436 protein-coding genes, 1 tRNA gene, 4 pseudogenes and 1 riboswitch (2 of these 442 cut by a window edge) are annotated in these 455,811 nt (G+C 70.5%); of the genes and pseudogenes, 245 read left to right on the top strand and 196 right to left on the bottom strand.

Annotated features, from left to right (window positions below; genetic code table 11):
* Nucleotides 1–242, bottom strand: the 5' portion of a protein-coding gene (locus K6T13_RS11555; protein ID WP_222894720.1) for a TadE family protein. 274 nt of this gene lie to the left of the window's left edge; the window shows 242 of its 516 coding nt (coding positions 1–242); its start codon is at nt 240–242; the stop codon falls past the left edge of the window.
* 250 nt (nt 243–492) lie between these two features.
* Here K6T13_RS11555 and K6T13_RS11550 point away from each other — a divergent pair, with 250 nt between their 5' ends.
* From K6T13_RS11550 to K6T13_RS11535, 4 genes are read left to right on the top strand one after another with little or no spacing between them, the layout of a single operon-like run.
* The gene (locus K6T13_RS11550; RefSeq protein WP_222894719.1) at nt 493–873 is read left to right on the top strand and encodes a YraN family protein; all 381 of its coding nucleotides are present in this window, start codon (nt 493–495) and stop codon (nt 871–873) included.
* Nucleotides 873–2,462 (top strand): YifB family Mg chelatase-like AAA ATPase, encoded by a 1,590-nt coding sequence (locus K6T13_RS11545; RefSeq protein ID WP_222894718.1) that lies wholly within the window; start codon nt 873–875, stop codon nt 2,460–2,462. The genes K6T13_RS11550 and K6T13_RS11545 overlap by 1 nt, the downstream gene beginning before the upstream one ends.
* Complete coding sequence (dprA, locus tag K6T13_RS11540) at nt 2,459–3,607, top strand: DNA-processing protein DprA (RefSeq protein ID WP_222894717.1); 1,149 nt, start codon at nt 2,459–2,461, stop codon at nt 3,605–3,607. Before K6T13_RS11545 ends, dprA begins: the two co-directional genes overlap by 4 nt.
* Before the next feature lie 18 nt (nt 3,608–3,625).
* Nucleotides 3,626–4,564: a tyrosine recombinase XerC gene (locus K6T13_RS11535; RefSeq protein WP_222894716.1), complete on the top strand. Its 939-nt coding sequence runs from the start codon at nt 3,626–3,628 to the stop codon at nt 4,562–4,564.
* Nucleotides 4,565–4,573: 9 nt separating this feature from the next.
* On the opposite strand, the gene K6T13_RS11530 is transcribed toward K6T13_RS11535, so the two are convergent.
* Nucleotides 4,574–5,158 (bottom strand): peptidoglycan DD-metalloendopeptidase family protein, encoded by a 585-nt coding sequence (locus K6T13_RS11530; protein WP_249423754.1) that lies wholly within the window; start codon nt 5,156–5,158, stop codon nt 4,574–4,576.
* A 417-nt stretch (nt 5,159–5,575) separates the two neighbouring features.
* On the opposite strand from K6T13_RS11530, the gene rpsB reads away from it, so the two are divergent.
* The 7 genes from rpsB to rlmN all read left to right on the top strand — a co-directional run bounded on the left by rpsB (nt 5,576) and on the right by rlmN (nt 11,639).
* The gene (rpsB, locus tag K6T13_RS11525; RefSeq protein WP_346729088.1) at nt 5,576–6,796 is read left to right on the top strand and encodes a 30S ribosomal protein S2, sunset domain variant; all 1,221 of its coding nucleotides are present in this window, start codon (nt 5,576–5,578) and stop codon (nt 6,794–6,796) included.
* A 54-nt stretch (nt 6,797–6,850) separates the two neighbouring features.
* Nucleotides 6,851–7,660 (top strand): translation elongation factor Ts, encoded by an 810-nt coding sequence (gene tsf, locus K6T13_RS11515; RefSeq protein ID WP_222894714.1) that lies wholly within the window; start codon nt 6,851–6,853, stop codon nt 7,658–7,660.
* 182 nt (nt 7,661–7,842) lie between these two features.
* Nucleotides 7,843–8,553, top strand: a complete 711-nt coding sequence (gene pyrH, locus K6T13_RS11510) for a UMP kinase (protein ID WP_249423753.1) — start codon at nt 7,843–7,845, stop codon at nt 8,551–8,553.
* Nucleotides 8,554–8,598: 45 nt separating this feature from the next.
* Complete coding sequence (frr, locus tag K6T13_RS11505; protein WP_222898269.1) at nt 8,599–9,153, top strand: ribosome recycling factor; 555 nt, start codon at nt 8,599–8,601, stop codon at nt 9,151–9,153.
* A 7-nt stretch (nt 9,154–9,160) separates the two neighbouring features.
* Complete coding sequence (locus K6T13_RS11500; RefSeq protein WP_222894712.1) at nt 9,161–10,024, top strand: phosphatidate cytidylyltransferase; 864 nt, start codon at nt 9,161–9,163, stop codon at nt 10,022–10,024.
* A 73-nt stretch (nt 10,025–10,097) separates the two neighbouring features.
* Nucleotides 10,098–10,457 (top strand): hypothetical protein, encoded by a 360-nt coding sequence (locus K6T13_RS11495; protein WP_222894711.1) that lies wholly within the window; start codon nt 10,098–10,100, stop codon nt 10,455–10,457.
* Between the two features lie 45 nt (nt 10,458–10,502).
* Nucleotides 10,503–11,639: a dual-specificity RNA methyltransferase RlmN gene (rlmN, locus tag K6T13_RS11490; protein ID WP_222894710.1), complete on the top strand. Its 1,137-nt coding sequence runs from the start codon at nt 10,503–10,505 to the stop codon at nt 11,637–11,639.
* A gap of 1 nt (nt 11,640) precedes the next feature.
* On the opposite strand, the gene K6T13_RS11485 is transcribed toward rlmN, so the two are convergent.
* Nucleotides 11,641–12,726, bottom strand: a complete 1,086-nt coding sequence (locus K6T13_RS11485) for an LOG family protein (protein ID WP_222894709.1) — start codon at nt 12,724–12,726, stop codon at nt 11,641–11,643.
* A 34-nt stretch (nt 12,727–12,760) separates the two neighbouring features.
* Nucleotides 12,761–13,627, bottom strand: a complete 867-nt coding sequence (locus K6T13_RS11480; protein ID WP_222894708.1) for a serine protein kinase RIO — start codon at nt 13,625–13,627, stop codon at nt 12,761–12,763.
* 174 nt (nt 13,628–13,801) lie between these two features.
* Between K6T13_RS11480 and K6T13_RS11475 the strand changes: the two genes are divergently transcribed.
* Nucleotides 13,802–15,223, top strand: a complete 1,422-nt coding sequence (locus tag K6T13_RS11475) for a M1 family metallopeptidase (RefSeq protein WP_222894707.1) — start codon at nt 13,802–13,804, stop codon at nt 15,221–15,223.
* A gap of 13 nt (nt 15,224–15,236) precedes the next feature.
* On the opposite strand, the gene ddaH is transcribed toward K6T13_RS11475, so the two are convergent.
* The 3 genes from ddaH to K6T13_RS11460 are packed head-to-tail and all read right to left on the bottom strand — an operon-like array spanning nt 15,237 to nt 17,856.
* A complete protein-coding gene (ddaH, locus tag K6T13_RS11470; protein ID WP_249423752.1) occupies nt 15,237–15,995 on the bottom strand; it encodes a dimethylargininase in 759 nt (252 codons plus the stop codon).
* 29 nt (nt 15,996–16,024) lie between these two features.
* The gene (locus K6T13_RS11465; protein WP_222894705.1) at nt 16,025–17,404 is read right to left on the bottom strand and encodes an NAD(P)/FAD-dependent oxidoreductase; all 1,380 of its coding nucleotides are present in this window, start codon (nt 17,402–17,404) and stop codon (nt 16,025–16,027) included.
* A complete protein-coding gene (locus K6T13_RS11460; RefSeq protein ID WP_222894704.1) occupies nt 17,389–17,856 on the bottom strand; it encodes an Lrp/AsnC family transcriptional regulator in 468 nt (155 codons plus the stop codon). Before K6T13_RS11460 ends, K6T13_RS11465 begins: the two co-directional genes overlap by 16 nt.
* Before the next feature lie 249 nt (nt 17,857–18,105).
* Here K6T13_RS11460 and K6T13_RS11455 point away from each other — a divergent pair, with 249 nt between their 5' ends.
* Genes K6T13_RS11455 through K6T13_RS11435 form a run of 5 tightly spaced genes read left to right on the top strand, consistent with a single transcriptional unit; the run spans nt 18,106 to nt 23,504 of the window.
* The gene (locus tag K6T13_RS11455; RefSeq protein ID WP_249423751.1) at nt 18,106–19,179 is read left to right on the top strand and encodes a polyamine ABC transporter substrate-binding protein; all 1,074 of its coding nucleotides are present in this window, start codon (nt 18,106–18,108) and stop codon (nt 19,177–19,179) included.
* Nucleotides 19,163–20,329 carry an ABC transporter ATP-binding protein gene (locus K6T13_RS11450; protein WP_222894702.1) on the top strand — a complete coding sequence of 389 codons (1,167 nt, stop codon included), beginning with the start codon at nt 19,163–19,165 and terminating at the stop codon, nt 20,327–20,329. The genes K6T13_RS11455 and K6T13_RS11450 overlap by 17 nt, the downstream gene beginning before the upstream one ends.
* Nucleotides 20,322–21,182: an ABC transporter permease gene (locus tag K6T13_RS11445; RefSeq protein WP_222894701.1), complete on the top strand. Its 861-nt coding sequence runs from the start codon at nt 20,322–20,324 to the stop codon at nt 21,180–21,182. The genes K6T13_RS11450 and K6T13_RS11445 overlap by 8 nt, the downstream gene beginning before the upstream one ends.
* A complete protein-coding gene (locus tag K6T13_RS11440; protein WP_249423750.1) occupies nt 21,179–21,979 on the top strand; it encodes an ABC transporter permease in 801 nt (266 codons plus the stop codon). Before K6T13_RS11445 ends, K6T13_RS11440 begins: the two co-directional genes overlap by 4 nt.
* Nucleotides 21,980–22,004: 25 nt before the next feature.
* Complete coding sequence (locus K6T13_RS11435) at nt 22,005–23,504, top strand: CoA-acylating methylmalonate-semialdehyde dehydrogenase (RefSeq protein WP_222894700.1); 1,500 nt, start codon at nt 22,005–22,007, stop codon at nt 23,502–23,504.
* Nucleotides 23,505–23,638: 134 nt separating this feature from the next.
* Here K6T13_RS11435 and K6T13_RS11430 read toward each other — a convergent pair whose 3' ends face one another.
* Complete coding sequence (locus K6T13_RS11430) at nt 23,639–25,006, bottom strand: aspartate aminotransferase family protein (RefSeq protein WP_222894699.1); 1,368 nt, start codon at nt 25,004–25,006, stop codon at nt 23,639–23,641.
* Between the two features lie 114 nt (nt 25,007–25,120).
* Between K6T13_RS11430 and K6T13_RS11425 the strand changes: the two genes are divergently transcribed.
* From K6T13_RS11425 to ispG, 7 genes are read left to right on the top strand one after another with little or no spacing between them, the layout of a single operon-like run.
* Nucleotides 25,121–26,761, top strand: a complete 1,641-nt coding sequence (locus K6T13_RS11425) for an amidohydrolase (protein WP_222894698.1) — start codon at nt 25,121–25,123, stop codon at nt 26,759–26,761.
* Between the two features lie 49 nt (nt 26,762–26,810).
* Nucleotides 26,811–28,253, top strand: coding sequence for a gamma-aminobutyraldehyde dehydrogenase (locus K6T13_RS11420; protein WP_222894697.1), 1,443 nt, complete (start codon nt 26,811–26,813; stop codon nt 28,251–28,253).
* Complete coding sequence (locus K6T13_RS11415; protein ID WP_249423749.1) at nt 28,246–29,490, top strand: saccharopine dehydrogenase family protein; 1,245 nt, start codon at nt 28,246–28,248, stop codon at nt 29,488–29,490. The genes K6T13_RS11420 and K6T13_RS11415 overlap by 8 nt, the downstream gene beginning before the upstream one ends.
* Nucleotides 29,487–30,818, top strand: a complete 1,332-nt coding sequence (gene gabT, locus K6T13_RS11410; protein ID WP_222894696.1) for a 4-aminobutyrate--2-oxoglutarate transaminase — start codon at nt 29,487–29,489, stop codon at nt 30,816–30,818. Before K6T13_RS11415 ends, gabT begins: the two co-directional genes overlap by 4 nt.
* Nucleotides 30,819–30,873: 55 nt before the next feature.
* Nucleotides 30,874–31,989, top strand: coding sequence for a 1-deoxy-D-xylulose-5-phosphate reductoisomerase (gene dxr, locus K6T13_RS11405; protein WP_222894695.1), 1,116 nt, complete (start codon nt 30,874–30,876; stop codon nt 31,987–31,989).
* A complete protein-coding gene (locus K6T13_RS11400) occupies nt 31,986–33,353 on the top strand; it encodes a M50 family metallopeptidase (protein ID WP_222894694.1) in 1,368 nt (455 codons plus the stop codon). Before dxr ends, K6T13_RS11400 begins: the two co-directional genes overlap by 4 nt.
* A gap of 41 nt (nt 33,354–33,394) precedes the next feature.
* Nucleotides 33,395–34,546, top strand: coding sequence for a flavodoxin-dependent (E)-4-hydroxy-3-methylbut-2-enyl-diphosphate synthase (gene ispG, locus K6T13_RS11395; protein WP_222894693.1), 1,152 nt, complete (start codon nt 33,395–33,397; stop codon nt 34,544–34,546).
* Nucleotides 34,547–34,584: 38 nt separating this feature from the next.
* On the opposite strand, the gene K6T13_RS11390 is transcribed toward ispG, so the two are convergent.
* Both K6T13_RS11390 and K6T13_RS11385 read right to left on the bottom strand, forming a co-directional pair.
* Nucleotides 34,585–35,919 (bottom strand): HNH endonuclease signature motif containing protein, encoded by a 1,335-nt coding sequence (locus K6T13_RS11390; protein WP_222894692.1) that lies wholly within the window; start codon nt 35,917–35,919, stop codon nt 34,585–34,587.
* Nucleotides 35,920–36,372: 453 nt separating this feature from the next.
* Complete coding sequence (locus tag K6T13_RS11385; RefSeq protein WP_222894691.1) at nt 36,373–37,317, bottom strand: SDR family oxidoreductase; 945 nt, start codon at nt 37,315–37,317, stop codon at nt 36,373–36,375.
* Nucleotides 37,318–37,394: 77 nt separating this feature from the next.
* Between K6T13_RS11385 and K6T13_RS11380 the strand changes: the two genes are divergently transcribed.
* The 3 genes from K6T13_RS11380 to K6T13_RS11370 are packed head-to-tail and all read left to right on the top strand — an operon-like array spanning nt 37,395 to nt 40,784.
* A complete protein-coding gene (locus K6T13_RS11380; RefSeq protein WP_222894690.1) occupies nt 37,395–38,240 on the top strand; it encodes a GNAT family N-acetyltransferase in 846 nt (281 codons plus the stop codon).
* A gap of 50 nt (nt 38,241–38,290) precedes the next feature.
* Nucleotides 38,291–40,072, top strand: a complete 1,782-nt coding sequence (locus K6T13_RS11375) for a proline--tRNA ligase (RefSeq protein ID WP_249423748.1) — start codon at nt 38,291–38,293, stop codon at nt 40,070–40,072.
* Nucleotides 40,065–40,784, top strand: coding sequence for an HAD family hydrolase (locus K6T13_RS11370; protein WP_222894689.1), 720 nt, complete (start codon nt 40,065–40,067; stop codon nt 40,782–40,784). The genes K6T13_RS11375 and K6T13_RS11370 overlap by 8 nt, the downstream gene beginning before the upstream one ends.
* Nucleotides 40,785–40,924: 140 nt before the next feature.
* On the opposite strand, the gene K6T13_RS11365 is transcribed toward K6T13_RS11370, so the two are convergent.
* Both K6T13_RS11365 and K6T13_RS17460 read right to left on the bottom strand, forming a co-directional pair.
* Nucleotides 40,925–41,365, bottom strand: a complete 441-nt coding sequence (locus K6T13_RS11365; RefSeq protein ID WP_222894688.1) for a ferritin-like domain-containing protein — start codon at nt 41,363–41,365, stop codon at nt 40,925–40,927.
* Nucleotides 41,362–41,886, bottom strand: coding sequence for a hypothetical protein (locus K6T13_RS17460; RefSeq protein ID WP_249423747.1), 525 nt, complete (start codon nt 41,884–41,886; stop codon nt 41,362–41,364). The genes K6T13_RS11365 and K6T13_RS17460 overlap by 4 nt, the downstream gene beginning before the upstream one ends.
* An 86-nt stretch (nt 41,887–41,972) precedes the next feature.
* Here K6T13_RS17460 and rimP point away from each other — a divergent pair, with 86 nt between their 5' ends.
* From rimP to K6T13_RS11325, 8 genes are all read left to right on the top strand, one after another.
* Nucleotides 41,973–42,458, top strand: a complete 486-nt coding sequence (rimP, locus tag K6T13_RS17455; RefSeq protein ID WP_283247921.1) for a ribosome maturation factor RimP — start codon at nt 41,973–41,975, stop codon at nt 42,456–42,458.
* 1 nt (nt 42,459) lies between these two features.
* Entirely contained in the window at nt 42,460–43,437 is a 978-nt protein-coding gene (gene nusA / locus K6T13_RS11355; protein ID WP_222894687.1) for a transcription termination factor NusA, read from the top strand.
* Nucleotides 43,438–43,574: 137 nt separating this feature from the next.
* The gene (locus K6T13_RS11350) at nt 43,575–43,925 is read left to right on the top strand and encodes a YlxR family protein (protein ID WP_346729087.1); all 351 of its coding nucleotides are present in this window, start codon (nt 43,575–43,577) and stop codon (nt 43,923–43,925) included.
* 118 nt (nt 43,926–44,043) lie between these two features.
* Nucleotides 44,044–46,794 (top strand): translation initiation factor IF-2, encoded by a 2,751-nt coding sequence (infB, locus tag K6T13_RS11345; RefSeq protein ID WP_222894685.1) that lies wholly within the window; start codon nt 44,044–44,046, stop codon nt 46,792–46,794.
* Between the two features lie 116 nt (nt 46,795–46,910).
* A complete protein-coding gene (rbfA, locus tag K6T13_RS11340; protein WP_222894684.1) occupies nt 46,911–47,393 on the top strand; it encodes a 30S ribosome-binding factor RbfA in 483 nt (160 codons plus the stop codon).
* Complete coding sequence (gene truB, locus K6T13_RS11335; protein ID WP_222894683.1) at nt 47,390–48,253, top strand: tRNA pseudouridine(55) synthase TruB; 864 nt, start codon at nt 47,390–47,392, stop codon at nt 48,251–48,253. The genes rbfA and truB overlap by 4 nt, the downstream gene beginning before the upstream one ends.
* A gap of 34 nt (nt 48,254–48,287) precedes the next feature.
* Nucleotides 48,288–49,223, top strand: coding sequence for a bifunctional riboflavin kinase/FAD synthetase (locus K6T13_RS11330; RefSeq protein WP_222894682.1), 936 nt, complete (start codon nt 48,288–48,290; stop codon nt 49,221–49,223).
* Nucleotides 49,223–50,248, top strand: coding sequence for a hypothetical protein (locus K6T13_RS11325; protein ID WP_222894681.1), 1,026 nt, complete (start codon nt 49,223–49,225; stop codon nt 50,246–50,248). The genes K6T13_RS11330 and K6T13_RS11325 overlap by 1 nt, the downstream gene beginning before the upstream one ends.
* Here K6T13_RS11325 and K6T13_RS11320 read toward each other — a convergent pair whose 3' ends face one another.
* Genes K6T13_RS11320 through K6T13_RS11305 form a run of 4 tightly spaced genes read right to left on the bottom strand, consistent with a single transcriptional unit; the run spans nt 50,249 to nt 54,316 of the window.
* Nucleotides 50,249–50,494, bottom strand: coding sequence for an HPr family phosphocarrier protein (locus K6T13_RS11320; protein ID WP_222894680.1), 246 nt, complete (start codon nt 50,492–50,494; stop codon nt 50,249–50,251). It lies immediately after the preceding gene.
* Between the two features lie 26 nt (nt 50,495–50,520).
* Nucleotides 50,521–52,590, bottom strand: coding sequence for a PTS fructose transporter subunit IIABC (locus K6T13_RS11315; RefSeq protein ID WP_222894679.1), 2,070 nt, complete (start codon nt 52,588–52,590; stop codon nt 50,521–50,523).
* Nucleotides 52,587–53,552 carry a 1-phosphofructokinase family hexose kinase gene (locus K6T13_RS11310; RefSeq protein WP_222894678.1) on the bottom strand — a complete coding sequence of 322 codons (966 nt, stop codon included), beginning with the start codon at nt 53,550–53,552 and terminating at the stop codon, nt 52,587–52,589. The genes K6T13_RS11315 and K6T13_RS11310 overlap by 4 nt, the downstream gene beginning before the upstream one ends.
* Entirely contained in the window at nt 53,549–54,316 is a 768-nt protein-coding gene (locus K6T13_RS11305; protein WP_222894677.1) for a DeoR/GlpR family DNA-binding transcription regulator, read from the bottom strand. The genes K6T13_RS11310 and K6T13_RS11305 overlap by 4 nt, the downstream gene beginning before the upstream one ends.
* Nucleotides 54,317–54,409: 93 nt before the next feature.
* Between K6T13_RS11305 and ptsP the strand changes: the two genes are divergently transcribed.
* The gene (gene ptsP / locus K6T13_RS11300; RefSeq protein ID WP_222894676.1) at nt 54,410–56,107 is read left to right on the top strand and encodes a phosphoenolpyruvate--protein phosphotransferase; all 1,698 of its coding nucleotides are present in this window, start codon (nt 54,410–54,412) and stop codon (nt 56,105–56,107) included.
* Nucleotides 56,108–56,111: 4 nt separating this feature from the next.
* Here the strand turns inward: ptsP and K6T13_RS11295 are convergent, their stop codons facing one another.
* Nucleotides 56,112–56,885, bottom strand: coding sequence for a hypothetical protein (locus K6T13_RS11295; protein WP_222894675.1), 774 nt, complete (start codon nt 56,883–56,885; stop codon nt 56,112–56,114).
* 103 nt (nt 56,886–56,988) lie between these two features.
* Between K6T13_RS11295 and K6T13_RS11290 the strand changes: the two genes are divergently transcribed.
* Complete coding sequence (locus K6T13_RS11290) at nt 56,989–58,734, top strand: carbon starvation CstA family protein (RefSeq protein ID WP_222894674.1); 1,746 nt, start codon at nt 56,989–56,991, stop codon at nt 58,732–58,734.
* Between the two features lie 5 nt (nt 58,735–58,739).
* Complete coding sequence (locus tag K6T13_RS11285) at nt 58,740–59,147, top strand: hypothetical protein (protein WP_222894673.1); 408 nt, start codon at nt 58,740–58,742, stop codon at nt 59,145–59,147.
* On the opposite strand, the gene K6T13_RS11280 is transcribed toward K6T13_RS11285, so the two are convergent.
* Together K6T13_RS11280 and K6T13_RS11275 are read right to left on the bottom strand one after the other, a co-directional pair.
* Nucleotides 59,133–59,660, bottom strand: coding sequence for an AAA family ATPase (locus K6T13_RS11280; RefSeq protein ID WP_249423745.1), 528 nt, complete (start codon nt 59,658–59,660; stop codon nt 59,133–59,135). The two genes, K6T13_RS11285 and K6T13_RS11280, sit on opposite strands and share 15 nt — an antisense overlap.
* 111 nt (nt 59,661–59,771) lie before the next feature.
* On the bottom strand, nt 59,772–61,508 hold the full coding sequence (locus tag K6T13_RS11275; RefSeq protein ID WP_222894672.1) for a zinc-binding dehydrogenase: 1,737 nt from the start codon (nt 61,506–61,508) through the stop codon (nt 59,772–59,774).
* A gap of 362 nt (nt 61,509–61,870) precedes the next feature.
* Between K6T13_RS11275 and K6T13_RS11270 the strand changes: the two genes are divergently transcribed.
* A complete protein-coding gene (locus K6T13_RS11270; RefSeq protein WP_222894671.1) occupies nt 61,871–63,379 on the top strand; it encodes a PTS mannitol transporter subunit IIBC in 1,509 nt (502 codons plus the stop codon).
* A gap of 11 nt (nt 63,380–63,390) precedes the next feature.
* Nucleotides 63,391–63,825: a PTS mannitol transporter subunit IIA gene (locus K6T13_RS11265; RefSeq protein ID WP_222894670.1), complete on the top strand. Its 435-nt coding sequence runs from the start codon at nt 63,391–63,393 to the stop codon at nt 63,823–63,825.
* Between the two features lie 36 nt (nt 63,826–63,861).
* Here K6T13_RS11265 and K6T13_RS11260 read toward each other — a convergent pair whose 3' ends face one another.
* Together K6T13_RS11260 and K6T13_RS11255 are read right to left on the bottom strand one after the other, a co-directional pair.
* On the bottom strand, nt 63,862–65,097 hold the full coding sequence (locus K6T13_RS11260; protein WP_222894669.1) for a DUF6596 domain-containing protein: 1,236 nt from the start codon (nt 65,095–65,097) through the stop codon (nt 63,862–63,864).
* Nucleotides 65,094–65,474: a YciI family protein gene (locus K6T13_RS11255; RefSeq protein ID WP_222894668.1), complete on the bottom strand. Its 381-nt coding sequence runs from the start codon at nt 65,472–65,474 to the stop codon at nt 65,094–65,096. Before K6T13_RS11255 ends, K6T13_RS11260 begins: the two co-directional genes overlap by 4 nt.
* A 189-nt stretch (nt 65,475–65,663) precedes the next feature.
* Between K6T13_RS11255 and K6T13_RS11250 the strand changes: the two genes are divergently transcribed.
* From K6T13_RS11250 to K6T13_RS11235, 4 genes are all read left to right on the top strand, one after another.
* Nucleotides 65,664–65,924: a DUF6458 family protein gene (locus K6T13_RS11250; protein WP_222894667.1), complete on the top strand. Its 261-nt coding sequence runs from the start codon at nt 65,664–65,666 to the stop codon at nt 65,922–65,924.
* A 156-nt stretch (nt 65,925–66,080) separates the two neighbouring features.
* A complete protein-coding gene (rpsO, locus tag K6T13_RS11245) occupies nt 66,081–66,356 on the top strand; it encodes a 30S ribosomal protein S15 (RefSeq protein WP_222894666.1) in 276 nt (91 codons plus the stop codon).
* 282 nt (nt 66,357–66,638) lie between these two features.
* Nucleotides 66,639–68,855 carry a polyribonucleotide nucleotidyltransferase gene (locus tag K6T13_RS11240; RefSeq protein WP_222894665.1) on the top strand — a complete coding sequence of 739 codons (2,217 nt, stop codon included), beginning with the start codon at nt 66,639–66,641 and terminating at the stop codon, nt 68,853–68,855.
* 5 nt (nt 68,856–68,860) lie between these two features.
* Nucleotides 68,861–70,222: a M16 family metallopeptidase gene (locus tag K6T13_RS11235; RefSeq protein WP_222894664.1), complete on the top strand. Its 1,362-nt coding sequence runs from the start codon at nt 68,861–68,863 to the stop codon at nt 70,220–70,222.
* A 192-nt stretch (nt 70,223–70,414) separates the two neighbouring features.
* Here K6T13_RS11235 and K6T13_RS11230 read toward each other — a convergent pair whose 3' ends face one another.
* On the bottom strand, nt 70,415–70,930 hold the full coding sequence (locus K6T13_RS11230; RefSeq protein ID WP_222894663.1) for a class I SAM-dependent methyltransferase: 516 nt from the start codon (nt 70,928–70,930) through the stop codon (nt 70,415–70,417).
* Between the two features lie 100 nt (nt 70,931–71,030).
* On the opposite strand from K6T13_RS11230, the gene dapB reads away from it, so the two are divergent.
* Entirely contained in the window at nt 71,031–71,774 is a 744-nt protein-coding gene (dapB, locus tag K6T13_RS11225; RefSeq protein ID WP_222894662.1) for a 4-hydroxy-tetrahydrodipicolinate reductase, read from the top strand.
* 4 nt (nt 71,775–71,778) lie between these two features.
* Here the strand turns inward: dapB and K6T13_RS11220 are convergent, their stop codons facing one another.
* From K6T13_RS11220 to K6T13_RS11205, 4 genes are all read right to left on the bottom strand, one after another.
* Entirely contained in the window at nt 71,779–72,081 is a 303-nt protein-coding gene (locus K6T13_RS11220) for an AzlD domain-containing protein (RefSeq protein WP_222894661.1), read from the bottom strand.
* Nucleotides 72,078–72,788 (bottom strand): AzlC family ABC transporter permease, encoded by a 711-nt coding sequence (locus K6T13_RS11215; protein WP_222894660.1) that lies wholly within the window; start codon nt 72,786–72,788, stop codon nt 72,078–72,080. The genes K6T13_RS11220 and K6T13_RS11215 overlap by 4 nt, the downstream gene beginning before the upstream one ends.
* 23 nt (nt 72,789–72,811) lie before the next feature.
* Nucleotides 72,812–73,003, bottom strand: a complete 192-nt coding sequence (locus tag K6T13_RS11210) for a hypothetical protein (RefSeq protein ID WP_222894659.1) — start codon at nt 73,001–73,003, stop codon at nt 72,812–72,814.
* A gap of 72 nt (nt 73,004–73,075) precedes the next feature.
* Nucleotides 73,076–73,630 (bottom strand): GNAT family N-acetyltransferase, encoded by a 555-nt coding sequence (locus tag K6T13_RS11205; RefSeq protein ID WP_222894658.1) that lies wholly within the window; start codon nt 73,628–73,630, stop codon nt 73,076–73,078.
* Between the two features lie 85 nt (nt 73,631–73,715).
* On the opposite strand from K6T13_RS11205, the gene paaA reads away from it, so the two are divergent.
* From paaA to paaE, 5 genes are all read left to right on the top strand, one after another.
* A complete protein-coding gene (gene paaA / locus K6T13_RS11200) occupies nt 73,716–74,717 on the top strand; it encodes a 1,2-phenylacetyl-CoA epoxidase subunit PaaA (RefSeq protein ID WP_222894657.1) in 1,002 nt (333 codons plus the stop codon).
* On the top strand, nt 74,714–75,004 hold the full coding sequence (gene paaB, locus K6T13_RS11195; protein WP_222894656.1) for a 1,2-phenylacetyl-CoA epoxidase subunit PaaB: 291 nt from the start codon (nt 74,714–74,716) through the stop codon (nt 75,002–75,004). Before paaA ends, paaB begins: the two co-directional genes overlap by 4 nt.
* Nucleotides 75,001–75,774, top strand: coding sequence for a 1,2-phenylacetyl-CoA epoxidase subunit PaaC (gene paaC / locus K6T13_RS11190; protein WP_222894655.1), 774 nt, complete (start codon nt 75,001–75,003; stop codon nt 75,772–75,774). Before paaB ends, paaC begins: the two co-directional genes overlap by 4 nt.
* A complete protein-coding gene (gene paaD, locus K6T13_RS11185; RefSeq protein ID WP_222894654.1) occupies nt 75,771–76,259 on the top strand; it encodes a 1,2-phenylacetyl-CoA epoxidase subunit PaaD in 489 nt (162 codons plus the stop codon). The genes paaC and paaD overlap by 4 nt, the downstream gene beginning before the upstream one ends.
* Nucleotides 76,260–76,686: 427 nt before the next feature.
* Nucleotides 76,687–77,745: a 1,2-phenylacetyl-CoA epoxidase subunit PaaE gene (gene paaE / locus K6T13_RS11180; protein ID WP_249423744.1), complete on the top strand. Its 1,059-nt coding sequence runs from the start codon at nt 76,687–76,689 to the stop codon at nt 77,743–77,745.
* A 28-nt stretch (nt 77,746–77,773) separates the two neighbouring features.
* Here paaE and K6T13_RS11175 read toward each other — a convergent pair whose 3' ends face one another.
* Nucleotides 77,774–78,358 carry a DUF3043 domain-containing protein gene (locus K6T13_RS11175; protein WP_222894653.1) on the bottom strand — a complete coding sequence of 195 codons (585 nt, stop codon included), beginning with the start codon at nt 78,356–78,358 and terminating at the stop codon, nt 77,774–77,776.
* 97 nt (nt 78,359–78,455) lie between these two features.
* Between K6T13_RS11175 and K6T13_RS11170 the strand changes: the two genes are divergently transcribed.
* Genes K6T13_RS11170 through K6T13_RS11150 form a run of 5 tightly spaced genes read left to right on the top strand, consistent with a single transcriptional unit; the run spans nt 78,456 to nt 81,690 of the window.
* Nucleotides 78,456–79,229, top strand: coding sequence for a PspA/IM30 family protein (locus K6T13_RS11170; RefSeq protein ID WP_222894652.1), 774 nt, complete (start codon nt 78,456–78,458; stop codon nt 79,227–79,229).
* Complete coding sequence (pspAA, locus tag K6T13_RS11165) at nt 79,226–79,504, top strand: PspA-associated protein PspAA (RefSeq protein ID WP_222894651.1); 279 nt, start codon at nt 79,226–79,228, stop codon at nt 79,502–79,504. Before K6T13_RS11170 ends, pspAA begins: the two co-directional genes overlap by 4 nt.
* Before the next feature lie 4 nt (nt 79,505–79,508).
* Nucleotides 79,509–80,426 carry a zinc metalloprotease HtpX gene (gene htpX, locus K6T13_RS11160; protein WP_222894650.1) on the top strand — a complete coding sequence of 306 codons (918 nt, stop codon included), beginning with the start codon at nt 79,509–79,511 and terminating at the stop codon, nt 80,424–80,426.
* Nucleotides 80,426–80,998, top strand: coding sequence for a PspA-associated protein PspAB (pspAB, locus tag K6T13_RS11155; protein WP_222894649.1), 573 nt, complete (start codon nt 80,426–80,428; stop codon nt 80,996–80,998). Before htpX ends, pspAB begins: the two co-directional genes overlap by 1 nt.
* Complete coding sequence (locus tag K6T13_RS11150) at nt 80,995–81,690, top strand: sensor histidine kinase (RefSeq protein ID WP_222894648.1); 696 nt, start codon at nt 80,995–80,997, stop codon at nt 81,688–81,690. Before pspAB ends, K6T13_RS11150 begins: the two co-directional genes overlap by 4 nt.
* A 1-nt stretch (nt 81,691) precedes the next feature.
* On the opposite strand, the gene nadA is transcribed toward K6T13_RS11150, so the two are convergent.
* From nadA to K6T13_RS11135, 3 genes are read right to left on the bottom strand one after another with little or no spacing between them, the layout of a single operon-like run.
* On the bottom strand, nt 81,692–82,864 hold the full coding sequence (nadA, locus tag K6T13_RS11145; RefSeq protein ID WP_222894647.1) for a quinolinate synthase NadA: 1,173 nt from the start codon (nt 82,862–82,864) through the stop codon (nt 81,692–81,694).
* Nucleotides 82,865–82,912: 48 nt separating this feature from the next.
* Nucleotides 82,913–83,776, bottom strand: a complete 864-nt coding sequence (locus K6T13_RS11140; protein ID WP_249423743.1) for a GNAT family N-acetyltransferase — start codon at nt 83,774–83,776, stop codon at nt 82,913–82,915.
* A gap of 26 nt (nt 83,777–83,802) precedes the next feature.
* On the bottom strand, nt 83,803–84,228 hold the full coding sequence (locus K6T13_RS11135; RefSeq protein ID WP_222894645.1) for an SRPBCC domain-containing protein: 426 nt from the start codon (nt 84,226–84,228) through the stop codon (nt 83,803–83,805).
* Between the two features lie 35 nt (nt 84,229–84,263).
* On the opposite strand from K6T13_RS11135, the gene K6T13_RS11130 reads away from it, so the two are divergent.
* Both K6T13_RS11130 and erpA read left to right on the top strand, forming a co-directional pair.
* Complete coding sequence (locus K6T13_RS11130; protein WP_222894644.1) at nt 84,264–85,346, top strand: glycerate kinase family protein; 1,083 nt, start codon at nt 84,264–84,266, stop codon at nt 85,344–85,346.
* A gap of 91 nt (nt 85,347–85,437) precedes the next feature.
* The gene (gene erpA, locus K6T13_RS11125; protein ID WP_222894643.1) at nt 85,438–85,794 is read left to right on the top strand and encodes an iron-sulfur cluster insertion protein ErpA; all 357 of its coding nucleotides are present in this window, start codon (nt 85,438–85,440) and stop codon (nt 85,792–85,794) included.
* Between the two features lie 272 nt (nt 85,795–86,066).
* Here the strand turns inward: erpA and K6T13_RS11120 are convergent, their stop codons facing one another.
* A complete protein-coding gene (locus K6T13_RS11120) occupies nt 86,067–86,309 on the bottom strand; it encodes a hypothetical protein (protein WP_222894642.1) in 243 nt (80 codons plus the stop codon).
* 64 nt (nt 86,310–86,373) lie between these two features.
* On the opposite strand from K6T13_RS11120, the gene K6T13_RS11115 reads away from it, so the two are divergent.
* The gene (locus K6T13_RS11115) at nt 86,374–87,360 is read left to right on the top strand and encodes a carbohydrate kinase family protein (RefSeq protein ID WP_222894641.1); all 987 of its coding nucleotides are present in this window, start codon (nt 86,374–86,376) and stop codon (nt 87,358–87,360) included.
* Nucleotides 87,361–87,364: 4 nt separating this feature from the next.
* Here the strand turns inward: K6T13_RS11115 and K6T13_RS11110 are convergent, their stop codons facing one another.
* Together K6T13_RS11110 and K6T13_RS11105 are read right to left on the bottom strand one after the other, a co-directional pair.
* Nucleotides 87,365–87,598, bottom strand: coding sequence for a sulfurtransferase TusA family protein (locus K6T13_RS11110; protein ID WP_249423742.1), 234 nt, complete (start codon nt 87,596–87,598; stop codon nt 87,365–87,367).
* On the bottom strand, nt 87,595–88,734 hold the full coding sequence (locus K6T13_RS11105; protein WP_249423741.1) for a cysteine desulfurase family protein: 1,140 nt from the start codon (nt 88,732–88,734) through the stop codon (nt 87,595–87,597). Before K6T13_RS11105 ends, K6T13_RS11110 begins: the two co-directional genes overlap by 4 nt.
* A 93-nt stretch (nt 88,735–88,827) precedes the next feature.
* Between K6T13_RS11105 and ctaC the strand changes: the two genes are divergently transcribed.
* The 5 genes from ctaC (at nt 88,828) to K6T13_RS11080 (ending at nt 94,263) form a co-directional block, all read left to right on the top strand.
* A complete protein-coding gene (gene ctaC / locus K6T13_RS11100) occupies nt 88,828–89,691 on the top strand; it encodes an aa3-type cytochrome oxidase subunit II (RefSeq protein ID WP_222894639.1) in 864 nt (287 codons plus the stop codon).
* A complete protein-coding gene (gene ctaD / locus K6T13_RS11095; RefSeq protein WP_430227165.1) occupies nt 89,688–91,427 on the top strand; it encodes an aa3-type cytochrome oxidase subunit I in 1,740 nt (579 codons plus the stop codon). The genes ctaC and ctaD overlap by 4 nt, the downstream gene beginning before the upstream one ends.
* Nucleotides 91,424–91,822 (top strand): cytochrome c oxidase subunit 4, encoded by a 399-nt coding sequence (locus tag K6T13_RS11090; protein ID WP_222894638.1) that lies wholly within the window; start codon nt 91,424–91,426, stop codon nt 91,820–91,822. The genes ctaD and K6T13_RS11090 overlap by 4 nt, the downstream gene beginning before the upstream one ends.
* Before the next feature lie 99 nt (nt 91,823–91,921).
* Entirely contained in the window at nt 91,922–93,103 is a 1,182-nt protein-coding gene (locus K6T13_RS11085; RefSeq protein ID WP_222894637.1) for a L,D-transpeptidase, read from the top strand.
* Nucleotides 93,104–93,255: 152 nt separating this feature from the next.
* A complete protein-coding gene (locus tag K6T13_RS11080; protein WP_222894636.1) occupies nt 93,256–94,263 on the top strand; it encodes a TerC/Alx family metal homeostasis membrane protein in 1,008 nt (335 codons plus the stop codon).
* A gap of 66 nt (nt 94,264–94,329) precedes the next feature.
* On the opposite strand, the gene qcrB is transcribed toward K6T13_RS11080, so the two are convergent.
* The 4 genes from qcrB to ctaE are packed head-to-tail and all read right to left on the bottom strand — an operon-like array spanning nt 94,330 to nt 98,693.
* On the bottom strand, nt 94,330–96,078 hold the full coding sequence (gene qcrB, locus K6T13_RS11075) for a cytochrome bc1 complex cytochrome b subunit (RefSeq protein WP_222894635.1): 1,749 nt from the start codon (nt 96,076–96,078) through the stop codon (nt 94,330–94,332).
* A complete protein-coding gene (gene qcrA / locus K6T13_RS11070; protein ID WP_222894634.1) occupies nt 96,075–97,130 on the bottom strand; it encodes a cytochrome bc1 complex Rieske iron-sulfur subunit in 1,056 nt (351 codons plus the stop codon). The genes qcrB and qcrA overlap by 4 nt, the downstream gene beginning before the upstream one ends.
* Entirely contained in the window at nt 97,127–98,020 is an 894-nt protein-coding gene (qcrC, locus tag K6T13_RS11065; protein WP_249423740.1) for a cytochrome bc1 complex diheme cytochrome c subunit, read from the bottom strand. The genes qcrA and qcrC overlap by 4 nt, the downstream gene beginning before the upstream one ends.
* A 34-nt stretch (nt 98,021–98,054) precedes the next feature.
* On the bottom strand, nt 98,055–98,693 hold the full coding sequence (ctaE, locus tag K6T13_RS11060; protein WP_222894633.1) for an aa3-type cytochrome oxidase subunit III: 639 nt from the start codon (nt 98,691–98,693) through the stop codon (nt 98,055–98,057).
* Between the two features lie 71 nt (nt 98,694–98,764).
* On the opposite strand from ctaE, the gene K6T13_RS11055 reads away from it, so the two are divergent.
* The 3 genes from K6T13_RS11055 to trpD are packed head-to-tail and all read left to right on the top strand — an operon-like array spanning nt 98,765 to nt 101,142.
* Entirely contained in the window at nt 98,765–99,688 is a 924-nt protein-coding gene (locus K6T13_RS11055) for a cytochrome c oxidase assembly protein (RefSeq protein ID WP_222894632.1), read from the top strand.
* A 1-nt stretch (nt 99,689) separates the two neighbouring features.
* Nucleotides 99,690–100,112, top strand: coding sequence for an Rv3143 family two-component system response regulator (locus K6T13_RS11050; RefSeq protein ID WP_222894631.1), 423 nt, complete (start codon nt 99,690–99,692; stop codon nt 100,110–100,112).
* Between the two features lies 1 nt (nt 100,113).
* Nucleotides 100,114–101,142 carry an anthranilate phosphoribosyltransferase gene (gene trpD, locus K6T13_RS11045; protein WP_222894630.1) on the top strand — a complete coding sequence of 343 codons (1,029 nt, stop codon included), beginning with the start codon at nt 100,114–100,116 and terminating at the stop codon, nt 101,140–101,142.
* Here the strand turns inward: trpD and K6T13_RS11040 are convergent, their stop codons facing one another.
* From K6T13_RS11040 to K6T13_RS11025, 4 genes are all read right to left on the bottom strand, one after another.
* Entirely contained in the window at nt 101,143–101,769 is a 627-nt protein-coding gene (locus K6T13_RS11040) for a YgjV family protein (protein WP_222894629.1), read from the bottom strand.
* Nucleotides 101,720–103,249 (bottom strand): DUF2142 domain-containing protein, encoded by a 1,530-nt coding sequence (locus tag K6T13_RS11035; RefSeq protein ID WP_283247920.1) that lies wholly within the window; start codon nt 103,247–103,249, stop codon nt 101,720–101,722. The genes K6T13_RS11040 and K6T13_RS11035 overlap by 50 nt, the downstream gene beginning before the upstream one ends.
* 163 nt (nt 103,250–103,412) lie before the next feature.
* Nucleotides 103,413–103,769 (bottom strand): DUF2304 domain-containing protein, encoded by a 357-nt coding sequence (locus K6T13_RS11030; RefSeq protein WP_222894627.1) that lies wholly within the window; start codon nt 103,767–103,769, stop codon nt 103,413–103,415.
* Nucleotides 103,766–104,446, bottom strand: a complete 681-nt coding sequence (locus K6T13_RS11025; RefSeq protein WP_222894626.1) for a glycosyltransferase family 2 protein — start codon at nt 104,444–104,446, stop codon at nt 103,766–103,768. Before K6T13_RS11025 ends, K6T13_RS11030 begins: the two co-directional genes overlap by 4 nt.
* A gap of 232 nt (nt 104,447–104,678) precedes the next feature.
* On the opposite strand from K6T13_RS11025, the gene K6T13_RS11020 reads away from it, so the two are divergent.
* Nucleotides 104,679–105,545: an FkbM family methyltransferase gene (locus K6T13_RS11020; RefSeq protein ID WP_222894625.1), complete on the top strand. Its 867-nt coding sequence runs from the start codon at nt 104,679–104,681 to the stop codon at nt 105,543–105,545.
* A 22-nt stretch (nt 105,546–105,567) separates the two neighbouring features.
* Here the strand turns inward: K6T13_RS11020 and K6T13_RS11015 are convergent, their stop codons facing one another.
* The 3 genes from K6T13_RS11015 to K6T13_RS11005 are packed head-to-tail and all read right to left on the bottom strand — an operon-like array spanning nt 105,568 to nt 108,556.
* Nucleotides 105,568–106,467 (bottom strand): glycosyltransferase family 2 protein, encoded by a 900-nt coding sequence (locus tag K6T13_RS11015; protein WP_222894624.1) that lies wholly within the window; start codon nt 106,465–106,467, stop codon nt 105,568–105,570.
* Nucleotides 106,468–106,471: 4 nt separating this feature from the next.
* Nucleotides 106,472–106,750, bottom strand: a complete 279-nt coding sequence (locus K6T13_RS11010) for an Lrp/AsnC family transcriptional regulator (protein ID WP_222894623.1) — start codon at nt 106,748–106,750, stop codon at nt 106,472–106,474.
* 9 nt (nt 106,751–106,759) lie between these two features.
* Complete coding sequence (locus K6T13_RS11005) at nt 106,760–108,556, bottom strand: DEDD exonuclease domain-containing protein (protein WP_249423738.1); 1,797 nt, start codon at nt 108,554–108,556, stop codon at nt 106,760–106,762.
* Nucleotides 108,557–108,620: 64 nt separating this feature from the next.
* On the opposite strand from K6T13_RS11005, the gene K6T13_RS11000 reads away from it, so the two are divergent.
* The 5 genes from K6T13_RS11000 to K6T13_RS10980 all read left to right on the top strand — a co-directional run bounded on the left by K6T13_RS11000 (nt 108,621) and on the right by K6T13_RS10980 (nt 113,016).
* A complete protein-coding gene (locus tag K6T13_RS11000; protein ID WP_222894621.1) occupies nt 108,621–108,875 on the top strand; it encodes a hypothetical protein in 255 nt (84 codons plus the stop codon).
* A gap of 62 nt (nt 108,876–108,937) precedes the next feature.
* Complete coding sequence (locus tag K6T13_RS10995) at nt 108,938–109,144, top strand: hypothetical protein (protein ID WP_222894620.1); 207 nt, start codon at nt 108,938–108,940, stop codon at nt 109,142–109,144.
* Between the two features lie 236 nt (nt 109,145–109,380).
* A riboswitch (cyclic di-AMP (ydaO/yuaA leader) is annotated at nt 109,381–109,533 on the top strand.
* A gap of 27 nt (nt 109,534–109,560) precedes the next feature.
* Entirely contained in the window at nt 109,561–110,541 is a 981-nt protein-coding gene (locus tag K6T13_RS10990; protein WP_222894619.1) for a C40 family peptidase, read from the top strand.
* The gene (locus K6T13_RS10985) at nt 110,522–111,778 is read left to right on the top strand and encodes a gluzincin family metallopeptidase (RefSeq protein ID WP_222894618.1); all 1,257 of its coding nucleotides are present in this window, start codon (nt 110,522–110,524) and stop codon (nt 111,776–111,778) included. The genes K6T13_RS10990 and K6T13_RS10985 overlap by 20 nt, the downstream gene beginning before the upstream one ends.
* Entirely contained in the window at nt 111,775–113,016 is a 1,242-nt protein-coding gene (locus tag K6T13_RS10980) for a M48 family metalloprotease (protein ID WP_222894617.1), read from the top strand. Before K6T13_RS10985 ends, K6T13_RS10980 begins: the two co-directional genes overlap by 4 nt.
* Here K6T13_RS10980 and K6T13_RS10975 read toward each other — a convergent pair.
* The 10 genes from K6T13_RS10975 to K6T13_RS10930 all read right to left on the bottom strand — a co-directional run bounded on the left by K6T13_RS10975 (nt 112,989) and on the right by K6T13_RS10930 (nt 124,163).
* Nucleotides 112,989–113,177: a Flp family type IVb pilin gene (locus K6T13_RS10975; protein ID WP_222894616.1), complete on the bottom strand. Its 189-nt coding sequence runs from the start codon at nt 113,175–113,177 to the stop codon at nt 112,989–112,991. The two genes, K6T13_RS10980 and K6T13_RS10975, sit on opposite strands and share 28 nt — an antisense overlap.
* A 65-nt stretch (nt 113,178–113,242) precedes the next feature.
* On the bottom strand, nt 113,243–113,461 hold the full coding sequence (locus K6T13_RS10970) for a Flp family type IVb pilin (RefSeq protein WP_222894615.1): 219 nt from the start codon (nt 113,459–113,461) through the stop codon (nt 113,243–113,245).
* A gap of 149 nt (nt 113,462–113,610) precedes the next feature.
* The gene (locus tag K6T13_RS10965) at nt 113,611–114,264 is read right to left on the bottom strand and encodes a response regulator transcription factor (RefSeq protein WP_249423737.1); all 654 of its coding nucleotides are present in this window, start codon (nt 114,262–114,264) and stop codon (nt 113,611–113,613) included.
* Entirely contained in the window at nt 114,261–115,862 is a 1,602-nt protein-coding gene (locus tag K6T13_RS10960) for a sensor histidine kinase (protein ID WP_222894614.1), read from the bottom strand. Before K6T13_RS10960 ends, K6T13_RS10965 begins: the two co-directional genes overlap by 4 nt.
* A complete protein-coding gene (locus K6T13_RS10955; protein ID WP_222894613.1) occupies nt 115,859–116,779 on the bottom strand; it encodes a type II secretion system F family protein in 921 nt (306 codons plus the stop codon). Before K6T13_RS10955 ends, K6T13_RS10960 begins: the two co-directional genes overlap by 4 nt.
* Before the next feature lies 1 nt (nt 116,780).
* Nucleotides 116,781–118,682, bottom strand: coding sequence for a type II secretion system F family protein (locus K6T13_RS10950; RefSeq protein ID WP_222894612.1), 1,902 nt, complete (start codon nt 118,680–118,682; stop codon nt 116,781–116,783).
* The gene (locus K6T13_RS10945) at nt 118,682–120,253 is read right to left on the bottom strand and encodes a TadA family conjugal transfer-associated ATPase (RefSeq protein ID WP_222894611.1); all 1,572 of its coding nucleotides are present in this window, start codon (nt 120,251–120,253) and stop codon (nt 118,682–118,684) included. Before K6T13_RS10945 ends, K6T13_RS10950 begins: the two co-directional genes overlap by 1 nt.
* 3 nt (nt 120,254–120,256) lie before the next feature.
* Nucleotides 120,257–121,456: a CpaE/TadZ family protein gene (locus K6T13_RS10940; RefSeq protein ID WP_222894610.1), complete on the bottom strand. Its 1,200-nt coding sequence runs from the start codon at nt 121,454–121,456 to the stop codon at nt 120,257–120,259.
* Between the two features lie 6 nt (nt 121,457–121,462).
* On the bottom strand, nt 121,463–122,194 hold the full coding sequence (cpaB, locus tag K6T13_RS10935) for a Flp pilus assembly protein CpaB (RefSeq protein ID WP_222894609.1): 732 nt from the start codon (nt 122,192–122,194) through the stop codon (nt 121,463–121,465).
* Between the two features lie 181 nt (nt 122,195–122,375).
* Nucleotides 122,376–124,163 (bottom strand): AMP-dependent synthetase/ligase, encoded by a 1,788-nt coding sequence (locus tag K6T13_RS10930; RefSeq protein ID WP_222894608.1) that lies wholly within the window; start codon nt 124,161–124,163, stop codon nt 122,376–122,378.
* Nucleotides 124,164–124,308: 145 nt separating this feature from the next.
* Here K6T13_RS10930 and K6T13_RS10925 point away from each other — a divergent pair, with 145 nt between their 5' ends.
* The 5 genes from K6T13_RS10925 to K6T13_RS10905 are packed head-to-tail and all read left to right on the top strand — an operon-like array spanning nt 124,309 to nt 128,210.
* Nucleotides 124,309–124,749, top strand: a complete 441-nt coding sequence (locus K6T13_RS10925) for an SRPBCC family protein (protein ID WP_222894607.1) — start codon at nt 124,309–124,311, stop codon at nt 124,747–124,749.
* Nucleotides 124,746–125,915: an ArsA family ATPase gene (locus tag K6T13_RS10920; protein ID WP_222894606.1), complete on the top strand. Its 1,170-nt coding sequence runs from the start codon at nt 124,746–124,748 to the stop codon at nt 125,913–125,915. The genes K6T13_RS10925 and K6T13_RS10920 overlap by 4 nt, the downstream gene beginning before the upstream one ends.
* Nucleotides 125,912–126,325: a hypothetical protein gene (locus K6T13_RS10915; protein WP_222894605.1), complete on the top strand. Its 414-nt coding sequence runs from the start codon at nt 125,912–125,914 to the stop codon at nt 126,323–126,325. Before K6T13_RS10920 ends, K6T13_RS10915 begins: the two co-directional genes overlap by 4 nt.
* Nucleotides 126,322–127,260, top strand: a complete 939-nt coding sequence (locus tag K6T13_RS10910; RefSeq protein WP_222894604.1) for an ROK family glucokinase — start codon at nt 126,322–126,324, stop codon at nt 127,258–127,260. The genes K6T13_RS10915 and K6T13_RS10910 overlap by 4 nt, the downstream gene beginning before the upstream one ends.
* Nucleotides 127,261–127,265: 5 nt before the next feature.
* A complete protein-coding gene (locus K6T13_RS10905; RefSeq protein ID WP_222894603.1) occupies nt 127,266–128,210 on the top strand; it encodes an ROK family protein in 945 nt (314 codons plus the stop codon).
* On the opposite strand, the gene K6T13_RS10900 is transcribed toward K6T13_RS10905, so the two are convergent.
* The 3 genes from K6T13_RS10900 to K6T13_RS10890 are packed head-to-tail and all read right to left on the bottom strand — an operon-like array spanning nt 128,195 to nt 130,671.
* The gene (locus K6T13_RS10900; RefSeq protein ID WP_222894602.1) at nt 128,195–129,439 is read right to left on the bottom strand and encodes an ornithine cyclodeaminase, nickel-pincer nucleotide-dependent; all 1,245 of its coding nucleotides are present in this window, start codon (nt 129,437–129,439) and stop codon (nt 128,195–128,197) included. The two genes, K6T13_RS10905 and K6T13_RS10900, sit on opposite strands and share 16 nt — an antisense overlap.
* Nucleotides 129,440–129,490: 51 nt before the next feature.
* Nucleotides 129,491–129,880: a hypothetical protein gene (locus K6T13_RS10895; protein ID WP_222894601.1), complete on the bottom strand. Its 390-nt coding sequence runs from the start codon at nt 129,878–129,880 to the stop codon at nt 129,491–129,493.
* Nucleotides 129,881–129,903: 23 nt separating this feature from the next.
* Entirely contained in the window at nt 129,904–130,671 is a 768-nt protein-coding gene (locus K6T13_RS10890) for an alpha/beta hydrolase (RefSeq protein ID WP_222894600.1), read from the bottom strand.
* A gap of 104 nt (nt 130,672–130,775) precedes the next feature.
* Here K6T13_RS10890 and K6T13_RS10885 point away from each other — a divergent pair, with 104 nt between their 5' ends.
* Together K6T13_RS10885 and macS are read left to right on the top strand one after the other, a co-directional pair.
* Nucleotides 130,776–131,516, top strand: coding sequence for a lysophospholipid acyltransferase family protein (locus tag K6T13_RS10885; protein WP_222894599.1), 741 nt, complete (start codon nt 130,776–130,778; stop codon nt 131,514–131,516).
* A gap of 35 nt (nt 131,517–131,551) precedes the next feature.
* Nucleotides 131,552–132,643: a MacS family sensor histidine kinase gene (gene macS / locus K6T13_RS10880; protein WP_249423736.1), complete on the top strand. Its 1,092-nt coding sequence runs from the start codon at nt 131,552–131,554 to the stop codon at nt 132,641–132,643.
* Between the two features lie 8 nt (nt 132,644–132,651).
* Here macS and K6T13_RS10875 read toward each other — a convergent pair whose 3' ends face one another.
* Entirely contained in the window at nt 132,652–134,850 is a 2,199-nt protein-coding gene (locus K6T13_RS10875) for a fused MFS/spermidine synthase (protein WP_222894598.1), read from the bottom strand.
* A gap of 83 nt (nt 134,851–134,933) precedes the next feature.
* Here K6T13_RS10875 and K6T13_RS10870 point away from each other — a divergent pair, with 83 nt between their 5' ends.
* From K6T13_RS10870 to K6T13_RS10850, 5 genes are read left to right on the top strand one after another with little or no spacing between them, the layout of a single operon-like run.
* Entirely contained in the window at nt 134,934–135,437 is a 504-nt protein-coding gene (locus K6T13_RS10870) for a flavin reductase family protein (protein WP_222894597.1), read from the top strand.
* Between the two features lie 27 nt (nt 135,438–135,464).
* Nucleotides 135,465–136,142 (top strand): response regulator, encoded by a 678-nt coding sequence (locus K6T13_RS10865; RefSeq protein WP_222894596.1) that lies wholly within the window; start codon nt 135,465–135,467, stop codon nt 136,140–136,142.
* Nucleotides 136,126–136,605: a GNAT family N-acetyltransferase gene (locus tag K6T13_RS10860; RefSeq protein ID WP_222894595.1), complete on the top strand. Its 480-nt coding sequence runs from the start codon at nt 136,126–136,128 to the stop codon at nt 136,603–136,605. Before K6T13_RS10865 ends, K6T13_RS10860 begins: the two co-directional genes overlap by 17 nt.
* Nucleotides 136,606–136,615: 10 nt before the next feature.
* Nucleotides 136,616–137,494 (top strand): hypothetical protein, encoded by an 879-nt coding sequence (locus tag K6T13_RS10855; protein ID WP_222894594.1) that lies wholly within the window; start codon nt 136,616–136,618, stop codon nt 137,492–137,494.
* 34 nt (nt 137,495–137,528) lie between these two features.
* Nucleotides 137,529–138,725: an NAD(P)/FAD-dependent oxidoreductase gene (locus K6T13_RS10850; RefSeq protein ID WP_222894593.1), complete on the top strand. Its 1,197-nt coding sequence runs from the start codon at nt 137,529–137,531 to the stop codon at nt 138,723–138,725.
* A 3-nt stretch (nt 138,726–138,728) separates the two neighbouring features.
* Here the strand turns inward: K6T13_RS10850 and glpK are convergent, their stop codons facing one another.
* Nucleotides 138,729–140,198: a glycerol kinase GlpK gene (glpK, locus tag K6T13_RS10845; protein WP_222894592.1), complete on the bottom strand. Its 1,470-nt coding sequence runs from the start codon at nt 140,196–140,198 to the stop codon at nt 138,729–138,731.
* 71 nt (nt 140,199–140,269) lie between these two features.
* Complete coding sequence (locus tag K6T13_RS10840; protein ID WP_222894591.1) at nt 140,270–141,106, bottom strand: DUF1028 domain-containing protein; 837 nt, start codon at nt 141,104–141,106, stop codon at nt 140,270–140,272.
* A gap of 107 nt (nt 141,107–141,213) precedes the next feature.
* Between K6T13_RS10840 and K6T13_RS10835 the strand changes: the two genes are divergently transcribed.
* The 4 genes from K6T13_RS10835 to K6T13_RS10820 all read left to right on the top strand — a co-directional run bounded on the left by K6T13_RS10835 (nt 141,214) and on the right by K6T13_RS10820 (nt 146,215).
* A complete protein-coding gene (locus K6T13_RS10835; protein WP_222894590.1) occupies nt 141,214–142,242 on the top strand; it encodes a 6-phosphofructokinase in 1,029 nt (342 codons plus the stop codon).
* A gap of 77 nt (nt 142,243–142,319) precedes the next feature.
* Entirely contained in the window at nt 142,320–143,765 is a 1,446-nt protein-coding gene (locus tag K6T13_RS10830; RefSeq protein ID WP_222894589.1) for an APC family permease, read from the top strand.
* Between the two features lie 73 nt (nt 143,766–143,838).
* The gene (locus K6T13_RS10825; RefSeq protein ID WP_222894588.1) at nt 143,839–145,194 is read left to right on the top strand and encodes a class II 3-deoxy-7-phosphoheptulonate synthase; all 1,356 of its coding nucleotides are present in this window, start codon (nt 143,839–143,841) and stop codon (nt 145,192–145,194) included.
* A gap of 25 nt (nt 145,195–145,219) precedes the next feature.
* Nucleotides 145,220–146,215 carry a threonine aldolase family protein gene (locus K6T13_RS10820; protein WP_222894587.1) on the top strand — a complete coding sequence of 332 codons (996 nt, stop codon included), beginning with the start codon at nt 145,220–145,222 and terminating at the stop codon, nt 146,213–146,215.
* A gap of 15 nt (nt 146,216–146,230) precedes the next feature.
* Here K6T13_RS10820 and K6T13_RS10815 read toward each other — a convergent pair whose 3' ends face one another.
* From K6T13_RS10815 to pknB, 5 genes and pseudogenes are all read right to left on the bottom strand, one after another.
* Complete coding sequence (locus tag K6T13_RS10815) at nt 146,231–147,271, bottom strand: NADase-type glycan-binding domain-containing protein (protein ID WP_222894586.1); 1,041 nt, start codon at nt 147,269–147,271, stop codon at nt 146,231–146,233.
* 46 nt (nt 147,272–147,317) lie between these two features.
* On the bottom strand, nt 147,318–148,367 hold the full coding sequence (aroF, locus tag K6T13_RS10810) for a 3-deoxy-7-phosphoheptulonate synthase (RefSeq protein WP_222894585.1): 1,050 nt from the start codon (nt 148,365–148,367) through the stop codon (nt 147,318–147,320).
* Between the two features lie 34 nt (nt 148,368–148,401).
* Entirely contained in the window at nt 148,402–149,325 is a 924-nt protein-coding gene (locus K6T13_RS10805; protein WP_222894584.1) for a deoxyribonuclease IV, read from the bottom strand.
* A 27-nt stretch (nt 149,326–149,352) separates the two neighbouring features.
* Nucleotides 149,353–149,535, bottom strand: coding sequence for a PASTA domain-containing protein (locus K6T13_RS17625; protein WP_346729110.1), 183 nt, complete (start codon nt 149,533–149,535; stop codon nt 149,353–149,355).
* Between the two features lie 33 nt (nt 149,536–149,568).
* Nucleotides 149,569–151,320 (bottom strand): annotated as a pseudogene (gene pknB, locus K6T13_RS10800) (Stk1 family PASTA domain-containing Ser/Thr kinase); the annotation flags it as partial.
* Nucleotides 151,321–151,483: 163 nt separating this feature from the next.
* Here pknB and K6T13_RS10795 point away from each other — a divergent pair.
* Genes K6T13_RS10795 through K6T13_RS10785 form a run of 3 tightly spaced genes read left to right on the top strand, consistent with a single transcriptional unit; the run spans nt 151,484 to nt 152,736 of the window.
* Nucleotides 151,484–151,861 (top strand): Rv2175c family DNA-binding protein, encoded by a 378-nt coding sequence (locus tag K6T13_RS10795; RefSeq protein ID WP_222894582.1) that lies wholly within the window; start codon nt 151,484–151,486, stop codon nt 151,859–151,861.
* 1 nt (nt 151,862) lies between these two features.
* Entirely contained in the window at nt 151,863–152,282 is a 420-nt protein-coding gene (locus tag K6T13_RS10790; protein WP_249423734.1) for a guanyl-specific ribonuclease, read from the top strand.
* Nucleotides 152,283–152,307: 25 nt separating this feature from the next.
* Nucleotides 152,308–152,736: a barstar family protein gene (locus K6T13_RS10785; protein WP_222894581.1), complete on the top strand. Its 429-nt coding sequence runs from the start codon at nt 152,308–152,310 to the stop codon at nt 152,734–152,736.
* 51 nt (nt 152,737–152,787) lie between these two features.
* On the opposite strand, the gene K6T13_RS10780 is transcribed toward K6T13_RS10785, so the two are convergent.
* Complete coding sequence (locus tag K6T13_RS10780; protein WP_249423733.1) at nt 152,788–153,855, bottom strand: polyprenyl synthetase family protein; 1,068 nt, start codon at nt 153,853–153,855, stop codon at nt 152,788–152,790.
* A gap of 64 nt (nt 153,856–153,919) precedes the next feature.
* On the opposite strand from K6T13_RS10780, the gene metF reads away from it, so the two are divergent.
* Nucleotides 153,920–154,807, top strand: coding sequence for a methylenetetrahydrofolate reductase [NAD(P)H] (gene metF, locus K6T13_RS10775; protein WP_222894580.1), 888 nt, complete (start codon nt 153,920–153,922; stop codon nt 154,805–154,807).
* A 10-nt stretch (nt 154,808–154,817) separates the two neighbouring features.
* Here metF and K6T13_RS10770 read toward each other — a convergent pair whose 3' ends face one another.
* From K6T13_RS10770 to K6T13_RS10760, 3 genes are read right to left on the bottom strand one after another with little or no spacing between them, the layout of a single operon-like run.
* Nucleotides 154,818–156,113, bottom strand: a complete 1,296-nt coding sequence (locus tag K6T13_RS10770; protein WP_222894579.1) for a phytoene desaturase family protein — start codon at nt 156,111–156,113, stop codon at nt 154,818–154,820.
* 10 nt (nt 156,114–156,123) lie between these two features.
* On the bottom strand, nt 156,124–156,735 hold the full coding sequence (locus tag K6T13_RS10765; RefSeq protein ID WP_222894578.1) for a DUF4126 domain-containing protein: 612 nt from the start codon (nt 156,733–156,735) through the stop codon (nt 156,124–156,126).
* 39 nt (nt 156,736–156,774) lie between these two features.
* Nucleotides 156,775–157,263, bottom strand: coding sequence for a YbaK/EbsC family protein (locus tag K6T13_RS10760; protein WP_222894577.1), 489 nt, complete (start codon nt 157,261–157,263; stop codon nt 156,775–156,777).
* 124 nt (nt 157,264–157,387) lie between these two features.
* Between K6T13_RS10760 and K6T13_RS10755 the strand changes: the two genes are divergently transcribed.
* The 7 genes from K6T13_RS10755 to K6T13_RS10725 all read left to right on the top strand — a co-directional run bounded on the left by K6T13_RS10755 (nt 157,388) and on the right by K6T13_RS10725 (nt 165,430).
* Nucleotides 157,388–157,897, top strand: a complete 510-nt coding sequence (locus K6T13_RS10755; RefSeq protein ID WP_222894576.1) for a hypothetical protein — start codon at nt 157,388–157,390, stop codon at nt 157,895–157,897.
* Between the two features lie 210 nt (nt 157,898–158,107).
* Nucleotides 158,108–158,518: a DUF6504 family protein gene (locus K6T13_RS10750; protein WP_222894575.1), complete on the top strand. Its 411-nt coding sequence runs from the start codon at nt 158,108–158,110 to the stop codon at nt 158,516–158,518.
* Nucleotides 158,519–158,530: 12 nt separating this feature from the next.
* Nucleotides 158,531–159,022, top strand: coding sequence for an SAV_6107 family HEPN domain-containing protein (locus K6T13_RS10745; protein ID WP_222894574.1), 492 nt, complete (start codon nt 158,531–158,533; stop codon nt 159,020–159,022).
* Nucleotides 159,012–162,848, top strand: a complete 3,837-nt coding sequence (locus K6T13_RS10740) for a DNA polymerase III subunit alpha (protein WP_222894573.1) — start codon at nt 159,012–159,014, stop codon at nt 162,846–162,848. Before K6T13_RS10745 ends, K6T13_RS10740 begins: the two co-directional genes overlap by 11 nt.
* A 76-nt stretch (nt 162,849–162,924) precedes the next feature.
* A complete protein-coding gene (locus K6T13_RS10735; protein ID WP_222894572.1) occupies nt 162,925–163,647 on the top strand; it encodes a methyltransferase domain-containing protein in 723 nt (240 codons plus the stop codon).
* A gap of 24 nt (nt 163,648–163,671) precedes the next feature.
* Complete coding sequence (dinB, locus tag K6T13_RS10730; protein ID WP_222894571.1) at nt 163,672–164,868, top strand: DNA polymerase IV; 1,197 nt, start codon at nt 163,672–163,674, stop codon at nt 164,866–164,868.
* A 121-nt stretch (nt 164,869–164,989) separates the two neighbouring features.
* The gene (locus tag K6T13_RS10725; protein WP_222894570.1) at nt 164,990–165,430 is read left to right on the top strand and encodes a DUF3040 domain-containing protein; all 441 of its coding nucleotides are present in this window, start codon (nt 164,990–164,992) and stop codon (nt 165,428–165,430) included.
* 102 nt (nt 165,431–165,532) lie between these two features.
* Here K6T13_RS10725 and K6T13_RS10720 read toward each other — a convergent pair whose 3' ends face one another.
* Genes K6T13_RS10720 through K6T13_RS10710 form a run of 3 tightly spaced genes read right to left on the bottom strand, consistent with a single transcriptional unit; the run spans nt 165,533 to nt 170,212 of the window.
* Nucleotides 165,533–167,908: a transglutaminase TgpA family protein gene (locus K6T13_RS10720; RefSeq protein WP_222894569.1), complete on the bottom strand. Its 2,376-nt coding sequence runs from the start codon at nt 167,906–167,908 to the stop codon at nt 165,533–165,535.
* The gene (locus K6T13_RS10715; protein ID WP_222894568.1) at nt 167,905–169,182 is read right to left on the bottom strand and encodes a DUF58 domain-containing protein; all 1,278 of its coding nucleotides are present in this window, start codon (nt 169,180–169,182) and stop codon (nt 167,905–167,907) included. The genes K6T13_RS10720 and K6T13_RS10715 overlap by 4 nt, the downstream gene beginning before the upstream one ends.
* 25 nt (nt 169,183–169,207) lie before the next feature.
* On the bottom strand, nt 169,208–170,212 hold the full coding sequence (locus K6T13_RS10710) for an AAA family ATPase (RefSeq protein WP_222894567.1): 1,005 nt from the start codon (nt 170,210–170,212) through the stop codon (nt 169,208–169,210).
* Nucleotides 170,213–170,711: 499 nt separating this feature from the next.
* Here K6T13_RS10710 and mraZ point away from each other — a divergent pair, with 499 nt between their 5' ends.
* The 23 genes and pseudogenes from mraZ (at nt 170,712) to K6T13_RS10595 (ending at nt 192,753) form a co-directional block, all read left to right on the top strand.
* Entirely contained in the window at nt 170,712–171,140 is a 429-nt protein-coding gene (mraZ, locus tag K6T13_RS10705; RefSeq protein ID WP_222894566.1) for a division/cell wall cluster transcriptional repressor MraZ, read from the top strand.
* A 184-nt stretch (nt 171,141–171,324) separates the two neighbouring features.
* Nucleotides 171,325–171,495 carry a hypothetical protein gene (locus K6T13_RS10700; RefSeq protein WP_222894565.1) on the top strand — a complete coding sequence of 57 codons (171 nt, stop codon included), beginning with the start codon at nt 171,325–171,327 and terminating at the stop codon, nt 171,493–171,495.
* Between the two features lie 2 nt (nt 171,496–171,497).
* A complete protein-coding gene (rsmH, locus tag K6T13_RS10695) occupies nt 171,498–172,454 on the top strand; it encodes a 16S rRNA (cytosine(1402)-N(4))-methyltransferase RsmH (protein ID WP_222894564.1) in 957 nt (318 codons plus the stop codon).
* A complete protein-coding gene (gene ftsL, locus K6T13_RS10690; protein WP_222894563.1) occupies nt 172,451–173,005 on the top strand; it encodes a cell division protein FtsL in 555 nt (184 codons plus the stop codon). Before rsmH ends, ftsL begins: the two co-directional genes overlap by 4 nt.
* A gap of 11 nt (nt 173,006–173,016) precedes the next feature.
* A complete protein-coding gene (locus K6T13_RS10685; RefSeq protein ID WP_249423732.1) occupies nt 173,017–174,786 on the top strand; it encodes a peptidoglycan D,D-transpeptidase FtsI family protein in 1,770 nt (589 codons plus the stop codon).
* Nucleotides 174,787–174,847: 61 nt separating this feature from the next.
* Nucleotides 174,848–176,368: a UDP-N-acetylmuramoyl-L-alanyl-D-glutamate--2,6-diaminopimelate ligase gene (locus K6T13_RS10680; RefSeq protein WP_249423731.1), complete on the top strand. Its 1,521-nt coding sequence runs from the start codon at nt 174,848–174,850 to the stop codon at nt 176,366–176,368.
* Entirely contained in the window at nt 176,365–177,735 is a 1,371-nt protein-coding gene (locus K6T13_RS10675; RefSeq protein WP_222894562.1) for a UDP-N-acetylmuramoyl-tripeptide--D-alanyl-D-alanine ligase, read from the top strand. Before K6T13_RS10680 ends, K6T13_RS10675 begins: the two co-directional genes overlap by 4 nt.
* Complete coding sequence (mraY, locus tag K6T13_RS10670) at nt 177,732–178,817, top strand: phospho-N-acetylmuramoyl-pentapeptide-transferase (protein ID WP_222894561.1); 1,086 nt, start codon at nt 177,732–177,734, stop codon at nt 178,815–178,817. The genes K6T13_RS10675 and mraY overlap by 4 nt, the downstream gene beginning before the upstream one ends.
* Nucleotides 178,818–178,829: 12 nt before the next feature.
* Nucleotides 178,830–180,284 (top strand): UDP-N-acetylmuramoyl-L-alanine--D-glutamate ligase, encoded by a 1,455-nt coding sequence (gene murD / locus K6T13_RS10665; protein WP_222894560.1) that lies wholly within the window; start codon nt 178,830–178,832, stop codon nt 180,282–180,284.
* A gap of 25 nt (nt 180,285–180,309) precedes the next feature.
* On the top strand, nt 180,310–181,545 hold the full coding sequence (gene ftsW, locus K6T13_RS10660) for a putative lipid II flippase FtsW (protein ID WP_222894559.1): 1,236 nt from the start codon (nt 180,310–180,312) through the stop codon (nt 181,543–181,545).
* Between the two features lie 12 nt (nt 181,546–181,557).
* Nucleotides 181,558–182,628, top strand: a complete 1,071-nt coding sequence (gene murG, locus K6T13_RS10655; RefSeq protein ID WP_222894558.1) for an undecaprenyldiphospho-muramoylpentapeptide beta-N-acetylglucosaminyltransferase — start codon at nt 181,558–181,560, stop codon at nt 182,626–182,628.
* Nucleotides 182,625–184,046, top strand: a complete 1,422-nt coding sequence (gene murC, locus K6T13_RS10650) for a UDP-N-acetylmuramate--L-alanine ligase (RefSeq protein ID WP_222894557.1) — start codon at nt 182,625–182,627, stop codon at nt 184,044–184,046. The genes murG and murC overlap by 4 nt, the downstream gene beginning before the upstream one ends.
* On the top strand, nt 184,043–184,795 hold the full coding sequence (locus tag K6T13_RS10645; protein ID WP_222894556.1) for a cell division protein FtsQ/DivIB: 753 nt from the start codon (nt 184,043–184,045) through the stop codon (nt 184,793–184,795). Before murC ends, K6T13_RS10645 begins: the two co-directional genes overlap by 4 nt.
* Nucleotides 184,796–184,978: 183 nt before the next feature.
* Nucleotides 184,979–185,924 (top strand): annotated as a pseudogene (gene ftsZ, locus K6T13_RS10640) (cell division protein FtsZ); the annotation flags it as partial.
* 277 nt (nt 185,925–186,201) lie between these two features.
* Nucleotides 186,202–186,891 carry a peptidoglycan editing factor PgeF gene (gene pgeF, locus K6T13_RS10635; protein ID WP_222894554.1) on the top strand — a complete coding sequence of 230 codons (690 nt, stop codon included), beginning with the start codon at nt 186,202–186,204 and terminating at the stop codon, nt 186,889–186,891.
* Nucleotides 186,888–187,586, top strand: coding sequence for a YggS family pyridoxal phosphate-dependent enzyme (locus tag K6T13_RS10630; protein ID WP_222894553.1), 699 nt, complete (start codon nt 186,888–186,890; stop codon nt 187,584–187,586). The genes pgeF and K6T13_RS10630 overlap by 4 nt, the downstream gene beginning before the upstream one ends.
* Before the next feature lie 58 nt (nt 187,587–187,644).
* Nucleotides 187,645–188,130 carry a cell division protein SepF gene (locus K6T13_RS10625; RefSeq protein ID WP_222894552.1) on the top strand — a complete coding sequence of 162 codons (486 nt, stop codon included), beginning with the start codon at nt 187,645–187,647 and terminating at the stop codon, nt 188,128–188,130.
* A 7-nt stretch (nt 188,131–188,137) separates the two neighbouring features.
* Nucleotides 188,138–188,431, top strand: a complete 294-nt coding sequence (locus tag K6T13_RS10620; protein WP_222894551.1) for a YggT family protein — start codon at nt 188,138–188,140, stop codon at nt 188,429–188,431.
* A gap of 96 nt (nt 188,432–188,527) precedes the next feature.
* Nucleotides 188,528–189,283: a DivIVA domain-containing protein gene (locus K6T13_RS10615; protein ID WP_222894550.1), complete on the top strand. Its 756-nt coding sequence runs from the start codon at nt 188,528–188,530 to the stop codon at nt 189,281–189,283.
* A 204-nt stretch (nt 189,284–189,487) separates the two neighbouring features.
* Complete coding sequence (locus K6T13_RS10610) at nt 189,488–190,552, top strand: TraR/DksA family transcriptional regulator (protein WP_222894549.1); 1,065 nt, start codon at nt 189,488–189,490, stop codon at nt 190,550–190,552.
* On the top strand, nt 190,525–191,088 hold the full coding sequence (lspA, locus tag K6T13_RS10605) for a signal peptidase II (protein ID WP_222894548.1): 564 nt from the start codon (nt 190,525–190,527) through the stop codon (nt 191,086–191,088). Before K6T13_RS10610 ends, lspA begins: the two co-directional genes overlap by 28 nt.
* A complete protein-coding gene (locus tag K6T13_RS10600) occupies nt 191,085–192,020 on the top strand; it encodes an RluA family pseudouridine synthase (RefSeq protein ID WP_222894547.1) in 936 nt (311 codons plus the stop codon). The genes lspA and K6T13_RS10600 overlap by 4 nt, the downstream gene beginning before the upstream one ends.
* Nucleotides 192,010–192,753, top strand: coding sequence for a GNAT family N-acetyltransferase (locus tag K6T13_RS10595; protein ID WP_222894546.1), 744 nt, complete (start codon nt 192,010–192,012; stop codon nt 192,751–192,753). Before K6T13_RS10600 ends, K6T13_RS10595 begins: the two co-directional genes overlap by 11 nt.
* Nucleotides 192,754–192,783: 30 nt before the next feature.
* On the opposite strand, the gene K6T13_RS17450 is transcribed toward K6T13_RS10595, so the two are convergent.
* The gene (locus tag K6T13_RS17450) at nt 192,784–193,176 is read right to left on the bottom strand and encodes a VOC family protein (RefSeq protein WP_249423730.1); all 393 of its coding nucleotides are present in this window, start codon (nt 193,174–193,176) and stop codon (nt 192,784–192,786) included.
* A gap of 205 nt (nt 193,177–193,381) precedes the next feature.
* On the opposite strand from K6T13_RS17450, the gene dnaE reads away from it, so the two are divergent.
* The 3 genes from dnaE to K6T13_RS10575 all read left to right on the top strand — a co-directional run bounded on the left by dnaE (nt 193,382) and on the right by K6T13_RS10575 (nt 199,201).
* Entirely contained in the window at nt 193,382–196,942 is a 3,561-nt protein-coding gene (gene dnaE / locus K6T13_RS10585; protein ID WP_222894544.1) for a DNA polymerase III subunit alpha, read from the top strand.
* Nucleotides 196,927–197,466 carry a hypothetical protein gene (locus K6T13_RS10580; RefSeq protein WP_222894543.1) on the top strand — a complete coding sequence of 180 codons (540 nt, stop codon included), beginning with the start codon at nt 196,927–196,929 and terminating at the stop codon, nt 197,464–197,466. Before dnaE ends, K6T13_RS10580 begins: the two co-directional genes overlap by 16 nt.
* An 88-nt stretch (nt 197,467–197,554) precedes the next feature.
* Nucleotides 197,555–199,201, top strand: coding sequence for a DUF3352 domain-containing protein (locus K6T13_RS10575; protein ID WP_222894542.1), 1,647 nt, complete (start codon nt 197,555–197,557; stop codon nt 199,199–199,201).
* Between the two features lie 4 nt (nt 199,202–199,205).
* On the opposite strand, the gene ybaK is transcribed toward K6T13_RS10575, so the two are convergent.
* Both ybaK and K6T13_RS10565 read right to left on the bottom strand, forming a co-directional pair.
* Nucleotides 199,206–199,718 (bottom strand): Cys-tRNA(Pro) deacylase, encoded by a 513-nt coding sequence (gene ybaK / locus K6T13_RS10570; RefSeq protein ID WP_222894541.1) that lies wholly within the window; start codon nt 199,716–199,718, stop codon nt 199,206–199,208.
* A 243-nt stretch (nt 199,719–199,961) separates the two neighbouring features.
* Nucleotides 199,962–200,627 carry an LON peptidase substrate-binding domain-containing protein gene (locus K6T13_RS10565; protein WP_222894540.1) on the bottom strand — a complete coding sequence of 222 codons (666 nt, stop codon included), beginning with the start codon at nt 200,625–200,627 and terminating at the stop codon, nt 199,962–199,964.
* A gap of 77 nt (nt 200,628–200,704) precedes the next feature.
* Between K6T13_RS10565 and hisD the strand changes: the two genes are divergently transcribed.
* The 7 genes from hisD to K6T13_RS10530 all read left to right on the top strand — a co-directional run bounded on the left by hisD (nt 200,705) and on the right by K6T13_RS10530 (nt 206,650).
* The gene (hisD, locus tag K6T13_RS10560) at nt 200,705–202,012 is read left to right on the top strand and encodes a histidinol dehydrogenase (protein ID WP_222894539.1); all 1,308 of its coding nucleotides are present in this window, start codon (nt 200,705–200,707) and stop codon (nt 202,010–202,012) included.
* Nucleotides 202,009–203,118 (top strand): histidinol-phosphate transaminase, encoded by a 1,110-nt coding sequence (locus tag K6T13_RS10555; protein ID WP_222894538.1) that lies wholly within the window; start codon nt 202,009–202,011, stop codon nt 203,116–203,118. Before hisD ends, K6T13_RS10555 begins: the two co-directional genes overlap by 4 nt.
* Nucleotides 203,115–203,729, top strand: coding sequence for an imidazoleglycerol-phosphate dehydratase HisB (hisB, locus tag K6T13_RS10550; RefSeq protein ID WP_222894537.1), 615 nt, complete (start codon nt 203,115–203,117; stop codon nt 203,727–203,729). Before K6T13_RS10555 ends, hisB begins: the two co-directional genes overlap by 4 nt.
* Nucleotides 203,726–204,361 (top strand): imidazole glycerol phosphate synthase subunit HisH, encoded by a 636-nt coding sequence (hisH, locus tag K6T13_RS10545; protein ID WP_222894536.1) that lies wholly within the window; start codon nt 203,726–203,728, stop codon nt 204,359–204,361. The genes hisB and hisH overlap by 4 nt, the downstream gene beginning before the upstream one ends.
* Complete coding sequence (gene priA, locus K6T13_RS10540; protein ID WP_222894535.1) at nt 204,358–205,089, top strand: bifunctional 1-(5-phosphoribosyl)-5-((5-phosphoribosylamino)methylideneamino)imidazole-4-carboxamide isomerase/phosphoribosylanthranilate isomerase PriA; 732 nt, start codon at nt 204,358–204,360, stop codon at nt 205,087–205,089. The genes hisH and priA overlap by 4 nt, the downstream gene beginning before the upstream one ends.
* Nucleotides 205,086–205,847, top strand: a complete 762-nt coding sequence (hisF, locus tag K6T13_RS10535) for an imidazole glycerol phosphate synthase subunit HisF (protein ID WP_222894534.1) — start codon at nt 205,086–205,088, stop codon at nt 205,845–205,847. The genes priA and hisF overlap by 4 nt, the downstream gene beginning before the upstream one ends.
* A gap of 227 nt (nt 205,848–206,074) precedes the next feature.
* A complete protein-coding gene (locus K6T13_RS10530; RefSeq protein WP_222894533.1) occupies nt 206,075–206,650 on the top strand; it encodes a dihydrofolate reductase family protein in 576 nt (191 codons plus the stop codon).
* Between the two features lie 28 nt (nt 206,651–206,678).
* Here K6T13_RS10530 and K6T13_RS10525 read toward each other — a convergent pair whose 3' ends face one another.
* Nucleotides 206,679–207,338, bottom strand: a complete 660-nt coding sequence (locus K6T13_RS10525; protein WP_222894532.1) for a response regulator — start codon at nt 207,336–207,338, stop codon at nt 206,679–206,681.
* The gene (locus K6T13_RS10520) at nt 207,335–208,474 is read right to left on the bottom strand and encodes a sensor histidine kinase (protein ID WP_222894531.1); all 1,140 of its coding nucleotides are present in this window, start codon (nt 208,472–208,474) and stop codon (nt 207,335–207,337) included. The genes K6T13_RS10525 and K6T13_RS10520 overlap by 4 nt, the downstream gene beginning before the upstream one ends.
* 205 nt (nt 208,475–208,679) lie before the next feature.
* Between K6T13_RS10520 and K6T13_RS10515 the strand changes: the two genes are divergently transcribed.
* The 19 genes from K6T13_RS10515 (at nt 208,680) to pyk (ending at nt 230,307) form a co-directional block, all read left to right on the top strand.
* Nucleotides 208,680–209,126, top strand: a complete 447-nt coding sequence (locus K6T13_RS10515; RefSeq protein WP_249423729.1) for a DUF6326 family protein — start codon at nt 208,680–208,682, stop codon at nt 209,124–209,126.
* 102 nt (nt 209,127–209,228) lie between these two features.
* Complete coding sequence (locus K6T13_RS10510) at nt 209,229–210,095, top strand: ABC transporter substrate-binding protein (protein ID WP_222894529.1); 867 nt, start codon at nt 209,229–209,231, stop codon at nt 210,093–210,095.
* Nucleotides 210,096–210,103: 8 nt separating this feature from the next.
* Nucleotides 210,104–210,958, top strand: a complete 855-nt coding sequence (locus tag K6T13_RS10505) for an amino acid ABC transporter permease (RefSeq protein WP_222894528.1) — start codon at nt 210,104–210,106, stop codon at nt 210,956–210,958.
* Nucleotides 210,958–211,689 (top strand): amino acid ABC transporter ATP-binding protein, encoded by a 732-nt coding sequence (locus K6T13_RS10500; protein ID WP_222894527.1) that lies wholly within the window; start codon nt 210,958–210,960, stop codon nt 211,687–211,689. Before K6T13_RS10505 ends, K6T13_RS10500 begins: the two co-directional genes overlap by 1 nt.
* 32 nt (nt 211,690–211,721) lie before the next feature.
* On the top strand, nt 211,722–212,171 hold the full coding sequence (locus K6T13_RS10495; RefSeq protein ID WP_222894526.1) for a hypothetical protein: 450 nt from the start codon (nt 211,722–211,724) through the stop codon (nt 212,169–212,171).
* Entirely contained in the window at nt 212,171–213,487 is a 1,317-nt protein-coding gene (locus tag K6T13_RS10490; protein WP_249423728.1) for a hypothetical protein, read from the top strand. Before K6T13_RS10495 ends, K6T13_RS10490 begins: the two co-directional genes overlap by 1 nt.
* A gap of 94 nt (nt 213,488–213,581) precedes the next feature.
* A complete protein-coding gene (locus K6T13_RS10485; protein ID WP_222894525.1) occupies nt 213,582–215,390 on the top strand; it encodes an ABC transporter ATP-binding protein in 1,809 nt (602 codons plus the stop codon).
* A complete protein-coding gene (locus K6T13_RS10480; protein WP_222894524.1) occupies nt 215,387–217,186 on the top strand; it encodes an ABC transporter ATP-binding protein in 1,800 nt (599 codons plus the stop codon). Before K6T13_RS10485 ends, K6T13_RS10480 begins: the two co-directional genes overlap by 4 nt.
* A gap of 24 nt (nt 217,187–217,210) precedes the next feature.
* On the top strand, nt 217,211–217,561 hold the full coding sequence (gene hisI / locus K6T13_RS10475) for a phosphoribosyl-AMP cyclohydrolase (RefSeq protein WP_222894523.1): 351 nt from the start codon (nt 217,211–217,213) through the stop codon (nt 217,559–217,561).
* A complete protein-coding gene (locus K6T13_RS10470) occupies nt 217,558–218,139 on the top strand; it encodes a Trp biosynthesis-associated membrane protein (protein WP_222894522.1) in 582 nt (193 codons plus the stop codon). Before hisI ends, K6T13_RS10470 begins: the two co-directional genes overlap by 4 nt.
* A 52-nt stretch (nt 218,140–218,191) precedes the next feature.
* Nucleotides 218,192–218,392 (top strand): HGxxPAAW family protein, encoded by a 201-nt coding sequence (locus K6T13_RS10465; protein WP_222894521.1) that lies wholly within the window; start codon nt 218,192–218,194, stop codon nt 218,390–218,392.
* A 15-nt stretch (nt 218,393–218,407) separates the two neighbouring features.
* Complete coding sequence (trpC, locus tag K6T13_RS10460; protein ID WP_222894520.1) at nt 218,408–219,190, top strand: indole-3-glycerol phosphate synthase TrpC; 783 nt, start codon at nt 218,408–218,410, stop codon at nt 219,188–219,190.
* On the top strand, nt 219,187–220,416 hold the full coding sequence (gene trpB, locus K6T13_RS10455; RefSeq protein ID WP_222894519.1) for a tryptophan synthase subunit beta: 1,230 nt from the start codon (nt 219,187–219,189) through the stop codon (nt 220,414–220,416). Before trpC ends, trpB begins: the two co-directional genes overlap by 4 nt.
* On the top strand, nt 220,413–221,210 hold the full coding sequence (gene trpA / locus K6T13_RS10450; RefSeq protein WP_222894518.1) for a tryptophan synthase subunit alpha: 798 nt from the start codon (nt 220,413–220,415) through the stop codon (nt 221,208–221,210). Before trpB ends, trpA begins: the two co-directional genes overlap by 4 nt.
* A 4-nt stretch (nt 221,211–221,214) precedes the next feature.
* Entirely contained in the window at nt 221,215–221,802 is a 588-nt protein-coding gene (locus tag K6T13_RS10445) for an SCO family protein (RefSeq protein WP_222894517.1), read from the top strand.
* Nucleotides 221,802–222,662 (top strand): prolipoprotein diacylglyceryl transferase, encoded by an 861-nt coding sequence (gene lgt / locus K6T13_RS10440; RefSeq protein WP_222894516.1) that lies wholly within the window; start codon nt 221,802–221,804, stop codon nt 222,660–222,662. The genes K6T13_RS10445 and lgt overlap by 1 nt, the downstream gene beginning before the upstream one ends.
* Nucleotides 222,663–222,771: 109 nt before the next feature.
* Entirely contained in the window at nt 222,772–227,328 is a 4,557-nt protein-coding gene (gene gltB / locus K6T13_RS10435; RefSeq protein WP_249423727.1) for a glutamate synthase large subunit, read from the top strand.
* A complete protein-coding gene (locus tag K6T13_RS10430; protein ID WP_222894515.1) occupies nt 227,321–228,781 on the top strand; it encodes a glutamate synthase subunit beta in 1,461 nt (486 codons plus the stop codon). The genes gltB and K6T13_RS10430 overlap by 8 nt, the downstream gene beginning before the upstream one ends.
* 80 nt (nt 228,782–228,861) lie before the next feature.
* A complete protein-coding gene (pyk, locus tag K6T13_RS10425) occupies nt 228,862–230,307 on the top strand; it encodes a pyruvate kinase (RefSeq protein ID WP_222894514.1) in 1,446 nt (481 codons plus the stop codon).
* Between the two features lie 154 nt (nt 230,308–230,461).
* Here the strand turns inward: pyk and K6T13_RS10420 are convergent.
* A tRNA-Leu gene (locus K6T13_RS10420) sits at nt 230,462–230,534 on the bottom strand.
* A gap of 44 nt (nt 230,535–230,578) precedes the next feature.
* On the opposite strand from K6T13_RS10420, the gene K6T13_RS10415 reads away from it, so the two are divergent.
* Both K6T13_RS10415 and K6T13_RS10410 read left to right on the top strand, forming a co-directional pair.
* Nucleotides 230,579–231,196 carry an ANTAR domain-containing response regulator gene (locus K6T13_RS10415; protein ID WP_283247919.1) on the top strand — a complete coding sequence of 206 codons (618 nt, stop codon included), beginning with the start codon at nt 230,579–230,581 and terminating at the stop codon, nt 231,194–231,196.
* Between the two features lie 131 nt (nt 231,197–231,327).
* On the top strand, nt 231,328–232,602 hold the full coding sequence (locus K6T13_RS10410; RefSeq protein ID WP_222894513.1) for an ABC transporter substrate-binding protein: 1,275 nt from the start codon (nt 231,328–231,330) through the stop codon (nt 232,600–232,602).
* Between the two features lie 164 nt (nt 232,603–232,766).
* Here K6T13_RS10410 and K6T13_RS10405 read toward each other — a convergent pair whose 3' ends face one another.
* The 5 genes from K6T13_RS10405 to K6T13_RS10385 all read right to left on the bottom strand — a co-directional run bounded on the left by K6T13_RS10405 (nt 232,767) and on the right by K6T13_RS10385 (nt 237,794).
* A complete protein-coding gene (locus K6T13_RS10405; protein ID WP_222894512.1) occupies nt 232,767–233,546 on the bottom strand; it encodes an ABC transporter ATP-binding protein in 780 nt (259 codons plus the stop codon).
* Nucleotides 233,543–234,532 (bottom strand): ABC transporter ATP-binding protein, encoded by a 990-nt coding sequence (locus K6T13_RS10400; protein WP_222894511.1) that lies wholly within the window; start codon nt 234,530–234,532, stop codon nt 233,543–233,545. The genes K6T13_RS10405 and K6T13_RS10400 overlap by 4 nt, the downstream gene beginning before the upstream one ends.
* A complete protein-coding gene (locus K6T13_RS10395) occupies nt 234,522–235,514 on the bottom strand; it encodes a branched-chain amino acid ABC transporter permease (RefSeq protein ID WP_222894510.1) in 993 nt (330 codons plus the stop codon). Before K6T13_RS10395 ends, K6T13_RS10400 begins: the two co-directional genes overlap by 11 nt.
* A gap of 14 nt (nt 235,515–235,528) precedes the next feature.
* On the bottom strand, nt 235,529–236,950 hold the full coding sequence (locus K6T13_RS10390; protein ID WP_222894509.1) for an ABC transporter permease subunit: 1,422 nt from the start codon (nt 236,948–236,950) through the stop codon (nt 235,529–235,531).
* A gap of 97 nt (nt 236,951–237,047) precedes the next feature.
* Nucleotides 237,048–237,794 (bottom strand): DUF554 domain-containing protein, encoded by a 747-nt coding sequence (locus K6T13_RS10385; protein WP_222894508.1) that lies wholly within the window; start codon nt 237,792–237,794, stop codon nt 237,048–237,050.
* 97 nt (nt 237,795–237,891) lie between these two features.
* Between K6T13_RS10385 and K6T13_RS10380 the strand changes: the two genes are divergently transcribed.
* A complete protein-coding gene (locus K6T13_RS10380; protein WP_249423726.1) occupies nt 237,892–238,455 on the top strand; it encodes a GNAT family N-acetyltransferase in 564 nt (187 codons plus the stop codon).
* A gap of 41 nt (nt 238,456–238,496) precedes the next feature.
* Nucleotides 238,497–241,175, top strand: a complete 2,679-nt coding sequence (gene polA / locus K6T13_RS10375) for a DNA polymerase I (protein ID WP_222894507.1) — start codon at nt 238,497–238,499, stop codon at nt 241,173–241,175.
* A 17-nt stretch (nt 241,176–241,192) separates the two neighbouring features.
* On the opposite strand, the gene K6T13_RS10370 is transcribed toward polA, so the two are convergent.
* On the bottom strand, nt 241,193–242,446 hold the full coding sequence (locus K6T13_RS10370) for a lipopolysaccharide biosynthesis protein (protein WP_222894506.1): 1,254 nt from the start codon (nt 242,444–242,446) through the stop codon (nt 241,193–241,195).
* Nucleotides 242,447–242,550: 104 nt separating this feature from the next.
* Here K6T13_RS10370 and K6T13_RS10365 point away from each other — a divergent pair, with 104 nt between their 5' ends.
* Together K6T13_RS10365 and K6T13_RS10360 are read left to right on the top strand one after the other, a co-directional pair.
* Nucleotides 242,551–244,218 (top strand): MmpA family trehalose lipid delivery protein, encoded by a 1,668-nt coding sequence (locus K6T13_RS10365; RefSeq protein ID WP_222894505.1) that lies wholly within the window; start codon nt 242,551–242,553, stop codon nt 244,216–244,218.
* A 31-nt stretch (nt 244,219–244,249) separates the two neighbouring features.
* Nucleotides 244,250–244,408, top strand: coding sequence for a DUF2613 family protein (locus K6T13_RS10360; protein ID WP_222894504.1), 159 nt, complete (start codon nt 244,250–244,252; stop codon nt 244,406–244,408).
* Here the strand turns inward: K6T13_RS10360 and K6T13_RS10355 are convergent.
* Complete coding sequence (locus tag K6T13_RS10355) at nt 244,390–245,586, bottom strand: glycosyltransferase family 4 protein (RefSeq protein ID WP_222894503.1); 1,197 nt, start codon at nt 245,584–245,586, stop codon at nt 244,390–244,392. The genes K6T13_RS10360 and K6T13_RS10355 overlap by 19 nt on opposite strands.
* A gap of 59 nt (nt 245,587–245,645) precedes the next feature.
* Between K6T13_RS10355 and K6T13_RS10350 the strand changes: the two genes are divergently transcribed.
* On the top strand, nt 245,646–246,398 hold the full coding sequence (locus K6T13_RS10350) for a class I SAM-dependent methyltransferase (RefSeq protein WP_222894502.1): 753 nt from the start codon (nt 245,646–245,648) through the stop codon (nt 246,396–246,398).
* A 47-nt stretch (nt 246,399–246,445) separates the two neighbouring features.
* A complete protein-coding gene (locus tag K6T13_RS10345) occupies nt 246,446–250,624 on the top strand; it encodes an alpha-(1->3)-arabinofuranosyltransferase domain-containing protein (protein WP_222894501.1) in 4,179 nt (1,392 codons plus the stop codon).
* Here K6T13_RS10345 and K6T13_RS10340 read toward each other — a convergent pair.
* Together K6T13_RS10340 and K6T13_RS10335 are read right to left on the bottom strand one after the other, a co-directional pair.
* A complete protein-coding gene (locus K6T13_RS10340; protein ID WP_222894500.1) occupies nt 250,525–251,724 on the bottom strand; it encodes an acyltransferase family protein in 1,200 nt (399 codons plus the stop codon). The two genes, K6T13_RS10345 and K6T13_RS10340, sit on opposite strands and share 100 nt — an antisense overlap.
* Nucleotides 251,721–253,481: a hypothetical protein gene (locus K6T13_RS10335; RefSeq protein ID WP_222894499.1), complete on the bottom strand. Its 1,761-nt coding sequence runs from the start codon at nt 253,479–253,481 to the stop codon at nt 251,721–251,723. Before K6T13_RS10335 ends, K6T13_RS10340 begins: the two co-directional genes overlap by 4 nt.
* A 185-nt stretch (nt 253,482–253,666) precedes the next feature.
* Here K6T13_RS10335 and pgfA point away from each other — a divergent pair, with 185 nt between their 5' ends.
* Nucleotides 253,667–254,620: a cell envelope lipid trafficking protein PgfA gene (gene pgfA / locus K6T13_RS10330; RefSeq protein WP_222894498.1), complete on the top strand. Its 954-nt coding sequence runs from the start codon at nt 253,667–253,669 to the stop codon at nt 254,618–254,620.
* A gap of 30 nt (nt 254,621–254,650) precedes the next feature.
* On the opposite strand, the gene K6T13_RS10325 is transcribed toward pgfA, so the two are convergent.
* Nucleotides 254,651–255,346 carry a DUF6281 family protein gene (locus K6T13_RS10325; protein ID WP_283247918.1) on the bottom strand — a complete coding sequence of 232 codons (696 nt, stop codon included), beginning with the start codon at nt 255,344–255,346 and terminating at the stop codon, nt 254,651–254,653.
* Nucleotides 255,347–255,450: 104 nt separating this feature from the next.
* On the bottom strand, nt 255,451–256,269 hold the full coding sequence (locus tag K6T13_RS10320; RefSeq protein WP_249423725.1) for a class I SAM-dependent methyltransferase: 819 nt from the start codon (nt 256,267–256,269) through the stop codon (nt 255,451–255,453).
* A gap of 144 nt (nt 256,270–256,413) precedes the next feature.
* On the opposite strand from K6T13_RS10320, the gene K6T13_RS10315 reads away from it, so the two are divergent.
* From K6T13_RS10315 to rpsA, 4 genes are all read left to right on the top strand, one after another.
* A complete protein-coding gene (locus K6T13_RS10315; protein WP_222894495.1) occupies nt 256,414–258,357 on the top strand; it encodes a zinc metalloprotease in 1,944 nt (647 codons plus the stop codon).
* Between the two features lie 58 nt (nt 258,358–258,415).
* Nucleotides 258,416–259,300, top strand: a complete 885-nt coding sequence (locus tag K6T13_RS10310) for a phosphotransferase family protein (RefSeq protein WP_222894494.1) — start codon at nt 258,416–258,418, stop codon at nt 259,298–259,300.
* 9 nt (nt 259,301–259,309) lie between these two features.
* Entirely contained in the window at nt 259,310–260,062 is a 753-nt protein-coding gene (locus K6T13_RS10305) for a potassium channel family protein (RefSeq protein WP_222894493.1), read from the top strand.
* A gap of 210 nt (nt 260,063–260,272) precedes the next feature.
* On the top strand, nt 260,273–261,754 hold the full coding sequence (gene rpsA, locus K6T13_RS10300) for a 30S ribosomal protein S1 (RefSeq protein WP_222894492.1): 1,482 nt from the start codon (nt 260,273–260,275) through the stop codon (nt 261,752–261,754).
* Nucleotides 261,755–261,830: 76 nt separating this feature from the next.
* On the opposite strand, the gene K6T13_RS10295 is transcribed toward rpsA, so the two are convergent.
* Nucleotides 261,831–261,986 carry a hypothetical protein gene (locus K6T13_RS10295; RefSeq protein WP_222894491.1) on the bottom strand — a complete coding sequence of 52 codons (156 nt, stop codon included), beginning with the start codon at nt 261,984–261,986 and terminating at the stop codon, nt 261,831–261,833.
* A 93-nt stretch (nt 261,987–262,079) separates the two neighbouring features.
* Here K6T13_RS10295 and K6T13_RS10290 point away from each other — a divergent pair, with 93 nt between their 5' ends.
* The gene (locus K6T13_RS10290; RefSeq protein ID WP_249423724.1) at nt 262,080–263,033 is read left to right on the top strand and encodes a GlxA family transcriptional regulator; all 954 of its coding nucleotides are present in this window, start codon (nt 262,080–262,082) and stop codon (nt 263,031–263,033) included.
* Nucleotides 263,034–263,042: 9 nt separating this feature from the next.
* On the opposite strand, the gene K6T13_RS10285 is transcribed toward K6T13_RS10290, so the two are convergent.
* Both K6T13_RS10285 and K6T13_RS10280 read right to left on the bottom strand, forming a co-directional pair.
* Nucleotides 263,043–264,278, bottom strand: a complete 1,236-nt coding sequence (locus tag K6T13_RS10285; protein ID WP_222894489.1) for an MFS transporter — start codon at nt 264,276–264,278, stop codon at nt 263,043–263,045.
* Between the two features lie 10 nt (nt 264,279–264,288).
* A complete protein-coding gene (locus K6T13_RS10280; protein ID WP_222894488.1) occupies nt 264,289–265,887 on the bottom strand; it encodes an SLC13 family permease in 1,599 nt (532 codons plus the stop codon).
* Nucleotides 265,888–265,975: 88 nt separating this feature from the next.
* On the opposite strand from K6T13_RS10280, the gene coaE reads away from it, so the two are divergent.
* Nucleotides 265,976–266,560, top strand: coding sequence for a dephospho-CoA kinase (gene coaE, locus K6T13_RS10275; protein ID WP_222894487.1), 585 nt, complete (start codon nt 265,976–265,978; stop codon nt 266,558–266,560).
* A gap of 66 nt (nt 266,561–266,626) precedes the next feature.
* Nucleotides 266,627–267,925 carry a glycoside hydrolase family 3 N-terminal domain-containing protein gene (locus K6T13_RS10270; protein ID WP_222894486.1) on the top strand — a complete coding sequence of 433 codons (1,299 nt, stop codon included), beginning with the start codon at nt 266,627–266,629 and terminating at the stop codon, nt 267,923–267,925.
* A 7-nt stretch (nt 267,926–267,932) separates the two neighbouring features.
* On the opposite strand, the gene K6T13_RS10265 is transcribed toward K6T13_RS10270, so the two are convergent.
* The 3 genes from K6T13_RS10265 to K6T13_RS10255 all read right to left on the bottom strand — a co-directional run bounded on the left by K6T13_RS10265 (nt 267,933) and on the right by K6T13_RS10255 (nt 272,565).
* Entirely contained in the window at nt 267,933–268,889 is a 957-nt protein-coding gene (locus tag K6T13_RS10265) for a sigma-70 family RNA polymerase sigma factor (protein WP_222894485.1), read from the bottom strand.
* A gap of 148 nt (nt 268,890–269,037) precedes the next feature.
* A complete protein-coding gene (locus K6T13_RS10260; protein WP_222894484.1) occupies nt 269,038–271,200 on the bottom strand; it encodes a S9 family peptidase in 2,163 nt (720 codons plus the stop codon).
* A gap of 57 nt (nt 271,201–271,257) precedes the next feature.
* The gene (locus K6T13_RS10255; RefSeq protein ID WP_222894483.1) at nt 271,258–272,565 is read right to left on the bottom strand and encodes a DNA polymerase IV; all 1,308 of its coding nucleotides are present in this window, start codon (nt 272,563–272,565) and stop codon (nt 271,258–271,260) included.
* A gap of 144 nt (nt 272,566–272,709) precedes the next feature.
* Between K6T13_RS10255 and K6T13_RS10250 the strand changes: the two are divergent.
* Together K6T13_RS10250 and K6T13_RS10240 are read left to right on the top strand one after the other, a co-directional pair.
* A pseudogene (locus K6T13_RS10250) lies at nt 272,710–273,666 on the top strand (DUF4192 domain-containing protein).
* Between the two features lie 39 nt (nt 273,667–273,705).
* Complete coding sequence (locus tag K6T13_RS10240) at nt 273,706–275,169, top strand: glutamate-cysteine ligase family protein (RefSeq protein ID WP_222894481.1); 1,464 nt, start codon at nt 273,706–273,708, stop codon at nt 275,167–275,169.
* A 16-nt stretch (nt 275,170–275,185) separates the two neighbouring features.
* Here K6T13_RS10240 and K6T13_RS10235 read toward each other — a convergent pair whose 3' ends face one another.
* On the bottom strand, nt 275,186–275,596 hold the full coding sequence (locus tag K6T13_RS10235) for a hypothetical protein (protein ID WP_222894480.1): 411 nt from the start codon (nt 275,594–275,596) through the stop codon (nt 275,186–275,188).
* A 117-nt stretch (nt 275,597–275,713) separates the two neighbouring features.
* Between K6T13_RS10235 and K6T13_RS10230 the strand changes: the two genes are divergently transcribed.
* The 4 genes from K6T13_RS10230 (at nt 275,714) to K6T13_RS10215 (ending at nt 278,696) form a co-directional block, all read left to right on the top strand.
* Nucleotides 275,714–276,118, top strand: a complete 405-nt coding sequence (locus K6T13_RS10230) for a universal stress protein (protein WP_222894479.1) — start codon at nt 275,714–275,716, stop codon at nt 276,116–276,118.
* 17 nt (nt 276,119–276,135) lie between these two features.
* Entirely contained in the window at nt 276,136–276,702 is a 567-nt protein-coding gene (locus tag K6T13_RS10225; RefSeq protein ID WP_222894478.1) for an HhH-GPD-type base excision DNA repair protein, read from the top strand.
* Nucleotides 276,703–276,806: 104 nt separating this feature from the next.
* Nucleotides 276,807–278,282, top strand: coding sequence for an RNA polymerase sigma factor (locus K6T13_RS10220; RefSeq protein ID WP_249423723.1), 1,476 nt, complete (start codon nt 276,807–276,809; stop codon nt 278,280–278,282).
* A gap of 18 nt (nt 278,283–278,300) precedes the next feature.
* Nucleotides 278,301–278,696, top strand: coding sequence for a hypothetical protein (locus K6T13_RS10215; RefSeq protein WP_222894477.1), 396 nt, complete (start codon nt 278,301–278,303; stop codon nt 278,694–278,696).
* 64 nt (nt 278,697–278,760) lie between these two features.
* Here K6T13_RS10215 and K6T13_RS10210 read toward each other — a convergent pair whose 3' ends face one another.
* Together K6T13_RS10210 and K6T13_RS10205 are read right to left on the bottom strand one after the other, a co-directional pair.
* Nucleotides 278,761–280,164 (bottom strand): HNH endonuclease signature motif containing protein, encoded by a 1,404-nt coding sequence (locus tag K6T13_RS10210; RefSeq protein ID WP_222894476.1) that lies wholly within the window; start codon nt 280,162–280,164, stop codon nt 278,761–278,763.
* Between the two features lie 187 nt (nt 280,165–280,351).
* Entirely contained in the window at nt 280,352–281,740 is a 1,389-nt protein-coding gene (locus K6T13_RS10205) for an NAD(P)-binding protein (RefSeq protein ID WP_222894475.1), read from the bottom strand.
* Nucleotides 281,741–281,914: 174 nt separating this feature from the next.
* On the opposite strand from K6T13_RS10205, the gene K6T13_RS10200 reads away from it, so the two are divergent.
* The 3 genes from K6T13_RS10200 to K6T13_RS10190 are packed head-to-tail and all read left to right on the top strand — an operon-like array spanning nt 281,915 to nt 285,317.
* Nucleotides 281,915–282,619, top strand: a complete 705-nt coding sequence (locus tag K6T13_RS10200; RefSeq protein WP_222894474.1) for a hypothetical protein — start codon at nt 281,915–281,917, stop codon at nt 282,617–282,619.
* Nucleotides 282,604–284,682: a sensor histidine kinase gene (locus K6T13_RS10195; protein ID WP_222894473.1), complete on the top strand. Its 2,079-nt coding sequence runs from the start codon at nt 282,604–282,606 to the stop codon at nt 284,680–284,682. The genes K6T13_RS10200 and K6T13_RS10195 overlap by 16 nt, the downstream gene beginning before the upstream one ends.
* Nucleotides 284,679–285,317: a response regulator gene (locus K6T13_RS10190; protein ID WP_222894472.1), complete on the top strand. Its 639-nt coding sequence runs from the start codon at nt 284,679–284,681 to the stop codon at nt 285,315–285,317. The genes K6T13_RS10195 and K6T13_RS10190 overlap by 4 nt, the downstream gene beginning before the upstream one ends.
* Before the next feature lie 9 nt (nt 285,318–285,326).
* Here the strand turns inward: K6T13_RS10190 and K6T13_RS10185 are convergent, their stop codons facing one another.
* Nucleotides 285,327–285,692: a lipopolysaccharide assembly protein LapA domain-containing protein gene (locus K6T13_RS10185; protein ID WP_222894471.1), complete on the bottom strand. Its 366-nt coding sequence runs from the start codon at nt 285,690–285,692 to the stop codon at nt 285,327–285,329.
* Nucleotides 285,693–285,782: 90 nt separating this feature from the next.
* Here K6T13_RS10185 and K6T13_RS10180 point away from each other — a divergent pair, with 90 nt between their 5' ends.
* Nucleotides 285,783–286,325 (top strand): hypothetical protein, encoded by a 543-nt coding sequence (locus K6T13_RS10180; protein WP_222894470.1) that lies wholly within the window; start codon nt 285,783–285,785, stop codon nt 286,323–286,325.
* Here the strand turns inward: K6T13_RS10180 and K6T13_RS10175 are convergent, their stop codons facing one another.
* The 3 genes from K6T13_RS10175 to K6T13_RS10165 all read right to left on the bottom strand — a co-directional run bounded on the left by K6T13_RS10175 (nt 286,326) and on the right by K6T13_RS10165 (nt 287,947).
* Entirely contained in the window at nt 286,326–287,168 is an 843-nt protein-coding gene (locus K6T13_RS10175) for an EamA family transporter (RefSeq protein WP_249423722.1), read from the bottom strand.
* Nucleotides 287,165–287,632 carry a DUF456 domain-containing protein gene (locus K6T13_RS10170; protein WP_222898247.1) on the bottom strand — a complete coding sequence of 156 codons (468 nt, stop codon included), beginning with the start codon at nt 287,630–287,632 and terminating at the stop codon, nt 287,165–287,167. The genes K6T13_RS10175 and K6T13_RS10170 overlap by 4 nt, the downstream gene beginning before the upstream one ends.
* Nucleotides 287,633–287,713: 81 nt before the next feature.
* Nucleotides 287,714–287,947, bottom strand: coding sequence for a DUF7455 domain-containing protein (locus K6T13_RS10165; protein WP_222894469.1), 234 nt, complete (start codon nt 287,945–287,947; stop codon nt 287,714–287,716).
* A 337-nt stretch (nt 287,948–288,284) separates the two neighbouring features.
* Here K6T13_RS10165 and K6T13_RS10160 point away from each other — a divergent pair, with 337 nt between their 5' ends.
* Together K6T13_RS10160 and K6T13_RS10155 are read left to right on the top strand one after the other, a co-directional pair.
* The gene (locus K6T13_RS10160) at nt 288,285–290,390 is read left to right on the top strand and encodes a DNA gyrase/topoisomerase IV subunit B (protein WP_430228228.1); all 2,106 of its coding nucleotides are present in this window, start codon (nt 288,285–288,287) and stop codon (nt 290,388–290,390) included.
* On the top strand, nt 290,383–290,601 hold the full coding sequence (locus tag K6T13_RS10155) for a hypothetical protein (RefSeq protein WP_222894468.1): 219 nt from the start codon (nt 290,383–290,385) through the stop codon (nt 290,599–290,601). Before K6T13_RS10160 ends, K6T13_RS10155 begins: the two co-directional genes overlap by 8 nt.
* A gap of 16 nt (nt 290,602–290,617) precedes the next feature.
* On the opposite strand, the gene K6T13_RS10150 is transcribed toward K6T13_RS10155, so the two are convergent.
* On the bottom strand, nt 290,618–290,869 hold the full coding sequence (locus tag K6T13_RS10150; protein WP_222894467.1) for a DUF4242 domain-containing protein: 252 nt from the start codon (nt 290,867–290,869) through the stop codon (nt 290,618–290,620).
* A gap of 140 nt (nt 290,870–291,009) precedes the next feature.
* On the opposite strand from K6T13_RS10150, the gene K6T13_RS10145 reads away from it, so the two are divergent.
* On the top strand, nt 291,010–291,384 hold the full coding sequence (locus tag K6T13_RS10145) for a hypothetical protein (RefSeq protein WP_222894466.1): 375 nt from the start codon (nt 291,010–291,012) through the stop codon (nt 291,382–291,384).
* 107 nt (nt 291,385–291,491) lie between these two features.
* Here K6T13_RS10145 and K6T13_RS10140 read toward each other — a convergent pair whose 3' ends face one another.
* The 5 genes from K6T13_RS10140 to K6T13_RS10120 form a co-directional block, all read right to left on the bottom strand.
* Entirely contained in the window at nt 291,492–291,983 is a 492-nt protein-coding gene (locus tag K6T13_RS10140; protein WP_249423721.1) for a beta-class carbonic anhydrase, read from the bottom strand.
* Complete coding sequence (locus K6T13_RS10135; RefSeq protein WP_222894465.1) at nt 291,976–293,754, bottom strand: MFS transporter; 1,779 nt, start codon at nt 293,752–293,754, stop codon at nt 291,976–291,978. The genes K6T13_RS10140 and K6T13_RS10135 overlap by 8 nt, the downstream gene beginning before the upstream one ends.
* A complete protein-coding gene (locus K6T13_RS10130) occupies nt 293,751–294,446 on the bottom strand; it encodes an LppX_LprAFG lipoprotein (protein WP_222894464.1) in 696 nt (231 codons plus the stop codon). The genes K6T13_RS10135 and K6T13_RS10130 overlap by 4 nt, the downstream gene beginning before the upstream one ends.
* Before the next feature lie 4 nt (nt 294,447–294,450).
* Nucleotides 294,451–296,925, bottom strand: a complete 2,475-nt coding sequence (locus tag K6T13_RS10125) for a DNA gyrase/topoisomerase IV subunit A (RefSeq protein WP_222894463.1) — start codon at nt 296,923–296,925, stop codon at nt 294,451–294,453.
* Nucleotides 296,926–297,201: 276 nt separating this feature from the next.
* Nucleotides 297,202–297,495, bottom strand: a complete 294-nt coding sequence (locus tag K6T13_RS10120) for a GIY-YIG nuclease family protein (protein WP_222894462.1) — start codon at nt 297,493–297,495, stop codon at nt 297,202–297,204.
* A gap of 357 nt (nt 297,496–297,852) precedes the next feature.
* Between K6T13_RS10120 and K6T13_RS10115 the strand changes: the two genes are divergently transcribed.
* Genes K6T13_RS10115 through K6T13_RS10105 form a run of 3 tightly spaced genes read left to right on the top strand, consistent with a single transcriptional unit; the run spans nt 297,853 to nt 302,278 of the window.
* Nucleotides 297,853–300,555 (top strand): bifunctional acetate--CoA ligase family protein/GNAT family N-acetyltransferase, encoded by a 2,703-nt coding sequence (locus K6T13_RS10115; RefSeq protein WP_222894461.1) that lies wholly within the window; start codon nt 297,853–297,855, stop codon nt 300,553–300,555.
* 23 nt (nt 300,556–300,578) lie between these two features.
* Nucleotides 300,579–301,166: a DUF5998 family protein gene (locus K6T13_RS10110; RefSeq protein ID WP_222894460.1), complete on the top strand. Its 588-nt coding sequence runs from the start codon at nt 300,579–300,581 to the stop codon at nt 301,164–301,166.
* On the top strand, nt 301,163–302,278 hold the full coding sequence (locus tag K6T13_RS10105; protein WP_222894459.1) for an alkaline phosphatase family protein: 1,116 nt from the start codon (nt 301,163–301,165) through the stop codon (nt 302,276–302,278). Before K6T13_RS10110 ends, K6T13_RS10105 begins: the two co-directional genes overlap by 4 nt.
* Before the next feature lie 3 nt (nt 302,279–302,281).
* Here the strand turns inward: K6T13_RS10105 and K6T13_RS10100 are convergent, their stop codons facing one another.
* From K6T13_RS10100 to K6T13_RS10090, 3 genes are all read right to left on the bottom strand, one after another.
* Nucleotides 302,282–303,730, bottom strand: a complete 1,449-nt coding sequence (locus tag K6T13_RS10100; RefSeq protein WP_249423720.1) for a multicopper oxidase family protein — start codon at nt 303,728–303,730, stop codon at nt 302,282–302,284.
* A 2-nt stretch (nt 303,731–303,732) separates the two neighbouring features.
* Nucleotides 303,733–304,206: a hypothetical protein gene (locus K6T13_RS10095; protein WP_222894458.1), complete on the bottom strand. Its 474-nt coding sequence runs from the start codon at nt 304,204–304,206 to the stop codon at nt 303,733–303,735.
* A 122-nt stretch (nt 304,207–304,328) separates the two neighbouring features.
* A complete protein-coding gene (locus K6T13_RS10090) occupies nt 304,329–304,991 on the bottom strand; it encodes a thymidine kinase (RefSeq protein WP_222894457.1) in 663 nt (220 codons plus the stop codon).
* A 43-nt stretch (nt 304,992–305,034) separates the two neighbouring features.
* On the opposite strand from K6T13_RS10090, the gene K6T13_RS10085 reads away from it, so the two are divergent.
* The gene (locus K6T13_RS10085; protein ID WP_222894456.1) at nt 305,035–305,862 is read left to right on the top strand and encodes a sulfurtransferase; all 828 of its coding nucleotides are present in this window, start codon (nt 305,035–305,037) and stop codon (nt 305,860–305,862) included.
* A gap of 26 nt (nt 305,863–305,888) precedes the next feature.
* On the opposite strand, the gene K6T13_RS10080 is transcribed toward K6T13_RS10085, so the two are convergent.
* Nucleotides 305,889–306,053: a hypothetical protein gene (locus K6T13_RS10080; protein ID WP_222894455.1), complete on the bottom strand. Its 165-nt coding sequence runs from the start codon at nt 306,051–306,053 to the stop codon at nt 305,889–305,891.
* Between the two features lie 144 nt (nt 306,054–306,197).
* On the opposite strand from K6T13_RS10080, the gene K6T13_RS10075 reads away from it, so the two are divergent.
* The gene (locus K6T13_RS10075; RefSeq protein WP_222894454.1) at nt 306,198–306,350 is read left to right on the top strand and encodes a hypothetical protein; all 153 of its coding nucleotides are present in this window, start codon (nt 306,198–306,200) and stop codon (nt 306,348–306,350) included.
* A gap of 174 nt (nt 306,351–306,524) precedes the next feature.
* Here the strand turns inward: K6T13_RS10075 and K6T13_RS10070 are convergent, their stop codons facing one another.
* The 4 genes from K6T13_RS10070 to sepH form a co-directional block, all read right to left on the bottom strand.
* Nucleotides 306,525–308,216 carry an AfsR/SARP family transcriptional regulator gene (locus K6T13_RS10070; protein ID WP_222894453.1) on the bottom strand — a complete coding sequence of 564 codons (1,692 nt, stop codon included), beginning with the start codon at nt 308,214–308,216 and terminating at the stop codon, nt 306,525–306,527.
* A 31-nt stretch (nt 308,217–308,247) separates the two neighbouring features.
* Complete coding sequence (locus tag K6T13_RS10065) at nt 308,248–308,616, bottom strand: hypothetical protein (RefSeq protein WP_222894452.1); 369 nt, start codon at nt 308,614–308,616, stop codon at nt 308,248–308,250.
* 234 nt (nt 308,617–308,850) lie between these two features.
* Nucleotides 308,851–310,860: an SDR family oxidoreductase gene (locus K6T13_RS10060; RefSeq protein WP_222894451.1), complete on the bottom strand. Its 2,010-nt coding sequence runs from the start codon at nt 310,858–310,860 to the stop codon at nt 308,851–308,853.
* A 91-nt stretch (nt 310,861–310,951) separates the two neighbouring features.
* Nucleotides 310,952–311,899: a septation protein SepH gene (gene sepH / locus K6T13_RS10055; RefSeq protein ID WP_222894450.1), complete on the bottom strand. Its 948-nt coding sequence runs from the start codon at nt 311,897–311,899 to the stop codon at nt 310,952–310,954.
* 113 nt (nt 311,900–312,012) lie between these two features.
* Here sepH and K6T13_RS10050 point away from each other — a divergent pair, with 113 nt between their 5' ends.
* On the top strand, nt 312,013–312,633 hold the full coding sequence (locus tag K6T13_RS10050; protein ID WP_222894449.1) for a trimeric intracellular cation channel family protein: 621 nt from the start codon (nt 312,013–312,015) through the stop codon (nt 312,631–312,633).
* A 3-nt stretch (nt 312,634–312,636) separates the two neighbouring features.
* On the opposite strand, the gene K6T13_RS10045 is transcribed toward K6T13_RS10050, so the two are convergent.
* Both K6T13_RS10045 and K6T13_RS10040 read right to left on the bottom strand, forming a co-directional pair.
* Nucleotides 312,637–313,929 (bottom strand): D-arabinono-1,4-lactone oxidase, encoded by a 1,293-nt coding sequence (locus tag K6T13_RS10045; RefSeq protein WP_222894448.1) that lies wholly within the window; start codon nt 313,927–313,929, stop codon nt 312,637–312,639.
* Between the two features lie 9 nt (nt 313,930–313,938).
* The gene (locus K6T13_RS10040) at nt 313,939–315,126 is read right to left on the bottom strand and encodes an MFS transporter (protein WP_222894447.1); all 1,188 of its coding nucleotides are present in this window, start codon (nt 315,124–315,126) and stop codon (nt 313,939–313,941) included.
* Between the two features lie 58 nt (nt 315,127–315,184).
* Here K6T13_RS10040 and K6T13_RS10035 point away from each other — a divergent pair, with 58 nt between their 5' ends.
* From K6T13_RS10035 to K6T13_RS10025, 3 genes are all read left to right on the top strand, one after another.
* Nucleotides 315,185–316,273 carry a ferrochelatase gene (locus K6T13_RS10035; protein WP_222894446.1) on the top strand — a complete coding sequence of 363 codons (1,089 nt, stop codon included), beginning with the start codon at nt 315,185–315,187 and terminating at the stop codon, nt 316,271–316,273.
* A complete protein-coding gene (locus K6T13_RS10030; RefSeq protein WP_222894445.1) occupies nt 316,270–317,094 on the top strand; it encodes an inositol monophosphatase family protein in 825 nt (274 codons plus the stop codon). The genes K6T13_RS10035 and K6T13_RS10030 overlap by 4 nt, the downstream gene beginning before the upstream one ends.
* A 132-nt stretch (nt 317,095–317,226) precedes the next feature.
* Nucleotides 317,227–317,517 (top strand): DUF4193 domain-containing protein, encoded by a 291-nt coding sequence (locus tag K6T13_RS10025; protein WP_222894444.1) that lies wholly within the window; start codon nt 317,227–317,229, stop codon nt 317,515–317,517.
* Nucleotides 317,518–317,547: 30 nt separating this feature from the next.
* On the opposite strand, the gene K6T13_RS10020 is transcribed toward K6T13_RS10025, so the two are convergent.
* Nucleotides 317,548–317,865 (bottom strand): DUF4235 domain-containing protein, encoded by a 318-nt coding sequence (locus K6T13_RS10020; RefSeq protein WP_222894443.1) that lies wholly within the window; start codon nt 317,863–317,865, stop codon nt 317,548–317,550.
* Nucleotides 317,866–317,955: 90 nt separating this feature from the next.
* Nucleotides 317,956–318,408 carry a DUF3093 domain-containing protein gene (locus tag K6T13_RS10015; RefSeq protein ID WP_222894442.1) on the bottom strand — a complete coding sequence of 151 codons (453 nt, stop codon included), beginning with the start codon at nt 318,406–318,408 and terminating at the stop codon, nt 317,956–317,958.
* A 54-nt stretch (nt 318,409–318,462) separates the two neighbouring features.
* Here K6T13_RS10015 and dut point away from each other — a divergent pair, with 54 nt between their 5' ends.
* The 4 genes from dut to K6T13_RS09995 are packed head-to-tail and all read left to right on the top strand — an operon-like array spanning nt 318,463 to nt 320,726.
* The gene (gene dut, locus K6T13_RS10010; RefSeq protein WP_222894441.1) at nt 318,463–318,957 is read left to right on the top strand and encodes a dUTP diphosphatase; all 495 of its coding nucleotides are present in this window, start codon (nt 318,463–318,465) and stop codon (nt 318,955–318,957) included.
* Complete coding sequence (locus K6T13_RS10005) at nt 318,954–319,646, top strand: DUF3710 domain-containing protein (RefSeq protein WP_222894440.1); 693 nt, start codon at nt 318,954–318,956, stop codon at nt 319,644–319,646. Before dut ends, K6T13_RS10005 begins: the two co-directional genes overlap by 4 nt.
* Nucleotide 319,647: 1 nt before the next feature.
* A complete protein-coding gene (locus tag K6T13_RS10000; protein WP_222894439.1) occupies nt 319,648–320,010 on the top strand; it encodes an OB-fold nucleic acid binding domain-containing protein in 363 nt (120 codons plus the stop codon).
* Nucleotides 320,007–320,726, top strand: coding sequence for a DUF3159 domain-containing protein (locus K6T13_RS09995; protein WP_222894438.1), 720 nt, complete (start codon nt 320,007–320,009; stop codon nt 320,724–320,726). The genes K6T13_RS10000 and K6T13_RS09995 overlap by 4 nt, the downstream gene beginning before the upstream one ends.
* Before the next feature lie 12 nt (nt 320,727–320,738).
* Here the strand turns inward: K6T13_RS09995 and K6T13_RS09990 are convergent, their stop codons facing one another.
* On the bottom strand, nt 320,739–321,410 hold the full coding sequence (locus K6T13_RS09990; RefSeq protein ID WP_222894437.1) for a potassium channel family protein: 672 nt from the start codon (nt 321,408–321,410) through the stop codon (nt 320,739–320,741).
* A complete protein-coding gene (locus K6T13_RS09985; protein WP_430228225.1) occupies nt 321,407–322,060 on the bottom strand; it encodes a potassium channel family protein in 654 nt (217 codons plus the stop codon). The genes K6T13_RS09990 and K6T13_RS09985 overlap by 4 nt, the downstream gene beginning before the upstream one ends.
* 75 nt (nt 322,061–322,135) lie before the next feature.
* Between K6T13_RS09985 and K6T13_RS09980 the strand changes: the two genes are divergently transcribed.
* Complete coding sequence (locus tag K6T13_RS09980) at nt 322,136–324,184, top strand: APC family permease (RefSeq protein WP_222894435.1); 2,049 nt, start codon at nt 322,136–322,138, stop codon at nt 324,182–324,184.
* Nucleotides 324,181–325,302, top strand: a complete 1,122-nt coding sequence (locus K6T13_RS09975; protein ID WP_222894434.1) for a class I SAM-dependent RNA methyltransferase — start codon at nt 324,181–324,183, stop codon at nt 325,300–325,302. Before K6T13_RS09980 ends, K6T13_RS09975 begins: the two co-directional genes overlap by 4 nt.
* Before the next feature lie 184 nt (nt 325,303–325,486).
* On the opposite strand, the gene K6T13_RS09970 is transcribed toward K6T13_RS09975, so the two are convergent.
* The 6 genes from K6T13_RS09970 to K6T13_RS09945 all read right to left on the bottom strand — a co-directional run bounded on the left by K6T13_RS09970 (nt 325,487) and on the right by K6T13_RS09945 (nt 329,893).
* On the bottom strand, nt 325,487–326,731 hold the full coding sequence (locus tag K6T13_RS09970; RefSeq protein ID WP_222894433.1) for a tyrosine-type recombinase/integrase: 1,245 nt from the start codon (nt 326,729–326,731) through the stop codon (nt 325,487–325,489).
* 29 nt (nt 326,732–326,760) lie between these two features.
* A complete protein-coding gene (locus K6T13_RS09965; RefSeq protein WP_249423719.1) occupies nt 326,761–327,081 on the bottom strand; it encodes a helix-turn-helix transcriptional regulator in 321 nt (106 codons plus the stop codon).
* A gap of 40 nt (nt 327,082–327,121) precedes the next feature.
* A complete protein-coding gene (locus K6T13_RS09960) occupies nt 327,122–328,441 on the bottom strand; it encodes a hypothetical protein (RefSeq protein ID WP_222894432.1) in 1,320 nt (439 codons plus the stop codon).
* The gene (locus tag K6T13_RS09955; RefSeq protein WP_222894431.1) at nt 328,441–328,737 is read right to left on the bottom strand and encodes a hypothetical protein; all 297 of its coding nucleotides are present in this window, start codon (nt 328,735–328,737) and stop codon (nt 328,441–328,443) included. Before K6T13_RS09955 ends, K6T13_RS09960 begins: the two co-directional genes overlap by 1 nt.
* Before the next feature lie 134 nt (nt 328,738–328,871).
* The gene (locus K6T13_RS09950) at nt 328,872–329,450 is read right to left on the bottom strand and encodes a hypothetical protein (RefSeq protein ID WP_222894430.1); all 579 of its coding nucleotides are present in this window, start codon (nt 329,448–329,450) and stop codon (nt 328,872–328,874) included.
* An 11-nt stretch (nt 329,451–329,461) separates the two neighbouring features.
* Nucleotides 329,462–329,893: a single-stranded DNA-binding protein gene (locus K6T13_RS09945; protein ID WP_030485748.1), complete on the bottom strand. Its 432-nt coding sequence runs from the start codon at nt 329,891–329,893 to the stop codon at nt 329,462–329,464.
* Between the two features lie 100 nt (nt 329,894–329,993).
* On the opposite strand from K6T13_RS09945, the gene K6T13_RS09940 reads away from it, so the two are divergent.
* The gene (locus K6T13_RS09940; RefSeq protein WP_222894429.1) at nt 329,994–330,428 is read left to right on the top strand and encodes a hypothetical protein; all 435 of its coding nucleotides are present in this window, start codon (nt 329,994–329,996) and stop codon (nt 330,426–330,428) included.
* On the opposite strand, the gene K6T13_RS09935 is transcribed toward K6T13_RS09940, so the two are convergent.
* Genes K6T13_RS09935 through K6T13_RS09915 form a run of 5 tightly spaced genes read right to left on the bottom strand, consistent with a single transcriptional unit; the run spans nt 330,425 to nt 335,691 of the window.
* On the bottom strand, nt 330,425–332,188 hold the full coding sequence (locus tag K6T13_RS09935; RefSeq protein WP_222894428.1) for a type IV secretory system conjugative DNA transfer family protein: 1,764 nt from the start codon (nt 332,186–332,188) through the stop codon (nt 330,425–330,427). The two genes, K6T13_RS09940 and K6T13_RS09935, sit on opposite strands and share 4 nt — an antisense overlap.
* Complete coding sequence (locus K6T13_RS09930) at nt 332,185–332,715, bottom strand: hypothetical protein (protein ID WP_222894427.1); 531 nt, start codon at nt 332,713–332,715, stop codon at nt 332,185–332,187. The genes K6T13_RS09935 and K6T13_RS09930 overlap by 4 nt, the downstream gene beginning before the upstream one ends.
* The gene (locus tag K6T13_RS09925) at nt 332,712–333,767 is read right to left on the bottom strand and encodes an ArdC-like ssDNA-binding domain-containing protein (protein ID WP_222894426.1); all 1,056 of its coding nucleotides are present in this window, start codon (nt 333,765–333,767) and stop codon (nt 332,712–332,714) included. The genes K6T13_RS09930 and K6T13_RS09925 overlap by 4 nt, the downstream gene beginning before the upstream one ends.
* Nucleotides 333,764–335,293 carry a VirB4 family type IV secretion system protein gene (locus K6T13_RS09920; RefSeq protein ID WP_222894425.1) on the bottom strand — a complete coding sequence of 510 codons (1,530 nt, stop codon included), beginning with the start codon at nt 335,291–335,293 and terminating at the stop codon, nt 333,764–333,766. Before K6T13_RS09920 ends, K6T13_RS09925 begins: the two co-directional genes overlap by 4 nt.
* The gene (locus K6T13_RS09915) at nt 335,290–335,691 is read right to left on the bottom strand and encodes a hypothetical protein (protein WP_222894424.1); all 402 of its coding nucleotides are present in this window, start codon (nt 335,689–335,691) and stop codon (nt 335,290–335,292) included. The genes K6T13_RS09920 and K6T13_RS09915 overlap by 4 nt, the downstream gene beginning before the upstream one ends.
* A 239-nt stretch (nt 335,692–335,930) precedes the next feature.
* Between K6T13_RS09915 and K6T13_RS09910 the strand changes: the two genes are divergently transcribed.
* Both K6T13_RS09910 and K6T13_RS17660 read left to right on the top strand, forming a co-directional pair.
* Complete coding sequence (locus tag K6T13_RS09910; protein WP_222894423.1) at nt 335,931–336,365, top strand: SMI1/KNR4 family protein; 435 nt, start codon at nt 335,931–335,933, stop codon at nt 336,363–336,365.
* Entirely contained in the window at nt 336,355–337,191 is an 837-nt protein-coding gene (locus K6T13_RS17660) for a hypothetical protein (RefSeq protein WP_430228223.1), read from the top strand. Before K6T13_RS09910 ends, K6T13_RS17660 begins: the two co-directional genes overlap by 11 nt.
* A 36-nt stretch (nt 337,192–337,227) precedes the next feature.
* Here K6T13_RS17660 and K6T13_RS09900 read toward each other — a convergent pair whose 3' ends face one another.
* From K6T13_RS09900 to K6T13_RS09890, 3 genes are read right to left on the bottom strand one after another with little or no spacing between them, the layout of a single operon-like run.
* Nucleotides 337,228–338,649 (bottom strand): SCO6880 family protein, encoded by a 1,422-nt coding sequence (locus K6T13_RS09900; RefSeq protein ID WP_430227088.1) that lies wholly within the window; start codon nt 338,647–338,649, stop codon nt 337,228–337,230.
* 45 nt (nt 338,650–338,694) lie between these two features.
* On the bottom strand, nt 338,695–339,990 hold the full coding sequence (locus tag K6T13_RS09895; RefSeq protein ID WP_222894420.1) for a TrbL/VirB6 family protein: 1,296 nt from the start codon (nt 339,988–339,990) through the stop codon (nt 338,695–338,697).
* A gap of 27 nt (nt 339,991–340,017) precedes the next feature.
* Nucleotides 340,018–340,335, bottom strand: coding sequence for a DUF6112 family protein (locus tag K6T13_RS09890; protein WP_249423717.1), 318 nt, complete (start codon nt 340,333–340,335; stop codon nt 340,018–340,020).
* 81 nt (nt 340,336–340,416) lie between these two features.
* Between K6T13_RS09890 and K6T13_RS09885 the strand changes: the two genes are divergently transcribed.
* Complete coding sequence (locus tag K6T13_RS09885) at nt 340,417–341,565, top strand: hypothetical protein (protein WP_222894419.1); 1,149 nt, start codon at nt 340,417–340,419, stop codon at nt 341,563–341,565.
* Nucleotides 341,566–341,572: 7 nt separating this feature from the next.
* Here K6T13_RS09885 and K6T13_RS09880 read toward each other — a convergent pair whose 3' ends face one another.
* From K6T13_RS09880 to K6T13_RS09850, 7 genes are all read right to left on the bottom strand, one after another.
* Complete coding sequence (locus K6T13_RS09880) at nt 341,573–342,313, bottom strand: DUF6349 family protein (protein WP_222894418.1); 741 nt, start codon at nt 342,311–342,313, stop codon at nt 341,573–341,575.
* Complete coding sequence (locus K6T13_RS09875) at nt 342,310–342,603, bottom strand: DUF6112 family protein (RefSeq protein ID WP_249423716.1); 294 nt, start codon at nt 342,601–342,603, stop codon at nt 342,310–342,312. Before K6T13_RS09875 ends, K6T13_RS09880 begins: the two co-directional genes overlap by 4 nt.
* Before the next feature lie 6 nt (nt 342,604–342,609).
* Nucleotides 342,610–343,467, bottom strand: coding sequence for a M23 family metallopeptidase (locus tag K6T13_RS09870; protein ID WP_249423715.1), 858 nt, complete (start codon nt 343,465–343,467; stop codon nt 342,610–342,612).
* 228 nt (nt 343,468–343,695) lie between these two features.
* Nucleotides 343,696–344,373: a hypothetical protein gene (locus K6T13_RS09865; protein WP_222894416.1), complete on the bottom strand. Its 678-nt coding sequence runs from the start codon at nt 344,371–344,373 to the stop codon at nt 343,696–343,698.
* 27 nt (nt 344,374–344,400) lie between these two features.
* Nucleotides 344,401–345,387, bottom strand: a complete 987-nt coding sequence (locus tag K6T13_RS09860; RefSeq protein ID WP_222894415.1) for a ParB N-terminal domain-containing protein — start codon at nt 345,385–345,387, stop codon at nt 344,401–344,403.
* Nucleotides 345,380–346,228, bottom strand: coding sequence for a hypothetical protein (locus tag K6T13_RS09855; protein WP_222894414.1), 849 nt, complete (start codon nt 346,226–346,228; stop codon nt 345,380–345,382). The genes K6T13_RS09860 and K6T13_RS09855 overlap by 8 nt, the downstream gene beginning before the upstream one ends.
* A gap of 367 nt (nt 346,229–346,595) precedes the next feature.
* Nucleotides 346,596–347,510, bottom strand: a complete 915-nt coding sequence (locus tag K6T13_RS09850; protein WP_222894413.1) for a bifunctional DNA primase/polymerase — start codon at nt 347,508–347,510, stop codon at nt 346,596–346,598.
* A gap of 283 nt (nt 347,511–347,793) precedes the next feature.
* Here K6T13_RS09850 and K6T13_RS09845 point away from each other — a divergent pair, with 283 nt between their 5' ends.
* The 3 genes from K6T13_RS09845 to K6T13_RS09835 all read left to right on the top strand — a co-directional run bounded on the left by K6T13_RS09845 (nt 347,794) and on the right by K6T13_RS09835 (nt 352,289).
* The gene (locus K6T13_RS09845) at nt 347,794–348,165 is read left to right on the top strand and encodes a hypothetical protein (protein WP_222894412.1); all 372 of its coding nucleotides are present in this window, start codon (nt 347,794–347,796) and stop codon (nt 348,163–348,165) included.
* A 63-nt stretch (nt 348,166–348,228) separates the two neighbouring features.
* On the top strand, nt 348,229–349,668 hold the full coding sequence (locus K6T13_RS09840; protein WP_222894411.1) for a hypothetical protein: 1,440 nt from the start codon (nt 348,229–348,231) through the stop codon (nt 349,666–349,668).
* A 437-nt stretch (nt 349,669–350,105) separates the two neighbouring features.
* Entirely contained in the window at nt 350,106–352,289 is a 2,184-nt protein-coding gene (locus tag K6T13_RS09835; RefSeq protein ID WP_222894410.1) for an ATP-binding protein, read from the top strand.
* A gap of 366 nt (nt 352,290–352,655) precedes the next feature.
* On the opposite strand, the gene K6T13_RS09830 is transcribed toward K6T13_RS09835, so the two are convergent.
* Genes K6T13_RS09830 through K6T13_RS09780 form a run of 12 tightly spaced genes read right to left on the bottom strand, consistent with a single transcriptional unit; the run spans nt 352,656 to nt 363,508 of the window.
* The gene (locus K6T13_RS09830) at nt 352,656–355,766 is read right to left on the bottom strand and encodes a LysM peptidoglycan-binding domain-containing protein (protein ID WP_222894409.1); all 3,111 of its coding nucleotides are present in this window, start codon (nt 355,764–355,766) and stop codon (nt 352,656–352,658) included.
* Nucleotides 355,763–356,188: a TadE/TadG family type IV pilus assembly protein gene (locus K6T13_RS09825; RefSeq protein ID WP_222894408.1), complete on the bottom strand. Its 426-nt coding sequence runs from the start codon at nt 356,186–356,188 to the stop codon at nt 355,763–355,765. Before K6T13_RS09825 ends, K6T13_RS09830 begins: the two co-directional genes overlap by 4 nt.
* On the bottom strand, nt 356,185–356,619 hold the full coding sequence (locus K6T13_RS09820) for a TadE/TadG family type IV pilus assembly protein (protein WP_222898240.1): 435 nt from the start codon (nt 356,617–356,619) through the stop codon (nt 356,185–356,187). The genes K6T13_RS09825 and K6T13_RS09820 overlap by 4 nt, the downstream gene beginning before the upstream one ends.
* On the bottom strand, nt 356,619–357,023 hold the full coding sequence (locus tag K6T13_RS09815; protein WP_249423713.1) for a TadE family protein: 405 nt from the start codon (nt 357,021–357,023) through the stop codon (nt 356,619–356,621). Before K6T13_RS09815 ends, K6T13_RS09820 begins: the two co-directional genes overlap by 1 nt.
* Nucleotides 356,995–357,183: a hypothetical protein gene (locus K6T13_RS17445; RefSeq protein ID WP_249423712.1), complete on the bottom strand. Its 189-nt coding sequence runs from the start codon at nt 357,181–357,183 to the stop codon at nt 356,995–356,997. Before K6T13_RS17445 ends, K6T13_RS09815 begins: the two co-directional genes overlap by 29 nt.
* 49 nt (nt 357,184–357,232) lie before the next feature.
* Nucleotides 357,233–358,138 (bottom strand): type II secretion system F family protein, encoded by a 906-nt coding sequence (locus tag K6T13_RS09810; protein ID WP_222894406.1) that lies wholly within the window; start codon nt 358,136–358,138, stop codon nt 357,233–357,235.
* On the bottom strand, nt 358,135–358,992 hold the full coding sequence (locus K6T13_RS09805) for a type II secretion system F family protein (RefSeq protein WP_249423711.1): 858 nt from the start codon (nt 358,990–358,992) through the stop codon (nt 358,135–358,137). The genes K6T13_RS09810 and K6T13_RS09805 overlap by 4 nt, the downstream gene beginning before the upstream one ends.
* Nucleotides 358,989–360,479, bottom strand: coding sequence for a TadA family conjugal transfer-associated ATPase (locus tag K6T13_RS09800; RefSeq protein ID WP_222894405.1), 1,491 nt, complete (start codon nt 360,477–360,479; stop codon nt 358,989–358,991). Before K6T13_RS09800 ends, K6T13_RS09805 begins: the two co-directional genes overlap by 4 nt.
* Complete coding sequence (locus K6T13_RS09795) at nt 360,476–361,243, bottom strand: P-loop NTPase family protein (protein ID WP_222894404.1); 768 nt, start codon at nt 361,241–361,243, stop codon at nt 360,476–360,478. Before K6T13_RS09795 ends, K6T13_RS09800 begins: the two co-directional genes overlap by 4 nt.
* Nucleotides 361,243–361,914 (bottom strand): SAF domain-containing protein, encoded by a 672-nt coding sequence (locus K6T13_RS09790; protein ID WP_222894403.1) that lies wholly within the window; start codon nt 361,912–361,914, stop codon nt 361,243–361,245. Before K6T13_RS09790 ends, K6T13_RS09795 begins: the two co-directional genes overlap by 1 nt.
* Before the next feature lie 23 nt (nt 361,915–361,937).
* A complete protein-coding gene (locus tag K6T13_RS09785) occupies nt 361,938–362,897 on the bottom strand; it encodes a hypothetical protein (RefSeq protein ID WP_222894402.1) in 960 nt (319 codons plus the stop codon).
* Nucleotides 362,882–363,508 (bottom strand): hypothetical protein, encoded by a 627-nt coding sequence (locus tag K6T13_RS09780; RefSeq protein WP_222894401.1) that lies wholly within the window; start codon nt 363,506–363,508, stop codon nt 362,882–362,884. Before K6T13_RS09780 ends, K6T13_RS09785 begins: the two co-directional genes overlap by 16 nt.
* Nucleotides 363,509–363,862: 354 nt before the next feature.
* Between K6T13_RS09780 and mobF the strand changes: the two genes are divergently transcribed.
* Both mobF and K6T13_RS09770 read left to right on the top strand, forming a co-directional pair.
* Nucleotides 363,863–367,393 carry a MobF family relaxase gene (mobF, locus tag K6T13_RS09775; RefSeq protein WP_222894400.1) on the top strand — a complete coding sequence of 1,177 codons (3,531 nt, stop codon included), beginning with the start codon at nt 363,863–363,865 and terminating at the stop codon, nt 367,391–367,393.
* A gap of 112 nt (nt 367,394–367,505) precedes the next feature.
* Nucleotides 367,506–367,865, top strand: coding sequence for a hypothetical protein (locus tag K6T13_RS09770; protein WP_222894399.1), 360 nt, complete (start codon nt 367,506–367,508; stop codon nt 367,863–367,865).
* Here the strand turns inward: K6T13_RS09770 and K6T13_RS09765 are convergent.
* Nucleotides 367,833–370,595, bottom strand: coding sequence for a restriction endonuclease (locus K6T13_RS09765; protein ID WP_222894398.1), 2,763 nt, complete (start codon nt 370,593–370,595; stop codon nt 367,833–367,835). The two genes, K6T13_RS09770 and K6T13_RS09765, sit on opposite strands and share 33 nt — an antisense overlap.
* The gene (locus K6T13_RS09760; RefSeq protein ID WP_222894397.1) at nt 370,595–372,460 is read right to left on the bottom strand and encodes a site-specific DNA-methyltransferase; all 1,866 of its coding nucleotides are present in this window, start codon (nt 372,458–372,460) and stop codon (nt 370,595–370,597) included. The genes K6T13_RS09765 and K6T13_RS09760 overlap by 1 nt, the downstream gene beginning before the upstream one ends.
* A 98-nt stretch (nt 372,461–372,558) precedes the next feature.
* Between K6T13_RS09760 and K6T13_RS09755 the strand changes: the two genes are divergently transcribed.
* Both K6T13_RS09755 and K6T13_RS09750 read left to right on the top strand, forming a co-directional pair.
* Entirely contained in the window at nt 372,559–375,309 is a 2,751-nt protein-coding gene (locus K6T13_RS09755) for an ATP-dependent helicase (RefSeq protein WP_222894396.1), read from the top strand.
* An 89-nt stretch (nt 375,310–375,398) separates the two neighbouring features.
* Nucleotides 375,399–376,283 (top strand): DNA adenine methylase, encoded by an 885-nt coding sequence (locus K6T13_RS09750; RefSeq protein ID WP_222894395.1) that lies wholly within the window; start codon nt 375,399–375,401, stop codon nt 376,281–376,283.
* Between the two features lie 368 nt (nt 376,284–376,651).
* Here K6T13_RS09750 and K6T13_RS09745 read toward each other — a convergent pair.
* From K6T13_RS09745 to K6T13_RS09690, 12 genes are all read right to left on the bottom strand, one after another.
* Nucleotides 376,652–377,832, bottom strand: a protein-coding gene (locus tag K6T13_RS09745) for an IS3 family transposase (protein WP_222894389.1) whose coding sequence is annotated in 2 segments (ribosomal slippage) — nt 376,652–377,545 and nt 377,548–377,832 — 1,179 coding nt in all. Because the reading frame shifts where the segments join, the coding sequence is not laid out codon by codon here.
* A gap of 39 nt (nt 377,833–377,871) precedes the next feature.
* On the bottom strand, nt 377,872–378,993 hold the full coding sequence (locus K6T13_RS09740; RefSeq protein ID WP_222894394.1) for a hypothetical protein: 1,122 nt from the start codon (nt 378,991–378,993) through the stop codon (nt 377,872–377,874).
* A gap of 1 nt (nt 378,994) precedes the next feature.
* A complete protein-coding gene (locus K6T13_RS09735; RefSeq protein ID WP_222894393.1) occupies nt 378,995–380,977 on the bottom strand; it encodes a helicase HerA domain-containing protein in 1,983 nt (660 codons plus the stop codon).
* A 76-nt stretch (nt 380,978–381,053) separates the two neighbouring features.
* Nucleotides 381,054–381,254 (bottom strand): KTSC domain-containing protein, encoded by a 201-nt coding sequence (locus K6T13_RS09730; protein WP_283247960.1) that lies wholly within the window; start codon nt 381,252–381,254, stop codon nt 381,054–381,056.
* An 84-nt stretch (nt 381,255–381,338) separates the two neighbouring features.
* A complete protein-coding gene (locus K6T13_RS09725) occupies nt 381,339–381,494 on the bottom strand; it encodes a hypothetical protein (protein WP_222894391.1) in 156 nt (51 codons plus the stop codon).
* 81 nt (nt 381,495–381,575) lie between these two features.
* Nucleotides 381,576–381,920: a hypothetical protein gene (locus K6T13_RS09720; RefSeq protein WP_222894390.1), complete on the bottom strand. Its 345-nt coding sequence runs from the start codon at nt 381,918–381,920 to the stop codon at nt 381,576–381,578.
* A 173-nt stretch (nt 381,921–382,093) separates the two neighbouring features.
* Nucleotides 382,094–383,274, bottom strand: a protein-coding gene (locus tag K6T13_RS09715) for an IS3 family transposase (protein ID WP_222894389.1) whose coding sequence is annotated in 2 segments (ribosomal slippage) — nt 382,094–382,987 and nt 382,990–383,274 — 1,179 coding nt in all. Because the reading frame shifts where the segments join, the coding sequence is not laid out codon by codon here.
* Nucleotides 383,275–383,313: 39 nt separating this feature from the next.
* On the bottom strand, nt 383,314–383,883 hold the full coding sequence (locus K6T13_RS09710; protein ID WP_222894388.1) for an ImmA/IrrE family metallo-endopeptidase: 570 nt from the start codon (nt 383,881–383,883) through the stop codon (nt 383,314–383,316).
* Nucleotides 383,867–384,535 (bottom strand): hypothetical protein, encoded by a 669-nt coding sequence (locus K6T13_RS09705; protein WP_222894387.1) that lies wholly within the window; start codon nt 384,533–384,535, stop codon nt 383,867–383,869. The genes K6T13_RS09710 and K6T13_RS09705 overlap by 17 nt, the downstream gene beginning before the upstream one ends.
* Complete coding sequence (locus tag K6T13_RS09700) at nt 384,532–385,065, bottom strand: RNA polymerase sigma factor (protein ID WP_222894386.1); 534 nt, start codon at nt 385,063–385,065, stop codon at nt 384,532–384,534. Before K6T13_RS09700 ends, K6T13_RS09705 begins: the two co-directional genes overlap by 4 nt.
* Before the next feature lie 239 nt (nt 385,066–385,304).
* Nucleotides 385,305–386,303, bottom strand: a complete 999-nt coding sequence (locus K6T13_RS09695) for a DUF4192 domain-containing protein (protein WP_222894385.1) — start codon at nt 386,301–386,303, stop codon at nt 385,305–385,307.
* Nucleotides 386,304–386,862: 559 nt separating this feature from the next.
* Nucleotides 386,863–387,951 (bottom strand): helix-turn-helix domain-containing protein, encoded by a 1,089-nt coding sequence (locus tag K6T13_RS09690; RefSeq protein ID WP_222894384.1) that lies wholly within the window; start codon nt 387,949–387,951, stop codon nt 386,863–386,865.
* A 114-nt stretch (nt 387,952–388,065) separates the two neighbouring features.
* On the opposite strand from K6T13_RS09690, the gene K6T13_RS09685 reads away from it, so the two are divergent.
* The 6 genes and pseudogenes from K6T13_RS09685 (at nt 388,066) to K6T13_RS09660 (ending at nt 395,125) form a co-directional block, all read left to right on the top strand.
* Nucleotides 388,066–388,386, top strand: a complete 321-nt coding sequence (locus K6T13_RS09685) for a 2Fe-2S iron-sulfur cluster-binding protein (RefSeq protein ID WP_222894383.1) — start codon at nt 388,066–388,068, stop codon at nt 388,384–388,386.
* 26 nt (nt 388,387–388,412) lie between these two features.
* Nucleotides 388,413–389,786, top strand: a pseudogene (locus tag K6T13_RS09680) (cytochrome P450); the annotation flags it as partial.
* Nucleotides 389,787–389,797: 11 nt separating this feature from the next.
* Complete coding sequence (locus K6T13_RS09675; RefSeq protein WP_222894382.1) at nt 389,798–391,000, top strand: NAD(P)/FAD-dependent oxidoreductase; 1,203 nt, start codon at nt 389,798–389,800, stop codon at nt 390,998–391,000.
* A gap of 82 nt (nt 391,001–391,082) precedes the next feature.
* Nucleotides 391,083–392,711 carry a long-chain fatty acid--CoA ligase gene (locus K6T13_RS09670; protein ID WP_222894381.1) on the top strand — a complete coding sequence of 543 codons (1,629 nt, stop codon included), beginning with the start codon at nt 391,083–391,085 and terminating at the stop codon, nt 392,709–392,711.
* Nucleotides 392,712–392,774: 63 nt separating this feature from the next.
* Nucleotides 392,775–394,283: an aldehyde dehydrogenase family protein gene (locus K6T13_RS09665; protein WP_222894380.1), complete on the top strand. Its 1,509-nt coding sequence runs from the start codon at nt 392,775–392,777 to the stop codon at nt 394,281–394,283.
* A 14-nt stretch (nt 394,284–394,297) separates the two neighbouring features.
* Complete coding sequence (locus K6T13_RS09660; protein WP_222894379.1) at nt 394,298–395,125, top strand: SDR family oxidoreductase; 828 nt, start codon at nt 394,298–394,300, stop codon at nt 395,123–395,125.
* An 832-nt stretch (nt 395,126–395,957) separates the two neighbouring features.
* Here K6T13_RS09660 and K6T13_RS09655 read toward each other — a convergent pair.
* Nucleotides 395,958–397,079, bottom strand: coding sequence for an acyl-CoA dehydrogenase family protein (locus K6T13_RS09655; RefSeq protein ID WP_249423708.1), 1,122 nt, complete (start codon nt 397,077–397,079; stop codon nt 395,958–395,960).
* A gap of 261 nt (nt 397,080–397,340) precedes the next feature.
* On the opposite strand from K6T13_RS09655, the gene K6T13_RS09650 reads away from it, so the two are divergent.
* Nucleotides 397,341–397,931: a TetR/AcrR family transcriptional regulator gene (locus tag K6T13_RS09650; RefSeq protein WP_249423707.1), complete on the top strand. Its 591-nt coding sequence runs from the start codon at nt 397,341–397,343 to the stop codon at nt 397,929–397,931.
* Nucleotides 397,932–397,936: 5 nt separating this feature from the next.
* On the opposite strand, the gene K6T13_RS09645 is transcribed toward K6T13_RS09650, so the two are convergent.
* The gene (locus K6T13_RS09645) at nt 397,937–398,461 is read right to left on the bottom strand and encodes a PaaI family thioesterase (protein ID WP_222894376.1); all 525 of its coding nucleotides are present in this window, start codon (nt 398,459–398,461) and stop codon (nt 397,937–397,939) included.
* Nucleotides 398,462–398,613: 152 nt separating this feature from the next.
* Between K6T13_RS09645 and K6T13_RS09640 the strand changes: the two genes are divergently transcribed.
* Entirely contained in the window at nt 398,614–399,318 is a 705-nt protein-coding gene (locus K6T13_RS09640) for a lysophospholipid acyltransferase family protein (protein ID WP_249423706.1), read from the top strand.
* A 52-nt stretch (nt 399,319–399,370) separates the two neighbouring features.
* Here K6T13_RS09640 and K6T13_RS09635 read toward each other — a convergent pair whose 3' ends face one another.
* Both K6T13_RS09635 and K6T13_RS09630 read right to left on the bottom strand, forming a co-directional pair.
* Nucleotides 399,371–400,045, bottom strand: a complete 675-nt coding sequence (locus K6T13_RS09635) for a transglutaminase-like domain-containing protein (protein ID WP_222894375.1) — start codon at nt 400,043–400,045, stop codon at nt 399,371–399,373.
* On the bottom strand, nt 400,042–401,124 hold the full coding sequence (locus tag K6T13_RS09630) for a BtrH N-terminal domain-containing protein (RefSeq protein ID WP_222894374.1): 1,083 nt from the start codon (nt 401,122–401,124) through the stop codon (nt 400,042–400,044). The genes K6T13_RS09635 and K6T13_RS09630 overlap by 4 nt, the downstream gene beginning before the upstream one ends.
* On the opposite strand from K6T13_RS09630, the gene K6T13_RS09625 reads away from it, so the two are divergent.
* Nucleotides 401,123–401,905: a TetR/AcrR family transcriptional regulator gene (locus K6T13_RS09625; RefSeq protein WP_249423705.1), complete on the top strand. Its 783-nt coding sequence runs from the start codon at nt 401,123–401,125 to the stop codon at nt 401,903–401,905. The genes K6T13_RS09630 and K6T13_RS09625 overlap by 2 nt on opposite strands.
* Nucleotides 401,906–402,077: 172 nt before the next feature.
* Here K6T13_RS09625 and K6T13_RS09620 read toward each other — a convergent pair whose 3' ends face one another.
* From K6T13_RS09620 to K6T13_RS09610, 3 genes are read right to left on the bottom strand one after another with little or no spacing between them, the layout of a single operon-like run.
* Nucleotides 402,078–402,551: a MarR family winged helix-turn-helix transcriptional regulator gene (locus tag K6T13_RS09620; protein ID WP_222894373.1), complete on the bottom strand. Its 474-nt coding sequence runs from the start codon at nt 402,549–402,551 to the stop codon at nt 402,078–402,080.
* Between the two features lie 5 nt (nt 402,552–402,556).
* Complete coding sequence (locus tag K6T13_RS09615) at nt 402,557–403,144, bottom strand: maleylpyruvate isomerase family mycothiol-dependent enzyme (RefSeq protein ID WP_222894372.1); 588 nt, start codon at nt 403,142–403,144, stop codon at nt 402,557–402,559.
* Nucleotides 403,141–403,788: a TetR/AcrR family transcriptional regulator gene (locus tag K6T13_RS09610; RefSeq protein WP_222894371.1), complete on the bottom strand. Its 648-nt coding sequence runs from the start codon at nt 403,786–403,788 to the stop codon at nt 403,141–403,143. Before K6T13_RS09610 ends, K6T13_RS09615 begins: the two co-directional genes overlap by 4 nt.
* Nucleotides 403,789–403,813: 25 nt before the next feature.
* On the opposite strand from K6T13_RS09610, the gene K6T13_RS09605 reads away from it, so the two are divergent.
* Complete coding sequence (locus tag K6T13_RS09605; protein ID WP_222894370.1) at nt 403,814–404,170, top strand: hypothetical protein; 357 nt, start codon at nt 403,814–403,816, stop codon at nt 404,168–404,170.
* A gap of 74 nt (nt 404,171–404,244) precedes the next feature.
* Here K6T13_RS09605 and K6T13_RS09600 read toward each other — a convergent pair whose 3' ends face one another.
* A complete protein-coding gene (locus tag K6T13_RS09600; RefSeq protein ID WP_222894369.1) occupies nt 404,245–405,108 on the bottom strand; it encodes a DICT sensory domain-containing protein in 864 nt (287 codons plus the stop codon).
* Nucleotides 405,109–405,227: 119 nt separating this feature from the next.
* On the opposite strand from K6T13_RS09600, the gene K6T13_RS09595 reads away from it, so the two are divergent.
* Entirely contained in the window at nt 405,228–406,808 is a 1,581-nt protein-coding gene (locus K6T13_RS09595; protein ID WP_222894368.1) for an MFS transporter, read from the top strand.
* Between the two features lie 46 nt (nt 406,809–406,854).
* Here K6T13_RS09595 and K6T13_RS09590 read toward each other — a convergent pair whose 3' ends face one another.
* From K6T13_RS09590 to K6T13_RS09570, 5 genes are all read right to left on the bottom strand, one after another.
* Nucleotides 406,855–407,451 (bottom strand): TetR/AcrR family transcriptional regulator, encoded by a 597-nt coding sequence (locus tag K6T13_RS09590; protein WP_222894367.1) that lies wholly within the window; start codon nt 407,449–407,451, stop codon nt 406,855–406,857.
* A gap of 211 nt (nt 407,452–407,662) precedes the next feature.
* Complete coding sequence (locus K6T13_RS09585; protein ID WP_222894366.1) at nt 407,663–408,256, bottom strand: TetR/AcrR family transcriptional regulator; 594 nt, start codon at nt 408,254–408,256, stop codon at nt 407,663–407,665.
* A gap of 60 nt (nt 408,257–408,316) precedes the next feature.
* The gene (locus K6T13_RS09580) at nt 408,317–408,850 is read right to left on the bottom strand and encodes a GbsR/MarR family transcriptional regulator (protein WP_222894365.1); all 534 of its coding nucleotides are present in this window, start codon (nt 408,848–408,850) and stop codon (nt 408,317–408,319) included.
* Between the two features lie 115 nt (nt 408,851–408,965).
* Nucleotides 408,966–409,499: a PaaI family thioesterase gene (locus tag K6T13_RS09575; RefSeq protein ID WP_249423704.1), complete on the bottom strand. Its 534-nt coding sequence runs from the start codon at nt 409,497–409,499 to the stop codon at nt 408,966–408,968.
* Complete coding sequence (locus K6T13_RS09570; RefSeq protein WP_249423703.1) at nt 409,499–411,793, bottom strand: MMPL family transporter; 2,295 nt, start codon at nt 411,791–411,793, stop codon at nt 409,499–409,501. The genes K6T13_RS09575 and K6T13_RS09570 overlap by 1 nt, the downstream gene beginning before the upstream one ends.
* A gap of 1,006 nt (nt 411,794–412,799) precedes the next feature.
* On the opposite strand from K6T13_RS09570, the gene K6T13_RS09565 reads away from it, so the two are divergent.
* A complete protein-coding gene (locus K6T13_RS09565; RefSeq protein ID WP_222894363.1) occupies nt 412,800–413,198 on the top strand; it encodes a nuclear transport factor 2 family protein in 399 nt (132 codons plus the stop codon).
* A gap of 163 nt (nt 413,199–413,361) precedes the next feature.
* Here K6T13_RS09565 and K6T13_RS09560 read toward each other — a convergent pair whose 3' ends face one another.
* Both K6T13_RS09560 and K6T13_RS09555 read right to left on the bottom strand, forming a co-directional pair.
* Nucleotides 413,362–413,721, bottom strand: a complete 360-nt coding sequence (locus tag K6T13_RS09560) for a luciferase domain-containing protein (RefSeq protein WP_249423702.1) — start codon at nt 413,719–413,721, stop codon at nt 413,362–413,364.
* A gap of 119 nt (nt 413,722–413,840) precedes the next feature.
* Nucleotides 413,841–414,260 (bottom strand): DoxX family protein, encoded by a 420-nt coding sequence (locus K6T13_RS09555; RefSeq protein ID WP_222894361.1) that lies wholly within the window; start codon nt 414,258–414,260, stop codon nt 413,841–413,843.
* 103 nt (nt 414,261–414,363) lie between these two features.
* Between K6T13_RS09555 and K6T13_RS17655 the strand changes: the two genes are divergently transcribed.
* Complete coding sequence (locus K6T13_RS17655) at nt 414,364–414,756, top strand: winged helix-turn-helix transcriptional regulator (protein WP_222894360.1); 393 nt, start codon at nt 414,364–414,366, stop codon at nt 414,754–414,756.
* A 940-nt stretch (nt 414,757–415,696) separates the two neighbouring features.
* Here K6T13_RS17655 and K6T13_RS09545 read toward each other — a convergent pair.
* A complete protein-coding gene (locus K6T13_RS09545; RefSeq protein WP_222894359.1) occupies nt 415,697–416,593 on the bottom strand; it encodes a VldE C-terminal domain-containing protein in 897 nt (298 codons plus the stop codon).
* Nucleotides 416,594–416,966: 373 nt separating this feature from the next.
* Here K6T13_RS09545 and K6T13_RS17440 point away from each other — a divergent pair, with 373 nt between their 5' ends.
* The 3 genes from K6T13_RS17440 to K6T13_RS09530 all read left to right on the top strand — a co-directional run bounded on the left by K6T13_RS17440 (nt 416,967) and on the right by K6T13_RS09530 (nt 419,799).
* On the top strand, nt 416,967–417,230 hold the full coding sequence (locus tag K6T13_RS17440) for a flagellar basal body-associated FliL family protein (protein WP_249423701.1): 264 nt from the start codon (nt 416,967–416,969) through the stop codon (nt 417,228–417,230).
* 122 nt (nt 417,231–417,352) lie between these two features.
* Nucleotides 417,353–417,709, top strand: coding sequence for an ArsR/SmtB family transcription factor (locus K6T13_RS09535; protein ID WP_222894358.1), 357 nt, complete (start codon nt 417,353–417,355; stop codon nt 417,707–417,709).
* Between the two features lie 161 nt (nt 417,710–417,870).
* On the top strand, nt 417,871–419,799 hold the full coding sequence (locus K6T13_RS09530) for a heavy metal translocating P-type ATPase (protein ID WP_222898233.1): 1,929 nt from the start codon (nt 417,871–417,873) through the stop codon (nt 419,797–419,799).
* Nucleotides 419,800–420,254: 455 nt separating this feature from the next.
* Here the strand turns inward: K6T13_RS09530 and lnt are convergent, their stop codons facing one another.
* A complete protein-coding gene (gene lnt, locus K6T13_RS09525; RefSeq protein ID WP_283247916.1) occupies nt 420,255–421,769 on the bottom strand; it encodes an apolipoprotein N-acyltransferase in 1,515 nt (504 codons plus the stop codon).
* Nucleotides 421,770–421,835: 66 nt separating this feature from the next.
* Between lnt and resB the strand changes: the two genes are divergently transcribed.
* The 6 genes from resB (at nt 421,836) to K6T13_RS09495 (ending at nt 428,481) form a co-directional block, all read left to right on the top strand.
* On the top strand, nt 421,836–423,452 hold the full coding sequence (gene resB / locus K6T13_RS09520; RefSeq protein WP_249423698.1) for a cytochrome c biogenesis protein ResB: 1,617 nt from the start codon (nt 421,836–421,838) through the stop codon (nt 423,450–423,452).
* Nucleotides 423,449–424,366 carry a cytochrome c biogenesis protein gene (locus K6T13_RS09515; RefSeq protein WP_222894356.1) on the top strand — a complete coding sequence of 306 codons (918 nt, stop codon included), beginning with the start codon at nt 423,449–423,451 and terminating at the stop codon, nt 424,364–424,366. Before resB ends, K6T13_RS09515 begins: the two co-directional genes overlap by 4 nt.
* A gap of 95 nt (nt 424,367–424,461) precedes the next feature.
* Nucleotides 424,462–425,076, top strand: a complete 615-nt coding sequence (locus K6T13_RS09510; RefSeq protein ID WP_222894355.1) for a copper resistance CopC family protein — start codon at nt 424,462–424,464, stop codon at nt 425,074–425,076.
* A complete protein-coding gene (locus K6T13_RS09505; protein ID WP_222894354.1) occupies nt 425,073–427,163 on the top strand; it encodes a bifunctional copper resistance protein CopD/cytochrome c oxidase assembly protein in 2,091 nt (696 codons plus the stop codon). Before K6T13_RS09510 ends, K6T13_RS09505 begins: the two co-directional genes overlap by 4 nt.
* Nucleotides 427,160–427,525 carry a BlaI/MecI/CopY family transcriptional regulator gene (locus tag K6T13_RS09500; RefSeq protein WP_222894353.1) on the top strand — a complete coding sequence of 122 codons (366 nt, stop codon included), beginning with the start codon at nt 427,160–427,162 and terminating at the stop codon, nt 427,523–427,525. The genes K6T13_RS09505 and K6T13_RS09500 overlap by 4 nt, the downstream gene beginning before the upstream one ends.
* Complete coding sequence (locus K6T13_RS09495; RefSeq protein ID WP_222894352.1) at nt 427,522–428,481, top strand: M56 family metallopeptidase; 960 nt, start codon at nt 427,522–427,524, stop codon at nt 428,479–428,481. Before K6T13_RS09500 ends, K6T13_RS09495 begins: the two co-directional genes overlap by 4 nt.
* 64 nt (nt 428,482–428,545) lie before the next feature.
* Here the strand turns inward: K6T13_RS09495 and K6T13_RS09490 are convergent, their stop codons facing one another.
* The 4 genes from K6T13_RS09490 to K6T13_RS09475 are packed head-to-tail and all read right to left on the bottom strand — an operon-like array spanning nt 428,546 to nt 431,208.
* Complete coding sequence (locus tag K6T13_RS09490; protein WP_222894351.1) at nt 428,546–429,166, bottom strand: TlpA family protein disulfide reductase; 621 nt, start codon at nt 429,164–429,166, stop codon at nt 428,546–428,548.
* Nucleotides 429,163–429,945, bottom strand: coding sequence for a cytochrome c biogenesis CcdA family protein (locus tag K6T13_RS09485; protein WP_222894350.1), 783 nt, complete (start codon nt 429,943–429,945; stop codon nt 429,163–429,165). Before K6T13_RS09485 ends, K6T13_RS09490 begins: the two co-directional genes overlap by 4 nt.
* A 16-nt stretch (nt 429,946–429,961) precedes the next feature.
* Nucleotides 429,962–430,549: a vitamin K epoxide reductase family protein gene (locus K6T13_RS09480; RefSeq protein ID WP_222894349.1), complete on the bottom strand. Its 588-nt coding sequence runs from the start codon at nt 430,547–430,549 to the stop codon at nt 429,962–429,964.
* Nucleotides 430,546–431,208 (bottom strand): DsbA family protein, encoded by a 663-nt coding sequence (locus tag K6T13_RS09475; RefSeq protein WP_222894348.1) that lies wholly within the window; start codon nt 431,206–431,208, stop codon nt 430,546–430,548. The genes K6T13_RS09480 and K6T13_RS09475 overlap by 4 nt, the downstream gene beginning before the upstream one ends.
* A gap of 184 nt (nt 431,209–431,392) precedes the next feature.
* Between K6T13_RS09475 and K6T13_RS09470 the strand changes: the two genes are divergently transcribed.
* The 4 genes from K6T13_RS09470 (at nt 431,393) to K6T13_RS09455 (ending at nt 435,072) form a co-directional block, all read left to right on the top strand.
* A complete protein-coding gene (locus K6T13_RS09470; protein ID WP_249423697.1) occupies nt 431,393–431,674 on the top strand; it encodes an ArsR/SmtB family transcription factor in 282 nt (93 codons plus the stop codon).
* Complete coding sequence (locus K6T13_RS09465) at nt 431,674–432,573, top strand: cation diffusion facilitator family transporter (RefSeq protein WP_222894347.1); 900 nt, start codon at nt 431,674–431,676, stop codon at nt 432,571–432,573. The genes K6T13_RS09470 and K6T13_RS09465 overlap by 1 nt, the downstream gene beginning before the upstream one ends.
* Before the next feature lie 94 nt (nt 432,574–432,667).
* Nucleotides 432,668–434,074 carry a cytochrome ubiquinol oxidase subunit I gene (locus K6T13_RS09460; RefSeq protein WP_249423696.1) on the top strand — a complete coding sequence of 469 codons (1,407 nt, stop codon included), beginning with the start codon at nt 432,668–432,670 and terminating at the stop codon, nt 434,072–434,074.
* Nucleotides 434,071–435,072, top strand: a complete 1,002-nt coding sequence (locus K6T13_RS09455; protein ID WP_222894346.1) for a cytochrome d ubiquinol oxidase subunit II — start codon at nt 434,071–434,073, stop codon at nt 435,070–435,072. The genes K6T13_RS09460 and K6T13_RS09455 overlap by 4 nt, the downstream gene beginning before the upstream one ends.
* Nucleotides 435,073–435,187: 115 nt before the next feature.
* Here the strand turns inward: K6T13_RS09455 and K6T13_RS09450 are convergent, their stop codons facing one another.
* The gene (locus K6T13_RS09450; protein WP_222894345.1) at nt 435,188–435,790 is read right to left on the bottom strand and encodes a DUF305 domain-containing protein; all 603 of its coding nucleotides are present in this window, start codon (nt 435,788–435,790) and stop codon (nt 435,188–435,190) included.
* Nucleotides 435,791–436,512: 722 nt separating this feature from the next.
* Here K6T13_RS09450 and K6T13_RS09445 point away from each other — a divergent pair.
* Together K6T13_RS09445 and K6T13_RS09440 are read left to right on the top strand one after the other, a co-directional pair.
* A complete protein-coding gene (locus tag K6T13_RS09445; protein ID WP_222894344.1) occupies nt 436,513–436,809 on the top strand; it encodes a metal-sensitive transcriptional regulator in 297 nt (98 codons plus the stop codon).
* A 49-nt stretch (nt 436,810–436,858) separates the two neighbouring features.
* Nucleotides 436,859–437,065 (top strand): heavy-metal-associated domain-containing protein, encoded by a 207-nt coding sequence (locus tag K6T13_RS09440; RefSeq protein WP_222894343.1) that lies wholly within the window; start codon nt 436,859–436,861, stop codon nt 437,063–437,065.
* A gap of 121 nt (nt 437,066–437,186) precedes the next feature.
* On the opposite strand, the gene K6T13_RS09435 is transcribed toward K6T13_RS09440, so the two are convergent.
* The gene (locus K6T13_RS09435) at nt 437,187–437,477 is read right to left on the bottom strand and encodes a hypothetical protein (RefSeq protein WP_222894342.1); all 291 of its coding nucleotides are present in this window, start codon (nt 437,475–437,477) and stop codon (nt 437,187–437,189) included.
* A 721-nt stretch (nt 437,478–438,198) separates the two neighbouring features.
* Here K6T13_RS09435 and K6T13_RS09430 point away from each other — a divergent pair.
* From K6T13_RS09430 to K6T13_RS09405, 6 genes are all read left to right on the top strand, one after another.
* Nucleotides 438,199–440,214: a heavy metal translocating P-type ATPase gene (locus K6T13_RS09430; RefSeq protein WP_249423695.1), complete on the top strand. Its 2,016-nt coding sequence runs from the start codon at nt 438,199–438,201 to the stop codon at nt 440,212–440,214.
* Nucleotides 440,211–440,552: a metal-sensitive transcriptional regulator gene (locus K6T13_RS09425; protein ID WP_222894340.1), complete on the top strand. Its 342-nt coding sequence runs from the start codon at nt 440,211–440,213 to the stop codon at nt 440,550–440,552. The genes K6T13_RS09430 and K6T13_RS09425 overlap by 4 nt, the downstream gene beginning before the upstream one ends.
* A 70-nt stretch (nt 440,553–440,622) precedes the next feature.
* A complete protein-coding gene (locus tag K6T13_RS09420) occupies nt 440,623–440,907 on the top strand; it encodes a heavy-metal-associated domain-containing protein (RefSeq protein ID WP_222894339.1) in 285 nt (94 codons plus the stop codon).
* Nucleotides 440,904–441,950, top strand: coding sequence for a hypothetical protein (locus tag K6T13_RS09415; RefSeq protein ID WP_222894338.1), 1,047 nt, complete (start codon nt 440,904–440,906; stop codon nt 441,948–441,950). Before K6T13_RS09420 ends, K6T13_RS09415 begins: the two co-directional genes overlap by 4 nt.
* Nucleotides 441,951–442,126: 176 nt before the next feature.
* A complete protein-coding gene (locus K6T13_RS09410) occupies nt 442,127–444,406 on the top strand; it encodes a heavy metal translocating P-type ATPase (RefSeq protein ID WP_249424035.1) in 2,280 nt (759 codons plus the stop codon).
* 214 nt (nt 444,407–444,620) lie between these two features.
* The gene (locus K6T13_RS09405) at nt 444,621–445,169 is read left to right on the top strand and encodes a hypothetical protein (RefSeq protein WP_249423694.1); all 549 of its coding nucleotides are present in this window, start codon (nt 444,621–444,623) and stop codon (nt 445,167–445,169) included.
* Nucleotides 445,170–445,289: 120 nt separating this feature from the next.
* Here the strand turns inward: K6T13_RS09405 and K6T13_RS09400 are convergent, their stop codons facing one another.
* From K6T13_RS09400 to K6T13_RS09390, 3 genes are all read right to left on the bottom strand, one after another.
* Nucleotides 445,290–445,781 (bottom strand): hypothetical protein, encoded by a 492-nt coding sequence (locus K6T13_RS09400; protein WP_222894336.1) that lies wholly within the window; start codon nt 445,779–445,781, stop codon nt 445,290–445,292.
* A 304-nt stretch (nt 445,782–446,085) separates the two neighbouring features.
* Nucleotides 446,086–447,438 (bottom strand): dihydrolipoyl dehydrogenase family protein, encoded by a 1,353-nt coding sequence (locus K6T13_RS09395; protein WP_222894335.1) that lies wholly within the window; start codon nt 447,436–447,438, stop codon nt 446,086–446,088.
* A gap of 298 nt (nt 447,439–447,736) precedes the next feature.
* On the bottom strand, nt 447,737–448,036 hold the full coding sequence (locus K6T13_RS09390; RefSeq protein ID WP_222894334.1) for a thioredoxin family protein: 300 nt from the start codon (nt 448,034–448,036) through the stop codon (nt 447,737–447,739).
* Between the two features lie 54 nt (nt 448,037–448,090).
* On the opposite strand from K6T13_RS09390, the gene K6T13_RS09385 reads away from it, so the two are divergent.
* From K6T13_RS09385 to K6T13_RS09375, 3 genes are all read left to right on the top strand, one after another.
* Nucleotides 448,091–448,492: a heavy metal-responsive transcriptional regulator gene (locus K6T13_RS09385; RefSeq protein ID WP_222894333.1), complete on the top strand. Its 402-nt coding sequence runs from the start codon at nt 448,091–448,093 to the stop codon at nt 448,490–448,492.
* 645 nt (nt 448,493–449,137) lie between these two features.
* Nucleotides 449,138–451,711: a choice-of-anchor U domain-containing protein gene (locus K6T13_RS09380; RefSeq protein ID WP_222894332.1), complete on the top strand. Its 2,574-nt coding sequence runs from the start codon at nt 449,138–449,140 to the stop codon at nt 451,709–451,711.
* Nucleotides 451,712–451,796: 85 nt separating this feature from the next.
* Nucleotides 451,797–451,973, top strand: a complete 177-nt coding sequence (locus K6T13_RS09375) for a DUF1059 domain-containing protein (protein WP_222894331.1) — start codon at nt 451,797–451,799, stop codon at nt 451,971–451,973.
* Nucleotides 451,974–451,976: 3 nt separating this feature from the next.
* On the opposite strand, the gene K6T13_RS09370 is transcribed toward K6T13_RS09375, so the two are convergent.
* Nucleotides 451,977–452,780 (bottom strand): YqjF family protein, encoded by an 804-nt coding sequence (locus K6T13_RS09370; RefSeq protein ID WP_249423693.1) that lies wholly within the window; start codon nt 452,778–452,780, stop codon nt 451,977–451,979.
* A gap of 151 nt (nt 452,781–452,931) precedes the next feature.
* Here K6T13_RS09370 and K6T13_RS09365 point away from each other — a divergent pair, with 151 nt between their 5' ends.
* Both K6T13_RS09365 and K6T13_RS09360 read left to right on the top strand, forming a co-directional pair.
* Nucleotides 452,932–455,688, top strand: coding sequence for a helix-turn-helix transcriptional regulator (locus tag K6T13_RS09365; RefSeq protein ID WP_222894330.1), 2,757 nt, complete (start codon nt 452,932–452,934; stop codon nt 455,686–455,688).
* Between the two features lie 116 nt (nt 455,689–455,804).
* A protein-coding gene (locus K6T13_RS09360; RefSeq protein WP_222894329.1) for a rhodanese-like domain-containing protein crosses the window boundary here: on the top strand, nt 455,805–455,811 show its start. The gene runs 371 nt beyond the window's last position; 7 of the gene's 378 nt are visible here — the first part of the coding sequence; its start codon is at nt 455,805–455,807; its stop codon lies beyond the right edge, outside the window.

The following is a 455,811-nucleotide window of genomic DNA, read 5'->3' as shown; positions in this document are numbered from 1 at the left end:
CGGATGGCGCCGCAGTTGCGGAACTGGGGGACGCCTGTCGGTGAGCCGGTCACGCTGAGGCCGGTCCCGACACCGAACCGGGCGCCTTCGCGGCTGGCCGCCGAGACGCCCTGCTGGATCCACACGGCACGTCCGAACTCGAAGATGCCGAAGACCAGCATGAAGAAGATGACCGCGACGAGGGCGAACTCGACCGCCGAGGCGCCGCGGGCGCCACGGTGTGGACGGGGGGCCAGTCTCACGTCGTCACTCCTCGGCCTGCGTGTGGGGGGCCGCAAGCCATTCGTCATTCTTGCCGACCGCTCCCGGCGTGCGCAGCAAAGTGGCGGAACTGGTCCTGAAGGAGCCTCCGGGGGTCGCCAACGGTCCGCTGGACGACTGGACCACCAGTCGTCCACAGCGGCTGTGTCCCCGTCGTGCTCCCCAGCCAGGTGCATCGAGCTCCGTCGGTGTCGCCGCGGCGGACGACGCTGACGGCATGGAGGTCGGCACATGACAGGCACGACGACACGGCAGCAGGGTCACAACAAGGCCCTCGGCGACTACGGAGAGCGGGTGGCGGCGCGCCACCTGGCCGAGCGCGGGATGGTGGAGCTCGATCGCAACTGGCGCTGCGACGAGGGTGAGATCGACCTGGTCCTCCGGGACGCGGACGAGCTGGTGGTGTGCGAGGTCAAGACCCGCACCACCCTCGACCACGGCACACCCCACGAGGCGGTCTCCGCCGAGAAGCTGCAGCGGCTGCGGCGGCTGGCGGTCCGCTGGGCGGAGCGCCAGGGGCTGGTGGGCGTGCCCGTGCGGGTGGACCTCGTGGCCGTGCTCCAACCGGGCAAGGGCCGCGCCCTGGTCGAGCACGTCAGGGGGATCGGCTGATGCCCGTCGCCTCCACCCCCACGATCGCCCTCGACGGGGCGGTCGGCCACCTGGTCGACGTCCAGGCTGACGTGTCGCCGGGCCAGGCCGGCCTCACCATGGTCGGGCGCTGCGACGTGTCGCTGAACCAGGCGCACCACCGCTGCCAGATGGCGGTCCACAACACCGGCCTGCCCTGGCCGACGTCCAAGCGGGTCACGATCCTGCTCTCGCCGGCCGACCTGCCCAAGCGGGGCACCCACTTCGACCTCGCCATCGCGCTGGCCGTCCTCAAGGCCGACCGGCTGATCCCCGAGGTGGACGTGAACGGATCCGTGTTCGTCGGGGAGCTCACGCTCAACGGTGGGCTCCGTGCGGTGCCGGGCGTGCTCCCGATGACGCTGGCCGCCAGCCGGCGGGGCATCCGTCGCGTGTTCGTCCCGGAGCCACAGGCGCACGAGGCGGCGATGGTCCCCGACGTCGAGGTGCTGGGCGTCCGTTCCCTGGGGCAGGTGCTCGCCCAGCTGACCGGCAGCGAGGTGCCGGAGGCGCCCCCGGTGGCGCCGATGTCCGCGGAACGGCTGCTCTCCTGGCGCGGTCAGGGGCGTCTCGACGAGGTCGACATGGCCGACGTCCTCGGGATGCCTGACGCACGCTACGCCGTGGAGGTGGCGGCGGCGGGAGGCCACCACCTGCTGCTGAGCGGTCCCAAGGGGTGCGGCAAGACGACGCTCGCCGAGCGGCTACCCACGATCCTCCCGGACCTGACGCTGGAGGAGTCGATCGAGGTGACGGCCCTGCACTCGCTCGCGGGCGCGCTGGAGGAGGGCGACGGGCTGATCACCCGGCCGCCCTTCGCGGGCCCCCACCACGACGCCAGCAAGGCGAGCATCGTCGGCGGCGGCTCTGGTCGCGTCCGCCCCGGCGAGATCAGTCGGGCCCACTGCGGAGTGCTGCTGCTCGACGAGTTCCCGCTGCTACGGACGGATGTCATCGACGCCCTGCGCCAGCCGCTCGAGAGCGGCGAGGTCACCATTGCCCGGGGTGACGACACGGTGACCTACCCCGCCCGCGGCCTCGTGGTCTTCGCCGCGAACCCCTGCCCCTGCGGCGACTACCGCCCCACGGCGGGCGGCAACCGCTGCACCTGCCGCGAGGTGCAGCGGCAGGACTACCGCCGGCGGGTCCGCGGCCCGATCACGGACCGGATCGACATCACCCGTCACCTCGAGCCGCTGCAGCCGCACGACGCCCGCGACCGGTTCGCCGCACCGGAGTCCTCCAGCACGGTCCGGGCGCGCGTGACGACGGCACGCACCCGGCAGGCCGAGCGCTTCGCGGGCCGCGGTTGGCGTCTCAACGGCCAGACCCCGGGGCCTGCCCTGACCAAGGAGTGGCCGTTGACCGCGGAGGCGCAGGCGGTGATCGACGACCAGATGTACCGCGGGCTGCTGAGCCGCCGGGGGGCGACGCGGGTGCACCGCATGGCGTGGACGGTGGCGGACCTCCGCGGCGCACCGACGCCCTCGGTGGCCGACGCCCGCACCGCGTTGCTGCTGCGAACCGGCGAGCCCCTGGGGTCGGAGACGTTGCGACGGGTGGCGTCGTGACCGACGAGCGCCTCGCGCGGGCGGCCCTGTGCCGGCTGACGGAGCCCGCTGACCCCCGGGTGACTCGCGCCCTGGCGCAGGTGGGCGCGGTGCGCCTCTACGAGGACGTGCTGGCCAACCGGTCCACCGACGACCTCGTGGCCGACGCGGCCGGCCGGCTGACGCGGCTGGACCCCGCCCGCGAGCTCGAGCAGGCCGCGACCCGCGGCATCAGGTTCCTGGTCCCGGGTGACACCGAGTGGCCGACGCAGCTCGACGACCTCGACCACGCCCCCAGCGTGTCCGACCTCGGCGGCCGCCCCATCGGGCTCTGGGTGCGGGGTCCGCAGCGGCTCGACGAGGTGGGCGGATCGGTCGCCGTGGTCGGCTCACGGTCGGCGACGGCGTACGGCGAGAGCGTGGCCCGCGAGCTCGGCGCCGGCGTCGCCCGTGCCGGCCGCTGCCTGGTCTCCGGGGCGGCCTTCGGGATCGACCAGGCCGCCCACCGCGGCGCGCTCGCGCTCGATGGGGCGTCGGTGGCGGTTCTCGCCTGCGGGGCGGACCGCCCCTACCCGGTCGAGCACCGAGCCCTCATCGACCACCTCGCCGCCACCGGAGCGGTGGTGTCCGAGCTCCCGCCCGGGTGCGCCCCCCTGCCCGTCCGGTTCCTCGCCCGCAACCGGATCATCGCGGCCCTCACCTGCGGCACCGTCGTGGTCGAGGCGGCGATCCGCAGCGGCGCACTCAACACGGCCGCCTGGGCGACCAGTCTCAGCCGCCCCCTCATGGGGGTGCCCGGCCCGGTCACGAGCGCCCCCTCTCAGGGCGTTCACCAGTGGATCCGCAGCGGGGCCGCCAGCCTGGTGACCGGTCCGGCCGACCTGCTGGAGATGGTCGGCGGTGCGGGGGAGCACCTCGTCGACGTCCCCCGGGCGCCCGAGCGGCCGCGCGACCGGCTCACCCGTCGGCACCGCCAGGTGCTCGAGGCGGTGCCGGTGCGCCACCCGGCGGGCCTGGAGTCGATCGCCGCGACCGCCGGCATCGCCCTGCTCCACACACAGACAGCGTTGACCTATCTCGCCGAGCGCGACTTCGTCGTCCGCGACGCCGCGGGGTGGCGGCTGGGTCGGCGTGGTCGCTCCGACCTCCCGGGATCGGCGCGATGACCCGCCTAGGCTCGCCCCATGAGCGAGGAGTCTGGCGAGGCAGACCTCCCTGAGGCCTTCACCCGGGTGCTCGGCGACTACGAGCGCCACCTCGTGTCCGAGCGGGACCTGTCGTCACACACGGTGCGCGGATACCTCGGCGACCTCGTCTCCATGCTCGACCACGCCCACCGGCTGGGCCTGTCGTCGCTCGACGAGCTCGACCTGCGGACCCTGCGCAGCTGGCTGGCCAACCAGCAGACCCGGGGACGGTCGCGGACCACCCTGGCACGGCGTGCGACCGCCGTGCGGGTGTTCACCGCCTGGCTGGCCCGGACCGGCCGGACCACGACCGACGCCGGTGCCAGCCTGGGATCGCCGAGGGCGCTCAAGACGCTGCCCGCGGTGCTGCGGCCCGACGAGGCGAGGGCGTTGGTGGAAGCGGCGGCCGCCCTGGCCGACGACGGCAGCCCGCTCGGCCTGCGCGACGTGGCGATGCTCGAGCTGCTCTATGCGACAGGCGTGCGGGTGGGGGAGCTGGTCGGGCTCGACATCGACGACCTCGACCGTGACCGGCAGGTGGTCCGGGTGTTCGGCAAGGGCCGCAAGGAGCGCACGGTGCCCTACGGTCACCCGGCCGACCGCGCCCTTGCACGGTGGCTCGAGGCCGGGAGGCCCGCACTCAGGGTGGAGGGCTCGGGCGCGGCGCTCTTCCTCGGGGCCCGAGGGCGCCGCATCGACCAGCGCGCCGTCCGAACCCTCGTCCACCGGCGGCTGGCCGACGTCCCGGGAGCACCGGACCTCGGTCCGCACGGACTCCGGCACACGGCCGCCACCCACCTGCTGGAGGGAGGTGCGGACCTCCGCTCCGTCCAGGAGCTGCTCGGCCACGCCTCCCTGGCCACGACGCAGCTCTACACGCACGTCACCACCGACCGGCTGCGCCGGGCCTTCCAGCAGGCGCACCCGCGCGCATGAGCGCCGAGCTCAACGCAGCACGCCGGGCCGCAGCAGGTGCGCGAGCGGTCTCCAGGTGACGTAGAGCGACTCGACGGTCGGCCCGGGATCTCGCTCCGCGCCGGCCGGGAGGCCGTCGAGGGGGAGCAGCCGGACCGGGCCCCCGCCGACCAGTTTCAGCGGGTCGAGGTAGGTCGTCCCGCGGATCCAGCCCCAGTGGAGACAGGCCCGGGGGAAGCAGTGTGATCCGGGGAGCTCGAGGATGCCGACGACCCCACCTGCGGGCACCGCGGTTCCGCGCTCGAGCGTCGCAGCGACGGGCTCGTAGGTGGTCCGGGTCGCCCCGTGGTCGACCGTGACGACCCCGCGTCCCGCGATCATGCCGACGAACGACACGGTGCCCGGCAGGGCGGCCCGGACCCGCTGGCCAGGCGTCCCGAGCAGGTCGACCCCGCGGTGACCGGCGCCCCACGTCGACTCGGGCGGGTCGAAGCCGGCCACCACCTCGGGTGTGGGGGAGAGGGGCCACTCGCCGACCGGGTCGGGGACGGCGTACGCCGCAGGGGTGGCTGTCACGGCCACCAGGACCGCGACCGCCAGGGCTGTCGATCTCATGGGGCCGACCATCCACGTCGGCGCCGGTACCGGGCCAGACCCGGGTCCGCGGCTGTGCACACCAGCGACCCGGAGGGTGGCTGTGGGCAGAAGCCGGTCCCCGAGCCGAGGATGCCCGGATTGGCGGCCCGAGCGTGACCTCGACTACGCTGGCCGACAGCAATCCACTCGTGGATTGACTTCGCACGTTCACCGACCGCGACGGGGCTCTTCCTGGCTCCGACCGCCCGTGGGCGTCGATCCTCGGTCCCGGTCAGCCGACCGGGTCGGATCGCGCGTGGACGTCAGGGCCGAGGGCACCCGCCCGAGGCAGGAACTGAACACCAATGCAGAGCGCGTGAACCGGCTCGGCCTCCTGTGCTGACAGTGCAAGGCCGGGCGCCAACGGCGAGCCGCTCGCGACCACAGGAGATCCCCATGGCAGTCGTCACCATGCGCCAGCTGCTCGAGAGCGGCGTCCACTTCGGTCACCAGACCCGTCGCTGGAACCCGAAGATGAAGCGCTTCATCATGACCGAGCGCAACGGCATCTACATCATCGACCTGCAGCAGTCGCTGGCCTACATCGACAGCTCCTACGCCTTCATCAAGGAGACCGTCGCCAAGGGCGGCACCGTGATGTTCGTCGGCACCAAGAAGCAGGCCCAGGAGGCGATCGCCGAGCAGGCGACCCGCGTCGGGATGCCCTACGTCAACCAGCGCTGGCTCGGTGGCATGCTGACCAACTTCCAGACCGTGCACCAGCGGATCAACCGCCTCAAGGAGCTCGACGAGATCGACTTCGACGACGTGGCGGGCAGCAGCCGCACCAAGAAGGAGCTGCTGCAGCTGCGCCGTGAGCGCGACAAGCTCGAGAAGTCGCTCGGTGGTATCCGCGAGATGTCCCGCACCCCCGCCGCCGTCTGGATCGTCGACACCAACAAGGAGCACCTGGCGGTCGAGGAGGCGCGCAAGCTGCGCATCCCGATCGTGGGGATCCTCGACTCCAACTGCGACCCGGACCTCGTCGACTTCCCCATCCCGGGCAACGACGACGCGATCCGCGCGGTCGGCCTGCTCACCCGCGTCGTCGCCGACGCGGTGGCCGAGGGCCTGATCGCCCGCTCCGGCGCCAAGTCCGGCGAGGGCGAGGGCTCGGCGACGCCGGGTGCCGAGGAGCCGCTGGCCGAGTGGGAGCGCGAGCTGCTCGAGGGCGACGCCGACAAGGCGGCCGTGGCGGCCACCGGCGGTGACGCCGCCACCGAGGACACCCCGGCCGCCGAGGCGACCGGTGCCAGCACGGAGGGCAAGGCTGCCGCCGAGGCCGCGACCGAGGCCCCCGCCGCCGAGGCCGCGACCGAGGCCCCCGCCGCCCAGGCCGCGACCGAGGCCACCGACGAGACCCCCGCGTCCGACGAGACCTCCGCGTCCGACGACGCGGCCGAGGGTGAGTTCGGGCCCGACTCCGCGGCTCCCCTCGAGAGCGGTGAGGCGCCGGAGGGCTTCGAGATCAAGGGCAACAAGACCTCGAAGAAGTTCCACGCCCCGTCGAGCCCCTGGTACGACCGGACCAACGCCGAGGTGTGGTTCCGCACCGCCGAGGCCGCCGAGAAGGCCGGGTTCGTGAACGCCGAGGCCAAGGCCGAGGAGAAGGCCTGACCCAGGCCGAGGCACCCGCCACCACCACCCACACGACTGCGAGGAAGAGGACACATGGCGATCTCCGCCGCTGACGTCAAGAAGCTCCGTGAGCTCACCGGCGCGGGCATGATGGACTGCAAGAAGGCCCTGGAGGAGGCCGGCGGCGACTTCGACAAGGCCGCCGAGCTGATCCGGGTCAAGCTGGGCAAGAAGATGGCGGCCCGCGGCGCCGAGCGCGAGGCCTCGGCCGGTCTCGTCGCCACCGCCGGTGGTGCCCTGGTCGAGCTCAACTGCGAGACCGACTTCGTCGCCAAGGGCGACGAGTTCGTCGCGGCCGCCCGCCAGATCGCCGAGGCCGCCGACGCGGCCAAGGCCGGCGACGCCGAGGCGCTCAAGGCCGTCCAGATCGGTGACAAGACCGTGGCCGAGGTCGTCGAGGGCCTGGGCATGACCATCGGCGAGAAGATCGAGCTGGGCCGAGTGGCCTACTTCGAGGGCGAGGTCGTGTCCTACATGCACAAGCGCGCGGCCGACCTGCCGCCCGCCGTCGGCGTCCTCGTCGAGTACGCCGGTGACGAGGAGGGTGCCCGCGGCGTCGCGATGCAGATCGCGGCCATGCGGCCCAAGTACCTCACCCGCGACGAGGTCCCCGCGGACGTCGTCGAGAAGGAGCGCTCCATCGCCGAGGCCACCTCGCGCGAGGAGGGCAAGCCGGAGCAGGCGATCGCCAAGATCACCGAGGGTCGCCTCAACGGCTTCTTCAAGGAGGTCGTCCTGCTCGAGCAGCCGTCGGTCACGGAGTCCAAGAAGACCGTCCAGGCGGTCCTCGACGAGGCAGGCACCAGCGTCAGCCGCTTCGTGCGGTTCGAGGTGGGCGCCTGACCGGGTCGCGGCACGATCGGTGACCCGGACCTGCCGGTAGGGTTCACCCACCGCCACATCAGGCAACCGAAGGAGGCCGGTCCGATGGAGCACGACGCGTTCATCGGACCGGCCTCCTTCGCGTCCACGGCATGCAGCACAGGCATCACCACAGGCACCGACGGTGCGGGAAAGGCACGGCAGTGACGGCGTACAAGCGGGTCCTCCTCAAGCTCTCCGGCGAGGTGTTCGGCGGTGGCCGCGTGGGGGTCGACCCCGACGTGGTCTCCCAGGTCGCCCACGAGATCGCGGCAGTCGCCCGCCAGGGCGTCGGGGTGAGCATCGTGGTCGGCGGCGGCAACTTCTTCCGCGGCGCCGAGATGCAGCAACGAGGCATGGACCGGGCGCGCGCCGACTACATGGGCATGCTCGGCACCGTCATGAACTGCCTCGCGCTCCAGGACTTCCTGGAGAAGGAGGGCGTCGAGACCCGCGTGCAGACAGCCATCACGATGGGCCAGGTCGCCGAGCCCTACATCCCGCGGCGGGCGATGCGCCACCTCGAGAAGGGGCGCGTCGTCATCTTCGGCGCCGGCGCGGGGATGCCGTTCTTCTCCACCGACACCGTCGCGGCGCAGCGGGCGCTGGAGACCCGCTGCGAGGTGGTGCTGATGGCCAAGCAGGGCGTGGACGGCGTCTACACCGCCGACCCCCGGGTCGACCCCACGGCGACCAAGCTCGACCACGTCACCTTCCAGGACGCCCTCCAGCAGGGGTTGCGCATCGCCGACGCCACGGCGTTCGCCCTCTGCATGGAGAACAAGATGCCGATGATCGTCTTCGGGGCCGAGGAGGAGGGCGCCATCGCCCGGATCGTGCAGGGTGAGAAGATCGGCACACTGGTCAGTGACTGACCGCTGGCCCCGCCGCACCGACGAGCGACACAGGAGTACGCCGTGATCAACCAGATCCTCAACGAGGCCGACCAGAAGATGGACAAGTCGGTCGAGGCGACCCGTGAGGAGTTCGGGACGATCCGGGCCGGACGGGCTCACCCGAGCATGTTCAGCAAGATCATGGTTGACTACTACGGGACGCCGACGCCGCTGCAGCAGCTGGCCTCGTTCACGGCTCCCGAGGCGCGCGTGATCATCATCGCGCCCTACGACATGGGCGCCATGGCCAACATCGAGAAGGCCATCCGCGACTCCGACCTCGGCGTCAACCCGGCCAACGACGGCAAGGTGCTCCGGTGCGTGTTCCCGGAACTGACCGAGGAGCGGCGCAAGGAGTTCATCAAGGTCGCCAAGCAGAAGGCCGAGGACGGCCGGGTCGCGGTGCGCAACCTGCGGCGCCACGCCAAGCAGGGCCTGGAGAAGCTCGGCTCCGACGGCGAGGTCGGCCAGGACGACGTCACCGGCGCGGAGAAGAAGCTGGACGCCATCACCAAGCGCCACACCGACACCATCGACGAGCTCCTCAAGCACAAGGAGTCCGAGCTCCTCGAGGTCTGACACCCCGATGACCGACACCCCCGCCCCCGCGAAGGACCACGGGCGCGCCGGACGCAACCTGCCCGCTGCCTTCGCCTCCGCGTTCGTGCTGCTGGCCGCGATCGCGACATCCCTGGTCTTCTGGAAGACGGCGTTCCTCCTCGTCGTCGCGGCTGCCGTCGTCGTCGCGGTCTGGGAGCTCCACCAGGGCATGCTCGCCAAGGGCATCGACGTGCCCGAGCAGCCGCTCATGGTGGGCGGCGTGGTCATGGTGGTCGTCGCCTACTTCTTCGGCGCAGCGGCGCTGGTCACCGCCACCGCCGTGACCGCGCTGGCGATCATGCTGTGGCTGCTCCGCCGTGGGGTCCAGGGCTACGTCGGCAACGCCACCGCGGCGGTCTTCACGCTGGTCTACGTCCCCTTCCTCGGGTCGTTCGTGGCGCTCCTGCTCGCCGAGGGTGGGACGACCGACGTCGAGCGCTGGGACGACGGAGTGCGCGGCATCATCGTCTTCATCCTCGTGACGATCGCCTCCGACATCGGCGGGTACGTCGCCGGGGTGCTGTTCGGCCGCCACCCGATGGCACCGGTGATCTCCCCCAAGAAGTCGTGGGAGGGCTTCGCCGGCTCGGCGCTGTTCTGCGTCGTCGCCGGCTGGCTGCTGGTGGTCTACCTGCTCGACGGTCGGGCCTGGGTCGGCGTCGTGCTCGGCCTGATCGCCGTGGTCATGGCGACCCTCGGCGACCTGTGCGAGTCGGTGATCAAGCGCGACCTCGGCGTCAAGGACATGAGCTCGGTCATCCCGGGCCACGGCGGCCTCATGGACCGGCTCGACTCGCTGCTGGCGACCATCGCGCCGATCTGGCTGCTCCTGCACTACACCGTCTTCTGACGGCGCGGGAGGGCCGACACCCGGTGGTCGCGCCGGGTGCGGCGGGGGAGTGCCGGCGCCGTACGCTGGGTCCATGAGCGACACCGAGGCGCAGCCCACCGCACGGGCGCGGCCCGAGGACCACCACTGGTGGGACTGGTGGCACGAGTCGCACCCGACGTTCGCCGCGCTCGCCGGCTTCTTCAGCGGCATGGTGTTCGTCACCGCGGTCCCCGGAGGGTTCGCAGCAGTGCTCCGGCTGCTGTTCCACTACGAGACGGCCACCGAGCTGTTCCCGTTCGTGCTGCTGTTCTTCCTGCTGCCCTTCGGCATGCTCTTCCGCCGGCGTACCCGCCGCTTCGCGCAGTTCATGTGGCTCGGAATCGCGGTGACGGCGGTCGTGGTGCTCGGCGTGACGTCCCTGGTGCTCTACGTGATGGTCCAGCAGCAGTAGCCGACGAATCGGCCCCGCCGGGCGCCCGTGGGAGAATCGCGAGCGATGTCCGACCCCACCGAGCCCCCACGGCAGCTGCCGCTGGTCCTCGCCGAGCCGCGCGGCCGCAAGAAGCCACCGCGCCACCTCGCCGACCTCACCGAGGCCGAGCGGGTCGAGGCCGTCACCGAGGCCGGTCTCCCCGGCTTCCGCGCGCGGCAGCTGTCGACCCACTACTTCGGCCGTCTCGTCGACGACCCGGCCGAGATGACCGACCTGCCCGCCGACCAGCGCGAGGAGCTGGTCGCCACGCTGCTGCCGGAGCTGATGACGCCGTTGCGGACCATGACGGCCGACCGCGGCACCACCCGCAAGACGTTGTGGCGGCTCTTCGACGGCGCGCTCGTCGAGTCGGTGCTGATGCGCTACCCGGGTCGGGTCACGATGTGCGTCTCCAGCCAGGCCGGCTGCGGCATGGCGTGCCCGTTCTGCGCGACCGGGCAGGGGGGCCTGCAACGCAACATGTCCACCGCGGAGATCGTGGAGCAGGTGGTCGCAGGGGCACGCGCGCTGGCTCGCGGCGAGGTCCCCGGCGGCCCCGGTCGCGTCTCGAACGTCGTGTTCATGGGCATGGGGGAGCCCCTCGCCAACTACAAGGCCGTCATGGGGGCCGTACGTCGCCTCACCGACCCGGCCCCGGGCGGGCTGGGCATGTCGGCGCGCGGCGTGACCGTCTCGACGGTCGGCCTCGTGCCGCGCATCAACCAGCTCGCCGACGAGGGCATCCCCGTGACGCTGGCGCTGAGCCTGCACGCCCCGGACGACGAGCTGCGCAACGAGCTGGTGCCGATCAACACCCGCTTCTCGGTCGAGGAGACCGTGGCGGCGGCCTGGAACTACGCGCGCACGACCCGCCGCCGGGTCTCGATCGAGTACGCCATGATGCGGGGCATCAACGACCAGGCCTGGCGCGCCGACCTGCTGGCCGACGTGCTGCTGTCCCACGGCGACTGGGGCTGGGTCCACGTCAACCTCATCCCGCTCAACCCGACGCCGGGGTCGAAGTGGACCGCCTCCGACCCCGCCGACGAACGGGAGTTCGTGCGACGGCTGGAGGCCAAGGGGGTGCCGACGACGGTGCGGGACACCCGCGGCCGGGAGATCGACGGCGCCTGCGGTCAGCTGGCCGCGACCGAGTCCTGAGTCACCCGACCAGCTCCACTGCCTCGTCGACGCCGTCGACGAGGTGCACCCGGTCCTCCATCTCACGGTCCCGGGCGAGCGCCCGGAGGAGTGGCCACACGGGGAGGTGCTCGGTCCAGTGGTCGCGCCCGACCAGGACCATCGTCGCGACGGAGGTCGGGTCGGCGTAGTAGTTCTCGCAGGCGTCCTGGAAGACCTCCTGGACCGTGCCGGCCGCGCCGGGGAGGAAGACGATGCCGGCGTCGCACACCTCCAGGAGCACGGCCTCGCGCACGGCGTTGCGCACGTACTTCGCGATCGCCGAGGCGAACACGTTGGGCGGTTCGTGGCCGTAGTGCCACGTGGGGATGCCGAGCGTCTCGCCGCCCGCGCCGGCCCCCGCGTCGTCGAGGGCCCGGAAACCGGCCGCGGCCCAGGCCCCGACGTCGGGGTCGTAGTGCGGGACCGCTGCGACCGTGGTGAGGGCCTCGCGCAGTCCGTGTTCGGAGGTGGCGACGAGCCGGGCGCCGAGGTTGGCCGCCTCCATCGCGCCGGGCCCGCCCCCGGTGGCGACCGTGAAGCGGCGGCCGAGCAGCCACCCGAGCCGCGCCGCGTCGGCGTACGCCGCGGATCCGCGGCGCACGGCGTGGCCGCCCATCACGCCGACCAGCGACCGCCCACCGACCCAGCCGGCCAGGGCGCCGTCGATCGCGTGGTCGTGGAGGGTCGCTGCCAGCAGGCCGTCGTGCCCGAGGTCCGACTCGGCCCAGGCGTAGGCCCGGGCGTCGGGACTCTCCGCGTAGCCTGCCGCCCCGAAGAGCTCGCGGGCCGTGTAGAGCGACGTGCGGTAGGTGTCGACGGGCACATCGGGGAGGGTGGGGAAGACCAGCGCACCCCGTGACTCCAGGTCGGCAGCGACGCCGGCATCGAGCACGCAGCCCAGGAACATCGCGCCGGCCACGTGGCAGCTGCTCAGCACGTCGGCGCGACCGGAGAGGTCCAGGCCCCGACAGCGCCACCCTGCCAGGTCGCGCGCACCCGCAGCCACCCGCCGGTCGAAGTCGTCGACGTCGTCGACCTCGACGACCCTGCCCCGTGTGTGCCTCACCCTGCAGACCCTAGGACGCGACATTCCCGCCGGGTCAGAAGGCGTGCGCGAGCAGCTCGCCGAGGAGGACCTGCTCGTCGACCTCGAGCCCGCGAGCGCGGAACCAACGGCAGACGTTGGTGCAGTCGCGCAGCAGGAAGTCCCCGCCCGACGGGTTGGCGACCAGGTCGATCACCTGGGGCAGGTCGATGACGACGAGACGCTCGCCCGCGGCGAGGATGTTGTAGGCCGAGAGGTCGCCGTGCACCATCCCCTGTCGCGCGAGCTCGGCCATGAAGTCCCGCACCTGGTCGAAGTACGACGCCAGCAGCTCCCGCTCCGGCCTGGTCTGCGCCAGCCGCGGCGCTGTCTCGCCGTCGACGGTGACCCACTCCATCAGCAGCTCGGTCCCGTCGAGCTGCACGGGGTAGGGGACCGACAGCCCGAGCGACCAGAGCCGTTTCAACGACTCCCACTCCGCCATCGCCCACTGGCCGGCCGCGACGGCGCGGCCGTGGGCGCTCTTGCGTGCCAGCGCCCGCTGGTCACGGGTGTTGCGGATCTTGCGGCCGTCGGTGTAGCCGGCGGACCGGTGGAAGTCCCGGTGGTCCTCGCCGCGGTAGCGCTTGGCGGCCATCACCACACCACCGTCGGGAGCGTGCGGGTCGGCGCGCTCGAGGAGGAAGACGTCGGCCTCCTTGCCGGTCTTGAGGACGCCGAGCTCGGTGTCGAGGGCGCCCCGCGACGTCACGACCCAGTCGGGGCGTGGTTCGGGGCCGCGGCACAGCGGGTCGACGTCGTACCAGGTCGACCAGCGCTGCGACTCGTCTGCGGGGTCGTCGTAGGTCTGGAAGTCGAAGACGAAGCGAGGGTCGATGCCCTCGGTGGGGTGCGTGTCAGTGAGTGACTCGTGAGAGGTCAACGGTGCTCCGGGTGAGAGAAGGGGTGTGGTCTGCGGACAGGCCAACGACAGCGGTCGTCATGTCACGCCTCCTCTCGTCCGGGCACGGGCCTCCCGTGCGCGTGTGACGAGCGTCCCGCGCGGCGCTCGTCGGTGCAACCGATTTCTGCGTGGTGTCGGCATAGGCTGCGCTCCGTGCCGCGACGGTCTCCCCGCCACCTCCCCTCCCTGGTCCTCGTCCTGAGCCTCAGCGTGGCCCTGTCGGGGGCGCCTGCTCGGGGGCTCGCCCCCGACCGCGGCTCGGCGGGCATCGGCGACAGCTACTTCCCGGTCGACGGCAATGGTGGCATCGACGTACGCCGCTACCGGGTCGTCAACCGCTACGAGTTCGGCCGGGGCCGGTTGAGCGGCCACACGGTCGTGACGCTGCGGGCGACCCAGGACCTCTCGGCGTTCAACCTCGACTTCCTGCTGCCGGTCCGACAGGTGCGGATCGACGGGCAGCGGGTTCCCCACCGCCGTTCCAGCCGTCATGAGCTCACGGTGGAGCCGATGACGGCCCTGGTCGCCGGCGAGTTCGTCGACGTCCGCGTCGACTACGCCGGGCGGCCGGGGCGCATCAGCTGGCGTGGGGAGTCCAACTGGCTCGCCGACCGCCACGAGGTCGTGGCCATGAACCAGCCCCACATGGCGCCGTGGTGGTTCCCCGCGAACGACCACCCCCGCGACAAGGCCCGCATGGACATCTCCATCACGGTGCCTGCCGGGAGGCAGGTGCTGGCCAACGGTCGCCCGGTCTCCCGGACGCGACAGGGGCGGCTGGTCACCCACCGGTGGCGGGCGACGGAGCCGATGGCCACCTACCTCGCGACCTTCGCGGCCGGGCGGTTCGAGGTGCGCACGGGGGTCCGGGACGGGCTGCCGTGGCGGATCGCCGTCTCGAAGCGGCTCTCGGCGGGCTCGCGCCGAGCCAACCTGCGGCTGATGCGACGCACGCCCCGCGTCGTCGCCGCGCTCGAACGGGTGCTCGGCGACTACCCCTTCGACACCGTGGGTGGCCTGGTCACCAGCCTGCCCGTCGGCTTCGCGCTGGAGAACCAGACCCTGCCGACCTACCCCGAGACCGGCGCCGGCTACACCTGGCTCGTCGTCCACGAGGTGGCGCACCAGTGGTTCGGGGACTCCGTGAGCCTCCGGCACTGGCGGGACATCTGGCTCAACGAGGGGCCCGCGACCTACCTGGAGCTCTGGTACGACGCCCAGCGCGGCGGTGGCTCGCCGGGGTCCTGGCTGCGCCGTGAGTACGAGTCGCGGCCAGCCGGTGCCGCCTTCTGGAGGACCCGGATCGGCGACCCGGGCGCGGACGGGATCTTCAGCGGTCCGGTCTACCTGCGCGGGGCGATGACGTTCCAGGCGCTGCGCAACCGGATCGGCACCGATGCCTTCTGGACGCTGCTGCGGCGGTGGGTGCGGGAGAAGCGCGGGGGACACGGCACGCGCGAGCAGTTCGAGGCCCTCGCCGAGGAGGTCTCCGGGCAGAACCTCGAGGCCTTCTTCGTGGCCTGGCTCGACGCGGCCGAACGCCCCGCGGACACCGCCGTCAACGGCCTGGGCTGAATCGTCCCGGAGGTCAGCGCAGTCGCACCGACAGGCAGGTCACACAGCCCTCGAGCTTGATGAACTCGGAGATGTCGACCGCCACCACGCGGAGCCCGCGCTCCGCGAGCAGCGCGCGCGTCCGTGGCGCGTCCGCGGCCATCAGCACGGCGTCCTCGGCGAGTCGGACCACGTGAGCGCCTGACTCCTCCGGCACGGCCAGGAAGGTCGACCACACGGCCGGGTCGTCCACCAGGGGCGGATGGCCGAGGACAGTCCCGTCGGGCAGCGCGGTCACGGCCGACTTGAGGTGGAGCACGGCCCGGACCGGGACCGGCTGCACCTCGAGGCCGGCCGGGGTGAGCAGCGCCGCGAGCTGGTCGGCCCCCGCCCGGTTCGTCCGCCCGCTCAGCCCGACCCACACCGTCTTCCCGACCCGGAGCACGTCGCCGCCGTCGAGCGTCCCGGGCGCCTGGATGTGTGCGATGCGGTAACCCAGGCTGCGCAGGGACGCCTCGGTGGCCGCGGTCTCGGGACGACGCTCGTCGGCGCCCGGCCTGGTGATCACCGCGAGGTCGTCGTGGACCACGACGGTGTCCTCGACGAAGACCGCGTCGGGGCACTCGTCGGCCGGCGGCACCTCGTGGACCTCCCAACCCTCCGCCGCCAGCGCCGCGACGTAGTCCCGCCACTGGCGCCCCGCCAGCTCGACGTTCACCGGGACCCGGTCGAGGTGCGTGAGCAGTCCGTCGGCGAGCCGGGGACCGGGACGTCGGACGAGTGCGCGGACCATGCCCGGGAGCATGACACCTCGGTCGAGGTTCAGCTCACCAGGGGTGAGAGGGCTCGCGCGACGAGGCTGGGACGCCCGGTGAACCGCTCCTCGGTGTCCGCCCAGCCCATCGCCACCCGGGCGGCGTTGATGCCGAGCCACCGCAGCGGCTCCGGCTCCCAGGCGGGGGAGCGGTGGCCCACCCAGGGCAGGTCCGTCAGCGGCGTACGCCGGTCCAGCACGAGGTCACGCAGGGTCCGCCCGGCGAGGTTGGCGGTGCTCACGCCGTCACCGACGTAGCCACCCGCCCAGGCCACCCGGGTCACCGGGTCCAGCCCGACCGAGGCACACCAGTCCCGGGGCACGCCGAGCGGCCCGCCCCAGGCGTGGGTGATCCGCGCCCCGGCGACCACCGGCAGCATCTCCACCAGGCTGGCGTGGAGCATCGCGAACACCCGGTCGTCGCGGTCGTAGGAGGCCGAGACCCGCGAGCCGAGGTGGTAGGGCGCGCCGCGGCCCCCGAAGACCAGGCGGTCGTCCCGGGTGCGCTGGCCGTAGACGATCAGGTGCCGGTGGTCGGCGAACGTCTCGCGCCGCCGCAGCCCGATGCGCTCCCAGGTCGTCGGCGGCAGCGGCTCCGTGGCGATCACCAGGGAGTAGACCGGCACCAGCGCGCGCCGCAGCCCGGGGAGCTGGCTCGTGTAGCCCTCGGTGGCGCGCACCACCGTCTCGGCGGTCACCGTGCCGCTCGGTGTCGTGAGGCGGTGCGGAGCCAGGGTCGTGACGCGGGTGTGCTCGTGGACGCGGACGCCGCGTCCGGCCACCGAGGCGGCCAGGCCGCGCACGAGCCGGAGGGGGTGGACGGCGGCGCAGTCGGGGGAGTACGTCGCCCCCAGGACCCCGGTCGCATCCACCACGCTGCGGGCCTCCTCGGCGCCGAGCAGCCGGAGGTCGTCCTCGTCGCGCCCCCAGCGCCGCGCCTCCTCGACCTCGGCCCGGGCCCGCGCGAGCTGCGCGGGCGACCGTGCCAGCGAGATGGTGCCGCCGCGCGCGTAGTGGGCGTCGATGGCGAGGGCCTCGGCCGCCCGCCCCACCTCGGTGACGGACTCCCGCATCGCGGCGTGCTGCGCAGCGGCGGCCGCCGTCCCCTCACCCATCCGGGCCAGGGTGCCCGGGCCGGCCGGGAAGAGCGCCGAGCACCATCCCCCGTTGCGTCCGGACGCGCCGTACCCCACGGTCTCGGCCTCGAGGACCGCGATCCGCAGGGAGGGGTCCGCCTCGGCGAGGTAGTGGGCGGTCCACAGGCCGGTGAAGCCCCCGCCGACGATCGCGACGTCGACCGCGAGGTCACCGGTGAGGGGAGGGCAGTGCGGCCCCGGGTCGGCGGTGTCGGCCCACAGGGCACGGCTGGGGCTCAGCGAACGCCCCATGAGTAGGTCTGCTTGCGCAGCTTGAGGTACATGAAGGTCTCGGTCCGGGCGACACCGGGGATGCCGCGGATCTGCTCGGAGATGAGCTCGAGGAGCCGCTCGTCGCTCTCACAGACCACCTCGGCCAGGATGTCGTAGCTGCCGGCGGTGATGACGACGTAGTCGACCTCGTCCATGGCGGTGAGGGCGTCGGCGACCGGCTCCAGCTCCCCGGAGACCTCGATGCCGACCATGGCCTGTCGGGGGAAACCGAGCTGCAGCGGGTCGGTGACGGCGACGACCTGCATCACCCCGGCGTCGATCAGGCGCTGGACCCGCTGCCGGACGGCGGCCTCGGAGAGCCCGACCTCCTTGCCGATGGCGGTGTAGGAGCGGCGCCCGTCCTGCTGGAGCTGCTCGATGATCGCCTTGGCCACGTCGTCGAGGACGACGGCACCGCGCTCCCCCTTCATGGACGCCGATGGTTCCACAAACCGCGGTCTGCGGCCAGTGAGAACGAAGGATTCCGTAGTTCGGTGTCACGATTCCGACGAATTCCTTGTCACGGCTTCGCCGACGTGTCACGATCCCCTCCACCCGGCAGAGTCGTCGAAAGGGGCTGGATGGTCACCTCGCGCGGAGTCAGCCGTCGCACGCTGCTCCGGGGGGCCGGTGCCGTCGCAGGACTCGGGGGAAGCGCAGCCGTCCTTCCGCTCTTCGGCGTGCCCGGGGCCAAGCAGGACCCGGCCGACTGCCGGGCCGCCGACCTCTCCGAGGAGCAGCGCCGGCTGATCGTGTCGAACTGGCCCCAGTACATCGACCCGCGGCGCCAGCAGGACTCCACGCTGCAGGTCTTCCAGCGCGAGACCGGGATCACCGTCGACTACACCGACGACATCAACGACAACGCGGAGTTCTTCGCCCGGGTCCGCAACCAGCTCGGGGCCTGCGAGCCCGTCCAGCGCGACATGATGGTGCTCACCGACTGGATGGCGGCCCGGATGATCGGGCTGGGGTGGGTGCAGCCCCTGGACCCCGCGCGCGTGCCCAACCTGCACGCCAACCTGATCGCGCCGCTGCGCGACCGGCAGTGGGACCCCGACCTGGAGTTTCACGCGCCGTGGCAGACCGGCCTCACCGGGATCGCCTACAACGCCGCCGCGACGGCCGAGGTGCGGAGCTTCGAGGAGCTGATCAGTCGATCGGACCTGCGGGGCCGGATCACGCTGCTCTCGGAGATGCGCGACACGATGGGCTTCATGCTCAAGATCGTCGGGGCCGAGCCCGACGACTTCACCGACGACGAGTGGGCCAACGCGATCGACCGGCTGCGGGCGGTGGTGTCAGACGGACAGGTCCGCGCCTTCACCGGCAACGAGTACATCCAGGACCTCACGGCCGGCAACATCCTGGCCTGCGAGGCGTGGTCGGGCGACGTGATCCAGGCGCAGTTCGACAACCCGGACATCAAGTTCGTCGCGCCGGAGGAGGGCCTGTCGCTGTGGAGCGACAACATGCTCGTGCCCAACGGAGCGACGCACCAGGCCAACGCCGAGGCGTGGATCGACTACTACTACGAGCCAGAGGTGGCCGCGAAGCTCGCGGCCTGGGTCAACTACATCTGTCCCGTCCAGGGCGCCCGAGAGGAGATGGAGCGGATCGACCCCTCGCTGGTCGACAACCCGCTCATCTTCCCCGCCGAGGAGGACCTCGCGGCGACCTTCGACTTCATGCCGCTCGACGACCAGCAGACGACCCGCTACGAAGGAGAGTGGTCCGATGTCACAGGTGGCTGACCGGGCGACGTCGCACGAGGACCCGGAGGGGGCTTTCGACGGGTTGCGGCTGCGGCAGCTGACCAAGGAGTTCGCCTCCTTCACGGCCGTGCGCGAGCTGGACCTCGACGTCCCCACCGGCTCCTTCTTCGCCCTGCTCGGCCCTTCGGGCTGTGGCAAGACCACGACGCTGCGGATGGTGGCCGGCCTCGAGCGGCCGACGTCGGGGACGATCCGGTTGTCCGGCGACGACATCACCTTCGCCCGCCCCTACCGGCGGCCGGTCAACACGGTCTTCCAGAACTACGCGCTCTTCCCCCACCTCGACATCTTCGAGAACGTCGCCTTCGGGCTGCGCCGCCGTCGTGAGCGCGGCGTCGACCAGCGGGTCGCCGACATGCTCGAGCTCGTCGAGCTGTCCTCCCAGGCACGCAAGAAGCCGGCCCAGCTCTCCGGAGGCCAGCAGCAGCGGGTGGCGCTCGCCCGCGCGCTGATCAACCAGCCGGAGGTGCTGCTGCTCGACGAGCCGCTCGGGGCCCTGGACCTCAAGCTGCGCCGGTCGATGCAGCTGGAGATCAAGCGCATCCAGACGGAGGTCGGGCTCACCTTCATCCACGTCACCCACGACCAGGAGGAAGCCATGACCATGGCCGACACGGTCGCGGTGATGAACCACGGCGTGATCGAGCAGCTCGGCGCGCCCGCCGAGCTCTACGAGCACCCCCGCACCACGTTCGTCGCCAACTTCCTCGGCCAGTCGAACCTCATCGAGGGCACGGTGCGGTCGCGGGCCGCCGACGTGGTCACGGTGGACATGCACGGCATCGACGTCTCGGTGCCCGCCGACCGGGCGCACGCCGAGGGCTACGGCGGCTGGGTCGGCATCCGGCCGGAGAAGGTGCTGATCGGGGAGGAGGGAGAAGCCCTCGACGCGCCCGGCAACACCATCCCGGGCGGTGTCGTGGAGGACGTCAGCTTCGTGGGCGTCAGCACCCAGTACCTCGTCCGGATGCCGTGGGACCAGCTGGTGCAGGTGTTCGCGCAGAACACCGGACGACGCCGCATCTTCGAGCGCGGCGACCGCGTCGAGCTCTCCTGGCGACCCGAGTACGCATTCCTCCTCGACCGCAGCCAGGACGCCTCGGCCGGCGTCGAGGCCGACGATGTCTGAGAGCACGCGGCGCGCCGGCAAGACCGGCTACCTGCTCCTGCTCCCCGCCGTGCTGTGGCTGGCGATCTTCTTCGTGGTGCCCTTCTACTCCCTCGTGGCGACCAGCCTCTACGACCCCACGGGTTCGGTGTTCCGCGGCTACGAGATGACCTGGTCCTTCGGCAACTACGCCGACGCCCTCTCCGAGGCGTGGGAACCGCTGCTCCGCTCGCTCTGGTACGGCGCGATCGCGACCCTGCTCTGCCTGGTGCTGGGCTACGTGCTGGCCTACGCGATCGCGTTCAAGTCGGGTCGTTGGAAGAACCTGATGCTGGTGCTGGTGATCGCCCCGTTCTTCACCAGCTTCCTCGTGCGCACCCTGTCGTGGAAGCTGATCCTCGAGGACGACGGGTTCATCGTGAACAGCCTGCAGTTCCTGCAGCTCCTCGGCGACGACGGCCGCCTGCTCGCCACGCCGATCGCGGTGGTCGCCGGCCTGACCTACAACTTCCTCCCCTTCATGGTGCTGCCGCTGTTCGCGAGCATCGACAAGATCGACCACCGGCTGATCGAGGCGGCGGGCGATCTCTACGCCAACCCCATCGTCGGGTTCTTCCGGGTCACCTGGCCGCTGTCGCTGCCCGGCGTCGTCTCGGGCACCCTGCTCACGTTCATCCCGGCCTCCGGCGACTACATCAACGCGCAGCTGCTCGGGAGCCCCAACCAGCGGATGGTCGGCAACGTCATCCAGAACCTCTTCACCGACGCCAACGACTACCCGGCCGCGGGCGCCCTGTCGATGATCCTCGTGATCCTGATCGTCGCCCTCGTGCTGCTCTACGTGCGCCGGGCCGGCACGGAGGAGCTGCTGTGACGACCGCCCTGGGCTGGATCCGCGAGCGCATCGTGCTGCTCCTCGGCATCGCCGTGCTCGTCTACACCTTCGTCCCCATCGCGGTCGTGGTGCTGATGAGCTTCAACGACCCGGCCAGCCGGGTGGTCTACCGCTTCGACGAGTTCACGCTCGACAACTGGCTGAACCCCTGCCTGGACCCCAGCCTCTGCGACGCGGTGGTCCGCAGCCTCCAGATCGGCGTCCTGGCGACCGTGGCCTCGACCGTGCTCGGCACGCTCGCGGCGTTCGCGCTGGTGCGTCACCAGTTCGTGGGCCGTTCGGCCACGAACCTGCTGGTCTTCCTGCCGATGGCGATCCCCGAGATCGTGCTCGGCTCCTCGCTGCTGGCGCTGTTCGTGGCGGCCGGCTTCGCGGGGCAGCTCGGGTTCTGGACGATCCTGATCGCCCACATCATGTTCTGCCTGTCCTTCGTCGTCGTCACCGTCCGGGCACGCCTGGCCGGCATGGACGACACCCTCGAGCAGGCTGCGATGGACCTCTACGCGACGCCGGCCCAGACGTTCTGGCGGGTCACGTTCCCGCTGGTCTTCCCCGGCATCCTCGGGGCGGCGCTGCTCGCCTTCTCCCTGTCCTTCGACGACTTCATCATCACCAACCTCAACGCGGGGACGACCACCACGTTCCCCATGTACGTCTACGGCGCGGCCCAGCGCGGGGTCCCCATGCAGGTCAACGTGATCGGCACCCTGATGTTCGTGATCTCCATCGCGATCGTGCTCGTCGGTGAGCTGCGCCGCCGCAAGCAGCTCGTCTGAGCGCACCCCACCCAGGAGGAGAAGCATGCACGTCGATCTGGTCACGCACTGGCGCGCCGGCGAGGCCTGGTCCGGGACCGGCAGCCGGCGGGGGGACGTCTTCGACCCTGCCACGGGCCGGGTTGTCCGCCAGGTCGCGTACGCCGAGCAGGCAGACGTGGAGGCGGTGGTGGCCGACGCGGTCACGGCCGGTGAGCGCTGGGCGGCGGAGTCGCTCACCCGGCGTACTGGCGTCATGTTCGCGTTCCGTGAGGCCCTGGCCCGCCGCGCCGACGAGGTCGCGGCCGTCATCACCGCCGAGCACGGCAAGGTGCTCGACGACGCCCGCGGCGAGGTGCAGCGGGGCCTGGAGGTCGCGGAGTTCGCGTGCGGTGCCCCCCACCTGCTCAAGGGATCCTTCAGCGACGGGGTGTCGGGCGGTGTGGACGTCTACTCGCTGCGCCAGCCGCTCGGCGTCGTGGCGGTGATCTCGCCGTTCAACTTCCCGGCCATGGTGCCGCTCTGGTTCGTGCCGATCGCGATCGCCAGCGGCAACGCCGTGGTGCTCAAGCCCTCGGAGAAGGACCCGTCGGCCTCCCTGCTGCTCGCCGAGTGCTGGGCCGAGGCGGGGCTCCCGCCCGGGGTGTTCAACGTCGTGCACGGTGACAAGGTGGCCGTCGACGCGCTGCTGACCCACGACGACGTGGCGGCCGTGTCCTTCGTCGGCTCGACCCCGGTGGCGCGCCACGTCTACGAGACCGGGACGGCCCACGGCAAGCGGGTGCAGGCGCTCGGGGGCGCCAAGAACCACATGGTGGTGCTGCCCGACGCCGACCTCGACAGCGCCGCGGACGCGGCCGTCTCGGCCGGCTTCGGGTCGGCGGGGGAGCGCTGTATGGCCATCTCGGTCGTGGTGGCGGTGGACCCCGTCGGAGACGACCTCGTGGAGGCGATCGCACAGCGGATGGCCGGCCTGACCACCGGGGACGGCCGCCAGGGCTGCGACATGGGCCCCCTCGTCACCGGCGAGCACCGGGACCGGGTCACGGGCTACCTCGATGCGGGTGTCGCCGAGGGCGCCCAGCTGGTGGTCGACGGACGGCAGGTCGTGCCCAAGGGTGCACCCGAGGGGTTCTGGCTCGGGCCCACGCTCTTCGACGGCGTACGACCCGGGATGTCGGTCTACGACGACGAGATCTTCGGCCCGGTGCTGTCGGTGGTCCGCGCCGCCTCCTACGACGAGGCGCTCCGCATCGTGAACGCCTCGCCCTACGGCAACGGCACCGCGATCTTCACCGCCGACGGTGGGGCGGCCCGGCGCTACCAGCGCGAGGTCCAGGTCGGGATGATCGGGGTCAACGTCCCGATCCCGGTCCCCATGGCCTACTACTCCTTCGGGGGCTGGAAGGCGTCGCTGTTCGGGGACACCCACGCGCACGGCACCGACGGCGTCCACTTCTTCACCCGCGCGAAGGTGGTCACCTCGCGCTGGCCCGACCCGGCCAGCCGGACCGGTGTCGACCTGGGGTTCCCCCGTCACGACTGAAGGCCGGGTAGGCACAGGATGCGGACCGCGGCAGCGGCCCGCATCCTGTGCCTACCCGGGGCCACACCCCCTCCGGGCGTGGTCCCGGCCTCCCTCCCCCGGAAGTCGTCCCCCGAAAGCTGTCCAGGAAGTCGTCAGAGCATCGAGTGGGCCTTGTCGAGGACCACCCGGAGGATCTGCTCCATCTCGTCGAAGTGCGTCTGGTCGCAGATGAGCGGCGGGGCCAGCTGGACGACCGGGTCGCCGCGGTCGTCCGCGCGGCAGTAGAGGCCCTCCTCGTAGAGCGCCTTGGACACGTAGCCGTAGAGGATCCGCTCGCACTCCTCGTCGCTGAAGGTCTCCCGGGTGGCCTGGTCCTTGACCAGCTCGATCCCGTAGAAGTAGCCCTCGCCGCGGACGTCGCCGACGATCGGCAGGTCGCGCAGCCGCTCGAGCGTGGACCGGAAGGCGCCCTCGTTGCCGCGGACGTGCTCGAGCACCTGCTCGTCCTCGAAGATCTGCAGGTTGCGCAGGGCCACGGCGGTGGAGACCGGGTGGCCGCCGAAGGTGTAGCCGTGCGCGAACATCGCGCCCGGCTCCAGGAACGGCGCCATCAGCTTGTCGCTCGCGATCATCGCCCCCAGCGGCGCGTAGCCCGAGGTGATGCCCTTGGCGCACGTGATCATGTCGGGCTGGTAGCCGAAGCGTTCCGCGCCGAACATGTGGCCGAGCCGGCCGAACGCGCAGATCACCTCGTCGGAGACCAGCAGCACGTCGTACTCGTCGCAGATCTCCCGGACGCGCTGGAAGTAGCCCGGCGGAGGCGGGAAGCAACCCCCGGCGTTCTGGACGGGCTCGAGGAACACGGCCGCGACGGTGTCGGGACCCTCGTTCTCGATGGCGATCGCGATCTGGTCCGCCGCCCACCGACCGAAGGCCTCGAGGTCGTCGCCGTACTCGGGCGCCCGGTAGAAGTTGGTGTTGGGCACCCGGAACGTCGAGGGCACCAGCGGCTCGAACTGCTGCTTGAGCAGCGGCAGCCCCGTGATGGAGAGGGCGCCCTGGGTGGTGCCGTGGTAGGCGATCGCGCGGCTGATCACCTTGTGCTTCATCGGCTTGCCCACGAGCTTGAAGTAGTTCTTGACCAGCTTCCAGGCCGATTCGACGGCCTCGCCGCCGCCCGTCGTGAAGAAGACCCGGTTGAGGTCGCCGGGGGCGTAGGACGCCACCCGCTCGGCGAGCTCGATCGCCGTGGGGTGCGCGTAGGACCACAGCGGCATGAACGCCAGCTCGCGGGCCTGCGCCGCCGCCGCATCGGCGAGCTCGGTGCGGCCGTGGCCCAGCTGGCTCACGAACAGCCCGGCGAGCCCGTCGAGGTAGCGCTTGCCCTTGGCGTCCCAGATGTAGGCACCCTCGCCCCGGACGATGATGGGCACGTCGGCCTGGTCGTAGCTCGAGTGCCGCGCGAAGTGCATCCACAGGTGGTCGTGGGCGGCCTGCTGGAGGTGGTGGTGGTCCTGCATGCCCCCATCATGGGTGCCACCCCGCCCGTGCTGCAAGCGAATCCGTTGCGAATTCGACGCGAGTGCACGGAATCCGTGGTGACGGCGGTCGCTGACTGCTGGTAGGAAGCCTCCATGCGCACGGTGGAGCTGCGGGGTGGCAGCTGGTTCGACGGACACCGCTACCGCGGGCAGGGTTCGGTGCTCCTCTGTGGCAACCGGGTCGTGGGGGCGGGGCCCGACGTCGTGGGCGAGGGGGACTCCGTGGTCGACGTCTCCGGAGCCCTGGTCGCACCGGGTTTCGTCGACGCGCACGTGCACGCGGTGCAGGGTGGACTCGAGCGGACCCGGTGCGACCTCAGCGCGGGGAACAGCCGCGAGGACTACCTCGCCACCGTCGCGGCGTACGCCGCCGACGAGGACCGGCCCTGGATCCTCGGTGGCGGCTGGGCGATGCCGGCGTTCCCGGGAGGGACTCCCACGGCGGGGGACCTCGACCAGGTCGTCCCCGACCGGCCGGTGTTCCTGCCCAACCGCGACCACCACGGGGCGTGGGTGAACAGTCGGGCGCTCGAGCTCGCCGGCATCGACCGGCACACGCCCGACCCCGTCGACGGACGGATCGAGCGCGACGCCGACGGGGACCCCGCCGGGACGCTGCACGAGGGCGCGATGCGGCTGGTCGCCCGCCACGTCCCCCCGACGACGGAGGAGGAGTACTACGTCGGACTCCTCGCCGGTCAGGCGCACCTGCTGTCGCTCGGGGTCACCGGGTGGCAGGACGCCATCGTGGGCGACTACGCGGGCATGGACGACGCCGGGCCGACCTACCGGCGTGCTGCCGAGCGCGGCGACCTGGTGGCCAGTGTCGTGGGTGCCCTCTGGTGGGAACGCGAGCGGGGGCTGGAGCAGCTGCCGGACCTGGTGGACCGCCGCCAGCAGTACGGCCACGGCCGGTTCCAGGCGACGTCGGTGAAGATCATGCAGGACGGGGTGCCCGAGAACTTCACCGCCGCGATGAGCAGCCCCTACCTCGACAGGTGTGGGCACGCCACGTCGACGAGCGGGCTGTCGTTCGTCGACCCCGAGCTGCTGCGTGCGGCGGTGCCGGCGCTCTCCGAGGCCGGCTTCCAGGTCCACGTCCACGCCATCGGGGACCGGGGAGTGCGCGAGACGCTCGACGCCTTCGCCATGGTCCCCGAGACGCTGCGCCGGGAGCTGAGGCACCACGTGGCGCACGTGCAGGTGGTGCACCCGGACGACGTGGGACGCTTCGCCCGGCTCGGCGTGGCGGCCAACTGCCAGGCCCTGTGGGCGTGCCTGGACGACCAGATGGTCGAGCTGAACCTGCCCTTCCTCGGTGAGGAGCGCGGCACGTGGCAGTACCCCTTCGGCGACCTCCACCGCAGCGGTGCCCGGTTGGTGATGGGGTCGGACTGGCCGGTCACCAGCCCCGACCCGCTGGCCGCGATCCACACCGCGGTGACCCGCACCTCCTTCGGTGACCCCGGTCGCGCCGGTCTCGAGCCGTTCCTCCCGGAGCAGGCGGTCCCGCTGGAGGCCGCGTTCGCGGCCTACACCTCCGGGAGCGCGTGGGTGAACCACCGCGACGACGCCGGGGTGCTCCGGCCGGGGGCGGTGGCCGACCTCGTGGTGCTCGACCGCGACCCCTTCACCGGACCGCTCGACGAGGTCGGGGGCGCGCGGGTCCGATCGACCTGGTTGGACGGGGTTCCGGTCCACGGAGCCGACACCCTCAACGAAATCCGCCCCTGATACCGGCCAAGACCTACCGATTTCGTAGGACTGTCACTACTGTCGGCCCATGGCTGACACGACACCGACCAGGTTCCGCAACATCATCGACGGCGAGCCCGTCGACGCGGCCTCGGGAGAGACCTACGACGTCGTCGACCCGACCACCGGCGAGCCCTATGCGACGGCACCGATGTCGGGGACCGAGGACCTCGACCGGGCCTACGCCGCCGCCGAGCGTGCCTTCGACGGCTGGGGCTACGCGACCCCGCAGGACCGCTCCAACGCGCTGCTCAAGCTCGCGGACGCGATCGAGTCACGCATCGACGAGATCAACGAGGTCGAGTGCCGCGACACCGGCAAGCCGCGCGGGCTGACCATGGATGAGGAGATGCCCTACGCCTCCGACCACTTCCGGTTCTTCGCCGGCGCCGCGCGGGTGCTCGAGGGACGCGCGGCGGGCGAGTACATGGCCGACCACACCTCGTGGGTACGCCGGGAGCCCATCGGCGTCGTGGGTCAGGTGACGCCGTGGAACTACCCCCTGCTCATGATGATCTGGAAGATCGCGCCGGCCCTGGCCGCGGGCAACACCGTCGTCCTCAAGCCCAGCGACACGACCCCCGCGAGCTCCACGCTGCTGGCCGAGATCGCGCAGGAGTTCCTGCCCAAGGGCGTCCTCAACGTGGTGTGCGGCGACCGGGACACCGGCCGCGCGCTGGTGGAGCACCCCACCCCGCAGATGGTCGCCATCACCGGCTCCGTGCGGGCGGGCATGGAGGTCGCCGGTTCCGCGGCCAAGGACCTCAAGCGTGTTCACCTGGAGCTGGGCGGCAAGGCGCCGGTCATCGTGTTCGACGACGCGGACATCGCGGCGGCAGCCGAGGGCATCGCCGGGGCGGGGCTCTTCAACGCCGGCCAGGACTGCACCGCGGCCACCCGGGTGCTCGCCGCCCCCGGCGTCCACGACGAGTTCGTCGCCGCGCTGGCCGAGGCCGCCAAGGGCATGCCGACCGGTGACCCGACCGCTGAGGGCACCTACTACGGCCCCCTCAACAACGCCAACCAGCTCAGCCACGTCAGCGGCATGGTCGACCGGCTGCCCGACCACGCGAGCGTCGAGACCGGGGGCACCCGTCAGGGCGACCGCGGCTACTACTACGAGCCCACCGTGCTCTCGGGCCTGCGGCAGGACGACGAGCAGATCCAGACCGAGATCTTCGGTCCCGTCATGACCGTCCAGAAGTTCAGCGACGAGGCCGAGGCGTTGCGCTGGGCGAACGGCGTGCAGTACGGCCTGGCCTCCAGCGTGTGGACCAAGGACCACGCCCGGGCGATGCGGGTGTCCCGCCGGCTCGACTTCGGCGCGGTGTGGATCAACACCCACATCCCCTTCGTCTCCGAGATGCCCCACGGCGGCTTCAAGCACTCCGGTTACGGCAAGGACCTGTCGATGTACGGCCTGGAGGACTACACCCGGATCAAGCACGTCATGTCGTTCATCGGTGAGTGACCAGATGAGGATCCTGCTGGTCGGCGCCGGGGGTGTGGGCGGAGCCTTCACCGCCATCGCCGCGCGACGCGACTTCTTCGAGACGATCGTCGTCGCCGACTACGACCTGGGCCGCGCGGAGAAGGCGGCCGCGACCGACGGGCGCTTCACCGCGGCACAGGTCGACGCCTCCTCCCAGGAGTCGGTCGAGGCGCTGTGCCGTGACCACGGCATCACGCACGTCATGAACGCCGTCGACCCGGTCTTCAACATGCCGGTGTTCAACGGCGCGTACGCAGCCGGGGCCGACTACGTCGACATGGCGATGTCGCTCAGCAAGCCCCACCCGGACACCCCCTACGCCAAGTGCGGGGTCAAGCTCGGCGACGAGCAGTTCGCCGTCGCGGGGGAGTGGGAGAGCGCCGGTCGGCTCGCGCTCGTGGGGATGGGCGTGGAGCCCGGGCTCTCCGACGTCTTCGCCCGGTACGCCGCCGACCACCTGTTCAGCGACATCGACGAGCTCGGCACGCGCGACGGCGCCAACCTGGTCGTGACCGACGACGACGGCAACGAGATCTTCGCCCCGTCGTTCTCGATGTGGACCACGATCGAGGAGTGCCTCAACCCGCCGGTGATCTGGGAGAAGGCCAGTGCCCACGTCGACGGCGGCTGGTTCACGACCCCACCGTTCAGCGAGCCCGAGGTCTTCGACTTCCCCGAGGGCATCGGGCCGGTCGAGTGCGTCAACGTGGAGCACGAGGAGGTGCTCCTGATGCCGCGCTGGGTGGACTGCAAGCGGGTCACCTTCAAGTACGGCCTCGGCGACGAGTTCATCAACATCCTCAAGGTGCTCAACACCCTGGGCCTCGACCGCACCGACAAGGTCAGGGTCAAGGGCGTCGAGGTCAGCCCGCGTGACGTCGTCGCCGCGGTGCTGCCCGACCCCGCGACCGTCGGGCCCCGCATGACCGGCAAGACCTGCGCGGGGCTGTGGGTGACCGGCACCGGCACGGACGGGCAGCCGCGCTCGACGTACCTCTACCACGTGGTCGACAACGAGTGGGCCATGGCGGAGTACGGGCACCAGTGCGTCGTCTGGCAGACCGCCATCAACCCGGTCGTGGCGCTCGAGCTGATCGCCCGCGGTACCTGGGCGGGTGCGGGTGTTCTGGGTCCGGAGGCCTTCGACGCCGTCCCGTTCCTCGACCTGCTCAAGGACTACGGCTCTCCGTGGGGCGTCATGGAGCTGCAGCCGTGAGCGGCGGTCCTGGCCTGCCACAGGAGCGGCGGCTGGTGACGGCCGTGCCGGGGCCGGAGTCGCAGGCACGGCTGGCTCGCAAGCAGTCCCTGGTCGCCGACGGCGTCGGCAACGCCCTCCCGGTCTTCGTCGCCGAGGCCGGCGGTGGGGTGCTCGTCGACGTCGACGGCAACTCGCTGATCGACCTCGCCTCGGGCATCGCCGTCACGACGGTCGGCAACGCCGCTCCCGCGGTGGTGCGCCGGGTGCACGAGCAGGTGGACGCCTTCACCCACACCTGCTTCATGGTCACGCCGTACGACGGCTACGTGGACGTGTGTGCCGAGCTCGCCGACCTCACGCCCGGCGGTCACGCCAAGAAGTCCGCGTTGTTCAACTCGGGTGCCGAGGCGGTCGAGAACGCCGTCAAGATCGCGCGGGTGGCCACCGGCCGTGACGCCGTGGGCGTCTTCGACCACGCCTACCACGGCCGCACCAACCTGACGATGGCGATGACGGCCAAGAACATGCCCTACAAGCACGGCTTCGGGCCGTTCGCGGGTGAGGTCTACCGCGCGCCCCTGTCCTACCCCTTCCGTGACGGCCTGTCCGGCGACGAGGCCGCGGCCCGCGCGGTCGACGTCCTCGACAAGCAGGTCGGCGCCGACAACCTGGCCTGCGTCGTGATCGAGCCGATCCTCGGCGAGGGCGGCTTCGTCGTCCCGGCACCCGGCTTCCTGCCTGCCCTGGCGTCGTGGTGCCGCGAGCGCGGTGTGGTGTTCATCGCCGACGAGATCCAGTCCGGGTTCTGCCGGACCGGCGACTGGTTCGCCTGTGACCACGAGGACGTCGTGCCCGACCTGGTCACCACCGCCAAGGGGATGGCCGGCGGCCTCCCCCTGGCGGCCGTGACGGGACGTGCCGAGCTGATGGACAGCGTCCATGCCGGTGGCCTCGGGGGCACCTACGGCGGGAACCCGGTCGCCTGCGCGGCCGCCCTGGGCGCCATCGAGGAGATGCGCACGCACGACCTCCCCGCCCGCGCCCGGGCCGTCGGGGAGCGGATCCGCGGGCACCTGGAGAAGCTGCGCGCGGAGCATCCCGTCGTCGCCGACATCCGGGGTCGCGGCGCGATGATGGCGATCGAGCTCTGCGTGCCCGGGACCACGGAGCCCGACGCCGCGCGCGCCGCCGCCGTCAACGCGGCCTGCCACCGGGCCGGGGTCGTGACCCTCACGTGCGGCACCTGGGGCAACGTCTTCCGGTTCCTGCCGCCCCTGGCCACCACCGACGACCTTCTCGACGAGGCGTTCGCCGTCGTCGCGGAGGCCTTCACCGCCACCGCCTGACCCGCGGACGGCCACCTCCTCGGTGGTCCCGGTGGGGGCTTGGGAGGATGGGCACGTGCAGCGACGTGACGTGGTGGTGCTCGGGTCGACCGGCTCGATCGGGACCCAGGCCCTCGACCTCGTGCGAGCCAACCCGGACCGGTTCCGGGTCGTCGGGTTGACCGCCGGCGGGTCGAACCCGTCGCTCCTCGAGCAGCAGGTGGCCGAGTTCGCGCCGGCGTACTCCGGTGTCGGCGAGGACGCCAGCGTGGAGGCGGCCGGGATGGCCGCCGACGTCGTCCTCAACGGCATCACGGGTGCCGTCGGGCTGCGGCCGACGCTGGCCGCGCTCGAGGCGGGGACGACGCTGGCGCTCGCCAACAAGGAGAGCCTGATCATCGGGGGCCCGCTGGTGAAGGAGCGCGCCGCGCCGGGGCAGATCGTCCCCGTCGACAGCGAGCACAGCGCGATCGCCCAGAGCCTGCGCGCCGGCAGCCGGCACGAGGTACGCCGGCTGGTGCTCACGGCGAGCGGGGGACCGTTCCGCGGCCGTTCCCGGGAGCAGCTGGCAGACGTGACCCCGGAGCAGGCCCTGGCGCACCCGAACTTCGCGATGGGACGGGTGATCACCACCAACTCGGCCACGCTGGTCAACAAGGGGCTCGAGGTGATCGAGGCCCACCTGCTCTTCGACGTCCCCCTCACGGCGATCGACGTCGTGGTCCACCCGCAGCAGCTGATCCACTCGATGGTCGAGTTCGTCGACGGCGCCGTGGTCGCCCAGCTGGGCGTCCCGACGATGCTGGTCCCGATCGCGCTCGGGCTCGGCTGGCCCCACCGGGTGCCCGACGCGGAGACGCCGATCGACTGGACCCGCGCCGCCGACTGGCGGTTCGAGCCACTGGACCACGACGCCTTCCCGGCGGTGGCGCTCGCCCACCGGGCCGGCGAGCGCGGCAGCACGGCCCCGGCGGTCTACAACGCCGCCAACGAGGTCTGCGTCGACGCCTTCCACGAGGGGCGTCTCGCCTTCGTCGACATCGTGCCGACGATCGCAGCCGTTCTGGCCGACCACGACGTACCCTCGGAGGTGGAGCTCACCGTCCGCGACGTGCTCGATGCTGACGCCTGGGCCCGCACCGCCGCCACAGCCCGCATCCACGGAACCGAAGGACCAGAGGCCACCGCATGACCGCGCTCTACTACACCCTCGGCGTGGTGATCTTCGTGGTCGCCATCCTGGTGTCGATCGGGCTGCACGAGTTCGGGCACCTCATCCCCGCGAAGAAGTTCGGCGGCAAGGTCACCCAGTGGTTCGTGGGCTTCGGACCGACGGTGTGGAGCAAGCAGGTCGGTGAGACCGAGTACGGCATCAAGGCGATCCCCCTGGGCGGGTTCGTCAAGATCGTCGGCATGCTCCCCCCGGGGGCGGAGGAGCTCGACGAGGACCGCCGCAACCCCGTCTACGACGCCGACGGCAACCGCGTGGTCCGGCTGCGCAAGTCCAACACCGGCCTGTTCACCCAGCTGATCTCGGACGCGCGGGCCGCGGAGTGGGAGCACATCAAGCCCGGGGACGAGGACCGGCTCTTCTACAAGATGCCGTGGTGGAAGAAGGTCATCGTGATGGCCGGCGGGCCGTCGGTGAACATCGCGATCGCGTTCCTCATCTTCGTGCCGGTCTTCGCCCTCTACGGCAACCCGGGCGACCTCCAGGTCAAGCCCGTGGTCCAGGAGGTCGCCCCGTGTCTCGTGCCCGCGGCCGAGGACGGGCGCGCCTGCACACCGGAGGAGCTGCGCGAGAACCCCACGCCGGCGCGGACGGCGGGCCTGCGGGAGGGTGACCGGTTCGTCTCCTTCAACGGGACGCCGATCACGAGCTGGGAGACCCTGCAGGAGGTCATCCGCGCCAACGACGACGGCGAGGCCGTGATGGTCGTCGACCGGGCCGGCGAGCTGGTGACGCTGCGGACCAACACGACCGTCGAGATGCGACCGACCAGCCTGACCGACGACACGCTCGTCCAGGTCGGCTTCCTGGGTGTGGTGCCGGAGTCGGAGCTCGGCACCGGCGGGCCGATCTACACCCTCGACCAGATGGGCGAGATGACCGTCGCGACGGTGCAGGCGCTCGGGACGCTGCCGGTCAAGGTCTGGGGAGTCGCCCGCGCCATCGTCGGGCTCGAGGAGCGCGACCCCAACGGGCCGGTGAGCATCGTCGGCGGGGGCAGGCTGGCCGGCGAGACGGTCTCGCACGAGGGCTTCCCCGCCCTGGAGAAGACGATCTTCCTGCTGATGCTGATCGCGGGCTTCAACTTCTTCATCGGCATGTTCAACTTCGTGCCGCTGCTGCCTCTCGACGGTGGCCACATCGCCGGTGCGCTGTTCGAGGCCGTACGCCGGGGAGTGGCGCGGCTGACCGGCCGACCCGACCCGGGCTACGTCGACGTCGCCAAGCTGCTCCCGGTCGCCTACGTGATGGCGTCGGTGTTGCTGGTGCTGGGTGTCGTGCTGATCATCGGCGACCTCGTCGTACCTCTCAGCCTGCAGTCCTGACGATTCCGGGCGTGCCGGGGCCGGTCAGTAACCTTGCGCCCATGACCGAGATCAACCTGGGCATGCCCGAGGCACCCCCGCCGGTGCTGGCGCCGCGTCGTCAGACGCGCCAGATCAAGGTCGGGGCGGTGGGTGTGGGCAGCGACCACCCCATCTCGGTGCAGTCGATGACCACGACGCTGACGGCCGACATCAACTCCACCCTCCAGCAGATCGCGGAGCTGACCGCCTCCGGGTGCGACATCGTCCGGGTCGCGTGCCCGAGTGCCGACGACGCGGAGGCGCTGCCGGCGATCGCGCAGAAGAGCCAGATCCCGGTCATCGCCGACATCCACTTCCAGCCGCGCTACGTCTTCCAGGCGATCGAGGCCGGCTGCGCGGCCGTGCGCGTCAACCCCGGCAACATCAAGAAGTTCGACGACCAGGTCAAGGAGATCGCGCAGGCGGCCTCCGACCACGGCACGTCGATCCGGATCGGGGTCAACGCCGGCTCGCTCGACAAGCGGCTGCTGGAGAAGTACGGCAAGGCCACCCCGGAGGCGCTGGTGGAGTCGGCGGTGTGGGAGGCGAGCCTGTTCGAGGAGCACGGCTTCCGCGACTTCAAGATCTCGGTGAAGCACAACGACCCCGTCGTGATGGTGCGCGCCTACGAGCTGCTGGCCGAGGCCGGCGACTGGCCGCTCCACCTCGGCGTGACGGAGGCCGGGCCGGCGTTCCAGGGGACGATCAAGTCGAGCGTCGCCTTCGGTGCCCTGCTCAGCAAGGGGATCGGCGACACCATCCGGGTGTCGCTGTCGGCGCCGCCGGTCGAGGAGGTCAAGGTCGGGCTGCAGATCCTGGAGTCGCTCAACCTGCGGCCCCGCCGCCTCGAGATCGTCTCCTGCCCGAGCTGCGGCCGGGCCCAGGTCGACGTCTACAAGCTGGCCGACGAGGTGACCGCCGGGCTCGACGGGCTCGAGGTGCCGCTGCGCGTCGCCGTGATGGGGTGCGTCGTCAATGGGCCCGGCGAGGCCCGCGAAGCCGATCTCGGCGTGGCCTCCGGCAACGGCAAGGGTCAGATCTTCGTCAAGGGCGAGGTCATCAAGACCGTGCCCGAGAGCAAGATCGTGGAGACCCTCATCGAAGAGGCGATGCGGATCGCCGAGGACATGGACGTCGTCGAGGGCAGCCAGGCCAACGTGTCGGTGTCGTAGAGCCCGGCGCACACCGCTGCCCCTGACCGGGCGTCCGGTCAGGGTGCGGAGCGGCTGGTTCGTCGCTTGCGGACAGGTCGCGGACGAGCTTGCGTCGCCGGCACCGTCAGGACGAGCCCGCTGGGCAGGGTCCACCGGTAGGAGCCGTCGGGACGGCGTACGTAATGGTGGCCGCCGTGTGTCTTGGCGCGGTGGTGGGCCCGGCAGAGTGGAGCAAGGTTCCCTGGTCGGGTCTGGCCGGGCGAGCCGCCGTCGTCCAGAGGGACGTAGGGCTCGATGTGGTCGAGGTCGCAGGCCGCGGCGTCGCGTCGACAGCCGGGGTGGACGCACCAGGGGTCGCGCGCGACCACGAGGTCGCGCATCCACGTGGGTGGGTCGTGGCGGTCGACGGCGTCGCTTCGGCTCAGGTCGAGGACCGGCTTGATGGTCACCGTCGAGTCGGCCAGCCACTTCGTGATCCGGTCGACCAGGACTGGACCGAGCCGGTCGACCCGCGCGACGCCGGTCTCGGCGGGATCGAGGTCGTCGGGGGCGACGTGGAGCACGACCGTCGCGCTGCTCGCCAGCCCGGGGGCGGGTGGAAGCTGCTCGGTGCCGCCGGTGAGGAGGTCGAGGGTGGCCTGCGGATTCGCGAGCAGCCCGGCAGCACGCGCGCGGCGGATCTCCAGGTCGTCGGGATCACCGAGCGCCGCGAGGGCCTCCGCTCCGCGGCCGATGGTGTGGTCGAGGGCGAGCGCGTCGGAGGTGTCGAGCCGCAGCCAGAGGTCCGTGACGAGCGGGTGCCCGGTCGGCCGGAGTCGTGCATGACGGTCGGCGAGCGCGGCGCCCTCCTGCTCCTGCGCCAGGTCGGGGTCGTGGTAGAGCCGGGCCTCGTCGACCAGCCGGTCGACGCGCGTGGGGTTGAGCCGGCGCCACTGCCAGGCCAGCAACCGGTCGGCGTACGCCGCGGCTTCCATCGACAGGTCGCGGGCCTGCTGGGCCGCGCGCCGCGCGAGCCAGACCGGGACCTCGTGGTCGACGACGAGCCGCCACAGTCGCGGCATCCGGTGGGACAGGTCGAGGGCGTCGGCCATCAGCAGCATGGCCGACTCGTAGGTCCAGCCGAGTGCGGCGGCGAGCTCCATCGGGGCGAACTCGGCGACCTCTGGCGTCCCGGCAGCCGTGCAGGACATCACGCCCTCGCCGTGCAGGTCCCGTTCACCGTGACCCGCTGCCGGGACGTCCTCGGTCGCCGGGTGGGCCAGACCCCAGTCGGCGGCGGCGATCAGCAGCGCGACGTCGGCCGCCGCCCGGGACCGGAGCGCGGCGCTCGCGGCAGCCAGCACCGACCGGTCGGCGACGACCGGGGTCTCGGTGACGGCGAGGCTGGACATACCCCTACCCAAGCAGCGACCACTGACAACGCAGACTGCTCAAGGCCCCTCATCCACAGCAGATCCCGGGCATCGTGACCCCGACGTGACGTCAGCCCCAGATGCCTGCGCGAACACCGATTTTCGCCGCGTTCGCGCTGCGGTCATGCGCGGTGGGCTTCAGCCGCAGCCTGGACCCTCGCGAGGTACGCCGCCCAGCGAACTGTGTCCCCGTAGTCCTCCGCATCCGGCGGACCCAGGCCGGCGACGAGCTCGCGGCAGATGTCCGCGTGCCCGCGTGCCGAGCCGTCTCCGAGGCCATGCGGCGAGCACACAACCAGCGGCGTGGCCCGCCGCTCCTTCGGCCAGTGCGGCACCGAGCCTAGGGAGGCCAGATCGAGCGCTGCGATGGTCTGGTCTCCGTGTCCGCACGCCTGGTCGTGGAGATCGTGACCGGAGCGGCGTCGCGCCGAGCTAGCGGTAGCCCGACACGTCCACCTGCCCGTGCTCGTCGCCGAAGCCGTGGTCGGCGATCAGTCGCCAGCAGTCGGGCTGCGACCCGTCGATGTCGGTGACGTCGTACTCGACGGCCAGGTCGTGGGAGGTGAGGCTCCGCCCGGCGAAGCGCGCGTGACCGGGATCGCCGGCCAGCGCCGCGACGCCGCGCCCGACGTACGTCGGAGACTCGCTGATCGCGAAGCCGGGCACCCGCTCGAGGGCGTCCTCCCAGTTCGCCTCGGTCACGCCGAAGTTCTCGAGCATCGCCTCCGACCGGATCCAGCCGGGCGTGACGGCCAGGGGTGTGACGGGGTGGTCGGCCAGCTCGTGGGTCAGGCCGACGACGATCCGCTGCACGTTCGCCTTGACCAGGTCGTAGTAGAACCCGACGCCCTGCCGGAACTCGGCGTTCGCCTCGAAGGTGCCGTCGGTCATCTCGATCACCAGCCCGGGAAGCTCGGCAGTGGCTGTGCGCAGCATCAACGGCAGCGCGTGGTGGGCGGTGACCAGGTGGGTGCGCACCCCCATGCCCAGCATCCGCCAACCGCCCTCGAGGTCGTGCTCCCACAACGGCTTGTCCCACTGTGCGTAGCGGTCGCCCCCGAAGATGTCGTTGACCAGCACGTCGAGCCGCCCGTGCTCGGCCTCGACGCGGGCGACGAGGGCGGCCACGGCTGACGAGTCCTCGTGGTCCACGACCAGCGCGGTCCCCGTCCCGACCTGCGCGACCAGCTCTCCGGTCTCCTCGATCGTCTCCGGTCGACCGATCTCCGAGCGGCCGGAGGTACGGCTGGAGCGGCCGGTCGCATAGACGTGGAAGCCGGCCCGCGCGAGCTCGACCGCGATCGCCCGGCCGCAACCGCGGGTCGCGCCCGCGACCAGGGCGACCCTCGTCGGACCCCGAGTGTCCGATGTCGTCATGACCCCAGCAGATCACGCGCGGCCCGCCGTGTACACGACCGTTCTTGCCGGGCCCGCGGGAGGACTACTGTCGGTCCGTGCTCACGACCCGCCACGGCGTCCGCGTCCTGGGGCCGTCCGACCTGGACGACTTCCAGCGGCTCGCTGCGGCCGACCCGGTGGTCAACGTCTTCGCGGCCCACCGCGCCCGCACCACCAACCTCGAGCCGCGCTGGCTGGGCGGCGAGATGTGGGGGAGGTACGACGACGGCGAGCTGCGTGCGGCCTGCCACGTGGGCGCCAACCTGGTGCCGGTGCAGGCGGGCCCCGACGACGCGCGCGTCTTCGCCGAGCGGGCTCTGACCCGGGGGAGGACGGTGTCCACGATCGTCGGGCCGCAGGAGGCGGTGCGGGCGTTCTGGGAGGAGGTCTCCGACTCCTGGGGCACGCCCCGGGAGCTGCGGTGGGACCAGCCCCACCTGGAGACGCGCGCCGCGCCGCTGGTCGAGCCCGACCCCGGCGTACGCCGGACGACGATGGACGACGCCGCGGTGCTCTACCCCGCGTGCGTGGCCATGTACACCGAGGAGGTCGGCATCTCGCCCGAGGCGGGAGGCGGCGGCGACCTCTACCGCACCCGGGTGCACCAGCTGATCGCGCGGGGGTGGTCCTTCGCCCGCATCGACGACGGCGAGGTCGTCTTCAAGGCCGAGGTGGCCTGCGCGTCACCGGCCGCGGCCCAGGTGCAGGGTGTCTGGGTGACGCCGGAGCGGCGGGGGACCGGCCTGGGCGCCGCCGGGATGGCGGCGGTCGTGCGCCAGGTCCGCGAGGACATCGCTCCCGTGGTGTCGCTCTACGTCAACGACTTCAACCACGCGGCCCGCCGCGTCTACGAGCGCGTGGGGTTCGTGCGGACCGCCACCTTCGCGACGGTGATGTTCTGACCGGTCAACTGGTTGGTGGCTGGCGCCGGCCGCCAAGTAGCCTTCCCGCCATGGCTCGAGCCCAGATCCTCCGCATGTCCAGCCTCTTCGTGCGCACCCTGCGCGACGACCCGGCCGACGCCGAGGTGCCGAGCCACCGGCTGCTGGTGCGGGCGGGTTACATCCGCCGCGCGGCACCCGGCATCTACTCGTGGCTGCCGCTCGGACTCCGCGTGCTGCGCAACATCGAGGGGATCATCCGCGAGGAGATGGACGCGATGGGCGCGCAGGAGCTGCTCTTCCCCGCGCTGCTGCCCAAGGAGCCTTACGACGCCACCGGTCGCTGGACCGACTACGGCGACAACATCTTCCGGCTGCAGGACCGCAAGGAGGCCGACTACCTGCTCGGCCCCACCCACGAGGAGATGTTCACGCTCGTCGTGAAGGACCTCTACTCGTCCTACAAGGACCTGCCGCTCTCGATCTACCAGATCCAGACCAAGTACCGCGACGAGCAGCGGCCCCGGGCGGGGCTGCTCCGCGGCCGCGAGTTCGTGATGAAGGACTCCTACTCCTTCGACGTCGACGACGCCGGTCTCGAGGCCAGCTACCAGCGGCACCGCGACGCCTACATCAGGATCTTCGACCGGCTCGGCTTCGAGTACGTCATCGTGAAGGCGACCTCGGGGGCGATGGGCGGCTCGGCGTCCGAGGAGTTCCTGGCCAAGGCCGACGTCGGCGAGGACACCTACGTCCGCTGCAGTCGCTGCGACTACGCCGCCAACGTGGAGGCAGTCGAGGTGCGCGCGCCCGAACCGGTGCCGTACGCCGACGTCCCGGCCGCGCACGCCGAGGACACCCCGGACACGCCGACCATCGAGACGCTGGTCGACCACCTCAACGACCGGTTCCCCCGCGACGACCGGCCGTGGGCGGCCGCCGACACCCTCAAGAACGTCATGGTCGTGCTGGTCCACCCCGACGGCACCCGCGAGCCGCTCGCCATCGGCGTCCCGGGCGACCGTGACGTCGACCTGAAGCGGCTCGGGGGACAGCTCGAGCCGATCGAGGTCGAGGCCATGGACGAGACCGACCTCAAGCAGCACCCGAGCCTGGTCAAGGGCTACATCGGGCCCGCCGCGCTCGGCGCCGAGAGCGAGTCGGGCATCCGCTACCTCGTCGACCCGCGCGTGGTCGAGGGCACCCGCTGGGTCACCGGTGCCAACGTCGAGGGCTCCCACGTGGTCGACCTCGTGGCCGGCCGCGACTTCACGCCCGACGGCACCATCGAGGCCGCCGAGGTGAGGGAGGGCGACCCCTGCCCGCGCTGCGACGGCGGCACGCTCGAGGCGGCGCGCGGCATCGAGATGGGCCACATCTTCCAGCTGGGCCGCAAGTACGCCGAGGCCCTGGGTCTGCAGGTGCTCGACGAGAACGGCAAGCTGGTGACCGTCACCATGGGCTCCTACGGCATCGGGCCGTCGCGGGCGGTCGCCGCCATCGCCGAGAACACCCTCGACGAGATCGGCCTGTGCTGGCCGCGGGAGGTCGCCCCCGCCGACGTCCACGTGGTGGCCGCCGGCAAGGACGGCGAGGTGTTCGACACCGCGGCCCGGATCGCCGAGGAGCTGGCCGAGCGCGGGGTGACGGTGCTCTACGACGACCGCACCGGCAAGGTCAGCCCCGGCGTGAAGTTCAAGGACGCCGAGCTGATCGGCGTCCCGACGATCCTCACCGTGGGGCGCGGCCTGGCCGACGGCTCCGTCGAGCTGCGCGACCGGGCCTCGGGTGAGCGGCAGGAGGTCCCGGTGGCCGAGGCCGTCGACCGGGTCGTGGACGTCGTCCGTGGCTGAGGACGGGCTCGACGCCGTCATCTTCGACTGGGGCGGCACGCTGACCCGCTGGCACGACGTCGACTTCCACGCCGAGTCGCTGGCGCTCGCCCAGGCCGTGGCCCGGACACCGTCGCCGGACGACGACCACCACGCGTGGGCCTCACGTCTGCACGCGGCGGGTGCCGCGATCTGGGGTCGCAGCCGCGACCACCAGCAGAGCTCGACCATCGCCGACCTCTTCGAGGAAGCCGGTCTCGAGCACGACCCGGAGCTGCTCGCGGCGTACTACGAGTTCTGGGAGCCGCACACCGACACCGATCCCGACGTCCGCCCCGTCTGGGAGGAGCTGCGCGACCTCGGGCTCCGGGTCGGCGTCCTCTCCAACACGATCTGGCCCCGGGAGTGGCACCGGGGCTTCTTCGAGCGCGACGGCGTCCTCGACCTCGTCGACGGCGACGTCTACACGAGCGAGATCCCGTGGACGAAGCCGTCTGCCCGGGCGTTCCGGGCGGCCATGGAGGCCGTGGGCGCGACGGACCCTGCGCGGTGCGTCTACGTCGGCGACCGTCTCTTCGACGACGTCTGGGGTGCCGCCAACGCCGGGATGCGCACGGTCCACGTGCCGCACAGCCGGATCCCGGCCGAGCAGGTCGGCCACACGGAGGGGGAGCCGGACGCGGTCGTGGCCTCGCTGCGGGACCTCGTCGACGTGGTGCGCGGCTGGCTCTGAGCAGGGCGCGGGTTGCAGGTTTCTGCAATGCGAAAAGGTGAGGATGGCGCCCGCTCGTGTCGCGGACCGGTTGTGTTGCAGGATTTCGCAAGACGCCTCGCTCTGGTCCCCCAACTCCCGCGAGGCGGCTCGGCGCCGGACTACCGGCGAGCGGTCCGTGCACCGGCCATACCGGGGAAGATCTCGGGACTTCCCCGGTAGGCCAGGGCACGGACCGCTGTCTGTGTCAGCGCGGTGATCGCGAAGCGCCGCTCCTCGCCGCTGGTCTGCCCCACCAGCCAGGCGTACGTCGCCTGGGCCCGGCGTTCCACCTCGAGCGCGGCCCCCGTGACCGAGGCCGGTGACCCCAGGCCGTCGGGGAGGTCGTACGCCGCCTCGGCCGCCACCGGCGTACCGCCGAGACCGCGCACGAGCGCGTCGAGCTCGTCACGACGGTCGCGGTGCTCGTCGTGGCTCGTGGTCAGCTCGGCGTGGAGGGCCGGGGTCTCGGAGACCGAGGTGCGGGCCCCGAGTGCGCCGATGACGTGGAGCGCGGCGTGCTCCGCGGCCAGCGCCCGCTGCAGGCCGTCGAGGGGGCTCACCGGCCACCTCCGGTGGCAGCGAGCAGCTGGGCGATGCCGGCCGACATGCTGGCCAGGAGCGCGGCGAGCGGGCCGCTCTCGGCCGCGAGCGCGGCGTCGGCCAGGGTCCGCTGCAGCCTGGCCTCCTCGCGCCGCACACGTCGGCGGACCTGGGCCACGGAGCCGACCGCCGTGGCCTGCTGCTCCCCGGCGTCCTCGCCGGCGTCCTCGCCGGGCACCGCGTCGAGGTGGAGCCGGTGGAGGCGCCGCCAGTCGCCGAGCTCTGCGCGCAGTGCGGGACGCCCGGCGCCGGCGGTCACGAGTGCGAGGGCGGCTGCGATGTCGGCACGGACCGACTCGACGAGGGCCTCGTCGGGGTCCTCGGGTGCGGCCGCCTCGGAGCCCGGTGTGCCGGTCGGCGCGACGGCCGTCGGGGTGCCCGTGGGAGGGGTCTCGCGCGCCTGCAGGTCGCAGCCGGCGACCGCCAGCCCAAACACGACGCCGGTCAGCGCGGCGCGGCGGGAGAGCTCGGGCGGCGACACGCGCCAGACCCTATCCCCGCGCCTCGGCGCGGCCCGGGGCAGCCGCTATCGTGGTGTGCTCCAACTGCACAAGGAGGTCGTCAACCGTGAGCACCGCAAGGCACGACGCCACCCGCGAGCGGATCGAGACGGAGCTGACCGACCCCCTCCGTGCGCTCGGGCTCGACGTCGAGGCCGTGGAGATCACCCCCGCCGGCAAGCGCCGGATCCTGCGTGTGGCTGTCGACAAGGACGGTGGCGTGACGCTGGACGACGTCGCCGACGCGACACGTGAGGTCTCCCGGGTGCTCGACGACTCCGACGTCATGGGGGAGCAGCCCTACACCCTCGAGGTCACCTCGCGCGGTGTGGACCGTCCGCTGACCCACCCCCGTCACTGGCGCCGCAACCTGCAGCGCCTGGTGCGGGTGACGCTGGGCGACGGCGAGGTCGTCACCGGTCGGATCGTCGAGGCAGGCGAGACCGCCGCCGAGCTCGAGGTCAGTGGCAAGCGGCGCGAGGTCCCCTTCGCAGAGGTCACCAAGGCCCTCGTGCAGGTGGAGTTCAACCGCCCCGGGGCGAAGGAGGCCTGAGATGGACATCGACCTGAACATCCTGCGGATGCTCGAGCGCGAGAAGGAGATCTCCTTCGACGTGCTCGTCGAGGCCATCGAGCAAGCGCTGCTCACGGCCTACCACAAGACCCCGGGGGCGGTGGAGGAGGCGCGTGTCGAGCTCGACCGCAAGAGCGGTCACGTGACCGTCTACGCCGCCGAGCTCGACGACGAGGGCGAGAAGGTGGGGGAGTACGACGACACCCCCGACGGCTTCGGTCGGATCGCCGCCACGACGGCGAAGCAGATCATGCTGCAGCGGCTCCGGGACGCCGAGGACGACATCAAGTTCGGTGAGTTCTCCGGCAAGGAGGGCGACATCGTCTCCGGCATCATCCAGCAGGGCCGCAACCCCGCCGACGTGATGGTCGACCTCGGCAAGATCGAGGCGCTGCTGCCGACGGGCGAGCGGGTGCCGGGGGAGACCTACGACCACGGGACCCGGATCAAGTGCCTGGTGGTCTCGGTGCGCAAGGGGATGCGCGGGCCACAGATCACGCTGTCGCGCACGCACCCCAACCTGGTCAGGAAGCTCTTCGCGCTCGAGGTGCCCGAGATCGCGGACGGATCGGTCGAGATCGCCGCCATCGCCCGCGAGGCGGGCCACCGCACCAAGATCGCGGTTCGGTCGACCGTGTCGGGCGTCAACGCCAAGGGCGCCTGCATCGGCCCGATGGGCCAGCGGGTCCGCAACGTGATGTCAGAGCTGCACGGCGAGAAGATCGACATCGTCGACTGGTCCGACGAGCCCGCCCGGCTGGTCGCCAACGCGCTGTCGCCGGCACGGGTGACCTCCGTCGAGGTGGTGTCGGAGGCCGAACGTTCCGCCCGGGTGGTCGTGCCCGACTTCCAGCTCTCGCTGGCCATCGGCAAGGAGGGGCAGAACGCCCGCCTGGCCGCCCGCCTCACCGGCTGGCGGATCGACATCCGCTCTGACGAAGTCGGCAGCGACGCCTGAGGAACGAAGGCGGCGCGTGGGCCGGCGCAGGTTGAGCAAGCGACGCGCGTGAGCCTGCGAACGCGCGCTAGCGCGTCGAAACCACGCAACCTCGCACGTTAACCGGGCCAACGCACCCGCCTCGGTTCGCAGGGAGCGTGCGAGACCGGCTAAGGTTGCTGGCGGTGGTCAGCACTTCGACATCCCCTGCCCGGACCCCGGTCCGGACCTGCATCGGATGTCGGGAGCGAGCCGCCAAGCGCGAGTTGTTGCGTGTCGTGCGGGGCGCGGATCGCGACGGCCGACCGGCCGCCGTACCCGATCCCAGCGGCACCGCTCCGGGTCGCGGGGCGCACCTGCACCCCACGCCGGAGTGCTACGAGCTCGCGGTGCGCCGGAGAGCCTTCGCCCGGGCCCTCAGGGTCCCGGACGGGCTGACCGGCGCACCGGTGGGTGACTACCTCGTCTCGCGTGCACACACGACCGACCGACAGGAACTGGAGCAGTAGCTCATGAGCACTCGATGAGTAACTCGCGATGAGCAGCTTCGCGTTGAGCACCGCCCACCAGCAACCACCAACGGTCTGAGAGTCACCCCGACCCGGGTCTCAGGCCAGAAGGAGAAACGTGGCCAAGACCCGAGTCCACGAGCTCGCCAAGGAGTTCGGAGTCGAGAGCAAGTTCGTTCTCGAGAAGTTCAAGGAGATGGGGGAGTTCGTCAAGTCGGCGAGCTCCACCGTCGAGCTGCCCGCGGAGATGCGCTTCCGCAAGGAGTACGGCGAGCAGCTGAAGTCGTCGGCTGCCGCGGCACCGGCCGAGGCGCCCGCCGAGAAGCCGGCCCCCAAGAAGGCCGCTGCCAAGAAGGCGACCCCCAAGCCGCCGGGCAAGAAGGCCGCTCCCGAGCCGGAGGCGCCGGTCGAGCAGCCCGCCGTCGACGAGGCCCCGGCCGCTGAGCCGACCGTCGTCGCGCCGGACGACCAGGAGCCGCCGGCGGAGCCCGAGGCCCCGGCCGCGGCTGCCCCGGCGACGCCGAAGCCTGCCGCCCCCAAGCCCGCTGCGCCCAAGGCGCCCTCGCCGCGTCCGGTGGGCCGGGCGGGTGCGCCGCGTCCGGGCAACAACCCGTTCGCGTCCAGCCAGGGCATGGGCCGTCGTCCCGCCCCCGCTGACCGTGGTGGTGACGACAACCGTCCGCCGCGGCCGCCTGCCGGCCGTGGCGCGCCCGGCGTGCCGCGTCCCAACCCGGCGATGATGCCCAAGTCGCCCGCCGCCTTCGGCAGCGGGCCTGGTGCCCGTCCGGCCGGTGGTGGCCGTGGTGGCCCCGGTGGCGGTCGCGGCGGTGCCCCCGCCCGTGGCCGCGGCGGCCCCGGCGCCGGCGCGGGTGCCGGCGCGCCCGGTGGCGGCTTCCGCCCCGGTGGCCCCGGTGGCCGTGGTCGTCCCGGTGGGCGCGGCCAGACCCAGGGTGCCTTCGGGCGACCCGGTGGTCCCTCGCGTCGTGGTCGCAAGTCCAAGCGGGCGCGTCGCCAGGAGTTCGAGCAGATGGAGGCGCCGACGATCGGCGGCGTGCGCGTCCGCAAGGGCAACGGCGAGACCGTCCGTCTCGCCCGCGGTTCCTCGCTGACCGACTTCGCCGAGAAGATCAACGTCGACGCCGCCTCGCTGGTGCAGATGCTCTTCTCGCTCGGCGAGATGGTGACCGCGACCCAGTCGGTCGGTGACGAGACGTTCGAGCTGCTCGGTGACGAGCTCAACTACGTCGTCCAGGTCGTCTCTCCCGAGGACGAGGACCGCGAGCTGCTGGAGTCCTTCGACCTCGAGTTCGGCGCCGACGAGGGCGACGACGAGGACCTGGCCATCCGGCCCCCCGTCGTCACCGTCATGGGTCACGTCGACCACGGAAAGACCAAGCTGCTCGACGCCCTGCGCAGTGCCAACGTCGTCGACAAGGAGGCCGGTGGCATCACCCAGCACATCGGTGCCTACCAGGTCGCGACCGAGGTCGACGAGCAGGAGCGGCGGATCACCTTCATCGACACCCCGGGTCACGAGGCGTTCACCGCCATGCGAGCCCGCGGTGCGCAGGCGACCGACATCGCCGTGCTGGTGGTCGCTGCCAACGACGGCGTGATGCCGCAGACGGTCGAGGCGCTCAACCACGCCAAGGCCGCCGACGTGCCGATCGTGGTCGCGGTCAACAAGATCGACCTGCCGGAGGCCGACCCCTCCAAGGTGCGTGGTCAGCTCACCGAGTACGGCCTGGTGCCGGAGGAGTACGGCGGCGACGTCATGTTCGTCGACGTGTCCGCGAAGTCCGAGCTCAACCTCGAGAACCTGCTCGAGGCCATCGTGCTCACGGCCGACGCCTCCCTGGACCTGCGGGCCAACCCGACGCAGGACGCGCAGGGCCTCGTGGTCGAGGCACACCTCGACCGCGGCCGTGGTCCTGTGGCGACCGTGCTCGTGCAGCGCGGCACGCTGCGGGTCGGCGACTCGCTGGTCGCCGGACCGGCCTACGGTCGCGTCCGCGCCATGCTCGACGAGCACGGCGAGAACATCGAGGAGGCCGACCCGTCGCGCCCGGCGATGGTGCTGGGTCTGAACGCCGCTCCGAGCGCCGGTCAGAACTTCATCGTCGTCGAGGACGACCGGATGGCACGCCAGATCGCCGAGAAGCGGGAGGCCCGCGAGCGGGCAGCCATGCAGGCGAAGCGTCGTGTCCGGCGTACCCTCGAGGACTTCATGGCCTCCATGGAGCAGGGCGAGTCGCAGGAGCTCAACCTGATCCTCAAGGGCGACGTGTCCGGTTCGGTCGAGGCGCTCGAGGACGCGTTGTCCAAGATCGACGTCGGTGACGACGTCAGCCTGCGCGTCATCGACCGGGGTGTGGGTGCGATCACCGAGACCAACGTCGACCTTGCAGCCGCCTCCGACGCGATCATCATCGGGTTCAACGTCCGGCCGCAGGGCAAGGCGACCGAGATGGCCGACAAGGAAGGCGTCGAGATCCGGTACTACACCGTGATCTACCAGGCGATCGACGAGATCGAGGCCGCGCTCAAGGGCATGCTGAAGCCCGAGTTCGAGGAGCAGGTCCTGGGCCAGGCGGAGATCCGGGAGATCTTCAAGTCGTCCAAGGCCGGCAACATCGCAGGCTGCATGGTCACCAGCGGCGTGATCCGGCGCAACGCGAAGGTCCGGCTGCTGCGCGACGGCGCGGTCGTCCAGGACAACCTGGAGCTGGCCTCGCTGCGCCGCGAGAAGGACGACGCGTCGGAGGTCCGCGAGGGCTTCGAGTGCGGTCTGGTCCTGAAGAACTACCAGGACATCAAGATCGACGACGTGATCGAGGCCTTCGAGATGCGGGAGATCCCGCGCGACTGAGGTGAGGTGACAGGGGTCCCCGGCCGGTCCGGGGATCCCTGCACCCCTCGGCCCTGCACCACCCGAGCAGTGCATGAGTCGCCGCCCCGCCGGTGGCTCCGACACGAGGAACCAGAATGAGCAGCAGCAACCCCCGAGTCCGCAAGATCGCCGACCGGATCCGCGTCATCGTCGCCGAGATGCTGGAGCGGCGGATCAAGGACCCGAGGATCGGCTTCGTCACGGTGACCGACGTCCGCGTCTCCGGCGACACCCAGCAGGCCACGGTCTTCTACACGGTGCTCGGCGAGGAGACCGACCTCGCCTCCACCTCCGCCGCGCTCGAGTCCGCCCGGGGCCTGTTGCGCTCGGAGGTCGCCAAGCAGCTGGGGATGCGTCACGCGCCCACGCTGGAGTTCGTCCACGACGCGCTGCCGGAGAACGCCCGCCACCTCGACGAGGTGCTCGCCCGGGCCCGCCAGCAGGACGAGGCGGTCGCCGCCGCGCGCGGCACGAGCTACGCCGGTGAGGCAGACCCCTACAAGAAGCCCCGGGAGCAGGCGGCCGACGCGGACGCCGGTGACGAGGCGGATGCGGTCCACGAGGACGACGAGGCGTGACCGACGCACCCGGCCTGGTCGTCGTCGACAAGGCCGGCGGGATGACCTCCCACGACGTGGTCTCGCGGGTCCGGCGACTCGCCGGCACTCGCAAGGTGGGCCACGCCGGCACCCTGGACCCCATGGCCACCGGCGTGCTGGTGCTGGGCGTCAACCGCGCCACCCGGCTGCTGGGACACCTGCTCCTCACCGACAAGCGGTACGACGCCACGGTCCGGCTCGGCGTCACGACCACGACCGACGACGCGGACGGCGAGGTGGTGGTCACGGCACCCGTCGACCACCTCGACGAGTCCGCCGTCCGGGCCGCCTTCGCGGACCAGGTCGGAGAGCTCGACCAGGTGCCGTCGTCGGTCTCGGCGGTCAAGGTCGACGGACGACGCGCCTACCAGCGGGTGCGTGAGGGCGAGGAGGTCGAGCTCGCCCCGCGACGGGTGACGGTCCACGAGCTGGTCGTCCGCGACGTGCGCGACGGGGAGGTCGACGTCTCGGTGCGGTGCTCCAGCGGCACCTACATCCGGGCGATCGCCCGAGACGTCGGGGTGGCGCTGGGCGTGGGGGGCCACCTGACCGCACTGCGGCGCACGGCGGTGGGTCCGTTCGACCTGACGCACGCGCGGACCCTCGAGGAGCACGCGGAGGCGTTCGGGCTCATCCCGATCGAGGACGCGGCCCGGGTCGCGTTCCCGGCGTACGACCTCGACGATGTGCAGGCCGCCGACGTCCGGCACGGTCGACGGCTCCGCGCCGCGCTCCCCGCCGCGGGTCCGGTCGCGGTGTTCGCACCCGACGGGGCCTTCCTGGCGCTCTACGCACAGGAGGGGGACGTCGCCCGTGCCGTCGCGGTCTTCACCGGCTGAGCCGGGTGCCCGCGACGTCGATAGGGTGCAGCCCGTGCAGGTCTGGCGCTCACTCGACGACGTCCCGGCGTCCCTCGGCGCCACCACGGTCGTGATCGGGAACTTCGACGGCGTGCACCGGGGGCACCGGGCGGTCATCGCCCGCGCCCGTGGGTCGGCCGAGACGAGCGAGCGACCCCTGGTCGCCGTCACCTTCGACCCCCATCCCATGGCCGTGCTGAGGCCCGAGCACGCTCCCTCGATCCTGACCGCCATCGACACCCGCGCGGCGCTGCTCGCCGAGGCAGGGGTCGACCACGTGCTCGCCCTGCCCTTCTCCCGGGAGATGGCCGGCTGGTCGCCCGAGCAGTTCATCGACCGGGTCCTGGTCGAGGCGCTCCACGCCGCAACGGTCGTGGTGGGGGCCAACTTCCGCTTCGGCAGCCGCGCCGCGGGGGACGTCGCCCTGCTCCGGGAGGTCGGCCGCTCGCGGGGCTTCACCGCCGAGGGCATCGCCCTGGACGGCGGCCCGCAGGTCTGGTCCTCCACCTACGTCCGCACCTGCCTGGCGGCCGGCGACGTCGCCGGGGCGGCCGAGGCCCTGGGACGTCCGTTCACCGTCCGGGGCGAGGTCGTCGTCGGCGACCGGCGCGGCCGCGAGCTCGGCTACCCGACGGCGAACGTCCCGATCGCCGAGGGCATGGCCGCCCCCTCCGACGGCGTCTACGCCGGGTGGCTCACCCGGCTCGACACCGCGGAGCGCTACCCCGCTGCCATCAGCGTGGGGACCAACCCGACGTTCGCGGGAGAGCGCGCGCGACGGGTGGAGGCCTACGCGCTCGACCGGGACGACCTGGAGCTCTACGGGGTGGAGGTCGAGGTCACCTTCGTCGACCGGCTGCGGGGGATGGTGCGCTTCGACGGGGCCGAGCCGCTGCTGGAGACGATGGCCGACGACGTACGTCGCACGCGCCTCGTCCTGGGGTCCTGATGGCCCGCCGAACCCACGAGCGCGAGATCGAGCCGTGGTTCATCCGCAACGGCCTGCCCTACTTCGTCCCCGAGGAGCGCGCGCGGGCCCGGGCGGCGCTGCGTCCGCGCAAGACCGTCCCGGTCATGGTCCTGGTCGCGCTGATCGCGGTGGGCTCGGCGGTGGCGCTGACCTGGGTGACCGGCCGGGCGTCGTTCGCGCCGGCCACGCTGACCCTCTTCGCGATGCTGGCGGCCGGCTTCTACGCGATCACCGCCCTGCGCGCCCGGCCGATCCTCGGATGGGCCCTGCGGCGGACCCGGAGCAGCCTGCGGCAGCTGCTGCCGATGGTCACCCGGGCGCTGCCGCTGCTGCTGCTCTTCGTGACCTTCCTCTTCATCAACGCCGAGGTCTGGCAGCTGTCCTCGACGCTGGACGGATCGGTGCTCTGGCTGACGCTGCTGCTCTTCGGCGGCATCGCCGTGCTGTTCCTGGTCGTGCGGCTGCCGGAGGAGGTCGACAAGGTCGACGACTTCATCGACCTCGAGCTGGTCCGGCGCGCCACCCGGCGTACCCCCATCGAGGAGCCGGTCGGACAGCTGCTCGACGAGCAGGGGAGCCACATCGACTGGCGCCGGTACGGCGACGTGCCGGGCTACGAGCGGTGGAACCTGATCCTGGTGCTGCTCGTGACCCAGATCGCGCAGGTGCTGCTGCTGTCGCTGGCGGTGCTGGGCTTCTTCCTCCTCTTCGGCGGCATCGTGATGACCGCGGAGGTCCAGCAGGCCTGGACGGGGCAGGAGCGCCTGGTCAACGTCCCGTTCCTGACCCAGCTCTCGATCGAGCTGGTGCAGGTCTCGGTCTTCCTGGCGGGCTTCTCGGGCCTCTACTTCGCGGTGGCGGTGCTCACCGACGAGACCTACCGCGACCAGTTCTTCCGGGAGGTCCTCGACGAGCTGGAGCGGGCCGTCGGGGTGCGCGCGGGTTACCTGGCACTGCGTGACGCCGCGGCCGGGCCCGAGGACCCGGCCACCGGCGTCGCCTGATCACTCCGCGTCGAGGTCCTGCTCGACGAGGTCGGCGATCGTGTCGACGGCCGACGAGTCGTCGCCGGCCACCTCCACGGTGTCGCCGTTCTTGGCGCCCAGGGTCATGATCAGCAGCGACGAGCTCGCGTCGACACCGTTGATGGTGACGTCGGAGCCGAGCTCACCGGCCTTCTCGGCGATGATCGCGGCGGGCCGGGCGTGGAGGCCGACGGCCGAGCCGACGACGACGGACTTGGAGGGCATGGGTTCCTCTTCTCTGGTGGTGGGTGTCAGACGGTGACGAGGTCGGTGTCGCGGTGGCTGGCCTGCTTGAGCACGACGACGGCGGCGGTCGCGACGAGCGTGCCGGCGACGAGGGCGACCAGGAACCCGATGATGTTGCCGACGGCGAACAGGACGAAGATCCCGCCGTGGGGGGCGCGGAGGGTCACGTCGAGCGACATCGCCACGGCACCCGTGACGGCCGACCCGGCCATGATCGACGGGATCACGCGCAGGGGGTCGGCGGCGGCGAAGGGGATGGCTCCCTCGGTGATGAAGGAGGCACCCATCAGCCACGCGGCCTTGCCGTTCTCGCGCTCGGGAACGGTGAACAGGCGCGGCCGGACGACGGTCGCCAGCGCGAGGGCGATCGGGGGAACCATGCCGGCCAGCATGACCGCCGCCATCACCTTGAGCTCCGGCGCGTCGGTGGCCGTGGCGGCTGCGGCGAGGCCGGTGGTGGCGAAGGCGTAGGCCACCTTGTTGAGCGGGCCGCCCATGTCGAAGGCCATCATCAGGCCGAGGATCGCGCCGAGAACCACGGCGAGGCCGGGGGTCTCGTTCATGCTGCCGAGCCCGTCACTGAGGGCGTCCATGAGGGATCCGAGCGGCCGACCGATCAGCACCACCATCACCAGACCGGTGACGAGGGTGGCGCCGAGTGGGATGACCAGCACCGGCATCAGGCCGCGCGCCCACGACGGCACGGCACGCGAGGCGATCCAGTGAGCGACCAGACCGGCCAGGACGCCGCCGATGATGCCGCCCAGGAACCCGCTCTGCGGCGTCCCGAAGCCACCGAGGTCGATCGCCAGCGCACCCATCGCGAAGCCCGGGGCGATGCCGGGCCGGTCGGCGATGGCATAGGCGATGTAGCCGGCGAGGGCCGGGACCAGGAACTTGAACGCCGTGGCGCCGAGTCCGAAGAGCGCTGCCCCGAGGTAGGCGAAGAAGCCACTGCCGAGGAGCGCGTGGTCGAGGCCGAGCGCGTCGGGGTCGGGCAGGTTGAACAGGGAGTTGGTGGCGAGGATCTCGCCGGCCGGACCGGTGATCTCGTAGCCGCCGAAGAGGAAGCCGAGGGCGATCAGCAGGCCGCCTGCGGCGACGAACGGGATCATGTAGGACACACCGGTCATCAGCACCCGGCGTACCCGACCGCCCCAGGTCTCACCCGCGGCCTCGCCGTGGCCGGCGGTGTCGACGCTCCCCTCGACCCGCGGGGCGTGCGGGTCATCGGCGTAGCGGAGGGCCTCGGCGATCATGGCGTCGGCGTCGTCGATCGGTCGCTTCACCCCGGAGGAGACGACCGGCTTGCCCGCGAAGCGGTGGCGGTCGCGCACCCCGACGTCCACTGCGAAGACGACCGCGTCGGCCTCGGCGATCTGGTCGTGGGTGAGCGGGTGCGAGCCCGCCGACCCCTGCGTCTCGACGCTGATGTCCACGCGCGCGCGGGCGGCGGCGGCCTCGAGCGCCTCCGCGGCCATGTAGGTGTGCGCGATGCCGGTCGGGCAGGCCGTGACGGCCACCAGCCTGCGCCGGGCCTCGTGAGCGGTGGACTCCGGCGCCGTCGACTCGGCCGGCGGCGCGGGGACGGGACTGGCGGCCGGCGCGGTGGCCGCTGCGGCCGTGATCCCGAGCTCCTGGTGGACCAGGGCCACGACCTCGTCCGGGGTCTCCGCTGCGCGGAGGGCGTCGGTGAAGGCGGGCTTCACGAGGGCCCGGGCCAGCTGGGTCAGGATCTGGAGGTGGTCGGCGTCACCGCCTGCCGGGGCGGCGATCAGGAACATCAGGTCCGCCGGGCCGTCCTTGGCTCCGAAGTCGACGGGGGGTTCGAGTCGGGCGAAGGCCAGCGTGGGCTCGGTGACGCCCTCGGTACGGCAGTGGGGGATCGCGATGCCCCCGGGCAGGCCGGTGGCCGAGGTCTCCTCGCGGGCCAGGGTGTCGCGCACCAGCTGGTCGACGTCGTGGGCACGGCCCGCCTCGCCGACGACGTGGGCCAGGGCCCCGATGACGTCGTGCTTGGTGGTGCCGAGAGGGGCGGCGAGACGCACCAGCCCGGGAGTGATGAGGTCGCTCATGAACGGTCTCCTTGGGTGAGGTCGAGCGAGGTGACCTCGACTCGGGTGGGGTCCACCTGTGCGGGGTGGGGAATGGTGGTGCCGGGGAGCCCAGCGGCGGCGCTGCCGTAGGCGACGGCGAGTGCCAGGCACTCGTCGGGGGTGCGACCCTGGATGTCGCCGAGCAGGTAGCCGAAGAGGCTGGAGTCCCCGGCACCGACCGTGCTCACCACGGTGGTCGGGGGCGGTGCGGCGTACCAGGCGCCGTCCGCGCGCAGCAGGACGGCTCCGTTGCCGCCGAGGGTGATCAGGACGCACTCGACGCCACGCTCGAGCAGCTGGGTGCCCGCGCGGGCGGCCGCGACGGGGTCCTTCTCCAGGGTGTCGCCGTCCTCGCCGGTCAGCGAGGCGAGCTCGTGGCCGTTGGGCTTCATGAGTCGGGGGGCACCGTCGTGGAGCCTGCCGACCAGCGCGTGCAGCGGGTCGTCGCTGGTGTCCACCGCCACCTTGGCGCCGGAGCCCGCGAGGGCGACGACGAGGTCGGCGTACCAGTCGACCGGCGCGCCGGGCGGCAGGGAACCGGCGAGCACGACCCAGTCGCCCGGCTGCGCACGCCGGACGAGCGAGTCCGCGATCGCGGCCCGGGTGGCCTCGGTCATCTGCGGTCCGGGACTGTTGAGCTTCGTGGTGGTGCCTTCCGGGTCGCTGATGGTGATGTTGACCCGCAGCGCCCCGTCCTGCCGGACGGGACGGCAGTCGACACCGGCGGCCAGCAGCTCGTGGACGAACGGGTCGTCCTCCGGCGCCGGGAGCACGGCGAGCGTGGGGACCCCGGCTGCCACCGAGGCGCGGGAGATGTTGACGCCCTTCCCGCCTGCCTGGCTGGTCACGGACGCCGCCCGTTGCACGGCCCCGTGGTGCAGGGGCTCGAGCAGGGTGACGGTCCGGTCGTGGCTGGGGTTGGCCGTGAGCGTCAGGATCACGCGACCACCACGTCGAGCCCGGCGCGCTCGAGGGCGGCGCGGTCGTCGTCGCGGACGGCAGCGTCCGTGACGACGACGTCGATCTCGCCCGGACCGGCGAAGCGCTGCGAGGACTCGACGCCGATCTTGCTCGCGTCGGTGAGCACGACCCGGCGTCGCGCGCACCGCACGATCGCCCGCTTGGTGGCGGCCTCGTCGCGGTCGGGCGTGGAGAGGCCGAACTCGGCGCTGAGCCCGTTGGTGGCCAGGAAGGCGACGTCGGCGCGGACGTCGGCGAGTGCCGCGACGGTGTCGGTGCCGACAGCGGCGTGGGTCGTCGTGCGCACCCGGCCGGGCAGCAGGTGGAGCTCGATGTGGGGCAGCCCCGCCAGGCGTGCCGCGATCGGCACGGCGTGGGTGATCACGGTGAGCTTGTGGTCCCGGGGGAGGAGGGCAGCGAGCCTCCCGGTCGTCGACCCGGCGTCCAGCACCACGACGGAGCCGGCCGGCGGCAGCTCCTGCAGCGCAGCGGCGGCGATCTGGTCCTTGGCGAGCGTGTTGGCGCGGTCGCGCTCGCTGAGCCCGGACTCGATGACGGTGAGCGAGCTCGCCGGCACCGCACCTCCGTGGACCCGCCGCACCAGACCGATACGCTCGAGCGAGGAGAGATCCCGACGCACGGTCTCGGTCGTCACCTTGAACTCGTCGGACAGCTGCACCACCGACAGTCGACCGTGCTGGCCGATCAGCTGGGCCATCGCCTGCTGGCGTTCCTCGGCGTACATAGGGGGCTCCGTCCATCCCGTCGGGTCTGTGTATATGTTGTTTTACGCCCGAACGTGTTGACTGTCAAGGGGGTGACGTGCGTAACTTGTCTCATGGCTTCCACCACCCAGCTCGTCGGAACCCCGGTCGTGCCCGGCATCGCCCACGGGCCGGTGCTGCTCGCCCGCGGTGAGATCGCCCAGTCCGCCCTCGACTCCTTCGACCCCGCCGCCTTCCCCGACGCCGACTCCGCCCTCGGCCGGTACGACGAGGTCGCGGCGGCGGTCGCCGACGGCTTCGCGGCCAAGGCGGACCGCGCGTCCGGTGCGGCCGCCGAGGTCCTGACGGCCTCGGCCGGTCTGGCCCGCGACAAGGGGCTGCGCGGCGCGGTGCAGAAGGAGCTGGCCGCCGGCGACGACCTGCTCACCGCCGTCCGCAAGGCCGTCGACTCCTTCGTCGCGATCTTCACCAGCATGGGCGGTCTGATGGCCGAGCGGGCCACCGACCTCCGTGACATCGAGCGGCGGATGGTGGCCCGCATCGTGGGGGAGCCGGAGCCCGGCGTACCCGTCCCCGAGCAGCCGTGCATCCTCGTCGCGGGGGACCTGGCTCCCGCCGACACGGCGGGCCTCGACCCCGAGGTGGTGCTGGCCCTGGTCACCGAGCGCGGAGGCCCGACCAGCCACACGGCGATCATCGCGCGCCAGCTCGGCATTCCGTGCGTCGTCGGGACCGCGGGCGTGCTCGACGTCGCCCCGGAGGCCCGGGTGCTCGTCGACGGGACGGCCGGAACGGTCGAGGTCGACCCCGACCACGAGGACGCGGAGCGCCGGGTGGCCGCCGACCGCGAGGCGCGGGCCGCCACGGCCGCCTGGGCGGGGCCGGGTCGCACCTCGGACGGCAAGCCGGTCCGGATCCTGGCCAACGTGGCCGACGGGGAGTCGGCGCGATCTGCAGCGCAGGCGCCGGTGGAGGGCGTCGGTCTCTTCCGCACCGAGCTCTCCTTCCTGAACCGGAAGGACGAGCCCTCCGTCGAGGAGCAGGCCGAGATCTACGGCGAGGTGCTCGACGCGTTCGCCGAGCCCGGGCCCGGAGGACAGGACCGCTATGTGGTCGTCCGCACCCTCGACGCCGGCTCGGACAAGCCGCTCGCCTTCGCCAACCTCACCGACGAGGAGAACCCGGCCCTCGGGGTGCGCGGCCTGCGCCTCTCCTTCGACAACCCCGGGCTGCTGGACCGACAGCTCGACGGCATCGCCCGCGCGTCCGAGGCGGCCGGCACCGAGACCTGGGTGATGGCCCCGATGGTGGCCACCGTGGCCGAGGCGGCCGACTTCGCCGCGCACGTGCGCGCCCGTGGCCTCAAGGCAGGTGTGATGGTGGAGGTGCCCAGTGCCGCCCTGCTGGCCCACCAGATGCTCGCGGCGGTCGACTTCCTCTCGATCGGCACCAACGACCTGACGCAGTACACGATGGCGGCCGACCGGATGGCGACCGACCTGGCCCACCTCACCGACGCGTGGCAGCCGGCCGTGCTGCAACTGATCGCCATCACGGCCGAGGCGGGTCGGCAGGCACAGAAGTCCGTGGGGGTCTGCGGCGAGGCCGCGGCTGACCCGCTGCTCGCGTGCGCCCTGGTCGGCATGGGCATCACGTCACTGTCGATGGCGGCAGCCGCGGTGCGGCCGGTGGGCGCGATGCTGGCGTCGGTCACCTCCGAGCAGTGCGAGGACGCTGCCGAGGCGGCCCTCGCGGCTCCCGACCCCCAGGCCGCGCGCGAGGCCGTCCGGACGGTGCTCAGCGGCAGCTGAGGGATCAGGACTGCCAGGCGGCGAGACCCCGACGGCAAGCACGTGCCAGCTGCCGCTCGGCCCGCCAGCGCTCCCACAGGCGGGGTGGCCCGACCGGACCGACGTCCGGCAGCGGCTCGCGTGCGCTGATCCCGGCCTCGGAGACCGCCACGGGCAGGGACCACGCAGTCCACGACTCCAGGTCGGGGAACGACGCCTCCTGCGCCAGCACGAGCCCGGTGCCCGGCGTCGGTCTCGGACCCCACGAGTGCGTGAGACCTGACGGCTCGCGGCGCACACCCGCGCACCGGGGCTCGGCGCCGTCGGCGGTGACGAGGAGGAGGTCAGCGGCATCGCTCCGGGCCGGCGGGGGTGACAGCGTGCGTTCCGGTTCGAGCACCACGACCAGTCGCGGCAGGAACCACCAGTGCTCGCGCATCAGCAGGGGGGAGTCGGCGTACCGACGAGCCGGGGGGTAGCGACGCAGCTCCTGCAGCTGCAGCTCGTCGCGGTAGAGGTCGCCGTCGAGGTCCTCGACCAGCCTGGTCCGGCAGGCCCACGCCGTCGGCGTCCACCCGCTCGCGGTGTTGCGGGGCTCGCGGACCAGGAGGTCGACGCGTGCAGCCCCGGAGAGCGACACCGCCAGCTCGACGCGGTCGAACGTCAGCGCGAGCACCGGTGTGCCGTCCCGCAGCAGGGGGAGCACCGCAGCGGCCCGCGGAGCACCGGCTTCGTCGACCCACCCGACCTCGCCCACCGAGGCGGTGTCGATCACCCGTGTCAGGTCTCCGTCGTCCACGGGTGCCCAGCGTAGGCGAGTCGCGCGCGGCTCTTGCGGGTGCCGCGTGACGACGGCCACACTGACCCCCGGACCCCCCAGTCGCCGATAGTCAGGACGGACCATGCCTGCCGTAGTCGTTGCCGTTGTGGTCGGAGGGCTCTACTTCCTCGGGTACCGCTACTACTCCCGCTACCTCGCGGAGAAGGTGTACGCGCTCGATCCCGCGTACGTCACGCCCGCCCACCGCTTCTCGGACGGGGTCGACTTCGTGCCGACCAACAAGCACGTCGTCTTCGGGCACCACTTCACCTCGGTCGCGGGGGCAGCGCCGATCGTCGGGCCGGCGATCGCGGTGTTCTGGGGCTGGGGGCCCGCGCTGCTGTGGATCGTGGTCGGCACGATCTTCGCCGCGGGGGTGCACGACTTCGGCTCGCTGGCGGTCTCGGTGCGCCACCGGGCACGCAACATCGGCACCATCGCCCGCGACATCATCAGCGTCCGCGCCCGCACCCTGTTCCTGGTCATCATCTTCTTCCTGCTGACGCTCGTGAACGCGGTGTTCGCAGTCGTGATCGGCAACCTGTTCGTGGCCAACCCGGGCGCGGTCATCCCGATCTTCGTGGAGATCCCGCTGGCGATCGGCATCGGCCAGTACATCTACAAGACCCGGTCGCCGGCGCTGGTCCCCTCGCTCGTCGGCGTCGTCGCGCTCTACGCCCTGATCTGGGTCGGCCAGCAGGTCCCGATCGACATCACCCCGCTGGCCGAGGCACTGGGCTTCGAGATGGCTCGCAACCTCTGGGTGATCATCCTGTTCGCCTACGCCTTCATCGCCTCGCGGCTCCCGGTCTGGATGCTGCTGCAGCCGCGGGACTACATCAACTCCCACCAGCTCTTCATCGCGCTCGGCGTGATCGGCCTCGGGGTCCTGGTCGGCTGGAACACGATCGTGGCGCCGGTGGTCAACGACGTCCCCGACGACTCGCCCTCGATCTTCCCGTTCCTGTTCATCACCATCGCCTGCGGTGCCATCTCCGGGTTCCACTCGCTGGTGTCCTCGGGGACGACGGCCAAGCAGATCGACAAGGAGACCGACGCCCGCTACGTCGGCTACATGGGCGCCGTGGGGGAGGGCAGCCTGGCCATGGGCGCCGTGCTCGCCGTGACGGCCGGTGTCGTCGCGACCCGCACCGACTGGGAGGCGCTCTACCCCGACTTCGCCACGGCCTCCGGTGGGGCAGTGGGCAACTTCGTCAACGGGGTCGCGGTGTTCGCCAACAACCTCGGCGTACCGCTCGAGCTCGGCGCGATCTTCGCGGCCGTGGTGGTGATCAGCTTCGCCGCCACCACCATGGACACCGGTGTCCGGCTCCAGCGCTACGTCGTCCAGGAGATCTCCGAGATCGCCGGCTGGCGCGCCGGAGCGCGCAACCTGACCCTCGCCGGGGCGATCGCCGTCGTCGTTCCGCTGGTGATGGCGCTGCTGCCAGGCGGCGGAGAGGCCGGCTACACCTTCGGGGTGCTCTGGCAGCTCTTCGGCACCACCAACCAGCTCACCGCCGGACTGGCGCTGACGGTCGTCGCCGTCTGGGTCGCCAAGCGTGGCCGCAACCCCGTGGCCGTCGTGGTGCCGCTGGTGTTCCTGCTGGTGATGACGTCGTGGGCGCTCCTGGTCAACCTGAAGAACTTCGTGGACGCCGGCGAGTGGGTGCTCGCACCGCTCGACGCCATCATCTTCGTGCTGGCGATGTGGCTGATCGTCGAGGCCGCACTGGTGGTGCAGCGCATGCGCCGCGGAGAGCTGCCTCCCGACACCGAGGACGTGGACGAGTCCGTCGGCGGCGCGCAGCAACGCCGGGAGCCCTGAGCGGCGTGCCGACGCGGGTGGTCCTGGTGCGGCCGTGGGCGGACGCCCGTGGCAGCAGTGGCTGCTGCGCGGGGGACAGCCGTGACCCCATCGCCGTGGCGGGGCGCCGCCAGCAGCCCGTCGAGCACGACCACGCCACGCGGGTGCTGGCGGCCGCCTACGGGCGGTTGCGCGCGGAGCTGCCCGGGGTCGACGTCCAGGTCGTCTCGGCAAGCAACACCGCCTGGCTGGTCCCTGCGGTGCTCCGCGCGGCTCGGGGCGACGGGCTGCGGGCGACCCTGCGGCGTACCAACCAGGCCACGCGGCCCGGGTCCCTGCTCGTCGACGGCCGGTACGCCGGCGACCTGGTCGAGCTCGGGCCCGCCGGCGTCGTCACGGCGGTGCGGGAGCACCTCGGGTCAGCGCCGGTCTGACTCCACCCTGGCGGCGATCTCCTGCGCGGCCTCGGCCGGTGTGAGGTGGGTGGTGTCGACGACCTCGGCCTCCTGGTGCAGCCAGGTCCGGGACGCCTCGGCGTAGGGCGCGAGGTACTGCAGCCGGAACGGGGACGGCACCGGCGTCGCGCTCTCGATGCGGTGGCGGAGCGTGTCCTGCTCGGCGTGGATGACGAAGTGCCGGACCGGGATCCCGTGCTCGCCCAAGCCAGCTGCGATCTCGCGCCAGTACTGCTCCACCAGCACCGTCATCGGCACCACCAACGTGCCGCCGGTGTAGTCGAGCACCCGCCGTGCGGTGTCCACCACGAGCGGCCGCCACGGCGGCCAGTGCTGGAAGTTGTCGGTCGCCGGCAGGCCGGGCGAGATGTCCATGAGGGTCTCGCCGACCTTCTCGGCGTCGAAGACACGGGAGCCCGGGAGCAACCGCTGAACCAGTGTGCTGGTCGTGGTCTTGCCCGCGCCGTGGGTGCCGTTGAGCCAGACGATCACGGGGGTGACCGTAGCCGCGCACCAGGCTTCCACGGACACCGGGGGACCGGCCGGGAGTTCCTGCGCCGTCGGCGGATGCGCCCGCGGTGCATCGCAGCCGCCAGGTCGCCGCTAGCCGCTCAGCTGGCTGTCGAAGATCGCCTTCTCCGCCTCGTCGTTCCACGTGTTGCCAGGGCCCAGCTTCTCGGCGACGTCCGGCAGCTTCTCCTCCAGCTCGTTGAGTCCCATCAGGGGGAGGTCGTGGATCTGCGGGAAGATCAGGACCTTCCCGGAGTAGCTGCCGTCGACCAGGGCCTGGAGGCCGTCCTTGGCCGCCCGCATGCCGCCGACGGCGCCCACGATGGATCCCGGAGAGAGCTCACCCCGGTTGGCCAGGTCCACCACCTGCTGCTGGTCGTGGATGGTCAGCCCTGAGGTCCCGGTGAACTGGGCGTTGTCCAGGTAGACCGCGCTCAGGTTCAACGGGGCCAAGGTGCCGTTGGGGACACCGGCGAAGAAGACCAGCATGCCGTCGGGACGCATCAGGGTGTCGGCCTCGGCCATCACAGCGGCGATGGGGACGCTGACCACCACGTCGTCGGCCCCCTTGCCGTCGGTGATCCCCATGACGAAGTCGTGGAGGGACTCCTCCGCGGTCTGGGAGTTGAAGGTGAGCAGCTCGCAGTCGTTCTCCTCAGCCAGGTGGGCCAGGCGACCCTCGAGGCTCTTCAGGCGCTCGTCGCTCACCTCCGTGGCGACGATCTTGCTGGGGCCGTCGGGCTGCTGCATGGCTCGCTGGATGTGCATCAACCCCATGGGGCCGCCGGCACCCACGAAGACGGTGGTGCCCCTGGAGCGCAGGTCGCAGCGGTTGCGCGCCTCCCCGTAGGAGGCGGCGATGTCCGGTCCTCGGCCGCCGAGATAGGCGGTGTAGTCGTAGTGCAGGCGCCCCACGTCGGTGTCCACCAGGCCGTCCAGGGCGGTCTCGCCCACCAGGTTGAGGGTGCCCCGCCGGGCGATGTGCTCGGCCACAGCCCCCACCGTCGCCGCGGAGCGGGGATCGAGCATGACGATGTCGTCGAAGCCCGCGCCGTCGGTCAGCTCGTCGACCAGGGCCTGGTAGTCGTCGGTGCCGACGCCGTTGCGCACGATCTTCGTGGCCGACGTCTGCTCCACCAGCTCGTGCACCGAGGGGGGCACGTCGGTGAGCACGATGGTGGCTGGCGCGTCCAGACCGGAGGAGAAGAGGTACTCACGCTCGTCGCCGGGCCGGCCGATGATCCACATGGTCCCGTCTTTCCTGGGTTCCAGGCGGCGACGCTGGGTGTAGGCCGCCATCACGCAACCCCAGGGCTCCAGCGTGGAGGCCTCGGCATAGCCCATCGTGTCAGGCACGGGCAGCAGGCAGGCACCGTCGTCGGTGTCGAGCATCTCCGCGCCCATGAGGTGGTACTGGATCAGTCCGCCGGGAATGGTGTAGCCGTAGGCCGTGCTCTTGCCGTCCTGATAGATGTCGGGCTGCACGGCCAGACGCTGGCCGGCGTGATACCTGTCCGCGAGGTTCTCCCCGACCTCGATGACCGTGAGGCTGACCTCGTGACCCAGTCGGGTGGGCTCCGTGGACAGATCGCGGTTGTAGAGCTTCGGGTGGCTGCCTCCGGCGCGGAGGATCTTCACGTCGGAGAAGCAGAGCCCCACGCTGTCGATGCGAACCAGCATCTGGTCGGCATCCGGTGCGGGGACGGGCACCAGCTCGGGTTGATCGTCCTTGCCCATGTTCTCCTCGCCCGCGCCGTACACGTGCCAGGCCCAGCTCTCCTGCGGCCGGTCGAAATCGGCCGCGCGGTACCGGTCGTACGCTGATGTCATGGTTCCTCCGTGTTCGGGTGCCTCGAGCCCCGGACATCCACCGGGGCCGCTGAGGCGAGATGCGAGCTGGGTCCACCTTCTGCCCCGGGCGCCACGCCCGCGCTGACGCCCTCCCTGCTGTGCGGCCTCCGACCGTCCTCGGGTGCCTTGGAGCGCAGGGCCTTCAACGGTTCTCCTCGCTCGGGTCTCGTGCCGCCTCGGGTGAGCGCAGCACCGCCACCATAGTCGCAAAACGGGCATAAATCCACACGAACGAGCCAGAAAGTGCGCCCGACTCCTTGTGAATGTGCCCGAGTCTGTGGTTCACTGGGGTATCCGAAGTGACCGGAGTCACCGCCCGGTCCGGTAGAGGAGGAGAAGAGATGGCGACCACGACGGATGCCCCACGGACCGGGGCCCGCGTACGCGTCCAGCAGTTCGGGACGTTCCTGTCCAACATGGTGATGCCCAACATCGGCGCCTTCATCGCCTGGGGACTCATCACCGCGATGTTCATCGAGGTGGGCTGGCTCAACCTCGGCGGGAAGGGCAGCCTGGCCCCAGACGGCTGGGTGGCCCAGATCGGTGGTTGGGGTGAGTTCGAGGGCGGCGGCATCGTCGGTCCGATGATCACCTACCTGCTGCCGCTGCTCATCGGCTACACGGGCGGCAAGATGATCTACGACACCCGTGGCGGTGTCGTCGGTGCGATCGCGACCATGGGTGTCATCGCCGGCACCGAGGTCCCGATGTTCATGGGCGCCATGGTCATGGGCCCGCTCGGCGGCTGGACGATGAAGAAGATCGACGCGACCTGGGACGGCAAGATCAAGCCCGGGTTCGAGATGCTGGTCAACAACTTCGCCGCCGGCATCTGGGGCGGCATCCTGGCCACCTTCGGCTTCTTCGCGATGAGCCCGATCATGGACGGCATCGTCAATGTCGGCAGCCGAGGCATCCAGTTCCTCACCGACACCAACCTGCTGCCGTTCACCTCGCTCATCATCGAGCCGGCGAAGGTGCTGTTCCTCAACAACGCGATCAACCACGGGATCCTGACGCCACTGGGCGCGGCCGACGTGGAGAGCTCGGGCGAGTCCGTGCTGTTCCTGCTCGAGGCCAACCCTGCCGCGGGGCTCGGGCTGCTGCTCGCGTACATGATGGTCGGCAAGGGGCTCGCGAAGGCCTCGGCGCCCGGCGCGGTCATCATCCACTTCTTCGGCGGCATCCACGAGATCTACTTCCCGTACGTGCTGATGAAGCCCAAGCTGATCGTCGCGATGATCGCGGGCGGCTTCACGCAGATCCTCATCAACGTGCTCTTCGACGTCGGCTTGCGTGCACCAGCAGCACCAGGATCGGTGTTCGCGGTCTACATCCAGACCAACTCGACCGTCACCGACTACCTCGGCGTCACGCTCTCCATCATCGGTGGCGCGACGGCCAGCTTCCTGGTCGCGGCCCTGATGCTGCGCCTCGACAAGGCCGTGGAGCCCGAGGACCAGCTCGTCGGCGCGACGGCCCAGATGGAGTCCATGAAGGGCAAGTCGTCGGTGGCCAGCAGTGCCCTCGCCGGCACCTCAGCCACGACGACGAAGGAGATCCACTCCATCGTCTTCGCCTGCGACGCCGGCATGGGCTCGTCCGCGATGGGGGCATCGGTCCTCCGCAAGAAGATCGAGGCCGCCGGACACTCCGACGTGACGGTCGTCAACCGGGCGATCGCCAACCTCGCGGACGACGTCGACCTGGTGGTCACCCACCAGGACCTCACCGAACGCGCACGACAGCAGTCGCCGTCGGCGATCCACGTGTCGGTCGACAACTTCATGAGCAGCCCGAAGTACGACGAGATCGTCGAGCTGGTCGACCAGGCCAACGCGGACGAGTGAGGAGAGCGGACGTGAGCGACATCCTGTCGGAGCAGTCGATCGTCCTCGGGGGGCGCGCGTCCTCCCGCGACGAGGCGATCACCGAGGCCGGGAGGCTCCTGGTCGAGGTGGGGGCCGTCGACGAGGCCTACGTGGAGGCGATGCACGAGCGCGAGCAGTCCGTCTCGACGTTCATGGGCAACGGCCTGGCGATCCCGCACGGCACCAACGAGTCGAAGCCGTCGATCCGGCGAACTGCGATCTCGTTCGTGCGGTACGCCGAGCCGGTCGACTGGAACGGCCAGCCCGCCGAGTTCGTCGTCGGGATCGCCGGTACCGGCGACGAGCACCTGGCGGTGCTGTCCTCCCTGGCCGGGATCTTCACCGACGACGAGGCCATCGCCCGGCTCCGGGCGGCTGGCACGCCGGCGGAGGTCATCGCGGCGCTCGGTGAGGTGAGCGCCTGACCCCCGGGCGGTGACCGGACCCGGGGCTGGCGTTGCTCAGCCCCGGGCCCGCTGCCGGCAGAACTCCCGGAGCGGACCTTCGGGGACGACCTCGGCGAGCTCGCGGTACCGGGCGGCGGCCTCCTCCACCCGCCCGGTCCTGCGGGCCAGGTCCGCCAGTGCCAGCCCGGCGTCCCGGGCGGCGTACGCCGGCCCGTCGGCGACGAGGGCCTCGAGCCCCGCGACCACCGTCGCGGGGTCGCGGCCGTTCCGGAGGTGCCGGCGTCCGGCGACGACCAGGCGGGCCACCTCCACCGCCGGCGACGGCCAGGCTCGCTGCAACGCGTCGTAGAGGCCGGCCAGCCGGTCCCAGTCGGTCCGTTCGGCGCTCGGCGCCGCGGCATGCACCCCCGAGATCGCCGCCTCCAGGACGAAGCGGCCCGGCGGCACCGGCGCGAGGCGTGCCGCGCGAGCCGCGTCCTCCAGCCCGGCCGCCAGGAGCCGCGGGTGCCACGCGGTGCGGTCGGCGTCGTCGAGGGTGAGCGCCACGCCGTCGCGCACCCGTCCCGGCCGCCGGGCCAGAGCGAGCCGGCACACGGCCCGCAGGCCCAGCACCTCCGGGTCCGAGGGCTCCTCCGCCGTCAGCGCCTCGGCCAGCGAGAGGGCGTCGCGGGCGGGGTCGTCCGTCGCGTCACCGGGCGCCACTACCTCCCGCTGGCCGACCGTCAGCAGACCGGCCACGCAGGCCATCACGACCGGCAGGCGCTCCTGCCGCACCTCCCGTCGGGGGACCACGAACCCGGCGCCGCTTCCCGCGAGAGCGGCCTTGGCCCGGGTGAGGCGTGCCGCGGCCGTCGCCTCTGGGACCCCGAGGTGCCCGGCGATCTGCCGGGTCGAGAGGCCGCAGACCACCCGCATGGCGAGGACCAGCTGGGCACCGGGCGCGAGCGCCTCGTCACAGGCCACGAAGAGCAGCGCGAGCCGGTCGTCGAGGGCATCCCCGGGTAGGCGGTCGTGGTCCATGGCGGCGGAGGTCCGGTCCGGGTCGACCGCGAGGTCGGGGAGCAGCCGGTCGAAGCGTTGCTGGCGGCGACGGTCGTCGAGCCAGGCGTTGCGGCCCACGCGGACGCACCAGGCTGCCAGGTCGTCCACCGACCCGACGGGCTGGGCGGCCGCGCGGCCGAACGCCTCCGCGGCGTACTCCTCGCCGAGATCGAGGCTGCGCGTGGCGGCGGCCAGCGCCCGCACGACCTGGGGCCAGGCAGTGCGGAACGCCTCCGGATCGAGGGTCACTCGAAGGGGTGGACCTTGCGCATCTCGACGACGCCGCCGGTCGGCACCTGCACGGCCAGCTTCCGGGCGACGGCCTCGTCGCACTCCACCGCGTAGAAACCGGTGATCACCTCGCTGCTGTCGGCGAGCGACGCGTCGCTCCACACGTCCTCGGCGCCGTCCTTGCCGGGCCGCACGGTGCCGCCGTGCTTGTGGTTCTGCAGCGCGTAGCTGCTGACGATCTTGCCGCCGAGCTCCTCGACGGCCTGGGCGAAGCGCCCGTGTGCGGCCATCTCCGCATCCAGGTCGGGGCGGAAGTCGGCCGGCAGGTTCTCCGGCAGGTAGCGGTCCGAGTCCCAGTCGGGCTCGCGGATCAGGAACATCCAGGTTTCGGTCATGACGTCTCCTCTGCTCGTGCCGATTGTGTCGCTCTGACGGGTCCTTGACGATCGGCAGGGCACAAAATCGACACCCGCTCGTCGTCCCTGCGTGCACGGGCGGAACTGCGTGGCGTCCGTGCATCGAGCGCCCCGGTCGCTACGGTGTCGGTGCCGACCGTCCGGTCGGCCTACTGGAAGGGGCCAGGAATGGGTTACGGACTCGGAGTGTCGTTGCTGGCGATCGGGCTGATCCTCGCGCTCGCGGTACAGGACGCGATCGAGGCAGTCGACCTCACGCTGATCGGCTGGATCCTCGCGCTCGCGGGTGTCCTCGTCGTGGTGCTCACCGCCGTGCAGACCAACGCGCGGCGCAGCCACACCACCACCGCCACGACGACGCACGCCGACGGCACGCAGACCACGCAGGAGCGGACGACGGAGCGGCAGGACCCGCCTCCGGCGCCCTGACACCACGCTGCTGACGACCGGCGCTCCGCGATTGGGAGCGCCGGTCGTCGCGCTGATAATCTCCTCCGGATGCCGTGAAACGGCCGCGGACAGAGAGTGCCCCGAGGACGACAGACCCGGAGCGCCGCGCAACGAGAGCAACCGGAAGGAGCCCGCATGTCGATCGGTACCGACGCGGAGACCAAGAAGAAGATCATCGCCGAGTACGCCACGACCGAGGGCGACACCGGTTCGCCCGAGGTGCAGGTGGCCCTGCTGAGCCACCGGATCAGCCACCTCACCGAGCACCTCAAGCAGCACAAGCACGACCACCACAGCCGCCGCGGCCTGCTGCTGCTCGTGGGCCAGCGTCGGCGTCTGCTCAACTACCTGCGCGACACCGACATCGCGCGCTACCGCTCGCTGGTCGAGCGCCTCGGTCTGCGCCGCTGAGACGTTGTGGGAGGGTCCGCCATCGCGGGCCCTCCTCGCACATTTCGTCGGCGCATCCGGCGCCCGGGTAAGGGCGCGCTAGCCTGCAGGCAGCACCACAACTGAACACCACCAGAAATCCAGGAGCGATCCGCGAACGTCGGCCCGGTCCTCGGTAGTGGCCCTCAGGACCCACCCGCCTCGGCGGGGCGGCGCTGCGGGCCTCGATCGAAGACCGGCCACCCACCTCAGCGCGGGTCATTCGCGGGATCGCTCCGCGAACGAAAGTAGAGACCACTCTTCATGTCTGGCTCTGAACCCACGATCTCCGCTGTCGAGACCGTTCTCGACAACGGCAAGTTCGGCACCCGCACCGTCAAGTTCGAGACCGGCCTGCTGGCCCGTCAGGCCGCCGGTTCGGTGACCGCCTACCTCGACGACGAGACCATGCTGCTGTCGGCCACGACGGCCTCCAAGCAGCCCAAGGACCACTTCGACTTCTTCCCCCTCACGATCGACGTCGAGGAGCGGATGTACGCCGTCGGGCAGATCCCGGGCTCGTTCTTCCGCAGCGAGGGTCGTCCCGGCGAGGACGCCATCCTCACCTGCCGCCTCATCGACCGCCCCCTGCGCCCGACCTTCAAGAAGGGGCTGCGCAACGAGGTCCAGGTCGTCATCACCGTGATGGCGCTCGACCCGAACATGCCCTACGACGTGCTGGCGATCAACGCCGCGTCGATCTCCACCCAGCTCTCCGGCCTGCCGTTCTCCGGCCCCGTCGGCGGCGTCCGCGTGGCGCTGGTCGACGGCCAGTGGGTGGCCTTCCCGACCCACGCCCAGCTCGAGGACGCCGTCTTCGACATGGTCGTCGCCGGCCGGGTCACCGACAGCGGCGACGTCGCGATCATGATGGTCGAGGCCGAGGCCACCGAGCGCACGATCGAGCTGGTCCGCGGCGGCGCCCAGGCGCCGACCGAGGAGGTCGTCGCCAGCGGCCTCGACGCGGCCAAGCCCTTCATCAAGCAGCTCGTCGAGGCACAGGTCGAGCTGGCGAAGCAGTCGGCCAAGCCGGTGCAGGAGTTCCCGGTCTTCCTCGACTACGAGGACGACGCCTACGAGGCCGTCGAGGGTGCCGTGCGCGAGGCGACGGCCGAGGCCCTCACGATCGCCGGCAAGCAGGAGCGTGAGGAGCGCCTCGACGAGATCAAGGCGGGGCTGCTCGACCAGCTCGCCGAGCAGTTCGAGGGCCGCGAGAAGGAGATCGGGGCGGCGTTCCGGTCCCTCAACAAGCAGCTGGTCCGCGAGCGGGTGCTCCGCGACAAGGTCCGCATCGACGGGCGTGGCCTGGCCGACATCCGGCCGCTGCACGCCGAGGTCGGCGTGGTGCCCCGCGTCCACGGCTCCTCGCTCTTCGAGCGGGGCGAGACCCAGATCCTGGGTGTCACCACCCTCGACATGCTGAAGATGGAGCAGCAGCTCGACACGCTGTCGCCCGAGAAGCACCGCCGCTACATGCACAAGTACGTCTTCCCGCCGTTCTCCACCGGTGAGACCGGTCGGGTCGGCTCGCCGAAGCGTCGCGAGGTGGGTCACGGTGCCCTGGCCCGCCGGGCCCTGCTGCCGGTGCTGCCCTCCCGTGAGGAGTTCCCCTACGCCATCCGCCAGCTCTCCGAGGCGATGGGGTCCAACGGCTCCACCTCGATGGGCTCGGTCTGCGCCTCGACGCTGTCGCTGCTGCAGGCTGGTGTGCCGCTCAAGGCGCCGGTCGCCGGCATCGCCATGGGGCTCATCTCCGGTGAGGTCGACGGCGAGACGTCCTACGTCGCGCTGACCGACATCCTCGGCGCGGAGGACGCGTTCGGCGACATGGACTTCAAGGTCGCCGGCACCCGCGAGTTCGTCACCGCCCTCCAGCTCGACACCAAGCTGGACGGCATCCCCGCCGAGGTGCTCGCCGCCGCGCTGACCCAGGCACGCGACGCCCGGCTCGCGATCCTCGACGTCATGGCCGAGGCCATCGACGCGCCCGAGGAGATGTCGGTCCACGCGCCGCGGATCCTCACGATCACGGTGCCGGTCGACAAGATCGGCGAGGTCATCGGCCCCAAGGGCAAGGTGATCAACCAGATCCAGGACGACACCGGTGCGACCCTGTCCATCGAGGACGACGGCACGGTCTACATCGGTGCCACCAACGGCGAGGCCGCCGAGGCCGCCCGGGCGGCGGTCAACGCCATCGCCAACCCGACGATGCCGGAGGTCGGCGAGCGCTACCTCGGCACGGTCGTGAAGACCACCAACTTCGGTGCCTTCGTCTCGCTGCTGCCGGGCAAGGACGGGCTGCTGCACATCAGCAAGCTGCGCGCCCTCGCCGGCGGCAAGCGGGTCGACGCCGTCGAGGACGTCGTCGCGGTCGGACAGAAGGTCCAGGTCGAGATCGCCGAGATCGACGACCGCGGCAAGCTGTCGCTGGTCCCGGTCGTCGAGGAGAGCGGCGAGGAGTCGGACGAGTCCGAGTGACCTCGATGAGCAGCGCACGGACCACCGGCCGGGGGAACACCCCCGGCCGGTTGTCCGTTGACCAGCGGGTCGGCGCGACCCGCACGCTCGAGACGGTCCACGGGCCCGACGGGCAGGTCGCCTCGCGGGTCTGCCGCACGGTGCTCCCCGGCGGGCTGCGCGTCATCACCGAGCAGATGCCCGGCGTACGCTCCGCGAGCGTCGGGGTGTGGGTCGGCGTCGGCTCACGCGACGAGAGCCGCAGCCTCCACGGCTGCTCCCACTTCCTCGAGCACCTGCTCTTCAAGGGGACGGGGAGCCGGTCAGCCCTCGACATCTCGGTGGCCCTCGACGCGGTCGGCGGCGAGTTCAACGCCTTCACGACCAAGGAGTACACCTGCTTCCACGCACGGGTGCTCGACGACGACCTGCCGCTGGCGGTCGACGTCCTCGGCGACATGATCACCGACTCCCTGCTGCGCGAGTCCGACGTGGAGGCCGAGCGTGACGTCATCCTCGACGAGATCGCGATGCACGAGGACGACCCGGACGACGTCGTGCACAACCTCTTCTCGCGCCAGGCGTGGGGGGAGGGGCCGCTCGGCCGCCCGATCGCCGGCACGGCCGACTCGATCGCCTCACTGACACGCGCCCAGGTGGCGCGCTTCTTCCGGCGCCACTACCGGCCCGCCAACATGGTGGTCGCTGCTGCCGGCAACCTCGACCACGATGACGTGGTCCGTGACGTGCAGCGGGCCTTCGCCCGCAACGGCTTCCTCGACCGCGAGGAGCCGCCCGTGGTGCCGCAGTCCGGGGTCCGCGTCCGCCGGGTCCATGCCGGGAGCAGCACGGTCACGCGGCCCCTCGAGCAGGTCAACCTGGTGCTGGGCGTCAACGGCTTCACCCGTCACGACGACCGCCGCTACCCCTTGGGCGTGCTCAACGCGGCCCTCGGCGGCGGCACCTCCTCCCGGCTCTTCCAGGAGGTCCGTGAGCACCGCGGGCTCGCCTACAACGTCTTCAGCTTCGCCTCGCACCACCACGACGCCGGCCTCGTCGGTGTCTCCGTCGGTTGCCTGCCGCGGCGGGTCGACGACGTGCTCGCGACGGTGCGGGCCGAGCTCACGCGCGTGGCGGACGAGGGCATCACCGAGGAGGAGCTCGCGCGGGGGCAGGGGCAGCTGCGTGGCGGGCTGGTCCTGGGGATGGAGGACTCCGGCTCACGCATGTCCCGTCTGGGCAAGGCCGAGCTGATCTACGACGAGCTGCTGTCGCTCGACGAGGTGATCGGCCGGGTCGACGGCGTCACCCCCGAGGAGGTCCGGTCGGTCGCGGCGACGCTGTTCCGGCAACCCGAGATCCTCGCTGTGGTCGGCCCCACCCGCTGACCCGTCACTCGTGCTGGTTCCAACCGCGCCGAGCCGTCACTCGTGCTGGTTCCAACCGCGCCGAGCCGTCACTCGTGCTGGTTCGAACCGCGCCGAGCCGTCACTCGTGCTGGTTCGAACCGCGCCGAGCCGTCACTCGTGCCGGTTCGAACCGCGCCGAGCCGTCACTCCGACTGGATCCGGGCTCAGCCGTCACCTCTTGCCGATGATCCCCACGACCGGCGGGGCCTTCTGCTCGACCACCGACACCCGGAAGCCGGCGGCGGAGAGCGCCTCGGACGACTTGCGGACGATGTTGGGGACCAGCTCGGGCATCTTGGTCTCGTAGAAGAGGTAGACGCCCCCGCCCGGGAGCAGCCGCTCGTGGAGGAGGGCGACCTCGTCGGCGCAGTCGCGGACCCAGAAGAGGTTGACGTTGAAGGCGAACACCTTGGTCAGTCGCTTCACCGGCACCCGCAGGGTCGCCAGGTCGATCTGCCGGACCGTGATGCGGCCGGACTCGAGGTAGGAGGCGCAGCGCCGCTTGGTGCGGTCGACGCCGGACTCGGAGCGGTCGATGGCGAACAGCTTGCCCGTCTCGAGCCGCTGGCAGATCAGCTCCGCGGCGTAGCCTGGCCCGCACCCGATCTCCAGCACGTTGTCCTGGGGCTGGACGTCCATGAGGTCCACGGCCCACTTGATCCGGGCGGGGATCTGCTGCGTCGGCATGGGCCAAGACTGCCACTACCGGGGCTCCCCGTCAGTCACCCCTGCCGCGCAAGACCCCCGACGCTAGGTTGTGGGGCGTGACGACGCTGTGGAGGAGACGATGAAGGTCGGTGTGCTGGGAGCGCTCGGCAAGGTGGGCAGCGAGGTGTGCCGGGCCGTCGAGGAGGCGGCCGACACCGAGCTGGTGGCCAGGGTGGACGCCGGCGACCCGCTGGAGTCGCTGGTCGAGGCGGGCGCAGAGGCCGTCGTCGACTTCACCCACCCCCACGTGGTCATGGACAACCTCGAGTTCTGCGTCCGACACGGCATCCACGCGGTCGTCGGCACGACCGGCTTCGACGCCGACCGCCTCGAGACGCTCCGCGGCTGGCTGGCCGACTCCCCGGGCACCGGGGTGCTGATCGCGCCCAACTTCTCCATCGGGGCCGTGCTGATGATGCGGTTCGCCGCCGAGGCGGCTCGCTTCTTCGAGTCGGTGGAGGTGGTCGAGCTCCACCACCCCGACAAGGCCGATGCGCCGTCCGGCACCGCGCGGCGTACGGCGGAGCTGATCGCAGCCGCGCGACGCGACGCGGGCCTCGGGGCGGTGCCGGACGCCACCACCCAGTCGATGGACGGTGCTCGCGGTGCGGACGTCGACGGCATCCGGGTGCACGGCATGCGGATCAGAGGGCTGGTGGCCCACCAGGAGGTGGTGCTCGGCGGTCTGGGGGAGACGCTGACCATCCGCCACGACTCGCTGCACCGGGCGTCCTTCACCCCGGGAGTGCTCACCGCGCTGCGAGCCATCGCGGCCCGGCCGGGTCTGACCGTGGGGCTCGAGGAGCTCCTCGACCTCGGCTGACGGGTCAGAGCAGCCGCAGCAGCGCCGCGACCAGCGCGGCCCCGAACACGACGACGAGGAACGGCGCACGCACGAGCAGCAGCGCGAAGGCGACCGCCAGCGCCGCGAGCCGCGCGTCCACGGTCAGGGAGGGTCCGGAGGAGAACACCTGGACCGCCACCAGTCCCGCGAGCAGGGCGACCGGGAGCAGGTCCGCCACCCGCTCCGCGACGGGGTGCTCCAGCAGCCCGGCGGGGAACGAGAGCCCCGCCAGCTTCAGCAGGTAGCAGGCCAGCCCGGCACCGAGCACGGTCAGCCAGAGCGTCATCGCGCCGCCTCCGGGAACTCGGTGGGGTCAGGGCGCCGGGAGAGCAGCCCGACCAGCAGCGCGACACCACCCGCGGCCAGCACGGGTACGCCGGCAGCGGTGACCGGCACCAGGCCGAGCGCGACCGCGGCTGCCGCCACCGCGACCCACCGGTTGCGGCGGTCGGCCAGCCGCGGCCAGACCAGGGCGAGGAAGGCCGCGCCCACGGCGGCGTCGAGGCCGAAGGTGCGCGGGTCGCCGAGCGCCTCCCCGGCGACCGCCCCGACCAGGGTGAACAGGTTCCACAGGACGAAGACGGCGAGCCCGGTCGCCAGGAAACCGGTCCGGGCGAGCGGGCGGGTGTCGCGGTTGAGGGCCATGGCGGTGGACTCGTCGATGACCAGCTGGGCCGCACCCGCCCGGCGTACGCCGCGCCAGGCCAGCAGGGGGGCGAGCCGGATGCCGTAGAGGGTGTTGCGCGTGCCGAGGAGGAGCGCGGTGAGCCCGCTGGCGAGGGGCGAGCCGCCCGCCGCCAGGACGCCGACCAGGGCGAACTGGCTGGCGCCGGTGAACATGACCAGGGACAGCGCACAGGTCTGGGCGACAGAGAGGCCGGCGGCGACCGAGACCGCCCCGAACGAGGTGCCGTAGAGGCCGGTGGCCAGGCCGACCCCGAGCCCGTCGCGCACGACTGCCGAGCGTCGGGCGTCGGGCGCGCTGTCGTGCACCCGGCGAGGCTACAAGTGGGTGGTCAGCGCAAACGGCGGTGGGTGAAGTCGCGCGTCGCGAGGAAGGCGAGCAGCGCCCCGCCGGCGAGTCCGACCCCGATCCCGCCCAGTGGCAGGACCACGTAGCCCGCGAGCCAGAGGCCCGCTCCGAGCGAGAGTCCGACTGCCAGGACGACGATGATGATCTTGTAGAGCTGGGGCAGCGGTCCCATCACGCGCTCCCTCTCCTGCCGGTCTCGGTCGACGATGACATTCGGTCTCCCAGCATCCCTCACCCGTCGAGGATTTCAAGCACTTTCGGCGATCGTGGTGTGCAGGCGCACCTGCTTGACCGTCGTCGTGCCCGTCCCGTCGAGGTCGAGCTCACGGTGGGCGGTGTCCGGTGCCCAGCCCGCCGACTCGAGGAAACCGCGCAGGGCGTCGTCGGAGGCCATCAGCCAGGTCACGGAGCGGGTGAACCGGTCGGCCGCCATCGTGTCCACGGCCGCCTGCAGGAGGCGCGAGCCGTGCCCCTTGCCGCGTTCGCGCGGGTCGATCGTGAACTCCAGGAGCTCGGCGTCCGCCACCTGGTCGGTGTCGGGGTCGCCCGCAGGCGAGGTGATGGCGAACCCGACCACGCGGTTGCGCTCGAGGGCGACCAGCACCCGCACGCGGGCGTCGTCCGGACGGGTCAGCGTCCGCTGCCACGCGGCGGCGGCGACGTCCGGGTCGACCTGCAACGCCGCGTCGGGTACGACGCCGGCCAGGTCGTGCTGTCGCGCCGCCAGCTGCAGGGCAGCGATGGCAGGGGCGTCGTCCGACCATGCCACGCGGCAGGAGACGTCGGCACTCGGGGAGCTCATGCGCATCATCCTGACATCCATCGCGTCTGTTACACACATCAGCCTCGATTCTGCATCGTGTAACAAACCGTGGTATTCTGAGGGTGTGTACGGCAACGACTTCACCGCGCCCGACGGGTCAGGGGATGCCCGGCCCCCGCGGGCCGCCGACCCTGACGAACCCGCCTCGTTCTCGGCGGTGCTGGCCGACGACGGCCGGATCGAGCCGCGCGACGAGATGCCGGAGGGCTACCGCAAGACGCTGATCCGGCAGATCGCCCAGCACGCCCACTCCGAGATCATCGGGATGCAGCCCGAGGGCAACTGGATCAGCCGCGCCCCCAGCCTGCGACGCAAGGCCATCCTCATGGCCAAGGTGCAGGACGAAGCCGGTCACGGGCTCTACCTCTACGCCGCCGCGGAGACCCTCGGCGCCGACCGTGCCGACCTGCTCGACCAGCTCCACAGCGGTCGCCAGAAGTACTCCTCGATCTTCAACTACCCGACCCTGACCTGGGCCGACGTGGGCGCCATCGGGTGGTTGGTCGACGGCGCCGCCATCACCAACCAGGTCCCCTTGTGCCGCTGCTCCTACGGTCCCTACGCCCGCGCCATGGTGCGGGTGTGCAAGGAGGAGTCGTTCCACCAGCGCCAGGGTTTCGAGATCCTCCACACGCTCGCCCACGGCACCCCGGCCCAGAAGGCGATGGCCCAGGACGCCGTCGACCGCTACTGGTGGCCCTCGCTGATGATGTTCGGCCCGCCCGACGACGACTCGCCCAACACCGCGAAGTCGATGGCGTGGGGGATCAAGCGCTTCAGCAACGACGACCTGCGGCAGCGGTTCGTCGACATGACCGTGCCGCAGGCCGAGGCGCTGGGCCTGACGCTGCCCGACCCCGACCTGCGCTGGAACGAGGAGCGGGGTCACTACGACTTCGGGGAGATCGACTTCACCGAGCTGTTCGAGGTCATCAAGGGCAACGGCCCGTGCAACGCCGAGCGCATGGCGCACCGCGTCAGCGCCCACGAGAACGGCGCGTGGGTGCGCGAGGCAGCGTCGGCGTACGCCGCCAAGCAGGCCGCTCGCGAGGAAGGTGCCGCATGAGCGCGACCCGTGACTGGCCGCTGTGGGAGGTCTTCGTCCGCTCCCGGCGCGGCCTGTCCCACGTCCACGCAGGCTCGCTGCACGCCCCCGACGCCGAGATGGCGCTGCGCAACGCACGCGACCTCTACACGCGGCGACAGGAGGGTGTCTCGATCTGGGTGGTCAGGTCCTCCGACATCGAGGCCAGCACCCCGGACGAGCGCGACGCGTTCTTCGACCCCGCAGGCGACAAGATCTACCGCCACCCGACCTTCTACGACATCCCCGAGGGAGTGGAGCACCTGTGACCACCCCACGCGATGCCGTCGGGACGACGCCCTACGACTACGTCCTGGCGCTGGCTGACGACGCCTTGATCTCCGCTCAGCGACTGGGTTGGTGGATCAGCCGTGCCCCCCAGCTGGAGGAGGACGTGGCCATCGCCAACATCGGCCTCGACCAGCTGGGCCAGGCCAGGGCGCTGCTCGCCCGCGCCGGAGAGCTCGAGGGTGAGGGGCGCGACGAGGACGCCCTCGCCTACTTCCGCGACGAGCGCGACTTCCGCAACGGCCACCTCGTCGAGCGCGAGCAGACCGACTTCGGCGTCGCCATGGCGCGGATGCTGCTCTTCGCGGCGTGGCAGAGCGAGCTCTACGACGCCCTGCGCACGAGCAGCGACCCGACGGTCGCCGGCGTGGCGGGCAAGGCCGTCAAGGAGGTCGCCTACCACCTCGACCACGCCGCCCACTGGGTGGTGCGCCTCGGTGACGGGACCGAGGAGTCGCACGCCCGGATGCAGGCTGCGCTCGACGACGAGCTCCGCTACCTCGAGGAGCTCTTCGACACCTCCTGGCTCGACCCCGCCCTGGTCGAGGAGGGGGTCGCCACCGACCACGCCGCGCTGCGCGAGCCGGTCCTGGCGCGGATCGTCCCGGTCGTGGAGCAGGCCACGCTGGCCCTCCCCGAGGTGACCCCCGCCAGCGGCGGCGGCCGGCGCGGGATCCACACCGAGCAGATGGGCTACCTGCTGGCCGAGATGCAGCACCTCACCCGGTCCCACCCGGGGGCGACGTGGTGACCGCGACTCCGGTCCGCACCGAGGCCTGGCGGGTGGCCGCCCAGGTGCCCGACCCGGAGCTGCCGGTCGTGACCATCGAGGACCTCGGCATCCTGCGCGACGTCTCGGTCGACGACGAGAGGCGGGTCCACGTCGTGATCACCCCGACCTACTCCGGCTGCCCGGCGATGGAGACCATCCGCGACGACCTCGTCGCGCGGCTGAGCGACGCCGGCTACCGCCGCGTCGAGGTCGAGTTCGTCCTCTCGCCCGCCTGGACCACCGACTGGATCAGCGACGAGGGCCGTGCCCGGCTGGAGGCCTACGGCGTCGCGCCGCCCGCGGCCCGAGGTGACGGGCCGGTGCCGCTGACCCTGTCGGTCCGCTGCCCGCAGTGCGGCAGTCCCGACACGCGCGAGTCCAGCCGGTTCGGCTCCACCGCCTGCAAGGCGCTGTGGGTGTGCCGGGCCTGCGGCGAGCCGTTCGACCACTTCAAGCCCCTGTGAGCGAGCCGGGAGCCCGCAACGCCGCGGGCGGGTGCACGAGCACGGGGGAGCGGGCGACGGCGAGTGAACGGTCCAGTGCTGTGAGCGAGCCGGGAGCCCGCAATGCCACGGGCGGGTGCACGACCGACGCAAGGAAGCGGGCGACGGCGAGTGAACGGTCCAGTGCTGTGAGCGAGCCGGGAGCCCGCAACGCCACGGGCGGGTGCACGACCGACGCAAGGAAGCGGGCGACGGCGAGTGAACGGTCCAGTGCTGTGAGCGAGCCGGGAGCCCGCAACGCCACGGGCGGGTGCACGACCGACGCAAGGAAGCGGGCGACGGCGAGTGAACGGTCCAGTGCTGTGAGCGAGCCGGGAGCCCGCAACGCCACGGGCGGGTGCAGGACGACGCGGGAAAGCGGGAGACGGCGAGTGAAGGGATCGGTGCTGTGAGCGGCCATGCAGCGCTCCACGCCTTGCGCGTGGCGGCCATCGACGAGCTGACCGACGACGCGGTCGCGATCACGTTCGACGTCCCCGACGACTTGCGCGAGGACTACCGGTTCGTGCACGGCCAGCACCTCTCGGTGCGTGGCGCCGACGACGTACGCCGCAGCTTCTCGATCTGCACGCCGCCCTCGTCGGGCGTGCTGCGCATCGGGGTGAAGCGACTCCCGGGCGGAGCCTTCTCCGACGGGGTCGTGGGGTCGCTGCAGGTCGGTGACGAGCTCGAGGTGATGACACCCGCAGGCCGGTTCACGACCACCCTCGACCCGGAGGCGGCGAAGCAGTACGTCGCCGTCGCGGCCGGTTCGGGCATCACCCCGGTCCTCTCGATCGTGGCGGCGGTCCTCGAGGGCGAGCCGGGGTCGCGGGTCACGCTGGTCTATGCCAACCGCACCAGTCGCTCGGTGATGTTCCTCGACGAGGTGCACGACCTCAAGGACCGGTTCCCGGACCGGTTCCAGATCATCCACGTGCTCTCCCGCGAGCGGCAGGACGTCGAGCTCCTCTCCGGGCGCCTCGACGGCGACCGGCTCCTCGAGATCGTCAAGGCCTACGACCTCGCCGACGCCGACGACTGGTTCCTGTGCGGCCCCCAGCAGATGGTGGTCGCGCTGCGCGAGACGCTGACCGATCTCGGGGCGACCCGGATCCACACCGAGCTGTTCCACGCCGACCCGGTGCCGAGGGCGCCGGTCGCCTCGCTCGACGACGGCGCCGACGGGGCCGCGGAGGTCACGATCCGCCTCGACGGTCGTGCCAGCGACTTCCCGCTGCGGCCCGACGGTCCGCCGGTCCTCGAGGCCGCGCTCGAGGTGCGCTCGGACCTGCCCTTTGCCTGCAAGGGGGGCGTGTGCGGCACGTGCCGCGCCAAGCTGCTGAAGGGCACGGTCCAGATGGACGCCAACTACGCGCTGGAGCCCGACGAGGTGGAGCGCGGCTACGTCCTGACCTGCCAGTCCCACCCGACGGCGGCGCGGGTGGTCCTCGACTACGACGCCTGAGCAGCCGTCCTCGCGGGCCGGCGCGTGGTCACCGGTAGCGGTCGGGCAGCGGCTCGCCGATCTTGACCTGCGCCTTCGGCATCCGCATGAACTTCATCTGCATCGACCGGCTCAGGGCGTACCACGTCGTGCCCTTCGTGGGCTCGTCCGGGAACCGCGCCGCCAGCTCGCGGCGGAGCCGGAAGCGCAGGGTGATCAGGTCGATGATCACCAGGAAGAACATGCCCATGAGGATCAGGTTGCCGATGCCCGCCAGTCGGGTGCTCCCGGAGTAGCTGAGCACGAGGGTCACGATCATCACCGGCAGCACCAGCTCGATGAAGGAGAACCTGCTGTCGACGAAGTCGCGGATGAAGCGGCGCACCGGTCCCTTGTCGCGCGAGAGGAAGTAGCGCTCGTCACCCGTCCGCATCGCTTCACGGACCTTGCGGCTTGACTCGGCCCGCTGCTTGCGCTGCTGCTGGACCTGCTCGCGGCGGGTCCGCGGGGCCTTCGCCCGGGCGCGGGCGGCCGCCTCGGCCTCCTTGCGTGAGGGGGTGGGACGACCCTTGCCCTCCGGCTTGGGGGCCGGGGTGGCGGTGGTCGGGGACTCGGACTTGGTTCGGCGGAACACGAACGTGCTTTCGTCGACGGGACGGCGGACCTCCCAACCCTACCCGGGTCGGCGGGCAGCGCTCGCACGCCTTGGGGTTTGGTCCTAGGGTTGCCCCATGAGCCTCATGAAGCGCATCAGCCTGATCTTCCGGTCCAAGGCCAACCGGGCCCTCGACCGCGCCGAGGACCCCCGGGAGACGCTGGACTACAGCTACCAGCGCCAGCAGGACCTGCTGGTGAAGGTACGCCGCGGCGTGGCGGACGTCGCCACCAGCCGCAAGCGCGTGGAGCTGCAGGTCAACCAGCTGGAGCAGCAGCAGGCCAAGCTGCAGGCGCAGGCGGAGAAGGCGATCGGGGTCGGCCGCGAGGACCTGGCGCGCGAGGCGCTGACCCGCAAGTCAGGACTCACCTCCCAGATCAACGACCTGAAGACGCAGCACGCCCAGCTGCAGGGCGAGGAGGAGAAGCTGACGCTGGCCCAGCAGCGGCTCCAGGCCAAGGTCGAGGCGTTCCGGACCCGCAAGGAGACCATCAAGGCCACCTACACCGCGGCCGAGGCCCAGACCAAGATCAACGAGGCGATGTCGGGCATCGGTGAGGAGATGGGCGACGTGGGCCTCGCGATACAGCGTGCCGAGGACAAGACCGCCCAGATGCAGGCGCGGGCCGGCGCGATCGACGAGCTCCTGGCCTCCGGCGCCCTCGAGGACGTCAGCCAGATCGGGGGCGGCGACGACATCTCGCGTGAGCTCGACGCGATGAGCTCGGAGTCCGACGTCGAGGCGGAGCTGGCCCAGCTGAAGTCCAAGAGCCAGCCGCAGGCGATCGAGGGCACCGACATCCTGGCCGAGGAGCCGCAGAAGGAGTCGACCGAGGACGGCACTCCTTGATCATCCGGATCCTGGGCGAGGGGCAGTTCGACGTCCCGGAGGAGTCGATCGACTCGCTCAACGCCCTCGACGACGCCGTCGAGCAGGCGGTCGAGGCCGGCGACGACGAGGTGTTCGCCAAGGCCCTCGGGGCGCTCCTGGACCGGGTCCGCGACAGCGCCGTACCCCACGCGGAGGGGACGCTCGACACCTCCGACCTCATCCTGCCGCCGGCCGACGCCAGCCTGGAAGAGGTGCGTGACCTGCTCAGCGGCGACGGCCTGATCCCCGGCTGAGACCGTGGCCTCCTCGCGCTTCATCAAGGACACCGGCCTCACGGTCCGGATGACGACGGTGATGTTCCTGCTGGGTGCGCTGTTCGTCGCCCTCATCGTCGTGCTGATGTTCGCGGCGGCCAGCTCCGGCTACGAGGGGCTGGTCCCGATCATCGGGCTCGTGGGCATCGGCATCGCCGTCTACCAGTGGTGGAGCTCCGACAAGGTCGCCATGCGTGCGATGCGGGCCCGTGAGGTCTCGCCGGAGGAGGCGCCGGAGCTGCACGGCATGGTCGACCGGCTCTGCGCCCTGGCCGACATGCCCAAGCCGCGGGTCGGCATCGCCGACACCCCGATGCCCAACGCGTTCGCGACCGGCCGCAGCCCCGACCGCGCCGTGGTGGTGGTGACCACCGGCATCATGGGCAAGTTGTCCGCCGAGGAGCTCGAGGCCGTGCTGGCGCACGAGCTGTCCCACGTCGCCCACCGCGACGTGCTGGTGATGACCGTCGCCTCCTCGGCCGGGATCGTGGCGGGGATGCTCATGCACGGCGCCCGGTTCGGGGCCCTGGCGGGACGCCGCGACCGCAACGGGGCCGCCTTCTTCGTCATCGCGCTGGTCGTCAGCCTGGTCGTCTACGCCGTCAGCTTCTTCCTGACCCGGCTCCTCTCGCGCTACCGCGAGCTGTCCGCGGACCGGGCGGGCGCCTACCTGACCATGAAGCCGGCCGCCCTGGCGACCGCGCTGCAGAAGATCACCGGCGACATCGCGGCGATCCCGCAGCGCGACCTGCGCCAGAGCCAGTCGATGAACGCCTTCTTCATCGCTCCCGCGATCAGCGGCGCCACCCTCAAGACGCTCACCTCGACCCACCCGTCGCTGGAGCAGCGGCTCGAGCAGCTGGCCCGGATCCAGGCCGAGCTCGGCCGGCCGGGCGACTGATGGGTCTCTGGGAGGCGATCACCGGACGGCGGCGGGAGGTGCGCCCCGACCTCGACGCGCTCTTCGGCGTGCCCGGCGCGGCCATCACCCTGCAGACCGCCACCGGCTTCACGCCCACGGGGTCAGGGTCCGTCTGCTACCGCGCCGCGACGGGCACGGCGTTCGCGGAGATGCAGTCGGAGGTGATCCGGCTCATCGAGTCCGACCCCGATGCGCCCGAGGTGTCGGTGACCGCCGACTCCTACGGCTTCACGTGGCTGACCGTGACCGACGACCCGGACGACGTGGCCGGGCTCTGCACGGATCTCCACGCCGTCAACACCTCGCTGGAGGCGCAGGGCTTCGGGACGGGGCTGCTGTGCTCGCTGATCCCGTTTTCCGACCGGACCGGCCGCAGGCTCGGACTGGTCTACCTCTACAAGCAAGGGACGTTCTACCCCTTCGCCCCGACCGGCCCGCAGCAGCGCGACAACCTGCTCGAGATGCAGGTGCGCGACACGCTCTCCCCGGAGATCCCTGTCGAGAAGGACCTGAGCCGGTGGCTCGCGGTGTGGGATGCTCCGGGACTGTGACGTCCGCTGACGGAACCAGCGCCCTCCCCGACGACCCGGTCGTCGACGAGCGGCTGGCTGCCTTCGCGGGGCAGGTCAGCCACGACCTCAAGAACCCGCTCTCGGCGGTCCGGATGTGCCTGGAGCTGGCGCGCGAGGAGATCGGGGACGACGACTCGGAGCTGCTGACCCTGATCCGCCGCGCCGAGCGAGGGGTCACCCGGATGGACGTGATGATCAACGACCTGCTCACCTTCGCGCGGGTCGGAGCACCCGCAGAGCGGAGCGAGGTCGACCTGGCCGTGGTCGCCGCCGAGGCGATCGAGGAGCTGGGTGAGGCGGTCGCGCCGGGTCAGGTCCACGGCGCGGGCGAGCTGCCCACCGTCCGGGGCGACGCCGCGCGGCTCAAGGTCGTCCTCACGCACCTGGTGATGAACGCCGTCAACTTCTCCGCCTGGGACGCCGCGATCGACCTCGGAGCAGAGCGGACGCAGGACGGGTGGCGGGTGAGCGTGTCCGACCGGGGCCACGGCATACCGCCGGACCAGCGGGAGCACGTCTTCGAGCCGATGGTGCGGCTCGACACCTCCGTGCCCGGCAGCGGAGTCGGGCTGGCGACCTGTCGGCGGATCGTCGCGGGCCACGGCGGCCAGATGGGGATCGACGGCCGCATCGGCGGCGGCGCCGTGGTGTGGTTCGAGCTGCCCGACTGACTCAGTCGCGGTGGGAGCGCCCCGGGAGGTCCAGCATCCGCTGCAGCGCGACCTGGGCCCAGTGGGTGGTGTCGGGATCGACCTCGATCCGGTTGACCACCGTGCCGGATACCAGCGACTCCAGGGCCCAGACGAGGTGGGGCAGGTCGATCCGGTTCATGGTCGAGCAGTAGCAGACGTTGCGGTCCAGGAACGAGATCCGCTTGTCGGGGTGCTGTGCCGCGAGCCGCTTGACCAGGTTGAGCTCGGTGCCGATCGCCCAGCTGGAGCCGGCCGGCGCCGCCTCGATGGTCTTGATGATGAACTCGGTGGAGCCGATGAGGTCTGCCTTGAGCACCACGTCGTGGGTGCACTCGGGGTGCACCAGGATCTGGATGTCGGGATCCGCAGCGCGCAGCTCGTCGACGACGTCGGCGGAGAAGCGGCCGTGGACCGAGCAGTGGCCCCGCCACAGGATCATGCGCGCGTCACGCAGCTGCTCCGCGGTGAGACCGCCGCCCGACAGCAGCGGGTTCCACACCACGCAGTCCTCGAGGGACAGGCCCAGCTGCAGCACCGCGGTGTTGCGCCCGAGGTGCTGGTCGGGCAGGAACAGGACCTTGGCGTCCGGCTTCTGCTCGAAGGCCCACTCCAGCGCCGTCTCGGCGTTGCTCGAGGTGCAGACGGTGCCGCCGTGGCGGCCGACGAAGGACTTGATGTCGGCGCTGGAGTTCATGTAGGTCACCGGGACGACGGCGTCGGCCACACCCGCCTCGGCGAGGGAGTCCCAGGCGTCCTCGACCTGGGCAAGGCGCGCCATGTCGGCCATCGAGCAGCCGGCGGCGAGGTCGGGGAGCACCACCTGCTGGTGGGGTGCGGTGAGGATGTCGGCGGACTCGGCCATGAAGTGAACGCCGCAGAAGACGATGAACTCGGCCTCGGGCCGGGCGGCCGCGTCGCGGGCGAGCTTGAAGGAGTCACCGGTGACGTCGGCGAACTGGATGACCTCGTCGCGCTGGTAGTGGTGACCGAGCACGAACAGCCGGTCGCCCAGCTCTTCCTTGGCGGCGCGAGCGCGCTCCACCAGGCCGGGGTCGGACTGCGCCGGGAGGTCGCCCGGGCACTCCACGCCACGCTCGGTGTCCAGGTCGCGGCCGCGGCCCAGCGGGAGCAGGGGGAGGTCGACGGTGCTCATGCCCTTCATCCTAGGTGGGGCACGGGTGGCTGCCGACGTCCCCGCGGGTCACAGGAGGGTGGGGTGCGGGATGTAGGGCGTGGGCTCCTTCATCCTGCGCAGACCGAGGAAGCCGCTCGACCACACGTCCAGCCGCGCGGCCACCGCCAGCTCGACGGCCCACGCGTTGGCGGGGGAGACGTGAGCGATCCGCACGGGTGTGTCGGGGTCCGAGCCCGCCAGCGCCTCCCACGTCAGTGCAGCGGCGGCCTTGCGACCGGTCGCGGCCAGGACCACGGGTGACCCGGTCCGGTCGACGTAGGCGTAGCCGGAGCCCGACGCCCGATCGGTGACGAGCAGCCGGAGCTCCCGCATCAGCACGCCGTGGTCGGGCCCGTGAGCGGCCCCGCGGGTGCGCCGGTCCAGCGAGTCCAGCAGGTCCCGGTCGGCCTCGACGCCCTCGCGCACGTGGCGCACCTCCGGCAGCAGCGACCGCTCCACCCGACCGGTCAGCAGCAGGTGGGGGTGCAGCTCGAAGCCGGCCTGCACGTAGCGACGCAGCGCCTGCGGGTCTGCTGAGGCGTTGAGCATCCCGCGCAGGCAGCCACGCCCGTGGTGCAGCGCCGCCTCGAGCAGCACCCGACCGAGCCCGCGGCCCTGACTGGCCGGCCTGACGGCGTACGACGCCAGGATCCACATCAGCTCGCGCACCAGCGACGTCACGAAGCCCACGAGCTCGTCGTCGACCTCGGCGACCCAGCAGCCGTCCGGGTCGGTGTCGAGGAGGTGCTCGGTGCGGCCGCGCCAGCGGGCAGCCCGGTCCTCGGACCTCGGAGACGGCTCGGGCCAGCCGCGCTGGTGGGTCCGGAGGTCGAGCTCGTGGAACGCCGAGGAGCTGATCCGCTCGCACGCGGCGACGTCCTCGCGACGCATCGGCCGCACTCGTGCGTCGGACCTGCTCATCGGCTCGCGTGGGCGGCGTACCGCTCGAGGAGCTCGGGCCAGGCGGTGAACTGGTCCCGGACGTCGGCCGTCGCGGCGGTCCAGCCGGCGTGCTCGAGCCGCACCCGGGTGCCTCCGTCGTCCTCGTCGAAGGCGACGCGCAGGGTCGTGGCGTCGTCGGGGGAGTGGCCGAGCCAGAAGTCCTGGGCGTACGCCGCCCCCGGCTCCCAGGTCGTGACCCGGCCCCACACGTGCCGCTCGTCGTCATCGTGGAGGCTGGCGACCTCGCCGTCGGGGTCGATCTCGATCGAGGTGAAGGTGGCGGGGTCGGCGGTCAGGTTGGCGTCCCACCACTGGTCCATGTGCGCCGTGAAGGCGATGAAGGCTTCCCGGGGGGTCGCCGGGACCCGGGCCTCGGCGACGACGGGTTCCAGCGGGTCCATGCCGCCATCGTGCCGCAGTCGGCGAGGATGTCGGCATGCGCGTGCTGATCGCCCCCGACAAGTTCGCCGGGACCCTCACCGCGGTCGAGGCCGCAGAGGCCATCGCCTCGGGGTGGCGGCGCCATGCCCCCGACGACCAGCTCGACCTCGCTCCGATGTCGGACGGCGGTCCGGGCTTCGTCGACGTCATCCACGCCGCGCTCGGCGGCGAGGTGCTCGCCGCGACCGTCGAGGCGCCCCACGGCGAGCAGGTGCCCGCCTCGGTGCTCTTCGTCGAGGACGTGGCCTACGTGGAGTCGGCCCAGGCGTGCGGGTTGCACCTGATCACCGGGGGTGCCGAGTTCGGCAGCACCGTCGGGGTCGGCCAGCTGGTGATGGCTGCCGTGGAGAGCGGCGCGTCCCGCGTCGTGGTCGGGCTGGGCGGGTCGGGGACGAATGACGGGGGCGCCGGGATGCTGGCCGCGCTGGGAGCCACCAGCGACGGCATCCTCGACTCCGGGGCGATCGCCCTGGACACGATCCACGAGGTCGACCTCGCGCCCGCCCGGGAGGCGCTCGCCGGTGTCGAGCTGGTCGCGGCCACGGACGTCGACATCCCGTTGACCGGCATGTTCGGGGCGACCAAGACCTTTGGCCCGCAGAAGGGGATCGCCGAGGAGCGCATCGTCGAGGTCGACGGCTGGCTGGAGTCCTTCGCCGCGGCCGCCGGCCGGCGCCTGTCGCTCGAGAAGGGCGCGGGTGCGGCCGGTGGCATCGGCTACGCCCTGCTCCTCCTCGGCGCGGTGCGCGAACCCGGCATCGAGCTGGTCGCCGACGCCGTGCGGCTGGCGGAGCGGGCCGCCAAGGCAGACCTGGTGATCACCGGTGAGGGCGCCTTCGACTTCTCCAGCCGGTCGGGGAAGGTGCCCTACGGGGTCGCCGAGGTCGCCGGTACGGCGCTCCGACCGTGCGTCGCGCTCGCGGGGCAGGTCCTCGTGGGTTCACGGGAGATGCGTGCCCTGGGGGTCGAGTCGGCGTACTCGCTGGTGGAGGTGGTGGGGGAGGAGCGGGCCTTCGCCGACCCCATGGGATCCCTCGCCGACCTCGCCGAACGCGTGGCGCGCACCTGGTCCCACTAGGCGGGCCGCTGTCCGCGGACACCGGGGAATACCACCGCGTGTGAGAGACTTGGGACCGAGGACCAGCCCGCAACACCAGGGAGCCAGACACATGACCGAGCAGGTCGAGACCGAGCGCCGCACCGATCAGATCAACCTGAGCCCGGTGGCGGCGGCCAAGGTGAAGAGCCTTCTCGAGCAGGAGGGTCGCGACGACCTCCAGCTGCGGATCTCCGTGCAGCCGGGCGGATGCTCCGGGCTGCGCTACCAGCTCTTCTTCGACGAGCGCACCCTCGACGGCGACGTCACCACCGACTTCGACGGCGTCACCGTCGTCGTCGACCGGATGAGCGTCCCCTACCTCAACGGCGCGATGATCGACTTCGTCGACTCCATCGAGAAGCAGGGCTTCACGATCGACAACCCCAACGCGACCGGTTCCTGCGCCTGCGGCGACTCGTTCCACTAGTCGTCGCGTCGGAGCTGAGCTTGCGAAGCTCCGGTACGCGGCGAGGTTGAGCAAGGCCCGCGACCGAGGGACGAGGTCGCGATGGCCGCGTCGAAACCCCGCAAGCAGACAGACCAAAGCAAGCGAAGCCCCCACCGACGCGGTGGGGGCTTCGTCGTTGGTCGGGCTGGGCGGGACGCCTACGAGGTTTCGACACGCTCCGTCGCGGCTTCGTGCCTCAGCCGTGGTCGCTGCTCAACCACCGACGATCGCATCCGCTGGCGCGGCTGCGATCAGTCCAGGTGCAGGTGCAGCGCGTCGGCGAGCCGCGCCGTCGCCTCGTCGATGCTGACGTCGCGCTTGCGGACCTCGCGCGGGTAGTCGTCGAAGTGGATGCTCGGCGGGGCCTCGACGGCGCGCCGGGCGGCCTTCCGCAGCCGCATGTTCTCGCCGACCTGCACGCAGTCGGCGCGCATCTCCTGCGGCGTGGCGAAGTCGTCGTACGCCGGACGGCTGGTCGGGTTGTGCGGGCTCATGTGCGGGACGCTAGTGGCTACCGTGGGGTATCCCCAGCCGTACCCGGAGGTAGTGTTCCGTGTCGTGTCCCTGCTGATCTGCGGCTCCATCGCGACCGACCACCTGATGAGCTTCCCCGGAAAGTTCTCGGACTCGCTGGTGGTCGACCAGCTCGACAAGCTCTCCGTCTCCTTCCTCGTCGACGACCTCGACGTCCGTCGGGGTGGCTGCGCAGCCAACATCTGCTTCGGCCTCGGCAACCTGGGCCTGGCGCCGGTCCTCGTGGGTGCCGTCGGTGAGGACTTCGGGGACTACCGCGCCTGGCTCGAGCGCCACCACGTCGACTGCGGCTCCGTCCACGTCTCGGAGACCCGGCACACGGCGCGCTTCGTCTGCACCACGGACGACGCCGACGCGCAGATCGCGAGCTTCTACCCGGGGGCGATGAGCGAGGCACGCGAGATCGAGCTCAAGCCGATCGCCGACCGCGTGGGCGACCCCGACTACGTGCTGGTGGCGCCGGACGACCCGGAGGCGATGCTCCGCCACACCGACGAGTGCCGGCAGCGGGGCTACCGGTTCATCTCCGACCCGAGCCAGCAGCTGGCCTTCGGCGACGGCGACCTGATCCGGCCCCTGGTCGACGGCGCCGACCTGCTGATCTCCAACGAGTACGAGTCGTCGCTGATCCGGCAGAAGACCGGCTGGAGCCACGAGGAGGTCCTCTCGCGGGTGGGCACCTGGGTCGTCACCCTCGGCGCCACCGGGGTGCGCATCGAGCGCGCCGGCGAGGAGCCGATCGAGGTCGCGGCGGTGCCGGCCGAGCGCAAGGCGGAGCCCACCGGCGTCGGCGACGCCTTCCGGGCCGGTTTCTTGGCGGGGCTCACCTGGGAGCTGTCCCTGGAGCGCGCGGCGCAGCTCGGCTGCCTGCTGGCGGTCTACGTCGTCGAGCAGATCGGGACCCAGGAGTACACCCTGTCGCGGTCCGGCTTCCTCGCGCGCTGCGAGGCGGCGTACGGCCCGGAGGCGACGAAGGACATCGCCGAGCGCATCGAGACCTTCCGTCCCTGAGGCGTCAGGCGAGCCGCCGCACCACGAACCTCGGTACCCCGTCGTCGGCAGCATCCTCGCCGACCCACTCCTGCCGGCGCATCCGGCACCAGGCGGGTACGTCGTGACGGGCAGCCACGTCCTCGGTGACGACTCCCACCGTCTGCCCCACGTCGACGTCCTCGATCCGCCTGCCCAGCTCGATCACCGGCATCGGGCAGCGCTGGCCCCGGCAGTCCAGCTCCAGGTCGACGCTCACCGCCCCACCTCCGCCCGGAGGTCCGCGACGATCCCCGGCAGCACCGCGAGCAGGCGCTCCACGTCGGCCTCGGTGGTGTCGCGCGCGAGCGAGAGCCGGACGTTGCCGTGCGTGAGCACCCCCATCGCGGCGAGCACGGCCGAGGGCTCGAGCGAGGAGGCGGCACAGGCCGAGCCGCTGGCCACCCCGAAACCGCGCCGGTCCAGCGCGTGCACCAGCGCCTCACCGTCGACGTAGAGGCAGGAGAAGGTGACCAGGTGGGGGAGCCGGTCCACCGGGTCCCCCACCACCTCCACGTCGGGGATCGCTGCTGCCGCGGAGCGGATCCGGTCGACCAGGGCCCGCTGCCGCGACGCCACCGCCTCGCGCTCCGCGACGACGGCCTGCAGGGCCGCGGCGGCGGCCAGGGCCGCGGGCACGTTCTCGAAACCGGACGTCCGCTCGTCGACCCGGTCGTCACCCGGGAAGGGGTTGCGCCACCGGGCGCCCTTGCGGACCAGGAGCACACCGACACCCGCCGGCCCACCCCACTTGTGTGCGGACCCGGCGGCGGCGTCCCAGCCGGCAGGCAGTGTCAGACGGCCCATCGCGGCGCAGGCATCCGTGAAGAGGGGTACGCCGTCCGGCAGCTCGACCCGGTCGACCGGCTGCACCGTGCCCACCTCGTGGTTGGCGACCTGCAGCGCGACCACGGCGGTCTCGGGGTGGCTCGCCGCCGCGGCCAGCTCGGCCGCGTCGACCCGCCCCCACTCGTCCACCGAGACCTCGACCGGTTCACCACCCCAGGCGGCCGCGTGACGCACCGCCGCGTGCTCGACCGCGGGGTGGACGACGCGTGAGCCGCGCCGTGATCCGCGCAGCAGGCCGAGGAGGCCGCGGTGGACCGCCTCGGTGCCGGACGCGGTGAAGCTGACCTCGTCGGGTCGGACCTCCAGCGCCTCGGCGACGACGGCGCGCGCGTTGTCGAGGATCAGCCGGGCGCTGCGGCCGGGACGGTGAAGGCGGCGGGGGTCGGCGTACCCCTGCTCGAGAGCGGCGACGAGCGCCTCGCGTGCGGCCGGGTGGAGCGGCTCGGACGAGGCCGCGTCGAGCTCGACGCGGCCGGGGTCCTCGGACGCGGCCGGAGCGTTCGTCACCGGGCCAACGTACTCCGTGCCCCACCGCGTCCACGGTGGTCCCATCCGATAGTCTGACCGTCGTCCGTGTCTGCGTGAACGAAAGGCTCGTTCGTGGGTCAGCAACTCCAGCGGCGCCCGGCGGCGCTTCGTCGCGTTGCCGTGGTTTTCGGTCTCGGTGCACTCGTGTTCCTGGGCGGGTGCTCGGCCCAGACGCAGCAGGAGTGGCGCAACCTGGCGATGCCGGACCCGGCCACCGAGCAGGCCGACCACATCTTCTACCTCTGGCGCTACGCCTGGATCGCTGCGCTGGCGACCGGTGTCGTCGTGTGGGGCCTGATCGGCTGGGTCGTCGTGCGCTACCGACGCAAGCACGCCGACGAGGTCCCGGTGCAGACGCGCTACAACCTGCCGCTGGAGATCTTCTACACGGTGGCGCCGATCATCATGGTGATCGTGTTCTTCTACCACACGGTCAACGTGCAGAACGCCGTGCTGGACGACACCGAGCAGGACCACACGATCGAGGTCGTGGGGCAGCAGTGGAGCTGGACCTTCAACTACCGGCTCGACGGCAGCGAGGACGGCCCCGTCGTCTACACCGTGGGAGCGGGCGGCAACATCCCCACCCTCGTGCTGCCGGTCGGGGAGACCACCCAGTTCAACCTGCACTCGCCCGACGTCATCCACTCCTTCGGCGTCCCCGGCTTCCTGATGAAGATGGACGTCATCCCGGGCCGGGTCAACAGCTACGAGGTCACCCCCGACACCGAGGGCACCTTCCTCGGCAAGTGCTACGAGCTCTGCGGCACCTACCACTCGCGGATGCTCTTCGAGGTCGAGGTGGTGAGCCCCGAGGAGTTCGAGGAGCACCTGCAGGAGCTCGAGAACCAGGGCAACACGTCCGATGAGCCGCTGCTCGGTGGCGACTACGTCCGCGAGCAGGCCGGACTCGATGACGAGGAGGAGGCGGAGTGACCGCCACAGCAGCGCAGCCCACCACGCAGCAGCCCCGCAGGTCTCTCGGCCAGCAGCTCGCGCGGGTGATGACCACGACCGACCACAAGCTGATCGGCAAGCTCTACCTCGGCACCTCCTTCGCGTGGTTCCTCATCGGCGGTGTCATGGCGCTGCTGATCCGCGCAGAGCTCGCCAACCCCGGTCAGCAGGTCGTCAACGACGAGCTCTACAACCAGCTCTTCACCATGCACGGCACGATCATGCTGCTGCTGTTCGCGACCCCGCTCTTCTTCGGGTTCGCCAACGTGATCATGCCGCTGCAGATCGGCTCTCCCGACGTCGCGTTCCCGCGGCTCAACATGCTCAGCTACTGGCTGTTCCTGTTCGGCAGCCTGATCGCCGCCTCCGGCTTCCTGACCCCGACCGGCGCCGCGTCGTTCGGCTGGTTCGCCTACACGCCGCTGTCGGACGCCGTCCGGTCGCCCGGCGTGGGCGGTGACCTGTGGATCATGGGCCTGTGGCTGGCGGGACTCGGCACCATCCTCGGCGCGGTCAACTTCATCACGACCATCATCTGCATGCGCGCGCCCGGCATGACCATGTTCCGGATGCCGATCTTCGTGTGGAACACGCTCATCACCTCGATCCTGGTGCTGATCGCCTTCCCGATCCTGGCCGGCGCGCTGCTCTCGCTGGAGGCCGACCGACTGCTCGGGGCCCACGTGTTCGACCCGGCCCACGGCGGGCCGATCCTGTGGCAGCACCTGTTCTGGTTCTTCGGCCATCCCGAGGTCTACATCATCGCGTTGCCGTTCTTCGGCATCATCACCGAGATCCTGCCGGTCTTCAGCCGCAAGCCGATCTTCGGCTACGTCGGCCTCGTCGGCGCGACGCTCGGCATCGCGATCCTCTCGGCAGCGGTGTGGGCCCACCACATGTTCGTCACCGGCGCAGTGAACCTGCCGTTCTTCTCCGGCATGACGTTCCTCATCGCGGTGCCGACCGGCGTGAAGTTCTTCAACTGGATCGGCACGATGTGGGGCGGCTCGCTGTCCTTCGACACCCCGATGCTGTGGTCGATCGGCTTCCTCACGACCTTCCTGTTCGGTGGCCTCACCGGCATCATCCTGGCCAGCCCGCCGCTGGACTTCCACGTGTCCGACTCCTACTTCGTGGTGGCCCACTTCCACTACGTCGTGTTCGGCACCGTGGTGTTCGCGATGTTCGCCGGCTTCTACTTCTGGTGGCCCAAGATGACGGGGCGGATGCTCGACGAGCGGCTGGGCAAGGCCCACTTCTGGCTGCTCTTCGTGGGCTTCCACACCACGTTCCTCGTGCAGCACTGGCTGGGCGTCGAGGGCATGCCGCGCCGCTACGCCGACTACCTGCCCGAGGACGGTTTCACCTTCCTCAACCAGGTCTCGACCGTGGGCGCGTTCGTGCTGAGCCTGTCGATGATCCCGTTCTTCTACAACCTCTACGTCTCGGCGCGGGGTCCGCTGGTCGAGGCCGACGACCCCTGGGGTTGGGGCCGCTCGCTGGAGTGGGCCACGAGCAGCCCGCCGCCGCGCCACAACTTCGTGACCATCCCGCGGATCCGGTCGGAGTCGCCGGCTTTCGACCTGCACCACCCCGAGGTCGCGGCACTCGAGCTGGAGCAGAACGAGGCGGAGCGTGAGGGCAGGCCGGCCGACGCGCCGGACGTGGAGGGACGAGAGCAGATGCTGGGCAAGGACGAGGGGGAGACCCGATGAGGGCTGAGGCCTGGATCTTCGGCATGACCACGGTGTTCTTCGTGCTGGTCAGCCCGCTCTACTGGTTCATGAGCAACGACTGGACCGGAACCTCCGCGCTGGTCATGACCACGCTGCTGGCCGCCATGATCACCCTCTACCTCGGGTTCCACGCCGCACGCATGGATCCGCGGCCGGAGGACCGCAAGAACGCCGAGATCGCCGACGGTGCCGGTGAGCTCGGGTTCTTCCCGCCGTACTCGTGGTGGCCGCTGTGGTGCGCGCTCACCCTCGCGGTGATGGTCTACGGCGTCGCGATGGCGGCGTGGTGGCTGTTCATCATCGGAGGCGCGCTCGGCGCCGTCGCGCTGTCCGGCCTGATCTTCGAGTACTACCGCGGGGAGCACGCTCACTGAGCCCGACCGGTGAGCGGCGGTCGCGATTGCTCGTCCTCACCGGCCCGCCCTTACCCTGACGACGACCCCTGAACCCGTCGTACCGGGGAGTGCCCTCACATGCCACGCCGCAGCACGCTCGCCGCTGCCGTCCTGCTCCTCGCCAGCCCTGCCCTGGCCGGGTGCACGTCCGGATCCTCCGACGAACGACCGAGAGCCGACGAGCCCGGGGAGAAGGCTCCGGCCGCGGAGCCGGTGACCGTGACCACCAACGTCGGCAAGCGGGCCGTCGCGGTCGACACGATGCTGCGGGTGCGCGCCGAGCACGGCACTCTCCGCTCGGTGGACGTGCGCTCGGAGGCCGGCCGGCTGGCCGGTGACGTCGCGGCGGACGGCCGCAGCTGGCGTGCCACCGAGCGGCTCGAGCCCGGCACCCGCTACCGGGTGCGGTCCGTGGCCCAGCACGCCGACGGGCAGCGTGTCGTCCGCACCACCGCGTTCACGACCGAGGACCTGACCCTCGACGAGCAGACGTTCGCCGCGGTCGCGCCCCTGGACGGGGAGACGGTCGGGGTCGGCATGCCGGTGATCGTCACCTTCGACGTCCCCGTCACCGACCGTGCCTCCATGCAGCGCCACATGTCGGTCACCAGCACGCCGCGCCAGCCCGGCACCTGGCACTGGGTGGACGACCGCGAGGCGCACTGGCGGCCCCGCAGCTACTGGCGCCCCGGCACGGAGGTGAGCGTCGACCTGGCGATCAACAGCGTCGACGCCGGCAACGGCATCTACGGCCAGGAGGACCGGCACGTCGAGTTCGAGATCGGCGACGCGGTGGTGAGCAAGGTCGACGTGGCCGCCCACCGGATGCGGGTGTTCGTCAACGGCGAGCTGGCACGGACGATCCCGATCTCCGCCGGCAAGCCCGGGTGGGAGACGCGTTCGGGCACCAAGGTCATCATGGAGAAGTTCGAGCGCAAGCGGATGAACGCCGAGACGATCGGGGTCGACCGTGACGACCCGGAGCACTACGACCTGGCGAACGTGAAGTACGCCATGCGGGTGACACACTCCGGCGAGTTCCTCCACGCCGCCCCGTGGTCCGCCGGGGCCCAGGGGAGCGCCAACGTCTCCCACGGCTGCGTCGGCATGAGCGTGGCGGACGCGGCGTGGATCTTCGGGGTGAGCAAGCGCGGCGACGTCGTCGAGGTGACCGGGTCCGACCGGCGGATGACGCTCTACAACGGCTACGGCGACTGGAACGCCCCCTTCTCGGAGTACGCCGAGAAGTCGGCGCTCTGAGCTCGCCCTTTCACTACCATTCCGCTACACTTTCCCGCGAGGGGAGTACTTCCCACGACCTGCGCCGGTCAGTACGCCGTCCCGAGTGATGGCCCGGTGCGGGGGCCCACGGGCTGAAGGAGACCTCAGGTGACGATCCTGAGGAGAACTCTGTGCTCGAGTCCATCGCGTCGCCCCAGCTGTGGGCGGTGCTCGTGTCCGGTGTCGTGCTGCTGCTCGCGCTCGACTTCCTGCTCACCCGCCGACCGCACGAGGTGCGGATGCGCGAGGCGGTGGCCTGGTCGGCCTTCTACGTCGCGCTGCCACTGGCCTTCGGCGTCTACGTGTGGTCCGCCTGGGGAGCCCAGCGAGGGCTCGAGTACTACACGGGCTACCTCGTCGAGAAGTCGCTGTCGATCGACAACCTCTTCGTCTTCATCCTGATCCTGGGGGCCTTCGCGGTGCCCCGCGAGCTACAGCAACGGGTGCTGCTCTACGGCATCGTGGGCGCCCTGGTCCTGCGCACCATCTTCATCGTGCTCGGGGCGGCAGCGCTGGCCACCTTCACCTGGGTCTTCCTGGTCTTCGGACTGGTGCTCGCCCTGACGGGCGTGAAGCTGCTGCGTGACGCGCTGCGCGGCAAGGACCACGTCATCGACGTCAACTCGCTCCGGGCGGTGAGGCTGCTGAGGCGCTTCCGGCCCGTCACCTCCGACTACGTCGGCACCAGGCTGAGCGTCCAGCGGAACGGCGTCCGCATGTTGACCCCGTTGGCGCTGGTCATGGCGGCCATCCTGGCGACCGACATCGTGTTCGCCGTGGACTCCGTGCCGGCCGTCTACGGCATCACCGAGGACCCGTTCCTCGTGTTCGCGACCAACGCCTTCGCGCTGCTCGGCCTGCGAGCGCTCTACTTCGTCCTGGAGGGCGCGCTGTCGCGCCTGGTGCACCTGGGCTACGGCCTGGCAGCCATCCTGGTCTTCATCGGGATCAAGCTCGGGCTGCACTGGGCACACGGGGTGTGGACCTGGGTACCCGAGATCCCGACCCTCGTGTCGCTCCTGGTCGTCGTCGGTGTGCTGGCGGCCACCACGGTGTCGAGCATCCTGGTGGGGCGGCGAAGCGACGTGCTGGAGGAGCCTGTCGCACGCGACGAGGAGCCGGTGGGGGTCGGCCGCTGACGCCACAGCGCCCCGCCACCCGATGGGTGGCGGGGCGCTGTCGGTGCTGTCCAGCAGGTCTGCCGGTCAGTGCTTGCCGCGGAGGGCGTCCTCCTCGACCGTGTGGTGACCGTCGTACTGGTGGCCGTCGGCCGGGTGGTCGAGCCCGGCCTGCAGCTGGTTCTCGTGCTCGGCGTGGTGGTGACCCGCCTCCAGCTCCTCGGCAGTCGGCTTCTGCACGTTGTTGCCGTACCAGGCCCGCGAGAGCCGTGCCCGCAGCATCTTCAGCCGGTACCCCCGCTCGGCGACGCCGTAGGCGTCGTTGCGGTGGGGGATGGGCAGCATCTCGTCACGGTCCCGGGCGGTGAGCGCGTAGGTGCGCTCGTCGCTGATCGGGAGGTGACGCTCGGAGTAGCCACCCTGCGGGTCACGCATGATGATGCCGGTCTCGTAACCGTGCAGGAGCTTCTCGTTGTCGGCCCGCTGCAGCGAGATGCACCAGCGCCGCGTGATGATGAAGGCGATGACCGGCCCGAGGAAGACCGCCACCCGCATGAAGTAGGTGATCTGGTTGATGCTCAGGTCGAACGTGATCGCGATGATGTCGTTGCCACCGGCGGCCCACAGCAGCCCGTAGAACGTCATCAGCGCGACGAACACGGCCGTGCGGGTCGGGGCGTTGCGCGGACGCTGCAGCAGGTGGTGCTCGCGCTTGTCACCGGTGATGAACGCCTCGATGAACGGCAGCAGCAGCAGAACCGTGAAGGCCACACCCGGCAGCACGATGATCGGCAGGAAGACGTTCCACGACATCGTGAACGGCCCGAAGGTGCTCTCCCAGCCCGGCATGATCCGCAGCGCGCCGTCCGGCCAGCCCATGTACCAGTCGGGCTGGGAGCCCGCGGTGACCTTGGACGGGTCGTAGGGTCCGTACTTCCACACCGGGTTGAGCGCCAGCAGGCCGCCCATCAGCGCGGTGACGCCGAAGACGATGAAGAAGAAGCCGCCGGCCTTCGCCATGTAGACGGGGAGCAGGGGGTAGCCGACCACGTTCTGCTCGGTCCGGCCGGGGCCAGGCCACTGGGTGTGCTTGTGGTAGACGAGCAGCAGCATGTGGGCGGTGATCAGCGCCAGCAGGATGCCCGGCAGCAGCAGCACGTGGGCGATGTAGAGGCGCGAGATGATGTCGTCGCCGGGGAACTCGCCGCCGAACATGAAGAACGACATGTAGGTGCCGACCACCGGCATCGACTTCACGAAGCCGTCGGCAGCGCGGACGCCCGTGCCGGAGAGCAGGTCGTCGGGGAGCGAGTAGCCGGTGAAGCCCTCGAGGGTGCCGAGCAGCAGCAGCAGGCAGCCGACCACCCAGTTCAGCTCACGCGGCTTGCGGAACGCGCCCGTGAAGAAGACGCGCATCATGTGGATCATCATCGCCGCGATGAAGAGCATCGCGGCCCAGTGGTGCATCTGCCGCATCAGCAGGCCACCACGGACGTCGAACGAGAGCTCCAGCGTCGAGGCGTAGGCCTCGGACATGTGGAGGCCGCGGAACTGGTCGTAGCTCCCCATGTAGGTGACCTCGGCCATGCTCGGCTTGAACCACAACGTCAGGAACGTGCCGGTCAGGAGCAGGATGACGAAGCTCCACAGCGCGATCTCGCCGAGCATGAAGGACCAGTGGTCGGGGAAGACCTTGCGCAGGTTCTTCTTGGCCAGGCCGGCCAGGCCGAGCCGGTCGTCGGCCCAGGTGGCGGCGGCACCGACGGGGTTGCGCTTGCGGGCCGTGGCCGCGCTCTTGGCGTTGCTCGTCGCAACCTTGCTGGTGTCGATGCTCATCGCGAGTCACGCTCCCAGAAGCTCGGGCCAACCGGCTCGTCGAAATCACTCTGTGCCACGAGGTAGCCCTCTGAGTCTACGGCCAGGGGCAACTGCGGCAGCGCCCGAGCAGCCGGGCCGAAGACCACGCGAGCAGAGTCGGCGAGGTCGAAGGTCGACTGGTGGCAGGGACACAGCACGTGGTGGGTGGTCCGCTCGTAGAGCGAGATCGGGCAGCCGACGTGCGTGCAGATCTTGGAGTAGCAGACGATGCCGTCGACGTCCCAGTCCTCGCGGCCCTCGCCGGCGATGAGCTCGTCGGGCTCGATCCGGACCAGGATCACCGCACCCTTGGACTTGGCGACGTGGAGCTCCACGCCCTCGACGAGCGGCTCGCCCTCCTCGTCGGTCTCGAAGATCGCGGCCGGCTCGGCGTTGATGAGGTCGCCGATCTCGAGGTCGCCCGGACGGATCGGCGTACCGGTCACGTCGCGGACGACGCGCATGCCCGGCTCCCAGATCGTGCTGTAGAGGGAGTCACCGGGCAGGGGACCAAGGTCGCGCAGCAGCACGACGGGGACGGGCAGGGCCAGCAGGCCGAGTGCGCCGAGCAACGAGTTGCGCACCAGCGGCCGACGGCCGATACCGGAGTCCTCGAGCCCCTGGTTGAGGACGTCGAGGGTCGCCTGCCGGTCCTCCTCGCTGGAGGCGGCCGGGTGGCGCATCTCGACGATCTCGTGGTCGGACATCAGCTTGCGGGCCCACTGGATGATGCCGATGCCGATGAACAGCAGAGCGCCGGCGAGCGAGAGGCCCAGGAAGAGGTTGGAGGCACCGAACCCGAGGAAGGTGGTGGGGTTCTCGCCCCACTCCAGCGTGACGTAGGAGACCACGAAGAGGACCGCGCAGACGGCGGAGAGCCCGAAGAGGGTCGCCACCTGCAGCTCGGCGCGCCGCTCCGCGCGGGGGTCGACGTCGGTCGGGCGCCACTGGTGGGCCGGGAGCCCCGGGTCCGGGACCGGGTCGGCGCTCCGGGTCCGGGTTGGCAGGTTGGTGCCGTCGTCGGGGGTCATGCCTCCACCTTCTCGGTGCCGTCGGTGGTCTTGTTCTTGCTGGACCGGGTCGAGTGGGCGGCGATCCACACCGCGAACCCGACCAGGACGCCGATGCCGACGATCCAGGCGTACATGCCCTCGGCGACGGGTCCGAGACCGCCCATGCCGAAGCCGCCGTAGTCGGGGTTCTCGTCCAGGGACTGCAGGTAGGCGATGACGTCCCGCTTCGCCTCGGGCGTCAGGTTGCCGTTGGTGAAGTTCGGCATCGACTGCGGACCGGTCAGCATCGCCTCGTAGACGTACTTGGCGTCCACGCCGAGGATCTTGGGGGCGTAGCCGCCGCGCGGCATGGCGCCGCCCGACCCGGTGAAGTTGTGGCACGCCGTGCAGTTGGTGAGAAAGATCTGACCGCCGCGGACCACGGCGGCGGCGCGCTCCTCCTCGGAGAGGCCCTCGGTGCTGTAGTCGGACTCGTCGGGGATGGCGGGACCCGGGCCGAGTGAGGCGACGTACGCCGCCATCGCCTCGATCTCGTCCTGGTCGAACACGACCTTCTTGCGCGGTGCCTGCTGACCCGGCTGGGCCATCGGCATCCGCCCCGTGCCGACCTGGAAGTCGACCGCGGCGGCACCGACGCCGACCAGGGAGGGGCCGAGCTGGGTGTCGCCGTCAGCGGTGCGGACGCCCTCGCCGTTGAGCCCGTGGCAGGAGGAGCAGTTGACGAGGAACAGCTCGCGCCCCTCGGCGACGAGCTCCTCGTCGGAGGGCTGCTGCTGCGCCTGGGCGGGAGCGAAGGCGGTGTAGAGCCCGCCGGTCATCAGCAGCCCGAGCAGCAGCACGAACAGGCCGGCCAGCGGGCCGCGCCGGTGACGGGAGAGCCGGCCGGCGGATCGGTTCAGGAGGCGCACATCGGTTCCTTGCGGGTCGTCGCGGTCGGCTGGGTCACTTGATCAGGTAGATGGTCGCGAAGAGGCCGATCCACACGACGTCCACGAAGTGCCAGTAGTAGGACACGACGATGGCACTGACGGCCTGCTCGTGGGTGAACTTGCGGGCGATGTAGGTACGACCGAGGACGAAGAGGAAGGCGATCAGACCGCCGGTGACGTGGAGCCCGTGGAAACCGGTCGTCAGGTAGAACATCGTGCCGTAGGCGCTGTCCTGGATCGTGATGCCCTCCTGGATGAGGGTGGCGTACTCGATCACCTGGCCGGCGATGAAGACCGCGCCCATCACGTAGGTGAGGATGAACCACTCCCGCAGGCCCCAGCCGCCGACCTTGAGGATCGAGCCGGTGCGTCCGACCTGGCCACGCTCGGCGGCGAAGACGCCGAGCTGGCAGGTGAGCGACGACAGCACCAGGATCGTGGTGTTGACCGACGCGAATGGGACGTCGAGGAACTCGGTGTTCTGGGCCCAGAGCTCGGGGGACACCGAACGGATCGTGAAGTACGCCGCGAACAGCGCCGCGAAGAACATCAACTCGCTGGAGAGCCACACGATCGTGCCCACGCTGACCATGCTCGGCCGGTCGTGGTGCCCGTGCAGGCGGGAGGCCGGAATCGCAGTTGCTGTCGCCACGCGGCCATTATGGCGGGTGAGGGGCTGGGCGGCATCCCGACCCCCGGAGGAACCGACCTAGAGTTGTGGTCATGGCGGCGTCCGAGGTACTGAGCGGGGTGATCCTTCCCGAGTTCACGCTCGAGAGGGCCCTCACGGACTGGTCGCTCGCCCCGCTGCCGTTCATCCTCGTGGTGTGGGTCTCGGGGCTGTACCTGCTCGGTGTCCTCACCCTGCGCCGGCGTGGCGACCGCTGGCCCTGGGGGCGGACCCTCGCCCTCGCGGTCGGCATGGGGATCTTCGCCCTCGCGACCCTGTCCGGGCTGGCGGCGTACGACACGACGCTGCTGAGCGTCCACATGGTCCAGCACATGCTGCTCTCGATGCTGGTGCCGCTGGCGCTCGCGCTGGCCGCCCCGGTCACCCTGGCTCTGCGGACGTTGCCGCGACGACCACGGGCATGGCTGCTCGCCGTCCTGCACTCGCGGGTCGCCCGGGTGCTGTCCTTCCCGCCGCTGACCTTCGCCCTCTACGTCGTCTCGCCGTGGGCGCTCTACTTCACCGGGTGGTACCGCGCGTCGTTGGAGTCGGTCTACATCCACGAGATGATGCACGTCCACCTGGTGCTCGTCGGTGCGCTCTTCTTCTGGCCGCTGATGGGAGTCGACCCGGTCCCCGGGCGGGTGAGCCACCCGTTCCGCGTGCTGCTCGTGGTCATGACGCTGCCCTTCCACGCCTTCCTGGGCGTGACGATCATGGGGCAGACGACGCTGCTGGGGGGCGACTGGTACCCGTCGTTGAGCGAGGGGCCGATGGGCGCCTGGCTGCCCGACCCGTTCGCGGACCAGAACCTCGCCGGCGGCATCCTCTGGGGCACCGGCGACCTGATCGGCCTGATGTTCTTCGGCGTCCTGTTCGTGCAGTGGGTGCGTTCGTCGATGCGCGAGGCGGAGCGCGAGGACCGTCGGCTCGACCTGCTCGAGGCACGCTCCGCGAGGTCCGGACCCGGCCGGTAGCATGCGCAGCGTGACCGCCCAGAACGCTGCTCCGCTGAAGGTGCTCGTCTACTCCGACGACATCAACACCCGCCAGCAGGTGATCCTCGCGCTCGGCCGCCGGCCCCACCCCGACCTTCCCGAGGTGGAGTACGTCGAGGTGGCCACCGAGCCGGTGGTCATCCAGAACATGGACGCCGGCCACATCGACCTGGCGATCCTCGACGGGGAGGCCGTCCCCGCCGGCGGGATGGGCATCGCCAAGCAGCTGAAGGACGAGATCTACCAGTGCCCGCCGGTCCTGGTGCTCACCGGCCGCGCGCAGGACGCCTGGCTGGCCACGTGGTCGCGTGCGGAGGCCGCCGTACCCCACCCCCTCGACCCGGTCCAGCTGGGCGAGGCGGTCGTGCGGCTGCTGAGGTCGCGGGTCCCCGCGACCAGCTGACATGACGCACAGCTGGCCGGAGGTGCTCTCCGCGCTGGTGGCAGGCACCGACCTCGACGCTGGTCAGACCGCGTGGGCCATGGGGGAGATCGTCACCGGCGAGGCGACGCCTGCCCAGGTGGCCGGTTTCGCGGTCGCGCTACGCGCGAAGGGCGAGACCGCGCAGGAGGTCTCCGGGCTGATCGAGGCGATGTACGCCGCCGCGACGCCGATCGAAGTGGCGGGCCGCTGCCTGGACGTGGTCGGCACGGGGGGAGACCGGTCGATGTCGGTCAACATCTCCACGATGGCCGCCATCGTGGCCGCCGGCGCCGGCGCGCGGGTGGTCAAGCACGGCAACCGCTCGGCCTCGTCGAAGTCCGGGTCGGCCGACGTGCTCGAGGCCCTCGGAATCCGGCTCGACCTGCCGCCGGACCGGGTGGCGGCGCTGGCCTCCGAGGTGGGCATCACCTTCTGCTTCGCCGCCGCGTTCCACCCGGGCATGCGCCACACGGCCGTCCCGCGCCGCGAGCTGGGGATCGGGACCACGTTCAACTTCCTGGGCCCGCTGGCCAACCCGGCGAAGCCGGCCGCGCAGGCGATCGGGAGCGCCGACCCGCGGATGCTCCCCGTGATGGCCGGGGTGCTGGCGGCGCGCGGGGTCGACGCGCTGGTGTTCCGTGGTGACGACGGCCTCGACGAGCTGACGACCACCACGACGTCGACGGTGTGGCACGTCCACGGTGGTGAGGTCTCCACGACGACGATCGACCCCCGCGACCTGGGGCTGCCGCTCTCGACCGCCGAGGCGCTGCGGGGTGGCGACGTCACCCACAACGCCGACGTCGTACGCCGGGTGCTCGAGGGTCAGCCCGGGCCGGTGCGTGACGCGGTGCTGCTCAACGCCGGCGCCGCGCTCGCGGTCCACGACGACCCGGCCGTGGACCTGGTCGACTCCCTGCCCGCGGGGCTCGCGAAGGCGACCGAGGCCGTCGACTCCGGCGCCGCACGCGACACGCTCGACCGCTGGGTCAGCGCGTCCGCGGACTGATCACAGCTCGAGCACGTAGGACTCGCCCTCGCGGCGGAAACCGGTGTCGAGCCGGTCGTAGTAGGGCGAGACCATCCGGGGCGGCGTCACCACCCTGCGGAAGCCCCGTTCGCGCAGTCGGGGCGCCCGGCGCCACACGAACTCACCGGGGGAGAAGTCGCGGAACCGCGGCGTGACGTAGTCGAGCTGGACCCGTGCGACGTCGCCCTCACGCCGGATCAGGACGACGCCCACCGTCTCGTCGCCGCGCTCGACCTGGAAGGCCAGGTCGTCGGGCTGCGTCCCGTCGTACGCGGGGTGGAAGGTCCGGATGTCGTCGGCGTGCACCGACAGGAAGTGCTGGAAGTAGGCCTCCTGGGGCCCGACCTGCAGCACCGTGAAGGCGGTGTCGTCGTGCCGGTCGCTGAGCAGCTTCCGGATCATGAACAGGTTGATCGTCGTCGTCGCGAGGTTCATCCCCACCATGGGCCACACCTCGACCAGGGCGTTGAAGATCACCAGGCTGATCGAGGCCGCGAGGTTGAGAAGTCGGAAACGCAGGATCCTCGTCTGGAGCAGCGAGACGATCAGGAGCGCGCTACCGGCCCACCCGAAGAGGTCGAGCCAGTTGTCTGCCAGCCATGCCACGGCCGGAAGGGTACTCGGCGTCCCCGAGGTCGCGGCCGCGTGGGATGAGCCCCGAGGCCAGCAGCACGCCGGCGACCACATGGAGCGCCACGACGTGAGGGATCCCGGGCTCCACCCACGCGCCCGTCCCGGCGAGTGGGCTGTCGCGGAGCTCGGCGGTCAGGACACCGATCTGGCCGATGAGGGACGTCGCGATGACGACACCCGTGGCCGACCAGACAGGCCACCTCGCCTGCCGAGCGTGGGGCCAGCCCGCTCGTTGGATCGCAAACCCGCAGATCAGGAAGAAGCCCGCGACGAAGGGGTAGGCATACCGTCCCTGCCACACCAGGCCGAGCTGCGCGTACACCGCCACCGTCATGGCGATGGGTACGGCCGACCCCGCGGCGAGCACGAAGCCGAGTGCGATCCGTTCCCGCCACCTGGCCAACGCGACGGCGAGGACGACAAAGCACAACCAGGTGAGGAAGCCGATGGTGTAGACGGCGGGGTGGGCGGGTTCGTTGCGGGCAGGGAAGGCTGCCAGGGCCTGGAAGAACCAGAGCATCCACTGGCGCGGGACCCGGGGCCACGGCGAGTCCTCGAACACGATCTCGGAATCGATCTCGGTCGCCCCCGCAGAGCTGGTCCACCACGCGGCAGCGACGGTCGCAGCCGCCACCACCAGCGCCCCGGCCCACACACTGCGACTCCGCAACACACGGGACCACACCTCTCCTCGGAGGAGGATCGCGACGGTCGACACGATGAGCACGAGCCAGACCGGACCCATGCCGCGGACGAGGACCAGGGGCACGGCGCCGGTGACCGCGAGCATCACCAGGCCCGGTTCGGGCCCTCGGGCAGCGATGCCGAGCAATGAGGTCCACACGAGTAGGGCGGCTGCGAGCTCCAGCCCGTTGGGGGCTGCGACTGAGCAGGTGTAGGTGGCCATGGGGATGAGCACCAGCAGCCATCCCGCCATCACCCAGCTCGAGCGCGCCCAGCGCCGCAGGGCGAGCGTGGCAAGCCCGAGGAGGATCGCGCAGATGATGCTCGCGGCGGCACGCATCGCATAGAGAGCGGCAACGCCCTCGAAGGGCGCCGCTGCGGTGCCCACCACGGCGTAGTAGGCGGGGTTGTAGTGAGAGGCGGAGGTGGCAACGCTGACGAATCCCGATCGATCAGACGGGCGGCCCACACAGTTGTCGGAGTCCGTGTAGGGCAGCTTCTCGCAGATGGGTCGGGCGGCCTCCACCATGTCTTCGGGCACGTCCATGAAGGCACCCCACCCGCCCGGGGCACGCTCGTGGTCCCACCCCCAGTCGCCACCGGCGACCGCGGCGGCCTTGTAGGCGTGGTCGTGCTCGTCGAGGCCTCGGAAGGGGGGCACCACCAGCACCCAGGCGGCCTGGACGCACAGCAGCCCGGCGACGAAGACCAGTACTCGCCGTACCGGTAGGCGTGGGGTCAGGCGACCCGTCGGCGGAGGAGGTGTCACGAGCCCGCGACGTGGTCGTGCCCCCGTGGAACCCGACCAGGGCTGTACGGCAACGGTGCGCGCACCAGGGAGCTCGGCTCGCCGCTTCGCGTCTGTCGCCTGGGTCTCGCCGTGGATGTGCTCTCGGGTTGGGCCGGGTCGGTGCGGCACATCAGTGGGCCAGTCATCTCCGCTCGTTCCCGGAGGGGCGGTGCTCGACCTCGTACCGCAGCAACGCACCGTCACGCGCAAGCTCGGCGATCTCCGCCTCGAGGTGCTTGAGCCGCTGGTACAGGCCGACGGTGGTGAAGAGGAAGACCACGACCAGCGCATAGAGGACCAGGTCCGTACCGCGCCCCACCCCCACCAGGTTCGCGACCCAGGACACGAGGCCCGGGTCGAGGACAGCCACGATCCAGCAAACCGCGGCGGCCAGCCCGGCCAGCCGGGTGACAGCGAGACGACGGCCGGTGGGCCGTGCGCGCAACATCCAGGCGAGCGCGGCCAGGATGCTCGCGATGAGCAGGACCTTGACGATCATGATCGCTGCAAGCGGGCGGTGACGAGGTCATAGACGATGTTGAAGGCGTTGAGACTGCTCTGCCCCTTCCGCTGTGAGTAGGCGGTGTAGGCGATGGTGACGGAGTGCTCCGCCCACGACAATCGGTTGCGCCCGATGATGTGCTCGATCTCGGAGGCGTGTGCCATCCCCCGCTGCGTGAGGACCATGCTCTTGAGCGCTCGGCGGTTGAGCACCCGCAGACCGTTGTGGGTGTCGGTGAGCAACAGCCCGCTCGTCACCTGGCTCATCCTGAGAGCGGCCTTGAGAACCAACCATCGGAGGAATGACTGTCCGGGCACTCGCTCCGCCCCGCGGGTGCCGAGCACGACGTCCACGCCGGTGGTGCGGGCAGTGGAGAGCATGGCGGCTGCATCACGTGGATCGTGTTGGCCGTCGGCATCGAACGTGACGACGTGGGTGACGTCGGGCAGTCCGAGGGCGAACTCGAAACCTGTTCGCAGTGCCGCTCCCTGGCCGAGGTTGACCGGGTGTCGCAGCACGATGGCGCCTTCAGCCTTGGCCATGTGCGCGGACTCGTCCGAGCTGCCGTCATCCACGCAGATGACGAGGTCGAAGAGCTGACGCAGGCCAGAGACGACCTCACCCACCACGCCTGCCTCGTTGTAGGTGGGCACGACGACCGCGGCACGAACCATGGCTGCACCTCCTCATGGGTCAGCGTAGGTTCGCGCGAGCTCTGTGCGCAGGAGATCCGACGCAGTAGACGTCGATCGATCACTTCGGCTAGTCCGAGCGGACTAGGAGGCTCGTGCAATCGTCGAGAATCCACAAGTCCTGGGAGGCTGGCTCGACGCGCTCGTGCGAACGCCTTGACCGACATGCCGTGATATCCCGCGCATGTGCGCTGAGGCCATCACCATGGTGGGCATGACACGTGAGGAGCGCCTGATCGTCGACGTGGGGATGCATGACGGGACTGACACTGCGTTCTATCTGGCCAAGGGTTTCAACGTCGTCGCGATCGAGGCCAATCCTTCGTTGGTTCGCGCCGCTCAAGTCCGATTCCGTCCCTGGATCGAAGCCGGACGACTGACCGTGGTCGGCAAGGCGGTCGCGGATCGGTCGGGCACCATCGACCTCTATGTGAGCGACGAGGATCTGTGGGGGAGCACCACCCCAGACATGGCGCGTAGAGGCATAGCGACCGAGGCCTCGAGAACAACAGTGCCGTGCGACACACTCGACTCGATACTGGCGGACCATAGCCCGGTTCACTACCTCAAGGTGGACGTGGAGGGTGAGGACCCAGCCTGCATAGCGGCGATCGCGCGACTGGAATCGCCGCCGAAGTTCGTGTCATTCGAAGCGGATCTGACGGACTCGATCGAGGTGGCGCACCTGCTCGACCTGTTGGAGGGCTACGGGTACCGGCGATTCCAGCTCGTCAACCAAGCCACCCATGACCTGGTCCGGATGCCCGATCCGCCACTCGAAGGGGAGTTCGTCGATGTCAGCTTCGACAAGCACTCGTCCGGGCCATTCGGAGAGGAGCTACCCGGGAGGTGGGAGTCCCGAGAGGCGGTGGAGCAGCGATATCGAGAAGTCGTTCGCCGCCAGTCGGCGCGGATCGCCTACAGCGCGTCCGGGAAGGTGGGCGGCGTTCCCCTCGCTTGGGCGCACCGACCTCTCATGTGGACCTACAACCGACGCTCCGTCAGGCGACTGCGACACACCTGGGCGACGATGAGGGGCGTGGAGGTCGGTGGCTGGTTCGACATCCATGCGGGGCGTTGACCGACACGACGTCTGGCGCGCGTCACGGCGCGCGAAGCAACCCGGTGAATGCGTGTCGCACGAGGGGTAGTGGCGACTGCCCACCCCTGAGAGCCCGCGGGACCTGGGTCAGGGCGTGGGAACGGGACGTCACCCGCAACCTGGCGGCCCGTGACGCTCGTTTCCAACCGCGGCGCTCCAGCTCGGACCGCACGCCTTCGTAGAAGTCCCGTTCCTCGTCGAAGCGCTCACCCGAGATCGACTTGACCGCCGAGTCAGAAGCGTCGTGGCGTCGGTACTCGAAGACGACCACGTCGTCGAGCGCCAGAGTTGCTCCTGCCATGAGGAGGTCGGTGAGCAGAGCCAGGTCCTGGACCACGTGGAACCGCTTGAAGCCCTGTGCGGCGACCAGCTCGCGCCGCCAGACCAGGCTGGGGAAGTACGTCCAGTTCCCCCACATGAGGCTCGTCACAGCGGGCTCTCCGCTGAGGAGATGTCGGGTGGTCGGTGGTCGCAGAAGCGCCTTCACTCGATCGCCCATGGGTCTGACCCGCCGTCCGGAGCCGTCGATCACGGCGACGCCTGGCTGGATAATGTCGGGGCCGTCAGCCTCGATCAGCTCGTGCACCCGCGAGACGTAGTGGGGCAGCAGCCGATCGTCCGCGCCCATGATCACCACGTACTCACCGACCGCCAGTGACAATGCGCGGGTGTAGTTCGCGTTGGCGCCCAGGTTGATGGCGTTCTTGACGTAGTGAATCCGCTCATCCCCGAGTCCACGCACTCTGGCGCCTATGGAAGGGTCCGGGTAGTTGTCGTCCACCACCCGGAGCGTCCATCTGGGATCGGACTGACGACGCACCGATGCGATGGTCTCGAACAGGAGTGCAGGGTCTCCGTAGAACGGCAGGACGATGTCCAGGACCCGCGGCGACGCGCCCAACTCGCTAGTCCAGTCCCAAGGAGAACGCCGACTCGAGGTCGTGCCGCGAGTAGGTACGGAAGGCGATGTGAGTCTCCGTCGACGTCACGCCGGGCACCTTGTTCAGTCGGTCGGCGACGACCGCTGCCACGTCGTCGTGGTCGCGGACCCGGACGAGGGCGATCAGGTCGATCTGGCCGGTGACGCTGTAGACCTCGCTGACGCCATCGAGAGCGGCGATCTGCTCGGCGACCTCCGGGATCTGGGCCACGTCGGCCTTCACGAACACGATGGCGGTGATCATGGAGCGAGGTTAGCGGGCGGGCCGGTGCAGCAGAGGGAGGTGGCGGCGCTCGTCGAACGGAACGAGCGAGTCTCGCGTCGCGGGGGAGGCAGCGGCATCGTGCAGGTGACGCCCGGCCCCGGCCACCGGGGAGGACCACTCGCCCTGGACGTCGATCAGGCGCACCCCCGGCTGCTCGATCCACCGGAGGATCCGCTCGGACTCCTCGGCTGTCGCCGCGGGCACCGGCCCGGCGTGAGCCCGGGTGGTCTCGGCGCCGGCACGGAGGGCGTCCACATAGGTCCGCGCGTGAGCACCGGCCGGAATGACGCCGGCTGCTGCGAGCCGACCGTGTCGGACGACGTGCACGGCCCATCCGCCGGCCTGGGGGCCGCGGGCTCGATCCTCCTTGCACATCGCCACGATCTCCGGACAGCGCGTCAGGGCCCGGAGGCGTTGCGTGCGTGACGTCCCGCGGATGAAGGCAGCGAGCCGGTCCCTGTGGACGCCTGCTTCCTCGAACCGCTCCTCGGCAGCCAGGCCCGACATCCGGTGGTGGATGGTCTCCACGACCAGGTGGGGCTCGCGCAGGATGCTGTCGCGAAGCTGGCGCACCACCCCCGCGTAGGTCAGCGCGTCCACGCTGCCGTCGCACGGTGAGAGGCAGCGTCCCATCTGCGCGAGCACGCAGGGGGTGCGTCGTGCTGAGCGGCCCAACCGGTCGGAGCACTGCCGGACCGGGAAGGTGTCGTGGAGCGCGGCCAGGCACTTCTCGGCCGAACGCTTCGAGGAGAAGGGCCCGATGTAGTCGGCGTCGTCGTCCAGGACCCGTCTGACGAGGGACAGCCGCGGCCAGGGCTCACGCGTGAGCTTGATGAAGTGCACCTTCTCGGGGAAGCGTGAGCGCCGGTTGTAGCGGGGCTTGTGCTCGGCGATCAGTCGCAGCTCCCGGACCTCGGCCTCGAGCGCTGTTGCGCACTCGATCCCGACGACCTCGGTCGCGAGCCCGACCATCTCGCCCATCCGGCTCCGTGTCTCCGAGGCTGTGAAGTAGGAGCGAACCCGGGTGCGCAGATCCCGTGAGGTGCCGACGTAGAGCACGCGTTGCTGGTCGTCCCGGAAGAGATAGACACCCGGGGCGTGGGGAAGACCTTCGGCCAGGTGGCGCTTCCGCCGTTGGGCCGTGGACACCCTGCCGGAGAAGGACTGCAGCTCCTCCAGGGTGTGGACACCGAGCCCGCCCAGCCGTTCGAGCATGCCGTGCAGGACGTCGACCGTGGCGCGTGCGTCCGCGAGCGCCCGGTGGTTGGGTGTCGTAGCGGCGTTGAACACCTTGGCCAGGGTGGCCAGCTTGCAGTTGGGGGCGTCGTCCCGCGTGATGACGCGTCTGGCGAGCTTGGCCGTGTCGACGACCTCGAAGGCGGGCCACGCGCGTCCTTGGCGCTCGGCGAAGTGACGCAGGAAGCCGACGTCGAAGGGTGCGTTGTGGGCAACCAGCACACATCCCTCGGCGAACTCGAGGAAGGCGGGCAGGACGGAGTCGATCGACGGCGCGTCGACCACCATCGAGTTGGTGATGCCGGTCAGCACGGCGATGAAGGCGGGGATGTCGGACCCGGGGTTGACGAGGGTCTGGAACTCGCCCAAGACCCGACCGGCTCGCACCTTCACGGCCCCGACCTCCGTGATCATGGAGCCTGCCGCAGCCGATCCTCCTGTCGTCTCCAGGTCGACGACGCAGAACGTCACGTCGCGCAGCGGTCTGCCCAGCTCGTCGAAGCCCCGTTGCGCTTCCCACCGTGACCGCGCCACCGTCGTCGTGCTCACGTCGAGGACGCTAGGCGCCGCCACCGACAGGGACCGGGAGGACGCGCGGCCTAGAGTGACCGGCGTGAGCATCCGGCTTCCTGGCCCGACCGAGCGGTGGCGCTGTTCCGGTTGCGGCAACCTGACCCGCTTCGACGTGAGCCGCTTGCGGCGTACCACGGAGTTCTGGCACTTCGACCTGGCCGGTGAGCACGTCGTCGAGCAGACCGAGGTGCGCGACGAGCGCGTCGAGTCCGTGACCTGCCGCTGGTGCGGGCGCAGCGACGTGATCGAGTCGGTCGCCCGCAAGGACGCCGCGGACGAGGGCGACGGCGACTGACGACACGCCGAGGACGTCACTCCGGACCGGAACTGTCAGGGGTCGTCGTCACCGTCGGTCTCATGACGACACGAATCGACTGCGACACCTGCGTGGTGCGTGGCCTGGCGTGCCACGACTGCGTGGTGACCGTGCTGCTCGGACCACCCCCCGAGCTCACGCTCGACGACGACGCGGAGCGAGCGCTCGGCGTGCTGGCCGAGGGCGGCCTCGTACCGCCGTTGCGGCTCGTCACACCGGTGGAGGGGCCGGAGATCGAGTCGGCGTGACGGTCGTGGTCTCGACAGGCTCGACCGGAGTGGGCGGGGTGGGTCTCGACAGGCTCGACCAGCGTGGAGCGGGGCGTGTCAGCCGTGTGAATCGTGGGGCTCGTGTGGCCTGTGCGACAGCGTGCTCCGCAACACGCCACGACTTTTGGTGGGGACTTGGCCGAACCTCCGGACCTTGACTAGGGTGCTCGCTGGTGTCCGTGACCGTGGATCAGACCGGATCCGCGCGGGCACCGCGCCGAGTCCAGGCCACGGGGGAGTGGCCGTACGGAGCCGGGGACCCACCACCTCTGGGGTGAATCGCCTGCGAGGCGGGCCGCGCGCAGCGGTCCGAGGAGCAGGGGTAGGGCACGTCGTGCCCGAACCCGTCAGCTCACCCGGTAGGCGTACGACGACGCAAGGGAGAACGCCCGCTCGTGTTCAACGGTCGGAAGCGACTCATCAGTGCCGTGCTCGGCATCTCGTTCGCCGCTGCTGTGGGCCTCGTCCCGGGCGCCGCACAGGCCGAGCCCGAGATCGAGGACGTCAAGGAGCGGGTCGACCGCCTCTACCACGAGGCCGAGGCTGCCCAGGAGCGTTACCACGACATCAAGCTGGAGCTCGACGAGCTCGAGCGCGACCTCACGTCCCTCGAGGCCGACCAGAAGCGCCAGGACCGGGCGCTGGAGGCGGCGCGCACGGAGGTGCGCGACTCGGTCATCCGCCAGTACCAGGGCGAGAGCATGTCGGCCGTGAGCGAGGTCTTCGTCAGCGAGGACCCCGGTGCCTTCCTCGACCAGCTCTCGACGATGACCTCCTACAGCGACCTCCAGTCGCAGCTGTTCTCCGCCTACGCACGCGAGGCCAAGGCACTCCACCTGCGTGAGGGCGCCACCCGCGGCCGGCTCGACGAGATCGCCGCCGCCGAGAAGAAGCTCGCGGCCGAGAAGAAGACCGTCGACGAGAAGCTCGCCGAGGCCAAGGAGGTGCTCAGCCGGCTCGAGGCCGAGGAGCGCGAGCGGCTGACGACGTCGCGCAGCCAGACCCGGGTCCCGGACGTCCCGGTCTCCGGCCGCGCCGGTGTCGCGGTCAACTACGCGCTCGCGCAGGTGGGCGATGCTTATGTCTACGGGGCGGCCGGTCCGGACGCCTACGACTGCTCCGGCCTGACCATGCGAGCCTGGGGAGCCGCCGGAGTCAGCCTGCCGCACTCCTCGAGCGCCCAGTACAGCTCCGGCCCGCGCGTCGCGGCCAGCGCCCTGCAGCCGGGCGACCTGGTCTTCTACTACAACCCGATCAGCCACGTCGGCATCTACATCGGCAACGGCCAGATCGTCCACGCCGCGAACCCCTCGACCGGCGTGGAGACCGCTGGCCTGCACTCGATGCCCTACACGGGTGCGGTCCGCCCTGGCTGACGCCCCGACGCACGAGGCCGGTCACTCACGCAGGTGGGTGGTCGGCCTCTCGTCGTTCCTGGCCCTGATCGTGGCCGGCACGCTGTGGGTGCTCCTGAGCGACGAGGAGTACGTCGCCCCACCCCCCGGCCCCGCAGCCAGCGACATCCGGCCGGCGGAGGCAGCCGCGCTCCTGAAGAGGTTGACCGACGCCGTGCGGGGCGGAGACGCATCAGCCGCGCGGGAGCTCGCCGCCGGAGGTGACGAGGAGACGGGTGCGGCGCTGGCGACCCTGGTGCGGACGGCCCGAGGGATCCCGGTCGACGATGTCGACCTGCGCTACGTCGACGAGCTCGGTGGTGCGGACGAGGAGGGGGAGTGGCGAGCGGTCGCGAGTGTCACCTGGCGCTTCCGCGGCTTCGACGTCGAGAGGTCGACCAGCGAGGTCGAGATCGGGTTCGCCCCCCGCGGCGGCGATGTCGTGATCACGGACGTCGGGGGGCCCGCGGGCCGGCTGCCGATCTGGATGGCGCCGGAGGTCTCTGTCCGCCGGACGGGTGCGGCCCTGACGCTCGCCACCTCGGACGTCGCTCGGTACCACCGCATGACCCGCCGCGCCGTGGTCGTCGTGCGGCGCGTCGTCCCGGGCTGGCGGTCGGGGCTCGTCGTCGAGGTACCTGACTCGGCAGCGGGACTCGACCGTGCCCTCGCGGCCGAACCGGGGACCTTCGCGAACGTCGCCGGAGTCACGGCGTCGCCGGACGGGGACACGGACAGGGGGAGGTCCGCCCATGTCTTCCTCAACCCCGACCGGATGGAGACCCTGGAGCCGCTGGGAGCCCAGGTGGTCGTCAGCCACGAGGCGGCCCACGTCGCCCTGGGGGCCACGGAGTCGAGGTTGCCAGTGTGGCTCGCGGAGGGCATGGCCGACTACGTCGCCCTGCGAGACGTCCCGTTGCCGGTCACGACGACGGCGGCGCAGGTCATCCGACAGGTCCGGGAGGAGGGGCCCCCGCGGACGTTGCCGGGCGACGCGGAGTTCGACGACGCCTCCCAGCACTTCGGCGCGGCCTACGAGGCCGCGTGGCTCGCCTGCCGGCTCCTCGCGGACCGGGTCGGTGAACGCGCGCTGCTGCGGTTCTACCGTCGCGCTGACGGCGTGCGGGACTTCCCCGGGCTCTTCGCCGAGACCTTCGGGCTGTCGCTCCGCGCCTTCACGCGGGAGTGGCGGCAGTCGCTGTCAGACTTGGCGGCGTGAGACCTCCCGACCGGGCAGCCGCGGCGGGGGTGGCCGTCCTGGGCGGCGTGACCTTCGTGGTGCTGGCGTGGTGGCTCGTGCCGTGGGACCCGGTGCCGGGCGGCCCTGTCGAGCCCGTGGCGGCGTCCGAGGTCTTCACGGCTGCCGAGATCGCTCGCGCCGAGCACTTCTCCTTCTGGGCCCGCGTCTGGGGGTGGAGCTCGCTGGCCCTGTCGCTCGCCGTGGTGTGCTGGCTGGGTTTCACGACGGCCGGACAGCGCCTGGTCCAGCGGCTTCCCGGGCCATGGTGGGCGCAGGTGGCCCTGGCCGTCGTCGTCGTGGAGCTGGTGCGCAGGCTGGCGAGCCTTCCGCTGTCCGCAGCTGGGCACCGGAACCGGGTCGACGCGGGCCTCTCCACGCAGCCGTGGGTGGGCTGGCTACGCGACGTCGCGGTGTCGGAGGGCATCGAGACGCTGGTGACGGCAACCGCTCTCGTCGTCGTCGTGGCGCTGGCGCGTCGATGGCGACGGATCTGGCCGGCGCTCGCGGCGGCGTTCCTCGGGGGCTTGGTGATGCTGGGGTCGTTCGTCTACCCCGTGGTCGTCGAGCCGCTGTTCAACGACTTCGCGTCGCTGCCGGCGGGGGAGCTGCGCACTGAGGTGCTGGAGCTCGCCGAACGCATGGAGGTGGAGCTGGACGACGTGCTCGTGGCGGACGCTTCGCGACGTACGACGACGCTGAACGCCTATGTCTCGGGCTACGGGTCGACACGTCGCGTCGTCGTCTACGACACGTTGCTGGACGGCGCGGAGCAGGACCAGGTCCTGGTGGTGACGGCTCACGAGCTCGCGCACGCGGCGAAGCGCGACGTGCTGGTGGGCACCGTTCTGGGCGTCGCCGGGACGGTGTCGGCGGTCGGACTGCTGATCCTGGTGCTGCAGATCCGATCTCGGGGGAGTGGTGCGGTGACCGACCCGAGATCGGTCCCCACCGTGCTGGCGTTGCTGGCGCTCTTCACCCTCGCCGCTGCTCCTGTGGAGAACACCATCAGTCGCAAGGTCGAGCTCCGCGCCGACGTGGAGTCCCTGGCGGTGACCGACGATCCCCATGCGTTCGTCGGGCTGCAGCGGACGTTCACGTTGCGCTCACTGTCGGATCCGACCCCGCCAGCCCTGTCACAGATCTGGTTCGGGTCGCATCCCACGGTGTTGCAGCGTCTCGGGCTGATCGACTATCCGTTGCAGGACGCCGACGCCTGAGCCTCGCGATCGATCTCCTCGCAGGTGGTGCCGAACATGTTCTTCGTGACGTCGCCCATCGAGAAGATCACGACCACCAGGACCACTGCGATCCCGGTGATGAGCAGCGCGTACTCGACCGACGAGGCACCCCGCTCCGGGGTAGTTCTCCGGGTAGCCATACCCGCTCCCTTCAAGCGACGGAGTGGGTGGCCGCGGGTTGCGACCACCCACTCCGACCGGTGACTCAGTTACCGCACGAAGAGGCAGAGATGCTGCCCTTGCCCTGGACCTCGGTGCAGGTGTCCTTGAAGGCCTCCTTGATGACGGGGCCGAGCGCGAACACCACGACCACGATCAGGGCGGCGATGCCGGCGATGAGCAGGCCGTACTCCACGGCCGAGGCGCCACGCTCGTCGGCCTTGGCGCGGCGGGCGGCAATCAGGTTCTCGAGGAAGGTGATCATCTTGGGGGGCTCCTTGCGGGTTTCGAATCTTTCGGGGGCAAGTGGAGGCCCAAGCGACCTCCAACACGAGAATCGTCTCGCAGGTGGCGGTGATGTATCACCCGGAGTTCGGACCGAGTGCGATAGTCCATTCGGACTACGGGAGACGACTAGGTCGCGGAGCGCGGATCGATGCTGGACAGCAGACCGATGCGCATCGCGGTCACCAGCGCCTGGGCACGGTTGGCGGCCCCCAGCTTCTGGTAGATCCGAGCCACGTGCGACTTCACCGTCGACTCCGACAGGTGGAGCTTCGGGGCGATCTCGCCGGCACTGAGCCCGTCGGCGAGCAGCACCAGCACCTCGTGCTCACGGTCGGACAAGCGGGAGCTCTCACCCGACATGCGCCGTGTCATCGCCTGGGCGAGCCCAGCGCACAGGAACGAGCGCGGTGAGACGGCGGCGTGGCGCGCTGCCTTGACCACCTCCCCCGACGGGGCGTCCTTGCCGACGAACGCCGAGGCCCCGGCTTCCATCGCGGCGAAGATCTGGTCGTCTCCGGAGTGCATGGTCAGGACCACGACGCCGATGTCACGGGACTTTGCCCGGACGCGCCGCACGACGTCGAGGCCGGTTCCGTCGGGCAGCTGCAGGTCGGTCACCACGACGTCGGGTGCCATCTGGTCAAACATGGCCAGCGCCTCGGTGACAGTCCGGGCCGCGCCGAGCACGGTCATGTCGGGCTGTGCGGAGAACGCACCGGAGAGCCCGTCGCGGATCAGCTCGTGGTCGTCGACGAGGAGGACGCTGGTGCTGCTGCTCACAGGGACACCTTGTCAGGTAGGGGGTCTGGAACACGGGAGGCGCTCTGGTGTCGCGACGGCACGCGCACGGTGACGACGGTTCCACGGCGCTCCGCGGACTCGATGGAGAAGTCGGCGTCGATGAGCTCGGCGCGCTCCTGCATGATGGCGACGCCGTAGGAGTCCTCGCGGGGCTGCCCGAGACCGTTGCCGTCGTCGCGGACGGTGATCTCGGCCAAGGGTGCAGCGACCTTGCACGTGACATCGATGAGGCTGGCGCTGGCGTGGCGCACGGCGTTGGTCATCGCCTCCTGCGCGATGCGGAGCAGCTCGCCTTCGACCTCGGGCCTGAGGCGGGTCGTGGTCTCGTCCACGGTCACCCGGATCGGCACCCCCGAGCTCTCGCTGAGGTGTCGTGCCAGCCCGCTCACTGCGGCGCCCAGGCTCTCCGCCGACTCGGCGTCGGTCCGGAGTGTCTGCACAGCCATACGGACCTGGGCGACCACGTCGGTGATGCGCTCGCGCAGCCGGCGCAGTGACTCCGCCTGCCCCGGGGTGGTGGGCGTGATGCCAAGGGCGTCGACAAGGTAGCCGAGGGATGCGATGTCCTGCGCGACGCCGTCGTGGAGGTCACGCGCCAGCCGGCGGCGTTCGTCTGCGGTGGCCGCATCGCGCAGGCGGGCGAACATCAAGGCGGTGTCCAGCTGGACGGTCCGGGGACGCAACGACCGCGCCAGTGCCGTCAGGTGTGCCTCGGTCCCGAGACCGGACACGTCCCTGCCGACGGCGAGCATGCCGGTCACCACCGCGACGATGCCCATCTCGGTGGGCAGGGGGAGGGCGAACCGTTCCTCGTCGATGATCGGACGACCCGTGCTCCACGCCCGGTGGGCCATCGGTTCGAGCAGGGACTGGTCGACCGCGCTCGAGATGGCACCGGTCACGAGCGGGGTCAGCTCGTCTCCTCTCGGGACGAAGACCGCGACGGCCTCGACCGGGAGGGAGTTGCGTACGGCGACGGCGATGCGGCTTCCGAGCGTCACCGGCTCCAGCCCCGATCGCAGGTCGCCCGACAGGTCCAGCAGGCCGCGCAGGTGAACCTGAGCCTCTCGGTAGGGGGCGAGCGGATCGTCCGGCTTCTCCAGCACCGCCCGCTGGACGTAGGCGGCGATCAGGCCGAGCCCGAGGCCGGTGAGGATCCAGGTGAGGATGCTCGAGGCCTCGTCGACCTGGAAGGTCCCGTAGCGGGTCATGATGAGCGCGACGACCACGACGAGCTCGGCCGCCAGAGCCTGAACCACCCCGCGAACGCCGCGCAACAGACCACCGGTGAAGGGCGGGATGGCCATGGCCAGGAGCAACGACAGGTCGGCATCCAGGCTTCGCGCCGCCACGGCGGACACGAGGACCGGCTCCAGCGGCGACTTCGAGAGCCAGGTGTACCCGCGCCATTCCGCAGCGATGGAGACGCTCCAGACCAGTCCCAGGACCGTCAGCGCGGCTGCGGACGTGCCGTCGCCCAGGCTGGCGGCAGAGATGCCGAGGACGAGCAGCGCCCAGATCCGTGCCCCCACCGCCAGGCGGTAGTAGGCCGGCGCCAGCGCTGCCCTCTGGGTCACGAGAAGGAGCCCATGATGCTGATGACCGCCGGGCCCATGACCGCGACGAAGAGACACGGGAGGATGGTGAAGATCAGCGGGATCGTGATCTTCACCGGCACCTGCTGCGCCTTCTCCTCGGCCCGCTGACGCCGCTTCACCCTGATCTCGCTCGACTGGACGCGCAGCACCTGGGCGATCGGGATGCCGAAGGCGTCAGCCTGCACCATGGCGCTCACGAAGGTCCGTACCTCCGGGACCGTGGTGCGCTCCGACAAGGCCCGCAGGGACTCCGACCGCGAGGCGCCGATCTGCATCTCCCGGAGCACCCGGGCGAACTCGTCCGACAATGGTCCCTCGGTGTTGGTGGCCACCTGCTGGACGGCCGCATCGAAGCCCAGACCGCTCTCGACGCTGATGGTCATCAGGTCGATGGCATCCGGGAGGTCGCGTTGCATGCGGCCGGACCGGTCATAACCCTTCTGGTAGAGGTAGAGATTGGGGGCGAAGAAACCTGCGAAGAGGCCACCGGCGACGAAGACGATCTGAGTGGTGGCTTCGAAGCCGAGCAGTGCCGAGAAGGCAAAGCCTCCGATGGCCCCTGCCACGGCCCCGATCACCTTGCCGCCGATGACGCGCTCGACGGTCCACCCGGCCGGGTTGCCCGCGGTGTCGAGCTTCATGCGGATCCGCTCACCGGCGTCGGCTCCGACCAGCCTGCGCCCGATCTTGAAGGCCCGCCCCTGCATCGGCGCCAGCACCCGCTCGGCGAAGGGACGGTCGAGCTCCGCCGTGAGTTCGGACGGAGCGGTGGACATCGCCTCGATGACCGCGAGCGAGCGGTGCATGCCCTGGGCCTGGGGCTTCCCGACGGCCATGGCCAGCAGGGCGATGGCAGCGAACACCAGGAGGACGCCCATGATGAAGAGCAGTGCCATCTCAGACCTCCACCTTGACCAGCCGGCTCATCCAGAAGACGCCGACGCCCAGCAGCATGGCCGCGCCGCCGAGCATCATCCACCCGAGCGGCTCGGTGAACATCGGCATCACGTAGTCACGCTTGGAGAACAGCAGGTAGACCAGGAAGGCCGGCGGCAGGCCGCCGAGCACCCAGGCCGAGAGCTTGCCCTCGGCTGCCAGGGCGGCGACCTGGCGGCGCATGTACTCCCGCTCCCGGATGGTGCCAGCCACCGTGTCGAGCAGCTCGGCCAGGTTGCCACCGACCTGCCGCTGGATCCGGATCGCCATGACGACCCAGCTGAAGTCCTTGCTCTGGAACCGCTCGGCCACACCATCCAGGGCATCGTCGAGGGTGATGCCGAGTCGCGTCTCCACCAACACCCGCTTGAACTCGCTGGCGACCGGGTCCTGGCCGTCGCGGACGACGGTGTCGATGGACTGCGCCAGTGACAGCCCGGCAGCCAGGGAGCCCGAGATCAGCTGCAACGTGTCGGGCAGCAGCTTCTCGAACGCCTTGCGCCGGCGGTTGCGTCGGAAGCCCAGGTACATCCACGGTCCGAAGGCGCCCAACGCGAGGAAGACGAGTCCCAGGATGAGGCTGCCGCCACCCAGCAGCATGCCCACGAGGCCCGAGACCAGGAAGATGCCGACGTGGAGCAGCAGCCACTCCGCCGGCTTGAAGGGGTTGCCGGCACCCTCGAGCCGATCCGAGATGCGGGACTCGAGGGACTTGTTCGCCCGGAGCACCTTCTCGGCGGTCTCCGTGGCCTGTGCCAGCGCCTGGTCAGAGGCCTCCGACTCCCCGTCCGCACCAACTCGTGTGACGCGACGGGTGTACTGGGTCGCGAGCTCTTCGCCCACGAGCTGCCGCTGGGGGCGCGGGGCGAGCAGCAGCAGCGTGACCAGGAGACCGCCCCCGAGAGCACCCAGTCCTGCGTACAACCAGGTGCTGTCGAGAGTCAGTGGGTCGTCCGCGGCGATGGCCGGCGCGCCGGGTGCGGCTGTGGACGCGCCGATCGAGGTGAACGCCGAAGCCGTGACGTCGCCCTGGTCCGAGCCCAAGGTGACGGAGACGGTGCCCTCGGCTGCCGTGACGCCCTCGGGGATCTCCGCGGTGACCAGGACCTGGCGCGCCAGGACGTCGGCCTCGGCACTGAACGCCTGTCCGAGGGCGTCGGCGTCCGCGCTGATGACGGTGCCGGCGCCGGCGGTGGCGATCGCCTCCAGGGCGCGCTCGGCGCGTCCCCGCTGCTCGAGCGAGACCACGTTGACGAGGGTCTCCGAGACCCCGATGGCCGCCGTCGTGTCCTCCAGGGGCGTCTCGCTGGTGTCGGTACCGTCCGAGAGCACGAGCAGCTGTCGCAGGCCCTCCGAGCCGGTCAGCTCGAGACCAGCCTGGATGCCGTCGTAGAGCCGGGTCTGGGCACTGAGCGAGAGGTCGTCGACGACCGCCAGGGCTTGCTCGCGGTCGAGGCTGGGGGCGAGCGCCGACGAGACGTCGTTGTCGAAGGTGACGATGCCGACGTAGACGTCGTCGGGCACCGACTCCAGGAAGATCCGCGCCGCTGCCTGGGCGGCCTCGATCCGGTCGCCGCGCATGGAGTTGCTGGTGTCCATGACCAGCACCGCGGTCCGTCGCACCGAGGTGGTGGAGTCCGCGGGGGCCGCTTCGGCGGGGGCGCTGGTGCCGTCGATCGTCACCGCCACGCTGTCGAAGTCGATGGCGGCGTTGGGCGGGACGTCGACGAGGATCTGCAGCCCGTCGTCGGTGGGCTCCACGTAGGAGACGCTGCCGTCCACGGCGTACGCCGGGGAGCCGGTGAGGACCAACCCACCGGCCAGCAGCGAGCCCAGCAGCGAGCCCAGCAGTCGTCGTGCCATCAGAACCTGCCGGTGGCGAAGATGCGGGGGTCGACCTCCACGTTGGCGTACTTCATCTTCTCCAGGAACTTCGGCCGCAGACCGGTCGACTTGAGGCCACCGAGCGCACGGCCATCGGCGTCGAAGCCGGCCGCGTGGTCGTAGACGAAGACGTCCTGCAGGGTGATGACGTCACCCTCCATGCGCTCCACCTCGGTGAGGTGGGTGATCTTGCGGGAGCCGTCCTTGAAGCGGGTCTGGTGGACGATGAGGTCGACGGCCGAGGCGACCTGCTCGCGGATCGCCCGCACCGGCAGGTCCATGCCCGCCATCAGCACCATGGTCTCCATGCGGGAGAGGGTGTCGCGAGGGCCGTTGGAGTGCAGGGTGCAGATCGACCCGTCGTGACCGGTGTTCATGGCCTGCAGCATGTCGAGCGCGGAGGCGTCGCGGACCTCACCGACGATGATCCGGTCGGGCCGCATGCGGAGGCTGTTCTTGACGAGGTCACGGATGGTGACCTCGCCCTTGCCCTCGATGTTGGCCGGCCGTGACTCGAGCCGCACGACGTGCTCCTGCTTGAGCTGGAGCTCGGCCGCGTCCTCGATCGTCACGATGCGCTCGTCGGCCGGGATCATCGACGACAGCACGTTCAGCGTGGTCGTCTTGCCGGCGCCGGTGCTGCCCGAGACGATGATGTTGAGCCGACCGCGGACGCAGGCTTCGAGGAAGGCGGCGGTCTGGTCGCTGAGCGAGCCGAACTTGATGAGGTCCTCGGCCATGAGCGGGTCGGCCGAGAACTTCCGGATGGTCAGCGACGAGCCGTCGACCGCCAGGGGCGGGATGACCGCGTTGACACGGCTGCCGTCGGGGAGGCGGGCGTCCACCATGGGGCTGGACTCGTCGACACGGCGACCGATGCGGGACACGATCTTGTCGATCACGCGGCGCAGGTGCTTCTCGTCGCTGAAGTGGGCGTTGACCTGGGTCAGCCGGCCCTTGCGCTCGACCCAGATCGAGTCGTAGCCGTTGACCATGACCTCGGAGACGTCGTTGTCGCGCAGGAACGGCTCGATGGGGCCGTAGCCCATGATGTCGTCGCTGATCTCCTGCGTGACCTGCATCCGGTCGCTGTTGGACAGCGGCCGCTCCTGCTTGCTGAGCACGTCGCCCAGGACCACGCGAACCTGTCGGTCGAGCTCGTCGACGTCCATGTTGCCGCCGTAGAGCTTGGGGCCCAGCTGCTTGAGCAGCTCCGAGTGGACGGCCTGCTTGAGCTCCTCCAGTCGGTCCTGCTGGGTCTGCTGGAGGCTGCGTCGACCGTCGCCCGTGGCCCGCGACGACGCCTGCGTCAGCGGAGAGGAGCTCGGTGACGCTGACGGCTGCGTCGCCCTGGCACGCGCGACCGGAAAGCTGGGGCTGGTCAGCGGGTCGTCCTCGACGTGGTCCTGCAGGGGGTCGCCACCGGTCGCGGTCAGCTGCTGCGACAGCGGCTCGTCGACCAGTGTGCTGTCGAGCTCGCTGACGTCGTAGTCGTCGACGTCGCCGCTCGCGCGGCGGGCTGCGGACAGGCGGTCACCAAGACTGCTCATGGGTCACTTCCTTCTCCGGAACCGTCGGTTGGCCTTGTCCTCCTCTGACTCCGCGGGTGTCGCCGACGTGGCGGTGGCGGTGGCGGAGTCGGGGGCGATCGGCTGACCGGTCAGCCGGGTGGAGAGCTCCTTCAGGGTCTTGCTGAAGGGGTGGGTCGGGTTCTGCGCCATCAGGGGCTGGCCGGCATTGGTTGCCGCCGCCACGTCCACGGACGTGCCGACCATCGAGGTGACGTCCATCCCCAGGATCGACTGCACCCGGTCGGAGCCGAGACCCACGTTGTCGTCGGCCCGGTTGAGCAGCAGGTGCCGGTGGTCGCGGGCGATGTCGAGCATCTCCAGGGTCTCGAGCGAGACCTTGACGTTCTTCAGCGTCGGCACGTCGAGCGTCGCGATCACCACGATCTCGTCGGTCTCGTCGAGCGCCGTCAGGGTCTGCTCGTCGAAGGCGGGGGCGGTGTCGACGACGATGAAGTCGAAGGACTCCCGCAGCGTCCGCAGGACCCGCGAGACCAGCATGGGGCTCACCCGCTCCCGCACGTCCGGGTGGTTCGGGGCCGCGAGCACCATGACCGAGTCGGCGTGACGGGTCAGCAGTGACTCCAGGAGGGGGGCGTCGATGGCGTCCTCGGACCCGATCGCGTGCTCCAGCGTGTGGCTGGGGAAGAGCTGCAGCGTGATCGCGACGTCACCGAAGGCGAGGTCGAGGTCGACCAGGCACACCTTGCGGGCACCGCGGTCCGCGAGGGCGAGCGCGAGGTTGACCGAGACCGTGGTCTTGCCGACCCCACCCTTCGGTGAGAAGACCGTGATCACGCGGCCCTGGTGCATCGCACCGCCGGGGCCCCGCAGGGCGACGTAGAGCTGGTAGGCCCGATCGACCGCAGCCCGGATCAGGTCGGCGTCGTCCAGCGAGACCACGTCGCGGACGCCGGCGTGCATGGCCTCGCGCATCGTCTGCGCGTCGACCTCCTCGCGGACGAGGATCACACTGGTCGACGGACGGCTCAGGCGCATGCCGTCGGCGATCGCCAGCGCGTCGCGCAGCTCGACCTGGGGGCCGAGGACGACGACGTACTCCTCAGGCCGGTTGGCCAGCCACACCTCGAGCCGGTCGAGCTGGTCGATGGAGTGGGCCCCTGCCGGCACCGTGGTGAGCAGGGTGTCGATGGTGTCGCTCTTGGGGTCGACGACGACTGGCATGGCAGCTCACCTGAAGAGGGTCCCGGTCGTGACACCGGGTCCGGAGTTGACGTTGCTGTCCTCGGTCATCAGGCCGAAGACCAGCTCACCGTTGGTCTGGCTGAAGAGCACCTTCTCCGCGTCGTCCTGGTCGAGGGCCAGGGTCATCAGCGTCTTGGGGAGCTCCTCGGTGGTCTGGGTGCCCTCGGGCGTGGTGGTCGTGGTCTGGGTGGTGCTCGTCGAACCGACCGCGATCACCTCCACCTCCTCCAGCAACAGGCGCGTGAAGTTGTTGTCGGAGTCGTCCGTGCCGTTGAGGAAGATCGCCACCCTGGTTCCGGGGCTGACGAACCCCGCGACGCGGGCGGTGTCGGTGAGGTTGACGGAGACCGCGATCATGCCCTTCGGGATGGCCAGAGCCGTCGTGGCCTCGACCTCGCTCCCGAACTTGTCGGAGATGATCTGCTCACCGGCGTAGATCCGCGTTGTCGCGACGCTGCCGCTGAGGGCCTCGATGGAGGTCTGGTGGTTGGGCAGCAGGTTGCTCTGGGCGACAGCCTCCATCGCCAGCTTCCCGTTGGTGGCGGCATCGTCGATCGACTCGCCCGGCTCGATGGGCGCGACGGCGGTGAGCACGTCGACCGTGTCGAACTGGTCCTCGGCGCGCTGGTCGGCGCCGCGGACGTAGACGAAGACGAGCGCTGTACCGAGCAACGCGATGACGACAGCCACGATGAGCAGGACGGTTCGGCGGTTCATCGGCACCCTCTCGTTCTCTTGCCGACCCCGGGGGTCGATCGGCCGTCCTGAACTCGCCTCGCCCGAGACCAACGCTCGACGCTCAGCAGGACGCGGGACCACTGTAGGGACAAACCACCTCAGTCACACGCGTTTCAGGAAATACGTGGCGCGTCGTCGGACGAGCTCGTGGGAAGGTGGATCAGGCGCGATAGAGCGCAGCGATCTCGGCCCGTGACTCGCGGGTCACCACGCTGCGCCGCAGCTTCAGGCTGGGGGTGAGCTGGCCGCCCTCCTCGGTCCAGTCGTGGGCCAGGATCGCGAACTTCCGGATCGACTCCGCCTTCGAGACGGCCTGGTTGGCGTCGTCGATCGCCGCCTGGACCTCCGCCCGCAGGTCCGGGTGGTCGACGAGGTCGGCCACCGCGTGTCCGGGGGCATGGGCCTGCGCCCACGCCTCGACAGCTTCGGCGTCGAGCGTGACCAGCGCGGCGATGAAGGGTTGGCCGTCACCCACGACGAGGCACTGGCTCACCAGGGCGTGTGCCCGGACGCGGTCCTCGAGGACGGCCGGCGAGACGTTCTTGCCGCCGGCGGTCACGAGGATCTCCTTCTTGCGGCCGGTGATCCGCACGAAGCCCTCCTCGTCCACCTCACCCACGTCACCGGTGTGGAACCAGCCGTCGCGCTCCAGGGTGGCGCGCGTCGCGTCCTCGTCGTTCCAGTAGCCGGGGAAGACCTGCCCGCCCCGGAACAGGAGCTCGCCGTCCTCGGCCACCCGGACGCTGGTGCCCGGGAGGGGGCGCCCTACTGTGCCGACCTTGACGGCGTCGGGGAGGTTGACGGTCAGGGCTGCGGTCGTCTCCGTCAGGCCGTAGCCCTCGAGCACGGTCAGCCCGATGCCGCGGTAGAAGTGGCCCAAGCGCTCGCCGAGCGGGGCGCCGCCGGAGATGGCGTGGCGACACCGACCGCCGAGCGCCAGCCGCAGCTGGGGATAGACGAGCCGGGAGAAGACAGCGTGCTCGGCTCTCACCCGGAGCGACGGGCGGCCACGCTCGAGCGAGCGGGACCAGTCCATGGCCGCACGTGCCGCGCGGTCGAAGAGGGGGCCGCGGCCGTCGGCGGTGGCGCGCTGCGAGGCGGTGTTGAAGACCTTCTCGAACACCCGCGGGACGGCGAGGACGAAGGTCGGCTGGAACTCGCCCATCCGGTCGACCAGGCGGGGGATGTCGGCCGTGTGGCCCAGGCGCACCCGCCGCTTGACCGCCCCGATCTGGATGATCCGCGCGAACACGTGGGCCAGCGGGAGGAAGAGCAGCGTGGCTGCACCTTCCTCGAACAGCTCGTGCAGCTCCTCGGTGGCCACGCCGAGCTCGAACATGAAGTTGCCGTGGGTCAGCATGCAACCCTTCGGCCGACCCGTCGTGCCGGACGTGTAGATCAGGGTCGCCAGGTCCAGCGGCGTCGCCGTCGTACGCCGGTCCTCGAGCTCGTCGTCGGTGACCCGTTCCCCGAGCCGGCGCAGCTCAGCGACCGCTCCGTCGTCGAGGCACCACAGCTCGCGGAGGTCCGTGAGCTCGTCGCGGCCCGCCTCGACCCGCGCGACGTGGTCGGAGGTCTCGGCCACCGCCGCCCGGGCCCCTGAGTCGCGCAGGATCCAGGCGATCTGGTCGGCCGAGGAGGTCTCGTAGAGAGGGACGGTCACGCAGCCTGCGAACCAGATCGCGTAGTCGAGCAGCGTCCACTCGTAGCGCGTCCGCGAGATCAGGGCAACCCGGTCACCCGGCTCCAGGCCGCTGGCCACCAGCCCCTTCGCCACGGCGCTCACCTGGGCCAGGAAGTCGGCCGCCTCGACCTCGTGCCAGGTCTCGCCGTCGTGACGGCTGAAGAGCACCGCGTCGGGGTGCTGCCGGGCGTTGGTCACCACGTCGTCGGTGAGGTTGCCCGTGGTCGGAATCTCGGTCGCGAGCGGTGTCGAGTACTCCCGCACTGCTTCCTCCCCATCCGTGACGGACACCTGTCGACCGGTGCACGCGGCAGGCTACCGCTGTCGAGCGGGGCTGCCGCGGTCCGGTAGTCTCGCGGCGCACGTGATGCTGCGGTCAGCAGCCTTCCCGAGTCCCAGGGGGATCCCGATGGCGGAGCAGACGACCTCCTCGATCGTCATCGACGCCGAGCCCGCCGCCGTGATGGAGGTCATCGGCGACTTCGCCGCCTACCCGGAGTGGGCCAAGGGCGTGCAGGAGGCACGCGTCGTCGAGGAGGGCGAGGGCGGCTGGGCCGAGCGGGTGTTCTTCCGGCTCGACGTCTCGCCGATCAAGGACGAGTACACGCTGGCCTACGACTGGGACGGCTACGACGAGGTGACCTGGCACCTGGTCGAGGGCAAGATGCTCCGCACCCTGGACGGTGCCTACACGCTGCGCGACCTCGGCGGCGGCCGGACCGAGGTCACCTACCGGCTCGCACTCGACCTCTCGGTTCCGCTGATCGGGATGATCAAGCGCAAGGGGGAGAAGATCCTCATCGACACCGCCCTCAAGGGCCTGAAGAAGCGGGTCGAAGCCCTCTCGTGAGGGTCCTGCTCTTCACCGGCAAGGGAGGGGTCGGCAAGTCCACCGTCGCGGCCGGCACCGCCGCGCTCGCCGCCGCCGCGGGACACCGCACCCTGGTGCTGTCCACCGACGCGGCGCACTCCCTCGCGGACGCGTTCGGCACCGAGATCGGGCCGGAGCCGACCGAGGTGGCCGACCGGCTTCACGTGCAGCAGGTCGACGCCCAGCGGCGCTTCGAGCAGTCCTGGGCCGACATCCAGGGCTATCTGCTGTCCGTGCTCGACGTCGCGGGCGTCGACCCGGTGGCGGCCGAGGAGCTCACCGTCATCCCCGGCGCCGAGGAGGTGCTGGCGCTGCTGGAGCTGCGGCTCCAGGCCCGGTCAGGCTGCTGGGACGTCGTCGTCGTCGACTGCGCGCCGACCGCGGAGACACTGCGGTTGCTCGCGCTCCCCGAGGCACTCGGCTGGTACATGCAGCGCGTCTTCCCGTTCGAGCGCCGCGTCGTGCGGACGCTCAAGCCGGTGCTGCAGCGTGCCGCCGGCGTCCCCATGCCCGAGGACACCGTCTTCGACGCCGTCGAGCGGCTCCACCAGGAGCTCGACGAGGTACGTCGACTCCTCAGCGGGCCAGACGCGAGCGTGCGCCTGGTGCTCACCCCGGAGCAGGTCGTGCTCGCCGAGGCGCGTCGCTCCTACACGACGCTGTCGCTCTTCGGCTACCGCGTCGACGGCGTCGTCGCCAACCGGGTCTTCCCGGCCGAGGGCGCCGACGACTGGCGCGCCGGCTGGGTGACGGCGCAGGACGCTGTCCTCGAACAGGTCGCCCAGTCCTTCGCGGGGCTCCCGGTGTGGCGCTCGGTCTACCGCCCCTGCGAGCCGGTGGGGGAGCAGGCCCTGCGGACGCTGGCGTCCGAGGTCTACGGCGTCGCCGACCCCCTGGCCCGGCCGGTGGGCGAGGGCCCGTTCCGGGTCACGCGGACGGGCACGGGCGCGGTCCTGCACCTCGCGCTCCCCGGGGTGCAGCGCTCCGACGTCGATCTCGCGCGCACGGGCGACGAGCTCGTGGTCAGCGTGGGGTCGTATCGTCGGCTGCTCACCCTGCCCGCGGTGCTGTCGAGGTACCGGACGGCCGGCGCGCGGGTGGAGCAGGGTGAGCTGCAGGTCAGGTTCGAGGAGAGGCAGTCATGAGCAGCGGTCCGCGTGACGCCGGTGGCGGCGACGAGGTCGGCAGCGTCGGCGAGGAGGCCGCCAAGCTCTTCGGCGCCCTCAGCGGCTGGGCGAAGGAGCAGGGGTCCGACCTGGGCGCTGGCCTCTCCGGTCTCGCTGCGCAAGCGGCCGCAGTCGCGCAGGACGTCGACGAGCACGTCGCCACCGGGTCGTCCGAGTGCCGCTACTGCCCCGTGTGCCGTGCCGTCCACGCAGTGCGGGAGACGAGCCCCGAGGTGCGCGAGCACCTCGCCGTGGCGGCGGCGTCCCTGATGCAGGCGGCGGCCGGGGTGCTCGCGGCGGCCTCGGGCCCGGGCTCACGGCCCGATCCGGCTGCCGGTGTCGAGCACATCGACCTGACCGACGACGAGTGGCCGGAGGACGAGGCATGAGCCTCACGTGCGGCATCGACGTCGGCGGCACCAAGATCGCCGGTGGTGTGGTCGACGAGGAGGGGCGGGTCCTGGAGCGGCTCCGCGTGGAGTCCCCGGCCAGCGACGTCGCGGCCATCGAGGACGCGATCTCCGACCTCGTCTCCCAGCTTCGGTCCCGCCACGACGTCGAGGCCGTCGGCGTCGGCGCGGCCGGCTACGTCGACCGCGACCGCGCCAAGGTCCTGATCGCACCCAACCTGGCCTGGCGCGACGTCGACCTCAAGGGGGAGCTCGAGGACCGGATCGGGTTGCGGGTCGTCGTCGAGAACGACGCCAACGCCGCTGCCTGGGGGGAGTTCCGGTACGGCGCCGGTCACGACGTCGAGGACCTGCTGCTGGTGACGGTCGGCACCGGCGTCGGTGGTGGTCTCGTCCTCGGCGGGGACGTCCACCGGGGCGCATTCGGTGTCGCCGCCGAGATCGGCCACCTCCGCGTCGTCCCCGGGGGACACCCGTGCGGCTGCGGCCAGCGGGGCTGCCTGGAGCAGTACGCCAGCGGCAGCGCCCTGGTCCGGGACGCCCGCCGGCTCGCCGGCATGGGCGAGCCGGCAGCAGCAGGCCTCGTCGACCGCGCGGGCGCTCCTGGCGCCATCACGGGACCCGACATCACCGCTGCCGCCCAGGCCGGGGACCCCTTCGCCGTCGAGCGGCTGGCCGAGACCGGTCGCTGGCTGGGCGAGGGCATCGCCTCGTTGTGCAGCGTGCTCGACCCGGCGGTCGTCGCGATCGGCGGCGGGGTCAGCGAGGCGCAGGAGCTGCTGCTGGAACCACTGCGGGTGGCGTTCGAGGCGAGCCTCCCGGGTCGGGCACACCGGCCGGTCGCCGCGATCCGGCTCGCGACCCTCGGCAACTCCGCCGGCCTCGTCGGTGCGGCTGACCTCGCCAGGCGCTGACCGGGATGGGGGCGGTCGTCGGTGTCGACGTCGGGGGCACCAAGGTGCTCGCCGGCGCGGTCGCTGCTGACGGCGAGGTGCTGCGGACGGCGCGGGGCACCACACCGGGTCGCCACACGTCCCCGGAGGCCATCGAGGAAGCGCTGGTCGACGCGGTGCACGCCGCGAGCGGACCCGAGCCGGTCGAGGCCGTCGGCCTCGCGGCGGCGGGCTTCGTCTCCGGCGGCCGGGTCCGGTTCGCTCCGCACCTGCCCTGGCGGGACGATGACGTCGCCGGGCGGCTCGCCAGGCGGCTCGGCGTCCCGGTCGCCCTGGACAACGACGCCAACTGCGCGGCGATCGCCGAGGCGACGTACGGCGCCGGGCGCGACACCCCTTCGTTCGTCCTGCTCACGCTGGGGACCGGCATCGGTGGGGCGGTCGTCGTCGACGGTCGGGTCTGGCGCGGGGCGCAGGGGATGGCGGGGGAGTTCGGCCACATGCGGGTCGTGCCGGACGGGATCGGCTGCGAGTGCGGCCGGCGCGGCTGCTGGGAGCAGTACTCCAGCGGCAACGCCCTGATCCGGGAGGCGCGCACCCGGCTGGGGGTCGAGCCGACCGTGCTGCAGGAGCTCTGTGACGGCGACCCGACCCGGTTGACCGGACCGATGGTCACGACGGCGGCCCAGGAGGGCGACCTGGTCGCTCGCGCCGCCTTCAGCAGCGTCGGGCACTGGCTCGGGGTCGGTCTGGCGAACGTCGTGGCAGCCCTCGACCCGGCGCTGGTCGTCGTGGGCGGTGGGCTCGCCGAGTCCGGTGACCGGCTGCTCGACCCGGCCCGCGAGGCCCTGGCGAGGTCCCTGGTGGCCGTCGACCACCGCATCGTGCCGCCCCTGCGGCCGGCGGCGCTGGGTGCGGCGGCCGGGATGGTGGGAGCGGCGCTGCTGGCCCGGGGTCAGTCGCGCCGGTAGCCGGGCACGAGCTCGTGGGCGAGCTGCTCGAGGAACAGCCCCACGTCCGTCACGATGCCGCGTGCCTGGCTGGATCCGCGGTCGGCGAGCTTGGTCACGGTGGCCGGGTTGATGTCGACGCACACCAGCGGGATCGACGCCGGCAGGATGTTGCCGGTGGCGACCGAGTGCAGCATCGTCGCGACCATCAGGCAGAAGCCGACGTCGGGGAGCTTGGCCCGCATCGCCCGCTGCCCCTCGATGACGTCGGTGTAGACATCCGGCAGCGGGCCGTCGTCCCGGACCGATCCCACGAGCACGAACTCCCGGTCGTGGGTGACCAGCGCGTGCATGATGCCGCCCGTCAGCACCCCGGCGTCCACAGCGGCCTTGATGGAGCCGTGCTTGCGGATGGTGTTGAGTGCGCGGATGTGGTGCTCGTGGCCGTGGGGGACGCCGTGTCCCTGCGACAGGTCGACCCCCAGCGAGGTGCCGTAGAGCGAGGACTCGATGTCGTGGGTCGCCAGCGCGTTGCCCGCGAAGAGGACGTCGACGAAACCCGCCTCGACCATGGCGATCATCGCCTGCGAGGCGCCGGTGTGGACGACGCCGGGTCCGCCGACCCACAGCACCTTCTGCCCGTTCGCCTTGGCCTCGCGCATCCCGTCGGCCACCATCCGCACCAGCACGGCCTGGGGCTTCTCGGAGGACACCTCGGACTCCATGAAGCCGAACGCCTCGTCGTCGCGGTCGACGACCGGGATCGTGACACGGACGCCCGCGGCGCCGATGACGACCGACATGCCCACCCTGACGTCGGACATGGGCAGGGTGATGACGCGCGTGGGGGCGCCGGCCTCGTCCTTCTCGACGACCAGACCGCAGTCCATCTCGGGGTTGACCACGTCGTGCCAGCGCCCGCCGAGGCGCACCTTCGTGGCGAGGTTGGTCGTGGAGTAGAAGCCGTCGGGGAACACGCCGTCGAGGTCGGCCTCGGCGAGCGTCGCCTCACCGGGATCGACCTGGTTGACGCCCCACGTCTGGAGCCGCATCAGGAGTCGCTGCAAGGACTCGTCGTCGTCCGCGGTCAGGGTGATCACCGCGCGGCTGGTGTCGTCCCGCTCCCGCCCGAGGTCGATCTTGTCGACCACCCAGTCACCGCCGTACTCGCGGACGTCGTCCAGGACGCGGCTCAGCACGCCGCTGTCCATCAGGTGGCCGGTGACTTCGACGGTCTCGCTCGCGCTCACAGCCGGGACCTTACTGAGGAAGTCGGAGGCGGGGCGAGCGGGGCCGGGTGGTCACACCCGGGCGCCGTCGTCCCACGGGTCGCGGCCGCCGCGGCGCATGGTCAGCACCAGCCACAGGAACCCGCCGACGAAGGCGGTGACGAGGCCGTAGCCCGCCCACCCGGGCAGGTCGATCCCGGTGAGCAGCGCCAGCAGCAGCACGGCAGGCGCGCCGAAGACGCCGATCCACGGGAGGTGCTGGGGCAGCCGGAGCCTGGGCCCGGGGGGTGGCACCGGCGGCACGAAGCGGTCGGCGGGGTCGGGTCGGTCCAGGTCGTCGTCCGTGGGCGCGAACGGCTCCGGCTCGGGCTCGCTCGCCGGCAGGTCGTCGTCGTCGACCTGGGGCCGCTCGCCGTAGTTCTCGACGATCGCGCGCCAGGCGTCGTCCTCGGTCCCGCTCACCCGACCCAGCGTACGTCGCCGGGTCAGGCGGTCACGCGGGCCACGAAGTCCGCCGACTCGGCGAAGATGATCTCGGCCTCGTGGTCGAGCGTGGCGACGTGGTAGCTGTTGTCGAGGATCCGCTCCGACGCGTCGCGCGAGCTCACGGCCCCCAGCACGGTCTGGCTCGACGAGGAGTCGATGACGTGGTCGACGCTGGAGCGGAAGTAGAGCAGCGGCTGGGTCACCTTCGGCAGGTCCGGCACGACCGAGCGCCACATCTTCAGCACCTCGGCGAGGCCCTTGAGCGGCAACCGTGGGTAACCCACCTCGTCCTGACCGGGCTTCTTGATGTCGTTGACCACCCCCGGCAGCGAGGGAACCAGCATCTTGAGCAGTGGCAGAGCCATCAGCTCCTTGCGCCTGCTCGACACGAACGGGTTGACCAGCACGACGCCGGCGACGTCCCCCGGTCGTTCCTGGGCCAGCCTCAGGGCGAGCGAGCCGCCCATGGACAGCGCTGCGACCACGACCCGGTCGCAGGCCCCGACGAGCGAGTCGAGCGCATCGGACGCGGTCTCGTACCAGTCCGTCCACGCGACCTCGTTGAGGTCCTGCCACCGCGTCCCGTGGCCGGGCAGGAGGGGCACCTCGACCGCGTAGCCCTTGTCGTGGAGGTACTCCGCCCACGGCTTCATCGACGCGGGCGAGCCGCTGAACCCGTGGAGGAGCAGCACCCCGAGGGCACGGCCGTCGGTGAGCTCGGGGCGGGCCGGCCTCGACAGCGGTCGGGCCAGCGGGTGGGTGCTCATGCGGAGGATTCTGCACCAGCCGAGCGGTCGTGCGATGGGACACCCGCGTCGATGGGACTAGGCTTCACCACGTCAGGTCTCGGAACCGTCGGGGAGGGCGTGCGGTGTTCTACTGGTTCCTCAAGTGGATCGCCCTCGGGCCGCTGCTCCGAGTGATCTTCCGTCCCCAGGTCGAGGGCGCCGAGCACGTCCCCGAAGAGGGACCGGCGATCCTGGCCAGCAACCACCTGTCCTACGCAGACTGGCTGTTCATGCCCCTCACGCTTGCGCGTCGTGTCACCTTCGTCGCGAAGGCCGAGTACTTCACCTCGCCCGGCATCAAGGGCTGGTTCCAGAGGAAGTTCTTCGCGGGCGCGGGTCAGGTCCCCATCGACCGCTCCGGCGCCTCAGCGGCCGAGGGTGCCCTCTCCTCGGCGCGACGCATCCTCGAGAGCGGGGAGCTGTTCGGCATCTACCCGGAGGGCACGCGCTCGCACGACGGCCGTCTCTACCGCGGCAAGACCGGCGTCGCCCGGCTCGCGCTCGAGACGGGGGTGCCGGTCATCCCGGTCGCCGTCCTCCGCACCGACGTCGTCGCCCCGCCCGGCAAGAAGTTCGGCACGGTGACCCGGCCGGGCGTGCGGTTCGGGAGGCCGCTCGACTTCTCGCGCTACGAGGGCATGGAGAACGACCGTTACATCCTGCGCTCGATCACCGACGAGATCATGTACGAGATCATGCGGCTCTCCGGCCAGGAGTACGTCGACACGTACGCCGCCCGCGCCAAGGAGGAAGCCAAGCGGGGGGACAAGGACGCCAAGGACGCCGGCGCGGCCGAGCCCGCCGACCAGAAGCAGGCGTCCTGACCCGGCTGCGCCTGTGGTCCCGGCCCGCGCTCGCGGTGGAGGACCGGCTGTTCCGGGCGCTCGCGGTCCTGCGGGTCGTCCTGCTCCTCAACGCCCTCGTCCTCTACGCCTACCGCGCCGGCAACGTCGACCACCCGGTCGCGGGTCTCGCCTGCGTGGCTGTGATGGTCGTCTGGACGGTCGTCGCGATCGCCGCGTACGCCGACCCGACCCGTCGTACGGGTGCCCTTCTCGGCACCGATCTGGCCGTGGCGCTGGCGCTGATCCTGGCGTCGCCCCTGGTGAAGGGGCCGGACATGCAGGCGACGATCCCGGGATTCTGGGTGACCGGGGCACTGGTGGCCTGGTCGGTGCGGTGGGACTGGCGCGGGGGACTGGTGGCGGCCGTCGCCCTCACGGGTGCCGACCTGTCGGTGCGGCAGGACGTCGACCAGGGCAACTACGGCAACATCTTCCTGCTGCTCATCGGTGGACTCGTCATCGGCTTCCTCAGCGAGTCGCTCCGCCTCATGGAGCGCGAGCGCGACGCCGCCCAGCGCGCGGCGATCGTGGGCGAGGAGCGAGCCCGGCTGGCCCGCGCCGTGCACGACGGCGTGCTCCAGGTCCTGGCGCTCGTCCAGCGGCGCGGCGGCGAGCTCGGGGGTGAGCTCGGGGAGCTCGGACGGCTCGCGGGCGAGCAGGAGGCCGCACTCCGGTCGATGATCCGCCAGCAGGACGTCGTTCCCGCACCGGGCGCGGAGCAGGACGTCGCCGCGGCCGTCGAGGGGGTGGCCCGCTCGGCTCGGGTTCCCGTGACCGTCTCGACGCCCGGGGCAGCGGTCGCGTTGCCGGCACCCCTCGCGGCCGGGCTGGTCGCGGCGCTCGGCGCGTGCCTCGACAACGTCGCCACTCACGCCGGCGCGGAGGCGCAGGCATGGGTGCTGGTCGAGGACGAGGGCGACCGGGTGGTCGTCACGGTCCGAGACGACGGCCCGGGCATCGCCGCCGGCCGGCTGTCGCAGGCCGAGGCGGAGGGGCGGCTCGGGGTCTCCCAGTCGATCGTGGCCCGGCTCACCGACCTCGGCGGAACGGCTCGGCTCGACACCGGGCCTCACGGCACGGAGTGGGAGCTCTCGGTGCCGCGTTGAGGGCGCCGTCACCGCAGAACGGTCAGCACCGAGGAGTAGTCGTCGGTCCAGGGCACCGTGCGGTCGAGATCCAGGGGCGACCACCGCTCGCCGGCGCCGACCCGCTCCACGAGGGAGGCGTCGGGTGAGATCAGCACCCAGGCGCTCGGTGTGACCCAGGTCCCGGGCCCGCCCCGGCCTACCGCTCCGTGCCATCCGAGGTCCGCGGTGGCGGCCGCAACAACCGGCACCAGGTCGAAGTGGCGGTTGGAGACGTGCACGGCGATCGCACCGCCGTCGGAGACCTTCTGCGCGTAGGTCCGGAAGGCCTCGCGCGTCAGCAGGTGGACGGGGATCGCGTCCGAGCTGAAGGCGTCGAGGACGACGAGGTCGGCCCGGCCGTCGGGCAGGTCCTTCGCGAGGAGCCGGCCGTCACCGATCGCGACGTCGACCTCCGCCCGGGAGTCGCTGAGGAAGGTGAAGAGCTGTGGGTCGGCCGCGATCTCGGCGATCGCCGGGTCGATCTCCAGAAAGGTCATGCTGTCGCCCGGGCGACCGTAGGCGGCTATGGTCCCCACGCCCAGCCCGACGGCCACGGTGCGCTGCGGTCGGACGTCGGCCATCACGTCGCCCAGGGGTGCCTCGAGCCCGTAGTACGTGGTGGGCGTCCCGGGGGTGGCGTCCACCTGCCGGCCGTGGATCGTCGTCCCGTGCGTGAGCTGGGTGACTCCGTCGCTCGAGCTGACCGCGTAGCTGCCGTAGAAGGTGCGGTCCCGGTGCACCACCGAGGAGCTGCTCATGACGGTGATGCCCACGGTGGCTGCGACGAGCGTCGCGACGAGGGCACGGGGGATCACGGCAAGCACCCAGCCGAGCCCGGCGAAGACCACGAGGCCCACGACGGTCATGGCGGTGCTGCCACCCCGGGAGGCCAGCACGAGTGCCGCTGTGGCACCGGCGATGAGAGCGAGCCCCACCACGAACCGGGCGGCGTCCGGGATCGCGGTTGGTCGGTAGCCCCGAGGACTGCGCCTCACCGCAACGCCGAGCGCCAGAGCCGGCAGGAGCGCCACGATCAGCTGGTACTCCAGCACGCGGTCGAAGAGCACGGGCGCGATCAACCCGTTCACCACGCCGCCCAGAGCGCCGCCGACCGCCACGGCGATGTAGAAGGTGGTGAGGTGCTCGGGCTCCGGGCGGTCCGCCGCGAGAAGGCGGTGGGCCGTGTACCCGACCACGACCACGAGGGCCAGGTCCAGGCCGATCACGACGCTCAGCGGGATCCGGGTCGCCAGGGGCGCGAACATGGTGGCGCAGAGGGCGAGCCCGGCGGTGAGCCGCAGCAGGGTGGGCGGTACGCGGCGCGAGGTCACCGCGAAGGCCGCGACGAACGTCGCCAGGTAGAGGCCGAGCGGGACCACCCAGAGCAGCGGGATCGGCGCGACGTCGGTCGAGAGGTGATGGGTCACCGCGAGGAACAGGCAGGACGGCACGAAGGCGTACCAGCACCAGCGGGCCAGGCGTCGGCGCGGAAGTCGAGTGGGTGTCACCGGGGCCGCGTCGTGGGGCCCTTCGGTGGACCGGGTTCCCAGCAGGCCGCAGGTGGCGGTGAGGACGGCGAACCCCACGAAGGCCCAGCTGAACAGCGTGGTCTGCTGGCCGAGGCTGAGGTAGGGCTCCACGAGGAACGGGTAGGCCAGCAGGCCGCCGAAGCTGCCGACGTTGCTGGCGGCGAAGAGGAAGTACGGGTCGTCCGACCGAGGTCCGTCCGCCCACGAGTACCAGCGCTGGAGCAGCGGACCCGTCGTCGAGAGGACGACGAACGGCAGGCCGATCATGAGGGCGAGCGTGCGCAGCAGCCAGAGGGTCGGAGAACCGTCGGCCGCGGGCGCCGCCGCGGCCGGGAGGGCCAGCGGGAGGGTGGCCAGGGGCAGCGCGAGGACCGCCAGGTGCACGAGTGGCTGTCGACGGCGGGGCAACCTGCTGGTGGTCAGGTGCGAGTAGACGTAGCCGACGAGCAGCAGCACCTGGAAGAACAGCGAGCAGGTGCTCCACACGGTGGCGCTGCCGCCGTACATCGGGAGCAGCAGGCGTGCGACGAGCGGCTGCACCGTGAAGAGGAGTGCGGCGCCCGTGAACGCCGTCAGCGTGAAGAGCACGACCAGCGCGCGGCCGGTGCGCTGTCTCGGGGGGACCGCCACCGGGGGTGGGGTGAGGGTTGCCGTCACGCTCGGAGGCTAGCCACGCGGACTCCCGCGCGTGGTGCGAACGCGCGAACCGTGACCGAACGGTCGTCGTAGGCTGGTCCGTCGTGACCATCCACTCCGGACACCCCTTCGCGGACCCCTCTCCCGATCCCGTACGCCGGTTGCGCGGCCGCGTCACGGGGTCGGTGAGCCTGTGGACGTCGGGCGCGGGTGGCGCGCGGGCCGGCCTGACCGTCTCCTCGATCCTGGTCGCTGGCGGTGAGCCCGGTCGGGTGCTGGCGCTGCTCGACCCCGACGCCGACCTGACCGCGGCGCTGGAGCGGACCGGCCGGGCGGTGGTGCAGCTGCTCTCGTGGCGGCACCGCGACCTCGCCGAGGCCTTCGCCGGCACGGCGCCCGCGCCCGGGGGCGCCTTCCGCACCGGCTCCTTCGAGGAGACGGCGTACGGGCCCTTGCTGACCGACAGCGACACCCACGCCCTGGTGACGCTGGAGGACCACCACGACGTCGGTTGGTCCCGGCTGGTCACGTGTGCCGTCGACGAGGTCGAGGTGGGTGACGACGACGAGCCGCTGGTGCACCGGCGCGGCCGCTTCGTCCGACCGTGAGCGTGTGCTCGGTCTAGGGTCGTCGCCATGACCGAGGACGTGCCGATCCGGGTGATGGTGGTCGACGACCACCCCATGTGGCGCGACGCCGTCGAGCGCGACCTGCAAGACGCCGGCTTCGACGTGGTGGGAGTCGCCGCCACGGGGCAGGAGGCGATCGCGCGGTTCCCGGCCGCGCGGCCCCAGGTGCTCGTGCTCGACCTGCAGATCCCCGGCCCCACCGGGGTCGAGGTGACCGCCGAGGTGCTCACCCACGACCCGTCGGCGCGGGTGCTGATCCTGTCGGCGTCCGGCGAGCAGGCCGACGTCCTCGCGGCGGTGAAGGCCGGTGCCACCGGCTACCTCGTCAAGTCCGCCTCCCGGGCCGAGCTGCTCGACGCCGTACGTCGGGTGGCGGCCGGGGACACGGTGTTCACACCGGGCCTCGCCGGCCTGGTGCTCGGCGAGTTCCGGCGGATGGCGGAGGGACCCGACGAGGCCGAGGAGCAGCTCACCCCGCGCGAGACCGAGATCCTCAAGATGGTCGCCAAGGGGATGTCCTACAAGCAGATCGCCGATCGGCTGGTGATCTCGCACCGCACGGTGCAGAACCACGTGCAGAACACCCTGCGCAAGCTCCAGATGCACAACCGGGTCCAACTCACCCGCTGGGCCATCGCGCAGGGCCTCGACGACGACGATGGTGACGGTGACGAGGGCGCCTGACTGGCGCCGGGCCGGCCGCGGCGACGCCGACGCCCTGGCTGACCTCGAGCGGGCCGCCAACCTGGTCGCCCTCGGGCACCTGTTCCCACCCGCGGAGCACCCGTTTCCCTACGCTGAGGTCCGTGAGCGCTGGCTCGCGACCCTCGACGACGCGTTGGTGACCGTGGAGGTGGTCGACGGTGAGGGTCACCTCGATGCGTTCGTGGCGCACGACCCGCTCACCTTGCGCCATCTCGCCGTCCACCCCGACCGCTGGGGGAGCGGGCTGGCCCGGGCGGCCGTGACGCGCGCCAGGGGTGCGGGAGCCACCCGGCTGTGGTGCCTGGAGGGGAACCACCGGGCGCGTGGCCTCTACGAGCACCTGGGCTGGCGGCCGACCGGCTGCAGCCGGGCCGCGACCTGGCCACCGCACCCCCTCGAGCTCGAGTACGGCGCCGGCCCCGAGGCCCCGGATCGCGCCTAGGATCGCGAGCGTGACCGCGGAGCTGCTGGAGATCGCCGACGAGCTCTACGCGCTGCCGCTCGCCGACTTCACGCCGGCTCGCGACGCCCGAGCCAAGGAGCTCAAGGGCACCGACCTGGCCGCGCCGGTCAAGAAGCTGAAGAAGCCCTCCCTGGCTGCCTGGGTCGTCAACCTGCTCGTGCGCCGGGACGCCGAGCAGATCACCCAGGTGCTCGAGCTGGGTGCAGCCTTGCGGCAGGCCGCCGAGGGCATGGCCGGCGAGGAGCTGCGGGCCCTCACGCGGCAGCGACGTCAGCTCACGGCGGCGGTCACCACCGGGGCCCGGCACCTGGCGTCCGAGCAGGGGGTCCGGGTCACTCCTGCAGTGGCCGACCAGGTCGAGGCGACGCTGACCGCCGCCATGCTGGACGCCCGCTGTGCCGAGGCCGTCCGCAGCGGCCTCCTGGTCACCGCTCTCTCGGCCACGGGGGTCGACGAGGTCGACCTCACCGCGGCCGTCGCCACCCCGGACGCCCTGGGGTTCACCGCGAGCGCCGTCGAGCCGACGCCGCCCGAGCTGCACCTGGTCCCCGACCCCGAGGCCGACGAGAAGGCGCTGGCTGCCGCACGTGAACGGGTCTCCGTCACCGAGTCCGCCCTCGCGGACGCGCGGACGGCCCTCGCGCAGGCCGACGCGACCGTCGACGACCTCGAGGCCAGAACCCTGCAGCTGCAGGCCGAGATCGAGGAGCTGAAGCGCCGGCTGGCCGACCTCGAGACGGCCTCCGAGGATGCCGACGACGAGCTGTCCGAGGCCGAGGACGCCAGGTCCGAGGCGCAGGACGCGCTGGATGCAGCAGCCAGGGAGCACGACCGGGCGACCGAGGCGCTGGCCAGGCTGGGCCGCTAGGAATCGCGGCTACGCTGCGAAGCAGGAGGTGCTCATGCACATCGTTGTCGTGGGAGGCGGGCTCGCCGGCGCCAAGGCCGTCGACGAGCTCCGCGAGCAGGGGTACGACGGGGACATCACGCTGATCGCTGCGGAGCACCACACGCCCTACGAGCGACCACCCCTGTCCAAGGGCATCCTCCTCGGCGACGCCGGGCCGGACGCGCCCTTCGTCCACGAGGCCCACTGGTACGCGGACCACGGGGTCGAGCTGCTGACCGGGACGCCCGCCTCCGCGCTGGACGTGGCCGGCCGCCGCGTCGAGGTCGGCGACCGCACGATCACGTGGGACAAGCTGCTGCTGGCGACCGGCTCCCAGCCCACCCGGCTGGCGATGGTCGACGAGTCCGGCGTCGACCTCACCTACCTGCGGCGCCTCGAGGACTCACTGGCGCTCAAGGAGCGGTTGGGGGGTGACCTGCTGGTCATCGGTGCCGGCTGGATCGGTCTCGAGGTCGCCTCGGCCGCGCGCAAGGCGGGCGGGTCCGTGACGGTCGTCGACACCGCCGAGCTGCCGTTGCTCGGCGTGCTGGGCCCCGAGGTGGCGCGATCCTTCGCGGACCTCCATCGCGAGCACGACGTCGACCTGCGGCTCGACAGCGGGCTGGACTCGATCAGCCGCGACGGCGACCGCATCACGGCCCGGCTCGCCGGCGGGCACGAGGTGCACCCGGACCTGGTGGTGGTCGGCATCGGCGCCCGTCCCGACACCGGGCTCGCGGAGGCAGCCGGACTCGACACCGACGACGGGGTCCTGGTCGACGCGACGCTGCGCACCTCCGCCCCGGACGTGTGGGCGGCCGGCGACGTGGCCAACCACGACCACCCCAGCCTGGGTCGGGTGCGCGTCGAGCACTGGGACAACGCCCAGGAGCAGGGCAAGCACGCCGCGCGCGTGATGCTGGGCGACGACGCCCCCTACGACCGGCAGCCCTTCTTCTACACCGACCAGTACGACCTCGGCATGGAGTACGTCGGGCACGTCGGTCGGGACGGCTACGACGAGGTCGTGGTCCGCGGGGACCTGTCCGGCGACCGGGTCTTCACGGCGCTATGGGTCAAGGACGACCGCGTCGCCGCCGGGATGCACGCCAACGACTGGGACGCCACCGAGACGATCAGGGCACTGGTCGGTCGGGCGGCCGACGACCGGGTCCGCGACCCCGACGTACCTCTCGCCGACCTGGTCTGAGGGTCAGTCCCAGCCCTTCGCCCGGTCGACCGCGGCCAGCCAGCGGGTGTGCGCCGCGTCCGCCTCCGAGCGGTCGGCCTCGGGCTCGAACCGACGGTCCAGTGACCAGGTCGCGCGCAGCGCGTCGGTCGACGACCACACCCCCGTGCCCAGGCCGGCGAGGAACGCCGCACCGAGGGCGGTGGTCTCCACGATCTCCGGCCGCTCGACCGGGACGCCGATCTGGTCGGCCTGCACCTGGCAGAGCAGGTCGTTGGCGGCCGCGCCGCCGTCCACCCGGAGCGAGGCGAGCGTCGACGGCATGGTCTCGAGGACGTCGCGCACCTCGAAGGCGATCGCCTCGAGGGTGGCGCGGACGATGTGGCCACGGGTGGTGCCGCGGGTGATGCCGATGATGAGACCCCGGGCGTGCGGGTCCCAGTGGGGCGCGCCGAGCCCGGTGAGGGCGGGCACGAAGACCACGCCGTCGGAGTCGTCGACCGTCGCCGCGATCGCCGCCGTCTCCGCGGCCGACCCCACGATCTGCAGCCCGTCGCGCAGCCACTGCACGGCGGCGCCGGTCACGAAGATCGCTCCTTCGAGCGCGTAGGTCAGCTCGCCGTCCGGTGAGCGCCACGCGGCCGTCGAGAGCAGCCCGGCGTCCGAGCGCTCGAGCGAGGTCCCGGTGTTGGTGAGGATGAAGGACCCGGTGCCGTAGGTGCACTTCGAGTCGCCCACGTCGAAGCAGGTCTGGCCGAAGAGGGCCGACTGCTGGTCGCCGGCGATCCCGGCGATCGGCAGCGACAGCCCGCAGAAGGACGAGGCGTCGGTCGTCGCCACCTCACCCCAGTTGGGCACCAGGTCGGGCAGCGCGTCGCGAGGCACGCCGAAGAGTCCGCAGAGCTCGTCGGACCAGGCGCCCTCGGCCAGGTCGAGCAGCAGGGTGCGGCACGCGTTGGACACGTCGGTGACGTGGTGGACCCCACGGGTCATGCGGGCGATCAGGTAGGAGTCCACCGTGCCCACGGCGTACCGGCCCTCCTGCACGTGGGTCCACGTGTGGGGCTCGTTCTCGGCCAGCCACACCAGCTTGGTTCCGGAGAAGTACGGGTCGAGCCGGAGCCCCGTCAGCTCTGCCACCCGGTCCTCGTGGCCCTCCTCGCGCAGCCGGGCGCAGATGTCGGCTGTACGCCGGTCCTGCCAGACGATCGCCCGGCGCGGCGAGCCCAGCGTCTCCCGGTCCCACAGGACGACCGTCTCGCGCTGGTTGGTGATCCCCACCGCGGTCAGGTCGTCGCCGTCGACCCGGCCGAGCACCTCGCGCGTGGCCTCGAGCGTGGCCTGCCAGATCTCCTCCGGGGCGTGCTCGACCCAGCCGGGTCGCGGGAAGTGCTGCCGGAACTCCTGGTACCCCGTGGCGACGATCTTGCCCTCGGGACTGACGACGACCGCGGTGACTCCCGTGGTCCCTGCGTCGATGGCCAGCACGCTCATGGATCGACCCTAGGGCACGCAGAGCCGTCGCCCCGGCGGGCCGGAGCCCGACCAGGGCACCTGCCGGGCGGTCAGGCGGTCCCGCGGTCCGGGGGTGCCGACCGGACGACCGCCAGGATCCGCTCGTCGATCCAGGCGAGCTCGGGGTCGACCCGCATCTCGTAGTTCTCGGTGCCGACCCAGGCGTGGAAGTCGCGGTGACCACGGGCCTCGGCGAAGGCCGCGAGCTCGGCCGCCAGGTCGGGAGTGACAGGCACCTTCTCCGCCTCCGTCGAGGCGGTGAGGTAGAGGTCGTTCAGGTCGAGCAGTCGCGCCAGCTCGGGGACCGGGTCGGCGTGGTCGTCGACCCGCAGGTCGACGGCGATGTCGTCGCGGCCGCCGTAGCCCGCGCCGTCGCGGACGACGAGCAGCGCGGCGCTCTGCCGCCCCCGACGGTCCCCGCCGGCCCGGTCGCCGGCGCCCAGCGCGGCCAGCAGCCGGTGCGCGAGGGGCGCGTCGTCGGAGGAGGCAGCCCACGCCTCCTCCATCGCGACCACGACCTCCTCGCCGGTGAGCACGTTGCCCTGGACGGCGTACCCCTCCCCGGTCCGACCACCCGCCCAGTCGAGGCAGGCGGGTCCCGTGTGCGAGACGGCGTTGCCCTCGACGTCGACGATGCCGACCTGGCGGTGGTCGCGGCCCTCGTCCTCCTCGAGCAGCCGCTGCAGCGCCACGCCGGCCGTGGCGCCCTCGTCGAGGTGGGCGAGCGCGATGCCCTTCCACGCCACGTTGGCGTCGGCCTGGGTCGCGATCGCCCCGACGCCGGCCACCGCTGCCGGCACGGCGGAGCCGACGGCGAGGAACTTCGACGCCACGGCGACCCCCCACGACTCACCGTCGGCGGACCTGGCCACGATCGAGAACGTCATGTCCGGAACCGTACTGGGACGGCCGCCGACCGGACGCCGGTCGACAGCGCGGGCGCCGGGCCGCTAGCGTCCTGTTGATCGTTCCAATCAGACTGCGAGGAGTCTCGATGCGCGTCGGAGTGCTGACCGGTGGGGGCGACTGCCCCGGCCTGAACGCCGTGATCCGGGCCGTCGTCCGCAAGGGCGTCAAGGTCCACGGGCTCGAGTTCGTGGGCTACCGCGACGGCTGGAAGGGCCCCCTCGAGGGCCTGACGATGGAGCTCGGGGTCGAGCAGTGCCGCGGCATCCTGCCCCGCGGCGGCACCATCCTCGGCTCGTCCCGCACCAACCCGTTCAAGCTCGACGGCGGTGTCGAGAAGATCAAGGACAACCTCGCCCGCGACGGCGTCGATGCGCTGGTCGCCATCGGCGGCGAGGACACCCTCGGCGTGGCCACCAAGCTCTCCGACCTGGGCGTCGACGTGGTCGGCGTGCCCAAGACGATCGACAACGACCTGTCGGGGACCGACTTCACCTTCGGCTTCGACACCGCGGTCAACATCGCCACCGAGGCGATCGACCGCCTCCACACCACCGCCGAGTCCCATCACCGCGCCCTCGTGGTCGAGGTGATGGGCCGTCACGCCGGCTGGATCGCCCTGCACGCCGGCATCGCCGGCGGCGCCAACATCGTGCTGATCCCCGAGCAGCCCTTCGACATCGAGGAGGTCTGCCGGCTGGTGGAGTCGCGCTTCGACTCCCGCTACTCGCCGATCCTGGTCGTCTCCGAGGGCGCCGTCCCGAAGGAGGGGGGCGACATGACCCTGGTGTCCGGTGAGAAGGACGCCTTCGGGCACGTCCGCCTCGGCGGGATCGGCGACCGGATCGCCAAGGAGATCGAGGACCGGACCGGGGCCGAGGCCCGTGCCGTCGTCCTCGGTCACATCCAGCGGGGCGGCACTCCCACCGCCTTCGACCGCTGGCTCGCGAGCCGGTTCGGCATCCATGCGATCGACGCCGTGGCCGACAGCGACTTCGGCACCATGATGGCCCTGCGCGGCACCGACATCGTGCGGGTCCCGCTCATCGAGGGCACCGGGGAGCTCAAGCTCGTCAGTCCCGAGGAGTACGCCGAGGCGGAGGTCTTCTTCGGCTGAGTGCCGCGGCTCAGGCGCTGGTCAATCGCGCCGCCAGCCGCCACCATGGGCGCCACCACTCTCGGGACGGAGACGTCGTGACCACCACGCCCACGGAGCGCGTCGAGGAGCAGCACGAGCCCCAGCTCGTGCGCGTCCTCGGCCCCCGCCTGCTGCTGCTCTTCATCGTCGGGGACATCCTCGGCGCCGGCATCTACGCCGTGACCGGTGACATCGCCGGCGAGGTCGGCGGTCTCGCGTGGCTGCCGTTCCTCGTGGCGTTCACCGTCGCGACCCTCACCGCCTTCGCCTACCTGGAGCTGGTGACCAAGTACCCCCAGGCGGCCGGCGCCGCCCTCTACGCCCACAAGGCCTTCGGGATCCACTTCGTGACCTTCCTGGTGGCCTTCACCGTGGTCTGCTCGGGCATCACCAGCGCGTCGACGTCGTCGAACCTCCTGGCGGCCAACCTCCTGGTCGGCTTCGGCGTGCAGGACGGAGAACCGGGCTCGACGCTGACCCTGGTCGTCGCCCTCTCCTTCATGGTGCTGCTGGCCGCGCTCAACCTGCGCGGCGTGGGGGAGAGCGTCCGCTTCAACGTCGTCCTCACGGCCGTCGAGCTGACCGCCCTCCTCATCGTGGTGCTCATCGGGTTCTGGGTGATGACCCAGGAGGGCGCCGACCTCGGGCGCATCGTCGTGTTCGAGAACGCCTCCGACCGTTCCATGTTCGCGGCGACGACCGTCGCGACCGCCATCGCCTTCTTCGCGATGGTGGGCTTCGAGGACTCGGTCAACATGGTCGAGGAGACCAAGGACCCCGAGCGGATCTTCCCGCGCACCATGCTCACCGGGCTCGGCATCGCCGTGGTCCTCTACATGCTGGTGGCCGTGTCGGTCGTCATGGTGCTGCCGATCGGCGAGATCCAGGGCTTCGAGGGCGAGACCGGCATCCTCATCGAGGTGGTGCGCGCCGGGCTGCCCGGCCTGCCGGTCGGCGACGTCTTCCCGTTCCTCACGGTCTTCGCCGTGGCCAACACCGCCCTCATCAACATGCTAATGGCGAGTCGGCTCGTCTACGGCCTGGCCCGCCAGGACGTGCTGCCACGGGCACTGGGTCGGGTGCTGCCCGGGCGGCGGACGCCGTGGACGGCGATCGCCTTCACCACCCTGCTCGCCCTCGGCCTCCTGACGTGGGTCACCCTCAACGCCGAGAGCAGCGTCGTGGGCGCGCTCAGCGGCACCACAGGGCTGCTGCTCCTCATCGTCTTCGCGATCGTCAACGTGGCGTGCCTGGTGCTCCGCCGCGACACCAGCACCCGCGGCACCTTCCGCGCCCCGACCGCCCTCCCCGCCGTCGCCGCGGTGCTGTGCCTCTTCCTGGCCGGCCCCTGGGCGCGCGACCCCGAGGACTGGATCCAATACCGGATCGCCGTCGTGCTGCTCGGGATCGGTGTCGTCCTGTGGGCACTCACCTGGCTGGCGAACCGGGGGCTGCGCGCGCAGCGCACCGGTTTCCGCGAGCCGGACCAGATGGCGGAGTGACCCACCTCCCACCCCGTGTCCACGCCTGTCCGCGGATGCAGGAGGGCCCTGCGGCCGCGCGTACGCTTGAGCGGTGAGCTCCATCCCCGATCTCGCCGCGCTCCACGCCAGGGGCGCCGCGCAGCAGCCGACGTACGACGACCCGGCGGCCGTGGCCGCCGCCGTCGCCCGCCTCCGCACCCAGCCCCCGCTCGTCTTCGCCGGCGAGTGCGACGACCTGTTGGGCAAGATCGGGCAGGTCGCCCGTGGCGAGGCGTTCCTGCTCCAGGGTGGCGACTGCGCCGAGACCTTTGCCGGAGTGACCGCCGACAACGTCCGCAACAAGCTGCGGGTGCTGCTCCAGATGGCCGTCGTGCTGACCTACGCCGCCTCGGTGCCGGTGGTGAAGGTCGGCCGGATCGCCGGCCAGTACGCCAAGCCGCGCTCGTCCGACGCCGAGACCCGCGGCGGCGTCACGCTGCCGGCCTACCGCGGCGACGCCGTCAACGGCTTCGAGTTCTCCGAGGCGTCCCGTCGCCACGACCCGCAGCGCCTCGTGGACGTCTACCACGCCTCTGCGGCGACCCTGAACCTCGTCCGTGCCTTCGTCACGGGTGGCTACGCGGACCTGCGCCAGGTCCACACGTGGAACACCGACTTCGTGCGCTCCTCGACCGCCGGGCAGCGCTACGAGGAGATCGCCGACGACATCGACCGTGCGCTGACCTTCATGAAGGCGATCGGCGCTGACCCCGACGAGTTCCACCGCGTCGACTTCCACTCCAGCCACGAGGCGCTCGTCCTCGAGTACGAGCACGCCATGACCCGGATCGACTCGCGGACCGGTGACCCCTACGACGTCTCGGGTCACTTCGTCTGGATCGGCGAGCGCACCCGCCAGCTCGACGGCGCCCACGTCGAGCTGCTGCGCCACATCCGCAACCCGATCGGGGTCAAGCTCGGTCCCTCGACCACGCCGGACGACGCGCTGGCGCTGGCCGACCGGCTCAACCCCGACAACGTGCCGGGGCGCCTGACCTTCATCACCCGCTTCGGTGCCGGGCGGATCCGCGACGGCTTGCCCGCGCTCGTCGAGAAGGTCACGGCGGCCGGGGTCGAGGTGGCCTGGGTCTGCGACCCGATGCACGGCAACACCTTCGAGGCGTCCTCCGGCTACAAGACGCGCCGCTTCGACGACGTCATCGACGAGGTGCAGGGCTTCTTCGACGTGCACCGGGCCCTCGGCACCTGGCCGGGCGGGCTCCACGTGGAGCTCACCGGGGACGACGTGACCGAGTGCGTCGGCGGCAGCGAGCTGCTCGACGAGGCCGGGTTGTCCTCCCGCTACGAGTCGGTGTGCGACCCGCGCCTCAACCGGGTGCAGAGCCTCGAGCTGGCCTTCCTGGTGGCCGGGATGCTCCGGCGTACGGAGACCCCGCCGTCGACGTGACGCCCGCTCGGTTAGGTTCGGCCCCGTGATCGACCTGCGCAGCGACACCGTCACCCGACCGACCGAGGCGATGCGCCGTGCCATGGCGGCCGCCGAGGTGGGTGACGACGTCTACGGCGAGGACCCCACGGTCACCGCGCTCGAGGAGCGTGTCGCGGGGCTCTTCGGCCACGAGGCGGCGCTGTTCACGCCGACCGGGTCGATGGCCAACGTGCTGGCGGTGCGCAGCCTCGTCGCACCCGGCCAGGAGGTGCTGTGCGAGGCGCGTGCCCACATCGCCCGCGCCGAGCTGGGCGCCCACGGTGCGGTCTCGGGGGTCACGATGCGCACCTGGCACGCGCCGGACGGCTCGATCCCCCTCGCCGCCGTCCGTGACATGTACGCGCCCGACATGGGTCCGTTCTTCGTGCCCACCGCCGCGGTTTCGGTGGAGAACACCCACAACTTCGCCGGAGGATCGGTGGCCCCCGTCGAGGACCTGCAGGCGCTGCGCCGGTGGGCCACGGAGGTCGGCACCGGGGTCCACCTGGACGGTGCCCGCATCTGGAACGCCCACGTGGCGACCGGCGTGCCGCTCACGACGTACGGCGAGGTCGCCGACGTGCTGGCGGTGTGCCTGTCCAAGGGCCTCGGTGCGCCGGTCGGCTCCCTCATGGTCGGCTCGGCCCCGGCCGTGGCCGAGGCGCGGGTGTGGCGCAAGCGGCTCGGCGGCGGGATGCGCCAGGTCGGCGTCCTCGCCGCGGCGGGGCTGCACGCCCTGGACCACCACCTCGAGCGGCTGGCCGAGGACCACGAGCACGCGAGGCTGCTGGCGGACGCGGTCGGGGTCGACCCGGCCACGGTCCACAGCAACATCGTCGTCCTGCCCCACGACGACGCCCCGGGTTTCGTGGCGCGGGCCCGCGAGGCCGGCGTCCTCGTCGGGGCCGTCGGGCCGCGCACGGTGCGGCTCGTCACCCACCTCGACGTCGACCGCACGGCGGCCGAGAAGGCCGCCGCCACCCTCGCCTCGCTCTCCTGAGCGGGGTGCGCCCGGTCAGCCGAGGGGAGCGCCGACGAGGCGGACGCTGCTGATGGCGGTGTAGTTCCGGGAGGCGCGCCCGGGTCCGGGCGGGGAGACCGCGAGGACGCGCAGGGTCACCGACTCGGTGTCGACCCGGTCGACGCGGATGCTCTGCAGGTCGCGGGTGTCGCGCAGGCGCTGCGTGACCACGGTGCCGTCGTCGAAGGTCCACTCGACCTCGCGGATCCGGCGGTTCCCGCGGTACCAGTCCAGCTGGCCCCGCGAGTCGGAGGCGGTCTTCGCGTAGCCGTTGACCAGGCCGACCTGCCGCAGCCGGACCGGGTCGTCGAAGCGGAACGTGATCGACTCACCGGTTCCGTCGCCCGGCATCCGCCAGGCCGTGGTGGGGGAGTCGTCGACCATGTTGTCGGCGACGTACTGGACGGTCCGTCCGTCGGTGTCGGTGCTGGGACGGGCGGAGTCGGGTGCCGAGACCGCGGCGAACGGCGCCAGGTTCTCCGGCCGGCCACGCGGTGTGGGTTGCGACTTCTCCCTGCGGTCCCTGCCTCCGTCGTCCGTCTTGTCACTCGTCTCGGGCTCGCTCGGCGCGGCCTCCGCGTCGGGATCCGCCGGCGCCGTGGGCTCGGCCTCCTCCGCGGTCGTGCTGGGGCTGTCACCGCCGACCAGGAGCCACACGCCGAGACCGGCGACCAGGGCCAGGACCACCAGGCCGAGCAGCCAGGGGAGCAGCGCCGCGGGGCCGCGGCGGCGGTGCCGGTGGGAATGGGCGTGCGGCTCGTCCGCCTCGGCACGAGGGGGCGCGGGGGCAGGCGTCGCCTCGACCGGCCCCGGTGCCGCCTCGTCGGCGAACAGGGGGAACCGCGCGGCTTCCGGCGGGTCGGTCGCGGGCGGCGGCAGGACCGGTTCCGGCGGCGGGTCGGTCACCCGTGGCCGTTCCACGGTGTCGGTGCGCCAGTCGGGAGGAGCGTCGACCGGCTGGCCGACCGGGTGCCCGCAGTTGATGCAGAACCGTCCGATCCCGAGCTGGTGCCCGCACTGGACGCAGCTGTTCATGGCCTCGGTCCCCCTCTCGCCGGACAGCCTAGAGGCCGGGGGGCGGTCAGGTCGTGCGTACGGCAGTGGCCGCGTCCTGCCGCCCGACCTGCGGTGGGAGCCGGCGTACGGCGCTGGCGAGCTCGCGCAGGTCGTTGCCCAGCAGCGCCTGCGGACCGTCGCAGAGGGCGTTCTCGGGGTCCGGGTGGACGTCGACGATCACGCCGTCGGCGCCGACGGCGATGGCCGCCCGCGAGAGGGGCACGACGAGGTCCTTGCGGCCCGCAGCGTGGGAGGGGTCGACGATCACTGGCAGGTGGCTGGTCGACTGCACGATCGGCACCGCCGAGATGTCGAGGGTGTTGCGGGTGGTGCTGTCGAAGCTCCGGATGCCGCGTTCGCAGAGCACGACGTCGAGGTTGCCGCGTTGCGCGATGTACTCGGCCGCCATCAGCCACTCCTCGATCGTCGCGGTCATGCCGCGCTTGAGGAGGACGGGTTTGCCCGCACCGCCCACGGCCTGCAGCAGGCCGAAGTTCGCCATGTTGCGGGTGCCGACCTGGAGCATGTCGGCGTGCTCGGCGACCACGTCGACGTCGCGGGCGTCCACGATCTCGGTCACCACCGGCAGACCGGTGGCCCGACCAGCCGCGGCCAGGATCTCCAGTCCGCGCACGCCGAGGCCCTGGAAGGCGTAGGGCGAGGTGCGCGGCTTGAACGCCCCGCCCCGCAGCAGCGTCGCGCCCGCGGACGCGGCCATCCGCGCCGCCTCCATCGTCTGCTCGACGCTCTCGACGGCGCAGGGTCCCGCGATGAGCGTGAAGGTCTCGGGTCCGATCGGCACCTGGTGGGTGTCCGGCCCGACCCAGACGGTCGAGCGCTCCGTGTGGTGCTGACGACTGACCAGCTTGTAGGGGTCGGAGATCCGGTGCACGTCCGCGACGCCCGGCAGCGTCCGCAGGTTGAGGTGGTGGAAGCTGTCCACGTCACCGACCAGCCCGATGATGGTCCGGACCACCCCCTTGGAGACGAACGCCTCGCCTCCGACGCTCTCCACGCGCTCGACGACGTGGGCCACCTCCTCCTCGGTGGCGCCGGGGGACATCACGACGACCATGCGCGCACGCTAGGGGAGGCGGATCACGCCCAGGTCACGGTGACGCCATGTGGACCCGCGCGCGCAGCGACTTCAGCAGCGGGATGCCCGGGTCGCCCGCGTCGCGGGAGCCGGGTGTCTCCAGGACGAAGGGCACCCCCTCGGTGGCGGGGTGGGCCAGCAGCTCCGCGAACGCCGCCACCCCGATGTGGCCCTCGCCGATCTTCTCGTGGCGGTCGCGGAACGCGCCGCGCACGTCCTTCGAGTCGTTGGCGTGGACCAGCCGCAGACGACCCGCGCCCCCGATGCGCACCACCTCGTCGAGCGTCGCCGCGGCCCCTCCCGGATCGTCGAGCGGGGCACCGGCGGCGAAGACGTGACAGGTGTCGAGGCACACCCCTGCCCTCGGGTGGTGGTCGAGGGCGTCGAGGTAGGGAGCGAGGTCGGCGACGCCGGCGCACAGTGACCGACCCTGGCCCGCGGTCGGCTCGAGGAGGAGGGCCGGCCCGGCCCCGTCGTCGCCGTCGGCGGCGTCGGCCAGGGCGTCGAGCAGCGGCAGCAGACCCTCACGCACCTGGCGCATGGCCACGGCGAGGCGTTCGGCGGAGTCGGTGGGGTCGACGTAGGACCCGGTGTGGACGACGACCCCCTCCGCGCCGATGTCGGCCGCGCGGCGCAGGTTGTGGGCGATCGCGCTCACCGACTTCTCGTACGTCGCCGGCGTCGGCGAGCCGAGGTTGACCAGGTAGGGCGCGTGGACGAACACCCGGATCCCGAGCTCCTTCGTCCGCTCGCGGAACTGCGCGTCCTGGCGGGGGTCGCCGGCCGCCTGGGCCCAGCCCCGCGGGTTGCCGGCGAAGACCTGCATCGCCTCACACCCCAGCGCCACCGCCTGCGCCAGCGCACCGTCGACCAGCCCCCGGCCGATCCGGACGTGGGTGCCAACGGGGTTGCGCTCGGCTGCGACGTCGGGACCCACGGCTCAGCACCGTATCCGCCCGCGGCGTCAGATCAGGTAGAGGGTGATGGTGCTGCCCTTGGGCACCATCGATCCCGACCGGGGGTCCACCCGCAGGACGTACTGGAGGCCGATGTAGCTGTCGTCCTCCCGCACCCGCACCGAGAACCCGAGGGACTCCAGGCGCTGTCGTGCGGCGTCGACCCCCGAGGCGACCAGCCCGCTCGGCACCTCGACCAGCTCCGGCCCCTCGCTGACGACGAGCGTCACGGTGTCGCCCCGGTAGAGGGTGCCGCTGCTGGGGTCCTGGCTGATGACGTGCCCCTCGGGAACGGAGTCGGAGTAGGCGGGGTCGCCGCGGACGACCTCGAGTCCCCGCCCCTCCAGGGCGTCCTGCGCCCGGTCGGCGTCCTCCCCGGTCCAGTCCCTCACCCGGATCGGTCTCGGTCCCTTGCTGACCGCCAAGTCGACGACGGTGCCGGGGCGCAGCGAGGTCCCGGTCTCGGGGTCGCTGCCCAGGACGGTGCCCTCCGGCAGCCGCTCGGACCACCGGCCGACCGACTCGCCGAACTCGAGGTTGGCCGCGGCCAGCGCGTCCTGTGCCTCGTCCTCGCTCATGCCCCGGACCTCGGGCACCTCGTAGCGCTCCTTGCCGAGAGAGACCACCAGGGTGACCGTCCCGTCGTCGAGGACCCGCTCGCCGGCCGCGGGGTCGGTGCTGAGCACCCGGCCTGCCGGCACCGTCTCGGAGTACGCCGGCTCGCCCAGGTCGGTCCGGAGCCCGGCCGCCTCCAGCTTGGTGACCGCCGCCGGCTCCTTGAGGCCGAGCACGCTCGGCGTCTGGGTCCAGCGGGCGAACCCGAACCACCAGGCGCCGACGCCGACCCCGACGGCCAGCAGGAGCGCCAGCAGCAGGAGCAGTGGTCCCTTGCGGGAGCGCCGGGGACGACGCCCGGTCGGGGGAGTGGCGGGGACCGGTGGGCGTGGGGGCACCGGCTGGAGGTCGGTGGTGTGGTTGCCGACCACGGCCGGGGCGTCCGCCGGGGCCAGCAGGGTCGCGAGCTCGCCGGTGTCGAACGGGTCGGGCTCGGTGTCCTCGACCATCGGCGGAGCCGGCCGCAGGTCCGCTGCCAGCTCGGGGTCGTCGGTCACCCCGGTGGCCACCGCCTGCGCGACGCGGTGGACGTGGTGGAGCAGGACACCCGCGTCGGCGGGGCGCTGACCGCGGTCGCGGGCCGTGGCGCGCGCCACCAGCGCGTCGACGTACGCCGGCAGCTCGCCCACCCGCTGGGAGGGGGCCGGGACGTCGGCGTGGACGTGCTGGTAGGCCACGTGGATCGGCGACTCGCCCTCGTGCGGCTTGGCCCCGGTGAGGAGCTCGTAGAGGACGACCCCGGCCGCGTAGACGTCGGCGCGCGCGTCGGCGCGGCCGTCGACGACCAGCTCGGGGGCGAGGTAGGACACGGTGCCGATGAGGACCCCACCGGTCGCGGTGTGCTGGGTGTCGGCGCTGACCGCCTTCGCGAGCCCGAAGTCGGCCACCTTCACCCGGCCGTCGTCGGCGATGAGGACGTTCTCGGGCTTGATGTCGCGGTGGATGAGGCCCGCGCGGTGGGCGTGAGCGAGGGCGGAGAGGACCGGCTCGATGAGCGCCAGGGCACGGGCCGGCGGCATCGGGGCCTCCTTGCGCACCAGGTCGCGCAGGGTGTGGCCGGCGACGAGCTCCATGACGAGGAAGACCGTGCCCCCGTCGTTGCCCTGGTCGAAGACGGAGACCACGTGGGGGTGGCTGAGCCGGGCCGCGGCGCGGGCCTCGCGGACGAAGCGGGAGGCGAACTCCTCGTCGTCGCCGAGGCCGGGGTGCATCACCTTGACCGCGACCGTCCGGTCGAGGCGGAGGTCGGTGGCCTCGTAGACGCTCGCCATGCCGCCGCGGGCGATCCGCGGGCCGATGCGGTAGCGCCCGTCCAGGAGGCGGCCGGACACGGGGTCGCCGACAGCGCTGCTCTCACCCACGCGGGCGCGCTGATCGGACGTCACGACGACCCTCCTGCTACCGGACGGGGAAGGATCCGGGTGCTCCATCGTACGGAGATGCGCGGCCCGGTGGCCGCTTGCCCCGGCCCCGGCGTGGCGGCCCGGCTGGTCCCGGCCGGGTGCCGCTGCCTAGGCTGGAGCGGTGAGTGACGCATCGACGCCGTTGCACGAGGCCGACCTCGAGGCGCTCGTGCCCCACTGGTTGGACTGGTCCGAGGCGGCGGCCGAGCTGGGGGTCACCCCCGCCAAGGTGCGGACCATGATCCGCGACCACGAGCTGGCGGCGGCCGTGCCCACCGAGGGCGCCGGGCCCCGGGTGCCGGCAGAGTTCCTCCACGAGGGGTTGGTGGTCAAGGGCCTGCCCGGTCTGCTGACGCTCCTTCACGACGCCGGCTACGACGACCGCGAGTGCATCGCCTGGCTGTTCACCGACGCCGACCTGCCCGGTCGACCGATCGACGCCCTCCGGGAGAACCGCGGCTCGGAGGTCAAGCGCCGGGCGCAGGCCATGGGCTTCTGAGGTGACGGCGCGCGCGACCACCGGTCCCTGGCGGGTCCTGCTCGCGCTCGCCACCGGCCTCGTCCTGGTCGGTCTGTTGTGGTGGCAGGGCGCCGGCGGCGCGGGGACGCTGGAGGAGACAGGAACCGGCGACACCGTCGGCGGACTGCCCACGGTCGAGGTCGCCGAGCTGCCCCCCGAGGCGCGCACGACGCTCGACCTGATCGAGCGCGGCGGCCCCTACCCCTACGCGCAGGACGACGGGACCTTCTTCAACCGGGAGGGGCTGCTGCCCGACCGGCCGGAGGGCCACTACCGCGAGTACACCGTGGAGACCCCGGGGTCCCCGGACCGCGGAGCCCGGCGGATCGTCGCCGGCTCCGACGGCGAGCGCTTCTGGACCGATGACCACTACGCGTCGTTCTGGAGGATCATCGAGTGAGGTTCGAGCAGGAGGTGGAGCTGACGTGAGCGGACTGGCGGCCGTGCTGGCGCGGCACCAGCAGCCCGGGATCTACCGGTGGCACGCGGGCTTCGACGTCGCCGACGTGTGTCACGCGGTCGAGCACGCGGGGTGGCGCTTCGGCTACGTCGACGGGCTCGCCGCCCAGACCAAGTCGGAGTTCCTGGCGCGCGTGGGGGAGGCCCTGGAGTTCCCCGACTGGTACGGCCAGAACTTCGACGCCCTGGCCGACTGCCTGAGCGACGTCGACGGTGGCGACGGGACGGTGCTGCTGTGGGACGGCTGGGGTGCCTTCGCCCGCTCGGAGCCCCAGGCGTTCTCGGTGGCGCTCAGCGTGCTGGGCACGCGCGTCAACGCGGAGCGGGGCGGGCCCTTCAGCGTGCTGATGCGGGGTGAGGGACCCGAGGTGACGGGTGTGACCTGGCTCGACTGACGTGCCGGTCGCCTGACGTGCCGGTCGCCTGACGTGCTGGCGCGGACGGCGTCAGACGGCGCGGTCGGTGGCCGCGGCGGCCAGGTCACGCAGGGTGGCCCGGGCCTCGTCGCGCACGGCGGCGTCCTCGAGGGAGACCAGCGACCGGTGCACGAGATCGCCGATCACGCCCTCCACCTGGGCGTGCGCACCCGAGTCGTCGATGATCCGGCGCAGCTCGGTGAGCAGGGCCTCGTCGAGCAGCGTGCCGAGGCTCCGGTCGAGCAGCGCGGCGTCCTCGGCCGGCGCGGCGTCCAGGGCGAGGGCCACCAGCACCGTGCGCTTGCCCTCGACCAGGTCGTCCCCGGCCGGCTTCCCGGTGGTGGCGGTGTCGCCGAAGACGCCGAGCAGGTCGTCGCGGAGCTGGAAGGCCTCCCCGAGCGGCAGCCCGTACGCCGACAGGCCCGCCAGCACCTCGTCGTCGCCGCCGGCCAGGGCGGCCCCGATGTGCAGCGGTCGCTCGATGGAGTACTTCGCCGACTTGTAGCGCAGCACCGTCATGGCCGCGTCGACGTCAGCCGCCCCCCGTGCCTGCACCGAAACGTCGAGGAACTGGCCCGTGATCACCTCGCTGCGACACAGGTCGAAGAGCCCCATCGCGGCCGCCACCCGCTCCAGCGGGAGGCCGCAGCGACGCAGCAGCTCCTCCGACCAGCTCAGGAGCAGGTCGCCGAGCAGGATGGCCGCCGCGGCGCCGTACTGCTCGGGGTCGCCGCGCCAGCCCGTGGCGCGGTGCTCCGCCTCGAAGGCGCGGTGGACCGCGGGTCGGCCGCGCCGGGTGTCGGAGGCGTCCATGTAGTCGTCGTGGACCAGGGCGCTGGCGTGCAGCAGCTCGAGCGCGGCGCAGGCGCGCAGCAGGGCGTCCTCGTCGGCGTCCTCGGAGCGCCGTACGGCCTGGAACCCCCAGTAGCAGAAGGCGGCGCGGAACCGCTTCCCCCCACGCACCGAGCGCCGTGCCTCCGCCAGCAACCGCGACGCATCCGGGCCCAGGGGGGCCAGCCGGTCACCCATCTCGTCGAGGAAGGCGTCGAGCACGGCCTGGACACGTTCCCGGAAGTCCGCGCCGTCCCAGCTGGTCACGCGGGCGAGACTAGCCAGTGGACGTCACCGGGTCGGGCACCGGCTGCTGCCTAGACTGCCGGTCATGCCCGACCAGGCCCCGCGCCAGAGCATCGCCGACCTCATCCGCGCCGGCGAGCGCTCCTTCTCGTTCGAGTTCTTCCCGCCGAAGGACGAGGCGGGGGAGGAGCAGCTGTGGCGGGCGATCGCCGAGCTGGAGCCCTACCGGCCCACGTTCGTCTCCGTCACCTACGGGGCGGGCGGCACCTCCCGCGACACGACCGTGCGCATCACCGGCCGGATAGCACGGGAGACCTCGCTGGTGCCGATGGGCCACCTCACCTGCGTCGGTCACACCCGTGCCGAGCTGAAGGAGATCCTGGCGTCCTACGACGCCGCGGGAGTGCACAACGTGCTGGCTCTGCGCGGCGATCCGCAGTCGGGTCCGCGGGCTGAGTGGACCCCCACACCGGGCGGCTTCACGCACGCCTGCGAGCTGGTCACGCTGGCCGCGCCGCGGTTCACGGTCGGGGTGGCGGCCTTCCCGGGCGGTCACCCCGGCGCCGACTCGATCGAGCGCGACACCGCGGTCCTGCTGGAGAAGCAGCGGTGCGGTGCCGAGTTCGCGATCACCGACATGGTCTTCCGGGTGGCCGACTACCTCGAGCTGGTGGGGCGTGCCCGCGCGGCCGGGGTCGAGATCCCGATCCTCCCGGGCATCATGCCGATCCTGAACCTGCGCCAGGTCGCGCGGATGGCCGAGCTCTCCGGTCGCGAGATCCCGGGCGACGTACGGCGGCGGGTCGAGGTCTACGCCGAGGACCCGGTGGCGCTCCGCGCCGAAGGGATCGCCCTGGCCGCCGAGCTGTGCGAGGAGCTGCTCGACCGCGGTGCGCCGGGGCTCCACTTCTACACGCTCAACCGGTCCCGGGCCACCCGCGAGATCTTCGCTGCGCTCCAGATCACGGCCTGAGGGCGACCGGTCACGCAGGCCCGATGGCCTGGGCGACCAGGGCGGCCGAGAGCCCCACGAACGGGACCTGGCCGCCGGGGGTGGCGTGGGCGCCGGCGGCGTAGACCCCCGGCACGGGCGTGGTCGGGCCGAGCCGGTGCCGCACCGTGCCCCGGCCCTGCCACAGCACCCCCATCGCCGACCCCGTGTGCTCGACCTGTGAGCGGGGAGAGCGTTCCACCCGGGTGACGATGCGCGCGCGAAGGTCGAGGTGCTGGCGGGCGAGCGCCAGGACGAGGTCCTCGGCGATCCGGCCGCGTCCCAGGACCGTCCACGCGTGGTGGCCCGCGGGTGCCCGGCCGCCGGTCCTCACCACCAGCAGCGGGTCGCCGTGGAGCACCAGCTCGTGGCCCACGTCCGGCAGCGGGCCGGCGAGGCCGAGGTGGGTCACGACGGGCGGTATCGCCGGCATGGTGCGGGCGACGTACGGCGCGAGGGTGGGGAGACGGCGCGGGTCGACGGCACACACCACGGCGTCGGCGTCCAGCGAGCCCGACGCCGTCAGGACACCGACGCAGCGGCCCTCACGCACCACGAGGTCGCGGACGGCGGTGCCGGTCTCCACCTCCACCTTCCGGGTGGCCAGTCGTCGGGCGAGGGCGTCGGTCAAGGCCGCGAGCCCGCCGGGGACGGTCCAGGCGCCGAAACGCTGCTCCAGGTAGGCGTGGACGCCCACCCACGCCGGCACGTTGCGCAGGTCGTGACCCTCGAGGACGTAGCGGTGGCCGGCGACGAGGCGCAACCGCTCGTCGCGGAAGGCTCGGCGCAGCCGTCGCTGCATCGTCTCCCGGCTCTCGAGGACTGCCGCCAGCTCGCGGGAGAGGTCGTCACGCGTCCACGGCACCTCCAGGTACTGGCGGCGTACCGTCTCCCAGACGTCGGTGTAGGCCGCGACGTGGTCGACCCAGGCGGCACCGAGTCCGGACCCGAGCTGCTCGAAGGCCTCCAGCTGGCGGGCGCGGGAGCCGCCGGGCAGCCGAAGCTCGGTGCCGTCCTCGAACCGGTGGGTGCGGATGACCTCGACGGGCTCGAGGTCGACCTCCTTCTCCAGTGGCCGCCCGGACTTGCGGAACAGGTCGCGGAGCACGGCCGGCAGCAGCGTCGAGTGGGCCCCCCGGTCCCAAGCGAAACCGTCGCGGGTCTCGAGCGTCAGGGCACCCCCCAGGGTCTCGCTGCCCTCCACGAGGGTCACCTGGTGGCCGAGCTTGGCCAGCCGCGCGGCCGACGCCAGCCCGCCGAGCCCCCCGCCCACGACCACGACCCGCATGGGTCGGAATCTAGCCGGGTGGTGGCGCCGGGGACGTCACCGCGTCACCGCTCCTCCGGCCCCGCCAGCGTCGCCAGCCACGCCGCACCAGCCGAGCCACGAGGTAGAGCACGATGAGGCCGACGGCCAGCAGGACGCCGGCGATCGCCGCCGCCGCCCGCGGGTTCTCGATCGCGAACCAGACCACCCCGAGCACCGCCAGGTCCTCCCCGATGCTGGCCGCGACGTTGGAGACCGGCTCGGGGGAGGTGTTGATCGCCAGGCGGCTGCCGGCCTTCACCAGGTGCGAGAGGAGGGCGGTGCCACCGCCGACCACGCCGAGGACCGCCTGCTCGAGAGAGGAGGCCTCGCCGGCCAGCAGCACGCCGATGACCGCCCCCGCGGTTGGTCGGATCGCGGTCGGCACGGCGTCCCACGTCGAGTCGAGGTAGGGGATCTTGTCGGCGACGAACTCCAAGGCGTAGAGGACCCCGGCCGCCAGCAGCACTGGCCAGGAGCCGAGGACGTCGGGGACCTGCTCGAGGTAGCCCGTCCGGTCGGCCAGCCCGAGGAACAGCACCACGAGGTAGGCGTTGACGCCGCTGGCCCAGCCGGTGGAGAAGGCGAGGGGGAGGGCGTCCACGCCCCGATCATAGGGACGCCGCGGCGACGCCGCCCGCGGTCAGTCGACGTCGACCTCGGTGGCGCCGGTGAGGGCGAGCAGCTCGTCGTACGTCGTGGAGAAGACGGCCGCCGGGTGCCCGGCCGCCGCCCACACCACGGGGTGGCGGCTCAGCCAGCGGTCGAGGTAGGTCGGGACCGGGGAGGGGTGGCCGATGGGCGACACGCCGCCGATGACCTGGCCGGTGTGGAGCCGGACGAAGTCCTTGTCGGCCCGGGCGAGCTCGCCGGCACCGATCCGGGCGGCCGTGGCCGCCACGTCGACGCGGTGCGCGCCGGAGGTGAGGATCAGCACCGGGTTACCGTGGTCGTCGAGACCGGTCCTGAACAGCAGGCTGTTGGCGATCGCGCCCACCTCGCAGCCGAGGGCCTCGGCGGCCAGGGCGGCGGTGTGGACCGACTCGGGCAGCAGCACGATCTCGCCGGCGCCGCCGCGCCGCTGGTGCTCCTCGCGGAAGCGGGTGATCGCGGGGTGCTCGGTGGACGGCATACTGCGGACCCTAGCCAGCGACGGCGCGGGGCCCCCAAGGATGTCGGGCCAGGGGATGTCGGGCCAGGGGATGTCGGGCCGGGGACCGGCCCGACGAGGTCGACCGGGGGAGAAGGAGACGTGGATGGGGCGGCAGCGGCCGAGCTCGGTGAGCAACGCGGTCCGGGTGCAGTGGTTGCTGGTGGCACTCAGCGCCTTCGCCACCCTGCTGACCGTCCTGCTCCGTGACGACCTGCTGCGTGCCTGGGTCGAGTCCAACGCCACCGCCCGGGCGATCGTCGAGGAAGGCGGTCTCGAGGCGCTGCGCGACAGCGTGATCTCGGTCCCGGCGTTCGTCCCCGTGGCCGTGGTGTCCTTCCTCGTCTACGCGCTGCTGGCCTGGGTGCTGGCGGTGCTGTTCCGCGAGGGTCACGGCTGGGCCCGGTGGTCCCTGGTCGCCCTGGCGGCCTCGCACCTCTTCGGTGCCTACGTCGTCTATCGCGCGGACCCGCCGACGCCGTTCCTGTCGCTGGTCGTCCTGGCGGCGGTGCTCGACCTGGCCCTCGCCTGGTTCCTGGTGCAGCGCGACACCGCCGAGTGGGTGCGGGGAGCCGCGCTCGCCGACCAGCACGACCACCCCTCCCGCCCTTCCTGATCCGGCCTGATCCGGCCTGATCCCGGCCTGACCCCGGCTCGCCGACGAACCCTTGACGGGAGGTCGGTCCGGCGGTGTACCGTGGTCTTGTTCGAACACATGTTCGATGACCCGGTGGGGGCGACCTCGACCCCCGCCCCCGCCGGGTGGACCACCAGGTCGCTGTCCGTGCGGGGTCGAGGGGTCGACGACACCGGGAGGAGCACGACGGTGAGGCGGTACGACGACCCTGTGGAGGTGCGCCGGGGCTGGGTGGAGGGCCCGGCCCATCGTGGCGAGGGACCCGAGCAGTTCCTCTGGCACGGACGCTTGTGGAAGGTGCGGTCGGTGCTGGCCCGCTGGGTGGAGACCGGTCCCTGGTGGCAGGCGGCCGGCGTCCGGGCGGTGATCGGGTCCGACGGGCCCGCCGAGCACCTCGGGCACGTCGGGCAGGTCGGGCACGTCGGGCAGGTCGGGCACGTCGAGGCGGGGGTCGCGCCACCCGCCGACCTGCTGGGGGAGCGGGAGCTGTGGCGGGTCGAGGCCGGCCGTGGACCCGACCCGGGCGCGGACGCCGGGGTCTTCGACCTCTCCTTCGACTGGACCGTCGGCAGCTGGCAGCTCGTCGGCTGCGTCGACTGAGGGCCGGTCACGATGCGACCTCACGACCACGTCTCCCACCCCTCGGCGTCGCAGCCCACCACCCCGGTCGGGCTCCCCGCCACCACCCACGCCTACCTCGACCGGGCTGCAGCCTCGCTGCAGGAGGCGATCACCGCCCCCGACGTCCCCACCCGTTACGCCTGCGCCCACGTGGCGGCGCTGCGGGCGGCCGCCGCGTTGCTGGCCGCCCGTGCCCGACCGGCCGCCGGGCGGCGACGCCAGCAGCGCAACGCCTGGGTGCTGCTCGCGGAGGTCGCCCCCGAGCTGGAGGAGTGGGCGCGGTTCTTCGCCGCCGGTGCCGCGAAGCGGGCCGCGGCCGAGGCGGGCTCGACCCGGGCGGTCACCGAGCGGGAGGCCGACGACCTGCTCCGCGACGCCGACCGGTTCCTCCACGTGGTCGAGCAGAGCCTCGGGCTGGTCCCGCACCCGGCGCTGCCGGGGTGGATCACCGTGGTCGCCGGCGGGCGGACCGGTGTCGCCTGAGCCTTTCGTCCATCTCCACGTCGCCTCCGGCTACTCCCTGCAGTACGGCGCGTCCCACCCCCACGCCCTGGTCGAGCGGGCCGCGGAGCAGGAGATGGACACCCTGGCCCTCACCGACCGCGACGGCACCTACGGCGCGGTCAAGTTCGCGACGGCCTGTCGGTCCGCGGGCATCCGACCGGTGCTCGGCGTCGAGCTGGCGCTCGATCCCGGGGACAGCCCACGTCCGACGAGCCGGTCACGGACGCCGGTCAGGGGCGGCGCGTTCCGCGACCTGCCCGGTGACCGCGGGGGCCTGCCCCGGGTGACGTTGCTGGCCCACGCGGGTGGTCCCGGCGGCGGCCGGGCCGGGTGGGCGGCGATCTGCCGACTGCTCTCGGCGGTCCACCTCGCCGGCGAACGGGGCCGTCCGGTGGCCACCCTCGACCTGCTGGCTCCCTACCTCGGGAGTGGCGACGTGGTGGTGCTGCTCGGACCGGGATCACCGGTCGGTGCCGCGGTGACCCGCCGTCGCGACGACCTCGCGCTGGCCGCGCTCGCGCCGTGGCGGGAGGTGGTCCCGACCGCCAACCTGCTGCTCGAGCTGGTCTCCCACCGGCTCCCCGGCCGCGAGGGTGGTTGGGGTCCGGGCACCACCGTCCACGCCGCCCGGATGGCCGGCCTGGCACGGCAGGCGGGGCTGGGGACGGTGCTCACCAACGCGGTCCGCTACGCCGACCGGACCGACGCCCCGACCGTCGACGTGCTCGACGCGGCCCGCCGGCTGGTCGCCCTCGACCGGCGCCACCTCGACCGGGGCAACGCCGAGGGCTTCCTCAAGTCCGGCAAGCAGATGGCCGAGGTCGCCGAGGAGGTCTGCCGGATGAGCGGCCTGGCTGCCGACAGCGAGCGCGAGGCACGCCGGCTGCTGGCCGCGACCCGGGCCGTCGCCGACCGGTGCGCCCTCGACCCCCGGGGCGACCTCGGGATCGGCGAGGTCCACCTGCCCGAGCTCGAGGTCGCCGGCGGGCTCGACCGGCTCGACCGGCAGGGGGGCGCGGTGGGGGGTGATCCGGCCGACGCGCTGCTGCGCCAGCGCTGCGAGGCGGGCATCGGCCGTCGCTACGGCTCCGCGCCGCGGCAGCGGATCTGGAAGCGGCTCGACGACGAGCTGGAGATCGTCCGCGGCCTGGGCTACGCCTCCTACTTCCTCACCGTCGGCGACATCACCGACCTGGTCCGCGAGATGGGGGTGCGGTGCGCCGCCCGGGGCTCCGGTGCCGGGAGCCTGGTCAACTACCTGCTCGGTGTCTCCGGGGTCGACCCGCTCCGCCACGACCTGCTCTTCGAGCGGTTCCTCTCGCCGCTGCGCGGGTCCCTGCCCGACGTCGACCTCGACGTGGAGTCCGCCCGCCGGCTGGAGGTCTACGAGGCGATCCTCGACCGCTACGGCGGCGAGCGCTGCGTCTGCGTGTCGATGATGGACACCTACCGGGTGCGCCACGCCGTGCGTGACGTCGGCGCCGCACTCGGGATGCCACCCGGCGAGGTCGATGCCATCGCCAAGGCGTTCCCCCACATCCGGGCCCGCGACGCGCGGCTTGCGCTGCGCGACCTGCCGGAGCTGGCGGCCAGCGGCCTGACCGATGCGCGGCTCGACCTGTTCTTCGGTCTGGTCGAGCGGCTCGACGGGCTGCCCCGCCACATCGCGATGCACCCGTGCGGGGTGCTGCTCTCCGACACCACCCTGCTCGACCGGACCCCCGTCGAGGCCTCCTTCGCCGGCTTCCCGATGAGCCAGTTCGACAAGGACGACGTCGAGGAGCTCGGGCTGCTCAAGCTCGACGTGCTCGGCATCCGGATGCAGTCGGCGATGGCCCACGCCGTGGCCGAGATCGAGCGGGTCGACGGGCAGCGGATCGACCTCGACGACGAGGCCCAGGTGCCCTTCGACGACCCCGACACCTACCGGATGATCAGCGAGGCCAGGACCCTCGGTGTCTTCCAGATCGAGTCGCCCGGCCAGCGCGAGCTGGTCGGCAAGTCCGGCATCGAGTCGTTCTCCGAGATCATCACCGACATCTCGCTGTTCCGGCCGGGGCCGGTCAAGAGCGACATGATCACCCCCTACCTGGAGGTCAAGCAGGGCTGGGCGGAGGTCGCCTACCTCCACGACGACCTGCGGCCGATCCTCGAGGGCACCCACGGCGTGGTGGTCTTCCACGAGCAGGTGATCGAGATGATCGCCCTCTTCGCCGGCATCTCCTACGCCGAGGCCGACGAGAAGCGCCGGGCGCTCGGTGACGTCGACGGCATGGCCGAGACGAAGCTGTGGTTCTACCCCCGGGCGCTGGGCCGCGGTTACCCGCTGCCGGTCGTCGACCGGGTCTGGGAGGTGCTGGCGGCGTTCGCGAGCTTCGGGTTCTGCAAGGCCCACGCCGCGGCGTTCGCGCTGCCGACCTTCCAGTCCGCCTGGCTCAAGGCCCACTGGCCCGCCCACTTCCTGGCCGGGGTGCTCACCCACGACCCCGGCATGTACCCCAAGCGGCTGATCCTCGACGACGCCCGCCAGTGCGGCATCCCCGTGCTCGGGATCGACGTCAACGCCAGCGGCCGCGAGCACCTCGTGGAGCCGGTGCCCGGCGACCCGGGGGAGGGGGCTGTCGAGACCACCCACGCCATCCGGCTCGCACTGTCCGAGGTGAAGGGGATCAGCGACACCGAGGTGGCCCGGATCCTGGCCAGCCGCCCCTTCCACTCCCTGACCGACTTCTGGCACCGCGCCAGGGTCTCCCGGCCGGTGGTCGAGCGGCTGGTGCTCACCGGCGGTTTCGACCGGCTCTACGACATCGGGACGCCCACGGCCCCCTCGGCCGGCCCCACCCGCCGTGACCTGCTGCTGCAGGTGACCGAGCTCGACCGCCACGCCCGGTCCCTCGACCGCGCCGCGCGCGGGCGCGGCCTCGGCTCCCGGCGCCGGCTGACGCCGTCCCGCACCGAGCCGGTCCCGGCGGCCGCCGGCCGCAACAGCACCGACCCGCTCGACCGCGCGGCTGCACCCCCGACCGAGCGGCACGCGCTCGCCCACGGCGGGGTGTGGGCCCGCGCCAGCGCGCAGTCGCGGGCGACCCCGCCGGCGGCGCCGGTCGACTCCGTCCAGCTCACCCTCGACCTCGACGACCGGCCGGGGGAGGGTGAGGTGTCCGGTCTGGAGGTGTCGGGGCTGCCGGAGATGACCGCCGAGGAACGGCTCCGCGCCGAGCTGGAGATCCTCGGCCTCGACGTCAGCAGCCACGTCGTCGACCGCTACGCCGGGTTCCTCGACGAGCTCGGCGTCACCCGCAGCCGTGACCTGCTCCAGCGGCGCAGCAAGGCCGAGCTGCTGGTCGCCGGGGTCAAGGTCGCCACCCAGACGCCCCCGGTCCGGTCCGGGCGCCGGGTGGTGTTCCTGACCCTCGACGACGCCACCGGCCCGGTCGACGCGACCTTCTTCGAGGACGCCCAGGGTCCCTACGCCGCCACGGTGTTCGGCTCCTGGTTGCTGGTGGTGCGCGGCGAGCTGCGCCGGACCGGCTACCGCGGGGTGTCGCTGCGGGCGACCGGTGCCTGGGAGCTGCCTGCCCTCCACGACCTGTGGCAGCGGGACGGGATCGACGCGGTCCACGAGGCCATCGCCACCGTTCCGGAGGGGTTCGTGCACCCCGCGCAGCGGCGGGTGCTGGTCCACAGCAGCGGTTTCCAGATGTCGCCCTACGCCGACATCAAGCCGGCCGGCGACCCCGTCAAGGGTCCCCTCACCGACATGGCTCGCAAGCTGTGGCACACCAGCCCCGGGAGCCCCGGATGACCTGCCCGTTCCCCGCCCCGTCCGGGCAGCCGTGGCCGGGCCGGGCCGGGACCCACGACCCCCTAGGGTGGGGCGCATGCCGACCGAGCGTCCCAGCGAGCGCCGCAGCGCGGCCCGGACCGCCGTGGTGTGGGAGGGACTGCGTCCCCTGCTCGATCGTGCTCCCGCCCAGGACGTCCTCGACATCGGTGGCGGCACCGGCGGGTTCGCGGTGCGGGTTGCCGAGCTGGGCCACCGGGTGCGGGTGGTCGACCCCAGCCCCGACGCCCTGGCCGCCCTCGACCGCCGTGCCGACGAGAGCGGGGTCGAGGTCACCGGCCAGCAGGGCGACCTGTCCACCCTGCTCGAGGTCGTCGACCCGGGCAGCGTCGACGTGGTGCTCTGCCACGGGGTGCTCGAGGTCGTCGACGACCCCGCCGCCGGGCTCGCCACGATCGGGGAGGTGCTGCGCCCCGGGGGCGTGCTCAGCCTGCTGGTCGCCCAGCGCCATGCCGCCGTGGTCGCGCGCGCCCTGGCCGGCCACTTCGAGCAGGCCCGGACGATCCTCGACGGATCCGAGCCGGCGTCGCGGTCCGGCCGCCGGTTCACCGCACCCGAGCTCGAGGAGCTGCTCGCCGCCGCCGGTTTCTCACCCGCCACGACCCACGCGGTGCGCGTCTTCGCCGATCTCGTCCCCGGCACGCTGCTCGACCTCGAGCCCGGTGCCACCGCGGCCCTGCTCGACCTCGAGAAGGCCGTCTCCGAGCGACCCGACTACTTCCCGCTCGCCGCGCAGCTCCACGTCGTCGCCTCCCGCTGACCACCGTCGCCGGAAGGTGGCGACATGAGCGAGGCGTCCCTGGCCTGCCCGATCCTCCACGTCGACATGGATGCCTTCTACGCCTCTGTCGCGACCCGGGACCGGCCCGACCTCGCCGACCAGCCGGTCGTGGTCGGCGGCGGCAGCCGGGGGGTGGTGCTCTCGGCCAACTACCTCGCCCGCCAGTACGGCTTGCAGTCGGCGATGCCGATGACACGCGCCCGTCGGCTCTGCCCGCGTGCGGTGGTCGTCGCGCCCGACTTCGACACCTTCTCCATGGTCTCCGGCTCGGTGATCGAGACCTTCCGCCGGGTCACCCCCCTCGTCGAGGTGCTCTCGCTCGACGAGGCGTTCCTCGACGTGCGTGGAGCCACCCGCCGGCTCGGCACACCGCGGCAGATCGCCGAGAACCTGCGGGCGGTCGTCCACGACGAGCAGGGCATCACCTGCTCGGTCGGGGTCGCCGCATCACCGTCGGTCGCCAAGCTCGGCAGCAAGCGCGCCAAGCCCGACGGGGTGGTGGTGGTGCCCCCGGACGAGGTCGCCGCGTTCCTCCACCCGCTCGACGTCGGTGAGCTCTACGGGGTGGGGGAGAAGACCCGGGCGATGCTCCACCGGCTGGGGCTGGTCACGGTCGGCGACCTCGCCCGTACGCCGGTGCGCACCCTGCGACGCGCGGTCGGCCACCACCTCGGCGGACACCTCCACGAGCTGGCCTGGGGCACCGACGAGCGGCCGGTCGTGGCACGCCATGCCCCGGCGTTCTTCGGAGGCGAGCCCGACCAGTCGATGGGGGCCCAGGAGACCTTCGGTCGTGACACCGACGACCGGGAGGTGATCGTCCGTGAGCTGCTGCGACTGGCGGCGAGGGTGGGCCGTCGGATGCGGGTGGCGGGGGTGGCCGGGCGCACCGTCACCCTGACCGTCCGGTTCGCCGACTTCACCACCATCACCCGCTCACGGACGCTGTCCGAGGCCACCGACGTCACCGTCGAGATCCACCGAGCGGTGACCCGCCTCTACGACGCGCTCGGGCTGCAGCGGGCCCGGGTGCGGCTGGTGGGGGTGCGCGTGGAGGGGTTGCTCCCTCGCGACCAGGTCCATCGACAGCTGGTGCTGGGGGAGCGGGAGCACGGATGGCCCGAGGCCGACCGTGCCGTCGATCGAGCCACCCACCGTTTCGGGGGTGCCGCCGTCCGACCTGCCAGCCTCCTGGGGTGAGGCGCATGGTCACGGGACGGTGTCGGCGAGAATTATTTCCGGGACGGAGTACCGACCTCACCACGGGCTGCCTATGCTGGACTCACAACGACCCGAGGCTCACGAACACCGGGAGGATGCCGTGCCTCTCTCCGAGGAGGAGCTGCGACTGCTCGAGCAGATGGAGCGCGCCCTCGTCGAGGAGGACCCGAAGTTCGCCTCCACCCTGCGCGGCACCTCGCTCCGCAGTGTCGCCCGTCGTCGCGCGATCCTCGCCGGCGTGGTCTTCGTCGTGGGTGTCGCGGTGATGATGACGGGCGTGGTCATGCAGATCATCCCGGTGGGCATCGTCGGCTTCCTCATCATGCTGGCCTCGGCGACCCTCGGCCTCAGCGTGGTGCGCGGCCAGCACGGCGCGCCCCCGGCGCCCGCCGACGAGGCCGAGCCGAGCACCAAGAGCGGCTTCACCGTCATCCAGGGCGGCAAGAAGCAGGGTCGTCGGCCCCGGAGCAACACCTCCGGCTCGTTCCTCGAGCGGATGGAGGAGCGGTGGCGCCGCCGCCGCGAGGGCGGCGGTTTCTGACCGCAGGACGTTGACCGGCCGAGCCGGTCGACGAGCGCGGCCCGGACTCCTCCGGCCCCGCTTCCCAGGCTCTCGGCCCGCTGGCCCTCCCCGCCCCTCGCACTACCCGACGTGGTCGACCACGCCGCCGTGCCGGACAAGGGTGGGCGCCACGACCGTCTCCGGAGGCCGACGCCACGGCAGCAGGGAGACCGGCCACCACGTCGCCCGACGCCGGGCCTTCTGGTTCGCGCCGGCCCACAGCGAGGTGAGCACCGCCTCGGCGTCCTGCCCCAGCTCGGCATCGATGACGCGCCGCTGCTCGGGGCGGGCGTAGCGCCGCCGTTCCAGCCTCCCCACCAGCCGGTCGAGCCCGGCGACGGCGCCGGGGGCGATGTGCTCGCCTCGGCGCGGCCGCTGAGGTGTCTCGGCGGCGGGGTCGCCCAGGAAGCGGACCAGGTGGTCACGGGTCTCCCGGGGTGAGCGCTGCTCCGGCCAGTCGACGCCCAGGTCGACGGCCGTGGCGCGGAGCTCGGCCCACACCTGCTCGACGTCACCGCGCAGGCGGCGTCGGTGCTGCGTGCGGCGCAGGGTCCTCGGCAGCCACAGGAGCAGGAGCCCCACGGCGAGCCCGCCCAGGACCGGGAGCGCCCGGACCAGGGCCGACGGCTGCTCGCCGGCTGCGCCGGCCTCGCCCTCCGGCAGTCGGCCCTCGTCGAGGCGGGGGTCGGGCTGCAGTGTCTGCGACGGGTCGGCCGTGGGGCCGGGCTGCTCGGTCTCCTCCGGAGCGCCGGGCTCGGTGAGCTGCGTCTCGGTGTAGCTGGGGACCCCGGGGACCCGGTCGGCCGGCGTGGGCTCGAAGCGCACCCAGCCGGCGCCGGAGAAGTAGAGCTCCGGCCAGGCGTGCATGTCCCAGGCGGAGTACTCCCAGGTGTCGGGCCCGGTGCGGTCCGGCGTCAGGAAGCCGACCGCGACCCGGGCCGGGATCCCCAGTGACCGCGCCATGGCCGCCATGCTCGAGGCGAACTGCTCGCAGTAGCCGACCCGGCCGTTGTTGCCCTCGGTGAGGAAGGCGACCATCTCGTCGGTCCCGTTGCCCGGGGGCACGTTCTCCAAGCTGTAGGAGAACCCGCCGTCCTCACGGAACCACCGCTGGAGCGCCACCGCCTTCTCGTAGCGGGAGGGGTAGTCGCGGGTGACCTCGAGCGCGAGGTTGCGCACGTACGCCGGGAACCCGTCGGGGAGCTCGACCAGGTCAGGGCTGACCTCGCCCGCCCAGTTGGGGGCCCGGTCGAGCAGTGCCCGGTCGAGCTCACGTTCCACCTCGACCATCCGGTACTCCTGCCCGGCGGTGGTCACGGAGCGGTCGGCGGAGAGGATGTCGAGGGTCGCGGTGTCGTAGCGCCAGTCGCCGCCGATGTAGACCTCCTCGACCGGGAACGCCGTGGGGAGCCACATCGACTCCAGCCCCTCGAGCACGGCCACCTGGTGGTCGAAGGTGCGCTCCTCGACCCCGGGGGCGATGTCTGCGACGGGCAGTGGACCTCGCGCCTGCTGGTCGCCGGGGATGTCGCGGTCGCCGGTGCTCCACTCGTTGTCGGTGAAGTTGTTGAGGACGGCGATGCGCAGGTAACCGGGGTCGGGGTTGTCGGTGGCGAACCGCACCAGTGGGATGTCGTTGCCGCGGTTGAGGTCGCGGCGCAGGTCTGTCATCGGGTTCTCGACCGTGATGTCGTCGCCGGAGCCGCTGCCCGGGCCGAAGCCGAAGACCGACAGGGAGAGGGTCGGCACGAACTGGGGGATGAGGACCGCGAGGACGAGCGAGGCGAACCCCAGGGATCCCGCGGCGGCCCGGACCGTGGGCGAGGCGCCGGTCAGGTCGCGCCCGCCGCCGACCCCGAGCCCGCGGCCCCAGCGCGCGACCAGCTCGCGCTGCTGGACGAAGAGCAGCAGCAGGAAGCCGGCTGCGGTCAGCGCGAACGTCCACCACGGCACCCCGTCGCCGAGCAGGCTCACGGGGATCGCGTAGATGGTCAGCAGCGGCAGTCCCGCGAGCGGCACCCGCCGCAGGCCGTTGACCGCGACGTCCACGAGCACGAGGCACAACCACCCGCCGAGGACGAGGATCGGGGCGATGCTCGCTGCGTCCGCGGGCACCGGTGCCTCGTAGGTCTGGGAGCTCTCGACCGCTGCAGCCAGCCGCTGCCCCAGGGCCGACCAGCCGGCACTGGTGAAGACCGGGGTCCCCGCGACGAGGCTTCCCGCGAGCAGGCCCGTGCCCACCACCTGCCCGAGGACCACCACCGGTTCGGGGAGCCGGGCGAGGTGGAGGAGGGCACCCGTGCCGGTGACGACGAACGCGAGGACCAGCAGCGGGCGGAGGTAGTCCCCGGCCGCCTCGCTGAAGCCTCCCCACGCCAGGGTCGCGCACCAGGTGGTGGCGGCGCCGATCAGGCCCAGGACCGACCGGACCACGACGCTGCCGTGCCGCACGCTCATCGGACCGCTCCCGGCACGGGTTCGTGCACCCCACGGGCCGACTGGGAGCTCGTCCGACCCAGGTCCTGCCAGACGGTGGGGAGTCGGTCGCGCGGGCCCAGCGTCACGGCCCGCCATCCCTGGTTGGTCAGCAGGGAGGTCGCGGGGTCGGAGGCCGCCTCGCGGCTCTGCCAGGCGTCGACGTCCAGGGCGACGGCGAGGGCCGGTGTGGAGTGGTGGAGCATCCGGCGGAACACCGGGACGTCGAGCTCCCCGACGGCACCGGTGACGGCGACCAGCAGACCGCCGTGGGTGGGGTCGGCGAGCCAGTTCGACTCCAGCCACGACTGCGGAACCGCCTCGACGACGGCGAGCGACTCCAGCAGGGGGGCGGTGTTGAGCTCGGCTTCGCGGAAGTGCCAGGCGTTCGTCGGGTCCTCGCCGGTGGCAGTCACCAGGCGCACGGTGAACCCGCGCTGGCTGAGGTGCACGGCGATGGAGGCGGCCGCCGAGACCGCGGCCTCCAGGGAGGAGGCGAGCCCGTGCCCCCGGTGGGCCCGGGCCCGGTTGTCCAGGAACAGCGTGGCCCGGCTCTGCCAGGGCTGTTCCTCGCGGCGCACCATCAGCTCACCCACCCGGGCGGAGCTGCGCCAGTGGACCCGGCGCAGGTCGTCACCGTGGCGGTACTCCCGGACCGTCACGTCCTCCGCGCTGCCGGTTGCGAACGCGCGGGGACGGTTGTCGCCCGAGCCGGTCCAGGCGCCGCCGATCGGGATGTGCGGGAGGGGGACGGTGCGGGGGACGACGGTGATCGGGACGGTGGTCCGGAACGACCTGCCGAGCTCCACCAGCCCGAACGGGTCGGTGATGCGCACGGTCATCGGGCCGATCTCGAACTGACCGCGCACGTCGGACCGGACCTGGTAGGTGACCGTGTGGTGCCAGCCGTGGCCGATGCCCTCGAGGACGAACCGCGGTCGGGTGCCGAGCACGTAGGGCACCTGGTCCTCCAGCATCAGGACGCCGCTCGGCGTCCGGCCGGCGTTGCTGAGGGCGAGCGACACCCGGGCCGGAGAGCCGGCGGTCACGAGCTGCGGGGTCACCGTGCGCACCAGCGAGAGGCGGTAGCGGGAGCGACCGAGCAGTCCGGCGGCGAGCAGGGGGAGAACTGCGACGAGCACGCCCACCCGGCCGAGCTGCTGCTGGCCGAGCACGACGGAGCACGCCAGGGTCGTCACGCCGGCCGCGAGGAAGGCGCGGCCACGCAGCGTCAGACCCCGGAGTGCCTCACGCACGGTCCACCCCCTTCCCGGTGGTCGTTCAGGAGAGCGGGGCGCCGCCGGGCACCGGCACCGAACCGACGATGGCCTCGAGGATGTCGCCGGTGGAGCGCCCGCTCATGGCGGCCTCCACGCTCGGGAGCAGCCGGTGTGCCAGCACCGGGCGGGCCAGCGTCCTCAGGTCGTCGGGAAGCACGTAGTCGCGCCCGGCGATCGCCGCCCTGGCCTTGGCCGCCCGCAGCAGGTGGAGCGTGGCGCGGGGCGACGCGCCGAGGGTCAGCTCGGTGGACCTGCGGGTCGCCGCCGTCAGGCCGATCGCGTAGCGCTTGACCGCCTCGGCGACGTAGATCTGGTGGACGATCGCGCTGAGCTTGCGCACCTCCGCGGCATCGGTCACGGGCTCGAGGTCGTCGAGCGGGTTGGTGCGGGCGTGGTTGGTCAGCATCGCGAGCTCGGCCGCCTCGACCGGGTAGCCGATCGAGACCCGGGCCATGAAGCGGTCACGCTGCGCCTCGGGCAGGGCGTAGGTGCCCTCCATCTCGATCGGGTTCTGGGTCGCGATGACCATGAACGGCGTCTCGAGCTCGTAGGTCTTGTTGTCCACGGTCACCTGACGCTCCTCCATGCACTCCAGGAGCGCCGACTGCGTCTTGGGGGAGGCGCGGTTGATCTCGTCGCCGACCACGATGTTGGCGAAGATCCCGCCGGGTCGGAACTCGAACTCCCGGGTGTTCTGGTTGAACACCGACACGCCGGTCACGTCGGAGGGCAGCAGGTCGGGGGTGAACTGGATCCGCCGGACCGAGCAGTCGATGCTGCGGGCCAGCGACTTGCTCAGCATCGTCTTGCCGACGCCCGGCACGTCCTCGATGAGCAGGTGTCCCTCCGCCAGCAGGACGATGACGGCCGCCGAGACGACGTCCGGCTTGCCCTCGATCACCTGCTCGACGTTCGCCCGGATCCGGGCGACGACGGTGCTGAGCGTCTCGAGGTCGGCCGCGTCCGCGGTCCTCGTCGGCTGCCCGGTGGCTGGCTCCTGCGTCACCACGCCATGTTCCCCTCTGTCGTCTGCTCCGCACTCCACCGTACGGGGCACGACCACGAACCTATGGTCCTCGCCCGCCGCGCGTGAGTCATCTGGCGTCACGAAATGGTTGCGGTCCGTCCTCGTGGTCCACGGCGGTCCCTCACCCCACCCGCCTCCACCACCCTGCGCCCCCACCCGCCTCCACCCTGCGCCCCCACCCGGCTCCACCCTGCGCCCCACCGGACGCCACGACCCGGCGCCTGCCCGGTGCCCTCGCTCTCCTCCACCCCGCTCCACTCCGCGCTCCACCCCGCTCCACCGGAGCCGGGCGGGGGCACGGTGAGCGCGGAGCGGCGCCCGCACCGCGGCTGCGATGCCCTCGCGAACGGGGACGCGGGGGCGCGACACGACGGCAATCGGGGCGAAAGATGGTTGACGGTGGAGGAATGTGGCGTATGGTGGAGCGCAGTGGAGGATGAGCCGCTGGTAGTGGGCTCTCAGGGGAGGAGGGCGCCCGATGTTGATGGGCACCTACACCCCGAGGTTGGACGACAAGGGTCGGCTCTTCCTCCCGGCGAAGTTCAGGGACCAGCTGTCGGAGGGGCTCGTGGTGACCAGGGGGCAGGAACGCTGTCTGACCGTCTGGCCCCGTCCTGCCTTCGAGCAGCTGGCGCAGCAGGCACAGCAGGCTCCGGTCACCGACCGGGCAGTGCGGGACTACACCCGGCTGCTCTTCGCCGGCGCCTCCGACGACCAGCCCGACAAGCAGGGCCGGCTCAGCATCCCGCCGATGCTCCGCGAGTACGCCTCCCTCACCCGGGACGTGATCGTGATCGGCGTGGTGAACCGACTGGAGATCTGGGACGCCGCCCGCTGGCAGGAGTACTCCGATGCCCGCGAGCAAGCGTTCTCGGACCTGGGTGAAGAGGTGTTCCCGCGGGACTGACCCGCGGGGGCGGCAGCACGAGCACAACTTCACAGCGGATCGCACGGCGAGGTCTCGGGCCCGCTCCCTCGACTTCTGGGACACCTTCCCCGGTTCCAGACGTCGACTTCCCACAGGGGAGCGGGCAGGGACCTGGCCGTGCGATCCGGGGGGACAGCAGCACCAGAGACGTGGGGTCGAGACCATGAGCATCACACCTGCAGCCGGCGTCGGCGCGACGGACCTGTCCGCGCCCGCGCCCCGGGTGCGGCACCAGGCCCGCGACGTGCTCGTGCTGATGGTCTTCTCGGCCACCGTGTCGGCGTCGTTGGCCTGCTGCCTGGTGCTGCTGACCAGCCTGGGTCGACAGGGCTGAGCATGAACACCCCCTCCCACGTCCCGGTCCTGCTCGACCGGGTCGTCGCCCTCCTGACGCCGGCGCTGGACCACGACGGCGCCGTCATGGTCGACGCGACGCTGGGCCTCGGCGGACACACCGAGGCCGTGCTCACGAGCTGCCCCACGGCGCGGGTCATCGGCATCGACCGCGACCCGGCCGCCCTCACCCTCGCGGGTGAGCGGCTCACCTCCTTCGGCGACCGGTTCACCGGCGTCCACGCGGTCTACGACGAGATCTCCGACGTGGTGGGCGACCAGGGCCTGACCTCGGTCGACGCGGTCCTGTTCGACCTCGGCGTCTCGTCGATGCAGCTCGACGTGACGGAGCGCGGCTTCGCCTACCGCGAGGACGCACCGCTGGACATGCGGATGGACGTGACCTCCGGACCCACCGCCGCCGACGTGCTCAACACCTACCCCGAGGCCGAGCTCGCGCGGATCCTGCGGGAGTACGGCGAGGAGAAGTTCGCCCGACGGATCGCCGCCGCGATCGTCCGGGAGCGGGCTCGCGAGCCGTTCGACAGCTCCGCCCGGCTGGTCGAGCTCCTGTACGCCGAGATCCCGGCTCCGGCGCGGCGCACCGGTGGCCATCCCGCGAAGCGCACCTTCCAGGCGCTGCGGATGGAGGTGAACGACGAGCTCGCCGTGCTGCGTCGGGCGCTTCCCGCCGCGGTGGATGCCATCGGGGTCGGGGGCCGGGTGGTCGTCGAGTCCTACCACTCCCTGGAGGACCGGCTGGTCAAGCAGGTCTTCGCCGCGGCGACCCGGCTCGACGTGCCGGAGGACCTCCCGTTCGTGCCCGAGGGCCACGAGCCGGCACTGCGGTTGGTGACCCGTGGCGCCGAGAAGGCCGGTCCGCAGGAGATCCAGACGAACCCACGCGCCGCCTCCGTCCGGCTGCGTGCGATCGAACGAGTCAGAGGAGTGGCCTCATGAGCAGCCCCGCCGTCCAGCTGCGGTCACGTGTCCCACGGATCGCCGAGGCCGCCGTCGAGCGGGCTCGCCTCCGGGTCGTGCCGCGGCGGCGCACCCGCGCCGCCCGCGTGCCGTTCGTCGCCCTGGTCACCCTGGTGCTCCTCGGCGGTGTCGTCGGGCTGCTCCTCTTCAACACCTCCATGCAGCAGGCCGCCTTCGCCACGACGGCACTCGAGCAGCAGGCGACCACGTTGACCGCGCGCCAGCAGACGCTGGAGATGGAGCTCGACGTGCTGCGCAACCCCCAGCGAGTCGCGCAGCAGGCCCAGCAGCTGGGCATGGTGCCCGCCGGCAACCCGGCGTACCTGGTGCTCGAGAGCGGCACGGTCCTGGGCGAGCCGACGGCAGCCACGTCGGCCGAGCTGCTGCGGCTGCAGGCGCAGCCGCCGCCCAAGCCGGCGGTGCTCGACCCCGACCCCGTCGTCCGACGCGTCGTGTCCGAGGGCCCCACCGCCGTCTCCCTCGACCAGGTCCGCAACGAGGGTCGGCCGGTCACCCGGTCCGGCGACTGAGGGGCCGCCCCGTGCCCAGCACCCCACGACCCGGCCGTCCCCGGGGCAGCCTGCGGGGGTCTCCCCTGTTCCGGCTGCGGTTCGGGTTCCTCCTCATCGCCATGGTGCTCTCGGTCTTCGGGGCGCGTCTGGTGCAGCTGCAGGGCATCGACCCCAAGGCGTACGCCGAGATGGCGGCTGCCGAGGGCATGGTGGAGGTGTCGCTGCCCGCCCAGCGCGGGTCGATCCTGGACCGGAACGGCGAGCCGCTCGCGCGCTCGGTCGACGGGTTGATGGTCGCGGCTGACCCCAAGCTGACGGCCGACCAGGCGCCCGAGCTGGCCAAGTTCCTCGCCAACCGGCTCGAGGTCGACTACTTCACGATCCTGCCGAGGCTGCGTGAGGAGGGGAGTCGCTTCGAGTACATCGCCCGTCGCGTGCCTTCCACGAGGGCCACGGCCGTGGTGGAGGAGGCGGAGTCACTGGGTTTCAGCGGGCTGGAGACCCGGCGTGACCCGATGCGCGACTACCCCGCGGACGACGTCGCGGCGAACCTGGTCGGCTTCGTCGGCACCGACGACCCGCTCGCCGGTTTCGAGCGGACCTTCGACGCGATGCTGGCCGGCACCGACGGTTCGGAGCGCTACCAGGTGGGCGGCGGCAACCGGATCCCGCTCGGCGAGAACACCACCGTCGAGCCGGTCGACGGGCAGCACCTGCAGACCACCATCGACCTCGACCTGCAGTTCTACGCCCAGCGGGTGCTGCGGCAGACCGTCGAGGACGCCGGCGCCGCCTCGGGTCTCGCGGTCGTCATGGACACCCAGACCGGCGAGGTCCTCTCGGTCGCGGACCACCCGACCTTCGACGCCAGCAACCCGCTGGTCTCGCGCAAGGAGGACCTCGGGTCGCGTGCCCTCAGCGACGTCTACGAGCCGGGCTCGGTCGCCAAGGTGCTCACGGTGGCCGGACTGCTCGACGCGGGCAAGGTGACGCCGCGGACCCGGATCGTGGTGCCGCCCGAGCTGCGCCGCGACGGGCGCGTCATCAACGACTGGTTCCCGCACGACCGCATCAGGCTGACCCTCGCGGGCGTCGTGGCCAAGTCCTCCAACATCGGCACGGTGCGCGCAGCCGACGAGTTCGACCGCGGCGAGCTGCGGCGCTACCTGACCCGTTTCGGCGTCGGCGAGACCACCGACATCGGCGTCCGCGGTGAGTCCGCAGGGATCCTGCCCGACCCGTCGATCTGGTCGCGACTGATCCAGGACCGGGTGGCCTTCGGGCAGTCGCTGTCGGTCAACGCCGTCCAGATGACCGCCGCCGTCAACACCATCGCCAACGACGGCGTCCGCGTCGACCCGTCGGTGATCTCGGGCAGCGCCACCACCGACGACGGGGTCCTGGTCGGCACCGACACTGCCACCACCCGTCGCGTCGTCAGCACGAAGGCCGCCCGCCAGACGGCCCGGATGATGGAGCTCGTGACCGACCCGGAGGAGGGCACGGCCCCGGCTGCCGCCGTCCCGGGCTACCGGGTGGCCGGCAAGACCGGCACCGCCCAGCGGGTCGGCGCGGACTGCGGCTGCTACGACGGCACCTTCACGGTCTCCTTCGCCGGGTTCGCTCCCGCCGACGACCCGCGGTTCACCATCTACGTCGTGGTGCAGGACCCCAAGGTCGACGGCGGCGGCGGTTCCATCGCCGGACCGGCGTTCTCCCGCATCATGCGCTACGCGCTGCAGCGCTACGCGGTCCCGCCGACGGGTGCCAAGGCACCCGCCCTGCCGGTGGAGTGGTGAGCGTCGACGGAGTCGTCACCTCACCCCGTCGAGGCCGTCCGGGCTCGGATACCCTCACGGCGTGGTGAGCGACGACCTGTCCCGGACCCGTCCCGCGCGACCCACCACGACCCCCCTGGCTGACCTCGCGCAGTGGCTGGAGCAGCACGGCGCGACGGCCCGCACCGACGGCGACCTCACGACGGGCGTGACCGGCATCTCGCTCAGCTCGCAGCGCGTCCGGCCCGGCGACCTGTACGCCGCACTTCCCGGGAGCCGCGCCCACGGGATCACCTACGCCGCCGGCGCGCTCGAGGCGGGGGCCGTCGCGATCCTCACCGACGAGGCGGGGGCCGCGGAGGCACCTCCGGTCCCGCTGCTCGTGGTCGACCGGCCCCGCGCGGTCCTCGGCGGCCTGTCGGCCCGCGTCTACGGGGACGCCGCGACCGACCTGCGGCTGCTCGGTGTCACCGGCACCCAGGGCAAGACGACCACCACCCGGCTCGCCGAGGGAGCCCTGCAGGCTGCCGGCGTCACGTCGGCCGTCATCGGCACCAACGGCACCCGCGTCGCCGGCCAGGACGTGCGGACGTCGCTGACGACGCCCGAGGCGCCCGACCTCCACGCCCTCTTCGCGATGATGCGCGAGCAGGGCGTCACCGGCTGCGCCATGGAGGTCTCGAGCCACGCCCTCGTCATGGGGCGGGTCGACGGCGTCGTCTTCGACGTGGCGGTCTTCACCAACCTCGGCCGCGACCACCTCGACTTCCACGCCGACCTCGAGGACTACTTCGCGGCGAAGGCGTCGCTGTTCACCCCCGAGCGCGCCCGTCGTGGTCTGGTCAACGTCGACGACGCCCACGGCCGGCGCCTGCTGGCGGAGGCGACGATCCCGCTGCGCACCTTCTCCACCCGCGGCGACGACGCCGACTGGTGGGTCACCGACGTGGAGCTGTCGGCCACCGGCAGCCGGTTCGTGGTGCACGGCCCCGACGGGTTCCGGGCGGAGTCCGGCGTACCCCTGCCCGGGGACTTCAACGTCGCGAACGCCCTCGCGGCGATCGCGGGCTGCTCGGAGGCCGGGCTGCCGGCTGCCGACGTGGCCGGCGCGATGGCCGCCGGCGCGGGGGTGCCGGGCCGGCTGGAGCGGGTGGAGGCGGGGCAGGACTTCGCCGTCGTCGTCGACTACGCCCACAAGCCCGACGCGGTCGAGTCGGCGCTCGCCACGCTGCGGCCCCTGACCGAGGGGCGACTGATCGTCGTGATCGGTGCCGGCGGTGACCGCGACCCCGGCAAGCGCCCGGTGATGGGTGAGATCGCCGGCCGTCTGGCCGACGTCGTGGTCGTGACCGACGACAACCCCCGCAGCGAGGACCCCGCGGCGATCCGGGCCGCGCTGCTGGAGGGGACGCGCGGCGGCCCGGCCCAGGCGCTCGAGGTCGGTGACCGCCGCGAGGCGATCCGTTGCGCTCTGGAGCGGGCAGAGGCCGGCGACATCGTGCTGATCGCCGGCAAGGGTCACGAGACCGGCCAGGAGGTGGCGGGTCAGGTGCATCCCTTCGACGACCGCGACGTCGCCCGCGAGGAGCTCGCCCGCCGATGATCCCGATGTCCCTGGCCGACATCGCCGGCGTCGTCGACGGCGAGGTCCACGGCGATCCCGACCTCCTCGTCACCGGCGGCGCCTACGTCGACTCGCGCGCCCCGGAGCCTGCGGGGCTCTTCGTGGCGGTCGTGGGGGAGCGCGTCGACGGTCACGACTACGCCGGCGACGCCCACGCCGTGCTCGGCAGCCGAGCGACGACCGCACCCACGGTCGTGGTCGCCGACCCGGTGGTGGCCCTGGGCGCGCTGGCCCGTCACGTGGTCGACACGATCGGGGCCCGGGTGCTGGCGCTGACCGGCTCGCAGGGCAAGACCGGGACCAAGGACTACCTCGCGCACGTGCTGGCCGGGGCCGGCCCGACGGTCGCCACCCGCGGCAACCACAACAACGAGATCGGCGTGCCGCTGACCGTGCTCGAGGCCACGGCCGACACCCGCTACCTCGTGGTGGAGATGGGCGCTCGGGGGGTCGGCCACATCGCAGACCTCTGCCGGATCGCACCACCGGAGGCGGCCGCGGTCCTCAACGTCGGGACCGCGCACCTGAGCGAGTTCGGCAGCCGGGAGGCGATCGCGCAGGCCAAGGGCGAGATCGTCGAGGCCCTGTCGGCCGGGGGTACGGCAGTGCTCAACGCGGACGACGACCTCGTCGCCGCGATGGCGAGCCGGACGACGGCACGCGTCTTCGACTTCGGCCGCTCGGCGACGGTCTCCTGGGGCGACGTCGAGCTCGACGACCTCGGCCGACCCACCTTCGTCCTGGCGTACGCCGGCAGCAGCCACCCCGTCACGCTGACCCAGTCGGGCGCCCACCAGGTCCCCAACGCCGCCGCCGCGGCGGCACTCGCGATCGCCATCGGGCTCGACCCCGCCGTGGTGGCCGAGCGCCTCGCCGGAGCGCAACCCGCGAGCCGGTGGCGGATGGAGCTCCACCAGCGGGGGGACGGGCTCGTGGTCGTCAACGACGCCTACAACGCCAACCCCGCCTCGATGACCGCCGCCCTCGACAGCCTCGCCCAGATCGGGGCCCGTCGACGCGGCCGTACGATCGCGGTGCTGGGCGAGATGCTGGAGCTCGGTGACGACACCCGGTCGGCCCACGTCGAGGTCGGTCGCCACGCGGGCGAGGCTGGCATCGACCTGCTCGTCACCGTGGGGGAGACGGCCGCCGGCATCGCCGAAGGTGCACGAGGGGTCGCGGGCTGGCAGGGTGATGCGGTGCTCGCGGCGGGCCGTGACGAGGCGCTCGCAGTGGTGCAGCAGAATGCTGCTGCCGACGACGTGGTCCTGGTGAAGGCATCCCGGGGCGCGGCCCTCGAGCACGTGGCTGACGGACTGTTGACGGAAGGGGAGGGTGGCCGGTGAGGGCGATCCTGCTCGGCGGAGGACTCGCACTGCTGATCTCGCTGCTCGGCACCCGGGTGGCGATCCGGGCGTTCACCAACCTCGGCTACGGGCAGGAGATCCGCGACGACGGACCCACCACCCACCACACCAAGCGCGGCACCCCCACGATGGGCGGCGTCGTCATCATCCTCGCGGCGGTGCTCGGCTACTTCCTGGCCAAGCTGATCACGCTCGACATGCCCTCGGCCTCGGCCCTGCTCCTGGTCTTCCTCTTCGTCGGGTGCGGCATGGTCGGCTTCCTCGACGACTTCATCAAGATCGTCAAGCAACGCAGCCTCGGGCTGCGCAGCAAGGCGAAGATGATCGGCCTCACGGTGGTCGCCCTGACCTTCGGCATCGTCGCGCTGCTGCCGGCGCTCGAGGACGACCGCGAGCTCACCCCCGCCAGCCGCCACCTCTCCTTCATCCGTGACTTCGAGTCGTTCACGCTGCCCGCAGTCATCGTGGTCCTGCTGATCTGGCTGATCGTCGCGGGCACCAGCAACGGCGTGAACCTCGCCGACGGCCTGGACGGCCTGGCCTCCGGTGCCTCGGTGATGGTGTTCGGCGCCTACACACTGGTCAACATCTGGCAGAACAACCAGTCCTGCGACCTCACCCCCGGGCGCACTTGCTACGAGGTCCGCGACCCGCTCGACCTGGCGGTCATCGCCGCCGCGATCACCGGAGCCTGCTTCGGCTTCCTGTGGTGGAACGCCTCGCCGGCGGCCATCTTCATGGGCGACACGGGGTCGCTCGCCCTGGGCGGTGCCCTGGCCGGCATGGCCATCCTGACCCGGACCGAGCTGCTGCTGGTCGTCCTCGGTGGACTCTTCGTGCTCGAGACCGTCTCGGTGATGCTGCAGGTGAGCTGGTTCAAGACGACGAAACGCCTGACCGGGACGGGCAGACGGGTCTTCCGCATCGCTCCGATCCACCACCACTTCGAGATGCTCGGCTGGGAGCAGGTGACGGTCGTCATCCGGTTCTGGATCATCACCGGCCTGTGCGTCGCCGCGGGGTTGGGCGTCTTCTACGCCGAGTGGGTCGCCGGGTACTAGGCGGAGATCACCATGGACCTCACCCACCACCACCGCACCAGCGACTGGTCCGCGGTCCGCGCGACCGTCGCGGGCTTCGGTGTCAGCGGCTTCGCTGCTGCCGACAACCTCACCCACCTGGGGGCGCAGGTCACCGCCCTCGACGAGCGCGTCACCGACACCCGCGCCGAGCAGGCGAACCTGCTGGAGGTGCTCGGGGCCCAGGTGCGGCTGGGCGAGGGCGCGACCCTGACCCTCCCGGAGGACACCGACCTGGTCGTCGTCAGCCCGGGCTGGCGACCGGATCATCCGTTGCTGCGCCAGGCCGAGGTGCGAGGGGTGCCCGTCTGGGGCGAGGTCGAGCTGGCGTGGCGGCTCCGCGACCCCGACAACGCCGCGCCCTGGCTCGCGGTCACCGGCACCAACGGCAAGACCACCACCGTGCAGATGCTCGACGCGATCCTGCGCGCCGAGGGTCTGCGCAGCGCGGCGGTGGGCAACGTGGGCCGCCCGGTGGTCGAGGCGGTGATGGACCCGGCCCCGCTCGACGTGCTCGCGGTGGAGCTGTCGAGCTTCCAGCTCCACTACACCCACTCGCTCAGCTGCGAGTCGGCCGCGGTCCTCAACGTCGCCGAGGACCACCTCGACTGGTACGCCTCGATGGCGGACTACGCCGCCGACAAGGGCCGGATCTACGAGCGCGTCCAGCGTGCGTGCGTCTACAACGTCGCCGACCCGGTCACCGAGCAGCTGGTGCGCGAGGCCGACGTGGTGGAGGGGGCGCGAGCCATCGGCTTCACCCTGGGCATGCCGGCGGTGGGGATGGTGGGCCTCGTCGAGGACATCCTCGCCGACCGCGCCTTCGTGGAGGAGCGGGCGACCAGTGCCGCGGAGCTCTGCACCATCGACGACCTCGCCTCGCCGGCACCCCACTTCGTGGCCAACGCCCTGGCTGCCGCGGCGCTGGCGCGCAGCCACGGCGTGTCGCAGGCCGCCGTCCGGGCGGGCCTGTCCCGCTTCCGCCCCGACGGCCACCGCATCGCGACGGTGGCCGAGGCGGGCGGCGTGACCTGGGTCGACGACTCGAAGGCGACCAACCCCCACGCGGCGCAGTCCTCGCTGCAGGGTTACGACCCCGTCGTGTGGGTCGCCGGCGGCCTCGCCAAGGGGGCGCGCTTCGACGAGCTGGTGCAGGCCGTGGGCTCACGGCTGCGCGGCGTGGTCCTGCTCGGTGCCGACCGCCACGTCATCGCGGAGGCCCTTTCGCGACACGCCCCCGATGTGCCGGTCATCGACGTCGGCGAGGACGAGACTGATCCCGAGCACGGTCCGATGGCGCGGGTCGTGTCGGCGGCCGCGGAGCTCTCCCGTCCCGGGGACACCGTGCTGCTGGCACCCGGGTGCGCGTCGATGGACATGTTCACCAGCTACGCCGAGCGCGGCGATGCCTTCGCCGCCGAGGTGAGGCGGCAGACAGGCAGCGTCTGAGACCAGGGGAGAGGGGTGGCTCCGCGTGACGACGACCGCGAACCCCCACCAGACCCGGTCCCTCGGTCCGTTCGCCGTGCTGCGCGAGGCGCTGGCGCGGCCGCTCACCTCCTACTACCTGCTCGTGGGGGCCTCGGCGCTGCTGCTCACGATCGGCCTGATCATGGTGCTGTCGGCCTCGAGCGTCTACTCCTTCGAGAAGCACGACGGTGACTCCTACGCCATCGTCAAGCGGCAGCTCGTGTGGGTGGCCATCGGCATCCCCTGCGCCTGGATCGCCTCACGGTTGCCCTACCAGGCCATCCGGCAGATCTCGTGGGTGGCGATCGTGGTCTCGATCGTGCTGCTCGCACTGACCGCGCAGTTCGGGGTGGTCGTCAACGGCAACAAGAACTGGCTGGCCGTGGGACCGGTGCAGATCCAGCCGTCGGAGATCGCCAAGCTGGCCATCGTCTTGTGGGCCGCCCACGTCTACGCCCAGAAGGAACGCCGTCTCGGCTCGCTCCACCAGGTGATGTTCCCCGTCGTCCCCGTCCTGCTCGGCACCACGGTGCTCGTCATCGTCGGACGAGACCTCGGCACGGCCCTGGTGCTCTTCGCCATCCTGCTGGCGATGCTGTGGGTCGTCGGGGCGCCGGCCCGGCTGTTCAGCCTGGCGATGTCGGTGATCGGCGTCGTGGCGATCTGGCTCGCGACCACCAGCCCCGAGCGCCGCGAACGGCTGACGACGTTCGTCGACCCCTTCAAGGACTACTACGTCTCGGGCTGGCAACCGGCCCACGGCCTCTACGCGCTCTCCAGCGGGGGCTGGTTCGGAGAGGGGATCGGCGCGAGCCGGCAGAAGTGGGGCGACCTGCCCGAGGCCCACACCGACTTCATCTTCGCGGTGCTGGGCGAGGAGCTCGGCCTGGTCGGCACCCTGCTCGTGGTGGCGCTCTTCCTGACGGTGGCCTTCGCCGCGATCCGGGTCGCGATGCAGACCGACGACCCGTTCGTCCGCTACATGTCCTTCGGCATCGTGGCCTGGCTGCTGGGTCAGATGATCGTCAACGTCGGCATGGTCCTGGCGCTGCTGCCGGTCATCGGCATCCCGCTGCCCCTGATCTCCTACGGCGGCTCGGCGCTGCTGCCGACCCTGGTGGCGCTGGGGCTCCTCATCGGGTTCGCCCGACGCGAGCCGGAGGCGTCGCGGGCGCTGGCGCAACGCCGGCGGCAGCGGTCGGCCGGGCTGGCGGCCGGGGCCGGCCGTCCCACCCCCTAGGCTGACCCGGTCATGCGCGTTCTCCTCGCCGGCGGCGGCACCGCCGGACACACCTCGCCCCTGATCGCCACCGCCGATGCCCTGCGCCGGCTCGACGGCTCCGTCGAGATCACCTGCCTCGGCACCCCGCGGGGTCTCGAGAACCGGGTGGTCCCGGAGGCCGGCTACCCGCTCGAGCTGATCCCGCCGGTACCCCTGCCACGGCGCCCCAACGCCGACCTGGCACGGGTGCCGCTGCGGCTGCGGGGGGCCGTGCGGGCGACGTACGACGTCCTCGACCGGGTGCGTCCCGACGTCGTGGTGGGTTACGGCGGCTACGTCTCGATGCCGGCCTACCTCGCCGCCCGCCGGCGGAAGCTGCCGCTCGTGGTCCACGAGCAGAACGCCCTGCCCGGACTGGCCAACCGCGTCGGTGCCCGGGTGGCCGGGCGCGTGGCGGTGAGCTTCCCCGACACCCCGCTGCCGGGGGCGGAGTACGTCGGGCTGCCGATCCGCCGGATGATCTCCACCCTCGACCGCGCCGCCTCCCGGGCCGAGGGACGGGCGTTCTTCGGTCTCGACCCCGAGCGGCCCACGCTCCTGGTGACCGGAGGCTCCCAGGGGGCGCGCCGCCTCAACCAGTCCGTCGCGGGCGCCGCGACCGCCCTGGCCGACGCGGGCGTCCAGGTGCTCCACGTCGTCGGGCCCCAGGGGGAGGCGACCCCGGAGCCGACCGACGTCCCCTACCTCACCGTCCCCTTCGTGGACCGGATGGACCTCGCCTATGCCGCCGCCGACCTGGTGGTGTGCCGCGCCGGTGCCAGCAGCGTCACCGAGGCGGCTGCGGTCGGGCTGCCGGCCGTCTTCGTCCCGCTGCCGATCGGCAACGGCGAGCAGGAGCTCAACGCGCGCCCGGTGGTCGACGCCGGTGGCGGGCTGCTGGTCGCCGACGGCGCGTTCACGCCGGAGTGGGTCGCCGGTGCGGTGCCGGAGCTTGCCACCGACGCGGAGCGGCTGGCGGCCATGGGGTCCGCGGCCTCGGCCCTCATCCCGCGCGACGCCGACGAGCAGCTCGCGCGGATCGTGCAGGAGTGCGCCGGATGAGGATCCCGGTCCCCGCCGAGCTCCTCCCGGCCGACCGGCTCGGCCGCGTCCACTTCGTCGGGATCGGCGGCGCTGCCCTTTCTGGTATCGCCAGGATCATGGCGCGCCGCGGCGTGACCGTGACGGGCAGCGACAACAACGAGACGCCCTTCCTCGCCCCGCTGCGCGAGCTCGGGGTCCCCGTCACCATCGGCTACGACGCCGGCAACGTGAGGGAGGCCGACACGCTGGTCGTCACGACGGCGGCGCGCGAGGACAACCCCGAGGTGCTCGAGGGACGCCGGCGCGGCCTGCGGGTGCTGCCCCGGTCGGCCGGGCTGGCATCGCTGATGGTCGACGACGACGTGCTCGCGGTGGCGGGCACCCACGGCAAGACCACGACGACCGCGCTGCTGACGGTCGCCCTGCTCGCGGCGGGCGCCGACCCGACCTACGCCGTGGGCGGCGTGCTCCGGGCCACCGGCCGCAACGCCGATGCCGGAGCCGGCCGGTGGTTCGTCGCGGAGGCCGACGAGTCGGACGGTGCCTTTCTCGTCTACGGGCCGCACGCCGCCATCGTCACCAACGTGGAGGCCGACCACCTCGACCAGTGGGGCTCCGAGGAGGCCTACCGGGCGGCGTTCGTCGAGTTCCTCGACCGGGTCGAGGAGGGCGGGTTCGTCGTGCTGTGCGTCGACGACCCCGGAGCGGCCGCGCTCGCCGTCCCGGCGCGCGACCGCGGCCTCGAGGTCGTCCGGGTCGGCACCGGCGACGACGTCGACTACCGCGCGACCGACCTGGCCTTCGAGGGCACACGGTCCCGCTTCGCCGTCCACCACGGCGGTCGGTCGCTCGGCACCGTGGAGCTCCAGATCCCGGGTCGCCACTACGTCCTCGACGCCCTCGCAGCGTTGGCGCTCGGACTGCGCCTGGGCTACGCGCTCGACGACCTGCGCGCCGGACTGGAGTCGTTTACCGGCAGCGGCCGCCGCATGGAGCCTCGCGGCGAGGCCCGGGGGGTCCGGGTCTTCGACTCCTACGCCCACATGCCGCAGGAGATCGCTGCCGACCTCGCCGCTGCCCGCGGTGTTGCCGGGGAGGGCCGGGTCGTCGTGGCCTTCCAGCCACACCTGGTCTCGCGGACGGCCCGCTACGGCGTGGCGATGGGCGAGGCCCTGGGGGCGGCCGACGAGGTGGTCGTCGCCGACGTCTACCTCGCGCGGGAGGACCCCGACCCGGCGGTCACCGGCGCCCTCGTCGCCGAGGCGGTCCCGCTGCCGGCCGACCGGGTCGCCTTCGTCCCGGTGCTCTCCGACGTACCCGCCGCGCTCGTCGAGCGGGCGCGGCCGGGCGACCTGGTGCTGACCCTGGGTGCCGGCGACGTCACCGAGCTGCCGCCGGCGGTGCTCGCGCTCCTCGAGTCCGGCGAGGCCCGATGAGCAGGGGAGTGCTGCGGTCGGACTCCACCGTCACCGCCTCCGAACGCAGCCGTCGGGCCTTCGCCCGCAGGCAGTGGTCGCGCCGTTGGCTCACGTGGCGGTGGGTGCTGGCGGGCGTCCTCCTGCTGGCACTGGTCGTCGGCGCGGGCTGGCTGTTCCTCTTCTCCTCCGTGCTGGCCGTGGCGGCGGTGGAGGTCGACGGCGAGCAGCACCTGGGCGAGTCGGAGGTCCGTGAGGTCGCCGACGTGACGCGTGGCCAGCCGCTGGCGCGCGTCGACCTGGCGGCGGTGCGGTCCCGGGTCCGGGCCCTGGCACTGGTCCGTGACGTGGAGGTCACGCGTCAGTGGCCCGACACCATCCGGATCGGGCTGGAGGAGCGCGTCGCCATCGCCGTGGTCGAGATCGGCGGCCGGGTGCGTGGGCTCGACCTCGAGGGCGTGGTCTTCGACGACTTCGGCCCGGCTGCCGGCCTGCCGCGCGTGCAGACCTCGGCCGACGCCGGCCGGGACGCCCTGCGGGAGGCCGCCGCGGTGGTGGCCTCCCTGCCCGACGAGCTCGCGGCCACCGTCGACCACGTCGAGGTCGCCACGGTCGACCAGATCGAGCTCGAGCTGCGCGACGGCCGCCGGGTGGTGTGGGGGAGCGCGGAGGAGTCCGAGCTCAAGGCCGAGGTCCTCACCAGCCTGCTCTCGCAGCGCGGGTCGACGTACGACGTCAGCGTGCCGGGCCAGCCGACCGTGCGTCGCTGACCGGACCTACTCAATCGCCGCGCCCGCGGCGTGTCTGCGCCCGTTCGCCGTGCGGGCTGCCTAGGTTCTTCCCCAACGCGAGGTTGACATAACTATAACCCTCAGGCTCAGGGTTACAGTTCGCCGGCCGAGCCGGACACCGACATCCAAGAAGAGCACCAGGAATCGAGAGGCGAAACCGCCATGGCAGCAGCGCAGAACTACCTGGCGATCATCAAGGTCGTGGGCATCGGCGGCGGCGGTGTCAACGCCGTCAACCGGATGATCGAGGTCGGTCTGAAGGGCGTCGAGTTCATCGCGATCAACACCGACGCGCAGGCCCTGCTGATGAGCGACGCCGACGTCAAGCTCGACATCGGTCGCGAGCTCACCCGGGGCCTCGGCGCGGGAGCGAACCCCGACGTCGGCGAGAAGGCCGCCGAGGACCACGCCGACGAGATCGAGGAGGTCATCAAGGGCGCCGACATGGTCTTCGTGACCGCGGGCGAGGGCGGCGGGACCGGCACGGGCGGTGCCCCGGTGGTCGCACGCATCGCGCGCTCGCTCGGCGCGCTGACGATCGGTGTCGTCACCCGACCCTTCGCCTTCGAGGGCCGGCGCCGCGCCAACTCCGCCGAGGAGGGGATCTCCGCGCTGCGCGAGGAGGTCGACACCCTCATCGTGATCCCCAACGACCGGTTGCTCTCGATCAGCGACCGCAACGTCTCCGTCCTCGACGCGTTCAAGCAGGCCGACCAGGTGCTGCTGCAGGGCGTCTCGGGGATCACCGACCTGATCACCACCCCCGGCCTGATCAACCTCGACTTCGCCGACGTGAAGTCCGTCATGGCCAACGCCGGCTCTGCCCTCATGGGCATCGGCTCCGCCCGTGGGGAGGACCGTGCGGTCGCCGCGGCGGAGATGGCGGTGTCCTCCCCGCTGCTCGAGGCCAGCATCGAGGGCGCGCACGGCGTGCTGCTGTCCATCGCCGGCGGCTCGGACCTCGGCCTCTTCGAGATCAACGAGGCTGCAGCCCTGGTGTCGGAGGCGGCCCACAACGAGGCCAACATCATCTTCGGCGCCACCATCGACGACGCCCTCGGCGACGAGGTCCGGGTCACGGTCATCGCGGCCGGTTTCGACGGCGGGATGCCCAAGCGGCGTCAGGAGGGCGGGCTGCTCCGCGGCTCCTCGACCGCCCCCAAGCAGAGCCAGGCCGAGACGCGGGCCGCGGTCGACGCCCTGGCCGCGAGCAAGGCGCCGTCGCGTCCGAGGCCCAGCCAGCAGGCACCGGCCGACCAGCCCGCCCAGCAGTCCCAGCCCGTCCAGCAGTCCCGGCCGCAGCCGAGCGAACCAGCCGTCCCCAAGCCGCAGCCGCGGCAGGTGCAGTTCGACGACGACGACCTGGACGTGCCTGACTTCCTGAAGTGACGCTCCGACTGCACGACCGGATCGAAGGCGGCCTCGTCGTCGAGGTCGCCTTCACCGAGCGTGCGCTCGACCTCGGTGACCGGGCCGACGCCGACGTACGCCGGGCCGGCCTGGAGGCCGTCGCCACGGCCACCGGCGCGACGCCGGTGATCATGCGCCAGGTCCACGGCGCCGACGTCGAGCGCATCGACGCGGTGCCGGCGGAACCACCCGTCGCCGACGGCCTGGTGACCACTCGTCCCCACGTCGCCCTCCTCGCGCGTGCGGCCGACTGCGTGCCCGTCCTGCTCGGCGACCCCGATGCCGGGGTCGTGGCGGCCGTCCACGCGGGTCGGCAGGGCCTGGTGGCCGGCGTGGTCCCGGCGTCGGTGGAGCAGATGCGGGCGCTGGGGGCCGAGCAGCTCACCGCCTGGGTCGGACCCTCGGTCTGCGGTGCGTGCTACGAGGTCCCCGACGAGATGCGCTCGGCCGTGGCCGCCGCCGTCCCCGAGGCCTGGTCCACGACGAGCTGGGACACCCCCGCGCTCGACCTCGGTGCCGGCGTCCGGACCCAGCTGGCCGCGGCCGGCGTCGGGACGGTCCACGAGGCCGGGGCCTGCACCCTCGAGGACGAGGCCTACCCCTCCCACCGCCGCGACGGCGACGCCGCGACCCGCTTCGCCGGCGTGGTCTGGATGCACCCGTGAGCCGGGCCGACGACGTGCGCGCCGGACTGGGGCGGGTGCGCGACCGGATCGACCGGGCCGCCGCCGAGGCCGGACGCGACCCCGCAGCGGTCACGACCGTCGTGGTCACCAAGTTCTTCCCCGAGTCCGACCTGCGCATCCTCGCCGACCTCGGAGTCCGCCACGTCGGCGAGAACCGTCACCAGGAGGCGGTCGAGAAGGTCGCCGCCTGCGCGGACCTCCCGCTGACGTGGCACTTCATCGGGGGACTCCAGAGCAACAAGGCGGCGGCGGTGGCGTCCTACGCCCACGTCGTGGAGTCCGTCGACCGGGCCAAGCTCGTGCGCGGGTTGCAACGTGGTGCACACGAGCACGGACGCACGCTCGAGGTGCTGCTGCAGGTGAGCCTGGACCCGCCGGACGCCGACGGTCGGGCGGGGGCCGATCCCAGCGAGCTCGAGGCGCTGGCGACCCAGGTCGAGGAAGCGGGATCGCTCCAGCTGCGCGGCCTGATGGCGGTGGCGCCGCTGGGGGAGGACCCGACGGCCGCGTTCGCGCGGTTGCGCAGGATCCGTGAGGAGTTCGTGGCGTCCCGTCCGGGCGCCACCACGCTGTCCGCCGGCATGTCCGGTGACCTGGAGACAGCTGTCCGTGCCGGTGCGACACACGTGCGCGTCGGCTCCGCAATCCTCGGTCCGCGGCCGGGGGACAAGTAATGTCACACACACCAACAGCGCCCTCGTGGGCGCCGGGACACCGGAGGATGACGACGTCATGAGCGGCGCGATGCGCAGGATCGGCGAGTACCTCGGCCTGCTCGAGGACACCGGCCGGTACGACGACTACGACAGCGACTACGAGACCGCCGACACGCCGTCGGTCCCTGGCCGGTCCTCGGCGATGGAGTCCCGACCCGCCCCTGTGTCCGACCTCTCCGAGCGGCGCAAGCCGGGCTCGGGACCGACTGGAATCGTTGCCGAGATGTCGCGTATCACCACCCTGCACCCCCGTACCTACAACGAGGCTCGCACCGTCGGCGAGAACTTCCGCGAGGGGGTGCCGGTGATCATGAACCTCTCGGAGATGGACGACAACGACGCCAAGCGGCTCGTGGACTTCGCTGCCGGCCTGGTGTTTGCCACGCGTGGCAGCATCGAGCGCGTGACCAACAAGGTGTTCCTGCTCTCGCCCCCCAACGTGACCGTCGCTGCCGAGGACAAGCAGCGCCTCGCCGAGGGCGGTTTCTTCAACCAGAGCTGAGCGCCGGGTGTATGTCGTCGGGCAGATCCTCCATGGTCTGCTCTGGGCCTTCATCGCACTGCTGTGGATCCGGTTCATCGTCGACTGGGTCCAGGTCTTCGCGCGCTCGTGGTCACCGAGCGGCTTCCTGCTGGTGGTGCTCGAGATCGTCTACTCGGTCACCGACCCGCCGATCAAGGCGCTGCGTCGGGTGGTCCCGCCGCTTCGGCTCGGCTCCGTCGCGCTCGACCTCAGCTTCATCATCGTCCTCATCGGCGCCTACCTCTTGCTGGTGGTGGTGGAGAGGGTCCTACTCGTGTGACGTGCCTGCGCCGGTCTCCCTGACCGAGGGGAGGTCAGGCGCTATTGTTCCCAAGACAGAGCTTCTGCAACACCGATCAATGAATTGGGTGAGGTCATGCCGCTGACGCCTGAGGACGTGAGCAACAAGCGCTTTACTCCCGTTCGCCTCCGTGAGGGCTACGACATGGGAGAGGTCGACCAGTTCCTCGACGAGGTGGAGGCCGAGCTCGCGCGGCTGACGAAGGAGAACGACGACCTGCGGTCGAAGTTGTCCGCGGCTCAGTCGGGTGCTCCGGTCACGGCGCCGACGCCGGTGGTGGAGAAGCAACCCGAGCCCGAGCCGGAGCCGGAGCCCGAGCCGGAGCCCGCCCCCGCCGCACCGGTGAGCGCGGCAGCGTCGTCGTCGGTGGAGACCCTCCGCGTCGAGACCGTGCCCGAGGCCTCCAGCGCCGCGGCACGACTCCTCGAGATCGCCACGCGCAATGCTGACGAGCTCGTCGAGGAGGCCAAGAACGAGGCCGACCGCATCGTCGGTGAGGCGCGGACCAAGGCCGAGCGGATGGACTCCGAGTCCAAGGGGAAGGCCGACCGGCTCGAGGCGGACGCACGGCGTCGCGCCGAGATGCTCGACGGTGAGACCGCCGAGCGTCGCCAGCAGATGTTCGGCGACCTCGAGCGCGAGCGCGACAAGCTCAAGGGCGAGGTCGAGAACCTGCGGTCCTTCGAGCGCGAGTACCGCGCCCGGCTCAAGTCCTACTTCACCCAGCAGCTCGAGGCTCTGGACTCGCCGGGTGAGGGCATGGCGTCCTCGGGCCACGGCGACCCGCAGCCCAAGCGGCTGCGGTCGATCCTCGGCGACGAGGAAGGCTGAGCCGCACACAGGAGAGCAGCGAAGCGACGTCACCGGGCCCGGCTCACCCCCCAGGGTGAGCCGGGCCCGACGCTTGTGCCGCGATGGCTGCGGAGGGCGCCCGCCTGGGCGTGGCCTCCTTGAAGCGACCCCCTGCGCGGGCTACTGTTCCGCCGACACTGTGGCGGCCGCCACGCGTGGCACGGGATGAGGAGGCCCCCAGTCATGGCTCGGAGCACCAGGAGGTCGATCGCCGGCTCGGCGGTGTCGGCCGCGCGGAAGGCGATACGTCGCAAGTCGTCCGGCTCGGCGAACGGCGCCCGCACGGGCAGCACCACCGCGCAGGCTGCGAAGACGGCGAAGCAGGCCCCCCAGAAGGCGGCGAAGCAGGCTGCCAAGAAGACGGCGCCGGCCACCAAGAAGGCTGCGGCAGCGGCGACCGCGGCCAGCAAGAAGGCTGCCAGCAAGAAGGCGGCTCCCGCGAAGAAGGCGCCCGCGACCAAGGCATCGGCCAAGAAGGCGCCCGCGACCAAGGGCGCGGCCAAGAAGTCGCCGGCCAAGAAGTCGCCGGCCAAGAAGTCGCCGGCCACGAAGTCGGCGGCGAAGAAGGCGGCACCGACCAAGACCGCTACGGGTACGAAGGCGGCCGCGAAGAAGACGGCCACGAAGGCGGCACCGACCAAGAGGGCCGCGGGCAAGAAGGCAGCCCCGGCCAAGAAGGCGACCGCGACCAAGTCCGCACCCGCCACGAAGGCGCCGGCCACGAAGAAGTCGGCCACGAAGAAGTCGGCCAAGGCAGCACCTGCCGCGAAGTCGGGCAAGAAGGCCGCCACGAAGGCTGCTGCCAAGAAGGCGGCCACGAAGGCCCCTGCCAGGAAGTCGGCGGCCAAGAAGGTCAGTCCGCTGGTCGTCAAGGCCGGGGAGAGCGCCTGGACCAAGGCGGAGATCAAGGAGGTCCGCGACGAGCTGACCGAGATCCGGGACAAGGTCGCCTCTACCCTCGCGGAGCAGGAGGAGGAGCTGGCGGGGCTGATGCGCGACTCCGGTGACGGCGCCGGGCACGACCAGGCCGACATGGGCGCCACGAGCTTCGAGCGTGACCACGAGCTCACGGTCGTCAACAACGAGCGCGAGAAGCTGGCCCAGATCGACCGCGCGCTGGCGCGGATCGAGGACGGCACCTACGGCATCTGCGAGTCGTGCGGCAACCCCATCGGCAAGATGCGGGTGATGGCCTTCCCCCGTGCCACACTGTGCATGACATGCAAGCAGCGCGAGGAGCGTCGCTGAGCGACGCCGACAACCCCGGTCAGGAAGCCCCGCAGACCCCCTCACCGCGACTGCTGGGTCTCTTCGGCGTCGTGGCCGTCGTGGCGTACGCCGTCGACCTGGTCACCAAGCAGCTCGCCGTCACCCGGCTGGCCGACGGTGACGTCGCCGTCCTCGGCGACTGGTTCGTGCTCCACCTGACCCGCAACCCGGGCGCGGCGTTCAGCACGGGGACCAACTACACCGTCGCCCTCAGCTGCCTCGCGATCGCCGCGGTGCTGGTCGTGCTGTGGTTCGCGCGGAGGATCGGCACGCCGGGCTGGTCGCTCGCGCTGGGCCTGCTGCTCGGTGGTGTTGCCGGCAACCTGACCGACCGCCTCTTCCGCGAGCCGGGCCCGCTGCGTGGCCATGTCGTCGACATGTTCATGCTGCCCCACTGGCCGGTGTTCAACGTGGCCGACATCTGCATCAACGTCGCCGCCGCGCTGATCCTGCTGCAGACCTTCCGCGGTGTGGCCCTCGACGGCAGGCCGCGCGAGGAGGAGTCCGCGACGTGACCCAGGCCGATCACCGCACGCTCGCGGTTCCCGAGGGTCTGGAGGGGGAGCGGGTCGATGCCGCCCTGGCCCGGATGTTCGGGCTCTCCCGGACCCGCGCGGCCGATCTCATCAGCGACGGCCACGTCCGCGTCGACGGCGCCGAGGTGGCCAAGAGCCACCGCGTGGAGCCCGGCACCCTGCTCGAGGTCAGCATTCCCGTCGTGAGTGACCCGCTCGAGGTGGTCCCCGAGATCGTCGAGGGCATCAAGATCATCCACGACGACGACTCGATCGTCGTGATCGACAAGCCGGTGGGCGTCGCCGTCCACCCGTCGCCCGGGTGGTCGGGACCGACGGTGGTCGGTCACCTGGCGGGTGCGGGTTTCCGCATCGCGACCAGCGGCGCGTCCGAGCGGCAAGGCATCGTGCAGCGCCTCGACGTGGGGACCTCCGGCGTCATGGTGATCTGCAAGTCAGAGCACGCCTACTCGCTGCTCAAGAACGCCTTCCGGCGCCGTGACGTCGAGAAGACCTATCACGCCCTGGTCCAGGGTCACCCCGACCCGCTCGAGGGGACCGTCGACGCCCCGATCGGCCGGCACCCGAAGTCGGACTGGAAGTTCGCCGTGATGGCCGACGGTCGTCACAGCGTCACCCACTACGAGACGCTCGAGGCGCACCGGTTCGCCAGTCTGCTGGAGATCACTCTCGAGACCGGCCGCACCCACCAGATTCGGGTCCACATGCAGGCGCTCAAGCACCCGTGCGTCGGCGACCTCACCTACGGGGCCGACCCCGTGCTGGCCAAGCGCGTCGGACTCGAGCGACAGTGGCTCCACGCCGTGCGGCTGGGTTTCGAGCACCCCGACACCGGGGACCGGGTCGAGTACGAGTCGACCTACCCTGACGACCTCCAGCACGCGCTCGACGCGATCCGCGATGCCCACTGACCAGGTCGAGCTGCGCCCCGCGACGCTGGACGACGCGCCGACGCTGGCCGACCTGCACGTGGACTCCAGGGAGGGGAACGTCGGCAGCCTGCCGCCGATGGTGCACGACCGGTCGAGCGCCCACCGCTGGATGCGCGACCGGTTGGCAGGCGACACCCGCGGGTGGGTGGCCGAGCGTGCCGGGCGGGCGGTCGGCTACCTGGCGACGACCGACGGCTGGCTGGACGACCTCTACCTGGCGCCGGGGGAGACCGGGAACGGCGTCGGGGAGGCGCTGCTCGGCGTCGCCAAGGCGGAGCTGCCGGACGGCTTCTGCCTCTGGGTGTTCGAGTCCAACGAGGGTGCCCGCCGCTTCTACCGTCGCCATGGCCTCATCGAGCTCGAGCGCACCGACGGCTCGGGCAACGAGGAAGGTGCTCCCGACATCCGCATGGCGTGGCCGGGACGGGACCCACTGGCGTTCCTGCGCGGCCTCATCGACGACGTCGACGACGAGCTGGGTGACCTGCTCGCCCGGCGCCACGCGCTGACGCGGGCGACCCAGGAGGTCAAGCCGTCCCGCGAGCGCAGCCCGGAGCGCGAGGAGGAGATCGTGCGGCGGCTGGCTGCACGGGCCCCTGAGCTGGGGGAGGGGCGAGTCGCGCGGATCGTGCACGCGATCATCACCGAGAGCCTCGACGCCGCGGACGGCGCGAGGGGGGACCAGGGCGGTCGTCAGGTGTCACCAGGGTGACACTGGCCGAGCGCGCCGCTGTGTCCTGGGTCAGCCCTGTTGCGCGTTCTCCCAGAGCCCGAGCACGTTGCCCTCGGGATCGGCGAAGTAGGCGGTGAAGCCCATGTCACCGACCGGCATCTTGCCCACGACCTCGCTGCCGCCGGCGTCCTTCACCTTCGACAGGGCGTCGTCGATGCTCTCGACGTCGATGACGATGTTGGGGCCCTTGGCCGGGAACTCGTCGCTGCGCTGGAACATCCCTCCGTTGATGAAACCGCTCTCGGTGGGGCCGGTCTCCTGGTCCGAGGGGCCGGTCGAGACCATGGTGTAGCTCAACTCAGGCATCGGCATGATCTGCCAGCCGAAGGCGTCGCCGTAGAACTTCCCCGCCCGGTCGCTGTCGTCGAACGGGATCTCGAAGTGCACTACCTTTCCGGACACTGCTCTCTCCTCTTGATCGGCACTCCCCGCCGCCGACACCTCCAGCCAACTCCCCTGTGGGGCCGACGTCAACGGCGGGTCTGCCGGTGCCTGTCCCCGGACTGTCGTAGGCTTCGAGTCCTTCCCCCAGCGACACCCCGCGGCGCCCGGCGTCGTGGCCCCTGCCTGCTCGTCCGAACCCCCGAGGGGAGTGCCCAGACCACCGATGGCCGGCTCGTCCAGCGACTCCTTCGCGCACCTCCACGTCCACACCGAGTACTCCATGCTCGACGGCGCGGCGCGGCTCGACGACCTCTTCCGGCGGACGGCTGAGCTGGGGATGGGCTCCATCGCCATGACCGACCACGGCAACGTGTTCGGGGCCTACGAGTTCTGGTCCAAGGCCAAGGCCCACGGGGTCAAGCCGATCATCGGCATGGAGGCCTACTTCACCCCCAACACCTCCCGCTTCGAGAAGAAGCGGGTGCGCTGGAACGACGGCGGCCAGGACGACGTGTCGGGGTCGGGCTCCTACACCCACATGACGCTGCTCGCCGAGAACACCACGGGCATGCACAACCTGTTCCGCCTCAGCAGCCGGGCCAGCATGGAGGGCTACTTCTACAACGCCCGGGCCGACCGGGAGCTGCTCGCCGAGCACGGCGAGGGACTGATCGGCACCACCGGCTGCCCCTCCGGCGAGGTCCAGGTCTGGCTGCGGATCGGCGACTACGAGAAGGCGCGCCAGGCGGCCGGCGACTTCCAGGACATCCTCGGCCGGGACAACTACTTCCTCGAGCTCATGGACCACGGGCTCGGCATCGAGAACCGGGTGCGCGACGGCCTGCTCCGGCTGAGCAAGGACCTCGGCATCCCACCGATCGCCACCAACGACTCCCACTACGTGCTCAAGGAGCACGCCGCCTCCCACGAGCACCTGCTGTGCGTCTCCTCCGGCAGCGTGATGAGCGAGCCGCCCTACGAGAAGGGCGGCAAGCGGTTCGCCTTCCAGGGCGACGGCTACTACATCAAGTCCGCCGCCGAGATGCGCGAGCTGTGGGGTGAGCGCAACGGGCTGCCCGAGGCCTGCGACAACACGCTGCTGATCGCGGAGCGGTGCGACGTCTCCTTCAGCGAGGGCAACGGCACCTTCATGCCGCGCTTCCCGTGCCCGCCGGGGGAGAACGAGGACTCCTGGCTGGTCAAGGAGGTCGACCGGGGGCTGCTGGCCCGCTACCCGGGCGGTGTCCCCGACGTCGTACGCCGCCAGGCCGACTACGAGATCGGCGTCATCACCCAGATGGGCTTCCCGGGCTACTTCCTGGTCGTCGCCGACTTCATCAACTGGGCCAAGGACAACGGGATCCGGGTCGGTCCCGGGCGGGGTTCGGGGGCCGGCTCGATGGTCGCCTACGCGCTGCGGATCACCGAGCTCGACCCGCTCGAGCACGGCCTGATCTTCGAGCGCTTCCTCAACCCCGACCGCGTCTCGATGCCCGACTTCGACATCGACTTCGACGAGCGTCGCCGGGGCGAGGTCATCAAGTACGTCACCGAGAAGTACGGCGACGACCGGGTCTCCTACATCGTCACCTACGGCACGATCAAGGCGAAGCAGGCCGTCAAGGACTCCTCGCGGATCCTCGGCTACCCGTTCGCCATGGGTGACCGGATCACCAAGGCGATGCCCCCGGCGGTGATGGGCAAGGACGTCCCCCTCAAGGGCCTGTTCGACCCCGCCCACGGACGGTTCGGCGAGGGCGGTGAGTTCCGGGCTCTCTACGACAGCGACGGCGACGTCAAGACGGTGGTCGACACCGCCATCGGCCTCGAGGGGCTCAAGCGGCAGTGGGGCGTCCACGCCGCCGGCATCATCATGTCGAGCGAGCCGCTGCTCGACGTCATCCCGCTGATGAAGCGGCCGGCCGACGGCGCCATCATCACCCAGTTCGACTACCCGACGTGCGAGTCGCTGGGCCTGATCAAGATGGACTTCCTCGGGCTGCGCAACCTCACGGTCCTCGACGACGCGGTGAAGAACGTCGAGGCCAACCGCGGTGAGGTGCTGGTCCTGGAGGACCTGCCCCTCGACGACCAGCCCTCCTACCAGCTCCTCGGCACCGGCAACACGCTCGGCGTCTTCCAGCTCGACGGCGGCCCGATGCGTGGCCTGCTGCGCCTCATGCGGCCCGACAACTTCGAGGACATCTCGGCCGTCCTGGCCCTCTACCGTCCCGGCCCGATGGGCGTGGACTCCCACACCAACTACGCCCTGCGCAAGAACGGCAAGCAGGAGATCACGCCGATCCACCCCGAGCTCGAGGAGCCGCTCGAGGAGATCCTCGGCACGACGTACGGACTGATCGTCTACCAGGAGCAGGTCCAGAAGGTCGCCCAGAAGGTCGCGGGCTACAGCCTCGGCCAGGCCGACCTGCTCCGCCGCGCCATGGGCAAGAAGAAGAAGGAGGTGCTCGACGCCGAGTACGTCCCCTTCTCCGAGGGCATGCGGGCCAACGGCTACTCCGACCGCGCGATCAAGGCGCTGTGGGACGTGCTGGTCCCGTTCTCCGACTACGCGTTCAACAAGGCGCACACCGCGGCCTACGGCCTGATCTCCTACTGGACCGCCTACCTCAAGGCGCACTACCCGGCCGAGTACATGGCCGCGCTCCTGACGTCCGTCAAGGACGACAAGGACAAGATGGCCATCTACCTCAACGAGTGCCGCCGGATGAAGATCAAGGTGCTCCCGCCCGACGTCAACGAGTCGCAGGCGACCTTCACGCCGGTCGGCGACGACATCCGCTTCGGGCTGACCGCCATCCGCAACGTCGGGAGCAACGTCGTCGCGGCGATCGTCGAGGCCCGGGAGGAGCAGGGCCGCTACACCGACTTCAACGACTTCATGGGCAAGGTGCCGGCGCTGGTCTGCAACAAGCGCGTGATCGAGTCGCTGGTCAAGGCCGGTGCGTTCGACGACATGAAGCACCACCGTCGTGCCCTGGTCCACGTCCACGAGACGGCCGTCGACCAGTACGTCGACATCAAGCGCAACGAGGCGATCGGTCAGGACTCGCTCTTCGACGGCCTCGGCGACGACGGCGACTCGGGCTTCGGGATCGCGGTGACGATCCCCGACATCGACGAGTGGGACAAGATGACCCTGCTGGGTCACGAGCGCGAGATGCTCGGCCTCTACGTCTCCGACCACCCGCTGCTCGGACTCGAGCACGTGCTGTCCAAGGGCACCGACTGCACCATCGGGCAGCTGATGCTCGACGAGGACCGTGCCGACGGCAGCCCGATCACCATCAGCGGGCTCGTCACCGGCGTCCAGCGCAAGATCACCAAGCGGGGTGACACCTGGGCGATGGTCACGCTGGAGGACCTCGACGGCGCGATCGACGTGCTCCTGTTCCCCAGCGCCTACCAGCTCGCCAGCACGCTGCTCACCGAGGACGCGATCCTGACCATCCGCGGCCGGCTGTCCCGCAGCAAGGACCAGCCCGAGATCCACGCGCAGGAGGTCACCGTTCCCGACCTGAGCGACGGTCCCAGCGGCCCGGTCGTGGTGAGCCTGCCCTCGACGCGGTGCACCGCTCCCGTCGTCGACCACCTCAAGGAGGTCCTCGGCAGCCACCCGGGCGTGACGGAGGTCCACCTGCGGCTGCTCTCCCGGGGGACGACCACCCTGCTCCGCCTCGACGACCGCCTGCGGGTCTCGCCCACACCGGCCCTGTTCGCCGATCTCAAGCAGCTGCTGGGGCCCGGGTGTCTGCAGAGCTGAGCGAGCAGACCCACCCCACGCCCCACGTCTCACGCTGGTGGTTGCTGCGCGACGTCACGCTGGTGCTCGCCTTGTTCGCCGTCGGGGGAGCGCTGTGCGGCGTGCTGTGGGAGTGGTGGTGGACCGCACCGAGCGGGAGCGTCGCGGACGGGACGTGGTTCCCCGATCTCGAGGGGGTGCGCGGGGTGTTCTCCGGCACAGCCCTCTACGTCGTCGTGGGCGCCGTCGGCGGGCTGGTCCTGGGCGCTGCGTGCGGGTGGCTCTTCGACCGGGTGGAGCTGGTCACGCTGGTCGCGGTGGCGGTCGGAGCGACACTCGCCGGGTGGTTGATGCTGTGGGTCGGCACGGCCCTCGCTCCACCCGACCCGCAGCTCGCGGCGGCCTCGGCACCCGACGGCACGCGACTCCCGGGGACCCTCGCAGTGTCGGGCGACAGCCCCTTCGCGGCGTTCCCGCTCGGGGCCACGGCAGGACTGGCGGCCGTCTTCATCGGACTCGCGCCAAATCGGCGGTCCCGCGGATAGCGCGGCCGCCCGCGAGTAGAGTTCTGGCATCAGGAACCGGCGGGTCTCGCCGTGCGTCCCAGTCTCGAGTCCTAGCCAGGGAGAACCCATGTCCAGCACCCCTCCGCCGACCTCCGGTTCCGGCGGCCCCGAGTTCCTCGAGCCCGAGAGCGGCGACCCGATCGCCCGGTCTCGCGAGGGCCGTGACGGCCGGCGTACCGCGCTCCTCGCCGGTGCCGCCGCGGCCGGCCTGGCGCTGGTCGGCGGCGGGGTGTGGGCGACCATGTCCTTCCTGGCCTCCGGCCCGCAGCCGGCCGAGGCCCTGCCTGCCGGCACGATCGGCTACGTGAGCATCGACCTCGACCCCAGCGGTGAGCAGAAGATCGAGGCGTTCCGCATGCTCGACAAGTTCCCGGCCCTGCGGGAGGAGCTGGACGGCTTCGACGCCGACGACGACCTGCTGGAGCTCGCCTTCGAGGACATCGAGAAGGAGTGCGACGGCCTCGACTACACCGAGGACGTCAAGCCCTGGCTCGGCTACCGGTTCGCCGTCGCCGCGGTCGACCTCGGGGAGGAGCGTCCCACCCCGGTGGGCGTGGTGCAGGTGACCGACGCCGACGCAGCCCGCGACGGCCTGGCGAAGCTGCGCGAGTGCGCCGGCGAGGACGAGGGCGGCTGGGTGGTCGAGGGTGACTGGGCCGTCGTCGCCGAGACCGAGGACCTCGCCCGTGAGGCCAGCGCCGCCGCCGCCGACGGCTCGCTCGCCGACGACGCGGACTTCCAGCGCTGGACCGAGGAGGTCGGGGACCCGGGTGTCATGACGATGTACGCCGGTCCCGAGCTCGGCCGGCACCTGGCCGACCTGGCCGCCAACCCGTTGACCCCCCTCAGCCCCCTGGGTGGGATGACGCTCGACGCCGAGCCCGGCCTCGCGGAGCCGGACGTGCCGGTCGAGCCCGAGGTCCCCGAGGAGATGGCCGAGGCCCTGGAGTCGTTCGAGGGCATGGCAGCGACCGTGCGCTTCTCCGACGGCGCCCTGGAGTTCGAGGCCGTCGCAGGTGGGGGTGACGTCTCCCTCGACGCCTTCGCAGCCACCGGCGCCGGAGACGCGGTGGGTGCGCTGCCCGCCGATACCGCCGTCGCCTACGGACTGTCCCTGCCCGAGGGCTGGCTGACGGCGATGCTCGACTTCTTCCGCGAGTACACGGGCGAGTCCGCGAGCGTCGAGGAGCTGCTCACCCAGTTCGAGGCCCAGACGGGGGTCTCCGGTGACGACGTCGAGGCACTGCTCGGTGAGTCGGCCGCTCTCGGCATCGGCAGCGACTTCGACCCGGAGGCCTTCTTCGGTTCCGCGGACGGCAGCGGCGTCCCGATCGGGGCGAGGATCACCGGCGACAGCGAGCGCGTGCAGGAGGTCCTGGGCAAGCTGGCCGACCAGGCCGGCGGCGCGGCGACCTTCCTGGCCAACGACGCGGACGGCGACGTCGTCGCGGTCGGCCCCAACGCCGACTACCGCAAGCAGCTGCTCGAGGACGGCGGCCTGGGAGACACCGAGGTCTTCCAGAACGTCGTGCGCGAGGCCGACCAGGCGGGTGCGGTGTTCTTCGTGAACTTCCGCGCGGGTGACTGGCTGCAGAACCTGTCGAGCAGCGACCCGGAGGTCGCGGAGAACCTGGAGCGGCTCGAGGGGCTGGGCGCCAGCAGCTGGATCGACGACCAGACCTCCCACGTGGTCTTCCGCGTCACGACCGACTGACGTCTCAGGAGGAGGCGCGGCCGATCTCCGCCACGGTCCCACCCGTGACCGCGAGGAGATCGGCCGGCGTCAGCTCGACGTCGAGGCCGCGCCTGCCAGCTGAGACCAGGACCCTCGGGTGGTCGAGGGCCGAGCGGTCGACCACCGTGGCCAGCTGACGCCGCTGGCCGATGGGCGAGATGCCCCCGGCGACGTACCCCGTGGCGCGCTCGGCCTCGGCGACGTCCGCCATCGCAGCCCGCGGCGCCCCGACCGCACGGGCCAGCGCCTTGAGGTCGAGCAGGGTGGAGACCGGGACGATGCCCACCACGAGCCTCGCCCGGGCGCCGGGCCGCGGATCCAGCGCCGTCACGAGCGTCTTCAGGACACGCGCGGGGTCGACGCCCAGGGCCTCCGCGGCCTCCAGGCCGTACGACTCGGCCCGGGGATCGTGCTCGTAGGGCAGCAGGCGGTAGTCGACGCCCGCACGGTCCAGCGCCACGGTCGCCGGTGTACCGCCGGTCCTACGCTTCGCCATGTCCACATCCTCTCGCCAGCCGGACGTTGAGGTGCGGGGGCCGCGCCCGCCGGACGTTGAGGTGTGAGGGCCGTCAAGGCCCGAGCCTCGAAACGCCCGGCCCTTCCACGGCTACTCGCCGCGTGCCTTTGCGTGCTCGCTTGCGTGGTTTCGACTCGCTCGCGCGCCTTCGCAGGCTCAGGCGCGTCGCTCGCTCAACCTTCACTAGCCACGGGAATGCGCTCGTTCCTCGCGCATTCCCTGCTAGTTCGGGGACCAGCGGGTGCGGGCGACCTCGGTCGCCGGCAGCGAGGGGATCACGTTGATGGCGCGCAGCTCGGCACGCAGCAGGTCGCACACCAGCGTCAGCCGGGTGGCGGCGTCGTCGGCCTCCAGCAACGCTTGCCGGTCGGGCATCGGCAACGGCGCGACCGCGGCCAGCGTCCACGACAGGTACGCGGGGTCCCGCGGCAGCGCCTCGGGGTAGGGGTCCTCGCGGATCGCGGAGACGGCCGCCCGGTAGCCGGTGAAGACCGCGCGGGCGATGTCTGCCAGACCGTCCGCCTCCTCGCCCTCGCCGTCCGGGCGGGTGCTGACGTCCCCGACTGGGAACGGCCCCGACGTGTCGAGCCCGTGCAGCTCGAAGCGGTCCAAGGCCACGCCCAGCAGCGTGTAGGTCCCGTCAGGCTGCGCCTCGACCTCCGTCATCTGGACCCGGCAGCCGACACGGTAGAGCGACTGGTTGCCGTGCTCCCCGACCTCGTAGCCCTCGCGTATCGCCACCGACCCGAACACCCGGTCCACGGGGTCGGGCACCTCGAGCAGGTGCTCGACGAGCGCCCGGTAGCGGTCCTCGAAGACGCGCAGCGGGACGGTGACGCCGGGGAACAGCACGGAGCTCAGCGGGAACATCGGCAGCCGGTCGGTCACATGTCGAGACTAGGCCCCCACCGTCCGTTCCCCGGTGCGCCCGCGTCGCGGTGTGTGCCCGAACCTAGAATCGGGTCATGCTCATCCGGCGCATCGACCTCCGCGGAGCCGACGGCTCCTTCGACTACCGCGCGGTCGTGCCGCGCGCGGAGCTCGACGTCGAGGCGGCCACCCATCAGATCCGCCCCGTCGTGGAGGCGGTCCGGACCGACGGCGTCGCGGCCATCCGCGAGTTCTCCCAGCAGTTCGACGGCGTGGCACCGGTCGACATCCGGGTCCCGACCGAGGCGCTCGAGCAGGCGCTGGCCGAGCTGGACCCCGTGGTGCGGGAGGCGCTCGAGGTGTCCGTCGCCCGGCTGCGCGCGACGTGCGAGGCCGAGCTCGAGCAGGACGTCACCACCGAGCTGGCGGCTGGGGCCGTCGTCACCCACCGCAAGGTGCCGGTCGACCGCGTGGGTCTCTACGTCCCGGGTGGCCTGGCGCCCCTGGTGTCGAGCGTCGTGATGAACGTCGTACCCGCCCAGGTGGCCGGCGTACGCTCGCTCGCCCTGGCCAGCCCCCCGCAGCGCGAGCACGGGGGTCTGCCGGCGCCGACCATCCTCGCTGCCTGCGCGCTCCTCGGGGTCGAGGAGGTCTACGCCGTCGGCGGTGCGCAGGCAGTCGCGATGTTCGCCTACGGCGCCGGTCCGTGTGCCCGCGTCGACCTCGTGACGGGTCCCGGCAACATCTGGGTGGCGGCGGCCAAGCGGTTGCTGCGCGGCGTGGTCGGCATCGACTCCGAGGCGGGTACGACCGAGATCGCCGTGCTCGCCGACGACAGCGCCGACCCGGCCTTCGTGGCTGCCGACCTGATCAGCCAGGCCGAGCACGACCCCGCGGCAGCCAGCGTGCTGGTGACCGACTCCGAGACGCTGGCCGACCAGGTCGTCGTCGAGCTCGACAAGCAGGTCGCGGTGACCCGCCACGTCGAGCGGATCACGACGGCCCTCGGTGGCCAGCAGTCCGGCATCGTTCTCGTCGACGACGTCGAGCAGGGCCTCGCGGTGGTCAACGCCTACGCCGCCGAGCACCTGGAGATCCAGACCCGCGACGCCTCAGCCGTCGCCGCGCGGGTCCGCAATGCCGGTGCCATCTTCGTCGGCCCGCACGCGCCGGTGAGCCTGGGCGACTACTGCGCCGGGTCCAACCACGTCCTGCCTACCGCGGGCTGCGCCTGTCACTCCTCGGGACTCAGCGTCCGGGCCTTCCTGAGGTCGGTCCACGTCGTCGACTACACCCGCGAGGCGCTCGCAGAGGTGGCACCCCACGTGGTCGCCCTGGCCGAGGCCGAGGACCTCCCGGGCCACGGCCAGGCGGTGTCGGTGCGGCTGGACGAGGACCGGTGACCGGCTGGCCACCGCTGCGGGACGACCTGCGCGGACTGGCGCCCTACGGCGCCCCGCAGCTCGACGTGCCCGTCCAGCTGAACGTCAACGAGAACCCCTACGGCCCCAGCGAGAAGTGCGCCGCCGACATCGCCCGGGCCGTCGGGGACGCCGCGGCGACCCTCAACCGCTACCCCGACCGTGAGTTCACCGAGCTGCGCGAGGCGCTGGCTGGCTACCTCAACGGCTCGGGCGGATCGGGCATCACCCCCGACATGGTGTGGGCGGCCAACGGCTCCAACGAGGTCATGCTGCAGCTGCTGCAGGCCTTCGGCGGCCCCGGCCGCTGCGCGCTCAGCTTCGCGCCGACGTACTCCATGTACCCGGAGTACGCCCGTGACGCCGTCACCGAGTGGGTGGTCGGCCACCGCGAGGACGACTTCACCCTCGACCTCGACCACGCGCGGTCCCTCGTGCTGGAGCGACGGCCCAGCGTGGTGCTGCTGCCGAGCCCCAACAACCCGACGGGCACGGCGCTCCCGCCGGAGGCGGTGTCGGCGCTCTGCGAGGCGGCCGGTGACGGGTTGGTCGTCGTGGACGAGGCGTACGGCGAGTTCCGTCGGGCCGGCACCCCGAGCGCCCTCGAGCTGCTGCCGCTCCACCGCAACCTCGTGGTGACGCGCACGATGAGCAAGGCGTTCGCGCTCGCGGGTGCCCGCGTCGGGTACCTCGCCGCCGACCCTGCGATCGCCGACGCGATCCGGGTGGTGCGACTGCCCTACCACCTCTCCGCCGTCACCCAGGCGACCGCGATCGCCGCCCTGCGCCACGCCGACGAGCTGCTGGCCAAGGTCGACGAGCTGCGCGAGGAGCGCGACCGTACCGTCGCGTGGCTGCGCTCCCGGGGGCTGACCGTCGCCGACAGCGACGCCAACTTCGCCCTGTTCGGAACCTTCGCGGACCGGCACGAGGTGTGGCAGCAGCTGCTGGACCGCGGCGTGCTGATCCGGGAGACCGGTCCGTCCGGATGGTTGCGGGTGTCGATCGGCACCGCGCAGGAGATGGAATCATTCAGGGCAGCACTCACCGAGGTGCTGGACACCCCGCACGAGGAGGAGCTCCGATGAGCCGCACCGCCAGGCTCGACCGCGAGACCAGCGAGTCGAAGATCCACGTCGAGCTCGACCTCGACGGCACCGGCCGGCACGACGTGTCGACCGGCGTCGGCTTCTACGACCACATGCTCGCCTCCTTCGCGCGCCACGCGCTCGTCGACCTCGTCGTGCACGCCTCCGGCGACACCCACGTCGACGCGCACCACACCGTCGAGGACAGCGCCATCGTGCTCGGCCAGGCGATCCGCGAGGCCCTCGGCGACAAGGCCGGGATCCGCCGCTTCGGCGACGCGACCGTGCCGCTCGACGAGGCGCTGGTGCACGCGGTCGTCGACGTCTCCGGACGGCCCTACTGCGTCCACACCGGTGAGCCCGACGGGCAGGCCTACGCCCTCATCGGCGGCGGGGCCGGCAACGTGCCCTTCGCCGGCTCCCTCACCCGCCACGTGATGGAGACGCTGTCGTTCCACGCCCACCTCGCGCTCCACGTCCGGGTGCTGTCGGGCCGCGACCCCCACCACCTCGTGGAGGCCCAGTTCAAGGCGTTCGCCCGTGCCTTCCGCGAGGCGGTCGCCCACGACCCCCGCGAGCTCGGCGTGCCGTCCACGAAGGGCACTCTGTGACCGCACCTCAGGTCGCCGTCCTCGACTACGGGTCCGGCAACCTCCGCTCGGCTGTGCGCGCCCTGGAGCGTGCCGGGGGAGAGGTGACGCTCACCGACGACTTCACGACCTGCCTGGAGGCGGACGGTCTCGTCGTCCCCGGCGTCGGGGCGTACGCCGCGTGCATGGCCGGGCTGCGCGCGGTCAAGGGTGACCGCCTGATCGGCCGCCGTCTCGCCGGCGGTCGACCCGTCCTCGGCATCTGCGTGGGCATGCAGGTGCTCTTCGAGCGCGGGGTGGAGCACGGGGTCGAGACCCCGGGGTGCGACGAGTGGCCGGGCACCGTCGAACGGCTGCAGGCACCGGTGGTGCCCCACATGGGCTGGAACATCGTCGAGGTCCCCGACGGCACCACGCTCTTCGCGGGGATCGAGGACGAGCGCTTCTACTTCGTGCACTCCTACGCCGCCCGGAGCTGGGACCTGGTGACGGGCAGCCTGACCCGGGCGCCGCTGGTGACGTGGTCCGAGCACGGCGGCGACCGGTTCGTCGCCGCGGTCGAGAACGGTCCCCTCTCGGCCACGCAGTTCCACCCCGAGAAGTCGGGGGACGCGGGGGCACGACTGCTGCAGAACTGGGTGAACACACTGTGAGCGACTACCTCGAGCTGCTGCCGGCCGTCGACATCGCCGGCGGCCAGGCGGTGCAGCTGGTGCAGGGCGTGGCCGGCTCGGAGAAGCGGTTCGGCGACCCGATCGAGGCCGCGCTGCGCTGGCAGGAGGCCGGTGCGGAGTGGATCCACCTGGTCGACCTCGATGCGGCGTTCGGTCGCGGCCACAACCGCGAGCTCCAGGCGAAGATCGTCGGCACCCTGGACATCGACGTGGAGATGAGCGGCGGTATCCGCGACGACGAGTCGCTGGCCGCGGCGATGGCGACCGGTTGCCGTCGCGTCAACATCGGCACGGCCGCCCTCGAGCAGCCCGAGTGGTGTGCCCGGGCCATCGCCGACCACGGCGACCGCGTCGCCGTCGGCCTCGACGTGCGCGGCCGGACCCTGGCGGCCCGTGGCTGGACCCGCGACGGCGGTGACCTCTACGAGGTGCTCGCGCGGCTCGACGGGGAGGGCTGCGCGCGCTACGTCGTCACCGACGTCAACAAGGACGGCATGCTGCAAGGGCCCAACCTCCACCTGCTGCGCGACGTCTGTGCGGCCACCGACCGACCGGTGGTGGCCAGCGGCGGCATCACCGAGCTCGCCGACCTCGAGGCGCTGATGGGGCTCGTCGGCGACGGGGTGGAGGGTGCCATCATCGGCACGGCCCTCTACGAGGGCCGCTTCGAGCTTGGCGAGGCCCTGGCCCTGACGAGGGGCGCATGAGCCTCGCCGTCCGCGTCATCCCGTGCCTCGACGTCGACGCCGGGCGCGTGGTCAAGGGCGTGAACTTCACCGACCTCCGCGACGCGGGCGACCCGGTGGAGCTCGCGCGGCTCTACGACGCCGAGGGCGCCGACGAGCTGACCTTCCTCGACATCTCCGCCTCCCGCGAGGGCCGCGCGACCACGATGGAGATCGTGTCGGCCACCGCCGAGCAGGTCTTCATCCCGCTCACCGTCGGCGGCGGGGTCGGCAGCGTGGAGGCGGTCGACCGGCTGCTGCGTGCCGGTGCGGACAAGGTCGCGGTCAACACCGCGGCCATCGCCCGCCCTGAGCTGGTCGCCGAGATCGCGGACCGGTTCGGCAGCCAGGTGCTCGTGCTGTCGGTGGACGCCCGACGGGCGGCCGGCACGGATTCGGGCTTCGAGGTCACCACCCACGGCGGTCGTACGTCCGCCGGGCTCGACGCGCTCGCCTGGGCGGCCCGCGGCGCGGAGCTGGGCGCGGGGGAGATCCTGCTCAACTCCATGGACGCCGACGGCACCACCGACGGGTTCGACCTCGAGCTGATCGAGGCGGTACGCCGGGAGGTCACCATCCCCGTCGTCGCAAGTGGGGGAGCGGGCAGGGTCGAGCACTTCCCGCCGGCCGTCGGGGCCGGCGCCGACGCCGTCCTGGCCGCCACGGTGTTCCACTTCGGCACGCTTCGGGTCAGCGAGGTCAAAGAGGCGCTGGCTGGCGCCGGTCATCCGGTTCGCTAGTCGACTGCTGCTGGTCGGTCGGCCTATGTCCGTCGGCGCGGGTGTGCCGTGGCCGGCAGGGACTCGCCGGGCCGCCGATCCATGCGCGCGTTCCCGGAAGGAGGCACCCCTGTTGCGGCACCACCACCCCGACCGCCGATGCGATGAGTTCGAGGCGCGCGCCCGGTCGGATCTGTCGTCACGACTGGGCTGAGCTGACTGACCGAGGACTGAACGGAGCTGCCGGGATGAGCGCGATCTACACCTGGGACGTCTTCTCCACGCTCGACGGTTACGGCTCCTACTCAGAGGGCGCCGACTGGGGTGGCTACTGGGGCAAGCAGGGCCCCGAGTTGCTCGAGCACCGGGCTCGACAGCTGCAACCGGAGCCCCGGATGGTCTTCGGTGCCACCACGTTCCGCGAGACCGCCGCGATCATGGCGGGCTCCGACCCCCTCAGGCTCGACGAGTGGAACGTCCGGACGCGACGCGCGCCGGCGACGGTGATCTCCTCGACGCTCCAGGACACTCTCGGCTGGCCCGACGCGACGGTCGTCAGCGGTGACGCCGTCGACATCGTCACCCGGCTCAAGCAGGACTCGGACGTGCCGCTCCGGTCACAGGCCAGCTTGTCGCTCAACTGGGCCTTGATGGCCGCCGGCCTCGTCGATCGGCTCCAGGTGACGATCTTCCCCGTGATCACCGGCCGCACCGGCACCAGCCCGGTCCTCCGCGGCGCGGCCGACTTCGACCTCGAGCTGCTCCAGAGCCGCGTTCTGGACGGCCACACCCACGAGCTGGTCTACCGCCCCATCCCGCGCTGAGACGCAGGACGAGTGGATCCCGCCTGACCTACCTGTCGCTCCGCACGCGCCGGGTGTCGTGTGCCCACATCGCGATCTCGACGCGGTTGCGGGCGCCGATCTTGGCCATCAGCGACGCGACGTGGGTCTTGACCGTGCTCAGGCCGACGTAGAGCTCGGTGGCGATCTCGGCGTTGGTCCGACCCCGTGCCACCAGCGCGAGCACCTCCTCCTCGCGCTCGGTGATCGGCTCGACGGGCTGGACCGGTGCGACCGGCGCCTGGTCGGCGAACGTCGCGAGCAGCCGTCGGGTGATGTTGGGGGCGATGAGTGCGTCCCCGGTGGCCGCCGCGTGGATGGCCTGCACGAGGAGCTCCGGGCCCGCGTCCTTGAGCAGGAAGCCGCGGGCGCCGGCGCGGAGGGCGCCGAGGACGTACTCGTCGAGGTCGAAGGTGGTGATCACGACGACCGCCATCGGGTCCGCCACGTCCGGCCCGGCCAGGCGCCGCGTCACCTCGACCCCGTCCAGCCCGGGCATCCGGATGTCGACGAGGAGGACGTCGGGGCGCAGCCGGGTCGCCAGGTCGAGCGCGGCCGGCCCGTCGGCTGCCTCCCCCACGACCTCGAGGTCGGGCTGCGCGTCGAGGATCATCACCAACCCGGTGCGGACCAGGTCCTGGTCGTCGGCGACGACGACACGGATGCTCATGCCGGCGCCCCCACCGGCAGCACGGCCTCGACGACCCAGCCGCCCGCGGGCCCCGGCCCCGCGGAGAGCGATCCGCCGAGGAGCTGGGCGCGTTCGGCCATGCCCAGCAGGCCGAACCCGGGTTCCGGGTCCGGCCCCGGCTCGGTCTGTCCGTCGTCGCTGACACGGAGCCGGACGGCGTCGCCCTCCCGGCGTACGTCGATCACGACGCGGGTCGCGCTCCGGGCGTGCCGACCGGCGTTGGTCAGCGACTCCTGCGCGAGCCGGTAGAGCGCCGCGTCCACGGGTCGTGACAGCCGGGGCAACGAGTCGTCGAGCGACACCTCGACGCTGGGCGTCGCGTCGGCGCGCGCCAGGGCAGGCAGGTCTGCGACGCCCGGCTGCGGTGAGTAGGCGACGGCGTCGTCCTCACGCAGCACCCGCACCATGGACCTCATCTCAGCCAAGGTTCGCGAGGCTTCGGCCTCGATCGCGGCCAGGACCTCGGCAGCCTTCTCGGGCTGGACGGCGGCGACCACGCCACCGGCCTGCGCCTGCACCGCGATGGCGGACACGTGGTGGGCCACCGTGTCGTGCAGCTCTCGCGCCAGCGCCACGCGCTCCTCGTTGCGGATCTCGCGCCGCTGTCGGTGCCAGAGGTCCGCCCGGTAGCGGAACGTCGCCGCGAGGGCGACGACCAGGAGCACCAGGACGCTGCCGCCGAAGACGTCGGCCCAGCCCGCGGAGGCGGCGTACATCCCCACCGCAACGACGACTGCCACGAACGCGGTCCCCGTCACGACTTCCCGTCCCGAGCCCCACCGCACCAGGGAGAAGAGCAGGATCAGGACGGCCAGCATGGAGTTGAGGCCCAGGTCCCCCGCGCGCACAGCCAGCTGGAGGACCGAGAGCACCCCGGCGACGCCCCACCCGAGCAGCGCGGCCAGCAGGGGGCGGCGCCGCCGCAGGAGGAGGGCTGGCACCAGCGCCAGGGCGAGCACCGTCACGAAAGGTCGCCACGCCAGGTCCGGTCGCAGGATGCCCTCGGCCAGGGCGGCGACCGCCAACACGCCCACGAGCAACCAGTCGAGACGACCGAGAGGTGGGGCGTCAGCAGGCCGCGGCTCGTGCCAGACGGAGCGACGGACCGTGACCACGGCACCAGCGTAGGGATCGGCGTGCCCCGGCGTACCGGCCGAAAGAACGAGGGACGGACCGTGCCAAAGGCCGGGCCGGCTCCGGCCTCCCGGCCGAGGCGCCCACCCCCTGCGGTCGGCGAGCGTGGACGCACCAACCCCACAGCACCCACGGAGGCCGATGATGAGAACACGCCGACCCGCCACCACCCTGCAGGACCAGCCGATGCCGGTGAGGGTCAAGCTCGCCGCCACGTGGACGAGCCTGATGTTCCTGTACGTCTACGTGGACATCCTCAACTTCTTCACGCCCGGCGTCGTCGAGGACATCCTCGACGGCAGGGTCTTCGAGTTCGACCTCTCCCAGACCTTCTCCACCGCGGCGCTGACCTTGATGGCGGTCCCGAGCCTCATGATCGTGCTGTCGGCGACGCTGCCCGCCCGGGCGAACCGCACGACGAACCTCGTCGTGGCCGCCCTCTTCGTCCCCGTCACGGCGTTCAACATCCTGGGCGAGTCCTGGCTGTACTTCTACGGCCTCGGCATCGTGCTGGAGCTGATGCTCCTCGCCCTCGTCGTGCGGTACGCCTGGACCTGGCCCCGCAGCGCGCCGTCCGCGCTCGTCGCGACAGGGGCGGACCAGGAAGCCTCTCGTACCCGGGACCCGGTGTGATCCCGACGGCGGGTGTCGTCGGACGCGCCGAGCACGACGCCGCGCGTGTCCGGCTGGTGCGCATGCTCCCCGGAGCCCGGTTCCCGGTCCTACGATCTGGCCATGCACACCTTGACCCGCTCCGGCGGGCTGGCCCTCGCGGTGCTGGCCCTCGCCCTCACTGCCTGCGCTCCCCGTGCCGACGAGGAGCCCGAGACGGCCACCGAGCCCACGGCCGACACCTCCTGCGAACGCGACAACCTGGAGACCTACGAGGACGGGGTGCTCACCATCGCCACCGACAACCCGGCCTATGAACCGTGGTTCGTCGACAACGACCCCACCAACGGTGAGGGGTACGAGTCGGCCGTCGCCTACGCCATCGCCGAGGAGCTCGGGTTCGCCGAGGACGAGGTCGTCTGGGTCAAGGTGCCGTTCAACGCCGTGGTCAACCCGGGGGAGAAGAAGTTCGACTTCGACGTCAACCAGGTCTCGATCACCGAGGAGCGCCGCAAGGCGGTCGACTTCTCCAGCGGCTACTACGACGTGCGGCAGGCCGTCATCACCGAGGCGGGGTCGCCGATCGAGGGAGCCACGACCGTGGCGGAGCTCGCCGACGCCAAGCTGGGCGCCCAGGTGGGCACCACGAGCTACACCGCGATCACCGACCAGATCGGGGCCACCGACCCGGCGGCGTACGACACCAACGACCAGGCGGTCCAGGCCCTCAAGAACGGCCAGATCGACGGCATCGTGGTCGACCTCCCCACCGCCTACTTCATGACGGCGGTGCAGCTCGACGACGGCGTCATCGTCGGCCAGCTGCCGGAGGCGCAGGACGAGCCCGAGCAGTTCGGCGCCGTCCTCGACCTCGACAGCCCGCTGACCGAGTGCGTCAGCCAGGCGGTGGACACCCTTCGCGAGAACGGCCTTCTCGACCGGCTGGTCGAGGAGTGGCTGTCCCAGCAGGGCGCACCGGAGCTGTCCTGAGCGGGGTCGTGACGGCCGACGGCTGGCAGCCGTCGGCCGTCCAGCGCGAGCGCGACAGCTACCGCCGCCGCCGCACGGTCCGCAGCGCCGTCGTCGCGGCCGCCAGCACGCTGGTCCTGGTGGGGCTGGCGGCCACGGCGATCGTCACGTCCCCGGGCTGGGAGCGGGTCCAGCAGACCTACTTCAGCTGGGACAAGGCCGTCGACTCGTTCCCGGCGGTGCTCGAGGGTCTGTGGCTCAACATCCGCGTGATGCTGGTCTGTGCGCTGCTGATCCTGCTGCTCAGCCTGCTCATCGCGGTGATGCGCACGATCCGCGGGCCGGTGGCGTTCCCGCTGCGGCTCCTCGGGACCGTCTACGTCGACGTCTTCCGCGGCCTGCCCCTGCTGCTGGTGCTCTTCCTGCTCGGCTTCGGCGGCCCGGCGCTCGACCTCAGCGGCCTGCCCCGCTCGGCGCTCTTCTGGGGTGGTGCCGCGCTCGTGCTCTCCTACTCGGCGTACGTCGCCGAGGTGTTCCGGGCCGGCATCGAGTCGGTCCACCCCTCGCAGCGTCTCGCCGGCCGTGCGCTGGGCCTCAGCTACGGCCAGAACCTGCGCTTCGTCGTCCTGCCCCAGGCGTGGCGGCGGGTGCTGCCGCCGCTGATGAACGACCTGGTGTCGCTGCAGAAGGACTCCGGCCTGATCGCGGTGCTCGGGGTGATCGACGCGATCCGCGCCGCGCAGATCGAGACCGCCAGCGACTTCAACTACACCCCCTACGTCGTGGCGGGTGTCCTCTTCATCAGCCTGACGATCCCGATGGCCCGGGCCACGGACTACTACGCGCGCAAGCAGGGCTTCCATGGCGCGGGAGGCATGCTCTGATGCCGCTGCTGGAGATGAACGGCGTCCGCAAGGCGTTCGGCGACCACGTGGTGATCCGCGACGTCGACCTCGCGGTGGAGCCGGGGCAGTGCGTCGTGCTGATCGGGGCCTCGGGCTCCGGCAAGTCGACCCTGCTGCGGTGCGCCAATCTGCTGGAGACGATCGACGACGGCGTGATCACGTTCCAGGGCGACGACATCAGCGACCCGCGGGTGGACGCCGACGCCGTCCGGTCCCGGATGGGCCTGGTGTTCCAGTCCTACAACCTCTTCCCGCACCTGAGCGTGCTCGGCAACGTCACGCTCGCCCTGACCCGAGTCCACGGCGTGGGCCGGGGGGAGGCCGACGAGCGCGGCCTGGCAATGCTCGAGCGGGTGGGACTGCGGGACCGGGCCGGTTCCCGGCCCGACGACCTCTCCGGCGGACAGCAGCAGCGGGTCGCGATCGCGCGCGCCCTGGTGTCCAACCCGGCGCTGATGCTGCTCGACGAGGTGACCTCCGCCCTGGACCCGGAGCTGGTGGGGGAGGTGCTCGACCTGCTGACCGACCTCAAGCGCGACGGCGTGACGATGCTGCTCAACACCCACGAGATGGGGTTCGCCCGGGACGTCGCCGACACCGTCTGCTTCCTCCACGACGGCGTCATCCACGAGTCGGGCACACCGAGCGAGGTCCTGGGCTCACCTCGGGAGGAGCGGACCCGGGCCTTCCTCTCACGCCTCCGGACCTGACCACCGCTTGCCGGTTGCGGGAGGATGCAGCCATGCCATCGACCACGAGCAGGCTCGCCTCGCTGGCCCTGGGCCTGGCCGTGGCCGTCACGGGATGTGCCGGCCCGGCCGACGAGACGGCCAGCGAGCCGGAGACGACGCGCTCCTCACCCAGCGAGTCGCCGACCAGCGGGTCCCCGTCCCCGGCGACGCCCACCCGGACCAAGAGCAAGAAGCCGGCCGCACCGACACTCTCGGTCGAGGTCGCCGGTGACCAGGTGACGCCCAACGCGCAGACCTTCGAGCTCGGCGTCGGTGAGCCGCTGGTGGTCGAGGTCCGCAGCGACCGGTCCGGCGAGCTCCACGTCCACTCCAAGCCGGAGCAGTACGTCGACTTCGGCACGGGGACGACGCGGCGGCAGCTGGTGGTCGAGACGCCCGGCACGGTCGAGGTGGAGGAGCACGAGAGCGGCGCCGTCGTCGCCGTCCTCGAGGTGCGCTGATGACCCTCGCCCACGGCGTGGGTGGGGGACAGGACCTGCCGATCCCGGCGTCGTACGCCGTCGTCGGCGGTGCGCTCGCCCTGGCGGTGTCCTTCGCCGTGCTGATGGTGGCCTGGCGGCGGCCGCGCTACCTGCCGAGTGAGGGTGGCCGCCCGGCGCCGCGGTGGGTCGCCGCCGTCGCCGAGAGCCGCGTGGTGCTCACGGCGCTGCGGGCCCTGGCCCTGGCGGGCCTCGGGTTCGCCACGTGGGCGCTGGTGGCCGGGCCGGACGAGGTGGCGGTCAACCCGGTCTTCGGCCTCGTCTACGTGCTGCTGTGGGTCGGGCTCGTGCCGGCGTCGCTGCTCCTCGGGCCGGTGGTCCGCACGGTCAGTCCCGCGCGCACCCTCCACCTGCTGTTGGCTCGCGCGCTGCGACGCGAACCCGACCGGGCGGTGGCGCGGCTGCCGGGACGGGTCGGGCTGTGGCCGGCCGCCCTCGGCCTGCTGGCCTTCACGTGGCTCGAGCTGGTCTCTCCCGACGGCACCACGCTGCGCGCGATCGGCACCTGGTTCGCGGCGTACTTCGTCGTGCTCGTCGTCGGGGCGTTCGTGTTCGGACGCCGCTGGTTCGCGTCCGCCGACCCGTTCGAGGCCTACTCCACGCTGGTGGCGCACCTGTCGCTGTGGAGCCGCGACGGCTCCGGCGAGCTCCAGGTCGTGAGCCCGCTGCGCAACCTGGCGCGGGTCGAGCTGCGCCCGGGGCTGGTCGCCGCGGTGTCGGTGCTGCTGGGGTCGACGGCCTTCGACAGCTTCCGCGACTCGGTGACGTGGCTGCAGTTCCGGCAGCGGACGGCGCGGGACCTCGTGGTCCTGGAGACCGGGCTGCTGGTGCTGGCCTGCTTGGCGGTCGGGCTGCTGTTCGCCGCGGCGACCGTGACCGCGACGCCGGCGCGGGGCCGGAGGGCGTCCCTCCCCACGGCGTTCGCGCTGTCGCTCGTCCCGATCGTCCTGGGCTACATGGTGGCCCACTACCTCACGCTGCTCGTCGAGACCGGCCAGCAGACGCTGATCCTCGCCAGCGACCCGCTCGGCAACGGCAGCGACCTGTTCGGTACGGCCGAGCGGCGGGTCGACCTGTGGCTCTCGCTCCACCCGACCTTCCTGGCCAGCGTGAAGGTGCTCGCGATCGTCGCCGGCCACGTCGTGGGGGCCGTGGCAGCTCACGACCGGGCCCTCGTCCTGCTGCGCAGCGATCGGCTGGTGCGCGGCCAGCTGCCGTTGCTGTCGGTGATGGTGGCCTTCACCGCGACCGGGTTGGCGCTGCTGTTCGGGGTGTGAGGGCGACGGAGGTGATTCGCCGGGTGTCGGTGGGTCGGAATAGCCTGACGAGGGCGCCGGTTGGGGCTGCCGGACGAGGGGAGCAAGGACAGCAGTGACGGACCAGTGGGGCGAGCATCGCGGGTCTACGACGCGTGAGGGCTTCGCCGTTCTCGGGGTGGCGGTCCGGCGTGAGCCGCTGATCTTCGTCCTCGCCACGGTCGGCAGCTTCCTGTTCGGCGCGATGACGGTCGCCGACGCCTGGGTCCTCGGCTGGGCCACCGACAACGTCGTGATCCCCGCGTTCCGCACCGGCGAGGTCGGGGCCGGGCTGCTGTGGGCGGTCCTCGGCCTGTTCATGGGCGTGGCCATCCTGCGCGCGGTCGGCATCGTCGCCCGGCGCCTCGGCGCCGGTGTCATGCAGTACCGCATGCAGGCCCACACCCGCCGAGCGGTCACCCGGCAGTACCTCTCGCTCCCGATGGAGTGGCACCAGCGCCACCCGACGGGGCAGCTGCTCTCCAACGCCTACTCCGACGTCGAGGCCGCGTGGGGCCCGATCGCGCCGCTGCCGATGGCGGTCGGCACCGTCGTGATGATGGTGATTGCCATCGTGCAGATGCTGGCCGCCGACCTGGTGCTCGCACTGGTCGGCCTGCTGGTCTTCCCCGCGGTGGTGGTGGCCAACCTCGTCTACCAGAAGCTCTCCTCGCCGTTGATGACCCGCGCGCAAGGTCTGCGCGCCGAGGTCAGCGAGATCGCCCACGAGTCCTTCGACGGCGCCATGGTCGTCAAGACGCTGGGTCGCGAGGTGGAGGAGACCGACCGGTTCACGGCCAAGGCCCACGAGCTGCGCGACGTCAACATCCGGGCGGGGCGGATCCGCGCGGCCTTCGACCCCACCCTCGCCTCGTTGCCCAACGTGGGGGTCCTGGTCGTCCTCGCCGTCGGGGTGCAGCGGGTGGTCAGCGGTGCGACCGACGCCGGCGACGTCGTCACGGTCGCCTACCTGCTGACGATCGTGTCGTTCCCGATCCGCTCCATCGGCTGGCTGCTCGGCGAGTTCCCCCGCAGCGTCGTGGGTTTCCACCGTGCCCAGCGCGTCCTCGACGCGACGGGGTCGATGCCCTACGGCGCCAGCAGCGTGCCCCCGTCGGGCTCCGCCGGCGCGCACCTCGAGGTCGACGGGCTGGGTTACTCCTACGACCCCGAGGTCCCGCTGCTCGACGACGTGTCCTTCACCGTCGAGCCCGGGCGCACGGTCGCGCTCGTGGGGGCGACCGCCTCCGGCAAGAGCACCCTCACCAAGCTCCTGACCAGGCTCGTCGACCCCGACCGCGGTGCGATCCGGCTCGACGGCGTCGACCTCCGTGACCTCGGCAGGGGCGAGCTGGCCGAGTCGGTGGCGACCGTCGGCCAGACCGCGTTCCTCTTCGACGACACCGTCCGCGAGAACATCACCCTGGGCGCCGACGTCCCCGACGACGAGGTCTGGGCGGCCCTGCGCGCCGCGGAGGCCGACGGGTTCGTGGCCGCCCTGGCCGACGGCCTCGACACGACCCTGGGGGAGCGGGGCACCTCCCTCTCCGGGGGCCAGCGGCAGCGGATCTCGCTCGCGCGGGCGCTCGTGCGGCAGCCACGGCTGCTGATCCTCGACGACGCCACCTCGGCGGTCGACCCCGAGGTCGAGGCTCGCATCCTCAACACCCTGCGCAGCGAGCGCGGGGAGGGCACCGTGGTCGTGGTGGCCTACCGGAAGGCCACCATCGCGCTGGCCGACGAGGTGGTCCACCTCCGCGGCGGGCGGATCGCCGACCGCGGCACCCACGCGGAGCTGCTCGAGCGGAGCCCGGCCTACGCACAGCTCGTCAACGCCTACGAGCAGGCCGCCCACGAGCAGTCCACCACGGCGGGTGAGCGATGACGACGACCACCGGCACGCGCCTCGACACCGGGGAGGACCTCGCCCCGATCGAGACCATCCGTCGCGGCATGGCCATCAGCCCGGAGCTGCGGGAGGGCTTCCGGGTCACGCTCCTCTTCGCCGTCCTCGCGTCCTTCGGCCAGGTGATCGTGCCGATCGCGGTGCAGCAGACCCTCGACCGGGGCCTGAACGCCCCCGGCGGGCCCGACCTGTCCTTCGTGGCGCTCCTGGGCCTCGCAGCCGCCGCCGGCATCGCCATCACCAGCGTCGCCTCCTACTTCATGACCAGCCGCCTGTTCCGCACCTCCGAGCGCGGTCTGGCGACGCTCCGCATCAAGGCGTTCCGCCACGTCCACGACCTGCCGCTCCTCACCCAGAACACCGAGCGCCGTGGCGCCCTGGTCTCCCGGGTCACGACCGACGTCGACCAGGTGAGCCAGTTCCTCGTCTTCGGTGGCCTCATCTTCATCGTCAGCGTCGGGCAGATGCTGGTCGCGACCGTGATCATGTTCGTCTACAGCTGGCAGCTGGCCCTGGTGGTGCTGGTGGCCTTCGCGCCGCTGTTCGGCTCCATCCGCTGGTTCCAGCGCAAGCTGAGCGAGGCCTACGGCGTCGTACGCCGCCAGGTCGGTGTGCTGCTCTCGGCGATCTCCGAGCCGGTGGTGGGCGCCGAGGTCGTGCGTTCCTACGCCATCGAGGACCGCACCCAGGCCCGGATCGACTCCGCCATCGAGGACTTCCAGGCCGCGAGCGTCAAGGCCCAGCAGTACACGGTCGTGTCCTTCTCCCTCGGGGGTCTGTCCGGAGGGCTCGCCAACGCCGGGGTGCTGATCGTGGGCGTCCTCCTCGGCATCACCGGCGAGATGAGCGCCGGCACCGTGCTGGCGTTCGCGTTCCTGGTCACCCTCTTCGTGGGGCCGGTGCAGATGGGCACCCAGATCCTGACCGACGCCCAGAACGCCATCGCCAGCTGGCGGCGGGTCATCGGCATCCTGGAGACGCCGGCCGACCTCGTCGATCCCGGCGCCGAGGGCGAGACGCTGCCGCGGGGCCCCATCGACGTCACCTTCGACGACGTGACGTTCTCCTACCCGGGCGGTCCGCCGGTGCTGCGCAACGTCTCCATGACCATCGACTCCGGAACCCGTGTCGCCATCGTGGGGGAGACCGGCTCAGGCAAGTCCACCTTCGCCAAGCTGCTGACGCGTCTGATGGACCCCAGTGAGGGCCGGGTGCTGCTCGACGGCATCGACGTCCGCGAGATCGCCGCCACGAGCCTGCGGCGCAGCGTGGTGCTCGTCCCCCAGGAGGGCTTCCTCTTCGACGACAGCCTCGCCGCCAACGTCCGCTACGGGAAGCTCGACGCCACCGAGGCGGAGATCCTCGCCAGCGCCGAGGAGCTGGGCCTGGCCGACTGGGTGGCCGGGCTGCCGCGCGGCCTCGCCACCCAGGTGGGGCAGCGGGGTGAGTCGCTCTCGGCGGGGGAGCGGCAGCTGGTCGCGCTGCTCCGGGCCCACCTGGCCGACCCCGACCTGCTGGTGCTCGACGAGGCGACCAGCGCCGTCGACCCGCAGCTGGAGATGCGCATCGGGCGCGCCCTCGAGCGGCTGATGTCCGGGCGCACCAGCGTCACGATCGCCCACCGACTCTCGACGGCCGAGAACTCCGACGAGGTCGTCGTCGTCGACCGCGGCCAGATCGTCCAGCGCGGGCCCCATGCCGACCTGGTCGCCGAAGCCGGTTCGGTCTACGCCGGGCTGCACGCCTCCTGGGTCGCCCAGTCCTCCACCTCCTGACCGGCACCGGGGATACTGGGGTCCATGAGCCAGACGGATCTCGACCCTGCCGTGGCCGAGCGGGTCAGGTGGAACGCGGAGGGACTGGTCCCGGCGGTCGCGCAGCAGCACGACACCGGTGAGGTGCTGATGCTCGGGTGGATGGACGACGTGGCCCTGTCCCGCTCGCTGACGACCGGCCGGGCGACGTACTGGTCGCGCTCGCGCCAGGAGTACTGGGTCAAGGGCGAGACGTCGGGCAACACCCAGCGGGTGGTCGAGGTCCGGCTCGACTGCGACGGCGACACCGTGCTGATCAAGGTCGACCAGACCGGCGGTGCGTGCCACACCGGCGACCGCACCTGCTTCGACGCCGACCTGGTCCACCCGGCGTGACGGACCGGCGCGCCACCTTCGTCCCGCTGGTCGGCGCCGGGCTCGCAGCCGGTGCCCTGGCCGCCGTCGCAGGCGCTCGCCCGTGGGTGGTGGACCCGTCCGTGCCGCGGGGCAGCGACCCCTTCGGCGAGGTGTCGGAGGCGGGGGAGATGCCGCTCGCACTCGCGCTGGCCCTCGTGGCTCTGGCGTGCTGGGGCGTCGTCCTCGTGACGCGGCGCCGGGTCCGTCGCGTGGTGCTGGCGCTGGCCGCCCTGGCCTCCGCGGGGTTGCTGACCACGGTCGCGGTCGGCCTGCGCACCCTGCCCGACCAGGTGCTCGAGGCCGCCCCGACCGGCGGCGAGACCCCGGGCGGCATGGACCCGACGTCGACCACCGGCTGGCTCTGGGTGGCCGCCGGCGCGGGCCTCGTCCTGCTCGTGGCCGCCGTCCTCGCCCTGTCGTGGAGCTCTGCCTGGCCGGAGATGAGCAGCCGCTACGACGCGCCCGGCCGCGAGGCCGCTCCGCGGGCGCCGGCGGAGGAGCAGAGCAGCCTCGACCTCTGGAAGAGCCTCGACGAGGGCCGCGACCCCACGGCCTGAGCCGATCACTACACTGGGGCCCGCACGCCACCCCGTCCCGAGGAGTCCCCGCATGTCAGCACACCACGGCAACACCCCGGCCGCCTGGACGGGCGTCACGGTGGCGATGCTCGGCTTCATCGTCGGTGCTGTCGCGCTGCTCCAGGACCCCGTCAGCATGCGGCTGTTCTGGGTCGGCTGCGCCCTCGGTGTCGGTGCGCTCGTGGTGTTCGGGGTCATGGCCAAGATGGGCCTGAACAGCTCCGACGGCTGACGCGGGAGGACTGCCATGTCCGTCCTCGACGACATCGTCGCCGGGGTGCGGGACGACCTCGAGCGCCGCCGCTCCGCCGTGCCGGTCGCGGAGCTCCGCGCGACCCTCGCCGACGTCGACCCGCCCCGCGACCCGATGCCGCACTTTCGGGCCGCGGGATCCAGCGTGATCGCGGAGGTCAAGCGCCGCAGCCCGAGCAAGGGCGACCTCGCCGACATCCCGGACCCGGCGGAGCTCGCGCGGGCGTACGCCGCCGGCGGTGCCGCAGCCATCAGTGTGCTCACCGAGGAGCGCCGCTTCGGTGGCAGCCTGGCCGACCTGCGGGCCGTCCGTGCCGCCGTCGACACGCCCCTGCTGCGCAAGGACTTCATCGTGGAGCCCTACCAGCTGGTGGAGGCGCGTGCGGCCGGCGCCGACCTGGCCCTGCTGATCGTGGCCGCGCTGGATGACGACGATCTCCGCCGTCTCCACGACCAGGCCCGCGAGCTCGGGCTCACCGTCCTCGTCGAGGTACACGACGAGGCCGAGGCAGAGCGCGCGGTCGCGCTCGAGGCCGAGCTCGTCGGCGTGAACGCCCGCAACCTCAAGACCCTCGAGGTCGATCCAGGAGCCTTCGCCCGCCTCGGTCCGCTGCTGCCGCCGGACCGCGTCCTGGTCGCGGAGTCCGGCATCAGCGGCACCGCCGACGTCGAGCGCTACGTCGCCGAGGGTGCGCGGGTTGTCCTCGTGGGAGAGGCTCTGGTCAGGGACGGCGACCCGGAGGGCGCCGTCCGCCGGATGACAGGAGTGACGCCATGACGACCGCTTGGGACGCCGACGAGCGCGGCTACTTCGGCGAGTGGGGCGGCCGCTACATGCCCGAGGCACTGGTGGCGGCGCTCGACGAGCTCGACGCCGCGTGGCGCGACGCCTCAGCCGACCCCGGCTTCCGCGGAGAGTTCGAGGCGATCCTGCGCGACTTCGCCAACACCCCGAGCCCGCTCTACCACGCCTCGCGACTGAGCGAGCAGCTCGGCGTGACGGTGCTGCTCAAGCGCGAGGACCTCAACCACACGGGCGCCCACAAGATCCGCAACGTGCTCGGCCAGGCGCTGCTGACGCGGCGGATGGGGAAGAAGCGGGTCATCGCCGAGACCGGGGCTGGGCAGCACGGCGTCGCCGCGGCCACGGCGGCCGCCTACTTCGGCCTCGACTGCACGGTCTACATGGGCGAGGTCGACACCCGGCGCCAGGCGCTCAACGTGGCGCGGATGAAGCTGCTCGGCGCCACGGTGGTGCCGGTCTCCTCCGGCAGCGCCACCCTCAAGGACGCCATCAACGAGGCGCTGCGCGACTGGGTGGCGAGCGTCGACCACACCGCCTACCTCTTCGGCACCGCAGCAGGCCCGCACCCGTTCCCGAGCATGGTGCGCGACCTCTGTCGCGGGATCGGCGACGAGGCCCGGCAGCAGTGCCTCGACCAGCTCGGCCGGCTGCCCGACGCCATCGCCGCGTGCGTCGGCGGCGGGTCCAACGCCATCGGACTGTTCACGGCCTTCCTCGACGACCCCGAGGTGGCGATCCTCGGCATGGAGCCGGCCGGCGACGGCGTCGAGACCGGGCGCCACGCGGCCACCATCTCCGCCGGCGCGGCCGGCGTGCTGCACGGGGCCCGGACCTTCATCCTGCAGGACGAGGACGGCCAGACCCAGGAGTCCCACTCCATCTCCGCCGGTCTCGACTACCCGGGCGTGGGGCCCCAGCACGCCCACCTCGCCGCCAGCGGACGAGCCACCTACGTCCCGATCACCGACGCGCAGGCGATGGACGCCATGGCCCTGCTCAGCCGCACGGAGGGGATCATCCCCGCGATCGAGAGCGCGCACGCCCTCGCCGGGGCCTTCGACGTGGCCCGCCGGCTCGCCGATGAGAAGGGTCCCGAGGCCGTCGTGCTCGTCAACCTCAGTGGCCGCGGCGACAAGGACATGGGCACCGCGATCGAGTGGTTCGATCTCGACAAGCCCACCGGGGGGCCCGTCGGATGAGTGTCAGCGACGCGTTCACGCGGGCCAAGGAGGAGGATCGGGCGGCCCTCGTGGGCTACCTCCCGGCGGGCTTCCCCGACGTCGACGGCGGCATCGAAGCCCTCACCACGATGGTCGACGCCGGCTGTGACGTCATCGAGGTGGGGCTGCCCTACAGCGACCCCGTCATGGACGGGCCGACCATCCAGGCCGCGGCCCAGCAGGCCCTCGACGGTGGGGTCCGGATCCGCGACGTGCTGCGCACGGTCGAGGCCGTCGCCGCGACGGGGGTCCCCACCGTGGTGATGACCTACTGGAACCCCGTCGACCGCTACGGGGTCGCGCGCTTCGCGGCCGACCTCGCCTCCGCGGGCGGTGCCGGGCTGATCACCCCCGACCTCACCCCGGACAGCGGTGCCGACTGGATCGCTGCCGCCGAGAGCAACGACCTCGACCGCATTTTCCTGGTCGCGCCGAGCTCCACCGACGCCCGCATCGCGATGACGACCGCGGCGTGCCGCGGCTTCGTCTATGCCACGGCCGTGATGGGCGTGACCGGTGCCCGCGAGGCGACCAGCGACCTCGCCGGCCCACTGGTGGCCCGGACGAAGGCGGTGACCGACCTCCCGGTGGCGGTCGGGCTCGGCGTCAGCAGCGGGGCCCAGGCCGCCGAGGTGGCGGCGTACGCCGACGGCGTGATCGTCGGCTCGGCGTTCGTCCGCACGATCCTGGACCACCCCGGGGACCGCGCGGCCGGGCTCGGCGCCCTCCGGGCGCTCACCGAGGACCTCGCCGGAGGCGTGCGGGGTGCGTAGGGCCATGGCGACCCTGGTCGCCGCCGCGCTCCTGACCGGGTGTGGCGGCGGCGGGCCGGCGACGACCGACTACAGCGGCGCGGTGCTGACCGACCCCTACGTCGTCCCCGACACCGCGCTCACGGCCACCGACGGCTCCCGGTTCTCCCTCGCGGGTGACACCGACCGTCGGCTCACGCTCGTCTTCTTCGGCTACGTCAACTGCCCCGACATCTGCCACACGGTGATGTCCAACCTGACCGCGGGCCTGACGCGACTCGACCCGGCCGACCGGGATCAGGTCGACGTGGTCTTCGTGACCACCGATCCGGCCCGTGACACCCGGCAGGCGCTGGGCGACTACCTCGCGCGCTACGACCCAGGATTCGTGGGGCTGACCGGCGACCTCGCGACCATCTCCGACATCGGGCTCGACCTCGGCGTGGCCGTCGAGCAGGGGGAGAAGCTCCCCAGCGGCGGCTACGAGGTCACCCACGGCACCCAGGTGATCGGCGTCGACTCCGACGACCGGGCACCCATCGTCTGGACCGAGGGGACCTCGGCCTCCGAGTTCGCCGACGACATCCATCTCCTGCTGAACGGGGACGTCTGATGACCGTGTGGAGCATCCCCAGTCCGAGCCAGGGCTCCTGGGACCTCGGGGTCTTCGAGCTGCGGGGCTACGCGATCGCGATCATCCTCGGCATCGTCGCGGCGATCTGGATCAGCGAGCGACGCTGGGTCGCCCGCGGCGGGGAGTCGGGGGAGATCTCGGACCTCGCCCTGTGGGCGGTGCCCTTCGGCCTGGTCGGCGGTCGTCTCTACCACGTGCTCACCGACTACGAGCTCTACTTCGGCGAGGGCCAGAACCCCGTCACCGCGCTCTACGTGTGGCGGGGCGGCCTCGGGATCTGGGGCGCCATCGCCCTGGGGGCCCTGGGCGTCGTGATCGGTGCCCGGCTCCGCGGTATCCGGGTGCTCCCGGTTCTCGACGCGATGGCGCCCGGCGTGCTGGTCGCCCAGGCGCTGGGTCGCTGGGGGAACTGGTTCAACCAGGAGCTGTTCGGGCGCCCGACCGACCTCCCGTGGGCCCTGGAGATCGACCGGGACCACCGCCCGCTGGGCTACCTCGACCAGGCCACGTTCCACCCCACGTTCCTCTACGAGTCGCTGTGGGCCCTGGCGGCCGCCGCCGTCCTCGTGTGGGCGGACCGCTGGGCCCGGCTCGGGCACGGCCGCGTGGTCGCCCTCTACGTGATGCTCTACACCCTGGGGCGCGGCTGGATCGAGTGGCTGCGGATCGACGAGGTCCAGATGTCGGACGTGCTCGGGCTGCGCCTCAACGTGTGGACCTCGATCGTGCTGTTCGTCGTCGCGGCGGCGTACTTCTGGTGGTCGGCGCGCCGGCATCCCGGCCGCGAGCCCGACGTCCGGGTGGCGCGAGACGACGCCGGGAGCGCCGCGACGGAGTGATAGCGTGGGCGACTGCTTGGGCCAACGTCGTCCCCTGCGCCCCACCGCACAGCCACGAGGTCGCATGCTCGCTGCGAGTCTGTGACCCCCGACGACGGGAGAATGCCAGGTGTCGCTCCTGCCCGCGTTCCCGCCGCCCGCGCAATCTGCTCAGGGCCTCTACGATCCCCGTTTCGAGCACGACGCCTGTGGCGTCGCCTTCGTCGCGACGCTGACGGGGGAGCCCAGTCACGACATCGTCGCGAAGGCGCTGACCGCCCTGCGCAACCTCGACCACCGCGGTGCCGCGGGTGCCGAGCCGAACTCCGGTGACGGTGCCGGGCTGCTCATGCAGGTCCCGGACGCGTTCCTGCGCGAGGTGGTCGAGGTCGACCTCCCGCCCGTCGGCTCCTACGCGGTCGGCACGGCCTTCCTGCCGGGCGACGCCGAGAACGTGGCCAAGAACCGGCGCCTGATCGAGGAGCTCGCAGCCGAGGAGAACCTGGCGGTGCTCGGCTGGCGCGACGTCCCGGTGAACCCCGACGTGCTGGGGGCCACGGCACGCAGCGTGATGCCGACGTTCAGCCAGCTGTTCGTCGCCGGAGCCGGCGCCCGGGTCGCCGGGATGGCGCTGGAGCGCCAGGCGTTCTGCCTGCGCAAGCGCGCGGAGAAGGAGACCGACGCCTACTTCCCCTCGCTGTCGACGCGCACCCTGGTCTACAAGGGGATGCTGACCACCGACCAGCTCGACCACTTCTACCCCGACCTGGTCGACGAGCGGATCGCCTCGGCGCTGGCCGTCGTCCACTCGCGGTTCTCCACCAACACCTTCCCGAGCTGGCCCCTGGCGCACCCCTTCCGGTTCATCGCCCACAACGGCGAGATCAACACGGTCATGGGCAACCGCAACTGGATGCGGGCCCGCGAGGCGCTGCTGCGCTCCGACCTGATCCCGGGCGACCTCGAGCGGCTCTACCCCATCTGCACACCGGGTGCCTCCGACTCGGCCTCGTTCGACGAGGTGCTGGAGCTGCTCCACATCGGTGGTCGCTCGCTGCCCCACGCGGTGCTGATGATGATCCCCGAGGCGTGGGAGAACCACGAGGAGATGGACGCGCAGCGCCGCGCCTTCTACGAGTTCCACGCCTCGATGATGGAGCCGTGGGACGGCCCGGCCTGCGTCGTCTTCACCGACGGCACCCAGATCGGCGCGGTGCTCGACCGCAACGGGCTGCGGCCCTCCCGCTACTGGGTGACCGACGACGGACTGGTGGTGCTGGCCTCCGAGGTCGGCGTCCTCGACATCGACCCGGCCACCGTGGTGCGCAAGGGCCGGCTGCAGCCGGGACGGATGTTCCTCGTCGACACCGACGAGCACCGCGTCATCGAGGACGAGGAGATCAAGTCCGCGCTGGCTGCCGAGCACCCGTATGACGAGTGGCTCCACGCCGGCCTGATCCACCTCGACGATATCCCCGAGCGCGAGCACATCGTCCACACGCACGCGTCGGTGACCCGCCGCCAGCAGATCTTCGGCTACACCGAGGAGGAGCTGCGGATCCTGCTGACCCCGATGGCCAACGCGGGCGCCGAGCCGATCGGTTCCATGGGTACCGACACCCCGATCGCAGCCCTGAGCGACCGGCCCCGGCTGCTGTTCGACTACTTCAGCCAGCTCTTCGCCCAGGTGACCAACCCGCCGCTCGACGCGATCCGGGAGGAGCTGGTGACCTCCCTGGCCGGCACGATCGGCCCCGAGGCCAACCTGCTCGAGCCGGTCCCGGCGTCCTGCCGGCAGGTGGTGCTGCCGTTCCCGGTGATCTCCAACGACGACCTGGCCAAGATCCGTCACATCAACCGTGACGGCGACATGCCGGGATTCATCACCCACGTCGTGCGCGGGCTCTACGACGTCGAGGGCGGCGGCCGTGCGATGGCCGAGCGCATCGACGAGATCTGCACGGAGGTGTCGCAGGCCATCGCCGACGGCGCCCGCGTCATCGTGCTGTCCGACCGCCACTCGACCCAGGAGCTGGCGCCCGTCCCGTCGCTCCTGCTCACCGGTGCGATCCACCACCACCTGGTGCGCGAGAAGACCCGCACGCAGGTCGGCCTCCTGGTCGAGGCAGGCGACGTGCGCGAGGTCCACCACGTCGCCCTGCTCATCGGCTACGGCGCCGCGGCGGTCAACCCCTACCTGGCGATGGAGTCGGTGGAGGACCTCGCCCGCGACGGCTTCTACGTCAAGACCGAGCCCGAGGTGGCGGTCGCCAACCTCATCAAGGGACTCGGCAAGGGCGTCCTCAAGGTGATGTCGAAGATGGGCGTCTCGACGGTGGCGTCCTACACCGGGGCCCAGATCTTCGAGGCCGTCGGGCTTTCGCAGGCCGTGGTCGACCGCTACTTCACCGGGACCACCTCGAAGCTGGGTGGCGTCGAGCTGGACACCATCGCCGAGGAGGTGGCGCGCCGGCACGCGGTCGCCTACCCGACCTCGGGCATCGCGCCTGCCCACCGGCAGCTGGCGATCGGCGGGGAGTACCAGTGGCGACGTGAGGGCGAGCCCCACCTCTTCGACCCGGAGACCGTGTTCCGGCTGCAGCACTCCACGCGCACCGGTCAGTACGACGTGTTCAAGCAGTACACGAGCCGGGTCGACGAGCAGTCCGAGCGGCTGATGACGCTGCGGGGGCTGTTCCGCTTCAAGCTCGACCGGCCCTCCGTCCCGATCGAGGAGGTCGAGCCGGTCTCCGAGATCGTCCGGCGTTTCTCCACCGGGGCGATGTCCTACGGGTCGATCAGCCGCGAGGCCCACGAGACGCTCGCGGTTGCCATGAACCGGCTGGGTGCCAAGTCCAACACGGGGGAGGGGGGCGAGGACTCCGACCGGCTGCACGACCCGGAGCGACGGTCGGCGATCAAGCAGGTCGCCTCCGGCCGGTTCGGCGTCACCGCTGAGTACCTCACGAACTCCGACGACATCCAGATCAAGATGGCGCAGGGCGCCAAGCCCGGCGAGGGTGGGCAGCTGCCCGGCAACAAGGTCTACCCGTGGGTGGCCAGGACCCGGCACTCCACCCCGGGCGTGGGGCTGATCAGCCCGCCGCCGCACCACGACATCTACTCGATCGAGGACCTGGCACAGCTGATCCACGACCTCAAGAACGCCAATCCATCGGCCCGGATCCACGTCAAGCTCGTCTCCGAGGTGGGGGTCGGCACCGTGGCGGCCGGGGTGTCCAAGGCGCATGCCGATGTCGTCCTGATCTCAGGGCACGACGGCGGCACCGGCGCGTCGCCGCTGACCTCCCTCAAGCACGCCGGCGGCCCCTGGGAGCTGGGGCTGGCGGAGACCCAGCAGACCCTGCTCCTCAACGGCCTGCGCGACCGGATCGTCGTGCAGACCGACGGCCAGCTCAAGACCGGCCGCGACGTCGTGATCGCGGCCCTGCTCGGCGCCGAGGAGTACGGCTTCGCCACGGCGCCGCTGGTCGTGTCCGGCTGCATCATGATGCGGGTCTGCCACCTCGACACCTGCCCCGTGGGGGTCGCCACCCAGAACCCGGTGCTCCGCGAGCGCTACAGCGGGAAGCCGGAGTTCGTGGTCACCTTCTTCGAGTACATCGCAGAAGAGGTCCGCGAGCTGCTGGCCGAGCTCGGCTTCCGCACCCTCGACGAGGCCATCGGTCACGTCGACGCGCTCGACGTGCAGGCCGCGGTCGACCACTGGAAGGCCTCGGGGCTCGACCTGGCGCCGATCCTGTTCCAGGCCTCACCCCACGGTGAGTTCGGGCAGTTCGACGACCAGGACCTCCACTGCACGCGGTCCCAGGACCACGGCCTGGACCGGGCGCTCGACAACGAGCTCATCCGCATCGCCGCTCCCGCGCTGGAGTCCGGTGAGCCGGTGCGGGCCCAGGTCGACGTCCGCAACGTCAACCGCACTGTCGGCACGATGCTGGGCCACGAGGTCACCAAGCGCTACCGAGGCGACGGCCTTCCGGAGGGGACCGTCGACATCACGATGCTGGGCTCCGCCGGCCAGTCGTTCGGAGCGTTCCTGCCCGCCGGCATCACGCTGCGGCTGGAGGGTGACGCCAACGACTACGTCGGCAAGGGCATCTCCGGCGGGCGGCTCGTCATCCGGCCCGACCGGGCGGCGACGTTCAGCTCCCAGGACCAGGTGATCGCCGGCAACACGATCGCCTACGGCGCGACCTCCGGGGAGGTCTTCCTGCGCGGCCAGGTGGGGGAGCGGTGCTGCGTGCGCAACAGTGGCGCGACCGTCGTCACCGAGGGCGTGGGCGACCACGGCTGCGAGTACATGACGGGCGGCCGGGTCGTGGTGCTCGGCCCGACCGGACGCAACTTCGCGGCCGGCATGTCCGGCGGCTACGCCTTCGTGCTCGACCTCGCCGAGCAGCGGGTCAACCCCGAGTTCGTGGAGCTCGCCCCCGTGGGGGAGAAGGCCGAGGAGCTGCGCGACCTGGTGCACCGGTTCGAGGAGGAGACCGGGTCGGAGGTCGCCCGTGGGCTGCTCGAGACCTGGGACGACGCGGTCGCCAGGTTCACGCTGGTGATGCCGCGGGACTTCAAGCGCGTGCTCGACGTCCGGGCCACCGCGGAGGCCGAGGGCCTCTCCGAGGACCAGACGAACGAACGGATCATGGAGGTGCTGCATGGCTGACCCCAAGGGATTCCTCCGGCACGGCCGTGAGGTCGCCCCGCGGCGCCCGGTCGAGGAGCGGGTCCAGGACTGGAACGAGGTCTACCCCGACGGCATCGGTCGCGCGCTGCTGCCGATCGTCAACACCCAGGCGGGTCGCTGCATGGACTGCGGCATCCCCTTCTGCCACCAGGGCTGCCCGCTGGGCAACCTGATCCCGGAGTGGAACGACCTGGTGTGGCGTGACGACTGGGACGGCGCCATCGAGCGACTCCACGCCACCAACAACTTCCCCGAGTTCACCGGGCGGCTGTGCCCTGCTCCCTGCGAGCCGGCGTGCGTGCTCGGGATCAACCAGGACCCGGTCACGATCAAGAACGTCGAGGTGTCGATCATCGACCGGGCGTGGGAGTCCGGGGCGGTGCGGCCCCAGCCGCCGGAGTGGCTCTCGGGGAAGACGGTCGCGGTCATCGGCTCGGGGCCGGCGGGGCTGGCCGCGGCCCAGCAGCTGACCCGAGCCGGTCACACGGTCGCCGTCTACGAGCGCGCCGACAAGCTCGGCGGTCTGCTGCGCTACGGCATCCCGCAGTTCAAGATGGAGAAGACCCACCTCGACCGGCGGCTCGACCAGATGCGCCGCGAGGGGACGGTCTTCCGGGCGGGCATCGACGTCGGGTCGGAGGACCTGACCTGGGAGCGGCTGCGCGACCGGTACGACGCGGTCGTCCTCGCGATCGGCTCGACGATCGGTCGTGACCTCCCGGTCACGGGCCGCGAGCTGGGTGGGATCCACCAGGCCATGGACTACCTGCCGCAGGGCAACCGTGCGTCCCTGGGCGAGGAGGTCCCGGACCAGATCCGTGCCGACGGCAAGCACGTCGTCATCATCGGCGGCGGCGACACGGGCGCCGACTGCCTCGGGACGGCCCACCGGCAGGGCGCCGCCAGCGTCACCCAGCTGGAGATCCTGGCTCAGCCGCCTGAGCACCGCCCGGCGGGACAGCCGTGGCCGACGTACCCCGCGGTCTTCCGGGTCTCCTCGGCTCACGAGGAGGGTGGCGACCGGGTCTACGCGGTCTCGACCCAAGAGTTCCTCGGCGACGAGCACGGCGACGTCCGCGCGCTGCGACTGGTCGAGGTGGACGAGAAGTTCCAGCCCGTCGAGGGCACCGAGCGCGAGATCCCGGCCGAGCTGGTGCTGCTGGCGATGGGGTTCGTGGGCCCCGAGGCCGACGGCGCGGTCGCGGGCCTCGGTGTCGAGCTGGACGGGCGCGGCAACATCGTCCGCGACGACAGCTACGCCACCAGCGTTCCCGGCGTCTTCGTCGCCGGTGACGCGGGGCGAGGGCAGTCGCTCATCGTGTGGGCGATCGCGGAGGGCCGCGCGGCGGCTGCCGCCGTCGACGCGCACCTCACGGGATCGACGAACCTGCCGAGCCCCATCGCACCGACCGAGCGGTCGCTCACCGCCTGACGCGCCGGTCCCGGGCGCCGGTCCGGGCGTCGGCCCGGTGCCGTTGTTGGAACGTTCCAAGACTGGGTAGGGTGGCGCCCGTGGCGGCCAAGGCGAAGATCGTGTGCACACTCGGCCCGGCGACCGCGGACGCGGCGACCATCCGGGCCCTCATCGAGGCGGGGATGAGCGTCGCCAGGCTCAACATGAGCCACGGCACCCACGCCGACCACGAGCAGGCCTACCGGCACGTGCGGCAGGCCGCCGACGACACCGGCCACGGCGTGGCGGTCCTCGCCGACCTCCAGGGACCCAAGATCCGTCTCGAGCGGTTCGCCGACGGACCCGTCGAGCTGGTCGATGGGGGCGAGTTCACGATCACCACCCGAGACGTCCCGGGGGACGAGAAGATCTGCGGCACGACGTACGACGGGCTCCCCGGCGACGTCGCAGCAGGAGACCAGGTGCTCATCGACGACGGCAGGATCCACCTGCGCGTGACGGAGGTCGACGGGCAGGACGTCCACACCGCGGTCGAGGTCGGCGGGACGGTCAGCGACAACAAGGGCATCAACCTGCCGGGAGTCGCCGTCAGCGTGCCAGCCCTGTCCGAGAAGGACGAGGACGACCTGCGGTGGGCGCTGCGGATGTCCGTCGACTTCATCGCGCTGTCGTTCGTGCGCAGCGCGAGCGACGTCGACCGAGTGCGCGAGATCATGCGCGAGGAGGGAGTCCTGCTCCCCGTCGTCGCCAAGATCGAGAAGCCCCAGGCGATCGACAACCTCGACGCGGTCGTCGAGGCCTTCGACGCCTTCATGGTGGCCCGGGGCGACCTGGGCGTGGAGGTGCCGCTGGAGCGCGTGCCGATCCTCCAGAAGCAGGTGGTGGACAAGGCGCGACGCAACGCCAAGCCGGTGATCGTGGCCACTCAGATGCTCGAGTCGATGATCACCAACCCCAAGCCCACGCGGGCGGAGGCCTCCGACGTCGCCAACGCGGTGCTCGACGGCGCCGACGCGGTGATGCTGTCGGGCGAGACCAGCGTGGGCGCCCACCCGCTCGAGGCCGTCCGGACCATGGAGCGGATCGTGAGCCACGCCGAGGAGCACGCCTCGGAGATGGCGGCGATCGACTGGCAGCCCCGGACGCGCGGCGGTGTCATCGCCAAGGCAGCAGCCGAGGTCGCCGAACGGGTGGGGGCGAAGTACCTGGTGGCCTTCACGCAGTCCGGTGACTCCGCCCGCCGGCTCTCGCGACTGCGGGGCCCCGTCCCGGTGCTCGCCTTCACCCCGGAGGACAAGGTGCGCAGCCAGCTCGCCCTGACCTGGGGTGTGGAGACGTTCCGCACGGACGCGGTCGAGCACACCGACGAGATGGTGCGGCAGGTCGACGACCAGCTGTTGCGGATCGGACGCGTGGACGAGGGCGACCTCGTGGTGATCATCGCGGGCAGCCCGCCGGGCATCCCCGGCTCCACCAATGCGCTGCGGATCCACCGGATGGGCGACGCCATCAACGAGGTCGCGCCGGCCTACCGTCGCGGCTGACCGCTCAGGACTTCAGCCCGATCAGGTCGTCCAGGCGCGCCACCGCGGAGCGCCGGGCCACGCTCGGGAACAGCCGGCGTCCACGAGCCGCAACGCGGGCTCAGGGACGTCCTGGGGGTACATGCGTCCACGATGCTGCGCACCTGTGACAACGTGCCCCGGGTGAGATTCGAACTCACACTGGATGGGTTTTGAATCCATTGCCTCTGCCGTTGGGCTACCGGGGCGGGCGGGGAAACGGTAGCCGATCAAGGCTCGATAGCCTGAGCCGGTGACCCCGCCAGCCCCGTCCACCACCCGTCGCGTCGTCATCGCCGAGGACGAGGCGCTGATCCGGATGGACCTCGCGGAGATGCTGGCCGAGCAGGGCTACGAGGTCGTGGGGCAGGCCGGCGACGGTCAGCGGGCCGTCGAGCTCGCCGAGGAGCTCCGTCCCGACCTCGTGATCCTCGACATCAAGATGCCTGTCCTCGACGGGATCGCGGCGGCGGAGCGCATCGCCGCCCAGCGGATCGCGCCGGTCGTCATCCTCACCGCGTTCTCGCAGCGTGAGCTGGTCGACCGGGCACGGGACGCCGGCGCCATGGCCTACCTGGTCAAGCCGTTCTCGGCCACCGAGCTGGTGCCGGCCATCGAGATGGCGGTGAGCAGGTTCACCGAGCTGCACGCCCTCGAGCAGGAGGTGGCCGACCTGCAGGACCGCCTCGAGACCCGCAAGGCGGTCGACCGGGCCAAGGCCGTGCTCCAGGAGCGACTCGGCCTGACCGAGCCGGAGGCGTTCCGGTGGGTGCAGAAGACCGCGATGGACCTCCGCCTCTCGATGCGCCAGGTGGCCGAGGGCGTGGTCACCCACGGTCCTGACCTGACCGGCGGCCAAGGTCGCGACTAGGTCACGAATCGGCAACGACAGCATTCGTTACCGTCAAGTTGTTCGAAATCACACTGTCGCAGCGATAGTTTCTGGCCGCAGCACCAATGTCCGGGCTGTGGTTCGGACCTGCCTAGAGAGCCGGAGGCCTCATGATTCGCACTACTCGCGCCGCACGTCTCGGGGCGGCACTCGCCGCGACCGCGCTTGTCCTCACCGCCTGTGGCGGTGACGACGACCCCTCGGCCACCCCGTCGGATGACGAGACGTCGGAGGAGAGCGTTCCGGAGGGTGATGGCGTCCTGACCCTGGGCGGCCTGCTGCCCCAGACCGGTGACCTCGCGTTCCTCGGACCCCCGGAGTTCGCGGGCGTCGAGCTCGCTGTCAACGACATGAACGCCGCTGGCGGTGTCCTCGGCTCCGATGTCGAGTTCATCCGGGCCGACTCCGGCGACGGCACCCCCGACATCGCGGGCGCCGAGGTCGACAAGCTCTTCAACCAGGACGTCGACGCCATCATCGGTGCCGCCGCCTCGGGCGTGTCGGTCAGCGTGATCGACAAGATCACGGGTGCCGGCGTCGTCCACTTCTCGCCGGCCAACACGGCGGCGGGCTTCGACACCTACGACGACAACGGGCTGTACTTCCGTACCGCGCCCTCCGACGCCCTCCAGGGCGCCGTGCTGGGCAACCTCGCGGTGGAGGACGGCTTCAGCAACGTCGCCGTGATGGCGCGCCAGGACTTCTACGGTGAGGGTCTCGCCGAGCAGGTCCAGACGACGCTGGAGGAGAAGGGCGCCAACGTCGCCGAGTACGTCCTCTACGCCGCGGACGCGCAGAACTACACCGCGGAGGTCAACAAGATCGCGGCCGCCCAGCCCGACGCGCTGGTGCTGATCGCCTTCGAGGAGACCACGAAGATCATCCCGCAGCTGATCGCCAAGGGGATCGGTCCGGACGACATCCAGATCTACTTCGTGGATGGCAACCTGTCCGACACCTACAACCCGCAGTCGTTCAACCTCGAGGGCGTCAAGGGCACCCTCCCGGTGTCGGGCGACCCGGACCCGTCGTTCAACGACAAGCTGCTCGAGGTGGACCCGAAGCTGAAGGACTTCAGCTACGGCCCGCAGTCCTACGACGCAGCGGTGATCATCGGCCTGGCGGCGATCTCTGCCGGTAGCGACAACGGTGTGGCGATCGGTAACGAGATCATCAACGTCACCCGTGAGGGCACCCAGTGCTCGACGTTCGAGGAGTGCGCTCAGCTGCTCGAGGACGGCGAGGACATCGACTACGAAGGTGCCAGCGGTCCGACCGACATGAACGACACCGGTAGCCCGGCGTCGGGAACGATCGGCGTCTTCGAGTACGACAACAAGAACCAGTACGAGCAGATCGACACCGTCTCCGGACTGGTCGAGTGACGCTCGCCTGACAACGGAGAACCCCCCGGTCGCAGGACCGGGGGGTTCTTCCATGTCTGGGCGAGAGCAGCGCCCTCGCGCGACCGACAGGCACCCCCGGGCACGACGCAGGAACCCCCGGCCCACGGGCCGGGGGTTCCTGGTGTGACGGGGAGTGCTGTGGCTCAGGCCTTCTTGCCGAGGGTGCCGAGGTAGAGCTCGATCACCTTCGGGTCCTTGGCGAGCTCGCGGCCGGTGCCGGTGTAGGCGTTGCGGCCCTGGTCGAGCACGTAGCCCCGGTCGCTGATCTGCAGGCAGCGGCTGGCGTTCTGCTCCACCATGATCACCGAGACCCCGGCGCGGTTGATGCGCCGCGTCTGGACGAACACCTCGTCCTGCATGACGGGGGAGAGACCGGCCGACGGCTCGTCGAGCAGCAGCACCGAGGGCTCCATCATGAGGGCTCGGCCCATCGCCACCATCTGGCGTTCACCGCCGGAGAGGGAACCGGCACGCTGGTTGCGCCGGTCCATCAGGGGCGGGAAGAGGTCGCCGACGAACTCGAACCGCTTGCGGAAGGACCCAGGGCGCTGGAACACGCCCATCTCCAGGTTCTCCTGGATGGTCAGCGAGGGGAACACGTTGTTGGTCTGGGGCACGAACCCGATGCCCTTGGTCACCAGCTGGTCGGCACGCTCGTTGGTGATGTCCTGGCCCTTGAGCGTCACCGTCCCGGAGTGCACCTTCACCAGCCCGAAGAGAGCCTTGAGCAGGGTGGACTTGCCGGCCCCGTTGGGCCCGATGATCCCGACCAGCTCTCCCTCCTGGCAGTAGAGGTCGGAGCCGTTGAGGATGTTCACCCCCGGCAGGTAGCCGGCGATCAGGTCGTCCGCGCGCAGCACGGCCCCCTCGGCCGCCGCCAGGTGGGCGCTGCGGTCGATGGTGGGAGTCTCCGACTCGGTCACGACTTCTTCTCCTTGCGGTGTTGGGCGTCGGCATCGACCTCGGCCTGGGCCTCGGCGAGGATGGTCGCCTCCACGTCCTCGCTGAGGTCCTGGTCGTGGTGGGACCCGAGGTAGGCGTCGATGACCCGCTGGTCGCTCATCACGGTGTCGGGCGGTCCCTCGGCGACGATCTGCCCCTGGGCCATCACGATGACCCAGTCGGAGATGTCACGGACCATGTCCATGTCGTGCTCGACGAAGAGGACGGTTCGCCCCTCGTCACGCAGCGACTTCACGTGGCCCAGCAGCGACTGCTTCAAGGCGGGGTTGACGCCCGCCATCGGCTCGTCGAGCATCACCAGCTCGGGTTCTGCCATCAGCGCGCGGGCCATCTCCAGGAGCTTGCGCTGGCCGCCGGAGAGCGACCCGGCGAAGTCCTCGCGCTTCTTGCTGAGCAGGAATCGCTCCAGCAGGCCGTCCGCCTTGGCGGTGACCTCGTCCTCCTGCGAGCGCCACAGCGGCGCGAACATCGCCGACAGCAGGCCTTCACCCCGCTGGCCGGTGGCGCCGACGCGCATGTTCTCGATCACGGTCAGCTTGGAGAGCACCTTGGTGAGCTGGAAGGTGCGGACCATCCCCATTCGCGAGACCTTGTACGCCGGCACCTTGTTGAGCCCCTGGCCGTTGAACGACCAGGTCCCGGTGTTGGGCCGGTCGAAGCCGGTCAGCACGTTGAAGAACGTGGTCTTGCCGGCACCGTTCGGGCCGATCAGGGCGGTGATGACGCCACGCTGGATCTCGACGTGCTCGACGTCGACGGCGGTCAGGCCGCCGAACTGGCGCTTGATCCCGTCGGCGACCACGATCGGGTCGGGCTTGGCCGCGCCGGGCTCGCGGTCGACCTGGTCGAGCGCTCGCCGGGCGGCTGAGACGTCGACCCCCGTGACGTTGTGGTCGGCGACCGTGGTCGAGGACGGCTCATCGGGTGTGGACACGTCAGCGGGCATCGATGGCCAGCTCCCTTCGGTCTCCGAAGATCCCTTGTGGTCGGTAGATCATCAAGAGCATCAGGCCCAGCCCGACGATGATGAAGCGGGTGAGGCTGGCCTGGTTCTGGTCCATGATCCAGGTGGGGATGATCCCCTCACGGGTCGCCTGGCTGAAGAAGGCGCCGGTGAAGTTGATGAGGAACCAGAAGATGACCGCGCCGACCACGGGTCCGAGGACGCGGGCGGCGCCGCCGATCAGCAGCACGGTGTAGGCGAAGAAGGTCACGTCGGTGGCGAAGAACGAGGGACCGACGGCGGCCGACCTCAGGGCGGTGACGACGCCGGCGAGGCCGCCGATGACACCACCGATGATGAGCGCCTGCATCTTGTAGGCGTAGACGTTCTTGCCCAGCGAGCGAACGGCGTCCTCGTCCTCGCGGATCGACTTGAGCACCCGGCCCCAGGGGCTGCGCATGAGCAGGAAGATGACGATGCAGCACAGGGCAACCAGGCCCCAGCCGACGGTCATCACGTAGAAGTCGTAGGCACTCCACGTGACCAGCCCGGGGATCCCCTTGCGACCCTCGTAGGGGTTCGTGGCGCGGAAGCCGGCGATGAAGTCGGTGATGCCGTCCTGCCCCCCGAAGGTGTCGGAGAACGCGGCTGCGCCGATCGTCTGCCTGATCACCTCGGCCGCGGCGATGGTGACGATGGCGAGGTAGTCAGCCCGGAGCCGCAGTGTCGGGATGCCCAGCAGCAGCGCGAGCAGCACGCAGAGCAGCAGGCCGACGATCAGACCGATCCACAGCGAGGAGGAGAAGATCGTCACCGCCCCGCCGACGGAGTAGCCGGCGACCATCATGAAGCCGGCCTGGCCGAAGTTGAGCAGGCCGGTGTAGCCGAAGTGGACGTTGAGGCCGATGGCCGCGAGGCACAGCAGGATCGCCGTCGGGCCGAACGCCTGCTGGAGGGAGAAGCCGATGAGGTTTGCGAAGTCCATGTCTGTCTCCTCCCTCAGCCGACCCGCGTGGCTCGGCCGAGCAGGCCTTGCGGTCGGATGAGCAGCATGATGATCATCACCAGCAGAGCGCCGACGAACTTGAACTCCGCCGGCACGAAGAGCGTGGTGAGCTCGGTGAAGATGCCGATGATGAAGGCGCCGACGATGGCGCCCCAGATGGTCCCCAGACCGCCGAGCACGACCGCCGCGAAGATCAGCAGCAGCAGCTTGAAGCCTATCTGGAAGTCGAAGCCCTGGGTGAGGCCGAGCAGTGCACCCGCGAAGCCCGCGAGCGCGGCGCCGCCGATCCAGACGAACGTGATGACCCGTTCCACGTTGATGCCGGTGGCCGACGAGAGTGCCGGGTTGTCCGCGACGGCTCGAGTCGCCTTGCCGATGCGGGTGTAGCGCAGCAGCGACGTGGTGATCACCAGGACGGTCATCGCCACCAGGAAGACGACGATCTCCTTGGGCGTCACGAGGAGCGGACCGATCCGCCAGGGGGTGACCGAGGCGTACTGCGAGTAGTTCTGGCTCTGCGCGCCGGTGAAGTACTGGTAGAGGTTCCGCAGGAAGAGCGAGAGACCGATGCTGACGATCATCATCGCGATGACGCCGGTCCCACGCCGTCGCAGCGGGCGCCACAGGACGGTGTCGTTGAGCCAGCCGAAGGCCGCTGAGGCAGCGAACGCGATGAGGACGCCGACGATGATCGTGACGTTGAGCCCGCCGATGCTGACCTGACCGGGGAGCTGGTCGAAGGCGAAGGCGATGATCGCGCCGAAGGTCACGAGCTCGCCGTGGGAGAAGTTGGTCAGGCCGGTCGTGCCGAAGATCATCGACAGACCCAGTGCCGCCATCGCCAGGAGCGAGGAGAAGACCAGACCGCCGACGAAGAGCTGGAGGGCCTGGGTCAGTGACCCTGCGGCGCCGCCGGTCAGCTCGCCCACCGGGAACGTGACCGACTGGTCGTTGTCGAGGTTGATGGGCACCGTGCGGGAGAGGACCTCCGGCTCGGTGTCCTCGGGCAGCGAGTCCTCGTCGAGCGTGACCGTGAAGTCCGAGCCCAGCAGCGAGATGGGCTCGCCGGGCAGGTCGATCACGAAGGTCCCGTCGGCGGCGCTGGTGGCCTCGCCGACGACCGCGCCCTCTTCGTCCTCGACGGTGACGCTGACGCCCTCGACGCCGACCGCCGGCGACTCGCGCCGGTCGCAGATCCGGCCGAGGATCGAGATGGTGTCGTCGTCGGTGGGCTCGGGGAGGGCGCACGCCGTGCCCGTGGACGTCCCCTCGCCGGAGGCGGCCGCCGTGGCGGGAGCGATGACGCCGCCGAGCAGCAGGGTCCCCAGCATGAGCAGCGACATGAGGATGGAGGCGCGGTGTCGTCGCCGACGGTGTCCGAACTCGCGCTCGAGACCGTTCCTGAAGATGTGCAAGATGCCTCCGTTCCGACGCCCGAGTGGCGTGGTGCCCCCGGAACAATACCGAGTGAACCGCGTCACAGGTCGGCGGCACGGAGCCGTTACTGGGCCGTTACCTGATTGCGGCGACGAGCGACACGAGGAACGGGGCGACCAACAGGGCCGGCAGCAGGTCGGCCACCGGGATCTCCCGCACCCGCAGCAGCCGCAGGGCCACACCCACGAGGAGCAGGCCGCCCACGGCCGTGAGCGCGGAGACGTGGGCGTCGGGGAGCACGTCGCCGAGCAGGACACCGAGCACCGTCAGGCTGCCCTGGACCGCCACGACGGTCAGCACGCTGGCCGCGACACCCCAGCCGAAGGCAGCGGCGAAGGCGAGGGCGGCGAAGCCGTCCAGGGCGGACTTGAGGAACAGCTCCTCGGCGCCCCGGCCGAGTCCGTCGTTGAGGGCGCCGAGGATCGTCAGCGGACCGGTGCAGAAGACCAGCGAGGCGACTACGAACCCCTCGACGAACCGGTGCCGCTCCGCCGAGCCCGTGCCGGACGTCAGGCGCTGCTGGAGCCACCCGCCGAGTCCTTCCACGCGCTGCTCGAGGCGGAGCAGCGACCCCACGATGCCGCCCACCAGCACCGAGCCCAGGACCACCAGCATCGGGGCGCTGTCGCCGATCAGCGCGGACAGCTCCGGATCGGTCACCGCCAGCGCGGACAGACCGGCGATGAGCAGTGTCACCAGACCCAGCCCGTCGGTCACCACGTCGCGGGTGCGCTCGGAGAGCCGGTGGCCCAGCGCCACGCCGAGGCCGGCGCCGACCAGGACGGCGACGACGTTGACCAGGGTGCCGATTCCGGGGAACAAGGGGGTCTCCTCTGCCGTGCAGCGGAGGCTGAGCGTAGTCTCCCGCCAGGTGCCTGGTTCGGGGGACACGAGGCCGGGCAGGGAGAAGAAGGTCGAGATGCGGTCACAGGTGCTGCTCCGATCGGCGGTCGACTCCGACGCCGAGGCTCTCGTCGCCCTGTGGGGCGACGCGCTGCGGCGGGGCGACCACGCCCAGCAGCTCGACGACGTGCGCAACGTGGTCGACCGCGTCTCCGCGATGCCCGAGGAGCAGATCGTCGTGGGTGTCCTCGACGACCGGGTCGTCGGCGCGGTCTACCTGCGCGCGACCACGTGGAGCCCGGTCAACCTCGAGCGCGTGGTGCTGGCGATCTCGCCCCACGTCCTGCCGGAGTTCCGGCGGCACGGTGTCGGCAGCGCGTTGATGGAGTCCGCGGTCGCCTTTGCGGAGGAGCTCGGCATCGGGCACGTCGGGACCGCGGTCGAGAGCGGCTCCCGGGAGTCCAACCGCTTCATGGCCCGGCTGGCCCTCGGCCCGGCGGCCACGCTCCGCGTCGCCGCCACCGCCACGGTCAAGGCACGGCTCCATGCCAACGACCCCGCAGCCCGCGCCCGGGGTCGCCACCTGACCCAGGTCCTCGCCGCGCGCCGCTCGATGCGTCGTACGCCGTCGGCCACCTGACCCGCACCGGCGCCGTCGGTCCCGGCGACTAGAGTCGCGACGTGCCTGGGACCCAGACAACCTCGCCACGCCTGCTCCTGCTCGACGGTCACTCGTTGGCCTACCGCGCCTTCTTCGCCCTGCCGGTCGAGAACTTCTCCACCGCGACCGGCCAGCACACCAACGCGGTCTACGGCTTCACCTCGATGCTCGTCAACGTGCTGCGCGACGAGCAGCCCACCCACGTAGCGGTCGCCTTCGACAAGTCCCGCCACACGTTCCGGCTCGACGAGTACGCCGACTACAAGGCCGGCCGCAGCAAGACCCCGACCGAGTTCTCCTCGCAGCTGCCGCTGATCCGCAGCGTGCTCGACGCCTTCGGGATCCCCCACCTGGAGAAGGAGGGCTACGAGGCCGACGACATCATCGCCACGCTCGCCACCCAGGCCGCGCGGGAGGGGCTCGAGGTCCTCATCCTCACCGGTGACCGTGACTCGCTGCAGCTGGTGACCGACTCCTGCACCGTCCTCTACCCCATGCGCGGCGTCTCGGAGCTGGCGCGGATGACGCCCGAGGCCGTCGAGGCCAAGTACGGCGTGCCGCCGGCCCGCTACCCCGAGCTCGCCGCGCTCGTCGGCGAGACGTCCGACAACCTGCCGGGTGTCCCGGGTGTGGGCCAGGGGTTCGCGGCCAAGTGGCTCACGACCTACGACGGGCTCGACAACGTGATCGCCCGGGCCGACGAGATCACCGGCAAGAAGGGTGAGGCGCTGCGCGCCCATCTCGCCGACGTCATGCGCAACCGGCGGCTCAACGAGCTCGTGCGCGACCTCCAGCTGGGGCTGCAACCCGACGACCTCCTCCACCGGGGCTGGGACCGCCACGCGGCGCTGGAGCGCTTCGACGAGCTCGAGTTCCGCGGCGAGCTGCGCACCCGCACCCTCGAGGCGCTGGGGGAGGAGGAGCCCGTCGAGGAGGGCGGGTTCGAGCTCGAGGGCCGCACCCTGGGTGCCGATGAGGTCGGTCCGTTCCTGGAGGCGTTGGGCGAGGAGGTCGTGGGGGTCCACGTCCGCGGCAGCTGGGGCGCGGGCACCGGCTCCGTCGACGGGGTCGCCGTCGCCACCAGCGACGGGAGTGCCGCCTACATCGACGTGGCGGAGCTGACCCCCGACGACGAGGCGGCGCTCGCCGCCTGGCTGGCCGATCCCGCGCGGTCCAAGGTGCTCCACGACGCCAAGGGACCCCTCCTGGCGCTGGCCGGCCACGGCTGGGAGCTGCGGGGTGTCGTCAGCGACACGGCCCTGACCGCCTACCTCGCCCAGCCCGAGCAGCGCTCCTACGCGCTGGCCGACCTGACGCTGCGCCACCTCCGCCGCGAGCTGCGCGGCGAGGGGGACACCGACCAGGGGGAGCTCTTCGACACCGGTCCCGACGTGGGTGCCACGGCGATGCTGCACGCGCGAGCCGTCATCGACCTCGCCGAGGCGCTCGACGGCGAGGTCGAGCGCGCCGGTGGTCGACGCCTGCTCACCGAGGTCGAGCTGCCGCTGGTCGACCTGCTGGCCCGGATGGAGCGGGTGGGCATCGCCGTCGACATCGACCACCTCGAGTCCCTCGAGACCCACTTCGCCGGCGAGGTGAAGCGGGCGGCCGAGGACGCGTTCGCCGTGATCGGCAAGGAGATCAACCTCGGATCGCCCAAGCAGCTGCAGGTGGTGCTCTTCGACGAGCTCGGGATGCCGAAGACCAAACGCACCAAGACCGGCTACACCACGGACGCCGACGCGCTGCAGTCGCTCTACGAGAAGACCGAGCACCCCTTCCTCACGGCACTGCTGCGCCACCGCGACGTGGCCCGGCTGCGGCAGACCATCGAGGGCCTGCTTAAGACGGTGGCCCCCGACGGCCGGATCCACACGACGTTCAACCAGACCATCGCCGCGACGGGCCGGCTCTCCAGCACCGAGCCCAACCTGCAGAACATCCCGATCCGGACCGAGGAGGGGCGTCGGATCCGTGAGGGCTTCGTGGTCGGTCCCGGTTTCGACTGCCTGATGACGGCCGACTACAGCCAGATCGAGATGCGGATCATGGCCCACCTGTCCCAGGACACCCTGTTGATCGAGGCGTTCCGGTCCGGTCGCGACTTCCACGCCGTGACAGCCGCGCGTGTGTTCGACGTGGAGCCGGGCGAGGTCAACACCGAGATGCGGGCCAAGATCAAGGCGATGAACTACGGCCTCGCCTACGGTCTCTCCGCGTTCGGCCTGGGTCAGCAGCTCCGCATCGAGCCGAGCGAGGCGCGCGGCCTGATGGACGAGTACTTCGAGACCTTCGGCGGTGTCCGTGACTACCTCGCCGGCGTCGTCGACGAGGCCCGGCGCAGCGGCTTCACCGAGACCATCTGGGGACGTCGGCGCTACCTGCCGGACCTGACGAGCGACAACCGGCAGCGCCGCGAGATGGCGGAGCGGATGGCGCTCAACGCTCCCATCCAGGGCTCGGCCGCCGACCTGATCAAGGTGGCGATGCTCGGGGTGCAGCAGGCGATCGCCGACGCCGGCCTGGCCTCACGGATGCTGCTGCAGGTCCACGACGAGCTCGTCCTCGAGGTCGCCGAGGGGGAGCGGGAGCAGCTCGAGGGACTGGTGCGCGACCAGATGGGGTCGGCGGCCGAGCTGTTGGTGCCGCTCGACGTGTCGGTCGGCACCGGCCGGAGCTGGCACGAGGCCGCACACTGACGCCGACGGCCCCGGGCTCAGCGGGTGAGTGACCCCGTGGGCTGGGGCGTGGACGCGTCGCGGCGGAGCAGCCAGGCACTCAGCGCCAGCAGCACAGCGAGCAGGGTGGCGTCCACGACGATCACCCGGACGACCAGGCCCGCCAGGGTCTCGGCGGTCGACCCGACGACCAGCATCGCCGTCAGTGCCAGCCACAGGAGCACACTGCTGCGCCGACCCTGCCGGGCCAGGACGGAGTAGACCAGCAGCTGGAGCATGGCGAGGACCGTGCCCAGCAGCGCGAAGAGCCAGAGCCGGTCGAGGATCGAGGCGAACTCGCCGCCGCCGATGAACACCAGGGCGAGCTCCGGCAGCAGCGCACACCCGAGGGTGCCCAGGGCGCCCAGTCCGGCGATGACGCCGAGGCTGCGGCTGAGCGTGCTGGCGCGCTGCGCGGTCTCCACCATCGAGGGGAAGGCGACCACCACCACGAACTGGGGCAGGAAGAGCATGGCCTTGGTGAGGATGAGCCCGCCGGCATAGAGACCGCTCTCGTAGCCACCGAGCACGTTGCGGGCGACCACGATGTCGAGGTTGGACAACGCGAAGTAGGCCAGCAGTGCCTGCGAGTTCGCCAGCGACTCCCGGAGGATGGCCGTGCCCCGGTGGCGGTCGGCCTCTGCTCCGGTGGTGCGCTGGGGGCGCAGCAGCCACCAACCGGTGGCGACCGGCGCGAGCGCACCCACGCCGACGGCCAGGACCGCCAGGAACTCGGAGGGCTGCCAGGCGAGCAGGGAGACCCCGATGAGCAGCCTGGGTACGCCGGCGGCGACGTAGACCGCGCCGAGGGCCCGCCAGCGCCGCTCCCCCTGCAGCACACCGGCCTGCCCACCCATGGCGGTCAACGGCACGGCGGTGGCGGCGACGAGCAGCGCGGTGGCGGAGCTGTCGAGGCGCAGCACGCGCTCGACGACCGGGAAGAGCAGCAGCAGCACGCCACCGAGCGCGAGAGCGGCGTACCAGCTGACCTGCAGGACGCCGCGCTCGATCTGGGCGACGTGGTCGACGTCCGCGGAGATCCGCCGGGCCGCGGTGGCCTGCAGGGCGAGGGCGACCACGCTGACCACCAGCAGCAGGTTCATCACGGCCGCGAACCCGCCGTAGCTGCCGGGACCGAGCAGACGTGCCGCGAGGACCGTGTAGCCGTAGGTGGCGACGTTCATGACGAACATGGCGCCGGCGATCTGCGCGCCGCCGCGGGCAGCGCGGCCCGCCGTGCCAGCCGTCGTCACGCGGTCAGCCTAGGTGGCCGTCGTGGCTCCGCCGTGGGGGGACACCCCGCTACGGTGTCCCCGCCGGCGCAGGACGATCCGTGCGGCGCAGGAGGAGGGAGCCCGTGCCACGCGCGCGATCGTGGGTGCCCGCCTCGTGGGGCGTGGTCCTGGCACTGCTGATGCTCGGCCCCGCGCTCGGCCCGGGGTTCGTGCTCACCTACGACATGGTCTGGGTTCCCGACCTGTCGCTGCGTCCGGACTTCCTCGGGCTCGGCTCCGGTGTCCCACGCGCAGTGCCCTCGGACGCCGTCGTCGCGGCGCTCGACGAGGTCGTGCCGGGCATGCTGCTGCAGAAGCTGGTGCTGCTGGGCGCGCTGGTCGCCGGCGGTGCCGGCGCGGCCGGGCTGGTCCCCGACGTCGGGCTCGTCGCCCGCTGCGCGGCGGTCACCGTCTACGTCTGGAACCCCTGGGTGGTCGAGCGGCTGGTGATCGGCCAGTGGCCGCTGCTGGTGACCTACGCGGTCCTGCCGTGGTTGGTGAGCAGCCTGCTGCGGTGGCGGGCGGGCGCGGGCGGTCGGGGTTGGTGGCTGCTGGTCGTCCTCGGGAGCCTCAGCGCCAGCGGTGGGCTCCTGGTCCTCGCGGTCCTGCTGCTCGTCGGCGCGGGTCGCGGTCTCCCGCGGCGCCGGTGGGCCGAGCTGCTCGCGGTCCCGGTCGCCGCCAACGCGCCGTGGGTCGTGGCGGGGCTGCTCCATGCCGCGGAGGCGCGGGTCGACCCGCGCAGTGCCGAGGTGTTCGCGCTGAGTGCGGAGGGGATGTTGCCGGCGCCGCTGGCGGCCCTGTCGCTCGGGGGGATCTGGAACGCCGACGTGGTGCCCGGCTCGCGGGAGGGCCTGCTGGCGGTGGTGTCGTTGCTCGTCCTGCTGCTGGTCGCAGGCGTGGGCGCCACCCGGTGGCGGCGGGTGGCCGCGATGCCGCGGCTGGCACGGCTCTGGGTTCTGGGGTACGCCGGCGCCGTGGCGACATGGCTGGTGCCGACGTGGCTGGGCGAGGTGGCGGCGGTCGTACCCGGTGCCGGGGTGATGCGCGACGGCAGCCGGCTGCTGCTCCTGTGCTCGCCCCTGGTCGCGGTCCTGGTGGCCCACGGGGTCTCAGCGGTGGGCAGTCTCTTCGTCCACCGGTGGCAGGGGGTGGTGGTGGCTGCCGCCATCGCGGTGGCACCTGTGCCGCTGCTGCCCGATGCGGCGTGGGGAGCGGGCGGTCGGCTGGTGCCGGTCGCCTATCCCGCGGCGTACGAAGCAGCGCGCCAGGCGGTGGGCGACGAGGGCGACGTGCTCGTCCTCCCCTTCAGCAGCTACCGGGCCTTCGACTGGAACGGTCGCCGGCCGAGCCTCGACCCGCTCGGCCGCTACCTGCGGCCGGACTTCGTGGTGGACGACGCGCTCCGCGTGGACGGTCGTCCGCTCGCGGGAGAGGATCCCCGGGCGACGGCGGTGGCACGAGCCCTGGCGGGCGGCAGCCCGGAGGAGGACCTCGCCGCGCTCGGCATCACCGCGGTCGTGGTCGACCGGACCGCGCGCGGCGATCCGGACGAGGTGGCGGGCAGGCCCGTCCTCACGGGGACCGTCGAGGTCCTCGTCCTGGAGGGCGCAGCCGAGCCTCGCACCCCGGCGACGTGGCTGGTCGCGCTGGCGGTGGGCTGGTCGCTGTTCCTGGCCGTGCTGTCGGCTGCGATCTTCATCACTCTTGGCGAGATGAGGGCGCGGATTCGGTGGCGGCCTTGGGGTCGCTGATAAAGTTCCCCGCGATCAAGGGAGGGAACCCGTGCTCAACAACCTGATCGGTGGCGCCCTGGCGATGTTCGCCGGAGCCGCGCTCGCCGCTGCGACGGTCTTCGGCGTCGTCTACACCCAGACGAGCGGACCGGAGCGGTCGCCGGCAGATGCCGACCAGCCCTTCGTCGACTACGGCTCGACCCAGTAACCCGGTCCGGCCGAGCTGCCGGGCTCCTCGTCGGGGTCCTGGCTCGCGCTCAGCTCGCCCCTCAGGGTCGAGGTCAGCACCGCCGCGAACGAACCGTGCGCGTGCTCCCAGGTGAACCGCCGGCTGACCTCGAGCGCGCCCTCGGACAGTCGCTGTCGACGTTCCGTGTCGGTGAGGACCGACCGCAGCGCGTCGACCATCCCCGCGTAGTCGTCCACCAGCAGGCCGGACGTCCCGTCAATTACGGACTCTCTCGTTCCGCCTGCCGACCGGTAGGCCACGGTGGGGGTGCGGTGCCGTCCGGCCTCGCCGACGACCAGACCCCAACCCTCCTTGAGGGAGGGAAGCGCCATCACCCAGGAACGGGCGTAGACCTGTTGCTTGGCGAGCTCGGACACGTGCCCGGTCAGCGTCACCGCGCCGCCGGGGTCGGTCGCCCGGGCGTGCTCGCGCAGCTGCTCCGACCACCAGCCGTCGCCCACGATGGTCAGCCGCAGGTCGGGGAGCTCGGCCCGCAGGTCCCGCCACGCGTCGATCGCGTGCTCGACCTGCTTGTGGGGGACCAGCCGACCCACGACGCAGATCTCCGGGACCTCGGACTTGCCGTCGGACACCTCGAGCTCCGGCGCGGTGCCGTTGTGGACCACCGCGATGCGATGGGCGTCCACCCCCAGCTCCACGAGCTCGCGGCGGGTCGCCTGGGAGACCGCGACGTACTGGCAGGACCGGTAGACCCGGGGGGCCAGCCAGCTCTCGATCCACCAGCCGACGCGTCCGGTCACCCCCGGGTAGACGACCGGCCACTGCTCGCGGTGGACGTGGTGGACGAGGACCACGACGGGACGCCGGGTGGCGAGGCGCGCCAGGAACGGCATCCCGTTCTGCACGTCGACCACGACATCCGCATGTCCGAGGCGCCGCGTGAGCAGCCGCAGGAAGCCGGCGAGGTAGACCGTCAGCTTGGAGCCCCGCCGCACGAACCGGACGCCGTCGAGGACCTCGTCCGCCGGAGCTCGCTCGTGCGCGGCACAGAAGACGGTGACGCGGGCGCCGCGCTCGGCGAGCCCGCGGGCCATGTGCTCGAGGTAGAGCTCCGCGCCGCCACCCTCGGGGTTCGTGGTGTCGCGCCAGCTGAGGAAGATGACGTGTCGACCGTCGAGGCGCACGTGGTCGTGCATCGTCCGGAGGGTAGTCGGTCCTGCCTCGGCGCCGGTAACCGTCGAGTAGGGTCGAGGCCGTGCTCGTCCGCGGTCGTCCTGCCGGTGGCCGCCGTACGGCGACGCTGCGCCGGTCGATCCGGCTGCTGCGCGAGTTCCGCCACGAGCAGACCGACCCCGAGCGCTTCTACCGCGCCGTCGCGGACGACTCCGTCGCCCAGCTGGCCGCCTGGACCGACCTCGACGGCGCGCGGCTGCTCGACGTCGGTGGGGGACCCGGCTACTTCCGCGACGCCTTCCGGGCCGCTGGAGCCGACTACGTCGCGCTCGATGCCGACGTGGGGGAGCTCAGCGGCGCCGGCGACATCCCACCCGGGACGGTCATCGGCTCCGGCATGCAGCTGCCCTTCCGCGACGCGTCCGTCGACGTCTGCTACTCCTCCAACGTGCTCGAGCACGTCCCCGACCCCTGGCGGATGGCGGAGGAGATGGTGCGGGTGACGCGGCCGGGAGGCCTGGTCTACCTGAGCTACACCGTCTGGTTCGGCCCCTGGGGCGGGCACGAGACCGCGCCGTGGCACTACCTCGGGGGACGTCGCGCACGCCGCCAGTACGTCCGCCGTCACGGCCACGAGCCCAAGAACCGCTACGGCGAGACGATGTTCGGCGTGACCGTGGCCGAGGGACTCGGCTGGGCGCGAGGCCAACGGCTGGGGGACGTCGTCGCCGTGCTCCCGCGCTACAACCCCTGGTGGTCGCACTGGCTGCTCCGCGTGCCGCTCCTGCGCGAGGTGGTGACGTGGAACCTGGTGCTGGTGCTGCGACGGACCTGAAGGCCGCCGAGTCCGCGGCGGGGGTCCAGTCGAGAACGGATCGGCGTGTGGCCCAACTCAGGTGGCGCAGCCGATTGCTGGCCGGCTGCGCGCTCCTTGTCGGCATCGCCTTCCTTCAGTCGCCCGGATATCTCATCGCCGACACGAAGTTCGACTTGGTGGAGGCGCCGGGCAGCTTCCTGATGCGCGCCTTGGACATGTGGGACCCCGACGCAGCGTTCGGGCAGCTTCAGAATCAGGCGTACGGCTACCTCTGGCCCATGGGCCCCTTCTTCTTGTTGGGGGAGGTCGTCGGTCTGGACGGGTGGGTCGTTCAGCGCCTCTGGATGAGCCTCGTGCTCGTCACGGCGTTTTTGGGCGCTGCGCTGGTTTGCCGGGCGCTCGGCGTGCGGTCGGACTTCGCGTGCCTGGCTGCAGCTTTCGCGTACGCCACCTCGCCTCGCCTCCTGAGCACGCTGGGTCCGATCTCGATCGAAGCCTGGCCCAGTGCTGTGGCCCCATGGGTCTTGCTTCCGCTGGTGCTCGGACTGACACGTGTTCATCCGTGGCGTGCTGCAGGGCTAGCAGGGTTGGCGGTGGGCATGGTCGGCGGTGTCAACGCGGTGGCCACCTTCGCGGTCATCCCAGTGGGGGCAGCATGGTTGTTGACGAGACCCGTGAGCCGACGCCGAAACGTCCTGCTTTTTGGATGGTCTCTCGCCACACTTTTAGCCACGGGCTGGTGGCTAGTGCCGCTGCTGCTGCTGGGCACCTACAGTCCCCCGTTCCTAGCCTTCATTGAGTCCGCCTCCATCACGACCTTCCCGACGACTCTCACCGATGCACTGCGCGGCACGTCGGCATGGGTGCCGTACATCGACTCATCCTGGGTTGGCGGTCACCTGACCGTGACGCAGGGCTACCTGGCCCTGAACTCCGCCGTCGTCCTCAGCCTCGGACTGGTCGGGATCGTTGTGGCGCCCTACCGCCTGCGCGTCTTTCTCGTGGTCACGCTGGTGCTGGGGCTGGTGCTCGTAACGGCGGGCCACACGGGAGCGGTCGAAGGCGTCCTCGCGGGGTCCGTCCATACCTGGCTCGACGGAGCGCTGGCACCGCTCCGCAATCTCCACAAGTTCGATCCCGTCGTCCGTCTGCCCATGGTCGTGGGCCTGGCACTCGTTCTCGAGAGGGCCCACTGGCCCGCCGCCCGAGAGTCACCGACTCGACTCTCGCCACATCCGCGAACGTGGGCACGAACCGGTCTGGTGTTTCTCTCTTTGGTAGCAATTGCTGGCGCGGCCGCGCCAGCGATCACGGGCCGGTTGGCACCCGCTGCTGCCGTCATCGAGACACCGGACTACTGGAGCGATGCCGCGGAGTGGCTCGGACAGAACAGCGCTCCCGGAGAGACCGCCCTCCTCGCCCCGGGCTCGGGGTTTGCCGACTACCTCTGGGGCGCTCCACGTGACGAGCCCCTTCAGTACCTGGCAGAGAGCCCGTGGGCAGTTCGCAACGCCATCCCGCTCGCGCCGCCGGGGAACATCCGCTGGTTGGACGCTGTGGAGGGACTGTTGTCTGAAGGGGAACCCTCCGAGGCTTTAGCCGGGACACTGCGCCGTGCTGGGGTCGCCTACCTCGTGGTGCGAAACGACCTGGTCGTCGACAGTGACGTCCCGGAGCCGGTCCTGGTCCATCAGGCAATCGAGGGATCGCCAGGCGTACGTCGCGTCGCCTCGTTCGGCCCTGACCTCGGTGGCGCCGCGGTGGTCACGGACGATGATCGCCGCATCGTCAGCGGGTGGGGGTGGCGTGAGGAGCGCCCAGCCATCGAGGTCTATGGCATCGACGGCACAATAGCGGTCGTGGAGGCGGGGGAGCCGCCGGTCGTCGTTGGAGGACCCGAGGACCTGCATGACCTGCGGGGCGCCGGTCTGCTCGGCGATACGCCGGCGGTGCTCGGCGTCGATGCGGAGGGGACACCGCCGGCCTCCTACATGCTCACGGACGGGTTCATCCGCAGGGAGCGCTTCTTCGGACGGGTACACGACTCGCAGTCGCACCCACTCTTGGCCGGCGAGCCACGCCGCTCAAAGAACCCGACGCTCGATTACCTCCCGCCGGCGGCTGGCAGGTGGCAGTCCAGGGCGCGTCTTCTTGGTGCCGAGACTGTTCACGCTTCGAGCTCGATCTCTGATGCAGTGACTCCTGGGGGAGCTCGAGCAGCCTCCTCACCCTACGCCGCCATCGACGGCCTGTTCGGCACCGAGTGGGTGTCCCGGGATGGTGAAGCCGGGACACCATGGTGGCGAGTTCAGTTAGCGTCGCCGCGATTCGTCGACGCAGTCGAGGTCACCGTGGGTCCGTCGGCGCGGGATCGCGTGCAGATCCGGGCGGTGACTGACAAGGGGGGCAGCGACACTGTGGAGGCTGCGCCTGGAAGCACGCGAGTGCTCCAGGTCCCTGCAGGTGCAACTTCGAGCATCCGCATTGAAATCGCCAGCGGCAGCCCCGCGATGTTGGCGCTGGCCGAGGTGTCGTGGGGTGCCGGGGAGGTGCGCCGCCAGCTGGTGACCCCGCAGATGCCAGACACGTGGCCTGCGCCAGACGCCATCTTGCTTCGCACCTTGCTCGACCACCGCACCGGGTGCGTTGTCGTCGGGCTGCGGACCCCTTGCCGAGAGGGCGAGGACTTTGGTCACGAGGAACCGAAGGGGCTTGACCGATGGATCCACGTTCCGCGGGCCGCCTCCTATGTCGCTGAGGCGACAGGTCGCCCGGTGTTCGGACCTGAACTGTCCAGTTTGCTGCAGCAGGGCCAGCCGATCAATGTCTCCGAATCGAGCCATGCCGTCGAAGACCCTCGCAGCTCCGGCCTGGCCGCCATCGACGGTGACATCGGGACCAGTTGGACTGCACGACTCGACGATCTCAGCCCGGAGCTCCGTATCAACTGGCTGGGAACTCGCTCGCTCTCGAGCATCGAGGTGGTCGTTGAGGAGGCGGCGCCCGTCCGCCGTCCAGTCACGGTCGAGTTGCTCCATGATGATGGGTCGCAGCAGCTGCAGCTCGACTCCGGAGGTCGTGCCGATCTGGGCGACGTCGAGACCGACAGCTTGGTCCTGCGCGTGCTGGATGCGGAAGCTGCTGGCAGCGCAGGTCGCGACGGCTTCGTCAGCGAGTTGCCGGTGGGCATCAGCGAGCTGCGCATCAACGGAGTTCCGTTCGAACCTGTCGATCTGTCCGACCAGCAGCGGACGTGGGCCTGCGGGACCGGCCCCGACGTACAGATCGGGGACTCCGTCCGGGGAACAGCCGTCCGTGCGAGCCCCCGGCAGCTCTACGACCTCGACCGCGTCGACCTGCGCTGGTGCACCTCGATGGAGGACGGCAGGCAGGTCAGAAGCCGCGAGGAAGTTGACCTCGTCGCCGGTGGCCAGACGGTCGTGGCCCTCAGCGACGGGCCTGTTGTCGTGGACGAGCTGCGTCTCCGGCGACCGGACGCGGCACTGGGTCAGGCACCAGCTGCAGATGCCGTGTCCGGAGTTAAGTGGAGATCCCGTGGGCGCTCCGACTTCTCGATCACGCCGAGCCGGAGCTCCGGCATCATCGTCATGCGTCAGAACCACAATGACGGGTGGCGTGCCACGCAAGGCGGCGCCGCGCTGGAGCCCCTGGTCGTCGACGGCTGGCAGCAGGCCTGGCGGCTGTCGAGCGATGAGGTCGTGACAGTCAGGTACGCCCCGGGGCGGACGTACCGATGGGCGCTGATGCTCGGGTTGTCCGCACTCGTCCTTCTGGCGGTCTCGCTCTGCGTAGCACCGATCCGTCGCCGCCTGAGGAGCCTCTCGGGGCCGCCGACACGAGCCGCGGATGGAGCCCTCGGCAGCACTCCGGCCGACGCAGGGAGAGGCCTGCCCGCGACCACGGTCATCGTGATCGCGTGGGGCGTGGGCGCCGTGCTGGCCGGCTGGGCGGGTGCCCTCATAGCCTCCGTCGTCTTCGCTGTCGCCCGATTGGCCGCCAGACGCGGCCGGGCTGAACTGGTGGCCTACGTCGTGGCCGGAGCCAGCGGGTTGGCCGTCGCGATATACGCGGTACGTCCGTGGGGGTCCTCGGCCGGGTGGGCAGGGTCCTTGTCGTGGCCCCACTACCTGGTCATCGTGGCGCTGTCCGGCTTGGCATCGACACTCGTGCGAGGAGTCGGCGACGATCGCAGCCCCATGGCCGGACGCTCGACCAGGCGGTAGAGGAGCTCGGCACCCACCACGGAGAGGGCGATAGTCGAACACCACAGCGCCCAGAAGGCGCCGGTGAAGAGTTCGTACCCGGAGATCCAGACCACCAGGTGGAGTACGGGGAGGTGGATCAGGAAGATGCCGTAGGAGATGTGACCGAGGTGTCGCAGCCTGGGCAGGGACATCAGGCGCACGTAGCGTGAGTCGCGGTCGGGGAAGATGCCCGAGCCGACCACGAGAAATCCGACGGCGCTGTACAGAAGGACCTTGGTCACGATTTCCGCTGGTGTCGGGGCGGCGAGCATGGTCGGGCCTGCCACCGGGGTTGAGGCAACCAGCATGATCGCGAGCACCAGGGTCCAGCTGACGCCTGGCGAGGCGAGGATGAGCCGTACTCGTGACGGCGAGGCCGCGGAGGGGTGGTCGCCAGCGGTCGACCGGGTCTGAGCCAGAGCGAGATACATGCCGGCCGCGAACCAGATCAGAAGTGCCGGCAACCATTCATACAGCGGGAGGTCCGCTGGCAGGGGGAGGCGGGGGGCAAGGATGACCCAAGCAGGAGCTAGCAGTGCGTACGCGGCGAGAGCCGAGAGTGCACGGCGACTCCTGAGGGCGCCCTTTCCGATCGTCAGCAGCATCAGCATCGGCAAAGCCAGGTAAAACGCGACCTCTGTCGCCAGACTCCACATCTGGGTGAGGCCCGCCGGGGGCCCCCCGCTGACATAGATGTCAAGGAGCAGCAGAGTCGTCAACCAGTCAGTAGCACCCAGGTCAGCGTTGTCGCGGATGAAGGCCAGAGCAAGCACGGCCGTTACTGCGTAGGCCGGAAAGACGCGCAGGAACCGGCGTTGCAGGTACCGCCCGATCGGAGGGCGCTGCCGGCCGCTTGTAGCGGCTTCGAACCAGGGCCGGCTCAGGAGAAAACCCGAGAGGACGAAGAAGATGGCGACTCCGACGTCTAGTCGTGCAAGCAGAGGGTACTCCGGGTAGGCGCCGGCCCAGAATGCGACATGAGTGGTGAGGACTGCGAGGGCTCCCAGTACACGCACCGTGTCGAGTACCGGCTCCTCCCGTAAGGCAACGTTCCCGACAGCCGGTGCGATACCGCTCATGACAGGGGAGCGGCCTGTCCGACGTCGATGCGGTCGATGCACACGGTCGCCTCCTCCGCGGCTGACTGAACGACGACGGAGTCGAAAGTGCCCTCGACCCGGAGGAAGACGCTACCCAAGCCAGAGGTCACGGGCACCTCTCTCGTGAGATCGCCCAGGCTCACGCGGAGGGCTGTGTCGTCGGAACTCAAGTATCCCACCCGCACCCACCAGGACCAGTCGAAGGTCTCCCCGGTCAGGGGGATCCGCACGGGCCGCGTTCGCACCAACCAGCCGCAGTCCCCCCGAGGCCCGGGGAGGCTGGCCAGATCGGAGGTCACGATGGCGTCGACCAGTTCGCCGTCGGGTGCGAACATGCGCAGTCTGGTCGTTACGTCGGGAAAATCGACGTCGGCGTCCAGGAGTCGCGTGAACTCCTGAGTCTGGTTCATCGGAGAGGTGTAGGGCGGCATTACCGTACCGGGGAGCTCCTGGTTCGCCAGGTCGACGTCGCCTGCGGCCCGCAGTCCCTGGACCATTCTCGGAACGAATGTCGCGCCGGCGTTCTCGTGGTGCCAGTAGTGCACGTAGCCCACCCCGGAGACGATGCCAGACGTCACGATCGCGCCCACGACCACGACCACGGCGCGGGGGGGCACGGTTACCCGCAGAGCCGTGGGCCAGCGCGGTCGTGAGGACAGGGGTGCCCGTCGTAACGGCAGGAACACCAGGCCGGTCACGAGCGCCACCACGCCGGCCACGTCTGTGAGGTAGCGATAGTCGAGCCCGGCGAACGCCCCGTACTCCTGGCCCCGACTGGTGGCGAGCAGCGCGAACGCCGTCATGCTGTAGAGCGTCAGGAGTAGCCATCCAGTCCACGCGTTCCGGCGCCTGAGCACGGAGTAGGCGATCAAGAGCGCCAGCACGGCCCAAGCGGCGTGGACCAGCCACGCGGGCGGTTGCGCGATGACGATCGGGGGGGTGGTGTCCCACCACCTCCAGGGCCCGCCCAGTAACGCCGTGGGCAGAGATGTACCGAGCATCGAGTCCGCCACCTGTGTGACCTTGGTCGACTCGGTCCCCGTGAAGGGCTGTGGCACCGTCGAGACGTAGAACAGCGAGTAGGCGGCGACGATCGCTGTGGATGGCGCGATGACCCGCCAGTGATTCCGCAGCAGCCAACGCACCCGCTCGGAGAACGTGCCGGTCGTGAAGTAGGCGAGCGGGATGAACGCCAGTACTGGCACGATGAGCAGCGCTTTGACATAGGACAACAGGCCGAGGAAGACGGCGCCGAACGTGCCAGCCGCCCATCCCACGCGGCTTGTGCGGAGGTACTGGACCCAGCAGGTGATGGCCACGAAGAGCGCCACCTGCGTGGGGATCTGGTTGATCGCAGCCGCCCACCACATCGTGGCCGGGATCGTGATGACGCTCGACAGGTAGATCGCGTAGGGCGCGAGAATGGCCCACCGTCGGCCGAAGAGTGTCGCGAGCATGAGCAGGCACGCCAGACCGGACAGTGCGGTCCACACGAGGGTCATCGTGGCGGCGACTCCCCAGGCCAACTCGCCGCTGCGAGAAACGAGCCACGCCATCAGCCTGCCCAGCGGCATGAACTGGCTGTCGAAGGGATCCAGTAGGTAGGCGAGCCCGAAGCGGCTTGACTCGGCATCAAGGAGGAGTCGGTAGTCGTCAGTGAAGAAGTAGCTCGGGTAGACCATCCACGCGCGGAGCGCCAACTGCAGAGCCCAGAGCGCGAGCCCGACCTGGATCACGGGGTGACCGAGCGTCTCCCGCCCGCGACCCACCCATGTCCCTGCCGCCACGGGCGGCACTATGTCACGCACTTGCGCGCAGCCCGGGACCGCACGTCCGCTGGCCGCGGTCTTTCGTACCTCCCAGTAACTACGCTGCTAGGCTCACTTCGCTACACCGCAACGGATGTCTGGGAGGGAATCACGTGCGGAAGATCGTTGGCTGGGTCGCTGTCGGCCTCGGCGTGTTCGTGCTGGTGGCGGGGCTGATCGCCGATGTCTGGGCCGAGGACCAGCTGAAGCGCACACCGCTCGACGTCGACTCGGTCACCCGCCTCGACGGCACGGCTGCGCGGATCGACACCGAGAACGGTGGGCTGGACCTGCTCGACGTACGGGCCACCAGCTTCACGAGGAGCGACAGCGAGGCGTCCGACGACGACGTGGTCGTGTTCGTGAGCAACACCTGCCTCGTCGTCGACGTCCCCGGCACCCCCGACTGCGGCCAGCGCGGGACCGGCGACGACGCCGACCCCAACGTCATCAACGTGTCCGAGCCGGTCGTGTTCGCCACCGACCGCCGCACGGCCGAGGCCGTCCAGGATCCCGAGTACGTCCCGGAGGGGGCACCGGACACCGAGGGGCTGGTCAACAAGTGGCCCTTCGACGCGCAGCAGCAGGACTACGAGGTCTGGGACGGACTCCTGGGCGAGGCCGTGACCGCCACGTTCGAGGGTGAGGAAGAGCTCGAGGGGCTGCCGGTCTACCGCTACCAGTACGAGCTGATCGACGAGTCGGCCGAGGTGCTCGAAGGCACTTTCGGGCTCTACTCGCAGCTGAAGACCTACTGGATCGAGCCGGTGACCGGCAGCATCATCCGCCAGGAGCAGAGCGAGGTGCGTGCCCTCGAGGACGGGACCGTCCTGCTCGACCTGGACATCGCCTTCACCGACGACCAGGTCGCCGCCAACGTCGCCGACGCCGAGGACAGTCGCGACGGTCTGAACCTCCTCACCTCGACGGTCCCGACCATCGGCTACGCCGTGGGGATCCCGCTGGTGCTGGTGGGCCTCGTGCTGCTCCTGCTCAGCGGGCGCAGGCGTCAGGCGCGGGCGCACGAGGCCGAGAAGGTCAAGAACCCGACCGTCCCGACACGCTGACTCCAGCGAGCGGGCGGGGCTCACAGACGCTCACGGGTTGTCTGGCGGGTGGGCGACGATCCCGGTCGCCACGAAGTCCTCGCCGTCGCACCTCACCGTGGCGATGACGAAACCGCCCTCCCACAGCGAGGACTCGACGTCGCCGGGCTGCAGCGCGGGATGGGTCCCGGTGGTGGCCCTGATCGTGATCGTCGCGTCGACGTAGCGCGTGGGGCCGTCCGTGACCCGGACCTCGAGGCGGTACGGGGCCTGTACGTCGCCGTCGAACCGAGGCTCGTTCGGGCTCGTGATGCCGAGCCATTGGGCGGTCAGCTCGAAGCGACCCGGTGACGTGCAGGGCGGTGACCGGAACCAGTCGTCGAGCTGCTCGGGCAAGTCGCGGCCCTCCCTGACGAACAGGGAGTCGCCGACCAGGACGGCGGTCTCGGGTCCGACGTCCGCCAGCTCCCGGGCCTCGACCTCGGTGTCCTGCTCGACCTCGCCCTGCCCGCCGGAGTCCTCACAGCCCGGTCGCACCACCGTCACGGTGCGTCCGGAGACCTCGGGCCGCCGCATGAGTTGTGCCTGGCCCCAGTAGGTGTGCCCGTCGTACTCGATCACCGCCGCGCACGCGCCGGCAGCACCTCCGCCGGCGCTCGGTCCGGGCGCCTCGGTGCCAGGTGTGTCCCCTGATCCGGGCGGAGCCTCGGCGGTGGGCGGGGACTGGGCGGCGCAGGCGCCGGTCACCAGGAGCAGTGCCCAGCACGCGCCTCCGACGGCGCGGCGGCTCCGGCTGTTCCTCACGGGGGTGGGACGGCTGCGCCCGCGACGCGGTTCCACCACGGGAGCTGTCAGCCCAGGTCGGCGACGAAGATCGCGGTGCCGGGGGTCAGCAGGCCGCGGGTGCGTGACCAGCCGCCCCAGACGCGGTCGTGGTCCTCGGGCCACTCCGGCTCGAGCATCCGGGTGAGGCGGAACCCGGCGCCGGCCAGCAGTGCCACCCAGTCGCCCAGGGTCCGGTGGTGCTCGACGTAGGAGACCTCCCCGCTGGCTTCGTCGACCTCGACGTAGGGCGTCCGGTCCCAGTAGGACTGGCTGGCCGTGAGCCCGGCCTCGGAGGGGTCGTCCGGGAACATCCACCGGGTCGGGTGGGTGATCGAGAAGGCGTAGCGGCCACCGGGGCGCAGCACGCGGGCGGTCTCGGCGACCGCGCGCTCGATGTCGCTGACGAACTGCAGCGCACCGAAGGAGCAGAAGACGACGTCGAAGCTCGCGTCGGCGAACGGCAGGTGGGTGGCGGTGCCCCGGACCACGGGGACGGTGATCCCCGACTGCTCGTCGATGCGCAGGGAGTGCTGCAGCTGGCGGTGGGAGAGGTCGAGGCCGACGGGCCGGCCTCCGCGCGAGCTCACCCAGCGCGAGCACTGGCCGGCGCCCGAGCCGACCTCGAGCACGTCCTTGCCGGCCACGTCACCCAGCGCGCCGGCCTGCTCCTCGGTGAGCCCCTCGGGACCCCACACGAAGCCCACGTCGCCCAGGAAACCCCCGTGCGTGGCCTGGTACTCGTCGGCGTAACGGTCCCAGTCCGGACCGTTGGCGTGACGCGACTCGCGCTCGTCGACCGGTCTCCGCTCCACCCGAACCGCGGGGTGCGGCCACACCTGCTCCACACCGGGACCATACGCTGCCGGCGCCCGTGCGCCACCACGACCGACCTGGGGGAGATCCCGACCCATCCCTTGACAGGGCCGACGGTCGCCACAATCCTGCTCTGACCGCCGGCGCTCGTCGGCGAATGAGGGAGGGGGCCCCTTATGACTCGTCGTCCGCACGCTCTGGCGCTGATCGTGACCTGCCTGGTCGCCGCGCTGCTGGCACTGCCCGGATCTGCCACGGGTGCACCGGAGAAGCAGCGGTCCGAACCGCGCTTCCGACACCTCGATCCCGGCGGACAACCAGACCTCGACGAGAAGGTCCCGGTCAACGTCGTCTTCGTGGGTCACGAGCCCAGTGAGGTGAACGCCTCGGCGTTCCGTGCCGCTCTTCCCTCCAGCGCGTCACCCGTCGTGCGCTCCCGTCTCTGGTACGGCGAGGTCGAGGAGCTGGGTATCGACTACGCCTACGACTACCAGCTGACGTTCGCCGACGACCGCTACGAGGACCGGCTGTTCCGCTACCTCAGGAAGATCGCGAAGAAGAAGCCGCTCACCCAGTTCCAGCAGGCCTACAACGACCAGGCCGGCACGCTCGACGTGACGAGCAACGCCTGGATCGACGCGACCAAGACCGAGAAGTGGCTGGCGTTCAACCCACCTTCCGGCGTCGACACCCGGCAGCCCACGATCTACCTCGTCGACTGGTTCGACCGGTCGGACTTCCAGTTCCACGTCTACACCAAGACCGACGAGCCCGAGCCCGACACCGGCTACAACTTCGGCAAGGAGCGCGACAGCCGCAAGCTGACGGCCTGGGGTGGCACGACCGCTGCTGACGAGGAGAGCGGCCTGGGCCGCACCCGGCGGGTCTGGTTCCACGACCTCTCCGCCGGGCCGGAGGCCTTCGCCGGCAGCTACGACGTCGAGAACGCCGACCTCGACGGCGACTCGGTGCCCGACTACCGCATCCCGCCGGCCTGGGAGTACGCGCCCGGCGGCTACCGCTCACCCCGGGCGCTGACGGGCGACCTGGCCAAGCTGGTGCGCTACGTCTTCCTCGACCTGTTGGTGACCAGCTCCCCGATCTACCCCGTCGAGCTGCCGACTGACGAGCCGCCGACGTCGGTCAACCTCGACAGCAACACCTACGAGGGGTGGGCAGGCGTGGACGCCAGCCGGCGCTACATCAAGCCGCGCCTCCTGCAGAGCGAGATCTCCGAGGTGCTGCTCGGGGCCAAGGCCATCAGCTACGACAACCAGGACTTCCCCCTGACCGGCCGCGCCCGCCGGTGCTACGAGTGGTGGCTGCAGGGGCGGTCGTGCGAGCCGTCCAGCGGCCTGCCGCCCGACGCGAACCTCTACCTGCAGAACGAGGACGACCTCGCGCGCACCAAGGACGACGGCGACCGGGTCGACTACGAGCTGCCGATCTTCAACTACGCGGTCAGCACCGACGACCCCACGCCGCTCGGCTTCGCCGACGACAACTGGAGCGACGGCACCCAGAGCTTCGTCTTCAACTTCATCAACCCCTTCATCGTGGACGCGGGGTACGGCCTGACCACGACCCAGATCCACGAGGTCGGGCACCACACAGGTCTGTCGCACCCGCACGACGGGTACGACTCCGAGAGCGGCATGGACTTCGGGCCCTCCGGTGACTTCTACTTCGCCTGGCTCGGCACGTCGGTGAACTCGATCATGAGCTACATCGACCTCAACTGGGACTTCTCCCAGTTCGACCAGGACAACATGGCGCGCTTCCAGGCCGCGGCCTACATCGAGGCGACCAACCGGCTCGCGGGTGAGGCGTTGGCGGGGCCGAGGCCCCAGCGGTCCTACGCCGAGCTCCGGCGCGCCGACCGCCTGGTCGGAGCGGCCGAGCGGGCCTTCGCCCGCCACCGCTACCCGCAGGCGTGGGCGCTGGCGGGTCGGGCCTACACGTGGGCGGTCAAGGGTGCCCGGGACGCGGGCGTCGACGTCGAGCGGTCGATCCGACGGGCGCTCCGTGGTGCGCGCAGGGCGCCCCTGCCGCCGGCCGACGAGGTCGAAGGCGCCACGGTCGACACGCTGGAGCCGAACGACCCGCGGCTGCTTCCCTGACCGGTCCCGCCCCGGCAGGCGGGACAGAGGGCGGTGGTCCGTGTCAGGATCACCGCCCGTGGACCTGAGCTCGCTGACGCCGCTGGCCGGCGGCTGGTCGGGGGAGACCTTCCTCGGCGAGGTCGCGGGGGAGCGGTGCGTGGTCCGGATCTACGCCGCCCCGGGTGATCGCGGGGCGGCTGCCGGCGAGATCGACGCCGCGGTGCTGCGGCTGGTGCGCGGGTTGCTGCCGGTCCCCGAGGTGCTGGAGGTGCGTCGGCCCGACCCGGCCACCGGTGCGCCCGGGCTGCTCGTGACGTCGTATCTCCCGGGTGTGCGTGGCGACCAGCTGCTGCCGTCGCTCGACGCCGCCGGTCTGGCCCGCGCCGGGACCGCCGTCGGGGGAGTGGCCGCCGTGCTCGGCGGGATGCCCATGCTGCGCGCCGGGCGCTTCGTCGACGGCGACCTGACGGTCGAGCCGTTCCCAGAGGCCGAGGACCTGCCGGCGTACGTCGCGGCGAAGCAGGCTCAGCTCCAGCTGGACCCTGCCGACGCCGCCCGGCTCGAGGCGCTGGCCCTGGACGCGCAGGCGCTGCTCGACACCGTGACGAGGCGGTGTCTGGTCCACAGCGACCTCAACCCCAAGAACCTGCTGCTCGACCCCGGCACGCTCGAGGTGACCGGCGTGCTCGACTGGGAGTTCGCGCACGCCGGTCACCCCGCGCACGACCTCGGCAACGTGCTCCGCTTCGACCGCGAGCCGCCCTACGTCGACGCCGTCCTGGCCGCGTGGACCGACCGCCTGGGCGGTGACCCGGCGACGCTGCTCGACCTGGCGCGGGCCTCCGACCTGATCGCCCTCGTCGAGCTCGCCTCCCGTCGCGGTCAGAACCCTGTCGCCGACCGCGCCTTCGCACAGCTGCAGGCGATCGCCCGGACGGGCGACATCTCGGCCGCGGCCTAGCCTGTCGCCATGGAGAGCGAGAGCAGGCGCGAGGCCTGGGAGCGGCGCAGCGAGTGGTGGCTGATGGGGGCGGCGCTGGTCTTCGTCGCCGTCTTCGCGTGGCCCATCCTCGACCCCGGGCTCGACCCGGCGATCCGCACCGCGTGCTGGGCGGTGGCGTGGCTGACCTGGGTGGTGTTCGCGGCCGACTACGCCGTGCGGGTGTGGCTGAGCCGCGACCGCTGGGGCTTCGTGAAGAGCACGCCGTTCGACCTCCTGATCGTGGTGCTGCCCTTCCTCCGTCCGCTGGCGCTGCTGCGGCTGCTCGCCCTGCTGGGCGTCCTCAACCGGCGCGCGGGGGACGCCCTGCAGGGGCGGGTGGCCTACTACGTGCTGGTCGCGACGTCCCTGCTGCTGTTCGTCGCCTCGCTGCTGGTCCTCCAGGCGGAGCGGGGTCGGCCCGGGGCGACCATCGACGACTTCGGGGACGCCGTGTGGTGGGCGATGACCACCATGACCACGGTGGGGTACGGCGACGAGTTCCCGGTCACGACGACCGGCAGGCTGGTCGCGGCCGGGCTGATGCTGGCCGGGATCGCGCTGCTCGGCGTCGTCACCGCCACCGTCGCCTCGGCGTTCATCCAGCGCGTGACCGACAGCGACGAGGAGGCCGAAGCAGCCACCCGGGCCGACCTCGCCGACCTGACCGCGCAGGTGGCGGCCCTGCGCGAGGAGGTCGCCCGGCTGCGGGCCGGCGGGGAGCCGGCCGGACCGGCCGGCTGAGGCGGTGCCGCGCCGGTTGGACGCGGTGAGCGGCCCCGGCGTACCCTTGTGCACTGCGCCAGTAGGTCTGCCCGGTCCCGCCGGAGTGGATCACGGCTCGCTATCACGGTGGCGGCCGGCCGAGCCCGGTCCGCCGCCATCACCACCGGTAGTGAAACGGACCCTCAGGCGTGCCCGACGACATCTGACCACCAAGGAATCACTTCCCTTATGACGAGCAGCACCTACCTTCCCGAGACCGACGCGCCCCAGGTGGCGGTCAACGACATCGGCTCGGCGGAGGACTTCCTCGCCGCGATCGACGAGACCATCAAGTACTTCAACGACGGTGACATCGTGGATGGCACCATCGTCAAGGTCGACCGGGACGAGGTCCTGCTCGACATCGGCTACAAGACCGAGGGCGTGATCCCGAGCCGCGAGCTCTCGATCAAGCACGACGTCGACCCCAACGAGGTCGTCGAGGTCGGTGACCAGGTCGAGGCCCTCGTCCTCCAGAAGGAGGACAAGGAAGGCCGCCTGATCCTGTCCAAGAAGCGCGCCCAGTACGAGCGCGCCTGGGGCACGATCGAGCAGGTCAAGGAGGAGGACGGCGTCGTCGAGGGCACCGTCATCGAGGTCGTCAAGGGCGGCCTGATCCTCGACATCGGCCTGCGCGGCTTCCTGCCCGCCTCGCTGGTGGAGATGCGTCGCGTCCGCGACCTGCAGCCCTACGTCGGTCAGACCCTCGAGGCGAAGATCATCGAGCTCGACAAGAACCGCAACAACGTGGTCCTGTCGCGGCGCGCGTGGCTGGAGCAGACCCAGTCCGAGGTGCGCCACGGTTTCCTCACCCAGCTCCAGCGCGGTCAGATCCGCAAGGGTGTCGTCTCCTCGATCGTCAACTTCGGTGCGTTCGTCGACCTCGGTGGTGTCGACGGCCTGGTCCACGTCTCCGAGCTGTCCTGGAAGCACATCGACCACCCCTCCGAGGTGGTCACCGTCGGTGACGAGGTCACCGTCGAGGTGCTCGACGTCGACATGGACCGCGAGCGGGTCTCGCTGTCGCTCAAGGCGACGCAGGAGGACCCCTGGCAGCACTTCGCCCGCACCCACCAGATCGGCCAGATCGTGCCGGGCAAGGTCACCAAGCTGGTGCCGTTCGGCTCGTTCGTGCGGGTCGAGGAGGGCATCGAGGGCCTGGTCCACATCTCGGAGCTGGCCGAGCGCCACGTCGAGATCCCGGAGCAGGTCGTCCAGGTCAACGACGACGTCATGGTCAAGATCATCGACATCGACCTCGAGCGTCGCCGCATCTCGCTCTCGCTGAAGCAGGCGAACGAGACCGCGACCGCCTCCGACGTCGAGGAGTTCGACCCGACCCTCTACGGCATGACGGCGTCCTACGACGAGCAGGGCAACTACATCTACCCCGAGGGCTTCGACCCGGAGACCGGCGAGTGGCTCGAGGGCTACGACGAGCAGCGCGCCACCTGGGAGGAGCAGTACGCCAAGGCGCACGCCCGCTGGGAGGCCCACGTCAAGCAGCAGGCCGACGCGCAGCAGGCCGAGGTCGAGGCCGGCGAGGCGACGTCCTACAGCTCCGGTGGTGACGAGGAGCAGTCCGCGCAGGGCGGCGGCGACACCGGCGGTTCGCTGGCGTCCGACGAGGCGCTGCAGGCGCTCCGCGAGAAGCTGACCGGCGGCAACTGACGCCACCGGTCCTCCGCACGACGCAGACCGCCCCGGGAGCCTGGCTCCCGGGGCGGTCTCGTCGGTGTAGGTGCCCTCAGCGGTGGTGCGGGACGAACACGTCGTCGGGGTGGCTGGCGGGCGGGGTGTAGGCGGCGGACCGGGTGGGGTCGTCGTCGTGGATGTCGCGCAGGGCCGCACCGATCACCGCGGTGACGGCGACCAGTCCCAGGAAGAACAACAGCTCGAACATGGCAGTAATTCTGCGTGCATCGTGATCCGGCCACGAGTGGCAGGAATGACAGGGTGCATTGATTTTCTGCCATTGATGGTCCACGATGGTCGCGTGCAGACAGTGGCTGTCGTGGTGCAGGACGGTGTGGAGCCGTTCGGGCTCGGATCCTTGGTCGAGGTGTGGGGCGAGCCCCACCACCCCGACGACGGCACCCCGGTCTTCGACTTCCGGGTGTGCGCCCCCCGGCCGGGGCGGGTCCGCGGCCGGGCGGGGTTCGACCTGGTGGTCGAGCACGGGCTCGAGGCCACCGAGGACGCCGACCTGGTCTGCCTCTCGCCGAAGTACGCCTTCCTCGAGCACGACGAGGCGGTGCTCGACGTCGCGCGCGCAGCACATGCCCGGGGGGCGTTCGTCTACGCCCACTGCTCGGGCGCCTTCGAGCTGGCCGCCGCAGGCCTGCTGGACGGTCGGGAGTGCACCACCCACTGGCGCTACACCGAGACCATGCAGCGGCTCTACCCCCGGGCGCAGGTTCGTCCTGACGTCCTCTACGTGCAGGACGGCAACCTGATCACCGGCGCGGGATCCGCGGCTGGCATCGATGCCTCGCTGCACCTGATGCGGCAGCAGTTCGGTGCCAGGGTGGCGGCTGCGACGGCGCGACGGATCGTGGTTCCGCCCCACCGCGACGGCGGACAGGCCCAGTTCATCGCCCGTCCTGTGCCCGACTGCGACGCGGAGACCCTGGGCCCGCTGCTGACCTGGATCACGGACAACCTGGCCGAGGACCTGGGCATCGAGGCGCTCGCACGCCGCAACCACATGTCCCCGCGCACGTTCGCGCGGCGCTTCCGCGACGAGACCGGAACCACCCCGCACGCCTGGGTCACCCGGCAGCGGGTGCAGGCCGCCGAGGAGCTGCTGGAGCGGACCGACCACTCCGTGGACTGGATCGCCGCCGAGGTGGGCTTCGGCAACGCCGCCACCCTGCGCCACCACTTCGGCCGGTTCCGGGGCGTCTCCCCGCAGCAGTACCGACGCAGCTTCACCGACCGCGCGAGCTGAGCGGGTCGCTCACCGCACGCGGCTGCCGCCGTGGGCCAGCGGTTCGCGTGGCGGGCGGGCGAGCAGGTCGGCGCGGAAGCCGCGGCGGGCCAGGAGGACCAGCGTCCCCGCCACCACGAAGCTGCACGCCGCGAGGAGCCAGGTGGGTTGGAAGCCGACCTGGCCGGCCAGCGCCCCGAAGCCCATCGGACCCACCGCACCGCCGGTGAACGCCCCCGCCTGGACGACGCCGGAGGCGCGGGCGGGGGTGTCGCGGCCGACGCGGGCCACGGCGAACAGCAGCAGTCCGGGCCAGGCCCAGCCCACGGCGAAGGCGAGGAAGCCGAAGACCAGCACGGTCGACTCGTGCGCGATCGCGAGCCCGACCAGGCAGGCGGCACCGGCGTACATCTGCACGGCCACCACCGGCAGGTTGCGGCCCTGGCGGGCGTCGGCCCGGTGACCGGACAGCACCCGCACGGCAATCGACCCTGCGGAGCCGGCCGCCATCAGCAGTCCGGCCGTGGTCGCGCTGAGGCCCACCTCGTAGCCCCACGAGGCGACGAATGCACCGAGGAAGTTGGCTGCGGCGCTCGCGAACGTGATGCCCAGGCCGGCGAGCAGCAGCGGTGCCCACGGTGGTCGGTCGAGCTCCGCCGCGGCCGCTCCGGGGGGCCGGAAGGCACTCGCGCCCGACCTGGCGACGGCCCGGCCCAGGACGAGGGTGCCGGCCAGGGCGGTCGCGACGAAGGTGCTGCGCCAGCCGAGCTGGCCCCCGAGGGTGGGGACCGCCAAGCCCCCCAGCATGATCGCCAGCGGGATCGCCGACTGCTTGACGCCGAACCCGAGGCCGCGCCGGCCCGGCGGCAGGGCGCGGGCCATCGAGAGGTTGGCGGCCGTCTGGCAGCTCGCGTTGCCGAGCCCCAGCACCGCCATGCAGGCGAGCAGGGAGAGGGGACCGGAGACCAGCAGGGCCATGGCTGCGCCGCCACCCGCCACCAGGACCCCGGCCGTGGCCAGGCCGGCGCGGCGGCCGAGCCGGTCGAGCAGCACTCCCGCGCCGAGCGACCCGAGGGCCGCCGCCGCGAAGAAGACGCTGACGGCGACGCCGAAGACGCCGAGCCCGACGGCCAGGTCGTCGCGGACCCACACCGCCTGGGCGCCGAGGAGGAACGGCGGGATCGAGCCCAGCGTCGTGAGCGCCGAGGCGCCGCCCATGAGGCGCAGGCTCTGCCGGGTCTGCTCGCCCGGGCCGGGGATCCTCACCGGCGCAACGCTAGAGGACCAGGTCCAGCGCGAACGGGCCGATCGCCACGGTGAACAGGGTGATCAGCAGGACGCCCACGACGTTGAGGACGGCCCCGCCCCGCGCCATCTCACTGATCCGCACGGCACCGCTGCCGAACACGATCGCGTTCGGCGGCGTACCGACCGGGAGCATGAAGGCGCACGTGGCAGCCAGCGCCGCCGGGATCAGGAGCGTGGTGGGGTCGACCCCGATGCCGACCGCGACACCCCCCAGCACCGGGATGAACGTCGCGGCCGTGGCGGTGTTGCTGGTGATCTCGGTCAGCAGCAGCACGATGGTCACGACACAGGCGAGCAGCAGCACGATGGGGAGCGCCCCGAGCCCCTCGACCTGGGTGCCGAACCACTCGTCGAGGCCCGTGCCGGCCACGGCGCCGGCCAGGCTCAGCCCGCCGCCGAACAGCAGCAGCACGCCCCAGGGCAGGCCTTCCTCCGCATCGGTCCACTCCAGCGTCATCCGCCCCTGCTTGTCACCGGGGATGAGGAACATGGCCAGGCCGGCGCCGATCGCGATCACGGTGTCGTCGAGCGCACCGAGCCATGGCGCCGCCTCGCCCAGCGCGCCGATGTTGGAGAGGACCCCCGGGACGATCCACAGGAACGCCGCGACCGCGAAGACCGTGAGCACGACCCGCTCGCCCTGGCTCATGGGGCCGAGCTCGGAGATCTGGTCGTCGATCAGCTCCCGGCCGCCGGGGATGGAGTCGAGGTCGAAGCGGTACATCACCCGGGTGATGAGCAGCCACGCGATACCGATGAAGACCACGACGATGGGGAGCCCGAGCATCATCCACTGCGCGAAGCCCACGTCCCGGCCGAGCTCGGAACCGATGTAGCCGGCCACGATCGCGTTGGGCGGGCTGCCGAGCAGGGTGCCGAGGCCGCCGATGGAGGCCGACCAGGCGATCGAGAGCAGCAGCGCCACCCCGAAGACGCGCACCCCCGGGTCGTCAACGACGTCGCGGATGGTCTCGTGGCCGGCGAGCCGCTCCTTGAGGTCGGCTGCGTCCATGCCTGCCCCCGCTGTCGTCCGGCTGTTCTCGATCACCAGGGTCAGGACCGACAGCGCGATCGGCAGCATCATCAGAGTGGTGGCGGTGTTGGAGACCCACATGGAGACGAACGCGGTCGCGATCATCATGCCGAGGATGATCCGGCGCGGGTGGGTGCCGACGCGCCGCAGCGTGAGCAGCGCGATGCGCCGGTGCAGGTTCCACTTCTGCATGGCAATGGCGATGAGGAAGCCGCCGAGGAAGAGGAACACGATCGGGTCGGCGTAGGGGAGCGTGGCGTCGTCGATCGTCAGCTCGGTGAAGGTCGGCAGCGTCACGATCGGGATCAGGGCGGTGGCCGACAGCGGGATGGCCTCGCTCATCCACCAGACCGCCATCAGCGTGCCGATGGCCGCGACGAACCGGCCGTCCTGCGACAGGTCGGCGCCGCCGAGCAGCAGGTAGACGAGGACAGCGAGACCGATGCCCAACCCGCGGAACGCCCACGTCGCCTGCGGCGACCGTCCCGCCGGCTCGACGTCGTACTCCGCCTGTTCCTTCACGACACCGCTCATGCGGCCACCTCCCGAGATGTGGTTCCGGTCACGCTAACCCACGGTGCGGCCCGCAGCGCACCGGTGTCCGCGCCCTAGGATCGCTCGCGTGCGCGTGGGACTGACGGGTGGGGTGGCCTCGGGCAAGAGCACGGTCTCGGCGATCCTCGCCGAGCTGGGTGCGGTCGTGATCGACGCCGACCAGCTGGCACGCGAGGTCGTCGCCCCGGGCTCCGAGGGACTCGCCGAGGTGGTGGCCGCCTTCGGCACCGGGGTCCTGACCGAGGACGGCGAGCTGGACCGCCCGGCCGTCGGGGCCATGGTCTTCGCCGACGCGGAGAAGCGCCGGGTCCTGGAGGCGATCATCCACCCCCGGGTGCGGTCGCGAGGCCGGGAGCTGGAGGCCGCGGCCCCCGAGGGCGCCGTCGTGGTGCACGACATCCCCCTCCTCGCGGAGACCGGGCAGGCTGCCTCTTTCGACGCGGTGCTGGTCGTCGACGTGCCCACCGAGACGCAGCGGCGACGGATGGTCGAGGCCCGGGGGAGCAGCGAGCAGGACGCCGACGCCCGGATCGCGGCCCAGGCGTCGCGCGAGGAGCGGCTCGCCGTCGCCACCCACGTGATCGACAACTCCGGCTCGCTGGAGGAGCTCCGGGCGCGCGTGGCCGAGGTGTACGCCGAGCTCCGCGGCTGACGTCGCAATCTCGGTCCCAGCCGGGCGGATTTTCCGGTACCGCCGCGCCGCGGTTAGCGTCTCCCGGTGCGGACCACCCGACTGCTGCTCCCCGTGCTGGTGCTGTGCTGTGCCCTGCTCGCCGGCTGCGTCGGCGCAGCCGAGGACACCGGTCCCGCACCCGAGCGGGAGGGCGGCTCGGCCGAGACCGGAGCTCCCGAGGAGCCCGAGGCGACTACCGACCCGGACCAGCCGACCGGATGGGGACCCACCGAGGGCGAGCTGGCCCAGGCCGCGGACCTCGTCGCCGCGTGGGGACCCCAGCGGCTCGCGGGCCAGGTCATCGTCGGTCGCTACCACGGCAGCGACCCGGCGGAGGTCGCCCGGATGGTGGAGGACCTGCACCTGGCCGGCGTCAGCGTGACCACGGAGAACGTGGTCGACGAGGCGCAGGTCCGCGCGACCACCCGGGCGGTCGCGACCGCCCACGCGGCCGACGGTCGGGAGTGGCCGGCCGTGATCGGCGTCGACCAGGAGGGCGGGTCGGTGGCCCACCTGCGGGGCATCGCCACCGACTTCCCGGCGTTCGCAGCCGCCGGCGAGGCCATCGCGGCCGACCGCCGCTCCGGCTCGCGGGCGGTCGCCGATGCCGCCCGGACCACGGCGCTGGAGCTGCGCGACCTCGGCTTCTCGTGGGTCTTCGCCCCGGTCGCGGACGTCACCATCGGCGCAGCCGACCCCACCATCGGGTCGCGTTCGCCGTCGTCGGAACCGAAGCTCGCAGCCCGTGCCGTCCGCGCGGCCGTCGCGGGCTACAACGAGGCCGGGGTGGTCTCCACGACCAAGCACTTCCCGGGCCACGGCGGGGTGACCGCCGACAGCCACGAGACGTTGCCCGAGCTCGGCTCCTCGCTCCGCGAGCTGCGGCGTCGTGACCTGCGCCCGTTCCGTCAGGCGGTGGCGGCCGGCGCACCGGCGATCATGATGGCTCACCTCGACGTCGCCGCGCTGGCGCCGGGGGTGCCCTCGAGCCAGGCACCCGAGGTCTACGACCACCTCCGGGACGAGCTCGGTTTCGAGGGGGTGGCCATCACCGACTCGCTCGGGATGGGTGCCGCCCTCAGCCAGGACTTCCCTGCGATCCGGGCGCTCGAGGCCGGCGCCGACCTGCTGCTGATGCCGGTCGACACGCGGCAGACCCACCGCCTGGTGGCGCGGGCGATTCGCACCGGCCAGGTCCCGCGGGAGCGGGTGGAGGAGGCCGCCGCCCGTGTCGTGGCGCTCCAGCTGTGGCAGCAGCGGGCCGCCGCCGAGGTCGCGGTCGCCCCGGACGTGGCGGAACGGGCCCGGGAGGCAGCCGCGGCGCTCAGCGCCGCCGCCTGGTGAGGCGGTCTCAGGCGGCCAGGTCGGGGTCGCCCATGCGGCGCAGCCGCTGCAGCGCCTCGCGCTCCAGCTGGCGGACCCGCTCGGCGGAGATGCCGTGCTTCGCGCCGATGTCGGCGAGCTTGTGCTGGCGGCCGTCGACCAGCCCGTAGCGGGACCGGATGATGTCGGCGGAGCGATCGTCGAGCCGACCCACCAGGGCGTTGAGCCGGTCACGCGACTCGTGGTCGAGGACGTTGATGTCGGGACCGGGCGAGCTCTCCTGGGCCAGCAGGTCACCGAGGGAGGTGTCGCCGTCGTCGTCGACGGGGGTGTCGAGGCTGACGTGCTCACGCCCCCAGGACAGGAGGTCGAGCACCCGCTCGATGTCCATCCCGAGCTCAGTGGCGATCTCCTCGGGCTCGGGCTCGCGACCCAGCTGCCGCTCGAGGGTACGCCGGGCGCCGCCCACCTGGTTGAGCTCCTCGACGACGTGGACCGGGAGCCGGACCACGCGTGCCTGCTGGGCGATGCCGCGCGTGATCGCCTGGCGCACCCACCACGTGGCGTAGGTGGAGAACTTGTAGCCCTTGGCGTAGTCGAACTTCTCCACGGCGCGGATCAGGCCGGTGTTGCCCTCCTGGATCAGGTCGAGCATGGGCATCTGAGCGCGCCCGTACTTGCGGGCGATGGAGACGACGAGCCGCAGGTTGGCGGTGATGAAGGTGTCGATGGCGCGCTGGCCCTCCTCGGCCAGCCACTCCAGCTCCTCCTGGGAGGCACGCATGGGTGCGCCTCCCTTGCGGCGGGCGACGCGACCGGTGGCGAGCAGGTGCTCGGCCATCAGGCCGGCCTCGATGGTCTTGGCCAGCTCGACCTCGGTGGCGGCGTCGAGCAGCGGGTTGCGAGCGATCTCGTCCAGGTAGAGCCCGACGCTGTCGCGCCCCTCGATCTCGCGCGTCCCGGCGGTGGTCGTGCGTGTCGCCATGATCCCGCCCCCTTCCTACATCTCTCTCAACGACTCCGGCGGCCCGGAGATTCCCCAGGTGTGGTTCGGAGTCCTTGCCCGAAACGACGGGTGAGATGCCTCGGAAGTTGCGGCGGCGACCGAATCTCAGGGAGTTCTCAGGGGTGCTTCACCCGGAGGGGTGGCTCTCCAGGCCCGCGGAGGCCAGCTGGAGACGGTCGAGGATCCACGCCAGGGTGAACGCGCGGTCGTGCCAGGACTTGTACCGTCCCGAGACCCCGCCGTGACCTGCCGCCATCTCGGTGCGGAGCAGGAAGTCGCGGCGCCCGGTGGCGGTGGCCCGCAGCCGCGCCACCCACTTCGCCGGCTCGACGTAGAGCACCCGGGTGTCGTGCAGGGAGCACTCGGCGAGGATGGGAGGGTAGTCCAGCGCGGCGACGTTGTCGTAGGGGGCGTAGGAGGCGATGTAGTCGTAGGTCTCCGGGTCGTCCTCCGGGTTGCCCCACTCGTCGTACTCGATGACCGTCAGCGGCAGCGTGGCGTCGAGCATGGTGGTGAGGTTGTCGACGAACGGCACCCCCGCCACGATCCCGGAGAAGAGCTCGGGTGCGAGGTTGGCGACCGCACCCATCAGCAGCCCGCCGGCGCTCGCGCCCTCCGCCACCATCCGGTCCGGTGCCGTGACCCCCTGGTCGACGAGGTGCCGGGCACAGGCCACGAAGTCGGTGAAGGTGTTGCGCTTGTGCTCGAGCTTGCCGGTGTCGTACCAGCGTCGACCGAGCTCGCCGCCTCCCCTCACGTGGGCGATCGCGAAGACCCCGCCGCGGTCGAGGAGCGACAGCCTGGCCACCGAGAAGTACGGGTCCATCGAGGCCTCGTAGGCACCGTAGCCGTAGAGGAGCACGGGGACGGGGGCCCGCCCGAGGACCCCGCGTCGGCAGGCCAGGGAGATCGGCACCCGCTCGCCGTCGTCGGCGACGGCCCAGAGCCGGTGCTCCTCGTAGTCGTCGGGGTCGTAGCCACCCAGGACGGGCGTACGCCGCAGCAGCGTCAGGTCGCGGGTGGCGACCTCGTAGTCGTAGACCGACGCCGGGACCGTCAGCGACGCGAACCCGAGCCGGACGACGGGGGAGGCGAAGTCGGGGTTGGCGGAGGAACCCACGGTGTAGATCTCGCGCTCGAACTCGACCAGGTGGTCGTCGGCGACCCCCGTCTCGTCGAGCGTGAGGATCCGGAGCTGGGTCAGCCCCTCGCTGCGCTGGTGGACGACCAGGTGGCCGGCGAAGGCGTCCACGTCCTCCAGACGCACGGACGGGTCGTGGGGCAGGAGCGGGCGCCACGCCTCCGCCGGGGTCGGCGCCACCGGTGCGACGCCCAGCTCGAAGTCCGGGCCGGTGGCGTTGTGCATCACCAGCAGCACGTCCTCGCCGCCGAGCACGGCGTGCTCCACGCCGTACTCCACGCCCTCCCGGCGGTCGGCGAAGACCCAGAACCCTCGCTCGGGGTCCTCGGCGTCCCAGAGCCGGACCTCCGTGGTCGTCTTGGAGCCGCACATCAGCTGCACGAAGCGGTCCGTGCGGCTGCGCGAGACCCCCACCCAGAACCGGCCGTCCTGCTCGTGGTGGACCAGCTCGTCGTCGTCCTGGAGGGTGCCGAGCCGGTGGCGCCAGACCTTGTCCGGGCGCCAGGACTCGTCGACCGTCGCGTAGAAGAACGACTCGCCGTCCGGCGCCCACGTGATCCCGCCCAGCACCCCGGTGATCCGGTCGGCGAGGAGCTCGCCGGTCCGCAGGTCCTTGACGTGGACCGTGTAGCGCTCGTCGCCGGTGGTGTCGGTGGCGTAGGCCAGCAGGATCGTGTCGGGGCTGATCGCGGAACCGCCCAGCGAGAAGAACTCGCTGTCGCCGGCCAGCTCGTCGAGGTCCAGCAGCAGCTCCTCGCCCGGCAGCGCCGGCTGGTCCGGAGCGGTGTCCTCGGCGGGTCGCGGGGGAGTCCAGTCGGACGTGTCGGCCACCGGCACCCGGCAGCTGGCGCCGTACTCGCGCCCCTCGAAGGTCCGGCCGTAGTACCAGTAGCCGCGGTGCCGGGTGGGCACCGACAGGTCGGTCTCCTTGGTGCGGGCCCGGATCTCCTCGAAGATCGTCTGCCGCAGGTCGGCCAGGTGGGAGGTCCGTGCCTGGGTGTGCGCGTTCTCGGCCTCGAGGTGGGCCAGCACCGCCGGATCGTCCTTGGCGCGGAGCCAGTCGTAGTCGTCGGTGCGCGTGCGCCCGTGGTGGGTCGTCGTGACCGGGCGTCGCTCGGCGACAGGTGGGGCGGCGGCGGTGTCGTGCATGGCGGCCAATCTAGAGACCCGGTGGTGGGGCGCCTCACCCCGGAGTCCGGTCGGCGGTCAGGACTCCGGAGGGCGCCACGGCTCGAGAGCCGGGTCGTCGACGGGATAGGACCGCACCGGGCCGGGTCCGGTCTCCGCGGTCTCGAAGCGGACGGTCACGACGCCGCGGCCCGACCCCCACACCCACCCGCGTCCCAGGTCGGCGTGCACCACGTCCATGCCCGGTGACCACGACGACCGCGACATCCGGGGTCCCGGGACGGCGGGCGGGGGTTCGACCGGGTCCTCCTCGTCGGGGCCGAAGAGGTCCTCCTGGATCCAGTCGGCCAGGCCCGAGACGCCGACGCCGAGGAGCCGTACGCCCCCCGACGTGTCGAGCTCGGCGAGGAGACCACGCGCCAACCTGCCGATGGTCGACGCCTGGTCGGTGGGCGAGGGCAGCGTGGTCGAGCGGTTGAGGGTGGTGAAGTCGTGGAGCCTCACCTTGATGGTGACGGTCCGCCCGGAGAGGCCGCTCGCGCGCAGGCGCTCGGCCACCTGCCCCGCCTGCCGGGTCAGCAGGCCCTCCATCAGCCGGCGGTCGGTGAGGTCGGTGTCGTAGGTGCCCTCCACCGACACCGACTTCGTCTCCCGCTCCGGCTCCACTGCCCGGTCGTCCTGGGCCCGGGCCAGCGCGTGGAGCGAGGTGCCGTGGGCGCGGCCCACGAGCCTCACCAGCTCTTCCACGCTCACGGTCTCGAGGTCGGCGACGGTGTGGATGCCGGCCCGGCGCAGCCGTTCGGCGGTGGCGGGACCGACACCCGGGATCACCGTGACGTGCATGGGCCGCAACAGCTCCACCTCGCCGCCCGGGGGGACGACCACGAGGCCGTCGGGCTTGTCGAGGTCGCTGGCGACCTTGGCGATGAACTTCGAGGTCCCGACGCCCACCGACGCGGTCAGCCCGCCGGTCACCTCACGGACACGAGCGCGGAGCGACTCGGCCAGCCCGCTGACCGTCGCGACCGTCAGGTCGGGCAGGTCGGCCGCCTCGAGGTCGACGAAGGCCTCGTCCAGGGACAACGGCTCGACCAGCGGTGAGACGTCCCGCAGCGCGGTCATCACCGCGCGGCTGGTGTCGCGGTAGGCGTGGAAGCGGCCGCTGAGGAAGGCGGCGTGGGGACAGCGGGACCGGGCCTCGCGGGTGGACATCGCCGACCGCACGCCGTACTTCCGTGCCTCGTAGGACGCCGTCGCCACGACGCCGCGACCGCCGACACCGCCGACGACGACGGGCTTGCCCCGCAGCGACGGCTTGTCGCGCTGCTCGACCGCGGCGTAGAACGCATCGAGGTCGAGGTGCAGCAACGAGGCGGTGGCCCGCATGCCGGGCAAGGTACCGCCTTCGTCCGCGCTCAGCGGTCGTCCCCTCGGGCCACCCGTCGTCCACAGACACCCACGGGTCCGCCTCGTCCCCAGCCGCGTGGATGGTCGGCTCGCGCTGTCGGTCTACCGGGGGAGCGTGCCTCCATGACGTCCGCGCACCCCCACGACACCGCACCGCGCAGCCTGACCGCCCGCAGCCCCGAGGACCTCCTCGCCGTCGCGCGGGTCGTCCTCGGCTTCGACCCCGACGACTCGCTGGTGCTGCTCACCGTCGGGCCGGGCCGCACCTTCCACGCGCGCGTGGACCTGCCGTCGGCCGAGCACGACCTCCACGAGGTGGCGCGGGTGCTGGTGGAGCCGGCGACCCGTCATCGCGTGCAGGCGGCAGTGATGCTGCTCTACACCGGCGACCACCTGCAGGCGCGTCGGGCGTTCCGCAGGGTCGGCGCCGCGCTGGAGCGGGGCGGTGTCGAGCTCGTCGACGGACTGCGGGTCCACGACGGCCGGTGGTACCCGCTGCGGGGTGACCGCGCGTCCCACGGTCCCGGTGTTCCTTACGACATCTCGGCCCACCCCTTCGTGGCCCAGGCGATCCTCGAGGGCCGCGTCCTGCACGGGTCACGTCGGGCGCTGGCGGCCACGGTGGAGTCGGAGGAGGCCGCGGTGGCCCTCGTCGAGGCCGCACGGACCGGGCGGCGCGCCGGGGCGGAGTGGGTCGAGGACGTGGTGGCGCGCCTGATCGACACCGGCGCCTCACCGGGCCCGGACGAAGCGGCCGGGTTGCTCGAGGCCATCGCCGTCCCGCACGTCCGTGACGTGGCGTGGTGGGGAGTACGCCGCGAGCGCGCCCGCGACCACGTCCGACTGTGATCGGACCTGGTCCGCCGGGCTCCGGACGACCTGGCGCCCCACGCGGCGGCGGTGCTGGGGTTCGTGGCCTGGGTGTCGGGCGACGGCGCGCTCGCGTGGTGTGCCGTGGACCGGGCACGAGCACTCGATCCGGACCACTCTCTGGCGCGCCTGGTGGCCGACCTGCTCGTGGCCGCTGTCTCACCCGAGGAGTGGGAGCACGTCCGTGACACGCGGTGGCCAAGCCCCTAGGGGGTCGCCGTCGAGCCGTTTCCTCCCTAGGGTCAGCGCATGGGCGAAGAGGTTGCCGCACAGGAGTTCTCCCGCGCCGACCGCACGAGGCACCGCGAGAAGGTGCGTCGGTGTCTCGACGTGTTCGCCCGGATGCTGCGCGAGGCGCGCTTCGACACCGACGACCCGATGACCGGTCTCGAGGTCGAGCTCAACCTGGTCGACGAGCACGGCGACCCGGCCCTCAAGAACACCGAGGCACTCTCCGCGATCGCCGACCCGGAGTTCGTGACCGAGCTCGGCCAGTTCAACATCGAGATCAACGTGCCGCCCGCTCGGCTGCGCGAGGGAGGGCTCTCGACCTTCGAGAGCGCCCTGCGCCGCAGCCTCAACGACGCCGAGGCCAAGTCGGCCGAGGTGGGCGCCCACATGGTGATGATCGGCATCCTCCCGACCCTCGCCGAGGGACACCTGGCGCTCGGGAGCCTCACGCCGAACCCCCGCTACAAGCTGCTGAGCCAGCAGATCATGGCCGCGCGGGGCGAGGACATCACGATCTCCATCGCGGGGCCGGAACGGCTGGTCACGACCGCCGACTCGATCGTCCCCGAGGCCGCGTGCACCAGCACCCAGTTCCACGTGCAGACCTCGCCCGACCAGTTCGCGGCGTACTGGAACGCCTCCCAGGCGATCTCGGCGATCCAGATCGCCGTGGGCGCCAACAGTCCCTACCTGCTCGGCAAGGAGCTGTGGCGCGAGACCCGGATCCCGCTGTTCGAGCAGGCCACCGACACCCGCAGCGAGGAGCTGAAGGCGCAGGGCGTCCGGCCCCGGGTGTGGTTCGGGGAGCGGTGGATCACCTCGGTCTTCGACCTCTTCGAGGAGAACGTGCGCTACTTCCCCGCACTGCTGCCGATCACCGACGAGGAGGATCCGCTGGAGGTCCTCGAGGCCGGGGGAACGCCCACGCTCCAGGAGCTGCGGCTCCACAACGGCACCGTCTACCGCTGGAACCGGCCCGTCTACGACTCCGTCGACGGGGTTCCTCACCTCCGGGTGGAGAACCGGTGCCTGGGCGCCGGACCCACCGTCGCCGACATGATGGCCAACGCGGCCTTCTACTTCGGCCTGGTGCGCGCACTGGCCGAGAGCGAGCGTCCGCTCTGGTCGCAGATGTCGTTCTCCGCGGCGGAGGAGAACTTCCACGCGGCCGCGGAGTTCGGCCTCGACACCCAGGTCTACTGGCCAGGGATCGGCCAGGTGCGGGTGACCGAGCTGATCGTGCGCAAGCTGCTCACCCTCGCGCACGGCGGGCTCTCCTCCTGGGGTGTGCCGGGAGAGGAGGCCGACCGGCTGCTGGGGATCATCGAGCAACGCTGCCTCACCGGGACCAACGGCGCCGAGTGGTTCGCTCGCCGGATGCACGACCGCGCCGACCTCGACCGTTACGACGCGTTGCGTCGGACCCTGGAGGACTACCGCGCCAACATGCACACCAACGAGCCGGTCCACACCTGGGAGTGAGGAGTCACGGCCCATCTCAGGGCCGCATCCGCTGCCACACGCGTCGCGTGCCACTCCGCGGGTCCCACCACCCGCGTCGGGTCACGACCACCCACGACAGGTCGCGGTCGGCCTCGGCGTAGGCGCTGGCGGCGGCGCTCAGCCAGGCGGCGTCGAGATCGTGCTGGGTGAGCTCGCCCGGTCGCGTCAGCCAGACCAGGTGAGGGCGGTCGCCCACCAGGCCCAGCAACGCAGCCATGACGTCGGACCGCAGGGCGTGGTCGCTCCCGTGGAGGGGCGCTGCTGTGGACCACTCCCGGCCGCCCGGACGGCCGACGTGCACCAGCGCGGCGAAGCGGCGACGCCGCTCGGCGATCACGTGCCGCCGCACGGCCTCCCGCAGCAGCAGGGCGGTCTCGCGCGACACCGGCTCCTCGAGGTAGGGCACCGGCCCAGCCTGCCCCAGCGGTGGCCTCGTCCAGCCCGGCCCTCCACAGGCTGTCGCGCCGCGCCCGATTCGGTAGCGTGCACCGCAAGCGATGGCGAAACAGGCTGAGGAGGGTCAATGGGGACCGTGGTGGTGGGCTTCGTGCCCAAGCCCGAGGGTCAGGCGGCGCTGGAGAGCGGGATCGCCGAGGCCCGGCTGCGTGGGGCGAAGGTCGTGGTGGTCAACTCCCACCGCGGGGGCAACGACTTCGATGACGGCGACGCCGCCAAGTCGCAGGCCGAGATGTCGCGCATCGAGGCCCGGCTGGCCGAGGCCGGCGTCGAGCACGAGATCCGGCAGCTGGTCAGGGGCTTCGAGCCGGCCGAGGACCTCATCGGCATCGCCGAGGACGCCGAGGCGGAGCTGATCGTCATCGGCCTGCGGAGGCGTTCGCCGGTCGGCAAGCTGATCCTGGGCAGCAACGCGCAGCGGATCCTGCTCGACGCCAAGTGCCCCGTGCTGGCCGTGAAGGCCGACACCTGAGCGGGCGGGACGGCGCCATGGGCATCGCGATCACCGGGGACGACCACGCCGACGAGGTGCTGACCGGGAGCCCGTTCGCGCTGCTGGTCGGCATGATGCTGGACCAGCAGTACCCCATGGAGCACGCCTTCCGCGGGCCCGCCAAGGTCCTCGACCGGTTCGGGAGCCTCGAGCCGGCCGCGATCGCGGCCGCGGACCCCGACGAGTTCGCCGAGCTGTGTGCCACCCCGCCGGCCATCCACCGGTTCCCCGGCTCGATGGCACGCCGGCTGCAGGAGCTCGCCCGGATCGTGGCCGACGAGCACGAGGGCGACGCCTCGAGGCTGTGGACGGGTGCCACCGACGCGAAGGACCTGCTCCGACGGATCCAGGCGCTGCCCGGTTTCGGCAAGCAGAAGTCACAGATCTTCGTCGCGCTGCTGGCCAAGCAGCTCGGCGTACGGCCCCCGGGGTGGGAGCAGGTCGTGGGCGCGTACGCCGAGGACGGCTACCGCTCCGTGGCCGACGTCGTGGACGCCGAGTCGCTGCAGAAGGTGCGCGACCACAAGAAGCAGATGAAGGCCGCGGCGAAGGCTGCCGGCTGACACCCGTGCCCACTGGCTTCGGATCCCCGCGGGGCGCGTGGCAGAATGGCCACGCGGCTCTTGACGTATCCGGGCTTCGCCGCGCCCTGTGCCCCTGACGAGAGGTGTTCGTGTCCTCGAACGCGCGCAAGCAGCTTCCCGCCGCGGTGCTGGCACATCCCGCCGTGCTGGCCCTCATCGACCGAGGCCGACCGTCCGGCAGTGTCACCCCCGAGGACGTCCGCCACGCCACGGAGGAGGCCGCCGTCGAGCCACGCCACCTCAAGGGCTTGATGGCGCACCTGAGTGGGCTCGGCATCTCGGTGGACATCCCCGCAGGGGGGCGTGCCGTGGCAGCGACGACGGCACGCAAGACCACCTCGGCGGCCACCAAGAAGGCTGCTGCGAAGAAGGCGCCGGCCAAGAAGGCCGCTGCGAAGAAGGCGCCGGCCAAGAAGGCTGCGGCGAAGAAGTCGGCTGCCGCCGACCAGCCGGAGGCGTCTGCCGAGGCGAGCGAGCAGGTCGTCGTGGGTCCCGACGGCAAGAAGGTGCTGCCGGACATCTCGGACGAGCAGTTCGAGAAGGACGTGGCGACCGACCCGACGATCAAGCAGGACGAGAAGGAGGCGTCGTTCGTCGTCTCCGACACCGACGAGTCCGGTGAGCCCGAGCAGCAGGTCACCGTCGCCGGCGCCACGGCCGACCCCGTCAAGGACTACCTCAAGCAGATCGGCAAGGTGCCGCTCCTCAACGCCGAGATGGAGGTCGAGCTCGCCAAGCGGATCGAGGCCGGCCTGTTCTCGGAGGAGAAGCTCGCCAAGGGCGGCAAGATCAGCGCCAAGCTGCTCGAGGAGCTGGAGTGGATCGCCGAGGACGGGCGCCGCGCCAAGAACCACCTGCTCGAGGCGAACCTGCGGCTCGTGGTCTCGCTGGCCAAGCGCTACACCGGCCGCGGCATGCTCTTCCTCGACCTCATCCAGGAGGGGAACCTCGGTCTGATCCGTGCGGTCGAGAAGTTCGACTACACCAAGGGCTACAAGTTCTCGACCTATGCGACCTGGTGGATCCGCCAGGCGATCACCCGTGCGATGGCCGACCAGGCCCGCACCATCCGGATCCCGGTCCACATGGTCGAGGTCATCAACAAGCTGGCTCGGGTCCAGCGGCAGATGCTGCAGGACCTGGGGCGCGAGCCCACCCCGGAGGAGCTCGCCATCGAGCTCGACATGACCCCCGAGAAGGTCATCGAGGTCCAGAAGTACGGCCGTGAGCCGATCTCGCTCCACACGCCGCTGGGCGAGGACGGCGACTCCGAGTTCGGTGACCTGATCGAGGACTCCGAGGCGATCGTCCCGGCCGACGCCGTGTCGTTCACCCTGCTCCAGGAGCAGCTCCACGCCGTGCTCGACACCCTGTCGGAGCGCGAGGCGGGTGTCGTGTCGATGCGCTTCGGCCTCACCGACGGCCAGCCCAAGACGCTCGACGAGATCGGCAAGGTCTACGGCGTCACCCGCGAGCGGATCCGGCAGATCGAGTCGAAGACCATGTCGAAGCTGCGTCACCCGAGCCGCTCGCAGGTGCTGCGCGACTACCTGGACTGACGCAGGAACGGGGGAGCCGTGGTCGACCTCACCTTCTTCGAGGTGGCCGCGCTCGTGATCCCGACACTGCTGATCGCACTCGGGCTCGCCGTCGCGCGGCTGGACGCGCCCTCCGGGGTGCTCGTCCGGTTGCGGGGGGCGGCGGGCCTCTGGATTGCTGTCGTCGCCCTCGTCCTGGTGGTCGTGGCCGAGCTCCTGGCCCTGGTGACGGTCGCGGCGGGGGAGGCGACGGACGGTGCCTTCGTGGTGGTGCTCGCCGCGATCACCCTGCTGCTGGTGGCGCTGGCCTCGGTGACCGTCCAGCCCCTGGTGGGGCCGCTGGCGGGGACGTGGCTGGAGTCGGTCGAGGTGCTGATCTTCGTCGTGGTCGGCGCCTGGGGCGCGCTGGCGCTGAGCATCCTCCTGCTCGACTGAGTCCCGGACCCTCGACGCGTGCCGGAACCCCCGCCCTGTGGTGTGGGCGGGGTGTGGGGCGGGGTCAATCTCGGTCGGGTGGGCCTGGCTCGGGCCGGTCGCCGTCTGCGGGGTCGATGGCGGTGGTGCCGGTGTGGTCGCGGAGGTAGTGGTAGCCGTGGGGTGAGGTCCACCGGTAGCTGCCGGGTTCGGGGGTCTCGTAGTGCCAGTGGCCGTGGGTCTTGTGGCGGTGGTGGCGTCGGCACAGCGGTGCGATGCCGGTCGTGGAGGTCTCGGGGTGGTCGGCGTAGGGCCGGATGTGGTCGTGGTCGCAACCGTGCTGGTCGGGGTGGAGCCGGCGGGCAGGCCGGGTGCAGTGCGGGAAGACGCAGGTGAGGTCGCGCAGGGTCACGCGTTCGGTGATCCGGTGGGGGATCTCGTACTGGTCGACGTGGACGTGCTCGTTGAGGTCGATGACGGGCTGGACCACCAGGTGGGTGTCGGGGTGGCCGCACCAGTCGCGGATCTGGGTGGCGGTGACCGGCTTGCGGGTGGTCTCGCACCGGCCGATCCCGTCGCCGGTGCTGGTGAGGGCGTCGGTGCTGAGGTGGAGGTAGAGCACGGTCTTGCGGACCGGTGTGCGGGTGGGGGCCGGGGGTTTCGTGGCTCGCTGCGCTCGCACCTCAACCTCCGGCGGGGTGAGGTCGAGGGTGAGTTGGCGGCGGGCGAGCTCGCCGACCGCGAGGGCGCGGCGCTGGTCCAGGGTCGCCTCGGAGCCGAGGTCGGCCAGCTGGCCGGCGAGGTGACGGACGGCGTCGTCGAGGTCGATCGCGTCGGCGAGGTCGAGCTCGCCGGTGACGTAGGCGGTGCCGTCGAAGGAGACGTGGTCGCGGTCGACGGTGAAGTGCCGCCGATCGAGGCCGTCGCGGCGGCGCTGTTCGGCCTGGTCGGGCATGAACCGGCCGATCGCCTCCTCCACGAGCCGGTCCAGGGCCGTGGGGCGGATCCGGTGGGCCACCGGTGCCACATGGGTGTCGACGAACCCGGCGGCCGCGGGGGTGAGGTCGGCGCCGATGGTGGTGTCGGCGACCCGGCGGGCCTTCCAGGCCGGCAGGTCCCCGGCCATCACCCGCCGCCACAGCCGGGGGAGTCGGTAGCGCAGTTCGACGGCCTGGCCGAGGTAGTGCTTGCCGGCCTCGGTGGACAGGCCGAGGGCGGCGGCGTACTCGGCCACGGAGAATTCCGCCACCAGCGGCGCACCCGGCCCGGCGATCGGGATCACCCCTTCCAGGCCGGAGCGGAAGGTGTAGGTCTCGGCGTCCTCCACCGACTCGGCGGGGTGGATCACCGCCCACTGCACCGCCGCCGCCAACAACTCGGCCTCAGCCCGATCAGCGGCCGCCCGACGCTGGCGGGCGAAGGCCAGCACCCCCGCAGCGTCATCCGGCACCGCGCGGGTGTCGGGCTGCTCGGGAGCGGTGATCGCCATGACCCCTACTCAAGCACTCACCACTGACAGCAACCCCCGTGGTTGAGCGGCTCTCCACACCCCGGACCTGGGTCTCGACAAGCTCGACCAACGTGGCGTCGAGACGGCGTGAACGCCCCGGGACCACACGCTGGTCGAGCCTGTCGAGACCAGGGGTCGGATGCGGGGTCACCCGACCGAGGCAAGCTCAGAGGTCGTTGCGGACGAGGTCGTCGAGCCGTTCGTACGCCGGACCCGCGGCTGCCTGCAGCCGGGCTCGCAGCGCGGGCGACGTCGGCGAGGAGCCGTTCCGACTGCGGGTGACGTTGACCCGGGTGCTGCCGAACCAGCTGGCCAGCTCCGGCTGGGAGCGCCACCGGTGCTCGGTCGCCTGCCCGCCGAGCAGCATCTGCAGGTACTCGCGGGGGGTGCCGGGCAGGGGCATCGCCGGGCACAGCCGGTTCTTCTCCTCCAGGCTGAGGTCGAGGCACTCGGTCCGGGCGATCGCGGCACTGCTGAGCGACATGCTCGCGCGGGTGAGGTACTGGATCGTGATGGTCCCGGGACCGAAGACAGGGACAGCGGGGTTGCGTGGCAGGCCGGGCGCCGCGCAGTGCACGTAGACCGCCCCCTCGGGCAGCTCGACCGAGCCCTCTTCGAGATCCATCGACCCCGGACCGATCCGCGTCACCCGACCCTTGCGCACCACGCGCTCGACCCGACGCAGCTGCTCGACCTCGTGCGCGCTGATCGTGGGGCCGCGGAACACGGTGGGCCACACGTCGCGGTCGATGCGGAGGACGACCCCGTCCGCCTCGAGGCGCTCGTAGACCTCCGTGGTCGTCGACGCCGAGGCCAGCGCCTCGAGGAAGCAGACGGTCCCCTCCACCGTCAGCCCCGCGAGCTCGCCGGGCTGCAGGTAGCGGCGGTTGTGCAGCCAGGCCTCCCGGGTGCGGACCCAGACGATGCGGTCGGGAGGGCAGCCGACGTCCAGGAGCCAGCCGACCGTGTCCATGGCCGTCTTGCCCGTGCCGATGACGACCACCGCCTCCGGCGTGGCACGAAGCCTCGTGAGCGCGGAGGGCGTGAGGAGACGGGCGCCCACGTCGACCTCGAAGGGCGGCGGATAGCTCTCGGGGTTCTCCGAGTGCGTGTACGTCGCGTCGACGACCGCTCGCCGGACGTGGACCGTCGTCTCCCGACCGCCGAGCAGGGATCGCAGCCTGCCTGGGGGGAGGTGCTCGGTCATGGGGAGGAATCGGACGCGTCCCGAGGGCAGGAACCGGTCACGCATCACCCGGTCGAAGTAGGTCACCAGGTCGCCGCCGCCGACCCGGGAGTAGTAGCCCTGCTCGGGGCCGTCGACCTCGCGGCGGTCGTCGTCCAGCGCCGTCGACCCGACGCCGTACCACTCGGAGGGCTGGTGGAGCCGGACGAACGGATAGGCGTCGAGCCAGTGGCCACCGGGAGCATGGCGCCGGTCCACCATCACGACGTCGGCGTCGGAGGCATCGAGGAGGGTGTCGACGAAGGCCATCCCGGCGAGACCGGATCCGACGACGAGGTAGTCGGTCTCGAGCTCGGCGTTCGTCGCCACGCCACTGAGTATCCCGGCGCACACCGCCGTGCGGAAGGCTCCGGCATCTCTGCTGCAGACCGGCTGTCCCATCGAGGTCGGGACGCCGCTCCCGTGCGAACGGGACGCGCGGGGCGGGAGCGTGGTGCGACACGGGGGGAGTGCCCCCGGCAACACCGTCACCGGAGGAGCACCATGACCACTCTCGAAGAGCCGCGGGCCGACGCGGCTGGCTCCGTGCCACTGTCGCGGCGCACCGTCCCGTTCGGGGCCCGGCTGGCTGCCGCCGGCCTCGTCCTGGGGGCCGGCGCCAACACGCTCCAGGCCGTCCTCGGGCAGGTCGTCGAGAGACCCGACGAGGTCGCCGACCAGATCCGGGTCTTCAACGAGCACGAGGTCCTGTTCACGACCATGCACCTGGCCGGGACGCTGGCCGTGCCGTTCATGGCGATCGGGTTCGTGGCGGCCGCCCACCTGCTGGCACGGCGCGCCCGCCGCACCGGCTGGGTGGCAGGAACGATGCTCGTCGTGGGGATGTTCGGCTTCCTGGCTGTCCACGTCGCCGAGATGATCCAGCTCGCCGCGATCCTCGACCCGGAGGGGGAGGCGGCCGCGACGTACCTGCACGGCATGGACGGGGCCCCGCTGCTCGCGGTGACGTTCGGGTTGCCCTTCCTCATCGGTGCGCCGCTCGGACTGCTTGTCCTGTGCGTGGGCCTGCTGGTCGTGGGTGCCCGAGTGCCGCGCTGGATCCCGGCCGCATGGCTGGTCTTCGCCGTGCTCGACTTCACGATCGGCGGGGTCGGGCCGGTCGACCCACACTGGCTCTACCTGCTGGGCGCGGTCGGGCTGGCACACCACGTGCTGCGCGACGGTGCCGCGGCGTGGCGGAAGTCCTGACGCTCGCCGACCGGCGGCCCTACGGTGTCCGCATGAACGGGGAGCGGGGGAGCCGGGCGACCGTGGCGGTCGCCCGGCTCCTGGCAGTGGTCGCCTGCGCGCTGTCCGCCACCGCCGTCGCGCTCCCCCTGGTGGGCGGTTTCGGCTACCTCGCGCAGCTCACCGACAGCCCCGAGGTCGCGGTCGGTGCCTCCTTCTCGGTCACCGGTGCGCTCCTGGTGGGGCGGCGCGCCTCGCGGAGCATGGGCTGGCTCCTGCTCGCGGTCGGTTTCTCCGCGGCCCTCTATGCGTGCTCGATCTCGTGGACTGCGTACGTGCTCGGCGGCGAGGCGTCGTCGTCACCACCTCCGGACGCCGTGCTCGCGCCGTGGACCGCATGGGTGTCGGGGTGGGCGTGGTTCCCCTCCTGGCTGCTCCTGTCCACCTTGCTGCCCCAGGTGGTGCCCTACGGTCGCCCCCTGCCCGGCGCGATCTGGCGGATCCCGGCCTGGACGGCGGGGGTCTTCTGCCTGCTCGGCATGCTCGCGTTCATGCTGGCCCCCGGGCCCGTCAGCATCTTCGAGGCGATCGACAACCCGGTGGCAGCCCCGGAGCTGTACGCCGCCGTCGAGCCGGTCGAGGCACTGCTCGACGTCGGAGTGCTCGTGCTGCTCGGGGTCTCCCTGGTGTCCCTCGTGGTGCGACTGCTCCGTGCCGACGGCGTGGAGCGACGCCAGGTCGGCTGGGTGGGGTACGCCGTGGTCCTCGTGGTCGCTGTCGTGCTGCTGGCCCCGTCGGTGTGGCTGAACCTCGTCGTCCTGCTGGTCCCGGCGGGAATCGCCGTCGCCGCCCTGCGCTACCGGCTCTACGACCTCGACCTGCTGGTCAACCGGACCCTCGTCGCAGCCATGCTGCTCACGGGCGCCGCGGTCGTCTACGTGGCGCTCGTCGCCTGGGTCGGCGCGCTCGTGGGGACGTCCGGAGGAGTCGTCCCCTTCGCCGCCGCCTTCGCCGTGGCGCTCGCCTTCCACCCCGCGAGGATCCGCGTGCAACGGCTGGTCGACCGGCTGTTCCACGGCCGTCGGGGCGACCCCTACCGACTGCTGCGGGACCTCGACCGGACGTTGCGTGACGCGGGGTCGCCACGCGAGGCCCTCGTGGCGGCGACCGCCGTGGTCCGTGACGGGCTGCGACTCCCCGGCACGGGGATCCACGTCGATCTGCCCGGCGGTGGCGTGTTCAGCCACGAGGAGGGTCAGCTGACGGAGGCACCGGCGGTGATCCCGCTCGAGCTCCACGACCGCGCGGTCGGCAGCCTGCTCGTCGCTCCCCGCGACGCACGGCGGCCTGTGCTGGCCGACGCCGACGACCGGGTGCTCCACGCCCTCGCCGGCCCGCTGGCGTCCGCCGCCTACGCCCTGCGTCTCACCGGCGACCTCGCCCAGTCGCACCGGATGCTGCTCGAGGCCCGGGAGGACGAGCGTCGCCGGCTGCGTCGCGACCTCCACGACGGTCTGGGACCCCAGCTCGCCGGCATCGTCATGGGGCTCGACGTCGTCGGCTCGTCGCTCTCCCGCGGCGAGACCGATCACGCAGCCGAGCTCGCGCGTCGGACCACCGACCAGGCCCGCACGGCGGTCGCCGACGTACGCCGGCTGGTGCGCGGGCTGCGACCGCCGGCGCTCGACGAGCTCGGTCTGGTCGGGGCGCTCGAGTCGCTGGTGGCGACCACGTCTCCGGGAGGCGCGGCGGTCACCGTCCGGGCCCAGGGGGACCTGACCGACCTGCCCGCGGCGGTCGAGGTCGCTGCCTACCGGATCGTGGCCGAGGCCGTCACCAACGCGAGACGCCACGCCGACGCCCGTCGGGTGGAGGTGGTGCTGGACGGCACGTCGGAGGTGCTCCGGGTCCACGTGTGTGACGACGGAGCCGGGATCGCGCCCGGGACACCGAGCGGGGTGGGCTCGGTGTCGATGCGGGAGCGGGCGACCGAGCTCGGCGGGTGGTGCCGGGTCTCCTCGTCTACCCGGGGGACCACCGTGAGGCTCGAGCTTCCCCGGCGGCCGTCGGCGGTGGAGGCGTGAGTGCACCGCTGCGCGTCGTGCTCGTCGACGACCACCCGGTGTTCCGCCAGGGGCTGCGCATGCTGCTCGAGGACCTCGGGGTCGCCGTGGTGGGGGAGGCAGCGGACGGCCACGAGGCCGTTCGTGCAGTCCGGGACCAGCGACCCGACCTGGTGCTCATGGACCTGCAGCTGCCTGAGCTGTCCGGGATCGAGGCCACGCGGCTGATCGTGGACGAGCTGCCGGACGTGCGGGTCCTGGTGCTGTCGATGGTGGACGACGACCAGGCCGTGTTCGCGGCGGTCCGCGCCGGGGCCAGCGGCTACCTGCTCAAGGGGGCGGGTCAGGAGGAGATCCAGCACGCGCTCGTCGCCGTGGCCGGGGGGCAGTCGGTCTACGGACCGGAGGTGTCGCGCCGAATGCGTTCCTTCTTCGCCACGGGCGGCCCCGCCACCCCGTTTCCGTCGCTGTCGGAGCGCGAGCGGGAGGTGCTGGAGCTGATGGCGAGAGGCGCGGCCAACGCCGACATCGCCAAGCGGCTCTACCTCTCCGACAAGACGGTGCGGAACTACGTCTCGAGCATCTTCACCAAGCTCGACGTGAACAGTCGCGCGCAGGCGATCGTGGCCGCGCGCGAGGCGGGCCTGGGGTCCTGACGGGTCCGGTCAGCGGGACTCGCGCCGGACGCGCCGCCGCAGCTGCCAGATCCGCATGGTGCCGGCGATCGCGGCCAGGAACAGCCCGGCCACCGTGGCGGCGAGCAGCGCGACCGCGAGCGGCGCCTCGCCCTCCCAGCTGAGGAACGTGATCCGCACCGACTCGGTGTTCTGGGCGATGAAGATGATCAGCAGCACGAGGACGACACCGCTGGAGACCACGGCGAACCAGAGCCCGCTGGTCCGGGACCCGCGCAGCGGGTCCCTGGTCTCGGCGGCAGCCGACGACTGGCCTGACGACTGCCCTGATGACTGCTCCGCGGACTGCGACGCAGGCTCGGAGGTCGGCTTGGTCGGGGAGCCGGAGTCGCTCATGACTCCGAGGTTACCGCTCGAACCGGTAGTTCTACCGATGTCCGGAGGCGTTGCGCGGTGCCAGACTCCAGCCATCGGGAGGGAGCCACCATGTCCGCACGAACCAGCCTCAGGGTCCTCGCCGTGGCGACGGTCGTCGCCACCGGCCTCACCCTGGCACCGCCGGCCCACGCGGAGAGCCTCACGCTCGACGACGGCCGCGACGCGCGCCCGTCGCCGACCGACATCCGACACGTGCGGGTCGGGCACGGCGTCGACAACGTCAAGGTACGCACGACGTTCCCCAACCTCATGAAGCGGGGCCACGCCACGCTGTCGGTGTTCATCGACACCGATGTCGACGCCCGCGGACCGGAGTACGGCGTCGTGCTGCCGTTGTTCTCGGGCAGCGACTACGTGCTGCTGCCGATGCGGAACTGGAGGGCTGCCGGCGGACCCGTCGACTGCCGCTACCGCGCCAGGTTCGCCTGGCGGCAGGACTACGTCCGGGTCCGCTTCGACCGCGGGTGCTTCGAGCACGCCGACCGGGTGAGGATCGGTCTCAAGATGCGCGACCACTTCGACGGCTCGCACCCGATCATCGACTGGCTGAAGGGCCACCGGCGTTGGACCCGCTGGTTGACCACCGGCTGATCAGCCGGAGGCGACGAGGGCGACGGCCACCCCGCACAGCACGAGACCGACGGCCTGGGGTCGGTGGATGTGCTCGCGCAGCAGCCAGGCGGCGAGCAGCACCGTGACGGCCGGGTAGAGCGAGGCCAGGACGGCGGTCACCGTGAGCAGCCCGGTCTGGCTCGCGACCATGAACGCTCCCGTGGCCGTCGCGCCGAGCAACCCCGTCGCGATCCCGGCGGCGGCCGCCGGCTCGCGGGGGAGCCACGGCGTACGCAGCGTGGTGGCGACGACCACCACGACGGCGGCGCCCACGAGCTGGTTGACCGACAACGGCAGGAAGCCGGCCTCGTCCGGGATCTGCGCCAAGGCCGCGAACAGGGCACCGAAGCCCAGACCGGCCAGGACCCCGTCGAGGAGGCCTGACCCCAGCGGGGAACCCCCGGCGGCGTCGGTGCGCGGCTCGCGGGCCACGAGCCAGATCCCGGGCAGGGCGGCCAGGATGCCGACCCAGACCAGCAGGGGCGGTCGCTCGCCCGCGAGCAGCCCCACGGCGACCGGGAGCAGCGCCGCGCCGACCCCGGAGACGGGTGCGACCACGCCCATGCGACCGGTGGCGAGGCCGCGGTAGAGGAAGGCCGTCCCCAGGCCGTTGCCCACCCCTGCGACCGCGGCCCACTGGAGGTCGCGCGACGTGACGGTGCCGTCGGTGACGGCGGTGAGGGCGAGCACCGCCAGGGCGCCGGTGACCTGGCCGACCAGTGCGATGGTCCACGGGCTCGTGCGCTTGGAGAACACCCCGCCGACGAAGTCCGAGAGTCCGTACGCCGCCGCGGAGGCCAGTGCCAGCGCGACCGCGATCACGTGGCGACCACGCCGGCCACCCAGGTGGCCGCGGCGAGCGCGCCGGCGGCCAGCTCGATGGCGATGCTCAGACCGACGGCGCGCAGGGCGGCGAGCGTGGAGGGCCACGCGGCCTCACCCAGGCGGCGGCGCTCGGCGAGGTAGACGCCGAGGACGAACCCGAGCACGAGTCCCGCGACCGGCACGACGAAGAAGCCGACGGCCCCGAGGCCGGCACCGACCCACAGGGTGCGGGCGGGCACCCCCGCCTCGGTGAGCCGCCGACCGGGCACGGCGTACTTGAGCAGGGCGCCGATCATGAGCACGGTCACCGCGACGGCGCAGACCAGCCACGCCGTTCGCCCGCCGGTGTCGACGGCCCAGAGCAGGACGGCCCCGCCGATGAGCAGCGACCCCGGCAGCACGGGGACGACGACACCCACCAGCCCCACCAAGATCGCCAGGGCGACCACCAGCTCCACCATCGTCACGGGCGTCAGCCTCGCACGACGACGAGGGCCCCGGACCGATTGGTCCGGGGCCCTCGCGAAGTCTGGGTCAGGGGGTCAGTGCTCGTCGTCCGGGGCGATCGCCGGGGTGTCCTCGAGCTTGTGGGTCTCGTCGTGGACGTTGACCGCGATCTCGCGCAGCTTGTCGCCGTGCTCGCGGGCGTGGTGGGCGCAGAAGTGGAGCTCACCCCCGGACTGGAGCTCCACACGGAGGTAGGCCTGTGCTCCGCAGCGGTCGCAGCGGTCTGCAGCGCTCAGCGCGGGGGCACCAGGGGCAACGGCAGTAGTCACATCGGCCTCATTTCTCGTCTCGGTGTCTTGCACAACGTAGCGACGGGTCCCAAGGATTCCCGGAGCCGTGTGGTGCCTGACACCTCAATCCAATCACGGGGGCCAGCGGGGGCGGGGCGGGGTCTCATGGGTCTGTCCCTCCCCTCCGGGGCCGGTGGCCCCTCTGCTGAGTGTGACGCGTGAGTGGGGGTCGAGGTTGCCGAATCGGAGCACGGGGGGTGCTTCGTTTCCGCATCGTGACCTGACTCACGGGTGGTGCAGTGCGCCCACGGTAGTCCCGTGCCCCACCACGGCCCGGCAGGCGTGCCTCCTCCGGCGCCCGGCGTGTCGCAGGTAGATTCGGGGAGCACGGAACGACACGAGGACACGGAGCAGCGCCATCGCCGACAACACCTACAACGCCGCCCACCTGCTGGTCCTGGAGGGCCTGGAGGCGGTGCGCAAGCGCCCGGGCATGTACATCGGCTCGACCGACACCCGGGGCCTCATGCACTGCCTGTGGGAGATCATCGACAACGGTGTCGACGAGGCCCTGGCCGGCCACGCCCAGACGGTCGAGGTGACCCTCCACGCCGACGACTCCGTCGAGGTCTACGACGACGGTCGGGGCATCCCCACCGACAAGGAGCCCAAGACCAAGCTGCCGGGCGTCGAGGTCGTCGCCACCAAGCTCCATGCCGGCGGCAAGTTCGGCGGTGGCTCCTATGTCGCCACGGGCGGTCTCCACGGGGTCGGCCTGTCGGTGGTCAACGCTCTCTCCGCCCGCATGGACATCGACGTCGACCGCACACCCGCACAGCAGGGCATCAGCTTCCGCCGCGGCGTGGCCGGCGTCTTCGACGGCGAGGGGCCCCAGGCCGGGTTCGAGCCGCAGTCGGGGATGACGCGGAAGGGCAAGCGGGTCGCGAAGACCCGGAGCGGCACCCGCATCCGGTTCTGGCCCGACCGACAGATCTTCACCAAGGACGCCCGCTTCGAGTTCGAGGGGCTGCTCGGCCGGGCGCGGCAGACGTCGTACATCGTGCCGGGCCTCGAGCTGGTGATCCGCGACCTGCGTGGCGACACCCCGGTCGAGGAGAAGTTCCGGCACGACGGCGGGATCGCGGAGTTCGTCGACTACCTCGGCCACGGTGAGCCCGTCACCGGCGTCCTCAGGCTGCAGGGGTCGGACACCTTCACCGAGACGGTGCCGCTGCTCGACGACAAGGGGCACATGACACCCCAGGAGGTCGAGCGCGAGCTGGTCGTCGACATCGCCGTCCGGTGGGACACCGGCTACGAGACCGAGCTCCGTTCCTTCGTCAACGTGATCGCGACGCCGAAGGGCGGTACCCACGTCGCCGGCTTCGAGGCGGCGCTCACCTCGACCTTCAACGACGCGATGCGCGCCGCGAAGGTGCTCAAGGTCAACGACGACAACGTGATCAAGGACGACATCCTCGAGGGCCTGACCGCCGTGGTGACGGTCCGCCTCGCAGAGCCGCAGTTCGAGGGGCAGACCAAGGAGATCCTCGGCACGCCCGATGCGCGCACCGTGGTCCGGAAGATCACCGCCGCCGAGCTGAAGAAGTTCCTGACCTCGACCAAGCGCGCCGACAAGGCCGAGGCCAAGCGCCTGATGGAGAAGGTGGCGGGCGCCGCCAAGACCCGGATCACGGCCCGTCAGCACAAGGAGACGCAGCGCCGCAAGAACGCCCTCGAGTCCTCCGCGCTGCCCTCCAAGCTCGCCGACTGCCGGGCCACCGACACCGAGCGCACCGAGCTCTTCATCGTCGAGGGAGACTCGGCTCTCGGCACCGCCAAGCTCGCCCGCAACTCTGAGTTCCAGGCGCTGCTGCCGATCCGCGGCAAGATCCTCAACGTCCAGAAGGCCTCGGTGGCCGACATGCTCAAGAACGCCGAGTGCGCCTCGATCCTGCAGGTCGTCGGCGCCGGGTCGGGGCGGACCTTCGACCTCGAGGCCGCCCGCTACGGCCGGGTGATCTTCATGGCCGACGCCGACTCCGACGGCGCCCACATCCGCACCCTGCTCGCGACGCTCTTCTTCCGCTACATGCCCGAGCTGATCCGGGCCGGCCGAGTCTTCTCCGCCGTGCCGCCGCTGCACCGGATCGAGCTGTCCAACCCCAAGAAGGGGATGGACAAGTACATCTACACCTACTCCGACGACGAGCTGCAGCGGAAGCTCGCGGAGCTGAAGAAGAAGAACGTGCGCTGGAAGGACCCCGTGCAGCGCTACAAGGGCCTCGGTGAGATGGACGCCGACCAGCTGGCCGAGACCACCATGGACCCGCGGCGGCGTACGCTGCGGCGGCTCACCGTCGACGACGCCGACGACGCCTCACGCGTCTTCGAGCTGCTGATGGGGTCCGACGTCGCGCCCCGCAAGGAGTTCATCGTCCAGGGGGCCTACGAGGTGGACGTGGAGGCGCTCGATGCGTGACACGGCAGGAAGCCTGGCGGCGGCGCGCGTGATGGTGCTGGGCGCGGTCGTGTCCGCCGCCAGTGCCCTCCTGGCAGGTCTGGTCGACGACGACGGCTCCCTCGCCAGCGCCGTGTGGGTGCTCGGCACCATCGCGCTGGTCTGCTTCGCGGGCGCCTTCGTCGTCTACGACGCCACCGACCGCCAACACCAGTCGGCGGGCGGCCGATGACCAGCGGACGCCCGACCTACGAGCCTTCCTGCACCTGGTAGATCTCGTCGGCCACCAGGCCGTGCGCCTCCCGGTGCACCGTGGCGGCGGCGTCCGCGCTCGGCGCCTCGGCCAGGCAGAAGACCTTGCCGTGTGACTCGTCGACCCAGTAGCGCAGGTACTTCACGTCGTACTGGTCCTGTGTCTGCAGGTCGGCCATGTGGGCCTTCGCGACGTCCGCGATGTCGACCTTGTCGTCCAGCGTGTGGACGTCCATGAACAGCGGCATGGTGCAGCTCCCCCCTGTGGACGACCCGCGAGCTGCGGGTCTCCGTCGATGTTAGGCCTCCTCGGACCTCTCCGCACCGGGAGAAGCCGGGGCCGACCAGGCGCGGTCTAGGCTGGAGGGCCCAGCAGGGAGGCCATGTGGTGGACCGGAAGAAGGTCGAGCAGTGGGTCGCCGACTACCGGCGGCTCTGGCGGACGCCCGGCACCGGTGACCTCGGGAAGATCTTCACCGACGACGTGCGCTACCTGCCGTCCCCGTGGCGGGCGCCGATCACCGGCCTCGATGACCTGGGTGGCTTCTGGGAGGCGGAGCGGGCCGGTGCCGACGAGGGGTTCACGATGGCGAGCGACGTCGTGGCCGTCGAGGGGCCGGTGGCCGTCGTCCGGGTGGCGGTCGACTACGAGACGGGCAGCCGATGGCGCGACCTGTGGGCGGTGGAGTACGCCGACGACGGTCGCTGCCGCCGCTTCGAGGAGTGGCCGTTCAGTCCCGGTCAGCCGGACGGCCACGGCTAGCGGTCGCGCAGGACCCGGACGCCGAGCCAGATCGCCAGCGGCAGTCCGACGACGAGCACGATGAGGGTGAGCCCGGTCATGTCCATGCCGTCATCCCACCACGCCGTTCATGCCAGGCGCTCGAGCAGGCCCGTGTCGACGTCGTAGAGGAAACCGCCGACCAGCACGCCGGCGGGGATCAACGGGTGCTCCCGGATCTGCTGGATGCCGGTGCGGAGCTCGCCCTCCTGGTCCTCGACCACGCCGAAGGCCTGCCCGGAGGCATCGGTCCCGGCCGCCTCGGTCACCCGGCGCTGCAGCTCCGCCTCGCTGGCGGAGGCCATCGCGCACCGCGTGTGGGGCACGACCAGGATGCGGTCGACGCCGAGCAGGTGGACGCCGAGGACGAGCGCCTCGAGCGCCTGCGGGGTGACCCGGGCACCGGGATTCCGGAACACCTTCGCGTCCCCGAGCTCGAGACCGAGCATCGGCAGGGGGTCGATCCGCGAGTCCATGCACGTGACCACCATGACGCCCGTGTTGGCGGGCGCCTCCTGGGGTCCGGAGTGGGTCTCGGCGTAGGAGCGGTTGGCGGCGAGGAGGTCGTCGAAGTCAGCCACGGGCCCAGCCTAGGGCCGCCGGGCTGGTGCTCCCGCGCGTGGGAGCACCCCGGAAGAGGACCAGCGCCAGCACTCCCGCTGCGACGGCGCACCACGCGGCGCCCAGGAAGACCACGTGCTCCTGGGCGATCCCGGCCTCCTTGAGGAGCAGGGTGAACTCCGCGCAACGGCTGCGGCCGTCGCAGACGTCCCGCACGTTCGGCAGGTCGGCCTGCTCGGCGTAGTAGCGCCGCAGCCCGACGGTGGTCAGCGCCGAGATGCCGACCAGCATGCCCACCATCCGCGCGACCACCACGAACGCCGACGCGAGTCCGTGGACGGCATCGGCCGTCGTCGCCAGCACGGCGGCGTTGACGGGGGCCAGGGCGAGCCCGAAGCCGAAGCCGCCGACGACGAGGGGGATCGTGGCGGTCCACTCCTCGAGCGAGGTGAGGTCCCAGCGGCTCATCCCGACGAAGCCGGCCGCTGCGAGGGCCATCCCGGCGGCAGTAACCACCCCCGCGGGCAGCCAGCGGGTGAGGTATCCCCCGACGACCGCGCCCACCGGCAGCGCTACCAGGAAGCGGACCAGGACCAGGGCTGCCAGCAGCTGGCTCTCGGGGTAGACCGTGGTGCGGGCGAAGAGCGGGATGTCGATGAGTGCCGCGATCAGGGAGGCGCCGACGAAGAAGCTCACCAGCATCGACCCCCAGGCGGGCGTACGTCGCAGGGCACCGACCGGCACCAGCGGCGCCTTGGCGCGGCGCAGGTGCAGGACGAAGGCGACGGCCGCCGCGGCGCTCCCCAGCAGGTACCAGAGCCCCTGGTCGGAGAAGACCTGGATCCGGGGGTCGGCGGTCGCGAAGGCGAGGATCACCCCCGCCAGGGCGAGCGCCAGCAGGAGCGACCCGGCCAGGTCGGCCTCGCGCACGCTGCTCGCCCACCGCCGCAGGTCGACCAGGGGCCGGGTGGCCGTCGCGCTGCGCAGCGTGAACAGCGCCAGCGCCAGGATCGCCAGCAGTCCGAGCGGAGTCAGCCACCGTCCCCCGCCGACGACCGGGACGAAGAGCTCGCCCCACGTCAGGTCCCGACGCAGCCCCGAGGGCTGGACGAAGACCAGGGAGCCCGCCACCAGCACGACCAGGAGCAGCAGGACGCCGGGCGGGTCCGGGACCCGCCACCGGTCCGTTCGCCGGGACTCGCGACGGTCGGCGGTCACGGCGCGGATGGCGGCAGCCAGGACCAGGCCGACCGCCAGGTTGAGCGCGAAGATGGCACGCCAGTCGGCGACCGCGAGAACCAGCGCCCCCAGCAACGGGCCCACCACGCTGCCGAGCTCCTGCACGGCGGAGACCACGCCGAGGGGTACGCCGCGACGCTCGACGGGGTAGAGGTCGGCGACGAGCGCGAGGGTGGCCGGGACCAGTCCGCCGCCGCCGACGCCCTGGAGGAACCGGCCGCCCACCATGGAGGGCATGTCGTAGGCCAGGGTCGTCACCAGCGAGCCGATGGCGAAGAGCACGAGGGCGGCCACGAGCACGGGAACCCGGCCGCGGAGGTCCGCGATGCGCCCGATCAACGGCAGCATGGCGACGTACCCCAGCAGGAAGCCGGAGATGATCGGGGCCGCTTGCTGCAGCCGGTCGAGGGAGATCCCGACCGCGGCCATCATGTCGGGGAGCGCCAGCACGACGACGTAGGTGTCGGCGGCCGCGAAGGCGACGGCGACGGCCGCCAGCCCGAGCAGCAGCCGCTGGTGCGCGGGTGCCGCCGACGCGGGCGGCGGGGTCATGGCGCGGTGATGTCCTGCTCGACGCCGTAGTCGTCGAAGGTGAGGGTGTAGGTCATCGGCTCGGTGTCGGGGTAGAAGACACCGGTGAGCTCGGCGCTGCGGAGCTCACCGTCGGCCGCGACGGTGTAGAGCGCGTCGAAGTCGCCGGAGGCGCTCGGGATGACGTTGCTGACCACGGTGCCCGGGACGGTGCCGGAGTACTCGGTCAGCACCTCGTCGTTGTCGGCGCCGCCCCGGACGCTCTCGCCCTCCTCGACGCCGGTCGTGGCGGTCAGCAGGGAGGAGAGCCCCTCGTCGGTGGACATCAGCCCGCCGGGGTCGGGTGCGCCGTAGTCGGCGGGGTCGACGTCGGACCATCCGGGAGTCAGCGGGATCTGGGCGTAGACCTTGCCGTCGACGGCGACCACCGGCACCTCGAACTCGCTGCCGGCCAGCACCGCGGTGAGGGTCCCTTCGAACGCCGGGGGGTGGATGCCGACGCCCTCCGCGCCGGAGATCGAGGTGACACCCACCGGCACCTGGTCGGCGTCGAGGGTGATCCGCACCCCGCTGGTCTCGTCGAGAGCGGTCTTGGCGAGCGCGAGGACCTCCTCGGGGGACCGCTCCTCGGCGGCGGGCGCATCGTCGCTGCAGCCGGTCAGCCCGAGGCCGAGGGCAAGGGCGAGCACCGCCGCGTTCCGTCGTACGCGCATGCTGTCAGCCTTGCACATGCGCGGCAGTGGCGAGCCGCGCCGCTACGGGGCCGGCGCACGCGGCCACCGGCTGCGGAGCGGGGACGCCGGAGCCGTCACGGCGGCCGGTGGGCTCAGGAAGCTCGACGGCAGCACCGCTGGTCGCAGCGGCCCGCGCCGGCGCCAGGCCTGCCCACGCGAAGATCAGCGCGTCCTCGCCCTTGAGGAACCGGTGGCAGCGCACACCACCGGTGGCCCGGCCCTTGGCGGGGTAGTCGGCGAACGGCGTCACCTTCACCGCACCGGCCTCGGTGCCGGGTAGCGCCGTGCTGGAGCCGGAGATGGTCACGAGCACGGCGTCGGCGGGGTCGAGGGCCCCGAAGAAGACGACCTGGTCCTCGGCGCCGAGCTTGATCCCGGCCATGCCGCCGCCCGCTCGTCCCTGGGGACGGACCAGGGAGGCCGCGAAGTGGAGCAGCTGCGCGTTGCTGGAGACGAAGCACAGGCTCTCCTCGCCCGTGGCCAGCTCGACCGCGCCGACGACCTCGTCGCCGTCCTTGAGGGAGATGACGTCCCACTCGTCACGGTTGAGGACCTCGGGGTTGACCCGCTTGACGATGCCGTTGCGGGTGCCGAGGGCCAGCCCCGGTCCGTCGGCAGGAAGCGAGCTGAGCGCGAGCACCCGCTCGTCGGCCTCGAGGGAGACGAACTCGCTGACCGGGTTGGAGCCCGACAGGTGCGGGTCGTTGGCCGAGGCGGGCAGCGTCGGCAGCTCGAGCACTGACAGCTTGACGACCCGGCCCTTGTTGGTGACCAGTCCGATGGTGCCGCGTGCGGTCGTGCGCACCACCGAGGTGATCACGTCGTGCTTGCTGCGGGCACCACCGGTGCCGGGCAACTCGTCGGTGGTCGTGCGGGCCAGGAGGCCCGTGGAGGACAGGTAGGCGAAGCAGGGGTCGTCGGCGACCTCCAGCGGGGCCGCAGCAGCCGCGACGGCGGCGTTGCCGGCCGACTCCAGCAGCACGGTGCGACGGGGGGTGCCGTAGGTCTTGGCGACCTCGGCCAGCTCGTCGGCGACGACCGAGCGCAGCAGCTCGCGGTCGGCGAGGATCGCCTCCAGCTCCTCGATCTCGCGCTTGAGCGTCTCCTGCTCCTTCTCCAGCTCGATCCGACTGAACTTCGTGAGTCGGCGCAGCTGCATCTCGAGGATGTAGTCGGCCTGCGGCTGGGAGAGGTCGAAGACCGAGATCAGCCGCTCCCGGGCCGTTCCGGCGTCGTCGGAGGTCCGGATGACCTGGATGACCTCGTCGATGTCGAGGAGGGCGATCAGGAGGCCGTCGACCAGGTGGAGCCGCTCGGCCTTCTTGTCACGCCGGAACGTGGAGCGGCGGCGTACGACGTCGTAGCGGTGGTCGAGGAAGACCTCGAGCAGCTGCTTGAGGCCGAGGGTCCGGGGCTGCCCGTCGACGAGGGCGACCGTGTTGATGCCGAAGCTGTCCTCCATGGGCGTCTGCCGGTAGAGCTGCTCGAGGAGCGTCTCGGGGACGAAGCCGTTCTTGATCTCGATGACCAGCCGCAAGCCCTTCTCGCGGTCGGTGAGGTCCTTGATGTCCGCGATGCCCTGCAGCTTCTTGCCCTGCACCAGGGTCTTGATCCGCTCGACCACCCTTTCCGTGCCGACGCCGTAGGGCAGCTCGGTCACCACGATGCCCTTGCGGCGACCGACCGACTCGATGCGGGCGGTGGCCCGCATCCGGAAGCTGCCCTTCCCGGACTCGTAGGCGTCGCGGATCCCCTCCAGCCCCACGATCTTGCCGCCGGTGGGCAGGTCGGGGCCCGGGATGAACCGCATGAGGTCGTCGACCTCGGCGTCGGGGTGCGTGATCAGGTGGCGCAGCGCCTGCACCACCTCGACGAGGTTGTGGGGCGCGATGTTGGTGGCCATGCCGACAGCGATGCCGGTCGTGCCGTTGACGATGAGGTTGGGGATCGCGGCCGGCAGCACCGACGGCTCGGTCTCGCGGCTGTCGTAGTTGGGCCGGAAGTCGACCGTGTCCTCGTCGATGGAGGCCGTCATCGCCACCGCGGGCGGTGCCATCCGGCACTCGGTGTAGCGCATGGCCGCCGGGGAGTCGTCAGGAGACCCGAAGTTGCCGTGGCCGTCCACCATCGGCAGGCGCATCGACCAGGACTGGGCCATCCGGACCAGGGCGTCGTAGATCGCCCCGTCACCGTGCGGGTGGAGGCGACCCATGACCTCACCGACGACCCGGGCGGACTTCACGTGGCCGCGGTCCGGACGCAGCCCCATGTCGTTCATGGTGTGGAGGATCCGCCGCTGCACGGGCTTCAGGCCGTCGCGCGCGTCGGGCAGGGCGCGGGAGTAGATGACCGAGTAGGCGTACTCCAGGAAGGACGACTCCATCTCGTCGCGGATGTTGGTGTCGAGGATGTGCTCCTCGAAGTCCTCGGGCGGGGGAGTCTTCGTGCGCCGTGCCATGCGCGACATTCTCCCTGTGCCTGCTGGCGTCCCGGCGGCGGCCACGCCGTGTGTCCTGCGCGGGGCGGTCATCGGGCGCGTCGGCGTGGGGGTCGGGGTGGTTTCGTGGCTCGTCGCCAGGGCTCCTCGCACCTCAACCTCCGGGTAGTCCCGACCCCACGTTGGTCGAGCCTGTCGAGACGGTCAGATGGCGTCGGGTGTCCAGGGGTGGGTGTGCCCGGAGGTTGAGGTGCGAAGGCGTGCAGCGCCTGAGCCACGAAACCACCGGCCCCAGCGTCAACCCGACCTCGGCGGGCGAGAGGCGAGATCAGGCAGGTCGTCGTACCGGCCCTCGATCAGGGCGATCCGCTTGGCGCGGCTCCAGCCCTGGATCTGCTTCTCGAACGCGAAGGCGTCGTCCACGCGGTCGAACTGGTGGCACCACGCGAGCCTGACCGGACGTCGGCGGGCGGGCCGGGTGTAGGTCGAGCCCAGGCCCTGGTCGTGCTGGGCGATGCGGTACTCGAGGTCGATCGTGCTGCCGGCGTAGAACGAGCCGTCGGCGCACTCGAGGAGGTAGGTCCACGGCATGCGCACAGCCTCACGACTGGCCGAGACTCGCGGAGCGCCTGACCGAGTGTCTGTGGATGACGGCGTCGGCGTGGGAGCTTGAGTGGTTTCGTGGCTCGTCGCCAGGGCTCCTCGCACCTCAACCTCCGGCTTAGCCGGCGCTCCTCGCACCCCGACCTCCGGCTTCGCCGGCGCTCCTCGCAACGACCCGTCCGATCTCGACCACACGTTGGTCGAGCCTGTCGAGACCACCTCGTCTTCCACGCGTACGAGGCGCGACGGCCGTGAGAGCGAGATCACGCAGCTTGCCGGCCCGGCCCCTTCTCACGACCGCTGGCCGTCATCCGGGCGTCACATGGAACGGCTAGATTCTGGGCCATGTCCGAGGTCGAGGAGGAGACCGCACAGCCGCCGCGGCACTGGGAGGCCGACGTCCTGCTGCGGGACGGGCGGACCGCCCACCTGCGCCCCGTGCGGCCCGGTGACGGCGAGCTGCTGGTCGCGTTCTACTCGCGCGTGTCCGAGGAGTCCAAGTACTTCCGCTTCTTCACGCCCATGCCCCGGCTGTCGGACCGCGACGTCCAGCGGTTCATCACCGTCGACCACAGGGACCGGGTGGCGATGGTGATGGAGGTGGGCGGACACATGATCGCCATCGGTCGCTACGACGTGGTCGAGCCGGGTCAGGCGGAGGTGGCCTTCCTGGTGGAGGACCGTCACCAGGGCCGTGGGATCGGCCAGCTGCTGCTCGAGCACCTCGCGCAGGCGGGTCGCGAGAACGGCATCGAGCGGTTCCACGCCGAGGTGCTGCCCGACAACAAGAAGATGCTCGCCACGTTCCGCGACGCCGGCTACCGCGTCGCCAGCGACTACGAGGACGGCGTGATGGAGGTCGAGTTCTCCATCGACCCCACCGACACGTCGGTGGGCGTCATGGTGTCCAGGGAGCACCGCGCCGAGTCGGCGTCGATCCAGCACTTCCTGCACCCGCGGTCGGTCGCCGTGGTCGGCGCCAGCCGTCGCCAGGACACCATCGGCCGGGCGTTGGTGCGCAACCTGGTCACCGGCAACTTCGTCGGCCGTGTCTACGCCGTCAACCCGACCTCGGAGGCGGTCTCGGGCATGCCGACCTACCCGACGGTCAACGACGTCCCGGGGGACGTCGACGTCGCGATCGTGGCCGTGCCGGCCGACGCGGTCCAGGACGTCGTCCTCGACTGCGCCGCCAAGGGCGTCCACGGCCTGGTCGTCATCTCCTCCGGGTTCGCCGAGACCGGGGAGGAGGGCCGGCAGCGGCAGCGCCGGCTGGTCGGTCTGGCGCGCTCCTACGGCCTGCGGCTGATCGGCCCCAACGCCCTCGGCATCATCAACACGAACCCGGCGATCTCGCTCAACGCCTCCCTGTCGCCGTTGATGCCGCCCGGTGGACGCGCCGGGTTCTTCTGCCAGTCCGGTGCGCTCGGCTCGGCGATCCTCGAGAAGGTCAACAACCGTGGCCTGGGCCTGTCGACGTTCGTCAGCGCCGGCAACCGCGCCGACGTGTCCGGCAACGACCTGCTGCAGTTCTGGGAGGAGGACGGCGACACCGAGGTGGTGCTGCTCTACCTGGAGTCGATCGGCAACCCGCGGAAGTTCTCCCGGATCGCGCGCCGGGTGTCCTTGCGCAAGCCCATCATCGCGGTCCGCTCGGGCCGGACCACCCAGGGCGTGCCGATGGGCCACGCGGTGCGCCAGTTCTCCGCGCCCGTGCAGGCGGTGGACGCCATGTTCCGCCAGGCCGGGGTGATCCAGGTCGACACCCTCGACGACATGTTCGACGTCGCCCAGCTGCTCGCCCACCAGCCGCTCCCTCGCGGCCGTCGCGTGGCCGTGGTCGGCAACTCCGACGCGCTGGGGCTCTTGGCCGCCGACGCCGCCAGCGAGGTCGGGCTCGTGGTCAGCAAGTCGGTCTCCCTCGGCGCCGAGGCCGGCGCCGACGACTTCGAGGACGCGCTCGACGCAGCGATCGACGACCCCGACGTCGACGCGGTGGTCGCCGTCTACATCCCCCCGCTCAACGTGTCAGGCGAGGACGTCGCCAACGTGCTGGCCGCGGTGGGGGAGCAGTCCGACAAGCCGCTGGTCTCCTCGTTCCTCGGGGCCGAGGGCGTGCCCGAGCTGCTGAGGGTCCCCGACGTCGCCGGCCGGGCGGCCGGTCGTGGCTCGGTGCCGTCCTATCCCGGGGTGGAGGCGGCCGTGCGCGCGCTGGCGCGCGTGGTCGGGTACGCCGTGTGGCTGCGGACCCCCGACGGCGCCGCGCTCGACACCAGCGACATCGACCTGGTGGCGGCTCGCCGCCTCATCGGGGAGGCCCTGCACCAGAACCCCGACGGGGTCGACCTCGACCCCGAGCAGGTCTCCCAGCTGCTCGCGGCGTACGGCATCACCGTCTGGCCCGAGATCCCCGTGGCCACCCTCGAGGAGGCGGAGAAGGCAGGTGGAGACCTGGGCTGGGACGTGGTCCTCAAGGCGACTGCCGCCCACCTGCGCGAGCGTCCCGACCTCGCCCACGTGTGGCGCAACATCGACACCCGCGAGGAGATGCGCGACGCGTGGAGGTCGCTGCAGGAGCTCATCACCGATGCCGACGCCGCCGGGTTCGTGGTGCAGCGCAACGCCCCGCCCGGCATCCCCGTCGCGATCTCGAGCATGGAGGACCCGCTCTTCGGACCCGTGGTCTCCTTCGGCATCTCGGGGCCGCTGACCGAGCTCCTGGGCGACCGCTCCTACCGGATCCCCCCGATCCGTGAGCACGACGCGGAGGCGATGGTCCGCGAGATCAAGTCCTCACCCATGCTGTTCGGCTACCGCGGCTCGGAGGCGGTGGACGTCGGCAACGTGGAGCGGCTGATCCTGCGGGTGGCCCAGCTGCAGCACGACCTGCCGCAGGTCAGCGCGCTCGACCTGCCCCTGGTCCTGGCCGGCGCCGACGACCTGACGGTGCTGCGCGCCACGATCCGCCTCGATCCCGTCGCCCAGTCGCGGTCGGACTGGTTCGCCCGCCGGATGCCGACCATGCCGGGCGACACGGGCTCGGGGTGACGCGGCGTGACAGGATGCTGAGCATGCGCACCCGCACCCACGAGGACCGCGACCGGGCCGCCGAGCTCCGCGACGCGATCGACCGCACCGGCTACTACCCCGAGGTGGTCGCCGACGGGGTGCGGTCCGCGCTCGCGGGTGAGCAGGTGGTGTCCTTCCACCTCCACCACGAGCCCACCTTCGACCGTGACGAGGTACGCCGGCACCTGACCGTCGTCGTGCTGACGCCGACGCGGCTCGTGCTGGCCCACACCGACGAGCACCAGGGTGACGACCTGCTGCCCGAGCCCTACACCTCGACCTCCACGGAGGCGATCGCGCTGTCCTCGGTGAAGTCGGTCGTGGTCACCCGGATGGTCACCAGTCCCGCGACGGGGGAGGGCCAGGTCGCGGAGGCCGTCCTCACGATCGGGTGGGGTGGCGCCGGCCGCCTCGACCTCGAGCCGGCGTCCTGCTCCGACCCGCAGTGCGACGCCGACCACGGCTACACCGGCAACTTCACCTCCGACGACTTCTCGCTGCGGGTCTCCGCCGCGGCCGAGGGTGCGGATGCCGTCACCCGGCTGCTCGCCTTCGCCGACTCGCTGTCGGCACGCACCCAGTCGGCGTGAGCGAGCTCGTCGAGCCCGCGTACGGCGACCGCACGCTCGGTGACGTCCTCCCGGCGGTGGCCGCCGCCCTCGGCACGCCCATCGGCGACCCGACCGGGGTGACGCTGCCGGAAGCCCCCGGCTACGTGGTCTTCCTCGTCGACGGGCTGGGCGCCGAGCTGCTGCGCCGTCACGCGCACGCGGCACCCTTCCTCGCGTCGCTGCTCGAGGAAGGTGAGACGGCCACGGCGGGCGTGCCCTCGACGACCGCCACCAGCCTCACCTCGCTGGGCACGGCGCTGCCGCCTGGTAGCCACGGTCTGGTCGGCTTCACCTCGCGGGTGCCCGGCACCGACCAGCTCCTCAACGCGCTGCTCTGGGACGCCGACGTCGACCCGGTGGCCTGGCAGCCGCACCCGACGGCCTTCGCCCGGATCGCCTCGGCGGGGGCGACCGTCACGACGGTCAACAAGCGGGAGTTCCGGGGGAGCGGACTGACGGTCGCGTCCCAGCGGGGTGTCGACTACGTCGGCGCCGACCGCGTCGGTGAGCGGATCGCCGCGGTGCTGGCCGCGTCCGCGACCGGGCCGTCACTGACCTACATGTACGACGCGGACCTCGACTGGACCGGGCACCGGTTCGGTGTCGCCTCCACCCCGTGGCTCCAGCAGCTGGGCATGGTGGACGCCGAGGCCGAGCAGCTGCGCGACGCGCTGCCGGCCCAGACCCGGCTGCTCGTCGTGGCCGACCACGGGATGGTCGACTCGCCGCCGGAGAGCCGGATCGACATCGACGACCACGCCGAGCTGCGCGACGGGCTGGCGCTGGTGGGCGGGGAGGCCCGGTTCCGGCACCTCTACGTGCAGCGGGGCGCCGTCGACGACGTGGCGGCCAGCTGGCGCGAGACGCTGGGAGAGCGGGCCGAGGTGCTCACCCGCGACGAGGCGATCGCCCGTGGCTGGTTCGGGGCGGTCGAGCCCGCGGTCCGGCCCAGGCTGGGCGACGTGGTCGTCGCGGCGACCGGCGACACCGCGGTGCTCTCGTCCTCCTCGTTCCCCTACGAGGCGACCCTCGTGGGCCTGCACGGCTCGCTGACGCCGGCCGAGATGCTGATCCCGCTGCTGGTCTGCTGAGACTCACTCCGGCTCGTTGTGGTGGTGGCCACCCACGTGGAAGGACGACGCGATCCCGTCGTACATCAGGTGGGCGACCAGCCCCTCCGCGGCGTGGGTGAGGTTGTGGCAGTGGTCCATCCAGATCCCAGGGTTGTCGGCCAGGACGGCGACCTCGTAGGCCTCACCGACGCCGACCTCGAGGGAGTCGGTCCACCACGGGCTGCCGGTCGCGGGCTCACCGTCCCGTGAGAGCACCAGGCCGTGATGGCCGTGGAGGTGCATCGGGTGGGTGTCGTCGCTCTCGTTGCTGATGGTGAACACCGCCACGTCTCCCTCGGTGACCATGTACATGGGGATGTCGGGGTAGAGACCGCCGTTGACGGTCCACCAGATCCCGGGCCGGCCGTCGAGGAAGCCGGGCCGCTTGCCGATGGTGTACTCGAAACGACGATCGGGGTTGTCGACGTCGAAGGGGGGCGGCTTCGGCTCCCCGTAGGTGAGCAGGTCGAGCGTCTCGTCCGGCCGGGTCGACCTCGTGGCTCCCGCATCGGCGCCACCGATCGCGAGCGAGGGGCCACCGGAGAAGTCCACCCGAGCTCCTCCGGCGGGGACGGTGAGGCCGAGGTCGACCCGCCCACCGGCGGGGACCGGGACCGCGACGTCCGCCAGGTCGCTCGGCTCGTGCACCTCGGTGCCGTCCACGGCCAGGACGCGGAAAACCGTCCCCGGCAGCCAGAGGGACGCCATCCCGTTGTCGGTGTTGACCACCCGGAGCCGGACCTGGTCGGCGGGCGCCGCGTCGAGCACGGAGACGCCGGCGTCGCCGTTGAGGGTGCCCTCGGCGCCGTAGCGGTGCAGCACGGCGACCTCGTCGACGTCGGGTTCCTCGGCCGGCCCACCCTCGGGGGTGACGACGAGAGCGCCCAGCAGCCCCCGCTGGACCTGCTCGTGGGAGACCTGGTGGGAGTGGTACCAGAAGGTGCCGGCGTCCTCGGCGACGAAGCGGTAGACGTACTCCTCACCCGGCATCACGGCGTCCTGGGTGACCCCGGCGACGCCGTCGGCGGCGTTCGGGACGTCGACGCCGTGCCAGTGGAGCGTCGTCCCGTCCTCGACGTCGTCGTTGACGAGCGTGACCTCCACGAGGTCGCCCTGCGTGACGCGCAGGGTCGGCCCCGGGGTGGTGCCGTTGACGGTGATGCGGTCACCCTCGTCCCGCACCGTCAGCGTCTCGCGTACGTCCGCGGGCCGGTCCGGGCCGGTCAGCTCGGCGACGGGGATGCCGTGGGCGTGGTGGCCGGAGGCGGCACCCAGTGCCCCCACCGGGCCGTCGCCCCACTCCGCGTACCCCATGGAGGCGAGGTCGAACGTGTCGGGCAGGAGGCTGGCCTTCCACAGCCACGCCAGCGGCAGCACGAGGGCGGCTGTGGCGGCTCCCGCCACCCACAGCCGCCAGTGCCGGGTGAACACCCTCAGCCGGGGAGGGTGGCGGTGGTGCCGGGAGAGTCGACCTTCACCGAGGCGGCCCGCTTGCCGGCGCCCAGCGCGGCACCCATGAGGACCAGGGCGTTGATGCCGTGAAGTGCCCCGAACCCGGACCCCACCTCGCGCGCCAGGGCGGGCAGCACGACCACCTGCAGCGCGACCAGCACGAAGACGGTCACCGCCAGCATGACGCCGCCGGGCACCTTGGCGAAGAACGACACGATGAGCATGACGAGCGCGAGGAGCGGGATGACGAGCAGCCCGATGATGCCCGCGTGGATGATGAAGCCCCACTCGGCGACGCCGAACGAGTCCCCGCTCTCCATGAACGCCTTGTCGACGACCCCGTTGTCGTTCCGGATCCAGTTCGAGAGGCCGAAGAACGCCCACGCGATGGCGCCGGCCTGGACGACCACGAGCACGGCGATGGAGTTGGCCAGGAAACGGTAGGTGCTTCTCATCTCTTCCCCCTGTCAGCTCTGAGAGACACATGGTGGTGACCACGACGGTCCCACAACCTGCACCGTGAACCGGGAGCGGCGCGAGCGATTATCCCGGTTGGGGGAAGAGTGGTCTGGACCGGTCAGCCGAAGGGGAGCGGCTCGGGTGCGAGGCTCACGGCCTTGGCCCGGGCGGCGGTGAGCCGCCGCCGGTGGTGCTGGCGGCACAGCACCTCGTAGGCGACCTCCGGCCGGTCGGCGGGCACGCCGTCGAGGGACTCGACGTCCCCGACCACCACGACCGCGCCCTCGGTGACCATCACGCCGTTCTCGGTGCGCGCGTTGTGGGTGGCACGCTTGCCGCACCAGCACAGTGCCTCGACCTGCAGCACGTTCATCCGGTCCGCGAGCTCCACCAGGCGGGCACTGCCCTCGAAGAGGGCGCTGCGGAAGTCGGTGAGAATGCCGAACGCGAAGACGTCGACCTGGAGCTCGTCGACGACCTTGGCGAGCTGGTCGATCTGGTCGCGGGAGTAGAACTGGGCCTCGTCGCAGATCAGGTAGTCGATCCGGCCGCCGCGCGTGAGGCTGTCGACCACGTAGCGCCAGAAGTCGAAGTCGGCCGCCACCTCGATCGCGTCGTGGGTGAGTCCGAGCCGGCTCGAGAGCTTCGCCTCACCGGCCCGGTCGTGCGTGGTGAAGATCCTGCCCACGCGTCCGCGAGCCGCGTGGTTGTGGTTGGTCTGCAGCGCGAGCGTGCTCTTGCCCGAGTCCATGGTTCCGGTGAAGAAGTGCAGTTCCGCCACGGGGCGGGATCCTGCCACAGCGCCGTCGGCGAGGATGGGGCGCATGACGGGTCCCCTCGTGACGGTGTCGGAGCTGGCGCAGCTGCTCGGGAAGGTGACCGTGCTCGACGTGCGGTACCGGACCGGGGGAGCGGCCGGGCCGGCCGAGTTCGAGGCCGGACACGTCCCGGGAGCGGCGTACGTCGACCTGGACGCCGACCTCGCCGCGCCCCCGGGTCCGGGTGGCCGGCACCCGCTCCCGGATCCCGCGCACTTCGCGGCCGCGATGCGGCGAGCAGGGGTGTCGACGGGCCGGCCCGTGGTCGTCTACGACGACTGGGGCGGCCGCGCCGCCGCCCGGTGCTGGTGGCTCCTGCGGCACCACGGGCACCCCGACGTCCGGGTGCTCGACGGGGGTTGGGCTGCCTGGTGGCAGTCCGGTGGCGCCGTGGCGCCCTACGAGGACGAGGTCGGACCGGCGAGCCCGTACCCGGGCGACTTCGAGGCGGCTGCCACCGGCGCCATGCCGCTGGTCGGCGCCGACGAGGTCCTCGACCTGGACCTGCTGGTCGACGCCCGTGCCCCAGAGCGGCACCGCGGCGAGGTCGAGCCGATCGACCCCGTGGCCGGCCGGATCCCGGGGGCGGTCAACGTGCCGACCGAGGCCAACCTCGACGAGGAGGGGCGCTTCCGGTCGGCCGCCGAGCTGAGGGAGCTCTACGAGGGTGTCGGTGTGCGACCCGGGGCCACCACGGCGGCGTACTGCGGGAGCGGGGTCACGGCCTGCCACGACCTGCTGGCGATGGAGGTGGCCGGCCTCTCTGCGGCGCTGTACGCCGGCAGCTGGTCGGGGTGGATCACCGACCCGTCCCGGCCGGTCGAGACCGGCTGACCAGCGTCCGGGTCGTCCTGCGCGGCTCAGACCCGCACGTAGCGGTTGCCGTCGGTCGGTTCCGGGGGTGTCTCCCGCTCCACCTGCTGCGGCTGGTCGACGGTGCCGGCCGCGTCGAGCCAGGCCACGGTGCCGACGACCGACAGCACGAGGGTGGTCGCCACTCCGACGACAGCCCGGGTGACTGGCACGGGTCCAGCATGGCCGCGTCTCGTGCGTCGACGGGGCGTCGACGGCCGCGCTACCCAACATGAGGGACCGACCGCCCGCGCCGGCCCGTGGACAGGGTCCCGGGTCCGTGGCAGCGTGGCAGGAGGATCCCGAGGAGGGACACCATGGAACAGTCAGCAGCACCGATGGCCTGCCCCGACTGCCACGCGCTCACCGACGACCTCGACGCTCACGAGCGCTGGCACACGCGCCTGGTGCGGGACATCGCGGTCGCCGTCACCCAGCACGAGGCAGCGCGCGGCAGCCGCACCGGCTGACCCCGGTCGCCCTTGGCGCCACGGCGACGAGGCCGGGTGCCGCGGTAGTCGGCCGCGCCCTACCAGTGGACGCCGCGGAAGAGGCGGGCCAGCATGATCTGCTCGGACTCGCGGCCGCCCTTGGCGGAGTCCTCCCCGCGCGCGGCGGCGGTCACGACCCGGTGATCCCGTGTTCTAGCCGGACAGACGCACCTGGTCGACCATCGGCCGCATGCCCATCGCGCTGGCCTCGGTCTGGAGGTAGGAGCGCCAGTCCCCGCGATCGTCGACCAGCTGCCGGTCGACGAGCTCGAGAAGGGCGGCGTAGCCCCACATCTCGATCCACCGGTAGGTGTCGGGCAGCCGCCGGCAGCGTGCGGGTGCCTCCTCGAGGAGGGCCACACCACTGGACACGTCACCTTGGTCGATGCTGACCAGCCCCAGGGTCCGCACGGCCAGCGACTCCCAGCACGGGTCGCCCACCTGCTCACCCGTCACCAGGGCGTGCTCGGCCAGCTCACGGCTCCGGGAGGTGTCGCCGCGCATCCGCGTGGACTCGGCCAGGAGCGCCTCGGGGAAGGGCAGGAACCCCGTCCAGTCGAGCGCGCGGGCTACGTCGAGGGCCCCGCGCAGCGAGTGGTGGGCCTCGTCCGCCTCTCCGGCGAGGAGCTGCGAGCGCCCCAGCATGGTGCGGGCGAACGACTCTAGGCGCAGGTCGCGCTCCGCCGCTGACTTCTCCAGCGCGCTCTCCAGGAGCAGGCGAGCGCGGGGGGTGTCGCCGACGTCGTCGGCGGAGGCCCCGTCGTAGAGGTCCACCCAGCCCAGTCCGGACGTCCCGGCGTCGGCAGCATCGCGGGCGCGCCCGAACCAGTGTGTGGCGCGGTCGTAGCGACCGCGCAGGAAGTCGACGTACCCGATCTCGCGGCGGGCCACGACCGCGAGCGGCGCGTCGCCGACCTGCTCGGTCAGCGGCACGGCCTCGTGCAGCATCGCCAGCCCCTCCTGGTCGACGCCGCGGACCCCATGGATGAGCGACGACCCGAGCGACACGAGCGCCCGGGCGAGCAGCGGCTCCTCCCGCAGGGCCCGGGCCGCGAGGACCGCACCCTGGAGGGAGCGGAGGCCGGTGTCGATTGCGCCGGCGTTGACCGCCGACTCACCGGCCTCGATCTGGGCGAGGACGGCGGCCGAACCCGAGTACTGCCGGTCTCCGCCCAGCGGCGCGGCGACCGCCGACCAGAGGGCATGGGTGGGCTCGACGCCCAGCTCCTCGCGGAGCCGGGTGGCGGCGTCCTGGGCCGCTGCGCGGGCGTCTGCCACGCGGCCGTCGGCGCGCAGGCAGCGGACGAGCAGCGCTGCGGCGTTCTCGTCGAGCGGTGCCGCCTCCACGACGCGGCGGGCGTGGGCCAGCGCGCGCTGGGTGTCGCCCCGCCCCAGCAGCGCCAGCGCAGCCTCCTGCCGTACGTCGTGCGCGAGCTGCCGCAGGTGGCGGCGCTCCTCGTCGAGCCAGACGGCGAGGTCGGTTCCCGGCTCGGGCCGGATCGTGGCCAGGAGCTCCTCGTCGAGACCCGGCAGCTCGGCGGCGTCGGCTGCGCCGCCGTCGAGCCGCGCCAGGTCGACGTCCACGTCGGCCGGGACCGTGGCCACGACCGGGTCGCCGGCCACCTCGATCCCCAGCCTGCGCAGCTGCGACAGGTTCCAGCGGAGCGCCGCCGCGGGGTCGGTCGCGTCCAGGAAGAGCAGCCGCTGCAGCCGCTCCCGCGACGGGGGTCGGTCGCCGAGCAGGAGCAGCGCGAGCAGCAGCCACGGCTTGTGCCCGCGGACCTCGACGCGTTCGCCGTCGCGGACGGCGGCCGGGCTGCCGAGCAGGGATATCGCGGTGGTCACGTCTCCTCCTGCCGGGAGTATCCGCCCGGTCTCAGCGCAGCGCCAGCGCGGCGTCGGCGGCCAGCGCCAGGAACTCGCGCGCGGCCTCGGGGTCCGCGATCCGCGCTCCCCGCAGCAGCGGACGCGATGCTCGGGCGAAGTCGGCCTCACGGACGATCGGGGGCATCGGGGTGCTGCTCTCGGCGCGCGGGGTCCCCAGCGTGTCCCGCAGCCGCTCGGCGGCGGCGGTGACGAGTCGGCCGGCCCGGAGCCAGCCCGGGTCGTCGGGTCCGGCGTCGGTCATGATCCGGAGCAACGTGGTGGTCGCGGCCTGGACGTCGTGGACCGTCGGGACGACGAGGACGTCCTGGGTGGGGTGAGTGTCGGTGTGAGTGGTGGTGCGGGTTGCGGTGATGGTCATGGTGCTCGCCTCCTGTGGTGGTGCCCGCACCGTAGGAGTGGCCCGTGTGACGCATCGTGTGACGCCGCGCGGCCCCGTCGGCGACGTACCAGCCGTCACCCACGAGGGCGTCGAGCCGCGACCGTCGCGACCAGCCCGCTCTGACCCTCCCCGGGCTGGACGACCTGCGCCGCGAGGCGCGCCTGTCCCGGCCGCATCGGCACTCGCCCCGGCCGGGGCGGGGACTTCAGGCACCTACCAGTGGACGCCGCGGAAGAGGCGGGCCAGCATGATCTGCTCGGACTCGCGGCCGCCCTTGCCGGCGTCCTCCCCGCGCGCGGCGGCCGAGTCCGGGAAGACGTGGTAGGCCATGTTGAGGACCCGGAACGACGTCTTGGGTGCGACCGTGTGGGCGACCGCCCCGGCGTTGCCGAGCACGGTGTTGATCTCGTGTGGCCGCTCCACCATGGCCTTGATCACCAGCTCGGCCGCCTGGGCGGGGCTGATCGTCGGGAAGCGGTCGTAGAGCTTGGTCGGGGCGATCATCGGCGTCCGCACCAGCGGCATGTGGATGCCGGTGAACGTGATCCCGTCCCCGACGAGCTCGGACGCGACGACGTTGCTCCAGGAGTCGAGCGCGGCCTTCGAGGCGACGTACGCCGAGAACCGCGGCGGGTTGGTCTGCACCCCGATCGAGGAGATGTTGACGATGTGTCCGCGGCGCTGCTCGCGCATAGTGGGGAGCAACCCCATGACCAGCCGGATCGCCCCGAAGTAGTTGAGCTGCATGGTGCGCTCGAAGTCGTGGAACCGGTCTTCGGAGAGGCGCAGCGACCGTCGGATGGAACGGCCGGCGTTGTTGACGACGAAGTCGATCGTCGGCAGCTCGGTGGTGATGTCCTTGCAGAGGCCGTCGATCGCGTCGAGGTCGGTCAGGTCGCACGGGAAGACGTAGGCCGTGCCTCCGCGGTCCTCGATCGCGGCCGCCGTCGCCTCGAGCTTCTCCTTGCCGCGGGCGACGAGGACGGGTACGGCGCCGGCCTGCGCCACCTTGAGCGCCGTGACCTGGCCGATCCCCGAGGAGGCGCCGGTGATGACGACGTACTTGCCCTGGAGCGCCTGGCGAGCGGCGCGGTTGCGAGCCGTGGACGTGTCGAGGTGGGCCTCCCAGTAGCTCCAGAGGGTCCGCGCGTAGGACTCCAGGTCAGGGACCCCGATGCCCGACCCGGCCAGCGCCTTCTCGGTGCGGCGGGAGTCGAAGGTGGCGGTGAAGCGGGTGTGCGACAGGACCTCCGCCGGGACGCCGAGCCGGGCGATGGTCTGGTCCAGGAGCAGCTGAGCGGGCGCGCTCCGGACGACGCTCGTGAGGATCGAGGAGGGGCGGAGCCGGCGCGGGATCAGCGCGAGCGGTCCGGCGGTCGTCGCGCGCCGGTCCAGCGGCGTCGCGAACTGGGGCGCGCCCGCTGCCGCGCAGAACAGGTTGACCACGTCGACGACCGGCTGCGGCTCGGGGTTGACGAGGTGGAAGGCCTGACCGTCGAGGCCGGGCTGGTGGGCGATGTGGTCCATGGCCTTGGCGACGTAGTCGACCGGCACGACGTTGGTGTCGCCGAGGTCGACGCCGACCAGCGGCAGCCACGCGGGCAGGTTGTCGCGCAGCAGCTTCATCATCGGGAAGAAGTAGTAGGGCCCGTCCACCTTGTCGATGGCGCCGGTCTGGCTGTCACCGACCACGATCGAGGGGCGGTAGACCCGCCACGGGACGGTCGCCTCCTCACGCACGATCTTCTCCGACTCGTACTTCGTGCGGTGGTAGGGCGAGGGGAGCGGTTGACCCTCGTCGAACATCGATTCGTCGAAGTGGCCGTGGTGGTCACCGGCTGCGGCCACGGACGAGACCTGGTGGAAGCAGGTGACGGCGAGGGCGGCGGCGAGGGCGAGCGCGTTGCGGGTGCCATCGACGTTCATCGCGTCGTTGGTCTCGTCGTCGGCCGTGATGTCGTAGACGGCGGCGAGGTGGAAGAAGTGCTCGATGCTGTCTCCGTGCTGGGCGATCCACTCGGCGTCGACGCCGAGGCGGTCGGCGGTCAGGTCGCCCACCACCGGCACGACCCGGTCGGTGTCCCACCGCTCGATCAGCCGCTGCATCCGCGGGAGCGACCCTTCGCGGACGAGCACGTACACCTCGCCCTCACGGTGGTCGAGCAGCTCCTGGACCAGGAAGCGTCCGATGAAACCCGTAGCACCCGTGACGAAGTACGACATGGGCGGATGTTACCGCCGGGGAACGATCCCCAGCCCCGGCCAAGCCCCCCACCTCGGTCGACAGGCTCGACCGGCGTGGGTCCGACGGGGGTCAGTCGGCCTTGCCGCCCCCGAACATGATCTCGTCCCAGCTCGGCACGGAGGCACGGCCGCGCTTCTTGGCGGGCCTGCGGCGTACCGGTTCCTCGGCGTCCTCGCCGCCCTCCTCGAGGTCCGAGGGCGGTGCCGCGGATTCCTCAGGGTCCCCGGACGCCGCCCCGGTGTCGGGAACCTCGGTCGTCGGTCGATCGGAGTCGACGTAGGCCTCGACCGGTTGCTCGGACCCGAGCTCGGTCGGCTCGTCCTGCACCAGCGAGAGGGCGTCGTCACCCAGCGGCAGCTCGGAGTCGACGCCCTGGGCGGCCGCGCGTCGGGCACGGGCCCTCGTGAAGTCGTCCTCGGCCGTCGGCGGCTCGGGTTCCGTGGCGGCGTCACCGACGAGCCAGGTGGCGTCGTCGTTCTCGGCCACGACGTAGTTGCCGGGAGCATCGAAGGTGAACCGGGCGGTGCCGCTGCGGGCTCCGGCGGCGAAGTCGGCGGTCAGCGACCACTTGCCGTCCTCGCGACGGGCGGAGTCCCACTCGACCAGCTCGGGGTCGACGTTGCGGCCGCGCAGGTGCGCGGACACGGCCTCGCCGAGGGTGCGGGCACCACCGGGCTGGCCGCCGGTACGGCGCACGGACGAGCGCTGGGCGCGGTCGGCGACGTGCTGCCGCTCCGCGATCACCGGCGCTGCGAACGGCATGATGGCCTCGACGGTGGTGTGGGCGGCCTGCGCCACCGCTTCGGGGGTCTCGCCGGCCCGGATCCGGGCCTGGATGTCGCGGGGGCGGAGGGCGCTGTCCATCTTGATCTCCAACTGGCCGAGACGAGCTTTTTCGCCGCGGAGTGCGGCCCGGAGACGCTGGTCGACATCCAGGGTGAACTCGACTCCCTTGTCGCTGACCAGCAGCAGGCGCTTCCCGTCGTCGCTGATGCCAGCGAGCGTGAGATGGGCCATCGCCTGGGTAACTTCTTCCGTTCTCGGTGGTCGCTTCCGGTGCGCTGAGCCTACGCCAGCGCAGGGCGGCGGAGGTGCCACCGCTCGGCGCGCCGCGCGGGTAACCTCCGGGCGTGTCCCCGACCCTCGTCGTCCTGGACCTCGCCGGGATCTTCGTGTTCGCGATCTCCGGTGCGCTGGTGGCGGTGCGCAAGGAGCTCGACGTGTTCGGCGTCCTCGTCCTGGCCGGCACCACCGGGCTGGGCGGCGGGTTCCTGCGCGACGTCCTCATCGACGCCACGCCGCCGGCCGCGCTCGCCGACTGGCGCTACCTGCTGGTCCCGGTCGTGGCAGGGCTGGTCACCTTCGTCTACCACCCGGCCGTGGGTCGGATGGAGCGGCAGGTCAACGTCTTCGACGCCTTCGGGCTGGCGTTCTTCTGCGTGACCGGCGCGCTCAAGGCCGTCGAGTTCGGCCTCGGCCCGCTGCCGGCGGCGCTCATGGGGATGGTGACCGGCATCGGCGGCGGCATGGTGAGGGACGTCCTCGCGGGCCGGGTGCCGGCTGTCTTCCGCGGCGAGCTCTACGCCACCCCCGCGCTGGCCGGTGCGGGCGCCGCCGTGGCGGCAGAGGCCGCGGGTCTCCCGGTGACGGTGTGCGCCCTCACCGGGGCGGCCGTCTGCCTGGTGTGGCGGCTGCTGGCGATCTGGCGGCACTGGCAGGCACCGCTGCCGTCCGGGCCCGCCAGCGTGTGAGCCTCAGTCGCCGAGGACGCGCCTGAGGTGGTCGTTGGCGAAGACCCGGTCGGGGTCCAGGCGCTCGCGCAGGGCCAGGAACTCCCCGAAGCGCGGGTACGCCGGCGCCAGCTCGGCGGCGGTCAGGGTGTGGACCTTGCCCCAGTGTGGCCGGCCGCCGTGGTCGCGCATGATCCGCTCCACGGCCGTGAAGTAGGGCACGTGGTCGGACCCCACCCAGGTGTGGAACGCGAGGTAGGCGGTGTCCCGACCGTGAGCCGTCGACAACGGCACGTCGTCACCCGGGCCGACCCGGATCTCGACGGGGAAGCCGATCCGCCACGACGAGGCGTCCACGGCACGGCGCGCCTCGGTGAGGGCCGAGACGGCTGCGTCGGCCGGCACGGCGTACTCCATCTCGCGGAAGCGCACGCGCCGCGACGCGGTGAGGACGCGGTGCGCGACGTCGGTGTAGGTGCGGTCGCCGAGCAGCCGTGCCGAGGCCCGGTTGAGGGTGGGAACGGCGGGCGGGACCAGGGCTCCCACGCGGTTGACGGCACCGAAGACGTGGTTGGCCAGCAGCTCGTCCTCGACCCAGGACCGCCAGCGGGGGAGCGGGGAGCCCTCGCTGGTGACCCGGTCGTTGGTCTTGAGGAGCATCCGGTCGGTGTGCGGGAACCAGTAGGCGTCGAGGTGGTCGTGGCTCGCGGCCAGCTCCAGCAGTGAGCCCATGCCCTCATCCCACGAGGCCGGGCGCTCGTGCGCCCGCAACCGGAAGAGCGGCAGTACCCGGAACGTCAGGGTGGTCAGCACGCCCAGGGCGCCGAGTCCGATCCGGGCCAGGTCGAAGACGTCCGGGTTCTCGGTCTCGCTCGCGACGACGACCTCCCCGGTGCCGGTGACCAGCTCGAGCCCGGCGAGCTGGCTGGCCAGACCCATCGCTGTGCCGCCCGACCCGTGGGTGCCGGTCGACACCGCCCCGGCGAGCGTCTGCTCGGCGATGTCGCCCATGTTGGCCAGCGACAGCCCCAGCTGCTCCAGCTCGTGGTTGAGCCGGTGCAGGGGCGTGCCGGCGAGTGCCGTGACGGTCATGGCACGGCGGTCGACGGCCGTGATCCCGGCCAGCTGGTGGGGCAGGAGCAGTGTGTGCTCGGGGGCGGCGATCGCGGTGAAGCTGTGTCCGGTGCCGACCATCTTCACCGTGGAGCCAGCGCCTCGGGCGTCGCGGACCGCGGACTCGACGTCGGCCGGAGTGCGGGGGGTGAGGACGATCTCGGGGCGGGCCGTGGCCAGCCCGGACCAGTTGCGCCACTCCACGTCCCGACCCTACTGACCGGAGCGTGGCACGGCCTGGGCCGCCACCGCCGCCACCGCTCCAGCCGCCAGCGCCACGAGGTACGCCGGCCCGGACCCGGCCCGGTCGACGACCAGGCCAGCCACCGCCGCGCCCGGGGCGACGCCCCCCACGATGGCGGTCTGCAGGACGGTCATCCCCTCGGTCAGCCGAGCCGGGGGGACGACCTGCTCGGTCAGCGACGTCGCCGCGATCAGGGTCGGGGCGATCGCGAGCCCACCGACCAGGAGCGCGAGGCCCATGATCGGCACCGACCCGATGAACGACAGCGGCGCCATGGCCGCGCACATCCCCGCCGCGCCCCACCGCAGCCGCACCGCGGGCCCCTGCCGCCAGTGGACGGCCCCCGTCACCACGCCGGCCGCGAGGCTGCCGAGCGCCCAGAGGGCCAGCAGCGGTCCGGCGTACACCTGGTTGCCGCGTTCCTCCGCCCAGGCGACGGTCACGACCTCAGCGGCGCCGAAGAGGCACCCGAGACCGACGGCGACGGCGAGCAACGGCACCAGCGTCCGCCACGGGAGGCCGGCGCGCGCCGCCGCCGGGTCGTCCTCGGCAGCCGCGCTCACCGGCGGCTCGGTGCGGCGCTGGAGGGCCAGCGCGAGCGTGCCGACCAGACCACTGGCCACCGCCGCCGCCAGCCCGACGCCCGGGTCGATGGCGGTGGCGAGGAGGGTGACCAGGATCGGGCCGGTGATGAAGACCGCCTCGTCGACCACCGCCTCGAGGGCGAAGGCGGTCTGCAGGTCGGCGGGTCGCCCGGCGAGGACGTAGGACCAGCGGGCGCGGACGCAGGCGCCCGCGGCCGGCAGGGTGGCTCCGGAGCAGGCGGCCAGCAGGTAGGTGGCCCAGCGGGCCCAGCCCGCGTCCACCGACACCACGAGGAGCCCCGACGAGAACGTGAACAGCACGGCGGCCGGCGCCAGCACGCGGGCCTGCCCCAGCCGGTCGAGCAGCCGTCCTTGCAGGATCGACAGGGTCGCGTTCGCCACGACGTACGCCGCAGACACCGAGCCCGCGAGGCCGTAGGAGCCGGTGCCGGCGGCGACCAGCAGCACGATGCCCAGGCCCATCATCGAGATCGGCAGCCGCGCGACGAAGGCGGCGGTCGAGAACCGGAGTCCCCCCGGGACGCTGAGGATCCGTCGGTAGCTGTCGAGCATGGCGAGCAGAGCCTACGGCCGACCCCGCCGTTGGAGCGCGCTCAATACGATGGCGTCCATGAGCCCAGACGTCAGCCCGTACGACGCCCTCCTGCTGGTGTCGTTCGGCGGCCCCGAGAAGCCCGACGACGTCCTCCCCTTCCTGGAGAACGTGACCCGGGGCCGCAACATCCCCCGCGAGCGGCTGGCGGAGGTGGGGGAGCACTACCACCTCTTCGGCGGGCGCTCCCCGATCAACGACCAGAACCGCGACTTCCTGGCGGCCATCCGCGAGGACCTCGCCGGGGCCGGGATCGACCTCCCCGTCTACTGGGGCAACCGCAACTGGGACCCCTACCTGACCGACGCGATGCGGGAGATGGCAGCCGACGGGGTGCAGCGGGCCGCGTGCTTCGTGACCAGCGCCTACTCGTCGTACTCCGGGTGCCGGCAGTACCGCGAGAACCTGGCGGCGGCCGCGACGGCCGTGCCGGGAGCGCCGCGGCTGGACCGGCTGCGCCACTACTTCAACCACCCTGGCTTCCTGGAGTCGGTCGTCGACGCGACGCTGGCCGCGATGGCCGAGCTGCCGGAGCGGGTGCACGAGGGGACCCACCTGGCCTTCGTCACCCACTCGATCCCCGAGGCCATGAACGACAGCAGCGGCCCCGACGGCGGCGCCTACGTCAAGCAGCACGCCAGCGCCATGGCCGAGGTGGTCGAGCGGGTGCGCCAGGAGACCGGCCGGCGGCCACCCCACGACCTGGTGTTCTGCTCCCGCTCTGGACCGCCGTCGGTCCCGTGGCTCGAGCCCGACATCAACGACCACCTCGAGATGCTGTCGCGCCACGGCACAGCGGGGGTGGTGATGGTGCCGCTGGGCTTCGTGTCCGACCACATGGAGGTCATCTACGACCTCGACACCGAGGCGATGACCACGGCCGAGAAGCTCGGCCTCCCCGCCGCCCGTGCCGCGACACCGGGCGTCGACCCGCGCTTCGTCGCGACCGTGCGCGACCTTCTCGTCGAGCGAGCCGCCGCCGAGCGGGGTGAGGACCCCGAGCGCCGCGCCCTCGGCAGCCTGCCCCCGTGCTGGGACCGGTGCGCACCCCACTGCTGCCCCAACCCGCGCCAGGAGCTGCCGACCGTCGGCGGCGAGCCGGCGTGACGCCCGACCCCGCCGAGCTGCTCGACGTCGCGTGCTCGGTGGCGCGGCAGGCGGCCGAGCTGGTCCGCCAGCACCGCAGCCACGGCGTCACCGTGGCCGACACCAAGAGCAGCAGCGTCGACGTGGTCACGGAGGCGGACCGCGCGAGCGAACGCCTGATCCGCAGCCTGGTGCTCGAGGCGCGCCCGGACGACTCGATCCTCGGCGAGGAGGGGGACGACCACGTCGGGACCTCCCCGGTCCGGTGGGTGGTCGACCCCATCGACGGGACCGTCAACTACCTCTACGGGATCCCCGAGTACGCGGTCTCGATGGCGGCCGAGGTCGACGGCCGGGTCGTCGCGGGGGTGGTCCACAACGTCGCCACAGGCGTCGAGTACGCCGCCGTCCTCGGCGGCGGTGCCACCCGCGACGGGGTCCCGCTGCGCGTCCGTGACGTCCCCCCGGTCCAGCAGCGGCTGGTGCTGACCGGGTTCGGCTACGACCGGGAGGTCCGTGCCGGCCAGGCGGAGCGGGTCGCGCGGCTGCTGCCGCGGGTGCGCGACGTACGCCGCATGGGCTCGTGCGCCCTCGACCTGTGCCACGTCGCGGAGGGCGCCGCGGACGGCTACGTCGAGGAGGGGCCCCACCCGTGGGACTGGAGCGCAGGTGCCCTGGTCGCGGCCGAGGCCGGAGCCACCTTCGCCCTGCTGCCCGGCTCGCTGGTGGCGCCGTGTGAGGGGCAGCCGGGCAGCGTGGTGGCTGCAGCGCCGGCGGCCGGCTGGGACGAGTTCACGGCCCTGCTGGCCGACTGCGGATTCGTGATCGAACCCCGGGAATAGGTCACGCCCCGGAACGGTTCTCGCGGACACTGGGTGAACCGGTGTGCGGTGCCCTGACCGGATGGTGCACAATCTGGCGCCGACGCAGACGACGTGATGGCGCCCAGCGGGCGGCTCAGGGGAGTGGAGAAGATGGCGACCGACTACGACGCGCCGCGCAAGACTGACGAAGAGCAGTCCGAGGAGAGCATCGAAGAGCTCAAGGCGCGTCGCCACGACAAGAACTCCGGCAAGGTCGACGAGGACGAGGCCGAGGCCGCGGAGTCCTTCGAGCTGCCCGGCGCCGACCTCTCCCACGAGGAGCTCGCCGTCGAGGTCAAGCCCAAGCAGGAGGACGAGTTCACCTGCATGAGCTGCTTCCTGGTCCGCCACCGCAGCCAGCTCGCGGACGAGAAGAAGATGATCTGCCGGGACTGCGCCTGAGCGTCTCCCCGGTCCCCGTCAGGGGTCCCGTCAGGGCGTGAAGCCCTGGTCCTCGTCCTCGCCGTGACCCAGTCCCGGGGGAAGGTGCCCGGTCGACTTCTGGTAGTAGCCGGCGGCGCGTCGCGCGGCGAACATCCGGGCCAACCCGATGAGTGCACCGCTGACGGCGGCCCAGGCGACCGCCTCCCGCACCGCCACGTCGGGGTCGGCAGGGTTCTGCGGCGGGGTCTTGCCCGTCGCCTTCTTCCAGCCGGTGGTCAGGACCTTCTTCGAGACGGTGGCGGCGCCGAGCACCGACACCATCGACATCAGGGTCCAGACCTTCGATCCACCAGAGTCCTTGGCCATGCACCGACCCTAGCCGAGCCCGACGAAGGAGTGCCCGGCGTGGGGAGGTGGCTGAGCAGGTCCCGCGACGGGCGGGTCGGAACCCGGACCCTAGCCGAGCGATGTGATCGCCCGCGCCAGCTCCTCGGGGTGCCGGGTGCTGACGAGCCAGTACGGCGTGGGGTCGGCCGGGTCGGTGATCTCCACCTCGACGGCCCGCTTGAGGTAGGGCCGCAGCAGCAGGAAGGCGCGGGCGTCCGCCTCGACCCCCGACCTCCGTCGGGTCGCCTCGGCGTCCAAGGCACGGGCGGTGCCGACGTGCTCCGCGCCGATGCGGGCCCGGCCGACGCGCAGCTCGCCGTCGGCGACGCTGATGCGGGCGGCGCCGTAGGCGCTCAGCAGCGACGCGGCCAGCAGCATGCCGACGGCGCTCAGCACCCACGCCAGACCAACGGGCAGTGCCACCACGAGCGCCAGCCACAGGCTGGCCACGAGCATCGTCGCCTGCACCCACCAGCGCAGCGGCACGGTCAGCCGCTCGGCGTACTCGACCGCGTTCTCCACGATGAGCCATCGTAGGAGCGGTCCGGTGCCGGGGTGCGGGTAGGGTCACGCCCCGTGTCCGACCACTCGCCCGGCGACCTCGACGTCCTGCTGGTGCGGCTCGATGCCGACCTGCCACCGCCCGCCTACGCCCACCCGGGGGACGCCGGTGCCGACCTCCTCACCACCGTCGACGTGACCCTGAAGCCGGGGGAGCGGGCCCTGGTGCCCACCGGCATCGCCGTCGCCCTGCCCGAGGGGTACGTCGCGCTGGTCCACCCGCGCTCCGGACTGGCCGCCCGGCACGGGGTGTCGATCGTCAACGCGCCCGGGACCGTCGACGCGGGCTACCGCGGCGAGGTGAAGGTGATGCTGATCAACCACGACACCACCGAGCCGGTCGAGCTGCGGCGCGGGGACCGCATCGCCCAGCTGGTGGTCCAGCGGGTCGAGCGGGCGCGCTTCGTGGAGGTCGCCGAACTCCCCGAGTCGGTCCGTGGCGCCGGGGGCTACGGTTCTACCGGAGGGTTCGGCCGTCCCGACCGCCCTGGAGCAGAAGGAGTGCAGTGAGGTTCCGACGCAAGTCCGCCGCCGCGGACGCCCCGGACACCGCCGCGGAGGCGCCGGCGCCCGAGGAGACCCCGGTCTCTGACGCCGCCCCGTCGGTGCACCGCGAGGGCCCGCTGGACGCCGAGGACGTCGAGGACGACGGCGTCGAGCGTGTCGACCTCGGCTCGCTGCTGGTCCCTCCCGTGCCGGGCAGCGAGCTGCGCATCCAGGTCGACGAGCGCACCGAGCAGGTGCAGTCGGTCGTCCTCGCCGGGACCGACGGAGCCCTCGAGCTCCGCGCCTTCGCCGCCCCCCGTCACGGTGACCTGTGGAGCGAGGTCCGCCCCCAGCTCGCGGCCGACATGGCACGCCGCGGCGGCACCGCCACCGAGCAGGAGGGACGGTTCGGCACCGAGCTGCAGTGCCAGCTGACGGTGAAGACCGCCGACGGCCGGACGGGTCAGCAGTCCTCCCGCATCGTCGGCATCAACGGCTCCCGGTGGATGCTGCGCGCCACCTTCCTCGGCAAGCCCGCGGTGGACGCCGACGCGGCGGGCCCATGGGAGCAGGCCCTCAGCCAGCTCGCCGTACGCCGCGGCAGCGGTGCCATGCCGGTCGGTGACCCGCTTCCCGTGGTGCTGCCCGACCAGGCCCGGCGGCTGGGTCCCCAGGAGGGACCGACGGCCGCCCCGGCCCCGGAGGAGTCCTGAGGTGGCGGGCCGGAGCCGGCTGCGCACCCGCATCAGCGACTGGGCCAGCGGCCGCGACCTCCACGCGGAGGACGTCCGCCGGCACCTGGCCGACAAGGCGGAGCTCAGCATCGCCGAGGCCCCCGACCGGGAGCTGGTGACGGTCAACGGCCAGCTGCGCACTGTGACGCTGCGGCCCCGCGGCGGCGTACCCGCTCTCGAGGCCGAGCTCTACGACGGGTCCGGCGTGCTGACCGTGATCTGGCTCGGCCGCCGCAAGATCGTCGGCATCGAGCCGGGCCGCACCATGCGGGTCACCGGCCGCATCGGCGTCACGGCGGATGCCCGCACCATGCACAACCCGCGATACGAGCTGCTGCCATGAGCCCTGAACCCGCCGCCTCCTCCACCACCCCTGCGGGTGTCGACACCGTCGAGCAGGTGGTCCGCGCCCAGCTGTCGAAGGCCCTCGGAGGACGTCGTGGGATGGCCGAGGCCGCGGCCCCGACGCTCGTCTTCACCGTCCTGTGGCTGACCACGCGCGAGCTCTACACCGCGCTGACGGTCAGCGTGGCCGCTGCGTTGGTGCTGCTGGCGGTGCGGCTCGTCCAGCGGTCGACGGTCCAGTTCGTCGTCAACGCGCTCTTCGGCATCGGCATCGGCTGGCTCTTCGTCACGATGTCCGCCCGAGGTGGGGCCAGCGAGGACGAGCAGGCCCTGGCCTACTTCCTCCCCGGCATCCTCTACAACAGCGGGTACGCCGTGCTGCTGGCCGTGACCTGCCTGATCGGCTGGCCGCTCGTCGGCTTCATGGTCGGCGGCGTCACCGGTGACGCCACGGCCTGGCACCAGGACCGCCAGGTGGTCCGGCTCTGCACCAACCTGACGTGGCTCCTGGTGCTGCCCTGCGTGCTGCGCGCGGTCGTGCAGGGCCCCCTGTGGCTGGCCGGGAACGGCGGCGGCATCGACACCGACACGGCGATCGCGCTGCTCGGCATCCTCAAGATCGTCATGGGCTGGCCGCTCCAGCTGGCCGCCCTCGGCGCGATGGTGTGGCTCCTCGCCCGGAATCGCACCCCCGTGGAGGCGCGTCCGGCGTGAGGCTGCTGTCCCTCAGCCTCCGTGCAGCGAGGGCGCCAGCAGCTTCTCCAGCTCCTCCTCGACGTCGGCACTGACGACGAAGAGCAGCTCGTCGCCCGACTCGACCGGCTGGTCGGCGTCGGGGGTGTAGACCTGGCCGTCGCGCAGGATCGTGACGAGCGCGCAGTTCTCGGGGAACGGGATGAGGCCGGCGGGCTTGCCGACGTACGGCGAGTCCGAGGGCAGGGTCAGCTCGACCAGGTTGGCGTTGCCCTGCCGGAACGTGAACAGCCGGACGAGGTCGCCGACGGTGACGGCCTCCTCCACGAGCGCCGACATGATGCGCGGGGTCGAGACGTTGACGTCGACGCCCCAGGCCTCCGTGAAGAGCCACTCGTTGTTGGGGTGGTTGACGCGGGCGACGGTGCGCGGGACGGCGAACTCCGTCTTCGACAGCAGCGAGGTGACGAGGTTGACCTTGTCGTCGCCGGTCGCGGCGATGACGACGTCACACCGGTCGAGCCGGGCCTCCTCGAGGGAGGAGAGCTCGCACGAGTCGGCGAGCAGCCACTCCGCGTCGGGGACCCGCTCGGGCTTGATCGCCCCCGGGCTCTTGTCGATGAGCAGCACCTGGTGACCGTTGGTGATCAGCTCGCGGGCGATGGAGCGGCCGACGGCCCCCGCTCCGGCGATGGCGACCCTCATGACTCCTGCTCCTCGGGTCCGCGGTCGAAGACCTCGTAGACGTGGGCGGCGTTCTCCTCGCGCATCACCAGGTGCAGGAGGTCACCCTCCTGGATCACGGTCTCCCGGGTGGGCAGCATCCCCTCGCCGAGGCGGTCGATCCACGCGATGCGCGACTTGGTCTGCAGCTGCAGGTCGACGGTGCGGTGGCCGATCCACGCGGGTGGCACCGGCACCTGGTCGAGACGGATCGTCCCCGACGGGTCGCGGAAGTCCGGCTCGGCACCTGCCGGGAGGAGCCGGCGCAGCACCTGGTCGGCGGTCCACTTCACGGTCGCGACCGTCGTGATGCCCAGCCGCTGGTAGACCTCGGCCCGTCCCGGGTCGTAGATCCGCGCCACCACCTGGTCGATGCCGAAGGTCTCGCGGGCCACCCGGGCGGCGATAATGTTGGAGTTGTCACCGCTGGAGACGGCTGCGAAGGCATCGGCTCGCCGGATCCCGGCCCGTTCGAGGACCTCCTGGTCGAAACCGAAGCCGGTGATCTTGTCGCCGTTGAAGGACGGGCCCAGCCGACGGAACGCGTCGGGCTCGCTGTCGATGATCGAGACGGTGTGGTTGCGATCCTCGAGGCTGCGGGCGAGCGTCGAGCCGACCCGGCCGCAGCCCATGATGACGACGTGCACGTGGCAAACCGTATCCCAGTCGATGCCCCCAACCGGGTGTGAACGGTCTAGCCTTCGAACGTGGGTGTCGGCGACGTCTCGAAGCGGATCCTGTTGGGGCGCAAGCTGCGCAGCACCCAGCTGGGGGAGACGCTGCTGCCCAAGCGGATCGCCTTCCCGGTGTTCGCGAGCGACGCGCTCTCGTCCGTGGCCTACGCTCCCGACGAGATCTTCATCATCCTGTCCCTGGCCGGCATCTCGGCCTACACGTTCTCGTGGCCCGTGGCGATCGCCGTCGCCGTGGTCATGCTGGTCGTGGTCGCCTCCTACCGGCAGAACGTGCACGCCTATCCCTCCGGCGGCGGTGACTACGAGGTCGCGACGGTCAACCTCGGACCGAACGCCGGCATGACGGTGGCCGCGGCACTGATCGTCGACTACGTGCTCGTCGTCGCCGTCTCGCTCTCATCGGCGGCGCAGTACGCCGGCTCGGCGTTCGACTTCGTGGCCGACCACCGGACGCTCGTGGCCGTCGGTCTCGTGCTGTTCCTGGCGGTGATGAACCTCCGAGGGGTCCGCGAGTCCGGCGTCTCGTTCGCGATCCCGGCGTACGCGTTCATGCTGGCGCTCGGCGGGATGTGCCTGTGGGGCCTCGTCCGCAGCCTGTCCGGGACCCTCCCCGCTGCCGAGAGCAGCCAGTTCTCGATCATCGAGGCCGAAGGCTACGGCGAGAACCTCACCACCATCGCCCTGGTGTTCCTGGTCGCCCGGGCCTTCTCCTCCGGCTGCGCGGCCCTGACGGGCGTCGAGGCGATCTCGAACGGCGTGCCGGCGTTCCGCAAGCCCAAGAGCCGCAACGCTGCCGCGACCCTGCTCATGCTCGGGGTCATCGGTGTGATCCTGATGCTGTCGGTGGTGTCGCTGTCCAACGCGATGAACGTCAAGTACGTCGACCCCAGCGAGCTGCAACGACTGGTCGGCCCGGACGGCAACCCGGTGCCGGAGGACTTCAACCAGGACACCCTCATCGCCCAGATCGCCCAGGGCGTCTTCGACAACTTCCCGGTGGGGTTCTTCTTCGTCGTCATCGCCACCGGCGTGATCCTGGTGCTCGCGTCCAACACCGCCTTCAACGGCTTCCCCGTGCTCGGCTCGATCCTGGCCCGCGACGAGTGGTTGCCCCGGCAGCTCGGGGCCCGGGGCGACCGGCTCGCCTACAGCAACGGCATCCTGATCCTGTCGGGGATGGCGATCGCGTTGATCGTCGCGTTCGACGCCGAGGTCACCCGGCTGATCCAGCTCTACATCGTCGGCGTCTTCGTGTCCTTCACCCTCAGCCAGCTGGGCATGCTGCGGCACTGGACCCGGCACCTGCGCACCGAGACCGACCCCGCCGAGCGGCGCCGGATGATGCAGTCGCGGCTCATCAACACCGTCGGGCTGGTGATGACCGCGGTGGTGCTGGTCATCGTGCTCGTGACGAAGTTCGTCCAGGGCGCCTGGATCACGCTGATCGCGATGGGCGTCTTCATGCTGATCATGCGCGGCATCAAGACCCACTACGTCGACGTCGCGCGCGAGCTGGCCGCCGACGAGGAGGACCGGACCCTACCGACGCGGGTGCACGCGATCGTGCTGGTCTCCAAGCTGCACAAGCCGACGCTGCGGGCGCTCGCCTTCGCCAAGGCGTCGCGGCCCAACGTCCTCGAGGGCGTCTACGTCGCCTCCGACGCGCGCGACACCAACCAGCTCCTCAGCGACTGGGACGAGCGCAACCTGGGCATCCCGCTGAAGGTGCTCCACTCGCCCTACCGGGAGATCGTGCGACCGATCTCCGACTACGCCCAGGAGATCCGGAAGGCCAACCCCCGGGGTGTGGTGGCGGTCTACATCCCCGAGTACGTCGTGGGCCGGTGGTGGGAGCAGCTGCTCCACAATCAGACCGCCCTGCGGCTCAAGGGGCGGCTGCTCTTCTCGCCGGGCGTGATGGTGATCTCCGTGCCCTACCAGCTGCGTTCCTCCGAGATCGCCCGGGAGCGTGAGCTGCGCGAGGACGCGAGGATCCGGTCCGGTGACCTGCGACGCGGCCAGGTGAGCGACACCTCGCGCAACCGGCAAGTGCCGCGGTGAGCCGGCAGCCTCGCCGGCGTCGACCCCGCGGGCGCTCGCGGGTGGGGGAACGGTTCACCGTGACGGTGGGCCCGGTGGCCCACGGCGGCCACTGCGTGGCGCGGGTCGGGGACGGCGACGGATCGCGCGTCGTGTTCGTCCGACACGCCCTGCCCGGGGAGGAGGTCGACCTCGTCGTGACGGAGGGCACCGACGGCGACCGGTTCTGGCGCGGGGACGCCGTCGCCGTGCACCGGGCGTCCGAGGACCGGGTCGCTGCGCCCTGCCCCTACGCGGGACCCGGGCTCTGCGGCGGCTGCGACTTCCAGCACGTCGCGCTCGCTGCTCAGCGCCGTCTCAAGGCCGACGTGGTGCGCGAGCAGCTCCACCGCCTCGCGGGTCTCGACGTCGCGGTCGAGGTGGAGCCCGTGCCGGGCGACGACCACGGCCTGCGCTGGCGCACGCGGCAGCGCTACGTACGGCTCCCGGACGGTGGGCGCGGCATGCGTAAGCACCGCTCCCACGACGTCGTCCCGATCGACGAGTGCCTGCTCGAGGCCCGCTCCGGGCCGTCCCACGAGGTTCGTGGCCGAAGGTTCGCGGTCGCCGACGACGGTTTCTGGCAGGTCCACCCGGGGGCCCCGGACGTCCTGGTCTCGGCCGTCCTCGACCTGGCCCGGCCGCAGCCGCGGGAGTCGGTCCTCGACCTCTATGCCGGGGTGGGCCTCTTCGCGTCCTTCCTCGCCGACGCGGTCGGCCCGGACGGCCGGGTGGTCGCCGTCGAGGGCAACCGCGCGGCGGCGCAGGCCGCGCGCGTCAACCTGGCCGACCGTGCCGAGGTCACCACCGGTGCCGTCGACGCGGTCCTCGACTCGGCCTACATCGAGCGGGTCGACCTCGTCGTGCTCGACCCGCCGCGGGAGGGGGCCAGGCGGCGGGTCGTGGAGCAGGTGGTCGCCCGGTCACCCCGCGCGGTGGTCTACGTCGCCTGCGACCCGGCCGCGCTGGCGCGCGACGTCGCCGTCTTCGCCGAGCACGGCTACGCGCTGCGGGCGCTGCGGGCCTTCGACCTGTTCCCGATGACGCATCACGTCGAATGCGTCGCTTTGCTGACGAAAACCGCCTCTGACCTGCGGTGATGCAAATCCGGGTGTTGGTGCTGACTTCGAAAATCCGGGCTTAGGGCGCACTTTGGGCGCACTTTGACTTTGAGGCCGCTCCCGATGCCGGACCTGGAGACCCCTGAGAACGCGAGAAACGGCCCGTAGGCCGCCGCGTAGTGCGAAGGGGGCTCCACGGGCCGCTCGGAGGGTCTGAGGGCTCTCAGAGCTCGATTGCGGGATCGTCGGTGGGCTCGGTCCGAGGAGCAAGCCGCTCCGTCGCGGCGCGGTAGTCGGGCACCACGAGCCGGCGGTTGATGTAGTGCCGCTCGGTGACCGTCTTGGACGTGTGGCCGAGCTGATCCTTGGCGGCGTCGGCGTCGTAGACCTCGTCGATCTCGGTTGCCACTGTCCGGCGGAAGGAGTGGGGCGAAACGTCGCGGAGCGCGGCGATGTCGGCGTACTCGTCGAGGTGGCGGATGTGCCACAGCCGGCTCTGGACATTGCCGGGGAAGTGCCAGGTTCCGTTGCGGCTGGCGAAGACCGCGTCGATGTCGTTCGGTGGCTGCTCCAGCTTGCGTCGGCGCAGGATGGCAACGGCCCAGTCGGGGAGCGCGATGGGGCGGATCGCGGCGTCGGTCTTGCCGTAGTCGACCCGCTTGCCCTTGGAGGTGATCTGGCCGTTGACCATGAGCCACGGGAACCAGGTCTCGTCGTCGCGGCGCTCGGGAGGGGCGGTCAACTCGATGTCGGACCAGCGCAGGGCGAGCAGTTCGCCGATCCGCATACCGGTGGCGATGAGCATGTCGACGATGTCCGGGAGGTCGACACTCTTCGGGCCATTGCGCCGCTCGGCGTTCGCCCACTCACGGATGGCCGCACGCACAGCGTCAAGGTCCTCGACCGCCACCGGCTTCTTCTTGACCTTCGGCACAGGGACTGACGGGACGGCTGCCGCCGGGTTGCCGTTGAGCGCCTCGTGGAAGATCGCCATGTTGAAGGCCCGCACCAGGACGCTGCGAATCCGCTTGCGCATGTCCGCTGAGACTCCGGCGCTGTCCAGAGCCGCCTGGATGATGACCGGCCGAACGTGTCGCAGCTGGTAGGCACCCAGAGGGTGCTCGGTCTTGTCGCTGTCGAGCACCCAACGCAAGTGATAGCGGTAACGCTCCAGGGTCTCCGAGTTGGGACTGCCGTCGGCCTTTTCCATCTTGGCGAACCAGAGGTCAAGCAGTTCCTGAACCGTGTCGTCGGGAGCGATGGCACCATCGCCGAACGTGCCGGTGTGCTCGACGAAGAATGCCTTGAGGTTGGCCCTTGCCTTGTTCTTGGTTTCGCCGCTCTTGCGGTACTCGCGGACGACGCCGTCGACATCGCAGTAGCGGGCCCGTGCTAGCCACGTCCCGTTGGCACGTTGTGTGCAGTTGATGTCGCCGTAGGTGCCGACCACCAGTTTCTGCCGGGCCATTTCTGATTCCTTTCGTGTGTCTGGTCCCGTCAGGGCTGCGCTGTCCGGAGGGCTCCACCCCGCACCCGGCTTGCGCGGGTGCGGCTCCGAACCTGCCGGCCGCCATCCGAGGCAGGGTCAGCGCCTTCGTTGTCGTCGCCGAGTGCGAACGACTCCTCGTGATCCCGGAGCCACCGGTCGAGCTCGGACAGGCGGTACTTGAGCCTGCCGCCCGCCTTCACTGCACGTGGGCCATAGCCGGGTCGTCGTACCCGCCAGGTCAGCAGCGTGGCCTTCGGGACGCCGAGATAGCCACAGGCGTCCTCGGTGTTGAGGAAGGGGTCTTGGGGAAGCGGGACGACGAGGGCCAAGGGCATCTCCTTGTCGCCGCTGCTCGCGGTGGACGGGGTGTCAGATCGACGGGACATCAGGGCTCGCTCCTCTCGGTGGTGGCCGGTGGTGCAACGCGGCCTCGAAGTCGAGGCGGCTTTGCGCTGCACCTTTCGGCGCCTTTCGTTGGATAGGTGTGGGCCGCAGGTCGCTGCGCACGATTGCGAGCAGCTCGGTCTGCACGGGCGTTGTGATGGGCACGAACGTCTGCCGGGTGACGCGGACGAGTTCGCCGTTGTGGTCCCCGAGTCCGGGGACGTTGATGCGCTGGAAGTAGAGGCGCTGGGCGACGCCGTGCTCGATGACGTTGCAGATCCGGTCGTCGATGCCCGCGCTGACCCGCTGGAGCCGACGGTTCTGCGGGGGATCGGCAAGTCCGTCTCGGCCGAGTTTCTCCATGCGGACGGCGGCGACGGAGCCTTGGCCGGCGGCGGGTCCACCGTTCCCGACCATCCCGCCGAGGTCACGGGTCTCGTGGACGAGTCGCCCGTAGCTCTCAGCACGTCGCTCCCACCGGACCGCGACGGTCGGGTCGACGGTTTGGAGTCGGCGGGCTGCTTCACGCGAGACGATGCGTTGGGAGTCGAGCACGACACGCAGGTTGTGGGCGGTGGGGAACGTCCCGAGGTGGATGAGCAGGTTGTGCTGGGCCTGGAGTACGCCGGTGATGCCGGGCAGCTCGGGTCCTTCAATCAGCGTTGGTTCGGGCCGCCATCCGCGAAGGTCGACGGTGTAGTCCGGCTCGCCGTATCCCGCCCGTGTCGCGCACGTCTCGGCCGCACGTCCAAGGCGGCCCGGCTCCTTGAGTGCCTGCCAGCCGGGGATGTTGGCGTAGCGACGGTCGAGGCTGACGACCGCACGCACCACGTCGGCGGCGTCCTTGATGACGGTCAGGCACTGGGCTTCGGACAGACGGCCGTACCCGACGCCGTTGGCGAAGTCGTGCTCGCCGAGCACGCAAGCACGAGCCGCCTGACGCCAGGTGTCGACGAGCGCGAACGGCTGCTCGGTGACCAGCTCGTCCAGCGTTGGCAGGTTGACCTCGGTCGCGACGAGAGTGGCTTCCAGGCGATAGCGCAGCTCCTCGGCAGGGCCACGCGTGCGGCCGGTGCTTCCTTCGAGGTTGATGTGCGGGTTGGCGGCACGCATCGCCTGGTGGCTCCAGACGAGTACGGCGTAGCGGTAGCGCGCGATCTGCTCACCGATCACCTTCCGCTCATCGGGAGTCGTGGTCTCGGGGACCGTGTGCAGGCCGGCGCCGCCGATGCGTTGCTGGATGCGGTGCTGCCGCAGCAGTTCACTCAGCGCGTCGCGGAGCATCCCGCTGGTCTCGCCGTACATCAGGGCGCATCCAGTTCTCGGGCGGCCCACAGCATGTCGAGGACGAGCTCGACGGTCAGGGAGTCGATGCCGTGCCTGACGAGGTCCTCGATGGCCGACTCGGCGACCTCGAAGAGCACGTCGCGGTCGGTGACCGGGACCGGGCTGATGCCGGGGATGTAGTCGCCGTGGATGAAGTCGATCTGGAGCAGCACGCGGTCGTACTCGATCGACGCATCGGTCGTGAGCGCGGCGTCGGCCAGGGCGGCGACGTAGGAGCGGGCCTCGGCGAGGGTCACCGCGTGGGCGAGCAGCATGGGTGAGTCCTTTCGGGGGCTGGAGATGGTCGGCATGTCTTCGACCGTGGAGTGGTCGATCGAGGACGCCGAGAACGCGTAGTCCTGTCTGTGGACAAGCCGGTAGAAAGTCCCGCTGTGTATCGGGTGCGCGGCTACGCAGCGAAGCGAACCGCGTCTTCGATCGCTCTGCGGGCGGCGAGGTCCTCGGCGACGAACGCGGTGAAGTCGGCTCGTCGGTCGACGATCTCGACCTCCGGCGCGGGCTCGTACGGGGCTTCTCCGGGCCACGCGGTCTGCCGGGTCGGCCTGTCACGGTCCAGCCGCGTACCGCACAGGGACACCCACTCGCGTAGCCGGTTTCGGGCCTCGGCGAAGTCTCGATGCCAGGCGAGAGGTGCTGACGGCGAGCCATCGGGGTCGTAGGCGTTGAGCCAGTGGGTGTGGAGTGCAGAGAGTTCCCAGATCAGCTCGTCGTGGCGATGCCACAGCGGTGGGATCACCGTCGGCGGCAGGCCGTAGGTGTGCCGCAGCCAGTCCACCCACGCGTCGAGGTCGTGCCACTCGTCGAATGCCTCGTCCGCGGTGAGGAGGTTCCAGTTGATCGGGCGCAGCGGGCGCTCATCGTCGAAGTCGGCGGTCCCGAAGACAGTGTCGGGACCGCCGAACTCCTCGAACGAGTCGCCGTCCTCGAACTCCAGCGTCTGCTGGTCGGATTCGACGTCGGTGCTCATCACGGTGGCCTTCAGAAGCTGACGGCCTGGGCCGGCTCGTTGACCACGTTCATCTCGTTGGTCGGAGGGTCGGGCTGCTTGGCAGGATTGCGGTCCACGACGTAGCGGGTGCGGGCGCAGTCGTGTCCGATCCGGCGTGCGACGAACTGCTCGCGGATCTCGCTGGGACCGCCGGGTCGCTCCTGCTCGTACTCGTGGATGTAGCCGGAAGCGACGATCTGGTCGCCCGGCTTGAACCGCGGGTAGGCCCGCTCGGCCGCACGGTCGAACAGGACCATGTCGCAGAAGACGGGGTCGAGCTTGGTGAACGACCCGTCGACCTCCTTGCGGTGCTGCTCGATGCCGACCCGGCAGAAGAACCGGGCGTGACCCTTGCCGGTGAACGTGAGCTCCGGCGCTGTCGCGATGAACCCGTGGAGGCTCATCTGGGTGGGAATCGTCATCGTCTGACTCCTGACGTCGGGCGGTGCCCGGATGGCATCCGCTATCAGGAGTCAGGTGTGCAGCGGCGACGATCTGCCTGGATGGTTACGCTCGTTGCCGATGAAGAGCAGTGGTCGTGGCCGCGCACAGAGCGACGAGTTCTACGTCGTCGATCTTTGTGACGAGGCGTTGGGAGAGGCGGGCCTACGCCAACACAGGTTCCCGTGGCTTCTTGGTGACCCGTCTCCGAAAACTGGGAGAGCAACCGCACTTCCGGTGGATGCCTACTGGCCCAGTCGCAGCTTCGTTGTCGAGTTCTACGAGCGGCAGCACACCGAGGCGGTCGCGTTCTTCGACAAGCCCGACAGGATCACGGTCTCGGGCGTGCCTCGCGGTGAACAGCGAGCGCTGTATGACGAGCGGCGCCGTCAGCTCATTCCTCAGCACGGCCTCCGGCTGGTGGTGATACCCCTGGAAGCCTTTGAGAACAAGCGTGGCAAGATCGTTCGCAATCACGACCGCGACCTGGATGCGGTCGCCAGACTGCTTTCCTAGCGGCGGCGGAGTGCCGCTTCGACCTGGGTTCGTTGCTCGCGGAGTCGCTCGGCTTCCTTGCGAGCCGTCCAAGGACGTAGGTCGGTGACCAGCGGCGGGGCGCTGCGGAGCAGTACGAGAGCGGTGCCGAATGGCAGGGTGCGAATCACCTCTGGCGGCATCACCGGCACTCGTCGCACGGAGCGTTGGAGCGACCGGGAGCCGTAGTCGCCGACGGAGACGGTGTCGGTCTTCTCGTCGCGCTCGCCGATCAGGGCGGAGAGGTCTTGGAGGTCCTTCGCCGACGAAGTGCCGCCGAGGACGACTTTGACGATGGAGGCGTCCCAGATGGCGCCGGCCGCGTGCTCGCCCCACTTGTCTCGGGCCTGGGAGAGGGACTGGAGCACGGGCATCGTGGTGATCCCGGTGCCGCCGCCCTCGGCCATGAGGACCGGCAGGGACGGCAGCGGCGAAAGGTTGCCGATCTCGTCGAGTGCCAGGAGTAGCGGTGGGTCCATGCGTGCGCCAGGTGATGCGGCGGCGAGGTGGCGGGCGGTCTCGACGAGATCCTCGATGAAGGCTGCGACGAGTGACCCGGAGGCGCCAGCTCCTGCGCCGGTGGCGAGGAGGAAGAGGGTGCCGTTGCTGGTGAGGAAGTCGACGGGGTCGAAGTGCTCGCCGGGGTTCGGGGACACGGCGTCGAGGACTCGTGGGTCGGCGAGGCAGGTGAGGGCGAGGGAAACGCCCATCCAGATCGAGTCTCGGGTGCGGGGGTCGGAGTGGATCATCGACTCCAACGAGTCGGCCCAGCCGGGTGCAGCCTTGTGGTTGCTCGACAAGATCGCCACCGCGTCGGCCGCCGCAGACGGCGACAGCGTCCACCCGAATAGCTCGCGGGGACTGCGATTGTCGAGGGCAGCCGCATGGAGCAGCGCCTGGAGGGCTGTGCGGGTCTTGCCTTCCCAGAAGCCGCCGGACTCGACCCCGCCGGTCGACAAGCCGGTTGCGGACGCGAGGCCAGTGGCTCGGATCATCGCGGTGAGTGGGTCTTGGCAACCGCGCACGGGTGACCAGCGAAGGCCAGCCGGTAGACCCTCGGCCAGCCGTTGGGGGTCGAAGACCGCGACCGGTCCGCGCACCTGGCGAGCCGTGATGGTGGCTGCGATGTTGTCGGGTCGAGTGGCGGTGGTGATGACCGCGCCGGGGGCGTCGAGGATCGCGTTGATGACGACGTGGAGGCCTTTGCCCGAGCGGGGCGGTCCCAGCACCAGGATCGAGTCCTCGACCGACGCCCAGACGCCCTGACCCCGCGAGCGCCCGAGGAGGTAGCCGACGTCAGAGAGCTCCGGCTTGTCGAGGGACGGTCGCAGCGTCTGGCCACGCGCAAGCAGCGCCCTATCCGATGCAACCGCTCGTACGTCGCGTCCAGTGGCGACCCCTGCAAGTCGGCGGGGATCATGCGACGTCGTGTGCTTCATCGAGCCGATCCGTCGCCATAGCACGAGGGTGCTGGCGATGACCGCCGAGACCATGAGCAGCAGCACGAGCCAGTAGACCCACGCAGCGAGTCCGTCGGCACCGAGCGCGGTGGATGGGTCGCTGGGGTGGGTGAGAACTCGAAAGCCGGCCTCCCAGCCCCGTTTTGGCTGCGAGGCGCCTGACACCCACGCGGCGGCAGATCCAGCAAGTCGCAGGATCGCCGCGATCAGGCCGACGGCGGCGATGAGGATGAGGCCGAAGTTGACCAGGTCGTCGTCGACTCCCTGCCCGCGAGGGTTCACGCCGCACCACCATCGGCACTTGCGCTGACCATGACGGTGCCGGACCGCTTACCCATGAACACCACCAGGCCCGGGTGAGCTTCGAGCAGCGCGGGCGGTAGGCGCAGGCGCGCGGTGCCGTCGGTGCTGGCGACCTGGTGGGCGACCACCACGGCGACAGCGACTTCCTCGCCTGCCTGGAACCCGCCGCCGGTCACCTCGCCGACCGTGGCCGCCGACTCGCGCACGGGCCTGACCATCCGCAGGCGTGGACGGGCAGGAGTGGCGATGTCGGTGAAGGTGTTCCCGTCGCCTTCGTGGACCTCGACCCGTACGGCGGTCCCCAGGTCGGCGGCGATCTCGTCGAGTATTCGATGGAGGTCGTCGCGGGTGAGCGATCCGTCGACGGAGTAGGGCTCGTGGTCGAGCTTGACGGTCAGGAAGCCCTTCTCGTCGACGTCGACCTCGACCAGCGGCATGACCACGGGGACGCGGACCGCTTGGCGGTCGTCGCGCCGGTACGGGGCGGCAGCGTTGATCATGCTCATAGCCCGATCGTCTCCACCTGCCGCTGAGCGACCGTTTGCACTGGTGCTGCCCCACGCCCAGCAGCGAGCGCTTCGCGGTCGAGTCCGGGCGGGTTGCCGTCGCCGACCTGCGGGGTGTCGAGCTTGTCGAGGATCGTGACCGCCGAACCCCGCACACGCTCGGCGGTGGACTGCACGACCTCGACGGGCGTCTTGCCCGGCACGCTCGACGCCCAGGAGGCGACGTACGGGATCGTGTAGTCGTCGGTCGCCAGCCCGTGCGCCGCGCCGACCATGAGGGCGACGGACTCGGCTTCGACCTCGGCGATGCCACGGTGCATGGCGGCGTCGGCGTTGTCAGGTCCGTGGAGCATGACGTGCCCGAGCTCGTGGGCCAGCGTCTTGACCTGGGCGGCGTCGTCCATGTCCATCCGCACCGACACCTCGCGGGTCATGTAGTCGGTCAATCCGTTGGCGCCACCAATCGACCTCGCATCCGAGACGAGACGCAGCTCGAACCCGTGCGCGGTGATCTGGTCGGCAAGGCCGTCCCACAGGCCATCCGGTGCCTGGCCTTGGAGCAAGGCGGGGCGCGGCGTCTCGGCTATCGGCTCACCGTCGGTCTGGGAGATGTCCCAGACGTGTGCAGGCTTGAGGCCAACCAGCTTGGAGCGGACAGCCTCGCCGAAGCCCGGCTTCTCGCCGCGGGCGAGACGTCGCCACGAGTTCGCGTCGGCAGGATTCGAGGAAGCGAACCGAGCGGTAACGGGCGCGAGGATCGCGTAGCCCGACTGGCCCTTCATCACTGCTCGGTTGAGGCTGAGCCACTGGCGGAAGCCGGCGACGTACGTCGGCACCGGCTCGGGCACCCGCCCCTGCTGGAACGCCGCGTAGTGCTGGACGTAGATCAGCATCGTGTTGTTGAAGGACCGCGAGCGGAACTTCGCGGCGAACTCCAGGGCGCGCTTCCAGTCGTCGCCGGTGACCAGCGCGCTGACCGACTCGGTGAGCTTCTGTTGCAGGGCTTCGAGCTTCTCCTCACGTGCGGCGAGGTCTCGGGTCTGGACTCTCATCGGATGCCTCCTGTCTCAGATGACAGGTGTCCCTCTGGTGCAACCCCGTTCATGCGGCCGGCGGTGTCGAACAATTTCAGCTCGGCGGGATGGAGCTGGTGCTGGACCACGAACGACCTGTGCTTGATCCGCCATAGTCCTTGTCCGGTGCCCAGCGTTGGCAGGAGCGACTGCTCGGTGCCGGTCAGCCCGAGGGTCGCGGCGGTGGAGCCAAGCTGGTCGGATTCCTGCCGATAGACCACTCGCGTCTCGGCGTTGGCCAACAGGGACGAGGCGAGGGCTCGCATCGCGGAGCCCTGATCGCCGACGTTGTCGAGGTCGGAGAGTTTGTGGAAGATCAACATGTTTGCGATGCCGTAGTGCCGTGCCAGTCGCCAGTGGGCGTCCATCCGGCGCAGCAGGGCCGGGTGGGACATGAGGCGCCACGCCTCGTCGTACACGACCCAGCGTTGACCGCCGTTCGGGTCGAGCAGGGCGGACTCCATCCACGCGGACGCGCACGTCATCAGCACCGAGGTCAAAGTGGCGTTCTCCGTGACCCGAGACAGGTCGAGGGAGACCATCGGCAGCGTCGGATCGAACCGCACAGTCGAGGGGCCGTCGAACAGACCGGCCAGGTCACCCGCGACGAGTCGGCGCAGCGCGTGGCCGGCGAGCCGGCCGTCCTCGGCAAGCCGACCATCGGAGTCGGTGGCCGGATCGGGAGCCAGCAGCTGGTCGACGACCATTGGCAACACCGGGACGTCTGCCGAGCGCACGGCCTCAGCGAGGGCGACGTCGATCGCGGTGTGCTCCAGAGGCGTGAGCCGACGGTCGAGGACGGTCTCCGCCAGTGCGCCGACCAGTTCGCGCCGTCGCGCGGTCACCTGCGCTGCCCACTGCTGATCATCGGGGCCAGCCGGGCGGTGCCCCTCATCGAGTGGGTTGAGCCGGTTCGGCATCCCGTGTCCGAGTGCGATGGCCTTGCCGCCGACCGCTTCGGCGACGGCGGTGTGCTCGCCCTTCGGGTCACCGGGGACGTAGACGCGGCGACCGAACGGGATCGAGCGGGTGTAGAGGCTCTTCGCCAGTGCCGACTTGCCCGAGCCGACGATGCCAGCGAGCACGAGGTTCGGAGCAGTGATCAGACCACGGGCGTAGAGCACCCAAGGGTCGTAGACGAACGAGGACCCGGAGTAGAGATCCTGACCGACGAACACCCCGTCGCTCCCGAGCCCGCCTTCCGCGAGGAACGGGTACGCACCCGCCAGGGTGGCCGAGGTGTCCTGATGACGCGGCAATCGCAGGCGACCCGGAGTGCGGAGCGCAGCAGGGCCGGGTTCGCCCGCCTTTGGTAGCACTATGGTTGCGCGCCGCTCGGCCGCCAGCTCGTCTGCCTTCGCTTTGGCGACGGCCTTGCGGGAGTCACGTTCCTCGTCCAGCAACGACTTCGCCGCCGCCTTGCGTGCCCGCCGGTCACGACGACACTCGCGTCGAGGGACGACGAGGACCGCGCTGTGCAGGCGGCCTTCGTCCGAACCCTTCACAGCGACAGCCCGTGGTCGACGGACGAGCGCGACGAGGGTGGATCGGGGAACTCGCGGTGGTAGGCAAGCATGGCCTCCGCCTCGTGAGCGTTCGCGATGACCTCGCCAACCTGTCGCACCATTTCGCCGGCCCGGTGGAGATCCCAAGACACCCAGTACGCAGCCGAGCGAGCCTTCGGAGAGTCCGCCGGCACCCACTCCGTTTGCCGCTGACGTGCGTCGTGGAACGCTGCGATCTGGTGCAGCGACTGGCTCAGGGACGCGACCGCTGAGGTGAGGGACCCGAGCACCGAGTAGATGTCGCGGGGGTCGTCGATGGACCGGGTCGCATGCGCCAGACCACGCAGGACTGTCTGGACTTCGTCGGCGTCAGCCGCCGGGTTCTCGAACGTGGGCATCGGGGCCTCCTTCTCGATCTGGTCGAGAAGGAGGTGTGCCACCACGTCTGTGATCGCGCCTACGCCGCGCTGAACAGCAACAGCCGCACATCCGACCCTCCGACCACCGGGATAGCGAACGCGGCCCGGCACGTCTTCACCCAGGTTGGAATTTGGGATGATCTACACGCCTCTGGCACGACCCGAGGACCATCCACGCCGAGCGTCAATCAATTCGAGTCAGTTCCAGGAGTGACGAAATGTCAAGTGAGCCCGAGGCCGTTGCAGACCTGCTGAGGTCTCAAGGGCAGATGAGTTTCGTGGAGCCGACGACGGATGCGCTTATCGAGGCGTTCGAGTCGGAGCATGACCGTCAACTACCGTCCCAGCTCAAGCGGTGGCTCCTCGTTTCGGACGGCGGAGACTTCTTCCTGCCTGCGGGCTTTCAACTGCGCGGCGTTGAACATCTTCCGTTGATCGATGTAGACGACCCCGATCGACCAGATGACAATTACATCGTCATCGGCACTTTGTCCTCGGGCGACCCAGTTCTGTGCGAGGAATCAAGTGAGCGAATCTCGATCTACAACCACGAGGTCGGAAGGATCGAGGACGACGAGACCTTCGCCGACTTCTTCACCTTCCTGACCAGTCTGGCTGCCGTGCTCGGCATTGGTGACGACGATGTCGAGTAGGACTGCGGGTCGTAACCGAGCGATCAGGAAGGCATGGGAGAACGAGAAGAGGCTCGTACTTGAAGGCAAGGGCACCCGTGATTGGACGCCCGAGCAGCAGGAGCAGATTGCGGAGAAGGGCAAGGCCTACGACGTTAAGGGGCGGGCATTCGAAGGCCAGCACATGAAGAGTGTCTCGGCGTACCCGGAGTATCTGGACGACCCTCGAAACATCCAGTTCCTTTCGCACGATGAGCACCTCGCCGCGCATGGCGGCAGCTGGATGAATCAAACCAACGGCTACTACGACCCGGCCCTGAGAACAATGTCGGACTTCGGTGACGGGCCTCCCCAACCGTGTGCCGAGGTGCCGCTTACGAATCCGCTGTATCCCGGGCTTCTCAATCCGGCCAGCGCTGCAACGACCAATGCCAGCACTGAAACGACCAATGCCAGCACAAGTACCCCCTCCCTGGCGGCTCCTTCCTCCAGAAGCTCTGCACCCGCACCTGCGGCGGGGACTCCGAAGGGCAACTTGCGGCAGTGGACTCAGTCACTGAAGCGTGTCGCCCAGCAGACGTGGAGCAATCCACATGTGCGGGCGGCGGTGCTAACCACTGCTCCAGTCGTGGCGAAGGTGGCTATAGACGCTCTTGGTGACCGCTCGCCGAGAGGAGTCCGCGCCACTACTCCTTCGACGCAGTCATCCACGAGGCGGGCCCCGGCAGCCAGCGCCGATGCTTTGCGCGAGGCCCGTCGGTCGCCCGACGAGCACGGCGTGAGTGGGTACACCAGGAAGGACGGGACAAGCGTTCGGCCATACCAGCGCGGTGGGAAGAAGGACTGACAGCCGCCAGGCTGAATCGGCCCTCAGATCTGGTGCTCAGACCGAGCGGCATAGTGGCAGTGCGGCGGCCGAGAACGCCTGGGCTTGCTGTCCCCAGAGCCGACGTGTCTCGCACGACGCTTGGATGGCGGCCTGCTCGATGTCGGCTACGGCCCGTTCGAGTTCGTCGGGGTCTTGGGTGCTGACGGCGATCAGGCCGGTGGTGCGGAGGATGCCGTGGCCGGCGGTGAGGTCGGCCTCCTGCTGGAGGACGTCGTTGTATTCGGCGGACTGCTGGGCGTCCTCGATCTGGCCGATCCTCTGCCTCTGGGCGGCGTCGGAGATGTACTCGGTCTTCTTCTTGCGGATGTCGCGGGCAGCTTGGTCGGTGCGCATCGGCGTGTAGAGCAGCGTGAAGGTCCGTCGTACGCCGGAGGAGAGCAGGACGGGTGCGAGGAAGCCCGGGTAGACGAGTGATCGCGGCCATTCGCTGATCCAGAGAACGCAGTGGTGTGCGGAGTCGCTACGTACGCTCGACCAGTTCTCGGTGACGGCGACCGGGCCGGCTGTGGCGAGGTCGCGGCCGAGTTCGCCGTGACGCTCCAAGGCCCCGGCCACCACGGGGTCGTACGCGGAGCGGAGGATGACCGCGAGGTCGCCGGGCTCCAGCCAGCCCGATGGAGCGAGGTCGGCCGCGCGGAGGGCCGCGGTCATCGTGGACATCTCCTGACGGAGAACTGCGGCTGCTCCTCGGTTGCCGCCACCGGCGGCGCGGATGGCGCGACCGGCCGCCTTCATGTCGAGTGAGATCGACACCGTGCTCGCGTGACGCTCGCCAGCAGGGCCAGCGCGGTCGATCAGTTCGCCGTACGTCGTCGAGGTCCACGAGTCGTTGTGGGTTCCGTGCTGGGACCACCACTCGGCGAGGCCCTTCCCGGAGTCGGGCAGCGTCCGCTCCATCACCTGCAACGAGGAAATGCGTCCCGAGCGGCACGCCGTGGCAAGCACTCGCCCCCAGCTCGTGACACGGCGTTGTTGCTCGATCGGGTCGAGCAGGATGAAGGCTGGGTGGGTGACGCCGACGATGGCAGTCAGCGTCGCGGCGTGCGGGTCATGAACCATGACCGCACCGCTCTCGGGGTCGAACCACTGACGAAGACGCGCGGCATCCCCAGGCAGCGACAGCGTGCCAGCCGGTCGAGGCTTGACGATGTGGCGGCGGAACAACAACTGACCACCGGTGGACCGCCAGAGCCAGCGGCTGACCACGGGCAGCCACTCGATCAGCTTGCGACCGCCGACTCCGATGAACGCGAGGGCAGCGCAGAGCAGCAGCACGGGGACGACATACATCAAGGACGGTCCACCGCCGAAGTAGAGCGCGAACACCAGCATGATCGCGCCGAACCCGACCACGACGAGCTGAGACCCGGACAATCCCAGGAGCACACCTCGTCGTGTCAGGCGGGAGAACTTCACCGGAGCGAGTTCGTAGTCGTGTGCAGTCGTTGGGTTGCTCACCGGTCAGCCCTTCTTCCCGTTGGACTTTGAAGGAATCGAGTCCGCGACATGCGGCGGCAGGGGTGCGCCCGAGGACGAGACCGGGGTCTTCTGGGCGGCGTCTGCTTGTTGCGAGGCGGCACCGCCGACCGCCTGGCCGGTCCAGACTCCGGCCGTGGCGGCTTCCTTCGCCACGACCACACCAGCAGCGACTCCGCCAGCGGCAGCCCCGCCCGCGGCTGCTCCGCCGCCTCCTCCCGAGGAAGCCGCACCCGCACCTCCGGTTGACGGTCCCGTACCCGTCGGTGCTGCGGCCGGCGCGGGTGATCCGCCACCATTGCCGCCGCCGTCGAGCACCTTGCTCGGCTGTGAGCTCGGGGCGCGGTTCATCGGGATCGGCATCGGGCGGTTGAGTGCCGACTTGCCTTCCTGCTCGGCCGACATCGCGTGGTACATGTCGAAGCCCATGAAGTTGATCGCCTTGTAGGTCATGTACGGCGCGAACCCGGCCATCAGCATCAGCACGACGCCGGCGATCGGCTCTGACACCGACTGGATGTCGCGGTCGATGGGGGCGGAGACCTGTGCGGTGGCGAGCAGGAAGATCACCACCAGGACGACCTTCGAGAGGATGAGGGCGATCACGAACGATGCCCACTTGCTGACCCAGGAGCGCGTGTGGTCCCAGCTCGACCCGGCGAGGGCAATCGGAGCGAACACGATCGCGATGAGGAGTAGTGCCTTGCGGACGAGCAGGCTGATCCACACGATGCCTGCCGCGCCGATGGCAAGGCCAGCGATGAAGATCGTCAGGATCGCACCCGCGCCGGGCGCCGCGAGGTTGAGCCCGACGAGTCCGGTGGTGAGCAGGGCGACGCGGTCGCCCATCTGCTCCATGTTGGTCCCAGCCGCGTTGACGATGCCGATGCAGAGCTGGTCGGTGACTTCCATGGCCGTCGCCAGCAGAGCGAGCGCGACGAAGGAGCCGAGGATCGACTTCGCCAGTCCGAGGGCTGCTCGCGACAGTGCGGCTGGTTCGCGTCGGATCATGCCCCCGATGACTTGGAGCATGAAGAAGCCAAGCATCACGAAGACGGCGATGCCGAAGAGGATGTTGTAGACCTTGGTGTACTGACTGCTGGTGACGTCGACCATCGTGGTCGAGTCGAAGACCTTCCACACGGCCTCGAACATCCAGCCCGCAGCGTGCCCCATGCCCTGAGCCAGCCAGTCGAAGGGCGCGGACACCAGCGCTCCGGCCGCGTCGCCCGCGACATCGCACACGGATGAGATGACAGGTACATCGCAGACGTCGACCATCGTCGTGTTCCTCTCGTGCTGTCCCGGTCAGACGGACTGGCCGACGTTCCAGAAGAAGTTGACGAGGGCGACGGACGCGCCGGTGATGATCGCGGCACCGAGCCCGACCAGGACGCCGAACTTGCCGCGACCAGCCAAGTGCGGGTTCGACGAGTTCGCGCCGAGTGCCCAGACGACCGCCGAGACGATCAGGGCGAGTACGGCGAGGATGAGGCCGACGGTCATCGTCGCGCCGACGATGTTCTTGAGCTGGCTGATTCCCGGCAGCCCGTTGGAGTTCGGGCCGATGTTGATGTCCTGCGGCAACAGCGACAAGACAGCGGTGGGTAGACCGGGGTTGATCACGATTCCTCCTGAGTGAGTGGACGGTTCACTCGCTCAGGTGTTCTGCCGCGTTTGGCCGGAGCGGAACGTAGCCTTCTGCTGATGTTCACGATCACGAGCCAGGCACTTGATGCCCTGGAGGCGACACCGGCCTGGAAGCGGTGGAATGGCGGCCCCAACGGGCTTGGCCGGTCTGCTGAGGACGTCTATGCGTCGTTCGTCGGGGCTCAGGCCGAATCGCACGAAGAGCTGGTCCGCATCCTCGGTGCCGACAACCTGGGAGGCGGGGTGCCGGTCGCGGTCGCGAAGGCGCTCGCCAGGCTGTCACCGTGGATCGATGAACCTGCGGTCGATCCCGCAGTGCTTGACCAGGTCGCTGCCGAGCTCGGCCTGTACGTCTACCTCCTCGTCGACCCGCGCGATGGGGTGCCGTTTTACGTCGGCAAGGGCCGTGGGCTGCGCTACGCCGCGCACGGCCTGGAGGCCAACGATGTTGCCGCGGTCGGAGACGTCGAGCAGTCTCGCAAACACACACACATCAGCGAGTTGCGGCAGCAGGGGATGGAGCACGAGATCTGGATCCTGCGGTACGGGTTGACCGCTGGCGAGTACACCGCTGTCGAGGCCGCCGCGATCGACTTGCTCATGACCTTCCCCGTCACCCCGGGGGAAAATGGGCAGCGGCTCCCGCTCGCCGCCCAGGATCAACTGACGAACGCACGACGCGAGGACGCGCGCAGCCATGGGATGCGCCTGCTGGACTCAATCATCGGCGAGTACGCCGCTCCACCGCTGGCAACCGAGACGCCGCTGCTCCTGATCACCCTCAACGGGTGGAACGACATGCCTGAGGGCGAGGTTATCGCAGGCGGAACCACGCGGTACGGCGCCGGTTACAAGCCCGAGTGGCTCGTAAGTTCCAGCCGGGTGCGGGCATTCGAGGCGATCGGCGAGTCACTTTCGGCCTGGTGGAATCTCAGCCCTTCAAGCGTCGAACGACGGGGCATCAAGCACGTCGTTGCCGTCCACCGTGGTGTCACCCGTGCGCTGTTCGAGATCCAACACGACTCTTGGGAATCCGTTGTGACGGATCGCCTCGACAAGCGCGGTCGCACAATCAGCAAGACGGCATTCAAGGTCACCCCAATCAGCGAAGGCGCTCTCTTCGACGAGGTTGTCGGTCGCCACGGCCACCGAGTGGTCGGCCGGGCCAAGGGTGCACAGAACTCGCTCTACTACTGGCCTCGGTAGCAGTCGCTCAGCGGCTGAGGCCCATATCTGACGACGCGGCCGAGCGATTCGGCTCCATTGGGAAGTCGCTGGTAAGGCGCAACGGCTTGGCTCCCTCGACGATGCGGTCTGGGTCGATGGCCGTGTGGGAGATGTCGTAGCCGCCCCAGGGTGAGCGGCCAGGGACGTGCCGCGTGCCGAAGGGCCGACGCTCGGTGACCATTGGCGCGCCCGGGACTTGCATCGCATTGGGGTCGTGCTCGGCGATCCATCTCCTCGTGGCCTTGGACATCCGGTCCTTGTCCATCGCGCGCAACCTTGACGGGACGATCGGGAGCTCGCGCCAGCCGGGGAGTGCGTGGTCGTGCCACAACTCGACTGCGCCGTTCTCGTGGTCGGTGATGGCGTTCCACTCGCACGGTTCACAGATCGTCTGGCACATCAGGTCGCCCACGCATAAGCACGACTCGTGGCGGTCGGAGTGCTTCCACGGCTCGCAGCGCAGGTCGGTCGAGTAGAGCGCGAACCCGTGTCCGGCGACCTGCGCGTTGTCGGGGACGGAGATCGAGTGGCGCCACATTCTGCTGTTGACGTGGGTCTTGTCGTGCGCGTGCAGGAACATCCAATGGTCCAGCGCCGCGTCGAGCTCGGCCGGCGGGTAGTACGCCGTCGTGAAGTGCAGGGGAGCACCACGCCACTCGGGAGTCGACTCGACGGCCGCCTCGTGGAAGATCCCCTCGATGTCGAAGGCGAGCTGCTCCTCGCTCACAACGTCGCTCCCACGTCGAGGAGCCAGTTGGCCCACGCGAGTGCTCCACCGGTCAGCACTGCACCGCCAAGTGCGACGAAAAGCCCGACCTTCGCCTTGCTCGCGGTCTGCCAACTGCCTTGAGCCGAGCCGATGGCCCAGGTCGCCGCGCAGATGACAACCATCAGGACGGCGACGATCAACCCGTAGGTCAGCAGCGCACCGACGATCGCGCGGAGCTGGCTAGAGCCGCCGACGGCACCGAAGTCGGGGCCGACGAGAGGCAGAATCGCGGGGATCTTCATGGTCATCAGGTGCTATGCCCGAGCCGTCCAGTGACAATGGTCGTAGTGTCCGCCGGTCACGCTGTTGGGATCGCGCATCCCGCCGCCGTCGTAAGGTCGCCAGCCCTCGTACGCTCGCGCTACCGACCAGATGCGTCCCTGCCAGATGAGGTACTCAACGCCGAGGGTCTCGGCGTTCTCCTTCAGCCAGTTGGTGACCTTCCAGCCGTAGTCGAGCGCATGGCCGCTTGCTGCGGTGCCGATCGAGTTGCCGAAGGTGCCGTCGCAGGCTCGGCCAAGGGGGTGCTCCGACTTCCCCGAGCGCGGCGACCAGCACGCCCACTGGGAGTTGGGGAAGTTCTTCTGGACCTGAGAGAGGATGTGCGCGGTCCGCTCGGTGATCTGGCCGTCCGAGGTCGGGTCGTCGACAAGACCATCGGGGTTGACGCCGTTGTACGGCGACGCCGGACCACCGCTGCTGCACCCCGCGTCACTCGTGGCTGAGCCACCCTCGACGTTTGCCGCGCCGTTCGAGGCCATCCAGGGCTCCGGGTCGACTGGTGCAGCGTCGGTGCCGCCGGGTCGGACCTCGAAGTGCAGGTGTGTGCCGGTGGAGTAGCCGTCGGAGCCGACGTCGGCAATGTACTGCCCGGCGGTGACGGTATCGCCGGCTTCGACATGGATGCCATTCGCGTACATGTGGGCGTAGCCGGTGGCAACCCGCTTTCCTCCGACGGTGTGCTCGATCAGAATGAGGTGGCCGTAGCCCGTGGCTGGTCCGGCGAACGCCACGCGGCCGTCGGCGGCGGCGAGGATGTGCGTCCCGGCTGGCGCGGAGAGGTCGACGCCGGTGTGCAGCTTGTACTCGCCAGTGACCGGGTGGACCCGCATCCCGAAGCCACTTGTTCGCACCCAAGTCCCGCCAGGGAGCGGGACGACCACTCGGGCGGTCTCGGGGAGCGTGGGCGCAGCCCCACCGACCGGAGTAGATGCCGGCGAAATGAGGCACTGGTTCTCGGCCTGCGCTGCTGGACTCATGAGCGCTCCAAGACCCAGCAGGATGCAGGCCGGGCCGAGAAGGAGGGCGACCAGTCCGCCAGCGACAACCTTGCCCATCGGTCAGTCCAGCGGCTTGCCGAGCATCGACAGCCGGAGCAGGTGGCACTCGGGGTACGACGGGGCGCAGACGAGGAAGAGGGTGAACGCCACGTCGTGCTCGGACGAGACAGGCTCGCCCTCCCAGATCCCGGAGCGGTGGCGCGTGCCGTGGATCGTGAGGGCCGTCGTGCCGGGAAGCAGTTCGTCACCGGCCTGCGCCTCGGCTTCGGCCCACTTGGTTGGGGTGCTGACCGAGTCCACGGTGAGCCATTGCTCCGTCTCGTACTTGGTCAGTTCGACCCACGCGTCCTGCGTCGGCAGGTAGTTGTCGAGGTCGGACACCAGGCCGGGCGTGGACTCGCCGGTCGGGTCGGCGACTTCGATTAGTAGCTCGATGTGGTCGGTCCTGGAGACGAGCGTCGCGGTGTTCCACGCGAAGATCGCCTCAGCGACCTGACGAGCGAAGGTCTCGGGGTCCGACGTCCGGCGCAGTTCAGGGAGTTCGGTCACTGCCGGGACGTCGTGGACCTCCGTCAACTCGATCGGCGCCTGCGCCTTGGTCGACGCAGCGCTGGGGGAGTGCGCCCGGTGGACCAACACGGCGTACGTCACGAACGCGATCAGCAACAGGGCGGTTGCGACACCGGCGACGATCAGGCGTCGGCGGCGGAGGTCGTCAGCTGTGGTCGGGTAGAGCATCGGCGTGGCCTTCGTGAGTCGGGGTGGTCACGACTCAGGTGTGCCGCCCGACTCCTTGGCGAGGGCGACGGCTTCGGCGAACGCCTTGGTCTCGTCGATGACGCGCAGGAAGAGCGCCCAGTCATCGGGCTTGATCTCGCGGGCGACTTGCTCGACGTCGTACTTCTTCGACCAGCCGTCCATCTCGGCCCACTTGAGGTTGAAGGAGCGTGTGGAGCGCTTCCGGTTGGCGGCCTCATCCTCGCGCCGCCGTTTGTTCTCCCGGATGCGACGGCGCCGGTCTTCTTTGGCTTGCTGGAGGGCCCTCTCGGCTTCCTCGTTGAGCTCGGCCTCGGCTCCGGGCGCCATCATCGCGGCGATGCGCCTGGCGGCCATCACGCGTTGGTAGCCAGGATCGACCGGGCCGCCGTTGCGGATTGCGGCCAGCTCGTCCTCAGCGACCTTCCGGACGTCCTTTGGGAGTCCGCGGTCAGCAGCCACGCGCTCGATCTCCAGGATCGCCTCCAGCCGGTTGTGGGATGCCCGCTGCGTGACCAGAAGGGCCGCCTGGTGTCGTGTCCTGCCGGGTGCTCCCGGTGGTTCCGATTCGGAACCACCGTGCTGACCTGCGGGTTTGTCATTTCCGTGTCCGAACTGCGACGCCCTCTGGCGACGGGCTGCATCCTCCTGAAGCAGGGTCTTCATCTCGTCGTACAGATGCGCGGCCTCGATGTTGGAGAGCGGCTTGTGGGTGACGTTCTCGTCCCGCTCGGCGAGGAGCCGCGTCAGCTCGTCGCTGATCCCGGACCGCACCCACACACGCAAAGTGCTCCAGGCGAGTCGCTTGGCCGCTTCGAGTCGACGGTAGCCGCAGATCAGGTAGCCGTCGGGGGTGATGGTGACGGGTTGAAGAAGGCCGACTCGCTTCAAGGAGTCCATCAGTGGGGTCAGGTCGCCGGTATCCCGGCGGTGGCGTTCGCCGACGACGATGGTGCCAATGGAGCGGTCGAGCTCGATGTGGCCGCGCTCAGACAAAGCTCTCACCTGGCTCGGTGGTGAGGTCCGGTGCGGCTGCCTCGACCATGTGGACGAGGCCCTTGTCGTCGAAGAGTTCGGTGACCGAGAAGCCCATCGCTGCTTGCTTGAGCAGGCCATGGCTCCTCGTGGTGCCCGCGAAATCGGGGTGCGGGTCACCAACTACAGCGCGGAGCACGTACATCCAAGCGTCTTTCCCGATGTCCAGGAAGCCCGGGCCGTCGCCCTCTCGGAGCAGGGACTTGTAGGCGATCTCGGGCTTGCCGCAGCGACTGAGCCTTGCGGCGACGTACTCCACCGCGAGCCGCGCACTGGTGGGAGGCCAGCCGAGGTCTACGAAGAACTCCACGACCTTGTCGAGGGCGAAGAAGGCGTTGGTCGGCTCGCCGTCAGCGTTGTCCTCCTTCTCGGCGTACGGGTCGGGCATCTTGGCGAAGAAGTGGAACGCCGGGTGATAGTCCGCGATCTCCGAATCGCGATCCGCGAACCGCTCGGCGTCGTGGTAGTCGAGGCCGGCCGTCTTGCGCGCCTGTCCGGTCGAGCAGAGCAGTCCCTCGGCGCGGGAGTCGTAGATCAGCGAGAGCTCGACGGCGTGGGTGACGACGGCCCACGGGTCCTCGGCGACGCGAGTGGATCGCATCCGCATCACCTCGAAGGCGGCGACGGCAGCATCGCTTGGTTCGAGGCCGTGCTTGTGGGCGAGGCCGGCGTACTTGTCCATCGTGTAGGTCATCAGCTCGGCGGCTTCCGGGCTGGTCTGCCACGCGTGCCGTCCGGCGTACGCGAGGTCGAGCAAGAGGAGCCGCAGCCCCTCAGCGGTTGCAAAGGTCGGTGCGGTCATAGCCCGAGTCCTTTTTGGTCGGTGATGCTCGGGCCTGTGGTGTCAGGTCGAGCGATCGAGGTGCGGGTGGTGCGGCGCGACGCCTTGGAGACGACAGCGCCAGGGCTACGACGCGCGCGGCGGGTCAGCTCGGCCTGGAGGTCGATTCCGCGACGTACGAACTTCGAGCCGAGCAGAGTCGGCATCTCGCTGGGACGAACCCAGGCGACGCTCGGCTGAGATCGGTCTGTCTCCTGCCTGGCACCGGAGCTCGGGACCGACGGGTCCTTATGGACGGCGAGGGCATCGACCGCCTTCTCGGCATCCGGGGTCGGAGCAGGTTCTGGGGGAGTGCGGTCAAGGTGGCGCACGTAGGGGTCTGGCGTGTTCACAGTCCTACCGCCTCAACCGCGTTCGTAGGGCGCGGCTGGCTCGCCGGCCCGAGTCGAGTCGCGATCCGGTACGCCGACCGGATCGTCGCCGTCGCCTCCCGCTCGGGAAGGCCAGCGGAGTACGCCGCCTCGCCGAGCAGTGACGTCGTTGTGCTCAGGTCGTGGCCCTCTTCGGCCATCCGGCAGGCCGCCCAGAACAGGCCACCGTTACGGCCGCCTTCGGGTCGGCATGCGACCCAGGCGGCGAGCTTGTCCGGCCTCGCGCCGACCGCCGGGAGGTCGGTTGGAGGGCGCATTGGCCGGGGCGGGTCGAGGAACCCTCGGAGCCCGTTGGCGTCCACCGCGCCGGGATGGTGGGATGCGACCGCGATCTGCTCGTAGCTGCGGGTTGCACCGTCCTCGCCGGTCACCCGGGAGGGCGGGACGATGATGTATCCGCCGTCACCCCGGAAGTCGATGTGCTTGCCCGGCACCTGCCACGACCGCTGCTCGCGCTCGCCTGTGTGGAGGAAGTAGGCATGCAACCCGCCTGACGGGGTGCGGACCAGCCAGGCCCAGCCTTCGACAAATCCGGCCCGCCGTGCGTGCTCGAAGGCGGGGTATCCAGAGACGGTCTTGTGAACATCGACGTCGACCACGTCGACGCCACCGGCCGCGCCGGTCGGCACGCCGATGTTGGCGTCAGGGTGTCGTCGCCACCAGAAGTCGATGACGTCCCGCTCGGCGCTGGCGTCTTGGAAGCCGTGGGCGGTCAGCGGGCGCTTGCCGCCGGGGACGCACGGAAAAACGGGGATGCCGTTGACCCCCAGGTGTTCCGCCGCCGTAGTGAGATCCGGTGCGTTGACGATGTCGTTGAGGAGCCGCGGACTCCACCGGACTGTCGCGGCTCGTGGTCGGTGCGACTGGTTCATGCACTCGACTGTCCTCAGCCTTCGCACCAAAACACGCCCCTCCTGAGAGCGCCCTCCCGGGAGGGGCGCAGAGCGGGCGGGGAACCCCGGCGGACGTTTGTGCAGGTCACGATCACATGAGGCTGCGCCCCTCCGAAAGTTGAAGGAGTTTGGCGGAGTGGGTGCGCGACCCAAATGGATGATTCATCGCTCCGGGCCCAGGGGCAGCGGCCGGCAATGTCAGCGGTCAGCAGAGGCTGCGGCAATGAGCCAAGCTGTCGGCGGTTAGGTCTAGCGTTGAACCGTGGGCAAAAGGAAGTCGAACAGACGCCAATCGGGCGACCCGTCTAAGCGGACGGCATCCTCGTCGTCGACGCGGAGGCCCATTCTCGGGTCGAGTGGCTTCAACTACTCGCGGTTCCCGCCCGAGGCATCTGACCGTCGAAGCCAAGCGAAGTACCTGATCGACAAGATCCTTCATGGCACCCCTGACGGCCGGGTCGACCCGGCGATCTCGGAGGACCTGCGCCATCACCTGGCCGAGAACCCCGGCGACCCCGAACGTGCACTGCTAAACCATCTCAACGCGCAGATGGCAGCCGCGGGCATGCCGATGGATGCAGTGTTCCCCGAAGACCTCGAAGAGGACGGCAGCGATGACCCGCAGGATTCGTAGACGCGCGGCTTCTGGCCCGGCGGCTGAGGTGCAGACTTCCCGAGTCCGAGGTGGGGAAGGGGCATGACCTCAGAGGATGCGCCGGAGGCAGAAGATACGGCGTCCAGGACAGCTCCAGGCTTCGACCTGCAGGCTTGGCTTCAATCGCGCCCGCCCCGCAATCTCACGCCCGGCGTCGACGACCAGACCTATCCGACTGCCGACGACCTGCTCGCCAAGGTCATCGACCACTACTTGACCTCACGTGAGTTCAACGGCCTGCCTGTCGGGGAGTCGACCGGCCCCACGACCAACGTCGAACAGCTCATCCGAGACGGGCTGGTGCAGCTGGTCACCTCGACTGACTACCTCAACACCCACATACGCCCCTGGTTGAAGGACGACTGGGAGCGCCAAGTCGACGAGCTCGCCGATGTGGCCTGCGGCGAAATGCAGGGCTGCATGTACCCAACACCGGCAGCCATGCGGACTCACGCTCCACAGCTGACCCACACCGCCCTGTACCGCGACCGCATGATCATGGGCCACGGCACCCTCGAGCTGGTCTTCTTCGACCTGGCCGCTCTAGAGAACTACGTCAACGACCCGGTCTTCAACTTCACCTTCGGCGATGACGGATTCCGGTTGGCCACAGCACCTAGCCCTGGGCCGGACAACGACCAACGGGCCGAAGCCGAAGCCGAAGGTACCGGTGAGTCGACACGCGACAACCCGTCCCAGACCGAGCCCGGGTACGGCGCCGATGACCCGTTGGCGATCGAGTGCGGATACGCCTACGACCACCGCGTCGACTACCGCGGCGATGAGCCGATCCGGCGCTATTGGTGTGCCTTCCTTCATGACCTGGCCAACCTTCCGGCACGCCACCAGACCAGGCTCTCGACATTCGAGCGGGACGGCACAGACCTGGTCGCACACCCGGAGTGGTGGGACCGCGAGATTGGCGGGCGATGGACAGACACCATTGGGCCGTTCACCAAGATCCTCTGGGAGCTCAGGGCGATAAACGACGTCTGGACGATTGCCTTCGGCGCGCCACTGCTATCGACCGTCGAGCGGCCGCGGGCTTGGGGCTGGGTGCTCCGGCCCACGACCGGCGCCTGGAACGAGTTCATCCTCCTGACCGACAAGCTGCTGTCGGACAACCTCCAACATAAGGGCCTTGATGCTGCCGGAGCGCCGAAGACAGACGAGGCGGGCAACCGGTTGGGCTCGCTGAGCCGGCTACAGGAACTGTTCGTCAGGGTCAGCTCCACCACGACCGTCGACAGCGTCCGCTTCGTGCTACAGCCGCTGCGCGAGGTGCGGAAGGAACGGCAGTCACCGGCGCACCGGATCGAAGACACCACGAGCGATGCGGGCATCGTCAACCGCCAGCGCGACCTATTGCGAGACATCGCCGACTCGCTGCATGGGATCAGGGTCTTCGTTCAGACCCATCCGAAGGTCCGAGCTGCGGACTGGGAGCCGCCAGATTTCATCGACAACTGGCGCCTGTTGTAGATCAGATCCCGCCGCCACCCCCGGTCGTCGCGAGTTCCGGTCCAGACCCAGACGCGCCGACTGCGGCAGGTCCGGATGGCCGCCGCGCACACTGTCTGCGGCTACCGCGCGCGCTGACGCGCACACTACGCGGCAAGAATGAGCGGTAACCGATGCCGCCGGCACGCGGCGGAATCGGCTACCTCCGCACCGAGCGGATCGCGGGGGCCCTTCGGGCACGCCTCCGCCTGGACCGGAGTTTCGTGGATTACGGACGCGCCGGAACGTAACTGTCTCCTAGAGCTTCAGGTGTTGGCATCATCGACGGCCGAAACACGCGCCGCGAGGTGACACACGCACGCGGTTCTCGGGGCCTTCGGATGTCGGTGCGGTGGTCTAGCCTCAGCACGACGGCGAACACCAAGTCGCGTAAGCGGCCATCGAACAAAGTGAGCACTATGAAGAAGCTGGACGTTGAGCTCAAGAACTGCCATGGCATCCGTGACTTGACTGCGTCGTTCAAGTTTAGGAGCGGAAACTCGGTCGCCGTCTACGCTCCCAACGGGACCATGAAAACCTCGTTCGCCCGGACGCTCGCTGACCTCGCACGTGGCATCGAGACGCAAGACCGCATGTTTCCCGAGCGTGAAACCGTTCGGAGTGTCATTGACCAAGACGGCGACGAGTTGGATGCCGGTGACGTCGTGGTTGTGCTGTCCTACGACGAGGAGTTGGGGCCCACCGAATCCACCTCCACTCTCCTCGTGAACCCGGAGCTACGTAAGGAGTACGAGGCACTGCAACTAGAGCTCCGCGAAGCACGCGACGAGCTCGTTGTGGCATTGAAGGAGCAGTCGGGGACCAAGCAAGATGTGGTCGGTGTCGTCTCTCGCGTCTTCACTCGGCAGGAAGACAACTTCTTCGCCGCCCTCGTGCGTCTCAGCTACGAGATCGAGGGCCAGGAAACTACTCCCTTTGCCGACGTTCCGTACGACGTCCTGTTCAACAACAAGGTGCAGCCGATTTTGCGCGAACCCGCCATTCAGTCGGCGCTCGCCGACTACGTGACCCGGCTAAACGAACTGCTCGACGAGTCGACCTTCTTCAATCGGGACTCCTTCAACTTCTATAACGCGGCGAATGTCACGAAGAGTTTGGGCGACAACGGGTTCTTTGCGGCTCGGCACTCGATCCTGTTGCAAGGGGAAAGTGAGGACCCCAAAGAGGTCACCAGCAAGGCCGATCTCGACGCGCTGATTGCCGTTGAGAAGCAGCGCATCACTGACGACGATGCCCTCCGGAAGAAGCTCGAGGCCGTCGAGAAGGCGCTCAACAAGAACGTGGACACCCGAGCCTTCTTTGACTACATCGCCAAGCACGTCGAACTGCTTCCCGAGTTCACCAACGTGGACTTGTTCGAGCAGAACCTCTGGAAGTCCTACATTAAGGCACACGAGGGACTCTATGAGCGAGTGGTCACCTGCTTCAAGGATGCGGAGAAGCGAAAGAAAGAGATCGAGGCGCAGGCCGCTGCCGAAAGCACGCAGTGGGAACGGGTCATCGATATCTTCAACGACCGGTTCTTCGTTCCGTTCCGGCTCATTGCGACCAACCGCGACCAGGTGGTGCTCGGTCAGGAGAAATTGCTGAAACTCGGCTTCGAGTTCGAGGAGGGTGCCGAAACAACTCCCGTAGAGCGTGGAGACCTGCTGGATGTGCTGAGTAACGGCGAAAAGAAGGCGCTTTACATTCTGAATGTCCTGTTCGAGGTTGAGGCGCGAAAGTCGTCCGAGCGCGAGACTCTGTTTGTCATTGACGACATTGCGGACTCTTTCGACTACAAGAACAAGTACGCGATCATTCAGTACCTGAAGGAGATGTCAGAAGAGCCGAATTTCAGGATGATCCTGCTCACTCACAATTTCGACTTCTTCCGCACGCTGGAGAGCCGCGCCGTCGTGGGGTATGACCGTTGCTTCATGGCGCAGAAGGGTGAAAGTAGACTCATGCTGAGCCAGGCGGTGGGTGTCAGGAACCCGTTCATCAATGACTTCAAGCTGAAGTTTTTCGAGGACGGCATGAAACGCGTCGCCTGCATCCCGTTCATTCGAAACATCTTGGAGTACACGAAGGGCGAAGATGACCCGGAATACATGAATTTGACCTCGCTTCTACATTGGAAGAGCGACACTTCCTTCATCACTCAGCAGGACCTCGATTCCATCTTCAATGGAGCATTCGGCAGCGAAGGCTCTTGGCCATCACCCGCCGATTCCGTGGCGGACCTCGTGATCGCGCAGGCGAACCTCGCTCTCAAGGCAGACGAAGGCGCGAACTTCGAGAACAAGATCGTCCTGTCAATCGCCATCCGGTTGCTGTCAGAAAGTCACATGGTGACGGCGTTGGCGGATCCGGACTTTACGGACAACATCCAGGCTAACCAGGCCCAAGCACTATTGAAGGCGTACAAGAACCGTGGGCACGGCAGCGTCGAAACGCGTGAGGTCTTGGACGGTGTGGTGCTGATGACGCCCGGGAACATCCACGTCAACTCGTTCATGTACGAGCCGATCATCGACATGTCGGATGCTCACCTTCGGAGGCTGTACACAGATGTGTTGAGGTTGAGCGAGGCGTCCTGAGGCCAGTGCCGAGGGTCAGATGCCGTGATGTTCCGCGGCACTGACGCAAGCGATTCGTGGTCCTACCTGAATTCGACGAGAGGATGGGCTGAAGTCCGGGCTTAGATGCTTCGCGCCGGCTTTTGGCAAAGAACTCCGAGGGTTCGGTCTGAACCCGTTCGTGAGGAGCTGGAGCTGTCTACGCATGCGCGACCTGTGTGAGGCACACGATCCGTTCACAAAAGGCCCCTGCTGCAGTTCGCCCGCTAAGTCGGGCAGGGCCTCCGGTGTGACCGGCGAACAACAGTGCGTCAATCTGGGCCGAAATGCAGCCTCAGGCTCGCAGCCCGGAACTCGCGATCTCCTGTTGCATCGGGACGCCCGAAATCAGGTGGGCGGAGGACGCTTGGAGTTGCCCCAGCCCTCCTTGCCGACGATGTCCTTGGTCCGCTTCGGCGGGTCGATTGGCGGAAGACGGTCGTCGGTGCGGTTGAAGACGTCGTCGTTGAGCATCCTCTCGATGGCCTCGCCGTGGCCCTCGGCGGCGGCGACCTTCACCAGGTCGAGCCGACAGATGTCGTCGTATGGCGCGGCCTCGCAGGCGGTCTCGGCGATCGTCCTCGCCACGTCGAGTTCGCCCTTGGCGAGTGCGTCGACGATGAGGAGGTGGGCGGTGTCGACGATTGCGCAGCCGACAGTCTCGTGGACCCGCTCGGTGTCGAGTAGCCAACTCCAACCCTTGTCGCGAAGCAGGCTGAACGGCCGCCCCTGGACCAGGGACATGGCGGTCCGCAGGTCCGTGATGCCCTCCGCGCCGCGCGCCTGGCCGCGGGCACGCAAGCGCCGGAACAGGTCGAGGTCGACGAGCACGTCCAGTACTTGATAGGTCTTCACGCCTGTCTCCAGATAGACGGGCGATTCGTTGGCTGGCGGCAGGTAGAGGCCGCCGGTGCGCGGGTTTGTCCCGAGCCAGTCGCGCAGTGCACTGACTTCCGTCCTTGCCCTCGACGCGGCTACTCCGAACGTGTCAGCCATCTCGCTGGCGGTCGCGCCCTTGGGGTGCAACGCGAGATAGGCGAAGATCTCGACGAAGTACGGTCGGCGCTTGAGGATGACCGGCTTGGCCTCGCCGTACGCTTCGGCGTTCACCGCGCCGAGGAGGACCAGACGAGGGCGCTCCACCTCGGCGTCGAACCAGTCGGCGACGTCCTGGTCGAGGGTCGGATCGGCTTCCTCGACCGTACGACGGACCTGCTCTGGCACGACCGGGGCCAGAGTCTCGACATCCTCGACGGTGGTCGCCGCAACCTCGACGTACTCCTCGGCCGACTCGGGCAGGAGTGAGCCTTCGCCAGCCGGTCCATCCTCGCGCACGTCGGTCAGCTCTTCGCGGAGGGCGCCGGCCCGGTCAGCGAGTGCCATCCAACCGTCGGCGGCCTGCTCGAAAGGCGCGATCTTGACCGGCTCGCTGTCGCGGGTGAGGTCGACGATCGCAGCGCACGCCTTCGCCTCCTCGCTGGTCAGTCCGGCGGCTTCGAGATCGAGTCCGAGGGAGGGCGCCCGCAGACGCCCGGTCGGATCGACCTCGATGACCGTGGATTCGGGAAGGGGCGAAGCCAGGGACACCAAGGCCGTGCCGATCCGCGAGGTCGGCGAGTGAAGGAGGGGCGCAAGTTCGGTCGTCCCGTCGCCGGTGGTGATGACCGCGCCATACGGGTCGGGATCACCCAAGCTGTTCTCCAGCGAAGCGGTGACGGAGCGGAGCAGAGTCGGAACCACCTGCTCGCCGTCCTCGTGGTGCCGCAGGCGGAGTGAGTCGAGCGGAGCGAGTTCCTCGCCCAGGCCGATCACGTTCACCTCGACGATGGCCGACCACGGGTTGAGGGCAAGCTCGGCCGCGATGTGCCGGGCGAGAGCTTTGGCTCGTTCCGGGTCGCCCGCGAGCGCCACGACGCCCAGGTGCTCCAGGTTCACGAGGTGGAGGCCGTCGTCGTCCTGCCCGATGGTGACGAGCAGTGGGTAGGGCGGCAGCACGTCGCCGCGCTCGGGCAAAGCTTCACCGAGGGTGAGGCACCAGTCGGAGCCTGCGCCCGTCCACGGTCCCGGCAGGTCTGCGTCCTCGGCGAGGTGCAGGGTCACCGTGCCTTTGGCGAGCGTGGCGGTGATGACCTGGGGCAGCGCCCGACCTGCGTCTGAGCACTCGGCAGCCAGGTGCATCAGCGCCCGGTCGAGATCCTCGATGACCTTGGTGAGCGGGGCGCCAGACACGAAGGCGGTCTTCTCGACCGCGCGGAGCCCTTCGGGAGGAGGGGCGATGGTCTGCCCGGGTCGGCGGTAGCGGAGTTGGGTGTTGCGGTGCGCGCGCACGGCGAGCAGCACCAGCGCCGCGAGAGCTGCGCCCGCCCCGGTGAGGCCGGGCACCAGCCAGCCGGGTGCCGACGACTCGACGTCGTCTGCCTCGTTGATGCTGCTCTCGGCAGGCGTGGGTTCCTGGTCCGCCGACGCGGTCGGCTCAGTCGTCGGGTCGACACTCGGGGGCTCGACCGGCGGGGTCACGTCAACCGGTGGTTCGACCTCGACGGGCGGCTCCTCCGGGACCTCGGCCTTGTGCTTCGTCCGCCCGGGAATGGTGATCTCCCAACCCGGCCGGATCACGTCCGGGTCGGTCAGCGTCACGCCGTCGGGCTGCACGGTGTCGCGGGATGCCTCGAAGAGCTCGGGGTAGCGCATCGGGTCGCCCAGCCTCGCCTCGGCGATCTCCGACAAGGTGTCCCCAGGCTGCACGACGTACTCCTCGGCGGGACCGTCGGTGTCGACCTCCGACGCCTCGTACGGCACCTTCAACACGGTGCCGGACACGATGAAGTCGGGGCGTCCGTTCAGGGCCGCCTTGTTCAGGTCGACGATCTCGGTGAACCGGGTGCCATCGCCGAGCAGGCGTTCGGCGATCTTCCACAGGCTGTCGCCGCGTTTGACGGTGTAGTCGATCGTCGTATTCTCCGTCGTGGGTGAGACGGCGGTAGCCAGGAGGGGCGCAGCCTGGGGGAGGAGGGGCGCAACCTCGACGGCTGCGAGTCGTGGCGCTTCGAGGACGGGCGCAGTCGCCGCGCGGGCGGGGGCAGTCGGGAACGCCGCGACCACGGTGGGAGCAGCAACGAACAGCAGCGCCGCCACCGCGACCAGTTGGCCCACCGCCCGCTGTGGAGCGCCGAGTCCAGGCAGTGTCGGAGTCGGGAGGCCTCGGATCTGCGAGACGACTTCCAGGACGACGGAGATTGCCACGACCAGCCATGCCACCCACGCCACCGTCGCGATCGCGGCCATCGCGAGCGTGCCGTCGTCTGGGGTGGTCAGAAGTGTTCGCAGCTCGCCGAGGTCGGCCTTCCACGGTGCGGCACCGATGCCGATGAGCAGGAACGGCACCCCGGCAACGAGAAGCAGGAGGGCGAGCGTGGCCGCGAGACCTCGAACACGCTGGGCAAACGTGGGCTGGGTCATTGTTCGCTCCCTCCGAGGCTGCGGACGAGTCGTGCTGAGGCAGTGCTGGTGACGGTCAGGTCACCGATGCCGATGAAGCTCAGGAACTTGGGTTTGTAGGTGTCGGAGACATCGACCGTGATGGTGTCTCCGCCGTTGACGGTCACCGTGCCGGTGACGCCCGAGGCGCTCAGGTAGTCCTCGGCCGCGTTACGTGCCGCGACGGTGTCCACCGCGACGTACTCACCCTTGATGGCGGGCGCGGCCTGCACCTGCTCGCCGCCCGTCCGGGCAGCTTCGGCGGCGATGTTGTGAGCACGCTGTTTGGCGTGGACCTGTCCGCCGAGGTCGACGGCGAGTCCGACGAGCATCATCATCACGAAGCTCGACACCGCCAGCCAGATGCTGATGGAGCCGCGTTCACCGCGAGTTCGGTGCGTCATGCCCGCTCCCTCCAGGTGTCCAGTGGCGAACTGCTGGTGGCCTTGATCAGGCGACTGCCTGGGACGCCCGGAACGGACAGATCGGCCAGATCGAGAAGGCATTCCACGGTTGCCGAGACCGACCCGGCCTCGCCGACGGTCTTGCCGAAGTCGGACACGTCGACCGACACCGTGACGCTGATGCAGTGAATGTCTTGGTTGGCCAAACTGGCCTGCGCCGCGGCCTTCGCCTCGCTCTTCGCCTCGGACGCCGTGCGGGCGATGGAGGCGGTGCGGGCGGCGTCGGCGGCGGCGGACTCGACGGCCGAGTGGGTGGTGGCGGTGCGGCCACCGAAGATGATGAGACCGACGAACAGCGCGAAGGCAGGCAGGCCGAGAGCGGCCTCGACCGCAGCCGAGCCCCGCTCGTCCCTCATGCGCGTCCAGGTCATCACGGAGCGGTCAGCCTCTCGACGGGCAGCGACGCCGTCTGGACGATCGCCGGGCTCCAGCCCGGGATCACGCTCAAGCTGTGACCGGTCACTGTCACGGTCACGGTGGTGGCGGTGCGATTGGCGGTCGCATTCGCGCCGGTGAGTACGTCGTCGCCACCAGCGTCGGCGATGAACGAGGAGGCGGCGTTGACGCCGTCGGCCTCCTTGCCGTTCTCACCGCCAGCGGCCCTCGCGCCCTCCTGCGCAGCGGCTATCGCCACCGTTCGGGCGTGGTAGAACAACGCGGCCTGAGTCCCGAGGAACATCACCGCGAACAGGGCAGGCAGCAGGATTACTAGCTCGATGGTGCCCGAGCCGCGTTCGTCCCGCCGCCTACTTGATGTTGCCGGCTTGGCTTTCAACGTAAGCCTTGATGGCTGCGACGACGATCCCGACGATGGCGATGACGGCCACGGCCCAGAGCACATGCTCGGTCGTGACAGAGCCTCGCTCGTTGCGGACCCGCAGGCGCGCATCGACGCCCAGATGGAGCATGAGTAGGGGTGCGAGCAATCGGTTCATAGTGGTGTTTCCTTTCCTGGATGGGTGCCCTTTCGTGGGGTTGGGGTTGTCAGGTGTTGCTGAACATCCGCAGCAGGGATGGAGCGACGAGCAGCGCCATGAAGATGACGCCGAGCAGGGAGCCGGGGATGGTCATGCGCTCGCCCACAGCGTTGGCCTCGGAGATCTCGTCGTTGAGCATCGCCGTGCGCATGGCGGCCGAACGGGCGCGCAGGTTGGTGTAGACCGACGCGCCCTCCTCGCCGGAGAGCCGCATGATGTCGGCGAAGTCGTCGAGCTCGGGCAGGCCCAGCTCGTCGGACAGGGCGTGCAGGGCATCCCAGGGCGGTTGGCCCGACCAGCGGGAGCGAGTCAGCTCCTCCGAGAGGCGCGTGAAAACCCACGAGTCGCCGACCTCGGCCGCCGACTCCATTGCCTGTCGTACGCCGGAGCCGTTGTTCCGCTCCAACGCCACCAGGTCGATGTACGCCCCGAGCGCTCGAGTGAACTCCAGGCGAGCCTTCCGGGCGTCGTCGACCGCGTTGTAGTTGGGCAGGAAGAACATCACGACCGCCAGCCCGACTGACGCGATGGCCGGGACCGCGATGGGGAAGCTCAGCCCGATCTGCTCGAAGAAGAACGCCAGGAGGGGCGGGATCACGAGCCCCATGAGTGCCATGACGATCTTGTCGCCGTAGAACCTCGCGAGCGGGATACGGAGGAGTGCGAGCTCTCGCGTCGGAGTCCTGATCCAGACGGCCGGGGGCAATGCCTTGATCGCCCAGACGCCGATGCGCTCCTTACCCTTCGCAGTGGTGACCGGACCAACGGCGTTCGCTCGCCCGCGGGCAGGAGTCAGTCGGCTCAGCGCCTCGGTGAGGTCCGGCGCGGCAGGCATCAGGCGGGCAACGAGCAAGACCACGCCGAGCCCGAGGAACGCCCCTCCCAGCAGCGCGATCTGGAGTCCGGTGGTCATGCTGCGCCTTCCCTCGTGACCCGGACGGGAGCCAGGAACCTGGGCATCGCGCGTCCGATCGCCATGCGCTTCATCCAGACCAGCGTCGCGACGTTCATCGCCAGCAGCGCCACGAGGATGACCTGCCCGAGCGGACTCTGGTACGGCTCGACGTAGGTGCCCGACACCGCCAGGATCACCAGCACCCCAACGCTGATGAGCGTCACCCAGCGTGCGGTGGCTCGGGGCTTGGCGCGGTCGGCCTCGACCTGACGCCGGGCGCGTACGTCGGCCGCCACCGACTCGGCCAGACCTTCGAGCACGCTCGCCAGCCCTGCGCCCCTCCTTCGGGAGCCGAGGATCAGGTTCGCAGCCACGAGGTCACCCGTTGCGTCGTCGAGCTCGTCGGCGAACGCCCGCAACGCATCTTCGGTCACCCAACGTGCGCGGAGCCGGGCGACCAGCCGGGTGACCTCGGGAGCAATCGCGGCCGGTGTGGATCGGAGTGTGGCAACCAGCGCCTGCTCCAGTCCAACCCCCACGGTCAGCACGCCTGAAAGGGACCGGGTCCATTCCTCCATCGCTTCGAGGCGCTCGATCCGCTCCGCTGCCGAGGACGACGAGAGCAAGATAGGCAGGCCGACGAAAGCCACCGGGACGATGACCAGCGCGAGCACCCAGCCGGTGACCAGGAAGGCGACGGTGCCTGTGGCCAAACCGCCGAGCAGGAGCATCCGGGTCTGCTTGGTGATTGTGCGGACCTTGCGGGGGCGGGAGGGGCGCTCGACGACATGGGAGGGGCGCAGCCCGACGACGAGGGCGATCAGGCCGCCGACCACCAGCGCGCCGGCCAAGGCCGGAACGAGGACGATCACGACCGCACCTCCTGTTGAGCGAGGTAGGTGCCGAGGTCGAAGCCGTACGTCGCGAGGCTTCGGTAGGAGTCGGGCAGGACCGCTGGAACGGCCGTCCCGTCGGCGGCTGGGGCAAAGACGTGAGTGGCGGCATAGCCGGTCTCGCGCTCGCCGGGGTCGAGGGCGATGACTTCGGCGACCCGGCGCTGCCGGATGCTGCGCCCCTGCTGCCGATAGGTCCGCAGGTCGAGGTGGACGATGAGGTCGACGGTCGCCGCGAGCTTCGAGGTCGCGAGTTCGTGGGTGACGTGCGGGCCGGCCTCCATCGCGCAAGTCACCAGCTTGCGGATCGCCGCGACCGCGTCGGAAGCGTGAGTCGTGGAGATGGACCCGGTGCCGGACTCCATCGCCTTGATCATCGCCCAGATCTCCTTGCCTCGGACCTCACCGACGATCTGGCGGGAGAGGTTGAAGCGGAACGAGTCGACGAGGGCCTCGTCGAGGGTGAACTCACCGGCCGCTCGCCCGTCCGGACCTCGTTCACCGGACCCGGGACGGGCCTCCCACGGGTGGACGATGCGGTGCCGGTCGCGCAACTCGTGCAGGTGCAGCTCGTACTCGGTCTCGAAGGTGCCGATCGCCTCCAGCGGGTCGATCTCGGCGCACAAAGCTCGAACCAGGGTCGTCTTGCCCGCGCCCTGCGATCCGGACACCACGATGGACTTGCGGGACCGCACCGCCGCCCGCAGGAATGACGCTGCGACAGGAGTCAGCATCTGTCGAGTGACGAGGTCGCCGAGCGTGACTTCCATCAGCCGGTGGCGACGGATCACGACGGAGGGGCGCGGCGTCACCCACGCAGCAGCGGCGAGCCGCGAGCCGCCATCGAGACGCAGATGCAGGCGCGGTTGTGCTTCGGAGAAACCGCGAGCGTTGACCTCGGATCGGGACGCGAGGAAGACCAGGAAGTCGACGAGCTCCTCGTCGGAGTCGGCCACGGGTGGGCCGTCGACCTGTGAGCCGTCAGTGAGTTCGAGCACGACGTTGTCGTGGCCGGTGATGATGATGTTCTCGATCCGGTCGTCGTCGACGAGGGGTTGGAGGCGGCCGAGCCGGAACAGCGAGTCGAACACCGCACGGGCCAGCGCGTCCTGCTCGGCGCCGGGGAGTGTGGTCATCCCGGCGTTCACCCGGTCAGCCAGGGTCGTCTCGATGAGGTCGAGCACAATCGTCCGGCCCAGCTCCTCCTGCGCGACCTTGTTGAGCCGTCCCTTGTCGGCCGCAACCGCCTGACTGAGCTGCTCGGAGGCTTGCGCGCGCAGCGCAGAGACGAGCGACCAGTCGAGGCTGCTGCCGATGGGATGGGTGCTCATGGTCGACAGGTGTGCCACCGGAGCCATTGGATGGCCACGGTCGAACCTCTCAGCCACCGGCGGAACTGGCTGCGTGAACAGAGGCAACCCTGTCAGCGGGGTGGTTTCGTAGTCCTCGGATCGTTCCGTCGTCATGAGCGGGCTCCTTCGAGCAGCTCGTTGCGCCGGCGGGTGATCGTCGAGTGGATCGAGGCGGTGGCCGCAGTGAGCGCCCTTGCCAGCGGCCCGGTCTCGAACCGCTTCGGCGGCTGGGCTCCACGCGAGAAGACCGCAGCCGACTCCGGATCGTCGGCCAGCGGCGCCAGGACGGGCAGGTTCACCGCTGCGGTGACGTCGTGGGCGTGGTAGGGCTGGCCCTCGCCGATGAGCAGGACGGCCGACTGGTGCCAGTCCAGGGCGGGGCGCTGGAACGCCTCTGCCCACGAGCGCAGGGCCGAGAGGTGGGGGAGCGTCGTCCTGCTGACGAGCAGGGACAGGTCGGCGGCATCGAGCAGCGGTTGGGGTGACCCGTGGAGACCGAGTCGGCCGGCATCGACGATGACGTCCTGGCCGGTGGTCTCCAGTTCGCCGAGTGTCTCCGCCAGCGGTGCCCAGAGATCCCGCAGTGCACTGGCCTGGGTGTGCGAGCGGGTGCCCGCGACGAACGACACCGTGGTGCCCTCGATGGGGCGTGCGACGTCGGCCAGCGCATCACTCAGGTTGTTCGCGGTCAGCGCCAGCTCGATGAGTCCGCCGTCGTACTCGCGGGTGCCGCGGAAGTAGCCGGCCAGCAAGCCGGAGCCGCCGGTCGGGTCGGCTTCGACGAGCAGGACCGGGCGCGGCCACAGCAGTGCCAGCCCGAGCGCTGTCGTGGTGACGCCGGGGGAGCCGGAAGCGGAGGCGAGCGCGACGACAGCCATCAGCGCTCCCGGGAATCTAGGATGAGGGCGATGTTGCCGGTCGCGATTCGGGTGGCGAGCACCGCGGCATCAGCCTTGGGAACGAGCAGGTCGACGACTGTCTGTCCGGTGTCCTCGGAGGTGTGGACTCCGACGATGGTGGCGTCGTTGCTCAATGGCGTGCCAGCTGGGAGGTCGTCGCCTTGGGATGGGGTGGCGACGACGCGGACCTGGTCTCCGTACCGAAGTGCAAGACCCGGCGCTTGAGCGGGGGTGAGCGCGACGCCGACGACCGACTCGCCTGCGCCGGGAACGACCTCAGCGGCGAACGCACCTGGTGTCAGCATCCCGCCAGAGGAGATGTCCATCGCCGCCCGCTGCCCGACCACCCGATCGAACTCCGAGGCTGGCACGGGCTTGAGGGCCGGGTCCGCGCTGAGCTGCACCCGGGCAAGGTCATCTGCCTCGATGACGGAGCCACGTTCGATGGAGTGCCGGGCGACGAGCACTTCTTGGGTGTTGGTCGTCGCGGTCCAGGCCCAGCCGGCGAGCAGCGCGCCGATGCAGATGGCGCCGATCGCGGCGGCTACGAGTGCTGGTCGTCGACGCAGCTTCGGCGGAGGCACGAGCGCAGTAGCGGCCGGACCCTCCTGATTGAGGGCCCCGTCGACTCGGGTGGCTGCACTACTCATACTCATCGCCTCTCCGCTGCCCGCTACTGCACGAGCACCTGCGCTTCCCCGACCGCAATTGCGACGGTCCGTGTCAGGCCGTTCAGCCGGATGGTCCCGGTTTGGCCTGCCCCTTCCCATGTGATGACCCAGTCCGAGGTGGCGGTCACCGTGTACTTCCCGCCCGCCTGCTTCGAGCTCGACTTCTCATAGACGTGCCCGCAGTCGGGCGACTTCGAGTTGCCGTACGCCGACTTGTACGGCGTCCCGGCAGTTGGGCACTCGACCGTGGCGCCGTCGCCCATGTCCCAGGTGATCTTGTGCAGCTTCGCCGTGGCGGTGACCGTGATCCCGCCCGCGGAGGCCGACTCCGTGATCGGGCCGACGGTGTGCTCGTCAGGGTTGGCAGCCCACATCCACACGGGCATGCCGACGATTCCGATGCTGTCCTCACCTGGCTCAGGTGTGATGCCGATGTCGATGGCTCGCAGGTTCATCTCCTGAATCGCGACCTGCGCGACCTCGCCGGGCGTCGGCCCTGCGCCGGAGTTCGGCGGCGGGTCCTGCGACCAGATCCAGATGAGCAGGTCGGTCTGTGGCTGGTAACAGTTGTAGACGGCACCGTCGCCTGGCTCGTGGCCTTGCCAGTTCGGATCGCCGGCTGGCGGTTGCGGGTCGAGCAGCGAGATATAGCACCGGTAGCCGTTCGACCAGTACCCGTACTCGGTGGAGCATGGGACAGGCCCGGGCGGAGGCTTCGTGATCCCCTGATCGCTCCCGTCCCAGAAGCAAGCGGCACCGCCCCCGGTGTCCTTGGGTCCGTCGTCGCCACCGTCCCCGGGGTCGCCGGGTGTTCCGGGGACCTCGACGTAGATCAGGCAGACACCGGTTTCAGGGTCCGTGACCTGACAGACGGTGTCGGCGTACGACGGCGCCTGGGCGAGGATCAGTAGACCCGCGACGGCGAGTGAGGTGACGACGACACGGGCTACAAGGCTTCGCATGGTGTGCGCTCGATGTCCTGGCTTGAGGCAACACGCCACGAGCCGTCGGGATCGGTGTCCCACCGGTAGTTCGACACGAGGAACTGAATCCATCCGGTGTCCGGTCGGTCCGGGCTGATGACCGACTCGCCGTTCTTGTCGACGACGTCGACGTCGCTCACGTCGAAGCAGAGGTCGATCTGGACCGTCGGCACCTTGCCGGCCTTCGGGTCTGAGTTGTCGAGGTTGACGGACTGCACTTCCAGCTCGACGATCTTCGTAGCGCCGGTCTGGTGGAGGCCTTGCTTGCGCTCCGTCGTGAACAGGTTCTTCTGTGCCGCGAGCTCGGTGCTGATCGCGACCTCGTCGAGCAGCCTCAGCGGCTTGCTCGGGTTTCGGCGAAGGTCGTTTCGCACCTCGTAGTACTTCCGGAGAATGGCAGACGCCGCCTCTGATGCGATCTCGCTGTCAGACTGCGGCGTTGGGGAAGTCGTGGTGGTGGCCGGCGAGCTCGAACTCGAAGTGGGGGTCGGGGTCGCCGCCGGGTCATTGCCGTCGGAGGCACAACCTCCCATTGCGATCGCCACCGCGGTAACGGTCGCCAGGAGCGCGAAGTGTCGTGCGTTCGTCATGGCCGAGTCCTGGTCGCCTTCGCGAGACCATCCCGAGAAGGACGCGTACGACGCCCTGACGGCGGGCCGACTGGGTCGTCGCATTCGTATCGTACGTCACATCCGGGGCGTTGAACCGGTTCGATTTTCACGTTGCCTCCTCGCTCCGTGCGACCGAGTGCCGCCTCGTCTCCCAGGTGTGCCGCACCGGCCGCACCGCGACTCCGCCCGCCCTGACCGGCCGCACCCTCCTTCTCGGCATACACGTCATGCAGAACGAGGTGGGCTCTGTGGCCCGGGCCTTGTGGACAACACAGCCTGAACCGGGGGCTGTGGACCTGCACGGACACCTTCACGCCAAGGAGGTGTGCGGCCATGACCGTCTCGATGAGGAAGATTCAGGCTGGTCGGGGCTACGACTACCTGCTCAAGAGCGTGGTCCGTGGCGACGCCAACATGGCCGACCCGAACCCGGTGACGCGGTACTACACCGAGGAAGGAACCCCGCCGGGCCGCTGGATGGGCTCAGCGCTGCACGTCTTCGGCGACGGTGAGATCAAGCGCGGCGACCAGGTGACCCCGCAGCAACTCCAACTCCTGATCGGCTCGGGCCTCGACCCGGTTACCGGAGAGAAGCTCGGGCGGGCCTTCCCGGTCTTCCCGCCACTGGAAGAGCGCATCGCCGCACGGGTGGCCGAGCTGAGTCCGAGGCTCACCGACGAGCAGCGTTCAGAGGCGGAGAGGCAAATCAGGGCCGAGGAGTCGGTCAAGCCGTCCAGCGGGGTCGCCGGCTACGACTACACGTTCAGCGTCCCCAAGTCGGTCTCGGCGCTGTGGGGCGTGGCTGATGCGGGCACGCAGGCACTGATCGTCGACGCCCACCACCAGGCGGTTGCCGAAGTGCTCGACTTCATGGAGCGGGAGGTTGTCGCGACCAGGAGGGGCGTTGCCGCCGGGAACGGTGCGGTGATGCAGGCCGACGTCATCGGGGTCGCGGCAACGGCGTACGACCACTGGGACTCTCGGCTCGGTGACCCGCAGCTCCACACCCACGTCGTCATATCCAACAAGGTCAAGACGACAGAGGACGGGCGCTGGCGAAGCCTGGACGGCACCGCGATGTACGAGGCAAACGTGCCGATCTCGGAGCATTACAACGCCGTGCTGGCCGACCGCCTCACCCGGCTGTTCGGCATCGAGTGGGAGCGGCGGGAGCGTGGTGCGGAACGCAATGCCGCCTGGGAGCTCGCGCCCATCCCCGAGACACTCATCCGCGAGTTCTCCAGCCGGTCCAGCCACATCGACAAGGAGAAGGACCGCCTCATCGCGGAGTACGTCGCACTGACGGGCCGCCGCCCCTCCTCGGCCAAGATCATCCAGTTGCGCGCGAAGGCCACGCTGGCAACGCGCCCCGAGAAGGAGATCCACTCCCTGTTTGATCTGACGACCCAGTGGCGAGGACGAGCGCAGAAGATCCTTGGGAGGGGCGCAGTCGACTGGGCCAAGGAAGCCACCGCCCCTGCTCGCGCCCGTCCCACTCTCCGCGCCGACGACGTACCCCTCGACGCGATCACCGAAGTCGGCGTCTCCGTCGTAGGTGCGGTCGAGGAGAAGCGTTCGACCTGGAAGCACTGGAACCTCTGGGCGGAGGCATCCCGGCAGACGATGGGTTGGCGGTTCTCCAGCGCCGACGACCGCGAGGCCGTCGTCGGCATGATTGTCGAGGCCGCGAAACAGGAGTCACTCGCGATCACTCCGCCCGAACTGGTCACCGTGCCGGAGGTCTTCCGGCGGCCCGACGGCACCTCGCGCTTCCGGCCGCGTCACGGAGTCGTCTTCACCTCCGAGACCCTGCTCGCCGCCGAGGACCGCCTCCTGGCCCGGGCCGAAGACATGACCGCCCCAGAGATCGACCTCGAGGTGATCGAGCGGGTGACGCGCAAGGAGCACCTCTTGTCTGCCGAGCAGTCCGAGACTCTGGCGAGGATCGCCGTGTCGGGGCGGCGCCTCGATCTGCTCGTCGGTCCGGCGGGCGCGGGTAAGACCACTGCGATGCACGCACTGAAGACGGCTTGGGTGAAGGCCCACGGCAAGGGCAGCGTCGTCGGCCTCGCGCCGAGCGCGGTGGCTGCGCAGGTGCTCGCCGAGGACTTGGGCATCGCCTGTGAGAACACCGCCAAGTGGCTGCACGAGCACGACCGAGGACGGGCGGAGTTCCGCAGCGGTCAACTCGTCATCATCGACGAGGCGACCCTCGCCGGCACACTCACCCTCGACCGACTCACCGCGCTCGCGGCCGAGGCCGGTGCGAAGGTTCTGCTGGTCGGCGATTGGGCGCAGCTTCAGTCGGTCGACGCAGGAGGGGCGTTCTCTCTGTTGACCTCCGCCCGTCCTGACACCCCCGAGCTGACCGAGGTCCACCGCTTCACCCACGGGTGGGAGAAGACCGCGTCGCTCGACCTCCGTTTCGGACGGGCGGACGTCATCAGCACCTACGTCGCCAAAGATCGTGTCCAGCAGGGCACGACCGACGAGATGATGGATGCCGCCTATTTGGCATGGACGTCCGACGTGAAGGCCGGCCGGACGTCGGTACTGGTCGCCGAGGCGACCGACATGGTGATCCGCCTCAACCGGCGTGCCCGCGCCGACCGCATCGTCGCCAACCCGGTCGGGGACGTCGAGGTCAACCTCGCCGACGGCACCCAGGCGTCCGAGGGCGACCTCATCATCACCCGCCACAACGACCGCCGCCTTTACACCCTGCGCGGCGGCTGGGTCCGCAACGGGGACCGCTGGACCGTCACCCGCGTTCACAAGGACGGGGCGATGCAGGTCCAACGCCTAGGCGTCGCCATTGGTGGGTCGGTGACCTTGCCTGCGGCGTACGTCGTCGAGCACGTCGACCTCGGGTACGCCGTCACGGCTCACCGTGCCCAGGGCATGACCGTCGACACCTCTCATGTGGTGGTGACCGGGTCGACGACCCGGGAGAACTTCTACGTCTCCATGACCCGCGGCCGAGACTCGAACATCGCGTACGTCGCCCTCGACAAGCCCGACGAGGGCCACGCCCCCCCCGAGCCTGAGGAGGTGAACGCCCACACCGTTCTCTACGGCGTCCTCCAACACATCGGCGGAGAGCTCTCCGCACACCAAATGCTCGTGGCCGAGCAGGACCGGTGGGCGTCCATCGCGCAACTCGCTGCCGAGTACGAAACCATCGGCGCGGTCGCTCAGCGCGACCGTTGGGTTGCAGCGATCCGAGGGAGTGGCCTCACCGAAGCCCAGGTCGAACAGGTGCTGGCCTCGGCGTCCTTCGGACCACTCACCGCCGAACTGCGCCGGGCCGACGTCAACCACCACGACGTCGACCGACTCTTGCCGGCCATCGTTGCCCGCAGGTCATTGGACGATGCCGAGGACATCGGAGCCGTCCTGATCAGTCGCCTCCAGAAGGCCGCCCGGCCCAAGCGTGGCAGCCGTCGCCCCTCCCCGAAACTGGTCGTCGGTCTGATCCCAGTCGCCGATGGCACCATGAGCGAGGAGATGGCCAAGGCGCTGACCGAACGCGCCGAACTGATGGAAGCACGGGCGGTGACGCTCGCGGAGAAGGCCGCGGATGACAAGGCGGTGTGGCTGAAGCGGCTCGGCACCGCACCGGCGACCGCCACCGCCGCTCGACGCCGCTGGCTTTACGAGGTCAGGACCGTGGCCGCCTACCGCGACCGCTACGGCGTGGAGGGGCGCAGAGTGCTCGGTGAGCCGAAGACCGACGCGCAGAAGCACGATGCTGCGCGCGCTGACCAGGCGATCCGCCGTGCCCGAGCGATCGCCGAAGACGCCGCCGCGATCCAGGAGGGACGCAGCGCCGCGCTCGAACCGCAGGGACGGGCGCTCGGGTAGCCGTACACAGAGGCCGTTCTGGCCGGATGGTCCACAGGAGTGGCCACGATGCGCCTCTCCTGTCGGATCTCGGGCGTAGAGAGGAGGTGAGCCCCGACCGAAGGAGACCCTCATGCTCACCGCACTCTGGCACCTGAGCGGCGGGATCCGCGGCTACCTCCGCTTCTACATGCCCACCAACCGCGCAGTCGATTGGTTGCGGACCCCGCGCGGCCTCAAGTGGGCGATCGCCGCCGCTGTCGTCGTGACGCCCGCCTACCTTGGTCTGACCGCCCTGGCTATCGAGATGGCTGCCCGCCCCGGCTTCGGCTTCTTCAACGTGCTGGTCTTCCTGTTTTTCTGGAACGCCGCGAAATTCGCTTGGATGGCCGTCCTCAGCCTCCCGTTCATGCTCGGGCGTGCCGTAGCGCGGCTGGTCCGGTCGAAGTCGGTGCTCGACTCAGGCATCGCCGTGCGTGGCGAAGTCGGGTGAGACCTCGATTAGCACGCTCGGGTCGTTGCCCCAGAAGTAGTCGACCTTCAGCTTCTCGAAGTGGGCGGTCCCGAACTTGATCTTCCAGCCTTCGGACTCCCATTGGAGTTCTTCGAGCTTGTCGGTGCCCTTCGTCTCGCGGACGAGATAGAGGTACTTGCCTTCGGGGTGCTCACGCACGAACGCCCAGTCTGGGTTGTAGCCGTGCAGCGGAGTGTCGACCTTGAACCAGTGGGGCAGCTTGATGAACAACGGCACGTCGGGCCGATCCTCAAGGAATTGCGCGAAGGTCTTCTCGATGCCTGAGTCGCAGACGATCTTGTCGGTGATGCTCTTCGTGACGTCCACGACCATCGCCGCCGGTGCAATCGTCTCGGCTTGGTGCCACTCCTTGAACAGTTCGGCTCGCCACGATTCCCCGGTCGGCTTGTAGACGATGCCCTCGGCCTCCTGCGCGTAGAGGGCCTCCTTCATGGCACGTTCGACTTGGTCCATGAACACGGACGGGTTGAGCTTCACCTGGCCGAGAGTGTCGATCTCGGAGAGGATGCGGACGATGGTCGCCCGGGTGAGCGGCACACGGCGCGTGAGTTCGCCGACGACATCCGGGAGCTTCCGGACCCCGTTGACCGCGACCGTTCCTCGGTCCTGGGTGTCGCCCGAGGTGATGCCTTCGGTGTTGATGTCGGCGACGTGCTTCGTAAGGCGGAACTTGATGGGCTCGATCGCCGGCATCGCGTTGATGCGCCGTACCGCGTCGGCGACGACGTCGTCGGTCGAGAACGCCAACTCGTAGGTTGTCTTCTTCGAGATCTTGTCCCACAGCTCGATGAACTGCGGGTCGAGCAACACCTTCTCCTTGAGTTGGAGCTTGATCTTGTCCTTCTTGAGGTCCACGATCCGGCCGGCGAACTTGATGCCGGTCTCGTCCTCGATCTCCCTCTGGAGGTCGCCAGCGAACTTGGAGAAGTCCTCGTGGGCGATGACAGTCACCACGTTGACGTCGTCGTTGCGGCAACGCTCGCCGTCGACCATCACCGGTAGCCGTAAACCTCGGCCGATCTGCTGGCGCTTGCGCATCTCTGAGCGGCCGTGCTGGAGGTTGCAGACGGTGAAGACGTTGGGGTTGTCCCAGCCCTCGGCGAGTGCCGCGTAGCTGAAGATGAACCGAAGCGGCTCCTCGAAGCTGAGCAGCTTCTCCTTGTTCTGCATGATGCGCTTGAGGGCTGACTCCATCTCTGTGCTTTCCAACCCCCGGGTGGTCACGTCCTTGGGCACGCCCTTGTTGGAGGCGGCGAAGTAGCCGTCGTGGACGACGTCGACATTGGGCATGTCGAGCGAACGGAAGCGTGCGTCGGAGCGCACGATCGCGTACTCCTGCTCGAACCACTGACGGAGCTTCCCGTCGGCGGGGTGGTAGTTCGCAACCGAGTCGATAAAGAACAGAGTGAGCGGCTTAACGGCGGAAGTAATGAGGCCGCGCCGCAACTGGAGTTTGAGCTGGAGCTCCTTCTCGAAATGGCTCTCTATGGCCTGCCGGAGCATCAGCCGCTGATGCTGCTCCTCCTCGGAAGTCGTGCCGACGCCCTCGTGGACATGGGTGCCGTTCCCGAACTCGACGTAGCCGCGCTCGCCGTCCTGGCCGGCATGGATGTCCTCGACGGACCAACCCTGATAGGCACCGCGCTGCCCGCTCTCCTCAAACAGGTCAATGTCCTTGCGCAAGGTGATCCGGGTGAGCTTCGTCTTACCCGCGTTGGTCTTGAAGATCTTGGCGGTCGCCGTGACGCCGCCGGGTGTGGCAGTGATCTTCGAGACCTCTACGTAGGCACCGTTGAGGTCTTCGTCCTTGGTGACTGAAAGGACCCCGATACGCTTGACCAGTCGCAGGTCGTAGGCGTCCACGGGAGTCAGGCGATACACGAGGTGCTTCAGGTCCTTGTGGGTGGCGGAGTACCGAAGCCGAGCCAACGGGTTGAGTTGCTCAATGGCTTCCTTGCTGCCTGCGGACTCCATGTTCTGCGGCTCGTCCAGGATGACCATTGGGCGCGCGGCACCGATCAGTTCGTGTGGTGCGTATCCACCGTTGAACTCGGGGTCCTTGCGACGGAAAATGTTGCCCTCCGCGCGGAACGCCTCAAGGTTGATGACCATGATTTTCAAGCTGGCGTCACGGACGAAGTCGCTCGCCATCTGCCGCTTGGCTGAGTCCCACACCATGAACTCGTACTGCGAATCCGGGTAGAGCTCCTTGAAGTGGGGCTTGAGCATCGCGAGGCTGGACTTCACACCCTCTCGGATGGCCTTGCCGGGCACCACGATGACGAACTTCGAGAAGCCGTACCTCTTGTGCATCTCGAGGCAGGTTCGGATGTACACATAGGTCTTGCCGGTGCCGGTCTCCATCTCGATGCTGAGGTCCGGCACGGTTTCACCATCGGGCCAGTTCTGGCGCAACTCCTCGGGAATCGCGGGAACCTCGCCGCCGTCCTCAGTGGGTACCGGCTTGTCTTGAACAGCTCGGAGGTTTCTGCGCAACTGCTCGGACGACAGTACGAGCTGGTTCCCGATGACCACTCGATCCAGCGAGTCAAGTGTCCCGTCATCGAGGACGAGATCTGCTACCTCCGAGCGGCCCTGCTCCTCGTTGCCGTTGAAGACTTCGAGAACGGCCTCAATCGCATCCAACTGGTACTGCTGGCCGCCGTCGAACTTGATCTCAACTGGCATCAGACTGTCTTCACCGTGATGCCGCGCGACTTGGCGTTCGCCACGAGGTTGGCCTTGAGCGCGTCCTGGCCAGCGAGATCATCCTCAAGGAAGACCACGACGTGCGGCTTCGGGTCCAGATCGAAGACCTGCTCGGCCGTGGGAACGTCGAGACCCTCGCCGGCGACGACAGCCACCCTGCCTGACACCTGCACTGAGACCGTGCCGAACTCGTGCTCCACCCATTCGGAGTCGAGAGGGACGCCTTCCTTCAGGAGCACCTCCGCTGCGACGGCGTACAGGTCGTCAACACCAGCGCGAAGAGTCGAGGAGTTCAACGTGAGTTCGCCGTCGTCAGGAGCAGAGTCGAGGAAGGCGCTTTCGCTGAGGCGATACACCCGGAGGCCGAGATCGCCAGCCCCGGGCACGGAGTCGATCACCTTCCCGATCCGGGCAAGCGTGACCTCCGAGACGGCGTCGTAGCCCAGGTCCCTAGCATTGCCACCCTCCGGCGTCGGCTCCGGCAGGTTCACGCTGATGACCCTCCTGGCACCGTTGTCGGCGGCATTGAGCAGGGCGACGGCGTGTGCCGTACTGCCTGACCCTGCGAAGAAGTCCAGGATGATTGCGTCCTTGTCGTCGTTCGTTACCGCGCGGACGAGGTAGGAGATCAGCGAAGTCGGCTTTGGGTGGTTGAACGGAATCACGCCGAAAAGAGCCTTGAGTTCGGCGTTGCCAGCAAGGACATCCCCGACATCGGATCTGGGAAGGAGTGACGTGGGCGGCAGCTGGGCAGTCTGGGCCTTCTTAGAATAAGGCACGAAACTGGTGGACTTGATAACGATGCGAGTTCCGGCACCTGCTTGCTTTTCGAGGTAGGTCTGACCCCAGATCATGCGTCCAGACAGCCGGAAGGAATCCGCTGCACGACCATCTTTGACCCGGACCTCGTCTTCGAGGACGTAGCCCGAACCCATGTCACCTGGCCCGTACTCGCCGTCAGCAAGCTGGAAGTCAACCCAATCCGGGTCCAAGCGAAGCGTCGAAACGTTCATCGAGTTCTTCGTCAGGGAGGGAAGGCCCTCGGAGCCTTGCTGGGACCCCACGAGGCGCTGAACGCCGGGCTTGTTACGGGCGTAGCACAAGATGTGCTGTGAGTTCTCACGCTCCATAGACGAGCTGTTGTCCGGTCGGAAGTTGCTCTCCCAGATGTAGTTCTCGATGAAGTTCTCTGGGCCGAAGACCTCGTCGAGAATGAGCCGAAGTTGCGCAACCTCGTTGTCATCGATGGACAGGAAGATCACACCGTCTTGAGTGAGCAGGTTGCGGGCGAGTACCAGACGCGGGTACATCATCGAGGCCCATCGGCTGTGACGGCGTCCGCCAGTGTCTTGCGAGGCGGCCAGTAGGTTTCCTTCATCGTCCAGTTGCCCGCTGAAGCGCAAATACGCCTTGAGCGGGTCCTGGAAGTCGTCCTGGTAGACGAAGTCGCCCTTGCCAGTGTTGTACGGAGGATCGATGTAGATGACCTTGATGCGGTCGTTGTACGCCTTCTGGAGGAGTTTCAGCACCTCCAAGTTGTCGCCCTCGATAAAGACGTTCTTTGCCCCGTCGAAGTCGAGTGACGCCTTCATGTCCGGCACAAGCGCACCCTTACCAGGAGAAAGCAGGGTGCGAATGGCCTCACCCTTGCCGGCCCACTGAAGGCCGTACCGCTCGCGCCCCTCGGGGACAGCGAGCAACGGTAGGTCGAGCAGATCGGCCAGACGAGCTGGGTCGAGTGCACCGTCCTGGATGACCCCGGGCAGGAGCGCTTCGATCACGGCGCGGTTCTCAGCGGCCAGGTCTGGCGTCTCCAGTTCGACCTTGTCCGGCTCGTCGGTCATGCGTCCCCACTCTCGTTCGTCGTGCATGGCAAGGCTATCGGGGGGAGACTCGCGAGTAGCGGACGAACCCGGGGGTCTCCTCCCATAGCCTTGGAACTATGACAGCAGATGCCACCGACACAATCCCGGTCCTCGAAGGCGAGGCGGCGGCGGCGGTGGCTCACCGGGGTGGGCATGTGCAGATCATCGCGGCCGCCGGCTCGGGCAAGACCGAGGTCGTCTCCCAGCGTGTGGCCTCTCTTCTCAAGGACGGCGAGCAGCCGGAGTCGATCGTGGCGTTCACGTTCACCGAGAAGGCCGCCGACGAGTTGAAGGAGCGCATCCGAGAGCGGTCCGTCGCCCTTCTCGGCCCGTCCGCAACCGACAAGCTTGGGCACTTGTACGTCGGGACAATCCACGGTTACTGCTTCCGCCTCCTCCAGACGTTCGTCCCGAGGTTCGAGACCTACACCCCGCTCGACCCGAACCAGTTGACCAACCTCCTGTACCGCGAGGCCCACCGCCTGGGTCTCCGTCAGTTCGACCAGCGCAACCGCGTCTTCTCTGGCATTGAGTTGTTCCAGCAGTCCGTCGATGTCGTCGAGAACGAGTACATGGCCCTCGACGTCATCCCGGACGGTGCCTTCAAGGACGCGCTGGTCAAGTACTACGCGATGCTTGACAACTACCGCTTCATGTCGTTCGGCACCCAGATCGTCGAGGCCGTTCGCGCGCTCGAAGACCCTCTTGTTCACGCGGCGGTGACGGCCGATCTCAAGCACCTGATCGTCGACGAGTACCAAGACGTGAACCCCGCCCAGGAGCGCCTGATCGAGCTGCTCGCGAAGCCCCAAGGATCGGCCGACGTGGTCGTGGTCGGTGACGACGATCAGGCCATCTACCAGTGGCGCGGCTCGCATGTGGCGAACATCGTCGCCTTCGCGACTCGCTACCCCAGCGTGTCGAAGTTCGAGCTGCTGGCGAATCGTCGGTCGCGACCGGACATCGTGGCGCTCGCCAACGGGTTCGCGAAGTCGATCCCTGGCCGCATCGACAAGGAGATGACCGCAGTCCGCCCATCCGCCGGGCCGTCGGTCTCCATCGCCATAGGTCACCTGATGGAGCAAGACGAGGCCGACTCGATCGCGCTCGACATCGAGGCGCTCCACAAGGACGGCGTCCGCTACCGAGACATCGCCATCCTCGTGCGCGGCAAGACGGCGTACACGCGAATCCTGGATGCCCTCGCACTCTCGAACATCCCCGTACAGCCAGGCGGGCGCACTGGCCTGTTCGAGCAGCCCGAGGCCGAGGTCTTTGGGGCGACGTTCGCATGGATCTCGAATGTCGACTGGAGCGTGAGCAAGTGGAAGACCCGAGCGGCCGTCAATCTGAGCGGACTCCTCGATCGTTACGTAGCCGTCTTCGGTCTCGACAACACCGAGCGGCAGGCCCTGAGCACACACCTGCAAACGTGGAAGTCCAAGCGTGACGACGAGAACTGGACCCCGAGCCTCGTCGGTGAGTTCTACAAGCTGACCGACCTCCTCGGCATCCGCAACTGGGACCTCACAGATGAGATGCAGCGCAACCGGCTCGGCACCATCGCACGCTTCACAGCGGTCATGGCTGACTACGAATCGGTGACACGGCGCTCGCGGCGAGACGCGGACAATCCGGGAGAGCAGGTCGGGGGTGCCGTGGGCGGCGAGTGGTTCTACAAGAACTTCGCACTGATCCTGACGAACTACGCCACGGGCAGCTACGACGACTTCGACGGCGAGAACGACATACTCGGCGATGGGGTCGCCCTCGGGACCATCCACGGCGCGAAGGGGCTCGAATGGCCGGTTGTGTTCCTTCCCTCGCTGAAGGAAGGCCGATTCCCTTCTGACAAGTCTGGGTCGCTGAAGAACTGGCTGATCCCGCGCACCCTGTTCGACGCCGCGCGCTACGAAGGTTCCGACGCGGAGGAACGCCGTCTCTTCTACGTCGCCCTCACTCGGGCTCGTGACTGGGTGGGTCTCTCGTCGCACCAGCGGGTCAACACTCAGTCGCGTCAACCATCGCCCTACATCCTCGAAGCCCAGGCGATCGCCGTCAGCGGGGGCCTGCCGACCAATGCAGAGCCTCGTGGGGAAGCACCGACCAGCATCACGGTCTCCTACAGCGAGCTTGACGCCTACATGGAGTGTCCACGGAGCTATCTGCTCCGCAACGAACTCGGATTCATGCCGCCCGTGCAGTCCGAGATCGGATACGGCAATGCCGTCCACCATGTCCTGCGCACCATCTCCGAACACGTGAAGGCGACCGGCGCCGTCCCCGACTCCGCCGCTGTGGATGCTCTCATGGACTCGGAATTCTTCCTGCCCTTCGCTAACAAGCCTGCCCACAAGGAGATGCGGGAGAAGGCGCGGAAACTGATCCAGACCTACGTCACCGACAACACGTCCGAGCTGAAACGGACGTGGGCGACCGAGCGTCCCTTCGAGTTGTACCTCGACGGCGTCGTCGTGAGTGGTCGCGCCGATGTCGTGTTCGACGAGCACGACGGGGTTGTCGACAACCTTTCCATCGTCGACTACAAGACGGCGCTCGGCGAAGAGCTCAAGCCCTTGCAGTTGCAGATCTACACCGACGCGGGCCGCCGTGAGGGCCTCACCGTTGGAGCCGCCTTCATTCAGGATCTCAGCGCCACTGAACGGCACGAGGTCAGCATCACCGACGCCGACATTGCGGCCGCCGAATCCCAAGTGACGGCAGCAGCCGAGGGTCTGAAAGACCGCGACTTCACACCTAAGCCTGAGAAGTCGAAGTGCTCATTCTGTGATGTGAAGTCCATCTGTGGCGCGGCAGTGGCCAAGTGACCACACCGGCGTGGGCGGCTCCCGGATCTGTCGGATGGCTTCCCTAGACTTGTACGGATACCGTCCAACCTCGAGCGAAGGGAGTCCCCGTGGTTGATGTCATCGCCCGGCGTGGGTCCCACGCCAGTCCATTGCGCTACCCAGGCGGCAAGGCGACGCTCGCTGGCTTCTTCGAGTCGACGATCAAGGCGCTCGGCCTTGACAAGCCGACCTACATCGAGCCGTACGCCGGAGGTGCGGGGGCGGGCCTTGAACTCCTACTCAAGGATGTCGTCGGAATGGTCGTGATCAACGATCTTGACCCCGCGATCCACGCCTGCTGGAAGGCGATGGTGAAGGACTCCGATGAGTTCCTCCGTCTCCTGAAGCGCACTCCGCTGACGATCGAGGAGTGGAAGAACCAACGCGAGATCTACCGTCGCCGGCACGATGCCGATGTCGACCCGCTCGCCCTGGGCTTCGCCACCTTCTACCTCAACCGCACGAGCCGCTCCGGAGTCCTTGGGGCCGGAGTGATCGGTGGGTTCGCTCAGGCGGGCTCGTACAAGATCGACGCCCGCTTCGACAAGGACGTGCTTCGAGGCCGGATCGAGAAACTGGCTGAACTGAGCGGCAAGATTCGCGTCACCAAGCAAGACGGCGCAGCGCGGCTGCGCGAATACCTACCCAAGGAAAACGTCTTCGCATACGTCGATCCGCCCTACGTCGAGAAGGGCAGCTCGCTCTACATGAGCGCGTTCAAGGAGGACGACCACCGAGAGTTGGCGAAGGTTCTGAACGGCCACGCCAACATGAACTGGGTGCTGACCTACGACATCGCCGACCTCATCAAGAGCCTGTACAAGGCGAGGGAGGTGTCGGAGTTCCGGCTCCTTTACTCCGCCCACCTGCGAGGCACGAAAGACGAGCTCAAGCGGACCTCAGCCAGCGAGCTGATTGTGCTGTCGAACCCGGTCGCCGACGCCCTGATGTGAGGCTCAGTGCGAGCCGGCAAACGGCCCGGTCTGGCGAATCTGACTGCGGGTCGGCAGCCCTAGCGACTGCTGGACCAGCGCGCGAAGCACAGACTGCCCAACACCGAGCGGCAACGACGCAGCCGAGTGCGCCAGCGCCACCGGGATGACCGCATTCTCATAGAGCCGGGTCTGCACATGATCGAGCACCTCACAGACCGGCCGAAGCGTCGGGTAACTCGACCAGAGCTCACCATCTGGGTCTCCATACGGAGTGACGCCGGGCTTCGGAGGAACCGTGAACACGAGAATGCCGCCGCTCTTCGTGCGGTAGATGAACCGGCGCCCGTAGAACTCGGGTCTGCTGCACGATCAGGTGACAGGTTGGGTCACGCAGCCTGAGTGGCTGGTGCGGTCATGATGGTCTCGTACTCGATGGGGGTCAATCGGCCGAGGGCGTCTTGGCGCCGTCGGCGGTGGTAGGTGCGTTCGATCCAGGTCACGATCGCGATCCGCAGCTCCTCGCGGGTCTCCCAGGATCGCCGGTTCAAGACGTTCTTTTGCAGCAGGCTGAAGAAGCTCTCCATGGCGGCGTTGTCACCGGCCGCGCCGACACGGCCCATCGATCCGACCAGGGCGTGCCGCTTCAACGCACGTTGGGCCTTGCGGCTGCGGAACTGGCTGCCCCGGTCGGAGTGAACGATGCAGCCGGCCACCTGACCGCGCCGAGCCACAGCCGACTCGATGGCGCTGACCGCGATCCTTGACTTCATCCGGTCACTGATCGAGTAGCCCACGATCCGGTTGGAGTAGACGTCCTTGACCGCGCACAGGTAGAGCTTGCCCTCGCCGGTGCGGTGCTCGGTGATGTCGGTGAGCCACAACCGGTTCGGCGCATCCGCGCTGAACGCACGCCGGACGAGGTCGTCGTGGACCGGCGGACCGGGCTTCTTGCCCTTCCCGCGGGCGTTCTTCTTCCCAAACGAGCTCCACCAGCCGTTCTCAGAGCAGATCCGCCACGCGGTCCGTTCCGCCATCGCCTCGCCGGCGTCGCGGGCCTCGTCGAGCAGGAACCGGTAGCCGAACTCAGGATCGTCGCGGTGCGCGTCGAACAACGCGTTGGCCCGGTAGGCCTCCTTGAGCTCAGCTGGGGTGACCGGCTGCGCCAACCAGCGGTAGTAAGGCTGACGGGCCAGCCCGAGCACCCGGCACGTCACCGTCACAGGCACCCGGATCGGGGCGTCCTTGTCGGCCAGCTCGCGGACGAGCGGGTACATCATTTTCCCGGCAGGTGAGCCTGCGACAGGTACGCGGCCGCCCGCCGCAACACCTCGTTCTCCTGCTCAAGTAGCCGGTTGCGTCGCCGCAGCTCACGCAGCTCGGCGGCCTGGTCGGAGCTCACGCCCGATTGGCTGCCCTCCTCGACATCGGCGGCACGCAGCCAGTTCCGCAGACACGACTCCCCGATCCCGAAGTCATCGGCGATCTGCTTCAACGGCGTCTTCGGATCACGGCCCCGAGCAACCCGCACGACATCGTCGCGGAACTCCCTGGGATACGGCTTCGGCACAGTGCACATCCTTCCAGCGACACCTCGCGGCGCCACAGATCAGATGTCACCTATCCATGCAGCAGACCCCTCGTCTGACCCGTACGGATTGTTGGCGGGCCGACCCGTGATCCTGTTGATGTACTCGGTCGTCAAGAGCATGACGCTTCCGGGCTCGATCAGGTGGGAGATGAGCTGAGCATGCTCAACGAATGTCCCGGACTTCTCGACGCCCACCACGAGGGGTGCGGCGGGACGGTTGTTCGCGGCACACTGCTTGGCGAACTCGGCCAGGTAATCCTGGAAGCGTCGCTTCAGCGGCGCGACGGTGCCGTGGAGTCCGAGCGGGCCATCCGTGATGAACAGCGTCTTGCTGAGCACGTCGTAACTGTGGGGGTCCTCGAAGAGCAACTGCATGTAGCCCAGCGATGTCAGCCTCTCTGCCACCAGCATCATGCGTGTCAACGAGCTACGGTTCGACCCCTCTGGCATGTACTCCTCTTCTGTGCGGAGCACGTCGCCAAGGTAGACCTTCTGGCCGCACTCCGGGCAGTTGGTGGCGTCCTTCGGGACGTCGATCCTTCCACCGGAGAGTTGCGCGTCGCTGGCCTTGCACACCGGGCACCGTCGAAGCGGAGCCGTGGTCGCTGGGGCACTTGGTGAGCCGTGGAGAGCCAGCAGCATGTCGGCGAGAGTCTGATCCGATGCCTGGTCGAACTTCGTTTCGCGCAGGAAGCGGTCGAGTTCCTGCCGCCATGTGTCCACGCCGGTCGAGCCCGGGATGACGAGGCCGGAGCCGGGCAGGGCGCGGTCAAAGGCCGCGTGCTGATGCGACTCCCGCAGCAGATGTGGGTCAACGAAGTCGCCCGCACCGGCCTGGTGCAGCTTGTCGAAGTCGATGAAGGAAGCGGCGACCCGGACGTACCCGACCTTGACGGTGGGGTGTTCGCGCGTAGCCTCGACCTCGGCGTCGGAGCCATCGACCGTTATGGCGAACCGGACGGCGTCTGAGACCCCAACGTTTTCGAGACCCTCGACTGGACGACACAGCGAAGTCACCCGGTTCTCGTCGGCAGGGGTTGCTTGAGCGACGTCCCAGCGCGAGAAGGCGTCTTGAACGGCTTGACTGTTGACGACGGGGACGTGTCCGAGCCGCGAGGCTCGCTCGGAGGGATACGGCACGTTACTTGACCTCGACTGCCGGGAGGCCCGCTGCGGCACGGGCGGCGTTGATCATCGCGTGGTCGAACTTGGCCACCTGCACCGGCACGATGTACTTGCCGGAGTAGGTCTTCATCCGGACGAATCCCTGGTCCTCCACGCGGCGGATGCTCTCAGCCCAGGTCTTGAAGTCGTAATAGTGCGACAGCTCGCGCGTCTCGTTGTCCGAGTTCAGGTGAGCGACGAGCCAGTTCGACGTGTTCGACAAGATCCGCTGGTCGACGCTGGAGACCTCCTGCGTCGCATACACGAGGCCGATCTGGTACTTCGCGGCCTCCTTGGACAGGCGAACCCAGGGGTTGCCGGCGACGTCCTTCGCGCCTCGCTCGAAGAGGTTGTGGGCCTCCTCCACGACGATCTGGAAGGGCACGGCATCCTGACCCGAACGGAATCGCTCGTTCGCGCGGGAGAGCAGGAAGTTCACCATGTTCTCGGAGATCGTTTTCGAGACGTCGCCAGTCCCGTGGGCAAGGTCAACGATCGCCAAGCGGCCGGCCTGCATGTCGTCCCAGACCTGCTCCTCAACACGCTGCGTTGCGCTTGTTGAGTGGAACTCTCGGAGCTGGCGGATCGCGGCCTTGCCGCTGGCGCGGTTGTTGAAGTCGGCGATGAACTTGAACGGAGTGTCGCCGCCAGTCGACCGCTGGTTCCAGGTTCCGTCGTTCGCCATATGAAGCATGACGCGCTTCGCCGCTTCGGGTGTGGTTGCGCGGTAGTTGCGACCTGCCTTCACCACGAGCCCCGGGTTCGCGGTGTTGAAGGCCTGATAGAGGGGATCGGTCCAACCGAACTCAAGTCCGCCAGCCGCGAACGACGGTGCGGAGATGCCGCACTCAACCAGCAGCCCGTACATGCCGAGGACCGCCTTGGTCCAGGTGACCCAGTCGCCGGGGTCAGCGACGCGATCAGGCTCGGTCCAGTTGATCGAAGTGAAGGTCTTGACGTAGGCGTACGACCCGAACTGGTCGTTGACCACCGAGTTGACGAAGTCGACGACGGCCTCGAAGTTCGCTGGGTCAAAAAAGTTCATCGCGAGCGGAAGCACCTGCGGGTCGGAACTATTTGCACCCAGCCGGTAGATGCGCACGCGGCTCTCGTCACCCAAGAGCCGCAATCCCGTCTGATCCTGCTCGTTGACGTTCGCGTACTCGCCCTGCGGGTCGAAAATGAGTTGCCCCACCAGTGTCCCCGAGTTCGCTGCCTGGGTTGCAATCGCTGTCACGAGAGTCTTGATCGTGTTGGACTTGCCCGTGCGGGTCATGCCGAAGACTGCGGTCTTGCGCGAGACGAAGTCGCCGATGTGCACGTGAACCGCAGCGTTGTCGGTGCCGGACTCGCGTGCACGCCGACGTGTCGATGCGAACCGGACTGCGCCGAGGGTGAGGAGGTCATTGCCGTCGGGCTCCGGGTAGGAGGCGATCCACGAGAGAACCTCCGGCGAGGGCAGGAAGACCTGGTAGCGGGCCGAAGAGACCACGTTGTCGATGTCGGAGCCGAACTGGATCTTTGTCTCGTTGCGGTCGACATAGAACGTGCCGATGACATCGCAGTCGAAGGCAGACTGCTGGAGTTCGTTCCGTGTGAGTTCGTCGGTCACTTCGTCGAAGCCCTTGCCCGAGTCCCCTGCGTCGCGCACTACGGCAAGTCGCGTCTGGACGAGGTCTGCTTCGTTCGGGAGGTTCGCAGTGCCACTCACGCGGAGAAGAATCAGCTCCTGGTCGTCGAGGGCAAACCCCTCAGCGTTCTGCACGCCGGCGGCCGCGAGCAGGAAGGCTCCATGCGGGACGCCGCCGGCTTGGGTCTTGCGCCAGTCGTCGGTCAGAACCACCGCTTGGGAGTAGTCGAGGCGGAAGATGCCGCCGACAGCCTTGCAGCCGGAGTTGACCAGGGTTGCCAGCGGTGTGGAGGCGCGCGAGGACTCCAAGATTGTGGAACTGATACTCATGGTTCCAACCCTAGGGGTGGGGTCCGACAGAATCGGGGAGCGGGACATCGCGCCTCCTTGTGGGCGATGGCGGTGGTCAAGCGACCTTGGCGTAGGGGTGTGACTTCACGAAGCGGCCGATACGGCGCCACGGGTTCGGCAGGAGCATCTGCTCGAACAGGTGCGGGTCGACGCCGTAGTAGTCGTAGACGCCGCCGCTGCGGAACTGGACCCTCATGGTTCGGGTGGACGGCTCGTAGCCGACGGCCCGAACGTTGGTCGAGGTTGCGGGGTGCATTGTCATGGTGAAGTCCTTCTGTGTGCCTGGGGTGCTCGGCGGGGACGGGTTAGCGGCGCGGGAGCCGTTAACCCGCCCGGTCGCCTACTTCTCGTTGCGGACGCCCTTGTGCTGCTGGGGGCTGCCGTTCATGATTCGGCCGGTCGACGTGTCGCGCTTGAACCAGGTCTGGCCGACCTTGAACTCGCTGCGCCCCTTGACCGCACCGACGCGGTGGCCGCGTCCGGTGTTCTTCGCCATGTGCTTCTCACCTCGATTCCGAAAGCCGCCCGACCGTCGTGACGTCCTCTCAGTCAGTAGTCGAGGTTGCGGGGGATCGAGTTAGCGGCACTCCTCGCAGAGGCCGTTCGCGTCGAGAAGATGGGGCAGGTACTGCATAAAGCAGGAGCCGGCGCAGAGGACCTCGGATGCGATCTGTTTCTGGCACTGACAGTTGCCGCAGATCGGGCAGTATCCCTTGCCGCAGGTGGAGCATGGCCAACCCCGGAACTTGCGCAGTTCGCCGCAGCAGTAGACCTCCAGCTCGGGGCGCTGGTCGTAGTCGCGCTTGTCGGCCGGATGGAACTGTTCGGCCTGCCACAGGTCATCGGCGGAGAGGATCGCGATCGTCCTGCGCGAGTCAGCTACGGCGTCGAGGTAGAAGTCGGCGCGATCACCCCAAGGCATCGTCCAGAAGGATCGCTCACGGAGGGTGCGGCCAGCGCGGAGGCTTCGGAGCGGGTGTCCCGAAGGAAGCGTTTGGCCGGGCCACGGATAGACCTTGGGCCAGCCGAGCTCGTCATCTGGCCGAATGCTCGCGTAGAGGACGGGTCTGCTGCACGATCAGGTGACAGGTTGGGTCACGCAGCCTGAGTGGCTGGTGCGGTCATGATGGTCTCGTACTCGATGGGGGTCAATCGGCCGAGGGCGTCTTGGCGCCGTCGGCGGTGGTAGGTGCGTTCGATCCAGGTCACGATCGCGATCCGCAGCTCCTCGCGGGTCTCCCAGGATCGCCGGTTCAAGACGTTCTTTTGCAGCAGGCTGAAGAAGCTCTCCATGGCGGCGTTGTCACCGGCCGCGCCGACACGGCCCATCGATCCGACCAGGGCGTGCCGCTTCAACGCACGTTGGGCCTTGCGGCTGCGGAACTGGCTGCCCCGGTCGGAGTGAACGATGCAGCCGGCCACCTGACCGCGCCGAGCCACAGCCGACTCGATGGCGCTGACCGCGATCCTTGACTTCATCCGGTCACTGATCGAGTAGCCCACGATCCGGTTGGAGTAGACGTCCTTGACCGCGCACAGGTAGAGCTTGCCCTCGCCGGTGCGGTGCTCGGTGATGTCGGTGAGCCACAACCGGTTCGGCGCATCCGCGCTGAACGCACGCCGGACGAGGTCGTCGTGGACCGGCGGACCGGGCTTCTTGCCCTTCCCGCGGGCGTTCTTCTTCCCAAACGAGCTCCACCAGCCGTTCTCAGAGCAGATCCGCCACGCGGTCCGTTCCGCCATCGCCTCGCCGGCGTCGCGGGCCTCGTCGAGCAGGAACCGGTAGCCGAACTCAGGATCGTCGCGGTGCGCGTCGAACAACGCGTTGGCCCGGTAGGCCTCCTTGAGCTCAGCTGGGGTGACCGGCTGCGCCAACCAGCGGTAGTAAGGCTGACGGGCCAGCCCGAGCACCCGGCACGTCACCGTCACAGGCACCCGGATCGGGGCGTCCTTGTCGGCCAGCTCGCGGACGAGCGGGTACATCATTTTCCCGGCAGGTGAGCCTGCGACAGGTACGCGGCCGCCCGCCGCAACACCTCGTTCTCCTGCTCAAGTAGCCGGTTGCGTCGCCGCAGCTCACGCAGCTCGGCGGCCTGGTCGGAGCTCACGCCCGATTGGCTGCCCTCCTCGACATCGGCGGCACGCAGCCAGTTCCGCAGACACGACTCCCCGATCCCGAAGTCATCGGCGATCTGCTTCAACGGCGTCTTCGGATCACGGCCCCGAGCAACCCGCACGACATCGTCGCGGAACTCCCTGGGATACGGCTTCGGCACAGTGCACATCCTTCCAGCGACACCTCGCGGCGCCACAGATCAGATGTCACCTATCCATGCAGCAGACCCGACTTCATCCTCGCGGTGTCTGATGACCAGGACGGCGCCCATGTTGGGCAGTCGGTCCTTCAGGGCGATCACGCATGCGTGGATGCTGGCGTTGGTGGCGTCATACAGGTCGGTGACGTGCTTCGCTTCGACAACCGTGGAGGGGACCACACTCGCGAGTCGGCTGTCGGGGAGGAGAAGCAGGCGGGCGATTTGGTCGCACACAGACTCAAGGAGTTTGGCGGCGTCGTCCAGGTCAGCGAGCCTGTCGTAGACGTCGTCGGCCTGGTCGACCAGCCAGTGTCCAAGCTCGTGGGCGAGCGTGAAGTTCTCACGACGGTTCCCTGTTGTTCGGTAGAGGATGACGCCGTCGCTGAGGTAGGAGACTCCGTCGCAGACCCCGCCGTCGGCCCGGGAGTCGTCGAGGTGACCGACTGCCCGGACCGTCAGGTTCAGGTCGTGTCGAAGGGTGCCGAGAGGATCGTCTGCGAAATGAGTGGCGATGTCGTCCGCGAGCCCTGCGAGGGCGATCGCGGCGCAGTCGTCAACGATCCTCGTCACTTCGTGACTCCAGTGCTTCGACCAGCGCTTCGAGCGATGCGAGCATCTGTTCTTCGCTCGGGTGGCTACCTCGGAAGACGGATGTGGCGAGTTGGGATTCCAGTGCCGAGGCCCCGAGGCTCAACGTGGTGCCGCGAAGTCGCGCCCAGCGTTCGGCCAACGACTTGAAGGCCGGCGACGCGGTCACCGACTTGAACGCCTGGTGGGTGGGCGAATCGCCACGGTCCACCGTCAGCTTGTCTGCCGCCGTCCCGGTGATTTCGGCAATCGCCTGGATGAGAGCTGGGGGCACGATGGCGTCGCTTCGGGTCTGCCAGTTGAAGACATCGCGGTTCGCGACTTCCCACCCGCGGTTCGAGAGTTTCTCGGCGAGGTCACTCGTCTTTAGCCCCGCCCCTTTCATCGCCTGCTTCAGGGCTGCGCCATCCAACGAATGGGCACTGTCTGGCACCAGTCCAAGTATGGCTGCCACGGGGTCCTGCTCCAGCGGCGGTGCGCCGTGAGCTTCCTCCCAGAGCAGATCGGCGATGTCGAGCAGTTCGACCGCTTCGCGTGCCGTGGTGGGGTCAACGTTCTCTCGGGAGTGCTTGATGCCGGCGATGTGGTAGTCGACTAGCTTGGAAAGTTCTTCCTCCCAGCGGTCATCCGTCATGGTGTCACTCCCTCCTTCTCTAGGACTTCCTTCAGTTGCTTCAGTGCCTTGGTTGCCATCTGGCTGACCCGTGCGGGGGAGACGCCGAGCTCTGCGGCGACCTCGTCGCGCGGGCGTTCCTTGGCGACGTACTCCCACACGACCTGACGGTGACGGGCGTCGAGGATCGACAGTTTGTCCCAGGCCGCGGCGGCGTTTCGCTGCCGGTCGACGGCCTCGGCTATGTCGACTTCGAGGCTTCCGGGCAAGGTGGCGTCTTGGTCGAGCAACTCGACCCCGGATGAATGCTTGACCTCAGCGGACTTCATGAGGTCCAGGGCACGCCGTGCGGTCGTCTTCACCATCATGGCTTCCCAGTTCTTCACATTTCGTGGCGGCTTCCTCATCAGCGACTCCATCGCTGCCATGACGACGTCACCCGCCTCGGCCTCCCGGCCGGCACCCCGCAGGGTGCGCGCGGCGACCCTGTACATCGCCTCGCGATGCTTCTGATACAGGGCCGCCCAATCTGGTGGCGGAACTTCGGTCACGTCTCCCACTCCTCTGAACCTACCGGCGACCGCCGTCGGTATCAGGTAGTCGAGGTAGAGGCGTGGCGAGTTAGTGAGCCGACGTTTGAGGCGACGGCGTGAACTCGATCCCCGGGTTGAGAGAGATGTCGAGCCGGTCAGCCGACCGGGCCGGATTGCGCTGACCCTTCAAGAGGCGGCGAAGGGCGCGTTCCAAGAGGTTCGGGGGAGTGCGACGGTACGAGATGTCCATGTTGCCCTCACATCCCGTGTGCGGGGCGCACAGCGCCCTGCGGGGCGGTCGTCCGGGTCGGGGCGAGCGCTTCTGTGCCGCGATCCGCGGTGAGGGTCTTGGATGCCTCCCATTCGCGTGGGTGCATGCCGCTCTGGACGGCGGCGGCGACGAGGTTGGCGAGCGCGTAGGGCTTGTCCTGGGGCACCTGGTCCAGGGCGCACCACGCCAGCGCGCCGTGGCCGCTCAGCCAGCTCGCGAACCCGAGCAGCGACGCCGGGGCGGCGCGGACCTCGTCCGGCGCCCGCTTGGTCATGTCGGTCCACAGCGCGACGTGAGAGCCGGCGTTGCCCCGGTTCATGTCGAGCCAGAGCCGGTCTCGGGTCGGGGTGGACTCGATGGCGACGAGGAGGCGGGCTGCGTCGGCGTCGGAGAGCCGGATGCCGTCGCGCTGGAACCGCTGCATCCGGGCGAGCGCCCAGTGGCCCTCCGCCTTGGCCGTGCTCTCCCGGGCAGCCGCACGAGTCTCCGGGAGCAACGCTGCTACTGGCTCGCGGTCGGCGACAAGCGACTCGGCCAGCGACTCACGGCTCGCGGCCGGCTGGGCGCGTCCGCTGAGCACGGTGGCCGCTGCGACGGTCTCGCGGGCCACGTCGGTGAGCAGCCCCATATCGCCGGTGTCGAGGTCGGCCCACCGGGTCTCGTCGGCCCAGAGCAGGATCGGCGTACCGATGCCGATGGTCCCGAGCCGGGCGGCGAAGTCCTGGCCGACGACGTGGGCCTGCTCCCGGTCGGCGCTGAGACAGACGATGGCGACGTTCGAGTCGGGCTGGGCATAGCGGCGGAACGCGTCGCTGATGGAGTGCCAGACGCCGTCGCGGTCGCGGGCGGTGGTCGGGATGTCAACACGGGCGACGGGGAGGTCGGATCGCAATGGGAGGAGCACGATCGACGCTTCGGGTTGGAAGCCAAGCAGGTGCGGGATGGCCGCGACCAGCTCGTCGGGGGAGTGTATGGGGAGCTTCATGCCCTTCAGGTGTGCTGGCCGCGACGCCGCCGGGAGTCGCGTACGGACCTGTCCTTGCGCGCGTTTGCGATCGTCTGAGCCTGCTGTGCGCGGGGCGCGGTTTGGGCGCGCTTTGCTTCGCAAAGGCCCGCAACCGGCCCCTGGCGCCAGCAACGCCTGAAGTCGGCATCGTTGCAGGTTAGCGGCCACATTTGGCCGCCGATCGCAGTGCAGCGCACAGATCCGCAGTCCCGCGTAACGTCGCCGGTGTGTTCCCGATGACTTCACATGTTGAGGTTGTGGCGTTGTTGTCGAAAGGCAGCTGAGCCTTGGCGGGTCTCATGCTGAGCAGCAGCAAACGGGGACTGTTCGGGCGAGAACGCTCCGAGAGTAGATGTCGTAGTACTCACTGAGTGACCCATGCTGACCTGCGCAAAACGTCGAGGACTTTCGACCATTTGTGCCACACGCTTGGTAACGAACGACGGTCTGGCGACTGCGACGAGTTCATTCGTCAGGGGGGTCGAGTCCGGCGCGGTGTCAAGGGCCGGTAGGTGTCGAGCGCGAGCGGGGAAGACGCTCATGACGATGTTCGGTCGGTCGAGCGTTGTGTGTGCGCCGTGGCCGACCCGGGGGACGCGCGTGACAAGTCGTCCGGCGGGCGGCCCGTCGTGTGTCGAAACTCCCTCGGGGACAGCCCGGTCCATCGCTTGAACGCATGTGAGAAGTTGCTGAGATCGCTGTACGCGAGATCCGCGGCCACTTGGCTGATCGTTGTGGTCGGGTCGAGCAGGCGTGCGATCGCCTGTTCGCGCAGCCAGGACTCGCGGACGTCACGGAAGGTCGTGCCCTCCTCGGCGAGTCTTCTCTTCAGGGTGCTGGTCGAGACCGAGAGCTTGTCAGCAACGCGGGCGCTGTGAGCCTGTCCGGGGTCGTCCTCGAGCAGGAGCCGCACGCGCTCTGCGAAGGAGATCGTGCCGTGGCGCCGCTTCAGCGCTGAGCGGAGGTCCGCGATCGCGACGCGGTAGGCAACAGGGTCCGCGAAGCGGCACACCTCCTCGAGCGCGTCCTGAGGGACCTGCACGTACGAGGTGGGCGCGTCGAAGACCACGCGCCCACCTCGAGACTGCTCCCACTCCGCCGCAGACGCCGGCGCTGGCCACTCCAGGTACAGCGTGACCGAGGGCAGGGCCCCTGCGAGCAGGTCCAGCAGGCGCAGCACCGTGGACCCGCCATAGGCAACGACGAGGCAGTCCAAGTCCGGGTCGCGGGTGTGTCCGGTGAGCCCAATGCTGAGTCCGTGTTCGCTCGGGTGGAACTGGGGGTGCAGGGCGGTGGAGATCAAGGGCAGAAAGGCGAGCAGTTCAACGATTTCTGCGACCGAGCCTGCGCTCACCAGCGGCACGCTCAACGGCCCGAAGGAGGTCAGTTGGGAGTGCTCGGCAAAGGCGAAACCCAACTGGGTCGCCTCGGCAGTGTCCAGGTCCGGGTACACCTCGCGGAACCAGCGCACTGGTGCCTGCTGGTCCCGGGCGAGAAGTGCGGTCTCGTCGGTCCCTTCCCGCGCCATCACCGTGCGGAACCGGGCGGCAGCTTCACGGTCGATTACGGAGCTGTTGAGCATCTGCGTGAAGGCGAGAGGCGGGACGCCGGGTTCGTCCACACGCATCGAATGCATCCCTTGAGCCGAAATCACAACATTCTGACTGAGGTGACCATAGCCACACGCTCCCCAGGGTCACAAGACTTTTCATCACGTTTTCGATCGTGAGGAGTCAAGCCAATGGGTGTAGTCACCTTTGTTTCCTACGACGGCGTGAAACATGAGGCGCCGGTGGACGAGGGCCGGTCGCTCATGCAGGTCGCGGTCGACAACATGGTGCCGGGCATCGACGGTGACTGTGGGGGAGAGGCCGCGTGCGGCACCTGTCACGTGATCGTCGACCCGCAGTGGTCTGAGGTGGTGGGTCTCTCCGGTCCCGTCGAGGAGGAGATGCTGTCGATGAATCCTGAGCGGCAGCCGACCTCCCGGCTGTCTTGCCAGATGGCGGTGTCGCAGGAGTGGGACGGCCTGGTCGTTCAGCTGCCCGAGTTCCAGATGTGATCGAAAGGAGAAGTGGATCGATGATCATGAACATTGCGGACACGCTGAGCGAGAAGGTCCAGTCGACCCTCCCGATGGAGCTGCAGATCCGGGGCGCCCATCTCTACGACAAGACTCGTCGTTGGGTGACCGGGACGAACGGGCAGAAGATCTTCGTCGAGACCCCGATCCCGCCGGTGGACGAGGTCGAGCTGACCGACATCGACCTGAGCAACCCGTTCCTGTACCGCCAGGGGCGGTGGCAGTCGTACTTCGAGCGTGTGCGCAACGAAGCGCCCGTGCACTACCAGCCCCACAGCCCGTTCGGCCCGTTCTGGTCGGTCACTCGGCACGCCGACATCATCGCGGTTGACAAGAATCACGAGGTCTTCTCTGCCGAGCCTTTCATCATCATCGGCCAACCACCCCGGTTCATGGACGTCGCGATGTTCATCGCCATGGACCCCCCGAAGCACGACGAGCAGCGGGCCGCCGTTCAAGGGGTCGTCGCGCCGAAGAACCTTCGCGAGATGGAAGGTCTCATCCGTTCGCGGGTCCAGGAGGTGCTGGACGAGCTCCCGACCGGTGAGCCGTTCAACTGGGTCGACCGGGTGTCCATCGAGCTCACGGCGCGGATGCTCGCGACGCTGCTGGACTTCCCCTACGACCAACGACGCAAGCTGACCGAGTGGTCCGACCTCGCCACCGCGATGGAACAGGCCAACGGCGGACCCTCCGACAACGACGAGATCTTCCGCGGCTTCGTCGACGCGGCGCGAGGCCTCAGTACGCACTGGCACGACAAGGCGGCTCGGCTCGCGGCCGGCGAGGAGCCCGGTTTCGACCTGATCACCATGTTGCAGAGCAACGAGGACACCAAGGACCTGATCGACCGCCCGATGGAGTTCCTGGGCAACTTGATCCTGCTGATCGTCGGAGGCAACGACACCACCCGCAACTCGATGAGTGGCGGTGTGCTGGCCCTCAACCAGTTCCCCGACCAGTTCGAGAAGCTCAAGGCGAATCCGGACCTGATCCCGAACATGGTCTCGGAGATCATTCGTTGGCAGACGCCGCTTGCGTACATGCGCCGGGTCGCGAAGAAGGACACCGTGCTGAATGGGCAGTTCATCCGCGAGGGGGACAAGGTGGTCATGTGGTACGCATCGGGGAACCGGGACGAGCGTGTCTTCGAACGACCTGACGAGTTGATCATCGACCGCAAGAACGCGCGCAACCACATCTCCTTCGGGTTCGGGGTGCACCGGTGCATGGGCAACCGGCTGGCCGAGCTCCAGCTGAGGATTCTTTGGGAGGAGCTGCTTCCTCGGTTCGAGGACATCGAGGTCGTCGGCGAGCCGGAGTACGTCCAGTCCAACTTCGTCAGGGGTATCAGCAAGCTCATGGTGCGCCTGACCCCGAAGCAGGACGCATGACCCAGGGGACTGCGCTCGTGGTCGGAGCCAGTCACGCCGGGGCTCAACTGGCGGCCAGCCTCCGTCAGGAAGGCTGGGCCGGCGAGGTCGTCGTGGTCGGTGACGAGGGGGCCCTGCCCTACCAGCGACCGCCGCTGTCGAAGGCCTACCTTGCCGGCAAGAGCACGTTGGAGGAGCTGGCGATCCGGAAGGCGGACTTCTACGCCAAGCAGCAGATCCGGTTGGTCGATGCGCGCGTGGAGTCGATCGAGCGCACAGACCGGCGGGTGGTGCTGGCCGGCGGCGAGAGCATGTCCTACGACAAGCTCGCGCTGTGCACGGGTGGCCGGGCACGGCGGCTCCCCGTGCCGGGAGCCGACCTCCCGGGCGTCCACTACCTGCGCACGTTCACCGACGTGGAGCAGATTCGCGAGTCGGCGCAACCGGGTCGGCGAGCGGTCATCGTCGGCGGCGGCTACATCGGACTGGAGACCGCTGCCTCCCTGCGTGCGCTCGGACTGGACGTCACCGTCCTCGAGGCCGCCGACCGGGTGCTCGAGCGGGTCACCGCCCCGGAGGTGTCGGCGTTCTACGAGCGCCTCCACCGCGAGGCGGGAGTGACCGTCCGCACCGGAGCCCTTGTCGAGGCTCTGGGTGGCGACGACCGGGTCCGAGAGGTCCGGCTGGCCGGTGGTGACGAACTCCCGGCCGACCTCGTCGTCGTCGGTGTCGGGATCCAACCCAACACCGAGCTCGCAGCCGCTGCGGGTCTCCTCGTCGATGACGGCGTCGTGATCGACGACCGGGCCCGCACCAGCGATCACGACATCGTGGCCGCTGGCGACTGCACCAGCCACCTGATGGCGCGGTACGGGCGACGCATCCGGCTCGAGTCCGTGCCGAGCGCGGGGGAACAGGCGAAGGTCGCAGCCGCGACCCTGTGCGGAAAGGACAAGACCATCGCAGCGCTGCCGTGGTTCTGGTCGGATCAGTACGATCTCAAGCTCCAGATCGCGGGACTGAACACCGGCTACGACGAGGTCGTGCTCAGTGGTGACCCGAGCTGTGATCGCGACTTCACCTGCTTCTACCTGCGCGCAGGGGAACTCATTGCCGCAGACTGCGTCAACCGGCCGCGCGACTTCGCCTCCAGCAAGCGGACGATCGCCCAGCGACTCCCCGTCGACCGAGACGCGCTCCTGGGCGTCGCAGCGACCTGAGCGTCAGCTGGACCACGGAGCCGTCCGAACCGCTCGGGGAGCCGTCGACACCGGCTCGTTACCCACCACCGAAGGAACACCAATGCAGAGCACGATGATGAACGTCCAACTGACGACGGCAGCGATCCTGCGCCACGGTGCGAGCGTTCACGGCGCGGCGCGCGTGCGGACCTTGCAGCCAGACGGTGCCGTCAGCGGGGCGACGTTCGCGGAGGTGGGACGCCGATCTGCCCAACTGGCCCATGCGCTGCGCGCTTGTGGCGTTGCCGGCGACGACCGGGTCGCGACCTTGATGTGGAACAACCAGGAGCACGTTGAGGCCTACTGCGCCGTACCCTCGATGGGTGCCGTGCTCCACACCCTGAACCCTCGTCTGAGCGCCGAGCAGCTCGCCTACATCGGGAACCACGCCGAGGACCGGGTCGTCATCGTGGACGGTAGCCTGGCGCCGCTGTTGGCGCCCGTGCTGCCCCAGATCGCCGGCGTCCACACGGTCGTGGTCACCGGGGAGGTCGACCCGGCACCACTGCGTCACGACGGCGTCTCGGTCGTCGGGTACGAAGACTTCATCGCCGGCCACCCGGAGACGTTCGACTGGCCCGAGATCGACGAGCTGTCCGCGTCGGCCATGTGCTACACCTCGGGCACGACCGGCAACCCCAAGGGTGTGGCGTACAGCCACCGCTCGACGTACCTGCACTCGATGGCCGCCTGCGCCGCCGACGGACTCAGCGTCACCGGTGACGACTGCATCCTGGCAATCGTGCCGATGTTCCATGCGAACGCTTGGGGGCTGGTCTACGCGGCGCTGATGGCGGGGGCCGACCTGCTGATGCCCGATCGATTCCTCCAGGCCGATCCCTTGGTTCGGCTCATCGCCACGGAGAGGCCGACCATCGCCGGGGCAGTCCCCACGATCTGGAGCGACGTGCTGAACTACCTCGAGGCCCATCCCGGCCAGGACGTGTCGTCCCTGGGTCTGGTCGCCTGCGGGGGTTCGGCCGTGCCGCTCCACCTGATGCAGGCATTCGAGGAGAAGCACGGCGTGCACATAGTCCAGGCATGGGGCATGACCGAGACGTCCCCGCTGGCCGCGATCGCCAGGCCGCCTGCCTCCCTGGCTCCCGACGAGCAGTGGGCGCTGCGCGCCACCCAAGGTCGTCCGGTGGCTGGTGTGGAGCTGCGGCTGGTCGATGACGAGGGCAAGGAGCTGCCCCACGACGGCGAGTCCGTGGGCGAGCTGCAGGTGCGTGGCCCGTGGATCACCGGTGCCTACGTCGGCGAGGAGGACGGCGAGAAGTTCCAGGACGGCTGGCTGCGTACCGGCGACGTGGGCCGCATCGATGAGCGCAGCTTCGTCACCCTGACCGACCGCGCCAAGGATGTGATCAAGTCCGGTGGGGAGTGGATCTCCTCGGTCGAACTCGAGCTGCTGCTCGCTGGTCACCCGGACGTGCTGGAGGTTTCGGTGATCGGGGTGCCGGACGAGAAGTGGCAGGAGCGACCCCTCGCCGTGGTCGTCGTCCGCGAGGGCAACGAGGTGGCGCCCGGCCAGTTGCGCGACTTCCTCGAGGGCAAGGTCGCCAAGTGGTGGCTACCCGAGCGGTGGTGCTTCGTCCCCGAGGTACCCAAGACCTCGGTCGGCAAGTTCGACAAGAAGCGTCTTCGCGCCCTCCACGCCGACGGCGATCTTGACGTCATCGACATCTGATACGGCTCATCAGCTCGGAACCTCGCTCATCCAGCTAGTCCGCGCCCCTCGACAGGAGCTCCCATGAACGCCCCGTCCGCGCCCACCCTCGACATCCGTCGACCCGTCGACGGGACGGTCGTTGCCTCGGTACCGGTCGCCGACGCCACTCGTGTGCAAGCCGTCACGGCCGATCTCCGTGCCGCCCAAACCGAGTGGCGTGACATCGGGCCGGCTGCCCGTGCGGTGTGGCTGCGCCGCTGGCGGACCTGGATCCTCGAGCACACCGACGAGCTGACGGATCTACTCGTGGCCGAGACCGGCAAGGTGCGGCCCGACGCCCTGGTGGAGACGACGGCCTCGTGCGAGTTCATCTCCTATTACGCCGACCACACGAAGGCGTTCCTCGCTCCCGAACGCGTCGGGTCCGGAGGGCTGCTGAACCTCCCGAAGAGGCTGACGCGCACCTATCGCCCCTACCCGGTCGTGGGACTCATCATCCCGTGGAACTTCCCGATCACTCTCTTTCTCATGGATGCCGCACCTGCGCTGGCGGCCGGCTGTGCCGTGTTGACGAAGTCCTCGGAGATGACGCCGCTGACCTGCGCGCGCGTCATCGAGGGATGGCACGAGATCGGCGCGCCACCCGTGCTCGCCCTTGTGGCGGGTGCCGGCGAGACGGGAGCGGCCCTGCTCGAGGCCGTCGACTTCGTCCAGTTCACCGGTTCGACGGCCACCGGGCGTCGGGTGGCCACGCGCTGCGCCGAGCTGTTGAAGCCGGTCAGCCTGGAGCTGGGGGGCAAGGATGCGGCGATCGTGCTGGAGGACGCCGATCTGGACCGAGCCGCGCACGGCATCGCGTGGGGTGGCATGTTCAACTCCGGTCAGGTGTGCATCTCCGTGGAGCGCGTCTACGTGGTGGACCAGGTCTACGACCGGTTTGTGGAGAAGCTGGCCACCGCGCTCGGATCGCTCCGGCAGGGGTCGGGGACACGCGACGACGTGGGCGCGATGGTGACCCGGGTGCAGGTGGACACGGTGGAGCGGCACGTGGAGGACGCCCGGGAGTCGGGCGCACGGGTTCTGGTCGGTGGCGCCCGTGGTGCGCAGGGGAACTTCTTTGCACCCACCCTGCTCGTCGACGTCGACCACCGCATGGCCTGCATGACCGAGGAGACCTTCGGTCCGACGCTGCCGGTTATGAGAGTGGCGGACGAGGAGGAGGCGGTGCGCCTGGCCAACGACTCCGAGTACGGGCTCTCCGCGACGGTGTGGACGCGCGACGTCGAACGCGGACGGCGGATTGCCGACCGGCTCGACGTCGGGGCGGTCAACCTCAACGACGTCTTCAGCAACCTGTTCGCCGTCGGGCTGCCGCACAGCGGCTGGAAGTCCTCGGGCCTGGGGGCACGGCTGGGCGGGGCGCAGGGCCTGCGAAAGTACTGCCGCGTGCAGGCCATCACCGAGCCGCGCATCCCGCTGACCACCAAGGAGCTCACCTGGTACCCGTACTCCGCCCGGCGTGCGGCCATCGCCGGCCGAGTGCTGCGCTTGGCCGCGGGACGCGGCCTGCGACAGCGGCTCGGCCTCTGAAAGGAACAGGCACCATGACGACAACGACGAGATCACGGGTGGTCGCCATCACCGGCGGCGCCCGAGGAATCGGCTTCCATACCGCGCAGGAGCTGATCAGATGCGGCCACCAGGTGGCGATCGGCGACATCGACGAGATCCAGCTCAAGTCCGCGGCCGAGGACCTCGGCGTCGAGGTGGCGGTCCGACTCGACGTGACGGACCCGAAGTCGATCAGCGCTTTCCTCGACGCCACCGAGGACGCGCTCGGTCCCATCGATGTGCTCATCAACAACGCGGGGGTGATGCCGACCGGGCATGTCCACCAGGAGCCGGACGAGGTCACCCGTCGACAGGTCGAGATCAACGTCCTGGGTGTCATTTTCGGCACGAGGCTCGCGCTGCAGAGGATGCTGCCGCGGCAGCAGGGGCACATCATCAACACGGCCTCGCTGGCCGGGGAGCTGCCGGTGCCGGGTCTGGCGACCTATTGCGGCACCAAGTTCGCCGTCATCGGGTTCACCGAGGCGGCCAGGTTGGAGTACCGGAAGTCGGGTGTCACGCTGTCCACGGTGCGGCCCACCTTCACCAACACCGAGCTGGTGTCCGGGACGAGTGGGGCCAAGGGCATGCGAAACGCCGAGCCGCAGGAGATCGCGCGCGCGACGGCGGCGCTGATTGAGCGGCCACAGCCGTACGTGAGGGTGACGCGGGTGGCGGGTTCCATGGTGGCGGCGATGAAGTTCGTGCCCGAAAGGATCGCGACCCGGCTCGGCGCGATGCTCGGGACCGACACGGTGTTCCTCGACCGCGTGGACGCGGCTGCTCGGCAGGCCTACCTGGAGCGGGTCAGCAGGAGCTGAGCAGGCGGGCACCGCTGCGACGGGCCCGAGCAGGATCCGCGGAGGGGGAGACCACAGCGCAGCGTCATTGCGCCGACCTGGCCTCCCACTCCTCGCCCAGCAGGTTGTCGAGCACCGTGGTCCCCGCATTCGCGGCCGGGGCCGTCGGTGCCCGGTCCTTTGTTCGGCGCGATCGGGAACCGGCGGCGAGGAGGGGCGGGGACTCAACGGTAGTTGGGGCTGGTGGAGAGGCTGCGCTGGAGCAGCTTCATCGCGGTGTACCCGTCCACGAGTGTTGGGTGCATCGTGGCAGACATGCCGAAGCCATCGTCGAGACCCTCGGTGGGTGCCTCTGCCCCGGGTATGCCGGGCATGTCGGCCTGGCGACCGTGCAGCCCGGAGACGCAGGCGCCCAGCGTCGGGCGTGGCCATGGCGATGTCGTCGTCGGCGACCCAGTGCTGCAACGCTCCGGGACCGAGCACCGGGTGAGCCCGGCTTGAGGTTCCACGAGCGGGCGACTGCGACCTGGGTGCTTTTCGTCTACCAGTTCGACAAGGTTGTGCGCCACCCGAGGTTCGGGCGGGGGTGAGAGGCGCAGCAGCGCCGCCCATGTGGAGCATGACGTGGGGGCTCCGCGGCGAGGCAGACCCTCTCGATGAGGACGACACGCTGGTTCACGGACCTCTTGTCCTGGGGGCGGGTTGGCATGTCGGCAACGTCCGACATCCTCGGCGGCGGCGTCTTGTGCCCCCGCTCGATCCCCGAGGCAGCGACGGCCGGCGACGCGCCAATGCTCGACGCCCGTCGAGGGAACCCGCCCCCCAAGCCTGGGATGGTCGGTCGCGGATGGGCTCACAGGGAGCGGCTGATGATCTCCTTCATGATCTCGGAGCTGCCTGCGTAGATCTGGGAGACGCGCAGGTCGGCCCAGGCGCGGGCGATAGGGTACTCGTTCATGTAGCCATACCCGCCGTGCAGCTGCAGGCAGGCATCGGCGACTCGCTGGGCGCGCTCGGAGCACCACAACTTCGCCATGGCTGCGGTGGGGATATCCAGTTCCCGGTCGAGGTGCAGTTCGATGCATTCGTCGACGAAGGCGCGCGCGACCCGCGCCTCGGTGGCGACCTCTGCCATCTTGAACTTGGTGTTCTGGAAACCCCAGATCGGGCGTCCGAAGGCGCTGCGGTCGCGTACGTAGCGCAGTGTCTCGGCCAAGCACAGCTCCATGGCCGCTACGTTCGACACGGCGACGAGCAGTCGCTCCTGGGGAAGCTGTTCCATGAGCTGGACGAAGCCCTGTCCTTCGGTGTGGCCGAGCAGGCTGGTGGCGGGGACGCGGACGTTGTCGAAGAAGAGTTCGGAGGTGTCCTGTCCCTTCATCCCGATCTTGTCGAGGACCCGCCCCCTCGAGAATCCCTCAGTCGCGGTGGGCACCAGCATCAGCGAGATCCCGGCCGCCTTGTCGTCGGGATTGGTCTTGACGACGGTGAGGACTAGATCGGCCTGGGAACCGTTGGTGATGAAGGTCTTCGAGCCGCTGACGACGTACTCCTCGCCTTCACGGATCGCCTTGGTCTTGATGTTCTGCAGGTCCGACCCGGTACCGGGCTCGGTCATCGCGATCGCTCCGACGACCTCGCCGGACGCCATCTTCGGCAGCCACTGGGTTTTCTGGTCCTCGGTGCCGTAGGCGAGCAGGTAGTGCGCGACGATGCCGTTGTGCAGGGAGGCGCCCCACGAGCTGTCGCCGACTCGTGCCTGCTCCTCGATGAGGATGGCTTCGTGAGCGAAGGTCCCGCCGCCGCCGCCGTACTCCTCGGGGATGGAGAGGCACAGCAGACCCACCGCTCCGGCGCGGTTCCACAGGTCTCGGTCGACGTGCTTGTCGGCGATGAAGGTCTCGATGTGCGGCCTGATCTCCTTCTCGCAGAAAGTGCGGGCCAGGTCACGCAGGTCCTCGAGGTCGTCGTCCATCCAAGGGGAACGGCGCGTGGTCATGGGAGCCTCCGGATCATGGGGTACAGGGTGTACCCCATGAGATCACGGCGTTCGGGCTGGGTACAAGGTGTCCCACGTCGGGCGTTGGGCGGTGCCCGGGGTTGTGCGGCACCCAGCGGAGCCGTCGCCCAGCGCCTGTAGGCTGCGAGGGTGGTCGAAGTGAGACGTTGGGCTGACTCGACCGTCCGACGGCGGTCGTCGCGCGACGAGCTGGATCGCGACGAGAAGCGGGAGCGCGTGGTCCAGGTCGCGATGCAGGTCATCGATGAGATCGGGATCGGCGCCGGCACCGCTCTCATCGCGGAGCGGGCTGGCATCCCCAGGCCGCACGTCTACCGCTACTTCACCAGCCGAGACGACCTGGACGAGCAGGTGGCCAGGCGGGCTGCGCAGGACTTGATCGTGCGGGTGCGCCCGCACCTGACTCGACGAGGCACGCCTCGGCAGGTCGTCGAGGGGTTGGTGCGCGCCTCCGCCACCTGGGCCGACGAGCATCCGCATCTCTACCGCTTCCTGGCAGCCCGTGGGCAGAGTCGGACTCTGCATCGTGCCCGGATGGGGCGGTCGCGCGTCCTCGACGAGATCGCTGCGGCTGCCCGCGGGTACACCAAGTCGGGTGTGGCGACCTTTCCCGAAGGCATTCTGGTCGGGGTGATGGGGATGGTGGATGCCACCGTCATCTGGTGGCTCGACCAGCGAGACGAGTCCCTGGACGTCATGGTCGGGCGGCTCGCTGGTCACGTCACCCTCGTGCTCCAGGATGCGCTGGCCGGCCGTGGGATCCCGCTCGACCCTGCGGTCGAGCTGGAGCCGTTCGTCGCGGAGTGAGGATGTCAGGGGCCGGTGGTGGCCGTGCCCTGCTCGAAGTGCTGGAGGTCGACGACGATGAACGTCGCGTGCGCGGTGGCGACCTTGTCGCCGATTTGGTCGACCGCGTCGGCGTCCACGTGCAGTCGTCGTCCCGCATGGTCGCGGACGCGGGCGGTGAACTCGTAGTCGGTGCCCAGCAGGACCGGCCGGAGGTACTCGATGGTGAGTGACCGGGTCACGGCGAGCTCTCCGACGCGGTAGAGGAGGAATCCGAAGAGGTCGTCGAACGCCGCCGCCACCAGACCGCCGTGGGTGATCCCGGGTGCGCCCTCCTGGCGGTGGTCGAAGCGGTGCACACAGCGCACGCCGGCCTCGGTTGCGTCGACCTGCAGGGCGAGCCCGGCGGGGTTCTCCGTGCCGCATCCCGCGCAGGTGGGGGAGTGTGAGGGGAGGCGGCCGGATTTGGATGGCTGTGGTCGTGACATGGCACTGATCCACGCCTCCAGCGTCGTCGGCGCAGCGGGGTCGTGCTCGTGGTGGCCGCTCATGAGGAGCGGCTCGGCTGCGTGGTCGAAGTGTCGGGAAGGTCGCTCATGATCGGCTCCTCGAGGATCACGACGGACGGACGGACGGACGGTGACACAAACTCTAGTTTGTCTGCATCCGGGACATTCACCCGGCATATGTCTACAATCGTCGGGTGATCCGAGAGGTGCTCAGGACTGATCAACGCCTCGGTACCGAGCCCAGGGGCTTGGCGTGGTGGCTTGCGATTCTGGTGTGCAAGCCGTTCCTGCTTGTGCTGCGGCGCCCGGATTGGCGTGGTGTCGAGCACGTCCCGAGGGTCGGCGGCGCGGTGCTCGCCGCGAACCATGTGTCGCACATCGACCCCCTGCTGGTCGCGGAGATGATCCTTGCCCGGCGACGGATGCCTCGGTTCCTGGCGAAGGACGGCCTCTTCGCGGTCCCGGTCGTGGGGTGGTGGTTCCGCTCCGCGGGTCACGTCGAGGTCGACCGGTCGGCTGGACAGGCTGGCTATCGCAGTGCCGTGGGAGCCGTGGCGCGAGGTCAACTGGTCCTGGTGTACCCGGAGGGTTCCATCACAAAGCGAGAGGACGGACTGCCGATGGCGATGAAGTCCGGCGCCGTCCGCATCGCTTTGGCGACGTCTGTTCCCCTTCTCCCGGTGGCGCAGTGGGGAGCGCAGGAGATCCTCCCTCCCTACAGTGGGCGTCTTCGCTTGGGCTGGCGTCGACGGGTGAGTATCGTCGTCGGGCCCCCGGTCCCTCTCGACGACCTCCACGAGCTGGGGGAGACCCGGGCGGTGAAGGATGGGTGTCGGCGTTTGGAGGCAGCCATCACCGCGATGGTCGATCAGCTAGCAGGAGTTCCGGCGGATCGGTGACGCATGCCCCATGGCAGCCACGTTCGAGCGGTGTGGTCGCCGATGCCGGCTCTCACGGTTCGAAGGCGGGATCCTGGCGGACCGGTCCCGCGGCGCCGCGCTGTGCCAGGCGGGACCCGTAGGTCTCGTGCAGGGTCCGCATGATGTCGTCGTACGGGAGGTCTAGGTACATGCCTCTCTCGCGTACGTACTCCATGTGTCGACGGCCGGCGCCGTCTGCGGCGTGGAGCAGCGCGTCTTGGGTCCCGTCGAAGTCCAGCGGGGGAACGCCGAACCGCTCACACAGCTCGGTGTTGAAGGCCGGCGAGCCCTTGTGCCATTGACCGTCGAAGTGCACCGCGGTCCACCCGTGGTAGACGAAGAGATCGGTGCCCATCACCGACAGCAGTTGTTCGCTGCTCAAGTGGTTGCGCACGTCGGAGAAGCCGAGGAGGGCCGGAATCCCGACCGCGCGCAAGCTGGCGGTAAGCAGCACCGCCTTCGGCACACACCAGGTGGGGCCGCCGTTCAAGATGGAGCTGGCCTTGTAGTGGTCGCGATCGGGCGTGACGCGGTACGGGTTGTAGCGAAGGCGTTCGCGGATCTCCGCGAAGAGCCGCCGGACACGCTCGTGTGGGTCGTCCGCCCCCTCCACCACTGAGGAGGCGAACCGACGGATGGCCGGGTGGTCGCTGTCGACGAAGTACCCGGAGGCCACCGCATCGCTCGGCTCGTGCTGGCCGCTCACCGGACGACGGTCCGGGTGTGCGTGGCAGCCCCGGCGTCCTCGAGCGCGCGCACGAGCTCCCGCTCCATTCTTGGGAGTGTGGCAGCGACCCGGGCTGCCTGCCGGGCACGCTCGCGGGCCGGTGCCCCGTCGCGGCGCGCCTGGGACGCGACCTGCGACCAGGTCGCGGCGCAGCGGCGGGCACTGTCGGACACCGCCGCGGCCCCAGGGTCGTCGGTCAGCCGGGCAATGTCGTGCGCGCCACTGGCCAGCAGCTTGCGGAAGAGTCCGCCGCCCGTACCTGCCTTCTCGACGAACGCGCTCAGGCCGAGCAGGAGCAGGTGCAGCACGTCGTCGGGGAATACTTCGGGCCATCGCGGGAGATCGTCGGCGAACAGGTCGACGGCGGCGAGTCCGGTGGCTCCCACCGCCGTGTCGCTGCCAGAGACGATCGACGGTCCGTCCGAGGCGGTCATGGCAGCGGCCGCCTGGGCGAACGCGGCACGGCTGGCGACCGTCAGGTCGGGGAGCTTCTGGGGCCACTCGATGTCGAAGAAGGTGTGACGCGTCGGGACCGGGAAGCCCTGTGAGGACCGCGCCTTGGCCAGCGCTTCGTAGGGCACGATCTGCACGTCGTCGCGGTCGTTGTCGATGACGTGCGCGAACTGATGCTCGTCGTCGTAGCCGATGACCACGATGTCGTGCCTGCTCATCTGGAGCTGGACCCGCAGGTACGGCAGCTCGGCGATGTCCGCCCACACGAGCGCTGGGCGGCCACGCTGGATGGAGTCCCGCACCCAAGCCCATCCCTCGCTCGGGTCGTCGGTGGCGTGCACCGAGACCGTTGCCCCCAGGCGCATCGGCAGGTCTGTCTCCAGGTCGCCTCCGCGGCCCACGAGGTAGATCGGGGGCATGAGCTCGGTGTCCCGGACGTAGGCGAGGTCCAGGGACCCGCTCAGTGCGAATACGAGTCCTTCGTCAGGAGGGCCGCTCCACCCAAGTCCGGCCCATTCCAGCAGGTCCCGCATCGCGCCGGAGCCGCAATGACCGCCCAGGCGGTGGGGGTAGGGGCTGACGACGCGTTGCTGAGAGCTAGCCATGGACCTCATCCTAGAGACAGAAAGTGGAAGTTGTCCGAAAACGGATGCTGGGAAGCTATCTGTCACCTTGTGCGATCGTGACACCAGTCCAGAGAGTGACATTCTGGCTAGTCTGTTCGGTGTGGCACCTCCAACGATGCGCGACCGGTACCGCGAACACGTCCGCGCCGCGGTCCTCGAGACCGCCCACGACCTGATCGTCGAGCGTGGATGGGAACGAGTCCGCATGGGAGAGATCGCCGACGCCGTCGGCGTCTCACGTGCCCTGCTGTACAAGGAGTTCAAGGACAAGCCCGGGTTGGGCGAGGCCGTGGTCCTCCGGGAGGCGTCGCGATTCATCGATGGAATCGAGGAGGTGCTGGCCCATCACCGCGCCGATGCCGGTCAAGGGCTTGCAGCTGCCGTCGACTTCACGCTGGAGGAAGCCGAACGCAGCCCTCTCCTCAGGGCCGTCCTGATCTCCAACGGCGAGCTCTCCTCGCAGTCGGCGACCGGGATTCTGCCGTTGCTCACAACGTCAGCGCAGCTGCTGGACCTGGCGACGAGGTCGCTGGCCAACTGGGTAACCACCAACTTCCCTGACCTGGTGACGGAGGAGGTCTCCGACGCCGCGGACACCCTGGTCCGGCTCACGGTTAGTCACCTGGCCCTTCCCACCTGGACGCGCCCGGAGACGTCGCGAAAAATCACCGAAGTGGGACTGAGGTACCTCGGACTCTCGGTGACGCCATTGCCAAGGTCTGTTTCCCAAGAGCGAGTTCGAGCAATTCGTGACAAGTGATTACAGGTCGTAGTACCGACTGATTGACCCACGTTGACCTGCGAAAACGCCGATGATGTTCCGCCATGTGACCACCCTTGTGACGGCCGTGCCTCTGGTCGGGCGCGGATGGCGCGTCGATCATCGACACGAGGAGTCTCATCGTCTGCAGCGCATAGTGCGGTCTCGATGTTCACAGAACTTGTTTGATCGCTTGGATTGTGTGAGCGAGGAACTGGTCGACTGCGGCCCTCTCGGTGTCCGTCAACGCCATGTCGATCTCGGCGAGTGCGGACAGCATGGGTGTCCGCAATGGCAGCGTGCTGGCGTGCGCGAGCGGGGTCAGTTCGATCTGGACGCGGCGGCGGTCGGTTGGGTGTGGTACCCGCGTGGCGTGGCCTCGTGCAACGAGGCGGTCAACGATGCCGGTTGCCGCTGGTGTCGAGACTCCGAGATGCCGGGCGAGCTCGGCAGGTCCCCACCGATGGCGTGCAAGTTGTTGGAGTGCCTTGAGCTCGTTGGGGGACAGCTGGGCACGACCAGCAAGCACCGGCTCGGCGCGCTGGGCCGTGTCGAGCAGCCCTTGGAGCAGTTCAAGGGTGTTGTGGTGGTTCGCTTCGTTGGGTCCGTGTGCCGGGGGCACGCACGACAGTCCGTCGGGGGCCATGGTCGTCAGAAGCGTCGTTGGGAAGCGTGGAGGGCGTCTTGGGCTGCTGCGGATCCGCTGATGACCAAGGCGCTGCCGGCGGGACGGCCGCTGAGGAAGAGGAGCATCTCGGTGGGCCGGCCGCTCAGCATGACCGTGGGTCCGGATCCGTATTCGGCGACGCCCCCGTCGTCGGATTCGAGCCGCAAGGAGTGCGGACCGAGGCGCTTGGGCAGTCTTCGCGCCAGCAGTCTGTCGGCGCGCCACGCGAGCCGCTCCAGGTCCTCGGATCGTGGCCGGAGCTCGAGCCCGTTTGTGCGGCGCACATCCTCGTGGTGGATGAAGTACTCCAGCCCGTTTGCCAAGTCGCGCAGCACTGGTGTTCGCCACGGCAGCGGCGGCCCGGCGCGTAGTTGGCCCACCACCCATTCGAACCCGTTGTGCAAAGCCCTGGGCGTGCCCCGGGTCGGACGCAGGGGGTGCCGCTCGCGCACGTAGAGATGGGTCGCCAGATCCATCGTGTCCCACCCCTCGCAGAGGGTGGGGGCCGCGGGCCCGACTTCGAGCAGCAGGTCGCAGAGCTGGTGCCGTTCTCGTAGGTCGATGGGGGTCATCGGGGGCTCGCCGGGGTGGGAGTGTTGGGCGCCTCGCCGGTTGATGTGGCGGGCGTCTCGTCATGCTTGGTCAGCAGCGAGTGCCAGTGTTCTCGGGCGCTCTTGCGGGACGTGTGGTCGTCCTCGAAGAGCCCTGAGACTCCCTGGCCCAGCAGGAGGTCGAGAGTCGCCTGGATATTGCGTGGGTCCTGGGTGACGAAGTCCCGGCACACACTCTCGAGTTCGGCCCTGACCCGCCGTTCAGCCGGTACGAGTTCTGACCTCAGGGACTCGTGGGAGCGGGCAGCGACCCAGAGCTCGAGCGTCGCCGCGTACAAGGGCCCGGAGAGTGCTGCCGCCAGCAGCTCCAGCGCGACCACACCCGTTTCGGAGGCTCCTCGGTCGTCGGCCTGCAGTTCTTCAAGACTCGCTCTCACCTCCGCAAGACGCAGCTGTCCCAGGTGTTCCACGGCGGCCACCACCATCTGGTCGCGGGTGCCGAAGTGGTGGAGCTGGGCCCCGCGGGAGAGACCCGCACGCCGGGCGATGGCTGGACCAGTCGTCCCGACGTAGCCGTCCTCGACCAGGCAGGCAACGGTTGCGTCCAGCAGGGTCCGCCGGGTGGCGGCGGAGCGAAGGTCCTGTCGGGAGGCTGCTGTCGGCACAAAGGCATCCTACGTAGTGACATACATGCATGACTGCATGTATCTTGGACGAGGAGAGAATTTGATCGACACGGCCTCCGAAACTGCCGAAGGGGAGGTGGGTGGGGTGCACGACAGCTCGATGGCCTGGAGTCTGCTTAACGGCTATCTCGGCGATGTCCTGCGCTACATCATGTGGTGGTGTGTCGGTGGCTTCATCGCCATGGGAACTGTGTGGTGCGGCGGAGTCGCTGCGGCCGAGGCGCTGCGTCAGTGGCAGTCGAACGGTCCCCCGGTCCGGCGACGCCAGCCTCGGGACCATGTGCGCCGCGAAGCTCGGCGCGGTGTGCGACAGATCGAGGAGTTCTTGGAGCATCAGGCGAGTTCTGGCTCGCCTGGATGACGATCGCGGCGCAACGCTGGACGGATCTCGTCTGCGCGCCGGTGAGGTTCGGTGGCACAGCACCGGAAGGACCGTCAGGGGCGCTGCTGCGAGGCCTGGTCCATGAACTCGATGGCGCGACTGAAGATCTGGTGCGCCACTACCACAGACGTCGAGGGAGGCAGCGGCTGTTGCTCCAACGCGGAGCCGAGGCGTAGCGCCGCGTGTGAGCCGAGGTGTGAGGCGATGGCGATGCAGTTCGTCAGGCACTCTCGAACCACGGCTCCGTCGAAGCTCCACGCGGCCTCGAACACGCGGTCTGCGTCGCGGACCTGGCCCTGGCCGGCAGCCTCACGAGCTACGAGCGCCACCGTGAGCGAAGGAGACTCGTGCAACAGCGCCCACTCGCGCAGCAGTGGGTAGTGGCGGGGAAGCGCGACCTCGGCAGGGACCGCATCGTCGTCGTGGCGGGAGAAGTCCGCCATCGCGAGCGCGTGCTCGGACGCCGCCGCCAGGTCGTGCCACCGCGCCCGTGATGCGCGGAAGTGGCGGACCTCTTGGAAGGTCCCGATCAAGAGCCCGCGCTGGGCGCCCGCCAGGACCTCGTCCTCGATGGCCCACGACATCGCCAGGAGGGTCGACTTGTGCAGCCGGTACCGCTGCAGGCCGTGCCCTGCAGCGAAGCCGGCGAACAGGGAACCTCGGACGGCGGCCGTGGCGCGCGTCGTGGCGCTGTGAACGGCCGTTTGCAGGTCGACGCCCCGGCTCCGGGCCTCGAGCACCGCGCGGACGGCGGCGATGTCGGCGCGCGCGTAGCGGCGGTGACCGCTGGCCAGGCGTCGCGGGTGGGGGAAGCCGAAGCGCGACTCCCAGGTCCGGATCAGCTGGGGTGTGACACCGGCTTGTGCGGCCAACTGCCCGATCGACAGGGTGTCGTCGCCGTCTTCCTCATCCTGCACCGAAGGCCTCTCGTCGTCGCCCGCCCCTACATACCTAAACAGTCTTGTGTAGGTATCTGTGTAGAATGCCCGATGGGCAGGAAGTGTACCCCGGCCGGCGGACTGAAAGGACCTGGATCATGGCGAATTGGGACGAACGCCGGTCGCGGGATGAGGCTCACGCGGGCGCGCACCTGGGCGTCCTGCTCACGGTGATGTGTCTCGGCCTTGCTCTGGTGATCGGGGCCGCGTCGTCTCTCTCGCTGGCGCTGCCGGATCTCGCGCAACGCACCGGGGCCACGCAGACAGAGCTGACGTGGGTGGTCAACTCCTACGCCCTCGTCTTTGCCGGGATGCTGCTGCCGGTTGGTTTTGCTGCGGACCGGTACGGCCGGCGGCTGTTCCTCGTTGGCGGGCTGGTCGTCTTCGGTGTGGCCAGCTTGAGCTCCAGCCTCGTCGAGGATCCCACCGTGATCATCCTCCTGCGTGGACTGGCCGGGGTGGGCGCGGCGGCGGTGATGCCTGCGACCCTCTCGGTGCTGGTGGACGCGTTCCCCGCGGAGCGCCGCGCCATGGCGGTGTCCGTCTGGGCGGGGGTGTCGGGTGCCGGCGCGATGCTCGGCATCGTGGTCGCCGGCGTGCTGCTGGAGGCATTCTCCTGGTCCAGCGTGCAACTGGTGTACGGCGCGGCCGGACTCGCTGCCGCCCTGGCGTCGTTCCTGGTCGCGCCTGTGTCGCGCAACGTCGGACTGGCGCAGGATCCGCTCGGAGGGCTGCTCTCGGCGGCTGGACTCGGCGGGGTGGTCTATGGGGTCATCGAGGGCCCCGAGCGTGGGTGGACCGACATCGCCACGGTGGGTGGCCTTGTGCTGGGGGCACTGCTCCTGATCGCCTTTGTGGTTCACGAGCTCCGCAGCCAGTCGCCGATGCTCGATGTCCGACTGTTCCGTGGGCGCGGCGTCTCGGCGGGGAGCCTGCTGATCTTCGTGCAGTTCTTCGCGGCGTTCGGCTTCTTCTTCCTGGCGCCGCAGTGGCTGCAATACGTGAGGAGCCTGAGCCCACTCGAGTCCGCCCTGTGGTTGCTGCCCATGGCTGTCGGCATCGCTCCCGCATCCAGATTTGGGCCAGCGCTCCTGTCGCGTCTCGGCGTACGCCGGGTCGCTACGAGCGGCATGGCGCTGATGGCAGTCTGCTACGCGCAGTTCGCCATTCAGGCGGACGGCGAGCAGCCGATGTGGGTGTTCGCAGGGACGCTCGTCCTGTTCGGCGCAGCGTTCGGGCTGGCGATCACACCGGGCACCAGCCTCATCATCGACGGACTCCCCGAGGACCGACGGACCCTGTCAGCCGCGGTCAACGACGTCACCCGCGAGGTCGGCGGAGCGCTTGGCGGTGCCATCGCGGCCTCCGTGCTGCTGGCCGTCTACGAGGACCGCCTGTCACCGGCGACCGCGGCGCTGCCTGCCCCGGCGGCAGCCGCCGCACGCGACGGCGTCACCCAGGCTCTCGAGGTGTCGACCCGCCTCGGCGCCGACGGACAGGCTCTGGCCTCGGCCGCCCTCAGCTCCTTCTCCGATGGATACGGAGCGGCACTATGGCTGGCCGCGGCGGTGATGGCCGTCGGTGCGGTGGTGTGCGCCATGCTCACACCACCCGAAGGCTCGCAGGGACGACGCGACCGAGCGGAGCAGGGAGAACGCGAGCCGTTGAGGGCCGCCTGAGTCCCCGGGTCCGGTAGCGAGTGGCTGGCAGGGCCCACGAGCAGGTTCAGAATCCTGTCTTCACGTACGCGAAGACCAGGTCCACGAAGTCCTCGTAGGCCATGGCGTCCGAGCGGTCCTCACCGCTGGTGAGCGCGACGTCGACCTGGCCCTCCAGGACCGCGGAGGCGGCACCGTAGACAGCACCGAACAGTAGGGGCAGGTAGAGCGTGGGACGTTGGTCGTCGGTCCAGATGCTCAGGGCGCGAAGCGCACGGTGACGCAGTTCCTCCAGCGTGGCCAGCACGTACGGTCTCACCGAGGGGTAATCGGACGAGAGCCGGTAGACCGCCCGCAGCTTCTCGAGCATGTCTGCGGTGAACTGTTGGGCCATCACCGCGTGTAGGGCCTCGACCACCGGGGTAGAGGGGTCGAGCGCGTCGAGGACCCCCTGGGCGTCGGTGTCGTACTGCAGAACGGAGGCCGCAACCGCCTCCTCCTTGCACGAGAAGTGATTCGCGAAGGTTCGCCGCGAGTACCCCGCGGCCGCTACGACGTCATCGATCGTGAATCCGTCAACCCCGCGCTCAACAGCCAAGTCGAACGCGGCTTGCGACAGACGTCGTTCAGTCTCGAGCCGCCTGGTCTCGCGGACCCCCAGCATGACCCCTCCTGAAGTACCCATGTCTCAACTATTCGGCCTGTGTCACGGCGTGGCCCGCGACGGTGACGGCAGAGACCGGCGCGCTCGCTCCTGCCCTGGGCCGTGAGGGACACACACTAACGACAGCCCTGGTCCTCAGGTGGCGCGAGAACCCAGGGAACGGTGAACTGCGCCGTGGCCCTCCGAGACACCTCGTGCTCGCCACCGCATCTCACTCCGTGAGCGACGCACTGGGGCGTGGGGACCGGCGGTCGCACAGGTGGTCGGCGAGGACCGGTGCGAACGCGCTGATGACCTCATCATGCGGCGCGGTGGCCAGCGGATCGACTCGCAGGACGTACCGTGCCAGGACGAGCCCGAGGACATCGGCGGCGAGCAGGCTGCGACGCAGCGCGTGGTCGGAGTCGGTGGGCTCGTGCTGGTGGTCGGGTCGTGACGATGCTGACGTTTCTGGGGGTGCGCACGCGGGGTGAGGTGTGCGGTGACGTGGGATGGCCTCACACGATGGTGCCTTGGAGTCAGAGACGCTCCGGGCGGCCGCCATGACGGCTGGACCGACGGTGGGGTCCTCGCACGAGGACAGCAGGACCTCCAACAGGTCCTCGACGCTGGCCCCGCGGTCGGCCATCGCCACCAAGCGCTCCCGGATGGCATACGCCGGCTGGATGACTGCCTCGAAGAGCAGTCGCTTGCTGCCGAAGTAGTGGTGGAGCAACGCTGGGTCGACGCCCGCGCGTGCCGCGATCCCGCGCATCGAGGAGTTGGAGTAGCCGTCGGCGGCAAAAGCGGTGGTGGCAGCGCTCACGATCTGCTGGCGCGTGTCCGGACGGCCAGGACGTCTACCCGCCGGCGGTCTGCTCACGGATCATTTCCTTGACGTGGCTGGCAGATCTAGGTGGGCGACCTGATAGTTGTGACGGGCAAGAGGGACTCCGGCCTCCCCGAGCCTGCGCAGCATCCGATGGTCGTGCCCGAGGGCCCGGGTGCCGAAGGCCAGTGCCTGCTCGTGAGCCAGTCGCAGACGGTCTGTCTGCGCGGCCAGCAGGCGAACCCATACGTCCTCCCGAACCACGCGCGGGGTGTACTGGACGGCGCGGACCCCGGATGCTCGCGACCTCTCCAACAGTCCCAGCCGCTCCAGTTCGCGCACGGCACCCGAAACGGCTGACGTGCTGACACCCAGCCCGAGGGCGAACTCCTGTGCGGTGTGCGCCCCGGCGTCGTCGAGCATGGTAAAGGCGAGGACCCGTCCGGCCATCAGGGAGAGGCCAGTCTGATGGAACATCCGGGCGCACCGTTCCACCAGTCGCTGCTCGACCGACGGCTGGGTCGGCAGGTCTGTCGGCGGGTTGGTCGGCTCGAAGTCACCTGGCTGCGCCTGCTGCTCCGGGTGGGTCATGGGTTGCCCCCGTGAGTGGTCCTGTTCCGCATACACACTTTAGATGCCTGATGGGCAATGAGGGTTGCACGGTGGCGCCGCGGTGGGCCGGGCAGGCGACATGGGTCTCCGGGCTCTAGTTCCCGGCTTGGACGAAGTGCTCCAGCCCGACGATGGCGAATTCGGCGTCGGCCCGCGCAACGGGGCGCTCCTCGTCGACTGGGCGCAGGTGTGCTGAGAGTTCGACTGCGCGTCCGTTCCGCGTGACCACCCAGGCCTTCAGGGCGTACTCAATGCCGAGCAGCACGGGACGGGAGTAGTTGACTGTGAGCCTGCGCGTGACGGCGGGTTCGCCGACCAGGTAGAGGGTGAAGCCGAACAGGTCGTCGAACACGGTGGCGACGGCGCCGCCGTGCGCGATGCCGGGGGCGCCGACGTGTCGCGTGTCGAAGATGTGCTCGGCGACGATGTGGTCCCCGGAGCGCCGAGCGTGCAGTTGGTGGCCGTGCGGGTTGTCCGGCCCACATCCCAGGCACTGCGGGTGGTGGGGTGGGAGCGGGCCGTCGGCCAGCGGCGTCTGCCTCAGCTGGCTCAGACGCTGGGTCATCTCCTCGAGGTCGACTCGATCGCCCTTGCCCGTCCGCTCTGGGGCTTCATCGTGTGCCGGCATCAGTCCCGGCTGTCCTTCCCGGCGCGAGGCGACACTCCAGCGCTCACCGACGTGTCCGCCGCCTCTGCCGTCTGCCCGCTCTCCACGTGGAGCCGATCGGCCAGCTTGTCTCCCTCGACGTCGAGGTCGGGTAGCAGCCGGTCGAGCCATCGCGGCAACCACCAGGCGCGATCGCCGAAGACGGCCATCGCGGCGGGGATCAGGGTGACGCGGACCACGAATGCGTCGATCAACACGCCGATGGCCAGAGCGAAGCCGATCTGCTTGATCATCACGTCGTGGCTGAAGATGAAGCCCGAGAAGACGGCGATCATGATGATCGCAGCTGCGACCACGACGCGGCTGGCCTGGTCGAACCCGTAGATGACCGCGTCCCGCCCGTGGCGCCCGTGCACGTAGGCCTCCCGCATGGAGGACACCAGGAACACCTGGTAGTCCATGGCCAGGCCGTAGAGGATGCCGGTCACCATGATCGGCATGAAGCTGACCAGCGGGCCCCCGGTGTCGAACCCGAACAGCTCCTTGCCCCAGCCCCACTGGAACACCGCGGTGGTGGCGCCGAACGTCGCGAGGATCGAGAGCACGAATCCCAGGGTGGCCATCACGGGGACGACGAGGGACCGGAACACCAGCGTCAGCACGACCATGGACAGCACGATGATCAGCGCGAGGTACAGAGGTAGTGCGTCGGACAGCTTCTCCGACATGTCGATGTTGATCGCGGTCAGACCGGTGACGCCCAGTGTGACGTCGTTGGTGCTGGCTACCGCACTGTCTGGGGACCGGAGGTCTCGCACGAGGTCCGTGGTCGCGGTCTCGTCGGGTCCGGACTCCGGGATGACGCTCAGCACCTGGAACTGTCCGTCCGGGGTGGCCCCGACGGGTGCCACGGTGGCGATGTCGTCCTGCGCGCTCAGGTCTCCGATCAGAGCTGCGGCGCGTTCCGCGTCGAGGGGGGCCGAACCGCTCGGCTCCACGGTCACCAGCAGGGGACCGTTGAAGCCTTCACCGAACGACGTGGAGATCGCTTCATAGCTCTTCCTGGCATCGGTGTCGGTGTTGGCCGTGGCGCCTGTGGGGATGCCCAGTCGGATGTCGAGCACGGGCACGGCCGCAAGTACCAACAGGCCGACCACACCGAAGGACACGAGCCATCGACCGGCGACGACGGGCCGTACGAAGCGGTGCGCAACCCCGTGCGCCTCCTCGCCGCGCCCAGCCCGACGCTCGCGGGCCCGACGACTCACGACGCGTTCTCCGACGAAACCCAGCAGCGCCGGCAACAACGTCAACGCGATCAAGACCGCAAGGATGACCGTGGTCGCCGCGACCAGGGCCATGACGGTCAGGAACGAGATGCCGATGATGCTCAGCGACGCCAGGGCGATCACCACGGTCATGCCGGCGAAGAAGACCGCGCTGCCGGCTGTGCCGACCGCCCTCGCCGCGGCCTCCTCGGCCGTGAGCTGATGATCCAGGATGAGCCGTCGTTGCCGGTTGACGATGAACAGCGCGTAGTCGATCCCGACGGCGAGGCCGATCATGAGGCCCAGGACCGGGGTCGCCGAGTTCATGGTGATGAACTCGGACAGGGCATACGCACCGCCGACGCCGATCCCGACCCCGAACAGGGCGGTGAGCAACGGGAGTCCGGCCGCCACCAGGGACCCGAGCGTCAGCACCAGAACGACGGCCGCGACGATCACCCCGATGACCTCGCCGACGCCGACGGGGGGTTCGAACGCCTTCAGCGAGTCACTCGGAAGTGCCTCGATGCTGGTTCCGTCCTCGACGGACTTCAACGCGTCGACAATGGTCGTGATCTCGTCCTCGGTGAGCGAGGTGGGCTGGACCGTCGTCTGGAACTGGAAGAGCGCCACCTTGCCGTCTTCAGCAACCAGGACGCCCGGGACGGGCCGACCATCAGGGCCCATCAGGGGGCCGACCGGGGCTGAGGAAGGCGACCCTGATTGTCCTTCGGCACCATCGCCGGGTCCGCCCGGCTGCTGACCGGCGCCTTGCTGCGGCGACGCAGGTTCTGCCACGAGGTCGAGCGCGTAGACCTCCTCGATCGCCGACGTCACCGCCTCGGTGGCCGCCGGATCGTCCAGCCTCCCGTCCGAGGCCACGAACACCGCGCTCACCTGACCACCCGACGCTGACGGCAGCTCCTGCTCGACGCGATCCAGGACAGCCTGTGCCTGGGTGTTGTCGATCTTCAGTTCCGAGCTGACCTGGACTCCGTTGGCAGCCACGCCCACGATGGGGACGGCCAAGGCGATGAGCCACAGCACGACGAGTACCCCGCGGCGCCGGAATGCGACGCCCCCCAAGCGGTAAAGAAAAGTGGACACGGGACTCCCTGGAGACGACGGCGCAACACCGAGCGGACGCCCTTTCGTTGCCCAACGGGCAAAGAGTAGACGACGGTGTCACATCGCAGTGAAGACGCGGCGCGCCGGTATGTCGCGAGGTCGCCTACGACCCTGCGTAAGGGATGGAGCGCGTCCTACTCGTAGGGCTCAGGTTGTCGGCGCCTCGGCGAGCCTCCTCGTCGCTTCGCCGAGGATCCGTCCGATTTGAGGGTCAGGGCTGTGAGGGCGGCTGACCCTGCGCCTGCCACCCAGCCGCCGGGTCGAACGCGTGCGTCGATGCCCAAACGAGCGATCCTGACCGGCGGTGAGCTGCCGCTGTATGAAGCACTTGAGTCGGACCGGCCGCTGCACTGGGACGCCCTCGAGTACGCCCGCCCTGCGTGAGCCCGTGGTCGTGCACGTGGCGCGTGCGCTCGGCGTTCTCCCACTTCACCCGCTTCAACTCCGTGCACTTCCCCCGGAGGGTTCACTCCCGGCCGCAGGCCGGGGTCGACCCCGGCCTGCCGACACCATTCACGCACGGTCTCCGGGGTGCAACCCCGAGCAGCTCAGCGAGCCCGGTCATCGCCGCCGACTCCCACTCATGATCGGTACGGATCTCGCTGACCATCCGAACCGCCCGCCTACTCAGCTCGCCCGGGTACCTCGTCGACGTACTCCCCGACATGACTCCATCCTTCCCAAGGACCGGAGCTTCCGGATATCCCGGGGCGTTTCAGCGCGAGCAGTCCCGCTGCTGCTGCAAGTCCGGGGTCTCCTCCGGAATGCGGGCCAGCACTCACGACTTGCCGCTACCCGCGTCAGCCGCAACGAGGCGACCAGCCCTCGGCCGTCTCCCCTCGAACATCGAGGAGGAGCCCTGACTGTCGTCGAGCAAGGATCGCCCACTGCCGATGCCTTTGACCGAAGTGCGACTAATCACCTCATGACCGAACGTCAGGAGTTCCTCGCCTGGGTGCAGTCGGTTCTCAAGGACGCGGAAATCGCCGCCCACAACGGTGACGCTGGGCCGCGCCGCGCCATTTGGTCACGGAACGACCCCGTCAGCGTGCTCGGCGCCTGGAGGAACGCGAGCGGGCAGCAGGAGCTCGACGAGCTCTTCACCCATCTCGCAGGGAGCTTCTCGGAATGCACTTCCTACGAGTTCGAACTTCTTGAAGCCGAGGTGCATGCGGACACCGCTTACACCGTCGGCTTCGAACACACCTCGACGTCTGTCAACGGCGCGCCTCAGACCTACACCCTTCGCGTCACCCAGACCTACCGGCGCGAGGATGGGGAGTGGAAGGTGGCTCACCGGCACGGAAGCGCACCGCCGGAGTAGGTCCAGGCCATTCCGACGAAACAACCGCGAGTTCGTCGATCCGCCCAGCATGACTCCACCCTTGAGTGGGATCAACGCCCCTTCGTGAGATCGGTGTGACTGATCGGTTATGGCCGATGGGCCAGGCGCAGCGGAAACCTCGTGTGGCCTCGCCCGAGGCGCCTCACGACAGGGTGCCGCCCGCGTAGGCGTAGGAGGTCGCGACGAGCTTGGCGACGATGTCTGCCTCCCGCGCGTCGCGGGGTGCGTAGACCATGACTGCGCCGGGGGAGACCACTCCGAGTCGAGCCATCGGGTGTTGTTCGGCCCAACCGGCCTCAATGGCCGCGCGTGCTGCCTTCGGCGGCAAGACCATGTGGAGCGAATGGTCGGGGGCTGGGTGAAGGTGGGCGAACTCGGTGCCGATCATGAACGCGTCCGGGTCTCGAGCAACTGCGCCGCGGCTCAGGGTGAGCGCCTCGGCGCCGGGAACGGAGATCATCGATTCGGTCCAGACGACGTCCAGAGCGGCCAACTCGGCCATGAGCCGCTGTCGTGGGTAGTGGTCACCGGGCTGCTGGTCCAGCTGGGTGTGGGGGTTGGTCGGGGTCGTGGTGGGACGGGGTCCACGGCGAGGCGGCAGATCCGACAGCGACGGCCTACTCATGACAAGTCGAAGAGCGGGCCGAGGAGAACCAGGCCGAGGTCGTCCCCGAGGTATGCGAACACCGCGAACATCACCAGTGCCGCGCCGGCCAGGGACATGTCCTTGAGGAACTGGGTCTGCTCCATGACCTTGGACTGAGGGTCGGTCTCTCCCCAGAAGCCATGCATGATGAAGGCCGTCGGCACCAGGAACGCCACGAGGAGCAAGGCCCCCACATCGGGCCAGACTCCCACCGCCACCATGATGGCACCCGCCAGGATCTGCAGGCCGGTCAACACGACCATCACCTGCGGGGCCGGAACGCCCTTCGAGGCCGCATAGCCCGCCATCATCTGCCGTTGCGTGAGGTGTCCGAAGCCCGACCCCAGGAAGAGCAACGCGAAGAGCACCCTTCCGGCCAGCACCAGCACGTCCATGACTCCTCCATCCTCGTCACTTACTTTCGGTAAGTAACGAGGTATAGCAGTAGCCTGTGACTCGGTCAACCATTCATTCGGCGCGAAGTGATGGGAGTGCGAGGTGACGAGCTCGGCGAACGAATCAGGCGAGTGTCGCCGGTATTGCCCGTCGTTCCATCACACCGTCGAATTGCTTGGACGCCGCTGGAACGGCGTCATCTTGCACACCCTCATGGGAACTGCGGGACGGTTCGGCGAGATCCGCGCGGTAATCCCCGGGTTGTCCGACCGGCTGCTCGCTGAACGCCTGCGAGAGCTGGAAGGGGAGGGACTGGTGTCAAGGCGCTGCTCCGGCGTCTCTGGAGCTCCCCGCTATCAGCTCACCGCAAAGGGGCGGGCCCTCGAACCGGTGATCGATGCCATCGCCCTCTGGGCTGCGGAATGGACTCCCGAGGACCCATCCGCCAAGACGGAGTCACTCAGGGGCGGAAATCCCGCGACTGGAACGAAGTAGTCGTCTGAAGCGGTCCTAGGCAGATCTCCACCGCTGTCGGTTGCGGCATTGGTAACCGGCGCTGCCTACCGGCGCCGCGACCAGCTCGTCGGGGGAGTGTATGGAGAGCTTCATGACCTTCAGGTGTGCTGACCGGGACGCCCGGCCGGGAGTCGCGTACGGACCTGTGCTTGCGCGCGTTTGCGATGGTCGGAGCCTGCTGGCAGCAGGGCGCGGTTTGGGCGCGCTTTGAGTCGCAACAGACCGCAACCTGTCCCCGACGCCAGCAATGCCTGAACTCGGCATTGCTGCAGGTCAGCGGCCACTTTCGGCCGTTGACCGCAGTCGGCCGCAGCGGTTCGCAATCCCGCGTAACGTCGCAGGTGTGTTCCCGATGACCCACCACGTTGAGCATGCCCCGGACGTCCTGAGTTCGGCCTGATGCCACCGCGCCGTGGGGTGCACTGGGTACGCACAAGAACGAGAAACGGCGCCTGACGCTAAAAGACGTTGAAAGACGTTCTCGCAGCTCAGACGCCGTTTCAGGCACCTATGCGCAGGTGAGAGAGACCCCGGAATCAGATGTCGTAGTAGAGCTCAAACCCGTTCTCGTTCTCGGCGTCAGGTTCGCTGAGGGATTTCACTACTGCAACGCGATCAGGTCTTCCATGGGTCTGGCTCTCCTCGGTCTGCGCCATCTCGTTGGTCTCGACCAGTTCGGTGGCGTCGGGGTTAGTCGCCTTCGGCCTGCCTCGGTCTGCGCCGTCTCGATCGCGCCCTCGTGGTGTTCGATCATCGTCGTCAGGAGCCGCCAATGGCCCGCCTCACTTGGTCATCAAAAGGGCATCAGAACCGACGAGCAACCATCCCGAGATGTCCGGAGGGGATCCTAGAACTTCGGTCGTGCGCTCTCGGCGTCGATCTGGTCCGAGGGCTAAAGGGTCGAATCGGCAGAGCGGAATCAGTAGGTCGTGACGTGGACGTGGTCGTAGTGGTTGGCCGTGACGGAGCCACGATCTTCCATGTAGCGCCAGCCCTCGCTGGAACGATCCACTGACCAGATTTGCTGCGCGTGGATCACATAGTTCACTCCGAGGTCGGAGAAGTTGGCCCGCACGAAGTCGGCGACCTCCTGTCCCCGCGCGCCGCTCACCATGATGTCGACGGCGATGCCTTGAGAGTGCTCGCCATCGTCACGGAGGGTGCCGTAAGTCGTGATCTCCGGGAAGTTGGCGCACACGGCCTGATGCACTGCCGCGATGTTTGGGCTCACCCCGCTGGGCACAGAGGTGCCATTGGTGCACGTGCCACCCAGGCCCGGTGGGCTGGCGTCGGGCTTCTCGTCCGACAGGTAGCCGGACGTCACCCAGCGTGACTTGCCATCGAGGACGATCTCGATCCGTCCGGCGGCCGAGCGGCCGGTGACCAGGACCTTCTTGCCGGCGTCGAGCTCGCCGAGTTTCTCGGCGGTCGCCTCCTGCGGGGTCGTCCACAGGTTCAGGGTGGTGGTGGTCCAGAGCTGGGTGTCGGCCCGGCGGATCGCCTTGGCCGTCGCCTGGACGGTGATCATCTTCTCGATCTCACTCAGGGGCTCGATCCGGCTCCCGGAGCGGCTTACGACCCGGGCGCGGTCGGAGAGGTCGACGGCGGCACCGAGTGACTGTGAGCCGCTGCTCGTGGTGGTGGAGCTGCTCGAGGCCAGTAGGTCCTGTGTCTCGGGACTGGCGACGAGGACGCCTGCACCGACGGTAGACAGGGTCGCCACGAGGGCGAGAGGGGCGGCCACGAAAGGTGCCTTCGGGACGCGGACACGGAACTTGCGGGCATTGGTCTCCCGCTTGTGGCGGTGCTCAGCCACAGCGCTGAATCCTTTGCGGTTGCCGGCGGGGGTAAACGTCGAGGCTTACGGCCCTCGACGCCCGAGAGGTGACCGAGTGAAGCATCGACCGAGCTGAGGCGTCAACTATGCCTGGTAGTAGATGCCTCAGGTTCGGCGATTCGAGGCCGATTTGACGTGCGTCGTGACCGTCGGGATGACGCATCCCAGAGAGTCTGTTGAAAGCAGGAGAGACGTGGACACAACGGAGGATGCATCTGACCGCCGAAGGGGCACCTCTCGGAGGAAGCTGATCATCGTCGTCGCGCTAGTTGCCCTCATTGGGGGAGCCGCCTACTGGTTTCTGCTCAGGCCGACTCCACAAGTGGTCCCCGAGCCAGGCGAAGTGGTCGCCTTGGAACCGATCCAGGTCAACCTGGCGGATGGTCACTACCTGCGAGTGGCGATCGCTCTCCAGGCCACCTTGGACGTGGAGGAGGAGGTCGACGGCAGCCGTGCCCTCGACGCCGCCATCGAGGTCTTCTCGGGACTGCCCGTCGACGAGGTCGCCAACACCAAGTCCCGAGACGCCCTCAAGTCGGAGCTGAAGGAGCGGATCCTGGAGCTGTACGAGGGGGAGCTCATGGACATCTACTTCACCGAGTTCGTCACGCAGTAGCGCCGACGCGGCCCGTGCGATGGCGCGACGAACCGGCCCGCGCAGGGGCTCCGCCGTTGAAGCGCCCCTCGCCGAACAGGTCAGCGCTTGCTGACTAGTCCCGTCAGAGTTATGGTCAGCCTGTGCTGACCATTGCTTCGCGGGTTGAGGTGATGACTCGTCTGGGACGAGCCATGGCCGACCCAACGCGTGCCCGGATACTGATGAAACTCGTTGGAAAGCCCGGCTACCCGGCGCTGTTGGCGCAGGAGCTGGACTTGACGAGGACCAACGTGTCCAATCACCTCGCCTGCCTCCTGGGCTGTGGACTCGTGGTCGCCGAGCCGGAGGGCAGGCGCACCAGCTACCGCATCGCCGATCCCCACCTGGGTGAGGCCATTTCGCTGCTGCTCGACGTGGTGGTCGCCGTCGACGACGGTTCCGGGTGCCTGGGCGAGGCGTGCCCTCTCGGCTGCTGCGGCGCAGAGGTCCAGCGGTGAGCCGCGAGTGCTGCGGTCCCGATGAGCCGACGCCTTCCGGCGACGCACGGCAGAGGTTGACGCTGCTGGGTGGGCCGCCCGTGAGTGCAGGGGGCGCCGACGTCCCGGCTGGTCATGACCCGGACGACGACTGCTGTGGACCGCGGGCCGTCCCGGCCGATGTGCCCCTGGCCCACGAGCAGCTCACGCCGTGGTGGCGTGACCGGACGCTCCTGCTTCCCGCCCTGTCCGGCGTGCTGCTCGCTGCCAGCCTGGTGGTCGGTCGGTTCGACGCCGAGCGGGTGCACCTGGTCCTCGAGATCGGATCTCTCGCCGCCGGGGCGTGGACATTCGTGCCCGGGGCCCTGCGTCGGTTGCGCCGTGGCCGACTCGGGGTCGGGCTCCTGATGACGATCGCGGCTGTCGGCGCGGTGGCGTTGGGACGCTTCGGGGAGGCGGCGGCCCTGGCCTTTCTCTTCTCCATCGCCGAGGCGCTCGAAGAACGCGCGATGGACAAGGCGCAGCACGGCCTCCGCGCGCTGCTCGCACTCATCCCCGACACGGCCCGGGTCGAGCGTCGCGGCCACGAGGGCCTGGTGAGGGCCGTCGACCTCCAGGTGGGCGACATTCTGGTCGTCGGTGCGGGCGAGCGCGTGTCCACGGACGGTATCGTCGAGGAGGGCGCCTCGAGCCTCGACACCGCCGCCATCACCGGCGAGTCGATCCCGGTCGCGGTCGGGCCTTGGGACGAGGTGTCCGCCGGATCCGTCAACGGCTCCGGCACGCTCCGGATCCGCGCCACCGCCGCTGGTACGGACAACTCGCTGACGCAGATCGTGCGGCTGGTCGAGCAGGCCCATGCCCGAAAGGGTGACCGAGCGCGCTTGGCCGACCGCATCGCCCGGCCGCTGGTCCCGGGAGTGCTTTTCCTCTCAGCGAGCGTCGCGCTCCTCGGTCTGCTGAGCGACGCCCCGGGTATGTGGTTGGAACGGGCGCTGGTCGTGCTGGTGGCGGCGTCGCCGTGCGCCATGGCCATCGCGGTGCCGGTCACCGTCATCTCGGCCATCGGTTCGGCGAGCAGGCTCGGTGTGGTCATCAAGTCCGGACAGGCCTTCGAGCAACTGGGAACCGTCACCACGGTGGCGCTGGACAAGACGGGCACCCTGACCCGAAACCAGCCTGAGGTCGTGGCCGTGGCCACGACACAGGGCTTCTCGCGCGACCAGGTGCTCGGCTACGCCGCGGCACTCGAGGCGACCAGCACCCACCCGCTCGCCGAGGCAGTCCGAGCTGCCAGCAGCACGGCCACACCGGCGACCGGCGTCGAAGAGCACGCTGGGCACGGGGTAGTCGGCACCGTCGACGGTCGGGCCGTACGGGTGGGCAGTGCCCGCTGGGTCGCACCCCGAGGCCTTCAGCGAGAGGCCGACGACATGGCCGCGCAGGGGATGAGCATCGTCGTTCTGGCGGTCGACGAGCAGGTCGCTGGTGTGATCGGCGTCCGTGACGAGCTGCGACCTGAGGCCGCGGAGGCAGTCTCCATGTTGCGTGCGCGCGGCATCGAGGTGCTGATGCTCACCGGCGACAACCGCCGGACCGCCGGGGCGCTAGCGAATGAGGCCGGCATCTGCGACGTACGGGCTGAGCAGCTCCCAGCGGACAAGGCCGACGAGGTGGCCTCACGCGCGAGCCGTACGCCGACCGCGATGATCGGCGACGGCATCAACGACGCACCAGCGCTCGCCGCCGCTACCGTCGGGATCGCGATGGGGGCGACCGGCTCCGCGGCGGCGGTCGAGTCAGCCGACGTGGCGTTCACCGGTCACGACCTGCGCCAGATCCCGCTCGCCCTGGACCACGCCCGCCGCGGACGCCGGATCATGACCGGCAACATCGGCCTCGCCCTGGCGATCATCGTCGTCCTGGTCCCGCTGGCACTGGTGGGAGCCCTCGGGTTGGCGGAGGTCGTCCTGGTCCACGAGCTCGCCGAGGTGCTCGTCATCCTCAACGGACTGCGCGCGGCCCGGGTACGCCGCGATGCTGCGACGACCCCGGCGATGCCAACACCCGGAGCCCCGCAACGCGCGGCCACCAGTGGTGCTCGGCGATGAGCCGAGCTGACGTCCGTGCTGGCGTGCCACCGCTGGGGTTGTGTCTGGCGGCGGCGCTGGCGCAACGCCTCCTCGGACGACCGACCTCCCGCAATGGGCGCAGCGCGCGCCGCCCGGTTGCGGCTGCCACCGCCGTCGCGTCTGCGGGCGTCCTCGTCGCACCGGTGCTGCGGTTCCGTCCCCGGCGCACGACGGTCGACCCGCGCCCCGGCGCCGCACCCTCCGCACTGGTCACCGACGGGCTGAACGGTCGCACCCGCAACCCGATGTACGTCGGGATGGCCGGCGTACTGCTCGCGCACGCGCTGTGGTTGGGACGCGCCCGCGCCGTCGTTCGGCTGTTCGGGTTCGTCGCCTGGATGGACCGGGTCCAGATCCCGGACGAGGAGACGGCCCTGCGGTCGCGGTTCCGCGCCGTATCGAGGCCTATGCCTCGCGGGTGCCACGGTGGCTGGTCACGCTCCGTTAGCCCGCTGTCGGCGGGCACGCCAACCGGCCGCGAGCACGCCCGCGACACCGAGGGCGTAGGCGGTGCGGGCCGGCCACGCCCGCAGCCGGACTGCGAGAGTGGTGCCCCCCTCGACGGATAGGGAGACCACCGTGGCCCCGGATCGAGCCGCGGGAAGCCGGTCGATCACGCTGCCGTCGGGCGCGATCGCCCCGGAGATTCCGTTCATCGACGACACGACGACCGACCGGCCCAGCTCGATCGCGCGGGCCCGGCTGAGCATCCACTGCTGCTCCTGCTGCGCGGTCCCCAGGAACATAGCGTTGCTGGTCTGGACGACGGCCAGCTGAGCGCCCTGGGCCACCTGCTCACGCAGGACGTCGTCGTAGGCGACGTCGAAGCACAACGCGTTGGCCAGCACCAAGTCGTCCACCCGGAGCGGCGGGGCCGGGATCCCGGGCACCATGTCCCGCTGGATATCGACCACGCGAGCGGAGATCCGCTCGGCGAGCGGGCGCAGCGGCACGTACTCGCCGAACGGCACGAGATGCTGCTTCGTGTAGCGGCCCCCGGGGCCGTCGGTGGTCCACGCGATGCCTTGGTTGAGCGCTGTGTCGGCCGTTGGACCATCAACGATCGAGCCTGCCAGGACCGGGGCGTCAGAGACCGCCACCGCGGTCAGGAGCGCATCCCTCGCGGTGGCATCCGCGGCAGGGTCCACGGCCGTGGCGTTCTCCGGCCACACGACGAGGTCTACGACCGGACCGTCGGCGCCCCAGGTGTGAGCCAGCCGCCGGGTCTCGTCGAGGAGGGTGCTGGTGACCGCCCGGTGGTGGGCGGCGACGTCGGTGCCGGCACCGGGCACCTCTGCCTGGACGACGGCAACGCTCACCGACCCCGGCCGGGATGGCGAAGCCTCAGCAGGCTCGAGCGGCAGCCATGACACGGAGATCAGCAGCAGGACCCCACCGACGACGCAGCCGACGACCACCGGACGGGTCACGACCACGACGGGACGTCGCGCACGGACCGCCTCGACGGTTCCCGCGACCGCGGCGCCGATCAACGCTACGAAGGCGCTGGTGCCGGCCACCCCCACCAGGGCGAGCGAGACGGCCCAGGGTGTGTCCACGGCCGTGTAGCCGAGTCGCCCCCACGGCAGGCCGCCCCACGGGACGGAGGATCGCGCACCCTCGATCAGAGTCCACAGTGAGGCCACCCAGACCGGCCAGTAGGACAGTCGGCGGACCAGCGCGGTCCCGGCGCCCAGCACGGCAAACCAACCACTCTGAAGGAGCACCAGGGCGGCCCACGCCGCCGGGGCAATCGATGCGCTCAACCACCACAAGGTGGGCCCGAAGAACGCCAGGCCGAAGACGAACCCGGTCACCGCTCCACTACGAGCGCCGCGCCGGTTCACCGCGAGGAAGAAGGCGCCCACCCCCAGCGGCGCCATTAGGGGGACCGACCATGGGGGGAAGGCCGCCGCGAGGGTGAGCCCACCCACCACAGCCGCGGCCATCGCCTCGCCTCGCGTGACCATCCCACCTCCTGACCGGGCATCTACTATGTCGAATAGTATGTCGGAGTGGAGTCACACGAGTCGGGTGCATCGGGCGCCCAGGGCGTCGCGGAGCGTCCCCTGCCCGACGTCGACCGCGGTGCGCGGTCGGGGCCGCGGTCCGAGACGGTCGCCTGGGTTCGCTGGGCTTGGCGCCGGCTGACCGCGATGCGCACGGCCGTCGTGCTGCTGATCCTGCTCGCCGCGGCCTCGATCCCGGGGTCGCTCCTGCCGCAGCGCGGAGTGGCCAGTGATCCCTCCGCGGTTCCCAACTACTATCGCGAGCACGCCGACCTGGCGCCGTGGCTGGATCGCCTCTCCCTCTTCGACGTCTACAGCGCACCGTGGTTCGCCGCCATCTACGTGTTGCTTCTGATCTCCATGACCGGGTGCGTCGTCCCCAGATGCGCCCGACTGTGGCGGGAGGTCCGCGCCGCCCCACCGCCAGCGCCACGCCGCCTCAGCAAGGAGGAAGGTCACCGGCGCGGCGAGGTGGACGAGGTCGCGGACGCCCTTGAGGCGGCGGTCACCCACCTTCGACGTCGACGGTTCAGGGTGGTGCGCCACGGCGACGAGGTTCGCGCCGAGAAGGGGCAGGTCCGCGAGCTGGGCAACCTGGCCTTCCACCTGTCGCTGCTCGTGCTGCTGGTCGGCGTCGCCGGCGGCCGCCTCTTCGGCTACGAGGGGCGCGTCGCGGTGGTCGAAGGGTCCACCTTCGCCAACGTCGCCTCGTCGTACGACGCGCTCACGCCTGCGCCGTGGGCCGACCTCGACGCCCTCGAGCCGCTGGATCTCACCCTCGAGGACTTCGCCGCCGAGTATGAGACCCGAGGCCCACGGTTCGGGGAGCCCCGTGGTTTCGACGCCACCGTGTCCTACCGCAGCGCCGACGAGGGTGAGGGCACCTTCTCCGTCCGACCCAACCGGCCCTTGGACATCGACGGCACGAAGTTCTTCCTCACCGGTCACGGCTATGCGCCGGAGCTGACCGTGCGTGACGGCAATGGCGACGTCGCCACGTCGGGACCGACGATCTTCCTCCCGGTGGACCAGACCTTCACCTCCGACGGAGTGGTGAAAGTGCCCGATGCCCGACCGACGTCGCTGGCGCTCCAGGGACTGTTCCTCCCTACAGGGGTCGAGGGGCCGGAGGGCATGGGCGTCTCGGCCTTTCCGGGGCTGGTCAACCCGATCGTCCAGCTCAGCGCCTACACCGGCGACCTGGGCCTCGATGACGGAAGCCCCCAGTCGGTCTTCACCCTGGACTTCACCGACCTCGACCGCGTCGAGCGCAATGGGGAGCCGTGGCGAGCGTCGCTCGCGCCCGGCCAGACCGTGCGGCTGCCTGACGGACTCGGCTCGGTGACGTTCGACGGGGTGTCCCCGTTCGCCAACTTCCAGGTCGCCCGCGACCCGGGCAAGGAGATATCGCTGGTGGCCGCGATCCTGTTGCTCGGTGGTCTGACGACGTCACTGGCGGTACGCCGCAGGCGGGTCTGGGTGCGGCGGGGCGACGACGGCTTGCTCGAGCTGGCCGGGCGTTCACTGTCGCGCCGGCCACTTCCCCCCGATGAGCTGGTGATGCTGGCCACCGCTGTGGGCCTGTCGGGCGGCACAGACAAACGACGAGAAGGGGAGCGATGACGCAGCAACTCGACCTGGCCGGCGTCTCCGACGTCCTGGTCACCTCCGCCTTGGCGGTGCTCTCCCTGGCGCTCGTCCTGTACGCCACAGCCGCGGCCCTCGCACGGACCGGCGCCGCCCGCGGTCCGCGTGTCCTCGCCCCGGTCGGTGGCGTGCCGAGAGACGCCGATGACCAGGGTCGGCCGACCAGGACGACCTCTGGTCGCGCTACCAGCACCGGCCGCGCGGCCTTGGCCCTCGTGATGCTAGGCACGGCCTTGGTGTGCCTCGCGGTCCTGGCACGCGGACTCGCTGCCGGACGGGCGCCGTGGGGCAACATGTATGAGTTCGGGCTGACCGGCTCGGCGGCCGTTTCCGTCGCCTTCCTCCTCTACCTGCGCGGTCGCGAAGTTGGCGGGCTCGCGGCTTGGCTCGTCGCCGTCGTGCTGGTGCTGCTGGGCGTGTCGGTCACCTCCCTCTACACCCCGGTCGACGACCTGGTGCCCGTGCTGAACTCCCGCTGGTTGGTCGTCCACGTGGCGGCGGCGATCGTCTCAGGAGCTCTGTTCACGGTCGGGGCCGTCGCCACGTTGGCCCACCTGGTGCGCCGCCGGCGCGGTGCAGGGGACGATGACCCGTTCGCTGACCTGGCCCACACGGTGCACCTGGTCGCCTTCCCGATCTGGACGTTCGCGGTGATTGCGGGCGCGGTGTGGGCCGAGAACGCCTGGGGACGTTACTGGGGGTGGGATCCCAAGGAGACGTGGGCCTTCATCACCTGGGTGCTCTACGCCGCCCACCTCCACGCGTTGTCGACGGTCGGGTGGCGTCGTGGCGCGTCGCTGCTCGCGGTGGCCGGCTTCCTGGCGTTCTTGTTCAACTTCTTCGGGGTCAACCTGTGGATCCCGGGCCTTCACTCGTACGCAGGGGTGTGACCGATGGACGTCTCAGGTCTCTCGACGATCGTGATCGGGCTCTTCACCCTGGTCGCGACGCTGCTGGCGCTGTACCTGATCTCGAGGGCACGCTGGTGAGCCGCGAACAGACTCGCTCGTGGACGGCGTGGCCCGCGAGGCTGGCGATCGTGTGCGGCGTGATGGGCGCCGTCCTCTTCGGCGCGCCTGCGGCAGCCCACACCGACCTGATCTCGGTGGACCCCGCCGACGGCTCGCGGCTCGACCGGGCGCCGCGCGAGCTCGTCCTGGAGTTCTCCGAGGAGATGGATCCCGGGCTCAGCACCGTGACCCTCGGCATCGACGGTGGCGACTCCACGGACCTGGACCTGGCCACTGGCCGCTCGCCCACCACGCTGGTGGCGACCGTCCCGGCGTCCTTGGTGGCTGAGCCCGGCGTGGCCTCGCGATGGCGCGCGGCGTTCCGTGTGGTGTCCGCGGACGGCCACCCGGTAGCAGGGGAGACCTCCTTCACCGTGCGCTCCGCTGACATCCCGGAGCGGCAGGAAGCCGGTACGACGCCGACGCCGCAGGTTCCGGAAACCGGGACAAGAGAATCAACCCCGGAGCCTGACGAGGACCAGGGCGGCGTCCCGTGGCTGCTGATCGCAATCCCCGTCACCGTGCTCGGTGTGCTCTCCCTGGCCGTGGTGGCCGTGATGCGGCTGCTCAGGCGGGACCAAGAGCAGTGAGCACCGTGGAAGCGATCCGTCGACCCCCAGCAGCCGCGATGGTGGCGCTGGCCGCTCCGGTGTGGGCCATCGGGGTGGCGCTGCTCGCCGCCGGCCTGACCGGTGCTCTGGCGCCCTTGGGCGTCGAGGGTCTCCCGGATCCCGGGCCTGTGACTCGGGTGGGGCTGCCGCTCGTCCAAGCCCTGCGGGATGTGGCGGCGATGACGACGGTCGGTGCTCTCGTGCTCGCCGCGACCTGTGTCGCGCCGCCGCCCGGAAGCGACGTAAAGCGGCTAACGGGTGCTCGCCTTCGACTCGTGGCATTGGCTCAGCTCGCCGCTGCCGTCTGGGCCGTGACCAGCGGAGCGCTGGTGGCGCTGGTCTACTCCGACGCCTCCGGGGCAGGGCTCGGCTCCTCCGGCTTCCTTGAGCAGGTCACCTACTTCGGCACCAGCTTCGAGCTCGGTCGGTACGCCCTCTGGGGCGCCGGTATTGCCGCGCTGGTCGCCCTCAGCGGCGCTCTCAGCTCGCGCCCGTCCGGGCTGGGTCTCACCACCGTCCTCGCCCTCGCCGGCCTGTGGCCCATCGCTCTCACGGGCCATGCGGCCGGCACGCTCGACCACGACGAGGCCGTCAACCTCCAGATGTTCCATCTGCTCGCGATCGCCGTGTGGGCAGGCGGCCTGCTCGCGCTGGTCCTGGTACGACGGCACTTGGGCAATCAGCTCGGTCCCACCGTCGGCAGGTATTCGACCCTGGCCGGATGGTGCCTCGTCGTCGTGACCGCGTCGGGTGTGGCCGGGGCCTGGCTGCGGCTGCCCGCGTGGGACTCCGTGGTCTCGTCGTACGGGCTGGTCATCGGGGTGAAGGTCGCTGCGGTGGTGGCTCTCGCCGGGGCCGGGTGGTGGCACCGCCGCCGGACGCTCGCGAGCCTGGACGGTCGTGCATCGGGCGCGTTCTGGCGGCTCGTCGGCGTCGAGCTGGTCGTGCTTTTCGGCGCGGCGGGGCTGGGCGTCGCGCTCAGCAGGACGGCCCCTCCTGAACCGCCGGGAAGTCAACGTCCGCTCACCACGGCGGAGTCGCTGATCGGACGCCCGCTGCCGGGGCCCCTGGACGCCGGTGGCTGGTTCACGTCCTGGGAGGCGGACACCCTGTTCCTGCCGCTCGGACTGGCCGGTCTCGGGTGGTACCTCTGGTCGGTCCGCCGGCTGCGTCGGCGCGGAGTGGCGTGGCCGTGGCTGCGCACAGCGTGCTGGGTGCTGGGATGTCTACTGTTCCTGTGGGCGACCAACGGTGCCCCGGGTGCCTACGGTCGGGTGCTGTTCAGCATGCACATGGTCCAGCACATGACGATCGCCACCGCCGTGCCCGTCTTCCTCGTCCTGGGCACGCCCGTGACTCTCGCTCTGCGTACGCTCCGCCGACGAACGGACGGGTCCGACGGACCACGCGAGTGGCTGCTGCGGCTGGTGCATTCCCTGCCGGTCCAGCTGCTCGGCCACCCGATCGTGGCGGCCGGCATGTTCATCGTGAGCATGGTCGCGTTCTACTACTCCTCGCTGTTCGAGACGTCGCTGGAGTCGCACACAGCCCATGTCCTCATGACGCTTCACTTCCTGTTCGCGGGCTACCTCTTCGCGGAGGTTGTGGTAGGTGCAGACCCCGGGCTTGAGCGCCCGGCCTACCCCTTGAGGGCTCTGCTGCTGATGGTGACCTTCGGGTTCCACGCACTCTTCGCCGTCAGCCTGATGGCCAGCACGACCGTGCTGGCCCGGGACTGGTTCGCACTGCTGCGCAGCGAAGGTGAGGTCGCCCTGCTCGAGGACCAGTACCTCGGAGCCTCGCTGGGATGGGCGCTGGGGGAGTACCCACTAGCCGTGATGGCCGCGGCCCTGTTGGTGTCGTGGGTGCAGGCCGACGGTCGGGAGCGGCGCCGATTCGACCGACGTGAGGATCGCGAGCAGGATCGGCAGCTGACGGCATACAACGAGTATCTCCGCGAGCTCGGCAACGCCGCTCCCACGCGACGACCAACGCCGCCTACGATGGTGCCTCGTAGCAACATCGACACCGACTCAGACAGTGGACAACCGGGAGGCCGCTCGTGAGGCAGCTGGGCCAGCTCGAGACAGCGGTCATGCAGCACCTGTGGGGGCTGGATCACCCCGCGCTAGTGCGAGAAGTGCTCGAGAACATCAGGCACGACCGGCCGTTGGCCTACACCACGGTGATGACGGTTCTGGACAATCTGCACTCCAAGGGGCTGGTCCAGCGGGAGAAAGTGGGAAAGGCCTACGCCTACGCGCCAGTCTCCTCGCGTGAGGAGCACACCGCCGCGATGTTGCAGGAAGTGCTGGCCGAGAGCGATGACCGCACGGCCGCACTCATGCACCTGGTCGGGCGGATGGAGTCCGAGGAGGCAGCCGAGCTGCTCGCGGCGCTGACCGAGCGGGCGGACGAGTCCTCGTGATCGCGGCCCTGCTCCTCATCGCCTACGCCTCGACAGTCGCTGGTCTCGGTGCGCGACTTCTCCGCCGAGAGTGGTCCTCGCGGGCGCCGCGAGCAGCGATCGTGGGCTGGCAGGCGTTGTCCACCTCCGTCGTCCTGGCGATCCTGCTCGCCGCGGTGGCCCTGGCCTTGCCGTTCCTGCCGATGAGGTATTCGCTTTCCTACCTGCTCAACGCCCACACCATCACCGTCGTCGAGCACTACGAGACCCCGCTCGGGATCTGGCCGGGCGTCGCCGGCCTAGGCATGGTCGCTGTCCTCGCCGGACTCCTGGCCGCCACGACGGCACGAGCCTTCCGCCGGACGGCCCAGTTGCGTCGATCCCAGCGCGCGGCGCTGCGTCTGGTCGGGAACCGCCATCCCGAAGGATTCACCGTCGTCGACCACGCCGTTCCTGTGGCCTACTGCCTGCCCGGTGGCTCGGGCACGGTCGTGTTGTCGACGGCGGCCCTGGAGATCCTCACCGACCGTGAGCGCGAGCTCGTCCTCGGTCACGAGCACCGACACCTGCGTGCCCGGCACCACCTCGCGGTCGCCTACGCCGACGCGCTGCGGCGGACGTTCCGATGGGTCCCGCTGTTCGCCGAGGCCCACGACCAGGTGACCGTGCTCCTGGAGATGACGGCCGACGACGCGGCGTCCGGCGCCGCCGACCGTCGATCCTTGGCACATGCCTTGGTAGCCCTCGGCACGGGTGTACGCCCCGAGGCCGCCATGGCTGCCAGCGACACCGCTGCCCTGCAACGAGTGCGGCGCCTGACTGCCCCGCCCGAGCCGCGGCGCCGAGGGATGGGCCTGATGGTGGGTGCGGCGGCCGTGGCTGCCCTGTCGGTCCCGGTGGGGCTCGCCCTGGCGCCGGCGATCGAGGCGGCCACGAGGGATTGCTGTTCCCTGGCCGCGCCTCCCGCTCGCGGCTGACAGCCTCCTCTGTCTCGCTCAGGCCTGTGTGGGTCAGACGTTGCGCCGGGCGGTTCCCGGCGCGTCAGCGCTTCGATCCGTTGGCAGGCCCGGTGGGCAGCTCGAGCACGTCGGTGACGAGACCGCTCAAGGTGGAGTAGTCCACCTGGCCCACGACTCGCGCGGCGATTCGGCCGTCGCTGTCGAGCACGACCGTCGTGGGCACGGCCGTGGCGGTGAGGGCGCCTCCGAAAGCGAGGATCGCACGGGCACTGTCGTCCGGGTGCACGCTTGGGTAGGGGACCTCAAAGGCACGCTCGAACGCGCGCGCCGCGTCGGGACTGTCGCGGACGTTGAGCCCGAGGAAGCGGACCCGACCCTCTAAGTCGCGCGCGACCCGGGCGAGGGCCGGCGCCTCGGCCCGGCACGGCCCGCACCACGAACCCCACACGTTGACCACCGCCGGGCGACCGAGCAGGTCATCGCTGTCGAACTGGCTCCCGTCCAAGAGTGACGCAGTGAAGCGAGTCAGCGGGCGGCGGTCCTCCGGCTCGTACTGCTGGACCACGTCAGTGCCGTCGAAGCTGCCTTTGGTAGAGCCGGGGGTAGACGTCCCGGATCGGGACAACGACGTCCACCACGCGACTGCGGCGAGGGTGAGGCCGATGGCGGCGAGAAGGACGATGAACCCCTTGATGGACTTCAAAGCGGGGCCTGCCAGCCGGCAACCAGGGTCTGTATGGAGGCCACGAGTTCCGACCAGACGCCTGAGACCTGCAGCACGCCGACGGCGACCAACATGGCGCCGCCGCCACGGGTGATCCACACGGAGCGGTGCCTCACCCAGGCGAACACTCTCATCGCCCGCGTCAGCGAGACTGCGGCGAGCAGGAAGGGCAGCCCGAGCCCCAAGGCATAGGCGAGAGACAGGACGGCTCCCCTCTCGGCGGTGGCCGACGTCGTGGAGAGGGTCAGCACGGCAGCCAGGGCGGGACCGATACACGGGGTCCAGCCGACCGCGAACACCGCACCCAGCAGTGGCGCGCCGGCCAGCCCGAGTTGCGGGGTCACTCGCGGCCGCGCCGTGCGGCCGAGCAACGGAAGCCGACCCGCGCCGCCGGCAAACAGCAGCCCCAAGACGATTGTGAACCCGCCTGCGACCCGCCAGATCGTCTCCTGGTGGGCCAACAGCAGCGATCCCAATGAGCCGAACGCCACCCCGTAGCTGGTGAACACCACGGCGAACCCCAACACGAACAGGGCCGCGCCGAGCACCGTCCTGGAACGGCGCGCCGGACGACCCCCACGCAACTCGCGCGTCACCTCGGACTCCGCGCCGGCCATCCCCGCGACGTAGGAGAGATACCCCGGCACCAGCGGCAGGGAGCACGGGGTGAAGAAGGACAGGAGTCCCGCGGCGAGTGCGACGGGCAGCGCGGCCAACAGAGAGCCGTCAAGGACAGTCCCCTGCAGATCGCCGATCATGATCGGTCCCCAGCCGTCACAGCAGCGTGGACCAGTAGGACCAGAACCGGACCGTGATGAGGACGCCCACCAGCAGGTAGGCCGCCAGCAAGACCGGCGCGTGCCACTCCCGCATCACGGTGGTCCCGGGGGCTGACGCTGCCTTCTGCCCGAACGCCCCGCTCGCGAGGTTGCGCAGCGTCACGTACCAGAACGTGGGAATCACCACCACCCACACGACCATGCAGTAGGGGCACAACGCCCCAATCCGGTAGAGGCTCTGGAACACGAGCCACGCCACCAGTCCCAGCGCCGCGGTCACGCCGACTTGGAGGCCGAGCCAGTACCAGCGGGGGAGTCGTGCGCCGCCCAGCAATGCGGCGCCGGTGGCCACCACGACCGGGAAGGCGGCCACCCCGATGATCGGGTTCGGGAAGCCGAGCAGGGAAGCCTGTGCCGACTCCATGATCGAGCCGCAGCTGATGATCGGGTTGATGCTGCAGGTGGGGACGTAATCGCTGTCCTCGCCCACCCGGATCCGCTCGATCAACAGCACCGCCGAGGCGATCAGGCCCACCAGGCCGCCGAGGATGAGGCCTGCGGGGAGCCTGCGATCCTGGGTCACTCGGCGAGCGCGTCGTCGAGGGCGGTCGAGAAGTCCTCCACCGTCTCCGGCTGGAAGAGCTCGCCGTCGACGTAGAAGGTCGGCGTCCCCTGCACGCCGAGCGTGGTGCCGTCCTCGAGGTCGCGGGCCACCCGGTCGGCGACCTCGTCGGAGGTGTAGTCGGCGTCGTACTGCTCCATGTCGAGTCCGATGTCTTCCGCGAAGCTGCGGAAGAGCTCGTCCTGCGGTTCCTGTGACTCGCCCCAGCTCTCCTGCGTCTCGTACATCTTGCTGTACATCGCCTCGAGCTCGCCCTGCCGAGCCGCGGACTCGACGGCCCGCGCGGCACGCTCGGAGTTGAAGTGCCCCGGCAACGGGAAGTAGCGGATGACGAACGTGACCTCGCCCGCGTACTGCGCACGTAGGTCCTCGACCACCGGATAAGCCGCCCGGCAGGCCTCACACTCGAAGTCGAGGAACTCGACGAACGTGACGTCGCTGGTCCCCTCCTCGCCGAGGATGCGGCTGTCCTCGCGAACAACGGCGCTCTCCTGGGCCGGCGTGTCCACCGCGGCTGCGCCGCCGTCGTCCTCACCGGCCTGCCCCACGAGCAGCAGGGTTGCCAGCACGGCCACCACGATCGCGCCGGCCCCGAGGGCTCCCTTGGTCTGCTTACGCACTGGCCTCCACCTCTCATCGGTCTACTATGTGCGATAGTAGCAATTGCGTCCGGGTGGCTGGACATCGGCGAGAAGCGACCTTAGTATCGCCCTATGACGATGATGTCGCCATTGAGCGATGCTATGGCTCCAGCCGTGTGCCAGCAGGCCACGGAGGCATCAGCCGCGCTCTTCCGTGCCCTCGGTGATCCATCGCGGCTGGCGATCCTGGCCCACCTCCACCTCGGCCCCCCACCGCGTGGTCGACCTCGTGGATCACCTCGGCCTCGCGCAGTCCACCGTGTCCAAGCACCTGGCGTGCCTGCGCGACTGTGGTCTGGTGCAGTCACGGCCCCGCGGACGTGCGTCCGTCTTCTCGTTGACCCCGGGGGTCCCCGTGCGCGACGTGCTGCTGGCCGCAGATCGGGTCCTCGCGACCACCGGCGAGGCTGTCACCGATTGCCCGACGGCCGGGGGTGTCCTCTGATGGGCGCCGGCCACGGACACGGACACGCCGGCGGGCGTCACCGGTGGCGCCTCGCGTTGGCGTTCGGTCTGGTCGCGAGCTTCTTCGGGGTCGAGCTGGCCGTCGGACTCATCAGCGGCTCGTTGGCGCTGATCTCCGACGCTGGTCACATGGCAGCTGATGTGGTGGCCCTGGGGGCAGCACTTGTTGCCACCAAGATCGCGACCCGCCCCGATGCGACGGGACGTCGCACCTACGGCTCCTACCGCGCCGAGGTCTTCGCCTCGGGACTGACCGTCCTGATCATGCTCGGAGTGTCGGTCTATGTGGTGCTCGAGGCCATCGGCCGGATCGGAGAGACCATCGAGATCTCCTTCGGGCCGATGATGGTCGTCGGTGCCCTCGGCCTGATCATCAACCTCGTCTGCCTGTTTCTCTTGCGTGGCGGTGCTCGGGAGTCGATCAACGTCAAGGGGGCCTACCTCGAGGTGATGGCCGACGCTGCAGGCAGCGTCGGCGTTCTCGTCGCCGGGCTGCTCGTTGGGCTCACCGGCGCGGGGGTGTGGGACACCGTGGTGGCTGTGGCCATTGGCCTCTTCGTTGCCGTCCGTGCCGTCATCCTCGGCCGGGAGGTACTCGCCGTTCTGGGCCAGCATGCACCCCACGACGTCGACCTCGACGCGATTGTGGAGGACCTTGAGGGGCTGCCCGGCGTCGCGGAGGTCCACGATCTTCACGCCTGGACGCTTACCTCGGGCATGAACGTCGCCACGGCCCATCTCGTGGTGACAGACGGCGCCGACACCCAAACAGTGCTCACCGGTGCCCAGGCGGCACTGCGTGACGCGCACGGCATCGAGCACGCGACCCTTCAGGTCGAGGTGGATCCCTCCCGCGAGTGTCATGAGGCAACCTGGTGATCTCGCGCGAGCAGTCAGGCAGCGGCCCCGGACGTCTTCGTGAAGCTTTTCACAAACGATGGTGTGAGCGGAGCCGCTCCATAGCGTTGATGCCGTGCTGACCCCCGAGCTTGTCCTCGACGCCGTCGTCCAAGCCGCGCCTTCTGCAGCCGAACCCGCAGGGCTGCTCCCGGCCCGGCAGCAGATGGCGCTGTCGCTGGGGTGGCACATCGTGCTGGCCTGCTTTGGCGTCGCATTCCCGGCGATGATCTTTGTGATGCACCTGCGGGGAATTCGACGACAGGATCAGGTGTCGCTCACCCTCGCTCAGAGATGGGCGAAGGTGTCGGCGGTCCTGTTCGCGATCGGCGCGGTATCGGGCACGGTCCTCAGCTTCGAGATGGGGTTGTTGTGGCCCGGGCTGATGGGCACCTACGGCGACGTGCTCGGCCTGCCCTTCGCCTTCGAAGGCCTGGCCTTCTTCCTCGAGGCGATCTTCCTGGGCATCTACCTCTACGGCTGGGGTCGGATGCCGCCTGGTCGACACGTCCTGATGGTCCTGCCGATGGCGGTGACCGGCATCGTCGGCGCCTACTGCGTGGTCGCCGTCAACGCCTGGATGAACGTGCCGACCGGCTTCCGGATCGCCGGCGGCGAGGTCACCGACGTCCAGCCGTGGGCGGTGCTGTTCAACCAGCACGCCTTCCTCCAGTTCGCCCACATGTGGGTCGGCGCCTACATGGTGGCGGGGTTCAGCGTCGCCGGCGTCTACGCGGTCGGGATGCTGCGCGGGCGTCGCGACAGCCACCACCGGCTGGGATTCATGGTGCCGTTCGTGTTCGCCTCCGTTGCCGCGGTCACTCAGCCGTTCGTCGGACACGTCCTCGGCGCTGGTCTCGATGAGCGGCAACCCGCGAAGCTGGCGGCGTTCGAGCTCGCGGAGACGACGGAGAGTCCGTCACCGCTACGGCTCGGCGGCGTGCTGGTCGACGGCGAGGTCGTGGGTGCGCTCGACATCCCGGTCCTTGGCTCGCTGATCGCCATGAACTCGCTGGACGAGCCGGTGCCCGGCCTCGACACGATCCCCGAGGAGGACCGGCCACCAGTCAACATCACCCATCTCGCCTTTCAGACCATGGTCGGGATCGGCACGCTGCTCGCTGCCGGAGTCGCCTGGTTCTGGATGCAGCGGCGGCGCGGGCACGACCTCCTGAGGAAGAAGTGGTTCCTGCGTGCCGCGGCGGCCGCGGGACCGCTCGCCGTGATCGCCCTCGAGGCCGGATGGGTGGCCACGGAGGTCGGCCGACAACCCTGGGTCGTGTACGGCGTGATGCGCACGCCCGAGGCCGTCGGCGACTACACCTCGGCCCTGTGGTGGCTGCTCGGCATCTCGACGGTCATCTACACAGCGATGACCGTCGGTGCCGTCGTGGTGTTGAGGTCGATGGCCCGCCGATGGCGAGGCGGCGAGACCGACCTACCCAGCCCGTACGCCCCCGAGGCGCAGGAGGCGAGCCAGTGAGCCTGGAGGTCGGGGTCGCCGCCGCGATGTTCGCTGGCGTCATCGCCTACGCCGTGCTGGGTGGCGCCGACTTCGGGTCGGGCTTCTTCGACCTGACGGCCGGCAACAGTCGCCGCGGTGCCGAGCTCCGAACCCTGGTGGACCACAGCATCGGGCCGGTGTGGGAGGCCAACCACGTGTGGTTGATCTACGTGCTGGTCATCTGGTGGACCGGCTTCCCGGAGTCGTTCGCCGCCGCAATGTCGACCCTCGCACTACCGCTACTGATCGCGCTGCTCGGCATCGTGCTTCGCGGCGCCAGCTTCGCCTTCCGCAAGTACTCCGCCACGCTCGGTCAGGCCCGGCTGTTCGGCGTCATCTTCGCCGTGTCCTCGATCATCACCCCGTTCTTCCTTGGGACGGTCGCTGGTGCCATCGCCTCGGGCCGGGTGCCCGCGGACGGGACGGGTGACCGGTGGTCGTCGTGGCTCAACCCGACCTCGGTGTTCGGCGGTGTGATCGCCGTCGGCACCTGCGCGTTCCTGGCGGGCGTCTTCCTCGCCGCCGACGCACACCGCAGCCGTCGTATCCGGCTCACCGAGGAACTGCGGACACGGGCCCTCGCCGTGGGCCTGGCCACGGGCGCGGTGGTGTTCGCAGCACTGGTGCCCATCCTCCAGGACGCTCCGGTCCTGAGTGAAGGACTGACCGGCCGCGCCGCTCCGCTGGTGGTGCTCTCGGCGGTTGCGGGGGTCGCCACGGTGGTGCTGCTGTGGCGTCGGCGCTATTCGGTGGCTCGCGGGCCGGCGGTCGTCGCGGTCGCCGCGGTGGTCTCGGGGTGGGGAGTCGGTCAGTACCCGTGGCTGCTCGTCGGCGAGGTGACCATTAGCGAGGCCGCCGGTGCTCCGGCGACACTGCAGGGGCTGCTCGTCGCCGTGAGCGTCGCGGTGGTCCTGGTCCTCCCGCCGTTGATCTACCTGCTGCGACTCACCCAGAGCGAGGCGTGGGCGAACCACTGAGGCAGCCGAACGGGGCGGCGAGTCGATAGCTGGTCCCGGACCAGGCGGCGTTCCCGACCCGGGACCAGCCATCTGGTGGATTCTTTCATGCTCCGCGATGAGGAGCGCGAGATCCCTATCGCGACTCGAGCAGGTCCTCCATCGTCTGGATTTCCTCGGTCTGGGTCTCTTCGATGGTCTCGGCGAGGTCGACGGCTTCGGGGTACTCGCCCTCGTCCTGCTGGGTCTGAGCCATCTCGATCGCTCCCTCGTGGTGCTCGATCATCATGGTCAGGAACATCGTGTCGAACTCTGAGCCGGAGGCGGACTCCAAGTCGCCCATCTCGTCCGAGGACATCATTCCCGGCATGTCCTCCATGCCTCCCATGTCGTCCGACCCGCCATGGTTCATGCCGCCCATACCGCCGTCGGTGTCGGGCACGTCCTCACCCCAGGCGTCGAGCCAGGAGCTCATCACCTCGATCTCCGGGCCCTGAGCGGCACTGATGTCCTCGGCCAGGTCCCTGACCTCTGGGGACTCGGCGTTGGCGGCGGCGATCTCGGACATCTCCACGGCTTGGGCGTGGTGCGGGATCATCTCGGTTGCGAAAGCGACGTCCTGGTCATTGTGGTCGGCCGGAGCCGCCTCGGTGTCGCTGTCTGTTCCGCCGCATGCGGTCAAGGCGAGCCCGAGTGCGAGCAGGGGAGCGGCGAGCTTCAGGGTCTTGGCGTTGTTCATGGTGTTCTCCTTCAGGGTTTGGTGTGGGCAGGCAGAACCATCCGGACACCTATGGGTGTCCGCACGGGTGCCGCTCAGCACCTCCAGATGGAGAGTTGCGCCCGCAGAGGAGGACCAGGCCCGCGAGCCGTCACCATCAGCGCGACGACACGATCGAGAAGCGCGCCACGCGGGATCGTCCATGCGAGTCGGCGACCTGCCAGGGTCAGACGCCACAGCAGTCCGAGGGCCAGCAGAGCGAGGCACATTCCAAGGAGACCCGCCCCCGGCGAGGGCGACTGCTCCGGTGTGGGCGCCAGCTTGATGCCGTGCTCATTCGACACGGCGCCGGTCCGGTCGCCTGCATCCGTCACCACAACGGAGGTTGCATCGTCTCCGTCAGGACCACGATCCATCGCGACCATTTGCTGAGCGGACGTGGATGACCCTGAGTGCTCCGCGGAGGACGCCTCCATGGAGTGCACACCGTGCATTCCCAGGCCGTGCATCGCGAACAGCCCGGCAACGACGGCGAAGACCATCCACCAGCCTCGCCCGCGGCGTGACGCCGTGCGGTCCGGGGACGACCGGACGCGCTTCGCCAGCGGCGCGGACCCGGTTTCGAGAGTCCGCCCGTCCGGCTGGTGTCGTGCCGAGGCGCCTCGCATCATTACCCATGCTAGGGGCCGGGTGGGCGGCTCCCGCACGCAACCCCCATACCCTTCGGGGGTACGCTCCCGAACATGGAGTCGGAGAGCCAGCACGGCTACCTGCACGAGAAGGACGCCTACCTGAAGCGGCTGCGCCGGATCGAGGGCCAGGCGCGCGGTCTGCAACGCATGGTCGAGGAGGAGCAGTACTGCATCGACATCCTCACCCAGGTCTCGGCGATGACGAAAGCCCTGCAATCCGTCGCTCTGGGTCTGCTGGACGAGCACATCGCCCATTGCGTCGCCGACGCCGTCCGAGAGGGTGGGCCGGAGGCCGAGGTCAAGCTCAAGGAGGCCTCCGACGCCATCGCACGCCTGGTCCGATCCTGATCCCCAACCGTCACCCACGACCAAGCCGACAACAAGAGGAGAGCCACCGATGCCACAGAGCCAGACCTACACCGTGACCGGGATGACCTGCGGCCACTGCGTCGCCTCGGTGACCGAGGAGGTGGGGGAGATCGCCTGCGTCAGCGAGGTTTCGGTGGTTCTGGAGACCGGAGAGGTGACCGTCTCCAGCGACCAGGGCGTGGCCGACGACTCTGTTCGTGCGGCCGTGGAGGAAGCCGACTACCAACTCGCGTGACCCACCCGACTGGGTCACTGGGCTGGTGGATCGGCTGATGACAGCCGCTTCGCGGCACAGGTCGGGGCAACCCCTGTGGAGCGGCCCCGACGCTGGTTCGTCGTCCGCTCTGAGGGCCGGGTCAGCGCGGGCGAGCGGGGATGACCGCTCCCGCGATGAGCTCGGAGACGGCGGCGGCGATCGCGGCGGTGGTGAACGCGTCGGCGTACCCGTCGACGGTCTGCGCGGCCAGGCTGGCCGCGGCGACGCTGGAGACGACCGCGGCACCCAGTGAGGCGCCGAACTCGTGGAAGGTGGACAACACTCCGGAGGCGATGCCGGCTTCGTGTGGGGCGACGTTGCCCAGCGCCGTGGCGGCGGCGACCACGAAGAGACCCCCGATGCCGGCGGCGCCGAGGCTGATGCCGATCACCACACCCACGGTGGTGGGCGCGAAGACCGGGACGGGAGGCCGATCGCGGCGACGAGCAGTCCGGCCACGCCGAGGGTGCGCCGCCGGTGCGCCCGATGATTCGACCGCCGAGGTTCGCGCCGGCCATCGTGAACAGCGCGACGGGAAGGAACAGCAGCCCGGTCGCGAGAGGTCCGAGGTCGGCGACATCCTGGAGGTAGAACGAGCCGAGGAAGAACACCGCGACCATGAGCGCGGTGGCGATGCCGATCACGAACACCCCGGCGGACACGGGGCGACGGGTCAGCAGACCGAGGTCTATCAGCGGCGAGGTGGCGGTGCGCTGGCGCCACGACCGCCGTCATGCACGCCCTCATGCACGCCGCCGCCGAAGAGGCATCCGCTGGACGCCTCGCTACTGAGGAAGTCCCCGAACTGATGGCCACCTCGGTACGCAGCGCCTTCGTCGCCCCGCACCCGCGATAGCCCCACCCGGGCGGAGGGTTCGCGACCCGCTCCCTCCACCACCCCCGGGCTTGCGGCATACCTAGTGGGGGTATAAGGTCGGCTTCGTTGATACCCCCTACGGGTATCTGATCGACGCAGGAAGGACGAGCCGATGCAGACCGACCACGGGCCCGAAGCCACCACCCACGACCACCAGGCCGCGCACCAGGGACATGGGAGTCAGGACAGTCACGGCGGTCACGACGGTCACGCGGGTCATGGGGACCACGTCGCGATGTTCCGCCGACTGTTCTGGGGATCGCTGGTGCTGGCCGTCCCCGCGGTCCTGCTCTCGCCGATGTTCGCCGACCTGCTGGGCTACTCCCTGCCCGACCTGCCCGGGATCGACTGGGTCTCCCCGGCGCTGGGTACCGTGCTCTACGGCTGGTACGGCCGACCCTTCCTGACCGGCGCCGTCTCGGAGATCCGAGCCCGACAGCCCGGCATGATGCTGCTGGTCGCCCTGGCAATCACCGTCGCGTTTACCGCCTCCTGGGGCGCCACCCTCGGGTTGTTGGCCCACCACCTCGACTTCTGGTGGGAGCTGGCGCTGCTGGTGGTCATCATGCTGCTGGGCCACTGGATCGAGATGCGGTCCCTGGCCCGGACCACCTCCGCATTGGACTCCCTCGCCGCGCTGCTGCCCGACGAGGCCGAACGGGTCGAGGGCGAGGAGGTCGTCACCGTCAACCCCGCCGACCTCGTCCTCGGCGACGTGGTGATCGTCCGACCCGGCGGCAGCGTCCCGGCCGACGGACGCGTCGTCGAGGGATCGGCGTCGATGGACGAGGCGATGATCACCGGCGAGTCCAAGTCGGTACGCCGCACCGTCGGTGATGCCGTGGTCGCCGGCACGGTCGCCACCGACTCCGGCCTGCGGATCGAGGTCACCGCGATCGGGGAGGAGACCGCTCTGGCCGGCATCCAGAAGCTGGTCGCCGACGCGCAGGCCTCCGGTTCACGGGCGCAGCGGCTGGCCGACATCGCGGCTGGTTGGCTGTTCTGGTTCGCCCTCGGCGCCGCCCTGATCACCGCCGTCGTGTGGACCCTGATCGGAATGCCCGACGAAGGCGTCATCCGCACCATCACCGTCCTGGTCATCGCCTGCCCCCACGCCCTCGGCCTGGCCATCCCGCTCGTCATCTCGATCTCCACCGAGCGCGCGGCACGTGGGGGAGTGCTGGTCAAGGATCGGCTGCAGATGGAGTCGATGCGCAGCGTCGACAGCATCCTGTTCGACAAGACCGGCACCCTGACCAAGGGTCAGCCCACCGTGACTGCCGTCGAGCCCGCCAACGATGCCCACCTCGACGCGGATGCCTTGCTGGCACTAGCCGCGGCTGCCGAGTCGGACTCCGAGCACCCGCTTGCCCGCGCGATCGTCCGCGCCGCGAAGGAGCAACACCTGACCGTGCACGCCGGGAGCGACTTCAGCTCATCCCCGGCGGTCGGAGTCTCCGCGACCGTCGAGGGAGCAAAGGTGCATGTCGGCGGTCCGGCGCTGCTGGACCAGGTCGACGGCACCGAGCTCGACGTCGCCGAGCAGTGGCGGACCGAGGGCGCGATCATCCTGCACGTCGTCGTCGACGGCACCGTCGCCGGCGCACTCCGGCTCGCCGACGAGATCCGACCCGAGTCCCGCGCCGCCGTCGAGGCCCTGCACACCCGCGGCGTCGAGGTCGTGATGATCACCGGCGACGCCGAGGCCGTCGCCGCCTCGGTCGCCGACGAGCTCGGCATCGACCGCTACTACGCCGGCGTACGACCCGAGGACAAGTCCGCCACGGTCGCCGCACTCCAGGCCGAAGGCCGCAAGGTCGCGATGGTCGGGGACGGCGTCAACGACGCCCCCGCCCTGGCCCAGGCCGACGTCGGCATCGCGATCGGCGCCGGCACCGACGTCGCCATCGGCTCCGCCGGCATCATCCTCGCCTCCGACGACCCCCGCTCGGTGATCTCGCTCATCGACCTGTCCAAGGCGACCTACCGCAAGAGCCTGCAGAATCTGGCCTGGGGCGCCGGCTACAACCTCGCCGCCGTGCCCCTCGCCGCCGGTGTGCTGGCACCCATCGGGTTCCTGCTGCCCATGTCGGTCGGCGCGGTCCTGATGTCCGCCTCCACGGTCGTGGTCGCCCTCAACGCACAACTGCTGCGCCGACTCGACCTCAGCCCCGACGCCGCAGCGCCGTTGAGCGAGACGCCAGCCGGCTCACACACCGAGGACCCGGACCGGATCGAGGCGAACGCATGAGCGCGACCCCGCACATCACCGTCGACTCAGCCACCGCGATCGAGACCGACACGACCACGCCGGGCTACCTGACCCGACAAGCCGACTATCAGCGGCGGCTACGCCGGGTCGAGGGCCAGGTTCGCGGCATCACCCGGATGGTGGACCAGGAGGCCTACTGCATCGACATCCTCACCCAGATCTCCGCCGCCACCAAGGCCCTCGAAGCGGTCGCCCTCGGTCTGCTCGACGAGCACCTGCGGCACTGCGTCGCCGGTGCCGCCCACCTCGGCGGCCCCGCCGCCGAGGCCAAGGTCAGCGAAGCGTCCGACGCCATCGCCAGGCTCGTCCGCTCCTGACCCCCACGACCCCCGGACCACCCCGATCCGGGCCCACCGAAGAAGATCACCACCGAAAGGAAGCACCCACATGTGCACCGCATGCTCCTGCTCCACTGACACCACGACCGACACGACCGCCGACGCCGGCACGGGCTCCAGCACCAGCGCCGGTGAGGTCAGCCAGTACACGGTGATCGGGATGACCTGCGGCCACTGCGTCAGCTCGGTCACCGAGGAGATCCAGCAGATCGACGGCGTCCGAGACGTCGCCGTGGACCTGACCACCGGTGCGGTCACCGTGACCGCCGACCAGCCTGTCCCCGCCGACGCCGTCACCACGGCCGTGCGGGAGGCCGGCTACCAGGTCGCATGAACACGCCCTCGACTCGCGAGGTCCCGACCCCGGTCAAGCTGGCCGGGTTCGGGACCGCACTGGCCGCGGTCTTCCTCGCGACACTGCTCCTCGGAGGCCAGGTCGGCCCCCTGGGAGAGCCAGCCGCCGCCGACCACGACTCCAGCGGAGGCTCCGACCACTCCGCTATCGGCGTCAGCGACGCCGATGCGGCCGGTGACGGACACGGTGGGCACTCGAACGCCGACTCCCAGGACGCCGCCGCGGTCGAGGTGCCTGGCGGGCTGCAGGTCTCCGAGGCAGGCTTCACGCTGGTCCCGGCACGGACCGTTCTGCCGGCGGGCAACCAGGAGATCGCCTTCGAGATCCAGGGCCCCGACGGCGACCCGGTGACCGACTACCAGGTTGAGCACGAGAAGGAACTACACCTCATCGCCGTCCGCCGCGACTTCACCGGCTTCCAGCACGTCCACCCCGAGCTGGGTGCCGACGGCACCTGGAGCACGACGGTCGACCTCACCGGCGGCACCTGGCGGCTCTTCGCCGACTTCACCCCTGCACCTCCCGAGGGCGACGCCCCGGTACCGCTGACCCTGGGCGCGGACCTGACGGTGACCGGACCCACCGGCAGACCATCCGCCCAAGCGGCGAGGTCCGAGCGGGTCGACATCGTCGACGGCTACCGGGTGGGACTGACCGGAGACTTCACCGCCGGCAAGGAGAGCGACGTGGCCTTCGAGGTGACCCGCGACGGACGAGCGATCAAGGACCTGCAGCCCTACCTCGGGGCCCGCGGACACCTGGTCGCCCTGCGCGAGGGTGACCTGGCCTACCTCCACGTCCACCCCACCGACGGCGAGGACGCCATCGGCAACACGGTCGGATTCGCCGCCACCGCCCCCAGCGTTGGCAGCTACCGCCTCTACCTCGACTTCCGGCTCGATGGCGTGGTCCGCACCGCGGAGTTCGTCCTCTCTGCGTCCACCCCTGCGACCGCCGACGTACAAGGCGGGTCGGACGACCCCGCAGGCGAGTCCGGCGACCAGGACGACCACACCCACTGAACGCGCGCACCACCCATCACGTGCGAGGCACGCTGGAATCAGGAGGAACGACGATGAGCACCGATTCATCCCGCACCGGCCACGCCCGAGGACCGAACCAGCCCCTTCCGCAGGCCCACCCCCAGGCAGCCGGCTCGACGGTCGGCTCGCTGGACGCCGAACTCGAGCTCACCGGCATGACGTGCGCCTCGTGCGCCAACCGGATCGAGCGCAAGCTGAACAAGCTCGACGGCGTCACCGCCACGGTCAACTACGCCACCGAGAAGGCGAAGGTCAGCCACTCCGACTCGGTGTCGATCGAGGAGCTGATCGCCGCTGTCGAGGCCGCCGGGTACGGCGCCCGGCTCAATGCGGCTCCGCGGCCCGCCTCGGCGGACCCGGGCGGCTCCGACGCCACCGGTGGTGGCGCCGGGGGAGAGACAGGGGTGGGCGAGGACATCCACGTCCGGTCGCTGCGACAGCGGGTCGTGATCTCCGCGATGCTCTCGGTTCCCGTCATCGCGATGGCCATGGCACCTGCCCTGCAGGTCACCTCCTGGCAGTGGCTCTCCCTCACGCTCGCGGCTCCTGTCGTCGTGTGGGGTGCCTGGCCCTTCCACCGGGCCGCCTGGACCAACCTCAAGCACGCCACCGCCACCATGGACACGCTCATCTCCATGGGGACACTCGCCGCGCTCGGGTGGTCGCTCTACGCCCTGTTCTGGGGCACCGCCGGCATGCCGGGCATGACGCACCCGTTCGAGCTCACCATCGGCCGCAGCGACGGCGCCGCCAACATCTACCTCGAGGCCGCCGCCGGGGTCACCACCTTCATCCTCGCCGGGCGCTACTTCGAGGCACGGTCCAAGCGGCAGGCCGGCGCAGCACTGCGTGCCCTGATGGAGCTCGGCGCCCGCGAGGTCGCCGTGCTCGACGAGGCCACCGGCCAAGAACGTCGCATCCCCACCGACCAGCTCACCGTGGGGGACCGCTTCGTCGTCCGACCGGGCGAGAAGATCGCGACCGACGGGATCGTGGAGACCGGCACGTCCGCGGTCGACGCCTCGATGCTGACCGGCGAGTCGGTCCCCGTCGAGGTGCGCCCCGGCGACACCGTGGTCGGTGCGACCGTCAACGCCGGCGGCCGGATCGTGGTCCGCGCGTCCCGGGTCGGATCCGACACCCAGTTGGCCCAGATGGCACGGCTGGTCGAGGAGGCCCAGACCGGCAAGGCCGCCGCCCAGCGGCTCGCCGACCGCATCTCCGGGATCTTCGTCCCCGTCGTCATCGCACTCGCCGTCGGCACCCTCGGATTCTGGCTCGGCACCGGCAACGGGATCGAGGCGGCGTTCACGGCTGCGGTCGCGGTGCTGATCATCGCCTGCCCCTGCGCCCTCGGCCTGGCCACCCCCATGGCCCTCATGGTCGGTACCGGGCGGGGTGCGCAGCTCGGCATCCTGATCAAGGGCCCTGAGGTGCTGGAGTCGACCCGCCGTGTCGACACCATCGTGCTGGACAAGACCGGCACCGTCACCACCGGCCAGATGACCCTGGTCGACGTCCTCGTCGAGGACGGCGAGGACCCCGCCGAGGTGCTGCGCTACGCGGGCGCCCTGGAGGACTCCTCCGAACACCCCATCGCCCGCGCCGTCGCCACCGCAGCCCACGACCGGTTCGGCTCCCACCTGCCGGTCGAGGACTTCACCAACATCGAGGGGCTCGGCGTCCAAGGCATCGTTTCGGCACCCGACGCAAGCGGCGCGATCGGCTCTCGCGCCGTCCTGGTCGGCCGGCCACGGCTGCTCACCGAGTGGTCGCAGCACCTCTCCCCAGCCCTCACGCAACGGCTCGACGAGGCGCAGGCCACCGGAGGTACGGCTGTCGCCGTCGGATGGGACGGCCACGCCCGAGGGGTGCTGGTGGTAGCCGATGCGGTCAAGCCGACCTCGGCCGAAGCGATCGGCCAGCTCCGCGACTTGGGGCTGCGCCCGATCCTGCTCACCGGCGACAACCAGACAGTGGCCCGCGCGGTGGCCGCCGAGGTTGGGATCGCCGCCTCCGACGTGATCGCCGAGGTGCTGCCGGCCGAGAAGGTCGACGTCGTGAAGCGGTTGCGGGGCGAAGGTCGCACGGTCGCGATGGTCGGCGACGGCGTCAACGACGCCGCAGCCCTCGCGCAGGCCGATCTCGGCCTCGCGATGGGCACCGGCACAGACGTCGCCATCGAAGCCTCCGACCTCACCCTGGTCCGTGGAGACCTCCGCGCGGCCGCCGACGCCATCCGCCTGTCCCGGCGGACGCTGACGGTCATCAAGACCAACCTGGCGTGGGCCTTCGGCTACAACGTCGCCGCGCTACCCCTTGCCGCAGCCGGACTGCTCAACCCGATGCTGGCCGGCGCCGCGATGGCCTTCTCCTCGGTGTCGGTGGTGGCCAACAGCCTGCGGCTACGCCGCTTCACCAGCACGGCGCGATGAGAGACCTCACACGCACGACGCCAAGCGTGCCGCTCAAGCGGCTGCTGGCGGCAGCGGGATGGTGCCTCACCCGATGCGCCGTCGCATCGCTCACCACGCGAGGCACGCAGGCGAATGCCGGCCCGAGAATCGAGCCGAGTCCGGTCTCCGCACCGGGATGTGTCGACCGGTGCTGACGACCGTCCCCGGCCAGCGCTCTCGTAGCATCGGGGTCGTGAACGTGCGAATCCGATCGACGACCGTGGTGATGAGCCTGGCCACCGTCGCGACGCTCGCCCTCGCCGGATGTGCCGGTGACGGGGACGGCTCAGTCCCCGTGGCGCAGGAGCGCGGCGCCGCCGCGACGATGCCGCCCTGGCCGGCGCCGGTCGACGACGTCCCCGGCCTGGTTGAGGCGGCGGGACTCGACCTCGGACCGATGGGCACCGCCGAGCACTACCACCCCACCCTCAGCATCGTCGTTGACGGCGAGCAGGTACTCATCCCTCCCAACATCGGCGTGGACCCCAGCACCGGCGCCATGTCGGCCGTCCACACGCATGAGAGCGACGGCACCATCCACATCGAGGCCGACACCGTCGGTGAGACCTTCACCCTCGGCCAACTCTTCACCCAGTGGAACGTGCCGCTCAGTGAGGACCAGATCGGCGGCGTCACCACCGACAACGGAGTGTCGGTCACTGTCAACGGCCGCCGGGTGGCTGGCAACCCTGCCGAGCTGCAGCTGCGACCGGAGCAAAGGATCGTCCTCGACGTGTCATGAACCGCGCCGCTTCGTCCCGGGGCTCTGGTCCGTCCTCTTGGAAAGTCGCAGCGCACCGTAGGGGGCGGGCGCGGTGGTGCCTGACGCGAACCAGCCTTTTGCCAAGCAGCGGGCGTGGCGTCAGGAACGATCATCGATCCCCGGGAACGGGATTCGCTGAACTGTGCGCCCCTTTCGATCCAGTCCCACAAGGGCGCTCACGTCCTCGACCGGCGGGCGAACGACAACGAACACGCGCAGGGCACCTCCGTCGTTGGCCGATGCTCGGGAAAGGGCGGTGGTCATCACGTCAGAATGCCCACGCCCCGTGCGGCCCTCTGCGCGCACGGTGTGGATCCGGGAGGTGACGAGGCCGTACAGGTAGTAGTTGCCCTGCCCTGGCGTCAGCCCACCTCCGAACCCGATCTCGGTCGTGTCAGGAATGTCGAAACCGGACCCGCTTTCGCGCTCTTCCCCGTTCACCAGCAACGCCAAGTAGTGCCTCCCGCCCTCGCCTCCAGGCCGGTACAGCAGCGCCCAGGTGTCTCCGTTTGAAGCTGTGCCCTCCGCTGCCACGTGCTCCCGGTCCTCGCTCATCTCTATAGGCTCCCAGTAGCCGGTGTCCAGCTCCACTGGCCCGCCTCACCTCCTAGCTCCGGGGGATTGCACAGGGTCATCAGAAGGTCATCGGAAACGACAGGGCACCATCCCGAGACAGTCCCATAGTCTGGAGCCGTCCGAAGGGGAACCTCCCCAGCAGCCCGAGGTTTCACGAAGGGATCCGAGTCATCCGGTAGTGCGATCTGGGCGCCGAAGTTGTCCAGAGGCTTTTCGGTTCAAATCCGCTTGCAGCGGCCTCGGCTACAGACCGGCGGGCCGGCGTCTGTCTGCGTGGCGGGCATTGCCTCGGAACGTGTCGAGACGGCGGTCAGCGCACCTAGAGCATGGAGCCGAGGTCGGATCCGATGGTGGGGTAGGCGGCTGTGGCGGACTTGAGCTGTCGGGTGGTGAGACCGACCTTGATGGCCAGGCCGAGAGTGTTGACCAGTTCGCCGTACTCGGGTCCTAGGAGGTGCCCTCCGACGATCTGGTCAGTGGACTGGTCGATGAGGATCTTGGCGGCCGCGGTGGTCTCCCCGATGCGGTAGTTGGAGTACCAGCCGCTGGTGTCGGAGTAGCGCACGGCGAGGTCGATCCCGGCTGTGCGGGCCTCGGACTCGAGCATGCCGACTCGCGCGAGCTCGGGGATGGTGAAGACCGCTGTCGGGATGCCGGCATAGTCGGGGATGGTGGTCTTCTCCTTGAGCATGTTGGAGGCGGCGACCTTGGCTTCGGAGACCGCGACCGGGGTGAGGGGCATCCCCGCGGTGTCAGCGGAGTCCCCGGCGGCCCAGATGGCGGGGTTGGTCGTGCTCTGCAGGTGTTCGGCGACGTGGATGCCGTGCTCGCCCCAGTCGATACCAGCGGCGTCGAGACCCAGGTCGGCCAGCGCCGCGACTCGTCCCGCGCCGTGGACCACGAGGTCGGTCTCGATCGTCTCGTGGGCGCCGGCGTGCTCGAGGGTGACCTGGTAGTGGCCGTCACGGGTCTGCACGTCGACGATGGTGGTGGTCCGGTGCAGGTCGATGCCGACCTCTCGGCCGCGGTCGACGAGGAGCTCGACGAGGTCGGGGTCGAAGCTCTTCAACGGCCGTTCGCCGCGGTCGACGATGACGGGCGAGCTGCCGGCCCGGGCGGCGATGTGGGCGAACTCGAAGGAGATGAAGCCCCCGCCGACGAACAGGATCCGCGAAGGGAGTTCCTCGAGATCCAGGAAGTCGGTGCTGTCGATGAGGTGCTCGTGGCCGGGGAAGTTCAGCGGGCGGGGTCGGGCGCCGGTGGCGACCAGGAAGCGGTCGGCGTCGTGGCGGACGCCGTCGATCTCGAGCTGGCGGTGGCCGGTGAACCTGGCGTGGCCGTGGAGGGTGGTGACGCCGCTGCTGCTCAAGCCGTCTTCCATGTTCTGGGGGACGGGGTCGGTGAAGCCGTGCTTGTGCTTCATGAGGTCGGCCCAGTTGATGGAAAGCTCCGCGTCGTCGATGCCCCGGCCGCGCATCAGCCGCGCGCTGTCGATGACCTCGGCCCCGCGGCGCAGGATCTTCTTCGGGTCACACCCACGCAACGCGCACGTGCCTCCATAGGGAAGCGAGTCGACAATGGCCACTCCCCAGCCCTGGGCTGCGCACTTGTTCGCGGCCGCGACCCCGTCCATGCCGGCGCCGATGACGATCAGGTCGAAGTGCTGGCTCATAGGTTGATCTCCTTGTCTGTGCCGGAGGGATCGGTGGCGTTGCATGTGGGCTCGGCGGTCGCTGCCGTACTGGAGACGGCCGCTGCTGGTCGGTGGCACGTGTGGTCGTGCCTCCGGCGTCGGTGGATCCGGGCCCTCGAGGGCGGCCAGCAGGAGCCCGAGGCTCAGGAGGGTCCAGCTCTGTAATGACCATCCTGCGACAGCGCCGGTGACTCCCAGCGAGAGGAGGACCGGAAGCCCACAGCACAGCCCCAGTGCCCCGGCGACCGCAGCGATCGGCCCGAGGGTCGCGAGACGGTCACGCATCGGCCAGGACCGTCCGCAGCTGCTCGAGCGTGGGCGCTCCCTCGTACCCGTCCGGTGTCGGATACCTGCGACAGGAGAGGCCGACCGCGGAACCGGGCTCCGCGAAGACGTCCACGCCGTCCACCTGAATGCTAGGAGAACCGTTGAAGCCGGTGCGCACGGCCTCCTCCGGAGTGTCGACGAGGTGGCGGGACAGGTGGATGTCCGGTCGTTCCGCGGCAAGCGCGGTGAGGCGTTCGTCAGCGAGCTTCCAGTTCGGGCAGTCCTCGAAGTAGAGCAGCGTGATGTCCATGCCGCCACGCTAAACCTTGATCCGCGGTGCAAGGTCAAGTCGTAGGGTGAAGCCATGCGCATTGGAGAGGTAGCCGCCGCGGCTGACGTGCCGACGCAGACCGTCCGCTTCTACGAGCGGCGCGGTCTGCTGCCGCCACCGCAGCGCGGGACGAACGGATACCGCGAATACGACGCCTCGATCCTCGCGCGACTTGCGTTCATCCGCAGCGGACAGGCGGCCGGGCTCACCTTGGTCGAACTGGCCAGCATCCTCGACCTGCGACGCGACGGAGCCGTGCCGTGCGAGCACGTCCACTCCCTGCTCCTGGCCAAGCTGGACGACATCCGTGAGCGGCAACGTGAGCTCGCCGACCTCGAGACGGAGATCGAAGGCCTGATCAGCCGCAGTGACCGGCTCGATCCCGCCGACTGCTCCGACGGCCAGGTCTGTCACATCATCGCGCCGAACGCATGATTGGTCGGCGAGCTGTGCCCGTCGCGGGGAGTACCTTCGAAACGATGAGACTCGGCGCGGTCATCGTGTTCACGCTCTACCTGGGTGCAGCAGTCGCGACACGCGCCGCCGAGGCGGCCGGGATGCAGCGCTGCCACTGCTCATCCACGTGCTGGTGTCGCCGATCTTTCCTCAGCGCGTTTCGCTGGGTGGTCCCGGTGCGCCACCGGTAGCCGCAACGGTCACACGATGGACGCTTACTAGTCGTAAACGCCGGCAAAATCGGCCAGTGGCGGCCTGAATAGCTCAAGAAACGACAAGAGTGCAAGACACAGTTTCCGCAGGTCAGCGCCTAATGTGGCGCATCACGCCGAGAACGGTCACAGTGCCTAAGCAACGTCAAGGGGTCGCAGGTTCAAATCCTGTCAGCCCGACTGGATGGCACACGCTCGTCAGGGGCGGTCCCGGCGCGATCGGGGCCGTCCCTGACTGCATCTCCGGGGGCCCGCGCAACCGGCAGAGTTAACCGCGATTGGGTATCTGCTGGTCTTGACTCCTGTCCGTGCTCCGGCCGGGTGCCACGCTCCCCGGTTGTGGTGGTCGCGCGACCACCGGACCGGGGAATCCACGATGTTCGTACGCCCGTCAGCGCTCAGGGTGGGGCTCGTGGCCCTGCTGGTCGCCACCGCCAGCCTCCTCGTCCCGGTCAGCGCGAGCGCTGCCGGGACAGTCACGATCTCGGGCACGATCAGCACTCCCGCGGGGCCGCTCTCGACCGACGGCGAGGGGGGCGCGGTCGAGAACTTCGTGAATGTCTTGCGGGCCTCGGACGGGGAGTCAGTCGCATGGGCGTACGTGGGTCTGGACGGCGGCTACTCGGTCGACGTACCCATGAACGACGACTACCTCGTGAAGGCGGACGTCCACACCGGCAGCTGGCCCGACAGGGGCACGAAGGCCTGGCTCGAGGAGGAGGTGAGCGTGGGCACCGCCAATGTGGTGGTGGATCTCGACGCCGCCTACCACCGCCCCGTCACCGTTCGACTCGTCGGACCGGACGGCACACCGCGCGGGGGACGGGCCGTGCTCAGCTGCTTCGACCGGTTCCCCAGCAGATGGTTCGAGGGAGAGGACAGCCGCGAGCGACTCCTCCTCAACAGCCATGCCACGGGGTCGGGGGACCTGGGCCTCTGGGGTTTCCCGGTCACGCTGGACACCGCCGAGGAGGAGGGGTGTCACCTCACCGTGTCCCCCGCCGCCGGCACGCCGCAGTACCGTCCTCTGGTCGTCGACCCGAGCGGCAGCAACGTCGTCGAGGTGGTGATCCCGACCCCGGTCACGCTGTCGGGGACCGTCGCTCTGCCGGACGCCGACACGGACCTTGTCTCGATCGACGTCGTGGACGCGGTCAACCAGGGACAGGGCGGCACGGCCCTCGTGGTACACGCGGAGGTCGGCCCCGACGGCACCTACGCCGTCCCGGTGTCACCCGGCCAGTACCACGTGACGGCGACGGGCTCCTCGACCAACGGGCGCCAATTCGTCCTCGACGCCGGGACCGTGGACATCTCCGCCGACACGGTGCTCGACCTCGGACCGTGGGTGCCGGCCCGCGTCCACCTCGTCGACGACCTCGCGCAGCCGACCACGGCCCAGTTCTCGGTGTACTGCTCCGACTGGCCCGACGGCGGCAGCGACCTCGACGTCCAACGATCCGGGTCGGGGCCCGTCGACTTCCCTGCCGTCGCCGGCGCGGACGGGTGGGAGTGCTACCTGACGCTCGACGGCTCGAACACCCAGCACCGCATCCAGGTCGGTGCGACCGACAACGAGTACACCTGGATCGTGCCCCGCGACGTCGTGCTCGCGGGGGCACCCGGCGCCAGCAACGACGACGACGGGGTCCCGGACCTGCTCGAGGCGCTCGGCCCCAACGGGGGTGACGGCAATGGGGACGGCACCCTGGACGTCGACCAGGCCCACGTGACCTCGCTGCCGGCCAACGGCTCGACGGACCCGGGTGACCCCTACGTGACGATCGCAGCGCCGGCGGGGACGACGCTGGAGGACGTCAGCACGCTGGACCCCGCGACGCTGCCGACGCCCCCGCCAGCCGGGACGACGTTGCCGGCCGGCCTGGCGTCCTTCACGCTGAGCGGCATCGAGCCGCCCGGGACGGACCAGGTCCTCACCATCCACACCAGCGACACCACGGGCGTCAACGGCTACGCCAAGTACGACCCCACGACCGAGACCTGGTCCACGCTGCCGTCGGAGCGCGTCTCCGTGTTCGCCGACCGGGTGGAGATCACCCTCACCGACGGCGGTGTCGGTGACGCCGACGGCGTCGCCGACGGACGCATCGTGGATCCGGGTGGCATCGCGGTCGTGCCCGAGGGCGACCGCACCCCGCCGGAGGTGACCGGGACCTTGCAGCGCCCGCCCGACGCCAACGGCTGGTACAACGCCCCGGTGTCGGTCGACTGGTCCGCCACGGACCCCTCGGGTGTCGGAGCACTCCCGCCCCCGACCGAGGTCACCAATGAGGGCAGCGCGGTGACCGCGACCTCCCCTCCCGTGTGCGACCTGGCGGAGCCGGCGAACTGCGGCACGGGCGAGGTGAACGGGATCAAGCTCGACCTGACCCCGCCGCACGTCGAGGTCAACGGACCGACCGACGGCGCGACGTACACGCTGGGTGAGGTGCCCGAGGCCGACTGCGCGGCCACCGACGCCCTGTCGGGCCTGGCCGGGCCCTGCTCCATCACCCAGGTGGGAGGCAACAGCAACGGCGTCGGGTTCTTCGTCGCCACCGCAGAGGCGGTCGACGAGGCCGGCAACAGCAGCGCGACCCGGGTCCGCTACCGGGTCGTCTACCGCGTCGACGGCTTCCTGCCGCCGGTCAACGACCCGGCGATCTCCCCGGGGGAGGCGATGAGCGTCTTCCGGCGTCCGAGCCTGGTCCCGGTGGCCATGCAGATCACCGACGCGCACGGCGTGACGGTCGAGCCGGTGATCCGGCCGGTGTGGCTGCCCCCCGTACGCGGGGACCGCACCAGGGCCCCCGTGAACGAGGCCTTCTACCGGGGCCGCGGCTCATCAGGTTGGTTGCTCAGCTGGCGCGACGGGGCGTGGCGGTATGCCTGGGACACCGACGACGTCGATCGGGGATACACCTACCGGCTGCGCGTGTTGCTCGACGACGGGACGGTCCGCGAGGTCACCATCGGCCTGCGGTGACGCCCCGCACCGGGGTCGCGGTGACATGATGGGGGGCAGCCACCGGGTGGCCGGAAGGCGGCCGCCCCGGCACAGGGAGGGCGAGATGACCTACACGCTGGCCTGCAACGACGTGATCCCCGGCTGCACCGCGCGGTTCGAGAACGTCGACCGGCAGCAGATGCTGAGAGAGATCGCCGAGCACGCCGCGACCGTCCACGGGATCACCGAGGTCACGCCGGAGCTCCTCGCGGAGCTCGACGCGAAGATGCAACGCCACTGATCCTCAGCGGCGCGGACGCCGGGCGTCGACCGGCAGCCCGAAGACCGTGTGGACACCTGGGCTGAAGGCCACGTGGTCGGGTGGGCGGGCGGCCAGGTCGGGAAAGCCGACCGAGGTCACGAGCTGGTCCTCCAGCTCGAGCAGCTCACCGGCGTGCAGCGGCCAGGGCGGGTGTTGGTTGGGCACATAGCGGGTGCGCCGTGCCACCCGGGTGTGCAGGCCCCACCGTGCGGACAGGAACAGGTCGAGGGGCGTGGGCTCCCGTGGCGCACCGACGCGGAGCCGGACCCGGCTCGTCGCCCCGCGGGGCCGGGCGAGCCGGTCACGCAGCACCGCCGACCAGGTGTGCACCTCGCCCTCGCGGGACCCGGGGGTTCGCCCGGCGTCCGTCACGGCGTGGCTCATCCGCGCCCAGCGATAGGGGGTGCCGAAGGCGAGCCGCGCGCCCGCGACCACGCCCAGCCGGTTGCTGTCGAGGCTGAGGAACACCACGCCACGGCGACCGGTCGTGTCCACGGAGTACAGCCTGACGTTGGTCTCGTAGAAGGTGCCGAGCCAGGGGACGGCCGGACCACGCCCGAGTCCGGCGCCGACCATCGTGAAGGGCACGAGCCCGACGTAGGTCCGCCCGTCGTGCTCGTCGGGGCGTACGCCGGCCGGCATCCGGTCGGCCACCCGGTCGGGGTCCACGGCCCAGTGCAGGTAGGCCAGGTCCCGCCAGTCCTGTGACATGACGACCGGACCCCGCAACGGTGGAGCGTCCTCGCTGACAGGCTCCACCGGGACGGAGGGTCGCGGCTCGGTCACGTTTCCAGTGTGCGGAGGCACGGCAAGGCGCCCGGGGTCGACGAGGTCAGCGCCAGGCGTGCCATCTTCCTTCCCTCACGGGTGCTCCTCCGGTTCGCCGAGGCCGGGTCGATCCGGCCCGCGACCGGCTCCGGCTGCCTAGGATGCGGCTGTGGCGCGCGGCGTGCACCTGATCGGCCGGGAGGCCGAGGTGGCGATGCTGGAGGACCGCGTCCGACGCTGCGCGTCGGGCGAGGGCGGCGTGCTGCTGCTCAGCGGCGAGGCCGGCGTCGGCAAGACGTCGCTGGTCACCGGGGTGGCGGAACGGTTCGACGGCCGGGTCGTGCACGCGCGGGCGATGCGCGGCGCTCCTGCCTACGCCCCGCTGACCGCGTTCGCCCCCACCGAGCCCGTCGAGGGCCCGCAGCTGGCGACGGCGATCCTCGACGGCCTGCTCGCCGAGTCGCGCCGGGAGCCCTGCCTGGCCCACCTCGAGGACTGTCAGGACGCGGACGCGGCCACCCTCGAGCTGTTGGCCAGAGCCGACGAGATCCTGGCCGACCGGCCCCTGCTGGTGATCGTCGAGTACCGGTCCGACCAGCTGCCGAGGCAGCACCCGGTGCGCACCCTTCGTGCCGAGCTCCGCCGGCGACGGGATCCCGTCGGCATCGTCCTCGAGCCCTTCACCGCCGACCAGACCCGGGCTCTCGCCGAGGCGGTCACGGGCGGACCCGTCGAGGACGCGCTGGTGGACGTCGTGCACCGTCGCAGTGACGGCAACCCCTTCTTCGCCGAGGAGCTGTTGCGCGCGCACCTCGACGCGCGGGAGGCCGACACGACACCACGGCAGGACGCCCCGTTGCCCGACACCCTGCTGGACGCCGTCCTGGCACGGACCGAGACCTTGCGTGCCGAGCACCCCGACGCCGTCCGGTACGCCGCCGTGCTGGGCACCCAGGTCGAGCTGGCCGTGCTCGAGGCTCTCACCGACCCCCTCGCCGTCGACGCACTTCTCGACGACGGACTACTCGTCGAGTTCGACGAGGAGGTCGCCGCATTCCGGCACGGGCTGGTGCGCGAGGCCCTGGTCCGGGCGACACCGTGGGCGCAGCGCCGTCGCATCCACCGCGAGGTGGCCGAGCTCCTCGAACGCCGCTCCTCCCCGCCGTCAGTGGTCGCCGAGCACTGGGCAGCGGCCCACGAGCCGGACCGTGCCCGTCACCTGTTCCTGCGTGCCCTCGAGCAGTACTGCGCCGCGGAGGCACTGCGCGACGCGACCGTGGCTGCGCGACGAGCGCTGGAGCTGTGGCCGGCGGGCGTCGACCCGGACGGTCGCGTGCGCACGCAGGAGCAGCTGGCCGACTGCTGTGAGGCGCACGGCGACTTCCAGCTGGCGAGCAGCACCTGGCGTGAGGTCGCGGACCACCACCGCGTCGCCGGTTCGACGGCCCGTGCGGCCCACGCCCACCGGCGTGCGGCCACCGCTGCCGAGATGCTCGGCGACGTCGACGCCACGCTGCAGCACCGTCACCTGGCCGCCGAGGCCTACGAGACGGCGGACGACCCGGGCTCCGCCGCGGAGGAGCGGCTGGCGCTCGCCCAGCGGCTGAAGGCGGCCGGTCTCCTCTCGCGCGCCCTGGACGAGGCGGAAGCGGCCGGTCGGCTGGCCACCACGGCCGGCAAGCGAACCGTGGCACTGACGGCGATGGCGCTGGAGGGAGCGACCCGATCGGCCCTCGGCGAGGGTGCGCGAGGAGTGGCGTTGGCGCGGGCGGCCGTCGCGGAGGCGATGACGGCGCAGCTCGCCGGCGCCTCCGCCGAGGCGGTGTACGAGCTCGGCGAGGCGCTCGAGTACGCCTCTGACTACGTGGCCGCCCTGGAGACCTACCAGCAGGCCGTCGACCTGTGCGCCGGTCACGACCTCGCGGAGCTGCAGACCGTCTGCTACGTCTGCACCTCGCCCGTGGCGCGGCTGATGGGAGAGTGGGACCGGGTGCTCGAGGTGTGCGACCGGGTCCGGGGCGACGAGGACGTGCAGGTGTTCGTCCGGCGGGTCGCCGATGAGGAGGCGGGGCTCGTCGCAGCCCTGCGCGGCGACGTACGCCGTGCGCGCAGCGCACTCCGTCGGGCCGCCGACTTCGGACAGGCCTACGCCGTCTTCGGCATCGAGATCGGCGCGGTGTGGGGGCTGGCGCAGCTGGCCGCCCTCGAGGGTCACCAGCAGACCACCCGGCAGCTGGTCGACCGGCTGCTGGTCCTGTGCGCCGCCAGTGACGAGAGCCACTACTCGCTGCCAGCGCTCCGCTGGGCGGCGACGTGGGTGGCCGGCGTCGGTTCGCCCGAGGAGGTCGCGGAGGTGCACCGTGCAGCGACCCGGCGCTCGCGCGACAACACTGCACCCAAGGTGTTGTCCACGGTGGCTCACTGCGGGGCCGAGCTCGCCGCCGCGGACGGCGACCTCGACCGAGCTGCCGTCCTGATGACACGAGCCGTCGACCTGATCGCCGAGATGCGGTCGCCCTACGAGTCGGCCCTGTCCACCCATTGCCTGGGCCGGATCGAGGCGGCGCTGGGCCGGCGCCGTGAGGCGATCCACCACCTGACGAGCGCCCACCACACGGCTCGTCTGCTGGGTGCCCGTCCCCTCGCGCGGGCGTGCGCCGAGGAGCTGGCGGCGCTCGGTGAACCCGTCGACCGCCGCCTCGGTCGGCGTGCAGCCCGGGAGCTGGCCGATCACGGCCTGACCCGCAGGGAGCTGGAGGTGCTGCGCCACCTGGCCCTCGGCCAGACCAACCGGGAGATCGCCGCGGCCCTCTTCCTCAGCGTCCGCACCGTGGACATGCACGTACGGCACATCCTGGAGAAGCTCGGCTGCTCCTCGCGCGTGGCCGCCGTGCGCGAGGCCGTGCGCCGTGAGCTGGTGCCCTGAGTCGCAACCCCGGGAAAGACGGTAGGGCAGCGCGAAAACCACGGTGACACCACGGATGCTGTCGGCGCGGCCGCGAACGAGGCTGGGGTTCCACTCACCGCACGAAGGAGCCCGAGATGACCA

It is taken from the genome of Nocardioides coralli (genome assembly GCF_019880385.1).
In the GTDB taxonomy this organism is placed as follows: domain Bacteria; phylum Actinomycetota; class Actinomycetes; order Propionibacteriales; family Nocardioidaceae; genus Nocardioides; species Nocardioides coralli.
Note: the sequence above shows the minus strand (reverse complement) of the source record. Positions and strands in the feature narration are given on the sequence as shown.

Excerpts from the sequence above, each read along its gene's own strand:
- K6T13_RS11550 (WP_222894719.1), top strand. The coding sequence starts at position 493 with ATGACAGGCACGACGACACGGCAGCAGGGTCACAACAAGGCCCTCGGC.
- K6T13_RS11545 (WP_222894718.1), top strand. The coding sequence starts at position 873 with ATGCCCGTCGCCTCCACCCCCACGATCGCCCTCGACGGGGCGGTCGGC.
- K6T13_RS11535 (WP_222894716.1), top strand. The coding sequence starts at position 3,626 with ATGAGCGAGGAGTCTGGCGAGGCAGACCTCCCTGAGGCCTTCACCCGG.
- K6T13_RS11530 (WP_249423754.1), bottom strand. The coding sequence starts at position 5,158 with ATGAGATCGACAGCCCTGGCGGTCGCGGTCCTGGTGGCCGTGACAGCC.
- rpsB (WP_346729088.1), top strand. The coding sequence starts at position 5,576 with ATGGCAGTCGTCACCATGCGCCAGCTGCTCGAGAGCGGCGTCCACTTC.
- tsf (WP_222894714.1), top strand. The coding sequence starts at position 6,851 with ATGGCGATCTCCGCCGCTGACGTCAAGAAGCTCCGTGAGCTCACCGGC.
- K6T13_RS11500 (WP_222894712.1), top strand. The coding sequence starts at position 9,161 with ATGACCGACACCCCCGCCCCCGCGAAGGACCACGGGCGCGCCGGACGC.
- K6T13_RS11495 (WP_222894711.1), top strand. The coding sequence starts at position 10,098 with ATGAGCGACACCGAGGCGCAGCCCACCGCACGGGCGCGGCCCGAGGAC.
- rlmN (WP_222894710.1), top strand. The coding sequence starts at position 10,503 with ATGTCCGACCCCACCGAGCCCCCACGGCAGCTGCCGCTGGTCCTCGCC.
- ddaH (WP_249423752.1), bottom strand. The coding sequence starts at position 15,995 with ATGGTCCGCGCACTCGTCCGACGTCCCGGTCCCCGGCTCGCCGACGGA.
- K6T13_RS11465 (WP_222894705.1), bottom strand. The coding sequence starts at position 17,404 with ATGGGGCGTTCGCTGAGCCCCAGCCGTGCCCTGTGGGCCGACACCGCC.
- K6T13_RS11460 (WP_222894704.1), bottom strand. The coding sequence starts at position 17,856 with ATGAAGGGGGAGCGCGGTGCCGTCGTCCTCGACGACGTGGCCAAGGCG.
- K6T13_RS11450 (WP_222894702.1), top strand. The coding sequence starts at position 19,163 with ATGTCACAGGTGGCTGACCGGGCGACGTCGCACGAGGACCCGGAGGGG.
- K6T13_RS11445 (WP_222894701.1), top strand. The coding sequence starts at position 20,322 with ATGTCTGAGAGCACGCGGCGCGCCGGCAAGACCGGCTACCTGCTCCTG.
- K6T13_RS11435 (WP_222894700.1), top strand. The coding sequence starts at position 22,005 with ATGCACGTCGATCTGGTCACGCACTGGCGCGCCGGCGAGGCCTGGTCC.
- K6T13_RS11430 (WP_222894699.1), bottom strand. The coding sequence starts at position 25,006 with ATGCAGGACCACCACCACCTCCAGCAGGCCGCCCACGACCACCTGTGG.
- K6T13_RS11425 (WP_222894698.1), top strand. The coding sequence starts at position 25,121 with ATGCGCACGGTGGAGCTGCGGGGTGGCAGCTGGTTCGACGGACACCGC.
- K6T13_RS11420 (WP_222894697.1), top strand. The coding sequence starts at position 26,811 with ATGGCTGACACGACACCGACCAGGTTCCGCAACATCATCGACGGCGAG.
- K6T13_RS11400 (WP_222894694.1), top strand. The coding sequence starts at position 31,986 with ATGACCGCGCTCTACTACACCCTCGGCGTGGTGATCTTCGTGGTCGCC.
- ispG (WP_222894693.1), top strand. The coding sequence starts at position 33,395 with ATGACCGAGATCAACCTGGGCATGCCCGAGGCACCCCCGCCGGTGCTG.
- K6T13_RS11390 (WP_222894692.1), bottom strand. The coding sequence starts at position 35,919 with ATGTCCAGCCTCGCCGTCACCGAGACCCCGGTCGTCGCCGACCGGTCG.
- K6T13_RS11385 (WP_222894691.1), bottom strand. The coding sequence starts at position 37,317 with ATGACGACATCGGACACTCGGGGTCCGACGAGGGTCGCCCTGGTCGCG.
- K6T13_RS11375 (WP_249423748.1), top strand. The coding sequence starts at position 38,291 with ATGGCTCGAGCCCAGATCCTCCGCATGTCCAGCCTCTTCGTGCGCACC.
- nusA (WP_222894687.1), top strand. The coding sequence starts at position 42,460 with ATGGACATCGACCTGAACATCCTGCGGATGCTCGAGCGCGAGAAGGAG.
- rbfA (WP_222894684.1), top strand. The coding sequence starts at position 46,911 with ATGAGCAGCAGCAACCCCCGAGTCCGCAAGATCGCCGACCGGATCCGC.
- K6T13_RS11325 (WP_222894681.1), top strand. The coding sequence starts at position 49,223 with ATGGCCCGCCGAACCCACGAGCGCGAGATCGAGCCGTGGTTCATCCGC.
- K6T13_RS11320 (WP_222894680.1), bottom strand. The coding sequence starts at position 50,494 with ATGCCCTCCAAGTCCGTCGTCGTCGGCTCGGCCGTCGGCCTCCACGCC.
- K6T13_RS11315 (WP_222894679.1), bottom strand. The coding sequence starts at position 52,590 with ATGAGCGACCTCATCACTCCCGGGCTGGTGCGTCTCGCCGCCCCTCTC.
- K6T13_RS11305 (WP_222894677.1), bottom strand. The coding sequence starts at position 54,316 with ATGTACGCCGAGGAACGCCAGCAGGCGATGGCCCAGCTGATCGGCCAG.
- ptsP (WP_222894676.1), top strand. The coding sequence starts at position 54,410 with ATGGCTTCCACCACCCAGCTCGTCGGAACCCCGGTCGTGCCCGGCATC.
- K6T13_RS11290 (WP_222894674.1), top strand. The coding sequence starts at position 56,989 with ATGCCTGCCGTAGTCGTTGCCGTTGTGGTCGGAGGGCTCTACTTCCTC.
- K6T13_RS11275 (WP_222894672.1), bottom strand. The coding sequence starts at position 61,508 with ATGACATCAGCGTACGACCGGTACCGCGCGGCCGATTTCGACCGGCCG.
- K6T13_RS11270 (WP_222894671.1), top strand. The coding sequence starts at position 61,871 with ATGGCGACCACGACGGATGCCCCACGGACCGGGGCCCGCGTACGCGTC.
- K6T13_RS11255 (WP_222894668.1), bottom strand. The coding sequence starts at position 65,474 with ATGACCGAAACCTGGATGTTCCTGATCCGCGAGCCCGACTGGGACTCG.
- K6T13_RS11250 (WP_222894667.1), top strand. The coding sequence starts at position 65,664 with ATGGGTTACGGACTCGGAGTGTCGTTGCTGGCGATCGGGCTGATCCTC.
- rpsO (WP_222894666.1), top strand. The coding sequence starts at position 66,081 with ATGTCGATCGGTACCGACGCGGAGACCAAGAAGAAGATCATCGCCGAG.
- K6T13_RS11240 (WP_222894665.1), top strand. The coding sequence starts at position 66,639 with ATGTCTGGCTCTGAACCCACGATCTCCGCTGTCGAGACCGTTCTCGAC.
- K6T13_RS11235 (WP_222894664.1), top strand. The coding sequence starts at position 68,861 with ATGAGCAGCGCACGGACCACCGGCCGGGGGAACACCCCCGGCCGGTTG.
- K6T13_RS11230 (WP_222894663.1), bottom strand. The coding sequence starts at position 70,930 with ATGCCGACGCAGCAGATCCCCGCCCGGATCAAGTGGGCCGTGGACCTC.
- dapB (WP_222894662.1), top strand. The coding sequence starts at position 71,031 with ATGAAGGTCGGTGTGCTGGGAGCGCTCGGCAAGGTGGGCAGCGAGGTG.
- K6T13_RS11220 (WP_222894661.1), bottom strand. The coding sequence starts at position 72,081 with ATGACGCTCTGGCTGACCGTGCTCGGTGCCGGGCTGGCCTGCTACCTG.
- K6T13_RS11205 (WP_222894658.1), bottom strand. The coding sequence starts at position 73,630 with ATGAGCTCCCCGAGTGCCGACGTCTCCTGCCGCGTGGCATGGTCGGAC.
- paaB (WP_222894656.1), top strand. The coding sequence starts at position 74,714 with ATGAGCGCGACCCGTGACTGGCCGCTGTGGGAGGTCTTCGTCCGCTCC.
- K6T13_RS11170 (WP_222894652.1), top strand. The coding sequence starts at position 78,456 with ATGAGCCTCATGAAGCGCATCAGCCTGATCTTCCGGTCCAAGGCCAAC.
- pspAB (WP_222894649.1), top strand. The coding sequence starts at position 80,426 with ATGGGTCTCTGGGAGGCGATCACCGGACGGCGGCGGGAGGTGCGCCCC.
- nadA (WP_222894647.1), bottom strand. The coding sequence starts at position 82,864 with ATGAGCACCGTCGACCTCCCCCTGCTCCCGCTGGGCCGCGGCCGCGAC.
- K6T13_RS11140 (WP_249423743.1), bottom strand. The coding sequence starts at position 83,776 with ATGCGTCGCGAGGACGTCGCCGCGTGCGAGCGGATCAGCTCCTCGGCG.
- K6T13_RS11135 (WP_222894645.1), bottom strand. The coding sequence starts at position 84,228 with ATGGACCCGCTGGAACCCGTCGTCGCCGAGGCCCGGGTCCCGGCGACC.
- K6T13_RS11130 (WP_222894644.1), top strand. The coding sequence starts at position 84,264 with ATGCGCGTGCTGATCGCCCCCGACAAGTTCGCCGGGACCCTCACCGCG.
- erpA (WP_222894643.1), top strand. The coding sequence starts at position 85,438 with ATGACCGAGCAGGTCGAGACCGAGCGCCGCACCGATCAGATCAACCTG.
- K6T13_RS11120 (WP_222894642.1), bottom strand. The coding sequence starts at position 86,309 with ATGAGCCCGCACAACCCGACCAGCCGTCCGGCGTACGACGACTTCGCC.
- K6T13_RS11090 (WP_222894638.1), top strand. The coding sequence starts at position 91,424 with ATGAGGGCTGAGGCCTGGATCTTCGGCATGACCACGGTGTTCTTCGTG.
- K6T13_RS11085 (WP_222894637.1), top strand. The coding sequence starts at position 91,922 with ATGCCACGCCGCAGCACGCTCGCCGCTGCCGTCCTGCTCCTCGCCAGC.
- qcrB (WP_222894635.1), bottom strand. The coding sequence starts at position 96,078 with ATGAGCATCGACACCAGCAAGGTTGCGACGAGCAACGCCAAGAGCGCG.
- qcrA (WP_222894634.1), bottom strand. The coding sequence starts at position 97,130 with ATGACCCCCGACGACGGCACCAACCTGCCAACCCGGACCCGGAGCGCC.
- K6T13_RS11055 (WP_222894632.1), top strand. The coding sequence starts at position 98,765 with ATGGCGGCGTCCGAGGTACTGAGCGGGGTGATCCTTCCCGAGTTCACG.
- K6T13_RS11050 (WP_222894631.1), top strand. The coding sequence starts at position 99,690 with ATGCGCAGCGTGACCGCCCAGAACGCTGCTCCGCTGAAGGTGCTCGTC.
- trpD (WP_222894630.1), top strand. The coding sequence starts at position 100,114 with ATGACGCACAGCTGGCCGGAGGTGCTCTCCGCGCTGGTGGCAGGCACC.
- K6T13_RS11030 (WP_222894627.1), bottom strand. The coding sequence starts at position 103,769 with ATGATCGTCAAGGTCCTGCTCATCGCGAGCATCCTGGCCGCGCTCGCC.
- K6T13_RS11025 (WP_222894626.1), bottom strand. The coding sequence starts at position 104,446 with ATGGTTCGTGCCGCGGTCGTCGTGCCCACCTACAACGAGGCAGGCGTG.
- K6T13_RS11020 (WP_222894625.1), top strand. The coding sequence starts at position 104,679 with ATGACACGTGAGGAGCGCCTGATCGTCGACGTGGGGATGCATGACGGG.
- K6T13_RS11010 (WP_222894623.1), bottom strand. The coding sequence starts at position 106,750 with ATGATCACCGCCATCGTGTTCGTGAAGGCCGACGTGGCCCAGATCCCG.
- K6T13_RS10995 (WP_222894620.1), top strand. The coding sequence starts at position 108,938 with ATGACGACACGAATCGACTGCGACACCTGCGTGGTGCGTGGCCTGGCG.
- K6T13_RS10975 (WP_222894616.1), bottom strand. The coding sequence starts at position 113,177 with ATGGCTACCCGGAGAACTACCCCGGAGCGGGGTGCCTCGTCGGTCGAG.
- K6T13_RS10970 (WP_222894615.1), bottom strand. The coding sequence starts at position 113,461 with ATGATCACCTTCCTCGAGAACCTGATTGCCGCCCGCCGCGCCAAGGCC.
- K6T13_RS10955 (WP_222894613.1), bottom strand. The coding sequence starts at position 116,779 with ATGGCACTGCTCTTCATCATGGGCGTCCTCCTGGTGTTCGCTGCCATC.
- K6T13_RS10950 (WP_222894612.1), bottom strand. The coding sequence starts at position 118,682 with ATGGCACGACGACTGCTGGGCTCGCTGCTGGGCTCGCTGCTGGCCGGT.
- K6T13_RS10945 (WP_222894611.1), bottom strand. The coding sequence starts at position 120,253 with ATGAGCAGTCTTGGTGACCGCCTGTCCGCAGCCCGCCGCGCGAGCGGC.
- K6T13_RS10940 (WP_222894610.1), bottom strand. The coding sequence starts at position 121,456 with ATGCCAGTCGTCGTCGACCCCAAGAGCGACACCATCGACACCCTGCTC.
- cpaB (WP_222894609.1), bottom strand. The coding sequence starts at position 122,194 with ATGAACCGCCGAACCGTCCTGCTCATCGTGGCTGTCGTCATCGCGTTG.
- K6T13_RS10925 (WP_222894607.1), top strand. The coding sequence starts at position 124,309 with ATGGCGGAGCAGACGACCTCCTCGATCGTCATCGACGCCGAGCCCGCC.
- K6T13_RS10915 (WP_222894605.1), top strand. The coding sequence starts at position 125,912 with ATGAGCAGCGGTCCGCGTGACGCCGGTGGCGGCGACGAGGTCGGCAGC.
- K6T13_RS10910 (WP_222894604.1), top strand. The coding sequence starts at position 126,322 with ATGAGCCTCACGTGCGGCATCGACGTCGGCGGCACCAAGATCGCCGGT.
- K6T13_RS10905 (WP_222894603.1), top strand. The coding sequence starts at position 127,266 with ATGGGGGCGGTCGTCGGTGTCGACGTCGGGGGCACCAAGGTGCTCGCC.
- K6T13_RS10890 (WP_222894600.1), bottom strand. The coding sequence starts at position 130,671 with ATGAGCACCCACCCGCTGGCCCGACCGCTGTCGAGGCCGGCCCGCCCC.
- K6T13_RS10865 (WP_222894596.1), top strand. The coding sequence starts at position 135,465 with ATGACCGAGGACGTGCCGATCCGGGTGATGGTGGTCGACGACCACCCC.
- K6T13_RS10850 (WP_222894593.1), top strand. The coding sequence starts at position 137,529 with ATGCACATCGTTGTCGTGGGAGGCGGGCTCGCCGGCGCCAAGGCCGTC.
- glpK (WP_222894592.1), bottom strand. The coding sequence starts at position 140,198 with ATGAGCGTGCTGGCCATCGACGCAGGGACCACGGGAGTCACCGCGGTC.
- K6T13_RS10840 (WP_222894591.1), bottom strand. The coding sequence starts at position 141,106 with ATGACGTTCTCGATCGTGGCCAGGTCCGCCGACGGTGAGTCGTGGGGG.
- K6T13_RS10835 (WP_222894590.1), top strand. The coding sequence starts at position 141,214 with ATGCGCGTCGGAGTGCTGACCGGTGGGGGCGACTGCCCCGGCCTGAAC.
- K6T13_RS10815 (WP_222894586.1), bottom strand. The coding sequence starts at position 147,271 with ATGAACAGCTGCGTCCAGTGCGGGCACCAGCTCGGGATCGGACGGTTC.
- aroF (WP_222894585.1), bottom strand. The coding sequence starts at position 148,367 with ATGGTCGTCGTGATGTCCCCCGGCGCCACCGAGGAGGAGGTGGCCCAC.
- metF (WP_222894580.1), top strand. The coding sequence starts at position 153,920 with ATGCCCGACCAGGCCCCGCGCCAGAGCATCGCCGACCTCATCCGCGCC.
- K6T13_RS10770 (WP_222894579.1), bottom strand. The coding sequence starts at position 156,113 with ATGCGGGTCGTGGTCGTGGGCGGGGGGCTCGGCGGGCTGGCGTCGGCC.
- K6T13_RS10760 (WP_222894577.1), bottom strand. The coding sequence starts at position 157,263 with ATGCCGTCCACCGAGCACCCCGCGATCACCCGCTTCCGCGAGGAGCAC.
- K6T13_RS10755 (WP_222894576.1), top strand. The coding sequence starts at position 157,388 with ATGGGGCGGCAGCGGCCGAGCTCGGTGAGCAACGCGGTCCGGGTGCAG.
- K6T13_RS10745 (WP_222894574.1), top strand. The coding sequence starts at position 158,531 with ATGCGACCTCACGACCACGTCTCCCACCCCTCGGCGTCGCAGCCCACC.
- K6T13_RS10735 (WP_222894572.1), top strand. The coding sequence starts at position 162,925 with ATGCCGACCGAGCGTCCCAGCGAGCGCCGCAGCGCGGCCCGGACCGCC.
- dinB (WP_222894571.1), top strand. The coding sequence starts at position 163,672 with ATGAGCGAGGCGTCCCTGGCCTGCCCGATCCTCCACGTCGACATGGAT.
- K6T13_RS10720 (WP_222894569.1), bottom strand. The coding sequence starts at position 167,908 with ATGAGCGTGCGGCACGGCAGCGTCGTGGTCCGGTCGGTCCTGGGCCTG.
- mraZ (WP_222894566.1), top strand. The coding sequence starts at position 170,712 with ATGTTGATGGGCACCTACACCCCGAGGTTGGACGACAAGGGTCGGCTC.
- K6T13_RS10700 (WP_222894565.1), top strand. The coding sequence starts at position 171,325 with ATGAGCATCACACCTGCAGCCGGCGTCGGCGCGACGGACCTGTCCGCG.
- rsmH (WP_222894564.1), top strand. The coding sequence starts at position 171,498 with ATGAACACCCCCTCCCACGTCCCGGTCCTGCTCGACCGGGTCGTCGCC.
- ftsL (WP_222894563.1), top strand. The coding sequence starts at position 172,451 with ATGAGCAGCCCCGCCGTCCAGCTGCGGTCACGTGTCCCACGGATCGCC.
- K6T13_RS10675 (WP_222894562.1), top strand. The coding sequence starts at position 176,365 with ATGATCCCGATGTCCCTGGCCGACATCGCCGGCGTCGTCGACGGCGAG.
- murD (WP_222894560.1), top strand. The coding sequence starts at position 178,830 with ATGGACCTCACCCACCACCACCGCACCAGCGACTGGTCCGCGGTCCGC.
- murG (WP_222894558.1), top strand. The coding sequence starts at position 181,558 with ATGCGCGTTCTCCTCGCCGGCGGCGGCACCGCCGGACACACCTCGCCC.
- murC (WP_222894557.1), top strand. The coding sequence starts at position 182,625 with ATGAGGATCCCGGTCCCCGCCGAGCTCCTCCCGGCCGACCGGCTCGGC.
- K6T13_RS10645 (WP_222894556.1), top strand. The coding sequence starts at position 184,043 with ATGAGCAGGGGAGTGCTGCGGTCGGACTCCACCGTCACCGCCTCCGAA.
- K6T13_RS10625 (WP_222894552.1), top strand. The coding sequence starts at position 187,645 with ATGAGCGGCGCGATGCGCAGGATCGGCGAGTACCTCGGCCTGCTCGAG.
- K6T13_RS10615 (WP_222894550.1), top strand. The coding sequence starts at position 188,528 with ATGCCGCTGACGCCTGAGGACGTGAGCAACAAGCGCTTTACTCCCGTT.
- K6T13_RS10610 (WP_222894549.1), top strand. The coding sequence starts at position 189,488 with ATGGCTCGGAGCACCAGGAGGTCGATCGCCGGCTCGGCGGTGTCGGCC.
- lspA (WP_222894548.1), top strand. The coding sequence starts at position 190,525 with ATGCAAGCAGCGCGAGGAGCGTCGCTGAGCGACGCCGACAACCCCGGT.
- K6T13_RS10595 (WP_222894546.1), top strand. The coding sequence starts at position 192,010 with ATGCCCACTGACCAGGTCGAGCTGCGCCCCGCGACGCTGGACGACGCG.
- dnaE (WP_222894544.1), top strand. The coding sequence starts at position 193,382 with ATGGCCGGCTCGTCCAGCGACTCCTTCGCGCACCTCCACGTCCACACC.
- K6T13_RS10575 (WP_222894542.1), top strand. The coding sequence starts at position 197,555 with ATGTCCAGCACCCCTCCGCCGACCTCCGGTTCCGGCGGCCCCGAGTTC.
- ybaK (WP_222894541.1), bottom strand. The coding sequence starts at position 199,718 with ATGGCGAAGCGTAGGACCGGCGGTACACCGGCGACCGTGGCGCTGGAC.
- hisD (WP_222894539.1), top strand. The coding sequence starts at position 200,705 with ATGCTCATCCGGCGCATCGACCTCCGCGGAGCCGACGGCTCCTTCGAC.
- hisB (WP_222894537.1), top strand. The coding sequence starts at position 203,115 with ATGAGCCGCACCGCCAGGCTCGACCGCGAGACCAGCGAGTCGAAGATC.
- hisF (WP_222894534.1), top strand. The coding sequence starts at position 205,086 with ATGAGCCTCGCCGTCCGCGTCATCCCGTGCCTCGACGTCGACGCCGGG.
- K6T13_RS10530 (WP_222894533.1), top strand. The coding sequence starts at position 206,075 with ATGAGCGCGATCTACACCTGGGACGTCTTCTCCACGCTCGACGGTTAC.
- K6T13_RS10525 (WP_222894532.1), bottom strand. The coding sequence starts at position 207,338 with ATGAGCATCCGTGTCGTCGTCGCCGACGACCAGGACCTGGTCCGCACC.
- K6T13_RS10515 (WP_249423729.1), top strand. The coding sequence starts at position 208,680 with ATGCCGGTGAGGGTCAAGCTCGCCGCCACGTGGACGAGCCTGATGTTC.
- K6T13_RS10510 (WP_222894529.1), top strand. The coding sequence starts at position 209,229 with ATGCACACCTTGACCCGCTCCGGCGGGCTGGCCCTCGCGGTGCTGGCC.
- K6T13_RS10500 (WP_222894527.1), top strand. The coding sequence starts at position 210,958 with ATGCCGCTGCTGGAGATGAACGGCGTCCGCAAGGCGTTCGGCGACCAC.
- K6T13_RS10495 (WP_222894526.1), top strand. The coding sequence starts at position 211,722 with ATGCCATCGACCACGAGCAGGCTCGCCTCGCTGGCCCTGGGCCTGGCC.
- K6T13_RS10490 (WP_249423728.1), top strand. The coding sequence starts at position 212,171 with ATGACCCTCGCCCACGGCGTGGGTGGGGGACAGGACCTGCCGATCCCG.
- K6T13_RS10480 (WP_222894524.1), top strand. The coding sequence starts at position 215,387 with ATGACGACGACCACCGGCACGCGCCTCGACACCGGGGAGGACCTCGCC.
- hisI (WP_222894523.1), top strand. The coding sequence starts at position 217,211 with ATGAGCCAGACGGATCTCGACCCTGCCGTGGCCGAGCGGGTCAGGTGG.
- K6T13_RS10465 (WP_222894521.1), top strand. The coding sequence starts at position 218,192 with ATGTCAGCACACCACGGCAACACCCCGGCCGCCTGGACGGGCGTCACG.
- trpC (WP_222894520.1), top strand. The coding sequence starts at position 218,408 with ATGTCCGTCCTCGACGACATCGTCGCCGGGGTGCGGGACGACCTCGAG.
- trpB (WP_222894519.1), top strand. The coding sequence starts at position 219,187 with ATGACGACCGCTTGGGACGCCGACGAGCGCGGCTACTTCGGCGAGTGG.
- trpA (WP_222894518.1), top strand. The coding sequence starts at position 220,413 with ATGAGTGTCAGCGACGCGTTCACGCGGGCCAAGGAGGAGGATCGGGCG.
- K6T13_RS10445 (WP_222894517.1), top strand. The coding sequence starts at position 221,215 with ATGGCGACCCTGGTCGCCGCCGCGCTCCTGACCGGGTGTGGCGGCGGC.
- lgt (WP_222894516.1), top strand. The coding sequence starts at position 221,802 with ATGACCGTGTGGAGCATCCCCAGTCCGAGCCAGGGCTCCTGGGACCTC.
- K6T13_RS10430 (WP_222894515.1), top strand. The coding sequence starts at position 227,321 with ATGGCTGACCCCAAGGGATTCCTCCGGCACGGCCGTGAGGTCGCCCCG.
- K6T13_RS10410 (WP_222894513.1), top strand. The coding sequence starts at position 231,328 with ATGATTCGCACTACTCGCGCCGCACGTCTCGGGGCGGCACTCGCCGCG.
- K6T13_RS10400 (WP_222894511.1), bottom strand. The coding sequence starts at position 234,532 with ATGCCCGCTGACGTGTCCACACCCGATGAGCCGTCCTCGACCACGGTC.
- K6T13_RS10395 (WP_222894510.1), bottom strand. The coding sequence starts at position 235,514 with ATGGACTTCGCAAACCTCATCGGCTTCTCCCTCCAGCAGGCGTTCGGC.
- K6T13_RS10380 (WP_249423726.1), top strand. The coding sequence starts at position 237,892 with ATGCGGTCACAGGTGCTGCTCCGATCGGCGGTCGACTCCGACGCCGAG.
- K6T13_RS10355 (WP_222894503.1), bottom strand. The coding sequence starts at position 245,586 with ATGCACGACCACGTGCGCCTCGACGGTCGACACGTCATCTTCCTCAGC.
- K6T13_RS10340 (WP_222894500.1), bottom strand. The coding sequence starts at position 251,724 with ATGAGCGGTATCGCACCGGCTGTCGGGAACGTTGCCTTACGGGAGGAG.
- K6T13_RS10315 (WP_222894495.1), top strand. The coding sequence starts at position 256,414 with ATGACTCGTCGTCCGCACGCTCTGGCGCTGATCGTGACCTGCCTGGTC.
- K6T13_RS10305 (WP_222894493.1), top strand. The coding sequence starts at position 259,310 with ATGGAGAGCGAGAGCAGGCGCGAGGCCTGGGAGCGGCGCAGCGAGTGG.
- rpsA (WP_222894492.1), top strand. The coding sequence starts at position 260,273 with ATGACGAGCAGCACCTACCTTCCCGAGACCGACGCGCCCCAGGTGGCG.
- K6T13_RS10295 (WP_222894491.1), bottom strand. The coding sequence starts at position 261,986 with ATGTTCGAGCTGTTGTTCTTCCTGGGACTGGTCGCCGTCACCGCGGTG.
- K6T13_RS10280 (WP_222894488.1), bottom strand. The coding sequence starts at position 265,887 with ATGAGCGGTGTCGTGAAGGAACAGGCGGAGTACGACGTCGAGCCGGCG.
- K6T13_RS10265 (WP_222894485.1), bottom strand. The coding sequence starts at position 268,889 with ATGGCGACACGCACGACCACCGCCGGGACGCGCGAGATCGAGGGGCGC.
- K6T13_RS10260 (WP_222894484.1), bottom strand. The coding sequence starts at position 271,200 with ATGCACGACACCGCCGCCGCCCCACCTGTCGCCGAGCGACGCCCGGTC.
- K6T13_RS10255 (WP_222894483.1), bottom strand. The coding sequence starts at position 272,565 with ATGCGGGCCACCGCCTCGTTGCTGCACCTCGACCTCGATGCGTTCTAC.
- K6T13_RS10240 (WP_222894481.1), top strand. The coding sequence starts at position 273,706 with ATGGGCGAAGAGGTTGCCGCACAGGAGTTCTCCCGCGCCGACCGCACG.
- K6T13_RS10230 (WP_222894479.1), top strand. The coding sequence starts at position 275,714 with ATGGGGACCGTGGTGGTGGGCTTCGTGCCCAAGCCCGAGGGTCAGGCG.
- K6T13_RS10225 (WP_222894478.1), top strand. The coding sequence starts at position 276,136 with ATGGGCATCGCGATCACCGGGGACGACCACGCCGACGAGGTGCTGACC.
- K6T13_RS10210 (WP_222894476.1), bottom strand. The coding sequence starts at position 280,164 with ATGGCGATCACCGCTCCCGAGCAGCCCGACACCCGCGCGGTGCCGGAT.
- K6T13_RS10200 (WP_222894474.1), top strand. The coding sequence starts at position 281,915 with ATGACCACTCTCGAAGAGCCGCGGGCCGACGCGGCTGGCTCCGTGCCA.
- K6T13_RS10185 (WP_222894471.1), bottom strand. The coding sequence starts at position 285,692 with ATGAGCGACTCCGGCTCCCCGACCAAGCCGACCTCCGAGCCTGCGTCG.
- K6T13_RS10180 (WP_222894470.1), top strand. The coding sequence starts at position 285,783 with ATGTCCGCACGAACCAGCCTCAGGGTCCTCGCCGTGGCGACGGTCGTC.
- K6T13_RS10170 (WP_222898247.1), bottom strand. The coding sequence starts at position 287,632 with ATGGTGGAGCTGGTGGTCGCCCTGGCGATCTTGGTGGGGCTGGTGGGT.
- K6T13_RS10155 (WP_222894468.1), top strand. The coding sequence starts at position 290,383 with ATGCGTGACACGGCAGGAAGCCTGGCGGCGGCGCGCGTGATGGTGCTG.
- K6T13_RS10150 (WP_222894467.1), bottom strand. The coding sequence starts at position 290,869 with ATGCCGCTGTTCATGGACGTCCACACGCTGGACGACAAGGTCGACATC.
- K6T13_RS10135 (WP_222894465.1), bottom strand. The coding sequence starts at position 293,754 with ATGACCCCGCCGCCCGCGTCGGCGGCACCCGCGCACCAGCGGCTGCTG.
- K6T13_RS10130 (WP_222894464.1), bottom strand. The coding sequence starts at position 294,446 with ATGCGCGTACGACGGAACGCGGCGGTGCTCGCCCTTGCCCTCGGCCTC.
- K6T13_RS10125 (WP_222894463.1), bottom strand. The coding sequence starts at position 296,925 with ATGGCACGGCGCACGAAGACTCCCCCGCCCGAGGACTTCGAGGAGCAC.
- K6T13_RS10120 (WP_222894462.1), bottom strand. The coding sequence starts at position 297,495 with ATGCCGTGGACCTACCTCCTCGAGTGCGCCGACGGCTCGTTCTACGCC.
- K6T13_RS10115 (WP_222894461.1), top strand. The coding sequence starts at position 297,853 with ATGTCCGAGGTCGAGGAGGAGACCGCACAGCCGCCGCGGCACTGGGAG.
- K6T13_RS10110 (WP_222894460.1), top strand. The coding sequence starts at position 300,579 with ATGCGCACCCGCACCCACGAGGACCGCGACCGGGCCGCCGAGCTCCGC.
- K6T13_RS10095 (WP_222894458.1), bottom strand. The coding sequence starts at position 304,206 with ATGAGAAGCACCTACCGTTTCCTGGCCAACTCCATCGCCGTGCTCGTG.
- K6T13_RS10085 (WP_222894456.1), top strand. The coding sequence starts at position 305,035 with ATGACGGGTCCCCTCGTGACGGTGTCGGAGCTGGCGCAGCTGCTCGGG.
- K6T13_RS10075 (WP_222894454.1), top strand. The coding sequence starts at position 306,198 with ATGGAACAGTCAGCAGCACCGATGGCCTGCCCCGACTGCCACGCGCTC.
- K6T13_RS10065 (WP_222894452.1), bottom strand. The coding sequence starts at position 308,616 with ATGACCATCACCGCAACCCGCACCACCACTCACACCGACACTCACCCC.
- K6T13_RS10060 (WP_222894451.1), bottom strand. The coding sequence starts at position 310,860 with ATGTCGTACTTCGTCACGGGTGCTACGGGTTTCATCGGACGCTTCCTG.
- sepH (WP_222894450.1), bottom strand. The coding sequence starts at position 311,899 with ATGGCCCATCTCACGCTCGCTGGCATCAGCGACGACGGGAAGCGCCTG.
- K6T13_RS10040 (WP_222894447.1), bottom strand. The coding sequence starts at position 315,126 with ATGCTCGACAGCTACCGACGGATCCTCAGCGTCCCGGGGGGACTCCGG.
- K6T13_RS10035 (WP_222894446.1), top strand. The coding sequence starts at position 315,185 with ATGAGCCCAGACGTCAGCCCGTACGACGCCCTCCTGCTGGTGTCGTTC.
- K6T13_RS10025 (WP_222894444.1), top strand. The coding sequence starts at position 317,227 with ATGGCGACCGACTACGACGCGCCGCGCAAGACTGACGAAGAGCAGTCC.
- K6T13_RS10020 (WP_222894443.1), bottom strand. The coding sequence starts at position 317,865 with ATGGCCAAGGACTCTGGTGGATCGAAGGTCTGGACCCTGATGTCGATG.
- K6T13_RS09995 (WP_222894438.1), top strand. The coding sequence starts at position 320,007 with ATGAGCCCTGAACCCGCCGCCTCCTCCACCACCCCTGCGGGTGTCGAC.
- K6T13_RS09990 (WP_222894437.1), bottom strand. The coding sequence starts at position 321,410 with ATGAGGGTCGCCATCGCCGGAGCGGGGGCCGTCGGCCGCTCCATCGCC.
- K6T13_RS09985 (WP_430228225.1), bottom strand. The coding sequence starts at position 322,060 with ATGGGCTGCGGCCGGGTCGGCTCGACGCTCGCCCGCAGCCTCGAGGAT.
- K6T13_RS09970 (WP_222894433.1), bottom strand. The coding sequence starts at position 326,731 with ATGGCCCGGCAGAAACTGGTGGTCGGCACCTACGGCGACATCAACTGC.
- K6T13_RS09960 (WP_222894432.1), bottom strand. The coding sequence starts at position 328,441 with ATGTACGGCGAGACCAGCGGGATGCTCCGCGACGCGCTGAGTGAACTG.
- K6T13_RS09955 (WP_222894431.1), bottom strand. The coding sequence starts at position 328,737 with ATGCTGCTCGCCCACGCGGTGACCCTCGCCGAGGCCCGCTCCTACGTC.
- K6T13_RS09950 (WP_222894430.1), bottom strand. The coding sequence starts at position 329,450 with ATGAGCACCGACGTCGAATCCGACCAGCAGACGCTGGAGTTCGAGGAC.
- K6T13_RS09945 (WP_030485748.1), bottom strand. The coding sequence starts at position 329,893 with ATGACGATTCCCACCCAGATGAGCCTCCACGGGTTCATCGCGACAGCG.
- K6T13_RS09940 (WP_222894429.1), top strand. The coding sequence starts at position 329,994 with ATGAAGAGCAGTGGTCGTGGCCGCGCACAGAGCGACGAGTTCTACGTC.
- K6T13_RS09930 (WP_222894427.1), bottom strand. The coding sequence starts at position 332,715 with ATGAGCATGATCAACGCTGCCGCCCCGTACCGGCGCGACGACCGCCAA.
- K6T13_RS09925 (WP_222894426.1), bottom strand. The coding sequence starts at position 333,767 with ATGAGAGTCCAGACCCGAGACCTCGCCGCACGTGAGGAGAAGCTCGAA.
- K6T13_RS09915 (WP_222894424.1), bottom strand. The coding sequence starts at position 335,691 with ATGCCCACGTTCGAGAACCCGGCGGCTGACGCCGACGAAGTCCAGACA.
- K6T13_RS09910 (WP_222894423.1), top strand. The coding sequence starts at position 335,931 with ATGTCAAGTGAGCCCGAGGCCGTTGCAGACCTGCTGAGGTCTCAAGGG.
- K6T13_RS17660 (WP_430228223.1), top strand. The coding sequence starts at position 336,355 with ATGTCGAGTAGGACTGCGGGTCGTAACCGAGCGATCAGGAAGGCATGG.
- K6T13_RS09895 (WP_222894420.1), bottom strand. The coding sequence starts at position 339,990 with ATGGTCGACGTCTGCGATGTACCTGTCATCTCATCCGTGTGCGATGTC.
- K6T13_RS09885 (WP_222894419.1), top strand. The coding sequence starts at position 340,417 with ATGTTCACGATCACGAGCCAGGCACTTGATGCCCTGGAGGCGACACCG.
- K6T13_RS09875 (WP_249423716.1), bottom strand. The coding sequence starts at position 342,603 with ATGACCATGAAGATCCCCGCGATTCTGCCTCTCGTCGGCCCCGACTTC.
- K6T13_RS09870 (WP_249423715.1), bottom strand. The coding sequence starts at position 343,467 with ATGCGGGTCCACCCGGTCACTGGCGAGTACAAGCTGCACACCGGCGTC.
- K6T13_RS09865 (WP_222894416.1), bottom strand. The coding sequence starts at position 344,373 with ATGCTCTACCCGACCACAGCTGACGACCTCCGCCGCCGACGCCTGATC.
- K6T13_RS09855 (WP_222894414.1), bottom strand. The coding sequence starts at position 346,228 with ATGACCGCACCGACCTTTGCAACCGCTGAGGGGCTGCGGCTCCTCTTG.
- K6T13_RS09850 (WP_222894413.1), bottom strand. The coding sequence starts at position 347,510 with ATGAACCAGTCGCACCGACCACGAGCCGCGACAGTCCGGTGGAGTCCG.
- K6T13_RS09840 (WP_222894411.1), top strand. The coding sequence starts at position 348,229 with ATGACCTCAGAGGATGCGCCGGAGGCAGAAGATACGGCGTCCAGGACA.
- K6T13_RS09835 (WP_222894410.1), top strand. The coding sequence starts at position 350,106 with ATGAAGAAGCTGGACGTTGAGCTCAAGAACTGCCATGGCATCCGTGAC.
- K6T13_RS09830 (WP_222894409.1), bottom strand. The coding sequence starts at position 355,766 with ATGACCCAGCCCACGTTTGCCCAGCGTGTTCGAGGTCTCGCGGCCACG.
- K6T13_RS09825 (WP_222894408.1), bottom strand. The coding sequence starts at position 356,188 with ATGACGCACCGAACTCGCGGTGAACGCGGCTCCATCAGCATCTGGCTG.
- K6T13_RS09820 (WP_222898240.1), bottom strand. The coding sequence starts at position 356,619 with ATGACCTGGACGCGCATGAGGGACGAGCGGGGCTCGGCTGCGGTCGAG.
- K6T13_RS17445 (WP_249423712.1), bottom strand. The coding sequence starts at position 357,183 with ATGAACCGATTGCTCGCACCCCTACTCATGCTCCATCTGGGCGTCGAT.
- K6T13_RS09810 (WP_222894406.1), bottom strand. The coding sequence starts at position 358,138 with ATGACCACCGGACTCCAGATCGCGCTGCTGGGAGGGGCGTTCCTCGGG.
- K6T13_RS09800 (WP_222894405.1), bottom strand. The coding sequence starts at position 360,479 with ATGACGACGGAACGATCCGAGGACTACGAAACCACCCCGCTGACAGGG.
- K6T13_RS09795 (WP_222894404.1), bottom strand. The coding sequence starts at position 361,243 with ATGGCTGTCGTCGCGCTCGCCTCCGCTTCCGGCTCCCCCGGCGTCACC.
- K6T13_RS09790 (WP_222894403.1), bottom strand. The coding sequence starts at position 361,914 with ATGAGTAGTGCAGCCACCCGAGTCGACGGGGCCCTCAATCAGGAGGGT.
- K6T13_RS09785 (WP_222894402.1), bottom strand. The coding sequence starts at position 362,897 with ATGCGAAGCCTTGTAGCCCGTGTCGTCGTCACCTCACTCGCCGTCGCG.
- K6T13_RS09780 (WP_222894401.1), bottom strand. The coding sequence starts at position 363,508 with ATGACGAACGCACGACACTTCGCGCTCCTGGCGACCGTTACCGCGGTG.
- mobF (WP_222894400.1), top strand. The coding sequence starts at position 363,863 with ATGACCGTCTCGATGAGGAAGATTCAGGCTGGTCGGGGCTACGACTAC.
- K6T13_RS09770 (WP_222894399.1), top strand. The coding sequence starts at position 367,506 with ATGCTCACCGCACTCTGGCACCTGAGCGGCGGGATCCGCGGCTACCTC.
- K6T13_RS09765 (WP_222894398.1), bottom strand. The coding sequence starts at position 370,595 with ATGCCAGTTGAGATCAAGTTCGACGGCGGCCAGCAGTACCAGTTGGAT.
- K6T13_RS09760 (WP_222894397.1), bottom strand. The coding sequence starts at position 372,460 with ATGACCGACGAGCCGGACAAGGTCGAACTGGAGACGCCAGACCTGGCC.
- K6T13_RS09755 (WP_222894396.1), top strand. The coding sequence starts at position 372,559 with ATGACAGCAGATGCCACCGACACAATCCCGGTCCTCGAAGGCGAGGCG.
- K6T13_RS09735 (WP_222894393.1), bottom strand. The coding sequence starts at position 380,977 with ATGAGTATCAGTTCCACAATCTTGGAGTCCTCGCGCGCCTCCACACCG.
- K6T13_RS09730 (WP_283247960.1), bottom strand. The coding sequence starts at position 381,254 with ATGCACCCCGCAACCTCGACCAACGTTCGGGCCGTCGGCTACGAGCCG.
- K6T13_RS09725 (WP_222894391.1), bottom strand. The coding sequence starts at position 381,494 with ATGGCGAAGAACACCGGACGCGGCCACCGCGTCGGTGCGGTCAAGGGG.
- K6T13_RS09720 (WP_222894390.1), bottom strand. The coding sequence starts at position 381,920 with ATGCCTTGGGGTGATCGCGCCGACTTCTACCTCGACGCCGTAGCTGAC.
- K6T13_RS09705 (WP_222894387.1), bottom strand. The coding sequence starts at position 384,535 with ATGACGGATGACCGCTGGGAGGAAGAACTTTCCAAGCTAGTCGACTAC.
- K6T13_RS09695 (WP_222894385.1), bottom strand. The coding sequence starts at position 386,303 with ATGAAGCTCCCCATACACTCCCCCGACGAGCTGGTCGCGGCCATCCCG.
- K6T13_RS09690 (WP_222894384.1), bottom strand. The coding sequence starts at position 387,951 with ATGCGTGTGGACGAACCCGGCGTCCCGCCTCTCGCCTTCACGCAGATG.
- K6T13_RS09685 (WP_222894383.1), top strand. The coding sequence starts at position 388,066 with ATGGGTGTAGTCACCTTTGTTTCCTACGACGGCGTGAAACATGAGGCG.
- K6T13_RS09675 (WP_222894382.1), top strand. The coding sequence starts at position 389,798 with ATGACCCAGGGGACTGCGCTCGTGGTCGGAGCCAGTCACGCCGGGGCT.
- K6T13_RS09670 (WP_222894381.1), top strand. The coding sequence starts at position 391,083 with ATGCAGAGCACGATGATGAACGTCCAACTGACGACGGCAGCGATCCTG.
- K6T13_RS09665 (WP_222894380.1), top strand. The coding sequence starts at position 392,775 with ATGAACGCCCCGTCCGCGCCCACCCTCGACATCCGTCGACCCGTCGAC.
- K6T13_RS09660 (WP_222894379.1), top strand. The coding sequence starts at position 394,298 with ATGACGACAACGACGAGATCACGGGTGGTCGCCATCACCGGCGGCGCC.
- K6T13_RS09655 (WP_249423708.1), bottom strand. The coding sequence starts at position 397,079 with ATGGACGACGACCTCGAGGACCTGCGTGACCTGGCCCGCACTTTCTGC.
- K6T13_RS09645 (WP_222894376.1), bottom strand. The coding sequence starts at position 398,461 with ATGAGCGGCCACCACGAGCACGACCCCGCTGCGCCGACGACGCTGGAG.
- K6T13_RS09625 (WP_249423705.1), top strand. The coding sequence starts at position 401,123 with ATGGACCTCATCCTAGAGACAGAAAGTGGAAGTTGTCCGAAAACGGAT.
- K6T13_RS09630 (WP_222894374.1), bottom strand. The coding sequence starts at position 401,124 with ATGGCTAGCTCTCAGCAACGCGTCGTCAGCCCCTACCCCCACCGCCTG.
- K6T13_RS09620 (WP_222894373.1), bottom strand. The coding sequence starts at position 402,551 with ATGGCCCCCGACGGACTGTCGTGCGTGCCCCCGGCACACGGACCCAAC.
- K6T13_RS09615 (WP_222894372.1), bottom strand. The coding sequence starts at position 403,144 with ATGACCCCCATCGACCTACGAGAACGGCACCAGCTCTGCGACCTGCTG.
- K6T13_RS09605 (WP_222894370.1), top strand. The coding sequence starts at position 403,814 with ATGCATGACTGCATGTATCTTGGACGAGGAGAGAATTTGATCGACACG.
- K6T13_RS09595 (WP_222894368.1), top strand. The coding sequence starts at position 405,228 with ATGGCGAATTGGGACGAACGCCGGTCGCGGGATGAGGCTCACGCGGGC.
- K6T13_RS09590 (WP_222894367.1), bottom strand. The coding sequence starts at position 407,451 with ATGCTGGGGGTCCGCGAGACCAGGCGGCTCGAGACTGAACGACGTCTG.
- K6T13_RS09580 (WP_222894365.1), bottom strand. The coding sequence starts at position 408,850 with ATGACCCACCCGGAGCAGCAGGCGCAGCCAGGTGACTTCGAGCCGACC.
- K6T13_RS09575 (WP_249423704.1), bottom strand. The coding sequence starts at position 409,499 with ATGCCGGCACACGATGAAGCCCCAGAGCGGACGGGCAAGGGCGATCGA.
- K6T13_RS09565 (WP_222894363.1), top strand. The coding sequence starts at position 412,800 with ATGACCGAACGTCAGGAGTTCCTCGCCTGGGTGCAGTCGGTTCTCAAG.
- K6T13_RS09560 (WP_249423702.1), bottom strand. The coding sequence starts at position 413,721 with ATGGCCGAGTTGGCCGCTCTGGACGTCGTCTGGACCGAATCGATGATC.
- K6T13_RS09555 (WP_222894361.1), bottom strand. The coding sequence starts at position 414,260 with ATGGACGTGCTGGTGCTGGCCGGAAGGGTGCTCTTCGCGTTGCTCTTC.
- lnt (WP_283247916.1), bottom strand. The coding sequence starts at position 421,769 with ATGGCCGCGGCTGTGGTGGGTGGGCTCACCCTCGCGGCGGCCTTCCCC.
- K6T13_RS09515 (WP_222894356.1), top strand. The coding sequence starts at position 423,449 with ATGACGCAGCAACTCGACCTGGCCGGCGTCTCCGACGTCCTGGTCACC.
- K6T13_RS09485 (WP_222894350.1), bottom strand. The coding sequence starts at position 429,945 with ATGATCGGCGATCTGCAGGGGACTGTCCTTGACGGCTCTCTGTTGGCC.
- K6T13_RS09465 (WP_222894347.1), top strand. The coding sequence starts at position 431,674 with ATGGGCGCCGGCCACGGACACGGACACGCCGGCGGGCGTCACCGGTGG.
- K6T13_RS09450 (WP_222894345.1), bottom strand. The coding sequence starts at position 435,790 with ATGAACAACGCCAAGACCCTGAAGCTCGCCGCTCCCCTGCTCGCACTC.
- K6T13_RS09445 (WP_222894344.1), top strand. The coding sequence starts at position 436,513 with ATGGAGTCGGAGAGCCAGCACGGCTACCTGCACGAGAAGGACGCCTAC.
- K6T13_RS09440 (WP_222894343.1), top strand. The coding sequence starts at position 436,859 with ATGCCACAGAGCCAGACCTACACCGTGACCGGGATGACCTGCGGCCAC.
- K6T13_RS09430 (WP_249423695.1), top strand. The coding sequence starts at position 438,199 with ATGTTCCGCCGACTGTTCTGGGGATCGCTGGTGCTGGCCGTCCCCGCG.
- K6T13_RS09425 (WP_222894340.1), top strand. The coding sequence starts at position 440,211 with ATGAGCGCGACCCCGCACATCACCGTCGACTCAGCCACCGCGATCGAG.
- K6T13_RS09420 (WP_222894339.1), top strand. The coding sequence starts at position 440,623 with ATGTGCACCGCATGCTCCTGCTCCACTGACACCACGACCGACACGACC.
- K6T13_RS09415 (WP_222894338.1), top strand. The coding sequence starts at position 440,904 with ATGAACACGCCCTCGACTCGCGAGGTCCCGACCCCGGTCAAGCTGGCC.
- K6T13_RS09410 (WP_249424035.1), top strand. The coding sequence starts at position 442,127 with ATGACGTGCGCCTCGTGCGCCAACCGGATCGAGCGCAAGCTGAACAAG.
- K6T13_RS09395 (WP_222894335.1), bottom strand. The coding sequence starts at position 447,438 with ATGAGCCAGCACTTCGACCTGATCGTCATCGGCGCCGGCATGGACGGG.
- K6T13_RS09390 (WP_222894334.1), bottom strand. The coding sequence starts at position 448,036 with ATGGACATCACGCTGCTCTACTTCGAGGACTGCCCGAACTGGAAGCTC.
- K6T13_RS09385 (WP_222894333.1), top strand. The coding sequence starts at position 448,091 with ATGCGCATTGGAGAGGTAGCCGCCGCGGCTGACGTGCCGACGCAGACC.
- K6T13_RS09375 (WP_222894331.1), top strand. The coding sequence starts at position 451,797 with ATGACCTACACGCTGGCCTGCAACGACGTGATCCCCGGCTGCACCGCG.